This is a genomic window from Pseudomonas sp. PSB18 (assembly GCF_014596565.1).
GTDB lineage: Bacteria > Pseudomonadota > Gammaproteobacteria > Pseudomonadales > Pseudomonadaceae > Aquipseudomonas.
This window is the reverse complement of the sequence record NZ_NOIN01000001.1, coordinates 456,791-918,163: the sequence shown is the minus strand read 5'-3', so window position 1 is coordinate 918,163 and position 461,373 is coordinate 456,791. Positions and strand designations below refer to the sequence as shown.

413 protein-coding genes, 1 other RNA gene and 7 pseudogenes (2 of these 421 only partly in view) are annotated in these 461,373 nt (G+C 59.7%); 241 read left to right on the top strand and 180 right to left on the bottom strand.

Going from position 1 to position 461,373, the window contains the following annotated elements:
• Positions 1-422, bottom strand: partial view of a phenylalanine 4-monooxygenase gene (gene phhA, locus CGA22_RS04035; protein ID WP_041023354.1) — the 5' portion only. It extends 364 nt beyond the left edge of the window; only the first 422 of its 786 coding nucleotides appear in the window; the start codon lies at positions 420-422; its stop codon lies off the left edge, out of view.
• 289 nt (positions 423-711) lie between these two features.
• On the opposite strand from phhA, the gene CGA22_RS04030 reads away from it, so the two are divergent.
• The 64 genes and pseudogenes from CGA22_RS04030 to CGA22_RS03715 all read left to right on the top strand — a co-directional run bounded on the left by CGA22_RS04030 (position 712) and on the right by CGA22_RS03715 (position 74,954).
• The gene (locus tag CGA22_RS04030) at positions 712-2,274 is read left to right on the top strand and encodes a sigma-54-dependent phenylalanine hydroxylase transcriptional regulator PhhR (RefSeq protein WP_041023355.1); all 1,563 of its coding nucleotides are present in this window, start codon (positions 712-714) and stop codon (positions 2,272-2,274) included.
• A gap of 357 nt (positions 2,275-2,631) precedes the next feature.
• Positions 2,632-3,369: a flagellar basal body rod protein FlgF gene (locus CGA22_RS04025; protein ID WP_041023356.1), complete on the top strand. Its 738-nt coding sequence runs from the start codon at positions 2,632-2,634 to the stop codon at positions 3,367-3,369.
• A 49-nt stretch (positions 3,370-3,418) separates the two neighbouring features.
• Positions 3,419-4,204 carry a flagellar basal-body rod protein FlgG gene (gene flgG / locus CGA22_RS04020; protein WP_041023357.1) on the top strand — a complete coding sequence of 262 codons (786 nt, stop codon included), beginning with the start codon at positions 3,419-3,421 and terminating at the stop codon, positions 4,202-4,204.
• A gap of 52 nt (positions 4,205-4,256) precedes the next feature.
• The gene (gene flgH / locus CGA22_RS04015) at positions 4,257-4,952 is read left to right on the top strand and encodes a flagellar basal body L-ring protein FlgH (protein ID WP_041023358.1); all 696 of its coding nucleotides are present in this window, start codon (positions 4,257-4,259) and stop codon (positions 4,950-4,952) included.
• 45 nt (positions 4,953-4,997) lie between these two features.
• Positions 4,998-6,083: a flagellar basal body P-ring protein FlgI gene (locus CGA22_RS04010; protein ID WP_177329263.1), complete on the top strand. Its 1,086-nt coding sequence runs from the start codon at positions 4,998-5,000 to the stop codon at positions 6,081-6,083.
• Positions 6,084-6,093: 10 nt separating this feature from the next.
• Complete coding sequence (flgJ, locus tag CGA22_RS04005) at positions 6,094-7,401, top strand: flagellar assembly peptidoglycan hydrolase FlgJ (protein WP_041023359.1); 1,308 nt, start codon at positions 6,094-6,096, stop codon at positions 7,399-7,401.
• 10 nt (positions 7,402-7,411) lie between these two features.
• Positions 7,412-9,478: a flagellar hook-associated protein FlgK gene (gene flgK / locus CGA22_RS04000; protein ID WP_041023360.1), complete on the top strand. Its 2,067-nt coding sequence runs from the start codon at positions 7,412-7,414 to the stop codon at positions 9,476-9,478.
• A 13-nt stretch (positions 9,479-9,491) separates the two neighbouring features.
• Positions 9,492-11,057, top strand: a complete 1,566-nt coding sequence (locus CGA22_RS03995; RefSeq protein WP_041023361.1) for a flagellar hook-associated protein 3 — start codon at positions 9,492-9,494, stop codon at positions 11,055-11,057.
• Positions 11,058-11,238: 181 nt separating this feature from the next.
• Positions 11,239-14,817, top strand: coding sequence for a glycosyltransferase (locus tag CGA22_RS03990; RefSeq protein ID WP_041023362.1), 3,579 nt, complete (start codon positions 11,239-11,241; stop codon positions 14,815-14,817).
• 74 nt (positions 14,818-14,891) lie between these two features.
• On the top strand, positions 14,892-17,813 hold the full coding sequence (locus CGA22_RS03985) for a glycosyltransferase family 2 protein (RefSeq protein ID WP_041023363.1): 2,922 nt from the start codon (positions 14,892-14,894) through the stop codon (positions 17,811-17,813).
• Positions 17,814-18,110: 297 nt separating this feature from the next.
• Entirely contained in the window at positions 18,111-18,881 is a 771-nt protein-coding gene (gene rfbF, locus CGA22_RS03980) for a glucose-1-phosphate cytidylyltransferase (protein WP_041023364.1), read from the top strand.
• Positions 18,863-19,936: a CDP-glucose 4,6-dehydratase gene (rfbG, locus tag CGA22_RS03975; RefSeq protein ID WP_041023365.1), complete on the top strand. Its 1,074-nt coding sequence runs from the start codon at positions 18,863-18,865 to the stop codon at positions 19,934-19,936. Before rfbF ends, rfbG begins: the two co-directional genes overlap by 19 nt.
• The gene (gene rfbH / locus CGA22_RS03970) at positions 19,929-21,248 is read left to right on the top strand and encodes a lipopolysaccharide biosynthesis protein RfbH (RefSeq protein WP_041023366.1); all 1,320 of its coding nucleotides are present in this window, start codon (positions 19,929-19,931) and stop codon (positions 21,246-21,248) included. Before rfbG ends, rfbH begins: the two co-directional genes overlap by 8 nt.
• Positions 21,248-21,943, top strand: a complete 696-nt coding sequence (locus tag CGA22_RS03965) for a sugar phosphate nucleotidyltransferase (RefSeq protein WP_041023367.1) — start codon at positions 21,248-21,250, stop codon at positions 21,941-21,943. Before rfbH ends, CGA22_RS03965 begins: the two co-directional genes overlap by 1 nt.
• Positions 21,940-23,307, top strand: a complete 1,368-nt coding sequence (locus CGA22_RS03960; RefSeq protein WP_188258482.1) for a CBS domain-containing protein — start codon at positions 21,940-21,942, stop codon at positions 23,305-23,307. Before CGA22_RS03965 ends, CGA22_RS03960 begins: the two co-directional genes overlap by 4 nt.
• Positions 23,304-25,205: an N-acetylneuraminate synthase family protein gene (locus CGA22_RS03955; protein ID WP_041020330.1), complete on the top strand. Its 1,902-nt coding sequence runs from the start codon at positions 23,304-23,306 to the stop codon at positions 25,203-25,205. Before CGA22_RS03960 ends, CGA22_RS03955 begins: the two co-directional genes overlap by 4 nt.
• A gap of 44 nt (positions 25,206-25,249) precedes the next feature.
• Positions 25,250-27,037 (top strand): thiamine pyrophosphate-binding protein, encoded by a 1,788-nt coding sequence (locus tag CGA22_RS03950; protein WP_084213690.1) that lies wholly within the window; start codon positions 25,250-25,252, stop codon positions 27,035-27,037.
• Between the two features lies 1 nt (position 27,038).
• Positions 27,039-27,800 carry a TylF/MycF/NovP-related O-methyltransferase gene (locus tag CGA22_RS03945; RefSeq protein ID WP_041020331.1) on the top strand — a complete coding sequence of 254 codons (762 nt, stop codon included), beginning with the start codon at positions 27,039-27,041 and terminating at the stop codon, positions 27,798-27,800.
• Positions 27,793-28,857 (top strand): FkbM family methyltransferase, encoded by a 1,065-nt coding sequence (locus CGA22_RS03940; protein WP_041020332.1) that lies wholly within the window; start codon positions 27,793-27,795, stop codon positions 28,855-28,857. Before CGA22_RS03945 ends, CGA22_RS03940 begins: the two co-directional genes overlap by 8 nt.
• A complete protein-coding gene (locus CGA22_RS03935) occupies positions 28,854-29,486 on the top strand; it encodes a class I SAM-dependent methyltransferase (protein ID WP_041020333.1) in 633 nt (210 codons plus the stop codon). Before CGA22_RS03940 ends, CGA22_RS03935 begins: the two co-directional genes overlap by 4 nt.
• A gap of 38 nt (positions 29,487-29,524) precedes the next feature.
• The gene (locus CGA22_RS03930; protein WP_177329213.1) at positions 29,525-30,442 is read left to right on the top strand and encodes a nucleoside-diphosphate sugar epimerase/dehydratase; all 918 of its coding nucleotides are present in this window, start codon (positions 29,525-29,527) and stop codon (positions 30,440-30,442) included.
• Between the two features lie 114 nt (positions 30,443-30,556).
• Entirely contained in the window at positions 30,557-34,066 is a 3,510-nt protein-coding gene (locus CGA22_RS03925) for a glycosyltransferase (protein ID WP_177329214.1), read from the top strand.
• 83 nt (positions 34,067-34,149) lie between these two features.
• The gene (locus CGA22_RS03920) at positions 34,150-35,115 is read left to right on the top strand and encodes an NAD-dependent epimerase/dehydratase family protein (RefSeq protein ID WP_256223036.1); all 966 of its coding nucleotides are present in this window, start codon (positions 34,150-34,152) and stop codon (positions 35,113-35,115) included.
• Between the two features lie 240 nt (positions 35,116-35,355).
• Entirely contained in the window at positions 35,356-36,282 is a 927-nt protein-coding gene (locus CGA22_RS03915) for a ketoacyl-ACP synthase III (RefSeq protein WP_041020362.1), read from the top strand.
• Between the two features lie 332 nt (positions 36,283-36,614).
• Positions 36,615-37,463 carry a flagellin domain-containing protein gene (locus CGA22_RS03910; protein WP_041020335.1) on the top strand — a complete coding sequence of 283 codons (849 nt, stop codon included), beginning with the start codon at positions 36,615-36,617 and terminating at the stop codon, positions 37,461-37,463.
• 72 nt (positions 37,464-37,535) lie between these two features.
• Positions 37,536-37,901, top strand: a complete 366-nt coding sequence (locus tag CGA22_RS03905; RefSeq protein WP_041020336.1) for a flagellar protein FlaG — start codon at positions 37,536-37,538, stop codon at positions 37,899-37,901.
• Positions 37,902-37,983: 82 nt separating this feature from the next.
• Positions 37,984-39,414 carry a flagellar filament capping protein FliD gene (gene fliD, locus CGA22_RS03900; RefSeq protein ID WP_041020337.1) on the top strand — a complete coding sequence of 477 codons (1,431 nt, stop codon included), beginning with the start codon at positions 37,984-37,986 and terminating at the stop codon, positions 39,412-39,414.
• Between the two features lie 132 nt (positions 39,415-39,546).
• Positions 39,547-39,942 carry a flagellar export chaperone FliS gene (fliS, locus tag CGA22_RS03895; protein ID WP_041020338.1) on the top strand — a complete coding sequence of 132 codons (396 nt, stop codon included), beginning with the start codon at positions 39,547-39,549 and terminating at the stop codon, positions 39,940-39,942.
• A gap of 12 nt (positions 39,943-39,954) precedes the next feature.
• Positions 39,955-40,251, top strand: a complete 297-nt coding sequence (locus CGA22_RS03890) for a hypothetical protein (RefSeq protein ID WP_041020339.1) — start codon at positions 39,955-39,957, stop codon at positions 40,249-40,251.
• A 169-nt stretch (positions 40,252-40,420) separates the two neighbouring features.
• Positions 40,421-41,896: a sigma-54 dependent transcriptional regulator gene (locus CGA22_RS03885; protein WP_041020340.1), complete on the top strand. Its 1,476-nt coding sequence runs from the start codon at positions 40,421-40,423 to the stop codon at positions 41,894-41,896.
• A gap of 187 nt (positions 41,897-42,083) precedes the next feature.
• Positions 42,084-43,274: a sensor histidine kinase gene (locus CGA22_RS03880; protein ID WP_177329215.1), complete on the top strand. Its 1,191-nt coding sequence runs from the start codon at positions 42,084-42,086 to the stop codon at positions 43,272-43,274.
• Between the two features lie 5 nt (positions 43,275-43,279).
• On the top strand, positions 43,280-44,659 hold the full coding sequence (gene fleR / locus CGA22_RS03875; protein WP_041020342.1) for a sigma-54-dependent response regulator transcription factor FleR: 1,380 nt from the start codon (positions 43,280-43,282) through the stop codon (positions 44,657-44,659).
• Positions 44,660-44,874: 215 nt separating this feature from the next.
• Positions 44,875-45,201: a flagellar hook-basal body complex protein FliE gene (fliE, locus tag CGA22_RS03870; RefSeq protein ID WP_041020343.1), complete on the top strand. Its 327-nt coding sequence runs from the start codon at positions 44,875-44,877 to the stop codon at positions 45,199-45,201.
• Positions 45,202-45,216: 15 nt separating this feature from the next.
• Positions 45,217-47,001 carry a flagellar basal-body MS-ring/collar protein FliF gene (gene fliF, locus CGA22_RS03865; RefSeq protein ID WP_041020344.1) on the top strand — a complete coding sequence of 595 codons (1,785 nt, stop codon included), beginning with the start codon at positions 45,217-45,219 and terminating at the stop codon, positions 46,999-47,001.
• Positions 46,994-48,013 carry a flagellar motor switch protein FliG gene (fliG, locus tag CGA22_RS03860; protein ID WP_024778656.1) on the top strand — a complete coding sequence of 340 codons (1,020 nt, stop codon included), beginning with the start codon at positions 46,994-46,996 and terminating at the stop codon, positions 48,011-48,013. Before fliF ends, fliG begins: the two co-directional genes overlap by 8 nt.
• A 7-nt stretch (positions 48,014-48,020) precedes the next feature.
• On the top strand, positions 48,021-48,851 hold the full coding sequence (gene fliH / locus CGA22_RS03855; protein WP_041020345.1) for a flagellar assembly protein FliH: 831 nt from the start codon (positions 48,021-48,023) through the stop codon (positions 48,849-48,851).
• Positions 48,841-50,199: a flagellar protein export ATPase FliI gene (gene fliI / locus CGA22_RS03850; protein WP_041020346.1), complete on the top strand. Its 1,359-nt coding sequence runs from the start codon at positions 48,841-48,843 to the stop codon at positions 50,197-50,199. Before fliH ends, fliI begins: the two co-directional genes overlap by 11 nt.
• 6 nt (positions 50,200-50,205) lie before the next feature.
• Positions 50,206-50,655, top strand: coding sequence for a flagellar export protein FliJ (gene fliJ, locus CGA22_RS03845; RefSeq protein WP_041020347.1), 450 nt, complete (start codon positions 50,206-50,208; stop codon positions 50,653-50,655).
• Between the two features lie 103 nt (positions 50,656-50,758).
• Positions 50,759-51,058 (top strand): annotated as a pseudogene (locus CGA22_RS03840) (STAS domain-containing protein); the annotation flags it as partial.
• A gap of 96 nt (positions 51,059-51,154) precedes the next feature.
• Positions 51,155-52,861, top strand: a complete 1,707-nt coding sequence (locus tag CGA22_RS03835; protein WP_041020348.1) for a fused response regulator/phosphatase — start codon at positions 51,155-51,157, stop codon at positions 52,859-52,861.
• A 31-nt stretch (positions 52,862-52,892) separates the two neighbouring features.
• Positions 52,893-53,237: an Hpt domain-containing protein gene (locus CGA22_RS03830; protein WP_041020349.1), complete on the top strand. Its 345-nt coding sequence runs from the start codon at positions 52,893-52,895 to the stop codon at positions 53,235-53,237.
• Between the two features lie 101 nt (positions 53,238-53,338).
• Positions 53,339-54,706 carry a flagellar hook-length control protein FliK gene (locus CGA22_RS03825; RefSeq protein WP_041020350.1) on the top strand — a complete coding sequence of 456 codons (1,368 nt, stop codon included), beginning with the start codon at positions 53,339-53,341 and terminating at the stop codon, positions 54,704-54,706.
• A 202-nt stretch (positions 54,707-54,908) separates the two neighbouring features.
• The gene (fliL, locus tag CGA22_RS03820; RefSeq protein ID WP_041020351.1) at positions 54,909-55,412 is read left to right on the top strand and encodes a flagellar basal body-associated protein FliL; all 504 of its coding nucleotides are present in this window, start codon (positions 54,909-54,911) and stop codon (positions 55,410-55,412) included.
• Between the two features lie 9 nt (positions 55,413-55,421).
• Positions 55,422-56,390, top strand: coding sequence for a flagellar motor switch protein FliM (gene fliM / locus CGA22_RS03815; protein WP_003184019.1), 969 nt, complete (start codon positions 55,422-55,424; stop codon positions 56,388-56,390).
• A gap of 71 nt (positions 56,391-56,461) precedes the next feature.
• Positions 56,462-56,920 carry a flagellar motor switch protein FliN gene (gene fliN / locus CGA22_RS03810; RefSeq protein ID WP_041020352.1) on the top strand — a complete coding sequence of 153 codons (459 nt, stop codon included), beginning with the start codon at positions 56,462-56,464 and terminating at the stop codon, positions 56,918-56,920.
• Positions 56,921-56,947: 27 nt separating this feature from the next.
• Entirely contained in the window at positions 56,948-57,358 is a 411-nt protein-coding gene (gene fliO / locus CGA22_RS03805) for a flagellar biosynthetic protein FliO (RefSeq protein WP_041020363.1), read from the top strand.
• Positions 57,358-58,107 carry a flagellar type III secretion system pore protein FliP gene (gene fliP / locus CGA22_RS03800; protein WP_041020353.1) on the top strand — a complete coding sequence of 250 codons (750 nt, stop codon included), beginning with the start codon at positions 57,358-57,360 and terminating at the stop codon, positions 58,105-58,107. The genes fliO and fliP overlap by 1 nt, the downstream gene beginning before the upstream one ends.
• A gap of 21 nt (positions 58,108-58,128) precedes the next feature.
• Positions 58,129-58,398, top strand: a complete 270-nt coding sequence (fliQ, locus tag CGA22_RS03795; protein ID WP_041020354.1) for a flagellar biosynthesis protein FliQ — start codon at positions 58,129-58,131, stop codon at positions 58,396-58,398.
• A 4-nt stretch (positions 58,399-58,402) separates the two neighbouring features.
• The gene (gene fliR, locus CGA22_RS03790) at positions 58,403-59,185 is read left to right on the top strand and encodes a flagellar biosynthetic protein FliR (protein ID WP_041020355.1); all 783 of its coding nucleotides are present in this window, start codon (positions 58,403-58,405) and stop codon (positions 59,183-59,185) included.
• 3 nt (positions 59,186-59,188) lie between these two features.
• Entirely contained in the window at positions 59,189-60,328 is a 1,140-nt protein-coding gene (gene flhB, locus CGA22_RS03785) for a flagellar biosynthesis protein FlhB (protein WP_041020356.1), read from the top strand.
• A 244-nt stretch (positions 60,329-60,572) separates the two neighbouring features.
• Positions 60,573-62,702, top strand: coding sequence for a flagellar biosynthesis protein FlhA (gene flhA / locus CGA22_RS03780; protein WP_041020364.1), 2,130 nt, complete (start codon positions 60,573-60,575; stop codon positions 62,700-62,702).
• Between the two features lie 11 nt (positions 62,703-62,713).
• Positions 62,714-64,063, top strand: coding sequence for a flagellar biosynthesis protein FlhF (gene flhF, locus CGA22_RS03775; RefSeq protein ID WP_041020357.1), 1,350 nt, complete (start codon positions 62,714-62,716; stop codon positions 64,061-64,063).
• Positions 64,064-64,178: 115 nt separating this feature from the next.
• A complete protein-coding gene (fleN, locus tag CGA22_RS03770; protein WP_003184001.1) occupies positions 64,179-65,009 on the top strand; it encodes a flagellar synthesis regulator FleN in 831 nt (276 codons plus the stop codon).
• Positions 65,006-65,749 (top strand): RNA polymerase sigma factor FliA, encoded by a 744-nt coding sequence (fliA, locus tag CGA22_RS03765; RefSeq protein ID WP_024778673.1) that lies wholly within the window; start codon positions 65,006-65,008, stop codon positions 65,747-65,749. Before fleN ends, fliA begins: the two co-directional genes overlap by 4 nt.
• 166 nt (positions 65,750-65,915) lie before the next feature.
• A complete protein-coding gene (locus tag CGA22_RS03760) occupies positions 65,916-66,287 on the top strand; it encodes a chemotaxis response regulator CheY (RefSeq protein WP_003183998.1) in 372 nt (123 codons plus the stop codon).
• A gap of 18 nt (positions 66,288-66,305) precedes the next feature.
• Positions 66,306-67,094 carry a protein phosphatase CheZ gene (locus CGA22_RS03755; protein ID WP_041023450.1) on the top strand — a complete coding sequence of 263 codons (789 nt, stop codon included), beginning with the start codon at positions 66,306-66,308 and terminating at the stop codon, positions 67,092-67,094.
• A gap of 24 nt (positions 67,095-67,118) precedes the next feature.
• Positions 67,119-69,398, top strand: coding sequence for a chemotaxis protein CheA (locus CGA22_RS03750; protein WP_188258481.1), 2,280 nt, complete (start codon positions 67,119-67,121; stop codon positions 69,396-69,398).
• Positions 69,399-69,446: 48 nt separating this feature from the next.
• Complete coding sequence (locus CGA22_RS03745; RefSeq protein WP_041022217.1) at positions 69,447-70,571, top strand: chemotaxis response regulator protein-glutamate methylesterase; 1,125 nt, start codon at positions 69,447-69,449, stop codon at positions 70,569-70,571.
• Positions 70,571-71,311 carry a flagellar motor protein gene (locus CGA22_RS03740; protein WP_041022218.1) on the top strand — a complete coding sequence of 247 codons (741 nt, stop codon included), beginning with the start codon at positions 70,571-70,573 and terminating at the stop codon, positions 71,309-71,311. Before CGA22_RS03745 ends, CGA22_RS03740 begins: the two co-directional genes overlap by 1 nt.
• 15 nt (positions 71,312-71,326) lie before the next feature.
• On the top strand, positions 71,327-72,211 hold the full coding sequence (gene motD, locus CGA22_RS03735) for a flagellar motor protein MotD (protein ID WP_041022219.1): 885 nt from the start codon (positions 71,327-71,329) through the stop codon (positions 72,209-72,211).
• Positions 72,212-72,260: 49 nt separating this feature from the next.
• The gene (locus tag CGA22_RS03730; protein ID WP_041022220.1) at positions 72,261-73,052 is read left to right on the top strand and encodes a ParA family protein; all 792 of its coding nucleotides are present in this window, start codon (positions 72,261-72,263) and stop codon (positions 73,050-73,052) included.
• An 80-nt stretch (positions 73,053-73,132) separates the two neighbouring features.
• The gene (locus CGA22_RS03725) at positions 73,133-74,005 is read left to right on the top strand and encodes a CheW domain-containing protein (protein ID WP_041022221.1); all 873 of its coding nucleotides are present in this window, start codon (positions 73,133-73,135) and stop codon (positions 74,003-74,005) included.
• Positions 74,006-74,075: 70 nt separating this feature from the next.
• A complete protein-coding gene (locus CGA22_RS03720; protein WP_024778681.1) occupies positions 74,076-74,561 on the top strand; it encodes a chemotaxis protein CheW in 486 nt (161 codons plus the stop codon).
• Positions 74,562-74,954, top strand: a complete 393-nt coding sequence (locus CGA22_RS03715) for a DUF2802 domain-containing protein (RefSeq protein ID WP_041022222.1) — start codon at positions 74,562-74,564, stop codon at positions 74,952-74,954.
• A 160-nt stretch (positions 74,955-75,114) separates the two neighbouring features.
• On the opposite strand, the gene CGA22_RS03710 is transcribed toward CGA22_RS03715, so the two are convergent.
• Complete coding sequence (locus tag CGA22_RS03710; protein WP_041022223.1) at positions 75,115-75,444, bottom strand: EscU/YscU/HrcU family type III secretion system export apparatus switch protein; 330 nt, start codon at positions 75,442-75,444, stop codon at positions 75,115-75,117.
• Positions 75,441-77,012 carry a flagellar hook-length control protein FliK gene (locus CGA22_RS03705; RefSeq protein ID WP_041022224.1) on the bottom strand — a complete coding sequence of 524 codons (1,572 nt, stop codon included), beginning with the start codon at positions 77,010-77,012 and terminating at the stop codon, positions 75,441-75,443. The genes CGA22_RS03710 and CGA22_RS03705 overlap by 4 nt, the downstream gene beginning before the upstream one ends.
• Before the next feature lie 199 nt (positions 77,013-77,211).
• On the opposite strand from CGA22_RS03705, the gene ccmA reads away from it, so the two are divergent.
• The 12 genes from ccmA (at position 77,212) to CGA22_RS03645 (ending at position 87,947) form a co-directional block, all read left to right on the top strand.
• The gene (gene ccmA, locus CGA22_RS03700; RefSeq protein WP_041022225.1) at positions 77,212-77,847 is read left to right on the top strand and encodes a cytochrome c biogenesis heme-transporting ATPase CcmA; all 636 of its coding nucleotides are present in this window, start codon (positions 77,212-77,214) and stop codon (positions 77,845-77,847) included.
• Positions 77,844-78,512 carry a heme exporter protein CcmB gene (ccmB, locus tag CGA22_RS03695; protein ID WP_041022226.1) on the top strand — a complete coding sequence of 223 codons (669 nt, stop codon included), beginning with the start codon at positions 77,844-77,846 and terminating at the stop codon, positions 78,510-78,512. The genes ccmA and ccmB overlap by 4 nt, the downstream gene beginning before the upstream one ends.
• Before the next feature lie 94 nt (positions 78,513-78,606).
• Positions 78,607-79,362 carry a heme ABC transporter permease gene (locus CGA22_RS03690; RefSeq protein WP_041022227.1) on the top strand — a complete coding sequence of 252 codons (756 nt, stop codon included), beginning with the start codon at positions 78,607-78,609 and terminating at the stop codon, positions 79,360-79,362.
• On the top strand, positions 79,359-79,535 hold the full coding sequence (ccmD, locus tag CGA22_RS03685; protein WP_041022228.1) for a heme exporter protein CcmD: 177 nt from the start codon (positions 79,359-79,361) through the stop codon (positions 79,533-79,535). Before CGA22_RS03690 ends, ccmD begins: the two co-directional genes overlap by 4 nt.
• Complete coding sequence (gene ccmE, locus CGA22_RS03680) at positions 79,532-79,987, top strand: cytochrome c maturation protein CcmE (protein WP_024778689.1); 456 nt, start codon at positions 79,532-79,534, stop codon at positions 79,985-79,987. Before ccmD ends, ccmE begins: the two co-directional genes overlap by 4 nt.
• 3 nt (positions 79,988-79,990) lie before the next feature.
• A complete protein-coding gene (locus tag CGA22_RS03675) occupies positions 79,991-81,979 on the top strand; it encodes a heme lyase CcmF/NrfE family subunit (protein ID WP_041022229.1) in 1,989 nt (662 codons plus the stop codon).
• A complete protein-coding gene (locus tag CGA22_RS03670; protein ID WP_041022230.1) occupies positions 81,976-82,512 on the top strand; it encodes a DsbE family thiol:disulfide interchange protein in 537 nt (178 codons plus the stop codon). Before CGA22_RS03675 ends, CGA22_RS03670 begins: the two co-directional genes overlap by 4 nt.
• Positions 82,509-82,982, top strand: a complete 474-nt coding sequence (locus tag CGA22_RS03665; RefSeq protein WP_041022231.1) for a cytochrome c-type biogenesis protein — start codon at positions 82,509-82,511, stop codon at positions 82,980-82,982. Before CGA22_RS03670 ends, CGA22_RS03665 begins: the two co-directional genes overlap by 4 nt.
• The gene (ccmI, locus tag CGA22_RS03660) at positions 82,975-84,177 is read left to right on the top strand and encodes a c-type cytochrome biogenesis protein CcmI (protein WP_041022232.1); all 1,203 of its coding nucleotides are present in this window, start codon (positions 82,975-82,977) and stop codon (positions 84,175-84,177) included. Before CGA22_RS03665 ends, ccmI begins: the two co-directional genes overlap by 8 nt.
• Positions 84,178-84,191: 14 nt before the next feature.
• Complete coding sequence (locus tag CGA22_RS03655; RefSeq protein ID WP_041022233.1) at positions 84,192-84,599, top strand: hypothetical protein; 408 nt, start codon at positions 84,192-84,194, stop codon at positions 84,597-84,599.
• 111 nt (positions 84,600-84,710) lie between these two features.
• Positions 84,711-85,586, top strand: coding sequence for a polyamine aminopropyltransferase (speE, locus tag CGA22_RS03650; RefSeq protein WP_041022234.1), 876 nt, complete (start codon positions 84,711-84,713; stop codon positions 85,584-85,586).
• A 267-nt stretch (positions 85,587-85,853) separates the two neighbouring features.
• Positions 85,854-87,947 carry an LTA synthase family protein gene (locus CGA22_RS03645; protein ID WP_041022235.1) on the top strand — a complete coding sequence of 698 codons (2,094 nt, stop codon included), beginning with the start codon at positions 85,854-85,856 and terminating at the stop codon, positions 87,945-87,947.
• 61 nt (positions 87,948-88,008) lie between these two features.
• Here CGA22_RS03645 and CGA22_RS03640 read toward each other — a convergent pair whose 3' ends face one another.
• A complete protein-coding gene (locus CGA22_RS03640; protein WP_018606531.1) occupies positions 88,009-88,161 on the bottom strand; it encodes a DUF3309 family protein in 153 nt (50 codons plus the stop codon).
• 374 nt (positions 88,162-88,535) lie between these two features.
• Here CGA22_RS03640 and CGA22_RS03635 point away from each other — a divergent pair, with 374 nt between their 5' ends.
• Positions 88,536-89,351, top strand: coding sequence for an SDR family oxidoreductase (locus tag CGA22_RS03635; protein ID WP_041022237.1), 816 nt, complete (start codon positions 88,536-88,538; stop codon positions 89,349-89,351).
• Between the two features lie 218 nt (positions 89,352-89,569).
• Positions 89,570-89,770, top strand: a complete 201-nt coding sequence (gene csrA, locus CGA22_RS03630) for a carbon storage regulator CsrA (RefSeq protein ID WP_041022238.1) — start codon at positions 89,570-89,572, stop codon at positions 89,768-89,770.
• Here csrA and CGA22_RS03625 read toward each other — a convergent pair.
• The 5 genes from CGA22_RS03625 to mnmC form a co-directional block, all read right to left on the bottom strand.
• Positions 89,759-89,986 carry a YheU family protein gene (locus CGA22_RS03625; RefSeq protein ID WP_041022241.1) on the bottom strand — a complete coding sequence of 76 codons (228 nt, stop codon included), beginning with the start codon at positions 89,984-89,986 and terminating at the stop codon, positions 89,759-89,761. The two genes, csrA and CGA22_RS03625, sit on opposite strands and share 12 nt — an antisense overlap.
• 185 nt (positions 89,987-90,171) lie before the next feature.
• On the bottom strand, positions 90,172-91,362 hold the full coding sequence (locus tag CGA22_RS03620; protein WP_041022239.1) for an osmoprotectant NAGGN system M42 family peptidase: 1,191 nt from the start codon (positions 91,360-91,362) through the stop codon (positions 90,172-90,174).
• A 148-nt stretch (positions 91,363-91,510) separates the two neighbouring features.
• Entirely contained in the window at positions 91,511-93,256 is a 1,746-nt protein-coding gene (gene ngg / locus CGA22_RS03615) for an N-acetylglutaminylglutamine synthetase (protein WP_041022240.1), read from the bottom strand.
• A 3-nt stretch (positions 93,257-93,259) separates the two neighbouring features.
• A complete protein-coding gene (locus CGA22_RS03610) occupies positions 93,260-95,032 on the bottom strand; it encodes an N-acetylglutaminylglutamine amidotransferase (protein WP_188258480.1) in 1,773 nt (590 codons plus the stop codon).
• A 262-nt stretch (positions 95,033-95,294) separates the two neighbouring features.
• Positions 95,295-97,283 (bottom strand): bifunctional tRNA (5-methylaminomethyl-2-thiouridine)(34)-methyltransferase MnmD/FAD-dependent 5-carboxymethylaminomethyl-2-thiouridine(34) oxidoreductase MnmC, encoded by a 1,989-nt coding sequence (mnmC, locus tag CGA22_RS03605; protein ID WP_041024545.1) that lies wholly within the window; start codon positions 97,281-97,283, stop codon positions 95,295-95,297.
• Between the two features lie 119 nt (positions 97,284-97,402).
• Between mnmC and pap the strand changes: the two genes are divergently transcribed.
• Together pap and CGA22_RS03595 are read left to right on the top strand one after the other, a co-directional pair.
• Positions 97,403-98,896, top strand: coding sequence for a polyphosphate:AMP phosphotransferase (gene pap, locus CGA22_RS03600; protein WP_041024546.1), 1,494 nt, complete (start codon positions 97,403-97,405; stop codon positions 98,894-98,896).
• 105 nt (positions 98,897-99,001) lie between these two features.
• A complete protein-coding gene (locus tag CGA22_RS03595) occupies positions 99,002-100,186 on the top strand; it encodes a thiolase family protein (RefSeq protein WP_041024547.1) in 1,185 nt (394 codons plus the stop codon).
• Positions 100,187-100,260: 74 nt separating this feature from the next.
• Here CGA22_RS03595 and CGA22_RS03590 read toward each other — a convergent pair whose 3' ends face one another.
• On the bottom strand, positions 100,261-100,458 hold the full coding sequence (locus CGA22_RS03590) for a DUF6316 family protein (protein WP_041024548.1): 198 nt from the start codon (positions 100,456-100,458) through the stop codon (positions 100,261-100,263).
• Between the two features lie 202 nt (positions 100,459-100,660).
• On the opposite strand from CGA22_RS03590, the gene CGA22_RS03585 reads away from it, so the two are divergent.
• Positions 100,661-101,623, top strand: a complete 963-nt coding sequence (locus CGA22_RS03585; protein ID WP_188258479.1) for a DMT family transporter — start codon at positions 100,661-100,663, stop codon at positions 101,621-101,623.
• Between the two features lie 155 nt (positions 101,624-101,778).
• Here the strand turns inward: CGA22_RS03585 and CGA22_RS03580 are convergent, their stop codons facing one another.
• Positions 101,779-103,173: a class II fumarate hydratase gene (locus CGA22_RS03580; protein WP_041024550.1), complete on the bottom strand. Its 1,395-nt coding sequence runs from the start codon at positions 103,171-103,173 to the stop codon at positions 101,779-101,781.
• Positions 103,174-103,365: 192 nt separating this feature from the next.
• On the opposite strand from CGA22_RS03580, the gene CGA22_RS03575 reads away from it, so the two are divergent.
• From CGA22_RS03575 to CGA22_RS03545, 7 genes are all read left to right on the top strand, one after another.
• The gene (locus tag CGA22_RS03575; RefSeq protein WP_041024551.1) at positions 103,366-103,893 is read left to right on the top strand and encodes a DUF2059 domain-containing protein; all 528 of its coding nucleotides are present in this window, start codon (positions 103,366-103,368) and stop codon (positions 103,891-103,893) included.
• A 12-nt stretch (positions 103,894-103,905) separates the two neighbouring features.
• The gene (locus CGA22_RS03570) at positions 103,906-104,205 is read left to right on the top strand and encodes a BolA family protein (protein ID WP_041024552.1); all 300 of its coding nucleotides are present in this window, start codon (positions 103,906-103,908) and stop codon (positions 104,203-104,205) included.
• A 170-nt stretch (positions 104,206-104,375) separates the two neighbouring features.
• On the top strand, positions 104,376-105,317 hold the full coding sequence (locus CGA22_RS03565; protein WP_024778712.1) for a rhodanese-related sulfurtransferase: 942 nt from the start codon (positions 104,376-104,378) through the stop codon (positions 105,315-105,317).
• Between the two features lie 36 nt (positions 105,318-105,353).
• Positions 105,354-105,956, top strand: a complete 603-nt coding sequence (locus tag CGA22_RS03560) for a DsbA family protein (RefSeq protein WP_177329294.1) — start codon at positions 105,354-105,356, stop codon at positions 105,954-105,956.
• Positions 105,949-107,775, top strand: a complete 1,827-nt coding sequence (locus tag CGA22_RS03555) for an ABC transporter ATP-binding protein (RefSeq protein WP_041024554.1) — start codon at positions 105,949-105,951, stop codon at positions 107,773-107,775. The genes CGA22_RS03560 and CGA22_RS03555 overlap by 8 nt, the downstream gene beginning before the upstream one ends.
• 188 nt (positions 107,776-107,963) lie before the next feature.
• A complete protein-coding gene (locus tag CGA22_RS03550; protein WP_041024555.1) occupies positions 107,964-110,423 on the top strand; it encodes an EAL domain-containing protein in 2,460 nt (819 codons plus the stop codon).
• Positions 110,424-110,503: 80 nt separating this feature from the next.
• Positions 110,504-111,274 carry a TenA family transcriptional regulator gene (locus tag CGA22_RS03545; RefSeq protein ID WP_223194636.1) on the top strand — a complete coding sequence of 257 codons (771 nt, stop codon included), beginning with the start codon at positions 110,504-110,506 and terminating at the stop codon, positions 111,272-111,274.
• A 141-nt stretch (positions 111,275-111,415) separates the two neighbouring features.
• On the opposite strand, the gene CGA22_RS03540 is transcribed toward CGA22_RS03545, so the two are convergent.
• From CGA22_RS03540 to CGA22_RS03520, 5 genes are all read right to left on the bottom strand, one after another.
• Positions 111,416-112,342 (bottom strand): GGDEF domain-containing protein, encoded by a 927-nt coding sequence (locus tag CGA22_RS03540; protein WP_041024557.1) that lies wholly within the window; start codon positions 112,340-112,342, stop codon positions 111,416-111,418.
• Between the two features lie 360 nt (positions 112,343-112,702).
• Entirely contained in the window at positions 112,703-113,443 is a 741-nt protein-coding gene (locus tag CGA22_RS03535) for a YciK family oxidoreductase (protein WP_041024558.1), read from the bottom strand.
• Between the two features lie 226 nt (positions 113,444-113,669).
• Positions 113,670-114,341, bottom strand: a complete 672-nt coding sequence (gene mupP, locus CGA22_RS03530) for an N-acetylmuramic acid 6-phosphate phosphatase MupP (RefSeq protein ID WP_041024559.1) — start codon at positions 114,339-114,341, stop codon at positions 113,670-113,672.
• 4 nt (positions 114,342-114,345) lie between these two features.
• The gene (gene ubiG / locus CGA22_RS03525; RefSeq protein WP_024778720.1) at positions 114,346-115,044 is read right to left on the bottom strand and encodes a bifunctional 2-polyprenyl-6-hydroxyphenol methylase/3-demethylubiquinol 3-O-methyltransferase UbiG; all 699 of its coding nucleotides are present in this window, start codon (positions 115,042-115,044) and stop codon (positions 114,346-114,348) included.
• A 62-nt stretch (positions 115,045-115,106) separates the two neighbouring features.
• Positions 115,107-116,438, bottom strand: coding sequence for a TRZ/ATZ family hydrolase (locus tag CGA22_RS03520; protein ID WP_041024560.1), 1,332 nt, complete (start codon positions 116,436-116,438; stop codon positions 115,107-115,109).
• A 105-nt stretch (positions 116,439-116,543) separates the two neighbouring features.
• On the opposite strand from CGA22_RS03520, the gene mtnA reads away from it, so the two are divergent.
• The 22 genes from mtnA (at position 116,544) to CGA22_RS03410 (ending at position 143,923) form a co-directional block, all read left to right on the top strand.
• Entirely contained in the window at positions 116,544-117,620 is a 1,077-nt protein-coding gene (mtnA, locus tag CGA22_RS03515; protein WP_041024561.1) for an S-methyl-5-thioribose-1-phosphate isomerase, read from the top strand.
• 446 nt (positions 117,621-118,066) lie between these two features.
• Positions 118,067-120,733 (top strand): DNA gyrase subunit A, encoded by a 2,667-nt coding sequence (gene gyrA, locus CGA22_RS03510; RefSeq protein ID WP_041024562.1) that lies wholly within the window; start codon positions 118,067-118,069, stop codon positions 120,731-120,733.
• A 231-nt stretch (positions 120,734-120,964) separates the two neighbouring features.
• Entirely contained in the window at positions 120,965-122,050 is a 1,086-nt protein-coding gene (gene serC, locus CGA22_RS03505) for a 3-phosphoserine/phosphohydroxythreonine transaminase (protein ID WP_041024563.1), read from the top strand.
• The gene (gene pheA, locus CGA22_RS03500; protein ID WP_024778725.1) at positions 122,050-123,144 is read left to right on the top strand and encodes a prephenate dehydratase; all 1,095 of its coding nucleotides are present in this window, start codon (positions 122,050-122,052) and stop codon (positions 123,142-123,144) included. Before serC ends, pheA begins: the two co-directional genes overlap by 1 nt.
• Before the next feature lie 13 nt (positions 123,145-123,157).
• On the top strand, positions 123,158-124,270 hold the full coding sequence (hisC, locus tag CGA22_RS03495; protein WP_041024564.1) for a histidinol-phosphate transaminase: 1,113 nt from the start codon (positions 123,158-123,160) through the stop codon (positions 124,268-124,270).
• A gap of 28 nt (positions 124,271-124,298) precedes the next feature.
• Positions 124,299-126,506, top strand: a complete 2,208-nt coding sequence (locus tag CGA22_RS03490) for a bifunctional prephenate dehydrogenase/3-phosphoshikimate 1-carboxyvinyltransferase (RefSeq protein ID WP_041024565.1) — start codon at positions 124,299-124,301, stop codon at positions 126,504-126,506.
• A complete protein-coding gene (cmk, locus tag CGA22_RS03485; protein ID WP_041024566.1) occupies positions 126,503-127,192 on the top strand; it encodes a (d)CMP kinase in 690 nt (229 codons plus the stop codon). Before CGA22_RS03490 ends, cmk begins: the two co-directional genes overlap by 4 nt.
• A 120-nt stretch (positions 127,193-127,312) precedes the next feature.
• Entirely contained in the window at positions 127,313-129,007 is a 1,695-nt protein-coding gene (rpsA, locus tag CGA22_RS03480; RefSeq protein WP_041024567.1) for a 30S ribosomal protein S1, read from the top strand.
• Positions 129,008-129,226: 219 nt separating this feature from the next.
• Positions 129,227-129,505 carry a hypothetical protein gene (locus CGA22_RS03475; protein ID WP_041024568.1) on the top strand — a complete coding sequence of 93 codons (279 nt, stop codon included), beginning with the start codon at positions 129,227-129,229 and terminating at the stop codon, positions 129,503-129,505.
• 144 nt (positions 129,506-129,649) lie between these two features.
• On the top strand, positions 129,650-129,940 hold the full coding sequence (gene ihfB, locus CGA22_RS03470) for an integration host factor subunit beta (RefSeq protein WP_041024569.1): 291 nt from the start codon (positions 129,650-129,652) through the stop codon (positions 129,938-129,940).
• A gap of 16 nt (positions 129,941-129,956) precedes the next feature.
• Positions 129,957-130,193 carry a DUF1049 domain-containing protein gene (locus CGA22_RS03465; protein WP_370444544.1) on the top strand — a complete coding sequence of 79 codons (237 nt, stop codon included), beginning with the start codon at positions 129,957-129,959 and terminating at the stop codon, positions 130,191-130,193.
• Between the two features lie 1,091 nt (positions 130,194-131,284).
• Complete coding sequence (locus tag CGA22_RS03460) at positions 131,285-132,709, top strand: lipopolysaccharide biosynthesis protein (protein WP_188258478.1); 1,425 nt, start codon at positions 131,285-131,287, stop codon at positions 132,707-132,709.
• 158 nt (positions 132,710-132,867) lie between these two features.
• On the top strand, positions 132,868-134,079 hold the full coding sequence (locus CGA22_RS03455; RefSeq protein WP_188258477.1) for a glycosyltransferase: 1,212 nt from the start codon (positions 132,868-132,870) through the stop codon (positions 134,077-134,079).
• On the top strand, positions 134,072-135,106 hold the full coding sequence (locus tag CGA22_RS03450; RefSeq protein WP_041023808.1) for a polysaccharide biosynthesis protein: 1,035 nt from the start codon (positions 134,072-134,074) through the stop codon (positions 135,104-135,106). Before CGA22_RS03455 ends, CGA22_RS03450 begins: the two co-directional genes overlap by 8 nt.
• Before the next feature lie 3 nt (positions 135,107-135,109).
• Positions 135,110-136,231: a UDP-2-acetamido-2,6-beta-L-arabino-hexul-4-ose reductase gene (gene wbjC / locus CGA22_RS03445; protein ID WP_041023793.1), complete on the top strand. Its 1,122-nt coding sequence runs from the start codon at positions 135,110-135,112 to the stop codon at positions 136,229-136,231.
• A gap of 97 nt (positions 136,232-136,328) precedes the next feature.
• Positions 136,329-137,459 (top strand): non-hydrolyzing UDP-N-acetylglucosamine 2-epimerase, encoded by a 1,131-nt coding sequence (gene wecB / locus CGA22_RS03440; protein WP_041023794.1) that lies wholly within the window; start codon positions 136,329-136,331, stop codon positions 137,457-137,459.
• A 5-nt stretch (positions 137,460-137,464) separates the two neighbouring features.
• The gene (locus tag CGA22_RS03435; protein ID WP_041023795.1) at positions 137,465-138,685 is read left to right on the top strand and encodes a glycosyltransferase family 4 protein; all 1,221 of its coding nucleotides are present in this window, start codon (positions 137,465-137,467) and stop codon (positions 138,683-138,685) included.
• Positions 138,686-138,721: 36 nt separating this feature from the next.
• The gene (locus CGA22_RS03430) at positions 138,722-139,318 is read left to right on the top strand and encodes a sugar transferase (protein ID WP_041023796.1); all 597 of its coding nucleotides are present in this window, start codon (positions 138,722-138,724) and stop codon (positions 139,316-139,318) included.
• The gene (locus CGA22_RS03425) at positions 139,315-139,941 is read left to right on the top strand and encodes an acetyltransferase (RefSeq protein WP_084213797.1); all 627 of its coding nucleotides are present in this window, start codon (positions 139,315-139,317) and stop codon (positions 139,939-139,941) included. The genes CGA22_RS03430 and CGA22_RS03425 overlap by 4 nt, the downstream gene beginning before the upstream one ends.
• An 83-nt stretch (positions 139,942-140,024) precedes the next feature.
• Positions 140,025-141,203: a DegT/DnrJ/EryC1/StrS family aminotransferase gene (locus tag CGA22_RS03420; protein WP_041023797.1), complete on the top strand. Its 1,179-nt coding sequence runs from the start codon at positions 140,025-140,027 to the stop codon at positions 141,201-141,203.
• 279 nt (positions 141,204-141,482) lie between these two features.
• Positions 141,483-143,477 carry a polysaccharide biosynthesis protein gene (locus tag CGA22_RS03415; protein ID WP_041023809.1) on the top strand — a complete coding sequence of 665 codons (1,995 nt, stop codon included), beginning with the start codon at positions 141,483-141,485 and terminating at the stop codon, positions 143,475-143,477.
• A 113-nt stretch (positions 143,478-143,590) separates the two neighbouring features.
• On the top strand, positions 143,591-143,923 hold the full coding sequence (locus CGA22_RS03410) for a ComEA family DNA-binding protein (protein WP_041023798.1): 333 nt from the start codon (positions 143,591-143,593) through the stop codon (positions 143,921-143,923).
• A gap of 304 nt (positions 143,924-144,227) precedes the next feature.
• Here CGA22_RS03410 and rffA read toward each other — a convergent pair whose 3' ends face one another.
• The 7 genes from rffA to CGA22_RS03375 all read right to left on the bottom strand — a co-directional run bounded on the left by rffA (position 144,228) and on the right by CGA22_RS03375 (position 150,130).
• A complete protein-coding gene (rffA, locus tag CGA22_RS03405) occupies positions 144,228-145,367 on the bottom strand; it encodes a dTDP-4-amino-4,6-dideoxygalactose transaminase (RefSeq protein ID WP_084213798.1) in 1,140 nt (379 codons plus the stop codon).
• Between the two features lie 14 nt (positions 145,368-145,381).
• Positions 145,382-146,134, bottom strand: coding sequence for a class I SAM-dependent methyltransferase (locus tag CGA22_RS03400; RefSeq protein ID WP_041023799.1), 753 nt, complete (start codon positions 146,132-146,134; stop codon positions 145,382-145,384).
• Positions 146,135-146,149: 15 nt separating this feature from the next.
• Positions 146,150-147,112: a YbhN family protein gene (locus CGA22_RS03395; RefSeq protein ID WP_041023800.1), complete on the bottom strand. Its 963-nt coding sequence runs from the start codon at positions 147,110-147,112 to the stop codon at positions 146,150-146,152.
• A gap of 124 nt (positions 147,113-147,236) precedes the next feature.
• Positions 147,237-147,473 carry an acyl carrier protein gene (locus tag CGA22_RS03390; RefSeq protein WP_052435168.1) on the bottom strand — a complete coding sequence of 79 codons (237 nt, stop codon included), beginning with the start codon at positions 147,471-147,473 and terminating at the stop codon, positions 147,237-147,239.
• A 181-nt stretch (positions 147,474-147,654) separates the two neighbouring features.
• Positions 147,655-148,281: a hypothetical protein gene (locus tag CGA22_RS03385; RefSeq protein WP_041023801.1), complete on the bottom strand. Its 627-nt coding sequence runs from the start codon at positions 148,279-148,281 to the stop codon at positions 147,655-147,657.
• Positions 148,281-149,177, bottom strand: a complete 897-nt coding sequence (locus tag CGA22_RS03380) for a DapH/DapD/GlmU-related protein (protein WP_041023802.1) — start codon at positions 149,175-149,177, stop codon at positions 148,281-148,283. Before CGA22_RS03380 ends, CGA22_RS03385 begins: the two co-directional genes overlap by 1 nt.
• A gap of 2 nt (positions 149,178-149,179) precedes the next feature.
• On the bottom strand, positions 149,180-150,130 hold the full coding sequence (locus CGA22_RS03375; RefSeq protein WP_188258476.1) for a glycosyltransferase family 2 protein: 951 nt from the start codon (positions 150,128-150,130) through the stop codon (positions 149,180-149,182).
• A 450-nt stretch (positions 150,131-150,580) separates the two neighbouring features.
• Between CGA22_RS03375 and CGA22_RS03370 the strand changes: the two genes are divergently transcribed.
• Together CGA22_RS03370 and CGA22_RS03365 are read left to right on the top strand one after the other, a co-directional pair.
• Positions 150,581-152,224 (top strand): hypothetical protein, encoded by a 1,644-nt coding sequence (locus tag CGA22_RS03370; RefSeq protein WP_041023804.1) that lies wholly within the window; start codon positions 150,581-150,583, stop codon positions 152,222-152,224.
• Positions 152,225-152,381: 157 nt separating this feature from the next.
• Complete coding sequence (locus tag CGA22_RS03365; RefSeq protein ID WP_041023805.1) at positions 152,382-153,233, top strand: urea carboxylase-associated family protein; 852 nt, start codon at positions 152,382-152,384, stop codon at positions 153,231-153,233.
• 77 nt (positions 153,234-153,310) lie between these two features.
• Here the strand turns inward: CGA22_RS03365 and CGA22_RS03360 are convergent, their stop codons facing one another.
• Positions 153,311-153,478, bottom strand: coding sequence for a DUF2897 family protein (locus tag CGA22_RS03360; RefSeq protein ID WP_003183831.1), 168 nt, complete (start codon positions 153,476-153,478; stop codon positions 153,311-153,313).
• Between the two features lie 258 nt (positions 153,479-153,736).
• Here CGA22_RS03360 and kdpF point away from each other — a divergent pair, with 258 nt between their 5' ends.
• The 6 genes from kdpF (at position 153,737) to CGA22_RS03330 (ending at position 161,753) form a co-directional block, all read left to right on the top strand.
• Entirely contained in the window at positions 153,737-153,826 is a 90-nt protein-coding gene (kdpF, locus tag CGA22_RS03355; protein WP_003218754.1) for a K(+)-transporting ATPase subunit F, read from the top strand.
• A gap of 8 nt (positions 153,827-153,834) precedes the next feature.
• Complete coding sequence (gene kdpA, locus CGA22_RS03350) at positions 153,835-155,529, top strand: potassium-transporting ATPase subunit KdpA (RefSeq protein ID WP_041023806.1); 1,695 nt, start codon at positions 153,835-153,837, stop codon at positions 155,527-155,529.
• A gap of 7 nt (positions 155,530-155,536) precedes the next feature.
• Positions 155,537-157,594, top strand: coding sequence for a potassium-transporting ATPase subunit KdpB (gene kdpB / locus CGA22_RS03345; RefSeq protein WP_411157112.1), 2,058 nt, complete (start codon positions 155,537-155,539; stop codon positions 157,592-157,594).
• A gap of 55 nt (positions 157,595-157,649) precedes the next feature.
• On the top strand, positions 157,650-158,195 hold the full coding sequence (gene kdpC, locus CGA22_RS03340) for a potassium-transporting ATPase subunit KdpC (RefSeq protein WP_041020994.1): 546 nt from the start codon (positions 157,650-157,652) through the stop codon (positions 158,193-158,195).
• Between the two features lie 160 nt (positions 158,196-158,355).
• Positions 158,356-161,007, top strand: coding sequence for a sensor histidine kinase (locus tag CGA22_RS03335; protein ID WP_041020995.1), 2,652 nt, complete (start codon positions 158,356-158,358; stop codon positions 161,005-161,007).
• Positions 161,008-161,054: 47 nt separating this feature from the next.
• Positions 161,055-161,753, top strand: a complete 699-nt coding sequence (locus CGA22_RS03330; RefSeq protein WP_041020996.1) for a response regulator — start codon at positions 161,055-161,057, stop codon at positions 161,751-161,753.
• Positions 161,754-161,927: 174 nt separating this feature from the next.
• On the opposite strand, the gene CGA22_RS03325 is transcribed toward CGA22_RS03330, so the two are convergent.
• Positions 161,928-162,965 (bottom strand): patatin-like phospholipase family protein, encoded by a 1,038-nt coding sequence (locus CGA22_RS03325; RefSeq protein WP_041020997.1) that lies wholly within the window; start codon positions 162,963-162,965, stop codon positions 161,928-161,930.
• 207 nt (positions 162,966-163,172) lie between these two features.
• Between CGA22_RS03325 and CGA22_RS03320 the strand changes: the two genes are divergently transcribed.
• The 3 genes from CGA22_RS03320 (at position 163,173) to CGA22_RS03310 (ending at position 165,360) form a co-directional block, all read left to right on the top strand.
• The gene (locus tag CGA22_RS03320) at positions 163,173-163,463 is read left to right on the top strand and encodes a hypothetical protein (protein ID WP_041020999.1); all 291 of its coding nucleotides are present in this window, start codon (positions 163,173-163,175) and stop codon (positions 163,461-163,463) included.
• 104 nt (positions 163,464-163,567) lie between these two features.
• Positions 163,568-164,329 (top strand): CHAD domain-containing protein, encoded by a 762-nt coding sequence (locus tag CGA22_RS03315; RefSeq protein ID WP_041020998.1) that lies wholly within the window; start codon positions 163,568-163,570, stop codon positions 164,327-164,329.
• A 233-nt stretch (positions 164,330-164,562) separates the two neighbouring features.
• Positions 164,563-165,360, top strand: coding sequence for an acyl-CoA thioesterase (locus CGA22_RS03310; protein ID WP_041021656.1), 798 nt, complete (start codon positions 164,563-164,565; stop codon positions 165,358-165,360).
• Between the two features lie 13 nt (positions 165,361-165,373).
• On the opposite strand, the gene CGA22_RS03305 is transcribed toward CGA22_RS03310, so the two are convergent.
• From CGA22_RS03305 to CGA22_RS03295, 3 genes are all read right to left on the bottom strand, one after another.
• Entirely contained in the window at positions 165,374-165,580 is a 207-nt protein-coding gene (locus tag CGA22_RS03305; protein ID WP_041021665.1) for a hypothetical protein, read from the bottom strand.
• Between the two features lie 314 nt (positions 165,581-165,894).
• Positions 165,895-167,376 (bottom strand): methyl-accepting chemotaxis protein, encoded by a 1,482-nt coding sequence (locus CGA22_RS03300; RefSeq protein WP_041021657.1) that lies wholly within the window; start codon positions 167,374-167,376, stop codon positions 165,895-165,897.
• A 173-nt stretch (positions 167,377-167,549) separates the two neighbouring features.
• The gene (locus CGA22_RS03295; RefSeq protein WP_041021658.1) at positions 167,550-168,356 is read right to left on the bottom strand and encodes a TatD family hydrolase; all 807 of its coding nucleotides are present in this window, start codon (positions 168,354-168,356) and stop codon (positions 167,550-167,552) included.
• Positions 168,357-168,592: 236 nt separating this feature from the next.
• Here CGA22_RS03295 and CGA22_RS03290 point away from each other — a divergent pair, with 236 nt between their 5' ends.
• The 3 genes from CGA22_RS03290 (at position 168,593) to CGA22_RS03280 (ending at position 171,107) form a co-directional block, all read left to right on the top strand.
• Positions 168,593-170,014, top strand: coding sequence for a transglycosylase SLT domain-containing protein (locus CGA22_RS03290; protein ID WP_041021659.1), 1,422 nt, complete (start codon positions 168,593-168,595; stop codon positions 170,012-170,014).
• Between the two features lie 99 nt (positions 170,015-170,113).
• A complete protein-coding gene (locus tag CGA22_RS03285) occupies positions 170,114-170,548 on the top strand; it encodes a DoxX family protein (protein ID WP_041021660.1) in 435 nt (144 codons plus the stop codon).
• 250 nt (positions 170,549-170,798) lie between these two features.
• Positions 170,799-171,107 carry a hypothetical protein gene (locus CGA22_RS03280; protein WP_024776671.1) on the top strand — a complete coding sequence of 103 codons (309 nt, stop codon included), beginning with the start codon at positions 170,799-170,801 and terminating at the stop codon, positions 171,105-171,107.
• Here the strand turns inward: CGA22_RS03280 and CGA22_RS03275 are convergent.
• Positions 171,094-171,981 carry a hypothetical protein gene (locus tag CGA22_RS03275; protein ID WP_041021661.1) on the bottom strand — a complete coding sequence of 296 codons (888 nt, stop codon included), beginning with the start codon at positions 171,979-171,981 and terminating at the stop codon, positions 171,094-171,096. The genes CGA22_RS03280 and CGA22_RS03275 overlap by 14 nt on opposite strands.
• A gap of 136 nt (positions 171,982-172,117) precedes the next feature.
• Positions 172,118-172,447 (bottom strand): annotated as a pseudogene (gene greB / locus CGA22_RS03270) (transcription elongation factor GreB); the annotation flags it as partial.
• A gap of 131 nt (positions 172,448-172,578) precedes the next feature.
• Between greB (CGA22_RS03270) and gmtY the strand changes: the two are divergent.
• From gmtY to gmtX, 3 genes are read left to right on the top strand one after another with little or no spacing between them, the layout of a single operon-like run.
• Positions 172,579-173,964: a gamma-mobile-trio recombinase GmtY gene (gene gmtY / locus CGA22_RS03265; RefSeq protein WP_084213728.1), complete on the top strand. Its 1,386-nt coding sequence runs from the start codon at positions 172,579-172,581 to the stop codon at positions 173,962-173,964.
• 35 nt (positions 173,965-173,999) lie between these two features.
• Positions 174,000-177,653: a VPA1269 family protein gene (locus tag CGA22_RS03260; protein WP_156996877.1), complete on the top strand. Its 3,654-nt coding sequence runs from the start codon at positions 174,000-174,002 to the stop codon at positions 177,651-177,653.
• On the top strand, positions 177,640-178,236 hold the full coding sequence (gene gmtX / locus CGA22_RS03255; protein ID WP_041021662.1) for a gamma-mobile-trio protein GmtX: 597 nt from the start codon (positions 177,640-177,642) through the stop codon (positions 178,234-178,236). Before CGA22_RS03260 ends, gmtX begins: the two co-directional genes overlap by 14 nt.
• A gap of 71 nt (positions 178,237-178,307) precedes the next feature.
• On the opposite strand, the gene CGA22_RS03250 is transcribed toward gmtX, so the two are convergent.
• Entirely contained in the window at positions 178,308-178,742 is a 435-nt protein-coding gene (locus CGA22_RS03250) for a hypothetical protein (protein ID WP_041021663.1), read from the bottom strand.
• 84 nt (positions 178,743-178,826) lie between these two features.
• Between CGA22_RS03250 and CGA22_RS03245 the strand changes: the two genes are divergently transcribed.
• Both CGA22_RS03245 and CGA22_RS03240 read left to right on the top strand, forming a co-directional pair.
• Positions 178,827-179,180: a helix-turn-helix domain-containing protein gene (locus tag CGA22_RS03245; protein WP_052435097.1), complete on the top strand. Its 354-nt coding sequence runs from the start codon at positions 178,827-178,829 to the stop codon at positions 179,178-179,180.
• Positions 179,181-179,580: 400 nt separating this feature from the next.
• Positions 179,581-181,956, top strand: a complete 2,376-nt coding sequence (locus CGA22_RS03240; RefSeq protein WP_188258474.1) for a DNA/RNA helicase domain-containing protein — start codon at positions 179,581-179,583, stop codon at positions 181,954-181,956.
• A 578-nt stretch (positions 181,957-182,534) separates the two neighbouring features.
• On the opposite strand, the gene CGA22_RS03235 is transcribed toward CGA22_RS03240, so the two are convergent.
• On the bottom strand, positions 182,535-183,209 hold the full coding sequence (locus CGA22_RS03235; protein ID WP_218187513.1) for a hypothetical protein: 675 nt from the start codon (positions 183,207-183,209) through the stop codon (positions 182,535-182,537).
• Positions 183,210-183,660: 451 nt separating this feature from the next.
• On the opposite strand from CGA22_RS03235, the gene CGA22_RS03230 reads away from it, so the two are divergent.
• The 4 genes from CGA22_RS03230 to CGA22_RS03215 all read left to right on the top strand — a co-directional run bounded on the left by CGA22_RS03230 (position 183,661) and on the right by CGA22_RS03215 (position 189,334).
• The gene (locus CGA22_RS03230; RefSeq protein WP_041020049.1) at positions 183,661-185,553 is read left to right on the top strand and encodes an ATP-dependent nuclease; all 1,893 of its coding nucleotides are present in this window, start codon (positions 183,661-183,663) and stop codon (positions 185,551-185,553) included.
• Positions 185,550-187,265 (top strand): UvrD-helicase domain-containing protein, encoded by a 1,716-nt coding sequence (locus CGA22_RS03225; protein WP_041020050.1) that lies wholly within the window; start codon positions 185,550-185,552, stop codon positions 187,263-187,265. The genes CGA22_RS03230 and CGA22_RS03225 overlap by 4 nt, the downstream gene beginning before the upstream one ends.
• A gap of 379 nt (positions 187,266-187,644) precedes the next feature.
• Positions 187,645-187,902, top strand: a complete 258-nt coding sequence (locus tag CGA22_RS03220; protein ID WP_041020051.1) for a hypothetical protein — start codon at positions 187,645-187,647, stop codon at positions 187,900-187,902.
• Between the two features lie 22 nt (positions 187,903-187,924).
• Positions 187,925-189,334, top strand: a complete 1,410-nt coding sequence (locus CGA22_RS03215) for a DUF3298 domain-containing protein (protein ID WP_052435061.1) — start codon at positions 187,925-187,927, stop codon at positions 189,332-189,334.
• A gap of 337 nt (positions 189,335-189,671) precedes the next feature.
• On the opposite strand, the gene CGA22_RS03210 is transcribed toward CGA22_RS03215, so the two are convergent.
• Genes CGA22_RS03210 through CGA22_RS03200 form a run of 3 tightly spaced genes read right to left on the bottom strand, consistent with a single transcriptional unit; the run spans position 189,672 to position 196,765 of the window.
• Positions 189,672-190,637 carry an HNH endonuclease gene (locus CGA22_RS03210; RefSeq protein WP_041020052.1) on the bottom strand — a complete coding sequence of 322 codons (966 nt, stop codon included), beginning with the start codon at positions 190,635-190,637 and terminating at the stop codon, positions 189,672-189,674.
• A 1-nt stretch (position 190,638) separates the two neighbouring features.
• Positions 190,639-192,954 carry an AAA family ATPase gene (locus tag CGA22_RS03205; RefSeq protein WP_041020053.1) on the bottom strand — a complete coding sequence of 772 codons (2,316 nt, stop codon included), beginning with the start codon at positions 192,952-192,954 and terminating at the stop codon, positions 190,639-190,641.
• Entirely contained in the window at positions 192,941-196,765 is a 3,825-nt protein-coding gene (locus tag CGA22_RS03200; protein WP_041020054.1) for an NACHT domain-containing protein, read from the bottom strand. The genes CGA22_RS03205 and CGA22_RS03200 overlap by 14 nt, the downstream gene beginning before the upstream one ends.
• 309 nt (positions 196,766-197,074) lie before the next feature.
• Between CGA22_RS03200 and greB (CGA22_RS03195) the strand changes: the two genes are divergently transcribed.
• A complete protein-coding gene (greB, locus tag CGA22_RS03195; protein ID WP_041020055.1) occupies positions 197,075-197,548 on the top strand; it encodes a transcription elongation factor GreB in 474 nt (157 codons plus the stop codon).
• Positions 197,549-197,636: 88 nt separating this feature from the next.
• On the opposite strand, the pseudogene CGA22_RS03190 reads toward greB (CGA22_RS03195), so the two are convergent.
• The 3 genes and pseudogenes from CGA22_RS03190 to CGA22_RS03180 form a co-directional block, all read right to left on the bottom strand.
• Positions 197,637-197,807 (bottom strand): annotated as a pseudogene (locus tag CGA22_RS03190) (transcription elongation factor GreB); the annotation flags it as partial.
• Between the two features lie 34 nt (positions 197,808-197,841).
• A complete protein-coding gene (locus tag CGA22_RS03185) occupies positions 197,842-200,346 on the bottom strand; it encodes an ABC transporter permease (protein ID WP_041020057.1) in 2,505 nt (834 codons plus the stop codon).
• The gene (locus CGA22_RS03180; RefSeq protein WP_024776675.1) at positions 200,346-201,029 is read right to left on the bottom strand and encodes an ABC transporter ATP-binding protein; all 684 of its coding nucleotides are present in this window, start codon (positions 201,027-201,029) and stop codon (positions 200,346-200,348) included. Before CGA22_RS03180 ends, CGA22_RS03185 begins: the two co-directional genes overlap by 1 nt.
• 10 nt (positions 201,030-201,039) lie before the next feature.
• On the opposite strand from CGA22_RS03180, the gene CGA22_RS03175 reads away from it, so the two are divergent.
• The 3 genes from CGA22_RS03175 to CGA22_RS03165 all read left to right on the top strand — a co-directional run bounded on the left by CGA22_RS03175 (position 201,040) and on the right by CGA22_RS03165 (position 203,197).
• The gene (locus tag CGA22_RS03175; RefSeq protein WP_041020058.1) at positions 201,040-201,645 is read left to right on the top strand and encodes an arylesterase; all 606 of its coding nucleotides are present in this window, start codon (positions 201,040-201,042) and stop codon (positions 201,643-201,645) included.
• A gap of 56 nt (positions 201,646-201,701) precedes the next feature.
• Entirely contained in the window at positions 201,702-201,995 is a 294-nt protein-coding gene (locus CGA22_RS03170) for a hypothetical protein (RefSeq protein WP_041020059.1), read from the top strand.
• Positions 201,996-202,225: 230 nt separating this feature from the next.
• Positions 202,226-203,197 carry a L,D-transpeptidase family protein gene (locus tag CGA22_RS03165; protein WP_041020060.1) on the top strand — a complete coding sequence of 324 codons (972 nt, stop codon included), beginning with the start codon at positions 202,226-202,228 and terminating at the stop codon, positions 203,195-203,197.
• Positions 203,198-203,322: 125 nt separating this feature from the next.
• On the opposite strand, the gene oprI is transcribed toward CGA22_RS03165, so the two are convergent.
• Complete coding sequence (oprI, locus tag CGA22_RS03160) at positions 203,323-203,574, bottom strand: outer membrane lipoprotei OprI (protein ID WP_025113130.1); 252 nt, start codon at positions 203,572-203,574, stop codon at positions 203,323-203,325.
• A 634-nt stretch (positions 203,575-204,208) separates the two neighbouring features.
• Between oprI and CGA22_RS03155 the strand changes: the two genes are divergently transcribed.
• Positions 204,209-204,490 (top strand): GNAT family N-acetyltransferase, encoded by a 282-nt coding sequence (locus tag CGA22_RS03155; RefSeq protein ID WP_024776680.1) that lies wholly within the window; start codon positions 204,209-204,211, stop codon positions 204,488-204,490.
• Between the two features lie 75 nt (positions 204,491-204,565).
• On the opposite strand, the gene CGA22_RS03150 is transcribed toward CGA22_RS03155, so the two are convergent.
• Entirely contained in the window at positions 204,566-205,642 is a 1,077-nt protein-coding gene (locus tag CGA22_RS03150; protein WP_003183777.1) for a 3-deoxy-7-phosphoheptulonate synthase, read from the bottom strand.
• Positions 205,643-205,909: 267 nt separating this feature from the next.
• Between CGA22_RS03150 and CGA22_RS03145 the strand changes: the two genes are divergently transcribed.
• From CGA22_RS03145 to cysB, 4 genes are all read left to right on the top strand, one after another.
• Complete coding sequence (locus tag CGA22_RS03145; protein WP_041020061.1) at positions 205,910-206,863, top strand: putative 2-dehydropantoate 2-reductase; 954 nt, start codon at positions 205,910-205,912, stop codon at positions 206,861-206,863.
• Between the two features lie 19 nt (positions 206,864-206,882).
• On the top strand, positions 206,883-207,788 hold the full coding sequence (locus CGA22_RS03140; protein ID WP_041020062.1) for a 5'-nucleotidase: 906 nt from the start codon (positions 206,883-206,885) through the stop codon (positions 207,786-207,788).
• A gap of 87 nt (positions 207,789-207,875) precedes the next feature.
• Complete coding sequence (locus CGA22_RS03135) at positions 207,876-208,376, top strand: universal stress protein (RefSeq protein ID WP_041020063.1); 501 nt, start codon at positions 207,876-207,878, stop codon at positions 208,374-208,376.
• Positions 208,377-208,487: 111 nt separating this feature from the next.
• Positions 208,488-209,462: an HTH-type transcriptional regulator CysB gene (gene cysB / locus CGA22_RS03130; RefSeq protein ID WP_041020064.1), complete on the top strand. Its 975-nt coding sequence runs from the start codon at positions 208,488-208,490 to the stop codon at positions 209,460-209,462.
• Between the two features lie 6 nt (positions 209,463-209,468).
• On the opposite strand, the gene CGA22_RS03125 is transcribed toward cysB, so the two are convergent.
• Together CGA22_RS03125 and CGA22_RS03120 are read right to left on the bottom strand one after the other, a co-directional pair.
• Positions 209,469-209,951, bottom strand: a complete 483-nt coding sequence (locus tag CGA22_RS03125) for a GreA/GreB family elongation factor (RefSeq protein WP_041020065.1) — start codon at positions 209,949-209,951, stop codon at positions 209,469-209,471.
• Between the two features lie 2 nt (positions 209,952-209,953).
• The gene (locus tag CGA22_RS03120; protein WP_041020066.1) at positions 209,954-210,340 is read right to left on the bottom strand and encodes a cytochrome b/b6 domain-containing protein; all 387 of its coding nucleotides are present in this window, start codon (positions 210,338-210,340) and stop codon (positions 209,954-209,956) included.
• Between the two features lie 121 nt (positions 210,341-210,461).
• On the opposite strand from CGA22_RS03120, the gene earP reads away from it, so the two are divergent.
• Both earP and CGA22_RS03110 read left to right on the top strand, forming a co-directional pair.
• The gene (earP, locus tag CGA22_RS03115; protein ID WP_041020067.1) at positions 210,462-211,595 is read left to right on the top strand and encodes an elongation factor P maturation arginine rhamnosyltransferase EarP; all 1,134 of its coding nucleotides are present in this window, start codon (positions 210,462-210,464) and stop codon (positions 211,593-211,595) included.
• A gap of 48 nt (positions 211,596-211,643) precedes the next feature.
• Positions 211,644-212,213 (top strand): elongation factor P, encoded by a 570-nt coding sequence (locus CGA22_RS03110; RefSeq protein WP_007955690.1) that lies wholly within the window; start codon positions 211,644-211,646, stop codon positions 212,211-212,213.
• An 87-nt stretch (positions 212,214-212,300) separates the two neighbouring features.
• On the opposite strand, the gene CGA22_RS03105 is transcribed toward CGA22_RS03110, so the two are convergent.
• From CGA22_RS03105 to CGA22_RS03095, 3 genes are all read right to left on the bottom strand, one after another.
• Positions 212,301-213,314 carry an alpha/beta hydrolase gene (locus tag CGA22_RS03105; protein ID WP_041020068.1) on the bottom strand — a complete coding sequence of 338 codons (1,014 nt, stop codon included), beginning with the start codon at positions 213,312-213,314 and terminating at the stop codon, positions 212,301-212,303.
• 33 nt (positions 213,315-213,347) lie between these two features.
• Complete coding sequence (locus CGA22_RS03100) at positions 213,348-213,767, bottom strand: organic hydroperoxide resistance protein (RefSeq protein WP_041020069.1); 420 nt, start codon at positions 213,765-213,767, stop codon at positions 213,348-213,350.
• 402 nt (positions 213,768-214,169) lie between these two features.
• Entirely contained in the window at positions 214,170-214,631 is a 462-nt protein-coding gene (locus tag CGA22_RS03095) for a MarR family winged helix-turn-helix transcriptional regulator (RefSeq protein ID WP_041020070.1), read from the bottom strand.
• Between the two features lie 128 nt (positions 214,632-214,759).
• Here CGA22_RS03095 and CGA22_RS03090 point away from each other — a divergent pair, with 128 nt between their 5' ends.
• Complete coding sequence (locus CGA22_RS03090; RefSeq protein ID WP_223194633.1) at positions 214,760-215,527, top strand: sulfite exporter TauE/SafE family protein; 768 nt, start codon at positions 214,760-214,762, stop codon at positions 215,525-215,527.
• Here CGA22_RS03090 and CGA22_RS03085 read toward each other — a convergent pair.
• Positions 215,517-216,371, bottom strand: a complete 855-nt coding sequence (locus CGA22_RS03085; RefSeq protein ID WP_024776693.1) for a LysR substrate-binding domain-containing protein — start codon at positions 216,369-216,371, stop codon at positions 215,517-215,519. The two genes, CGA22_RS03090 and CGA22_RS03085, sit on opposite strands and share 11 nt — an antisense overlap.
• Positions 216,372-216,468: 97 nt before the next feature.
• Between CGA22_RS03085 and CGA22_RS03080 the strand changes: the two genes are divergently transcribed.
• Positions 216,469-216,687 carry a DUF1127 domain-containing protein gene (locus CGA22_RS03080; protein WP_041020071.1) on the top strand — a complete coding sequence of 73 codons (219 nt, stop codon included), beginning with the start codon at positions 216,469-216,471 and terminating at the stop codon, positions 216,685-216,687.
• Positions 216,688-216,751: 64 nt separating this feature from the next.
• Complete coding sequence (locus CGA22_RS03075; protein ID WP_041020072.1) at positions 216,752-217,981, top strand: winged helix-turn-helix domain-containing protein; 1,230 nt, start codon at positions 216,752-216,754, stop codon at positions 217,979-217,981.
• 112 nt (positions 217,982-218,093) lie between these two features.
• On the opposite strand, the gene CGA22_RS03070 is transcribed toward CGA22_RS03075, so the two are convergent.
• Complete coding sequence (locus CGA22_RS03070; protein ID WP_041020073.1) at positions 218,094-219,440, bottom strand: class II 3-deoxy-7-phosphoheptulonate synthase; 1,347 nt, start codon at positions 219,438-219,440, stop codon at positions 218,094-218,096.
• 127 nt (positions 219,441-219,567) lie between these two features.
• On the opposite strand from CGA22_RS03070, the gene CGA22_RS03065 reads away from it, so the two are divergent.
• On the top strand, positions 219,568-220,323 hold the full coding sequence (locus CGA22_RS03065) for a spermidine synthase (RefSeq protein WP_041020074.1): 756 nt from the start codon (positions 219,568-219,570) through the stop codon (positions 220,321-220,323).
• 362 nt (positions 220,324-220,685) lie between these two features.
• Positions 220,686-222,393: pseudogene (locus tag CGA22_RS03060) on the top strand (DEAD/DEAH box helicase).
• Positions 222,394-222,528: 135 nt separating this feature from the next.
• Here CGA22_RS03060 and CGA22_RS03055 read toward each other — a convergent pair.
• The gene (locus CGA22_RS03055) at positions 222,529-223,296 is read right to left on the bottom strand and encodes a DODA-type extradiol aromatic ring-opening family dioxygenase (protein WP_041020682.1); all 768 of its coding nucleotides are present in this window, start codon (positions 223,294-223,296) and stop codon (positions 222,529-222,531) included.
• Between the two features lie 103 nt (positions 223,297-223,399).
• Between CGA22_RS03055 and CGA22_RS03050 the strand changes: the two genes are divergently transcribed.
• Positions 223,400-224,053 carry a thiopurine S-methyltransferase gene (locus CGA22_RS03050; protein WP_041020683.1) on the top strand — a complete coding sequence of 218 codons (654 nt, stop codon included), beginning with the start codon at positions 223,400-223,402 and terminating at the stop codon, positions 224,051-224,053.
• A gap of 157 nt (positions 224,054-224,210) precedes the next feature.
• Here CGA22_RS03050 and htpX read toward each other — a convergent pair whose 3' ends face one another.
• A complete protein-coding gene (gene htpX, locus CGA22_RS03045; protein WP_041020684.1) occupies positions 224,211-225,098 on the bottom strand; it encodes a protease HtpX in 888 nt (295 codons plus the stop codon).
• A gap of 299 nt (positions 225,099-225,397) precedes the next feature.
• Entirely contained in the window at positions 225,398-226,609 is a 1,212-nt protein-coding gene (locus tag CGA22_RS03040; RefSeq protein ID WP_188258487.1) for a pyridoxal phosphate-dependent aminotransferase, read from the bottom strand.
• Between the two features lie 219 nt (positions 226,610-226,828).
• Between CGA22_RS03040 and msrB the strand changes: the two genes are divergently transcribed.
• The 3 genes from msrB to CGA22_RS03025 all read left to right on the top strand — a co-directional run bounded on the left by msrB (position 226,829) and on the right by CGA22_RS03025 (position 228,401).
• Complete coding sequence (gene msrB / locus CGA22_RS03035) at positions 226,829-227,224, top strand: peptide-methionine (R)-S-oxide reductase MsrB (protein WP_041020685.1); 396 nt, start codon at positions 226,829-226,831, stop codon at positions 227,222-227,224.
• Positions 227,225-227,457: 233 nt separating this feature from the next.
• A complete protein-coding gene (locus tag CGA22_RS03030; protein ID WP_041020686.1) occupies positions 227,458-227,943 on the top strand; it encodes a glutathione peroxidase in 486 nt (161 codons plus the stop codon).
• A complete protein-coding gene (locus tag CGA22_RS03025) occupies positions 227,940-228,401 on the top strand; it encodes a MarR family winged helix-turn-helix transcriptional regulator (protein WP_041020687.1) in 462 nt (153 codons plus the stop codon). Before CGA22_RS03030 ends, CGA22_RS03025 begins: the two co-directional genes overlap by 4 nt.
• Here CGA22_RS03025 and CGA22_RS03020 read toward each other — a convergent pair.
• A complete protein-coding gene (locus tag CGA22_RS03020; RefSeq protein WP_041020688.1) occupies positions 228,385-230,706 on the bottom strand; it encodes a response regulator in 2,322 nt (773 codons plus the stop codon). The two genes, CGA22_RS03025 and CGA22_RS03020, sit on opposite strands and share 17 nt — an antisense overlap.
• Positions 230,707-230,869: 163 nt before the next feature.
• Between CGA22_RS03020 and CGA22_RS03015 the strand changes: the two genes are divergently transcribed.
• Together CGA22_RS03015 and CGA22_RS03010 are read left to right on the top strand one after the other, a co-directional pair.
• Complete coding sequence (locus tag CGA22_RS03015; RefSeq protein ID WP_041020689.1) at positions 230,870-231,760, top strand: ATP-binding protein; 891 nt, start codon at positions 230,870-230,872, stop codon at positions 231,758-231,760.
• Positions 231,757-232,239 (top strand): GAF domain-containing protein, encoded by a 483-nt coding sequence (locus CGA22_RS03010; protein ID WP_041020690.1) that lies wholly within the window; start codon positions 231,757-231,759, stop codon positions 232,237-232,239. The genes CGA22_RS03015 and CGA22_RS03010 overlap by 4 nt, the downstream gene beginning before the upstream one ends.
• A 124-nt stretch (positions 232,240-232,363) precedes the next feature.
• On the opposite strand, the gene CGA22_RS03005 is transcribed toward CGA22_RS03010, so the two are convergent.
• The 7 genes from CGA22_RS03005 to CGA22_RS02975 form a co-directional block, all read right to left on the bottom strand.
• A complete protein-coding gene (locus CGA22_RS03005) occupies positions 232,364-235,315 on the bottom strand; it encodes an HD domain-containing phosphohydrolase (RefSeq protein ID WP_041020691.1) in 2,952 nt (983 codons plus the stop codon).
• Positions 235,316-235,458: 143 nt separating this feature from the next.
• Positions 235,459-239,067, bottom strand: coding sequence for a transporter substrate-binding domain-containing protein (locus tag CGA22_RS03000; RefSeq protein WP_411157111.1), 3,609 nt, complete (start codon positions 239,065-239,067; stop codon positions 235,459-235,461).
• Positions 239,068-239,090: 23 nt separating this feature from the next.
• A complete protein-coding gene (locus tag CGA22_RS02995; protein WP_041020693.1) occupies positions 239,091-239,717 on the bottom strand; it encodes a response regulator transcription factor in 627 nt (208 codons plus the stop codon).
• A gap of 389 nt (positions 239,718-240,106) precedes the next feature.
• Entirely contained in the window at positions 240,107-241,435 is a 1,329-nt protein-coding gene (locus CGA22_RS02990) for a deoxyguanosinetriphosphate triphosphohydrolase (RefSeq protein ID WP_041020694.1), read from the bottom strand.
• A 66-nt stretch (positions 241,436-241,501) separates the two neighbouring features.
• Complete coding sequence (locus CGA22_RS02985) at positions 241,502-241,837, bottom strand: hypothetical protein (protein ID WP_041020695.1); 336 nt, start codon at positions 241,835-241,837, stop codon at positions 241,502-241,504.
• Positions 241,834-242,223 (bottom strand): phage holin family protein, encoded by a 390-nt coding sequence (locus tag CGA22_RS02980; protein ID WP_041020696.1) that lies wholly within the window; start codon positions 242,221-242,223, stop codon positions 241,834-241,836. The genes CGA22_RS02985 and CGA22_RS02980 overlap by 4 nt, the downstream gene beginning before the upstream one ends.
• A gap of 1 nt (position 242,224) precedes the next feature.
• Positions 242,225-242,539: a YqjD family protein gene (locus CGA22_RS02975; RefSeq protein WP_041020697.1), complete on the bottom strand. Its 315-nt coding sequence runs from the start codon at positions 242,537-242,539 to the stop codon at positions 242,225-242,227.
• Between the two features lie 348 nt (positions 242,540-242,887).
• Here CGA22_RS02975 and CGA22_RS02970 point away from each other — a divergent pair, with 348 nt between their 5' ends.
• Positions 242,888-244,096 carry an ammonium transporter gene (locus CGA22_RS02970; protein WP_041020698.1) on the top strand — a complete coding sequence of 403 codons (1,209 nt, stop codon included), beginning with the start codon at positions 242,888-242,890 and terminating at the stop codon, positions 244,094-244,096.
• 4 nt (positions 244,097-244,100) lie between these two features.
• Here CGA22_RS02970 and CGA22_RS02965 read toward each other — a convergent pair whose 3' ends face one another.
• Positions 244,101-245,813 carry a cation:proton antiporter gene (locus CGA22_RS02965; RefSeq protein WP_041020699.1) on the bottom strand — a complete coding sequence of 571 codons (1,713 nt, stop codon included), beginning with the start codon at positions 245,811-245,813 and terminating at the stop codon, positions 244,101-244,103.
• A 178-nt stretch (positions 245,814-245,991) separates the two neighbouring features.
• On the opposite strand from CGA22_RS02965, the gene CGA22_RS02960 reads away from it, so the two are divergent.
• The 3 genes from CGA22_RS02960 to CGA22_RS02950 all read left to right on the top strand — a co-directional run bounded on the left by CGA22_RS02960 (position 245,992) and on the right by CGA22_RS02950 (position 247,610).
• On the top strand, positions 245,992-246,237 hold the full coding sequence (locus tag CGA22_RS02960) for a glutaredoxin family protein (protein ID WP_041020700.1): 246 nt from the start codon (positions 245,992-245,994) through the stop codon (positions 246,235-246,237).
• 93 nt (positions 246,238-246,330) lie between these two features.
• Complete coding sequence (locus tag CGA22_RS02955) at positions 246,331-246,648, top strand: transcriptional regulator (protein ID WP_041020701.1); 318 nt, start codon at positions 246,331-246,333, stop codon at positions 246,646-246,648.
• A 71-nt stretch (positions 246,649-246,719) separates the two neighbouring features.
• Entirely contained in the window at positions 246,720-247,610 is an 891-nt protein-coding gene (locus tag CGA22_RS02950) for a pseudouridine synthase (protein WP_041020702.1), read from the top strand.
• 82 nt (positions 247,611-247,692) lie between these two features.
• Here the strand turns inward: CGA22_RS02950 and CGA22_RS02945 are convergent, their stop codons facing one another.
• Together CGA22_RS02945 and mobA are read right to left on the bottom strand one after the other, a co-directional pair.
• Positions 247,693-247,914 carry a YgdI/YgdR family lipoprotein gene (locus tag CGA22_RS02945; protein ID WP_041020703.1) on the bottom strand — a complete coding sequence of 74 codons (222 nt, stop codon included), beginning with the start codon at positions 247,912-247,914 and terminating at the stop codon, positions 247,693-247,695.
• 116 nt (positions 247,915-248,030) lie between these two features.
• Positions 248,031-248,627: a molybdenum cofactor guanylyltransferase MobA gene (gene mobA / locus CGA22_RS02940; protein ID WP_041020704.1), complete on the bottom strand. Its 597-nt coding sequence runs from the start codon at positions 248,625-248,627 to the stop codon at positions 248,031-248,033.
• A gap of 78 nt (positions 248,628-248,705) precedes the next feature.
• On the opposite strand from mobA, the gene moaB reads away from it, so the two are divergent.
• Together moaB and glp are read left to right on the top strand one after the other, a co-directional pair.
• Positions 248,706-249,245, top strand: coding sequence for a molybdenum cofactor biosynthesis protein B (gene moaB, locus CGA22_RS02935; protein WP_041020705.1), 540 nt, complete (start codon positions 248,706-248,708; stop codon positions 249,243-249,245).
• 22 nt (positions 249,246-249,267) lie between these two features.
• A complete protein-coding gene (gene glp / locus CGA22_RS02930; protein WP_177329224.1) occupies positions 249,268-250,455 on the top strand; it encodes a gephyrin-like molybdotransferase Glp in 1,188 nt (395 codons plus the stop codon).
• A gap of 146 nt (positions 250,456-250,601) precedes the next feature.
• Here the strand turns inward: glp and CGA22_RS27065 are convergent, their stop codons facing one another.
• On the bottom strand, positions 250,602-250,910 hold the full coding sequence (locus tag CGA22_RS27065) for a hypothetical protein (protein WP_223194632.1): 309 nt from the start codon (positions 250,908-250,910) through the stop codon (positions 250,602-250,604).
• A 347-nt stretch (positions 250,911-251,257) separates the two neighbouring features.
• Here CGA22_RS27065 and yegS point away from each other — a divergent pair, with 347 nt between their 5' ends.
• Positions 251,258-252,175: a lipid kinase YegS gene (gene yegS, locus CGA22_RS02920; RefSeq protein WP_041020708.1), complete on the top strand. Its 918-nt coding sequence runs from the start codon at positions 251,258-251,260 to the stop codon at positions 252,173-252,175.
• Here the strand turns inward: yegS and CGA22_RS02915 are convergent.
• The 3 genes from CGA22_RS02915 to CGA22_RS02905 all read right to left on the bottom strand — a co-directional run bounded on the left by CGA22_RS02915 (position 252,159) and on the right by CGA22_RS02905 (position 254,415).
• Positions 252,159-252,821 carry a response regulator transcription factor gene (locus CGA22_RS02915; protein WP_041020709.1) on the bottom strand — a complete coding sequence of 221 codons (663 nt, stop codon included), beginning with the start codon at positions 252,819-252,821 and terminating at the stop codon, positions 252,159-252,161. The two genes, yegS and CGA22_RS02915, sit on opposite strands and share 17 nt — an antisense overlap.
• Positions 252,818-253,711, bottom strand: coding sequence for a sensor histidine kinase (locus tag CGA22_RS02910; protein WP_041020710.1), 894 nt, complete (start codon positions 253,709-253,711; stop codon positions 252,818-252,820). Before CGA22_RS02910 ends, CGA22_RS02915 begins: the two co-directional genes overlap by 4 nt.
• A gap of 233 nt (positions 253,712-253,944) precedes the next feature.
• Entirely contained in the window at positions 253,945-254,415 is a 471-nt protein-coding gene (locus CGA22_RS02905) for a hypothetical protein (RefSeq protein ID WP_041020711.1), read from the bottom strand.
• A gap of 483 nt (positions 254,416-254,898) precedes the next feature.
• On the opposite strand from CGA22_RS02905, the gene CGA22_RS02900 reads away from it, so the two are divergent.
• Both CGA22_RS02900 and CGA22_RS02895 read left to right on the top strand, forming a co-directional pair.
• Positions 254,899-255,822: a chemotaxis protein CheV gene (locus tag CGA22_RS02900; protein ID WP_041020712.1), complete on the top strand. Its 924-nt coding sequence runs from the start codon at positions 254,899-254,901 to the stop codon at positions 255,820-255,822.
• Positions 255,823-255,892: 70 nt separating this feature from the next.
• Positions 255,893-256,702: an MOSC domain-containing protein gene (locus tag CGA22_RS02895; protein ID WP_041020713.1), complete on the top strand. Its 810-nt coding sequence runs from the start codon at positions 255,893-255,895 to the stop codon at positions 256,700-256,702.
• 57 nt (positions 256,703-256,759) lie between these two features.
• On the opposite strand, the gene CGA22_RS02890 is transcribed toward CGA22_RS02895, so the two are convergent.
• Positions 256,760-257,044 carry a pyrimidine/purine nucleoside phosphorylase gene (locus tag CGA22_RS02890; protein ID WP_041020714.1) on the bottom strand — a complete coding sequence of 95 codons (285 nt, stop codon included), beginning with the start codon at positions 257,042-257,044 and terminating at the stop codon, positions 256,760-256,762.
• Positions 257,045-257,127: 83 nt separating this feature from the next.
• Complete coding sequence (locus CGA22_RS02885; RefSeq protein WP_041020715.1) at positions 257,128-257,670, bottom strand: exonuclease domain-containing protein; 543 nt, start codon at positions 257,668-257,670, stop codon at positions 257,128-257,130.
• 158 nt (positions 257,671-257,828) lie between these two features.
• Between CGA22_RS02885 and CGA22_RS02880 the strand changes: the two genes are divergently transcribed.
• Entirely contained in the window at positions 257,829-258,455 is a 627-nt protein-coding gene (locus tag CGA22_RS02880; protein ID WP_041020716.1) for a TetR/AcrR family transcriptional regulator, read from the top strand.
• Positions 258,456-258,569: 114 nt separating this feature from the next.
• Complete coding sequence (locus CGA22_RS02875) at positions 258,570-259,346, top strand: substrate-binding periplasmic protein (protein WP_041020729.1); 777 nt, start codon at positions 258,570-258,572, stop codon at positions 259,344-259,346.
• A gap of 46 nt (positions 259,347-259,392) precedes the next feature.
• Here the strand turns inward: CGA22_RS02875 and CGA22_RS02870 are convergent, their stop codons facing one another.
• Positions 259,393-259,677 (bottom strand): hypothetical protein, encoded by a 285-nt coding sequence (locus tag CGA22_RS02870; RefSeq protein WP_041020717.1) that lies wholly within the window; start codon positions 259,675-259,677, stop codon positions 259,393-259,395.
• A gap of 175 nt (positions 259,678-259,852) precedes the next feature.
• Here CGA22_RS02870 and CGA22_RS02865 point away from each other — a divergent pair, with 175 nt between their 5' ends.
• On the top strand, positions 259,853-260,659 hold the full coding sequence (locus CGA22_RS02865; RefSeq protein ID WP_041020718.1) for an alpha/beta fold hydrolase: 807 nt from the start codon (positions 259,853-259,855) through the stop codon (positions 260,657-260,659).
• A gap of 99 nt (positions 260,660-260,758) precedes the next feature.
• Here the strand turns inward: CGA22_RS02865 and dsbG are convergent, their stop codons facing one another.
• Genes dsbG through dsbD form a run of 3 tightly spaced genes read right to left on the bottom strand, consistent with a single transcriptional unit; the run spans position 260,759 to position 264,098 of the window.
• Complete coding sequence (gene dsbG / locus CGA22_RS02860; protein ID WP_041020719.1) at positions 260,759-261,526, bottom strand: thiol:disulfide interchange protein DsbG; 768 nt, start codon at positions 261,524-261,526, stop codon at positions 260,759-260,761.
• Positions 261,502-262,371: a TlpA disulfide reductase family protein gene (locus CGA22_RS02855; protein ID WP_041020720.1), complete on the bottom strand. Its 870-nt coding sequence runs from the start codon at positions 262,369-262,371 to the stop codon at positions 261,502-261,504. The genes dsbG and CGA22_RS02855 overlap by 25 nt, the downstream gene beginning before the upstream one ends.
• Positions 262,371-264,098, bottom strand: a complete 1,728-nt coding sequence (dsbD, locus tag CGA22_RS02850) for a protein-disulfide reductase DsbD (protein ID WP_041020721.1) — start codon at positions 264,096-264,098, stop codon at positions 262,371-262,373. The genes CGA22_RS02855 and dsbD overlap by 1 nt, the downstream gene beginning before the upstream one ends.
• Positions 264,099-264,271: 173 nt before the next feature.
• Between dsbD and CGA22_RS02845 the strand changes: the two genes are divergently transcribed.
• The 3 genes from CGA22_RS02845 (at position 264,272) to CGA22_RS02835 (ending at position 266,859) form a co-directional block, all read left to right on the top strand.
• On the top strand, positions 264,272-264,952 hold the full coding sequence (locus tag CGA22_RS02845; protein WP_041020722.1) for a response regulator: 681 nt from the start codon (positions 264,272-264,274) through the stop codon (positions 264,950-264,952).
• Positions 264,949-266,280 (top strand): sensor histidine kinase, encoded by a 1,332-nt coding sequence (locus CGA22_RS02840; RefSeq protein WP_041020723.1) that lies wholly within the window; start codon positions 264,949-264,951, stop codon positions 266,278-266,280. The genes CGA22_RS02845 and CGA22_RS02840 overlap by 4 nt, the downstream gene beginning before the upstream one ends.
• Positions 266,281-266,382: 102 nt before the next feature.
• Positions 266,383-266,859 (top strand): GNAT family N-acetyltransferase, encoded by a 477-nt coding sequence (locus CGA22_RS02835; protein WP_041020724.1) that lies wholly within the window; start codon positions 266,383-266,385, stop codon positions 266,857-266,859.
• A 103-nt stretch (positions 266,860-266,962) separates the two neighbouring features.
• Here the strand turns inward: CGA22_RS02835 and CGA22_RS02830 are convergent, their stop codons facing one another.
• On the bottom strand, positions 266,963-267,781 hold the full coding sequence (locus tag CGA22_RS02830; RefSeq protein WP_041020725.1) for a pyruvate, water dikinase regulatory protein: 819 nt from the start codon (positions 267,779-267,781) through the stop codon (positions 266,963-266,965).
• A 176-nt stretch (positions 267,782-267,957) separates the two neighbouring features.
• Here CGA22_RS02830 and ppsA point away from each other — a divergent pair, with 176 nt between their 5' ends.
• From ppsA to CGA22_RS02790, 8 genes are all read left to right on the top strand, one after another.
• Positions 267,958-270,333 carry a phosphoenolpyruvate synthase gene (gene ppsA / locus CGA22_RS02825; RefSeq protein ID WP_041020727.1) on the top strand — a complete coding sequence of 792 codons (2,376 nt, stop codon included), beginning with the start codon at positions 267,958-267,960 and terminating at the stop codon, positions 270,331-270,333.
• 214 nt (positions 270,334-270,547) lie between these two features.
• Positions 270,548-271,537 carry an alpha/beta fold hydrolase gene (locus CGA22_RS02820; RefSeq protein WP_041021632.1) on the top strand — a complete coding sequence of 330 codons (990 nt, stop codon included), beginning with the start codon at positions 270,548-270,550 and terminating at the stop codon, positions 271,535-271,537.
• A 114-nt stretch (positions 271,538-271,651) separates the two neighbouring features.
• Entirely contained in the window at positions 271,652-272,143 is a 492-nt protein-coding gene (rraA, locus tag CGA22_RS02815) for a ribonuclease E activity regulator RraA (protein ID WP_041021633.1), read from the top strand.
• Positions 272,144-272,168: 25 nt separating this feature from the next.
• The gene (locus CGA22_RS02810) at positions 272,169-273,164 is read left to right on the top strand and encodes a zinc transporter ZntB (RefSeq protein ID WP_188258472.1); all 996 of its coding nucleotides are present in this window, start codon (positions 272,169-272,171) and stop codon (positions 273,162-273,164) included.
• Between the two features lie 62 nt (positions 273,165-273,226).
• Entirely contained in the window at positions 273,227-273,472 is a 246-nt protein-coding gene (locus CGA22_RS02805) for a hypothetical protein (RefSeq protein WP_014337331.1), read from the top strand.
• A gap of 1 nt (position 273,473) precedes the next feature.
• Positions 273,474-274,298 carry a mechanosensitive ion channel family protein gene (locus CGA22_RS02800; protein WP_041021634.1) on the top strand — a complete coding sequence of 275 codons (825 nt, stop codon included), beginning with the start codon at positions 273,474-273,476 and terminating at the stop codon, positions 274,296-274,298.
• 91 nt (positions 274,299-274,389) lie between these two features.
• Positions 274,390-274,980, top strand: coding sequence for an RNA polymerase sigma factor SigX (sigX, locus tag CGA22_RS02795; RefSeq protein WP_025212681.1), 591 nt, complete (start codon positions 274,390-274,392; stop codon positions 274,978-274,980).
• Positions 274,981-275,088: 108 nt separating this feature from the next.
• A complete protein-coding gene (locus CGA22_RS02790; RefSeq protein ID WP_041021635.1) occupies positions 275,089-276,123 on the top strand; it encodes an OmpA family protein in 1,035 nt (344 codons plus the stop codon).
• 160 nt (positions 276,124-276,283) lie between these two features.
• On the opposite strand, the gene cobA is transcribed toward CGA22_RS02790, so the two are convergent.
• From cobA to CGA22_RS02750, 8 genes are all read right to left on the bottom strand, one after another.
• Entirely contained in the window at positions 276,284-277,039 is a 756-nt protein-coding gene (cobA, locus tag CGA22_RS02785; RefSeq protein WP_041021636.1) for a uroporphyrinogen-III C-methyltransferase, read from the bottom strand.
• 10 nt (positions 277,040-277,049) lie between these two features.
• A complete protein-coding gene (locus tag CGA22_RS02780) occupies positions 277,050-279,767 on the bottom strand; it encodes a nitrate reductase (protein ID WP_041021637.1) in 2,718 nt (905 codons plus the stop codon).
• On the bottom strand, positions 279,767-280,084 hold the full coding sequence (nirD, locus tag CGA22_RS02775) for a nitrite reductase small subunit NirD (RefSeq protein ID WP_024776753.1): 318 nt from the start codon (positions 280,082-280,084) through the stop codon (positions 279,767-279,769). Before nirD ends, CGA22_RS02780 begins: the two co-directional genes overlap by 1 nt.
• Positions 280,081-282,534 carry a nitrite reductase large subunit NirB gene (gene nirB / locus CGA22_RS02770; RefSeq protein WP_041021638.1) on the bottom strand — a complete coding sequence of 818 codons (2,454 nt, stop codon included), beginning with the start codon at positions 282,532-282,534 and terminating at the stop codon, positions 280,081-280,083. Before nirB ends, nirD begins: the two co-directional genes overlap by 4 nt.
• Before the next feature lie 443 nt (positions 282,535-282,977).
• A complete protein-coding gene (locus CGA22_RS02765) occupies positions 282,978-284,648 on the bottom strand; it encodes a bifunctional protein-serine/threonine kinase/phosphatase (protein WP_041021639.1) in 1,671 nt (556 codons plus the stop codon).
• 9 nt (positions 284,649-284,657) lie between these two features.
• On the bottom strand, positions 284,658-285,869 hold the full coding sequence (locus CGA22_RS02760) for a nitrate/nitrite transporter (RefSeq protein ID WP_041021640.1): 1,212 nt from the start codon (positions 285,867-285,869) through the stop codon (positions 284,658-284,660).
• A 335-nt stretch (positions 285,870-286,204) separates the two neighbouring features.
• Positions 286,205-286,780, bottom strand: a complete 576-nt coding sequence (locus tag CGA22_RS02755) for an ANTAR domain-containing response regulator (protein WP_041021641.1) — start codon at positions 286,778-286,780, stop codon at positions 286,205-286,207.
• Between the two features lie 13 nt (positions 286,781-286,793).
• Complete coding sequence (locus CGA22_RS02750) at positions 286,794-288,005, bottom strand: CmpA/NrtA family ABC transporter substrate-binding protein (RefSeq protein WP_041021642.1); 1,212 nt, start codon at positions 288,003-288,005, stop codon at positions 286,794-286,796.
• Between the two features lie 242 nt (positions 288,006-288,247).
• Here CGA22_RS02750 and CGA22_RS02745 point away from each other — a divergent pair, with 242 nt between their 5' ends.
• Positions 288,248-289,267, top strand: coding sequence for a quinone-dependent dihydroorotate dehydrogenase (locus tag CGA22_RS02745; RefSeq protein ID WP_041021655.1), 1,020 nt, complete (start codon positions 288,248-288,250; stop codon positions 289,265-289,267).
• Positions 289,268-289,567: 300 nt separating this feature from the next.
• On the opposite strand, the gene rmf is transcribed toward CGA22_RS02745, so the two are convergent.
• A complete protein-coding gene (gene rmf / locus CGA22_RS02740) occupies positions 289,568-289,783 on the bottom strand; it encodes a ribosome modulation factor (RefSeq protein ID WP_003223300.1) in 216 nt (71 codons plus the stop codon).
• 532 nt (positions 289,784-290,315) lie between these two features.
• Here rmf and rlmKL point away from each other — a divergent pair.
• Positions 290,316-292,586, top strand: a complete 2,271-nt coding sequence (gene rlmKL / locus CGA22_RS02735; protein ID WP_041021643.1) for a bifunctional 23S rRNA (guanine(2069)-N(7))-methyltransferase RlmK/23S rRNA (guanine(2445)-N(2))-methyltransferase RlmL — start codon at positions 290,316-290,318, stop codon at positions 292,584-292,586.
• Positions 292,587-292,728: 142 nt separating this feature from the next.
• Positions 292,729-295,113: a GGDEF domain-containing protein gene (locus CGA22_RS02730; protein ID WP_041021644.1), complete on the top strand. Its 2,385-nt coding sequence runs from the start codon at positions 292,729-292,731 to the stop codon at positions 295,111-295,113.
• Positions 295,114-295,343: 230 nt separating this feature from the next.
• Here the strand turns inward: CGA22_RS02730 and dacB are convergent, their stop codons facing one another.
• Entirely contained in the window at positions 295,344-296,810 is a 1,467-nt protein-coding gene (dacB, locus tag CGA22_RS02725) for a D-alanyl-D-alanine carboxypeptidase/D-alanyl-D-alanine-endopeptidase (RefSeq protein ID WP_041021645.1), read from the bottom strand.
• A 233-nt stretch (positions 296,811-297,043) separates the two neighbouring features.
• Here dacB and CGA22_RS02720 point away from each other — a divergent pair, with 233 nt between their 5' ends.
• A complete protein-coding gene (locus CGA22_RS02720) occupies positions 297,044-297,388 on the top strand; it encodes a YggL family protein (RefSeq protein WP_024776763.1) in 345 nt (114 codons plus the stop codon).
• Between the two features lie 78 nt (positions 297,389-297,466).
• Here the strand turns inward: CGA22_RS02720 and CGA22_RS02715 are convergent, their stop codons facing one another.
• A complete protein-coding gene (locus CGA22_RS02715; RefSeq protein WP_041021646.1) occupies positions 297,467-298,666 on the bottom strand; it encodes a benzoate/H(+) symporter BenE family transporter in 1,200 nt (399 codons plus the stop codon).
• Positions 298,667-298,935: 269 nt separating this feature from the next.
• On the opposite strand from CGA22_RS02715, the gene CGA22_RS02710 reads away from it, so the two are divergent.
• Complete coding sequence (locus CGA22_RS02710; protein WP_041021647.1) at positions 298,936-299,700, top strand: GntR family transcriptional regulator; 765 nt, start codon at positions 298,936-298,938, stop codon at positions 299,698-299,700.
• A gap of 114 nt (positions 299,701-299,814) precedes the next feature.
• On the opposite strand, the gene guaD is transcribed toward CGA22_RS02710, so the two are convergent.
• From guaD to xdhA, 4 genes are all read right to left on the bottom strand, one after another.
• Positions 299,815-301,119: a guanine deaminase gene (gene guaD, locus CGA22_RS02705; RefSeq protein WP_041021648.1), complete on the bottom strand. Its 1,305-nt coding sequence runs from the start codon at positions 301,117-301,119 to the stop codon at positions 299,815-299,817.
• An 8-nt stretch (positions 301,120-301,127) separates the two neighbouring features.
• On the bottom strand, positions 301,128-301,970 hold the full coding sequence (xdhC, locus tag CGA22_RS02700) for a xanthine dehydrogenase accessory protein XdhC (RefSeq protein ID WP_041021649.1): 843 nt from the start codon (positions 301,968-301,970) through the stop codon (positions 301,128-301,130).
• A 186-nt stretch (positions 301,971-302,156) separates the two neighbouring features.
• Positions 302,157-304,553, bottom strand: coding sequence for a xanthine dehydrogenase molybdopterin binding subunit (xdhB, locus tag CGA22_RS02695; RefSeq protein ID WP_188258471.1), 2,397 nt, complete (start codon positions 304,551-304,553; stop codon positions 302,157-302,159).
• Positions 304,546-306,000 carry a xanthine dehydrogenase small subunit gene (gene xdhA / locus CGA22_RS02690; protein ID WP_041021651.1) on the bottom strand — a complete coding sequence of 485 codons (1,455 nt, stop codon included), beginning with the start codon at positions 305,998-306,000 and terminating at the stop codon, positions 304,546-304,548. The genes xdhB and xdhA overlap by 8 nt, the downstream gene beginning before the upstream one ends.
• A 378-nt stretch (positions 306,001-306,378) precedes the next feature.
• Here xdhA and CGA22_RS02685 point away from each other — a divergent pair, with 378 nt between their 5' ends.
• From CGA22_RS02685 to CGA22_RS02655, 7 genes are all read left to right on the top strand, one after another.
• Positions 306,379-307,038, top strand: a complete 660-nt coding sequence (locus CGA22_RS02685; protein WP_041021652.1) for a GntR family transcriptional regulator — start codon at positions 306,379-306,381, stop codon at positions 307,036-307,038.
• A 2-nt stretch (positions 307,039-307,040) separates the two neighbouring features.
• Positions 307,041-310,529, top strand: a complete 3,489-nt coding sequence (gene smc, locus CGA22_RS02680; protein WP_041021653.1) for a chromosome segregation protein SMC — start codon at positions 307,041-307,043, stop codon at positions 310,527-310,529.
• Positions 310,530-310,786: 257 nt separating this feature from the next.
• Positions 310,787-311,629 (top strand): cell division protein ZipA, encoded by an 843-nt coding sequence (gene zipA, locus CGA22_RS02675; RefSeq protein ID WP_041021654.1) that lies wholly within the window; start codon positions 310,787-310,789, stop codon positions 311,627-311,629.
• Positions 311,630-311,857: 228 nt separating this feature from the next.
• The gene (ligA, locus tag CGA22_RS02670; RefSeq protein WP_041023831.1) at positions 311,858-314,215 is read left to right on the top strand and encodes an NAD-dependent DNA ligase LigA; all 2,358 of its coding nucleotides are present in this window, start codon (positions 311,858-311,860) and stop codon (positions 314,213-314,215) included.
• A gap of 222 nt (positions 314,216-314,437) precedes the next feature.
• Positions 314,438-315,598, top strand: coding sequence for a putative zinc-binding metallopeptidase (locus CGA22_RS02665; RefSeq protein WP_041023832.1), 1,161 nt, complete (start codon positions 314,438-314,440; stop codon positions 315,596-315,598).
• Between the two features lie 291 nt (positions 315,599-315,889).
• Positions 315,890-315,986: signal recognition particle sRNA small type (gene ffs, locus CGA22_RS02660), an RNA gene on the top strand.
• Positions 315,987-316,180: 194 nt separating this feature from the next.
• Positions 316,181-316,837, top strand: a complete 657-nt coding sequence (locus tag CGA22_RS02655; RefSeq protein ID WP_052435172.1) for a Pr6Pr family membrane protein — start codon at positions 316,181-316,183, stop codon at positions 316,835-316,837.
• Positions 316,838-317,024: 187 nt separating this feature from the next.
• Here CGA22_RS02655 and CGA22_RS02650 read toward each other — a convergent pair whose 3' ends face one another.
• Complete coding sequence (locus tag CGA22_RS02650; RefSeq protein ID WP_041023788.1) at positions 317,025-317,339, bottom strand: helix-turn-helix domain-containing protein; 315 nt, start codon at positions 317,337-317,339, stop codon at positions 317,025-317,027.
• 338 nt (positions 317,340-317,677) lie between these two features.
• Between CGA22_RS02650 and CGA22_RS02645 the strand changes: the two genes are divergently transcribed.
• On the top strand, positions 317,678-319,420 hold the full coding sequence (locus CGA22_RS02645) for a putative bifunctional diguanylate cyclase/phosphodiesterase (RefSeq protein WP_041023789.1): 1,743 nt from the start codon (positions 317,678-317,680) through the stop codon (positions 319,418-319,420).
• Here the strand turns inward: CGA22_RS02645 and CGA22_RS02640 are convergent.
• Positions 319,372-320,139, bottom strand: a complete 768-nt coding sequence (locus tag CGA22_RS02640; RefSeq protein ID WP_041023790.1) for a substrate-binding periplasmic protein — start codon at positions 320,137-320,139, stop codon at positions 319,372-319,374. The genes CGA22_RS02645 and CGA22_RS02640 overlap by 49 nt on opposite strands.
• Positions 320,140-320,283: 144 nt before the next feature.
• Between CGA22_RS02640 and dnaX the strand changes: the two genes are divergently transcribed.
• The 4 genes from dnaX (at position 320,284) to recR (ending at position 324,702) form a co-directional block, all read left to right on the top strand.
• On the top strand, positions 320,284-322,338 hold the full coding sequence (gene dnaX, locus CGA22_RS02635; protein WP_188258470.1) for a DNA polymerase III subunit gamma/tau: 2,055 nt from the start codon (positions 320,284-320,286) through the stop codon (positions 322,336-322,338).
• 64 nt (positions 322,339-322,402) lie between these two features.
• Complete coding sequence (locus CGA22_RS02630) at positions 322,403-322,741, top strand: YbaB/EbfC family nucleoid-associated protein (protein ID WP_003183512.1); 339 nt, start codon at positions 322,403-322,405, stop codon at positions 322,739-322,741.
• Between the two features lie 257 nt (positions 322,742-322,998).
• A complete protein-coding gene (locus tag CGA22_RS02625; protein WP_041020480.1) occupies positions 322,999-324,033 on the top strand; it encodes an NADP-dependent oxidoreductase in 1,035 nt (344 codons plus the stop codon).
• Positions 324,034-324,099: 66 nt separating this feature from the next.
• Positions 324,100-324,702, top strand: a complete 603-nt coding sequence (gene recR / locus CGA22_RS02620; protein ID WP_041020490.1) for a recombination mediator RecR — start codon at positions 324,100-324,102, stop codon at positions 324,700-324,702.
• 272 nt (positions 324,703-324,974) lie between these two features.
• Here recR and CGA22_RS02615 read toward each other — a convergent pair whose 3' ends face one another.
• The 22 genes from CGA22_RS02615 to ccoN (CGA22_RS02510) all read right to left on the bottom strand — a co-directional run bounded on the left by CGA22_RS02615 (position 324,975) and on the right by ccoN (CGA22_RS02510) (position 348,027).
• A complete protein-coding gene (locus tag CGA22_RS02615) occupies positions 324,975-325,523 on the bottom strand; it encodes an adenine phosphoribosyltransferase (protein WP_041020481.1) in 549 nt (182 codons plus the stop codon).
• A 76-nt stretch (positions 325,524-325,599) separates the two neighbouring features.
• Complete coding sequence (fnr, locus tag CGA22_RS02610) at positions 325,600-326,334, bottom strand: fumarate/nitrate reduction transcriptional regulator Fnr (protein ID WP_041020482.1); 735 nt, start codon at positions 326,332-326,334, stop codon at positions 325,600-325,602.
• A gap of 94 nt (positions 326,335-326,428) precedes the next feature.
• Positions 326,429-327,811 (bottom strand): oxygen-independent coproporphyrinogen III oxidase, encoded by a 1,383-nt coding sequence (gene hemN, locus CGA22_RS02605; protein ID WP_041020483.1) that lies wholly within the window; start codon positions 327,809-327,811, stop codon positions 326,429-326,431.
• 241 nt (positions 327,812-328,052) lie between these two features.
• On the bottom strand, positions 328,053-328,736 hold the full coding sequence (locus tag CGA22_RS02600; RefSeq protein WP_041020484.1) for a sulfite exporter TauE/SafE family protein: 684 nt from the start codon (positions 328,734-328,736) through the stop codon (positions 328,053-328,055).
• Positions 328,729-328,947 carry a cbb3-type cytochrome oxidase assembly protein CcoS gene (gene ccoS, locus CGA22_RS02595; protein ID WP_041020485.1) on the bottom strand — a complete coding sequence of 73 codons (219 nt, stop codon included), beginning with the start codon at positions 328,945-328,947 and terminating at the stop codon, positions 328,729-328,731. The genes CGA22_RS02600 and ccoS overlap by 8 nt, the downstream gene beginning before the upstream one ends.
• Before the next feature lie 24 nt (positions 328,948-328,971).
• A complete protein-coding gene (locus CGA22_RS02590) occupies positions 328,972-331,422 on the bottom strand; it encodes a heavy metal translocating P-type ATPase (RefSeq protein WP_041020486.1) in 2,451 nt (816 codons plus the stop codon).
• Between the two features lie 157 nt (positions 331,423-331,579).
• Positions 331,580-332,119 (bottom strand): FixH family protein, encoded by a 540-nt coding sequence (locus CGA22_RS02585; protein WP_041020487.1) that lies wholly within the window; start codon positions 332,117-332,119, stop codon positions 331,580-331,582.
• A gap of 11 nt (positions 332,120-332,130) precedes the next feature.
• On the bottom strand, positions 332,131-333,546 hold the full coding sequence (gene ccoG / locus CGA22_RS02580) for a cytochrome c oxidase accessory protein CcoG (RefSeq protein WP_041020488.1): 1,416 nt from the start codon (positions 333,544-333,546) through the stop codon (positions 332,131-332,133).
• 326 nt (positions 333,547-333,872) lie between these two features.
• Positions 333,873-334,235, bottom strand: a complete 363-nt coding sequence (locus CGA22_RS02575; RefSeq protein ID WP_041020489.1) for a DUF6124 family protein — start codon at positions 334,233-334,235, stop codon at positions 333,873-333,875.
• Between the two features lie 406 nt (positions 334,236-334,641).
• Positions 334,642-335,166, bottom strand: a complete 525-nt coding sequence (locus CGA22_RS02570) for a hypothetical protein (RefSeq protein ID WP_052435076.1) — start codon at positions 335,164-335,166, stop codon at positions 334,642-334,644.
• A gap of 222 nt (positions 335,167-335,388) precedes the next feature.
• Positions 335,389-335,799 carry a hypothetical protein gene (locus CGA22_RS02565; protein ID WP_223194630.1) on the bottom strand — a complete coding sequence of 137 codons (411 nt, stop codon included), beginning with the start codon at positions 335,797-335,799 and terminating at the stop codon, positions 335,389-335,391.
• Position 335,800: 1 nt separating this feature from the next.
• Complete coding sequence (locus tag CGA22_RS02560) at positions 335,801-340,159, bottom strand: RHS repeat-associated core domain-containing protein (RefSeq protein ID WP_188258469.1); 4,359 nt, start codon at positions 340,157-340,159, stop codon at positions 335,801-335,803.
• 150 nt (positions 340,160-340,309) lie between these two features.
• Complete coding sequence (locus tag CGA22_RS02555) at positions 340,310-340,720, bottom strand: type II toxin-antitoxin system VapC family toxin (RefSeq protein WP_041021797.1); 411 nt, start codon at positions 340,718-340,720, stop codon at positions 340,310-340,312.
• The gene (locus tag CGA22_RS02550; RefSeq protein WP_041021798.1) at positions 340,720-340,974 is read right to left on the bottom strand and encodes a type II toxin-antitoxin system Phd/YefM family antitoxin; all 255 of its coding nucleotides are present in this window, start codon (positions 340,972-340,974) and stop codon (positions 340,720-340,722) included. The genes CGA22_RS02555 and CGA22_RS02550 overlap by 1 nt, the downstream gene beginning before the upstream one ends.
• Positions 340,975-341,121: 147 nt before the next feature.
• Positions 341,122-342,105: a cytochrome-c oxidase, cbb3-type subunit III gene (gene ccoP, locus CGA22_RS02545; protein ID WP_041021799.1), complete on the bottom strand. Its 984-nt coding sequence runs from the start codon at positions 342,103-342,105 to the stop codon at positions 341,122-341,124.
• On the bottom strand, positions 342,102-342,287 hold the full coding sequence (locus CGA22_RS02540) for a CcoQ/FixQ family Cbb3-type cytochrome c oxidase assembly chaperone (RefSeq protein WP_003183474.1): 186 nt from the start codon (positions 342,285-342,287) through the stop codon (positions 342,102-342,104). The genes ccoP (CGA22_RS02545) and CGA22_RS02540 overlap by 4 nt, the downstream gene beginning before the upstream one ends.
• Before the next feature lie 6 nt (positions 342,288-342,293).
• Entirely contained in the window at positions 342,294-342,902 is a 609-nt protein-coding gene (gene ccoO, locus CGA22_RS02535; protein WP_003199605.1) for a cytochrome-c oxidase, cbb3-type subunit II, read from the bottom strand.
• Positions 342,902-344,344, bottom strand: a complete 1,443-nt coding sequence (gene ccoN, locus CGA22_RS02530; protein WP_041023251.1) for a cytochrome-c oxidase, cbb3-type subunit I — start codon at positions 344,342-344,344, stop codon at positions 342,902-342,904. Before ccoN (CGA22_RS02530) ends, ccoO (CGA22_RS02535) begins: the two co-directional genes overlap by 1 nt.
• 480 nt (positions 344,345-344,824) lie before the next feature.
• Positions 344,825-345,778 (bottom strand): cytochrome-c oxidase, cbb3-type subunit III, encoded by a 954-nt coding sequence (ccoP, locus tag CGA22_RS02525; protein ID WP_041023252.1) that lies wholly within the window; start codon positions 345,776-345,778, stop codon positions 344,825-344,827.
• The gene (locus CGA22_RS02520) at positions 345,775-345,978 is read right to left on the bottom strand and encodes a cbb3-type cytochrome oxidase subunit 3 (RefSeq protein WP_041023253.1); all 204 of its coding nucleotides are present in this window, start codon (positions 345,976-345,978) and stop codon (positions 345,775-345,777) included. Before CGA22_RS02520 ends, ccoP (CGA22_RS02525) begins: the two co-directional genes overlap by 4 nt.
• A gap of 5 nt (positions 345,979-345,983) precedes the next feature.
• Positions 345,984-346,592 (bottom strand): cytochrome-c oxidase, cbb3-type subunit II, encoded by a 609-nt coding sequence (gene ccoO, locus CGA22_RS02515; protein ID WP_024777895.1) that lies wholly within the window; start codon positions 346,590-346,592, stop codon positions 345,984-345,986.
• A 10-nt stretch (positions 346,593-346,602) separates the two neighbouring features.
• Positions 346,603-348,027 carry a cytochrome-c oxidase, cbb3-type subunit I gene (ccoN, locus tag CGA22_RS02510; RefSeq protein ID WP_041023254.1) on the bottom strand — a complete coding sequence of 475 codons (1,425 nt, stop codon included), beginning with the start codon at positions 348,025-348,027 and terminating at the stop codon, positions 346,603-346,605.
• A gap of 94 nt (positions 348,028-348,121) precedes the next feature.
• Between ccoN (CGA22_RS02510) and CGA22_RS02505 the strand changes: the two genes are divergently transcribed.
• The gene (locus CGA22_RS02505; RefSeq protein WP_041023255.1) at positions 348,122-348,814 is read left to right on the top strand and encodes an alpha/beta family hydrolase; all 693 of its coding nucleotides are present in this window, start codon (positions 348,122-348,124) and stop codon (positions 348,812-348,814) included.
• A gap of 110 nt (positions 348,815-348,924) precedes the next feature.
• Here CGA22_RS02505 and CGA22_RS02500 read toward each other — a convergent pair whose 3' ends face one another.
• The 3 genes from CGA22_RS02500 to acnA all read right to left on the bottom strand — a co-directional run bounded on the left by CGA22_RS02500 (position 348,925) and on the right by acnA (position 354,426).
• On the bottom strand, positions 348,925-350,490 hold the full coding sequence (locus tag CGA22_RS02500) for a methyl-accepting chemotaxis protein (protein WP_041023256.1): 1,566 nt from the start codon (positions 350,488-350,490) through the stop codon (positions 348,925-348,927).
• A 76-nt stretch (positions 350,491-350,566) separates the two neighbouring features.
• Positions 350,567-351,355 carry a CPBP family intramembrane glutamic endopeptidase gene (locus CGA22_RS02495; RefSeq protein WP_041023257.1) on the bottom strand — a complete coding sequence of 263 codons (789 nt, stop codon included), beginning with the start codon at positions 351,353-351,355 and terminating at the stop codon, positions 350,567-350,569.
• Between the two features lie 329 nt (positions 351,356-351,684).
• Positions 351,685-354,426 (bottom strand): aconitate hydratase AcnA, encoded by a 2,742-nt coding sequence (gene acnA, locus CGA22_RS02490; protein ID WP_041023258.1) that lies wholly within the window; start codon positions 354,424-354,426, stop codon positions 351,685-351,687.
• Between the two features lie 172 nt (positions 354,427-354,598).
• On the opposite strand from acnA, the gene rlmM reads away from it, so the two are divergent.
• On the top strand, positions 354,599-355,702 hold the full coding sequence (gene rlmM / locus CGA22_RS02485; protein ID WP_052435150.1) for a 23S rRNA (cytidine(2498)-2'-O)-methyltransferase RlmM: 1,104 nt from the start codon (positions 354,599-354,601) through the stop codon (positions 355,700-355,702).
• 143 nt (positions 355,703-355,845) lie between these two features.
• Positions 355,846-356,097, top strand: a complete 252-nt coding sequence (gene tusA / locus CGA22_RS02480) for a sulfurtransferase TusA (protein WP_041023259.1) — start codon at positions 355,846-355,848, stop codon at positions 356,095-356,097.
• Here tusA and CGA22_RS02475 read toward each other — a convergent pair.
• Positions 356,094-357,497 (bottom strand): MATE family efflux transporter, encoded by a 1,404-nt coding sequence (locus tag CGA22_RS02475; protein WP_041023260.1) that lies wholly within the window; start codon positions 357,495-357,497, stop codon positions 356,094-356,096. The genes tusA and CGA22_RS02475 overlap by 4 nt on opposite strands.
• A gap of 395 nt (positions 357,498-357,892) precedes the next feature.
• On the opposite strand from CGA22_RS02475, the gene pdxB reads away from it, so the two are divergent.
• Positions 357,893-359,035, top strand: coding sequence for a 4-phosphoerythronate dehydrogenase PdxB (pdxB, locus tag CGA22_RS02470; RefSeq protein ID WP_041023261.1), 1,143 nt, complete (start codon positions 357,893-357,895; stop codon positions 359,033-359,035).
• Between the two features lie 78 nt (positions 359,036-359,113).
• Here pdxB and CGA22_RS02465 read toward each other — a convergent pair whose 3' ends face one another.
• A complete protein-coding gene (locus tag CGA22_RS02465) occupies positions 359,114-359,293 on the bottom strand; it encodes a PA1571 family protein (protein WP_041023262.1) in 180 nt (59 codons plus the stop codon).
• A gap of 263 nt (positions 359,294-359,556) precedes the next feature.
• On the opposite strand from CGA22_RS02465, the gene CGA22_RS02460 reads away from it, so the two are divergent.
• Both CGA22_RS02460 and CGA22_RS02455 read left to right on the top strand, forming a co-directional pair.
• A complete protein-coding gene (locus CGA22_RS02460) occupies positions 359,557-361,326 on the top strand; it encodes an ABC transporter transmembrane domain-containing protein (RefSeq protein ID WP_041023263.1) in 1,770 nt (589 codons plus the stop codon).
• Between the two features lie 60 nt (positions 361,327-361,386).
• Entirely contained in the window at positions 361,387-362,415 is a 1,029-nt protein-coding gene (locus CGA22_RS02455; protein WP_041023269.1) for a Fic family protein, read from the top strand.
• Positions 362,416-362,501: 86 nt separating this feature from the next.
• Here the strand turns inward: CGA22_RS02455 and CGA22_RS02450 are convergent, their stop codons facing one another.
• The gene (locus CGA22_RS02450) at positions 362,502-364,430 is read right to left on the bottom strand and encodes a transglycosylase SLT domain-containing protein (RefSeq protein WP_041023264.1); all 1,929 of its coding nucleotides are present in this window, start codon (positions 364,428-364,430) and stop codon (positions 362,502-362,504) included.
• Positions 364,431-364,645: 215 nt separating this feature from the next.
• On the opposite strand from CGA22_RS02450, the gene CGA22_RS02445 reads away from it, so the two are divergent.
• Positions 364,646-366,562, top strand: a complete 1,917-nt coding sequence (locus CGA22_RS02445) for an ATP-binding cassette domain-containing protein (protein ID WP_041023265.1) — start codon at positions 364,646-364,648, stop codon at positions 366,560-366,562.
• Positions 366,563-366,683: 121 nt separating this feature from the next.
• Here CGA22_RS02445 and CGA22_RS02440 read toward each other — a convergent pair whose 3' ends face one another.
• The gene (locus CGA22_RS02440) at positions 366,684-367,124 is read right to left on the bottom strand and encodes a universal stress protein (RefSeq protein WP_041023266.1); all 441 of its coding nucleotides are present in this window, start codon (positions 367,122-367,124) and stop codon (positions 366,684-366,686) included.
• Positions 367,125-367,226: 102 nt separating this feature from the next.
• Between CGA22_RS02440 and CGA22_RS02435 the strand changes: the two genes are divergently transcribed.
• The 7 genes from CGA22_RS02435 to CGA22_RS02405 all read left to right on the top strand — a co-directional run bounded on the left by CGA22_RS02435 (position 367,227) and on the right by CGA22_RS02405 (position 375,691).
• Positions 367,227-367,664 carry a hypothetical protein gene (locus CGA22_RS02435; RefSeq protein WP_041023267.1) on the top strand — a complete coding sequence of 146 codons (438 nt, stop codon included), beginning with the start codon at positions 367,227-367,229 and terminating at the stop codon, positions 367,662-367,664.
• A gap of 487 nt (positions 367,665-368,151) precedes the next feature.
• On the top strand, positions 368,152-370,299 hold the full coding sequence (fadB, locus tag CGA22_RS02430) for a fatty acid oxidation complex subunit alpha FadB (RefSeq protein WP_041020097.1): 2,148 nt from the start codon (positions 368,152-368,154) through the stop codon (positions 370,297-370,299).
• 30 nt (positions 370,300-370,329) lie between these two features.
• A complete protein-coding gene (gene fadA / locus CGA22_RS02425; RefSeq protein ID WP_041020098.1) occupies positions 370,330-371,505 on the top strand; it encodes an acetyl-CoA C-acyltransferase FadA in 1,176 nt (391 codons plus the stop codon).
• Positions 371,506-371,611: 106 nt separating this feature from the next.
• Complete coding sequence (locus CGA22_RS02420) at positions 371,612-371,848, top strand: DUF1653 domain-containing protein (protein ID WP_041020099.1); 237 nt, start codon at positions 371,612-371,614, stop codon at positions 371,846-371,848.
• A 115-nt stretch (positions 371,849-371,963) separates the two neighbouring features.
• A complete protein-coding gene (topA, locus tag CGA22_RS02415; protein ID WP_041020100.1) occupies positions 371,964-374,576 on the top strand; it encodes a type I DNA topoisomerase in 2,613 nt (870 codons plus the stop codon).
• 244 nt (positions 374,577-374,820) lie between these two features.
• Positions 374,821-375,345, top strand: coding sequence for a DUF6586 family protein (locus CGA22_RS02410; protein ID WP_041022013.1), 525 nt, complete (start codon positions 374,821-374,823; stop codon positions 375,343-375,345).
• A gap of 106 nt (positions 375,346-375,451) precedes the next feature.
• On the top strand, positions 375,452-375,691 hold the full coding sequence (locus CGA22_RS02405; RefSeq protein WP_041022021.1) for a hypothetical protein: 240 nt from the start codon (positions 375,452-375,454) through the stop codon (positions 375,689-375,691).
• Between the two features lie 73 nt (positions 375,692-375,764).
• Here CGA22_RS02405 and sulA read toward each other — a convergent pair whose 3' ends face one another.
• Complete coding sequence (sulA, locus tag CGA22_RS02400; protein ID WP_041022014.1) at positions 375,765-376,238, bottom strand: SOS-induced cell division inhibitor SulA; 474 nt, start codon at positions 376,236-376,238, stop codon at positions 375,765-375,767.
• Between the two features lie 10 nt (positions 376,239-376,248).
• Positions 376,249-376,857 carry a transcriptional repressor LexA gene (lexA, locus tag CGA22_RS02395; protein ID WP_041022015.1) on the bottom strand — a complete coding sequence of 203 codons (609 nt, stop codon included), beginning with the start codon at positions 376,855-376,857 and terminating at the stop codon, positions 376,249-376,251.
• 239 nt (positions 376,858-377,096) lie between these two features.
• Between lexA and CGA22_RS02390 the strand changes: the two genes are divergently transcribed.
• From CGA22_RS02390 to CGA22_RS02380, 3 genes are all read left to right on the top strand, one after another.
• On the top strand, positions 377,097-377,804 hold the full coding sequence (locus CGA22_RS02390; protein ID WP_041022016.1) for a TetR/AcrR family transcriptional regulator: 708 nt from the start codon (positions 377,097-377,099) through the stop codon (positions 377,802-377,804).
• A gap of 177 nt (positions 377,805-377,981) precedes the next feature.
• Positions 377,982-378,980 carry a beta-N-acetylhexosaminidase gene (nagZ, locus tag CGA22_RS02385; protein WP_173668667.1) on the top strand — a complete coding sequence of 333 codons (999 nt, stop codon included), beginning with the start codon at positions 377,982-377,984 and terminating at the stop codon, positions 378,978-378,980.
• A 12-nt stretch (positions 378,981-378,992) separates the two neighbouring features.
• A complete protein-coding gene (locus tag CGA22_RS02380; protein WP_041022018.1) occupies positions 378,993-379,727 on the top strand; it encodes an S-methyl-5'-thioinosine phosphorylase in 735 nt (244 codons plus the stop codon).
• 154 nt (positions 379,728-379,881) lie between these two features.
• Here the strand turns inward: CGA22_RS02380 and CGA22_RS02375 are convergent, their stop codons facing one another.
• From CGA22_RS02375 to mfd, 3 genes are read right to left on the bottom strand one after another with little or no spacing between them, the layout of a single operon-like run.
• A complete protein-coding gene (locus CGA22_RS02375; protein WP_041022019.1) occupies positions 379,882-382,575 on the bottom strand; it encodes a DEAD/DEAH box helicase in 2,694 nt (897 codons plus the stop codon).
• Between the two features lie 11 nt (positions 382,576-382,586).
• Complete coding sequence (locus tag CGA22_RS02370) at positions 382,587-383,153, bottom strand: CsiV family protein (protein WP_041022020.1); 567 nt, start codon at positions 383,151-383,153, stop codon at positions 382,587-382,589.
• Positions 383,154-383,163: 10 nt separating this feature from the next.
• The gene (gene mfd, locus CGA22_RS02365) at positions 383,164-386,613 is read right to left on the bottom strand and encodes a transcription-repair coupling factor (protein WP_188258468.1); all 3,450 of its coding nucleotides are present in this window, start codon (positions 386,611-386,613) and stop codon (positions 383,164-383,166) included.
• A 169-nt stretch (positions 386,614-386,782) separates the two neighbouring features.
• On the opposite strand from mfd, the gene CGA22_RS02360 reads away from it, so the two are divergent.
• Complete coding sequence (locus tag CGA22_RS02360; protein ID WP_041020650.1) at positions 386,783-388,246, top strand: glyceraldehyde-3-phosphate dehydrogenase; 1,464 nt, start codon at positions 386,783-386,785, stop codon at positions 388,244-388,246.
• 171 nt (positions 388,247-388,417) lie between these two features.
• On the opposite strand, the gene CGA22_RS02355 is transcribed toward CGA22_RS02360, so the two are convergent.
• Positions 388,418-389,716 (bottom strand): MFS transporter, encoded by a 1,299-nt coding sequence (locus tag CGA22_RS02355; RefSeq protein WP_041020651.1) that lies wholly within the window; start codon positions 389,714-389,716, stop codon positions 388,418-388,420.
• 262 nt (positions 389,717-389,978) lie between these two features.
• Between CGA22_RS02355 and CGA22_RS02350 the strand changes: the two genes are divergently transcribed.
• Together CGA22_RS02350 and sthA are read left to right on the top strand one after the other, a co-directional pair.
• Positions 389,979-390,965, top strand: a complete 987-nt coding sequence (locus tag CGA22_RS02350; RefSeq protein ID WP_041020658.1) for an FAD:protein FMN transferase — start codon at positions 389,979-389,981, stop codon at positions 390,963-390,965.
• A 211-nt stretch (positions 390,966-391,176) separates the two neighbouring features.
• Positions 391,177-392,571, top strand: a complete 1,395-nt coding sequence (gene sthA, locus CGA22_RS02345; RefSeq protein WP_041020652.1) for a Si-specific NAD(P)(+) transhydrogenase — start codon at positions 391,177-391,179, stop codon at positions 392,569-392,571.
• Between the two features lie 42 nt (positions 392,572-392,613).
• Here sthA and CGA22_RS02340 read toward each other — a convergent pair whose 3' ends face one another.
• Together CGA22_RS02340 and CGA22_RS02335 are read right to left on the bottom strand one after the other, a co-directional pair.
• Positions 392,614-393,336, bottom strand: a complete 723-nt coding sequence (locus tag CGA22_RS02340; protein WP_041020653.1) for a glycerophosphodiester phosphodiesterase — start codon at positions 393,334-393,336, stop codon at positions 392,614-392,616.
• Positions 393,333-393,929, bottom strand: coding sequence for a PilZ domain-containing protein (locus CGA22_RS02335; protein WP_041020654.1), 597 nt, complete (start codon positions 393,927-393,929; stop codon positions 393,333-393,335). The genes CGA22_RS02340 and CGA22_RS02335 overlap by 4 nt, the downstream gene beginning before the upstream one ends.
• A 94-nt stretch (positions 393,930-394,023) precedes the next feature.
• Between CGA22_RS02335 and CGA22_RS02330 the strand changes: the two genes are divergently transcribed.
• From CGA22_RS02330 to CGA22_RS02320, 3 genes are all read left to right on the top strand, one after another.
• Positions 394,024-395,274 (top strand): lipoprotein-releasing ABC transporter permease subunit, encoded by a 1,251-nt coding sequence (locus tag CGA22_RS02330; protein ID WP_041020655.1) that lies wholly within the window; start codon positions 394,024-394,026, stop codon positions 395,272-395,274.
• A 7-nt stretch (positions 395,275-395,281) separates the two neighbouring features.
• On the top strand, positions 395,282-395,965 hold the full coding sequence (gene lolD, locus CGA22_RS02325; protein WP_177329223.1) for a lipoprotein-releasing ABC transporter ATP-binding protein LolD: 684 nt from the start codon (positions 395,282-395,284) through the stop codon (positions 395,963-395,965).
• A 63-nt stretch (positions 395,966-396,028) separates the two neighbouring features.
• Positions 396,029-397,273, top strand: a complete 1,245-nt coding sequence (locus CGA22_RS02320; protein WP_041020657.1) for a lipoprotein-releasing ABC transporter permease subunit — start codon at positions 396,029-396,031, stop codon at positions 397,271-397,273.
• 158 nt (positions 397,274-397,431) lie between these two features.
• Here the strand turns inward: CGA22_RS02320 and CGA22_RS02315 are convergent, their stop codons facing one another.
• A complete protein-coding gene (locus CGA22_RS02315; protein WP_041021908.1) occupies positions 397,432-398,784 on the bottom strand; it encodes a heavy metal sensor histidine kinase in 1,353 nt (450 codons plus the stop codon).
• On the bottom strand, positions 398,781-399,461 hold the full coding sequence (locus tag CGA22_RS02310; protein ID WP_041021909.1) for a heavy metal response regulator transcription factor: 681 nt from the start codon (positions 399,459-399,461) through the stop codon (positions 398,781-398,783). Before CGA22_RS02310 ends, CGA22_RS02315 begins: the two co-directional genes overlap by 4 nt.
• A 238-nt stretch (positions 399,462-399,699) precedes the next feature.
• Between CGA22_RS02310 and queF the strand changes: the two genes are divergently transcribed.
• On the top strand, positions 399,700-400,530 hold the full coding sequence (gene queF, locus CGA22_RS02305; protein ID WP_041021910.1) for an NADPH-dependent 7-cyano-7-deazaguanine reductase QueF: 831 nt from the start codon (positions 399,700-399,702) through the stop codon (positions 400,528-400,530).
• Between the two features lie 184 nt (positions 400,531-400,714).
• On the opposite strand, the gene CGA22_RS02300 is transcribed toward queF, so the two are convergent.
• Positions 400,715-400,978: a DUF4404 family protein gene (locus CGA22_RS02300; protein WP_041021911.1), complete on the bottom strand. Its 264-nt coding sequence runs from the start codon at positions 400,976-400,978 to the stop codon at positions 400,715-400,717.
• 111 nt (positions 400,979-401,089) lie between these two features.
• On the bottom strand, positions 401,090-401,710 hold the full coding sequence (locus CGA22_RS02295) for a hypothetical protein (RefSeq protein WP_041021912.1): 621 nt from the start codon (positions 401,708-401,710) through the stop codon (positions 401,090-401,092).
• 202 nt (positions 401,711-401,912) lie between these two features.
• On the opposite strand from CGA22_RS02295, the gene CGA22_RS02290 reads away from it, so the two are divergent.
• The 3 genes from CGA22_RS02290 (at position 401,913) to rssC (ending at position 404,609) form a co-directional block, all read left to right on the top strand.
• Positions 401,913-402,602 (top strand): VacJ family lipoprotein, encoded by a 690-nt coding sequence (locus CGA22_RS02290; protein WP_041021913.1) that lies wholly within the window; start codon positions 401,913-401,915, stop codon positions 402,600-402,602.
• A 343-nt stretch (positions 402,603-402,945) separates the two neighbouring features.
• Positions 402,946-404,127, top strand: a complete 1,182-nt coding sequence (gene rssB, locus CGA22_RS02285; protein WP_041021914.1) for a two-component system response regulator RssB — start codon at positions 402,946-402,948, stop codon at positions 404,125-404,127.
• Positions 404,127-404,609, top strand: a complete 483-nt coding sequence (rssC, locus tag CGA22_RS02280; protein ID WP_041021915.1) for an anti-sigma factor antagonist RssC — start codon at positions 404,127-404,129, stop codon at positions 404,607-404,609. Before rssB ends, rssC begins: the two co-directional genes overlap by 1 nt.
• Positions 404,610-404,832: 223 nt before the next feature.
• On the opposite strand, the gene tal is transcribed toward rssC, so the two are convergent.
• The 4 genes from tal to dusA all read right to left on the bottom strand — a co-directional run bounded on the left by tal (position 404,833) and on the right by dusA (position 410,843).
• On the bottom strand, positions 404,833-405,759 hold the full coding sequence (gene tal / locus CGA22_RS02275) for a transaldolase (protein ID WP_041021916.1): 927 nt from the start codon (positions 405,757-405,759) through the stop codon (positions 404,833-404,835).
• A gap of 182 nt (positions 405,760-405,941) precedes the next feature.
• A complete protein-coding gene (locus tag CGA22_RS02270; RefSeq protein WP_041021917.1) occupies positions 405,942-407,930 on the bottom strand; it encodes a UvrD-helicase domain-containing protein in 1,989 nt (662 codons plus the stop codon).
• Positions 407,927-409,663 carry a DEAD/DEAH box helicase gene (locus CGA22_RS02265; protein WP_041021918.1) on the bottom strand — a complete coding sequence of 579 codons (1,737 nt, stop codon included), beginning with the start codon at positions 409,661-409,663 and terminating at the stop codon, positions 407,927-407,929. The genes CGA22_RS02270 and CGA22_RS02265 overlap by 4 nt, the downstream gene beginning before the upstream one ends.
• 169 nt (positions 409,664-409,832) lie before the next feature.
• Positions 409,833-410,843 carry a tRNA dihydrouridine(20/20a) synthase DusA gene (gene dusA, locus CGA22_RS02260; protein ID WP_084213738.1) on the bottom strand — a complete coding sequence of 337 codons (1,011 nt, stop codon included), beginning with the start codon at positions 410,841-410,843 and terminating at the stop codon, positions 409,833-409,835.
• Between the two features lie 103 nt (positions 410,844-410,946).
• On the opposite strand from dusA, the gene CGA22_RS02255 reads away from it, so the two are divergent.
• A complete protein-coding gene (locus CGA22_RS02255) occupies positions 410,947-412,098 on the top strand; it encodes a site-specific integrase (protein ID WP_041021920.1) in 1,152 nt (383 codons plus the stop codon).
• Here CGA22_RS02255 and CGA22_RS02250 read toward each other — a convergent pair.
• From CGA22_RS02250 to CGA22_RS02205, 10 genes are all read right to left on the bottom strand, one after another.
• Positions 412,073-412,348, bottom strand: a complete 276-nt coding sequence (locus CGA22_RS02250; RefSeq protein WP_024778225.1) for a pyocin activator PrtN family protein — start codon at positions 412,346-412,348, stop codon at positions 412,073-412,075. The two genes, CGA22_RS02255 and CGA22_RS02250, sit on opposite strands and share 26 nt — an antisense overlap.
• Before the next feature lie 256 nt (positions 412,349-412,604).
• Positions 412,605-413,150, bottom strand: a complete 546-nt coding sequence (locus CGA22_RS02245; RefSeq protein WP_041021921.1) for a DUF2786 domain-containing protein — start codon at positions 413,148-413,150, stop codon at positions 412,605-412,607.
• Between the two features lie 278 nt (positions 413,151-413,428).
• Positions 413,429-413,692 carry a hypothetical protein gene (locus CGA22_RS02240; RefSeq protein WP_041021923.1) on the bottom strand — a complete coding sequence of 88 codons (264 nt, stop codon included), beginning with the start codon at positions 413,690-413,692 and terminating at the stop codon, positions 413,429-413,431.
• 260 nt (positions 413,693-413,952) lie between these two features.
• Entirely contained in the window at positions 413,953-414,291 is a 339-nt protein-coding gene (locus CGA22_RS02235) for a hypothetical protein (RefSeq protein ID WP_041021925.1), read from the bottom strand.
• 58 nt (positions 414,292-414,349) lie between these two features.
• Complete coding sequence (locus tag CGA22_RS02230; RefSeq protein ID WP_084213741.1) at positions 414,350-417,202, bottom strand: toprim domain-containing protein; 2,853 nt, start codon at positions 417,200-417,202, stop codon at positions 414,350-414,352.
• 6 nt (positions 417,203-417,208) lie between these two features.
• Positions 417,209-417,442: a hypothetical protein gene (locus CGA22_RS02225; RefSeq protein WP_041021926.1), complete on the bottom strand. Its 234-nt coding sequence runs from the start codon at positions 417,440-417,442 to the stop codon at positions 417,209-417,211.
• A 75-nt stretch (positions 417,443-417,517) separates the two neighbouring features.
• Complete coding sequence (locus CGA22_RS02220) at positions 417,518-417,889, bottom strand: hypothetical protein (RefSeq protein ID WP_041021927.1); 372 nt, start codon at positions 417,887-417,889, stop codon at positions 417,518-417,520.
• Entirely contained in the window at positions 417,886-418,176 is a 291-nt protein-coding gene (locus tag CGA22_RS02215) for an ogr/Delta-like zinc finger family protein (protein WP_024778233.1), read from the bottom strand. Before CGA22_RS02215 ends, CGA22_RS02220 begins: the two co-directional genes overlap by 4 nt.
• The gene (locus CGA22_RS02210) at positions 418,173-418,646 is read right to left on the bottom strand and encodes a YmfL family putative regulatory protein (RefSeq protein ID WP_041021928.1); all 474 of its coding nucleotides are present in this window, start codon (positions 418,644-418,646) and stop codon (positions 418,173-418,175) included. Before CGA22_RS02210 ends, CGA22_RS02215 begins: the two co-directional genes overlap by 4 nt.
• Positions 418,647-418,686: 40 nt before the next feature.
• A complete protein-coding gene (locus CGA22_RS02205) occupies positions 418,687-418,935 on the bottom strand; it encodes a phage-associated protein, BcepMu gp16 family (protein ID WP_041021958.1) in 249 nt (82 codons plus the stop codon).
• Positions 418,936-419,036: 101 nt separating this feature from the next.
• Here CGA22_RS02205 and CGA22_RS02200 point away from each other — a divergent pair, with 101 nt between their 5' ends.
• From CGA22_RS02200 to CGA22_RS02185, 4 genes are all read left to right on the top strand, one after another.
• Positions 419,037-419,444: a helix-turn-helix domain-containing protein gene (locus tag CGA22_RS02200; protein WP_041021929.1), complete on the top strand. Its 408-nt coding sequence runs from the start codon at positions 419,037-419,039 to the stop codon at positions 419,442-419,444.
• 273 nt (positions 419,445-419,717) lie between these two features.
• Positions 419,718-420,791, top strand: coding sequence for a hypothetical protein (locus CGA22_RS02195; RefSeq protein WP_041021930.1), 1,074 nt, complete (start codon positions 419,718-419,720; stop codon positions 420,789-420,791).
• Positions 420,788-421,186, top strand: a complete 399-nt coding sequence (locus CGA22_RS02190; RefSeq protein ID WP_041021931.1) for a hypothetical protein — start codon at positions 420,788-420,790, stop codon at positions 421,184-421,186. The genes CGA22_RS02195 and CGA22_RS02190 overlap by 4 nt, the downstream gene beginning before the upstream one ends.
• Entirely contained in the window at positions 421,183-421,818 is a 636-nt protein-coding gene (locus tag CGA22_RS02185) for a hypothetical protein (RefSeq protein ID WP_156996891.1), read from the top strand. Before CGA22_RS02190 ends, CGA22_RS02185 begins: the two co-directional genes overlap by 4 nt.
• A 15-nt stretch (positions 421,819-421,833) precedes the next feature.
• On the opposite strand, the gene CGA22_RS02180 is transcribed toward CGA22_RS02185, so the two are convergent.
• The 13 genes and pseudogenes from CGA22_RS02180 to CGA22_RS02120 form a co-directional block, all read right to left on the bottom strand.
• Complete coding sequence (locus CGA22_RS02180; protein ID WP_041021932.1) at positions 421,834-423,102, bottom strand: phage late control D family protein; 1,269 nt, start codon at positions 423,100-423,102, stop codon at positions 421,834-421,836.
• A complete protein-coding gene (locus tag CGA22_RS02175) occupies positions 423,099-423,539 on the bottom strand; it encodes a phage tail protein (protein ID WP_024778240.1) in 441 nt (146 codons plus the stop codon). The genes CGA22_RS02180 and CGA22_RS02175 overlap by 4 nt, the downstream gene beginning before the upstream one ends.
• Positions 423,540-423,545: 6 nt before the next feature.
• Positions 423,546-426,488: a phage tail tape measure protein gene (locus tag CGA22_RS02170; protein ID WP_041021933.1), complete on the bottom strand. Its 2,943-nt coding sequence runs from the start codon at positions 426,486-426,488 to the stop codon at positions 423,546-423,548.
• Positions 426,478-426,597 carry a GpE family phage tail protein gene (locus CGA22_RS02165; RefSeq protein ID WP_003183333.1) on the bottom strand — a complete coding sequence of 40 codons (120 nt, stop codon included), beginning with the start codon at positions 426,595-426,597 and terminating at the stop codon, positions 426,478-426,480. Before CGA22_RS02165 ends, CGA22_RS02170 begins: the two co-directional genes overlap by 11 nt.
• An 8-nt stretch (positions 426,598-426,605) precedes the next feature.
• Entirely contained in the window at positions 426,606-426,935 is a 330-nt protein-coding gene (locus CGA22_RS02160; protein ID WP_041021934.1) for a phage tail assembly protein, read from the bottom strand.
• Between the two features lie 48 nt (positions 426,936-426,983).
• Complete coding sequence (locus CGA22_RS02155) at positions 426,984-427,499, bottom strand: phage major tail tube protein (RefSeq protein WP_024778243.1); 516 nt, start codon at positions 427,497-427,499, stop codon at positions 426,984-426,986.
• A gap of 57 nt (positions 427,500-427,556) precedes the next feature.
• Entirely contained in the window at positions 427,557-428,726 is a 1,170-nt protein-coding gene (locus tag CGA22_RS02150; protein ID WP_041021935.1) for a phage tail sheath protein, read from the bottom strand.
• 119 nt (positions 428,727-428,845) lie between these two features.
• Positions 428,846-429,271 (bottom strand): phage tail assembly chaperone, encoded by a 426-nt coding sequence (locus CGA22_RS02145; RefSeq protein WP_041021936.1) that lies wholly within the window; start codon positions 429,269-429,271, stop codon positions 428,846-428,848.
• Between the two features lie 1,014 nt (positions 429,272-430,285).
• Positions 430,286-431,440: pseudogene (locus tag CGA22_RS27360) on the bottom strand (phage tail protein); the annotation flags it as partial.
• Positions 431,437-432,054: a phage tail protein I gene (locus CGA22_RS02135; RefSeq protein WP_041021961.1), complete on the bottom strand. Its 618-nt coding sequence runs from the start codon at positions 432,052-432,054 to the stop codon at positions 431,437-431,439. The pseudogene CGA22_RS27360 and the gene CGA22_RS02135, both read right to left, overlap by 4 nt.
• Positions 432,054-432,965: a baseplate J/gp47 family protein gene (locus tag CGA22_RS02130; RefSeq protein WP_041021937.1), complete on the bottom strand. Its 912-nt coding sequence runs from the start codon at positions 432,963-432,965 to the stop codon at positions 432,054-432,056. Before CGA22_RS02130 ends, CGA22_RS02135 begins: the two co-directional genes overlap by 1 nt.
• On the bottom strand, positions 432,962-433,306 hold the full coding sequence (locus CGA22_RS02125; RefSeq protein ID WP_041021938.1) for a GPW/gp25 family protein: 345 nt from the start codon (positions 433,304-433,306) through the stop codon (positions 432,962-432,964). Before CGA22_RS02125 ends, CGA22_RS02130 begins: the two co-directional genes overlap by 4 nt.
• Positions 433,303-433,875 (bottom strand): phage baseplate assembly protein V, encoded by a 573-nt coding sequence (locus CGA22_RS02120; protein ID WP_041021962.1) that lies wholly within the window; start codon positions 433,873-433,875, stop codon positions 433,303-433,305. The genes CGA22_RS02125 and CGA22_RS02120 overlap by 4 nt, the downstream gene beginning before the upstream one ends.
• A gap of 126 nt (positions 433,876-434,001) precedes the next feature.
• Here CGA22_RS02120 and CGA22_RS02115 point away from each other — a divergent pair, with 126 nt between their 5' ends.
• Positions 434,002-434,688 carry a hypothetical protein gene (locus CGA22_RS02115; protein ID WP_041021939.1) on the top strand — a complete coding sequence of 229 codons (687 nt, stop codon included), beginning with the start codon at positions 434,002-434,004 and terminating at the stop codon, positions 434,686-434,688.
• A 2-nt stretch (positions 434,689-434,690) separates the two neighbouring features.
• On the opposite strand, the gene CGA22_RS02110 is transcribed toward CGA22_RS02115, so the two are convergent.
• The 12 genes and pseudogenes from CGA22_RS02110 to CGA22_RS02060 all read right to left on the bottom strand — a co-directional run bounded on the left by CGA22_RS02110 (position 434,691) and on the right by CGA22_RS02060 (position 440,941).
• A complete protein-coding gene (locus CGA22_RS02110; RefSeq protein ID WP_041021940.1) occupies positions 434,691-435,152 on the bottom strand; it encodes a phage virion morphogenesis protein in 462 nt (153 codons plus the stop codon).
• Positions 435,149-435,625 carry a phage tail protein gene (locus tag CGA22_RS02105; protein WP_041021941.1) on the bottom strand — a complete coding sequence of 159 codons (477 nt, stop codon included), beginning with the start codon at positions 435,623-435,625 and terminating at the stop codon, positions 435,149-435,151. The genes CGA22_RS02110 and CGA22_RS02105 overlap by 4 nt, the downstream gene beginning before the upstream one ends.
• Positions 435,622-435,810 (bottom strand): annotated as a pseudogene (lysC, locus tag CGA22_RS27050) (Rz1-like lysis system protein LysC); the annotation flags it as partial. The gene CGA22_RS02105 and the pseudogene lysC, both read right to left, overlap by 4 nt.
• Complete coding sequence (gene lysB / locus CGA22_RS02100; RefSeq protein ID WP_024778254.1) at positions 435,722-436,165, bottom strand: Rz-like lysis system protein LysB; 444 nt, start codon at positions 436,163-436,165, stop codon at positions 435,722-435,724. The pseudogene lysC and the gene lysB, both read right to left, overlap by 89 nt.
• Positions 436,162-436,368: a hypothetical protein gene (locus CGA22_RS02095; RefSeq protein ID WP_041021942.1), complete on the bottom strand. Its 207-nt coding sequence runs from the start codon at positions 436,366-436,368 to the stop codon at positions 436,162-436,164. The genes lysB and CGA22_RS02095 overlap by 4 nt, the downstream gene beginning before the upstream one ends.
• On the bottom strand, positions 436,365-437,207 hold the full coding sequence (locus tag CGA22_RS02090; RefSeq protein WP_041021943.1) for an N-acetylmuramidase domain-containing protein: 843 nt from the start codon (positions 437,205-437,207) through the stop codon (positions 436,365-436,367). The genes CGA22_RS02095 and CGA22_RS02090 overlap by 4 nt, the downstream gene beginning before the upstream one ends.
• Positions 437,204-437,527, bottom strand: a complete 324-nt coding sequence (locus CGA22_RS02085; protein ID WP_177329241.1) for a phage holin, lambda family — start codon at positions 437,525-437,527, stop codon at positions 437,204-437,206. The genes CGA22_RS02090 and CGA22_RS02085 overlap by 4 nt, the downstream gene beginning before the upstream one ends.
• A gap of 45 nt (positions 437,528-437,572) precedes the next feature.
• Positions 437,573-437,785: a tail protein X gene (locus tag CGA22_RS02080; protein WP_024778258.1), complete on the bottom strand. Its 213-nt coding sequence runs from the start codon at positions 437,783-437,785 to the stop codon at positions 437,573-437,575.
• Entirely contained in the window at positions 437,785-438,246 is a 462-nt protein-coding gene (locus CGA22_RS02075) for a head completion/stabilization protein (protein ID WP_041021944.1), read from the bottom strand. Before CGA22_RS02075 ends, CGA22_RS02080 begins: the two co-directional genes overlap by 1 nt.
• 104 nt (positions 438,247-438,350) lie before the next feature.
• Positions 438,351-439,049 carry a terminase endonuclease subunit gene (locus CGA22_RS02070; RefSeq protein WP_041021945.1) on the bottom strand — a complete coding sequence of 233 codons (699 nt, stop codon included), beginning with the start codon at positions 439,047-439,049 and terminating at the stop codon, positions 438,351-438,353.
• Between the two features lie 10 nt (positions 439,050-439,059).
• Positions 439,060-440,067: a phage major capsid protein, P2 family gene (locus CGA22_RS02065; RefSeq protein WP_041021946.1), complete on the bottom strand. Its 1,008-nt coding sequence runs from the start codon at positions 440,065-440,067 to the stop codon at positions 439,060-439,062.
• Between the two features lie 43 nt (positions 440,068-440,110).
• Positions 440,111-440,941 carry a GPO family capsid scaffolding protein gene (locus CGA22_RS02060; protein ID WP_041021947.1) on the bottom strand — a complete coding sequence of 277 codons (831 nt, stop codon included), beginning with the start codon at positions 440,939-440,941 and terminating at the stop codon, positions 440,111-440,113.
• 167 nt (positions 440,942-441,108) lie between these two features.
• Between CGA22_RS02060 and CGA22_RS02055 the strand changes: the two genes are divergently transcribed.
• The 4 genes from CGA22_RS02055 (at position 441,109) to CGA22_RS02040 (ending at position 444,583) form a co-directional block, all read left to right on the top strand.
• Positions 441,109-442,866 carry a terminase ATPase subunit family protein gene (locus CGA22_RS02055; RefSeq protein ID WP_041021964.1) on the top strand — a complete coding sequence of 586 codons (1,758 nt, stop codon included), beginning with the start codon at positions 441,109-441,111 and terminating at the stop codon, positions 442,864-442,866.
• Positions 442,866-443,891, top strand: coding sequence for a phage portal protein (locus tag CGA22_RS02050; protein ID WP_041021948.1), 1,026 nt, complete (start codon positions 442,866-442,868; stop codon positions 443,889-443,891). Before CGA22_RS02055 ends, CGA22_RS02050 begins: the two co-directional genes overlap by 1 nt.
• Positions 443,892-444,066: 175 nt before the next feature.
• A complete protein-coding gene (locus CGA22_RS02045; RefSeq protein ID WP_041021949.1) occupies positions 444,067-444,330 on the top strand; it encodes a CopG family ribbon-helix-helix protein in 264 nt (87 codons plus the stop codon).
• Positions 444,293-444,583, top strand: a complete 291-nt coding sequence (locus tag CGA22_RS02040; protein ID WP_041021950.1) for a type II toxin-antitoxin system RelE/ParE family toxin — start codon at positions 444,293-444,295, stop codon at positions 444,581-444,583. Before CGA22_RS02045 ends, CGA22_RS02040 begins: the two co-directional genes overlap by 38 nt.
• A 79-nt stretch (positions 444,584-444,662) precedes the next feature.
• Here CGA22_RS02040 and CGA22_RS02035 read toward each other — a convergent pair whose 3' ends face one another.
• From CGA22_RS02035 to CGA22_RS02020, 4 genes are all read right to left on the bottom strand, one after another.
• Positions 444,663-444,905, bottom strand: a complete 243-nt coding sequence (locus CGA22_RS02035) for a hypothetical protein (RefSeq protein ID WP_041021951.1) — start codon at positions 444,903-444,905, stop codon at positions 444,663-444,665.
• 279 nt (positions 444,906-445,184) lie between these two features.
• On the bottom strand, positions 445,185-445,421 hold the full coding sequence (locus CGA22_RS02030) for a hypothetical protein (protein WP_041021952.1): 237 nt from the start codon (positions 445,419-445,421) through the stop codon (positions 445,185-445,187).
• 1,307 nt (positions 445,422-446,728) lie between these two features.
• Positions 446,729-447,142: a hypothetical protein gene (locus CGA22_RS02025; protein WP_041021954.1), complete on the bottom strand. Its 414-nt coding sequence runs from the start codon at positions 447,140-447,142 to the stop codon at positions 446,729-446,731.
• Positions 447,142-447,558 (bottom strand): hypothetical protein, encoded by a 417-nt coding sequence (locus CGA22_RS02020; RefSeq protein WP_041021955.1) that lies wholly within the window; start codon positions 447,556-447,558, stop codon positions 447,142-447,144. The genes CGA22_RS02025 and CGA22_RS02020 overlap by 1 nt, the downstream gene beginning before the upstream one ends.
• Positions 447,559-447,970: 412 nt before the next feature.
• Between CGA22_RS02020 and CGA22_RS27355 the strand changes: the two are divergent.
• Positions 447,971-448,825, top strand: a pseudogene (locus CGA22_RS27355) (MCP four helix bundle domain-containing protein); the annotation flags it as partial.
• A complete protein-coding gene (locus CGA22_RS27350) occupies positions 448,817-449,680 on the top strand; it encodes a methyl-accepting chemotaxis protein (protein ID WP_411157113.1) in 864 nt (287 codons plus the stop codon). The pseudogene CGA22_RS27355 and the gene CGA22_RS27350, both read left to right, overlap by 9 nt.
• Positions 449,681-449,712: 32 nt before the next feature.
• On the opposite strand, the gene CGA22_RS02010 is transcribed toward CGA22_RS27350, so the two are convergent.
• The 4 genes from CGA22_RS02010 to CGA22_RS01995 form a co-directional block, all read right to left on the bottom strand.
• Positions 449,713-450,435: a metallophosphoesterase gene (locus CGA22_RS02010; protein WP_041024289.1), complete on the bottom strand. Its 723-nt coding sequence runs from the start codon at positions 450,433-450,435 to the stop codon at positions 449,713-449,715.
• Between the two features lie 66 nt (positions 450,436-450,501).
• The gene (locus CGA22_RS02005) at positions 450,502-451,044 is read right to left on the bottom strand and encodes a hypothetical protein (RefSeq protein WP_041024290.1); all 543 of its coding nucleotides are present in this window, start codon (positions 451,042-451,044) and stop codon (positions 450,502-450,504) included.
• A 148-nt stretch (positions 451,045-451,192) separates the two neighbouring features.
• Positions 451,193-451,813: a putative adenosine monophosphate-protein transferase Fic gene (locus CGA22_RS02000; RefSeq protein WP_041024291.1), complete on the bottom strand. Its 621-nt coding sequence runs from the start codon at positions 451,811-451,813 to the stop codon at positions 451,193-451,195.
• Entirely contained in the window at positions 451,813-451,983 is a 171-nt protein-coding gene (locus CGA22_RS01995) for a YhfG family protein (protein ID WP_156996972.1), read from the bottom strand. The genes CGA22_RS02000 and CGA22_RS01995 overlap by 1 nt, the downstream gene beginning before the upstream one ends.
• Positions 451,984-452,100: 117 nt before the next feature.
• On the opposite strand from CGA22_RS01995, the gene CGA22_RS01990 reads away from it, so the two are divergent.
• Positions 452,101-453,321 (top strand): putative DNA modification/repair radical SAM protein, encoded by a 1,221-nt coding sequence (locus CGA22_RS01990; RefSeq protein WP_041024292.1) that lies wholly within the window; start codon positions 452,101-452,103, stop codon positions 453,319-453,321.
• On the top strand, positions 453,318-454,157 hold the full coding sequence (locus CGA22_RS01985; RefSeq protein WP_041024293.1) for a TIGR03915 family putative DNA repair protein: 840 nt from the start codon (positions 453,318-453,320) through the stop codon (positions 454,155-454,157). Before CGA22_RS01990 ends, CGA22_RS01985 begins: the two co-directional genes overlap by 4 nt.
• A 113-nt stretch (positions 454,158-454,270) precedes the next feature.
• Here the strand turns inward: CGA22_RS01985 and CGA22_RS01980 are convergent, their stop codons facing one another.
• Complete coding sequence (locus CGA22_RS01980; RefSeq protein ID WP_041024294.1) at positions 454,271-455,053, bottom strand: SDR family NAD(P)-dependent oxidoreductase; 783 nt, start codon at positions 455,051-455,053, stop codon at positions 454,271-454,273.
• Positions 455,054-455,137: 84 nt separating this feature from the next.
• On the opposite strand from CGA22_RS01980, the gene CGA22_RS01975 reads away from it, so the two are divergent.
• The 3 genes from CGA22_RS01975 to CGA22_RS01965 all read left to right on the top strand — a co-directional run bounded on the left by CGA22_RS01975 (position 455,138) and on the right by CGA22_RS01965 (position 457,310).
• Entirely contained in the window at positions 455,138-455,575 is a 438-nt protein-coding gene (locus CGA22_RS01975) for a winged helix-turn-helix transcriptional regulator (protein WP_041024295.1), read from the top strand.
• A gap of 154 nt (positions 455,576-455,729) precedes the next feature.
• Positions 455,730-456,416 (top strand): cysteine hydrolase family protein, encoded by a 687-nt coding sequence (locus CGA22_RS01970; protein WP_041024296.1) that lies wholly within the window; start codon positions 455,730-455,732, stop codon positions 456,414-456,416.
• 6 nt (positions 456,417-456,422) lie between these two features.
• Complete coding sequence (locus CGA22_RS01965) at positions 456,423-457,310, top strand: LysR family transcriptional regulator (RefSeq protein ID WP_041024297.1); 888 nt, start codon at positions 456,423-456,425, stop codon at positions 457,308-457,310.
• 31 nt (positions 457,311-457,341) lie between these two features.
• On the opposite strand, the gene CGA22_RS01960 is transcribed toward CGA22_RS01965, so the two are convergent.
• Both CGA22_RS01960 and CGA22_RS01955 read right to left on the bottom strand, forming a co-directional pair.
• A complete protein-coding gene (locus CGA22_RS01960; RefSeq protein WP_223194627.1) occupies positions 457,342-457,830 on the bottom strand; it encodes a hypothetical protein in 489 nt (162 codons plus the stop codon).
• A 138-nt stretch (positions 457,831-457,968) separates the two neighbouring features.
• On the bottom strand, positions 457,969-458,877 hold the full coding sequence (locus CGA22_RS01955; RefSeq protein WP_041024298.1) for a LysR substrate-binding domain-containing protein: 909 nt from the start codon (positions 458,875-458,877) through the stop codon (positions 457,969-457,971).
• 180 nt (positions 458,878-459,057) lie between these two features.
• On the opposite strand from CGA22_RS01955, the gene CGA22_RS01950 reads away from it, so the two are divergent.
• Positions 459,058-460,350 carry a dicarboxylate/amino acid:cation symporter gene (locus CGA22_RS01950; RefSeq protein ID WP_041024299.1) on the top strand — a complete coding sequence of 431 codons (1,293 nt, stop codon included), beginning with the start codon at positions 459,058-459,060 and terminating at the stop codon, positions 460,348-460,350.
• An 11-nt stretch (positions 460,351-460,361) separates the two neighbouring features.
• Positions 460,362-461,373, top strand: partial view of an amino acid racemase gene (locus tag CGA22_RS01945; protein WP_041024300.1) — the 5' portion only. Its footprint extends 476 nt past the window's final position; 1,012 of the gene's 1,488 nt are visible here — the first part of the coding sequence; its start codon is at positions 460,362-460,364; its stop codon lies beyond the right edge, outside the window.

The following is a 461,373-nucleotide window of genomic DNA, read 5'->3' as shown; positions in this document are numbered from 1 at the left end:
GTGTGAGTGAATTCGGCGAACCAGGGGTTGGTCAGCAGCGGGCAGTGGCCGAAGATCTCGTGAAAAATGTCCGGCTCTTGCAGATAGTCCAGTTCTTCCCGGGTGCGAATGAAGGTCGCTACCGGAAACTGTTTGCTGGCGAGCAATTCGAAGAAGGTCTGGAAGGGGATCAACGCCGGTACCCGGGCAACTTGCCAGCCCGTGGTCGCGCCCAGCACCTTGTTGATTTCGCCCAACTGCGGAATGCGGTCGTGGGGCAGGCCAAGCTTGTCGATGCCGTCCAGGTATTCCTGGCACGCACGGCCTTCGATGACTTTCAGCTGGCGGGTGATCAGCGTGTTCCACACCGCATGTTCTTCGGCGGGGTAGTGGATAAAACCTTGCGCATCGGGCTCGCGGGCCACGTATTGCGTCTGCTTCATGCTGCTCTCCTGCTGATTCCCTCGAGGGGAAGACTGTTTGTTGTTATGTCCAGCGATGTATTAGAGATAACCCGAAGTCCCCGTGGGTGCAGCAGGCCAGCGCAGGTGTGTTCAAGGCAATAGCGGCTATTTCGTAAATTTTTCGTTACGAAAGCCCTCTCGATGCAGCAGTGTCTGGTTTTTTCTGTGGGAATTTACTTGTTGCTGTCACATAATCTTTACAAGAAATTGCGCCACTCGGTAAAAAACCGGTGGCAGAGAGCAGCCACCGAACCCTTGGGTCTTTTATATGCGCATCAAAGTCCATTGCCAGAATCGCATCGGCATCCTGCGGGACATTCTCAACCTGCTAGTGGAATACGGCATCAACGTCGCCCGGGGTGAAGTCGGTGGTGAGCATGGCAATGCGATCTACCTGCACTGCCCGAACCTGATCAACATTCAGTTCCAGGCGTTGCGCCCGAAATTCGAAGGCATTGCCGGTGTGTTCGGCGTCAAGCGGGTAGGGCTGATGCCCAGCGAGCGGCGGCACATGGAGCTCAATGCGTTGCTTGGCGCCCTGGAGTTTCCGGTGTTGTCCATCGACATGGGCGGTTCCATCGTCGCGGCGAACCGGGCGGCGGCGCAGTTGCTCGGGGTGCGGGTGGACGAAGTGCCGGGGATTCCGCTGTCCCGCTACGCCGAGGATTTCGACCTGCCGGAACTGGTGCGTGCCAACCAGTCGCGCATCAATGGGTTGCGGGTCAAGGTCAAGGGCGACGTGTTCCTGGCGGACATCGCCCCGTTGCAATCGGAGCATGACGACAGCGAGGCCATGGCCGGTGCGGTGCTGACGTTGCACCGGGCCGACCGGGTCGGTGAGCGTATCTATAACGTGCGCAAACAGGAACTGCGTGGCTTCGACAGTATTTTCCAGAGTTCGAAAGTGATGGCTGCGGTGGTCCGCGAAGCCCGGCGCATGGCCCCGCTGGACGCGCCGCTGCTGATCGAAGGCGAAACCGGCACTGGCAAGGAGTTGCTGGCCCGGGCCTGCCACCTGGCGAGCCCGCGCGGGCAATCGCCGCTGATGGCGCTCAATTGCGCCGGGTTGCCGGAGTCCATGGCCGAGACGGAACTGTTCGGCTACGGCCCCGGTGCTTTCGAAGGCGCTCGGGCCGAAGGCAAGCTCGGCCTGTTGGAATTGACGGCTGGCGGCACCTTGTTTCTCGATGGGGTGGGGGAAATGAGCCCGCGCCTGCAAGTGAAGCTGCTGCGCTTTTTGCAGGACGGTTGCTTCCGTCGGGTGGGCAGCGATGAAGAGGTGTACCTGGATGTCCGGGTGATCTGCGCGACCCAGGTGGATTTGTCCGAACTCTGTGCCCGAGGGGAGTTTCGCCAGGACCTGTACCACCGCTTGAATGTGTTGTCCCTGCACATCCCGCCGTTGCGCGAGTGCCTCGACGGCCTGGAGCCGCTGGTGGAGCACTTTCTCGACCAGGCCAGTCGCCAGATCGGCTGCGCGCTACCGAAACTGGCCCCGGCGGCCATGGAACGCCTCAGTCATTACCATTGGCCAGGCAATGTCCGGCAACTGGAAAACGTGCTGTTCCAGGCCGTTTCGTTGTGTGACGGGGGGAAGGTGAAGGCCGAGCATATCCGCCTGCCGGACTACGGCGTGCGCCAGCCCTTGGGTGACTTCTCCCTGGATGGCGGGTTGGACGAGATTGTCGGTCGATTCGAGAAGGCGGTACTGGAGCGGCTCTACTCCGAACATCCCAGCAGCCGGCAACTGGGCAAGCGACTGGGGGTTTCCCATACCACCATTGCCAATAAGTTGCGCGAGTATGAGGTGGGTAAAGAACCTGGAATGTAATCCGTTACCTGTGGCGAGGGGATTTATCCCCGCTGGGCTGCGCAGCAGCCCTAAATCAGGCGACTCGGTTTACTAGTCTTATCGACTGGTCTGGTCTGGGGGCGCTTCGCACCCCAGCGGGGATAAATCCCCTCGCAACAAGGGTTAGTGGGTCTGTCCATCCGGTAATCCTTTGCCTTTCAGCGGCATGACACCGCCGGTTTTTCGTCTTCGGTACATTCCCTTCTCCCCCGCAACACCCTGCAAGTCCTTTGTTTGCCGGGCCGCGAGCCGCCAGAAAAAAGTTGGTCTGCAAATTGCTTATGGCTGAGCAGTACAGCAGTGGGCGGCAAACGTCCGGCACGCAGAGGAACGAGAGTGGACAAGTACCTTTATGTGGCAATGACCGGCGCCAGCCAGAACGCGCTGGCCCAGCGGGCCCATGCCAACAACCTGGCGAACATCTCTACCAATGGTTTTCAGAAAGACCTGGAGCAGGCGCGTTCGATGCCGGTGTTCGGCGACAGCTTTCCGGCGCGGGCGTTTGCCATGTCCGAACGGCCGGCCACCGACTTCACCCCGGGTGCGCTGGTTGAAACCGGTCGCGATCTCGACGTGGCGGTGAGCGGGCCGGGCTGGATGGCCGTGCAGAACCCTGACGGCGGTGAAAGCTACGTGCGCACCGGCAGCCTCAACGTCGACGCCCTGGGCGTGCTGCGGGCCGGCAACGGCATGCCGGTGATGGGCAACGGCGGTCCTATCGCCGTGCCGCCGGAGCAGAAAATCGAAATCGGCCAGGACGGCACCATCAGTATCCGCGCCATGGGCGAAGGCCCGCGCGTGATGGCTGAAGTGGACCGCATCAAGCTGGTCAACCCGGACCTCAAGAACATGACCAAGGGCCTGGACGGTTCCATCCGTACCAAGGACGGCCAGCCGGCACCGGTCGACGCCAACGTGCAACTGGTGTCGGGGTTCCAGGAAGCGAGCAACGTCAATGCTGTGGACGAGATGACTTCGGTGCTGGCCCTGGCCAAGCAATTCGAGCTTCACGTGAAGATGATGAACACCGCCAAAGAAGGCGACGAGGCCATGGCTCGGGTCTTGCAGATCTAACCATTAATTAAAGCGTCGCGCCGAAAATCAGGCGTACGAGGAGAATCGAATGCTTCCGGCTCTGTGGGTTGCCAAAACAGGTCTGTCCGCCCAGGACACCAACCTGACCACCATTTCCAACAACCTGGCGAACGTCTCGACCACGGGCTTCAAACGTGACCGTGCCGAATTCCAGGACCTGCTGTACCAGGTCAAGCGTCAGCCAGGTGCCCAGTCGACCCAGGACAGCGAACTGCCGTCGGGCCTGCAAGTCGGTACCGGTGTACGCATTGTCGGCACCCAGAAAAACTTCACCGCCGGCAGCCTGCAAACCACCGAGCAGCCGCTGGACATGGCCATCGATGGTCGCGGTTTCTTCCAGATCCTGCAGCCGGACGGCACCACGTCCTACACCCGCGACGGTACGTTCCACCTCGATTCCAATGGCCAGATCGTCAACGCCAGCGGTTTTGCCCTGGAGCCCGCCATTGTCGTGCCGAACAATGCCCAGACGTTCACCGTGGGTCGCGACGGCACCGTGTCCATCACCGTGGCAGGCAACCCGGCCGCGCAAGTGATCGGCAACCTGCAGACCGCCGACTTCATCAACCCGGCCGGCCTGCAAGCAGTGGGCAACAACCTGTTCCTGGAAACCGCTGCCAGTGGTGCGCCGCAAATCGGTACCCCGGGTTTGAATGGTTTCGGGACCACGCTGCAGAACACCCTGGAAACCTCCAACGTGAGCACCGTTGAGGAGATGGTCAACATGATCACCACCCAGCGCGCCTACGAGATGAACTCCAAGGTGATCTCCACCGCCGACCAGATGCTTTCGTTCGTCACGCAGAATCTGTAATCACTTCTATAGGGCGACCTCAAGGTCGCCTGTAACACCGAGAGGTAGGGTCATGAAACGCTTTGTATCTGTACTGGCACTGAGTGGGGTCACCGCGCTTGCGGGGTGTGTCGCGCCAACGCCCAGGCCCAATGACCCGTATTACGCTCCGGTGTTGCCGCGCACGCCGTTGCCGGCCGCCGCCAACAATGGCTCGATCTACCAGGCCGGTTTCGAGCAGAATCTATACAGCGACCGCAAGGCATTCCGGGTCGGTGACATCATCACCATTACCCTGAACGAGCGGACCCAGGCCAGCAAGAACGCCAACTCGCAACTGGACAAGACCAGCAAGACCAGCGTCGGCCTGACTTCCCTGTTCGGTTCCAGCCTGACCACCAACAACCCGATCGGCGGCAATGACCTGAGCCTTAACGCCGGTTATGGCTCCGACCGGGCCACCAAGGGCGACAGCAAGTCCGGCCAGAGCAACAGCCTGACCGGTTCGATCACTGTGACCGTCGCCGATGTCTTGCCCAACGGCATCATCGTCGTGCGCGGCGAGAAGTGGCTGACCCTCAACACCGGTGACGAACTGGTGCGCATCGCCGGGATGGTTCGCGCCGACGACATCGCCACCGACAACACTGTTTCCTCGACCCGTGTGGCCGATGCGCGCATTACCTACTCGGGTACCGGTGCCTTTGCCGATGCGAGTCAGCCGGGCTGGTTCGACCGTTTCTTCCTCAGCCCGAAGTTCCCTTTCTAGGTGGCCCAGTTGAATCTCAAGCGGTTGAATCTTAAACAGCTACTGATGGGTGCATTGGTGATGTCGGCAGCCTTCACCGCTCAAGCCGAGCGCCTGAAGGACATCGCCAGCATTTCCGGCGTGCGTTCCAACCAGTTGATCGGCTACGGCCTGGTCGTGGGCCTGAACGGCACCGGCGACCAGACCACCCAGACCCCGTTCACCCTGCAGACCTTCAACAACATGTTGTCGCAGTTCGGCATCAAGGTGCCGCCAGGCTCGGGCAACGTGCAGTTGAAAAACGTCGCGGCGGTGTCCATCAATGCCGATCTGCCGGCGTTCGCCAAACCGGGCCAGCAGGTGGATGTCACGGTTTCGTCCATCGGTAACTCCAAGAGCTTGCGTGGCGGCACCTTGCTGATGACGCCGCTCAAGGGTATCGACGGCAACGTCTACGCCATCGCCCAGGGCAACCTGGTGGTGGGCGGTTTCGATGCCGAAGGGCGCGACGGTTCGAAGATCACTGTCAACGTTCCGTCGGCCGGTCGTATCCCTGGCGGTGCGTCGGTCGAGCGTGCGGTACCGAGTGGTTTCAACCAGGGCAACAGCCTGACGCTGAACCTCAACCGCTCCGATTTCACCACTGCCAAGCGCATCGTCGACAAGATCAACGACATGCTCGGCCCAGGTGTGGCCCAGGCCATCGACGGCGGCTCGATCCGCGTCACCGCGCCCCTGGATCCGAGCCAGCGGGTCGACTACCTGTCGATCCTGGAGAACCTTGAGGTTGATCCGGGCCAGGCCGTGGCGAAAGTCATCATCAACTCGCGCACCGGCACCATCGTGATCGGCCAGAACGTCAAGGTTTCGCCAGCGGCCGTGACCCATGGCAGCCTGACCGTGACCATCACCGAAGACCCGATCGTCAGCCAGCCGGGCCCGTTGTCCAACGGTCAGACCGCCGTGGTTCCCCGTTCGCGGGTCAATGCCCAGCAGGAAGCCAAGCCGATGTTCAAGTTCGGCCCGGGCACTACCCTGGATGAAATCGTCCGGGCGGTGAACCAGGTCGGCGCGGCGCCGGGCGACCTGATGGCGATTCTCGAAGCCTTGAAGCAGGCCGGCGCGTTGCAAGCCGACCTGATCGTGATTTGAGGAACGGGCCATGGATATGCGCAAGGGCGCTTTGATCAGTGGGGATTCGGGTTCCTACTCGGACCTGAACCGTTTGAACCAGCTCAAGGTTGGCGACAAGAACAGCGATGGCAACCTGCGCAAAGTGGCCCAGGAATTCGAGTCGCTGTTCCTTGGCGAAATGCTCAAGTCCATGCGCTCTGCCACCGAGGCCTTGGGCAAGGACAACCCCATGAATACGCCTGAGGCCAAGCAGTATCAGGAAATGTACGACCAGCAGTTGGCCGTTTCCATGTCTCGCGAAGGTGGCGGTATCGGCTTGGCCGATGTTTTGCTGCGTCAGATGTCCAAGAACAAACCGCTGGCGCCGGGCGAGGCGGCCGCCGCGTCGGCTGCCAAGCAGCAAGAGGCGCTGGACAAGGTCAAGGCGGTGCCCACCCCGGTGGCTGCCGGAACATTGCCCACCAATGGACCTTTATCGCGCCAGAGCGGCCAGCGTCCGCTCTGGGCTTCGCGGGCCGTCAACGCGCCGCAAGGGGCGGGCGAAGGGGGGCATCGCAACGACATGGAGCTGCTCAACCAGCGTCGCCTGGCCTTGCCGCCGAAACTGGCCGACCGTCTTCTCGCCGGGCTGGTGCCTTCGGCATCGACCAATGCCAATACCGATGCACCGGCGCAGAATATCCGCTCGGATCGCGCCGTCACCGCCACCAGGTCCGCCTCCGGCGAAATGGCCAATGGCGACTGGCTGGCCGCGCTCAAGGCCTCCGAGTCGAGCGGGGATATGCAGGTCTATGGTCGCGCCGTGGCACAGCCACCGTTGGCGCCGGCCCGCAAAGCGTTCCGCGACGCCGATGAATTCGTCAACGCCATGTTGCCCATGGCCAAGGAAGCGGCGGCCCGCATCGGCGTCGATCCGCGTTACCTGGTGGCCCAGGCCGCCCTGGAAACCGGCTGGGGCAAATCGGTCATGCGTCAACCCGATGGCAGCAGCAGCCACAACCTGTTTGGCATCAAGGCCAGCCAGAACTGGAAGGGCGATTCGGCGCGGGCAATTACCAGTGAGTTCCGCAATGGCGAGATGGTCAAGGAGACGGCCGAGTTCCGTTCCTACGCCTCGTACCGCGACAGTTTCCATGACCTGGTCAATCTGCTGCAAAGCAACAGTCGCTATCAAGCTGTGCTGAAGTCGGCCGATAACCCGGAACAGTTTGTACGCGAGTTGCAAAAGGCCGGTTATGCCACCGACCCGCACTACGCCAGCAAGATTTCGCATATAGCCCGGCAGATGACCAGTTCCCAGAACTACGCATCCGCAGGCGCCACCACGACTTTATAAGGTCTGAACCATGAGTTTGCTCAATATAGGGATGTCGGGTCTGTCAGCCAGCCAGACCGCGTTGGTGACCACTGGTAACAACATTGCCAACGTCGATACCGCCGGATATTCGCGTCAGCAGACCGTGCAGACCACCAAGGCCTCCAATCAATACGGCAACGTGTTCATCGGCTCCGGCACGACCCTGGCCGACGTGCGTCGGGTCTACAACTCCTACCTTGAAGCACAACTGAAAACCACTACTTCGCTCAACAGCGATGCGGCGGCTTATCAGGGGCAGATCACGCCTCTGGATTCCTTGCTCTCGGACAGCGGTACGGGCCTCAACGGCGCGCTGACCAAATTTTTCGCGTCGGTGCAGAACGTCAATGCCAAGCCCGGTGACGATGCGTCCCGCCAGTTGCTGCTCAGCGATGCCCAGGCCTTGAGCAATCGGTTCAACTCGATTTCCAGTCAACTGACGGAGCAGAGCGCGAACATCAATGGCAATTTGTCGAACATGGTCAACCAGGTCAACGACCTGGCCACCACCATTGCCCAACTGAACAAGAAAATCGCCGAAGTCTCCAACGCCGGCGGCGCGCCCAATGATCTGCTGGATTCCCGTGGCGAAGCCATTCGCCAGCTGTCGACGTTCACCGGCACCCAGGTTGTGGAAAACGGCAGCAGCCTGGACATCTACCTGGGTTCCGGCCAGCCGCTGGTGATGGGCACAACGGTCAATACCCTGCAGGCCGTGCCGGACAAGAACGATCCGGGGCGCATGGGTATCCAGCTCAACAGCGGCTCCAGCTCCATGGACCTCACCTCGGTGCTCACCGGTGGCGAGATCGGTGGCCTGATGCGCTACCGCAGCACCGTCCTCGACCCGGCCATGAACGAGCTGGGCCGCGTCGCCCTGGTGGTCGCTGACCAGATGAACACCGTGCAGGCGTCGGGTATCGACATGAACGGTGCCTTTGGTTCCAACCTGTTCAATGACATCAACAGCGCCGCACAGGTCAGTCAGCGCAGCGTTGCCGCGCTGAACAACAGTGCAGGTTCCGGCAATTTCAATGTGGCCATCACCGACGCCGGCAAACTGACCACCAACGACTACAAGGTAACGTTCACCAGCGGTACCAACTACACCGTTCAGCGCTTGCCCGATGGCTCGTCGATGGGTGCGTTCAGCACCGCGACTACGCCGCCACCGGTGATCGACGGCTTCTCGATGACCTTCGCCAACGGCACCGCGGCAGCCGGCGACTCGTTCAAGATCACGCCGACCCGCAATGCGGCAGGCAATATCAAGACCGAGATGACCGACTCCAAGCGACTGGCGATTGCCGCGCCGCTGGGTGCAGCCATCGCGGCGGGCGGCAGCGGCACGCTGACCATTCCGGCCAGTGGGCAGCCGACCCTGACGACGAAGCTGGATATCTATGACGCGGCCACCACCAGCGTCATCCAGAACGGCATCAAGACCTCCATGCCGGTCAAGGTACTGTTTGGTGCGACCTCCGCCGATGGCACCAGCCAGGCTTACCAATTGCTCGATGCCCAGGGTAACGAGCTCAGCAATGGCACGATCACCCCCGGTCAAAGCAACACATTGAACCTGAGCGTTCCGCTGAAGGATGCCAGCGGCAACCCGATCATGGATTCGTCGGCGCCACCGGTGCAGCGCACCGTCAGCTTCGCCATGTCCATCGCCGGAGCACCGTCCAACGGGGCCGCCATCAACGTCAGCGTCAGCAAGGCGGGTAGCCTGGACAACCGTAACGGCACCATCCTGGCCGGTCTGCAGACCGCCAAGAGCGTAGATACTGGCTCCTCCAGTGGCGGGATTTCCTTGAGCGATGCCTACGGCAAGCTGGTGGAGGGTGTCGGCTCCAAGGCTGCCCAGGGCAAGCTCGACAGCGCTGCCACCGGCGCGATCCTGAACAACGCCAAAAACGCCCGTGACTCGCTGTCAGGCGTGGATCTGGACGAGGAAACCGGCAACCTGGTCAAGTTCCAGCAGTACTACACCGCCTCTTCGCAGATCATCAAGGCGGCGCAGCAAATCTTCAGCACATTGATCAACAGTCTTTAAGGAGCCGTAGCCCATGCGCATTTCTACCTCTCAGTTTTACGAAAGCACGGCTGCGAACTACCAGAAGAACTTCGCCAATGTGGTCAAGACCAGCGAAGAAGCCAGCAGCCTGGTGCGTATCAACACCGCCGCCGACGATCCCGTAGGTGCTTCGCGTCTGCTGCAACTGGGTAACCAGGCCTCCATGCTGTCCCAGTACGAAACCAACGTCAGCACGATCAAGGCAACCCTGGGTACGACTGAAGCGGTGATGACCAGCATCAATAACGTGCTGCAGCGTGCCAAGGAACTGGCTGTGAGCGCCGGTAACGCCGGTTATACCGATTCAGACCGTAAATCCGTCGCCTCGGAACTGGGTTCGATCGAAGACCAGTTGCTGAGCCTGATGAATACCAAGGATGAAAACGGCAAATACATCTTCGCCGGCTCCAAGGGTGATGTCGTGCCGTTCACCCGCAACGGCGATGGCAGCTACAGCTACAACGGCGACCAGATGACCCTGGACCTCCCAGTGGGCGACACCATGTCGATGGCCACCAACAGCACCGGTTGGGAAGTGTTCCAGCAAGCCATCAACACCAGCCGTACCCAGGTCACCATGACCGCTCCGGCGGTGGATGATGGCCGTGTGGTACTGACCAACGGCCAGGTATCATCCGCCGTTACCTACAACAGCCAGTTCCGCAGCGGTGAGCCGTATACCGTAGAGTTCGCCAGCGGCACCCAGTTGAAAATCACTGATTCAAGCGGTAACGACGTGACCGCCGAAGCCAGCCAGGGCGGCGTCATCACGCCCAATACCCAGGCCGGGCAGAACGTGAGCTTTCGCGGCGTCGACCTGACCCTGAACGTCAACCTGAAATCCGGTGACGTTGCCGGCGCCGTGTTGCCCGGGCACACGTTCACCCTGGCCGCCAAACCCGACACATTCGCCGTGGCGCGTAGCCCGGGCAACTCCACTGCGACGCAGATCACCGGCAGTCAAATCACCGATCCGGTTGCCTACCACGCCAGTTTCCCGACGGGTTCGGCGGTGTTGAAGTTCACCAGTGCCACGGACTTCGAACTGTACGCCGCGCCGCTGACCAGCAGTAGCCAGGTGATTTCCAGCGGAACCCTGGCAGGCAACGTCGCCACCGCTTCAGGGGTGAGTTTTACGCTCAATGGCGCGCCGGCCGCCAACGATCAATTCAGCATTGCGGTCAATACCCACGAAACCCAGAACATTCTGGATACCGTGAACCAGCTGAAGGCTGCTTTGAGTACACCGGTCGAGGGCGACGCGATTGCCGGTCAGAAAATGCTTGCGGCGCTGGCTTCCGGCATCGGCAACCTGGCCAGCGGTACGGATCAGTTGACCAGTGGGTTGAGTTCGGTCGGTGGTCGTGGACAAGCGCTCGATAACCAGTCCGACACCAATCAGAGTTTTGTCCTGGCCAACTCCCAGACCCAGTCGGCGATTCGCGATTCCGACCCGGCCGAGGTGATGACGCGCCTGACGTTGCAACAAACCATGCTGCAGGCATCGCAACTGGCGTTCAGCAAGATCACCCAACTGGGGTTGTTCAACAAGATCTGATGAGCAGGTAATACCGCTCGTTTGAAGTATTGGCTGTACCTGTGGCGAGGGATTCATCCCCGTGGGGCTGCGTAGCAGCTCCACGACACGAGGTGCAGGATTGAGGGCCGCTCTGCAGCCCAACGGGGATGAATCCCCTCGCCACAAGGGTCGGAACACCGGCCGGCCGAGAGTCTTTCGCGTGAAACCAACACCTCTTGTCAGTATCGTCATTCCCGCATTCAACCCTCGCTTTTTTCGCGAGTCACTCAAGAGCGCCCTGGACCAGGACTACGATAACCTCGAAATCATCGTATGCGATGATTGCCCCGGTGACGACATCCGCCAGATCGTAGACGCATTGCAGGAAACTTCCGGCGTTGCGGTGCGTTATCTGCGCAATCCCCAGCGGCTGGGTTTCCAGCAGAATCTGTTGCGGTGCCTGGAAGAGGCGAGCGGGGAGTACATCAAGTTTCTCTGCGATGACGATCAGTTGCTCGGTGCCTGCGTGCGTCAACAGGCGCAGGCCCTGGACGAGCATGCCGATGCCCGGTTGGTCATCAGCAAGCGCCACTTCATCGATGCGGACGGTTACGTCTTGCCGATTCGCCTGGAGAACGTCGGCATCGCCCTGTTCGAAGGGCTGTACAAGGGCGACGACCTGTTGGCCTACATCGAGTCCACGCCACGCAATATCTTCGGTGGTTTTTCCGGCGCGATGATGCGCCGGGTCGATATCGAGTCCCTGTTGCCAGCATTGGCCCAGGCCGGCCAGGGGTTTGTCGCATTGCTCGACCTGGCATTGTTCATCTGCCTGCTCCGGCGCGGCAACCTGGTGGAGCGGTGCAGTCTCGACAGCCTCGAACGGTTGTATCCGCAGCGGCTGTCCCACCGTCCTGACATGGTCAATGCCGCACCCGTCGAGTGGACGTGGCTGGCCCAGATGTTGGCTGAACGCAGTGGCGAATCCGCGCCAGCGTCGGGCTGGATCCGCTATCAGACCCTCGATCAGGTCAAGCCAGGCCAGCCTCACGACTGGGAAGAGTTGAACCTGAATTCGTTGATGGCCAGTCGACAAGCTGTCGTCGGTTATCAGGTTGGCACCGACACTGAGAGTTACGACGAGCTTTACGCCCAATGGCTGGAGTGCCGACGGTTCGACGCGGCGCGCCAACGGGTGGTCCTCCATCAAGTCGAACTCTGGCCCCGGCGCCCGGGTATCGTGCCTGTGGTGTTCGATTTCGAGGAAGACGCCGAGGCGGTGGCGCTGACCCTCGACAGCATCGCTGGGCAACTCTATGCCAGCGAGCCGGTGCTGCTGTTTTCCAACGGACGCGGCGCAATCGAAGGCAATGTGCTGCGCATGGCGCTGCCCACTGACTGGGTGCGTGGCCTCAATGACATGCTGCCGCGACTGGACGGCGCCGACTGGTTCTATCTGCTGCACGCCGGTGACCGACTGCGGGAATCGGCCTTGCTGGTGCTGGCCGAACGGATCAATGCCATGCCCGGTATCGCTTGTGTCTACAGCGACGAAGGCGCGCTGGAAGACGGCAAGTCTTCGGAGCCGATCTTCAAGCCGGATTTCAATCTCGACCTGATGCGAGCCTACCCCTATGTGGGCAGGACCTTGGCCTTCGCTCGTGAGCGGGTACAGGCGCTGGGTGGCTTCGATGCGGATCTGGGTGAATTGGCGCCCCATGACCTGATCTGGCGCCTGGTGGAAACCCAGGGGCCGCAGACCATCGAGCACCTGGCGGAAGTCCAGGTGGAGTCGACCCTGGCCTTCGCCCAATGGCTTTCGCAGCCGCAGGTGATCGAGCTGAGCCCCAGGCTGGTGGCGGCGCATCTGCAGCGTCTGGGCGTTGAACATCGGTTGCATCCGGGGCCGTTGCCGTTGATCCCGCGGATCGAATACCTGCACCCCGAACGCCCGCTGGTGTCGATCATCATCAGCGTCAAGGATCAACTGGCGGCGCTGGAAAATTGCATCAGTAATCTGCTGACCACCACGGCCTACGAACGTTACGAAGTCATTGTCGTCGACAACGGCAGCGAAGCCGCCGAGATGCGCAACTGGCTGACAGCCATGGCAGAGCTGGGCAGCGACAAGTTGCGGATTATCGCCCCGGACGAATTGGGCAACGAAGCGCAGCTGCGCAATTTTGCCGTCGGGCAAGCGCGCGGCGATTACCTGCTGTTGCTCAGTCCGTTCTGTGTGACCCATGACGCGGCCTGGCTGGATGAATTGCTGAACCATGCCCAGCGCCCGGAAGTCGGGATCGTCGGTCCGCGAACTCTGAATCTACAGGGGCAGGTTATTGACTCGGGCCTGGTGTTGGGGCTCGATGGCTTGGCCGGCCGGCCGTTTGCGAACGAACAGGTCACCGCCGGCGGTTATATGCAACGTTTGCAGGTTGTGCAGAATTGGAGCGCCGTGAGCGGCCATTGCCTGTTGGTGCGCAGGGCGGTATTCGATAGCGTCGGGGGGCTGTCGCCTGCCATTGAAACGCCAGGCATCAACTTCCTCGAGTTGTGCCTGGAGGTCGGCAAGCAAGGGTATCTGGTGGTGACCACGCCTTATGCCAACGTGGTCCTGACACCCTCTGCCGGGAGCGCGCGCGAAGCGTCCTGGAAGCAGCGCGTGGAACAGGAGCAGGAATCGTTCTATCAGCGCTGGTTGCCCTGGATCGCCAACGATCCGGCCTACAACCGTAACCTGAGCCTGGCCGGCAACAGTTTTGGCCTGGCGCCGGGCCAACGCACCGGCTGGAATCCTTTATACAGCCGTCCGCTGCCTTCGGTCCTTGGCCTGGCCCTCAACAGTTCCGCCATCGGCCATTACCGCGTGAGCCAGCCGCTGATCGAACTGCGGGCAACCGGGCGGATCGTCGGACGGGTGTCCTATGAGATGCCGTCGATCATTGAGATCGAGCGCCAGTCACCGGATGTGATCGTGCTCCAGGGGCGCTACAACAGTGGCAAGTTCAACGACATCGTCCAGGTGAAAACCTATTCCAACGCCATGCGCATCTACGAACTCGATGACTATGTGGCGAAGATTCCTGAAAAGAACGATCACACCCGCAACATGCCCGACGACATCGTTAACCTGTTGGAGCGCGGCATTGCCCTGTGTGATCGGGTGGTGGTCTCGACGTTTGCCCTGGCGGAGGCATTGTCCGGTCTTCATCACGATATCCGCGTAGTGCCGAACATGCTGGCGCCGCATCTGTGGCATCGGCTGACCAGTCAGCGCCGTACGTCGATCAAGCCCCGGGTGGGTTGGGGCGGCGGTACCAGCCACCGGGGAGATCTGGAAATCATTGCCGAGGTGGTACGCGAGCTGGCCGATGAAGTCGAATGGGTCTTCTTCGGCATGTGTCCGGATTCCCTCAGGCCCTATGTGCATGAATACCATGCTGGCGTGCCGCTCTCGGAGTATCCGGCCAAGCTGGCGAGCCTGAACCTGGACCTGGCCCTGGCCCCGCTGGAGCAGCATATTTTCAACGACTGCAAGAGCAACCTCAGGCTACTGGAGTACGGGGTTTGTGGGTACCCGGTCATCTGTACCGATACCGAAGCCTATCGGGGTCATCTACCCTGTACCAGGGTGAAGACCAACAGCACGCAGGAATGGCTGGATGCGATCCGCATGCACCTGTCCGACTCACAGGCCAGTTATCGGATGGGTGACCAGCTGCGCGAAGTGGTGCTGCGCGATTTCATGTTGCGCGGTGACAACCTGCGCTATTGGGCCGATGGCTGGTTGCCGGATTGATGATCCGACCAATGCCGCAACGTGCCATGAACATAATGCCGCCAATTGGGCGACTCGCTCGTTAAGGAATTCATATGCAACGCAGTATTGCCAATGATTCATCCGCTCCGTTGAACGAGCGCTTTACCCTGGTCCTGTTGTCCCATGAGCAACCGCAAGCGTTGCGCCGGGCGTTGCGTTACTACGCCGATTATCCCTGTGCCCAGCTCGTTCTCGATTCGTCCGCCGAGCCGGATGCCGACAGTGTGGCGGCATTGTCCGGCGTGCGTTATGTGCATCGAGCCGAGGCCGGTCACTTCGCCAACAAGCTGCGCCAAGGGCTCGAGCATGTGAAGACGCCTTACCTGGCGTTGATCGACGTGGACGCTTTCTTGCTGCCGGGAGCCCTCGACCAGTCGCTGGAATTCCTGGCCGGTCATGACGATTATTCGGCGTGCCAGGGTTATGCACTGACATTCGAAGCCCGTGCTTCCCATGTCGACTATTACCGCAGGGATCGCAAGGGCGTCGAGGACTTCGTCGATCCGTCCGCCCAGGAGCGGTTGGCCGCGTATGCCGGGCATTGCCTTTCATTGATCAATGCCGTCAGCCGGACCGAAGTAGTCCAGCGCTGGTATGCCGCGTTGCCGGCGGATTTAGATCCGGCCTGGCAGGAACTTGGCCATGGTTGTGCGCTGATGGCGGCGGCCAAGGTCCATGTTCTGCCGATCCCTTATGGGGTGCACGCCCTGGAAAGTCCTGCGACCCTGGAAGCCAGCCAATTGGCCGCGGTGCTGAGCTATCGTGATGCGGGCACCGTAGCGTTGCGTGAACGCTTGGTGGCGGCCCTGGATTCGACATTCGGGTTGGGTCAGGGGACGCTTTCACAAGCAGTGGAAAGCCTGGAGGAAATGGGTAACTATCTGAGCCAGCGTGCGGCTTTTGCCCTGGCCAAGCTGTTCGAGGCGGCCTGGCACTCCCAGTTGCAAGGGCCCATCTGCCGTTTCGAGCCGACGCAGTTCGTCGAGCTGCCGTTCTACAACCAGCCGTTTTTCGAATCCCTGTCCAAGCTTGAATTCCTGATGCACGCGATACCTGCCGGGCGTGTGCAGTTGAAGGAGCTGGAAGCGGTGCTGCTCAAGCAGAAAGAGCTGGCGCGGCCGCAGCGCAACACCAGTGCCGAGCCGCTCAATGAGCGGCTGCTCAAAGCGTTCATGCTCAATGCCTTCAATCGCGACGTGGTGTGCTCGTTGGCCACTCTGCTCGAGGAAGGGGGGGCCCAGGTCGAGGCGGAACGGTTGAGCGAGTGGGCACAGCGCCTGGAGAGCGTGATGCTGCAGGACCACTCCAGTCTTTTCGAAACCATGCGGTCCGGCCGTTTGTTGCGCTGGCTCGATGGGCGTGAGCCGAGCACTGGACAGGTCCAGCAGATCAGCCAGTACCTGGCGGGCCACAAGGGCGGGCCGACCTTCGGCATCCTGCTCCTGGACCTGGAGGCAGATTTCACCCGCTTGCAGGCTACCTTCGACAGCGTGATCAACGGTGCCTGTCGGGCGTTCAAGATCGTTGTATTCACCACCGGCGACCTGCCGGCCGAAACCACCGTCCATAACACCCTGCATTTCGTCAAAGTCACCGAAAGCAATTATGTCGACAAGATCAACCAGGTCGTGGGTCAGATTGATTGCGACTGGGTGGTCCTGGCCGAAGCGGGGGATGAACTGACGCCATCCGGTCTGATGCATGCAAGCCTGGAATTGCTCGACGCACCGCAATGCCGGGCCGTGGCGATGGATGAGTTCCAGCGTCAGCCCGACGAAACCCTGGTCGATGTGTTCCGCCCCGGCTTCAACCTCGATCTGTTGTTGAGCGTGCCGTCATTGATGGCGCGGCACTGGCTGGTTCGCCGCGAGGTGCTGGTGCAGGCCGGTGGTTACTCGCGCGAATTCAAGGATGCACTGGAGTTCGAGCTGCTCCTGCGCTTGATCGAGCAGGGCGGCATGGGGGGACTGGCGCATCTGGACGAAGCGCTGTTGGTTTGCCAGGCAGTACCGGAGGGCGACAATGCCGACGAGCGCAAGGCCTTGCTGCGCCACCTTGCTGCGCGAGGCTATAAGGCTGATGTCGGTTCGGTGGTGCCGGGTATCTACAAGATCGACTATCGCTTTATCGAGCGCCCGCTGGTATCGATCATTCTTCATGGCGAGGGCGAGCTGGTGACGTTGCAACGTTGCATTGTCAACGTCCTTCAACGTACCCGCTACCAACGTTTCGAGCTGCTGGTGGCCGAGCATCCGGTCCATGGCGCAGCGTTGAAAGACTGGCTCCGCAGCCAGGGGCACCAGGCCAGTCGCGTACGCTTCATCGAGGTGGAGCCTGGGCTTGCCACGGCGACGCTGATCAACCAGGCCAGCCAACAGGCTAAGGGCGAATACCTGCTCACCCTGGCAGTGGACAGCGAAGTCGTGAACGTCAACTGGATCGAGCTGTTACTCAACCATGCCCAGCGTCCGGAGGTCGGTGTGGTCGGTGCCAGGCTGATCGACCGGCAGGGGAAAATTACGCAGGCTGGCCTGATCCTGGGCCTCAACGGTGTGGTGGGTTCGGCTTTCGTCGGCGAACCTGCGGATGCCCGGGGCTATATGAACCGCCTGGTGGCGGAACAGAACTGCTCGGCAGTGTCCTTCACCTGCCTGATGATTTCCACACAGCTGTTCCAGGCACTCGACGGTGTAGACGATACAGTGTTCGCCGAGGGGCTGGGAGATGTGGATCTGTGCCTGCGAGCCGCACAAGCCGGTTACCTCACGGTGTGGACGCCTTACGTCCAGGTCGTCAACCCGGGCAGCTTGTCGTCCTCGCCCGAGGCTCGTCAGGCACTGCTCGGCAAGTGGCAGGAAGCCTTGGCGCATGACGCCAACTACAACGGCAACCTGGACTTGAGCGGTTCCGGCTACACCCTCGGTCCGGTGACCCAGGTGCCATGGCCTGTGCTCATCGGACAGGCCGGCGCGTAAGGTATCGGCTCTACGGCGACTGAATCACCGCCATTGCGAGCAGGCTCGCTCCCACAGGGTTCTACTGTGTCCCTGTGGGAGTGAGGCAGCTCGTGAAAGCAGTCAATCTTCTTCTTTCCTTCCTTCCCTCCCTGAATTCCCTTTCTAGCCTCAAGGCCCCGTAATATTGGGCTTCCAGCCAGTGGCACCATAATTGCTTTCTCAGTTATCAGCGCCTGTATTACCGGCAGGGACGCCGAATAATTGGCGTCTCTTGTGAGTAGTGGAGCGTCTTTGACGCTGATGAGAGAGAGACATATGAAGGCAGTAATTCTGGCTGGAGGACTGGGCACTCGCATCAGCGAGGAGTCGCATCTCAAGCCCAAGCCGATGATTGAGATTGGTGGCAAGCCAATCATCTGGCACATCATGAAAATCTACTCTCACTACGGCATCAACGACTTCGTGGTCTGCCTGGGCTACAAGGGTTACGTCATCAAGGAGTATTTCGCCAACTACTTCCTGCACATGTCGGACGTGACGTTCGACATGGCCAAGAACAGCATGCACATCCATCAGGGCAAGGCCGAGCCGTGGCGCGTCACCCTGGTAGACACAGGTGAGGTCACCGGTACTGGCGGCCGCCTGAAGCGCGTGCGCGAGTATCTGGGCGACGAGACGTTCTGCTTCACCTATGGCGACGGCGTTTCCGACGTCAACATCCGCGAGCTGATCGAATTCCACCAACAACACGGCAAACTGGCTACGGTCACCACCGTCCAGCCACCCGGCCGCTTTGGCGCGATGGAGCTCGAAGGCGCGTGCGTCAGGGGCTTCCAGGAAAAGCCCCAGGGCGATGGTGGCTGGATCAACGGCGGCTTTTTTGTGCTGGAGCCTGCTGCACTCGATGGCATTGAAGACGACACCACCACCTGGGAATACGAGCCGATGCGCAACCTCGCGCGACAGGGGCAGTTGATGAGTCATCTGCACCGTGGTTTCTGGCAGCCGATGGATACGTTGCGCGACCGCGTCTTCCTTGAGGAGCGCTGGAACAGCGGCCAGGCCGAATGGAAACTCTGGACTTGAACGCATTCTGGATGGGTAAAAAGGTTTTCCTGACCGGCCATACGGGCTTCAAGGGTGGTTGGCTGGCACTGTGGCTGCGTCAGTTGGGGGCTGAGGTCCGCGGCTATGCGTTGCCCGCTGAAACCACACCTGCCTTATGGTCCGTCGCAGGCGTGGATGCGGCGATCCCCGGTGATCTGGCCGACATCTGTGACGGCGCCGCGCTGTCGTTGGCACTTCGGGCATTCCAGCCGGACGTGGTCCTGCATCTCGCCGCGCAGCCCCTGGTACGCGAGGCTTATCGCAATCCCGTCCAGACCTATGCCACCAACGTCATGGGCACGGTCAATCTGCTCGAAGCCGTTCGTCATTGCCCCAGCGTACGGGCGGTGGTCGTGGTCACCACTGATAAATGCTACGAAAACCGCGAGTGGGTCCTGCCCTATCGCGAATACGACGCCTTGGGCGGCTTCGACCCGTATAGCAACAGCAAGGCGTGCGTCGAATTGCTTTGTGCCTCCTATCGCAATTCGTTCCTGCAGGACGCCGGCATCGCGCTGGCGACGGCTCGGGCCGGCAATGTCATCGGCGGTGGTGACTGGTCGCCGGAGCGGCTGGTGCCGGATATTTTCCGCGCCTGGCAGAACGATGAAGAAGTGGTGCTGCGGTATCCACAGGCAACTCGTCCCTGGCAACACGCCCTCGAGCCGCTGATGGGTTACCTGATGCTGGCCAGGGCGCTGGTGGAGGACGGTGAGCGTCACGTCGGCGCCTGGAACTTCGGTCCGCAGAGCGACAACGTCGCGACAGTCGAAACCATCGTCGGCCTGCTCGCCGGGCAATGGCCGACGCCGGTGCGCTGGACAGTCGATCCTCTGGCACAACCCCACGAGGCCGGCTTGCTGGCGCTCGATTCCAGCAAGGCGCGCGAAGAACTCGGCTGGATGCCGCGCTGGTCCCTGGCGACCAGCCTCGAGCGCACGTTGGCCTGGCACTTGGCCTGGCAGAGCGGCCAGGACATGCACACCTTTACCCGCAAGCAGATCGCGGATTACCAAGGCGATATCCATGAGTGAAAGTACTACGCAGTTGCGCCAACAAATTGTCGAGCTGGTGGGGCGTTACGCGCAGTCGGCGCTCGCTCCGCAGGTGTTCGTGGCTGGGCAGAGCAGTGTGCCGCCGGCCGGTAAGGTCATTGGCGCCGCGGAATTGCAATCGATGACCGAGGCGGTGCTGGATGGTTGGTTGACCACCGGCCGGTTCAACGAGGCCTTCGAAAAACGCCTGGCCCAATACCTGGGGCGTCGTTGCGTGCTGACCACCAATTCGGGGTCATCGGCCAATCTGCTGGCCTTTTCCGCCTTGACCTCCCCACGCCTGGGAGACCGCGCGATCAAGCCCGGCGATGAAGTGATTGGTGTTGCCGCCGGCTTCCCGACCACCGTCAACCCGATCCTGCAATTTGGCGCGGTACCGGTGTTCGTCGATGTCGAACTGGGTACGTACAACATCGACCCGGCCAAGATCGAAGCGGCCATCGGACCGAAGACCAAGGCCATCATGTTGGCCCATACCTTGGGCAACCCTTATGACCTGGGTGTGGTGCGGGCGCTGTGCGACAAATACAAACTGTGGCTGATCGAAGACTGCTGCGATGCCCTGGGTTCGACCTACAAGGGCCGGATGGTCGGTACCTTCGGCGACATCGGTACCTTGAGCTTCTACCCGGCGCACCACATCACCATGGGCGAGGGCGGCGCGGTGTTCACCGACAGCCCGCTGCTCAAGCGCATCATGGAATCGTTTCGCGATTGGGGCCGCGACTGCTATTGCGAGCCCGGTCAGGACAACACCTGCAAGCAGCGCTTCTGCAAGCAGATGGGCGAGCTGCCGGAAGGCTATGACCACAAGTACACCTATTCGCACCTTGGCTATAACCTGAAGATCACCGACATGCAGGCCGCCTGTGCCCTGGCACAGATGGACCGGGTGGAGGATTTCACGGCCGCGCGCAAGCGTAATTTCCGCTGGCTCAGCGAGCGGCTGGCCAATTGCAGCGATTTCCTTATCTTGCCCGAGGCCACCCCGGACAGCGACCCTTCGTGGTTTGGCTTTCCCGTGACCCTGCGCGACGGCTGCGGCATCAAGCGCGTCGAGCTGCTGCGCTATCTGGACAGCCAGAACGTCGGTACACGGTTGCTGTTTGCTGGCAACCTGGTGCGCCAGCCTTACATGCTGGGCCGTAACTTCCGCATCAGCGGTGAGTTGACGGTGACCGACAAAATCATGAACGACACCTTCTGGATCGGCGTCTGGCCGGGACTGGGCGAAGAGCACCTGGGCCATGCGGCACGCTGCCTGGAACATTTCTTCGGGCTGGATCGCTGATGCGCGCCTACGTCCTGTGTGGTGGTTTCGGCACTCGCCTGAGTGCCGTGCTCCAGGGCTCGCAGAAAGCCGTGGTGGATATCCACGGCCGGCCGTTCCTGGCGTTGGTGCTGGCGGAGCTGAAGCAGGCCGGCGTGAGCCAGGCCGTATTGTGCGCGCACTACCGGGCCGATCAATTGGCCGAACTGCTGCCGTCCCTGATGGCCGAAACCGGCCTGGATCTGCAGATTGTGGTCGAGGAACAGCCCATGGGCACTGGCGGGGCCATCCTGCACGCCTTGCAGCAAGTGCCACCTGAAGGACGCTTCCTGGTGCTCAATGCCGACACCTGGCTCGACCGTGGAGCTTATCGGTTGGCCATGACCGCCCCAGGCGATGTGCTGGTGGGTGTGGAGGTCGACGACCGCTCTCGCTACGGCAGCCTGCAATGTGCCGAAGACCTGCAACTGCTGGCGCTCAATGAAAAGGGCTTATCCGGACCGGGCATGGTCAATGCCGGCGTCTACGCATTCACGGCCGACGCCTTGCAACACTGCGTCGTCCAGCCCTGCTCGATGGAACAGGACATCCTGCCGATGCTGATTCGGCGCCGCTCGCTCAAGGTCTGCGCCTATAGCGGACCCTTCATCGATATCGGAACGCCCGACGCCTTGAATGCATTCAAGTCGGGGTTCGAGGAGGCCATCCAGCCATGAACCAACTGGCCAGGACACAAACCGTCTACATGAACCAGACCATTCTCGACGCCGTAGAGTGCATCGAGACAGGCGATCTGCAAATCGTCTTCGTGGTCAACGAACACTGGCATCTGGAAGGCGTGTTGACCAACGGTGACCTGCGTCGTTATCTGCTTCAGGGCGGTGAAACGAGCGTACCGGTTACCGAGTGCATGAACACCGCCTACCGTTCGGTCAAGGTCGGTGCTTCGCGCGAAGAAATGCTCAAGATCTTCGATCTGAGCTACAACGCGATTCCGGTGGTGGACGAGGCCGGTTGCCTGGTGGACGTCGTTACGCCCGCGCGGCTGGCCGCCAACCAGGAAGTGCCGGTACTGGCCAGGGCGAGGGCGCCAGTGCGCATGAGCTTCAGCGGCGGCGGTTCGGACCTGACCTATTACTTCGTGGAGAACCCGGCGGCGGTGCTCAGTTGCACCGTCGGGCTGTATTCCCATGCCACGTTGATCCCGCGGACCGACAGCGTGATCCGGATCTTCTCCGAGGACCTGGGAACCCGCGAATCCTATGATTCCCTGGATGAGCTGCTGGAGCATGCCGACAAAGGGCTGCTGGCAACCATCGTGTCGGTGATCCAACCCAACTATGGGCTGGACCTGTACATGCGTTCCGATTTCCCGGTGGGCTCGGGCCTGGGCGGTTCGTCGGCGGTTGCCACGGCGGTGATCGCTGCGTTCAACGAGTTGCGTCGCGATCGTTGGAGCACCTATGAAGTGGCGGAACTGGCCTTCCAGGCCGAACGCCTGTGCTTCGGTATCGCCGGTGGCTGGCAGGACCAATACGCATCGGCGTTCGGCGGCTTCAACCTGATCGAGTTTCGCGAGGGGCGCAACCTGGTTCATCCGATCCGTCTCGAGGACTCGATCTGCAACGAGTTGGAAGAGTGCCTGGTGCTTTGCGATACCCGTATTTCCCATGACTCCGGCAAGCTCCATGTGCAACAGCGCGCGGAAATGAGCAGCAAGAGTGAGCAAAGCCTGCTGCTGACCGAAAGCGTGTCGCTGTGCCGGCGCATGCATCACCACCTGATTCGTGGCGAGCTGCATGATTTCGGTCGCTGCCTGCATGAGGGCTGGATGCTCAAGAAACAGTTTTCCCAGGCGGTCAGCGACAGTGTGCTTGACCAGATCTACGAGTGCGCCGTGGAAGCGGGCGCCCTGGGCGGCAAGTTGTTGGGCGCCGGTGGCGGCGGTTTCTTCCTGTTCTTCGTACAACCCCAGCACCGCCAGGCCGTGACCGAGAAGGTCAGAGCGCTTGGCTGCCGAACCACTGATTTCCGTTTCGAATCCAGCGGTGTCACTTCCTGGCGGACCAAAATTCAATGAGCAAGCCGATCTTCAGCATCGATGGCGTGACCATCGGTGAGCAACACACATTTGTCATCGCGGAAGTGGGCAACAACCACAACGGCTCGGTGGAACTGGCCCGGCAACTGGTGGATGCGTCCATCGAGGCGGGTGCCGACTGCGTGAAGTTCCAGCTGCGCAATCGCGAGGCGCTGTACCGTACCAAGGCCGACGGCTCCCGGGCCGAAGACCTGGGCGTGGAATATATCCAGGACCTGCTGGATAAAGTCGAGCTGAGTGTGGATGAGCATCGACTGATCCGCGAGTACTGCGCGCAGAAGGGCATCAGCTACATCTGCACGCCCTGGGACGAGCCGAGTGTCGATGTGCTGGCCGGCTTTGACGTCCCGGCGCTGAAAATCGCCTCCGCCGACCTGTGCAACCCGTACCTGATCGCCAAGGCCGCTTCGCTGGGCAAACCGTTGGTCCTGTCCACCGGCATGTCGTTGGAACACGAGATTGTCCGGGCTATCGAACAACTCAAGGGCCTGGGTGTTCCTTTCGCTCTGCTGCACTGCAACAGCACCTACCCGGCTCCGGAAACCGATATCCAGCTCGGTTACCTGGCGCGTTTGCGCCAGTTGCATGACCTGGTGGGATATTCGGGCCATGAGCGTGGCACGGCCATCAGCATCGCCGCAGTGGCATTGGGCGCCAAGCTGATCGAGCGTCACATCACCCTGGATCGTAGTATGGAAGGACCTGACCATCTGGCGAGCCTTGAGCCCGAAGAGTTTCGGCAACTGGTGGAGGGTATTCGCCAAGTCGAGAAAGCCCTGCCGTGGACCGGGCCAGGGCGCCATGCCAGCCAAGGGGAATTGCTCAATCGCGAGAACCTGGGCAAGAGCGTAATTGCGGCGCGGGCTATCGAGCCTGGCGAAACGTTCTCCCAGGACATGCTGCGCGTTGCGAGCCCCGGCCAGGGCCTGCCGCCGTATCGGTTGGCTGACTTGTTGGGCAAGCAGGCCGGACGTGCCATTGCCCAGGGCGATTTCCTGTTCGACAGCGACCTGGTCGCACAGCAGGAGGTTCGTCGTGAATACGCCATGCCGATTCTCTGGGGCGTGCCGGTGCGCTACCACGACTTTCTGCAATACGACCAGTGGATCAAGCCCGACCTGTTCGAATTCCATCTGTCCTATCGCGACCTGAGCGTGGCGCCGCAGGCCTACCTGCGTACCGTCGAATGCTCGCGTCTGGTAGTCCACGCACCCGAACTGTTCGAGAACAGTGAGTTGCTGGATCTGGCGGCGGACGACCTGGACTACCGCCAGCGCTCCATCGTCAACCTGCAGCGGGTGGTGGATGCGACGTTGCAGATCGCCGAGTTCTTTTCCAAGGCCGATTCGTTGCTGATCGTGGCAAACGTCGGCGGCTTCTCGGCCGACGAACCTTTCCCCCTCAGCCACCGGGCCGAACTGTATCGGCGTTTCCGTGAGTCCTGCGCCCAGATCGACTTCGGTCGCACCGAGTTGATCCCGCAGAACATGGCTCCGTTCCCCTGGCATTTCGGCGGGCAGCGTCACCAGAACATTTTCATGATGCCCCAGGAACTGGCCGAACAGGCCAAGGCGATGAACATGCGCCTGTGCCTGGACCTCTCGCACCTGCAAATGGCCTGCTTCCATTTCGGCCTCGACTTCCAGGCTGCCCTGGCCTTGCTGCTGCCGCATTCGGCGCACCTGCACGTGGCCGATGCCAAAGGCAGCAACGGCGAAGGCGTGCTGATGGGCACCGGGGACGTGGACTGGCCGGCGACCTGGGCGCAGCTCAAGCAGTATCCGCAGGTGAGTTTTATTCCCGAAGTGTGGCAGGGCCACAAGGATCATGGTGCCGGGTTCTGGTCGGCGCTTGAGTTTCTGAACGAATTGAATTGAGCCGAGCGCTCGGCGAATTGGGGTTTTGAGAGATGAGTACCAAAATGCGTGTAGCTGACTACATCATGAACCGACTGGCGGAACTGGGCATCAAGCAGGTGTACTTCCTGCCAGGTGGCGGCGCCATGCATTTGAACGACGCCTTGGGACGTCATCCCGACCTCGAGCCGATCCTGTGTCTGCATGAACAAGCGGCCGGCATTGCTGCCGAAGCGGCCGGTAAGCTCACCGGCGGACCCAGTGCCTGCATGACCACCTGCGGGCCGGGGGCTACCAACGCCGTGACGGCGACCCTGGGCGCCTGGCTTGATTCCACTCCGGTGTTCTTTATTTCCGGACAGGTGAAGACGGCTGACCTCAAGGCCGGGACCGGCTTGCGGATGCTCGGCGTGCAAGAGGCCGACATCGTCTCTATCGTGTCGTCGATCACCAAGAAAGCGGTGACCCTGACCGATCCGCTGGCGGTCGCGGAGGTATTCGATGAGCTGGAGCATGCCGCCCTGACCGGGCGTCGTGGCCCGGTGTGGCTGGACGTACCGCTGGATGTCCAAGCGGTGCAGATCGATCCAACGCAGCTGCGCCGTGCCCAGTTGCCGCCGGTGGCCGCAGCCGTCGATGTCAGCGAGTCGGTGAACCGCACCTTGGAATTGCTCAAGGCTGCCAAGCGTCCGGGCATTATTGCCGGTAGCGGTATTCGCATGGCCGGTGCTGTCGAAGCTTTCAATGCACTGATGGAATCGGCGGGCGTCCCCGTCATGCCGACGTGGCTGTCCATGGACCTGATCGAAGACGAGCATCCGCTGTTTGGCGGTCGCCCGGGTTCGATCGCGCCGCGTTGGGCCAACTTCACCCTGCAGAATTGCGACCTGCTGATTGTGTTGGGCTCACGCCTGGACATGGCGCTCACGGCCTACAACCATGCGCATTTCGCGCCGTATGCCAAGAAAGTCGTGGTCGACATCGATCCGGCGGAAATCGCCAAGCTGCAGATGCCGGTCGAGGTCAAGGTCGTGGCCGACGTCAAGCCGTTCATCGAAGGCCTCGCTACGGCGGTCAAGGCCGCCGGGCTGCCGGATTACTCCGCCTGGCGGGCGCAGATCGCGGCCTGGCGCGAGCGTTATCCACTGCTGCAACCCGAGCACGCCGACGACAGCGAAGGCGTGAGCATGTATCACTTTACCGATCGCCTGTCGGACCTGTTGAGCGAAGGCGATGTGATTGCCCCCGGCAGCTCCGGGTTCGCGTCCGAATTGTTCCTGCTCAACCTGCGCCTGAAGAAGGATCAGCGCTGCTTCCACAACCGCGGCACCGGCTCGATGGGCTTCGGCGTGCCGTCGGCCATCGGTGCCTGCCTGGCATCCGGACGTAAGCAGACGATCTGTGTCGAAGGCGACGGCGGCGTACAACTGAACATCCAGGAGCTGGCCACCCTGGCCGCGCAGAACCTGCCGATCAAGTGCTTTGTGATCAACAACCAGGGCTACGCCTCGATCCGCACCTCGCAGAACATGCACTTCAAATTGCTGGTGGGGGCTGACGATACCAGCGGCCTGAAGCTGCCCGACTTGCAGCAGTTGTCCGCTGCCTACGGTGTCGGCTATGCCCGCATCGAGGCCCACGAGGGGCTGGACGCGGCGCTGACCGATGTACTCGAGCGCAGCGGCCCGGTGATCTGCGAAGTGTTGGTGCAAATCGAAGAAGCACGGGTGCCACGGGTCATGACCCGTATCAATGAACAAGGCAAACCGGAAACCGGCGCGTTGGAAGATCTCTATCCGTTCCTGCCGCGTGATGAGTTCCACGCGCAGATGGCGATCTCGGAGCGCAACTGACATGGCCTGGTTGAAGAGAAAGCTGACCGGTCTGAGCTATCGCTATTTGCGTGGTACGGTTTCCTGGGCACATGCCAAGTCGCCAGAAATCCGTCATGAGCGGCTGTTGCCGTATTCGAGCTATGCGCCGTGGTGCCAGGACCAGGCGTTCGAGCAGGCTTTGGGTTTGGTCGAGCGCAACACCTTGGTGGACAAGTACCGGTTGTTCGAACTCTGGTCCCTGGCCCGCCAACTCGATGACTTGGAAGGCGACTTCCTGGAAGTGGGGGTCTGGCGAGGCGGTTCGGGTTGTTTGTTGGCGTTGGCAAGCCAGCGGCCGGGTCGCAAGGTGTTTCTGGCCGATACGTTCACCGGTGTGGTAAAGGCCAGTCACCTGGATACCGGCTACAGCGGGGGTGAACACAGTGACACCGATATCCAGCGTGTCCAGGCACTGGCGGCACGCTGCGGTGTGACCGAGCGTGTGCAGATCCTCGAAGGCATGTTCCCGGAGCACAATGCCGAGCATGTCAGCCAGCGGCTGGCCTTCCTGCACATCGACGTGGATGTCTATGAGTCGGCTCGCAGTGTCTTGGAATGGGCAATGCCGCGCCTGGCTCCCGGTGCTGTGGTGGTGTTCGACGATTACGGCTTCTATGGCTGCGAAGGTGTGACCCGGCTGGTCAACGAGTTCATGCAGGGTAATCGCGACTTCCGCTTTATCCACAACCTCAACGGTCATGCCGTGCTGATCCGGGTGGCGTCGGGAGAGCACCATGTTTGAAGGCCAACGCTTCGAACATGTGCTGGTCTACGGTGCCCGACTGGCTGGACAGCGGGTCCAGGCTTATCTGGCAGAGCAGGGCATCGGCATCAGCGCGTTTCTGGATCGTGATGCGTCCCTGGAACAAGTCGATGGCATCCCTGTTGCCAATGCCCGGGATTGGGCTCTCGGGCACGACCCAGCCAGTGCCTGTGTGATTATCGGCCTGTTCAATAATTACGTGGATGTCGGCGAAGTGGTCAGCCAGCTGCAAGCGTTGGGCTACGGCCGGGTGGTCAGTCTTGTGGAGTTCGTGCGGCACTTCCCCGAAGGACAGCCGTTTCGTTACTGGTTGGTAGACCCGCGTTATTACGAAGCTCACGCTGAGCGGATCGCCAATCTGCGCGAGCATCTGGCTGACGAGACCAGCCGGCAATTGCTGGACCGAATCGTCGAATTCCGCACCTCGGGTGACTATTCGCGGTTACCTTCGCCTTCGCCCCGGCAGTATTTCCCCGAGGATCTTCCGAACTGGCCACAGCCGCTGCGTTTTGTCGATTGCGGGGCCTACACCGGCGACACCGTTCAGGAAATGCGCAGTGCGGGGCTGGTCTTCGAAGCTGTTGCCAGTTTCGAGCCGAACCTTGAGAACTACGCAGTGCTGGTGCCTAACCTGAGTGACCTGCACGCGGTGAATTTTCCTTGTGGCGTTTCTGACGGCAACCGGCGTATCGGCTTCGACGGCGCACTGGGAGCAGGTGGGCATCTGGTTGAGTCGGGTGGGGAAACGGTGACATGCGTGCGTCTGGACGATGCGTTGCCAGGCTTTGCTCCGAACCTGATCAAAATGGACATCGAAGGCGAAGAGCCCGCGGCGTTGGAAGGCGCCAGGAACATGCTGAACCAATACCGGCCGAACCTGGCCATCAGCATTTATCACCGGGCGGAGCATCTGTGGAGCATCTTCGAGCAATTGCAGAGCTATGGCTTGCCATACCGTTATTATCTGCGCTGCCATGCCCACAGCAGCTTTGACACCGTGTTGTACGCCGTAAACAGTCTTGAGGTTGCGCAATGAGCCAGGCAGAAAAATCGAGCTATTGGGATTCGTTCTACAGCAGTCGCAAAAGAGGTGCGCCGGCCTATCCGTCGCAATTCGCGGCGTTCGCCGTCAATGAATTGGCCGATGTCGACGGTGTGATCGAGTTCGGTTGCGGCAATGGCCGCGACAGCGAGTTTTTCGCCGCCTGTGGCTTCGATCTGCTTGGGCTCGATGCGTCGGTGGAGGCCATTGAGCTGTGTCGTTCGCGCAGCGCTCACGAACATACGCGTTATGTGCAGTGCCTGGCCGGCGCGGCCAGGGACGAGATCAAGGGATTTCTTGAGAACAAGCGCAAGGTGGCGGTGTATGCGCGGTTTTTTCTTCATGCGATCGATGAGAGCGAGGCCGGCGCATTCCTGGATCTGCTCAGTGTGCTACTGCCTGCGCAAAGCCAGGTGTTTTTCGAATACCGCACAACCGACGATGCCGAACAGGAAAAGATCTTTGGCACCGACCACTACCGGCGTTACGTGGATCATCGGGTCATGGTGGCGGACATCGAGCGCGCCGGCTTTCATGTGACGTACCAGATCGAAGGCCGCGGCCTGGCGAAGTTTCGTGACGAAGATGCCAAGGTCGGCCGCTGCGTCGCACTGAAAAAATAGCATCGTTGAGGCGCATGGGCGCACCCGGGGAAGGCATCATGGATCTGCAAGGTAAGAAACTCATACTGTTCGGTGCGGGCAAGAGTGGCGGGCTGTTCATCGAACAGAACCGCGATCTGGATATTCTGGCAATCGTCGATAATGATCCTCAGAAGCAGGGGCAGGCATTTTTCGGTTATCCGGTAATTGCGGCCGATCAGATTGCCGTCAGTGGTTGCGATGCGATCGTCATCACCAGTGTCTGGTCGCAAAGCATCCTGGCCCAACTCGAAACCCTGGGGCTGGGTGGCATACCCACAATCATCCCCGGCAAGCGCGAGATGAAGGGCATGCGCGATGTGCATCCGTTCTCCCATCCACCGACCAAGTCCATCGCCGAAGCATTGGTGGTGACCCTCGGCGCACTGACGGACGCCGCCGGCATCGATTTGTATCTGGATTTTGGCACGCTGTTGGGGGCGCTGCGCGAGGGTGATTTCATCGCCTGGGACGATGACATCGACTTTTCGGTCAACGATGTGCAGTTCGAGGCGCTGGTGGCACTGGTGCGTAGTAATAAGCAGCGTCTGCCGCAGCGTGACGGGGTAGTGTGGAACATCGAATTGATCGCCACCCACGGTTTTGATTTCGCCATTCGGATCACCTGTGACAATGCCGAAGGGGCCGACGAGATTATCCCATTCGAAACCGACATTGCCCGGCGCGTGCGCCGCGACGGTTCGGCGGTAGTGATCGGCGCCATGCCCGAATGGTTCTGCCCGCAAGTGCATTTCGACGGCTTCGATGCCATCCAACTGTTCGGTGCTGCGTTGAAGGCCCCCAACGATGCCTTCGGCTATCTGGACTTTGTCTATGGTGACTGGCGCGTGCCGAAAAAGGACATGTCGTTTGCCGATTACAACCATTCCGGTGAAGTGGTGTTCGAGCATTACGATAATTCGATCAGACAACTCTGATCGGAACCGCTTCGCGGCCCAGTGGTAATAACTCCCCTCGCCACAAAGGGGAAATCACCTATCCAGATAATGACTTGTGGTTTCCATGTGGCTTCAGAACGTCAGGAGCGTTTGATGCATCGTTCGTTATTTGCCGAAAGGCCGAGCCCCTATTACATCCTGGCGCCCGATTACCGGCGCAACTCGGCTGGCATTCGTGTGCTGCACATGCTCTGCGATGCGTTGATTCGCTCCGGCTATGAAGCCTACATTTCCGCGGCGGTCGGGAACCCCCGCTTGATGACGCCACGCCTGACCAATGATGTCACTGCCTTGCACAAAGCGCAGAAAATCGAGCCGATCATCATCTATCCTGAAGTCGTGGACGGCAATCCCATGGGCGGTAATGTAGTCGTGCGCTACTTGCTCAACCAGCCTGGTTTTCTTCGGGCCGTCAGCCCCTACGACGAAAACGACATCCTGTTTTCCTACACACGTGAGTTGCTGCAACCGGGTATGGCACAGGATCGTGTGTTGTATATGCCGGCTGTCAACATCAGCATCTTCTGCCCACCGACGGACCCGGCCCAGCGTATACCAGGCAAGATCTGCTACTACCAGGGCCGGCAGGGCACGGCACTCATCGACCCAGCATTGCTGGGCCCGGATTCGATAGAAATCACTCCGGGAAGCCCGGGCTCCTGGGAGGAGTTGGCGGCGGTTTTCCAGCAGTGCGAGTTTTTCTATTGTTCGGAACCCTCGGGGCTGGCGGCTGAAGCGGCGTTGTGCGGCTGCGTGGCAGTTGTGATTCCCAGCCAATACGCCCCCCGACCGCTGTCCAATCATGAAAACAACAGCTACGGCGTAGCCTGGGGCAACACACCGCAGGCCATCGAGACGGCACGTCAGACCCTGCCGCTGTTGCGACAGAGTCTGTTGCGACACCAGGAAAACTTTTGGGCTTCGCTCGATCATTTCATCGAGGTTACCCAGGATGCCGTGGTGGCCTACGCGCAGCGTCCCGACAAGAGCCAGGATGCTCATTGGCTGTCTTCCCGCCAGCCAAACGCGGTGCAGCGACTGTTGATCGATGAACATCTGAAACGTAGTCAGGTGCCTGTCCTCGGAGTGATCATCCTGGATCCGGACGGTGCGCTCCAGCGTCTGAACGATACCCTTGAAAGCCTGGCGCAATATGAAGGTCTGCCCGCATTATTGCAGCCGGTAGTATTGACCGCTGCCGATATTCCCTGTGATGACAAACGGGTTTTCCGGCTCGACTCGCTCGATACGGTCGCCACCTTGAACCGAGTGATCAACGAACAGGCCTTTGATGTGTTCATCATTGTCCGGGCCGGCGAAACCTTCACTGCCGGCGGCCTGCTCAGTGTGGTGCTGGAGCTGACCGCTGCGCCTGATTGCCGGGCGATCTGCGCCGACGAGGTCATGCGCTTCGAGGATGGCAACCTGAAGCTGGCGCTGCGTCCGGATATCAACCTTGACCTGCTGCTCAGTTTCCCGGCCTGCATGGCGAGGCATTGGCTGTTGCGTCGGGATGTCTGGCAGGCAATGGGAGGTTTTGCGACCGAGTTTCCTGCGGCCTTCGAGCTCGAATACATTCTGCGCATGATCGAGACAGCCGGGTTTGAAGGCTTGGGGCACATGAGCGAGCCGCTGATCGTCGGCGACGTACTGTTGCTTGAGGACAATCCTCAGGAGCGGGCAGTCATCGAACGCCATTTACGCGCTCGTGGGTTTACGGCGCCCCAGGTCAACTCCAGGTTACCGGGACGCTATGAGGTGGATTACGGCCATGCGGTCGCACCTGCGGTCAGCATTCTGATCCTGGCGGACGGGCAACTGACGTATGTGCAGCGTTGCGTGGATAGCCTGCTAGAGAACACCGACTACGGCAATTACGAGTTGCTGTTGCTGGATCGTGGCAATGAAGACGCGGCAATGTGCAGTTGGTTATCAGGCATCGAACAGTTGGGGGTCGGCCATCTGCGGGTGCTGCGATTCCCTGCTGGGCTTTCACCCGAAGTGATTCGAAACCAGGCCGTGGATGAAGCGCGTGGTGAGTTTCTGCTGTTCCTGGATGCTGGCATCGGCGTGCTTACCCGCGACTGGCTGGAGCAGTTGCTCAACCACGCCATGCGTCCTGAAGTGGGCGGCGTCGGTGCCAAGCTGATCGCTGGCGATGGCACCATTCGCCATGCCGGGCTGGTGCTGGGTTCAGGCGGGACGGTTGCCAGCCCTTTTGCCCGGACGCCCGGTGACGGGGATGGCTACATGCAACGTTTGCAAGTCGACCAGAATTACTCGGCGCTAAGCGGACAATGCCTGATGGTACGACAGGAATTGTTTGCCGCCGTGGGCGGTTTCGACGAGGAGCTGGCCCCTTGGGCGGATGTGGACCTGTGTCTGAAACTTCAGCAGGCCGGTTATCTGAACGTGTGGACGCCGCGGGTGAAGCTGTTGATCGGCGAATCCACGGCGGTCGAGGCGACCTCGGTACAACTGGACCGTCTCTATCAGCGCTGGCTGCCGACGCTGGCCCTGGATCGTGCCTACAACCCGAATTTTTCACTGGCGCCCGAGCGCGCGTTCCATGTCGTCGAGTCGTCGTTGTCCTGGCGTCCGTTATCGAGCTTTGCCTCGTTGCCTACGGTACTAGCTCATGCAGCAGGCGAGCCGGACAGCGCCCGGCAACGGATTGTCCAACCGTTCAATGCCTTGCGTGAAGCGGGGATGTTGGACGGAGCGCTGTCCAGCCAGGCGTTATCAGTGGTGGATATCGTGCGGTACAACCCGGACGTGGTCCTGTTTCAACAGTATGTACAGACCGAGCAACTGGAAACCCTGCGCCAGGTAAAGGCGTTTGCTCGTTGCTTCAAGGTCTTTGACCTGGATCTGTACCTGCCCAACCTGTCGCCCAAGAGCCCGCATTATCGACTGCTGCCGACGGACGTGCTTGGGGCTTTGCGTCAGGGCCTTTCCCACATGGATCGGTTGGTGGTTTCCACCGATTTCATGGCCCAGGTTTTTGACGGTTTCAGCGCGGACATCAGGATTGTGCCGACCAGGCTCGATCCCCGCGATTGGGAAGGCCTGCAAGGAGGGCGCCGTTGCGCGGATAAGCCACGAGTCGGTTGGGTCGGCAGTCTGCACAATATCGGTGAGCTGGAAATGCTTGCCAATGTCATCAAGGAACTGGCAGACGAAGTCGACTGGGTGGTACTGGGAAGCTGTCCGGCACATCTGCGTCCTTTCATCCGTGAGCACCACGATGCGGTCGCGGTGGACGCATACCCGGCCAAGCTGGCTTCGCTGAACCTCGATCTGGCCTTGGCGCCGCTTGAGGACACCTTGTTCAATCGTTGCAAGGGCAATGGGCGGTTGCTGGAGTTCGGGGCGTGTGGAGTGCCAGTCATCTGCTCTGACATCGAAGCCTATCGCGGTGACTTGCCCGCCAAACGCGTGGAGAACCGCTTCGATACGTGGGTCGATGCCATCCGCGCCCATATCCAGGACCTCGATGCCGCAGCGGCGCTTGGTGATGCGCTACAGACTCGTATACGGCAGGATTGGATGCTCAATGGCGTCGCACTGGCGACGTGGCGCGACAGCTGGCTGGGCCATTGACCATGCGTGTGAGCCTAGGGTCGCCTGTCGTCGCTGCCGATATCCAGCGAGTCGCACGTTACCTTGGCCCCCGGGAACTGCTGGTGGGCCAGCGCATTTTACTTACCGGCTGCACGGGGTTCTTCGGTAAATGGTTGCTCGCCACGCTTGCTCATCTGAATCAGGACGGCACGGGCATTGAAGTAACAGCGGTGTCCCGCTCGCCGCAGGCGTTTCTGTCCGAATATCCCGAGTATGTCGGTTCGGGTTGGATCAAATGGTTGCAGCATGACGTCCAGGCACCCCTGGATATCGCGCTGGGAGCACGGTTCGATCTGGTGATACATGCCGCCACCGATACCTTGGCCGGTGCCCATGCCGACCCTCTACGCATTTACGACACCATTCTGGGCGGCGCCCGTCATATCCTCGATCTGGCGGTACGAACGGGGACCCGGCGCATTCTTTTTACCGGGACCGGGGCGCAATACGGGCCTCTTGAGTTTGGTCATCCGGTGCCGGAAACCAGTCGGTCGTCCTGCCCCAGCCATCTGGTCGGCAGCGCCTATGCCGAGGCCAAACGCGCCCAGGAGACGCTGGCCGCCATCTATGCCCAGAAACACGGGCTGGAGATCGTCCTGGCCCGTTGTTTTGCTTTTTCCGGGCCGGGAATAGCGCTGGATGCGCATTTCGCCATCGGTAACTTCGTGAGGGATGCCCTATGGAAGGACGAACTGCTGCTTCACTCCAGTGGGCGAGCCGTGCGAAGTTACCTTCATGGTGCTGATCTGGCGGTCTGGTTGCTGACAATGCTGGTTCGAGGTGCCCCCTCTAATGCTTATAACGTCGGGTCTGACAAAGGACTGACAATCGCCGAGTTGGCCTGTAAGGTCGTCGACCGTATCTCACCGGGCAAACAGGTGAAGATTCTGGGGATCGACGAGGCGATGCAGACACGTTCCTATTACGTACCCGACATTGAAAAAGCCCGGGGACTGGATCTTGATGATTGGACCTCGCTGGATCAGTCCATCGACAGCATGGCTAGATGGATTCGGGAAAATCACTGAAATCCGCAGGTTTTTCTCCCGTCGAAATCCGGGCTCATGAGGTCAGATAAATCATTTCATGAGTAAAACGGCGTGACGCATAGGTCATAAAGTGCATCTTCAATGTATTGTGTTCCCCGGACTGAAGGCGCGTTCAGCTCATCGAGCGTCGTGTTCAGCTTCGCGGTTCAATCGTTATGACGCACCCCCGCCGCGTTTTGGGGTACATATTCAGTAGCTATTTATGATCGGGAAGCCATGATGATTGGCATAAAAAGCATAGCGAGTTACGTGCCGACCGCTGGTGTGGATAACTACGCTCAGGGTGCCAAGTTCGAGAAGGATGAAGAATTCATCCTTGGAAAGATCGGTTCGGCGTTCCTGCCGCGCAAAAGCGCCGACCAGGAAACCTCGGACCTGTGTGTTGAAGCGGTGAATGCGTTGTTCGCCAGCAATCCCGAGCTCAAGCGCGAGTCGATCGATGCGCTGATCGTCGTCACTCAGAACGGTGACGAGGAAGGATTGCCTCATACCGCCGCCATCGTGCAGGACAAGCTGGGCCTGCCGACCCATGTCGCGGCGTTCGACATCTCCCTGGGTTGCTCGGGCTATGTGTACGGCATTTATGCCTTGAAAGGTTTCATGGAGGCGGCAGGGCTGAAGAATGGCCTGCTGGTGACGGCCGACCCCTATTCGAAGATCGTCGACCCGGAAGATCGCAACACCACCATGTTGTTCGGTGATGCCGCCACTGCAACCTGGATGGGTGAGGAGGCAATCTGGCAACTGGGCAAGGCCAAGTTCGGCACCGACGGTTCCGGTGCGCCGCACCTGAAGGTCAGTGACGGTGTGTTTTTCATGAACGGACGCCAGGTGTTCAACTTTGCCTTGTTGAAAGTGCCGGCCCACTTGCACGAATTGCTGGGCGAATCGTCATTGCAGCCCGATGATATCGACGCGTTCTGCATCCACCAGGGCAGCGCGGCGATTGTCGATGCCGTGGCGCGACGTTTTGAAGACAAGCCCGAGAAATTCATCAAGGACATGGTGGAGACCGGAAATACCGTGTCCTCGAGCATTCCACTGCTGCTGGAAAAACACGCCCTGGATGCCAGCTGGAAACGTGTGGCAATCAGCGGTTTCGGTGTCGGCCTGTCATGGGGCTCAGCGATTCTCTATCGCGACTGAACCACCTGAGATGTGATGTGGGAGCGGACTTGCCCGCGAAGGCGTTGGTACATTCAGCACTGATACAAGCTGAGCCACCGCTTTCGTGAGCAAACCCGCTCCCACTTTTTTTGCCTGAAATTTGCCAATGCAGATTTCTGGCGCCATTTTTCGAGCCTTTTTCCTGCGTTAAGCCCTTGTTTTTCAAGGGGTGGCCACCTGCTAGTAAATTTTTTGAAAAAAGCCCTCAAGCAAGTTCCCAAGCCGACGATAACTATTACGAAGGTTCTCTAGGCCAACCCGGCGGTTGCCAAGGCCGGAAGCCGCAGTACCCAACCAACGAGGAATTCGTCATGGCTTTAACAGTAAACACCAACGTCACATCCTTGGGCGTACAGAAGAACCTGAACAAGGCTTCCGATGCTCTGTCCACCTCGATGACCCGTCTGTCTTCCGGCCTGAAAATCAACAGCGCCAAAGACGACGCCGCCGGCCTGCAGATCGCTACCCGTATCAACTCGCAGATCCGTGGTCAGACCATGGCGATCAAAAACGCCAACGACGGTATCTCCATCGCTCAGACCGCTGAAGGCGCGATGCAGGAACAAACCAACATCCTGCAACGTATGCGTGAACTGGCTGTTCAGTCCCGCAACGACAGCAACAGCTCGACTGACCGTGACGCTCTGAACAAAGAGTTCACCCAGATGAGCGCTGAGCTGACCCGTATCGCCAACAGCACCAACCTGAACGGCAAGAACCTGCTCGACGGTACTGCCAGCACCATGACCTTCCAGGTCGGTTCCAACACTGGTAGCTCGAACCAGATCACTCTGACCCTGAGCGCCAGCTTCGACGCTGACACCCTGGGTGTCGGTTCGGCAATCACCATCGCCGGTTCGACCAGCGCCGTTGCTGAAACCAACTTCTCGGCTGCTGTTGTTGCAATCGACGCTGCACTGGCGACCATCAACTCCTCGCGAGCTGACCTCGGTGCTGCACAAAACCGTTTCACCAGCACCATCGCCAACTTGAACAACATCAACGAAAACGCCAGTGCTGCACTGGGTCGCGTACAAGACACCGACTTCGCTGCTGAAACTGCCCAGCTGACCAAGCAGCAGACTCTGCAACAGGCTTCCACTTCGGTTCTGGCCCAGGCCAACCAACTGCCATCCGCTGTACTGAAGCTGCTTCAGTAATAGCCGGATGAGTTTTAGCGGGGGAGTGCGCTTGCGTACTCTCTCGCTTTTTCCGTTCAAGAGGTGATGGACATGGATATGAGCGTGAAGCTGAACTTGTCTTATCCAGCGGCGAAGCCGGCACCCACCGTGGTCGACAAGCCAGTGGAGAAGCCTCGAGCCGATGCTTTGGTTGTGGCGCCGGTCAAGGAAGCCCCTAAAGATGCAGCTGCCGAGCAGGAAAAACTCAAGAAAGCTGTCCAGGAGATCGAAAAGTTCGTTCAATCGGTCAAGCGTAACCTGGAGTTTTCCATTGATGAGCCTTCAGGCAAAGTAGTGGTCAAAGTGATTGCCAGCGATTCCGGTGAAGTGATTCGCCAGATCCCGAATGAAGAAGTTCTGAAACTGGCCAATAGTTTGAATGATGCAAATAGCTTGTTGTTCAGCGCAGAAGCCTGACAACTGGCACGAATTTTGTTGCTATGTTCTTTTGGGCGTTGTAGTGGTCAAAAGGCCGGCGACATACTGAAGGGAGTTTCACATGGCAAGTCCAATTCTACCTGGCTTGGGTCTCGGTTCCGGCCTGGATACAACAGCCATCGTCAAAGTCCTGGTGGACTCTGACAAGGCGGCCAAGCAAGGCCAGATTACTCGCGCGACGACGGCCAACACCAACAGCATTTCCGGGGTAGGCACCCTGAAGTCCCTGCTGGCATCCTTCAAGGCCGCCATGACGTCTCTGTCCAGCACAACCACGCCGCAATTTGCCGGTTTTGCTGCGACATCTTCCGCAACCAGTTATGTTACCGCCACGGCCAGCAATACGGCTGTCGCCGGCAACTACACCGTCAAAGTCGATAACATCGCTACGTCGTCCAAGGTCACCAGCGCGGCTTTCGCCGGTGGTACCACCAGTGCCATTCCCACAGGCACGTTGACCATTGCGCAGAACGGCGTTAACTACAATCTCAACGTTGCGAGCGGAGCGACCCTGCAATCGGTTCGCGACTCGATCAACGCCGATACATCGCTGAAGTCCGCCGGTATCAGCGCCAACATCGTCACCGACTCTTTTGGTTCGCGCCTGGTACTGGGGTCGAGCACGACCGGTGCAGGCTCCGATATCTCGGTCAGCGGCATTGCCGGGCTGGAGATCGACGGGACCAACGTCGTGGGCGCGGGCGGTGCCGCGTTGACGGCGACTTCGGCCGGTGCCATCGGTGCCATCGCGACCGATGCCAAGTTCTCCATTGATGGCATGGCGTTGACCAGCAAGAGCAACACGGTCGACAAGGCGATCTCGGGGCTGACGTTGAACCTGGTTGCCGGTGGAACGAATGCCATTTCAACCGTGACCGTTGCGCCCAACAACGATGGTCTGAAAGCTTCGATCCAGAAATTCGTGGACGCCTATAACGCAATCGCGACCAACATCACTGCGCTGACGAAGCCGTCGCTCGATGCGGATGGCAACCCTACCGTTGCGGCCAAAATGACCGGCGACGCGTTGCCTCGTTCGATTCTGGCGACGATTCGGGGGCCGTTGTCGGAAACCGGGGCGGGGGACAAGCTTACGGTACTGGCCCAGTTGGGTATCACCACCAACCAGTCGACCGGCGCCTTGGACTTCAACACCACCAAGTTCAACACGGCGATGAACGACAAAAAGCTCAGTGGTGAAGTCCAGACGATGTTTACCGGCACCAATGGTTTGCTGGAGCGCATGACCAATGCCATCGACCCTTATACGAAGACGGGTGGGATCCTTGATCAGCGGACCACGGCGCTGAACAAGACCCAGACCCGACTGACGAACGATCAGGCCGCGCTTGATCGCCGGGTAGAGACCCTGACCGCCGTATTGACCAAGAAATACAACGATATGGATGCCTTGGTGGGCAAGCTGAAAGCCACCGCCAGCAACATTACCTCCATGTTCGAGGCCATTTCGGCGCAGCAGAAGAACAGCTGATTCCGAGTGATACGAGAAAGCCCGGTTGCGTCCATGACGCTCCGGGCTTTTGGCTTTCTTGACCTAAAGTTTTTTGACGCGGCGTCGATAAACTGTTTATACGAACCGAAGATTTTTTTGATGAGGTAGAACATGAATCCGATGTTAGCCCTTCGCCAATACCAGAAAATTGGCGCCCAGGCGCAAACCTCCGAAGCAAGTCCCCATCGCCTGGTGCAAATGTTGATGGAGGGCGGCCTTGATCGTATCGCCCAGGCAAAAGGGGCGATGGAACGCAAGGACATCGCCAACAAGGGCATCCTGATCAGCAAGGCCATCGGCATCATTGGAGGCCTGCGCGAGGGGTTGGACATGGAGAATCAGGCCGAGTCGGTGACTGAGCTGGATAACCTCTATGCCTACATGATCAAGCGTCTGACCGACGCCAATATCCAGACCGACCCGAAGATCCTCGACGAAGTCGCCGGTCTGCTGCGCACGGTCAAAGAAGGCTGGGATGGCATCGCCGCACCTGGTCCGCAATTCTAAGGAGTGCTCCCCATGAGTCTTGTCTTGCAGCGAATAGAACAAACCCGTGATGCGTTGGTCGATGCCCTGGCCGAGCGTAACTGGGAGGCAATCGGTCAGTTGGACATGACGTGCCGTTCCTGCATGGAAGACGTTCTGAGCGAGTCAGAGCTGGACGAGGCGGCGTTGCGCAATAATCTTGAGGAATTGCTGGGGGTCTACAAGCAATTGCTCGAGGCGGCAACGGGGGAGCGTCAGGCGATAGTCGACGAGATGTCGCAAGTCCATCAAGCACAAAACGCTGCAAAGGTTTACCATCTGTTCGGTTAATGCTCAGTTAATCCGAACAAAGTGCGCCATAAATTTGACTGTGCACCGTTTTTTGACTTAACTAGTAGCTGTTTACAGATTTCAGGCGTCTACAGGCATGACAAGTCTGCAAGCGTCTAGCTTGCCCCCTAATTTCGGGCACTGAGTTGACTAGGGAAGTTGCTATTGCATGTGGCGTGAAACCAAAATTCTCCTGATCGATGACGACAGCGTCCGCCGCCGTGACCTGGCGGTGATTTTAAATTTTCTTGGCGAAGAAAATTTACCTTGCGGAAGCCATGACTGGCAGCAGGCCGTCGGCTCGCTGGCGTCCAGTCGTGAAGTCATTTGCGTCCTTATCGGGACCGTAAATGCCCCCGCAACTCTTTTGGGCTTGCTAAAGACACTCTCAACCTGGGATGAGTTCCTTCCGGTTTTGTTAATGGGCGAAAATTCTTCCCTTGACTTGCCTGAAGACCAGCGTCGTCGAGTGCTTTCCACGCTCGAAATGCCGCCCAGCTACAGCAAATTGCTCGATTCGCTGCATCGCGCCCAGGTTTACCGGGAGATGTACGATCAGGCCCGTGAGCGTGGTAGGCATCGCGAACCCAACCTTTTCCGCAGCCTTGTCGGCACCAGCCGGGCGATCCAGCACGTGCGCCAGATGATGCAGCAGGTCGCCGATACGGACGCCAGTGTGCTGATCCTGGGTGAGTCGGGCACCGGCAAGGAAGTGGTTGCGCGCAATCTGCATTACCACTCCAAGCGTCGCGAAGCGCCGTTCGTGCCGGTGAACTGCGGTGCGATACCGGCCGAGTTGCTGGAAAGCGAGCTGTTCGGGCACGAGAAGGGCGCCTTCACCGGTGCGATCACCAGCCGGGCCGGGCGTTTCGAACTGGCCAACGGCGGCACCCTGTTTCTCGACGAGATCGGTGACATGCCGTTGCCGATGCAGGTCAAGCTGCTGCGGGTCCTGCAGGAGCGCACCTTCGAGCGCGTGGGCAGCAACAAGACCCAGAGCGTCGACGTGCGGATCATCGCCGCGACCCACAAGAACCTCGAGAGCATGATCGAGGTCGGCAGTTTCCGCGAAGACCTCTATTACCGCCTCAATGTGTTCCCGATCGAAATGGCCCCGTTGCGTGAGCGCGTCGAGGATATTCCGCTGCTGATGAACGAGCTGATTTCGCGCATGGAGCATGAAAAGCGTGGTTCGATCCGCTTCAATTCGGCGGCGATCATGTCCCTGTGCCGTCATGGCTGGCCGGGCAACGTTCGTGAATTGGCCAACCTGGTGGAGCGCATGGCGATCATGCATCCCTATGGTGTGATCGGTGTGGCTGAGCTGCCGAAGAAATTCCGCTACGTCGACGACGAAGACGAGCAGATGGTCGACAGCTTGCGTAGCGACCTGGAAGAGCGCGTGGCGATCAACGGTCACACACCGGATTTCACCAGCAATGCCTTGCTGCCGCCGGAAGGGCTGGACCTCAAGGATTACCTGGGTGGCCTGGAGCAAGGGCTCATCCAGCAGGCGCTGGACGACGCCAACGGCATCGTGGCCCGTGCAGCGGAACGCCTGCGCATCCGTCGCACCACCCTGGTTGAGAAGATGCGCAAGTACGGCATGAGCCGTCGTGAAGGCGATGAACAGGCGGATGATTGACGCCTGCTTCATGATCGTCTGATTTTTTGTGGGGAGGGGATAATCCCCTCCCCACAAAGTCCCAGCTACAGCTTGATTCCTGTTTACCACCTTTCGGCACGGCTATTGCTAAAGCTCTCTCAACAGACCGTTTAAATGACGGTCAGCCAAGCGAGAGAGTTCGATGAGCCAAGCCGCCCACGTCCAGATGCCTCCTGTCCCTGAATCTGGGCTTATGCCGTCCGCCGAGCAGGCAAGCCGCGCTGGACTTGAGCAGGCGTTTTCGCTGTTCAACCAGATGTCCAGCCAGTTGACCGATTCCTACAGTCTGCTCGAAGCCCGGGTCACTGAGCTCAAGGGCGAATTGGCGGTTGTCAGCGCCCAGCGCATGCAGGAGTTGGCGGAAAAAGAGCGCCTGGCCAACCGGCTTCAGAACCTGCTCGACCTGTTGCCTGGCGGCGTCATCGTCATCGATGCCCATGGCTTCGTTCGCGAAGCCAACCCTGCGGCCTGCGAGCTGCTCGGGTTGCCGCTCGAAGGTGAGCTGTGGCGACACGTCATTGCGCGTTGTTTTGCTCCCCGCGAGGACGATGGGCATGAGGTGTCCCTCAAGGACGGCAGGCGCTTGTCCATTTCGACACGTTCGTTGGATGCCGAGCCCGGCCAGTTGGTGCTGCTCAACGACCTGACTGAAACCCGTCACCTGCAGGATCAGTTGGCTCGCCACGAACGCCTGTCGTCCCTGGGACGTATGGTGGCGTCCCTGGCTCACCAGATCCGCACGCCGCTCTCCGCTGCGCTGCTGTACGCCAGTCACCTGACCGAGCAGCAGCTACCAATGGACACTCAGCAACGCTTCGCCGGACGTCTGAAAGAGCGCTTGCATGAGCTTGAGCATCAAGTGCGGGACATGCTGGTGTTCGCCCGCGGCGAATTGCCCTTGACCGACCGCGTCACCCCGAAAGCCCTCTTGCAATCCCTGCAGGCCGCGGCATTGACCCATGTGCAGGGCCTGCCGATCCGCTGGCAGTGCGACAGCCATGCCGGGGAAATCCTCTGCAACCGCGACACTTTGGTGGGCGCGGTATTGAACCTCATCGAGAATGCCATCCAGGCCAGCGGCGAGGATGTGCGACTGAAGGTTCACCTGTATAGCCGCGACAACAGCTTGCGCCTGTGTGTCAGCGACAATGGCGGCGGCATCGAGCCCGCAGTGCTGGCGCGTCTCGGCGAGCCGTTCTTCACCACCAAGACCACCGGGACCGGTCTCGGCCTGACCGTGGTCAAGGCAGTGGCCCGTGCCCATCAGGGAGAGTTGCAACTACGTTCGCGGCTGGGGCGTGGCACCTGTGCGATGGTGTTCCTGCCGCTGTTTTCCGGCGCGCCGGAGGTGGAGTGAAGTCGATGGCGATCAAGGTGTTGCTGGTTGAGGATGACCGGGCCCTGCGCGAGGCGTTGGCCGACACGCTGGTGCTGGCCGGGCACGATTACACTGCAGTCGGTTCGGCGGAGGATGCGTTGCTCGCCGTAGGCCGGGAAACCTTCAGCCTGGTGGTCAGCGATGTGAACATGCCGGGCATGGACGGCCATCAATTGCTGGGGCTGTTGCGTGCTCGCCAGCCGCAGTTGCCGGTCTTGCTGATGACGGCCCACGGGGCGGTCGAGCGGGCGGTGGACGCCATGCGCCAAGGCGCTGCGGATTACCTGGTCAAGCCGTTCGAGCCCAAGGCACTGCTCGATCTGGTGGCGCGTCATGCGCTGGGCGTTCCAGCGGTCGAGGGGGAGGGCCCGGTGGCGCTCGAACCGGCTAGCGCACAATTGCTCGAATTGGCCGCGCGGGTGGCGCGCAGCGATTCCACCGTGTTGATTTCCGGTGAGTCGGGTACCGGCAAGGAGGTGCTGGCGCGCTACATCCACCAGCAATCCCGTCGCGCCAACGAACCGTTCATTGCCATCAACTGCGCGGCGATTCCCGACAACATGCTCGAGGCGACCCTGTTCGGTCACGAAAAGGGTTCGTTTACCGGTGCCATTGCGGCGCAAGCGGGCAAGTTCGAGCAGGCCGACGGCGGCACTATTCTGCTTGATGAAATTTCCGAAATGCCTCTGGGCCTGCAAGCCAAGCTGTTAAGGGTGTTGCAGGAGCGGGAAGTGGAGCGGGTGGGGGGGCGCAAGCCCATCAGCCTGGATATCCGCGTGGTGGCGACCACCAACCGGGATCTGGCCGGAGAGGTGGCGGCAGGACGTTTTCGCGAGGACCTTTACTACCGTCTGTCGGTATTCCCCCTCGCCTGGCGTCCATTACGCGAGCGCACTGCCGATATCCTGCCGCTGGCCGAGCGTCTGCTGGCCCGGCACGTCAATAAAATGAAGCATGCGACGGCAAGGCTTTCGCCCGAGGCCAAGGCCTGCCTGGTCGCCTACCCCTGGCCCGGCAACGTGCGGGAGCTGGACAACGCGATTCAGCGTGCGTTGATCCTGCAGCAGGGTGGCTTGATCCAGCCGGAGGACTTTTGCCTGGCAGGTCCCGTGGCGTGCGCGCCATTACCGGCGCTGGCGCCAGTCCCGCCGAGGGTGGAGGTGGAAAGCGAGTCGGCCGGAGCGCTGGAAGACGACCTGCGTCGGCGCGAATTCCAGATGATCATCGATACCCTGCGCGCCGAACGCGGCCGTCGCAAGGAAGCGGCCGAGCGCCTGGGCATCAGTCCGCGCACCCTGCGCTACAAACTGGCGCAGATGCGTGACGCGGGGATGGATGTCGAGGCGTATCTGTTCGCCAGTTGAGCTGTTTAAGCCGGAAATCCCTTGTGGGAGCGAGCCTGCTCGCGAAGGCGGCGGGTCAGCCAATGCAGATGTTGACTGGTCCACCGCTTTCGCGAGCAGGCTCGCTCCCACACGAGTTTATTGTTATCGCCATGGAGCTGGCACCCTTGTTGCTAACACCTGTGTACCCATCGAGTAAGCGTCAAAAAAACGCGGGCCGCCAGAGAGAGTAGACCATGAGCCAAGGTATTGAATTTAATCGGTTGATGCTGGATATGCGGGCCATGCAAATGGACGCCATGTCGCAGCCTAAATCGGTCGCGGTCCCCCAGGTGGGCGGCAGCAGTTTTTCCGACATGCTTGGTCAGGCCGTCAATAAAGTGAACGATACCCAGCAGGCGTCGAACCAACTGGCCAGTGCTTTTGAAATTGGCAAAAGTGGCGTCGACCTGACCGACGTAATGATTTCTTCGCAGAAAGCCACTGTCTCGTTCCAGGCGCTGACCCAGGTTCGCAATAAACTGGTCCAGGCCTACCAAGACATCATGCAGATGCCGGTCTAAGGAAACTATTGAGTCATGGCAGAAGCAGCCGTAGATAACGTTCCGGCCAAGGCCACCCCACCAGACGGCAAACCGCCGCTGTTCGGGCTGTCCTTCCTGGAAAACCTCTCCGAGATGACCATGTTGCGTCAGGTGGGCCTGTTGGTCGGCCTGGCTGCCAGCGTGGCGATTGGTTTCGCCGTGGTGCTGTGGTCCCAGCAGCCAGACTACCGTCCCCTGTACGGCAGCCTGGCGGGTATGGACGCCAAGCAAGTCATGGAAACCCTGGCTTCCGCCGACATTCCCTATACCGTCGAGCCGAACTCCGGTGCGTTGCTGGTCAAGGCCGACGACGTGTCGCGTGCGCGCCTGAAGCTGGCCGCCGCCGGCGTGACGCCGACCGATGGCAACATCGGTTTCGAAATCCTCGACAAGGATCAGGGCCTGGGTACCAGCCAGTTCATGGAAGCGACCCGTTATCGTCGCGGCCTGGAAGGTGAGCTGGCACGTACTATCTCCAGCCTGAACAACGTCAAGGGTGCCCGTGTGCATCTGGCGATTCCGAAAAGCTCGGTGTTCGTGCGCGACGAGCGCAAGCCAAGCGCGTCGGTCCTGGTTGAGTTGTACCCAGGCCGTTCCCTGGAACCAGGCCAGGTCCTCGCCATCGTCAATCTGGTGGCGACCAGCGTCCCCGAGTTGAGCAAGTCCCAGATCACCGTGGTCGACCAGAAAGGCACCTTGCTGTCTGACCAGGCGGAAAATTCCGAACTGACCATGGCCGGCAAGCAGTTCGATTACAGCCGTCGCATGGAAGGCATGCTGACCCAACGGGTGCACAACATTCTGCAACCGATCCTGGGTAATGATCGCTACAAGGCCGAAGTTTCGGCAGACGTGGATTTCAGCGCGGTCGAGTCGACGTCCGAGCAGTTCAACCCCGATCAGCCGGCGTTGCGCAGCGAGCAGTCGGTGAACGAGCAGCGCACCGCCAGCAACGGTCCGCAAGGCGTGCCCGGCGCCCTGAGCAATCAGCCGCCGTCGCCGGCCAGCGCGCCGCAAACCACTGGGGGCGCTGCGGGTGCCGCCGGCATGATACAGCCAGGCCAGCCGCTGGTGGACGCCAACGGCCAGCAGATCATGGACCCGGCCACCGGCCAACCGATGCTGGCGCCGTACCCGGCCGACAAGCGTCAACAATCGACCAAGAACTTCGAACTCGACCGCTCCATCAGCCACACCAAGCAGCAGCAGGGCCGCTTGACGCGCCTGTCGGTTGCAGTGGTGGTGGACGACCAGGTCAAGGTCAACCCGGCCAATGGCGAAACCAGCCGTGCGCCATGGAGCGCCGACGAATTGGCGCGCTTCACTCGCCTGGTCCAGGACGCCGTGGGTTTCGACGCCAGCCGTGGCGACAGCGTCAGCGTGATCAACGTGCCGTTCTCCTCGGAGCGTGGCGAAGTCATCGCCGATATTCCGTTTTATTCGCAACCCTGGTTCTGGGATGTGGTCAAGCAAGTACTGGGTGTGGTGTTCATCCTGGTACTGGTATTCGGCGTGCTGCGTCCGGTGCTCAACAACATCACCAATGGCGGCAAGAACAAGCAGTTGGCGGGCTTGGGCGATGTAGAGCTGGGAGGCATGGGCGGCCTGGATGGCGAATTGGCTAACGATCGCGTCAGCCTCGGCGGGCCGCAGAGCATTCTGCTGCCAAGCCCGAGCGAAGGCTATGACGCTCAGTTGAACGCCATCAAGAGTCTGGTGGCAGAAGACCCGGGTCGTGTGGCCCAGGTCGTGAAAGAGTGGATCAACGCAGATGAGTGATAATCGAGCCGCTGTTGCCAAATTGTCCCGGGTCGACAAAGCCGCGATTCTGCTGCTGTCCCTGGGCTCGACCGACGCTGCCCAGGTGTTGCGCCACATGGGGCCCAAGGAGGTCCAGCGTGTGGGCGTGGCCATGGCCCAGATGGGGAACGTGCACCGCGAGCAGGTCGAGCAGGTGATGAGCGAGTTCGTCGACATCGTTGGCGATCAGACCAGCCTGGGCGTAGGTTCCGATGATTACGTGCGCAAGATGCTCACCCAGGCCCTGGGCGAGGACAAGGCCAACGGCCTGATCGACCGGATCCTGTTGGGTGGCAACACCAGCGGCCTGGACAGCCTCAAGTGGATGGAGCCGCGGGCGGTAGCCGACGTGATCCGTTACGAGCACCCGCAGATCCAGGCGATCGTGGTGGCCTACCTCGATCCGGACCAGGCCGGTGAAGTGCTGGGCAACTTCGACCACAAGGTGCGCTTGGACATCATCTTGCGGGTGTCTTCGCTCAACACTGTGCAGCCGGCTGCCCTGAAAGAATTGAACCAGATTCTCGAGAAGCAGTTCTCGGGCAACTCCAATGCCTCGCGCACCACCCTGGGTGGCATCAAGCGTGCGGCGGACATCATGAACTTCCTCGACAGTTCGATCGAAGGTCAACTGATGGACTCGATCCGCGAGTTCGACGAAGACCTGTCCGGTCAGATCGAAGACCTCATGTTCGTGTTCAACAACCTGGCCGATGTCGACGACCGTGGCATCCAGGCGCTGTTGCGCGAGGTGTCCTCCGACGTGCTGGTCCTGGCGCTCAAGGGCTCCGACGAAGGCGTCAAGGAGAAGATCTTCAAGAACATGTCCAAACGGGCGGCCGAACTGTTGCGCGACGACCTCGAGGCCAAGGGCCCGGTGCGCGTCAGCGACGTGGAAACCGCGCAGAAGGAAATCCTCACCATCGCCCGCCGCATGGCCGAAGCCGGAGAGATCGTGCTCGGTGGCAAGGGCGGCGAAGAGATGATCTAAGGTCGTTATGTCTGCCAAGAGTGATGATTCACCCAGCGACCTGATCCGCGCCCGGGACGTCGGTGGTTTCGACGTCTGGTCGTTGCCCAGCTTCGATCCCCACGTGCCCGAGCCTGAGCCGGAGCCGGTGGAAGAACTGCCGGAGATGGAAGAGGTGCCGCTGGAGGAAGTCCAGCCACTGACCCTCGAGGAAGTCGAGGGCATTCGCCAGGAGGCCTACAACGAAGGCTTTGCCATCGGTGAAAAAGAAGGCTTCCACAGCACCTCGCTCAAGGTCCGTCAGGAAGCTGACGTGGCCCTGACGGCCAAGTTGCGGGCGTTGGAGTCACTGATGCTCAACCTGTTCGACCCCATCGCCGAGCAGGACACCCAGATTGAAAAGTCCCTGGTGGGGCTGGTGCAGCACATCGCCAGGCAGGTCATCCAGCGTGAGCTGGCCATCGATTCGAGCCAGATCGAACACGTCATGCGCGAGGCCCTCAAGCTTTTGCCGTTGGGCGTGGGCAACGTGCGGCTGTACATCAATCCCCAGGATTTCGAGCTGGTCAAAGCCTTGCGCGAGCGTCATGAGGAAACCTGGCGCATCGTCGAAGACGAAGCCTTGTTGCCGGGTGGTTGCCGCGTGGAAACCGAGCACAGCCGCATTGATGCGACCGTCGAAACCCGTATCAGCCAGATCATGGCCAAGCTGTTCGACCAATTGCACGAACAGGCCTTGCACCCGGCCGCTGCCGATCTGAGCCTGGAGTTGCCGGACGAACCTCCGGCCGTTTCGCCCGTCGACCCGGACGGTGCCGAGTTGATTGCTGCTGAACCGGACGGCCGCGATGCGTCTTGAGCGCACCAGTTTCGGCAAGCGCCTGGGTAGCTACGCCGAGGCCACCGAGCTGGCCGGCCAGCCGATTCTCGAAGGGCGCCTGTTGCGCATGGTCGGCCTGACCCTCGAAGCCGAGGGCCTGCGTGCCGCCATGGGCAGTCGCTGCCTGGTGATCAACGACGACAGTTACCACCCGGTGCAGGTCGAGGCCGAGGTCATGGGCTTCTCCGGCAGCAAGGTGTTCCTGATGCCGGTGGGCAGCGTAGCCGGCATCGCCCCAGGCGCACGGGTGGTCCCCCTGGCCGATACCGGTCGCTTGCCCATGGGCATGAGCATGCTCGGACGGGTGCTGGATGGGGCCGGGCGCGCCCTGGACGGCAAGGGCGGGATGAAGGCCGAAGACTGGGTGCCGATGGATGGCCCGACCATCAACCCCCTCAAGCGCGACCCCATCAGCGTACCGCTGGATGTGGGCATTCGCTGCATCAACGGTTTGTTGACGGTCGGGCGCGGCCAGCGCCTGGGCCTGTTCGCCGGTACCGGCGTGGGTAAGAGTGTGCTGTTGGGCATGATGACCCGCTTCACCGAAGCCGACATCATCGTGGTGGGGCTGATTGGCGAACGGGGTCGCGAGGTGAAGGAATTCATCGAGCACATCCTCGGCGAAGAGGGCCTCAAGCGTTCTGTCGTAGTGGCATCGCCGGCGGATGATGCGCCATTGATGCGCCTGCGGGCCGCCATGTACTGCACCCGCATCGCCGAATATTTCCGCGACAAGGGCAAGAATGTCCTGTTGTTGATGGACTCGCTGACCCGTTTTGCCCAGGCCCAGCGGGAGATCGCCCTGGCCATCGGTGAGCCGCCGGCGACCAAGGGCTATCCGCCTTCCGTGTTCGCCAAGCTGCCGAAGCTGGTGGAGCGCGCCGGCAACGCCGAGAAGGGCGGGGGTTCGATCACGGCGTTCTACACCGTGCTGTCCGAGGGCGACGACCAGCAAGACCCCATCGCCGACTCGGCGCGAGGCGTGCTCGACGGTCACATCGTGCTGTCCCGGCGTCTGGCCGAGGAGGGCCATTACCCGGCCATCGACATCGAAGCGTCCATCAGCCGGGTCATGCCGTCGGTTATCAGTGCCGAACACATGAAGCGAGCCCAGCAGTTCAAGCAATACTGGTCGCGCTACCAGCAAAGCCGTGACCTGATCAGCGTCGGCGCCTATGTGCCTGGCGGTGACCGTGAAACCGATACCGCGATCAATCTCTATCCGGCAATGGCCGTTTACCTGCGCCAGAGCCTGAACGACAACATCGGCATGGGCGCCAGCGAAGCGCACCTGCAAACCATCTTCGCTCCGGTCGCCGGCGGGTAATCGGCCGTGGCCACGAGTCGTGCGGCGCGCCTGGCGCCGGTGGTGGACATGGCCGAAAAGGCCGAGAAAACTGCTGTCCAGCGGCTGGCCTATTTCCAGGGGCAGGTAGCCGTCGCTGAAAGCAAGTTGGCGGACCTCGAGAATTTCCGCCTCGAATACCAGGAACAATGGATCGCTCGCGGCAGCCATGGTGTTTCCGGCCAGTGGCTGTTGGGTTACCAAGGCTTCCTGGCGCAATTGGGGACCGCCATCGACCAGCAGCGCCAAAGCCTGGTCTGGCACCAGAACAATCTGGAGAAGGCACGCCAGAGCTGGCAAGAAGCCTTTGCCCGGGTAGAGGGGCTGCGCAAACTGGTGCAGCGCTATATCGATGAGGCGAGGCAGTTAGAGGACAAGCGCGAGCAAAAACTGCTGGATGAATTATCCCAACGCTTGCCACGCCAGGATTCGTTTTGATCATGAAGTCGGGATTTTGTCGGTTGGATGGGCCAAAACCTTGCTCAGTCCTTTACCAGATGCTAAACCTTGTACACGTATGTCCATGACAGGGAAGCCAACTATGTCAGTCGTTACCGAAGTATCCGATGATGGGAAGAAGCTGACGATTTCGATCAAGGGTCGATTCGATTTCGGACGGCATCAGGAATTTCGCGAGTCCTACGAAAAGCTCAATCGCAAGCCTGAAACCTACGTCGTGGACCTGAAGGATACAACCTATCTCGACAGCTCTGCGCTGGGCATGCTGCTCTTGCTCCGTGATCATGCCGGTGGCGAAGATGCCGACGTGAATGTCACCAACTGCGGTGCGGATGTGCGCAAGATTCTCGCGATTTCCAATTTCGACAAGCTGTTCGATATCGACGGCCCGAAAGACGACCGGTCGGAGAAGGACAAGCCGCAGGCAGGACATGCCCATCAAGACAAGTTCCATCCGGGCAAAGCCTGATCGACAGCCATGTTGTCCGATCTGGAGTCGCTGACGGTCCTGATTGCCGAAGACAGTGCCGCTGACCGACTGCTGTTGTCGACCATTGTCCGCCGCCAGGGCCATCACGTGCTCACCGCAGCCGATGGTGCCGAGGCGGTCGAAATCTATACGGAGCAACGTCCGCACCTGGTGCTGATGGATGCAATGATGCCGGTCATGGATGGATTCGAGGCGGCGCAGAAGATCAAACAATTGGCCGGCGACCAGTTGGTGCCGATCATTTTCCTCACGTCATTGACTGAAAGCGAAGGCCTGGCCCGGTGCCTGGAGGCCGGCGGTGACGATTTCCTGGCCAAACCCTACAACCAAGTAATCCTGGCTGCCAAGATCAAGGCCATGGACCGTTTGCGCCGGTTGCAGGCCACGGTCGTGGAGCAGCGTGACCAGATCGCCCGCCATCACGATTACCTGCTCAACGAGCAGCGGGTCGCCAAGGCAGTGTTCGACAAGATCGCCCATTCCGGCTGCCTGAGCGCGCCGAATATCCGTTACCTGCAATCACCTTATGCCCTGTTCAACGGCGACCTGCTGCTGGCTGCGTTCAATCCGGCCGGCGACATGCACGTTCTGCTGGGGGACTTCACCGGGCACGGCTTGCCGGCGGCGGTCGGCGCGATGCCGCTGGCGGAAGTGTTCTACGGGATGACCGCCAAGGGCTATGGCCTGGCGCAGATCCTGAGGGAAATGAATGCCAAGCTCAAACGCATCCTGCCGGTGGACATGTTCTGTTGTGCGACGCTGCTCTGCCTGGGCTTCCAGCGCTGCACAGTGGAAATCTGGAACGGCGGCATGCCCGATGGGTACTTGCATGACAGTCTCACTGGCGTGCGCACGCCACTGCCAGCACGGCACCTGCCATTGGGGGTGCTCACCCCGCAACTATTCGATGATCGTACCGAAGTGCATCCCATGGCGGTGGGTGACCGGGTGTTCCTGCTGTCCGACGGCGTGATCGATACCAGCGATGACGATGACCAGTTGTTCGGTGTCGAGCGGTTGCAGCAGGTGTTTGCCGCCAACCGTGAACCCGATTGTCTTTTCGAAGATATCCAGCAGGCCCTGCGAGACTTTCGCGGCGAGGCCCGCGACGATTTCAGCATGGTCGAAGTGCGGATGGTCGCGCCGACGCAACTCAACCCGCCGCCGCCGGTCTATTCCGATAGCGGCCAGTCCAGTCCACTGGATTGGTCGGTGAGTTTCGAGTTTCGGGCCCAGACGCTCAAGCGCTTCAACCCGATGCCGTACTTGCTGCAATTGCTGCTGGAAGTGCATGGGCTCAGAGCTCAGAGTGGCGCGCTTTACAGCGTTCTCTCGGAGCTCTATTCCAATGCCCTGGAGCATGGGGTGCTGGGGCTCGACTCGAGCATCAAGCGCGATGCGTCGGGCTTTGCGCGCTATTACATGGAGCGCAGTACCCGCCTGGATGAACTGGACGCCGGTCACATCCGGGTACATTTGCATGTCACACCCCACGGCGACGGTGGTCGCCTGGTGATTGAGGTTGAAGACAGCGGTGAGGGCTTCGATGTAGCCCGTGTATTGGCCCGACCGCTGGACAGTGACCGGTTGTCGGGACGTGGTGTAAGCCTGGTGCGGCAGTTGAGCCACCAGGCCTGTTGGTCAGACGATGGTCGTAGTGTCCGCGTGGAGTTTTTCTGGGAGGCTCTGGCATAATCCGCGCCACTCTTGATCAGGGAGCGAACAAGTGAACGAGATTCATCTGGACCGCGACGTGCTCAGCACGTTGAAGGAAGTCATGGAGGAAGGGTATCTGGAACTGCTGGATACGTTTCTCAACGATTCCGAAGCACGCCTTCGCGTGCTGCATGAGGCCCGCGACGCTGAAAAGCTGAGCGCCACCGCCCACAGCTTCAAGGGCAGTAGCAGCAATATGGGCGCTATCCGCCTGGCCGAACTGTGCGGTGAGCTGGAGCAGCGTGCCAAACAGCCTTCTCTTGGCGGCATCGAGAAACTGGTCAGTGAAATCGACAGCGAATTTGCTCATGTCCGAAATCTCTGCCAGGAAGAGCGCGAAGGCTTTCACTGCTGAGTGTTGATCTGCCAGGCATTGCCACTGTCCAAACGTTGGCCCGTCCCTTGCATTGTCCTGTCTCGACTGTACCTATGATTCAGTGCAGCGGAGACCTTTTTATGCCCGTTACGCCTAATACACTGCTTCAGGCCACTGCCCAGGCCAAGCCGCAGGCCGCCGTCAATCCGCCGGCAGCGGCCCCGGACCTCGGCAATAGAGCCTCCAGCTTCGCCCAGGTCTTCGCCCAGCAAGCCCCCGTCAAATCCTCGTCGGCCCCTGAGCCAGCGATGAAGCCGGTGCGCGACAAGACGCCTGACAGCAGCGTCAAAAAGGACGCCAGCGATGAAGCGGCTGCCGCCCCGGAGCCGACCGTTGCCGATAGCGGCAAACCCTTGCCCGCCGACAAGCCGGTCAAGGCGGATGGCACGGCAGACAAGGACGCCGATGCCGACGAGGCCGAGACCCCGGTAGCGGACGCGGCCCCTGCCGATCCTGCCATCGACCCGATGTTGCCGCCGGACATGGTTGTACCTGTGGTTCAAGCCGACGTGGCGCCCACGCCTGTGGTCGACGTCTCGACTGTGCCGCAAGTAGCGGCTGCCGTGGCGACTCCGGTCGCTCCGCTGGCTCCGGCCGTTCAGGCCGCGTCGCCGGAGGATCCGAAATTCGATCCCGAGGCCGATCCGCTCGACGCCTTGCCGGTGTTGCGATTGGCGATGGAGCAGGGCGGCCACGTTTCCGCTACCAGCCAATCCAAGACCGCCGCCCCCGCTCCGCTCGACAGTGCGCCGACGTCGGCCCAGACATTTGCTGCCGGCATGGCAAGCATGCTCACCGTGCAAGCCGACCAGGACAGTACCGGCCCTGGCAGTCAGAGTGGGGAAAAGGCATTCAGCGGTCTGATCGGCGAGGGTCTCAAGGACTTGAATGCGGCTTCCAGTGACACCCGCGTGGATGATTTCGCCAACCGCCTGGCGGCCCTGACCCAGGCCGCTACGCCCAAGACCGCCAATGCGGTGCCGGTCAACCAACCCATCGCCATGAATCAGAGTGGCTGGACCGAAGAAGTGGTCAACCGGGTGATGTACCTGTCGAGCGCCAATCTCAAGGCTGCCGACATCCAATTGCAACCCGCCGAACTCGGTCGCCTGGACATCCGGGTGAACATGGTGCCGGATCAACAGACCCAGGTGACCTTCATGAGTGCCCACTCCGGCGTTCGCGAAGCCCTCGAAGGCCAGTTGCATCGTCTGCGGGACAGTTTCGCCCAGCAGGGCATGGGCCAGGTCGATGTCAACGTGTCCGATCAGTCCCGTGGCTCACAGAACCAGAACCAGCAGGCGCAGCAACAGGCCCAGACCGGACGGACGTCATCCTCCGGCGGGCGAGTGGATTCGGCAGATGAGCATCTGCCGGCCAGTGTCGCTGAGGTGGCGGCCGCCACCACCAGCGTCATCGGTACCAGCGCGGTCGATTACTACGCCTGACCTGGTGTGCTAATCCCTTGTGGGAGCGAGCCTGCTCGCGATAACGGTAAACCAGTCACCCATAAAGTGTCTGAGCCACCGTTATCGCGAGCAGGCTCGCTCCCGCAGTTGTTTTCGGGTGTCGCAAATTATTTCTGGCATAACACTTGCTCCTGCCTTGCCATGCAAGCGTAAACCCCCCGATTAGTGACGGATTATTGGCATGGCGAAGAGCGAAGCAGCAGCTGTAAAAGACCCCGCAACCAAAGGCAAACTCAAGATGATCATCCTGATCGTAGTGGGTGTGCTCCTGGCGATCGGTGTGTCCGTGGGGGCAACCTGGTATTTCATGCACAGCGCTCAAAGCAAGCCGGCGGCGGTGGTCGAGGCCGCGCCAGTAGGCAAGCAGCCGGCGATCTTCGAGCCCATGGCGCCTGCGTTCGTCGCCAACTACACCCAGAATGGTCGTCAACGCTACATGCAGGTCAGCATCACGTTGCTGGGACGCAACCAGGCGGACCTGGAAGCGTTGCGGGTGCACATGCCGCTGATCCGCAACAATCTGGTGATGCTGTTCTCCGGACAGAATTTCGACACCCTTGCCACGCCCGTCGGCCAGGAAATGCTCCGTCAGAAAGCCACGGCCAGCGTGCAGGAAGTGGCTCAGAAAGAGCTCGGCAAAGTGGTGATCGAACAGTTGCTCTTCACTAACTTCGTATTGCAGTAGGAACCCGCCATGGCCGTGCAGGACCTGTTGTCCCAGGACGAAATCGACGCGCTGTTGCATGGTGTCGATGACGGCCTGGTGCAGACCGAAAACGCTGCTGAACCGGGCAGCGTCAAAAGCTACGACCTGACCAGCCAGGATCGCATCGTTCGCGGACGCATGCCGACCCTGGAAATGATCAACGAACGTTTTGCCCGCTACACCCGCATCAGCATGTTCAACATGCTGCGTCGTTCGGCCGATGTGGCAGTCGGTGGCGTGCAGGTGATGAAGTTCGGGGAGTACGTGCACTCGCTGTATGTGCCCACCAGCCTCAACCTGGTGAAGATCAAGCCGTTGCGCGGCACCGCGCTGTTTATCCTCGATGCCAAGCTGGTATTCAAGTTGGTGGACAACTTCTTCGGCGGTGACGGTCGTCACGCCAAGATCGAGGGCCGTGAGTTCACCCCGACCGAGTTGCGGGTCGTGCGCATGGTGCTGGAGCAGGCTTTCGTCGATCTGAAGGAAGCCTGGCAGGCGATCATGGAAGTGAACTTCGAGTACATCAACTCGGAAGTGAACCCGGCCATGGCCAACATCGTCGGTCCGAGCGAAGCCATCGTGGTATCCACCTTCCACATCGAGCTCGATGGCGGTGGCGGGGACCTGCACGTGACCATGCCGTACTCGATGATCGAGCCGGTGCGCGAAATGCTCGACGCCGGTTTCCAATCCGATCTCGACGATCAGGACGAGCGCTGGATCAACGCGTTGCGCCAGGACGTGCTGGATGTCGACGTGCCGATCGGTGCGACGGTTGCCCGGCGTCAGTTGCGCCTGCGGGACATCCTGCACATGCAGCCGGGGGATATCATTCCGGTCGAAATGCCGGAGGACATGATCATGCGTGCCAATGGCGTACCGGCCTTCAAGGTCAAGATGGGCTCTCACAAAGGCAACCTGGCGTTGCAGGTGATCGAGCCGATCGAACGCCGTTGAGCAAGGTCGAACGCTTTAGTTTGTAGCTGAATTTACGTTTTCAACTGATTTTTGCCCGCCGAGGACAAATGATGGCTAATGATATGAACAACCAGGACGACCAGTCGCTGGCTGACGAATGGGCTGCCGCCCTGGAAGAAGCCGGTGAAACCGGACAGGACGACATCGACGCCTTGCTGGCCGCGGACACCGGTGCTCATGCGTCCAATCGCCTGCAAATGGAAGAGTTTGGCAGCGTGCCGAAAAGCAACGAGCAGGTGACGCTGGACGGGCCGAATCTGGATGTGATTCTCGACATCCCCGTGTCGATCTCCATGGAAGTGGGGAGCACCGACATCAACATCCGCAACCTGCTGCAACTCAACCAGGGTTCGGTGATCGAGCTCGATCGCCTGGCGGGTGAGCCGCTGGACGTGCTGGTCAACGGCACCCTGATCGCCCATGGCGAAGTGGTGGTGGTCAACGAGAAGTTCGGCATTCGCCTGACGGACGTGATCAGCCCGAGCGAACGCATCAAGAAGCTGCGCTGAGTGAAAGGTCTTTTCGCTACCACCCTGATGCTGCCATTGAGCGTCATGGCGGCCGAGCCCGCGAGCACCGTGGCCACCGCGTCGACGGCCGGTAGCGGCATGGCCGGACAACTGGCGCAACTGATGCTCGGCCTGCTGCTGGTGCTGGGATTGATCTTCTTCCTGGCCTGGCTGCTGCGACGCGTGCAGCAGGCGGGGCCGACCGGCAAGGGGCAGGTCATTGATATCGTTGGCTCCCGCGCACTCGGTCCGCGGGACCGGTTGGTGCTGGTGCAGGTCGGCAGCGAGCAAATCCTGCTGGGCCTGAGTCCAGGTTCCATCACCGCGCTGCATGTCCTCAAGGAGCCGGTGCAGGTGCCTGCCACCGACCAGGCCACCCCCGAATTTGCCCAGCGCCTCATGGAGCTGCTGGGTAAAGACCAGAAGGATAAGAAGTAATGCCGTTGCGCATTCTGTTGGCGTTGGCCCTGATGCTGGCCGCGCCGTTGGTGTTCGCCGCCGACCCGTTGTCGATCCCGGCGATCACCCTCGGTACCAATGCCCAAGGGGCCCAGGAATATTCGGTCAGCCTGCAGATCCTGCTGATCATGACCGCGCTGAGTTTCATCCCGGCGTTCGTCATGCTGATGACCAGCTTCACCCGGATCATCATCGTCTTTTCGATCCTGCGCCAGGCCCTGGGTTTGCAGCAGACGCCGTCGAACCAGATCCTCACCGGCATGGCGCTGTTCCTGACCATGTTTATCATGGCCCCGGTATTCGACCGGGTGAACCAGGATGCGCTGCAACCTTACCTGGCGGAAAAGATCACCGCCCAGGACGCGGTGGCCAAGGCTGAAGTGCCGATCAAGGACTTCATGCTGGCCCAGACCCGCAGCAGCGACCTGGAGTTGTTCATGCGCCTGTCCAAGCGCACCGACATCCCCAGTGCCGATCAGGCACCGCTGACCATCCTGGTGCCGGCATTCGTGACCTCCGAACTGAAAACCGCGTTCCAGATCGGTTTCATGATTTTCATCCCGTTCCTGATCATCGACCTGGTGGTCGCCAGCGTGCTCATGGCGATGGGTATGATGATGCTGTCGCCGCTGATCATTTCCCTGCCGTTCAAGATCATGCTGTTCGTCCTGGTAGATGGCTGGGCCTTGATCATTGGCACCCTGGCGGGCAGTTTCGGTGGTGTTTAGACCATTTGCAGGTAGGGCGATATGACTCCTGAAGTAGCGGTAGACCTGTTCCGCGAAGCGCTCTGGCTGACGACCGTGATGGTCGCCATCCTGGTGATTCCCAGCCTGCTGGTGGGCCTGTTGGTGGCAATGTTCCAGGCCGCGACCCAGATCAACGAACAAACCCTGAGCTTCCTGCCACGCCTGCTGGTCATGCTGGTGACGCTGATCGTCTCCGGGCCCTGGCTGGTGCAGACCTTCATGGAATACATCCAGCGCCTGTACGGCAGTATTCCGCAGTTGATTGGCTGACCCGATGTCGATGCTCGCGCTGACGGACACCCAGATCGGCTCTTGGGTAGCGGCTTTCGTCTTGCCGCTGTTTCGTGTCACTGCCGTGTTGATGAGCATGCCGGTATTTGGTACGACCCTGGTGCCGAGGCGCGTACGCCTGTATTTCGCCCTGGCTATCACGGTGGTCATCGCACCCGGGTTGCCACCGATGCCGCCGGTTCATGCCCTGGACCTCAGTGCATTGATGCTAGTGGCCGAACAGATCCTCATCGGGTCCTTGATGGGGTTTTCGCTGCAACTGTTTTTCCAGGCGTTCGTGGTGGCCGGGCAAATCATTTCGATTCAGATGGGCATGGCTTTTGCCTCCATGGTCGACCCCACGAACGGTGTGAACACGGCGGTGATCGGTCAATTTCTGACGATGCTGGTGACGTTGCTGTTCCTCGCCATGAACGGACATCTGGTGGTGTTCGAGGTATTGACCGAGAGTTTCACCACGATGCCGGTGGGCAGTGCGCTGTTGGTCAATCATTTCTGGGAGGTTGCCGGCAAGCTCGGCTGGGTCCTGGGGGCGGCGATGGTATTGGTGCTGCCTGCGATCACGGCTTTGCTGGTGGTCAACATCGCTTTTGGGGTGATGACCCGGGCGGCGCCGCAGTTGAACATTTTTTCCATCGGCTTTCCGCTGACCCTTGTGCTGGGTATGGTGATTTTCTGGGTCAGTCTGGGGGATATCCTCAATCAGTATCAGCCGCTGGCTACCCAGGCCTTGCAGCTGCTACGCGACATGGCACAGGCGCGCTGAACCATGGCCGAGAGCGAGAGTGGCCAGGACAAGACAGAAGACCCCACGGACAAGCGCAGGCGCGAGTCCCGGGAGAAGGGCGAGATCGCGCGCTCCAAGGAGCTCAATACCCTCGTGGTGATGCTGGCGGGTGCTGGCGGGCTGCTGATCTATGGCGGTGGATTGGCCCTGGACCTGCTGGAAATCATGCGCCTGAATTTCTCCCTGCCTCGTGAAGTGCTGCTCAGTCCGGGGGCCATGGCGCAATACTTGTTGCACTCGGGCAAGATCGCGATTGTGGCGGTGCAGCCGATCCTGATCTTTTTGCTCCTGGCGGCTTTCCTCGGCCCGATTTCCCTGGGGGGATGGTTGTTCGCGGCGGGTAGCCTGGCTCCCAAGTTCAGTCGGATGAATCCGTTGGCGGGCCTCAAGCGCATGTTTTCCCCTTCGGCCCTGATGGAGCTGCTCAAGGCTTTCGGGAAATTCCTGCTGGTCCTGTCCGTGGCTTTGGCGGTGTTGTATTCGGACATCGACGACGTGCTGCGCATCGCCCATGAACCGTTGGAGCAGGCCATCATGCACAGCGTGCAACTGGTGGGCTGGAGCACCTTGTGGATGGCTTGCGGACTGATTCTGATTGCAGCCATCGATGTGCCGATCCAGCTGTATCAGAGCAAGCAGAAGCTGATGATGACCAAGCAGGAGGTTCGCGACGAGTACAAGGAGGCGGAGGGCAAGCCGGAGGTCAAGCAGCGGATTCGCCAGTTGCAACATGAGGTGTCTCAGCGGCGGATGATGGCGGCGATCCCGACGGCCGACGTGGTCATCACCAACCCGACCCACTACGCCGTGGCGCTCAAGTACGACCCGGACAAAGGCAACGCTCCGGTGTTGCTGGCCAAGGGCAGCGATTTCCTGGCGCTGAAGATCCGTGAGATTGCCGTGGCCAATGAAGTGATGCTACTGGAGTCGCCGGCCCTGGCGCGATCGATCTATTACTCCACCGAGCTCGACCAGGAAATTCCTGGCGGGCTGTACCTGGCGGTGGCACAGGTACTGGCCTACGTTTATCAGATCCGCCAGCACCGCGCTGGCAAGGGCAAGCGCCCCGATCCGCTCAAGGACCTGCCGATCCCGCCGGATCTGCGCCGCGATCCTGAATAGGCTGCGCCAGGTACTGCTGATGACCAATCTGTGGGAGCGAGCCTGCTCGCGATAGCGGCCTTCCAGTCAATCCCTTCATCGCTGAACCAGCGCCATCGCGAGCAGGCTCGCTCCCACAGGTTCTTCTTTCTGGCTCCGAGGCTTGTATTTCAAGGTCTGGCAAAAGTTGGAAGGCTTCTTGCAATACCCCGTCTGCGCCTGTTTCGGGCGTCAAAAGTTTGCTTCACAGGAACGGGGAATTTTGGTGGATCGCTCTCAGTTACTCAGCACCGCGCGCAGCAACGTCGTAGACCTCAGCCGGGGCAATCTGGGCGTGCCGCTGTTGCTGCTGGTCATGCTCGCCATGATGATGCTGCCGGTGCCGCCGTTCCTGCTGGACGTGTTCTTCACGTTCAACATCGCCTTGTCGATCGTGGTGCTGCTGGTATGCGTGTATGCCCTGCGCCCGCTGGATTTCGCCGTGTTCCCGACCATTCTGCTGGTGGCTACGCTCCTGCGCCTGGCGCTGAACGTGGCGTCCACTCGCGTGGTCATGCTCCACGGCCAGGAAGGCCATGCCGCCGCCGGTAAGGTGATCCAGGCCTTCGGTGAGGTGGTGATCGGCGGTAACTACGTGGTCGGTATCGTGGTCTTCGCCATTCTGATGATCATCAACTTCGTGGTGGTCACCAAGGGTGCCGGGCGTATTTCCGAGGTGAGCGCGCGTTTCACCCTCGACGCCATGCCTGGTAAGCAAATGGCAATCGACGCCGACCTCAACGCCGGCCTGATCGATCAGAGCCAGGCCAAGCTCCGTCGTCTGGAGGTGGCCCAGGAGGCCGAGTTCTACGGCTCCATGGACGGTGCGAGCAAGTTCGTGCGGGGTGACGCCATCGCCGGCCTGCTGATCCTGTTCATCAACCTGATCGGTGGCATGGCCGTCGGTATCCTCCAGCATCAGATGAGTTTCGGTGACGCAGGCAAGGTTTACGCCTTGCTGACCATCGGTGACGGTTTGGTGGCGCAATTGCCATCACTGTTGTTATCCACAGCCGCGGCGATCATGGTGACCCGTGCTTCGGGCTCCGAAGACATGGGCAAGCAGATCGGCCGGCAGATGTTCGCCTCGCCCAAGGCTCTGGCCGTAGCCGCCGGTCTGATGGCCGTGATGGGCCTGGTTCCGGGTATGCCGCACATTTCCTTCCTGAGCATGGCCGCCTTGGCGGCAGGCGGCGCCTATCTGTTCTGGAAGAAGCAGAACGCGCAGAAAGTCCAGGCATTGCAAGAGGTCAAGCGTCAGCAGGAACTGCTGCCATCGCCGGCCCGTGCCCTGGAGACCAAGGAGCTGGGCTGGGACGACGTGACCCCTATCGACATGATCGGCCTGGAAGTCGGCTATCGCCTGATTCCGTTGGTGGATCGCAACCAGGGTGGCCAACTGTTGGCGCGGATCAAGGGCGTGCGCAAGAAGCTGTCCCAGGATCTGGGCTTCCTGATGCCCACCGTGCATATCCGCGACAACCTCGATCTGGCGCCCAGCGCCTATCGCCTGACGCTGATGGGGGTGATCCTGGCCGAAGCCGAGATCTACCCGGACCGCGAACTGGCGATCAACCCGGGTCAGGTCTATGGTTCGCTCAATGGCATTACCGCCAAGGATCCAGCTTTTGGCCTGGAAGCGGTGTGGATTGAAATCAGTCAGCGGGCCCAGGCCCAGTCCCTCGGTTACACCGTGGTGGACGCCAGTACGGTGGTTGCGACGCATTTGAACCAGATTTTGTACAAGCACTCCAGCGAGTTGATCGGCCACGAAGAAGTCCAGCAATTGCTGCAGGTGCTGGCCAAAGGCTCACCGAAACTGGCCGAGGAGCTGGTGCCGGGTGTGGTTTCGTTGTCGCAGTTGCTCAAGATTTTGCAGGCGCTGCTGGCCGAACAGGTGCCGGTACGCGACATCCGCAGTATTGCCGAAGCCATCGCCAACAACGCTTCCAAGAGTCAAGATACCGCCGCCATGGTGGCCGCGGTGCGGGTCGGCGTATCCCGTGCAATCGTCCAAAGCATTGTAGGCACTGAGTCGGAGCTGCCTGTGATCACGCTGGAGCCAAGGTTGGAACAGATATTGCTCAATAGTCTTCAGAAGGCAGGACAAGGCTCGGAAGAGGGTGTTCTGCTGGAGCCGAGCATGGCCGAGAAGCTGCAACGTTCGTTGATCGAGGCAGCCCAGCGGCAAGAGATGCAAGGCCAACCGGTGATCCTGCTGGTGGCGGGTCCGATTCGTGCGATGCTTTCGCGATTCGGTCGCCTCGCGGTCCCGGGGCTGCATGTGCTGGCGTACCAGGAAATACCGGACAACAAGCAAGTGACCATTGTTGCGACAGTAGGGCCCAACGGCTGAGGTAGTGGGTTATGCAAGTGAAGCGTTTTTTCGCCGCCGATATGCGTCAGGCCATGAAACTGGTTCGTGACGAGCTGGGCGCCGAAGCAGCCATCATCGGCAACCGCCGGATCGCCGGTGGTGTCGAGCTGACGGCGGCCCTGGACTACAAACTGTCTGCGCTGGCCCCGCGGGTTCCGAACATGGAACTTGAGGATGAGCTGCGCAAGACCCAATCGCGCATCGCCAGCGCCCAGGCCGAATTGAGCCTGCGCAGCAGCGAAGGCGAGGCCGTCGCGGGCACCAATCGTCAATTGTTTGCCGGCCAGCCGTTGACCGCAGGCCTGCCGCTGACCGCTGCCGAACCGCTGATCGAGCCGACCCCGGTAGAGCCGCGTCGTCCGGCACCGGCGCCTGCCGCGCCGGCTCCTGGTATCGACCCACGTGCGCTGGACTCGATGCGTTTCGAACTCAACAGCCTGCGCGAACTGATGGAAGTCCAGCTCGGCTCCCTGGCCTGGAACCAACTGCAAGGCAGTCGTCCGGCCCAGGCCAACCTCTGGCGCCGTCTGCAACGCATCGGCCTGTCCGGCCCGCTGGCACGCGACCTGTTGGCGCTGATCAACGATATCCACGAGCCTCGCCAGGCCTGGCGCATGTTGCTGGCACATCTGGCGCGGATGATCGCCACGCCTGAAGTCGAGCCGCTGGAAGAGGGCGGGGTGATTGCCATGGTCGGCCCGGCCGGCATGGGCAAGACCACCACCCTGGCCAAGCTCGCCGCCCGCTATGTACTCAAGTACGGTGCCCAGAGCATTGCCCTGGTCAGCATGGACAGCTTCCGTATCGGCGCCCAGGAGCAACTCAAGACCCTGGGCCGGATTCTCAACGTGTCGGTGACCCATGTGGATCCGGGGCAATCCCTGGCTCAGGCGCTGGAACCGTTGTTGCGCAAGCGCGTCGTGCTGATCGATACCGCAGGCCTGCAAGCCAGCGATCCGGCCCTGCGCATGCAGCTTGAAAGCCTGGCCGGGCGTGGCATCAGGTCAAAAAATTATCTCGTGTTGGCAACCACCAGCCAGAAACAGGTTCTAACCGCCGCCTACCACAGCTACAAACGCTGCGGATTGGCCGGTTGCATCCTGACCAAGCTGGACGAAACGGCAAGCCTGGGCGAGGTCTTGAGCCTGGCGATCGGTCACGATCTGCCGGTGGCGTACCTGACCGATGGGCCGCGGATCCCGGATGATTTGCATCTGCCGCGTCGCCACCAACTGGTCAGCCGTGCCGTGAGTGTGCAAATGCAGGACGAACCCAGCGAAGAAGCCATGGCTGATATGTTCGCTGATATCTACCACAGCCCGACCAAGCAGGTTGGCTGAGGTAATCATGAATATTTTTTGTACCTACATCGATGGTCTGCCAGGCAATGTTCCGTATGTGAACGCGCAGCCAGTAATGTGGCCTCCGTCTAAGTAAGACAGGTAAAGAACGAACATGGGCAGCATGCATCCCGTACAGGTGATCGCGGTGACCGGCGGCAAAGGTGGCGTCGGCAAGACTAACGTGTCAGTGAACTTGTCCCTGGCTCTGGCAGAGCTTGGCCGACGGGTCATGCTGCTGGACGCCGACCTGGGCCTGGCGAACGTGGACGTGCTGCTGGGGCTTACACCCAAACGCACGCTGGCGGACGTGATCGAAGGCCGCTGCGAACTGCGTGACGTGCTGTTGCAGGGGCCGGGCGGGATCCGCATCGTGCCGGCCGCTTCCGGCACCCAGAGCATGGTTCACCTGACCCCGGCCCAGCACGCCGGCCTCATCCAGGCATTCAGCGACATCGGTGACAACCTCGATGTGCTGGTGATCGACACGGCGGCGGGTATCGGTGATTCGGTCGTCAGTTTCGTGCGTGCCGCCCAGGAAGTGCTGCTGGTGGTCTGCGACGAGCCCACCTCCATCACCGACGCCTATGCCCTGATCAAACTCTTGAACCGCGACTACGGCATGAACCGCTTCCGCGTCCTGGCAAACATGGCCCAGAGCCCTCAGGAAGGGCGCAACCTGTTCGCCAAGTTGACCAAGGTCACCGATCGCTTCCTGGACGTTGCCCTGCAGTATGTCGGTGCCGTGCCGTACGACGAGAGCGTTCGCAAGGCCGTCCAGAAACAACGTGCCGTCTATGAAGCTTTTCCCCGTTCCAAATGCGCGCTGGCATTCAAGGCGATCGCCCAGAAGGTCGATACCTGGCCATTGCCGGCCAACCCACGTGGGCATCTGGAGTTTTTCGTCGAGCGTCTCGTGCAACAAACAGCAGGGCCCGTGTTATGACAGCCAGCGGTTACAACCACCTCTACAAAAAATCGGCACGGGACGCCCAATACGAGTTGATCGAGCGTTACGCGCCCCTGGTCAAGCGCATCGCCTATCACTTGCTGGCGCGGTTGCCGGCCAGCGTCCAGGTCGAAGACCTGATCCAGGCGGGCATGATCGGCCTGCTCGAAGTGGCGAACAAATACGACGCGAGCAAGGGCGCCAGTTTCGAGACGTACGCCGGTATCCGCATTCGCGGCGCGATGCTCGACGAAGTCCGCAAGGGCGACTGGGCACCCCGTTCGGTGCACCGTAATACCCGCATGGTCAGTGACGCCATTCGCGCTATTGAAGCGAAAACCGGACGAGACGCTAAAGATCACGAGGTTGCGGCCGAACTCCAGTTGAGTCTCGATGATTATTACGGGATTTTGAACGATACCTTGGGCAGCCGTCTGTTCAGTTTCGACGACCTGTTGCAGGACGGCGATCATGAAGGGCTGCACGAGGATGGAGCGAGTACTCACATGGAGCCTGCGCGTGATCTGGAGGACGAGCGTTTCCAGAGTGCGCTGGCCGATGCGATTGCCAATTTGCCGGAGCGTGAGCGACTGGTCTTGGCGCTGTACTACGACGAAGAGCTGAACCTCAAGGAAATCGGTGAAGTCCTGGGGGTCAGTGAATCGCGGGTCAGTCAGTTACACAGCCAGTGCGCTGCCCGTTTGCGGGGGCGTTTGGGGGAGTGGCGAGCGCGCTGACAATCGGTGCGGGGAGGTTGCGAACAGGGTTTGCGTGGCATGTGTTACGCAGTCTCGATCCGTTGTGCCCCAAGCCGTTGTCGAATGCTGTACCGGATTGATTGAAATGGCGCGTTCAGGTGCTGCACGCGTTTAAGACTGCTTGGAGGTCGAATTGGACAAGAACATGAAAATCCTCATTGTTGATGACTTTTCAACGATGCGGCGGATCATAAAAAACCTGTTGCGTGACCTTGGGTTCACCAACACGGTCGAGGCCGACGATGGCACCACTGCCATCCCGGTTCTCAACAGCGGAAGCATCGACTTTCTGGTGACTGACTGGAACATGCCTGGCATGACCGGTATCGACTTGCTGCGCCATGTGCGCGCCGATGAAAAACTCAAGCACCTTCCAGTGCTGATGGTCACCGCCGAAGCCAAGCGCGAGCAGATCATCGAAGCGGCCCAAGCCGGTGTGAACGGCTACGTGGTCAAACCCTTCACGGCCCAGGCGTTGAAAGAAAAGATCGAAAAGATCTTCGAACGCATCGGTTAACGGCGCCACGGGGGAGCTATGGAGAATAACGAAGCTTCAATGGGCGATTTCGAATCGACCCTTAAAAAACATGCCCGCGAACTGGTCGACAGCCTTGAAAAAGGTCGTTTCGGCGATGCTGTCCAGATGATCCACGAGCTCAATCAGACCCGGGATCGTGGTCTGTACCAGGAAGTCGGCAAGCTCACCCGTGAATTGCACAGCGCGATCGTCAATTTCCAGATCGATCCGAACATGCCCCAGGCCGAGGAGGTCTCGCAGATCACTGACGCGACCGAGCGGCTGTCCTACGTGGTCAAGCTGACCGAGGCCGCCGCCAACCGCACCATGGACCTGGTGGAAAGCGCCACGCCGCTGGTCAATGGCCTTGGCGATGAAGCCCAGGCCTTGAGCGCCGACTGGGGCCGTTTCATGCGTCGAGAAGTCGGTGCGGAAGAATTCCGCGACCTGGCTCGTCGGGTTGACGGTTTTCTGACACGCAGCAGCGCGGATAACCGCGCGGTCGCGAGCAACCTCAACGATATTCTGCTGGCCCAGGACTATCAGGACCTGACCGGCCAGGTGATCAAGCGCGTTACCCAATTGGTCACCGAAGTCGAAAGCAATTTGCTCAAATTGGTGTTGATGGCCAGCCAGGTCGACCGCTTTGCGGGCATCGAGCACGACCGTGAAGCGATGCTTGCTGAAAAAGATCCACAAAAACATCTCTCTCAGGGTGAAGGTCCGCAAATTCATGCCGATAAAAGAGAAGACGTTATGTCCGGTCAGGACGATGTGGACGATTTGCTGTCCAGCCTTGGATTTTAGCCCTGTTTTAGGAGCACCCCATTAATGAGCTTCGGCGCCGATGAAGAGATCCTTCAGGATTTCCTGGTTGAGGCCGGCGAGATTCTAGAGCAACTCTCCGAACAATTGGTCGAGCTGGAAAGCCGACCGGATGATGCGGATCTGCTCAATGCAATCTTTCGCGGTTTCCACACTGTAAAAGGAGGCGCCGGCTTCCTTCAGCTCAACGAGCTGGTGGAGTGCTGCCACATTGCCGAGAACGTGTTCGACATCCTGCGCAAGGGTGAGCGTCGCGTGGATTCGGAGTTGATGGACGTGGTGCTCGAAGCGCTGGACGCGGTCAACAGCATGTTCAGCGAGGTGCGTGACCGTTCGCCGATCACCGCCGCCACGCCTGAGTTGCTCGCCGCGCTGTCGCGCCTGGCCGAGCCGCAATCGGCTGACGAAGCCGCTCCGGTCGAGACCATGGTCGAAGAACCTGCTGTCGAGGAGCCAGTCGCCGAGGAATCGGGCGATATTACCGATAACGAATTCGAACAGTTGCTGGACTCCCTGAGTGCCGTCAAGGCCGAAGCCCAGGCCCAGGCCAAGGCTCCGGTAGCGACTGCGCCCGCCGATACCGGCGCGGCCAGCGATGAAATCACCGATGCGGAGTTCGAATCGCTGCTCGATCAGCTGCACGGCAAGGGCCAGTTCGCCGTCGATGCGGTTGTCCCGCCGGCGGCCCCAACCCCAGCCGCGCCGAAAACCGCAGGCGACAGTTCCGACATCACCGACGATGAATTCGAAGCCTTGCTCGATCAGTTGCATGGCAAGGGTACTTTTGCCGTTGATGCACTGGAGTCGGCCATTGCCTCCACGCCGGCCCCGAGCAAGCCAGCCGCCGCAGCGGCCGGTAGCGACCTGATCACCGACCAGGAATTCGAATCCCTGCTCGACGATCTGCACGGCAAAGGCAAGTTCAGCGAAGTCGGCACGGGCTCTGCTGCGCCAGCTGCCGCACCGGCCGCCAAGGCCGCGCCAAAACCAGCCGCCAAGGCACCTGAACCCAAGGCCGAGACGCCGGCCCCCGCGCCGAAGCCTGCCGCCGCCGCTGCGCCTGCGCCAGCCCGTGCACCGGCCGCGTCTGCACCGGCGGAAAAACCGACCAGTGAAGCCGAGACCACCGTTCGGGTCGACACCGCGCGCCTGGACGAGATCATGAACATGGTCGGCGAGCTGGTGTTGGTGCGTAACCGTCTGGTGCGCCTGGGCCTCAACAGCCAGGACGAAGCCATGTCCAAGGCCGTGTCGAACCTCGACGTGGTTACGGCCGATCTGCAGACCGCGGTCATGAAGACCCGGATGCAGCCGATCAAGAAAGTCTTCGGGCGCTTCCCGCGCCTGGTACGTGACCTGGCTCGCCAGCTCAAGAAAGAAATCAACCTGGAACTGGTGGGTGAAGAAACCGACCTCGACAAAAACCTTGTCGAGGCCCTGGCCGACCCGCTGGTCCACTTGGTGCGCAACGCGGTCGACCATGGCATCGAGTCGCCGGAAGAACGCGAAGCCGCGGGCAAGGTCCGCAGCGGCAAGGTGATCCTGGCCGCCGAGCAGGAGGGTGACCACATCCTGCTGTCGATCTCCGACGACGGCAAAGGCATGGACCCCGAAGTGCTGCGTGCCATCGCCGTCAAACGCGGCGTGATGGACAAGGACGCCGCCGACCGCCTGAGCGACACCGAGTGCTACAACCTGATCTTCGCCCCTGGCTTTTCGACCAAGACCGAGATTTCCGACGTGTCGGGTCGTGGCGTGGGGATGGACGTGGTGAAAACCAAGATTTCCCAGCTCAACGGTTCGATCAACATCCACTCGGTCAAAGGCTCGGGCTCGAAGATCCTCATCAAGGTCCCGCTGACCCTGGCGATCATGCCGACCCTGATGGTGATGCTGGGCAACCAGGCGTTCGCTTTCCCGCTGGTCAACGTCAACGAGATCTTCCACCTCGACCTGTCGCGCACCAACGTGGTGGACGGCCAGGAAGTGGTGATCGTGCGGGACAAGGCACTGCCGTTGTTCTACCTCAAGCGTTGGCTGGTCAGCTCCGCGGCGCATGTGGAGCAGGGCGAGGGCCACGTGGTGATCCTTTCGGTGGGCACCCAGCGGATCGGCTTCGTCGTCGACCAGCTCGTCGGCCAGGAAGAAGTGGTCATCAAGCCGTTGGGCAAGATGCTCCAGGGCACCCCGGGCATGTCCGGCGCCACCATCACCGGCGACGGCCGCATCGCGCTGATCCTCGATGTACCGAGCATGCTCAAGCGTTACGCCGCGCGGCGTATTTGATTCTGGAGGGGCGTGGCCTGGCGCCACGCCTCGTCTAACGGAGTGTTTATGGTAGTTAAAGTCCTGGTGGTGGACGATTCGGGGTTCTTCCGCCGCCGCGTCTCGGAAATTCTCTCGGCGGACACGACGATTCAGGTCGTCGGTACCGCAACTAATGGTAAAGAGGCAATCGATCAGGCCCTGGCACTCAAGCCGGACGTGATCACCATGGACTATGAGATGCCAATGATGGATGGCATCACGGCGGTGCGGCATATCATGCAGCGCTGCCCGACTCCGGTATTGATGTTCTCGTCCCTGACCCACGAAGGCGCTCGTGTCACCCTCGACGCGCTGGACGCCGGTGCGGTGGATTTCCTGCCGAAGAACTTCGAAGACATCTCGCGCAACCCCGACAAGGTTCGGCAGTTGCTGTGCGAGAAGGTCCACAGCATTTCCCGCAGCAACCGCCGCGTGAGTGCCTACACCCCGGCGGCCCCTGCGCCTGTGGCTGCACCGAGTCCTGCGCCATCGTCGGGCAGTTTCAATCCGCCCCCGGTACGCAGTGCCCCGACCCCTGCGCCCGCACGTTCGGCCCCGGCCAGCGCGTCGTCGCCGGCACCCAAGCGCAAGGCCTACAAGCTGGTTGCCATCGGCACGTCCACCGGTGGGCCGGTGGCGCTGCAGCGGGTGCTGACCCAGTTGCCAGCCAACTTCCCGGCTCCCATTGTGTTGATCCAGCACATGCCCGCGGCCTTTACCAAGGCGTTCGCCGAACGCCTGGACAAGTTGTGTCGCATCAGCGTCAAGGAGGCCGAGGACGGCGATATCCTGCGGCCGGGCCTGGCGCTGCTGGCCCCGGGTGGCAAGCAGATGATGGTCGACGGTCGCGGCGCGGTGAAAATCCTCCCGGGCGACGAGCGCCTGAACTACAAGCCCTGTGTAGACATTACCTTCGGTTCCGCAGCCAAATCCTACGGTGACAAAGTTCTGGCGGTGGTGCTGACCGGCATGGGGGCCGATGGTCGCGAAGGTGCCCGCCTGCTCAAGCAGGGTGGCAGTGCGATCTGGGCCCAGGACGAAGCCAGTTGCGTGATCTATGGCATGCCGATGGCGATTGTCAAAGCGGACCTGGCCGACGCGGTGTACGGGTTGGACGACATCGGTAAATACCTGGTCGAGGCGTGCCTGTAATGGATGTCCTCAGCCTGATCGGCATCATCATGGCGTTCGTCGCCATCATTGGTGGCAACTATCTGGAAGGCGGTCATCTCGGCGCCCTGGCCAATGGCCCGGCGGCGCTGATCGTGCTCGGTGGCACCATCGGCGCCGCGCTGCTGCAGTCGCCGATGAGTGCGTTCAAGCGCGCTATGCAGGTGCTGGTCTGGATTCTGTTTCCACCGCGGGTCGACCTGGCCGGCGGTATCGATCGCGTCGTGAACTGGAGCCTGACCGCCCGCAAGGAAGGCTTGCTCGGTCTGGAAGGTGTGGCCGATGCCGAACCTGACAACTATTCGCGAAAAGGTCTGCAGTTACTGGTGGACGGTGCCGAGCCGGAAGCCATCCGCAGCATCCTGGAAGTGGATTTCTATACCCAGGAAAGCCGCGATATCGAAGCGGCCAAGGTTTTCGAAAGCATGGGCGGCTATGCACCAACTATCGGCATCATTGGTGCGGTAATGGGTCTGATCCACGTCATGGGCAACCTGGCCGACCCCTCGCAGTTGGGTAGCGGCATTGCCGTGGCGTTCGTCGCCACCATCTATGGCGTGGCCAGTGCCAACCTGGTGTTGTTGCCGATCGCCGCCAAACTCAAATCCATTGCCTTGCGCCAGTCGCGTTATCGCGAAATGTTGCTGGAAGGAATCCTGTCGATCGCCGAAGGTGAGAATCCGCGCTCCATTGAATTGAAGCTCCAGGGCTTCATGGATTAATGGGAGTAATGGACCATGGCGCGTCGCCGGAATCATGAAGAGCACGTCAACCATGAGCGTTGGCTGGTGTCCTACGCCGACTTCATCACGTTGCTGTTCGCCTTTTTCGTGGTCATGTATTCGATTTCCTCGGTCAACGAGGGCAAATACAAGGTCATCTCCGAAGCGCTGATCGGCGTCTTCACCGACTCGGACCGCGCGCTCAAGCCGATTCCCATTGGCGACGAGCGGCCCAAGACGACCACGCCGGCCAAGCCGTTGGTCCGCGACGCCGAACAGGTCGATGCTGGCATTGCCGGTGGCAGTGATCCGTTGAAAAGCATCGCCGACGACATCAGCGCGGCATTCGGCGACCTGATCAGCTCCAACCAGATGACCGTGCGCGGCAACGAGCTGTGGGTGGAGATCGAACTCAACTCCAGCCTCTTGTTCGGCAGTGGCGACGCCATGCCCAGCGACATGGCGTTCCACATCATCGACAAGGTGGCGACGATCCTGAAACCGTTCGACAACCCGATCCATGTGGAAGGGTTCACGGATGACCAGCCGATCCGCACCGCGCAGTACCCGACCAACTGGGAGCTGTCTTCGGCGCGTTCGGCGAGCATCGTCCGCATGCTTGCCATGCAGGGTGTGAACCCCGGTCGCCTGGCGTCGGTGGGGTATGGCGAGTTTCAGCCGGTGGCCAATAACGCCACCGTCGAAGGGCGGGCGAAAAATCGGCGCGTGGTGCTGGTGGTGTCGCGCAACCTTGATGTACGCCGCAGCCTGACCGGTACCGGTACGGCCAACGCAACACCGGACGCTGCATTGAAGCGGGCTGGCACACAAACTGCACCGACCCCGGTCAAGACACCGGGAAGACAGAGCGCCGTCAATTCTCCGTCACCCGCTTTATAACCGAGCTATTTCTCGGCCGGACCTGTTTCGGCCGGGAGGAACGATCTGAATGAGAGTCTGGGCAGTTGCCAATCAAAAAGGTGGCGTGGGTAAAACCACTTCTTCCATCGCTTTAGCCGGATTACTGGCCGAGGCGGGCAAGCGTGTGGTCATTGTCGACCTGGACCCCCATGGCTCGATGACCAGCTATTTTGGCTACGATCCCGATAGCCTGGAGCACAGCAACTACGACCTGTTCCTGCACCGGGGCAGTGTGCCTGAAGGCTTGCCGGGGCAGTTGCTGCTGTCCACCAGCGACGAGCGGATTTCCCTGTTGCCGTCGAGCACCGCGCTGGCCACCCTGGAGCGGCAGTCGCCGGGACAGGGCGGGTTGGGCCTGGTGATCGCCAAGAGTCTGGCGCAACTGTGGCAGGATTTCGATTACGCGATCATCGACAGTCCACCCCTGCTGGGTTTGTTGATGGTCAATGCCTTGGCGGCCAGCCAGCAACTGGTGATCCCGGTGCAGACCGAGCACCTGGCGGTCAAGGGGCTGGAGCGGATGGTCAACACCCTGGCGATGGTCAACCGCTCACGCAAGCAGTCGCTGGCGTTCAATATCGTGCCGACCCTGTTCGACCGCCGTACCCAGGCGTCCATGGGGACCCTGCGGGTGTTGCGGGACATGTACCCGGATGACATCTGGCAAGGCTACATCCCGGTCGACACGCGCTTGCGCGATGCCAGCCGCGCTGGCGTAACCCCTTCCCAGTTCGATGGCAAAAGCCGTGGCGTGCTGGCTTACCGGGCTTTGCTCAAGCACCTGCTGGCCCAGCAGCTTGTTCCTCAGCAGGTGGCCTGATTGAACGCGTCTAAAAGCTCTGCAGGCTCAAGTCTGATGGCATTCATGCCGATAACGTTCATATGCGGTGCACTGTTTTCATGAACCGCCCGATCAAGACAACCTCGCGTCCGCAAATGGCCCTGCAGTCCTACCTGGACGGGCTGTTGCAGGAAGCGACCGAAGAATTGCCACCGGAACCGAGCGTGCCCGAGGCTTTGCCCGCGCCCGTCGAAGCCGAAGGTGTGCTGGATGAGTTTCAGGCAGCCGTGCTCGAGGAGCAGGCCCGTGATGCACGCAAACCCGTGGTTGCCGCAGCGGTGGAGGCGCCGGTCGCCAGGCCATCGGTGAAAGTCATGGAGGCGCCTGCGCCGGTGCTCGCTGCGGTTTCCACCGTTGCACCGTTGTTGCAGGGCCTGGTGACGCCGGTGGTGGAAGTCCATCTGCCACCGAGCAATACCCCGCCGCCGGTAGAGACGGACGACCGTCCGGCCTGGGCCGCCGAGCCGTTCGAGTGCCTGTTGTTCGATGTGGCCGGGTTGACCCTGGCGGTGCCGCTGGTATGCCTGGGATCGATTTACTCCCTGGCGGGGCACGAATTGACGCCGTTGTTTGGCCAGCCGGATTGGTTCCTTGGAATCCTGCCGAGCCAGGCCGGCAACCTGAAGGTACTGGATACGGCGCGCTGGGTGATGCCGGACCGTTATCGCGATGATTTTCGCCAGGGCCTGCAATACGTGATTTCGGTCCAGGGTTACGAGTGGGGATTGGCGGTGCACCAGGTCAGCCGTTCGCTGCGTCTGGACCCGAACGAGATCAAGTGGCGCAGCCATCGAGGGCAACGGCCATGGCTGGCGGGTACGGTGATCGAGCACATGTGCGCCTTGCTGGACGTTTCCGAGCTGGCCGAACTGATCGCCAGCGGCGGGGCAAAACACCTGGGCGGCACCAAGCCGGTCCAGAAACCGAAATAACACAGCCGGTGGCGCACAGCGTCACGGCGCAGAACACACCGCCACAGGCGGTTTTTCGAGGGGTCAGGGTATGAATGATAAGGCGTCGTCTCTCAAGGGTTCCGAAGATCCGATCCTGCAATGGGTCACCTTCAAACTCGATAACGAAACCTACGGCATCAACGTGATGCGCGTGCAGGAAGTGCTGCGCTACACCGAGATCGCTCCGGTTCCGGGTGCGCCAAGCTACGTGCTGGGGATCATCAACCTGCGGGGCAACGTGGTCACGGTGATCGACACCCGCCAGCGTTTTGGCCTGAATTCCACCGAGGTCAACGACAACACCCGTATCGTGATCATCGAGGCCGACAAGCAAGTGGTCGGTATCCTGGTCGACAGCGTGGCCGAAGTGGTTTACTTGCGTCAGTCGGAAATCGAAACCGCGCCTAACGTCGGTAACGAAGAGTCGGCCAAGTTCATCCAGGGCGTCTGCAACAAGAACAACGAGTTGCTGATTCTGGTCGAGCTGGAAAAAATGATGAGCGAAGAAGAGTGGTCGGAACTGGAGAGTATCTGATTGATTCTTGAGGTAGCAGTCGTTGTCCTGTTCCTTTTCTGGGCAGGCACGTTGGCGATGTTCCTGGCGTATATACGCGACCAGCGGCAGATTGCCGCTCAACAGGCTCAGGGCGATGCGCTGCGTGATCAGCGCATCAGGGACCTGGCCAAGCGTGTCGACGATTACCAGAACGGTACCGTGCGCATGGGTGAAGCCATCCATGAGCTGCGCGCCGTGGTCGGCCCGTTACCGGACAAACTGGCCCAACTGGAACAGCGCGACCCCTCGAGCTTGTCCTTTGCCCAGGCCGCAAGGCTGGTGGGCATGGGCGCCAGTGTCGACGAACTGACCCAGGCCTGTGGCTTGACCCAGGCCGAGGCGGAGTTGATGAGCAAGTTGCACAGGGGCTGAGGATCGCTTCCAGTCAAGGATCAAACGCCCTGGAACCTGTGGGAGCAAAGCTTGCTCGCGATAGCGGTAGGACAGTCAATGGCATTCTCGACTGGCGGTGCCCCTATCGCGAGCAAGCTTTGCTCCCACAGGCTTCTTCGCTGCAGCCATGTGGCGTGACTCAGTAATCCTCCCCGCGCTCCGTCACATCCTTCTCGACACTCGGGGCATGCGGGTCGAACCCCTTGGGAAACTTACCCTTGAGGTTCCACGCAAACGCAATGATCTCGGCGATGGTGAGATACAACTCCTGCGGAATACTCTCCCCCAGTTCCAGCCGGGCCAGGAGCTTCACCAGCTCGGCATTCTCATAGATCGGCACTTCACTGTCCCGGGCGATCCGCAGGATCTCCTCGGCCAGGGCTTCGTCGCCCTTGGCGGTGAGGGTCGGGGCGTGGTGGCCGTCATATTTGAGGGCGATGGCCTGGCGCGGTTCGGTGTGGGTTGTCATGCGGTTTCGTCCACCCAGCGTTGTTCGAGTCGGGTCTTGGGGCCTTGGGGCGGAGTGCCGACGTGGCAGTCCAGGTCTGCGACGTTCAGGCCGCAGGTCACCAGGCGCTCACGCAGTGCGGCCAGGTTGCGTTCGATGAGGTTCGCCGTGTAGGGCCGTTCCGCCCACAACTGGCTGGACAAGCTGCCACTGAGCAATTGCGCCTGGACCTGCAGAGGCCCCAACGGCTCCACGTCGAATGCCAACTCGACCCGCCAGAGCTGCTGCTTGGCCTCACGTTCCTCCCTGCGCTCGTCGGGTTGTTCCCGAGGTGGGGTTTCCTCGCGTTGGAATTTGACCTGCAATGGCACGATGTCCTGCAGGTTGCGCATCGGGATTTCCAGTTGCCAGGTGCTCATCAGCCGGCCATCGTCGGTCAGGCCGGTCTGCTCCAGGCTCGACAGCTGATGGCTTTGCAGGCGCGACACAGCGGCAGCGGCGAGGCGCAGCAGGTGTTCGAGGTCGCCTTCGTCGTCCTGGCCCTTGAGTAGGCGAGAGGGTAGGGGGAAGCCGGTGGGTTGTGGCTTCGCGCTGACCTGGCCGAGCGTGCCCAAGGCGTTGCGTACGAAGCTGGGCAGGGCCTGGGCCAGGGTGTTGGCGGCGATGACTGCGCCGAGATTGGTGGAGGCGGGCAGCGTCGTTGTCAGTTGGGCGATCAGCTTCAGCAGATCACCCTTGAGGTCCGCTGCCAGGCTCGGTGGTTGTCCGGCCAGCAGTTTGCTTTCCAGGAATACCCCGCTGGCGGCCAGGGCCTGGGCCAGGCCCTTGGGCGTGCTCAATTGCTGCACATCCGGCAGGCCGGCCAGCAGACGTGTCACCGCGGCGCGCAGTTCGACACCGGTCTCATCCGTCGCGGGCAGTTCCTGCAGGGCGCTGATCAGACTGTCCAGCGAACCCTGACGACTCACCTGGGTCACCAGTTGCTGGCTCACCGCCAATTGTTCCTGGCGGTTGCTCAGCGGAATGAACTTCAACGTCTGGGCATCCTGTACCTGGGCGCTCAACAGCGTGCCGATACGCAGCGGCTGAGGGCTGTCGATGTCCAGGGTGCTGCCGGCCTGGGCGGTATTGAGCAAACTCACCAGCGACCGATACACCGCTGGTTGTCCCGGCAGCTGGGGCAACGCCTGGCTGGTAATCACCTTGCCTTGTAACAGGGTACCGACCGGCAACTGCGTGGTGTCGATACGAGTCAGGGTCGCAATGCTGGAGGCAACGGCCTGTTGTACAGTAATCGCCAGGTTACTGGCGGACGGCTGGGTCACTGCCAGGCTGGTGCCCTGTGGCAACGGCTGGTTGCTGGTGGCCTGCACCGTAGTCTGACGACCGCTTTCCAGGGTGACCTTGAGCAATAGCTGGAAAGTCTGGTCTGCCTGCTTGAGCGACAACACCTCGGCACTGGCCGTCTGGCCGGCACCGATCAAGCCTTCGACCGGCGTCAGCAGTTTGAGCAACTCGCCACCGACCGCCGGCGTACGTGTCGTTGCCGTGGGCTGGGGCAGCGGCTGGATGTTCATGTCGCCTGTCATTTGCGGTCTTACCCTGGAAACTAATTGAGAACGCTCCCTGGGGGCATGGCATGTATAATGCCGCCCGTCTTTCAGGGAGTGGCGAAAACCTTGCAATTGTTTGACGCAGCTCTGTGGAACGGGCCGTCAATGCATCTATGCTGCATCTCTTTAACGGCCGCTGCACCGCCGACTTAAACCGTATAAGGCTCGCGATCCCTTGACCAGTCCTCTCTTGCAAACCGTCGGCCTCGCCTGTGAGCGAGACCTGCGGCTGCTTTTCGAACACCTCGAATTGAGACTCTCGCCAGGCGATATGGTGCAAGTCAGTGGCCCCAACGGCAGCGGCAAGACCAGCCTGTTGCGCCTGCTGGCGGGGTTGATGCAGCCGACCGCGGGCCAGGTGTTGCTCAATGGCCAGCCCTTGCAGGCGCAGCGCAGCGAACTGGCCCGCAACCTGCTCTGGATCGGCCACGCCGCCGGGATCAAGGATCTGCTGACTCCCGAAGAAAACCTCAGCTGGCTTTGTGCGCTGCATCGGCCCGCTGGTCGTGAGGCGATCTGGCAGGCGTTGGCCATGGTAGGGTTGCGCGGCTTCGAAGATGTGCCATGCCATACCTTGTCCGCTGGTCAGCAGCGCCGCGTGGCCCTGGCCCGGTTGTACCTGGACAGCCCGCCGCTGTGGATTCTCGACGAACCGTTCACCGCCCTGGACAAGCAGGGCGTGGCGCAGCTCGAGGAACACCTGGCCCGGCATTGCGAGAGCGGTGGCACGGTGCTGTTGACCACCCACCACACGCTGGCCCGGATGCCGTCGGGTTATCGCAACATTGATCTGGGGAACTGGGCCGTATGAGTGTGTTTGGCCTGTTGCTTGCCCGCGAAGCGCGCCTGTTGTTCCGCCGTCCGGCCGAACTGGCCAACCCACTGGTGTTCTTCGCGATCGTCATTGCGTTGTTCCCGTTGGCAGTCGGCCCGGAGACTCAATTGTTGCAAACCTTGTCGCCGGGGCTGGTCTGGGTGGCGGCGCTTTTGTCGGTCCTGCTCTCGCTGGACGGGCTTTTCCGCAGTGATTTCGAAGACGGTTCCCTGGAACAGTGGGTCCTTTCGTCGCACCCCTTGGCCCTTCTGGTTTTGGCCAAGGTACTGGCACACTGGGTTTTTTCCGGTCTGGCGCTGGTATTGCTCTCGCCACTGCTGGCGATGATGCTGGGGTTACCCGCCGCGTGCATGCCGGTGCTGCTGGTCTCGCTGCTGCTGGGTACACCGGTGCTGAGCCTGCTCGGTGCGGTGGGCGCGGCCTTGACGGTGGGCTTGAAACGCGGCGGCCTGTTGCTGGCATTGCTGATCCTGCCGCTGTATATCCCGGTGTTGATCCTCGGCAGTGGCGCCTTGCAAGCCTCCTTGCAAGGCATGCCGGCGACCGGTTATCTGCTCTGGCTTGGGAGCCTGACCGCCCTGGCGATAACCCTGACACCCTTTGCAATAGCCGCTGGCCTGAAGATCAGCGTCGGCGAATAATAATGAGGCCTGGTCAAAAAATGACCACTTCCTGTGAAGTTAAGGCAGACCCGGCGGCACGTGACAGCGCGCCGCAACCGTGATGGAAACAGCAATGAACTGGACCTGGTTTCATAAGCTCGGCTCACCCAAATGGTTCTACGGCATCAGCGGCAAATTGTTGCCCTGGCTGAGCATTGCCGCACTGCTGCTGATTGGCATCGGCGTGGTCTGGGGCCTGGCGTTCGCGCCGCCGGATTATCAACAGGGCAACAGCTTCCGGATCATCTACATCCATGTGCCGACAGCGATGCTCGCCCAGTCGATCTACGTCATGCTGGCGGTATGCGGTGTGGTCGGGCTGGTCTGGAAGATGAAGCTGGCCGACGTTGCCTTGCAATGCGCCGCGCCTATCGGTGCCTGGATGACCGCTGTGGCGCTGGTCACCGGAGCGATCTGGGGCAAACCGACCTGGGGGTCGTGGTGGGTCTGGGATGCCCGACTGACGTCGATGCTGATCCTGCTGTTCCTGTACTTCGGTCTTATTGCGTTGAGCAACGCCATCAGCAATCGTGAGAGTGCGGCCAAGGCCTGCGCGGTGCTGGCGATTGTCGGTGTGATCAACATCCCGATCATCAAGTATTCGGTGGAGTGGTGGAACACCCTGCATCAGGGCGCGACGTTCACCCTCACCGAGAAGCCGGCGATGCCGGTGGAGATGTGGCTGCCGCTGCTGCTGACGGTGCTGGGTTTCTACTGTTTCTTCGGCGCGGTGCTATTGCTGCGCATGCGCCTGGAAGTGCTCAAGCGCGAAGCCCGGGCCAGTTGGGTGAAGGCCGAAGTACAGAACAGCCTGGAGGCCGCTCGATGAGTTTCGCTTCATTCGGCGATTTCCTCGCCATGGGCCATCATGGCCTGTATGTCTGGTCCGCCTACGGCATCTGCCTGGCGGTACTGGCCCTCAACGTGGCGGTGCCGCTCCTGGCCCGCAAGCGGTATCTGCAACAAGAGGCGCGTCGTCTGCGCCGGGAGAACGGTCAGTGAATCCGCTGCGCAAAAAACGTCTTGTCATCATCCTGGCGATCCTGGTGGGTGTCGGTGCCGCGGTCGGCCTGGCCTTGAGCGCCCTGCAGCAGAACATCAATCTGTTCTACACCCCGACCCAGATCGCCAATGGCGAAGCGCCCAAGGACACCCGCATCCGGGCTGGCGGCATGGTGGAGAAGGGTTCGCTGGTACGTTCCGGGGATTCGCTGGACGTGAAGTTCAACGTCACCGACTTCAACAAGACCGTGACCATCACTTATCGCGGCATCCTCCCGGACCTGTTCCGTGAAGGGCAGGGCATCGTCGCCCTGGGCAAGCTCAATGCCGATGGCGTGGTGGTGGCCGACGAAGTGCTGGCCAAGCACGACGAAAAATACATGCCGCCGGAAGTGACCAAGGCCTTGAAAGACAGTGGTCAGTCGGCGCCTGCTCCCGTGAAGGAGGGCTGATCGATGAGCACTGGCATCTTTATTCCCGAGTTGGGTCACCTGGCGATGATCCTGGCCCTGTGCCTGGCCCTGGTGCAGGCCGTGGTGCCGCTGCTCGGTGCCTGGCGCGGCGACCGCCTGTGGATGAGCCTGGCCCAGCCGGCGGCGTGGGGCCAGTTCGCTTTCATGGTGTTCGCCTTCGGTTGCCTGACCTACGCCTTCATGACCGATGATTTTTCCGTGGCCTACGTCGCGAGCAACTCCAACAGCGCCTTGCCCTGGTACTACAAGTTCAGTGCGGTGTGGGGCGCCCATGAAGGGTCGCTGCTGCTCTGGGCCTTGATTCTCGCCGGCTGGACCTTCGCCGTCTCGGTGTTTTCCCGGCAATTGCCCCAGGTGATGCTGGCCCGGGTACTGGCGGTAATGGGCATGATCAGCACCGGTTTCCTGCTGTTCCTGATCGTCACGTCCAACCCGTTCGCGCGGATCCTGCCGCAGATGCCGATGGATGGCCGCGACCTCAATCCGCTGCTGCAGGACATCGGCCTGATCGTTCACCCGCCGATGCTCTACATGGGCTACGTCGGCTTTTCCGTGGCCTTCGCCTTCGCCATCGCCGCGCTGCTGGGCGGTCGCCTCGATGCCGCCTGGGCCCGTTGGTCGCGTCCATGGACCATCGTCGCCTGGGCCTTCCTCGGCATCGGTATCACCCTCGGCTCGTGGTGGGCCTACTACGAGCTGGGCTGGGGCGGCTGGTGGTTCTGGGACCCGGTGGAAAACGCCTCGTTCATGCCTTGGCTGGTGGGCACGGCGCTGATTCACTCGCTGGCGGTCACCGAAAAGCGCGGCGTGTTCAAGAGCTGGACCGTGCTGCTGGCGATCGCCGCGTTCTCCCTGAGCTTGTTGGGGACCTTCCTGGTGCGTTCCGGCGTCCTGACCTCGGTGCATGCCTTCGCCTCGGATCCCGAGCGCGGTGTGTTCATCCTGATGTTCCTGCTGTTCGTGGTCGGCGGCTCGCTGACGTTGTTCGCCCTGCGGGCACCCGTGGTCAGGAGCCAGGTTGGCTTCAATCTCTGGTCCCGTGAGACGCTGCTGCTGGGTAACAACCTGGTGCTGGTGGTGGCCGCGTCGATGATCCTGCTGGGGACGTTGTACCCGCTGGTGCTCGATGCGCTCTCCGGGGCCAAGCTGTCGGTCGGACCGCCGTACTTCAATGCGCTGTTCATTCCACTGATGGCGATCCTGATGGTGGTGATGGCGGTCGGTGTGCTGGTGCGCTGGAAGGACACGCCGGTCAAGTGGCTGCTGGGCATGCTGACCCCGGTGTTGCTGGGCACCGCCGCCCTGGCGGTGGTGGCCGGGATCGCTTATGGCGATTTCAACTGGGCCGTGCTGGCGACCTTCGTGCTGGCCGCCTGGGTATTGCTGGCCGGTGTACGGGACATCTTCGACAAGACCCGTCACAAAGGCCTGGTCAAGGGCCTGCCGACCCTGACCCGCAGCTACTGGGGCATGCAGGTCGCTCACCTGGGCATCGCTGTCTGTGCCCTGGGCGTGGTGCTATCGAGCCAGAACAGCGCCGAGCGCGACCTGCGTCTGGCGCCGGGAGAGTCCATGGACCTGGGCGGCTATCAGTTTGTTTTCGAGGGCGCCAAGCATTTCGAAGGCCCGAACTTCACGTCCGATAAAGGCACGGTGCGGGTCATTCGCGACGGCCAGGAAGTGGCGGTGCTGCATCCCGAGAAACGCCTCTACACCGTACAGAATTCGGTGATGACCGAAGCCGGGATCGACGCCGGCTTCACCCGCGACCTCTATGTGGCACTGGGTGAGTCCCTTGGCGATGGCGCCTGGGCAGTGCGGGTGCACGTCAAGCCGTTCGTGCGGTGGATCTGGTTCGGCGGCCTGCTGACAGGCCTGGGCGGGGCGCTGGCGGCGCTGGATCGGCGTTATCGGGTCAAAGTGAAAACCCGGGTGCGCGAAGCCCTGGGCGTGACGGGAGCCACTGCATGAAACGTTGGTTGATGGTATTGCCGCTGGCGCTGTTCCTGGTGGTGGCGGTCTTTCTGTACCGGGGGCTTTTCCTGGACCCGTCCGAGTTGCCCTCGGCGATGATCGGCAAACCGTTCCCGGAGTTCACCCTGCCTTCGGTGCAGGGCGACAAGACCCTGACCCGTGCCGATCTGCTGGGCAAGCCGGCACTGGTCAATGTATGGGGCACCTGGTGCATTTCCTGCCGGGTCGAGCACCCGGTGCTGAACAAGCTGGCCGAGAACGGCGTGGTGATCTACGGCGTCAATTACAAGGACGTCAATGTCGATGCCTTGAAATGGCTCGCCGAGTTCCACAATCCATATCAACTGGACATTCGGGATGAGGCGGGCTCCCTGGGCTTGAATCTCGGGGTCTACGGGGCTCCGGAAACTTTCTTTATCGACGCCAAGGGCATCATCCGTGACAAGTTCGTCGGTGTGATCGACGAACAGGTGTGGCGCGAAAAGCTGGCGACCAAATACCAGGCACTGGTGGACGAGGCCAAGCCATGAGGCGCTGGTTATCCGCCGTTGTCCTGGGGTTGAGTCTCGCCGGCGTGGCCCACGCCGCCATCGACACCTACGAATTCGCCAACGAAGGCGAGCGCGAGCGGTTTCGCGAGTTGACCAAGGAACTGCGCTGCCCCAAGTGCCAGAACCAGGACATCGCCGACTCCAACGCCCCGATTGCCGCCGACCTGCGCAAGGAAATCTTCCGCATGCTCGGCGAGGGCAAGGACAACCAGCAGATCATCGACTTCATGGTGGATCGCTACGGTGAGTTCGTGCGCTACAACCCGGCCCTGTCCTCCAAGACCGCGCTGCTGTGGTTCGGCCCCGCCGGGTTGTTGCTTGGCGGCTTCGTCGTCATCGCGCTGATCGTGCGCCGCCGCCGGGTGCAGCGCACCGCCGCCCCGGACACGCTTTCCGTCGAAGAGCGTCAGCGCCTCGACCAACTGTTGGATAACACCAAGCATGATTGATTTCTGGCTCGCCGCAGGTCTGCTTCTCCTGATTGCCCTGAGTTTCCTGTTGATCCCCGTGCTGCGGGGCCGTCGCGCCCAGCGGGAGGAGGACCGTACCGCGCTCAACGTGGCGCTGTATCAGGAGCGTGTCGCCGAGTTGCAGGCCGAGCAGGCGGAGGGCGTGCTTAACGCCGCGCAACTGGACACGGGGCGCGCCGAAGCCGCCCGTGAGCTGCTCGCCGACACCGAGGGCGCCGAAGCACCGCGCGAATCGCGCATGGGCAAGCCGTTGCCGCTGCTCGCCGCCGTGCTGGTGCCATTGCTGGGCCTGGGCTTGTACCTGCATTTTGGCGCGAGCGACAAGGTCGAACTGACCCGCGAATTCGCCCAGGCACCTCAGTCCATGGAAGAAATGACCCGGCGCCTGGAGAGGGCGGTGGCGGCACAACCGGACTCCGCCGAGGGCTTGTATTTCCTGGGACGTACCTACATGGCCCAGGATCGACCGGCGGATGCGGCAAGGATTTTCGAGCGCACCGTGGCGGTGGCGGGTCGGCAGCCCGAGCTGCTGGGACAGTGGGCCCAGGCGCAGTATTTTGCCGATGGCAAGAAGTGGTCGGACAAGGTCCAGGCGTTGACCGACGAGGCCCTGAAGCTCGATCCCAAGGAAGTCACCAGCCTGGGCCTGTTGGGCATTGCCGCGTTTGAAGGCGAGCGCTACCAGGACGCGATCGATTACTGGGGGCGCCTGCTGGCGCAACTACCGGAGGACGACAAGTCCCGCGAGGCGCTGCAAGGCGGTATTGCCCGCGCCACCGAGAAGCTGCAAGCCAGCGGCGGCAAGGTGGCTCAGACTCCGGCGGTGAAGGCCGGCGCGCTGCTCAAGGTGCGTGTCGACCTGGCGCCTGCGCTCAAGGCCAAGGTGCAGCCGGGCGACAGCGTATTCATCTTTGCTCGCGCCGTTTCCGGTCCGCCTGCGCCACTGGCGGCCAAGCGCCTGACGGTTGCCGATCTGCCCGTCAGCGTCGAATTGGGGGATGCGGACGCGATGATGCCGCAACTGAAACTGTCGAACTTCCCTGAAGTCCAACTGGTGGCGCGTATTTCCCGAGCCGGGCAACCGACTTCCGGTGAATGGATCGGCCGCAGCCAGCCCCTGGCGAGCAGTACCACGACGCCGCAACAACTGACCATCGACAGCCCGGACCAATGACAGGAATTTGCACCATGACCGCCATCGCCCGTATCACTCTGCTGACGCTCGTCCTGGGCCTGAGCGCTTGTGCGGTCCATCGCCCGCCGGAGCCCTCGACGCCGCTGCCACCTATTCCGCCTTCGGTGCCGACCACCAAACCGGTGCCGTCCACCGCGCCGGGCAAACCGGTCACCCCGAACAAACCGGCCAAGCCGCTGCCGCGTACTTCAGCCAGTTTCGCCCCGCCCCCCGGGGGCAACAGCCACTGGGACGCCAAGCTTGGGGTCTATGTGCTGGATAACCAACCCAACACCTTCTACCGCCAGCGCACCTACTACCGCTGGAACAATGGCTGGAGCCGCTCTGTCAGCCCGAACGGGCCTTGGGAAGACACCACCATCGAAGGCGTGCCGGGGGGATTGGGGCGCCAGTTTCACTAAAGGGTGATGAGGGTCCCACAGGTTCTTTGTCTGGCCAGGCGTTCAAGGTTCGACCTGTCATCCCCATCGTCGTAGAATGCGCGCCTTTGTGAGCTATCGGAGCACCTGACCATGACGACCACCCCGGCCGGCGACTACCTGGAAACCCTCTACGAAGGCTACGGCCAACGTTTCCGGATGGACAAGCTGCTGCACGAAGTGCGTACCGAGCACCAGCACCTGGTGATCTTCGAGAACCCGCGCATGGGGCGGGTGATGGCGCTCGATGGGGTGATCCAGACCACCGAAGCCGATGAGTTCATCTACCACGAAATGCTGACCCATGTGCCTATCCTTGCCCACGGCAAGGCCAAGCGCGTGTTGATCATCGGTGGCGGTGATGGCGGCATGTTGCGTGAGGTGACCAAGCACCTGGGTGTCGAGCACATCACCATGGTGGAAATCGACGGCACCGTGGTGGACATGTGTAAGGAATTCCTGCCCAACCACTCCAAGGGTGCCTACGACGACCCGCGACTGAATCTGGTGATCGATGACGGCATGCGCTTCGTCTCCACCACCCAAGAGAAGTTCGACGTCATCATTTCCGACTCCACCGACCCGATCGGCCCGGGTGAGGTGCTGTTCTCGGAAAACTTCTACCAGGCTTGCCATCGCTGCCTGAACGACGGTGGCATCCTGGTAACCCAGAACGGCACGCCATTCATGCAACTGGGCGAAGTGCAGACCACCGCCGGCCGCTTGCGAGGCCTGTTTGCCGACTGGCATTTCTACCAGGCTGCCGTGCCGACTTACATCGGTGGCGCCATGACCTTCGCCTGGGGCTCGACTGATAGCGCTTACCGCAAACTCTCCCGTGAAACCCTGCATGAGCGGTTCATCGGCAGTGGCATCGTCACCCGCTACTACAACCCTGAGATTCATCTCGGTGCGTTTGCCATGCCGCAGTACGTGTTGCAGGCGATCAACAAGCCGAGTAACGACTGATTGGGCTGAGGGCTTTTTGCGAGGGGGCGCCTGATATTTAGGGAGGCCCCGGCATTTTGTGTTTCCAGATATTCATTGAACGAAATTTTCACAAAATCTTGCGGACAATCTCCAGCGCTTTTATTGCCGCCGGTTATTTAATGGCAATGCCGTAGCCGTTCGTGCAACATCTGCGCTCTTGCGCAAACCCCGGGCCAGGCTTTGGTCAGCAGAGGGTGCGCCTTTGTACTTTTTGTCACTCCAACTCCGATAGGGTCCTCAAACGACATGGCAATCCCGGACGCCCTGAGTCAGCAGCGAAGCACGCATCGCCTGCTGCAACCGACCGTCAAATCGCACCTGGCCTACACATTGCTCTGCGCCTTGGTGATGATGGTGATGTTCAGCCTGCTGCGCGTGGCGCTGCTGGTCTATAACCGCCAAATGATCCTCGACACCCCGGCGTCGACCTTCGTCGAAGCCTTCGCCAATGGCCTGCGTTTTGACCTGCGCCTGGTGGTCTATCTCAGTGTCCCGCTGTTGCTGGCACTGTTCAGCGCCCGCGCCATGGCGGCCCGAGGTTTCTTTCGTTTCTGGCTGACCGTCACCTCCAGCATTGCGCTGTTCCTGGGCCTGATGGAGATGGACTTCTACCGTGAGTTCCACCAGCGCCTCAACGGCCTGGTCTTCCAGTATGTGAAGGAAGACCCGAAAACCGTGATGAGCATGCTCTGGTACGGATTCCCGGTGGTGCGCTACCTGCTGGCCTGGGCCGGCGGCACCATCATTCTGAGCCTGGCGTTCAAGGGCGCTGACCGTGCAACCCGTCCGCGCGGCCCGTTCAGCGGCGGCAGCATCGGCACGCGCCAGATCGCCCCGTGGTACGGCCGGGTGGCGGTGTTCATCGTCTGCCTGCTGGTGGCTGTGGTCGCGGCCCGTGGTACCTTGCGTCAAGGCCCGCCGCTGCGTTGGGGCGATGTCTATACCACCGATTCGAACTTCGCCAACCAGCTGGGCCTCAATGGCACGCTGTCGCTGGTGGCGGCGGCCAAGAGCCGCATGTCCGAAGACCGCGACAACATCTGGAAAGCCACCCTCGAGCAGCCACTGGCACAACAGACCGTGCGCGACATGCTGGTGTTGCCCGACGACAAGCTGGTGGATACCGCCACTGCTGCCGTGCGCCGCGACTACACGCCGCCAGCCGACAAGACCCTGCCGATCAAGAACGTCGTCGTGATCCTCATGGAAAGCATGGCCGGTCACTCGGTGGGCGCCCTGGGCGCACCGGGCAACATCACGCCTTATCTGGACAAACTGTCCAAGGAAGGCCTGCTGTTCGACCGTTTCTTCTCCAACGGCACTCACACCCACCAAGGCATGTTCGCCACCATGGCGTGCTTCCCGAACCTGCCCGGTTTCGAGTACTTGATGCAGACGCCGGAAGGCAGCCACAAGCTGTCGGGTTTGCCGCAACTGCTCAGTGCCCGTGACTACGACGACGTGTATGTCTACAACGGTGATTTTGCCTGGGACAACCAGTCGGGTTTCTTCAGCAACCAGGGCATGACCAACTTCATCGGGCGTAACGACTTCGTCAACCCGGTGTTTTCCGATCCGACCTGGGGCGTGTCCGACCAGGACATGTTCGACCGTGGCCTGATCGAGCTCAAGGCGCGGGAAAACGGCAAGCCGTTCTATGCCTTGCTGCAAACCCTGTCCAACCACACGCCGTATGCACTGCCGACACCATTGCCGGTGGAGCGGGTCACCGACCGCGGCAGCCTGAACGAACACCTGACCGCCATGCGCTACGCTGACTGGGCGCTGGGCCAGTTCTTCGAGAAGGCCCGCAAGGAGCCTTATTTCAAGGAGACGCTGTTCGTCGTGGTGGGCGACCATGGTTTCGGTAACGAACGTCAGATCACCGAGATGGACCTGGGCCGTTTCAACGTGCCAATGCTGATGATCGGTCCTGGCATCCAGGAAAAATTCGGCCAGCGTAACCACACTGTGGGTACCCAGGTCGACATCGTCCCCACCATCATGGGGCGGATCGGCGGACAGGTGCGCAACCAGTGCTGGGGTCGGGACCTGTTGAACCTGCCCGAAGGCGACACGGGGTTTGGTGTAATCAAGCCGTCAGGCAGTGATCAGACGACTGCGATCATCCAAGGCGACCGGATTCTGGTTCTGCCAAAAGAAAAAGAAATGGGACCGAAGATGTTCCGCTACGAGCTGGGGGCCAATCCGCATGCAGAAGTCATCATGGACGCACCGGATACTTCCCAGATGAAGCTGCAACTTGAATCGTTCCTGCAAACCGCCACCAAGAGCCTGCTGGATAACACCGCCGGCGTGGTGGATGGCAAGCCGGACTGATCAACGACGCAGCATAAAAAAAGAGGCCTTTAAGAAAAGGCCTCTTTTTTTTGCTATTGAGTTATATCTTGCCCAGTAACAGTAGTATCAACAGCACTACCAACACTACGCCGATGATGCCGGACGGTCCATAACCCCAACTTCTGGAGTGCGGGAAGACCGGCAGACCGCCGATCAGCAGGAGGATCAGGATAATGATGAGTATTGTGCCCATTGTTGATTTCCTTATTGGTCAGTTTTGGAGTGATACAACTTTCAACTGCCAGCACGCTGCATTAAATCCGGGCGGCTTAATAAGTCGGACCGTAACGTCCTGTAAAAAATTCAAAGTTTTTTAGTGTCTGTCGGGTAGCCGCAAAACCCTGTGGCGAGGGAGCTTGCTCCCGCTGGGCTGCGAAGTGGCCCCAGGATGTTGCGGCTGCTGCGCAACCGAGCGGGAGCAAGCTCCCTCGCCACAGAAACCGCTGCCACAGAACTGCGCAACCTATTAAGGTTTGCCCCCGCCATTCAGCAATCTGATGGAGCGTGGGTCCCGCAGTCTCCTTCGCTACACTCGGCCCATCTCTCCCGGAACAAAGGCTGTTTCCTATGCAAAATCGCATGATGATCACTGGCGCCGGCTCGGGCCTGGGCCGCGAAATCGCGCTGCGCTGGGCTCGCGACGGCTGGCGCCTGGCCTTGTCGGATGTCAGTGAGCCAGGCCTCCAGGAAACCCTCAGGCTGGTGCGCGATGCCGGCGGCGATGGCTTTGTCCAACGCTGCGATGTGCGTGATTACAGTCAACTGACGGCATTCGCCCAGGCCTGCGAAGAGAAACTTGGCGGCATCGACATCATCGTCAACAACGCCGGCGTGGCCTCGGGCGGGTTCTTCAGTGAGTTGTCCTTGGAGGATTGGGACTGGCAGATTGCGATCAACCTGATGGGCGTGGTCAAGGGCTGCAAGGCGTTCCTGCCGTTGCTGGAAAAGAGCCGCGGCAAGATCATCAACATCGCCTCCATGGCGGCGCTGATGCAGGGGCCGGCCATGAGTAACTACAACGTGGCCAAGGCTGGTGTGGTGGCGTTGTCGGAAAGCCTGCTGGTCGAACTGGCGCAGCAGGAAATCGGCGTGCACGTGGTCTGTCCGTCGTTCTTTCAGACCAACCTGCTGGACTCTTTCCGTGGTCCGACCCCGGCCATGAAAGCCCAGGTGGGCAAGTTGCTGGAAAGTTCGCCCATTACCGCCGCCGACATCGCTGACTATATCTTCCAGCAGGTCGCCCAAGGTGAGTTCATGATCCTGCCCCACGAACAGGGACGCATGGCCTGGGCGATGAAGCAGAAGAACCCGCAGTTGCTGTACGACGAAATGACCGTCATGGCCGACAAGATGCGCGCCAAGGCCCGACAGAATCCAACTTGACCGGGGGATGCGGTGTCCTCAGGATGGCGCCATCCGACCTTGCTGATGGACATCGTTTCTCGGGGCCTGAAAGCGTCGCGTCCGACCCGTTTTGCAGGACGTTTCCTTCAGTTCTTAGAGTCTTGTTTGTAGGGGGTTACTGAATTCTCGCCCGTGTCTTGTGAACAGGAAACAGGCCGGGCATGGTCAAGGTCCAGACCTTCTTAAGGACAAGAACCATGCTCGTACTAAGCCGTGCCGTGGGTGAACTGATTTCCATCGGTGATGATATTTCCGTTCGTGTGCTGTCGGTCAGTGGCACCACCGTGCGGTTCGGCGTGGAAGCGCCGCGGCACATCGATGTTCATCGCTTCGAGATATACGAAAAAATCCAGAGAAAGAAGAATCAGGTCGCCCGCAAGGCGTGTTCAGTCAAATAGGTGCTTGGGCACGTCGTGCTTGAGCATCAACTGACACTGCTCGCTCTCCGGGTCGAAGACGATCATCGCCTGGCCTCTGGTCAAGGCCTGCCTTACGCGTAGCACACGGGTTTCCAGGGGCGTGTCGTCACCGTTGTCGGTGCCGTCGCGGGTCACGAAGTCCTCGATCAGGCGGGTGAGCGTGTCGACTTCGAGTTGGTCGTAAGGGATCAGCATGGGGTACCTCGGCTGGACAATGTCGCAAATGCTACGGGCTATGGGCACTTGCGGCCAGCCTTGGATTGCGCTGGACGTTTCGGCCTCATCGCGAGCAGGCTCGCTCCCACAATGGATTTACGCCATGGACCCTGTGGGAGCGAGCCTGCTCGCGATGGCAGTCTCCGGAGAGTGAGAGTCCTCCGTCAATTATCCGAACGCTGTCCCACCAGGCTATCCACCGAAGGCACCCGGGTATCGCTTTCCATCTGTGCATCGTGTTCAAGCTGGTGGCTGAAGCGATCCAGCGAACCCTGGGCCGGTTGTGCATCGCTGGCGAATACCGGTGGGCTGAGGATGTAGGCTCCGAGCAGGCGGCTGAGGGCGGCCAGACTATCGATATGGGTGCGTTCGTAGCCATGGGTGGCATCGCAGCCGAAAGCGAGCAAGGCAGTGCGGATGTCATGGCCGGCAGTGACGGCCGAGTGGGCGTCGCTGAAGTAGTAGCGGAACAGGTCGCGGCGTGCAGGCAGCTCATTCTCCTTGGCCAGTTTCAGCAGATGTCGTGACAGGTGATAGTCGTAGGGCCCACCGGAGTCCTGCATCGCCACGCTCACGGCGTGTTCGCTGGAGTGCTGGCCGGGTGCGACCGGGGCGATGTCGATGCCGACGAACTCGCTGACATCCCAGGGCAGCGCGGCGGCCGCGCCACTGCCGGTTTCCTCGGTGATGGTGAACAGGGGGTGACAGTCGATCAGCAGTTCTTCGCCGCTGTCGACAATCGCCTTGAGCGCCGCCAACAACGCCGCAACCCCGGCCTTGTCGTCCAGGTGGCGAGCGCTGATGTGACCGCTCTCGGTGAATTCTGGCAAGGGATCGAAGGCAACGTAATCGCCGATGCCCACCCCGAGGGTTTCGCAATCGGCGCGGGTGGCGCAGTACGCATCCAGGCGCAATTCGATGTGATCCCAACTGATGGGCATTTCATCCACGGCGGTGTTGAAGGCGTGCCCGGACGCCATCAAGGGCAACACGCTGCCGCGGATCACGCCGGTGTCGGTGAACAGGCTGACCCGACTGCCTTCGGCAAATCGGCTGGACCAGCAGCCCACCGGCGCCAGGGTCAGGCGACCGTTGTCCTTGATGGCCCGCACCGTGGCGCCGATGGTGTCCAGGTGAGCCGATACAGCCCGGTCGGGACTGTTCTTGCGGCCTTTGAGGGTGGCGCGGATCGTGCCGCGGCGGGTCATTTCGAAAGGTATACCCAACTCTTCAAGGCGTTCGGCGACGTAGCGCACGATGGTGTCGGTGAAACCGGTCGGACTGGGGATGGCGAGCATTTCCAGCAGGACTTTTTGCAGGTACTCGAGATTCGGTTCGGGGATTTTGCTGATCATGGAAACTCCTGAACGGTTGAGTATCCGATCGTTCCCACGCTCGGCGTGGGAATGCAGCCGCTGACGCTCTGCGTCATCTGGACGCGGAACGTCCCTTGAGGCTTTCCCACGCCGAGCGTGGGAACGATCAGTACACGGCGGAGGGGTGTCAGACCACCCCCTGGCTATGGGGAAACAGCAGATCCACAAAGCGCTCGGCAGTGGGTTGTGGTTCGTGATTGGCCAGGCCGGCGCGTTCGTTGGCTTCGATGAACACGTATTCCGGTTGATCGGCGGCCGGGACCAGCAGGTCGAGGCCAACCATGGGAATGTCCAGGGCGCGTGCCGCACGTACCGCCGCATCGGCCAAGGTCGGATGCAGCGTAGCGGTGACGTCTTCCAGGACGCCGCCGGTATGAAGGTTCGCCGTGCGTCGTACGAACAGGTGCTCGCCGGCCGGCAGCACGCTGTCGTAGTCGTATCCTGCGGCACTCAGCGTGCGCTGGGTTTCGGCGTCCATCGGAATCTTGCTTTCCCCTCCGGTGGCCGCCTGCCGTCGACGGCTCTGGGCCTCGATCAGGGCTCTGATGGTGTGCTGACCGTCGCCGATGACTTCCGCGGGACGCCTGATCGCCGCCGCCACTACTTCAAAATTGATCACCAGGATGCGCAGGTCGAGCCCTTCGTGAAAACTTTCCAGCAGCACTCGGCTATCGAATTGCCGGGCTGCTTCGATGGCGCTCTGCACGTCTTCGATGGTGCGCAGGTCCACGGCCACGCCCTGGCCCTGTTCACCGTCCAGCGGCTTGACCACCACCCGTTCGTGTTCATCGAGAAACGCCAGGTTGTCGTCGGCATTGCCTGCCAACTGCTGCGCCGGCAGGTTCAGGCCGGCGTTCTTCAGCACTTTATGGGTCAGGCTCTTGTTCTGGCACAAGGTCATGCTGATGGCGCTGGTCAGGTCGCTCAGGGATTCGCGGCAACGCACCCGGCGGCTGCCATGGATCAGGGTGAACAAACCGCCTTCGGCGTCGTCCACTTGCACTTCGATGCCCCGGCGATGCGCTTCCTCGACAATGATCCGCGCATAAGGGTTGAACTGAGCCTCCGGCCCAGGCCCCAGGAACAGCGGCTGGTTGATGCCGTTCTTGCGCTTGATGGCGAAGGTCGAGAGGTTGCGGAAACCGAGCTTGGCGTAGAGGTTCTTGGCCAGGCGATTGTCATGCAGCACCGACAGGTCGAGATAGCTCAAGCCGCGGCTCATGAAATGCTCGATGAGATGACGTACCAGCACTTCTCCGACACCGGGCCGTGAACACTGCGGGTCCACCGCCAGGCACCAGAGGCTGCTGCCATTTTCCGGATCGTTGAAGGCTTTCTGGTGATTGAGACCCATGACGCTGCCGATGACTGCGCCGCTGTCATCGTCTTCGGCCAGCCAGTAGACCGGCCCACCCTGATGGCGCGGCGTCAAGCGCTGGGGATCGACCGGCAGCATGCCGCGGGCCTGGTAGAGCTGGTTGATGGCCTGCCAATCGGTGTCGTTCTGGGCCCGGCGAATCCGGAAACCGCGAAACACCCGCGTGGCTTGCCGATAGTCGCTGAACCATAGGCGCAGCGTGTCGGAAGGGTCGAGGAACAACTGCGCCGGCTCCAGCCCCAGCACTTGTTGGGGGGCCGCGACGTACAGGGCGATGTCGCGCTCGCCGGGTTGTTCGTTGAGCAACTCCTGGCCCAGGGTCGCCGGGTCCGGGAAGGTGTGGCCGATCAATAGTCGGCCCCAGCCGCAATGCACCGCAATGGGAGCGGCGCCCAATTCGCTGCCGTCCACCGCCAGGCGCGCCTGCAAGCGTTCATAGGAAGGCGCCTGGCCGCGCAGCAGACGTTGGTTGTGAAGCGTTGTATGGGGTTTCATCGATCAGATTCCTTGCTCGCTGAGCCACAGGTTCAGCGCCGCCAGTTGCCATAGGCGGGAGCCGCGAAGCGGGGTCAACTGACCGTTGGGGTCGGTGAGCAGGCGGTCGAGCATGGCCGGGTTGAACAGGCCGCGATCCTGGCTCGGGTCCAGCAGCAGCTCACGGACCCAGGCCAGGGTGTTGCCTTCCAGGTGCTTGAGGCCCGGCACCGGGAAATAGCCTTTCTTGCGATCAATCACCTCGCCGGGAATCACCCGCCGGGCGGCTTCCTTGAGGACTTGCTTGCCGCCGTCGGGCAACTTGAATTTCGCCGGGACCCGCGCCGAGAGTTCCACCAGCCGGTAATCCAGGAACGGCGTGCGTGCTTCCAGACCCCAGGCCATGGTCATGTTGTCGACACGCTTGACCGGGTCGTCCACCAGCATCACGGTGCTGTCCAGGCGCAGGGCTTTATCCACCGCCGCATCGGCGCCCGGTTGAGCGAAATGCGCTTTGACGAAGTCACCGGCGGCGTCGTTGGCCGTCAGCCATTTCGGTTGCACGGTGGCGGCGTATTCCTCGTAGCTGCGGTCGAAGAACGCGGCGCGATAGGCCGCGTAGGGATCGCTGGCGCCGTCCACCTGTGGATACCAGTGGTAACCGGCGAACAGTTCGTCGGCGCCCTGGCCGCTTTGCACCACTTTGCAATGCTTGGCCACTTCCCGCGACAGCAGGTAAAAAGCGATGCAATCATGGCTGACCATCGGTTCGCTCATGGCGCGGAAGGCCGCCGGCAGTTGTTCGATGATCTCTTTTTCATCGATGCGCAGTTGGTGATGGCGGGTGCCGTAGTGCTTGGCGATCAGGTCCGAATACTGGAACTCGTCACCCCGTTCGCCGCCGGCATCCTGGAAACCGATGGAGAACGTGGACAGGTCATCCACGCCGACTTCACGCAGCAAGCCCACCAGCATGCTCGAGTCCACGCCACCGGAAAGCAGCACCCCCACATCCACAGCGGCCCGCTGACGAATGGCAACGGCTTCTCGGGTACTGTCGAGCACGCGGTCGATCCAGTCTTCCAGGTTCAGGTCCTGCTCATCGGGCCGCGGGCCGTAGGGCAAGGTCCACCAGGTTTTCTGCTCGACACTGCCATCGGCTTCAACCCGCATCCATGTGGCCGGTGGCAGTTTTTCAATACCGGCCAGCAGGGTACGGGGCGCCGGAACCACGGCATGGAAGTTCAAGTAGTGATTGAGGGCGACCGGGTCGAGCATCGGGCTGATGTCGCCGCCCTTGAGCAGTGCCGGCAGCGCCGAGGCAAAGCGCAGGCGCTGGCCAGTGCGCGAGAGGTACAACGGTTTGACGCCGAGACGGTCGCGGGCGATGAACAGGCGCTTGGCGTCGCGTTCCCAGATGGCGAAGGCGAACATGCCGTTGAGCTTGGGCAGCAGCGCCTCGCCCCAGGCGTGATAGCCCTTGAGCAACACTTCGGTGTCGCCGCCGGAGCAAAAGGCGTAGCCCAACGCTTCCAGCTCGGCTCGCAGTTCCGGGTAGTTGTAGATCGCGCCGTTGAAGGCCAGGGACAGGCCCAGTTGATTGTCGATCATCGGCTGGGCCGAGGCGTCGGACAAGTCCATGATCTTCAGGCGTCGGTGGCCCAGGGCAATCGGGCCCTGGCTATGGAAACCCCATGCGTCGGGACCGCGAGGGGCCAGGTGATGGGTCATTCGCTCTACGGCCGCAAGGTCCGCAGGTTGTTGATCGAAACGTAACTCTCCAGCTAATCCGCACATAAGTCCTTACCGGTTTTTCCGTTGGGGAGGGGGGGCGCCGAAATGGCGGGTACCCTGGAACTGACCGGTGGGATTGACGTGAGTTTTAGATCGATGCGTTATAAGCCGACGGGTGGGGGCGGCTTGGTGGGATGTCGTAGGGCCTTTGTGGGAGCGAGCCTGCTCGCGATGGCGGCGGCATGGTCAACATTAAAGCCAGCTGATCCACCGCCATCGCGAGCAGGCTCGCTCCCACAGGTTTGGCGGTGGGCGTTCAGCTGCGTCAGGCCTTGCCGCGGATCAGCGCCCTTAAGGCAAACCTGTTCGGATGGCAGGCCTCGGCCACGCTCCGGGGCAAGGGCAGGGGTTCGTTGTCCAGCCAGGCGGCGATCAACTCGCCGGACAGCGGCGCGGTGATCAGGCCGCGGGAGCCGTGGCCGCTGTTGATGTACAGGCCATCGAGCCAGGGGCAGGGGCTGTCCGGGACCTGACGGGCATCTTTGCTCAGGGCGTGATACGTCTCGGAAAATGCCTGGTCGTCCGCCAACGGCCCGACAAACGGCAGGTAGTCCGGGCTGGTGCAACGGAACGCCGCACGGCCTTCCAGCCGGTCCGGATCCAGGGTGTTGGCGTTCAGGCGGCTTACCAAGTCCAGGGAGATTTCTTCGAGCATTTGCAGGTTGCCGGCGTGTTCGGCGGCGGTGGGTGTCAGGTCATCGTTCTTGAAGTCGAAACTGGCCCCCAGGGTGTGTTCGCCCATTCGCGGCGGGGCCACGTAGCCCTCGGCGCAGACCACCGTGCGCAGGCCCTGGCTGCGCACGGTCTGCGGCAGGCGGGTGATTTGCCCGCGTATGCGCTTGAGGGGCAGGCCGGCGGCCGCTTCGAAACGCTTGATCTCGGCGGCGCTGGCCAGGATCGCCACCGGTGCGCTGGCCAGGCAGCGTTCGCCATCCCAGGCTTGCCACTGGCCATCGACGCGGCGCAGATCCAGCACTTCATGGTGAGGCAACACCTTGATCGACGAACCCGAGGCCTGCCAGCGGCACAGCGCCGGCGGATGTACCCAACCCCCTTCGGGGTAGAACAGACCGCCGCAGGCCAGGCCGATACCGGACACCGCCTCGGCTTCGGGTTGCTCCAGGGTGTGCAGCAGATCGGCCGGGAACGCCGCGGCCAGTTGCGCCTGGCGCTCGGCTTCCTTGTGGTTGAAGGCCAACTGCAGGACGCCGCAGCTGTTCCAGTCCAGGCCCCGTTGCAGGTGTTCCAGCAAGCGCCGGGTGTAGCCGAAACCGCTGAGGATCATCTGCGACAACGCCGTGCCGTGGGCGGAAAGCTTGAGGTACAACACCCCCTGGGGGTTGCCCGACGCTTCCTCTGCCAACCCGGCATGCCGCTCCAGTAACGTCACTTGCCAGCCACGGGCCGCGAGGCTCGCCGCGCTGGCGCAACCGGCCAGGCCACCGCCGATCACCAGGGCCCGGCGCTCACCGGTGGGCGGCGTGGGGCGGGCGTACCAGGGTTTTGCCGGGAGAGGGGCGGGCTGCTCCTCTGACTCCGGCCAGCCGAGGAACACGCCCCGCAGAATTTCCCATTTATGCCCGATGCCCGGCGTGCGTTTCATCTTGAAGCCCGCCGCGTTCAACAATCGCCGCACCCAACCGGTGCTGGTGAAGGTGCTCAGGGTGGCGCCAGGCGCCGCCAGCCGGGCCAGTTCGGCGAACAGCTCGGCGGTCCACATGTCGGGGTTCTTGGCCGGTGCGAAACCATCCAGGAACCAGGCGTCGATGTGTCCGTCCAGTTGCGGTAACTGCTCCAGGGCGTCACCGATCATCAGCGTCAGCGTCACCCGTCCGCCCGCCAGTGTCAGGCGCTGGAAACCTTGATGGATCGCGACGTACTGCTCAAGCAATTGATCGGCTTGATGCTTGAGTGACGGCCACAGGGCGAGGGCGCGGTGCAGATCTTGCGGGCTCAAGGGGTATTTTTCGACGCTGACAAAATGCATTCGCGCCCCGGCGGGCGCGCATTGCTCGAACAATTGCCAGGCACACAGGAAATTCAACCCGGTGCCGAACCCGGTCTCACCGATCACCAGCCGTCCATGGTCCGACAACGCGGCGAAGCGCTCGGCCAGGTTGTTCTGTTCAAGGAACACATAGCGGGTTTCTTCCAGCCCCGACTGGTCGGAGAAATACACATCGTCGAACACCCGAGAACGGGGCAGACCCTGGTCATCCCAGTCGAGTTGGGCGTGGTGTTGTACGGGGGGCATGGCAGGCTCGGTGAAATCCGGGACGCTATTCTAGCCCGAGGCTGATTAACTGCGTAGGAGCTCCTACACACGGCCGTATCCAATCCGCTAGTCTTGCTCAATCCCAGAAGGAGCTGCCTATGTTCGAATCCGCCGAAATCGGTCACGCCATCGATAAAGACATCTTTGAGGCCGAAGTCCCGGCACTGCGTGAAGCGCTGCTCGAAGCCCAGTTCGAGTTGCATCAGCAGAGCCGCTTCCCGGTCATTGTGCTGATCAATGGGATCGAAGGCGCGGGCAAGGGCGAGACGGTGAAGTTGCTCAACGAGTGGATGGACCCGCGACTGATCGAAGTGCGCACGTTCGACCAGCAGACCGACGAAGAACTGGCCCGGCCACCCGCCTGGCGTTACTGGCGGATGCTGCCGGCCAAGGGGCGCATGGGGATTTTCTTCGGCAACTGGTACAGCCAGATGCTCCAGGGTCGCGTTCACGGCGAGTTCAAGGACCCTCGACTCGATCAGGCGATCAACGCCGCCGAGCGCCTGGAAAAAATGCTTTGCGATGAAGGCGCGTTGATCTTCAAGTTCTGGTTTCATCTGTCCAAGAAGCAGATGAAAGCCCGGCTCAAGGGGCTCAAGGATGATCCGTTGCACAGTTGGCGCATCAGTCCGCTCGACTGGCAGCAATCCCAGACCTACGACAAGTTCGTCAAGTACGGCGAGCGGGTGCTGCGCCGGACCAGTCGCGACTACGCGCCGTGGCATGTGATCGAGGGCGTGGACAGCTGTTATCGCAGCCTCACGGTCGGCAGGATCCTGCTCGAAGGCATGCGCCAGGCGCTGGACCGGCCGAAGATCAAGCCGGAAAAGGTCAGCGTGGCGCCGCTGCCGGCGCTGGATGATCAGATCACCCTGATCGACAGCCTGGACATGACCTTGCGGCTGGACAAGGACGACTACGAGGAGCAACTGATCATCGAGCAGGCCCGGTTTGCCGGCTTGCTGCGGGATAAACGCATGCGTCGGCACGCCCTGGTGGCTGTGTTCGAAGGCAACGATGCCGCAGGCAAAGGTGGCGCGATCCGGCGGGTGGCCGCGGCTCTCGACCCGCGCCAGTACAGCATCGTGCCGATTGCCGCGCCCACCGAAGAGGAACGTGCCCACCCTTACATGTGGCGGTTCTGGCGGCATATTCCGGCGCGGGGCAAGTTCACCGTGTTCGACCGTTCCTGGTATGGCCGGGTGTTGGTGGAACGGGTCGAAGGCTTTTGCAGTCGGGCCGATTGGCTGCGGGCCTATGGCGAAATCAATGATTTCGAAGAGCAGATTGCCGACGCCGGCGTGGTGGTGGTCAAGTTCTGGCTGGCCATCGACAAGGAGACCCAGCTCGAACGCTTCCAGGAACGCGAGGAAATCCCCTTCAAGCGCTTCAAGATCACCGAGGACGACTGGCGCAACCGTGACAAGTGGGACGCCTACCGGGCGGCGGTGTGCGACATGGTCGACCGCACCAGTACCGAAATATCCCCCTGGACCCTGGTCGAAGCCAATGACAAGCGCTGGGCCCGGGTCAAGGTGTTGCGCACCCTCAACGAGGCGCTGGAGGCCGCGTTCAAGCGCAGCGGGAAGTAACGGGCGATAAGGTCGCATATGCGAGGTGAATGATTGTCGCAGTCGGTTATGAGGTGGATTTATGCTCGATCCATTCTTGACCGCCTACAGCAATGAGGGAGCGCCATGCGAGAAGTAGTGATCGTCGACAGCGTACGGACCGGCCTGGCCAAGTCGTTTCGCGGCAAGTTCAACATGACCCGCCCGGACGACATGGCGGCCCATTGTGTCAATGCGCTGTTGATGCGCAATGACATCGACCCGGCCAGTGTCGAAGACTGCATCGTCGGTGCCGGTTCCAACGAGGGGGCCCAGGGCTACAACATCGGCCGTAACGTGGCGGTGCTTTCCCACCTGGGCATCGGCACCGCCGGCATGACCCTCAACCGCTTCTGTTCCTCGGGCCTGCAAGCCATCGCCATTGCCGCCAACCAGATCGCCTCGGGTTGCAGCGACATCATCGTCGCCGGGGGCGTGGAGTCCATCAGTCTGACGATGAAAAGTGTCAATACCGACAACCTGATCAACCCGCTGCTCAAGGAGCAGGTACCGGGGATCTATTTCCCCATGGGCCAGACCGCCGAGATCGTCGCCCGCCGTTACCAGGTTAGCCGCGAAGCACAGGACCGCTATGCCTTGCAAAGCCAGCAACGCACAGCCAGGGCCCAGGCGGCAGGGCTGTTCGATGACGAGATCGTACCGATGGCGGTCAAGTACAAGGTGGAGGATAAAAATACCGGTGCCGTGCAGATCCTTGATGGCGTGGTCGACCGCGACGATTGCAACCGCCCGGACACCACCTACGAAAGCCTGGCCGGCCTGAAACCGGTGTTTGCCGAAGACGGTTCGGTGACGGCGGGCAACTCATCGCAACTGTCCGACGGCGCCTCGATGACCCTGGTGATGAGCTTGGAAAAAGCCCTGGCGCTGGGGCTCAAGCCCAAGGCGTTTTTCCGCGGCTTTACCGTGGCCGGTTGCGCGCCGGACGAAATGGGCATTGGTCCGGTGTTCTCGGTGCCGAAACTGCTCAAGACCAAAGGCCTGCGGGTCGCCGACATCGATATGTGGGAACTCAACGAGGCGTTCGCGTCCCAGTGCCTGTACAGCCGTGATCGCCTGGAAATCGACAATGAAAAGTACAACGTCAACGGCGGCTCGATTGCCATCGGCCATCCATTCGGCATGACCGGCTCGCGCCAGGTCGGACATCTGGTGCGGGAGCTGCAACGGCGCAACCTGCGCTACGGCATCGTGACCATGTGCGTGGGTGGCGGGATGGGGGCGACGGGGTTGTTCGAGGCGGTGCGTTAAACGCGAAGCCGAGGAAAGACAATATCTGTGGCGAGGGGATAAACCCCCTCGCCACAGGTCTGGGTAATCCTTTGTCAGCTGGCGATCTCAAGCGCTTTCTGCATCCGCTCGATATACGCCGCGACCTCTTGTTCCGCTGCTTCGCGACTGGCAAACGGTCCTTCCTGGGTTCCTTCCCGGGTACTGAAATAGAATTCACCGTTTATCCGGCAGATCCGGTCACTGGGAAAGACCATCGCAGGGGCGAGGTCCTGGGCGCGTTTGCCAAGCATGGGGGCTCCAAGAAAGCGTCGAAATCGGTTGAGTGAAGTTTATGCGGTAGCGACAACTGGCGCTTGGCCAGCCGATAGGCGGCAATGTGCCATCTCTCGTTTTCCGCGAACGACCTTTGAACTGTTAGTGCGTAACTGTCCCTGTGTCGCCAAGCCATCTCCCACTAGAATAGTCGCTCTTTTCTTGAGCCTCGGGGATTGCATGCACATTTCGTCCGGTCGCTGGGTCTACGGCCTGTTCCTTGCCTTGCTGACCGCCCTGCTGTGGGGAATCCTGCCGATCAAGCTCAAGCAAGTGCTGCAGGTGATGGATCCGGTCACCGTAACCTGGTTTCGCTTGCTGGTGTCCGGCGGCTTGCTGTTCATCTATCTCTCGGCTACCCGACGCCTGCCCAGCCACAAGGTGCTGGGGCCGCGGGGGGGCTGGTTGGTGGCGATGGCGGTGCTGGGGCTGGTGGGCAACTATGTGTTGTATCTGATGGGCTTGAATCGCTTGAGTCCCGGCACCGCGCAATTGGTGGTGCAGATGGGGCCGATCCTGCTGCTGGTCGCCAGCCTGTTTGTGTTCAAGGAGCGTTTCAGCCTGGGGCAGGGGATTGGCCTGTTGGTGCTGCTGATCGGCTTCGCGCTGTTTTTCAACCAGCGCCTTGCCGAGTTGCTGACCTCCCTGAGCGAATACACCGCCGGGGTCTTGATGGTGTTGCTGGCGTCGGCGGTCTGGACGTTCTATGCCCTGGGCCAGAAGCAATTGTTGACGGTGTGGAATTCGTTGCAGGTGATGATGGTGATCTACCTGTTCTGTGCGTTGCTGCTCACGCCGTGGGTCCATCCGTTGGAAGCGCTGCAGTTGAGCCCTCTGCAAGGCTGGCTGTTGTTTGCCTGCTGCCTCAACACCCTGATTGCCTACGGCGCTTTTGCCGAGGCCCTGGCCCACTGGGAAGCCTCGCGGGTCAGCGCGACCCTGGCGATCACGCCGCTGGTGACCTTCGCGGCGGTGGCCGTGGCTGCCTGGTGGTGGCCCGACTATGTGCATGCCGAGCAGATCAATCTGTTGGGCTATGGCGGGGCGGTGCTGGTGGTGGTGGGATCAGCGCTGGTGGCGTTGGGGCCTTCGCTGATTGCCGGGCTGAGGGCCCGGCGTGAGCGGTTGGCTGTGGAGCGGTAGCGGCCTGCAGGTGACAGTGATGTGAGTCGACCGGCCTCATCGCGAGCAGGCTCGCTCCCACATTGGATCTTCAGCGTATGCAAATCCCGGGTTCGACCGGGATCCCTTGTGGGAACGAGCCTGCTCGCGAAGGCTCACTTCCTGTCAACCAGAGTTCAGCCCTGGCTACCGGCTTCCAGCATGTTTTCCGGCCGCACCCAGGCGTCGAACTCCTCGTCGGTCAGATAGCCCAATTGCAACGCAGCCTCGCGCAGGGTCAGCCCTTCGCTGTAGGCCTTCTTGGCGATCTCGGCGGATTTGTCGTAGCCGATATGCGGGTTCAACGCCGTCACCAGCATCAACCCGCGCTCCAGGTGGGCGGCCATCTGTTCGCCATCGGGTTCGAGCCCGGCGATGCAGTGTTGCTGGAAGTTGCTGCAGCCGTCGGCCAGCAGGCGGATCGATTGCAGCAGGTTGTGAATGATCACCGGCTTGAACACGTTCAGCTGCAAATGGCCCTGGCTGGCGGCAAAACCGATGGTCACGTCGTTGCCCATGACCTGGCAGGCCAGCATCGACAAGGCTTCGCACTGGGTCGGGTTGACCTTGCCGGGCATGATGGAACTGCCCGGCTCGTTGGCCGGTAATTTCACTTCGGCGAAGCCGGCCCGAGGTCCGGAGCCCAGCAGGCGCAGGTCATTGGCGATCTTCATCAGGGTCACGGCCAGGGTTTTCAGCGCGCCGGAAAGCGTGGTCAGGGGTTCGTGCCCTGCCAGCGCCGCAAACTTGTTCGGCGCGGTGACGAACGGCAAACCGGACAGCGCCGCCAGTTCGGCGGCAATCGCTTCGCCGAAACCGTGGGGCGAATTGAGCCCGGTGCCGACCGCCGTACCGCCCTGGGCCAATTCGCAGACCGCCGGCAGCGCGGCACGGATCGCCCGTTCGGCGTAGTCGAGTTGGGCAATGAAGGCTGACAGTTCCTGGCCGAACGTGATCGGCGTTGCATCCATCATGTGGGTGCGGCCGGTCTTGACCAGTTTCAGGTGGCGCGCCGCCAGTTCTGCCAACCCGCCTGACAGTTCGCTGATGGCCGGCAACAATTGTTTATGGACAGCCTGCACGGCGGCGATGTGCATGGCGGTAGGGAAGCAGTCGTTGGAGCTCTGGGAGCGGTTGACGTGATCGTTGGGGTGCACCGGGGTCTTGCCGCCGCGGGGATTGCCCGCCAGCTCGTTGGCGCGCCCGGCGATCACCTCGTTGACGTTCATGTTGCTCTGGGTGCCGCTGCCGGTCTGCCAGACCACCAGCGGGAACTGGTCGTCATGCTGGCCGTCCAGCACTTCGTCGGCGGCCTGTTCGATCAACCGGGCGATGTCGGCGGGCAAGTCGCCATTGCGGTCGTTGACCCGCGCGGCGGCTTTCTTGATCAGCGCCAGGGCATGCAGCACCGACAGCGGCATGCGTTCGTTACCGATGGCGAAGTTGATCATGGAACGCTGTGTCTGGGCGCCCCAATAGGCGTCCTCCGGGACTTCAACCTGGCCAAGGCTGTCGGTTTCGATACGGCTCATTGGGTCAAACTCCTGATAGGTCTGAATGCGCAGTTTAGGCCCTGTCGGGCGGTACCGGTTCCGTCAATCTAGGGGTGGTCGGTTCGGTCCGTCAATCGGGACCGGCAAGCACCGGGGTTGAGACCCGGCGTTTATTAGGCGCAGAATGGTCGCCCTTGGGGTTTTACCTCGCCAGTTAGATAAGGAAACTCGATGACCCGTCTTCGTGCCATCTGTACCGCAGTTGCTCTGGTGTGTGCCAGCGGCCCTGTTCTCGCCGATACCGCCAGCCACAACGCCAGCGCCGAAGCGTTCCTGACCTTGGCACACGCTGACAAACTGGGCACCCCGGTGTACATGCAGGTGCAGCAGATGTTTGCCCAGCGTTTCGAACAGACCAAGGCTCCCGAGTCGAAAAAAGCCACCCTGGAAACCTACCAGGCCAAGGCCAATGCCGCGCTTGACCAGGCCATCGGCTGGAACAAGCTCAAGCCGGACATGGTCAAGCTCTACACCACCAACTTCAGCGAGTCGGAGCTCAAGGACCTGGTGGCTTTCTACCAGTCGCCCCTTGGCAAGAAAGTCCTGGAAAAAATGCCGCAGTTGACCCAGCAGTCGGCCCAACTGACCCAGGCCAAGCTGGAAAGCGCGGTACCGGTAGTGAACAAGCTGCTGGCGGACATGACTACCGAGCTCGAGCCCAAGGCTGCTGCGCCTGCCCCAGCCAAGAAAAAGCCGTAAGCGGAGCCTGGTATGAGCATGCAACAACGCATCGAATCGACACTCGGCCTCCTGCAGCCCGAGCACCTGCAAGTGCTGGATGAAAGCCACATGCACAGCCGTGGGCTACAGACCCACTTCAAGGCGGTGGTGGTGAGCCGGCAGTTCGAAGGGCTCAATCGGGTCAAGCGCCACCAGAAGGTCTACGGCACGCTGGGTGAGCTGATGGGCGAATTCCATGCGTTGGCGCTGCACACCTACACCCCCGAAGAATGGGCACAGATCGATGCCGCCCCGGCTTCGCCGACCTGTGCCGGTGGCAGCAAGCACTGATTGACGAGGGAGTCGGGTGCTTTTGTGGCGAGGGGATTTGCGCAAGGCCTCGGTTTTGTAGTCCTGCAACCCATAAGTTTTTTGTTAGAATCCGCAACGCGCCTCTCAAGGGCGCGTTTTTTTTGCATCCGGTTCACCCCTTACGAGGGTAGCCACCTGGAGAAATACCCATGACACAACCCATTGTCGTGGCGGCACTGTATAAGTTCGTCACCCTGGAAGATTACGTCGAGCTGCGTGAGCCCTTGCTCAAGGCGATGCTCGATAACGGCATCAAAGGCACCCTGCTGATCGCCGAAGAAGGCATCAACGGCACGGTCTCCGGCACCCGTGAAGGCATCGACGGCTTGCTGGCCTGGCTCAAGAACGACCCGCGCATGATCGACATCGATCACAAGGAGTCGTACTGCGACGAGCAGCCGTTCTACCGCACCAAGGTCAAGCTCAAGAAAGAAATCGTCACCCTCGGCGTCGAGGGCGTGGATCCGAACAAGCAGGTCGGTACCTATGTCGAACCCCAGGACTGGAATGCGCTGATCAGCGATCCTGAGGTGCTGCTGATCGACACCCGTAACGATTACGAAGTGTCCATCGGGACATTCGAAGGCGCAATCGATCCCAAGACCACCAGCTTTCGCGAGTTTCCCGACTACATCAAGGCCAACTTCGACCCGGCCCGGCACAAGAAGGTCGCGATGTTCTGCACCGGTGGCATCCGCTGTGAAAAGGCCTCCAGCTACATGCTCAGCCAGGGCTTCGACGAGGTTTTCCATCTCAAGGGTGGCATCCTGAAATACCTCGAAGAGGTTCCCCAGGAAGAAACCAAATGGCGCGGCGACTGCTTCGTCTTCGATAACCGCGTGACCGTTCGCCACGATCTCAGCGAAGGCGACTACGATCAATGTCATGCGTGCCGCACACCGGTGAGCCTGGAAGATCGCGCGTCGGAGCACTACGTGCCGGGCATCAGTTGCCCGCATTGCTGGGACAAGCTGAGCGAGAAGACCCGTCGCAGTGCCATCGACCGGCAAAAGCAGATCGAATTGGCCAAGGCTCGCAACATGCCGCACCCGATCGGCTACAACTACAAGCAATCATCCTCCGAGGCCTGAACCATGCCGCCACGCCTGCTGTATGTCATGGACCCGATGTGTTCCTGGTGCTGGGGCTTCGCGCCGGTGGCCGAAGCATTGGTCGAGCAGGCGCGGGCTCAGGGCGTGGAGCTGCACCTGGTGGTGGGCGGTTTGCGCACGGGCAGCGGTTCGGCCCTGGAGCCCACCACCCGGCGTTATATCCTTGAGCACTGGCAGGCTGTCACCCAGGCCACCGGCCAGCCGTTCAAGCTGGAGGGCGCGTTACCGGACGGCTTCGTCTATGACACCGAGCCGGCCTGCCGGGCCCTTGTGACGGCCAGGAGCCTGGCGCCGGACCTGGCCTGGAAGCTGCTGAAACTGATCCAGCAGGCTTTTTATGTGCAGGGTCGCGACGTGACCCATGCCAGCGTCCTGGTGGAATTGGCCGAACAGGCCGGGCTGCCACGCATCGAGTTTGCGGCGGCGTTTGACAGCGCCGAACAACAGGCGGCCACTGCGGCGGATTTTACATGGGTGCAAGACCTCGGCATTGCCGGGTTCCCCACGCTGCTCGCCGAGCGCGATGGCCAATTGGCCCTGCTCACCAACGGTTATCAGCCCCTGAGCCAACTGTCCCCATTGCTTGGCCGTTGGCTGGAGCGTGCGGCCTGTGCCTGACCTGCCCGACGGCACCTCGGAGCCCCAGCGCGTTGATCGATTGAGCTGGGCTGAAATCCGCCGCCTGGCCCTCAAACACAAGAAAGCCCTGTGGATTGCCAACGGCGTGGCGGTGCTGGCGACGCTCTGCAGCGTGCCGATCCCCTTGCTGTTGCCATTGTTGGTGGACGAAGTACTGCTGGGGCGGGGCGACGCCGCCTTGAAAGTGATGAACCACGCCCTGCCGACGGGATGGCAGACTGCTGCCGGCTATATCGGGTTGATGCTGTTGGCGACCTTGACCCTTCGGTGCGGCGCGCTGCTGTTCAACGTGTTGCAGGCGCGCTTGTTTGCCAGGCTTGCCAAAGACATCGTCTATCGCATTCGTGTCCGTCTGATCGAGCGTCTCAAGCGTATTTCCCTGGGCGAATACGAAAGTCTGGGCAGCGGCACCGTGGCCGCGCACCTGGTCACCGACCTGGACACCCTCGATAAATTCGTCGGCGAAACCCTCAGCCGTTTCCTGGTGGCGATGCTGACGCTGGTGGGCACCGCCGGCATCCTGATGTGGATGCACTGGAAACTGGCGCTGCTGATCCTGTTGTTCAATCCGCTGGTGATCTATGCCACGGTGCAGTTGGGCAAGCGGGTCAAGCACCTCAAGAAGCTGGAGAACGACAGCACCTCGCGCTTCACCCAGGCCTTGACCGAAACCCTGGACGCGATCCAGGAAGTGCGTGCCGGTAACCGCCAGGGGTTTTTCCTCGGACGCCTGGGCCAGCGTGCCCGAGAGGTCCGCGACTATGCCGTCAATTCCCAGTGGAAAAGTGATGCGTCGGGCCGTGCCAGTGGTTTGCTGTTCCAGTTCGGCATCGACATTTTCCGTGCGGCGGCGATGCTCACCGTATTGTTTTCCGACTTGTCCATCGGCCAGATGCTGGCGGTGTTCAGCTACCTCTGGTTCATGATCGGTCCGGTGGAACAATTGTTGAACCTGCAATACGCCTATTACGCGGCCGGCGGTGCGTTGAGTCGGATCAACGAACTGCTGGCCCGGGCCGACGAACCTCAGTACACCGGCGGTGTCGACCCGTTCAAGGGACACGATACCGTGGGCATCGACATCCAGGGCTTGAGCTTCGGCTATGGCGAAGAGCTAGTGCTCGACCAGTTGAACCTGTCCATCTCACCTGGCGAAAAAGTCGCCATCGTGGGCGCCAGCGGTGGCGGCAAGAGCACCCTGGTGCAGCTGTTGTTGGGCCTGTATACGCCGCAGTCGGGCAGCATCCGGTTTGGCGGCGCCACGCAGCAGGAAATCGGCCTGGAAACCATCCGCGAAAATGTCGCAGTGGTATTGCAGCATCCTGCTTTGTTCAACGACACGGTGCGGGCCAATCTTTCCATGGGCCGCGATTGCAGTGATGAGGCCTGCTGGCGAGCATTGGCAATCGCCCAGCTCGATGCCACCGTGCGCGCGTTGCCCCAAGGGCTGGAAAGTGTGGTCGGGCGTTCCGGAGTGCGATTGTCCGGTGGGCAGCGTCAACGCCTGGCCATCGCCCGCATGGTACTGGCCGAGCCGCGGGTGGTGATTCTCGACGAAGCGACTTCCGCCCTGGACGCCGCTACCGAGTACAACCTCCATCAGGCCCTGGCGCGTTTTCTGAGCGGGCGCACCACGCTGATCATCGCCCACCGGTTGTCAGCCGTAAAACAGGCCGACCGGGTATTGGTGTTCGACGGCGGACAAATCGCTGAAGACGGCGACCATTTGCAATTGATTGCCGAGGGTGGCCTGTACGCTCGACTCTACGGTCATTTGCAACAGATACAGCAGCCTTGAGTTTCCTGTGAATTTCTGCGCTTAGTATCCAAAAAATCAGCCAAACACCCCGGTTTCTTCGAATTTCCACCCAAAGCCTGTCGATCTGTCGATCCAGCCGTTCCAAGGATCGAAAACTGGCCTAGGCTGTGGGATCAGGAGCGGATTTCTCCCGGGTGCTCATTGGCAATGCCTGTGCAAGGGACCTCATGAAGCAAAAGCGGACTCTCGGAACGCCTCGGTTGTTGGGCATCGTCTGGCCCTTCATTGCCGTTGTTCTATTTCAGGCATTGCTCGGAGGCGTGAGTCTCTACGTATTATCGGCAGTTCGCGGTTATGTCGCGGGAGAAAGCCTCTGGTCCAAGGGGCAGAAAGATGCCATTTATTATCTGAATCTTTACGCCGACAGCCGCGATGAGTCTATTTTCCGCAAATACCAGCAAGCCATTGCCGTGCCCGAGGGCGGTCACGACCTGCGGGTGGCGCTGGATCGACAGCCGCCTGACCTGGAAGCGGCACGGACGGGCATTCTTCAAGGGGGAAACCACCCGGACGACGTGTCCAGCCTGATCTGGCTCTATCTGAATTTCCGTCACTTCAGTTACCTGGAAGAGGCCATCGATCTCTGGACGGTGGGCGACGGCTATCTGATCGAGTTGGATACCGTTGCCCGGCAGATGCACGACAGCATTGCCGAAGGGACTGCTTCAGAAACCGATATCCGCGGCTGGAAGGCCCGGATCTTTGCCATCAACGACTCCGTCACCCCGGCAGCGAAGGCTTTCAGCGACGCGCTGGGCGAGGGATCGCGCTTTATCCTGCGCCTGTTGCTGGTGACCAACTTCGCCACTGCGCTGGGGTTGATCGTCCTGGCCTTGTTGCGTACTCACAAACTATTGGCCCAGCGACAGGTGTTCGCCAATGCTTTGCAATTGGAGAAGGAGCGGGCGCAGATTACTTTGCAATCCATCGGCGACGGAGTCATCACCACCGACGTCGAGGGCGCCATTGCCTATATGAATCCCGCTGCCGAGGCGATGACCCACTGGAAGGCCGAACATGCCACCGGACTGCCCCTGGCCGCGCTGTTCAATCTGCTCGACGACAATGCCCAGACTGAAGGCCTGACGCTGATCGAACATATTCTCAGCGGCCGGCTCGGTGGCGGCAGCGAACATTCCAAATTGATCCAGCGCCTGGATGGCAGCACGGTGTCGGTGACCCTGGTGGGGGCGCCGATCCGTCATGCGGGCAAGGTCAGCGGCGCTGTACTGGTCCTGCATGACATGACCCAGGAGCGCCAGTACATCGCCAACCTGTCGTGGCAGGCCACCCATGATGCGCTGACCGGCCTGGCGAACCGCCGGGAATTCGAATACCGACTCGAACAGGCCCTGCATAACCTGACGCGCCAGGTGGGCCGCCATGCCTTGATGTTCCTCGACCTGGACCAGTTCAAACTGGTCAACGATACCTGTGGCCACGCGGCGGGTGACGAATTGTTGCGGCACATCTGTGCATTGCTGCAGTCGGGCCTGCGAGAAAACGACACCCTGGCCCGGTTAGGCGGGGATGAGTTCGGTATCTTGCTGGAGAACTGTTCGCCGGAGGCCGCGGAGAAGATCGCCGAAGGTCTGCGCCAGACCGTGCAGAACCTGCACTTTGTCTGGAAAGGCCGGCCATTCGTGACCACTGTGAGCATCGGCCTGGTGCACATCGCCCAGAACCCGACCACCTTGGAGGCGTCCCTGCGCGCTGCCGACATGGCCTGTTACATGGCCAAGGAGAAGGGGCGCAACCGAGTCCAGGTCTACCATGCCGACGATTCGGAACTGTCCCTGCGTTTCGGTGAGATGGCTTGGGTCCAGCGCTTGCACATGGCCCTGGAGGAAAACCGCTTCTGCCTCTATGCCCAGGAAATTGCCGCGCTGGGTCCGGGTGAGCACGGTGGTGGGCACATTGAGATCCTGTTGCGCCTGCACGATGAGGCCGGGCGGATGATTCTACCGGACAGCTTCATTCCTGCGGCGGAGCGCTATGGCCTGATGACATCCCTGGACCGTTGGGTGGTGGAGAATGTCTTCAGGATCATCCGCCAGTGCTTGAACGAGTCGCGGCAGGGCCCCTTGGCTATGTGTGCGATCAATCTGTCGGGCACGACTATCGGAGACCAGGCGTTCCTCGACTTCCTGCGTAAACAGTTCGCGGCCTATTCGATTCCGCCGGAAATGATTTGTTTTGAAATTACAGAGACCAGCGCTATTTCGAATTTGGGCAGCGCCATTCGCTTTATCAATGAACTCAAGAGCTTGGGCTGTTACTTTTCGCTGGATGACTTTTGCGCCGGAATGTCTTCATTCGCTTACCTGAAACATTTACCTGTAGACTTCCTGAAGATCGACGGGAGTTTCGTAAAGGATATGCTGGACGACCCGATTAACCGGGCAATGGTCGAAGTGATCAACCACATCGGCCATGTCATGGGTAAGCGCACCATTGCCGAGTTTGTGGAAACTGCCCAGATCGAGCAGGCATTGCTGGAGATTGGAGTGGATTACGCTCAGGGGTATGTCATCGAGCGCCCGCAGTTGTTTACCTGTGACACGTTGCAATGCAGGCCGGCCCGGCCCCAGCCGTTGTTATTCAAGGCCCCCGGCACGTTCCGCTGAGCCTCTTGTTGATCCGGAAAAAAATCACAATCAAAAGGAGCCCGACAGTGATCGACACATTCAACCGAACAGGCCCGCTCATGGACGCCAAAAGCTATCCGCAATGGGCACAGCAGCTCATTGCCGATTGCGGCGAGAGCAAGCGCCGGGTTGTCGAACACGAACTGTATCAACGCATGCGCGATAACAAGCTCAGCGCCAAGACCATGCGCCACTACCTCATCGGTGGTTGGCCGGTCGTTGAACAGTTCGCCTTATACATGGCACAGAACCTCACCAAGACCCGCTTTGCCCGCCATCCCGGCGAGGATATGGCCCGTCGTTGGCTGATGCGCAACATTCGTGTCGAACTCAATCACGCCGACTACTGGGTGAACTGGAGCGCCGCCCATGGCGTGACGCTGGAGGACCTGCAGGCGCAGCAGGTACCGCCCGAACTCCACGCATTGAGCCATTGGTGCTGGCATACCAGCTCTTCGGACTCGCTGATCGTGGCAATCGCGGCGACCAACTATGCCATTGAAGGCGCGACCGGAGAGTGGTCGGCGGTGGTGTGTTCCAGCGGCATCTACGCGGCGGCCTTCGCCGAGGAAGACCGCAAGCGCGCCATGAAATGGCTGAAGATGCACGCCCAGTACGACGATGCCCATCCGTGGGAAGCGCTGGAAATCATTTGCACCCTGGCGGGCATGAATCCGAGCAAGGCCCTGCAGGCCGAGCTGCGCCAGGCCGTGTGCAAGAGCTACGACTACATGTACCTCTTTCTGGAGCGTTGCATGCAACTGGAACAGTCGGAAGCGGCCGGGAAACCGGCATCTCACCGCGAGCGCCTGGCGCTGGCCGGAAGCTGATGCCTAGCTGACCGATGTGGGAGCGAGTTTGCTCCACGAAGTGCTCGGACCGTCAACGGGGAGGTTGGCTGTTGGAGTGCTATCGCGAGCAGGCTCGCCCCCACAGAGGTTCGGTCAATATCCGATTGCGCTCGCCTTCATTCAGCCCGCCATCGCCAACCGGTTCCGCCCTTCGCGCTTGGCCACATACAATGCGCTGTCTACCCGGCGCAGCAGGCTTTCCATGGACTCACCCGGCAGCAGCGTCGCGCAGCCGAGGCTGACCGTCAGCTCGATCCTGACGCCGGCAGCGAAATAATCCTGCAATTGGGCGGCATAGCGCAGTCGCTCGCCAATCGTGGCAGCGGCTTCTCGGCTGGTATTGGAAAGCAGGATTAGGAACTCCTCGCCGCCGAACCTGAATACCATATCCACGTTACGCAATTGATCCTTGATCGACTCGGCAACGGCCTTGAGCACCTCATCGCCGGCACCATGGCCGTAGGTATCGTTGATGCGCTTGAAGTGATCGATGTCGAGCATCAGCAACGACAACGGTTGCATATGACGCCTGGCCATATCGATTTCCCGCTCCATGACCTGGTCCATGGCGATGCGGTTGCCAGTTCCTGTCAGTGGGTCGCGCAGGGCGCTCTGGGTTGCGGCGCGGTAGAGCAGGGCGTTTCGCAGCGGAAACAACAGGGTGGACATCACTGACTCGAGATCACTCTGCTCCGCATCGCTGAAGCGCTGATTGCGACGGAACACCAATTCGCCCAGCTGTTCCTCTTCATGGCTGAGGTTGTAGCTGAGCAGATGATGCCCGCGTTGGCCGAACTCGAGCCGCAGATCGCTGGGCTTGTGTTGATAGGCCAGCGCATCCAGTGGCACCAGTCGTTGAACTTCACGGAAAAACAGGCCCAGAATCCGCTGTGGTTCCAGGCTGGTCTGCAATTGCTGACTCAGTTGCTGACGCAATTGCGAAAGATTGACGGAGCGTGCCACGAGCGGGGACGGTTGACCGAGGCCCAGGCGTTGCAGTTTGGCGCTGTCGAAATCAATCGCGTTGGTCTGGATGGGCGTTTTCATTTGGCGTGAGCCCCTAAGCAGAATCTGTCCTGGCAGGCTGGGTGAGGTGCTTTGGGCTGCGTGTCGTACTGGCCCTTCAGTCCCGTAGGACATTGATTTGAGTTTAGTCTGCTTTCCTTGGCTGACGCAGGCCTCGTATCAACCTCCGTTACCCGCCGGACATGGCGTGTTTAGCAGGGTTAGAGCGAAAGTCGTGCCAGTCCGTTCACTTCAAAAAAAATCCATTGCAAATCAATGAAGTGGAAAAAATCGCGAATATCACCCCGAGATTGCGCGACATGGCTTTGGCGGTTCGGCTGGCTGGCTATCGAAGGATTCGAGCGTCGCGACGGTAAACCGCCGCAACGTGGAGGCGAGCGCTTACTGTGCGTTGAAGGCCTGGCCGTTGACGCCTTTGCTGTCCGGCCCCATCAAGTACAGATAGGCCGGCATGATCTCTTCCGGCGTTGGATTGTTGAGCGGGTTCTCCCCTGGATAGGCCTGGGCGCGCATGCTGGTGCGGGTGGCGCCGGGGTTGATGCTGTTGGCACGCACCGGCGCGACGGAATCGACTTCGTCGGCCAGGGTCTGCATCAGCCCCTCGGTGGCAAACTTGGACACGCCATAAGCGCCCCAGTATGCCCGGCCCTTGCGACCGACGCTGCTGGAGGTGAACACCACGGACGCATCCGTAGACAGCTTGAGCAGCGGCAGCAAGGTGCTGGTGAGCATGAACATGGCGTTGACGTTCACCTGCATCACTCGCATGAAATTCTCGCCGGACAGTTGTTCCAGCGGCGTGCGTGGGCCGATGATCGAGGCGTTGTGCAACAGGCCGTCCAGGTGACCGAACTCGGTTTCGATCATCGCTGCCAGTTCGTCGTATTGGTGGGGCAGGGCGGTCTCGAGGTTGAAGGGAATCACTGCCGGCTGTGGGTGGCCGGCCGCTTCGATTTCATCGTAGACCTGGGTCAGGTTGGCTTCGGTCTTGCCCAGCAGCAGCACGGTAGCGCCGTGGGCGGCGTAGGCCTTGGCGGCAGCCGCACCGATGCCACGACCGGCACCGGTCACCAGGATGACCCGGCCATTGAGCAGGTCGGGGCGGGCGGAATAATCAAACATAAAAAACCTCACGAAACATAACGATGCGTGGTGATGCACGGTATGGCGACGGGTTGAATTGTGGCGAGGGGATTTATCCCCGCTGGGTCGCGAAGCGACCCCCTGCGTATTACTTGATACACCGCAGTGACAGATATTTCTTGGAGGCGCTTCGCACCTCAGCGGGGATAAATCCCCTCGCCACAAAAAATCTACTTATATTGCCTTGCTACACGGAGTAGTCGGTTCAGCAACTGCACAACGCGTTATCCAACACTTCGCGCAGCGCCAGCGGGTGATCGATCACCACGTCCGCGCCCCAGTGCTTGGGGTTGTCGTCCGGGTGGATGTAGCCGTAGGTCACCGCGCAGGTTTTGGTGCCGGCGCTGCGCCCGGACTCTATGTCCCGCAGGTCGTCGCCCACGAACAGCACGCTGGCCGGGTCCAGGTCTAGCATCTTGCAGGCTAGGACCAGCGGCTCCGGATCCGGCTTGCTGTTTTTCACGTGATCCGGGCAGATCAGTACCTTCGAGCGCTCGGCCAGGCCCAGTTGCTGCATGATCGGCTCGGCGAAGCGCACCGGTTTGTTGGTCACCACGCCCCAGATCAGGTTGGCGGCTTCGATGTCGGCCAGCACCTCGGCCATGCCGTCGAACAGGTGGCTATGGACGGCGCAGCCCTTGAGGTAGCGGTCGAGGAATTCCTGGCGCAGTTCCTCGAAGCCCGGTGATTCCGGGTCCATGGAAAAGCTCACCGCGACCATCGCACGGGCGCCGCCGGAAATTTCGTCACGGATGTGCTGCGTGTTCATCGGTGGCAAGCCACGGTCGGCGCGCATGGCCTGGCAGATGGCGATGAAGTCCGGCGCGGTATCGAGCAGCGTGCCGTCCATGTCGAAGAGAACCGCTTTGAGACGCATCGACTTACTCCTCGCGCAATGTCTGGATCATGTAGTTGACGTCAACGTCGGCGGCCAGTTTGTAGTGCTTGGTCAGCGGGTTGTAGGTCAGGCCGATGATGTCCTTGACGGTCAGACCCGCCGCGCGGCTCCAGGCGCCCAGCTCGGAGGGGCGGATGAACTTCTTGAAGTCGTGGGTGCCCCGAGGCAGCAGCTTCATGATGTATTCAGCGCCGATGATGGCGAACAGGTATGCCTTCGGGTTGCGGTTGATGGTGGAGAAGAACACCTGGCCGCCGGGCTTGACCATGCGGAAGCAGGCGCGGATGACCGAGGACGGGTCCGGCACGTGTTCGAGCATTTCCAGGCAGGTGACCACGTCGAACTGAGCGGGCATTTCCTCGGCCAGGGCTTCGGCGGTGATCTGCCGATACTCCACGCTGACGCCGGACTCCAGTTGGTGCAGCTGCGCCACCGCCAGCGGTGCTTCGCCCATGTCGATGCCCATCACCGTTGCGCCGCGCTGGGCCATGGCTTCGCTGAGGATGCCGCCGCCACAGCCGACGTCGAGCACTTTCTTTCCGGCCAGGTTGACCCGCTCGTCGATCCAGTTGACCCGCAGCGGGTTGATATCGTGCAGCGGCTTGAATTCGCTTTCGCGGTCCCACCAGCGGTGAGCCAGGGCTTCGAACTTGGCGATTTCGGCGTGGTCGACGTTGCTCATGTGCAGATCCTCGAAAAACTTGAAAAAATCAGTTGCCCCGAGCCGTGGCTCAAGAGGCAGGGTTATTCGTCGTGACCGCTGATGCGGCGGCCCCAGGCCTGGGCCGTGGCGGTCAGTTGCGGTTCGTCCAGGCGGGTCAGCCGGCCGTCTTCAAGCAAGGGCTTGCCAGCCACCCACAGGTGTTTCACGCAATCGCGGCCGGTGGCGTAGATCAACTGCGACACCGGGTCGTAGATCGGTTGCTGGGCCAGTCCCGACAGATCGAAGGCCACCAGGTCGGCGGCCTTGCCGACTTCCAGCGAGCCAACGGTGGCCTCGATGCCCAGCGCCCGGGCGCCATTGAGCGTGGCCATGCGCAACGCCCGATGGGCATCCAGGGCCGTGGCCGAGCCGGCGACGGCCTTGGCCAACAGCGCTGCGGTGCGGGTTTCTCCCAGCAGGTCCAGGTCATTGTTGCTCGCCGCGCCGTCGGTGCCGACCGCCACATTGACGCCGGCCTGCCACAAGCGCTCCACCGGGCAGAAGCCACTGGCCAGCTTCAGGTTCGATTCCGGGCAATGGATCACGCTGCAATTGCTTTCTACCAACAAGGCCAGGTCTTCATCGCTGATCTGAGTCATGTGCACGGCCTGAAAACGTGGCCCCAACAGGCCGAGTCGTCCCAGGCGAGCCATCGGCCGCTCAGCGGTGTTATCCACAGCCTGCTGCACTTCGAAGGCGGTTTCGTGAACATGCATATGAATGGCCGCGTCCAGTTCTTCGGCAATCACACGGATTTTCTCCAGGTTCTCGTCGCCTACGGTGTAGGGCGCATGCGGGCCGAACGCAACTTTGATCCGTGGATGGTGCTTGAGATCGCCAAACAATTCGATGCCCTGACGAATGGCGTCGTCGGCGCTGGCGGCCCCGGGAATCGGGAAATCGAGGATCGGAATGGCGATTTGCGCACGGATGCCGCTGTTATGAACGCGTTCGCTGGCAACCTTGGGATAGAAATACATGTCAGAGAAGCAGGTGATGCCACCCTTGATCTGCTCGGCGATCGCCAGGTCGGTGCCGTCGCGCACGAAGTCTTCATCGACCCATTTGCCCTCGGCCGGCCAGATATGCTGTTCGAGCCAGGTCATCAGGGGCAGATCGTCGGCCAGGCCGCGGAACAGCGTCATCGCCGCATGCCCGTGGGCATTGATCAGGCCCGGGCTGAGCAGCGTGCCCGGTAGTTCGCGGACCTCGGCAGCCTCGCATTTCAGGGCTTCGGCCCGAGGGCCGATGAACACGATGCAACCGTCGCGGATGCCCAGGCCATGATCCTTGAGTACCACACCGGCGGGTTCGACAGGTACCAACCAGGTCGGCAGCAATAGTAAGTCGAGCGCAACGGCTGGCTTGGGCATCGTGGATCGGTTCCATGGGTTATAAAGGATGGCGAAGTATACCCGAGCGTCATCACGCTGGGATCGCTATAATCGGCGGCTTTGTTCAAGAGTGCGGAGTGTAGGATGCGCGATCAACTGTTGGCTGCGGAGAAGGTGAAGGCCATCGATTGGCGGGATGGCGCCCTGTATCTGCTGGATCAGCGTGTTTTGCCGTTCGAGGAAAACTGGATTGCCTACACCAGCGCGGCCGGTGTGGCTGAGGCCATTCGTGCGATGGTGGTGCGCGGCGCGCCGGCCATCGGCATCAGTGCGGCCTACGGCGTCGTGCTGGCCGCGCGGGCGAGGGTGGCCGAGGGCGGCGACTGGGAAGCGGCGCTGGAAGCGGATTTCACCTTGTTGGCCGAGTCGCGGCCGACGGCGGTGAACCTGTTCTGGGCCTTGGATCGGATGCGTGACCGGTTGGCACGCTTGAAGAAACATGCCGAGCCGCTGGCCGCCCTTGAGGCCGAGGCGATCGCCATTCACGAAAGTGATCGTGAAGCCAACCTGACCATGGCCCAGCTCGGCGTCGACCTGATCCGCAAGCATCAGGGCAATGCCCAGGCCATCCTGACCCATTGCAACACCGGCGCCCTGGCCACCGGTGGCTTCGGCACGGCCCTGGGGGTAATTCGTGGTGCATTCATCGAGGGGATGGTCGAGCGTGTCTACGCCGACGAAACCCGTCCATGGCTGCAGGGCTCGCGCCTCACGGCCTGGGAGCTGGCCAACGAGGGTATCCCGGTGACCCTCAACGCCGATTCCGCCGCCGCCCATATCATGAAGACCAAGGGCGTGACCTGGGTGATCGTCGGCGCCGACCGCATCACCGCCAACGGTGACGTGGCGAACAAGATCGGCACCTATCAACTGGCGGTCTGCGCCATGCACCATGGCGTGCGTTTCATGGTGGTGGCACCGAGTTCGACGATCGACATGAGCCTGGCCAGTGGCGAAGACATCCCGATCGAAGAGCGCGACGGGCGCGAACTGCTGGAAGTCGGCGGCAAGCGGGTCGGTGCGGAGGTGGATGCATTCAACCCGGTGTTCGACGTCACGCCGGCTGACCTGATCGACGCCATTGTCACCGAGAAGGGCATCGTCGAGCGTCCGGATACGGCGAAGATGGCGCAGTTGATGTGTCGTAAGCGGCTGCATTGAGACCATTTTTGTCAGGTGCATCGCCATCGCGAGCAGGCTCGCTCCCACATGTAATTGAAGTGTGCCAGGAATCCCGGGCATACAAAGCACTCCTGTGGGAGCGAGCCTGCTCGCGATGAGGCCCTTGAAACCTATAAATCTTCTTGCATTCGAGCGCAAATTCTTCCGTCGCAGCGCTTCTAAGCCCCTCTCGTCCCATTCCAGCCTGTCACCGGTCAACTAACTATGCTCCATGCGCATCTGGGGGATAGGTGCGTGGCGGCTCTTGTGATAACATCCGGCGGTTTCCAGGGCCGCTTCGCGAAGCGGTCTTTACTGCGCAGATCCATGGCATAACTCGTTGATTTGTCGTAAGTCGCTGCACGGCACTTGTCCTGTAGCGGCGAGCTTCGTTCGTCCCGTCTGGATGTGACGAGGTTTCACCAGAAAAAGGAATCAGGCTTCTCATGGGCGAACTGGCCAAAGAAATCCTCCCGGTCAATATCGAAGACGAGCTGAAACAGTCCTACCTCGACTACGCAATGAGCGTAATCGTCGGGCGGGCGCTGCCGGATGCGCGCGATGGCTTGAAGCCCGTGCACCGGCGCGTGTTGTTCGCGATGAGCGAGCTGGGCAACGACTTCAACAAGCCGTACAAGAAATCCGCCCGTGTCGTCGGTGACGTGATCGGTAAGTATCACCCTCACGGTGACACTGCCGTATACGACACCATCGTCCGGATGGCGCAGCCATTTTCCCTGCGCTACCTGCTGGTAGACGGCCAGGGCAACTTCGGCTCGGTGGACGGCGACAACGCCGCGGCCATGCGATACACCGAAGTGCGCATGACCAAGCTCGCCCACGAGCTGCTGGCCGACTTGCACAAGGAAACCGTGGACTGGGTGCCGAACTACGACGGCACCGAAATGATCCCGGCGGTCATGCCGACCCGTATTCCGAACCTGCTGGTCAACGGTTCCAGCGGTATCGCCGTGGGCATGGCGACCAACATCCCGCCGCACAACCTCGGTGAAGTCATCGACGGTTGCCTGGCCCTCATCGACAACCCCGAGCTGACCGTCGATGAGCTGATGCAATACATCCCCGGTCCGGACTTCCCGACCGCCGCGATCATCAACGGTCGTGCCGGTATCATCGAGGCCTATCGCACCGGTCGCGGCCGCATCTATATGCGCGCCCGCTCGACGGTCGAGGACATCGACAAGGTCGGTGGCCGCCAGCAGATCGTCATCACCGAACTCCCGTACCAGCTGAACAAGGCTCGTCTGATCGAGAAGATCGCCGAGCTGGTCAAGGAGAAGAAGCTCGAAGGCATCACCGAGCTGCGGGACGAGTCCGACAAGGACGGCATGCGCGTCGTGATCGAGCTGCGCCGTGGCGAAGTGCCTGAGGTGATCCTCAACAACCTCTACGCCCAGACCCAGCTGCAAAGCGTGTTCGGTATCAACATCGTTGCGTTGATCGATGGCCGTCCGCGGATCCTGAACCTCAAGGACCTGCTGGAAGCCTTCGTGCGTCACCGTCGCGAAGTGGTCACCCGTCGTACCGTGTTCGAACTGCGCAAGGCCCGTGAGCGTGGTCACATCCTGGAAGGCCAGGCTGTGGCCCTGTCGAACATCGACCCGGTCATTGCCCTGATAAAGGCCTCGCCGACGCCGTCGGAAGCCAAGGAAGCGCTGGTCAGCACGCCTTGGGAGTCCAGCGCGGTGATGACCATGGTCGAGCGTGCCGGTGCCGACTCCTGCCGTCCGGAAAACCTCGACCCGCAATATGGCCTGCGCGACGGCAAGTACTTCCTGTCCCCGGAACAGGCGCAAGCCATCCTGGAACTGCGCCTGCACCGCCTGACCGGCCTGGAGCATGAGAAGCTGCTGGCCGAGTACCAGGAGATCCTCAACCAGATCGGCGAGCTGATCCGCATCCTCAACAGCGCCACGCGCCTGATGGAAGTGATCCGCGAAGAACTGGAAGTGATTCGCGCCGAATACGGCGACGTGCGCCGCACCGAGATCCTCGATGCGCGCCTGGACCTGACCCTGGGTGACATGATCCCGGAAGAAGACCGCGTGGTGACCATTTCCCACGGCGGCTACGCCAAGACCCAGCCGCTGGCCGCCTACCAGGCCCAGCGTCGCGGTGGCAAAGGCAAATCGGCTACTGGCGTCAAGGATGAGGATTACATTGCTCACCTGCTGGTTGCCAACAGCCACACCACGCTGTTGCTGTTCTCCAGCAAGGGCAAGGTGTACTGGCTCAAGACCTACGAAATCCCCGAAGCGTCCCGTGCGGCCCGTGGTCGTCCGCTGGTCAACCTGCTGCCGCTGGATGATGGTGAATACATCACCACCATGTTGCCGGTCGAGGAATACACCGAAGGTCATTACATCTTCATGGCGACCGCCAACGGCACCGTCAAGAAGACCCCGCTGGAATCCTTCAGTCGCCAGCGCAGCGTGGGCCTGATTGCCCTGGAGCTGGACGAAGGCGACGTGCTGATCTCCGCCGCCATCACTGACGGCGAGCGTGAGGTCATGCTGTTCTCCGACGGTGGCAAGGTCACCCGCTTCAAGGAATCCGACGTACGCGCCATGGGCCGTACCGCCCGCGGCGTGCGCGGCATGCGCCTGCCGGAAGGCCAGAAGCTGATTTCCATGCTGATCCCCGAAGAAGGCAGCCAGATCCTCACCGCTTCGGCGCGTGGTTATGGCAAGCGCACCGCCATCAGCGAGTTCCCCGAGTACAAGCGTGGCGGCCAGGGCGTGATCGCCATGGTCAGCAACGAGCGTAACGGCCGTCTGGTCGGTGCAGTCCAGGTGCTCGATGGCGAAGAGATCATGCTGATCTCCGACCAGGGCACCCTGGTGCGTACCCGGGTCGACGAAGTGTCGAGCCTTGGCCGTAACACCCAGGGCGTGACACTGATCAAGCTGGCCAGCGATGAAACGCTGGTGGGGCTTGAGCGGGTCCAGGAGCCGTCGGAAGTCGAAGGCGAGGAGCTGGAAGGCGAGGATGACGTGGCGTTCGACGGTGCCCTGGGTGCCGATGTCGACGACATGACCGGCGACGATCAATCGCTCGACGCTGCCGCAGACGAAGAAGAACCGCAGGAGTAAGCGGACACGCAGGGGGCGGATGAAGATTCGCCCCCTTGTTGTTTGTCCCTTTTGAAAATTTGCGACATTACGCATGACGCGCAACTGTGGGAGCGAGCTTGCTCGCGATGACGGACTGACATTCGACATCGATGCTGACTGCTACATCGCTATCGCGAGCAGGCTCGCTCCCACAGTTGGGTCATGTGTTGAACAAGATTAAGTGACCACCAGATCAGAGCGAGATTGGATGTGAGCAAGAGAGCCTATAACTTCTGTGCCGGCCCGGCGGCGCTTCCTGAAGCGGTCCTGAAGCGTGCCCAGGGTGAACTTCTCGACTGGCATGGCAAGGGCCTGTCCGTCATGGAAATGAGCCATCGCAGCGATGAGTTCGTGTCCATTGCCACCAAGGCCGAACAGGACCTGCGCGATCTGCTGAACATCCCGTCCAACTACAAGGTGTTGTTCCTGCAGGGCGGCGCCAGCCAGCAATTTGCCCAGATCCCGTTGAACCTGCTGCCGGAAAACGGCAAGGCCGACTACATCGACACCGGTATCTGGTCGCAGAAAGCCATTGAAGAGGCCTCGCGTTACGGCCACGTCAACGTTGCCGCCACCGCCAAGCCCTACGACTATTTCGCCATTCCCGGTCAGAACGAGTGGAACCTGTCCAAGGACGCGGCCTACGTTCATTACGCACCGAACGAAACCATCGGTGGTCTGGAATTCAACTGGATCCCGGAAACCGGCGACGTGCCCTTGGTGGCCGACATGTCTTCGGACATCCTTTCGCGCCCTGTGGATATTTCCCGTTTCGGCATGATCTACGCCGGCGCCCAGAAGAACATCGGCCCGAGCGGTATCCTGGTCAGCATCATTCGTGAAGACCTGTTGGGGCGTGCCCGTTCTCTCTGCCCGACCATGCTCAACTACAAGGTCGCGGCCGACAACGGCTCGATGTACAACACGCCGCCGACCCTGGCCTGGTACCTGTCGGGCCTGGTGTTCGAATGGCTGAAAGAGCAGGGCGGTGTCGAAGCCATCGGCAAGCTCAATGAAGTGAAGCAGCGCACGCTCTACGACTTCATCGATGCCAGCGGCCTCTACAGCAACCCGATCAACAAGACCGACCGTTCCTGGATGAACGTGCCGTTCCGCCTGGCCGACGACCGTCTCGACAAACCGTTCCTGGCGGGCGCCGACGAGCGCGGGCTGCTGAACCTCAAGGGCCATCGCTCGGTCGGTGGCATGCGCGCCTCCATCTACAACGCCGTGGACATCAATGCGGTCAACGCACTGATCGCCTACATGGCAGAGTTCGAGAAGGAACACGGCTGATGTCAGAGCAAGAACTCAAGGCGCTGCGCCTGCGCATCGATGCCCTGGACGAAAAAGTCCTGGAGCTGATCAGCGAGCGCGCGCGCTGCGCCCAGGAAGTCGCTCGGGTGAAAATGGCCTCCCTTGCCGAGGGTGAAGTGCCGGTGTTCTATCGCCCCGAGCGTGAAGCTCAGGTGCTCAAGCGGGTCATGGAGCGCAACAAGGGCCCGCTGAGCAACGAAGAAATGGCGCGGCTGTTCCGCGAAGTCATGTCGTCGTGCCTGGCTCTCGAGCAACCGTTGAAAGTGGCGTACCTGGGCCCTGAGGGGACCTTCACCCAGGCCGCCGCCATGAAGCACTTCGGCCACGCTGTGATCAGCAAGCCGATGGCGGCCATCGACGAGGTCTTCCGCGAAGTCGCGGCCGGCGCGGTGAATTTTGGCGTGGTGCCGGTAGAAAACTCCACCGAAGGCGCGGTCAACCACACGCTGGACAGCTTCCTCGAGCATGACATGGTGATCTGCGGCGAAGTCGAGCTGCGCATCCACCATCACCTGCTGGTGGGCGAGAACACCAAGACCGACAGCATCAGCCGGATCTATTCCCACGCCCAGTCCCTGGCCCAGTGCCGCAAGTGGCTGGATGCCCATTATCCGAACGTCGAGCGCGTGGCGGTGTCGAGCAACGCCGAAGCGGCCAAACGGGTCAAGGGCGAGTGGAACTCGGCGGCGATCGCCGGGGACATGGCGGCCGGTCTGTATGGGCTGACCCGCCTGGCCGAGAAAATCGAGGATCGTCCGGACAACTCCACGCGATTCCTGATGATCGGCAACCAGGAAGTGCCACCGACCGGCGACGACAAGACCTCGATCATCGTTTCCATGAGCAACAAACCCGGTGCGCTCCATGAATTGCTGGTGCCGTTCCACGACAATGGTATCGATCTGACCCGGATCGAGACCCGTCCGTCGCGCAGCGGTAAATGGACCTACGTGTTCTTCATCGATTTCGTCGGCCACCACCGCGACCCGCTGGTAAAAGGTGTGCTGGAGAAAATCAGTCAGGAAGCAGTGGCACTCAAGGTGCTGGGTTCCTACCCCAAGGCAGTTCTTTAAGGGCGGATAGCAAATGAGTGGCAACTTCCTCGCCCTGGCACAGCCAGGCGTGCAACAACTTTCGCCTTACGTTCCAGGCAAGCCTGTGGATGAACTGGCTCGCGAGCTGGACCTGGATCCAGCCAGCATCGTCAAGCTGGCAAGTAACGAAAACCCGCTGGGTGCCGGTCCCAAGGCACTGGCGGCGATCCGTGACGCGCTGGCCGAACTGACCCGTTACCCCGATGGCAATGGGTTCGCCTTGAAAAGCCTGCTGGCCGAGCGCTGTGGTGTCGAGCTGAACCAGGTGACCCTGGGCAACGGTTCCAACGATATTCTCGAGCTGGTGGCGCGTGCCTACCTGGCACCTGGCCTCAATGCGGTATTCAGCGAACATGCGTTTGCGGTCTACCCGATCGCCACTCAGGCGGTCGGTGCCGACGCCCGCGTGGTTCCGGCCAAGGATTGGGGGCACGACCTGCCGGCCATGCTGGCGGCCATCGACGCCAACACCCGAGTGGTGTTCATTGCCAACCCGAACAACCCGACCGGCACCTGGTTCGACGCCCAGGCCCTGGACGACTTCCTGCAGGACGTCCCGGAGCACGTGCTGGTGGTGCTGGACGAGGCTTACATCGAGTACGCCGAAGGCAGCGACCTGCCCGATGGCCTGGACTTCCTCGCGGCGTACCCGAACCTGCTGGTTTCGCGCACGTTTTCCAAGGCCTATGGCCTGGCATCGCTGCGGGTCGGCTACGGCCTGTCCACCGCCGTGGTGGCCGATGTGCTGAACCGCGTGCGCCAGCCGTTCAACGTCAACAGCTTTGCCCTGGCCGCCGCCTGTGCAGCGCTGCAGGATGAGGAATACCTGGCTCAAAGCCGTCAGTTGAACGAGGCGGGCATGCTGCAGTTGGAAGCCGGTTTCCGTGAGCTGGGCCTGGGCTGGATTCCATCGAAAGGCAACTTCATCTGCGTCGACCTGGGGCGTGTTGCGGCGCCGGTGTTCCAGGGCCTGTTGCGTGAAGGCGTGATCGTGCGTCCGGTGGCCAATTACGGCATGCCGAACCACCTGCGCATCACCATTGGTCTGCAAGCGGAAAACAGCCGTTTCCTTGAGGCGTTGCGCAAGGTCCTGGCTCGTGGTTGATGTCACTTCACTGCAACCTGCTGCACCTATGATCGGTCGCCTGGTGGTGGTCGGTCTGGGGCTGATCGGTGGTTCGTTCGCCAAGGGCTTGCGCGAAAGCGGTCTGTGCGGCGAGGTGGTCGGCGTCGACCTGGATCCGCAGTCGCGCACGTTGGCGGTGGAATTGGGCGTGGTGGACCGCTGCGAAGATGACCTGGCGGCTGCGTGCCAGGGAGCGGACGTAATTCAGCTGGCGGTGCCGATCCTGGCCATGGAAAAACTCCTGGCGCGGCTGGCGGGCATGGACCTGGGCCAGGCGATCCTGACTGATGTCGGCAGTGCCAAGGGTAACGTCGTGCGCGCGGCCACCGAAGCCTTTGGCGGGATGCCGGCGCGCTTCGTGCCGGGTCATCCGATTGCCGGTTCCGAGCAGAGCGGCGTGGAAGCTTCCAACGCCGAGCTGTTTCGCCGTCACAAGGTCATATTGACGCCGCTGGACCAGACCGATCCGGCTGCGCTGGCGGTGGTCGACCGCTTGTGGCGCGAGTTGGGTGCCGATGTCGAGCACATGCAGGTCGGGCGTCATGACGAGGTCCTGGCCGCCACCAGCCATTTGCCGCACCTGTTGGCGTTCGGTCTGGTGGATTCATTGGCCAAACGCAATGAAAATCTTGAGATCTTCCGTTACGCTGCCGGCGGTTTCCGCGATTTCACGAGAATCGCCGGTAGCGACCCGGTCATGTGGCACGACATCTTCCTCGCCAATCGCGAAGCTGTCCTGCGCACACTCGATACATTTCGCAGCGACCTCGACGCCTTGCGCGACGCGGTCGATGCAGGGGACGGGCACCAATTGCTGGGCGTTTTCACACGCGCCAGGGTGGCCCGCGAGCATTTCAGTAAAATCCTGGCCCGTCGGGCCTATGTGGACGCTATGAACTCCAACGATCTGATTTTCCTGGCACAACCTGGTGGCTCCCTGAGCGGGCGTATTCGTGTACCGGGCGATAAATCGATTTCCCACCGCTCGATCATGCTCGGCTCCCTGGCCGAAGGCGTGACCGAGGTGGAAGGCTTCCTCGAGGGCGAAGATGCCCTGGCGACGCTGCAAGCGTTCCGCGACATGGGGGTGGTCATTGAAGGGCCGCACCACGGTCGCGTGACGATCCACGGTGTCGGCTTGCATGGCCTCAAGCCTGCGCCAGGCCCGATCTACCTGGGTAACTCCGGCACTTCGATGCGCCTGTTGTCCGGCCTGCTGGCCGCGCAGGACTTCGACAGCACCCTGACCGGCGACGCGTCGTTGTCCAAACGGCCGATGAACCGCGTGGCCAACCCCCTGCGGGAAATGGGCGCGGTCATCGAGACGGCCGCTGACGGTCGTCCGCCGATGGTCATCCGTGGTGGCAACAAACTCAAAGGCCTGACTTACACCATGCCAATGGCCAGCGCCCAGGTGAAATCCTGCCTGCTGCTGGCCGGTCTCTATGCCGAAGGCAAGACCACCGTCACCGAACCGGCGCCGACCCGTGACCACACCGAGCGCATGCTGCGTGGCTTCGGCTATCCAGTCACGGTGAACGGGGCTACGGCTTCGGTCGAGTCGGGCAGCAAGTTGACCGCGACCCACATCGAAGTGCCGGGCGATATTTCCTCGTCGGCGTTCTTCCTGGTGGCGGCGTCGATCGCCGAGGGCTCCGAGCTGGTGCTCGAGCACGTTGGCATCAACCCGACCCGTACGGGTGTGATCGATATCCTGCGCCTGATGGGCGCTGATATCACCTTGGAGAACCAACGTGAAGTGGGCGGCGAGCCGGTGGCGGACCTTCGCGTCAGAGCAGCTAAACTCAAGGGTATCGAGATTCCCGAGGCGCTGGTTCCGCTGGCGATCGATGAGTTCCCGGTGCTGTTCGTGGCTGCCGCTTGTGCAGAAGGGCGGACGGTGCTGACCGGCGCTGAAGAGCTGCGGGTCAAGGAGTCGGACCGTATCCAGGTGATGGCGGATGGCTTGTTGGCGCTGGGCGTCAAATGCGAGCCGACGCCGGACGGTATCATCATCGACGGCGGCCAGATCGGCGGCGGCGAAGTCCATGGTCACGGTGACCATCGCATCGCCATGGCCTTCAGTGTTGCGTCCCTGCGGGCGAGCGCGCCGATTCGCATCCATGACTGCGCCAACGTCGCGACGTCGTTCCCGAACTTCCTGGCGCTGTGCGCGCAGGTCGGCATTCGAGTGGCAAAAGAGGCACAGTCGTGAACATCAAGGCACCGGTCATCACCATCGATGGTCCGAGCGGTTCGGGCAAGGGCACCGTCGCCGGGATGCTGGCCAGGCAGTTGGGCTGGAACCTGCTCGATTCGGGGGCCTTGTACCGCCTGCTCGCATTTGCGGCCAGCAACCACGGCGTAGACTTGACCAACGAGGAGTTGCTCAAGGCCCTGGCGGCGCACCTGGATGTGCAATTCATTGCGGCGACCGACGGTCAGCTGCAGCGAATCATCCTGGAAGGCGATGAAGTCAGTGATGTCATCCGGACGGAAACCGTTGGCGCCGGGGCCTCCCAGGTCGCCGCACTGCCGGCGGTGCGCGAAGCGTTGCTGCAGCGCCAGCGCGCATTCCTGGAGCAGCCGGGGCTGGTGGCCGATGGTCGCGACATGGGCACGGTGGTCTTTCCAGACGCGCCATTGAAGATTTTCCTGACCGCCAGCGCGGAGGAGCGGGCTCGTCGCCGATATTTGCAGTTGAAGGGTAAAGGCGAGGATGTTAGTCTGTCGAGTCTGCTAGATGAGATCCGTGCACGTGACGAACGTGACACCCAGCGCGCAGTAGCCCCGCTCAAGCCGGCGGCTGATGCGATACAGCTGGATTCCACGGAGTTGTCCATCGATCAGGTGTTGCAACGCATCATGAGCGAGATCGCCATTCGCGATATCGCCGGGTGACCAGGAAGCTCCGCAGGGGACCAGTCATAGTCCTGCGGTGCTTCTTCTATATGAAACTAACCCACATCGTCTGGGGTGTGGAGGCGGGCGTATTCTTCGCCCTAATCAACAGGAATTAAAATGAGCGAAAGCTTTGCGGAACTCTTTGAAGAAAGCCTGAAAACCCTGAACCTTCAGGCAGGCTCCATCATCACCGGTGTTATCGTTGATATCGATTACCAAGCTCGCTGGGTAACCGTTCACGCTGGTCTGAAGTCTGAAGCACTCATCCCGCTTGAGCAGTTTTACAACGATGCTGGCGAGCTGAACATCAACGTCGGTGACGAAGTTCACGTTGCTCTGGACTCGGTTGAAGATGGCTTTGGTGAAACCAAGCTGTCCCGTGAAAAAGCCAAGCGCGCTGAATGCTGGATCGTTCTGGAAGCGGCTTTCGCAGCTGAGGAAGTGGTCAAGGGCGTTATCAACGGTAAGGTTAAAGGCGGCTTCACTGTCGACGTTAACGGCATCCGTGCGTTCCTGCCAGGTTCCCTGGTTGACGTCCGTCCAGTGCGCGACACCACGCACCTGGAAGGCAAAGAGCTGGAATTCAAGGTCATCAAGCTGGACCAGAAGCGCAACAACGTTGTCGTTTCCCGTCGCAGTGTCCTGGAAGCCGAAAACTCCGCCGAGCGCGAAGCTCTGCTGGAATCGCTGCAGGAAGGCCAGCAGGTCAAGGGTATCGTCAAGAACCTCACCGATTACGGCGCATTCGTCGATCTGGGTGGCGTCGATGGCCTGCTGCACATCACCGACATGGCCTGGAAGCGTATCAAGCATCCTTCGGAAATCGTCAACGTTGGCGACGAGATCGATGTCAAGGTTCTGAAATACGATCGCGAGCGCAATCGTGTTTCCCTGGGCCTCAAGCAACTGGGTGAAGATCCATGGGTCGCTATCAAAGCCCGTTACCCAGAAGGCACCCGCGTCACCGCCCGTGTTACCAACCTGACCGACTACGGCTGCTTCGCTGAGCTGGAAGAAGGCGTTGAAGGCCTGGTGCACGTTTCCGAAATGGACTGGACCAACAAGAACATCCACCCTTCGAAAGTCGTACAAGTCGGCGACGAAGTGGAAGTCATGGTTCTGGACATCGACGAAGAGCGTCGTCGTATCTCCCTGGGCATCAAGCAGTGCAAGTCCAACCCATGGGAAGACTTCTCTGGCCAGTTCAACAAGGGCGACAAGATCTCCGGCACCATCAAGTCGATCACCGATTTCGGTATCTTCATTGGTCTGGACGGCGGCATCGACGGTCTGGTTCACCTGTCCGACATCTCCTGGAACGAAGTGGGCGAAGAAGCCGTACGTCGTTTCAAGAAGGGCGACGAGCTGGACACCGTCATCCTGTCGGTTGACCCAGAGCGCGAGCGCATCTCCCTGGGTATCAAGCAGCTGGAAAGCGATCCGTTCTCCGAGTACGTTCAAGAGAACGACAAAGGCGCAATCGTTAAGGGCATCGTGAAAGAAGTTGACGCCAAAGGCGCCATCATCACCCTGGCCGACGATATCGAAGCGACTCTGAAAGCCTCCGAAATCAGCCGTGACCGCGTTGAAGACGCACGTAACGTTCTGAAAGAAGGCGAAGAAGTAGAAGCCAAGATCATCAGCGTTGATCGCAAGAGCCGCGTAATCCAGCTCTCGATCAAGTCGAAAGACGTTGAAGACGAGAAAGAAGCTATCCAGAGCCTGCGCGACAAGCCAGTTGCTTCGGATGCTCCAGTAGCCACCACCCTGGGTGACCTGCTGCGTGCTGCACAAGCAGAAAAACAGAACTAAGTTCTGAGTTTCTGTAGAAAAGGGCGACTTCGGTCGCCCTTTTTTGTGGCTGCGATTTCGTTCATCCCTACGTTCTGTCTGGGTATGTCTCGCCAGGGGGGCTGCTACGATGAAACCAATTCTCCGATACAGCGGTCTCTTTTGTTAAGCGGATCAATTATCTATATAGCGACCAAGGTTGTTTTGGCATTGGATGGGCCTCCCGCCTATAGGACTTGAATGAACAGATTCTTTCTTGTGTTGATAGCAGTGACGCTGGCAGGTTGCTCTACAAGCGCCAAGACCCACGCAGTACGCGGTGTCAGCGGTATCGAGATCGATTGCTCGGGGTTGGGCTCCGGCTGGGAGAAGTGTCATAAGCGGGCAGCCAAGGAGTGCAAGGGGGCGGGTTATAAAGTGATTACCCGATCCGACGATGCGAAGGATGAAGACCTGTATCCCTTCGGGTTCAATCCGGCGGGTTATCTGACGCGGACGATGCTGGTTATGTGTCGATAGCGGGGAGAGCTTCTACTGCGTGCCCCGAAAAGGAGCGGTGTGGTGTGTGGAAGATTTGTCAATACTTGGGCTGTTCAAATTCCTCGGAGCATGCTAAAACCTTTCGAAGCACTGATCTAGCTGCTTGAAAAAGAAGGGAAAAATATGACGAAGTCGGAGTTGATCGAACGAATTGTCACCCATCAAGGGCTGCTCTCATCCAAGGATGTGGAGTTGGCCATCAAGACTATGCTTGAACAAATGTCCCAATGCCTGGCGACCGGAGATCGTATCGAGATCCGTGGCTTCGGCAGCTTTTCCCTGCATTACCGCGCGCCACGGGTGGGGCGTAACCCTAAGACCGGCCAGTCCGTGAGTCTTGACGGCAAATTCGTACCTCATTTCAAGCCGGGCAAGGAACTCAGGGATCGGGTGAATGAGGATGAGGAGGTATGAATGTGCTGGATCAAGAATGATGCGTAACCTCTCGCGTGCAGTACTTACCGTGTTGATATTGTTGCTGGTTTTGTTAGTTCTAGTATTTGTGCTGGAGAACCAACAGCGCTTTACTTTAGCTTTTCTAGGCTGGTCTCTACAGAACGTGCCGGTATCGATTGCTGTAATACTTGCTTTGCTCATTGGTATGGGGGTGGGACCTTCTTTCGCGTTTTTGTGCGGACGTATCAAGGGAAAACGTCACCGTTCGTGAGTTCGATCTAAGCCGGCTAGCTTTAGTTCTACGTTGGCGGGCAATACCTTGGGCCTTGATGAGGTTTTCATGATTGTGCAATGTGGTTTTCAGTTGCGGAGGTCATGGGAATCCCTTTTCCGGAAGCTTGTTTGTAAAGAGCGAATGGAGTGAGTCTGGGGTGGGATGGCCAAATAGCAAGCATGGTCAGGTGGTTCTTCGCCAGCTACCAAGGTATTAAATTTGTTCGGCCGCATCCGTGTCTATCAGGTGGAAGTTTTTTGTTCATAGCCTAGGCTCAACATTTTCCAAAGCCAAATAGTCTGAATAGCTTTCGCGACCAGGAGTACGCTGCAGATTTTTCGTGTGGCAAGTACAAGGGTCAGCGTCGCCCTACAGTTTTCCACTCTATTTGTGCGGGTACTTTAGAAACTGAACTGTCGTCGATACCATAGGCCGCTTTCTAACGTATATAAGTCGGCTGTACCTCAGCGCGTCAACGGTGCTGGGCTGGACTGGTGCCGCAATCGCACGATCAACGCCTTCTTGAATGCATGCGGCGTACTGAATAGCTTCGTTCTGTCTCTTTATCGTTGACGACGGTCAATCAGTCCTGGCAGGTGGAGGGCGGGGTCTTGCTGTTACCTACTCAACCTTTTGGGGGCGTCTAGTGCAGTTCTATGAAAAAACTACGCTCGGTCTCCAAATTGCCTCCCATTCCTAGACTCTGTACGAAAGGTCTTGAGACGAAGGTCAGGCAAGGCGAAAACAGCCGAGGAACGGCCGGGGACGCGTCCAACTGTACTGGAGTACATGAGCATCCGAGGCTGTTTTCAACACAGCATGAACGAGTATCAAGGCCTTCGTACAGAGGCTAGGAGGAGGGGCGTCGGCTGGCGGTATGGTGATTGTTTGAGGCGTCTGCTTCGGTGATCGTCTGTTCCGTCGATTTATCTCATTTTTTGCTCATGAGCAGTAGCACGGTGCCATCTTGCCCATAAATTGTAAACATGCGATCCTTTCTGAAATATTTCTAAATGAAGCTGCCTCTGTGGCTTAACATTGTTTTATCTATTCTTGTATGAGAAAAACCTTGGGTGGATCAGAGAGTTATGAGTGTTTTTCTTCAAAAGCTATTGCTCTATGTTCCGGTAAAGATGGTGCCAGCTGTATCAGGTGTTTTTTTAGTTTTCTTCCTGTATAGATCATTTCCTGAAGGGCAGTACATAAGTTATTCGGTAAGTGTATTTTGTTCTTTGATTGCTGCTCAATTATGCGCTGGTTGGGTAGGGAATTCATTCATTTATTATTATTCTGGGGTGAAGGAACGAGGCTCATTTACTTCGAATTGCATATGCATGATTTTGTTTATTGCTCCGATCGCATCTTCCCTGGCAGCAATCGTATCTGTATTTTTTGTCGTTGGGGAAGGTTTTTTTGTCTATGTCTGGTTGTTGTGTTTTAGTCAGATTTTATTCTTTTTCCTTTCGTCGACGTGTCAAGCGGGCTTCTTGGTAAAGCAGCAACTTGTCGCCGTTCTTCTACAGACCCTTACCCAGATTGGATTGGTAATGCTTTTTTTTAGGTATGTAGATATTGATTTCAGGTACGCCCTGCTCGCATCGGTGGCCGGCTATACTGTTTCAGTTCTATATATGCTTTTCTGTGTATTGCGTTTTTATAAGGTTTCCAATCCGTTCTCAAGTGTTGAGCTATTTAAGCATGATTTCAAGCTTGTCTATCAATATGGTGCCGCGCTTTCGCCATGGATTCTAGGCATGTTGGTGATGGCGGGGGCTGATCGCTTTGCAATAGGACATTATGGAGTTGAATATGGGGACTCATATTTATCTTTAAAAGATCTTTTTGTTGGTGGTGCAGGGCTTCTAAGCATGCCTCTGTTGATGATGGTTCACCCATTTGTAATTAACAAGTTTCGGGAGGGCAAATTTGCTATAGAAATTATAGAGAGTTCTTCCAGCTTGCTGATTGTGGCATTTTCTCTTTTGTGGTGCGTTCTGTACTTTGTCGGTTTTGAGTTTTTTGAGCGAATGACGGGCAAAAAAATTGGAACTTCTATAATAATTATTTTCTATGCCTTTTTGGGAGTTTTCTTGAATAGTACGGCTGTTTATTTTCAAAAGCGGCTTGAGGTGCATAGACGGATGAAATTGCTTGCATATCTTTCACTGGGGGCCGCGATTATGTCCATTGGATTGGCTTGGGTTGGTGGAATGTTATGGGGGCTTTATGGCATATCCTTGGGTGTGCTCCTGGCTCAATTTATTTATTTTGGCTTCGTCGTTGCCAGTATGTATAAACGGCTCAATGTGTACAAAGCTTTTACATTTCCTATGATAGTGTCATCTTTGGCTTTTTCTGTGGGTTATGCTTTGCATTTAAGTTTGCAACTTGAATGGGGGGATAGTCTTTGGTGGAAAGTGTCCATCTATTGGATAGTAGGCTTTTCGATTGTTTCGCTTATTTCCTTCTGGAAGGGCGTTAGGTGGGGTGAGTTCATGAAGGCTACCCTATAATCGGTATACGTTATCACGTTGGTTCGGTAGGGTTTCGGTGGCTGGATATTCGCCTTGTTGCTGCATGTTATGCGTACGTATTTATTTGGTTGGTTCGTGTTGCATGGGTGCGCAGGCAGATGGCTTTGGTCGCTCTGGTTAGTTTCAAGAAGGTCGGGATGAGAAAAAATATTGTCTTGTTGGGGTTCTATGTTGGGGACGAGTATTTTGAGAAGTACTCAAAAGGTGATTCCTTTCCTCAAGTAGCTGCATATAAGCTTGAGGGTAGATTCCTCGACGCTATGCGCTTGGGTGGTGCTTTCGTAAATACCGTTGCGAGCATTGCGGTCTCTACATATCCACGAAATAAAAGGATATTTTTTCCTGGTATGCAGAAGGTCAGTAGCGAAGGCAGTTGCCGTATTGTCCCTCTTCTCAATCTGCCGATGCTAAAAATGTTCAGTCGCCTGCTCGGGACTCTCTATGGACTCTTTCGTCTGCGAAAATCCAAAACAGATATGGTTTGCGTTTACGCTGCTCATACGCCAAACCTGGTCGCTGCGTATGTATTCCGTAAATTCCTGGGCGTTAATTATTTTGTTTATATACCTGACCTTCCCATTTATATGGATATGGGAGTAGGCAGGCTCCTTGTTACGAGGGTCTTAAAAAAGATAGATAGTTGGTTGATCGATAATCTGATTTCTCGATCCGCGGGAGTTTTTGTTGCTAGTGAGTATATGGTTGCTGATAGTTCTAGGTGGTCGAAAAAACCGTTCATGGTTCTTGAAGGTATCGTCAACTCAGCAAGCGAAGCATCTCACAATGTACCCAAGGAAGAAGAGAGCGGCATCATTTTCTATGCCGGAGGCCTCAGTAAAGCCTATGGAATTGTAGAGTTGGTCGAAGGCTTTATTAAGGCGAATACTGGCTACGAGCTTTGGCTGTGTGGTCGCGGTGAACTGGAATCATATCTTTCAGAAGTGTCTAAGTGTCATTCGTCAATTAAATATTTAGGCTTCTTGAGTGCAAAAGAGGTTGAGAGTATACAGGCTAGGGCGGCGTGTTTGATTTTAACCAGGAATCCGCAAGAACGTTACACACGGTACTCATTCCCTTCCAAGCTGCTGGAGTACATGGCCAGCGGGATACCTGTTCTCACCACGCGACTTGACGGAATACCCAAAGAGTATTTTGAGTTCTTAAATGTTATTGAGGACTCCACGTCTGAAGGGATCTGCGCGGCGTTGACAGATTTTTGCGCGGCTAATCGACAGGTTTTGTTCAAAAAGGCGGAATATGGTAGAGTCTGGCTTCTGAGGAATAAGTCCAGCTCTGCCGTCGGACGAAAAATTATAAGTTTTATGGAGGAAAAAAATGACCATTTTTAACGGTAAGAAATTGTTGATCACCGGCGGGACTGGTTCTTTTGGTAATGCGGTACTTAAACGGTTTTTGAATACTGATATCGCTGAGATTCGTATCTTTAGTCGAGATGAAAAGAAGCAGGATGATATGCGTAAGATCTACGCAAATCCAAAGCTGAAATTTTATATTGGCGATGTGCGTGATTATCAAAGTGTCTTGAGCGCAACTCGTGGAGTAGACTATGTCTTTCATGCTGCCGCTTTAAAACAAGTGCCCTCGTGTGAATTTCATCCAATGGAAGCGGTGAAGACAAACGTCTTGGGTACTGAAAACGTTTTGGAGGCTGCGATTCAGAACGATGTCAAGCGCATAGTTTGCTTGAGCACCGACAAGGCTGTTTACCCGATCAATGCGATGGGTATTTCAAAGGCCATGATGGAAAAGGTGATGGTTGCCAAGTCGCGCAGTGCTGACGATGAGAAGACCGTGATCTGTGGTACGCGCTACGGCAATGTAATGGCGTCACGCGGCTCGGTGATACCTTTGTTCATTCAGCAGATTCGTGATGGGAAGCCTTTGACCCTAACTGATCCGAGCATGACCCGCTTCATGATGACGTTGGCCGATGCGGTGGACTTGGTGTTGTATGCTTTTCAGCATGGTAACAATGGCGATCTGTTCGTACAGAAAGCACCAGCAGCGACGGTAGAAACGCTTGCCAGGGCGTTAACGCAGATGCTTAAAGTTCCAGAGCATCCGATCCAGGTCATTGGTACTCGGCATGGTGAGAAGCTTTACGAAGCATTGCTGAGTCGGGAGGAGATGGCTTGTGCCGAAGACCGCGGTGATTATTTCCGAGTACCGCCTGATCTGCGTGATTTGAACTACTCAAAATTCGTAGAGGAAGGTGAAGAAAAAATATCTCACTCGGAAGATTACAACTCCCATAACACTACTCAGTTGGATGTGGAGGGTATGAAAGAGCTATTGCTTAAGCTTAATTTCATGCGCGCAATTCAACGCGGCGAACAAGCAACACCTGAGGAGTAGGAAATGAAGGTGCTAATTACCGGCTCCAACGGATTTATCGGTAAGAATCTCATAGCGCACCTAGGTGAGCGCAGCGACGTAGAAATCCTGCGATTTACTCGAGAGGATGACGTTGCTCAATTACCTAGCTTGCTCACGCAAGTGGATTTTGTATTCCATTTGGCGGGTGTTAATCGTCCGCAGAATCCCGAAGAGTTCAAGGCTGGTAACACCGACTTGACTCGCGCAATTTGTGATGCTGTAGCGCTGAGCGGTCGCTCGATTCCTGTCCTTTATACCTCTTCTAGTCAGGCCGAGCTGGACAATGCTTACGGTAATAGTAAACGCGGAGCTGAAGCGGCGTTGACCGAACTGGCCGATAATTACGGTATAAAGGTCTACGTATTCAGACTGCCAAATGTTTTTGGTAAGTGGGCACGTCCTAACTATAACTCTGCTGTTGCTACGTTTTGTCATAATACTGTTCAGGGCTTGCCAATACAGATTCACGATGCTCAGGCGAAAATTGATCTTGTCTATATAGATGATGTTGTCAGGCACTTCATTGCCGCGATGGATGGGCTGCTTTCATCTGGGCGCTTTGCTACCGTAGAGCCTACGTACACTATTAGTGTAGGGGCACTGGCAAAGCAGCTGGAGGCATTTCGTGATAGCCGAGATACGTTAATTACTGAGCCAGTGGGGAAAGGGTTGATAAGGGCTCTTTACTCTACCTACGTCAGTTATCTTCCCCCGGATCGCTTTACTTATGAAGTTCCCAAGTATGGAGATTCTCGGGGTGTATTTGTTGAGATGCTAAAAACGGCTGATAGCGGTCAGTTCTCATATTTTACAGCTCATCCTGGAATCACTCGCGGTGGGCATTACCATCATTCGAAAACTGAAAAATTTCTGGTGATTAAAGGTACGGCATGTTTTAGATTTCGCCATATTGTTTCCGGTGAATTTTACGAGTTATTCACATCGGGTGAAAAGCCGGAAATAGTGGAAACTGTTCCGGGGTGGACTCACGACATCACGAATGTGGGGGGGGAGGAGATGATAGTCATGCTTTGGGCCAATGAGATTTTTGATCGCGAGCTCCCGGATACCTACACTCGTCCAGTAGCTACGTCTATTCAATAAGGCTTTTAATTATAAGAGTTTCAGCTTGGATTCGTTGATTTGTTGTGGTCTCGATGGATTCATGGTTGTTTAATTATTATTCAGCGTGGTTTCTGAAATGAAAAAATTAAAGGTTGTAACTGTCGTAGGGACCCGTCCAGAGATCATTCGTTTGTCGCGTGTGATGGCCGCCTTGGATCAGTATTGTGATCATATTCTTGTTCACACTGGGCAGAATTATGATTACGAATTGAACGAGATTTTTTTCCAGGATCTAGGTATCCGAAAGCCTGATCACTTTTTGAACGCGGCGGGTGCAAGCGGGGCCGAAACAATAGGTAATGTAATCATTGGCGTCGACCGACTTCTGTCTGAAGTGTTGCCTGAAGCTCTGTTGGTACTGGGTGATACAAATAGTTGTATGGCCGTGATTCCGGCAAAGCGACGGAAAATTCCGACGTTTCATATGGAAGCCGGTAACCGTTGCTTTGACATGCGTGTACCTGAAGAAATCAACCGTCGAATTGTCGACCATACTGCCGATATTAATCTGACTTACAGTACGATTGCACGTGATTATCTCCTTCGGGAGGGGCTCTCGCCTGATATGGTTATAAAAACCGGTAGTCCTATGTTTGAGGTGTTAAATTATTATCGTGAGGGTATTGAAGAGTCAGATGTTCTTTCTCGCCTTGGCTTGGAAAAGGGCAAGTTTTTCGTAGTCAGTGCACATCGCGAGGAAAATATTGATTCGGATAAAAATTTCGGCAAGCTGGTCGAGACTCTTAATGGCGTCGCTGAGCATTATGGATATCCGGTTATCGTCTCCACGCATCCGCGTACAAAAAAACGAGTTGATGAGCTCGGCGTGAAGTTTCATTCAAATGTCCAGCTACTCAAGCCTCTCGGTTTCAAGGATTATAACAAGTTGCAGTTGGAGTCCAAGGCGGTTCTGTCCGACAGTGGCACCATCAACGAAGAGTCCTCTATTCTTAACTTCCCGGCGTTGAATATTCGGGAGGCGCATGAGCGTCCTGAGGGGATGGAGGAAGCTGCTGTAATGATGGTAGGCCTGGAGATCGAGCGTGTGATGCAGGGCTTACACGTACTGGAAGAACAAAGTCGCGGTGCGGAGCGCAGCATGCGGCTTGTTTCAGACTATAGTATGCCAAATGTAGCAGAGAAAGTAGTGCGTATCATACATAGCTACCGCGACTATGTGATGCGGACCGTCTGGAGAAGGTATTAATACGCATGGCTATTCGTGTGTTGCTGCTCACGCAGTGGTTTGATCCTGAGCCGACTTTCAAAGGACTGGTTTTTGCTCGTGAGTTGGTTGCGCAGGGCTTTGAAGTTGAAGTCGTCACGGGGTTTCCCAATTATCCAGGTGGTAAGTTGTATCCTGGCTATAAAATTAAAGCACTTCAACGAGAAGTGATTGACGGTATCCTTATAACGCGTGTGCCGCTCTATCCGAGCCATGGGCAGAGTGGTATTGGGCGGGTGCTGAACTATGTTAGTTTTGCAGCCAGCGCCCTGTTCTATGGGCTTCTTCGCGCAAAGAAGCCTGATGTCATTTACGCTTACCATCCTCCGTTGACGGTCGGAATTGCAGCGGCACTCATTCGTTTTTTTCGACGAGTACCGGTGGTATACGACATTCAGGATATGTGGCCAGACACGCTCAAAGCTACGGGGATGTTCTCCAGCGAAAAGCTCTTGAAAATTGTCTCAAGCGTGTGCAGCTGGGTTTATCGACATGTGGATCAGATCGTGGTGTTGTCGCCAGGGTTCAAACGTTTGTTAATTGAGCGGGGGGTGCCCAAGCAAAAAATCGATGTGATATACAACTGGTGTGCAGAGGACTTGGTTAGTTCTAGTTCGGTAAGCCTTCCTGATCAATTTCCAGAGACCACTAAGTTTCGAATATTATTTGCTGGAAATATGGGCAAGGCACAGTCGCTGGATACAGTTATTGAAGCTGCTCAGTTGCTGCGGGAAAAAAACAAACAAGTGGCGTTTGTTTTTCTCGGTGGCGGAGTAGAGGCCTCGAGGTTGGAGGCACTTGTCGAAAGGGAAAAGCTACAGGATATTTTTTTTCTGCCAGCCGTTCCTATGTCTGAAGTAGGTGCTTATTTAGCCGGCGCTGATGCATTGCTTGTGCATTTGAAGAAAGATCCGTTGTTCAGGATCACCATTCCTTCCAAAACCCAGGCATATATGGCGGCTGGGAAGCCAATATTGATGGCTGTGGAAGGTGATGCGGCTGACCTCATACGCGATGCTGGTTGTGGTGTTGTCAGTGAGTCAGACAATCCCCGGGCGCTTGCTGAGGCTATCATTGGGTTGATGGAAGTTTCCGAGGAGGGGCGTGCTCTGATGGCTGAAAATGGACAGACGTTTTATCGTAAGGAACTGTCCTTGCAGGTAGGTGTTGAACGTTTTGCGGCACACTTCAGGCGATTATCGAAATAGAATCTGAATAGTAAGCTGTTTTTCCATGGAGCTCCGATGTTAAAACGTGTCTTCGATATTGTGGCCTCCTTGGCCGGATTGATTGTCCTGTCTCCCGTGATAGCGATCGTCGCGTACTTGATTCACAAGCGATTAGGATCACCGATTCTGTTCCGTCAAGTGAGGCCCGGTCTTGGAGGTATACCTTTTGAGATGGTGAAATTTCGTACTATGCGAGATGCCATGGATGCTAAAGGTCACCCGCTACCTGACTCTGAACGTATGACGGACTTTGGCAGATTTCTTCGGTCGAGTAGTCTGGATGAGTTGCCTGAGCTCTGGAATGTGATCAAGGGAGATATGAGCCTGGTTGGGCCACGTCCGCTGCTGATGGAATATCTGCCTCTGTACGATGAGATGCAAGTCCGTAGGCACGATGTACGTCCAGGCGTGACCGGTTGGGCTCAAATAAACGGTCGCAATGCTTTGTCTTGGGACGAAAAATTTCAGCTTGATGTTTGGTATGTAGAAAATCAGTCATTGTGGCTTGATCTTAAAATTATCTTCCTCACGCTAAAAAAGGTACTGATCCGCGACGGAATCAGTGCCGAGGGCGAAGTTACAATGCCCAGGTTCACGGGTTCAAAGAAATGAAGAGGTTGGCGATTCTTGGGGCGAGTGGCCATGGGAAGGTTGTCGCCGACACAGCAGAGTGCTGCGGATGGCAAGCTATCGAGTTCTTTGACGATGCGTGGCCAAGCGTCAGTTCCATCGGGGTATGGCCGGTAGTTGGTAACACCGAAGATCTAGTTGCTCGCGTGGAGGAGTTCGACGGTGTACTGGTGGCTATTGGCAACAACCGAATTCGGCGGAATAAAATTGACGAGCTAAAAGCTTCTGGTGCGAGACTGCCAGTACTGGTGCATCCTTCGTCCACTGTAAGTCGATACGCTGACATCGGTCCTGGAAGCGTCGTATTCGCGTCTGCGGTAGTCAATGCCTACGCCTCTGTTGGTGGAGGAGCGATCCTGAACACCGGCTGTAGTGTCGATCACGACTGCGTTCTTGGTTTATGTGTGCATGTCAGTCCAGGCGCTCGACTGGCGGGGGCCGTAAGCGTCGGTGATGGAAGCTGGATTGGTATCGGAGCGAGTGTCAGGCAGGTGCTCAGCATCGGCGTTAACGTAACGGTGGGAGCAGGCTCCACGGTGGTGTGTGATATATCTGATAACATGACAGTGGTAGGGACACCCGCTCGTGAGATTGTCAGCCCCTGAGCTTTACCAATGAATCCGCAAGACGGACTGGCCGTTTGAGTTTTCGACGATTCTTTATTAATTCTGGATGACAGGTAAAAAACGTGTTGAATACTCCATTTTCTCCTTGGCCTTCGTTCACAGAGGAAGAGGCCAATGCCGTTCGTGATGTAGTGTTGTCCAATAAGGTCAACTACTGGACTGGACAAGAGTGTCGCGAGTTTGAGAAGGAGTTCGCCGCTTGGGCTGGCACAGCGCACGCTGTCGCCCTGACGAACGGCACCGTTGCGCTTGATCTCGCTTTGAAGGCTCTTGATATTGGCCCTGGAGACGAGGTCATCGTCACCCCTCGAACCTTTCTTGCTTCAGTTTCCAGCATCGTCAATGCCGGGGCGGTTCCCATTTTCGCCGAGGTGGATCGGGATACCCAGAACATAACGGCAGAGACTATCCAGTCGGTGTTGACGCCTCGGACCCGGGGAATAATCTGTGTTCATCTTGCTGGGTGGCCTTGTGATATGGATCCGATCATGGAACTCGCCTCCCTTCATGGTCTCAAGGTAATCGAAGACTGCGCTCAAGCACACGGTGCTAGGTATAAGGGGCGGGCTGTTGGTTCCATTGGTCATATAGGAGCTTGGTCATTCTGCCAGGACAAGATCATGACCACCGGCGGTGAAGGTGGGATGGTCACGACGAATGATCGAGACCTTTGGTTGAAAATGTGGTCATACAAGGACCATGGCAAGAGTTGGAATGCGATCTACGAACGTGAGCATCAACCAGGATTCCGCTGGTTACATGAAAGCTTTGGTACGAATTGGCGTATGCTGGAATTGCAGGCCGTCGTGGGGCGAATACAGCTTCGTCGCATGCAGGAATGGCACGACAGCCGGATCCGTAATGCTGAACGTATCTGGTCGCATGCCCGGGAGTTGAAAGGTTTACGGGTGCCCGATGTTCCTGAGGATCATGTCCATGCTGCATATAAATGCTATGTCTTTGTAGAGCCGCAGCAGTTGAAGTCCGATTGGAATCGTGACCGTATCATTGCCGAAATCAATGCTCTGGGAGTGCCATGCTTTTCAGGCTCTTGCTCTGAAGTCTATCTAGAGAAAGCTTTTGACGACACGGGGTGGCGGCCTGAGGTACGGCTGCCTGTGGCCAAGGAACTGGGCGAGACTAGCCTGATGTTCCTGGTGCATCCAACGCTTACTGATATGGAGATCCAAAAAACATGCGAAGTGATGCGGATAGTGCTGCAACAAGCTTGTAAGTGCTGAGGATCCAGCCGAAGCTTGATCTGAATCGCCGTATTCGCCTCGGAGGCCTACTGGTTCGAGATGCTGGCGATTTGCCGAGGTTGCTGAGATGGGATCTGTCCCATCGGATCATTCATTATCGATGGTGAGTAAATACATTGACTGGCGCAGAGTTTACGAAGCGTGTTGTGTTTTCGTTTTACTGTGCTAATCAGGATTCATGGCGTGACGGGTACGCTAGGAAAAGTATGCTCGTGACAGATAATCAATAGGGGCGTTTTCGAGGTGTTCGACAGGTTTATGGATAAGTTACGCACATTTTTGCTGGGCCTGCCACGTCGTCATAAACGGCTTATTCAAGTGTCCACTGACGTCGTTCTGGTATGGGTCGCATTGTGGCTTTCCTTTTTGGTTCGCCTTGGCCTTGATGATATGGTCAATCCGCTTGTCGCCCATACTTGGTTGTTCCTGAGTGCTCCGATAGTTGCCATCCCTCTGTTTATACGCTTTGGCATGTATCGTGCGGTAATGCGCTATTTTGGTAATGACGCGCTTGTCGCCATTATTAAAGCCGTGACCCTTTCATCATTGGTTCTGGGTTTGGTCCTATATTGGTATAGCAATCATCAGAATATCGTGCCGCGGTCCATAATTTTTAATTATTGGTGGCTGAGTTTAATAATGATTGGCGGATTGCGGCTGGCCATGCGTCAATATTTTCTGGGGGATTGGTTCGCCGCCGCGCAACATGTGCCGTTCGCTAACCGGGATGACGGACTGCCAAGAGTTGCAATCTTCGGTGCGGGAGCTGCAGGAAATCAGTTAGTTGCAGCATTACGAATGGGGCGTGTCATGCGTCCTGTCGCTTTCATTGATGATGATAGCAGTATTGCTGATCGAGTTATTTCCGGACTGCAAGTTTACAAGCCCAAACACATAGAACAGATGATTGAAGAGACAGGCGCGCAAGAAATATTGCTCGCGATACCCTCCGCCACACGGGGGCGTCGGCGGGAGATACTTGGTTTTTTGGAAGGGTTTCCCCTTCATGTCCGTAGTGTTCCTGGCTTCATGGACCTCGCCAGCGGTCGTGTTAAAGTTGATGATATTCAGGAAGTTGATATAGCAGACCTGCTGGGTCGAGATGCGGTGCCGGCGTTAAAGAGTTTATTGCAGCGCTGCATCACAGATCAGTCGGTATTAGTTACTGGTGCCGGCGGCTCGATCGGTTCCGAGCTATGCCGGCAGATATTACTATTGAACCCGAAGACGCTTATTCTTTTTGAGCATAGCGAATTTAATCTTTACAGTATTCTTTCGGAGTTAGAGCAGCGTGTCGAGCGTGAGTCGCTGAATGTTCGCCTATTTCCTATCCTCGGATCTGTGCGAAATCAGGAAAAACTGCTGGATGTGATGAAAACGTGGAAGGTGAATACGGTTTACCACGCAGCCGCCTATAAGCACGTCCCTATGGTCGAGCATAATATCGCGGAAGGGGTGTTGAATAACGTCATTGGAACGTTATATACGGCTCAAGCCGCGCTGCAGGCAGGGGTCGAGAATTTTGTCCTGATATCCACTGATAAGGCTGTGCGCCCTACGAATGTAATGGGCAGTACCAAACGGCTCGCCGAGTTGACTCTGCAAGCACTTAGTTGCGAAAAGGCGCCAGTGTTGTTTGGCGATAGAACTTGCGTCTCCAGAGTCAACAAAACCCGCTTCACTATGGTCAGGTTCGGCAACGTATTGGGGTCGTCCGGCTCGGTTATTCCTCTTTTTCATAAGCAGATCAAATCTGGCGGTCCCCTGACGGTCACTCACCCTAAAATCACTCGCTATTTCATGACGATTCCTGAGGCTTCTCAACTTGTCATCCAGGCTGGGTCAATGGGGCAGGGAGGAGATGTTTTTGTTCTCGATATGGGCGAGCCGGTGAAAATAGTGGAACTGGCGGAAAAGATGATTCATCTGTCGGGGCTAAGTGTGCGATCTGAAAAAAATCCTCATGGAGATATCGCTATCCAGTTCACGGGGCTTCGCCCAGGTGAGAAGCTATATGAGGAGTTGTTGATTGGGGATAACGTCGAGGCGACACAACACCCAATGATCATGAGGGCCACGGAAAGCTACCTTTCATGGGATGTGCTCAAGGTAAAGCTGGACGAATTGCTGACGGCTATCGATCAATACGATTACGCTCGAGTCCGGCAACTCCTGCGAGATACAGTCAGTGGCTATGCTCCTGAAGGTGAAATCGTGGACTGGATTTATCAACAGCGCCGCGTCGAACCCTGATTGTTACACAGATTGTAACGTACGAATTTTTGACAGTGCCCCATTCTCGCCTAGGTTTAGGAAGCAGCTTCGGAGAGCTGCTACTTTCTTAACGATGTCATGGAGCTTCATTAATGCGTACAAGCTATTTCTCCTCCTTGGTTTTTGCCCTTCTGACCAGCGCTTCAATAGCTGTTGTCGCCGCACCGGCCGCCAATTCGGAAGCTGTGTCGTCGCCGCTGGTCACACAAGCGGCAGCGTCTGTTCCCGGGAGAATCGATCTTAACAGTGCTGACGCCGCGACCCTGCAACGAGAGCTTGCGGGGGTTGGCAAGGCGAAGGCTGACGCGATTGTTGCTTATCGCGAAAGTAATGGACCGTTTTCATCGGTAGAAGAGTTGCTTGAGGTTAAAGGGATTGGCAAGTCTATTGTAGACAGGAATCGCGACAAGCTGGAGGTGAATTGAGATACAGTCGCCCTAGCGAAAAAAGCCGGTCTTGACGACCGGCTTTTTTGCATGTCGGCCCAACGTAGGCGCAATCTTGGTAAGCGCTCCATGAACCCCACTTTCACAGCTACGCCGTGACCTCGGCTGTTGTACTCCCCATTTCTTTCCAGGGCCAGGCTGTCATGACTCAGCGTTCAACAGGATGAGGTCATTGCGTTTCTCCTGACCTCAATCTATCGAATCGTTAGATGCGGACCCGCATGCCGATTTCTGTCTTCGTACCTTTGCGATTGCAGAGAAGCCACACGGCGCGTGGCGCTCTTCAAGAAATCGCGCGTTCTAGTGAGTCGACGATGCCCGCCAACTGCTCCTTGGTCAGCCCCATCCACAGCGGTAGGCGGATCAAGCGTTCCGATAGGTTGTCTGTATTTGTCATCACGCCATGGCTGCGTCCGTAACGCACCCCTGCCGGTGAGGAGTGCAACGGCACGTAGTGGAACACCGAGTAAATATTGTCGTGCTTGAGTTTATCAATCGTGCGTTGACGGTCGATGCCGGGAGCAAGCAAAACATAATACATGTGCGCATTGTGTGTGCAATTTGTCGGAATGATCGGGCGACGTAACGCGCCTAACGATTCGAGTCCTTCGAATGCTTGGTGATAGTAGTTCCAGCTATCCAGGCGGTTTTGTGTAATCGACTGTGCTTCTTCCAGCTGTGCCCAAAGAAAAGCAGCGGTCAACTCACCTGGTAGATACGAGGAACCAACCTCTTGCCAGGTGTACTTGTCAACCTCACCCCTGAAAAAGCGACTTCGGTCCGTACCTTTCTCTCGGATGATCTCCGCGCGTAACGACATGGACGGATCATTAACCAATAGCGCTCCTCCTTCACCGGAAATCACGTTCTTGGTTTCATGGAAGCTGTAAGCCCCTAAGTCCCCGATGCTGCCTAGGGCCCTTCCCTTATATGAGGACATGACTCCCTGCGCGGCATCTTCGACCACATGAAGACCATGCCGACGGGCGATCTCCATTATCGTGTCCATTTCACACGCGACTCCTGCGTAGTGAACCGCAACGATTGCCTTGGTGCGAGGTGTGATCGCGGCTTCAATCAACCTTTCGTCCAAATTTAAAGTGTCTTCTCTGATATCTACAAACACGGGTATCCCACCGCGCAACACAAATGCATTAGCGGTGGAAACGAATGTGTAAGACGGCATGATGACTTCGTCCCCAGGCTGAATATCCAGCAGTAGCGCGGACATTTCCAAGGCTGCAGTGCATGAGTGTGTCAATAATACTTTTTCGCTGTGGCTATATTGTTCCAGCCACTGATGGCAACGCCGGGTGAAGGGGCCGTCACCAGAGAGTTTATTGAGGAATTTTGCTTCGGCGATATAGTAAAGCTCTTTACCCGTCATGTAAGGGCGATTAAAGGGGATTTTAAAGTCGCTCACTGCATGTCTCCGGATTATTGTTTCCTAGCTAACAACAGGAGCGAGCCCCCGAAGGGGAACGTGATACCTGCCTTTAAAAAAACAAGCTCTACCTTCATGACGAGCTCCAAGATCCGATTAGTTCGCTCGGAAATATTGAACTCGCTGTTCACTTCTGCATCCTTTTGTCCAGTACGCTGCCTGGCCAACCACATCAGGGGAACAAGAAAACTAACAAAAGATGTAGCATATCGAATTTCAAAACCCGCGCCTTTCACTTTGGCGATCAGTTCGCGACGAGTATAGCGGCGTACATGACAGGCACGTTCATCAGCCGCAGACCAAAGCCATTTGTGCTGGGGAACAGTCAGCAATAAATGCCCATTTTTATGCAGTGCGCGTGAAAGATTCGTCAGGACCTGCTCGTCTTCTTCTATATGCTCGATGACATCAAAAGCGCCAATCACGTCGAATCCTTCTACATCGGTCATGGTGCGAGCGTCGAGCTTTTCAAAGTTTGCCTTGGGCAACCGTCGACGTGCATGCGCCAAGCCTTCTTCGTAAAACTCAGTTCCATGAAGGGTTGCCTCGGGGTACGCCTGGTGAATGCCTTCGAGCACAAAGCCAGTGCCGCAACCAATCTCCAGAAAATTGTGAATGTTGCCGATACGAGATTTCAATATCCACATAATTACGCGGTTACGGGCCCGAAACCACCAATGGCGTGCCTCAGCCAGGGCAAGTACTTCGAAGGCGGACTTGGGAAACGGGTTGCGATCTGAGTTCATTGACCAAGCTCTCTGTTAATTGGTGCGCTTCAGACGATTGTCCCGAATGGTATCCCACAAATAAATAACTCCTCCGCAAGCGGCGGGGATTAGTACCATCAGCGCGTAGTTTGCAAGGGAAGCGCTTACGGCTATGTTGGCCGGTACGTCTAGCAAACCATAAAAATATACAAAAAAACCTTCCCGCACGCCGAGCCCGCCAATGGTCAATGGAATCATGGTCAGGATAGCAATGACAGGATATAACGCGAAGTGTTGAACGAAGGGGATGTTGTAACCGTACGCTCGAAACACCAGATATACTACCGTTATCAAAGATACTTGGTAGCATAGGATATAGGGTAAAGAATTTCTAAGTGCTCGTTGATAAGGAAAGCTAACCATGCCGGCGTGAAATTTTTCTATATATCCTAATAGACGGGACAGTAGCGAGTTCTGAAAAACGAGATGGCTATAGAAGGCGTGTATTTTTCTACTGCTGAATAGAATTTGTGTGCTTATAGCGATGCAACTGATAACGAAAACGGTAATGATGAGAGAAGTATAGTTTTCTGAGCTCGGTAGGAAAGGCAGGGCGCAAAGGGTAAGAGCGCATAGCACCAATAGGCCTATCATCCTTTCAATGATGACGGTGCTGCCAGCCGTGCCCCGCTTATCCGGATGACGCCGTTCGATATGGAACATACGAAAAGCGTCTCCGCCCTGTGACGATGGGAAGACCAACCCTTGAAACTGAGAGATCAAGCTCATCTTCCATAAGCTGGGTAACGCTTCGTCAATTGAGTTAAGTCGTAAAAATACTTGCCAGCGACTGATGGAAAAAAACGAGCTTAGCGTCAGGGGGATGCCCGCAGCCAACGCAAGATAATGCCATGCTTTAACATCATCAACTAATGATGCTAGCTGGATATCCAGTGTTTTTGCCAAGAAGACACAAATTAAAATGGCAAAAATCAGCTTTAAGAGCGTTGCAGGCATGCGGGCTGCTCAATGGTTGAAGAAGCGATCACTTCGCTAAACGCAGAGGAAGTGCCTGTACAGTCGGTGAACATGCCAAGTAGTTGTTTGCACGATATTTCACCTTGAGCGTTGATCCTGCCGCTTATGATTGTTTTGAGTCTATATAGCTGATCAGGTCATTTAATGTTTTAAGGTTTTCAATGTCGCTGTCGGGTATCTGGATCTGGTAATGATCCTGGATCGCAAGCATGATGGCGAAAATGTCCATGGAGTCAATTCCCTGGTCGACCAATCTCAGGTTGTCACGTAATGACGAGGCGTCAGCTCCAACATTGGCATTGCTAATGAGTTCGATGATCGTTTCTTTTGTTGTTGGCACGGTGGTGTTTCCTTGTGCTGGTTTCTGGTGTCATCCGGTCAGGATTTAGGCCGGGATGATGACGCAACGGCTAAAGGCGAGTTCGCGGCGGGCACGAAGCTCAAGGCTGAGGATTTTGCCACAATCCAAGCAGTCCCGGGGCTGTCCTGCATGCAGCTCGCGACCTTATCCCCGGCAGCCTTCAATCGACCTTGAGGGCGCTGAAGTAAATGGTTCCGATCTGTTCCGCACCGAGTTCGATGCAAGTACGGCTCAATCGGGTGCCCAGGGTTTGTTCGATCGTCAGCTCCACCCCGCTCAAGTCATGACTCAACGGCCATTTGGGGCTTTCCCAGCGACAGAAAACCCACTGGCAACCGGTGGGTAGGCACAGTTCTTTGAGATGTAACGCCTTGTTCAGGTATATCAGCACTTCTATCGAGGAAAAGTCTGCTGGCATGTTCGTCAGGCTAATCGAATGCCTGGCATCGGAGTAACGGCAGTTGCTTTCGATCAGTGACTCGTCATAGGCGCGTCGATCTTCGGCAAGTCCTTCGGCCTGAGTCAATCTACCTTCATGTTCAACGCCATCGAGGTAAAAGGTGAAGTTGGCGATATCTTTGCCCGCTGGTGCCTGGGGAGTGGATCTTGGCCACCAACAACAATTGAGCAAATGACTGGTCATCGTACCTATTTTGAAGTCGAGCTTTTCGATTCGTGCGTGCGGCGTGTGATCCATGATGGATTGCATTGTGGCGTTGAGCATGTCGGAGCCATGTACATAAGTCCGTTTGCCCTTGAAACCCAATGAAAGTTCAATGGAATGCATCACTTCAATTTCCCCAGATGGGCCGTCATGTTCGCTCTATGATTGATCGCGAAGTTTCCGGACACAACGCTATGTGGTGCGATGTCGCTGATGACTACCGAGCCCATCTTTATTTGTACCGCATCCCCGATCACCAGACCCTGGGCGATGGAGCAGGACGCACCGACCCATACGCCTGCTCCCAAGCGAGAGCGCCCGGCGACTACGGTATTGCCAGATACCACGCAATTTTTGCCAATCACCGCGCCGTGACCAATATTGCTCATGATGCCAATCTGGCAATTATCGTGGATGGTGGTCGGTTGCTGGAATAAGGAACGTGCAATCACCGCGCCAGCGAGTACTTGACAGCCCGATCCGATGCGTACTCCACCCTGATGCTTGACCATCATCAGTGTGCCGTCGCCGTCGCGCAGGGTGATGAGGCCCTCAGCGCCCACTACGGCATTCGAACCGATGAAAACGTTGTCTCCGATCTCGACAGGACCTTCAATGACAACATTCGCTGAAACTTCGACGTTGTTGCCCAGTCTGGCCAATGGCGAGATAACGGCGCTGGGGTGTAGCTTGCAGTTGTCTCCGATGATGGGGGGAGGCGGAGTTGCGTATCCAGCATCTTGGTTGAAGCTGTTGTAGAGACGAAAAAAGGTGGTGCGAGGGTCGATGCAGAATACAATGGTTTTTTCTGTATCCCTTACTTCATCTTTAAGATTTTCAGGGCATAGAATACAGGCCACGTTAACGGCGGCCAGCGCTTTATGCAGGTAATGAATGTTCTGACAGTACACTAATGCGCCTGGTGCCTGTGCTTCAATTTCGTCGAGGTGCGTAAAGAAACCGCTATTTAAAGTATCTTCGGTTGGAAAGTAATCCGTGACTCGATAGGCGGAGGTCATTATTAATCTACATGCTCTTCGATAATGGGGAACTGGCTAAGGTGAGTTGCGTTTTCTACCAGCCTCCCGAGGTACTCACCCTGTACGCCCAAAGCCAAGAGTATGTTACCGGTGAGAAAGGACACAAGGATAGCAAGTGATGCCCAGCCGGGTACGACATGATCGGTCAATAAGGTGCGTAGCAGCACGAATATGGCGAAGAAAATGCTCGACGCACTGACCATGAATCCCCAAATCACCACATAGCGCAATGGCAGCAGCGAATAGTTGATGATGAGGAACGACAGCGTTTTGAACATCTTGCCTAAAGTGTAGGTGCTTGGACCGCCGTCCGCGCGCGGTGCATGACGGATGGTCACATTAGCCATCATGCTGAGGGGCACCGAATTGAACAGCATTGCGGCGATATGGGGATGTGATCCTTGATACCTGGCTAACTGTTTCGCCACTTGCTGGCTCATCGCCCTGTAGCTCGAAAGACCGAAATCGGTCGGTTTGCCCAACACCTTGCTGACTAGTTTCTGGTTAAGCCAGGAGGCCAGATTACGCCAGGCACTGTGTTGTTTTTCGGCCATCGGTATCTTGCCGATTACGACATGCTTGCCGGCCTGGAGCTGGTCGATGAAGAGCGACAGGTCTTCAGGAAAACACTGCAGGTCATCATCAATCGTCACGACATAGCGTTTGCACGCGTAGCTGATGCCACACAGGGTGGCGTGTTGCTGCCCTTTGTTCCTTGCGAAGCGAATGACTTTGACCCGCGGATCCTGTTCGTGGAGCGCGAGTGCCGCAAACCAAGTCTGATCCGGACTCGCATCGTCCACCAGAATAATCTCCCAGTCATCGCAAGTCTGCTCCAGGGCTGCTTGGGCACGTGCGTAAAACTCCGGGAGCGTACTCATGCTCTTATAAACGGGTACAACCAAGCTGACTGAAACGGTTCTATCGATCACCTTGAGCTTCATCCTGACCATTGGATTGAACGATGACACAGGCTGCCGATGCGTCCTGCATGGATGTTACGGGCTTGTAGATTCGCTGCTTTTCGCTTGGCTGTGCACGCCATGTTGCAGCCGATTGGATCGGCGTCAGGCTTACCTGCCACTGGCGTCGCTCGACTTCAGGCAGTCATTGATGGAGCCTCAGTGGATCTTCGGAAAAAAAGGAAGGATTTTAAGCCATGGAAGAGATGGTGTCACGTCACGGGGAGGCGATGCTTCTTCAGTTGGAGCAGGGGCCAGTTGGTGTCCGAAGCGTTACCTCGAGTGAATGTCACGGCAAATAGTGTGGCTCGACGGACACATGATAGGTTCGGTCTCGGGATTCGGCTATCATAGGCGCCGACGAGTAAACCTCTATTGACGAAGATGGAAAGACCATCTTGATTCGACCGGATGTCATGAATGAGAGAAGTGTTAATAAGAAAAATCCAGATTCTTTATCTGGTATTGTTTTTTGCAGTATTATTGAGTGGGATATTTCTCCCGATATATTCCGATGAGGTGGTGACAAAGTTCCGAATTGCGCGTTTTTTTCTTGAGGAAGGTAATTCGGTTACCTTGTTTCCACAATGTACGGCCACCACCGGGCGAGCGGTAGCTTGGATATTTTATCCGGTGGCGATGTTTCTGTCGGCTGTATATGCCCACCTCGGGCCGCTTGGCCTGCGGATAAGCGGTATTTTTTTAGCGTTGATATGGTTCGGTTTGCTGGCTTATTGGTGTTTGCGCCAGGCGCACGACTTGGGAGCAGCGGTCCAACGTTTTGCTGGATTAGTCGCAGTGGCATCACTGGGTGTCTTGCCTTTCTTGTGGGTTATGTCGCGTCCGGAGCACCTTCTGGTGCTGGCGATTCTGGTGCTCTGTTTGTCTGCACTGTTCTTAAAGAAAGGAAAGTCTCCACGTGCCCAAGTGGCGATGGCGATAGGGTTAGCCTTTTTGCTGTCTTTCTTCTTCTATGCTCATCCCAAAAGCTTGTTTTACATGCCGTTTGCGCTGGCGGCCGTCTGGTCGGCGACGGCTACCTACCATAAGGTGATTCGTTATGGCCTGCTGCTATTCGTCTTTGCCCTATGCGTTCAGGTTGTCCTGTATTTCGGTGCACTGGGGGGCTGTCAGGATGCTCCCTATGTAAAACAGATGTTAGCGGCTAACACCCTATTGCCGGGCATGTTGTTCAGCGCGCCCTTTGAGTTCCTCAGTGCTGCCTATAACAATTTAATAAGCTTTCCTGAGCGGATGTTGCCGCATTTGACCTTTAATGCAACTTACCAATCCGGTTGGCTGCCTCCGATTAGGGATGGTTTTGGAGCACTGCCATACCTTAATTTTGCCATTGAATATGTCCTGTATGCATTTATAGTCGTGACTCACGTTCTAAGTGTTCTGGTGTTTTTGTTGCAAGTATTCCGTCGACGAATCACTGTCCCGGTGGTGTTGGCGCTATTGTTGGTCGGGGCAAATGTGAGCAACGCATTTTTTTACAATATCCAGAATTTCTATGCTGGCGTTCAATTCGTGCCGGTCTCCATTATCATCGCGGCCTTATTGATGCATACCCGGCGCGTAGCGACGCTGAGCAACGTATCTGTACTGACAGCTTATTCACTTCTATTGCTCCTGGCGACGGCGTCGCTGGTAACATTGTCGGTGCTCGTTACGCCAGGACTCGTTGGCAATGCAGCTTTTACCCAGTCAAGCTTGCCTGGGCAGCCGTTGTCGATTCCGGTGTTTGGTATACAGCCTCATTTGGAATCAATTACAAAGTTGGGCGCATCATGCAATATACCTGCGCAGTCAGCAGAGAATGTTGTCGTTGATCACATGACGTATTTTGCCTATCTGCGCGATAAGCAACCGATCCACGTGCTTTATGTGTCCGAAATTGGCTATGGCGGCGACTTGAGTAACGGCAAGTTATTGCCGTTTCTAAAAGGACTAAACAGTCCAGGGTTGATCACCCGGTGCGAATGGGTACCGTATCCTTTCAGGGAGGCGCAGGAAAAAGATGACAAAGGTTATTGCTGTGTCAATTTCGGCAAGCTCTGACGGGCACTGGTCTTGATTACAATCATCCCGGGAATCGCTGACGGGAAAAGAGACCGACGAGATTTGTTCAGGGCCCGTCGCGCCCTGGAGCTTCAGGCCATCCTGGGCAGTGCAACTGCTGACTCCCACCCATCACACCTGATCAAGGACCTGCGCTATGTATAAAGACTACCCAGCCGCCTACCAAGTCAGCAAAGGCTCAGCCTTGCAGGTGGACAAGCCCTTCTACGACCGGATCCGCACCCAACAGGACAAGCGCACGCTGATCGAGCAATTCGAAGTGCCGATCCGCACCGGCCGTGCCTGGCATGTGCCGGCCGGGCACGTGTTCCGCGTCACCACTCCGGTAGGTCCGCAGGTGGGCGATTTCAACGTCTGGAACGCTCACGATCCGCGGGAGCGCTTGTGGGCGGCGCGCACTCGGCAACTGCAAGGCGCTCATGTCAGCACTCATGACCGGCTCTGGTCGAACCTGCCTTTCTTGAGACCCCTGGTGACCATCACCGATGACAGCCTGGCCGGCTACGGCATCGACGAGCATGGCGGGCGGCTACACGATTTGCTGGGGACCCGTTGTGACCCCTACGTGAACAGGATGCTGACCGGTGAGGATTTCCATCATCACTGCCATTCGAACCTGACCCGTGCGGTATTGCCTCACGGTCTTACGGAGTTCGACGTGCACGATGTGCTGAATATTTTCCAGTGCACCGGGCTCAACCATGACGACATGTACTTCATGAAGGCCTGTCCGGCGCAGAAGGGCGATTATCTGGAGTTTTTTGCCGAGATCGACCTGCTCTGTGCCTTATCCACTTGCCCTGGTGGTGACTTGTCGTTGGCGATGTGGGGGCCGGATGCACAGGATCCTCTCAGCGTCTGTCGTCCGCTGGGCGTGGAGATCTATCGGTTGGAGGATTCATTGCTGGATGGCTGGAGCCAGCCCGAGCGAGCGGCCTACAAGGGGCTGCATGGCTTGCAGATTGCCAAGGCGGATTGGGAGAAATAACACTTCCTTTGTGGCGAGGGGCGGCGCGACGTTTCGCTAATCCCCTCGCCACAAAAAAGCGGTGACAGCTCAAGCCATCAACGATCCTTGGCCTCCTTCGCATCCATCTCCGCATTCCTCTCGGCCACGCGCTTACGTTGCTCATCAGTCAGTTCGACCTTGTTCGCGGTGTCGCGCAGCATCATCAGGCCTCCGACGATCGAGCCGATTGCAACGATCAAAATCAGCCAGGCATACCAGGGCATAGGACTCTCCTTGAGGGCGGGCCAGTGGGCGTCGTTCACCCAATCCGCCACACCTACCACTTATGAGCGAAGGTTGCTCGCAGTGGTTCAATACTACCCCTGTTCTAGCGGATGCATCTCATAACGCGATCGTCAGGTCATCGCTCATTCTTTACGAATTCTTTATCCCTCGACCCCACCCTCGGTCTCGTTCCTTTACAGCCTCCCTGCCGACAATCACTCCACACGCGGCCCGACGCCGCACCACGGAGAAACCCCATGAGTGTCCTGGACGGGGTGTCATTGCTGCTGGCAGTGGCGCTGTTTATCTATCTGCTGGTTGCGCTGTTGCGCGCGGACCGGAACTAGGAGCGGTTATGCACGGTTATGACTATGGGCTGATCCTCGCCTTCTTCGCGCTGGTGCTGATTCCGGCCCCATTGCTCGGGCGGTTCTATTACAAGGTCATGGAGGGGCAGCGCACCTGGCTTTCGCCGGTCCTCGGGCCGCTGGAGCGAGGCTGTTATCGGCTGTCGGGAGTGGATCCGCAGGTGGAGCAGAGCTGGCAGCAATACACCCTGGCGTTGCTCGCCTTCAACCTGACGGGTTTCGTGTTGCTGTTCGCGATGCTGCTGTTGCAGGGGCACTTGCCGCTCAACACCGAGCAAGTGCCCGGCATGGAATGGACTCAGGCCTTCAATACGGCCGTGAGTTTCATGACCAACACCAACTGGCAGTCCTACAGCGGTGAAGCATCCCTGAGCTACCTGAGCCAGATGATAGGTCTCACTGTGCAGAATTTTGTCAGCGCTGCCACCGGCCTGGCTGTGCTGGTGGCGCTGTGTCGCGGGATCGGGCGTAAATCGGCCAGGACCCTTGGCAATTTCTGGGTCGACATGACCCGGGCCACCCTCTACGGGTTGTTGCCGCTGTGCCTGTTGCTGGCGCTGTTCCTGGTGTGGCAGGGCGTGCCGCAGACGTTCGCGCACTATGTGCACGGGGTGACGATGCAAGGGGCTGACCAGGTGATCCCGCTGGGCCCGGCTGCGAGCCAGATTGCGATCAAGCAACTGGGCACCAATGGCGGCGGTTTCTTCGGCGTCAACTCGGCGCATCCGTTCGAGAACCCGACGGCCTGGAGCAACCTGTTCGAGCTCGCTTCGATCATCCTGATTCCCGCCGCGCTGGTGTTCACGTTCGGCCACTACGTCAAGGATCTGCGTCAGAGTCGGGCGATCATTGCCTGCATGCTCGCGCTTTTCTTGATCGGCGGCGCGACTTCGTTGTGGGCCGAGTACCAACCCAATCCGGCATTGGCCAATGTGGCTGTGGAGCAGACCGCACCGCTGGAAGGCAAGGAGGCGCGTTTCGGCACCACCGCCACGGTGTTGTGGTCGGTGACCACCACGGCGGCGTCCAACGGCTCGGTCAACGCCATGCACGACAGCCTCAACCCCCTCAGCGGCATGGTCGCGCTGGTGAACATGATGGTCGGCGAAGTGATTTTCGGTGGCGTCGGGGCCGGGCTCTACGGGATGTTGCTGAACGTGCTGATCGCGGTGTTCCTGGCCGGCTTGATGATTGGCCGCACCCCGGAATACCTGGGCAAGAAACTGGGTGCCCGGGAAGTGCAACTGCTGGTGGTAACCCTGCTGGTCATGCCTGTGAGCGTACTGGTGCTGGGCGCCGTCGCCGCAAGCCTGCCCGGGCCTGCCGCTGCGGTGAGCAACCCAGGCGCCCATGGTTTCAGCCAGTTGCTGTATGCCTATACGTCGGCGGGGGCCAACAACGGTTCGGCGTTCGGCGGATTTGGTGCGAACACGCCGTTCCATAACCTGATGCTGGGCTTGGGCATGTTGATCGGCCGCTTTGGCTACATCCTGCCGGTGCTGGCGTTGGCCGGCAGTCTGGCACTGAAGAAAACCGCCCCGATCGGCCAGAACAGTTTCCCCACCCACGGCCCGTTGTTCGTGACCTTGCTGACCGTGACCATTTTGCTGGTGGGCGGCCTGACCTTCCTGCCGACCCTGGCCCTGGGCCCGATTGCCGAACACCTGAGCATGGGCTTCTGAGGATCCGATGATGAATATGCCCGCACCGCAAGCGGTTACCACCCAAGCACCGCAAGCAACGAAAACCTCCATCTCCGCCCTGTGGCGGCCGGCGTTGGTACAAGCTTTCGTCAAACTCGATCCGCGCCAGTTGCACCGTGCACCGGTGATGCTGGTGGTGGAGCTGACGGCAGTACTCACCACTGTGCTGTGCTTCATTCCCGACAGTGCCGTGCCGACGTTCGTTGCCGCGCAGATCGCGCTCTGGCTTTGGTTCACCGTGCTGTTCGCCAACTTCGCCGAAGCCCTGGCCGAAGGGCGCGGCAAGGCCCGGGCCGACAGCCTCAAGGCTGGCAGTGAAGGTCTGAGTGCACGTCGCCGGACCGCCAATGGTTTTGAAGTCGTCCCCGCCACCCGTTTGCGCAAAGGCGATGTGGTGCGCGTCGAAGCAGGGGAGATGATTCCGGGCGACGGCGAGGTGATCGAGGGTATTGCCGCGGTCAACGAGGCGGCGATCACCGGTGAGTCTGCGCCGGTCATTCGTGAATCCGGCGGTGATCGTTCGGCGGTCACCGGCAACACGCGTCTGGTTTCCGACTGGTTGTTGGTGCGTATTACCAGCAACCCCGGTGAGTCGACCCTGGACCGCATGATCGCCCTCGTCGAAGGCGCCAAGCGGCAGAAGACGCCGAACGAGGTGGCGCTGGACATCCTGTTGATCGGCCTGACCCTGATCTTCCTGTTGGTAGTGGTGACGCTGCAACCGTTCGCCCACTTCGCCAACGGCAGCCTGCCGCTGGTGTTCCTGGTGGCGCTGTTGGTCACGTTGATTCCCACCACCATCGGCGGGTTGCTGTCGGCCATCGGCATCGCCGGGATGGATCGGCTGGTGCGCCTGAACGTGATCGCCAAATCCGGTCGCGCGGTGGAAGCGGCGGGGGATGTGCACGTGCTGATGCTGGACAAGACCGGCACCATCACGTTCGGCAATCGTCGTTGTGCAGCGGTTCATGCCGCTCCTGGTGTGAGCATCAAGGCGCTGGCCGAAGGCGCGCTGTTGGCTTCGTTGGCGGACGACACGGCGGAAGGCAAGTCCATCGTGGAATACCTGCGAGATTTGCATCCACAACCCGAGCCTGTCTTGGAATCGCTGACGGCGGTACCGTTCAGCGCGGAAACCCGTTTGTCCGGTGTCGATCATCAGGAGCGGATATACCGAAAGGGAGCGGTGGATTCGCTGCTGGGTTTTATCGGCCTGTCGCGCAACCAGTTGCCAGCGATGCTTGCCCGAGAGGTCGACAAGATTGCCCAGAGCGGCGGCACGCCCTTATTGGTGTGTGTGGATGGCAAGCTGCTGGGCGCGATCCATCTCAAGGATGTGGTCAAACCGGGTATCCGCGAGCGTTTCGCCGAGTTGCGCAAGCTGGGCATCCGTACCGTGATGGTCACTGGTGACAACCCGCTGACCGCCGCCGCTATTGCCGCCGAAGCGGGCGTCGACGACGTGCTGGCCGAGGCCACGCCGGAGAAGAAGCTGGCGCGTATCCGCCATGAGCAGAATGATGGTCGGCTGGTCGCCATGTGCGGCGACGGCGCCAACGACGCCCCGGCCCTGGCCCAGGCCGATGTGGGCATGGCGATGAACGATGGCACGCAAGCGGCGCGGGAGGCGGCCAACATGGTCGACCTCGACAGCGACCCGACCAAGTTGCTGGACGTGGTGCAGATCGGCAAGGAACTGTTGGTGACCCGTGGGGCACTGACCACCTTTTCCATCGCCAACGACGTCGCCAAGTACTTCGCGATCCTGCCGGCGTTGTTCGCCTCGATTTATCCACAGCTCGGTGTGTTGAACGTGATGCACCTGAGCAGTCCGCAGAGCGCCATTCTCTCGGCCATTGTGTTCAACGCGCTGATCATCGTCGTACTGATCCCCTTGGCCCTGCGCGGCGTGCGGGTGCAGGCGGCGAGCGCGGCGGCATTGCTACGGCGCAATCTGTTGATCTATGGCTTGGGCGGGATCGTGGTGCCGTTCGTGGGCATCAAGGCGATCGATATGTTGCTGACGGCGTTGGGGCTGGTTTGACGTCGTTATCGCCTGCGCCCTCGCTACAGATGTGTTTTCAACTGAGGATTTTGGAATGTTCAGATTAGTTCGCCCGGCCTTGAGCCTGCTGCTCCTGATGACGTTGATCACCGGGGTCGCCTACCCGCTGCTGGTCACGGGCGTGGCGCAAGTCGCCTTTCCCTTCCAGGCCAACGGCAGCCTTGTCGAGGGCGCCGACGGCAAGGTCCGTGGCTCCCTGTTGATCGCCCAGGATTTCCAGGGGGATGCCTGGTTTCATCCACGTCCCTCGGCCGGTGCCTTCGCCACGGTTGCCAGTGGCGCGAGCAATCTCTCCCCGAGCAATCCGGCCCTGGCCACGCGGATCATCGATGATGCCCACAGGCTTCTGGTGCCGGGTCAGGGACCGGTGCCGCTGGCAATGTTGACCACTTCCGGCAGCGGACTGGATCCACACTTGCCACCGACAGCGATTGCCTATCAACTGGCGCGAGTCGCCGCGGCGCGTAACCTGTCGGTCCCGACCTTGCAGCATCTGCTCGACACTCACATCGAGCAGCCTCTGGTGGGGCCGCCGGTGGTGAATGTGCTGGCGTTGAACCTGGCGCTGGAAAAGCTGTAACCCCCTTTGAGGGAGCGAGCCTGCTCGCGATAGCGGTGTATCAGTCACACAGCTGCAAGCTGATACATCGTCATCGCGAGCCGGCTCGCTCCCACAAGGACTCCATGGAGCCTGTGAGAATGGGCGTGCCCTCAGTACCCGAAAGCAAGAGAACCACACCATGAGCGACTCCGGCCGCGCCGACGCCCTGTTAGCCAATCTGCCTCGCGCTGGCCGCGGTCGGCTCAAGGTCTTTCTTGGCGCGGCACCGGGTGTCGGAAAGACCTACGCCATGCTGCAAGCGGCCCACACCCAGTTGCGGCAGAACGTGAAAGTCATCGTCGGCGTAGTGGAGACACACGGTCGAGCCGAAACCGAAGCGCTGCTCGGCGGCTTGGTGCAACAGCCTTTGGTGCGCTCCCAATACCGTGGTGTGACGCTCGAAGAAATGGATCTCGACGGTCTGCTCGCCGCCCGGCCAAGCCTGGTGCTGGTGGACGAGCTGGCCCACAGCAATGCCCCCGGCAGCCGCCACGCCAAGCGCTGGCAAGACATTCAAGAGCTGCTTGCGGCCGGCATCGACGTCTACACCACCGTCAATGTGCAGCACCTGGAAAGTCTCAATGACCAGGTGCGCGGCATCACCGGGGTGCAGGTTCGCGAAACGCTGCCGGACTGGGTCCTGCAGGAGGCCGATGAACTGCTGCTGATCGACCTGCCGCCCCGTGAACTGCTGGAGCGCCTGCGCGACGGCAAGGTCTATGTGCCGGAGCAGGCCCGCGCGGCAATCGATGCTTTCTTCACCCAGACCAACCTGACGGCCCTGCGTGAGCTGGCGATGCAGACCGCCGCCGCGCAAGTGGACAACGATCTGGCGCTGGGCTATCGGCAACTGGGGCAGGCCGCCCCGGTGGTGCGGGGGCGGTTATTGGTGGGGGTGGACGGCGACGCTCAAGCCGAGCGCCTGGTGCGCCATGCCAGCCGCGTCGCCCAGCGTCGGCACCTGCCGTGGAGCCTGGTACATGTGGACAACGGTGGCGCCCGGGACGAGATCTCGCGCCAGCGCCTGCAAAACGCCCAGCAACTGGCGGAACGTCTTGGCGGTGAGGTGGTGTTGTTGCGGGCCGGTGAAGTGGCCAGGACCCTGGTCCAGCATGCCATCGAACGTCGGGCCACTCTGCTCCTGGTGGGGCAGTCCCGACCGCGTTTGCGCAGACGATGGTTCGGCGGCGGCCTGGCCTCACGCTTGTTGCGCGATGCTCGGGGGCTGGAGATCAACGTACTGGACAGCGATGAACAATTGCGTCCCGCCCGCGTTTATTCGAGCCGCGTCCAGACTGGCTTCGACTACGTGTTGGCGTTGCTGGCGACCGTGGCGGCCAGTGCATTGGCCTGGGGTATTTCGGGGCTGCTGGAATTGCCCAATATCTCCCTGGTGTTTCTGATGGCGGTCTTGCTGGTGGCGGTGCGCAGCAGCCTCGGCCCGGCCTTGGCTTGCGCGGCGCTGTCGTTCCTGGCCTACGACTTTCTGTTCATCCCGCCGAATTTTTCCCTCACCATCCAGCGCGACGAAGACGTGCTGACGCTGGTGTTCTTCCTGCTGATGGCAGCCCTGACCGGCAACCTCGCTGCCCGCCAGCGTCGGCAGTTGCAGGCGTTACGCGACACCCAGCAGGAAACCGGCGAATTGCTCGATCTGTCGCGCAAGCTCACGGCTGCCACCGACCGCCAGGCGGTGATCAGCGCCGCCGCGCAGCACTTCAATGGCTGGCACGACTTGCAGCTGTGCCTGCTCAACCGAGATGGCCAGGGTGGCTGGAAGGTCGAGACCGCCGAGTCGCTGACGTTCGTCGAGGCCGAACGCGCGGCGGCCGACTGGGCCTGGCAGCACGATCAGCCGGCCGGCGCAGGGACCGGGACACTGCCGTCCGGACGCTGGTGGTGGTGGCCGTTGTCGGTGGAAGGTGGACCGCTGGCGTTGCTGGGCGTGCGTTCAAAAAACGACAGTCCCTTGAGTGGTCAACGTCGGCGCTGGTTGGCGGCCCTCAGCCAGCCGCTGGCCCAGGCGCTGGCCCGGGCGCAATTGGCTCAGGATCTCGAGGCGGCGCGCTTGCACGGTGAGACCGAGCAACTGCGCAGCGCCTTGTTGGCCTCGGTGTCCCACGATCTGCGCACGCCGCTGACCGCCATGCGCGGCAGCATCGACAGCCTGTTGGCGCTGGGGGAGGCGATCCCGCTGGCGGATCGTCGCGAGTTGCTCGAAGGCACTCGCGATGAAGCCGAGCGTCTGGACCGCTACATCCAGAACCTGCTGGACATGACTCGTCTCGGCCACGGCGCCCTGAAACTGGCGCGGGACTGGGTGGCGCCGGCGGATATCATCGGCAGCGCATTGAATCGCCTGCGGGCGGTGCTGGCGCCGCTGATGGTCAGCGTCGAGGTGCCCGACCCATTGCCATTGCTGCATGTCCACGCGGCGCTGATCGAACAGGCTCTGGTGAATGTGCTGGAGAATGCCGCGCGTTTTTCGCCGGCTCATGGGCGCCTGCAACTGAGCGCAGGCACGACGGACAGTGAAGTGTTGTTTGCCGTGGCCGATGAAGGGCCGGGGATTCCTGAGCAAGAGCGGGAGAAAATCTTCGACATGTTCTATACCGCTGCCCGTGGCGATCGGGGCGGGCAGGGCACGGGACTGGGGCTGGCGATCTGTCAGGGCATGGTGGGCGCCCATGGCGGGCGGATCAGCGTGGGCGATGGCCTCGACGGGCGCGGCACCTGCATCACCCTGCACCTGCCATTGCAGGCACAACCGGGCATGGACGATGAAGCCTGAGCCGGGCTACGTTATTCTCTGCCATTGATTTGTAGCGAACGAAACCCATGAGCCAAACCGCGACCCTCCTGGTCATCGATGATGAACCGCAGATCCGCAAATTCCTGCGCATCAGCCTGACCTCCCAGGGCTACAAGGTGCTGGAGGCCGGTACGGGGGCCGAAGGCCTGGCTCAGGCAGCCTTGAACAAGCCTGATCTGCTGGTGCTCGACCTGGGCCTGCCGGACATGGATGGCCAGCAGGTGCTGTGCGAGTTTCGCCAATGGTCGACGGTGCCGGTGCTGGTGCTTTCGGTGCGGGCCAGCGAAGCACAGAAAGTCGAGGCGCTGGATAACGGTGCCAACGATTACGTGACCAAGCCGTTCGGCATCCAGGAGTTCCTGGCCCGCGTCCGTGCCCTCTTGCGCCAGGCGCCGGCAGGCGAGGCCCGGGAAGCGGCGCTGACGTTCGGTCCGCTGACGGTGGACCTGGCGTATCGCCGGGTGCTGCTGGACGGCGCCGAAGTGGCCCTGACCCGCAAGGAATACGCCGTGCTGGCGCAACTGGCGCGGCACCCCGGACGGGTCATCACCCAACAACAGTTGCTCAAGGACATCTGGGGCCCGACCCACACCGAGGACAGTCACTACCTGCGCATCGTGGTCGGCCACCTGCGTCAAAAGCTGGCCGACGACCCGACGCGTCCCCGGTTCATTGTGACCGAGGCGGGGGTGGGGTATCGGTTGTTGGGAGAGGGTGGGTTTTAACCCCTCGGTCTTCAGCCAAGCACTGTTGTGGCGAGGGGATTTATCCCCGCTGGGGTGCGAAGCAGCCCTAAAATCAGGCAACTCGGTTTGCCAGCTTTATCGAGTCGACGGGTTTGGGGGCGCTTCGCACCCCAACGGGGATAAATCCCCTCGCCACAGGATCAAGGTGTTGCTTCAGCTCTGTTCACTTTCATACCGATCCAGGGTGTCACTGGCAATCTCCCGCCCCAGGGCGATCAATTCCGGCGCCTTGTAGAACTCGAAGAACCGGCACACCCGTTTCGGCACGTTGATCAGTACATCCGGGGGATACCCGGCGATCTTGTATTGGGCCAGCGAGGTCTGCATCACCTCGAAACTCTGGTTGATCAAATCCAGCAACGAGGCCGGACCGACGTTATCGATGATGAACGAGCCGGTGGCGGATTTCGGTGCGCCTTCAGCCTCGGGTGCCGCGGCCGGCTGTTGGCCTTCGGGTTCGACGGATTCGAGCCAGGGGTTGATGTCGGCGGCCTCGGCTTTCAGCGCTTCCTGCTCCAGCAGTAACAACTGCTCGGCCTGCTTGCGCCGAAATGGCAGTTTCGACCCCAGGGAACTGATGAGATTGTCGAATCGGCTCCTGAACGCGGCCGGACGTGGGATCACCGGCAGTCTGTACTGTCGCTGGTTGGTGGCATTGAGATTGACTGCGATGATCAGGTCGCAGTGGCTGGACACCACAGGCACGATCGGCAGCGGATTGAGCAGGCCGCCATCCACCAGCATGCGGTTGCCTTGCATCACGGGTGTGAACAGGCTGGGAATGGCCGCGGAGGCGCGCATCGCCTGATGCAGGCAACCTTCCTGGAACCAGATTTCCTGTTGGTTGGTCAGGTCCGTGGCCACGGCGGTGTAGGGGATGCGCAGGTCTTCGATATTGAGTTCGCCGACGATCTTGCGGATCTGCCCGAAGACTTTTTCACCGCGGATCGCACCGAGGCGAAAACTGACATCCACCAGCCGCAGGACATCCAGGTAATCCAGGCTTTCGATCCAGTTGCGGTAATCCCTGAGCTTGCCGGCAGCGTAGATCCCGCCCACCACGGCGCCCATCGAGCAACCGGCGATGCAGGCAATATCGTAGCCACGTCGTTCGATTTCCTCGATCACCCCGATATGGGCGTAGCCCCGGGCGCCGCCCGAGCCCAATACCAATGCGACACGTTTTGTCATGACCCGGCCTCTTGTCGAACAGACTTCAACAATGCACTGATCGAGGCCCCGGCTCAATCGTTGTGGCACACGCGTCGTTTTTTGACACGCTGGAGTGACATTTTTGTATGCTCGCCCACACTTGAATTAAGGCGGTCGGGCCAAGGCACTTTTCGCCGTTGCGACCGTCTTACCAGCACGACTGTTTGACCTGACTGAGGTGTAATGATGAAAGCCCGGAACTGCCTGCCCCTAGTAGCATCCCTGATGGTTCTGGCCCTGGCCGGTTGCGCAGGCAAAACAGCTTATCGTGACAGCTGCGGTACCCAGCTCGACGCCGCCTGGCATGAACTGGACCTCGCCAAGGCCGAAGGCTTTGCCGGTACTGTCAGTTACTCCAAGGCCCTGTCGCTGCTGACCGGTGCCAAGACCCAACAGCAGTTCGAAGCGTTCGAAGGCTGCTCCAGGAAAGCCGAGAAGGCACGCTTCTACATCCGCGAGTCCCGTGCGGGACGATAAAAGCAGCGGCAAGTTGTAAGCGACAAGCTGCAAGAGAAGCACGCGACACGCCTCTACTTGCAGCTTGAAGCTTGAGGCTTGCAACTGCGTATGGAGTACCCCCCATGATTGATCGGCTGGTGGCCCGGATCCTCGGGCTGGAAATCCGCCTGCTGGCCTGCCAGGCCCGCTTGAATGCCCATACCGACAGCGAAGCGCTGCATGACCTGCGGACCACGGTTCGCCGTTTGCGCAGCCTGCTTCGCCCGTTGCGCGGCTTGCCGGGTGTCGAGCAACTGGAAACAGCCGCTTCGGCGGTCGGCAGCCTGACCACGCCGTTGCGTGACCGGGAGGTGCTGGCGGCCTACCTCGAGCAGCACGGCAGGACCGACGCGGCGCAACGGCGCCGGTTGCAGATGACCGAGGCCTATCCGGTTGTGGCCGCGAGCGGGGAGTTGACGCAACTGTTGATGATCCTCGATGCATTTCCGCGCTTCATTCGCGCTGCCCAGCGTCAGGGCCTGCTCAAGGGCTTGCGCAAACGCATTGAAAAGCGTCTGGACAAACAATGGAAAAAACTCGGTGAGGCGTTGCGTGACCCGGCTCATGACCGCCACCGGTTGCGGCTGCTGATCAAGCGCGTGCGCTATGCGATCGAAGCCTACCCGGAACTCGACCGCCTGCCGGAAGCGGCCATGCCACGACTCAAGTCCGCCCAAGGCGCCCTGGGCGACTGGCACGATTGCTGGCAATGGCTGGCCCGGGCCGAACAGGAACAGGACCTGCAACCCTGTGTGCCGGCCTGGCGCACCACCATGACCCAGGCTGAAGCCAAGGCTGACAAGGTGCTTGATAAGCTGATCGCGAGCTGCTTCGAGACATCCTGAAGCCCCACACTCCATCCCTGTGGGAGCGAGCCTGCTCGCGATAGCGTCGGGTCAGCTTGCACCCATGTGACTGACCCTCCGCCATCGCGAGCAGGCTCGCTCCCACAATGGTCTGTGCGTTGATTAAAGTGTGGCGGCCTATCTGTCAGTCTCTTTGGCCGGAATGAGCGCTGTGTCGTTTATCCCGGCTGGTTAAGATTCCTTCATCTTTCTCCCATGCTTTCGAGGTTGCCATGCGCTTTTCCGATTTGATCGATGCCGTGCGCCGTCAGCCAGACGCCGTGACCATCGCACCCGAATGGGGGCAGGGACGCGCCACTTTTGGTGGGCTGGTGGCGGCGCTGCAGTATGAGGCGATGCGTGCGCAGGTGCCGGCGGACCGTCCGGTGCGTTCGCTGGCGATCACCTTCGTCGGCCCGGTCGAACCGGATGTGCCCGTCAGTTTTGAAGTCGAGGTGCTGCGTGAAGGCAAGGCGGTCAGCCAGGTGCAGGGGCGCGCGGTGCAGAACGGCCAGGTGGTGACAGTAGTGCAAGGCAGCTTCGGTGCATCGCGCTCCTCCGTGGTGGCGGTGCAGGCCGACCCCGCGCCGGCGTTCAAAAGCGTCGAGCAATGCCAGGAGCTGCCATACATCAAGGGCGGTACGCCGGAGTTCATGCGTTACCTGGCGATGTGCTGGAGTGTCGGTGGCCTGCCGTTCACCGGCAATAAATCCCGCAGCATGGGTGGCTGGGTACGGTTGCGTGGGGATGTAAAGGAAGAGCCGCTCAACGAGGCCCACATCCTCGCGCTGGTGGATGCCTGGCCGCCCGCGCTGCTGCCTCATCTGACACAAATGGCGCCGGGTAGCACGCTGACCTGGACCATCGAATTCGTCCAGCCGGTGCTGGCGCTCACGACGTTGGACTGGTGCAAGTACCTGGCCGAGATCGAGTATGCCCAGGACGGTTACGGTCACGTCGCCGCGAAGTTCTGGAGCGCCGATGGCCGCCTGATCGCCATGAGCCGGCAGACGGTGACGATTTTCGGCTGAGGTACGGGGGCGCTCAGTAAGGGTGACGCAGCAGTCCCAGCGAGGCAAATACCGCGATGATGCCAAGGCTGATGTCCGCCAGGTCCCGGTTGAGCGTGCCCGAGACGATCAGCAGCGATGCGATGATAAGCAAGGGCACGGCGATCAGCTGCAACGCCAGATGAGTCGGGTTGAAGGCGTGCCATTGCCCGCCTGCAAGGGTAGGGTGACGTTTGTGCATGATGCTGCTCCTTATGCCTGACATCTGTTGATACAAGAATAGGCATGGCGGGGCAGGGCGGCGAATCGCGGTTGGCTATGGGAGCGATAGAGTCCGAGTCAGTTTTCGGATGAAGCAATCGCGGGCAAGCCTTGCTCCCACAGGTTCATGTGTGTCCTTTATGGGGTAAGGCTTGCCTCTCCACAGGTCCACATTTCCCTTGTGGGATAAGGCCTGCCTCCCCACAGTTCCACATTTCCTTTGTGGGATAAGGCTTGCTTCTCCACAGGTCCACATTTCCTCTGTGGGAGCAAGGCTTGCCCGCGACGGCGTCATCAAAGCTTGAGCTGCCCGATCGCCTTGCTCAATTCACCCGCCAGGGTCGCCAGTTCATGACTGGTCGTGGCCGAGTCCACGGTCTGGCGCACGGTGTTTTCGGTCACGTCGCGAATGCCCACCACTGCCCGGTTCATTTCCTCGGCCACCTGGCTTTGCTGCTCGGCCGCGACGGCGATCTGGGTATTGCTCTCACGCATCTGGGCCACCGCCCCGGTGATCTGCGCCAGTGCCTCGCCGGCCTCGCGGGCCTGTTGTACGCAATCGTCGGCCTTGTAGGAGCTTTCTTGCATGAAGTCCACCGCGTCCTGGGTGCCCGCCTGCAAGGCCGACACCATGGTGGTGATTTCATCCGTTGAGATTTGCACCCGTTTGGCGAGGTTGCGCACCTCGTCGGCTACCACGGCGAAACCCCGGCCCATTTCCCCGGCCCGCGCCGCTTCGATGGCGGCGTTCAGGGCCAGCAGGTTGGTTTGCTCCGCGATGCTGTGGATCACACTGACCACGCTGTTGATCTTCTGGCTGTCTTCGGCCAGGCGCTGGATCATTTCGGCGGTCTGCTGCACCCCGGAGGAGAGGCCGGTGATTGACTGCTCCACACGATTGACCACCTCGCGGCCATTGCCGGCCAGGGTGTCGGCGGCTTTCGACAGGTCGCGAGTGGCGCCGGCATGTTGGGCGATGTGGTACACCGTGGCGGACATCTCGTTGATCGCCGTCGCCGCCTGATCGGTTTCGCTCTGCTGCCCAAGCATGCCGTGGCGAACCTCGTTCATGCTCGAGGCCAATCGTGCTGCGCCACTGTCCAGTTGGCGGGCGGTGCTGGCCACGGTATCGACCACCCGTTGATAGCCGGCTTGCATGGCATTGAATGCAGCGGCCATCTGGCCCACTTCATCCTCGCAGGCCAGGGGCACGCGGGCGGACAGATCGCCGGTTTTCTCAACATGCAGCATCACGTCTTTCAGCGTGTTGAGCTGGCTCAACAGAAAACGGATCAACAATTGCGACGCGCCCAGCATGGCCAGCATCAACACCAACACTGCCACGGCGTATTGGCCGAAACGCTCGCCGAATACCTGGCTCAGGCTTGCGCCCTGGGCCAGGACGGCGAGTTGTTGGCCGTCGCCGCGCTGGATGACTTCAGCGCCCAGCAACGGCTGATTGCCGACGAGCGGCTTGGGATCAAGATCGACCCAGCCTTGCGCCTGCGCCAGTGAAGGCAACGATTGATCGTTGAACGTGGGCGCCTGGCCTTGTTGGAAAGCCAGCAGGTTATCGGCCTTGGGCAACGCTTGCCCGGTCGGCCAGGCACCGAGCAGGCTCGCCTGTGCCTGGGCATTCACCCGAGCCGCATGATTACGCGCCTGTTGTTCAAGCTGCACCGCGTAGAGCACCAGCAGCAAGGTGGTCACGAAGGCGACCGCATTGACCGCCCAGAATTTGTATTTCAGCGAGATATTGCTAAGCCAGGCACCCATGGAGGTCTTCTCTGATAGCGGAAACAGTTTTGGCAAGGTGCCATTATTCTGCCGCTATCCCGGGAAGCGGGGTGTTGATGTGGGTCAACAGACCTGATGTTAGGAACCATGGGCTGGCCCGGATTCCCTGTGGGAGCGAGCAGGCTCGCTCCCACGAGGGATTTTTCGAAGGCTCAGGAGATCGTGGGCAACCCGAAAAACGCCCGCGCGCACGCTGTGCTGTGGGCGGCCAGATCTTCTTGGGTTTCGTCCCGATGCAAGGCGATTTCCCGCAGAACTTCGGTCAGGTAGGCCGGCTCGTTGCGACCGTTCTTGGGTTTGGGTCGCAGGGTACGGGGCAGCAGGTAGGGCGCATCGCTTTCGAGCATCAGCCTGCCACGAGGGATCTCGCGTACCAGCGGATGCAAATGCGTGCCCCGGCGTTCATCGCAGATCCAGCCCGTGATGCCGATGTGCAGGTCCAGGTCGAGGTAGTTGAACAGCGCCTTTTTCTCCCCGGTAAAGCAATGCACCACCGCCGCCGGCAGCCGGTCACGGAAATCCCGCAGGATCTCCAGCAAGCGTTGATCGGCATCGCGCTCGTGAAGAAAGACCGGAAGTTGCAGTTCCGCCGCCAGGGCGAGGTGTTCTTCTAGGACTTTCTCCTGTTGTGGGCGAGGGGAGAAGTCCCGGTTGAAATCCAGTCCGCATTCTCCCACGGCACGGACGTGGCTGTGTTTCAACAGATCCTTGAGGTGCCGGGCGCTGTCGGCGGTCCAGTCGCTGGCGCTGTGGGGGTGGATGCCGGCGGTGCAGAACAGGCGCTCCCCGGTCTCATCCAGCTGTTGGCACAGTTCGAGAGCCTGCTCGCTACCCTCGATGCTGGTGCCGGTCAGGACCAGTTGGCAGACCCCTGCTTCATAGGCGCGCTCAAGCACCGCCTGGTGTTTGTCGGCGAAACTGGGGTTGGTCAGGTTGACGCCGATATCGATGAGTTGCATGGTGCTACCTCGGCCCAAAGGCCGGAAAGCATACCAGAGCTGTAGATTTATAAGAAAAGCCAAGAACTACAATGAGTTGAGGCTGTCTGTTGAGGCCACGAGACAGGTCGGGTTGGTATAAACGCCACTACTGTGCCAGTCTTTCGCACTTTTCAGCGCCCCAGGTGCTCTGTTCCTGTCGACCCAATCCTCATTTTTTCAAGAAGGCGGGTCGCGGTATTCCTTCCGGAGAGTGGATGACACGTCCCCAGGTGTTGCTACTGCTGTGTTGTTCGCTGCTGCTGCCGATGCCGGCCGAGGCGCGGCTGCCTGGGCCGGTGCAGGCGGTGGCGCCGGGTACGGTACGTGACTTGGCGCAGATCCGCAGCAGTCGCGTGCTGAAAGTATTGGTCAACCAAAGCCGCAACAGTTCCGGTGAAGTGCAGGGGCAACCCATCGGCGTCGAATACCATCGGTTGCGGGCGTTCGAACAGTACCTCAACGGCCATGCCCGGGATGGCCAGGAAATCACCCTCAAGATCATCCCCAAGGCCAAGGACCAGTTGCTCGGCGCCCTGCAGCGCGGAGAGGGCGACCTCGTGGCGCCGGGTGAGTTGCTCGAGCCCCTGGTCAGTCACGCGGTCAGTGCCAGCGATCCGATTCGCAGCGGCGTGCCGTTGATGCTGGTGGGCATCAAGGGGGAAAAACGCTACACGCGAGTGGAGCAACTGTCCGGCAAGACCCTGGCTTTGCCCAACGGCAGTGCGGCGGGGGAAGCGGTCGGCCAGATCAACCAGAAGCTGGCGTTGCTCAAGTTATCACCGGTGAAGATCGAATGGGTCGACCCCACCCTGGCGGTGGAAGATGTGCTGGAAATGGTCCAGGGCGGGATTTTTCATTTAACCATTGTCGAGCAACCCATCGCCGAGCGCTGGGGCAAGATTCTGCCCAAGCTGCGTTTCGATCGGCAGCTGTTCATCAGCGAGCCGGATAACGAGCACTGGTTCGTTCGCCGCGACGCCGCCATGCTGCGGGCCAGCATCAACGGTTTCCTGACGACCTACAAGGCACCGTCCAACGAGGACGCAGCTTTCCTGCGCATCTACCGCCGTTTGTACCAGGTTCATTATCCGCTGGCCCGGGCCGACCGCCAGCGGCTGGAGAAACTGCGCCCGGTGCTGCAAAAGCATGCCGAGGCCCAGGACATGGACTGGCTCAACCTGGCGGCCTTGGCCTTCAAGGAGTCTGCCCTGCAACCCAACGCCCGCAGCGGTAGCGGCCCCACCGGGCTGATGCAGATCACGCCGGCGGCGGCCCAGCGGGTCGGGGTCGGCAATATTCAGAACCTGGACGCCAATGTCCAGGCCGGCGCCAAATACCTGGCCATGATCCGCCGCAAGTTTTTCTCCAGCCCCAAGCTCAACGAGCGCGAACGCATGGCTTTTGTGCTGGCTGCCTACAACATGGGGCCCGAGCGTGTTCAGGGCATGCGTGCCGAGGCTAGGCGACGGGGGCTGAATCCCAACCAGTGGTTCTTCCAGGTCGAACGCATTGCCATGGAGCAGGTAGGAATGGGCGCCGTCAGCTACGTTAATAGTGTGAATAAATACTATCTGGCGTTTGATCGGGAGCGGGAGTCGTTGGAGCCGAAAGAGCAAAAGGTTGCACTGCGCAAATGATCGAATAAATTGATTGGTATGGCGGATTTATTGCGTTTTTAACATGAGCTTTATTGATTAATATAGCGACCAACCCATACATCCCAAGGAAACGAACCCATGAGCTCTTTCGTCAACAAAATCCTGTCTACCCGTGCCGGCTACGGCCTGACCGTCCTGCGCATCGCAGTCGGTGTCATTTTCGCGGCTCACGGCTCGCAAAAGCTCTTTGGGTTGTTCGGTGGCTACGGTCTGGCGGGAACCGCGCAGTGGATGGAAAGCATCGGTCTGACACCCGGCTACGTGATGGCCACATTGGCCGGTGGCACCGAGTTTTTCGCCGGACTGGCCTTGATCGTTGGCTTGCTGGTTCGTCCAGCGGCGCTGGGGTTGGCCTTCCTGTCCCTGGTGGCGATTTTTTCCGTGCACATTGGCAATGGCCTGTTCATGGCCAACAACGGTTATGAGTTTGCCCTGGCGTTGCTGGCCGCAAGCATTGCGGTGTTGATAGAGGGTGCAGGCAAGCTGTCGGTCGATCGCGCCATCGCCGGCTGATCGCCGAGTCGAACCACCGAAGGCCCGTCTGGTACGGGCCTTTTTTGTGGCTGCAGATTCTTGACACTGGCCCGTCGGCTTCTCTAGGATGCTGCTCATGCGCCGATTTAAACAGCTACTTGCGGGGCGCCAGGTGACTCATCCAGTCATCGTCAGAAGCTTGGAACAGGCTTCGAAATACCGCTAAAGCGCTGGTTCGGTGTTGCCTCTCACCTGCCATGCAGACTTTTTGAGGCAGAGACACGACACAATGAACGCACCCAGTCCCCTTGTACGTCTTGCGCCGATTACGGCGAGCCTTCTGCAACGCAATCCAAAAATCCTTTTGGGTGGTACCCATCAGCCAACGCTATTGCGTTATCTCGACGGCTGGCCGCGGCGCAGCCACGGGCCCGCTGCGTTCCTGATCCAGTTTGTCGAAGATGGCGAGTCCCTGGCACGTTTTGCCAACGACAGCTTCGATCTGGCGGTCATTCAATCACCCAGTGCGGCGGATGCGCCTGAAATGATCCGGCAGTTGACCCGGGTGGCGCGCCAAGGTCTGATCACCCGGCGTTGAGGCTGTCTGCCTTGGTCATCGCCCTGAGTCCGTTGGCGTGCATGCAGTTGAATACAATTCGGCTGCGGGTCGACCAGTCTGTATTGATGATATGGAAACGCTGGATATAGCTGCTGTTGTCCCTGGACTCGAACCACTCATCTATCTTTTCACTGAAGTCGTCGGGAAGGTGAAAGGGCAACACGTATTTGGCGCACTGTATCGAGCGCAATACGAAGTCGGGTTTCTTCCTGGCCGATTGCTCATCCATGAACGTCTTCAAGGCAGCGGTGGTGTTCAGGTTCTTACCGCTCCATTGGTGCTCCACGCCTTTCCAGTACTTCGCCCTGACGCGGTGATTGTAGGAAATCACAACGGTCCTCTCCGGACGATGGGTCCATATATCTTCCAGCGTTGAACGCCGCCAGTTCCGGGGGACCAGCCGTTGTCCGATTATCGAGTCGATCAGGCTGTGCAACTCATGATGGGCGGCTCGGTTGAAATGCTTGAACTTATGGAAGTTCAAGATGACGATTTCCTTTGCCCTCGCGGCCTTGTGGTCGAGGTCATCGTAAAAATCATTCAACGGCGCCAGAACGTCACCGCCCACCGTGCGTCCGGAGGAGGCGAGGTGAAACAGTTGGAAGCGCTTGTCACTGCCGACGGGAGCGTTGGCGGAGAACACCACGCGCAGGTCGAGCACGCGAAAACCCGCCAGGATCTGTTCGATGATCGGTACGTCCTGGGTCTTTTCCTGAGGTAGCGTAGGGGAGGGAGCTTTTTTGTCTGCGCCGGAGTCATGGGTGCCGGGCAGAATCAGTTCGTCGATACGCAGTTTGTATAACTGCGGAGTGTTGTACATCCAGCAATCCAATCCATGGTGGGTAGCCTTCATGATTATTCATCCTTGAATAATGTTCTGAGCGAAAGGCGCGAGACAGCGCGCGCCATTCATTCTGCGCAGCGCTGCCACCTTGTCAAAGGATCAAGTTTGCTGGGATGTTTCGAGGTGAGCGGGTTTGATCAGCGGGTTATGGATAAGCGATGTCCACGACATAGACCAGCTTCTCGCCTGTCGGTGTCTGTACCCTGACTTCGGCGTCCAAGGCCTTGCCAATCAGCGCACGCGCCAGTGGCGAATCGATGCTGATCAGGTTCTGTTTCAAATCCAGTTCGTCGGGGCCGACGATGCGATAGCGAGCCTCGTTACCGTCCTCATCCTCGACCGTGACCCAGGCGCCGAAATACACCTTGTTGGGATCGCTGGGTTTTTCACTGACGACTTTGAGTGCTTCGAGGCGCTTGGTAAGGAAGCGGACGCGACTGTCGATTTCCCGCAACATTTTCTTGCCATAGGTGTATTAGCACTCCTACCTTAATCATACTAATAATTTCAAAATGCCCTCTGAATCGGACTGGACTTCTCTTAAGTCGTGACTAGTCTCTCAGTTAGATCCGTATAATAAATACCAAATACTACGAGTGCCTAGCCATGGCTTATGTCACCAAGGTAATTGTTCGGTACCGAAACGACGATACGGGGCGCGAGGTCCAACTTCCGGGTTTACTGACGCAGGCTGGTATCCTGATATCTCATCTGAGGTATCTGGCAAGTAAGCGGATAAAGAGTGAGTCTTGGAAGGAAAGAAGCACGTTCGCGGTACGTTTACTAATTAAGTACATCAACGCAAACGAAAACTGTTTTGAAGAGACAAGAGACCTACTGTCAGCGTTCGCCCAAGCCATCGAATTCGGGACAATTGATCACGAAACCCTAGTTGATCCTAGCGGCTTGTACTGGAATCCTAGAAGGTCAGAAGACTCTCGAACGCTACTTTACCATTTGACCCATTACACAGATTGGCTAGCTGAGCGCCCTGAATACAATACTAAGCGTGCTAACCCATTTCGCAAGGCAAACTCCGAAGAAGAAAAAATGAATTGGTGTGCATATTACAATAAAGAAGCTCATGTTTTCTTATCGCACTTGAGTGATCCTAACGAAGCTTCACGCCGGAATAATAAAGTTCGTACCATTCAAGCAAGTAAGCCGCCTAAGTCGAGCGGACGCTTCACGAAGCGATTTCCAGAGGATGAGATTGATAATTTATTGATGAATGGTTGGGTGCGAAGATCTGAAATTCAAGATCCTACCGAACATGCCTATATTGATTACAAGGGGCGAGCCATTACTTTGCTGATGCATTATGGAGGGGTTCGAAAAAGCGAAGTGTTTCAGCTATACCTACAAGACATAATCGTCGATCGTAAGAGAGGTGAGGCCGTGGTGAGGATATATCACCCCGCACTTGGTGAATCTCCTGACAAGCGATATAAATCAAGGCGCGAATTTTTGGCGTGTAGATATCAATTAAAACCAAGGACGGACTATCCCAAGTCTAAGGCTTTGCATGCGGGTTGGAAGGCGCCGTTATTGACCGACGCCACGGGGAAGTATTTTCAGATCAACTTTGCACCTGTCGCAATAGCTAAAGAATTTCTCCTTACCTTCGAGTGCTACCTGCGGCATCAGAGGGTGGATGCGCCAGTAGATTCGGCGCACCCTTATGCGTTTACAAACAGCAAAGGTGAACCAGAAACGCTTAAGAATTTTTCACGTCAACATAAGAATGCCGTTGGTCGTATAGGGTTACAGCATGATAAACATTTAGGGACTAGTGAGCATGGTCATAGACATGCGTATGGTTTCAGATTACATGAATATGGGTTTTCGCAAATCGAAATCCAAAAAGCAATGCATCATAAGCACCCCGAATCTTGTTTAGTCTATATACAAAAGACAGATGAAGAAATTAGGGCGTGCTTTGAAAAGGTCGAGAGGGAGGCTAGTGTTAGACATGGCTTAAGTCAAAGGTGATGTGAGCTGAATCGAAAGTTTCGAGGAGGTGGGTAGTGCGCGGAAAAAGAATAATATTTCTGAGTTATACAGAAGCTTCAAGAATTGTGGTCGAAATGGAGGTGGAATGCTATAAAGACTACTTGGAGTTGCGGAAACATATCCAAGGCTTACCTTCTAATCCCAAGAAGTTTTACAAGCAAGAGTTTTTGGGGTGGAATCATTTTACAGGTGGACGAAAAAAATATTTAACTGTCTCAGAAGCTCGTGAAGCAGTTGTTCGTCTGGGTATTAAGTCTTGGTCGCAGTATTATTTACGTTATAAGGAAGACCCCAAGCTCCCAGGTAATCCGCAGAAATTTTACTTGGGAACGTTTAACGGGTTTTATGATTTCAGTGGCAGAGCTCAAAAAAAACTATATTCCACCATAGCAGCCGCATCTAGCGCAGTTGTTCGCCTTGGCATCAAATCGAGTCATGACTACAGAATGCGATTTCGTCAGGATCCTGCATTACCCGCTACTCCAAGGTTAATGTACGCAGACGAATGGATAGATTGGTCATTTTTTTTAAAAGTAGATACTCGACGAAAGTTTGGAAAGGTTGGCAGGTCAGGAAAGCTAAATAAGTTTGACAATGAAAGCAAAGCAGAGAAGGGCGAGGAGGAGGAAGGCTACAAGACTTGCGCGGAGTTTGTATCAGAAATACGAAAGCTAGGGATTACCTCTTTGGCTGAGTTCAATGCTCGCAAAAAAGAAAATCCTAAATTCAAGTGGAGCCCAAAGAGGCTCTATGGGGATGAATGGGTGGGCTGGGCTGCAATATTCGATAGGCCATATTCAAAGCAATGCGTGACTTGGCAAGAAGCTAAAAAGGTCGCGTTGCCATACCGAGCTACCAGCAAGTCAATGTATGAAGAACGATGTCTGGATGATCGGCTACCGATTTTTCCGAAAATGAAGTACAAGAATTTTCCCGGATGGGTAGAGTTTTTATTGCCCGAGAGATATGTTTGTTTAGAGGATGTTAGATGTGCTGTAAAAATTCTGGGCATTACAAACAGTGAAAAATACAGAGAGGTTAGGAAAGAGCGACCTTTATTGCCTTCTCACCCAGAAAGAATGTTTTCTGATGAGTGGGTTGATTGGTATGAGTTGTGTGATATACCTCGGCCCTACTCTTATGATGAGTTATGTGAGGTTGTAAGGTTGAGTGGGTGCGCCAGAATTAAGGATTACCAGAAGTTAAGACTTAATGACCCAAGGATCCCTGCAAGCCCTGAAGAGGTTTATCCCCAATGGAGAAATTGGCACGCCTTATTAGATAAGGAGGAGCCATATACATTAGCGTATATTCGAGGTTGTGGAGTCGGCTGGATACCAAGTCTTAAACTTTTTCTAAAAAAACAGCGAGCTGGCCAGATAAAAGAAATGTGTGTTTGTCGATTTATCCGGCATTTTATTGAAGCGTATCAGCTGGGTAGTTCACCTGCGGAGTTTTTAACTAGAAAAGTAACGGATATTAGACCGTTTAGAGAGTTGATAAAAAATCAAAGCAGCGGACAGGCTGGCCGAAACCTGTTGTCGGCCGTCAACGCATATTTAAACGAGATATTAACAAAAGAACTTACGATTGAAGATGATGAGACGGGCGAATTAGTAAGGGTGGATGGGGCGAACAATCCCTTTTCAACGCTTGAATATACGGTTAGCGATCAACAAGGGTGGAACGAGTCGACTAAACCTGCCCTCGCATTTCAGTATGTGGATGCAATGAAGAAATGGATTGTACCTGAGAATGCTAAAGATTTTTCAGATTTGACAGGAGTGCATCAATTTGATGCCGACTATTTTGAAGTAGAGGAAAGTTTGATTGATAGATATGACCCTGATTGTGTTTTTAGAATTCAAGGTAATAAGACTCTATTGTGGTTTCCTGTGCATTGGATGCATGCATACACACTGGTTTCGATTCCAGCGAGAGGGCGCCAGATAGCCTACAATGACTCTGGTGAAGCAGATGAATATATTGCTGATATAGAAGCTGATAAAATTGTGTTTGCTAAAAATATGAATTTATTGGCTCAGTCTAAAAGAAAGCTGGCTTTTGTTCAGTACTCTGATGATGGTTTTTGGGGGATGCATTTCACTTCAAATAAAACCAGCTACATGAGCGAAGGGTACGATGTGCCGTGGATCCCCGAAAAGCTTATTTACTGGATGATCAAACTGCGGAAGTGGCAGGAAAAATACAATCCGATCAAGCGCCCCATGCCTTGGTCGGAGTGCAAGCGAACAAATCTGAACGAGGAACAATTGAAGCGTAAGGGTAGTAATTGCTTTCTATTCAGAAGTTTTAACGAGGAAGAGCCAGGTGCTTATCAAGCTAAGCTAGCTGAGCGTTTGGCTGCCGCACTATATTTAACTCAACCAAAAAATTTAACGTTAGCAACCCTTGAGGAAGGAGGTAATAAAACCTCTCTATCTTCATATAAATCAAAGTATACACCACATAGCATGCGAGTCAGTTTGATCACTGCCTATGTTATGGAGTTTGGACTCCCGATCGAAATCATCATGAAGTTGGCAGGACACGCTTCGATTGTGATGAGCATCTATTATGTCAAGATTGGTGCGGCATTTTTGCGGCGTCGTATGGGTGAAGGGGAAAAATTGGCACTGAAGGGCCAGGCATACGCAGCCCAAGAGATGCTCGAACAGAATCGGCTCGATGAATTGACACATGAATTGGTCGCCAACAGCGAGCAGGCGTTGCAGGTGCTTCGGGCCGGTAACATCGGAAGTACGTTGGTTCGCGATTATGGGTTGTGCCCCTACGCAGCAGCACGCTGTGATGATGGAGGCCCCGTTATAAAGCCGAATCAAATGTGGCAGGCAGTGCCGGCTGGTTATTTAGGAATGCAAAATTGCGTTCGTTGCAGACATTTTATTACGGGCCCGATGTTTCTTGGTGGGCTGGTTTCATTGTGGAATGAGATATCCCTTCGAATAACCTTTTTATCAGAGCATTATTTTGATTTCGAGAAAGAGATTGGTTTTTGTCTCAACCAAATTAAGGAGCAGGATGAGCTGGAGTATGACCTGGAGCGGTCAGGTGGTATTTTTGATTCCAAAGATCGCAATCGCGCTGAGTTAGAAGTTAGAAAGCTTCAATCTGAGAAAGAAAGTGTTGCCAAAAAAATGGATATGTATCTTTGTGATTTGCAGATGTTAACTAAGCAGATCAACGAATGCAAAGCCCTTGCTTTGCAGTCTAGTAAGACAAATTCTAAAGTTCAACTCATTGTGCAAGATAATAATGAAATCGTAGTTGAATTTGCGCAAACATCGTTTTTTCAACAGTTGAATGAGGTATGCGTTAATGCAAGTATATTTCAATCGGCTTCCGCCGATTATGCGACACCTCGTCGCTCTCAGATGATTGATCGCATGGCGCTAATCAACAAGATTCGGCCGACTATGTGTACTCTCAGTGAAAAAGAGCAGCTGATAGTGGGCAATCAGATGATCAAATTTTTACTTCAACGATTGAAAACATGGGAGCGCGTCGACCAACTCGTTGACGGTAAGGTGCTTCTGGCAGAGTTAAGCGAAGACGAAAGGATTTCGAAGGAAGAAATGTCAGAAATTATGACTTGTCAAATACCACAATTGTTGGACTTAAAAGAGGTGTGGAATGACGCCCGATGAAATGCTTGCCGTTTTGAAGGAAAAAGCGCCTAGGCAACAGAGGACACTCGACGCTGTGTTTGTTGTGTGTCAAGAGCAGGTTGAAAGAGGTTTGGCGGATTTTTCCTTCGCAACTATTGCGCGCATGGGGGCTGGCCGGGGTGTTCCGAAAGTGCAGAGTATTCGGAATAAGACTGGCGAAAATTATAGATCGCTAATCAAGTGTTTCGAGGGAAGTACAGGGGCTTGCAGGCGTGTTCCGAAAGCTAAGGCGCCTGATGCTTGGGTTAATGAGATTGAAGATCCGAAATTGCGACTCTTGGTCAACATAACTCTATCTAAGCTGGCAGAGGCAGAGCGTCTCAATAGAGAGCTTATACCGCCGGGAACAGAGATCCGCGTTGATGATAGAGGTGGTAGTAATGTTGCGTTTAGGTTGACACCGGTAGAGCGTCGCGCACTAGAGCATTTGATCTCCGAGGAGTTTCTCACAACATGGTATCTGAAGTTGGGAGGCAAGGGGACGGTTGTCGATGAACAAGGAAAAATTGTATTCAAGCCGGGGACACTGGATGCCCTCACGAAAATTTTGAATTTTCTATAGCCTTGGCTCGACCATATCAGCTGTGAGCGTGTGGTGGCATAACTAAGCTCAGGCAGTAAGAATCTCGGATTCTAAGTTGCATTGGTCGAAGGTTTTGGGAAAACCTGCACGCAGTAGACGGTTGAGTCGTCCTGCTGTGCTTCAGGGAAGTAGTAATGACGGCCGTCCTCCAAGGTATATCGTAGCGACGTCCCGTCCTGGCTTCGAGCTACCTTCAGCAACATCTCCATGCGCCAGTCACCTGCACCGTTGAGCCAACCAGGTGATACGAGATGTACTGACTTCACTTGAACCCCTATTTCCGTTAGCTCCAAAAGGGAAGTCAGCGTTTGCAAGCTATCCACGAACACCACATCGTGGATTTCAAGGCCATCCTCGCACCTGGCTATCGTCGTATGAAACCAAGGCGTCATCAGGTGTTGTTGAACAAAATGCCAGCCTTGGTGGCCGGGCTCAAGAATCGTCAGTGGGCCGGTTACTTCTGCCTGTCGAGTGGTTATGAACATGGCTGGCTCCCAAAATGAACAGTATACGCTGTAGTCATATACTGTTCAAAAGCGCCTTATCGTTCCTTTTGCAGGGCAAGCAAATTGGAATTGAAAAGCGCATTCGGAACGGTTCTTCGGTGGCTACGTGTAAAACAAGGTCGAACTCAGGAGGACTTTTCCACCCTTAGCAGTCGAACATACATCAGTACATTGGAGCGAGGTCTGTACGCTCCAACCATCGAGAAGCTTGACGATATCGCTGCCGTGCTCGGTGCTCATCCGATAACTTTGATGGTTGGTAGCTACGCGTTGAAGGACAATCGCTCTGTTGCGAAAGTGCTCGAGGACATTATTGAAGAGATCGAGCGTCTCGAAATCGCCGAGGGCGTTTCGAAGCTGCGCAAGAACAACCCAAAGGCCAACCAAGTGCGCGGGATTTTGAAATCGCCTGAGTGATAACGTTGAAGCGCCGTACATCCCTCTATCAGACATCTGGGCCTTTACTCATGCCAAGCCTTCAACATCAGGAGGAAAAGCCCGCGTTCTGGAGAGTGACAACGGAGGTGGTGCTGTCAGCAGAGTAGTCTGGTTGGATAGCGTCTGAGTATCGACTGTTAGACCACTGAATCGCCATGGCTGGAGGGAAAGCTAGTGGCCGATGTTTGTTTTGTAGACACCTCCAAGCCTTAAAATGAGACACATCAGGAAAGGAGATGAGCAGTTTATGCCGATCTGGGGGTGAGTTACTCTCGCGTCGGTACGTGGGGCAGTTTGGCATCAACGTCAACACTCAGACCCCTTATAGTAGTGCCGTATGCTAACAGGCTCATCCTCCAGAGGCGCTTGAATTCCAACCATGGCAAAGTTCTTCCCAGCACTCGATCAAGCGGAGTTTCGCAGCGAAGGCGAATACACGCTCTTCCAAGCGCTGGCGGCGTTAGATGACGAATTCTCCGTAATCCATTCTCTACCTTGGCTGAGGGGGAGGACCAAGCGAGTTTACTCGCCAGAATTGCAGGAGTATCTGAGCGTCTCTCAGGCAAGGAATCATTTGTCAGGTGAGATCGATTTCGTGATCCTGCATGCTGCGTTGGGCATGCTTTGTGTCGAAACAAAGTCTGGACTGTACAGGCCTTTAGGGGTTCGATTTGTTCACGAGCGTCAGGGATATGAAGTAGACCCCCTGAGTCAGGTGAGGGATAACACCTTCGTACTACACGAGATGCTCAAGTCGTGGCAGATGAAGTGTCCCGTCGGTTATGCGGTCCACTTCCCGGACTTCGATCTCGATAGCACGCAAATCGCCAGTGCTTACGTTCCGCTCGACCTCCCGCTAAGCGACGGCATTTTGATACTGCACAAGCATAATCGGGATATTCCTTCGCGCATCAAGCAATTGATGTTGCACTGGAAATCAGCATTGAATTACGGGAGCAATGACAGCTTCAGGTTGGAAATCGAGCGTTTTCTTGAAACGGTTTGGCCGCGAGAAGTGCGAGATGGAGCACTGGGCCGCAAGATTGTAGCGGACGGTGAGTTGTGGCTGAGATTGGATGATAGACAAGCTAATCAGGTGGCCCTATGCGTGGGCTCACAGGGCAGGTTGATCGCCGGTTTCTCAGGAAGCGGCAAGACACTTATCGCGCGATCGCTTGCTGAGCAGTTTGCAGAGCTCAATCTAAAAGTGATCTTTCTGCTCAAGAATCGACAGATTACTCAGAAGGTATCCGCCCAATTGAGCCATCTCGGCCGGGCGATCGTCGTTCAAACGTTCCATTCCTATTGTGAGTCCCTCAATCCAATCAATAGGGAAGTCGCTGCCGGTGAGCCGAATTACGACGATCATCACAAAGCCCTTCATGGGGTGGTGGATCGACAATATGCCGTCATGATCGTCGATGAAGCACAAGCGCTGAATGAAGCGGATCACCTGGCCTTGCGCGAGCACTTCTCTAATGCTCGAAGATTCGTTTTTGCCGACGAGCTACAAGTCCTTCCAGGTATTGAGCGGGGCAGTACCTATAAATTTTTGGAGGAAACCTACGGCGAGTGTTTCTTCTATCTCTCTACAGTCTATCGAAATCCTGGTGGTATCACTCAGACCATGCTCGAAATGCGGCAGCCGCGGCATGAGGTGACTTGCCCTCGCCCCATCACGGGTGAGGACTTAGGTAGAAAGATCAGCAGAGACATTTCAAAAACACTTCGGCTTATGATGGCAAGCCTCGCGAAGGACGGTGTGAGCAAGCAGGACGTGATCGTGCTCGGCCAGTACTCCTTGTCGCTTGCGGGAATCGATCTTCCAAACTCCACGATCTCAGCTTATCGGGGTATGGAAGCGCCTGTCGTCATCGTTGTCGCGGGCTTTGAGATGGACGACACCACGTTGGCTTGTGCACTTGGGCGGGCGACGACGCGAGCATACATTATCGTGCCGATCGAGTTGCTTGTGGGTGTTCGAGGTGTGAAGTCAGACTTCTTGCGCAAGCTTTTGGAGAAGATGGATCGCGTACCAATTATTGAGCAGGACGCTCTCGAAGCGGAGCCTCGCTTCATCGTAAACCGGGTGCAGAGATACGCAGGATTGGAAGGGAGGCACCAAGTCTTCGGTGAAGGGTTTGCTTACGCCAGTAAGTGGCGGCGATGGGTATATGAGGGAGGTATCAGGTGGAGCAGTCGTGGAGTTCAGCTGTGGGGATGGATGATCTCATTGACCACCGGTACCCGTATCGTCGGCATCGACTCTGTTCGTAATGAGCTCACTGAGGGCTGGCTCCGGCCGTGCACCGAATGCGAGGCGATGACACCGCATGACAAGTTCAATAGATGTTTAACCTGCGTTTCTTCTCCTTTGGATGACGAAAGCATTTCCCGAATAGCTATGCAGGCAGCGTTGTTGGCTACCGCGCGGTCGTCGGCGCGAGGAAATTCGATGTTCAACGCTGCGGCGCTGATTCGGGACTTCCAATTTCCTGACGAGAATGAGTACCTGTATGCGGTTGATGAATTTCCCGATCTTTTCATCGCCACTTCAGTCATCGAGTATCGGATGCGCTGTAATGCGAGCACGGCTACCAAAGACGAGGTGGTGCAATGGCTCAGGGAGATCTTCGTACTGAGTGATTTGGGATGCTCCTACGAGGTCCTTGCAGGACGCGCGATTGGTAGCCTCTGCGCGAAGAAACTCATGTCGAAAATAGATACGGGGAAATACCGACTTAGTGATTCGTAAACCTCGCAAGCGGAGTCGTCCTGGGTCCAGTTGGATACACGACGTCAGGTGTGCGTGGTGCATCACCTTGGTGAGGGTCGTCCTCTGCCGTAAACCGAGTAAGGGGTGCTAGACTCGTTGTGAGGTCTAGCACCCCCTAACCTTGCACCACCACAGCCCTGACCAGTCAAGACTCGACCCTCAGCTGGTTCAGGGCTTTATTTTTGAGGGCGCCGGGGTGGGTGGATTGGCACTCGGCGCCCGCGACTCTTCTCCTCAGTAATTGCATTTTTGGCCTCCTCTAGGTCGTATCGGTCAGCTAAGCGTTGCACCACCACAGCCCTGGCCAGTCAAGACTCGACCCTCAGCTAGTCCAGGGCTTTATTTTTGAGGGCGCTGAGGTGGGTGGATTGGCACTCAGCGCCCGCGACTCTTCTCCTAAGTAACTGCATTTTCGGCCTCCTCTAGGTTGTATCGATCAGCTAAGCGTTGCACCACCAAAGCCCGGACCAGTCAAGACTCGACCCCTCAGCTGGTCCAAGGCTTTATTTTTGAGGGCGCCGATGTTGGTGAATTAGCACTTAGTGCCCCGTATTCTCCTACGCATCAGCATTCGTCCTCCTGATCCGCTTGGGTTTGGTGGGTGGAGCTGGGGCCGGCTCGTCCAATACGGAGGGGCTCGATGCCTGCTTAGCAACTTCAGCAGCCACAGCCGCCTTCTCTGCTTCTTTGAGCGCGGCCCAATAGGCATGGAGCGCTTCTATGTCGCCATAGGCACCGATCTCCGGAAGTCGCTCGATGAAGCGGCTATACAGGCCATCCTGAACCTTGCCGTGGTTGCGCATCCACTCGACCGCAGCGTTAGGATTAGTGAGCATCACGTAGTGAAATTCACCGGATGCGCCTGGCTTGGTCATGATGAAGTTCAGCTCCCGGAGCTTCTTCATCCGGCGACGCCAAGTGTCCACAGCCCGCTCCCCGAGAAACCCGGCTTCAGCCGCAAAGGTGCTTGGGTTCTCGATCGTTATGACCGGATGATCGGGCATGCGCGCCCATAGACAAAACAGCACGTGCCCGGCAGGCTGCCCCTTCGAATCGGCGTCAATAATCTGCATGGCAATGGGCAGTGTTCGAGGAATCGTGCTAAAGCCGTCGTGGGTTTTTCGCGTCCATTTCAACGCATCGGGAATGTTGGGAAAGTGAACCAGCATCAGTTGCTGAGCACGTTCCGCCATCGTTAAGCGGCGTTTTGCTGACTGTTTTGCGTTGGCCATTGTGCAGCCCCTATCCGTTTACTGTGGGGTCCAGTTTCCGGGCATCTGTTGACGATCGCAAACCGTCATCACACGCTCATATCGCGCATTTCTATGCACGTGAATGAACGATACAGACCACTCAAATTCCTGATATGAGGCTAGTTCAGATAATTGAATTGCGCGATATCACGCAGAAAATATTTATAACCTGCTGAATTTCATATTTATATTTTTGTTTTGCGGTGCTCCGATGTGCTTGATGTGCTCGGCGTACTCAGTGTGCTCGCTGTGCTGCAGGGTGTAGGGTGTGGGAAGAGGGGCATGGCGAGGTGGGCTAGCATCCATTTTTCTCACCTGAAGACATGATCGCCTTCATCAATAGCGAACCTTCGAAGCCGGAAAGAGAAAGCTCTATTGCGCACTTCAGCTCATATAGGCTTTCATCCGCACAACAAGGATGGAGACTTTCATGTACCTCGCTGAGCTGACTATTAAGAATTTCCGCAAGCTACGTGACGCCAAGCTGAAATTTCAGCCTGGGTTGAATGTGCTGGTAGGTCCAAACAATGTTGGCAAAAGCGCTGTAGTGGATGCGCTTCGAACCCTTCTCGCCGGTCATGACGAACCGTATCCCCGCCTTGATATCGCCGATCGGCATCGTCCGCTTGAAGGCGAGCCGGCTGGCGACATTTCCTTCCATTTTGTCTTTCGTGATTTAAGCCACGATGATGAAGCGGACTTTATCGCTGCGCTCAAGCCTGCTGCTGATAAGACCATGGAAGCCCATATCCATGTCCGCTATACCGACGCAGATCAGACAGGACGCTTCAGAGTGAAGCGTTGGTGTGGCGATCATCTGGACGTGACCCTCACCTCAGACATGATGGAAAACCTCAGGGGCGTTTATCTCCAACCCCTGCGGGATGCCGCTCAGGGACTTCGACCCAGCCGCAACAGCCAGCTGGCACACCTGCTTCATATGCTCACGGATGAACCTGGGCGTGACGCAATTAACCAAGCACTGAAGGAACTGGACGACAAGCTCCAACAGACCGAAGCGATCCAGAACACCCATTCCGCGATTTCGTCCCGACACGGCCTGATGATGGGCGATCAATTGGCACAGACACTCGCTGTTGGACTTAGCGCGACGGACTTTCAGCGGTTATCTGCTCGGCTTTCCCTCACGGCTCAAGCAATGGAGATTGAGCAGAATGGCCTGGGTTTCAACAACCTGATTTTCATGGCGGTAGTGCTAAGCGAGCTGGCCAAGAATCCGGACGCCGCGTATCGCAGCTTGATTGTTGAAGAGCCGGAAGCCCATTTGCATCCTCAGCTGCAGCGCGTGTTGTTGCGCTACCTTGCAGGCTTACCAACGAGCGAAGGCGAAAAGGCGGTTCAGCTGTTCGTCACCAGTCACTCTCCCAATTTTGCCAGCAATTCCAAGCTCGAATCCCTGGTGTGTTTGGTTGAGAACGATGCCGGCGTAGAGACCTTCTTCCCGCGTGACATCAAGTTCGGTAAGGGCAAACGCGAAAAGCTGGAGCGCTACCTGGACGTGACCCGAGCCGAACTTTTTTTTGCTCGCCGGGTAATATTCGTTGAAGGCGCCGCCGAGCTCATGCTCGTCGATGCTCTGGCAACGCTCATGGGGCTGGACCTGCGAGAGTTCGGGGTCAGCCTGATCAGTGTCGAAGGGCTCAATTTCGATTCTTTCCTACCCTTGTTCGGTGAAAACGGACTTCGGATCCCGGTTGCCGTCGTAACCGACGCCGATCCTTTCGATGAGGAAGAGGCCCACGAGCTTGCGGAAGTTGCGCTGGATGCAGGTAACATCGAAGACATTCTCGCCGAGGCTGCGTATCTCGAAGAAACGGATGTCCCTGTTGGCGACGATGACGCGGATGATCCGTTGGCTGAGCCTGCGAAGAAAAAGAAGAAGCTAAAACGGAAAGAAGTCTACCCGTCGCTGGGAGACGAAGTGAGGCTGTCGAGCAACACCGTCAAGATGAAGGAATCGGAAGACGCTTTCGTCAAAGTGTTCCACGGTCTGAAAACGCTGGAATACGACCTTGCATTGCTTGAGGCAAACCGCGACCCGATGCTCAAGGCTTTAGCAGACCCTCATCCGATCATTTCGGCAGCGCTACGCAAGATCGTCGATGCTCAGCCAGACAACACTGCGAAGGCGAAAGCGCTGTTTTGCGGTATGTTCGAGCGTAAAGCGAGTAGCGGTAACCTGCAGAAGGGCCGGTTTGCCCAAGCTTTGGCTGAACAGATTTCCAGCACGGCAACGTGTGAAGTACCTGACTATCTTCGTAAGGCGATTGAGCATGTCTGTCAGGGAGCGATCAAGCCATGAAGCTCTCCGATGAGCAGAAGGAAATAATCAATGCGCCTCTTGGACCTATCGCTGTCACGGCCTGCGCCGGTAGCGGCAAGACGGCCACAGCGATCAGGCGACTGATTGCCGTCCGGCAAAAAATGGAAAATAGTCGGGGTCGGGTTGTACTTTTGTCTTTCTCGAACGTAGCGGTCAATACTTTCAACAAAGGCTACGCTCAGCTCGCTTCAAATCTTCCAGACGACGCTAACCGCAAGCGTGTAGAGGTGGACACGCTCGACGGTTTCTTCACCCAGCATGTGCTGCGTCCCCACGCTCACCGGACAATGTCCTCAGACCAAGCCGCGTATCTTCTATCCGGTACAGAGCCGTTCCTGGCTAGCTTTAGGTACTGGCCTGAGGAAGGACGTCCGACCCCTATCAAGGACGTCAAAGTGGGCCTGGAGCATGGGAGCTTCTACTTCTTCACCGGTACCCACGATGATTTGGTGAAACTCGATACTGTCATTGCATCAGATACGATCAAACGCTTGGGTCGCATTGGAGCCTACACGCACGAGCTTGGCCGGTACTGGGTTTATCGAACGTTGGTGGGCCAACCTGCAGTCTTGCGCGCGCTTGCCGCCCGCTACCCGCAGATTTTGGTCGATGAGTCCCAGGATTTGGGCACCTTGCATCAGGCTATCTTGGAATTGCTCATCAAGGCAGGAGTCCATGTCTCGCTCATTGGTGACGTGAACCAAGGCATTTACGGCTTCGCAGGAGCTGACGGTTCGTTCCTGAGCAATTATTACAACCGTGCTGGGGTGAAGGATTTCAAGCTCACGCGCAATTACCGCTCACTCCCTCCAATCATCAACATCGCCAATTTGCTCTGTGGCCGCGAGGATGAAGCCGATCGGGAGCCTGAAAACGGAGGGGCATATTTCGTTGGGTACAAGGACTCCGAACTTCCTAAGCTTTTTGAATCGTTCAAAGCGCAGATTGATGACTTGGGCGTGCGACATGAAGATGCGGTGATACTCAGTCGGGGGGCTGACCGAGCGGCAGTGCTTTCTGGCAAAGCCGCTCCTCCCGGCCAAGGTACGGTTGCTCTGTTCACCGAAGCGGCATTGATCCGAGACCAGCAAGGCCGCTATCAAGAATGCTTCAAGCTTGTGTGCCGAGCGGTGGTGGGTTTGATGGATAAGCCGCCGCTTGGCCTCAGTACCCACCTTCAGGGTGCCCCGCAGGATGCATGGATGCTTGGGCTTAGGCGACTGCTGTGGAGCTTCATCCGCGATGCTGAGTCCGGGCTACCCTCATCTACACTCTTGGCTAAAACCGAGTGGCATCCCAAATTAGTGACCAATCTCAAAAAGCTTCTCTCGACCACCGAAGGGCAATTTGGGTTGGGGGCCGCAGACAGGCTGGGCAACAAGCTGGCTAAAACCGGATTGTTGGATCTGCCCCTAACTGGCGCAGTAGACGAGAAGGATCGAGAACCCGGGATCAGGGTGGAAACGATCCACCAGGTGAAGGGCGAGTCTATTGGTGCGGTTCTGTACGTAGCCAAAAAGCCGAACATCGACGCCTTGCTTGCCGGCACTCTTACCGAAGAAGGTCGTATCGGATATGTCGCTGTGACTAGAGCTCGGAACCTTTTCTGGCTGGCCGTGCCTCTTACTTGTCTGAAAGCACTGCGCCCTAATCTGATTGCCGCTGGTTTCGAGGAGGTTCCTTCCCATTAGAGGTTCCAAAAAACGAGGAATCCGTAATCAGGCCGATCCAGATATGAGATCGATGTTTCGGAGCGGATTCAATCGGAAGAAGGCTAGATGCTATCATGACGGTTTTGCTCACTCGGGACCGACTAATGGATTTTGCTTACAGAATCAGGATGACATTTGGCACCTCTCCTCACGAACCCAGCCGTTCACAAGTATTCTGTATATCGTCCGAAGCCGTAGCATATGCTAAATCCGGAAATGTTCTGGATGCGGCTAAATGGTCTGAGCTAGTAAAGAAACATTGTCCTTCCGCCGGTCAGTGGGTCTATAAGGGGCTTGATAACTCTGACATTAGAACCTTGCTTGCGTTGGCCACCCAAATCACAGAAGGACGCGCGGAATGATTACTGGGAATCTTAGAGAATTTCTCGAACGGGCAGCAAGAATCAGGAGCTGGGCCCCTAGTTCGATGGATCTCGCAAGGATAGAAAGCCAGCTACAGGCTCTAAAGGCTTCAAAAAGAGTCATCACGTCGACCGATATCGCATTGATCGTTGCTCGGCAATGCCCTGGTACGCAGTTTTTTGTTACTGCTGGCGTGGATAATAAAGATATCTCGATGCTGTTAACGATGGCTTTGCAGCAAACTAAACGATGACCGTCTCAAGCAGGCAGAACAATTGAGTACGAAAGAGCAAGATGTTGTTCTCGCAAAAAATAGGTTGGCGGAATTTAAGTCAAGTTACATTGATGCTATCACTCAGTATGTGCTTAAAACCCAAGGTGGGTGGGATTCGGCGGTGGCAACGTCAAGTCTCTTAGATATTCAGCGTAAAGGTGCTGAATACTATAATTTCTGCGAGGAGTTTGTTGGCAATAGCAGTTTGCTAGGCGCTCATGGTGACGGTTTGTGGGCGCAGGGTTTTGCTGAGGATTGCTATGCGATATTGCAAACCATGCCGCAACATTTCAGCCTTTTACAGGCTGGTTTTGAGAGACTGAACATTAACGGCAGCTACAGACCGTCCAGTACAGAGTACGCAAATATGCAGCGACTCTGCAAAAAGTACTTGAAGGCGCCACTTATTCGATCGCTGCGTCAAAGCCTAGTCGAAAATAGTTTGCCAACGTACGGCCTTGATAATAGAGAGGGATTTACATTGACTTCTGGCGTCCGAATAGTGATTTCCTTCGGCTTTGGCGTCGTGTTTTTAATCGCGATTATTGCGATTGCCATATTTTTACCGAACCCGACCGATTTCCAATACATAATTTTCCGGCTCGTTGCGTCGCTGTCTGCCGCTGGGGTGGTAGCTGTAATGTCTGGTTTCATAGAAATAAAATTTGGCGGTTGGCTACGAGCAGGTGGCGCACTTGCTGTGTTTGCGGCGGTTTTTTGGACGAACCCTGCAGAAAAAATAATGGGCGAAAAACCAAGTGAGTCTGTCCCTCAGCAACATGTACCTGCGCCCCCTTCCGTCCCTTCTCAGCCAAAACTTGAGTATCGTAAGGTCAGTAAACATATAAAGGACTACAGGCCTGATACAAATGTCGACGTTGCCACCATTGAACTAGAATATGTTGAGGTGTCTGGTTTGGGTGATGCCTATCTGGAGAAGAAAATAAATTCGCAGATTCAGCATCGGATTGGGGTGAATGAGAGCTTCGACGGCACTGAGGATCGAATTATGCACATAAAAAGTGCAAGGATTGATGGGGGTGTTTTGAGTGTCGTGGCAGAAGGCTACTTCTATGGTCATAACGCCGCCGGTGCACACAATGAAGTTATTAGCTTGAATATAAATGTAAGAAACGGTGAGCCTGTCGAATTTAAGGATCTGTTTCGGTCAGGTTATGTCGAAAAAATAAACACAATGGCTAGTACTGAACTGACGAAGACAATACCTGGAAACTGGTTTCAGACTGTGTCTGATAATCAGTGTTATTATTTTGATAACAGTTACCTATATTTGTGTTTTTCCGAGTATGAAGCTGCTGCTGGAGCAAACGGAATTGTGACCGTACGGCTGAGCCTCGATGATTTAAGAGGCTTGGTCAGCTTAAATGGCCCATTGGCTTACATCCTTTAGGGTGCTTATTTGTGGGAGGATAACTATAGGTAAATCTGATAGATGGAGAGAGCTCACATTCTCAATCGCCCGAGATACTGAATTAACCCAGAAAAAAGTGCCCTTGGCGGCTCGCGTCATGGCAGGAGTGGGGGGGAGTGCTTAATTAAAGGGGGGGCTACCGGTTTAATGGCGATTCTATCCGAAGGCCGATTCGACTTCGAGAAACAAGGCCCCGGCCTGAGCAGCTAGCGGAGCTTCTGGCCCATCATGAAAATTGCGTGGTGTGCGACCCACTGGACTATTCGCTTGAAAGTCGCTGATCTGCCAAAAAGGCGGCCAGGTTGTAAGGAAAAGCTTAGACGGGTGTAACAGGGCGAATTCGCGCTTTAAATTGCTCGAGCCAAGCGCTTGCCATAGATGAATAGGGGGCATCGTCTTTGGTAAAAGACTTTATCTCGGCCAAAGTCCGGTCACGCAGCAGACGCAGCCTCGATGCGACGTTCTCTGCTGATGTCCCTTGCAATGCTCTCTGGACAGCAGGCGCTTCAAGTTCAGTAATCGAGGATGCGAGATCGATAACGAGATCGCCGAGGAACTCAAGACGTCTTAGCAATCTGGTTCTATCCTGTACGAGCTTTAGCCGATTGAGGCCATAAATCTGTATCGAAACCGCGCCGCGTACCTGCTGATCCAGCTCTCCTGTCGGAACAACCAGCCCAGCCGGATGCGCTGGGTCAAAACTGTACATCAAGCTAGTTGCTGGGTCGTCACAGCACGGATTGATAAGCAGTGCTTGTTCGTCCTCGAGTTCTGCTTCCTCTCCCATTGCGCGTACACCCGTAACTGCAAGAGGGAAACTGTCCTTTTTGCCTGATTGGGTGACCGCCGGCTTTACGTTCGCAGCGAGTACGGCAAGGCTAGAAGATGGCTCGACCAAGACCTGCCCACGCTTGCGGTTACAGTCGATACAACTTGGTAGCAAATTGTCCCAATCCATCGCGATCCACCAGTAGCCGCCGTGTGCCGCGTCCTCGGCAACGGCACCTTTCGGGCGATAGTGTTCGATGTCGACAGGTGCTGAGGCGGCATAGACTGTCTCACAGTAGGCACATTTGTCGTAAAACAACTTCTCAAGGGCGGCCCGTATATCGGCACTTTTGTACGCTGTAAAAGTGAAACTCTTCTTTTTGCCACTATTTTGGTTAGCTGGCGGATTTGGTGCGTTGTGGTGTTCCTTCACCGTTGTCAACTCTGCCGGGCCTGCGCCGCCGAGCAAGAGTGATTTTGGAACGTCTACACTGCCGCGATCTACCCTACGCATCTCAGAGCGCTTCCAACGCAGCGAGAATCTCAGCTCTGGCATCATCACGCAGCCGCTGGAGTGTTTCGCTACTGGCGTCGCGACGACGCCGAAGATACTCCGCGACAGTGTCCTGCACGATGCGATGGACTTCACTAGACCCAACTGGAAGCGCACTGGCAATGTCTCGCTCAAAATCCGCGAGAATACGGCTATCTTCCAAGGACAGTTCATCGCCCCGCGCGCGCGCGGCAATGAGATCGGCGATCCCTGCAAGACTCCGGTCGGCTGCAGCATCGTCTGTGGAGAGCATCTGGAAAAAGTCGGAAGTTAGAAGCTGTTCGATCCGCAAATCAGCGACTGACGGTAGTCCCATCATGCGCTCTACGATAATTGGCATCTGACTTTCACGCGCGCTATCGATGGCCGCGATACGTTGGAGCACTACCACTTCACCTTCTCCCATGCCACGTAGGCATAGCGGGTCATGTGTCGTGACGATGAATGTCATCCCAGGAAGCGCGTTACGCAGGCTGGACATGACCTGCACTTTCCAGCGCGGATGTAGGTGGGCCTCGATTTCGTCAATCAGGATGACTCCTTTGGCATTCCGAAAACTCTCAAACCCTTCGTATACTTGGGGATCAAGCAGCCCGCGCAGGATGTCGCACACCATGGCCAGCATTGAACGATATCCCGACGAGACTGCATGCAGCGGGGTTCGGCTGTAACGTATTTCACCGTCTGGTTCTGTCAGGGAGGTGACCATGCGCAGTTGGCGCGAACCGCGCTCGCGCTGTATGACGTCGAACTCCCCCTCGATCGATAGCAGGTCACGCAAGGTGCGGATCACCATGTCGAACTGATCTTGTTTCAGGGCTTTGAGCCAAGGCTCGGGATTGGAAAGCGTGCTGCCGTCGAAGAGGTTGCGGATATGCTTATGGGGTGCAGGCCTGCGTGTACCGGTCAGGAAGCGTCGGAATGCACCATAGGCAAATACTGGCACGTGGTGGTTTCCTAGTTCACTGCGTACCGTCGGTGCGCCATGTTCAATCGTCAACGTCACCGACTGATCGTTCGTAAGCTTAACGCGCACTTCAGCGGGCAACGCCGTTTTTACGCGTTCGAGGCCGAGTTGCGAGGGGTCAAGAACCAACTGGGTCCAAGGCACATTAAGTGCGGTGCGAGCAGCGGAGGTAGTAAGCGCCAGCGATATAGCCTCAAGTATCGAACTTTTACCGGTCGCATTTTCACCAAGAATCACCAGTGATGGTGCGCGCCCACTAACTAGATCGCCCCGCCGTGCAGCAGGTTCGCCCAAGGTCAGTTGTAGCCCCTCGATCGCTTTGAAATTGCTGATTTCGACGGCTGCTATAGATGTGCGTGCCGTATACATCGGGCCGATTGACCAGCGACGGGCGCGCAATCCCTCATCCTCCTCTGCTATTGCGGAAAGAGCGGCCTCGAGGTGATAGATAGCGTCACCATCGTCAGCAAGCCGCAAAAAAAACGCACGGATCAGGTTGCTGGAGGTTTTCCATCTCACGACTTTCGAAACTGCAATCCACCTCGCAATGCGACGCAACAGTAAGAACCAAGTTCCACCGAACTCAATCATCGGAAAATCAAAGATCAACTTCCAATCGGGCGAGTCATTGAACTTTTTACCTTCCCGGAGCAGTACTAGGAGGCGGTCGATTAGCGATTGATAAGTCTGGTGGCGCTGGTGACGGCGCTTGGCACGATTGAGATCGAATACGAGCACTGTAGTCTCGCCCTTTCGCGAGCTTCCAATAATCTCACCGTTGAGCTTGGGAACGAGGTGTTTCTCGAAGTCACGGTCTCGCGCAGGGTCGAGGAGGAGAATGGTTTCTTTGGGAGGATAAGACGGCCAAAGACCATCGTCTCGTTCGACATAGGCATCGATCTGGCGAAGCGACGGCAGCGGCGCACGGGCACCGTCAGTTGGAAACTGCGTCTCACGCGGAATGCAGCTAGTGCAAATTGGCAATAGGTTCTGCCAAGCGTCAGCGAGCCATAGGTAGTAAAGGTGTGCGTTACTCGTTTCAGCGAGTGGCAGTGCGTTACCTGCAGGACGGAAACGGTGAACCGAAAGCAGTTCCTTTGCTTCGCAAAAGGCGCACCGGTTGAGGCTCATTCCGGCAACCGCGGTAATTAAACGTTGGTCTGTTGAACTGAGTCCAATAGCTGGCACGCTAGTCTGAGCTCGGCGTTGTCGATCGAGCGCCCAAAAGTCGCGCATCTGTTGTCGCGCTTGATGCGCTGCTCTCGACCGTAGAACTGCCGGCGACTTGTCCGGCCTTTCAAGCTTTTGCACTGTCGGCTCCGTTAGGTAACGCGGCAACGATCGGATACACGCTTAGGCGTTGGACTAGTCGTGCAACTTCGGATTCGCTCCATGCAGGTAGGTCGCCATCCTCCACGGCACGCTCGTATGCGCGGGTACGCATGTAGTCGCGATAGCGGGGTGCCGGATGTTCTATCGACAATTCGAGGATTGTTCGGTAGGTGAGTTCGCCAGGGATTTGAGTAAGAAGAGCGAATAAGCTCTCGCGTGCATCCTGTGCTTCGTCCCGCAAAGTTGGCGAATAGACGCCTTTGCCTGCTCGCTCGATGTCGTCAGCCACCCTGACCGTACGATGGGTCAGCAGATAGAGTTCTTTAAGGTAGCTAGGCGTTTTGAAGAGGCCGAAGATTGGACTCACGTCCCGGCGGCTACCTATCAATGCGACGCTGAAAGAGCTGACGAAGCCGGCGGGGTCGAGGAGGGTGCCGGAATCAAACAGTCCACTGACCGCCGGAACCCCGCGAGCTGGATCGGCATCAGTTCGCAGCGCATGCCAAGTTGCAAGTTGCTCCGGCGGCGTTCCCGTGTCTGCTATTTTGCGCATCGAGAGCGTGGCAATGTCCGCAGCAACCAAACCACCACCTATCATGATTGCGCGACAATAACGTAGGCAGTCGAGATTGGGTGCCTGATGCTTTGAAAGCCAACCACTGAGCAACGGCGCGAATTCGGTATGGAGCCATGGTGCGTAGTAGACGAGGTCGTGCAGCACATAGTAAAGCGACTGTTCGGAAGGCGTATGCTTGAGTTCCCACTCGATTTCCTTCCAGAGGAAATCCCGCGAAATCTTTGGCCATGCTCGGTAAAACTTTTCGAACCACCACGGGAAGCCATTCAGCTCCCATAGGACATAGCGAAGAGCTCGACGCGCATCGGTTTTTCTTAGCGATGCCCCCATTTTTCCATTGTCGCGGAACTCGATATCAAGCCCGGACATTGCGAAAATGAGTGCGTAGGGGATGCTACTGGTGTCGGCTCCTTCGGAGCGAACTCCTGCCTTATAAGCGCGCCAGAATGCAATCGCCGCGTCACGGTAGGCTTCGGCTACCGCAGCTCCAAACTCGGGAATAAGTGCCGCCCAATTGGCGCCTTGGGTACGGCTGTTACGTGACTTGTCTCCTTCGATAATTTGAAGTAGATGATATTGCTCCGAGCTTAGTTGGCCAGGCTTGAGGTTCAGAGGGTGGCGGATGATGTCAGGATTAGCGGTGAGCCTTGCAACGAATTTAGTGCGCGCGCTGGAGTTCTTTTCTTCTCGATGCTTCTGCTTGAGGTGCTGGTCGCGTTCGTCTTGCTGATATCGCTGCATTTCAGGCGAAGTCGTCGGATAGAGCTTGGAATTCAGGGACGCTTCCAAGTCCGGATTGCCTGCCACTGCGTTATGTAAATCCTCGAGCCACGCTGCTGGTTGGTCGTTTTCGGCGTAGATGCGAACAGCACGTGAAAGAGCTACAAGCTTATCGTCGTAAAATTCTCGGTCTCGAATCCAAGCGACGGTGCGCGCGAAACTGGTTTCATCCAACTTCCAGAAATGGCCCATCCAACTGACTGGCCAATCGTCTTTTAGCTCTTCGTCATGCACTCCGCGATACTCGGTCACCGTCCTCCAAAACAGTGCGTCGTTAAGTTCAGGCCATTCCGGAACAAGTCTGTTTACGATCGACTTGCGCTCCTGATAGTCATCGCCTCGCCAGAAGTGTAGGGCTGGCGTGGCAGCGAGGATCGCGAGTGAAACTCGTGAAAGCGCCGCCGGCGAGCGCGTATCTATCAATCGCTCGATGCAATGCAGCGCGGGGCTCATAAGCCACTGAAAGGTTTCCGAGACATGGCAATGTCCACGCTCAACATACGGCTCTCGAATGAGATAGCGCAGTAGCCCTTCGGCAAAAACGAATAGCAGTTCCGCGGTCTTGAGATCGCGGGAAAGAGGTAGTCGCTGGATAAACCCATTAAGTGAGAGGGTTAAGCCGGTGACCTCGAACTCTTTGCGCGGCTCGGAATTATCGATCGATGCAAGAAATAGTTCGATGGTTTCCGCGGTGGCAGGGGCATTGTCCACGAGCTCAGCCAACAACCGCCGCTGGATTTGCACAGTATTGGTGTTGAGCGCCCGCCAAAGCGCATAGAGTTGGTCCGGACTACCGAGGCATGCGACCGCGCGAATCGAGATGAGACGAGCATAGATGCCGCGAGTTGGATTGGCAGAGATTTCGGATAGGCTGGCAACGCAGTTGCGCATTTCGCCCTGCCAAACTAGGCGCCCGAGGACGAAAATGGCATCGTCGTTATCAAAATACTTGTCGATAAGCGTATGAACATATTCCTGCAGATCCGCGTGGGCGATTTTAGCGATCTCTGCATTATCCAAGCTACGTAGACCCGAAGAGGGGTCGATCACTTGGTCGATCAGCATGGACAAGATATTGCGTCGGACATCGACGGGGAGGCGGGCTGCGTCACCGCCTTCCACGGCAACTTCGGGGTGGTCAGTGAGTACGCGGTCGCGGATCGAATCATTGAAAAGTATCAGCCAGGGAAGAACTGGTCTTAAGCGTGGTGTAAGGATGTTCTCTCCATATTGGCTGCTGAATATCAGCATTTCGACATGATGCCGCCCGCCGCTCCGCTTTAGCTGCTGCTCGATCCACCTAGCGGCGAGCAGTTCGCGAATCTCACGATGTCGAAAGCGCACTTCGCCGAAGATCGGTTCACCGAAAACTCCGGTCATAAGCAACGATGCGATATCGGCAGAGGTCCAGCTAGGCAGCAGCAACTCAGCGTCAATCCCTTCGGCACCAGGCGAGCCGGGGAGTCTGATATTCGGACGTCCGGTCAGCACTGCCGCTATAGCGATTAGCTGCGCTCCTTCCTCTGCGCGCTGAAGAGTCAAAGTTGAATCTTCCTGAAGCGACAGCGTTAGTTGGCGACGAACGCCTTCCTGTAGGATGTCAAGCCGACTCGCCAGACTCCTGGTCTCGCGCCATGTCGCAAGTAGGTCGTGCAGGTCGAAAGGAAGTCGTGCGAGTGGGAAGAGTCTGCTACGCTCGAGTGCCGCAAGGAAATCTATGCTGTCTTCGACGCCGCTATGCTCGGCGAATAGGCGAACCTCAACTTCATCGAGCGGGGCTAGCTGATACAACTGAAGTGTTGGGGGGGAATCGTCCTTACTGTTTTCAACCGCTGGATAGGCCCCCTCTATGGCCTCTCCACTTTGGACATCGGTAGACAAATCATCGCTACCGAGTGTTTCCTGCCGCCGCGGCTCGAACGGCAACACTTCTTCGATCAAAGCACGATCAAGCACTGGTCGCCAGGCATAGGGGCGGCTTGAAATATAGATGTGCGCGCGCTGGCGGGCATTACGGATCCGTTTGGCAAAGGCACGGATCGCTGACTCGAACGCTCTCGGCTCGGTGAGCCGGATCTCGTCGACAGAATCGAGAAAAAACCAAGCTTCGTCATCCCCAGCTAGCCAATCTTCAAAAGCTAACTCAGAGCCCGCCTCGAAGGCAGTACCAAAATCGTCGTCGATATCTTCGATGCGAATAAAAAATCCAGGCCTTCCTTGGCTAATCAGTCGCTGGGCCGCAGATTTCAGCTCGTAGGTCTTACCCGCACCCGCTTCCGCCAATATTACAACGCGATATTCACCGAGTAGGTCATCCCAACTCTTATTCTCACCTCGAGTGAGGCTTGACCACACTTCGTCGAGTGCTAAATCGCTCTTCTGATAGGCTGCGGGGATGGGCGTAAACTTACGCTTGAGCGGTACTGATTGCATCAGTTACGCACACATTGGGGGAGGTTCCACTGCTTGGTTTGCAAGTGATCGTCCTTGAGAATTGAGCAAATGGGCTTATGGCATGGGATTATAGTCAGTGTGCCCGCCTGCCAAATGCTTCGCAACCTGCTGCAATGGGGATACCACATCCATCAAGGCGTTTAACCTGAAGGACTCATGCTGCAGCTATGCACGGGTATACGGGATCGTACGGACTACCCCCCATCGTGTTGCCCATATGGATGAGTCGCCGAGCGTTTTTAATCCGCTCTTGCCTTACCGGAGTTAATCGTTAGTGAGACACCTGACTTGAGTACAAACATCATCACAAAGGAAGGTCATGAGGCCCTGAAGCAAGAGCTCGATTACCTATGGCGAGAGAAGCGCCCCGACACAACTAGGAAGGTAACTTGGGCAGCGTCGCTGGGTGACCGCAGCGAGAATGCGGATTACCAGTACAACAAGAAGCTGCTGCGGGAGATTGACCGTCGAGTCCGATACCTTCGGAAGCGGCTTGAGGACGTGCGCGTAGTCGAATATTCGCCTGAACAGGAGGGAAAGATCTTTTTTGGGGCTTGGGTCGAGATTGAAAACGAGGCGGGCGAAATCAAAAAATTTCGGGTTGTGGGCTACGACGAAATTTACGGTCGAAACGATTACATCTCGATCGATTCGCCCATGGCGCGCGCTCTTTTGAAGAAAGAGGTGGGCGACGAGGCAGTTGTGCAAACCCCCGGCGGAGAAGTGTTGTGGTGGATCAACGAAATTTTTTACGCGAAATAGTATGGCTTTCTGAGTATGGCTACTATTTGTGAACGTCCGGATTTAAAGGCTTGTAGGGTTGATAGTATGGGAAATGCGGTGCTTGCTCCCATTCGGCATTTTCCGAGCGATCGCCTTGGGCCGCCGCCTCGCTGACAGCCTGGGTCACTTGGGGGCGGCGTACATGCCAAAGCTCGTGGAATTCGGCGCGCATCCGCGCCTCGCCCTCGGGGGTGATCAGCGCGGTGCCAGCGGTGCGAGGTGGGCGATAACGGCTCATGGCAACTTCTTGTGGTGGTAAGGACGGAAGTCTATCAACCCTCGCGCAACACTGTCAGCGGGCTGGCGTTGAGCGCCCGCCGGGTGCCGAACACCCCCGCAGCGCCGATCAGCAACGCGCCTGCCAGCGGTAACATCAGCAACCACGGATGCGGATGCCAGGGCAGGTCGAAGGCAAAGCGGTAGAGCACCAGGCTGACCAGTTCAGAACCCAGGGCCGCCAGCAATCCGCTGACCGCACCCAACAGGCCGAATTCGATGCGTCGGGCCTTGACCAGCAAGGGGCGCTCGGCCCCCAGGGCTCGCAGTAACGCGCCTTGGCGAATCCGCTCATCAAGGGTGGCCTGCAGGCCGGAGAACAGCACGGCCATGCCCGCCGCCAGGACAAACAGCAGCACGTACTCCACGGCCAGGGTCACCTGGGCCAGGATGCTGCGCAGTTGCTGCAGCAAGGCTTCGACCTGCAGGATCGTCACGGCCGGGAAGGCCCGGGCCAGGTCGACAATCTGCTGGTCGTGACCGGCGGCCAGATAGAAACTGGTGAGGTAGGTGGCCGGCAGGTCCTTCAGGGTGCCGGGTTGGAAGATCATGAAGAAGTTGGGCTGGAAGTTGTCCCAGTTGATCTCCCGCAGGCTGGTGACCTTCGCTTCGCGGTTGACGCCACCCACGCTGAACACCAGCCGGTCGCCCAGTTTGATCTGCAGGTTCTCGGCCACTTTGCCCTCCACCGAAACCCCCGGTATATCGTCCGGTGGCTGCTGTGGCCACCAGTTTCCGGCGGTGACGACGTTGCCTTCCGGCAGGTCCGCAGCCCAGGTCAGGCTCAGGTCGCGCTGCAGTGCCCGGTCCCCGGCCGAGTCCTTGGTGACGAACTCCCTGGCCGGTTCGCCGTTGATGCTGATGAGCCGCCCCGGTACCACGGGATAGAGCGGGGCCGATTGCGCCGACAACTGCAACAGCTTGTCGGTGAAGGCCTGCTTGTCATTGGGCAGGATGTTCAGGGCGAAGTAGTTGGGGGCATTTTTCGGTAGCTGGTTTTGCCAGGTATCCAGCAACTCGCCGCGCAACAGTGCGATCAACGCCATGGACAACAGGATCAGGCCGAATGCCAATGCCTGGCCGGCCGCGGCCAGGGGATGGCGCAGCAATTGGCCGAGCCCCAGCCGCCAGGGCAGGGAAGCGCGGGCGAGCATCCGGCGCAGGCTCTGGAGCAGCAGCAACAGCAGGCCGCCCAGCACCAGGGCCGCGACAACGCCGCCGCCGAGCAGGGCGAAGGTCAGCACCAGGTCCAGGCTCAGGCGCCACATGATCAGGCCCAGGGCACCCAGCGCGGCACCATAGACCACCCAGGTACTGGAAGGGATGGGCAGCATGTCCCTGCGCAAGACGCGCAACGGCGGCACTCGCCCCAACGCGGCCAGGGGCGGCAGGGCGAACCCTGCCAGCGCCACCAATCCGGTGCCGATCCCGGCGATTGCCGGCAGCAGACCCCCGGGCGGTACGGTGGCCGGTAGCAGGTCATGCAGCAAGGCGAACAGCCCTAATTGGGCAATCCAGCCGAGCAGGGCGCCGCTGAGGCTCGCCAGCAGGCCCAGTACCGTCAGTTGCAGGCTGAACAGCACCATGGTTTCCCGGCGTGACAGGCCCAGGCAGCGCAGCAGGGCGCTGGCATCGAAGCGTCGGGTGGCGAAACGGTTGGCGGAGAGCGCAACCGCGACGCCGGACAATAGCACCGCCACCAGGCTGGCCATGTTCAGGTAGCGCTCGGCCTTGCCCAGGGCGCCACCGATCTGCCGGTTGCCGTCGCGGGCATCCTGCAGGCGTTGGTTGGCCTCAAGGCCCGGCTTGATCAGGTCGCGATAGGTTTGCAGGGCGGGCGCCGGGCCTCGCCAGAGGTCGCGATAGCTGACGCGGCTGCCAGGCTGTACCACGCCGGTGGCTTCCAGGTCCTTGAGGTTGATCATGACCCGGGGCGTGAGGCTGTAGAAATTGCCGGCGCGATCCGGTTCGTAAGTCAGCACCCGGCTCAGGCGCAAGGTGGTGTTGCCGACATCGATGCTGTCGCCGATCTTCAGGTCCAGTGCTGTCAGCAGTCGGGCTTCGACCCACGCCTCGCCCGGATTCGGTCGTCCGCCGGTTTCTTCCGGGGCGAAGGGGGAAGGGGCACTTTTCAGTTCGCCGCGCAACGGGTAGAGGTCATCGGCAGCCTTGACGCTGGAAAGCTGGATGCCGTTGTCGGTGGCGACGACACTGGAGAACTCCACGACAAGGGCGTGCTCCAGGCCCAGCTCGGTGCCGCTGCGAATCTGCTCGGGGCGGGCGGGCGAGCTGCCTTCGAGCAACAGGTCCGCGCCGAGGAATTCGGTGGCGCGCAGCATCATCGCGCCGTTGAGCCGGGCACCGAAGTAGCCGATGGCGGTGCTGGCCGCCACCGCCACCAGCAAGGCGAAGAACAACACGCGCAACTCGCCGGCGCGGGCGTCGCGCAGCAATTGGCGGACAGCGAGACTGAACAGGCGCAACAGCGGCAAGCGTGCCATCAAGGCTCCAGGGGCGCGACCATCTGGCCGGCTTCAAGTCGGATCAGGCGCCGGCAACGATGGGCCAGGCGTTCGTCATGAGTGACCAGCACCAGGGTCGTGCCGCTTTCCTTGTTCAGTTCGAACAAAAGATCGCTGATGCGCTCACCGGTGTGGCTGTCGAGATTGCCGGTGGGTTCGTCGGCGAAGAGCACGTCGGGCTCGGCGGCGAAGGCACGGGCAATGGCCACGCGCTGCTGTTCGCCACCGGAGAGCTGGCGTGGCGAGTGAGTCAGGCGTTGGCCCAGGCCGACCCGCTGCAACAGTTCCGTGGCGCGTTCACGGGCATCCTTGCGACCGTCCAGCTCCAGCGGCAGCATGACGTTTTCCAGCGCATTGAGGCTATCGAGCAGTTGGAACGACTGGAAGACAAAGCCGACATGCTCGGCGCGGATCCGCGCCCGCTGGTCTTCATCCAGCGCACTGAGGGCCTGTCCGGCGAGAGTCACTTCACCGCTGCTGGGCAGGTCCAGGCCGGCCAGCAGCCCCAGGAGCGTGGATTTGCCGGAACCCGACGCGCCGACAATGGCCAGGCTGTCGCCCTTGTTCAGTTCCAGGCTGAGTTCGTGCAGGATGGTCAGTTCACCTTCCGCGCTGGGGACCACTTTGCTAAGGTCCTTCGCGGTGAGAATGCTTGAGCCCATGGAGAATCCGATGCGTGTGTGGTTTTTGAGTGCCGGCCTGGCCTTGATGTGCATGGTCCAGAACGCAGCGGCGGGTACAGTCCTGATCGTTGGCGATAGTATCAGCGCGGCTTTCGGCCTGGATACCCGGCAAGGCTGGGTGTCATTGCTCGAACAACGGCTCAAGGCCGAGGGTTTTGACGACAAAGTGGTCAATGCGTCCATCAGTGGCGACACCAGCGCGGGGGGCCAGGCGCGGCTGCCGGCGCTGCTTGCGGCCCATAAGCCGGACCTGGTGATCCTGGAGTTGGGCGGCAACGATGGCTTGCGCGGACAGCCGCCAACACAATTGCAACAAAACCTTGCAGCGATGATCGACAGCGCCCGCGCCAGCGGTGCGAAGGTGTTGTTGCTGGGCATGCAACTGCCTCCCAATTACGGCCGGCGCTACACCGATGCCTTCGCCAAGGTCTACAGCACCCTGGCAGAAGAGAAAAAAGTGCCGCTGGTGCCGTTTTTCCTCCAGGACATCGGTGGGGTTCCGGGGATGATGCAGGGCGACGGATTGCACCCGTCCGTCGCGGCCCAGGGCAAGTTGCTGGAAAATGTCTGGCCGACGCTGAAACCGCTGCTTTGACGCTTTTCTACAGGCGGTCTTTCGGCTAATGTGGCGCCCCCGATTTGGAGCCCCCGATGCCGCGTCCCGCCTGGTCCCTGTTTGCCTACCAACTGATCGAGCCTGACGAACAGCTGGACCTGTTCGCCTGCCAGGAAGTGCGGGTGCATCTGGTGACCCGGCAGCTGGAGCTCGGTGGTTCGGCGGACCGGACCCTCTGCGGCAGCCTGCTGCCGGCCCAGCCGCGCTGGTCTGGCGTTGATCGCCGGATATTCCAGGATCATCGCCTGTGCTCGCTGTGCCGGGCGATCCTGGAGTCCCAGAAGCGCGGTACTTCGCCGATCTGGCCGGAGCTGCGGTTCGAATTGTAAGTTTCAGATTCGAAGCATGCCTCCCGTGGGAGCGAGCCTGCTCGCGATGACATCGGCACATCCGGCATCGCTGCAAGCTGATCCACCGCTTTCGCGAGCAGGCTCGCTCCCACAGGTCGCGCTGGACGGCAATGTATCGGACGCGCCATCGCCGCTCTCCCCGTAATACCGGCCTGCGGTGTACAATCGCCGTTTTCATACCTCTATTCGATCTGCGAAGGATGTCCCGGATGTTGCTGCGCTTGCCTGCCGTCGCCCGCTGCCTGTCTCTTGCCGCCTTGTGTATGGCGGGACCCGTTGCTGCACTGCAGCTGCCCCTGCCACCGCCGGGTGAGGACATTGTCGGCCAGGTACAAGTGATCAAGGCGAAATACGAAGACACCTTCGCCGACCTGGGCACGACCTATGACCTGGGTTACACCGAGATGGTCGCGGCCAACCCGGGCGTCGACCCCTGGTTGCCGGGTGCCGGCACGGAGATTGTGTTGCCGACCCGTTTCATCCTGCCGCCAGGTCCGCGCGAAGGCATCGTGATCAACCTTGCCGAGTACCGCCTCTACTACTTCCCCAAGGGCCGGAACGTGGTCTACACCTTCCCGCTGGGGATCGGTCGTGAAGGTTGGGGCTCGCCAATCGCCCATACGAGCATCACTGCCAAGACGCCGAACCCGACCTGGACCCCACCGGCCTCGATCAAGGCCGAGCATGCCGCCGACGGCGACCCGCTGCCGAATGTGGTGCCGGCTGGCCCTGACAACCCGCTGGGGCCTTTCAAGTTCACCCTGGGCACCCCGGGCTATCTGATCCACGGCTCGAACAAGAAATTCGGTATCGGCATGCGCACCAGCCACGGTTGCTTCCGCATGTTCAACAACAATGTTCTGGAAATGGCCGGCATGGTGCCGGTGGGCACGTCGGTGCGGATCATCAACGACCCCTACAAGCTGGGCTTGAGCGGCGGCAAGGTTTACCTGGAAGCCCATACACCGCTGGACGACAAGGGCAACCCGTCGGTGGTGGACAAGCACACTGCGGTGATCAACGCGATGCTCAAGCGCGAAGACATCACCAGCAACCTGCGCATGGACTGGAACGTGGTGCGTGACGTGGTGGCTGCCGAAGATGGCCTGCCGGTCGAGATCGCCGTTCCGAATGCTTCGGCACCGATGGTTTCGAGCGCACCGATCGACTTGCAGCAGTAAGGTCCTGTTTCAACCCGCCGGCGTTTTGCGATGCTGGCGGGTTTTTTATTGTCCGTGGAAAACACCAGGCAATAAAAAAGCCGACCCAAAAAATGGGTCGGCTCGATAACAATCCCGAGGGACTATTACTTGCGGCTAGCTTTGTCCAGCATGCGCAGAGCACGCTCGTTAGCTTCGTCAGCAGTCTGTTGTGCTTTTTGAGCAGCAGCCAGAGCTTCATCAGCTTTACGGTAGGCTTCGTCTGCACGAGCTTGGGCGCGAGCTGCTGCGTCTTCGGTGGCAGTCAGACGTGCTTCGGTTTCTTTCGATGCGCTGCTGCAACCGGTAGCCAGAACTGCGGCCAGGGCCAGAGCAGAGAATTTCAGAACGTTGTTCATCGTGTTCCCCTTCAAGGACTTTCTATTTAGTGACTGTCTCCTCAGAGTGAGGAGTTAGCCGGCGTACATACTACCCATTACTTGTAGTAAGTAAACTGACGTAGCGCAAGAAGCAAAAAAATTGTAGGCGGTGATTCTTTTTCAAGCAACTTTTCTTGCGGTTGTTTAAAAAATATACAGCGCCAAGCCCTTGAATGGAGCGCGTTGGTGCACAAAAGTTCCGCTAGCGAGAGGAACTCCGGCAGGCACGCTAAAGTCGCTGTTTATTGATTCGCCTACACTTTTGTTCATTTTTTGCGCAGCGTCCCGGGCATCTTTATTGGCAGGGCTGGTGACTTTAACTACGCACGCTCGTCTCAAGACTCAACAACTGGCGATGTTCAGCTATTGCGCCTTCGCTGACTTCAGCGCAACGGTGGCGTTCAAGTCGCTAAATCCGACGAGGCTACCCTCCAATGACAGGTGTGTCTTGAGCATTTGCGTCATTGGTGCCTACTATTCACGACGTGCTCGGGTTTGAGTGATTGATTTTTTGCGCTCGGTGACCGGACAGGCACGGGGTGGCGTAGATGTTCCTTCGCCGGAAAAACATCGGTAAGGTAGGGGTCAGCATTCAGACCCGCGAGGAGTAGTGATGAGCGAGGCGTTGTCCATCCACCATGACCAGGCTGGTCATCAGTTCGAGACCACTGTGGACGGTCATCGTGCCTATCTGACCTATATGGACCTGGGCAAACAGACCCTGGATATCTATCGGACGTTCGTGCCCAACGCTTTGCGTGGCAGGGGGATTGCGGCAGCACTGACCGAAAAGGCGCTGCAGTACGCCGAGGATATGGGCTACACGGTGATCCCGTCCTGCTCCTATGTAGAGCGCTACATGGAGCGTCACCAGCGGCACGCGGCGAAGCTCTGACGCAACGGATTTCACAATAAAAAACGCCGGGTTGAAAGCCCGGCGTTTTTTATTGTGCGATGCAATGGCGGCCGATCAGCTGCGCTGACGCTTTGGCAGCACGTCCTTGAGTTTGGCGTGCATGCTGCGCAGGGTGTTCTCGGTCGCGCTCCAGTCGATGCAGGCATCGGTGATGGACACACCATACTGCAAGTCGGCGAGGTCTTTCGGGATCGCCTGGCAGCCCCAGTTCAGGTGGCTCTCGACCATCAGGCCGATAATTGACTGGTTGCCTTCCAGGATCTGGTTGGCCACGTTCTCCATCACCAGGGGTTGCAGCGCCGGGTCCTTGTTGGAGTTGGCGTGGCTGCAGTCGACCATGATGTTCGGCTTGATCTTCGCCTTGTTCAGCGCCTGTTCACACAGCGCAACGCTGACCGAGTCGTAGTTGGGCTTGCCGTTGCCACCGCGCAGCACCACGTGACCGTAGGCGTTGCCCTTGGTGGTGACGATGGACACGCCGCCTTCCTGGTTGATGCCGAGGAAGCGGTGAGGGCTGGAAACCGATTGCAGGGCGTTGATGGCGACGGTAAGGCCGCCGTCGGTGCCGTTCTTGAAGCCCACGGCCGAAGACAGGCCGGAGGCCATCTCACGGTGGGTCTGGGATTCGGTGGTGCGCGCGCCGATGGCGGACCAGCTGATCAGATCCTGCAGGTATTGCGGGGAGATCGGGTCCAGGGCTTCGGTCGCCGTGGGCAGGCCCATTTCGGCCAGGTCCAGCAGCAACTGGCGACCGATATGCAAGCCGTCCTGGATCTTGAACGAGTCGTCCAGGTACGGGTCGTTGATCAGGCCTTTCCAGCCGACGGTGGTCCGGGGTTTCTCGAAATACACCCGCATGACCAGATACAAGGTATCGGAGACTTCCGCTGCCAGCACTTTCAGGCGCTCGGCATATTCGTGGGCGGCCTTGATGTCATGGATCGAGCAGGGCCCGATGACCACGAACAGGCGATGGTCGGTGCCGTCGAGAATGTTGCGGATGACTTCCCGCCCCTTGGTCACGGTGCGCAGGGCTGCGTCGCTCAGGGGGATATCGCGCTTGAGCTGGTCAGGCGTGATGAGGGTCTCGTTGGAGGCGACGTTAAGGTCATTGATCGGTAAATCAGCCATCGTGTTACTCGTCAGGTCACGGGTGCCGGCCGCCAGCGATCCCCGCGCGGCGGTGCACAGCGGATTTAAGCGCGTCGGGGAGCCGAACCTTAGCGCGTTACGAGGTTGCTCGACAATGGGCAGGGGCTGGTTTCAAGGGGATTTATCCCAGCTTTTATGGGAGCGAGGCTTGCCCGCGATGAAGGCGCCTCGGTTCCAAGGTAAACCGCGTAGACTTCAATCGCGGGCAAGCCTTGCTCCCACAGCTTTACAAGAGGAGTCGCAAAGATGCAGGCAGGCGTAAAACCCCGGATCGGGATGATCGGCACCGGGGCAATCGGCGGGTTCTATGGGGTGATGCTGGCGCGCGCCGGCTTTGATGTGCACTTCTTATTGCGCAGCGAATTCTCGGCGGTGGTCGAGAACGGCCTGCGTATCGACAGCGCGGTCCACGGGCCCTTGAGCCTTGATCCGGTCCAGGCGTATCGCAGCGCAGCCGACATGCCGCCCTGTGACTGGTTGCTGGTTGGTGCCAAGACCACCAGCAATGCCGACCTGGCCCCGGCCATTATCCAGGCGGCGGCTGACGGTGCGAAGGTCCTGCTGCTGCAGAATGGCCTTGATGTAGAAGAGCAACTTCGCCCCTTGCTGCCCGAGTCGCTGCATTTGTTGGGCGGGCTGTGCCTGATCTGCGTACACCGCGTTGGTCCGGGTGTCGTCGCCCACCAGGCCCTCGGCCCGGTCAACGTCGGTTATCACAGCGGTCCATGCCGGGACCAGGCTGAACGCATGACGGTTGTCGAAGCAGCGGCGGGGCTGTTCCGGGCCGCCGGTGTGGATTCCCAGGCGATGCCCGACCTGCAACAGGCGCGCTGGCAGAAACTGGTGTGGAACGTGCCCTACAACGGTCTTTCGGTTCTGCTGGGGGCCAGTACCACGCCGCTGATGGCCGATCACCACAGCCGTGGGCTGATCCAGGCGTTGATGGCCGAAGTGGTGCGCGGCGCCCAGGCCTGCGGTCATCACATTGCACCGGATTACGCCGGATATTTGTTCGCGATGACCGAAAGGATGGCTGATTACTGGCCGAGCATGTATCACGATTATTCCCACAAGCGCGTGCTCGAACTGGACGCGATCTACGGCCGGCCATTGGCGTCGGCGAAAGCGGCGGGGTGCGAGCTGCCGAAAATAGAAGCCTTGTACCAGGCGTTGGCGTTCATGGATCGGCGCAACCGCTGATCGGGCGAAGGGGAGCGACATGGCAAGCAACATCGATGACAAACTGGTGCTGGCAATTTCCTCGCGGGCGTTGTTCGACCTGAGTGAAAGCCACAAGGTGTATCTATCGGAAGGTGTCGAAGCCTATCGGCAATATCAGATCGAGCATGAAGACGAAGTCCTCGAACCCGGCGATGCGTTCGCCCTTGTGCAGAAACTGCTGAGCCTCAACGAGCACCTGGGGCGTGCCCGGGTCGAGGTGATTCTGGTGTCGCGCAACAGCGCGGATACAGGCCTGCGGGTGTTCAACTCGATTCACCACTATGGCTTGGCGATCTCCCGCGCCGCGTTCGTCGGCGGGCGCAGTCCTTATCCTTACCTCAAGGCGTTCGGCTGTGATCTTTTCCTGTCCACCCACGCCGAAGACGTACGCAGTGCCCTGGACGCCGGCTTCGCTGCGGCAACCATCCTCTCTGGCGGTGCCAGCCGCGCTGCCAGTGAGGAGCTGCGTATTGCCTTCGATGGCGATGCGGTGCTGTTCTCCGATGAGTCGGAGCGCATCTATCAGACCGGTGGTCTTGAAGCGTTTCAGGCCAGCGAACGGCAGTCAGCCCGCGAGCCGTTGCGCGGTGGGCCGTTCAAGGGTTTCCTGGCGGCGCTCAATGCGTTGCAACGGGAGTTCCCTGAGGATGCCTGCCCGATCCGCACGGCGCTGGTCACCGCCCGTTCCGCGCCGGCCCACGAGCGGGTTATCCGGACCTTGCGCGAGTGGGACATCCGTCTGGACGAATCGCTGTTTCTCGGTGGCCTGACCAAGTCCGCGTTCCTCGAGGCCTTTGCCGCCGACGTGTTTTTCGACGACCAGACGGGCCATTGCGAACTGGCTCGCGAGGTGGTCGCCACGGGGCACGTGCCCCACGGCATCAGTAACGAGGTGAAGCCCTGACTGTCCCGTTTTCCAGGGCCCGTCGCACTCCTCAAGGCACTGCTAAGCTGAATCCATCTCCGCCATTCTGGCACGCGAGGAGGTCACATGATTCGCTCGATGCTGTACGCCACAGACTTGGGGCTCTACGCCCCTTATGTGATGCAGCATGCCTTGGCGTTGGCACGGACGTTTGAAGCCGAGTTGTATGTAGTGCATGCGGTGGAACCGATGGGGCTGTTCGCCGAATCGGTGTTACAAAGCTATCTCGACGAGCAGGCGCTGAACGAATTTCATCGGCAGGGTCTGAATACGGTGATGGCCAATATCGAACGGCGGGTGCTCGACAGTTTTCGAGAAGAGCTGGGGGAGGGGCAGCAGGATTTGAAGCTGATCAGGTCGGTCAGGGTGTTTCAGGGCGATCCTTCCCAGGTCATTCTCGAACAGGCGGCGAAACTCTCTGTGGATTTGCTGATCGTAGGCAGTCACTGCCAGGGCGCAAGCGCTGAAACGCCCCTGGGCAGGACCGCCGCCCGGGTTTTGCAGTTGGCCCGGGTGCCGGTCTATCTGGTACCGCTGGTGCAGCGTCGGCGCCAGGGAGAAGCTTGAGGCCAAATGATGGCTTTTTATAAAAAAGTTCTAGATTTATTGCCACGACCATTCATATAGTTATATACCGTCGCTGATGCCCGTGGCGTCCAACTGCTTTGAGGGATACATATGAAGCTTCAACAACTGCGCTACATCTGGGAAGTGGCGCACCACGACCTCAACGTTTCCGCCACCGCGCAAAGCCTCTACACGTCACAACCCGGCATCAGCAAGCAGATCCGCCTATTGGAAGACGAATTGGGCGTCGAAGTCTTCGCCCGCAGCGGCAAGCACCTGACCCGCGTGACGCCGGCCGGTGAGCGCATCATCACCACGGCCGGCGAGATCCTGCGCAAGGTCGAAAGCATCAAGCAGATCGCCCAGGAATTTTCCAACGAGAAGAAAGGCACCTTGTCGATCGCCACCACCCACACCCAGGCGCGCTATGCACTGCCTCCGGTGATCAGCAACTTCATCAAGCAATACCCGGACGTGGCGCTCCACATGCACCAGGGCTCGCCGATGCAGATTGCCGAAATGGCTGCTGACGGCACGGTGGATTTTGCCATCGCCACCGAAGCCCTCGAATTGTTCGGCGACCTGGTGATGATGCCCTGCTATCGCTGGAACCGCTGCGTGGCCGTGCCCCAGGGCCATCCGCTGACCAAGCTGCCGAAGTTGACTCTGGAAGCCTTGGCCGAATACCCCATCGTGACATACGTGTTCGGCTTCACGGGCCGTTCGAAACTCGACGAAGCCTTCAGCCATCGCGGGTTGACACCGAAAGTGGTGTTCACTGCCGCCGACGCCGACGTGATCAAGACCTACGTGCGCCTCGGCCTGGGCGTGGGCATCGTGGCGAAGATGGCTGTCGATGCCAAGCTCGACAGCGATCTGGTGGTGCTGGATGCCAGCGAGTTGTTCGAGTCCAGCGTGACCAAGATCGGTTTCCGTCGTGGCACTTTCCTGCGGGGTTTCATGTGCGATTTCATCGAGAAGTTCGCGCCGCACCTGACCCGGGAAGTCATGGCCAAGGCCATCCAGTGCCACAACAAGCAGGAACTCGAAGAGCTGTTCGAGGGCGTCGAGCTGCCGGTGCACTGATCTTCGCTATATCGCCTCGGTGACAGCGAACTGTTGCCGGGCGCCCGCTACGACGATTTCCACTTCATCCCCTTCGAACTTGCCCAGCAGGCTTCGGCCCAGCGGTGAGCGAGGGGTGATGACCGTGATCGGTTGCCCCACCAGCGCCACTTTCAATCCCGCGGCATCCGGCCCCAGGAACAGCCATTGCTGGCGACCCTCTTCATCCTCCAGTCCGACCAGGGTGCCCACCTGGATGCCGCGCTGCGCGTCATAGGGCCTGAGGGTCAGGTTCTGGCAGAGAGCGAGGGCCTGGCGGATTTCCTCCACGCGCCTGGCTTGTCCGGCGGCGAGGTAGGACGCTTCGAGGCCCAGGGTGTCGTATTTGTTCTCGGCGACGTTTTCTTCGTGGGTCGCGGTTTCGTAGGCGGTCTGCGCGGCACGTTCGGCGATGTCGAGATCGACCTTGAGCTTGTCGAGGATCAACTGGTGGACGGTCTGTTTGTTCATGATCAGTCGCAGAATTGCAAAACGTTGGCGCGGGTCTTCTCGCTCTGCGCGTTCCGATCCTGTTCCAGCCAGAACTGGCATTTGGGGTTGGACTGATTACGCGGGTTGCTGCGGGCCTGGTCGAGGGCTTGCCGTTGTTCATTGCGCTGAAGGTTCTGCTGGTATTGCTCGAACATGGGGTTCTGCGGTTCGGGAGGCGGTTGCACGGCGGGCGGTTGCGCCAGTTGGTGCACGGCGGTAGCCACCGGGGCGAGCTGTTCGCCCAGGACGAATTTCGACAACAGCCAGCCTGTCAGCACGATGGCGAGGAACCCCAGCCACAGGCCCAGGGCGATGCTGACGGTCAATTGCAAGGCGGTGAGGCGCGGGGCGGGAGGGTGATCAGGCATGGCTGCTTCCTGGCAGGGACACGGGTAGGCGACGATTGTCGCATGAAGATTAATCGCCGTCGGCTCTTCTGCATCATCGGTTTATTCGGGACAATCGAGGCTTTGCCACAGGGAGTCGGGAATGGCCGTGCGTTGGGATATTTTTTGCACCGTCGTCGATAACTTTGGCGATATCGGCGTCACTTGGCGCCTGGCCCGGCAATTGGTGGCCGAGCACCAATGCGCAGTCCGGCTCTGGGTCGATGACCTGCGAGCGTTCGAGCGGCTGTGTCCGGACATCGACGTCACGCTGGCCGAACAATGGCAACAAGGCGTGGATGTACGCCATTGGCCCAAGGACTGGCCGGGTGCCGAGGCCGCCGATGTAGTGATCGCTGCGTTTGCCTGCCAGTTGCCAGGTGCCTACATGGACGCGATGGCGGAGCGCCAGACCACGCCGCTGTGGATGAACCTGGATTACCTCAGTGCCGAGGACTGGGTGATCGGTTGCCACGGATTGCCGTCGGTCAAATACCGGCATGTCCAGAAATATTTCTTTTTCCCGGGCTTTCGCGAGGGGACCGGTGGCTTGCTGCGCGAGTCCGGATTGCTGGAGCGACGTCGGCAGTTTCAACAGGATGTCACGGCGCAACGGGCATTCCTGCGGGGGTTGGGCGTCGAGCGGGCGCCGGATGCGCGGTTGATTTCGCTGTTCGCCTACGAAAATGCCGGGCTGGCCAGTTGGTTCGATGCGATGGCCGGCGACGCCCAGCCATCCCACGTACTGGTTCCCGTGGGGCGGGTGCTGGGGGATGTCGAGCATTGGCTCGGGATTGCCGGCCTGGAGATTGGTGCGCTGCATCGACGTGGAGCTCTGACGGTGCAGGTGTTGCCGTTCGTCCGGCAGGATCAATACGATCAGTTGCTATGGTGCTGCGATTTCAATGCCGTGCGGGGCGAAGACTCTTTCGTGCGCGCCCAATGGGCGGGCCGACCTTTCCTCTGGCATATCTACCAGCAGGAAGAAGACGTTCATCTGGAAAAGCTCGACGCATTCCTCAGGCTGTATACCCAGGCTCTTCCAGAGCCTGCCGCAAAAGCGATGAGCGGTCTCTGGCGAGCATGGAATGCCGGTCAGGACATGTCCGGGCACTGGAAAACCACCTGCGAACAGCAACCGACGCTCGCTGAACATGCCCGTGCGTGGTGTCTGGAACAGGCTTCGCGACCTGATCTTGCCGCGGCGCTGGTTAAGTTTTATGGAAATTGGATATGATACGCGGCCTAGATTTTTGTAAATCCCATCCAAATTCGGATATTCGCAATGAAAACTGGTAAAGAACTCAAACCCGGTACCGTGATTCGTATCGACAACGATCCTTGGCTGGTTCAGAAAGCTGAATTCACCAAGTCGGGTCGTAACAGCGCGATCATGAAGACCAAGCTGAAAAACCTGCTGACTGGCTACAAGACCGAAACCGTCTACGGTGCGGACGACAAGCTGGACGACGTGATCCTCGACCGCAAGGAAGCGACCCTGTCCTTCATCAGCGGCGACTCCTACACGTTCATGGACACCACTGACTACACCATGTACGAGCTGAACGCCGAAGACATCGAAAGCGTTCTGCCGTTCGTGGAAGAAGGCATGACCGACGTCTGCGAAGCCGTGTTCTTCGAAGGCCGTCTGGTTTCCGTAGAGCTGCCGACCACTATCGTGCGTCAGGTTGACTACACCGAAGGTTCCGCTCGCGGCGACACTTCCGGCAAGGTGATGAAGCCTGCCAAACTGAAGAACGGTACCGAGTTGTCGGTTGCTGACTTCATCGAAATCGGCGACATGATCGAGATCGATACCCGCGAAGGCGGCTCCTACAAAGGCCGCGCTAAATAAGCGAAGTCTTGTGTATGAAAAAGCCCGACCATTGAGTCGGGCTTTTTCATTACTGCTGGAACGTTCCTGTTAATCCCTCGCCTCCATTCATTTCAAATGCTGTTTCAACTCTTCAGACACCTGCAACATCGCCGAACGCACCGCCGGCACCTGGCTGACCACATTGAGCAAGCCATAGTCGTGAATCATGCCGTTGTAGCGTACCGCCGTGACCGGAACGCCGGCCGCATCCAGTTTACGCGCATAGGCTTCACCTTCATCGCGCAGCACATCAGCCTCGGCGGTCTGTACCAGCGCGGGCGGCAGGCCCTTGAGTTGTGCGGTGCTGGCCCGCAGCGGCGAGGCATAGATCTCGTTACGTTGCCCTGCATCGGTGGTGTAGTTGTCCCAGAACCATTTCATCATGTTCTTGCTGAGGAAATGTCCCTCGGCGAATTGGTTGTAGGACGCCGTCTCGAAACTCGCATCGGTCACCGGCCATAGCAGCGCCTGGAAGCGGATCGCCGGCGTGCCCTTGTCCTTGGCCATCAAGGCCACGACGGCTGCCATGTTGCCGCCGACACTATTACCCGCCACGGCCAGGCGTTTGCCGTCGACATTGATCTGCTTGCCGTGCTCGGCCACCCATTTGGTCGCGGCATAGGCCTGGTTGATCGCCACCGGGTAATGCGCCTCGGGAGAGGGCGTGTAGTTGACGAATACCGCCGCGGCACCTGATCCCGCCACCAGATCCCGAACCAGGCGTTCATGGGTCGGGAAGTCTCCCAGGACCCAGCCACCGCCATGGAAGAACATGAACACGGGCAGTTCACCCTTGACCCCGGCCGGGCGAACGATGGTCAGGCTGATCGACTGGCCATCGACCTGGATGGTCTTCTCGCTGACATCCGCCTTGGGCAAGGTCAGTTTCACCCCCGCCTGGGCACCGACCAGTACCGCGCGGGCATCCTTCGGCGACAGTTGTTCCAGGGGCTTGCCGGTGCCGGCATTCAACGCATCGAGAAACGCCTGGGTGTTGTGCTCGACGATGCCATCGGCGAAGGCGCTGCTGACGCCAAGTGCGAGAAGGGTGCCGGTCAGGGTCTTGGTGAACGTGTTCATGGAAATCTCCTTGGGTGCGGTCCGGTCGGTGGGTTAAACGGTCACGTGCAGGCGAACATCAACGTTGCCGCGGGTGGCATTGGAGTACGGGCAAACCTGGTGAGCCGCGTCCACCAGGCTTTGCGCGTCGGTCTGGTCCAGGCCGGGCAAGCTGATGTGCAGGTCGATGTCGAGGCCGAAACCGCCGGGAATCTGACCGATGCCGACATGGGCGGTGATCGAGGCGTTGTCCGGAATCTTGCGTTTGCTTTGGCCGGCGACGAATTTCAGGGCGCCGATGAAGCAGGCCGAATAGCCGGCGGCGAACAGTTGTTCCGGGTTGGTCGCTGCACCGCCGGCGCCACCGAGTTCTTTAGGGGTGGCGAGTTTGACGTCGAGGATGTTGTCGCTGGAGATCGCACGGCCGTCACGGCCGCCGGTGGAGGTTGCGATTGCGGTGTAGAGAGTTTGCATGATGAGAGCCTCGTTTCTGGGTTGGTCGTATCGCGCTAAATGTTTGCGCGCTAAGTAGGTGTGGAGCGAATATAGTTCGCTAATATTTAGTGCGCAAGATAAATTTTTGATCGAGTTTCTGTTTTTCAGGCCCAATAGCCATGAAAGCCTTGAGTTAGAGCTGTTTGGTTGGATGAAATTTTTTTAGTGGAGGCTGGAATGACGCCGTCGCGAGCAGGCTCGCTCCCACATGAGATTGTGCGGACGCGACTCCCGAGAACACCTCAGCTTCCACTGTGGAATGGCGACGGGCAGAAGTCTGGGTTCAGTCGAAATCAGGGTGGGAGCGAGCCTGCTCGCGATAGCGCTGGGTCGGTTGAAGAGGGGCTGATGTCTTCGCAGGGCAGCCCCCTGGAGATGGGGTTACAGACTGTCCTGCAAGTGGCTGCGCAATGCCTGCAGATCCAGTTGCAGCTTCTTCAACTGCTCCATTGTCTGGCCGCTGGCGCCAAGGATGCATTGTGGAATATCGAGGGCCTTTTCCCGCAGGGCGCGACCCTGTTCGGTGAGTTCGACAATCACCACGCGTTCATCTTCACGGCTGCGGGTGCGGCTCAGCAGGCCTTCGGCCTCCAGGCGCTTGAGCAGCGGCGTCAGCGAGCCGGGGTCGGTGAGCAGGCGTGTGCTGATTTCACCGACGGTCAATCCGTCTTTTTCCCATAACACCATCATCGCCAGATACTGGGGATAGGTCAGGCCGAGAGCTTGTAGCAACGGCTTGTAGACCTTGGTCATCATCAGCGACGTGGAATGCAGGGCAAAGCAGACCTGGTTGTCGAGCAACAGGGCTTCGCAGGGTTCGGGGGTGTCGCGCTGGGGGCTCATGGCACAACCTTCAATCGATAATCCTGACGAATCTAGCGGGCGAACCTTTAAGGCGCCAGATAATTCTGACGTTCTGATCAGATGTTGCGTTCCCCCGCTGGCGCCGACTGCGTAGGATAGACGCCCTGATGAAGGGGGAATCGTCTGTGATCGAGGTTGCGTTGTATTTGGTATTGGGTGCCGCATTGGGCACCTTGGGGGGATTGTTCGGCATCGGTGGTGGACTGATCGCGATTCCGGTATTGGGTGTGTGGTTCGGTCTGGACCAGCAGATTGCTCAAGGTACCGCCCTGGTGATGGTGGTCCCCAATGTGATGCTCGCGTTGTGGCGTTATCACCAGCGCAACCGCATCGAGTTGCGTCATGTGCTGCCGTTGGCGTCCATGGGTTTCTGTTTTGCCTGGCTCGGCTCGATCTGGGCCGTAGGTGTCGACGCCGAAAGCATGCGCATCGGCTTCGTCGCGTTCCTGGTCGCCCTGGCGGCCTATAACCTGACCCGCATGTTCACCGCTACCGCGCCGGCTTCTGCGCAGATGCGTTATGGCTGGCCATGGCTGGGTGTGTTGGGGGCCGCGTCCGGGACCATGGGTGGTCTGTTCGGTGTCGGCGGCGCTGTGGTTGCGACGCCGATCCTGACCAGCCTGTTCGGCACCACCCAGGTGGTCGCCCAGGGATTGTCGCTGTCACTGGCCTTGCCCAGTACCGGCGTGACGTTGGCCACTTATGCATTCCACCATCAAGTGGACTGGTGGATCGGCTTGCCGCTGGCCGTTGGCGGTTTGCTGAGCATCAGCTGGGGCGTGAAAGTCGCCCACGCCATGCCGGAGCGGCTATTGCGCGGGTTGTTCTGCGGTTTTCTGGTGCTGTGTGCGGTGCTGCTCGCCTTTAAAGTTTGAAGCCTTCGACGATGTGCTCGGCCAGGCACTCGGTGATGGGCGACGGATTATGCAGGTTACGGATCAGCATGATGCTGGCCTCCGGCAGTTCCGGCAGGTTTTCGGCCTCACCGAGCACGCGCATGTCCGGCGTCAGCAGGCTTTCCAGTTGCGCGGTGATCGCCAATCCCGCGCCTACCACTGCCATGAGTGCCGACAGGCTGGAACTGTTGTAGGCCACGCGATATTCGCGGCCCATGGCATCCAGCGCATTGCAGGCCCATTGCCGGCAGAAACAATCGCTATTGAACATCGCCAGCGGCAGTGGTGTTTTCTCATGGGCACTGAAACAGGCCGCTTCGGCCCAGACAAAGCGTTCCTTGCGCAATAGCTGGCCGATTTCATCCCCTGGTTTACGGGTAACGATGGACAGGTCCAGGTCCTGGCGCAGCAACAACTGCTTGGACGACTCGCAGTGCACTTCAATTTCGATCAGCGGATAGAACTGGGCGAAGCGCTGCAGGATGCCGGGCAGGAAGCGCATCACGTAGTCATCCGGCGTGCCGATGCGCACGGTGCCGACCATATGCGGTTCGCGCAGGGTATTGAACACCTCGCTGTGCAGCTTGAGGATGCGCCGGGCATACCCCAGCAGCACCTGGCCTTCGGCGGTGAGCTTGACCTGGCGCCCATCACGCTCGAACAACCGCCGCTGCAATACATCTTCTTCGAGGCGCTTCATCTGCATGCTGACGGCGGACTGGGTGCGGTTGACCAATTCACCGGCGCGGGTGAAACCGCCCTGGTCGGCAATGGCGACGAAGGTCCGCAGCACTTCCGTATCGATGCTCGGGTAACTCGACAATTGATCAATCTCCGAGATGTATTGCATAAGAAACATTCGTTGGATTGATCTTAGCCTTGGGGCGAGACTTGAACCACCCCCAACGGAGGACATCACGATGAAAGGTCAGAAAGGATACGTATCGATAGATAGACATTCATTCCATTTTTCCCTCAGCGACCTGCTGCACAAGTTTAGCCGCTGGTACGAATTGCACCACGAGCGCGAACTGCTCGCCGGTCTGAGCGACGAGGCGCTCAAGGACATTGGCGTCAGCCGTGCAGATGTTGAACAGGAAGTGGTTCGGCCATTCTGGGATGACCCAATGCACAAATGAGCCATCCCTCCCTACACAAATCGATCACTGGTGAGGTAGGTTGCGAGCAGAGAAGGAGATCTCCATGCCCGCGACTGTATCCTTTACCCTCAAACAGGCCCGGCGTCTGGCGTTGGCCGCCCAGGGATTCAATGGGCGGCTGCCGCCGGCTTCGGTGCAACCCGCACGTCTCAACCGCCTGATCGAACGCCTCGGCGTGCTGCAGATCGATTCGGTCAATGCGCTGGTACGTTCGCATTATCTCCCGCTGTTTTCCCGCCTCGGTCACTACAACCCCGAATTGCTCGATCAAGCGGCCTGGAGCCAGGGGCGGCGTCGCACGCTGTTCGAATACTGGGGGCACGAAGCGTCGTTGTTGCCCCTGTCGATGTATCCGCTGATGCGCTGGCGCATGGCCCGTGCGGCCCGTGGCGAAGGCATCTATCAACAATTGGCGCGATTCGGTCGTGAGCGGCAGGATGTTATCCGCCGTGTTCTGACGGCGGTCAGGGAGCAAGGTGCCTTGGGTGCCGGCAGTCTATCCACACGGGCGGAAAAGGCCGGCCCCTGGTGGGACTGGAGTGCCGAGAAGCATGCGCTGGAATGGTTGTTCGCCGCGGGTGAAGTCACGGTGGCCGGGCGGCGCGGCTTCGAGCGGCTCTACGATTTGCCGGAGCGGGTACTTCCGGCCTCGGTCCTGGAACAACCGGTTCCGGACGAGGCCCAGGCCCAACGCGCCTTGCTGTTGCATGCCGCTGGGGCATTGGGCGTAGGGACCGAGAAAGATCTGCGCGACTATTTCCGCCTCGATCCGGCCGACAGCCGTGCGCGCCTGGCCGAGCTGGAGGAAACCGGCGAGTTGTGGCGCTGCCAGGTGCAAGGTTGGAAACAACCGGCCTGGTGCCTGCCGGATGGAAAAATTCCCCGCAACGTGACGACCAGCGCCTTGCTCTCGCCATTCGATTCGCTGGTCTGGGAGCGCAGTCGCACCGAACGGCTGTTCGACTTCCGTTATCGACTGGAAATCTACACCCCGGCCCACAAGCGGGTGTATGGCTATTACGTGTTGCCGTTCCTGCACAACGAACGCATTGCCGCTCGGGTGGACCTGCGGGCAGAGCGAGCCCATGGCCGGTTGGCGGTGCACGCCGTGCACGAGGAGCAGCCGGGGTTGGACGAGGAGGGAATACAGGTGTTGGCGATGAACCTGCGGCGCATGGCCGACTGGTTGGGATTGGAGCGGGTTCAGCTCAATTGCCGGCGGGCGAGTGGGGTTCGGTTGGCGGGGGTGTTGGCCGAGATCTCGGGTGATTGATCCGGCCCCATCGCGAGCAGGCTCGCTCCCACATTGATCGTGCTGTTCACAAATGTTGTTCACCGAAACACCTGTGGGAGCGAGCCTGCTCGCGATGGCGATCTGAAAGACGTTAGCGCCGAACCTGCTTCAACGTCTCGGCAATCAGGAACGCCAGTTCCAGCGACTGGTCGGCATTCATCCGCGGATCGCAGTGGGTGTGGTAACGGTCCGACAGCCCATCTTCAGTAATCGGCCGCGCGCCGCCGATGCATTCAGTGACGTTCTGCCCGGTCATCTCGATGTGAATGCCGCCAGCATAGGTGCCTTCGGCTTCATGGACCTGGAAGAACTGTTTCACTTCGCCAAGGATCTGCGCGAAATCCCGGGTCTTGTAGCCGCTGCTGGCCTTGATGGTGTTGCCATGCATGGGGTCGGAGCTCCACAGCACCTGCTTGCCTTCGCGTTGCACGGCGCGCAATAGCTGCGGTAGATGATCACCGACCTTGTTCGCGCCCATCCGCGCGATCAGGTTCAGCCGGCCCGGGTCGTTGTCCGGGTTGAGTACGTCGATCAGGCGGATCAGGTCGTCAGGGTTCATGCTCGGGCCGACCTTGACCCCGATCGGGTTGTTCACGCCGCGCAGGAATTCGACATGGGCGCCGTCCAACTGGCGGGTGCGGTCGCCGATCCACAGCATGTGGGCCGAGCAGTCGTAATAATCGTTGGTCAGGCTGTCCCGGCGCACGAAGGCTTCTTCGTAATTGAGCAGCAGCGCTTCGTGGGCGGTGAAGAAGCTGGTTTCACGCAGTTGCGGAGAACTGTCCATGCCGCAGGCGCGCATGAACGCCAGGGTTTCGTCGATGCGGTCGGCCAGGTGGCTGTATTTTTCCGCCAGGGCCGAGTTGGCGATGAAATCCAGGTTCCACTTGTGCACCTGGTGCAAGTCTGCAAACCCGCCCTGGGCGAAGGCCCGCAGCAGGTTCAAGGTGGCAGTGGACTGGTGGTAGGACTGCAGCAGGCGTTCCGGGTCCGGTACGCGGCTCTGCTCGTCGAAGCCGATGCCGTTGACGATATCGCCCCGATAGGCCGGCAGGGTCACGCCGTCGATGGTTTCATCGTTGGCCGAACGTGGCTTGGCGAACTGCCCGGCCATGCGCCCGACCTTGACCACCGGGCAACCGGCGGCAAAGGTCATGACGATCGCCATCTGCAACAGCACCTTGAAGGTGTCGCGGATCTTCGCCGCGGAGAACTCCGCGAAGCTTTCGGCGCAATCGCCGCCTTGCAGCAAAAAGGCCCGGCCCTGGGTGACTTCGGCGAACTGGCGGCGCAGTTCCCGGGCTTCCCCGGCAAACACCAGCGGCGGATAGCTGGCGAGGGTCTGCTCGACCTGCAGCAGATGCGCCGCGTCGGGGTAGTGGGGTTGTTGCTGGATCGGCAGGGCGCGCCAGCTGTCAGGGCTCCAGGGTTGGCTCATCATGATCTCTAGGTGATTGACGCTCGGACGGCCATGTTATCAGCAAATTAGTGCGTGACCTGTTCCCGTCGCTTGGTCGACAATCGCGCTTTTGCCGCAGCCCGCCCGGCAAGCATCAGGAGATGAAATGACAGAGGAGCGCGTCGAGCATCTGCTCGCCGAGGTGCACGACGAGTTCGGTATGATCCGCGTCTTCGAAGTGGCCGATTACCGGTTTCTCGAATTCGGCGATGCCATCGAGCAGAGCTGCGTGTTCACGGCCGATCCGAGCTGGCTCGAGTATGACTACACCCGCGCGATGCTGATCGGCGCGTTGTGCCACGAGCAGCCGGAAAGCGCGCTGTTCCTGGGGTTGGGCGCCGGTACGCTGACCCAGGCCTGCCTCAGGTTCCTGCCGCTGGAAGACGTCGAGGCCATCGAACTGCGCCCCGACGTGCCGCGCCTGGCCATCGAGTACCTGGGGCTGGATGACGATCCACGGCTGTACATCCGTGTCGGCGACGCCTTGGAGTTGTTGGAAACCGCTGAGCCTGCGGACCTGATCTTCGTCGACCTCTACACCGATGTCGGCCCCGGCGTCGGCCACCTGGCCTGGGGGTTCCTGGAAAACTGCCAGAAGCGGCTGAACCCCGGTGGCTGGCTGGTCATCAACCAATGGGCCACCGACGACGGCAAGCCGCTGGGCGCGGCGTTGTTGCGTGGCCTGTACCACCGGCACTACTGGGAACTGCCGGTGAAGGAGGGCAATGTGATCCTGATCGTGCCGGCGGACCTGGAGCAGGCGATGGACATGGAAGGACTGATCGCCCGCGCCGAAGCGTTGGCGCCACGGCTGGGCTATTCGTTGCTGCCGTTGATCAAGGCTATCCGACCGGCAACCTGATACAACCGAGAACCCTGTGGCGAGGGGATTTATCCCCGCTCGGCTGCCAAGCAAGCGTTGGCTTTAAAACCCTATGGGCCTGCTTCGCAGTCCAGCGGGGATAAATCCCCTCGCCACATGGGTGAAACGTTTTAGCGGCTCTAAAAAAATCTCCCTTTTCGGACGAATTCCGGTATAGTGCGCGCCGGCCTTTAGCCGGGCCGCGTCAAGGTAGCGCAATTTCGAAGTCAGCTTCGGTTGCATGTCCACACAACGGATGCTTCCACGACGTTCTTTTTCATTCATTCGTTTTCGCAAATCCCCGCCGACAAAGCTGCCAGGGCGACTCTTGAGTCTCAACACGGCATGTGCAGCTTTGGAGCATGGGTCTTTGCGGATGCACTTAGAGGCAGACCCATGACCCAGGAAATCGGCGGCTTCGCCGCTCTTGAACTTCATCCCAATATTGTCGCTGCAGTAGTCGCTACCGGCTATGAAGAGCCTTCGGCCATTCAGCAGCAGTCGATCCCGATCATTCTCGCCGGTCACGATATGATTGGCCAGGCGCAAACCGGTACGGGTAAGACCGCCGCGTTCGCCTTGCCTATCCTGCACCGCATTGATCCGTCCAAGCGCGAGCCGCAAGCTCTGATCCTGGCCCCAACCCGTGAGTTGGCGCTGCAAGTTGCAACTGCTTTCGAAACCTACGCCAAGCAAATGCCGGGCGTAACGGTTGTGGCTGTCTACGGCGGCGCGCCGATGGGCCCACAATTGAAAGCCATCCGTAATGGCGCACAGATCGTTGTCGCCACCCCGGGCCGTCTGTGCGACCACCTGCGTCGCGACGAAAAAGTCCTGGCCACCGTGAACCACCTGGTTCTCGACGAAGCCGACGAAATGCTCAAGCTGGGCTTCATGGACGACCTGGAAGTGATCTTCAAGGCCATGCCGGAAACCCGTCAGACCGTACTGTTCTCGGCCACCCTGCCGCAGTCGATCCGTGCGATCGCCGAGCGTCACCTGAAGGACCCGAAACACGTCAAGATCCAGAGCAAGACCCAGACCGTCACTGCGATCGAACAGGCTCACCTGTTGGTTCACGCTGACCAGAAGACCTCCGCAGTCCTCAGCTTGCTGGAAGTGGAAGACTTCGACGCCCTGATCATGTTCGTGCGCACCAAGCAAGCGACCCTGGACCTGGCCAGCGCCCTGGAAGCCAAAGGCTACAAAGCCGCTGCGCTGAACGGTGACATTGCCCAGAACCAGCGTGAGCGCGTGATCGACTCCCTCAAGGATGGCCGCCTGGACATCGTTGTGGCGACTGACGTTGCTGCCCGTGGCCTGGACGTTCCGCGCATCACCCACGTATTCAACGTGGACATGCCGTACGATCCGGAATCCTACGTTCACCGTATCGGTCGTACCGGTCGTGCCGGTCGCGAAGGTCGCGCACTGTTGCTGGTGACGCCGCGCGAGCGCCGCATGCTGCAGGTGATCGAGCGTGTCACCGGGCAGAAGGTGGCTGAAGTTCGCCTGCCGGATGCCCAGGCCGTTCTCGATGCTCGCATCAAGAAGCTGACCAACAGCCTGTCGCCGCTGGTGGCTGATGCCGAATCGACCCACGGTGATCTGCTCGATCGCCTGACTGCCGATATCGGTTGCAGCCCACGTGCCCTGGCCGCCGCCCTGCTGCGCAAGGCTACCAATGGTCAGGCGCTGAACCTGGCTGCAATCGAGAAGGAACGTCCTCTGGTGCCGAACAGCGCGCCACGTGGCGATCGTCCCGAGCGTAGCGGTGACCGCCCGGACCGTGGTGATCGTGAGCGTCGTGCACCGATCCCGCTGGCCGAAGGCCGTGCCCGTTGCCGTACCGCGTTGGGTGCTCGTGACGGCATCGCCGCCAAGAACCTGCTGGGCGCGATCCTCAACGAGGGTGGCCTGGCCCGTGAAGCCATCGGTCGCATCCAGGTGCGTGACAGCTTCAGCCTGGTGGAACTGCCGGAAGATGGTCTGGAGAAATTGCTGACCAAGCTCAAGGACACTCGCGTAGCCGGCAAGCAACTCAAGCTGCGTCGCTATCGCGAAGACTGATCGACCCTTGGGTTGATTGATCGAGCATGAAAAATCCCCGACTGGTTCGGGGATTTTTTATGCCTGTCGTTTGCTGGTCGCAAAGATTCAATGTGGGAGCGAGCCTGCTCGCGAAGGAGCGACCCGGTTCGCCTGTCAATCGAACCGGTAGATGTCCATCCCCAGCGTTCCCATCGTGAACCCCTCATGGGCTACGCTGAACCTTGCGCCAGCACCCCGGGCAAAATACAGCGGCAGCAGGTGCTCGTCGCTGGGGTGGCTGCGCACGGCATTGGGGGCCTGGCGGCGGTAATCATGCAGGGCGGCCTCGTCGTCGGCTGCCAGTTTATCCACGATCCAGTCGCGGAAGTCCTTCGCCCAAGGCTCGACGCTCTCGGGGCCGGCGTTCCAGTCCAGGTCGTGCAGGTTGTGGGTGATACTGCCTGAGCCAATCAACAGGACGCCCTGCTGGCGCAGGCTCGCAAGCGCCTGGCCGACCCGTGTCTGCAGCGCAGGCCCCTGGTCGCTGGGCAAGGAAACCTGCACCACCGGGATGTCGGCCTGGGGATACATCAAGGATAACGGTACCCAGACGCCATGGTCGGATGGCCGCTGGGCGTCGAGACGTGCCGGCAGGTGCGCGGCGTTGAGCAGGTCTGCCACCCGGGCTGCCAGTTCCGGATCGCCCGGCGCGGGGTATTGCACCTGGTACAGGGCCGGTGGGAAGCCACCGAAGTCGTGCCAGGTGCGCGGCCGTGGATTGGCGCTGACCAACAGCTCGCTGCTTTCCCAATGGGCGGACACAATGACGATGGCCGTAGGCCTGGGCAATTGCGCGGCCAGGCGAGCCAGCGCAGGGCCGCTGTCGCCGGGCTCGAGTGCAAGCATCGGTGAGCCGTGGGAGATAAACAGGCTGGGCAGCATGGACGAGCTCCTGAGCGTTAAGATGCGATCATCTTCTGTCAGGTCAATGATCTAAATCTAATATAAGTTTTAACCTGTTTTGATCGAATTTTTGGAGAGAATCATGGAGCCCGAGTTTTGGCATAAGCGTTGGTCAACGAATCAGATCGGTTTTCATTCGTTGGAGGTGAACCCCTACCTGCAACGTTTCTGGCCACAAATGGGCTTGGAGCAGGGCAGCCGGGTGCTGGTGCCGTTGTGTGGCAAAACCCTGGATCTGTTGTGGCTTGCCCATCAAGGGCACTCAGTATTGGGGGTGGAGCTGTCGGAAAAAGCCATCACCGACTTTTTCGATGAGCATCAGTTGACGCCGAGTGTGAGCGAGGAGGGGGCTTTCAAGGTGTTTCGTGCCGGGGACATCGAAATCCGCTGCGGTGATTTCTTTGCCTTGAGCCCGGAAGATATGGTCGGTTGCACGGCGCTTTACGATCGCGCGGCGTTGATAGCCTTGCCTGCGCCCATGCGTGAGCGGTACGCGGCGCATCTGCAAAGCCTCCTGCCAAGCTGCGCCGGATTGCTGATCACCCTTGAATACAACCAGGCTGAAATGTCCGGTCCACCATTTTCTGTAAGTGATGATGAAGTGCAGCGGTTGCTGGGGAACCACTGGCAGTTGGAGGTGTTGCAGGAGGAGGATGTGCTGGAGGAAAGCTGGAAGTTCATTCAGTCTGGCGTGACCAGGCTGGATGAGCGGGTTTATCGGGTTTCCAATCGCTGAGTAGTGGGTGATCGTTCCCATGCTCTGCGTGGGAATGCAGCCTGGGAAGCTCTGCGTTCCTAAAGGCCGAGCGCGGAGCGTCCGTTGAGGCGTTCCCACGCAGAGCGTGGGAACGATCATCGCATCGTTGCGGGTTTCCTCTTTGCGCTCGAACCGATCAGCCGCGGCGACGCAGGGCGTCGATACGCTCTTCCAGCGGCGGGTGGCTCATGAACAGGCGAGCCAGGCCCTGCTTGATGCCACCGTTGATGCCAAAGGCATTCAAGGTGTCGGGCATATGGACCGGCAAACCTTGCTCGGCACGCAGGCGTTGCAGGGCGCCGATCATGGCGCTGGTGCCGGCCAGTCGTGCGCCTGCGTCGTCGGCGCGGAATTCGCGCTTGCGCGAGAACCACATGACGATGGCGCTGGCGAGGATGCCCAGTACCAGTTCGGCGAAGATGGTCGCCACGTAGTAGGCGATGCCCTGGCCTTCTTCGTTCTTGAAGATCACCTTGTCGACGAAGTTGCCGATGATGCGGGCAAAGAACATCACGAAGGTGTTCACCACACCCTGGATCAAGGCGAGGGTCACCATGTCGCCGTTGGCGACGTGACCGATCTCGTGGGCCAGCACGGCCTTGACTTCATCCGGGGAAAACCGCTCGAGCAGGCCCTGGCTGACGGCAACCAGTGCGTCGTTCTTGTTCCAGCCCGTGGCGAAGGCGTTGGCCTCGTAGGCCGGGAAAATTCCGACTTCCGGCATCTTGATACCGGCCTCACGGGACAGCTGCTCGACGGTTTGCAGCAGCCATTGCTCGTGACGAGTGCGCGGCTGGCTGATGATCTGCGTGCTGGTGCTCATCTTCGCCATCCACTTGGAGATGAACAGCGAGAACAGGGAACCGGCGAAGCCGAACACCGCACAGAAGATCAGCAGCTGATTGAGGTTGAGGTCAACCCCATTGGCCGCCATGAACCCGTTGAAGCCGAAAAGGCTCAGGGTGATGCTGGCAATCAGCACGACCGCCAGGTTAGTGGCCAAGAACAGCAGGATGCGCATCATGGTGGTAGCAATCTCCTCATGCTAAAGATGTAGCGTTATGCGGGGTATATAAGGTGCTGCCGCAGGCTATTCAACTCAGCGACTATTTCAAACTGTGTCCTACAGCCGTCCTAAATGAATGAAAGACTTTTCTGAAAGTCACTGAGGAAAAGCCGGATGCCGCCCTTGCCCCGTGAACGTTGGGCCGCGCCGCCCGCCCGCGGTTGAGGGTTCAGTGTAGAAGGCCTGCCGGGGCCAGCGGAACGGATATGTTGCTGAATCAAACAGCGCGCGAGGCGAGACGCCTCGCGCGCTACGGCTTACTGGCGGTAGGACTTGAGGAAATTGCCGATCCGGCCGATCGCCTGCTCCAGATCGTCGACCCGTGGCAGGGTCACGACGCGGAAATGGTCTGGCCACGGCCAGTTGAACGCCGTGCCCTGGACGATCAGCAGTTTTTCCGACAGCAGCAGGTCGAGCACGAATTTTTCATCGTTGTGGATCGGGCAGACCTTCGGATCGATCCGCGGGAAGGCATACAGCGCGCCCATCGGCTTGACGCAGCTGACGCCGGGAATGTCGTTGAGCAGTTCCCAGGTGCGGTTGCGCTGTTCCAGCAACCGGCCTGCCGGCAGGACCAGGTCATTGATGCTCTGGTAGCCGCCCAGCGCCGTCTGGATCGCGTGCTGGCTCGGTACGTTGGCGCACAGACGCATGTTGGCCAGCATGTCGATGCCTTCGATGTAGCTCTGGGCATGGTGCTTGGGGCCGGAGATGGCAATCCAGCCGGAGCGGAAACCCGCCACCCGGTAGGATTTGGACAAGCCGTTGAAGGTCAGGCACAGCAGGTCCGGTGCCAGGGATGCGGTGCAGATGTGCACGGCATCGTCGTACAGGATCTTGTCGTAGATCTCGTCGGAAAACACCACGAGGTTGTGCTGGCGAGCAAGTTCGAGCATGCCGAGCAGCACTTCCCTGGAGTACACCGCACCGGTCGGGTTGTTCGGGTTGATGATGACCAGTGCCTTGGTGTTCGGCGTGATCTTGGCCTTGATATCCGCAAGGTCCGGGAACCAGTTGGCCTGTTCGTCGCACAGGTAATGCACCGGGTTGCCACCGGACAGGCTCACGGCGGCGGTCCAGAGCGGGTAGTCCGGCGCTGGCACCAGCACTTCGTCGCCGTTGTTGAGCAAGGCCTGCATGGACATCACGATCAGCTCGGAGACCCCGTTGCCCAGGTAGATGTCTTCGATACCGACGCCTTCGACCTGCTTCTGCTGGTAGTACTGCATCACGGCCTTGCGTGCGCTGAACAGGCCCTTGGAGTCGCTGTAGCCTTGGGCGGTCGGCAGGTTGCGGATGACATCCTGGAGGATTTCATCGGGCGCTTCGAAACCAAAGGGCGCCGGGTTGCCGATGTTCAGCTTGAGGATGCGATGGCCTTCCTCTTCCAGGCGTTTGGCGTGCTTGAGCACCGGGCCGCGAATGTCGTAGCAGACGTTGGCGAGCTTGTTCGATTTGCTGACCTGCATGGCGATGTGTTCCCGAAGATGAACGATCCAGGCGGCGTGTGAACGGCCGTACTGGTGATCCTGCGTCTGTGGCAAGCCTGACGCGGCATGGGCGTCACAATCCGTTTGAATACCCATGGCGCGACTGCCAGACTGGCGCTGACGAGGCGCAATCATACGTGCCGCCCGACCCGCGGAAAAGCGTCGGGATCGGGCTTTTTCAATTGCCGAGGTGGGACGATGGAAAAGTTGGAGAAAACCCTTGAGGAATGGCGCGCCATGCTCGACCCGGAGCAGTACAACGTCTGTCGGTTGAAGGGCACCGAACGGCCGTTCTCGGGTAAGTACAACGGCACCAAGACCGACGGTGTGTACCACTGCATCTGTTGCAATGAGCCGCTGTTCGATTCGCAGACCAAATTCGATTCCGGTTGCGGCTGGCCGAGTTTCTACGCGCCCATCGAGGGCAGCGCGGTGGTGGAGGTCCGGGATGTCAGCCACGGCATGATCCGCACCGAAGTGGTTTGCGCCAAGTGTGATGCCCACCTGGGTCATGTATTTCCCGACGGCCCGCCACCCACGGGCTTGCGTTATTGCATTAACTCGGTGTGCCTGGATCTCGTTCCCCGCACATAGATTTATGGCGAGGGGATAAATCCCCGCTGGGTTGCGCATCGACCCCAACGAGGGATGCATCAGCCTGGTGCTTCAGGGGGACGCCTATTGGGGCTGCTGCGCAGCCCAGCGGGGATGAATCCCCTCGCCGCAGGTTTGTGTCAGGACCTATGGAGGTATCTGGATAATTAAATTGCACACAATTGAATTGCTCGCTATTTTGTACGCCAGTCCCATTTCTTCGGAGCCTTGCCATGAGCGACAACCTGCTGAGCATTCCCTGCACCACCATCAAGGGGGAGCAAAAGACCCTGGCCGATTTCGCCGGCAAGGCCGTGCTGGTGGTCAACACCGCCAGTCAGTGCGGTTTCACCCCGCAGTACAAGGGGCTTGAGCAGTTGTGGCAAACCTACAAGGATCGCGGCCTGGTGGTGTTGGGCTTTCCCTGCAATCAATTCGGCAAGCAGGAACCGGGCAATGAAGGGGCGATTTCCGAGTTCTGCGAGCTGAACTTCGGCGTGAGTTTTCCGTTGTTCAAGAAAATCGAAGTCAACGGTGCCAACGCCCATCCGCTGTTTGTCCAGCTCAAGCAGCGGGCGCCCGGCGTGCTCGGGTCCAAGGGCATCAAGTGGAATTTCACCAAGTTCCTGGTCGGCAAGGACGGTCAGGTGGTCAAGCGTTTCGCCCCGACCACCAAACCCCAGGACCTGACCCATGAGATCGAAGCCCTGCTCAAATGAATGACGTGCCCGTCGATTCGCTGAAGCTCGACAGCCAGTTGTGCTTCAAGCTGTACGCCGCTTCGCGGGCTGTGATCCGGGGCTACAAGCCGATGCTCGACCAGCTCGGCCTGACCTACCCGCAATACCTGGCGATGCTGGTGTTGTGGGAATGGCAGGACACTGCGCCGGAACAACCCACGGTCAAAGCCCTGGGCGAACGGCTGCTGCTGGATTCCGGCACGTTGACGCCGCTGCTCAAGCGCCTGGAGCAACTGGACCTGGTCCAGCGCCAGCGTTCGGCCCGGGACGAGCGGGAGGTGCACCTGAGCCTGTCCCCGACGGGGCGGGCGTTGCGCGAGCAGGTCGGTCCCCTCAAGGCCCGTCTGCTGTGCGACAGCGGGATTGATCTCGACCGCCTGGGGGAATTGCGTAACGGTCTCGATCATCTGCTGGGACAGATCAAAGCGCTGACGTAGTCGGCACCCATTGATCCAGCATCGCCGCCAGTTCTTCGCGGCGGAATGGCTTGGACAGGTAATCAGTCATGCCGGCACCCCGGCAGCGTTCCCGTTCCTCGGGCATGGCGTTGGCCGTCAGCGCGACAATCGGCAGGTCCGGCCAGCGACCGCTGCGGCGAATCTGCCGACTGGCTTCGTAGCCGTCCATCACCGGCATGTTGCAGTCCATCAGCACCAGGTCGAAAGTGCTCCGTTCGAGTTGATCCAGGGCCTCGGCGCCATGGGCGGCGACAAGCACTTCGCAGCCGAGCTTGACCAGCATGCCCTTGGCGACCAATTGGTTGACCGGATTGTCCTCCACCAGCAGCACCCGTGCACGCTTGGATGGTGGCAGGGCTTCGATCTGCGTGTCATTGATGGTGGTCGTCTCGCTTTGCAGGGCACGACGCAGGATCTGATACAGCGCATGACGCGCCAATGGTCGGGCCTGTTGAAGCAGCGGGGCCAGGGCGGCGGCCTGTTCGCTGGGCATGAAGCTGCCGTAGGCGGTGACGAGCAGGATCGGTGCGTTGAAGGTTGGCCGCAAGTTGAACAGGCACTCAGGGCAGTCGGTGATCAGGACATCAGGCTTGAGGCCCAGCAAGCTGTCATCCACCGAGCGTCTCAAATACTCCAACCCCCAGCCCGGCAACAGCATCTCCAACAATTCGGCCAGTCCGCTGCTGTTGGCGGTAATGGCGACGATATTGCCGCGCAAGGGTTCGACCGGCGCCGCCGGTGTATGACAGGGCAGGGGCAGGTCAGCGCAGAACTGGCTGCCGAAGCCGGCTTCGGAGCTGATCGTCAAGCGGCCCTGCATGGCTTCGCAGAGGTTGTTGGTCAGCGCCAGGCCCAGCCCGGTGCCACCGAACTGGCGGGTAATGCCGGCACCGGCCTGGGTAAATGGCTGGAAGATTCTCGCCTGGGCATCCTGGGGAATGCCGATGCCTGTATCGCAGACCTCGATCCGCACTCCGCCTTCATAAGCGCTCAATCGCACATCGACCCGGCCGAAGCGGGTGAATTTGAGGGCATTGGACAACAGGTTGCTGACGATCTGGCGCACACGGGTCGGGTCGCCGAGCACTTGCGCCGGGAATTGCGGCTCAATCAGGCAGGCCAGCTCGACGCTGGGGGCGGCATTCTGCGAAAGCAGGTTGGCCGTGTCTTCGATCAGGGAGCCGAGGTCGAACGGGATGCGTTCGAGTTCCAATTGGCCGGCGTCGAATTTCGACAGGTCGAGAATGTCGTTGAGCAGCTCGACCAAGACCTTGCCGGAGTCATGGGCGATCGATAGCTGTTGCTGTTGTTCGGCGGTCAGGGGACCGTCCAGGGACAGGGCGATCATGCCCAGCAAGCCATTCAGTGGCGTGCGGATCTCGTGGCTCATGCTGGCCAGGAACGCGGAGCGTGCTTCGGCCATGTCCAGGGCGGTACGCCTGGCCACTTCCAGCTCTTCGTTGGACTGGCTGAGGCGGGCGTTGATGGCCTTGAGTTCGGCGGTCCGAGCCGAGACGATGTTTTCCAACTGCGCCAGGTATTCGGTCAGGCGGTTTTCGGCCATGCGCCGCTGCTGGATTTCGGTGGAGATATTTTCGAACTGCTGGTTGGCGACCGACACCAGTACGCCGATTTCGTCGTATTGGTGGCCGGAAGGGCATTCCAGGTTGCTTTGTTCATTACTGCCCGGGTCGCGGCTGCTCAGCTCGCGGATGACCCGTACCAGGGGCTTGGTCAGCATCACATAGAACAGGGCCAGTAGCAGGCCGGTCAGGATCAGGCTGCGGGCGAACCCGTTGAGCAGCGTGATCTCGGCCCGACGCAAGAAGCGACTGCCGAACGCATAAGTGTCGACGTCCAGTCGCAGTACGCCCAGGGATTCGCTGGGCAGATGGTCCAGGTAGAGCCGGTCTTCGAATTGGCGCTGGGCACCAAACAGAAAATCGCTGATGAAACGGTAACTGTTCTGCAACTCGGGCCGTTTGACGTCGGCCAGCACGGTATTGTTGTTGTCGACCAGCTTGGCGCCGATGATGGCTGGCGAACGCAACAAGCCCAGGGCCAGTTCCTGGGCCAGTTCGGCGTCGATGTTGTAGGCGATGCGCGAGGCCGGGTTGTGGCTGATTTCCAGCAACGACAGGATCTCGCGGTTGATCGACGCGTCTTCGCTGGCATAATCGATGCCTATCTGTATCAGGCTGAGCAACGTACCCAACACGAAGCCCACCAGGACGGTCAGTCGGGCCTGCTTGTATGACAGCCGTTGGGTGAATCTGATGTCCATGGAATGGTGAACCACTTACGTTTCCCTTCGCCGGTCAAGCATAGCTGATCATCTCTGGATACCGGCGCGGCCGGTGTGTGCTGGATGGGATGAAACGGTCCTTGAAAACGGCGTTTCGGCGCGCCAGCGCCATCATTACTGTGAATTTGTCCGAGGAGAAGACGTGGACGCCCGATTGAATGCTTTTCTTGAGCGCGCCGATGCCGTGCTGGCCCGCATCGAACCCTTGTTGCCCGCTCCCCGGCCCGCCATCGACTGGACCGTGACCCTGGCTGCCCGCTGGCAGCGCGACGGACGCAGCGGCTATCTGCTGCCGCTGCAGGTCAGCCTTGATATGCGCCTGTCGGACCTGATCGGGGTCGATCGCCAGGTCGAGCAACTGGGCCGCAACACCCGGCAGTTCCTCGATGGCATGCCGGCCAACCATGCCTTGCTCTGGGGCTCGCGGGGGACTGGCAAATCGTCCCTGGTGCGTGCCTTGCTGGCCGAGCACGCCGGAAATGGCCTGCGGTTGATCGAAATCGAGCGCGATCACCTGGCCGACCTGCCACGAGTGGTCGAGCAGATCGCCAGGTTGCCCCAACGCTTCGTGTTGTTCTGCGATGACCTGTCGTTCGAATCCGGTGAGGGCGATTACCGCGTGCTTAAAAGTGTGTTGGACGGTTCCCTTGAACAGGCGCCGGACAACGTATTGTTGTACGCCACGTCGAACCGCCGTCACCTGGTGCCGGAGAAGGAAAGCGACAACGAGAACTGGAAAAGGGTCGATGGCGAGCTTCACCCTAGCGAAGCCGTGGAGGACAAGATCGCGTTGTCCGACCGTTTCGGGTTGTGGCTGTCGTTCTATCCGTTTACCCAGGAGCATTTCCTCGACGTGGTGGAACACTGGATCGGCGAGCTGGCGGCGAAGGCCGGGCTGGCCTGGCAGCGTGACGAAGCGCTGGACGTGCTGGCGGTACGCTGGGCCACCGGGCGCGGCAACCGCAACGGCCGTTGCGCCTATCAGTTTGCCCGTTATTGGGTGGGCCTGAAACTCCTGGAGCACAAGGCATGATCGATCTGAAGAGTACGGGCATAGGCCTCGACGGCTACGGCTTGTTATCGGCACAGCTGGAGTCCCTGTTGGCGGACGAGCGCGATTTCATTGCCAACGCTGCGCAGTTTTCGGCCTTCCTGTTCAGTCAGCTGGACGACTTGAACTGGGCCGGTTTTTATCTCAATCGCAACGAGGAACTGGTGCTGGGCCCGTTCCAGGGCCAGATCGCCTGTGTGCGGATTCCTTTCGGGCGGGGTGTCTGCGGCGCAGCAGCGGCGACCGGCCAGACCCAGCGTGTCGAGGATGTCCATGCCTTTCCCGGACACATTGCCTGCGACAGCGCGTCGAACAGCGAGTTGGTGGTACCGCTGATCAAGGACGGGCGCCTGATTGGCGTACTTGACCTGGACAGTCCGAAACTGGCGCGCTTCAGCGAACACGACCAGGCCGGCATCGAGCAATTGGCGGAGATTTTCCTGCGTTTGACCGATTGCTGAATGGGCAGGAACTTCGGCGGGAGCAAGGCTTGCCCGCGATGGCGGCGGCATGGTCGGCATTGCCTTCAACCGAGCCACCGATTCGCGAGCAGGCTCGCTCCCACAGGTGCTGCGGTTGCTGTGATCAGCATGATCGCAGTCCCGCCTGGGCCAACAGGCTGTCCGTGTCGACATCATCGATCTGGTGCGGATCGAGAAACTGGTTGGCGTAGCTCAGGTAGATCTGTTCATCGATGAACAGCCCGAACAGCTCGGGATCGATGTGGGCCTCACGGCACATGGTGGCCATGATGCCCAGGGCTTCGCTCAGTTTCTTGGCTTTCTTGTAAGGGCGGTCGGCCGCTGTCAGTGCTTCGAAAATGTCCGCAATCGCCATCATGCGTGCCGGCAGGCTCATCTGCTCGCGCTTGAGCCGCTTGGGATAACCGGTACCGTCCATTTTCTCATGGTGACCCCCGGCGATTTCCGCCACGTTGTCCAGATGGCTTGGGAAGGGCAACTGGCTGAGCATCAGGATCGTCTGCACCATGTGGTGATTGATGACGTAACGCTCTTCACGGGTCAGCGTGCCCCGCCTGATGCTGAGGTTGTAGAGTTCGCCGCGGTTGTATTTCCATTGCGGGACGTCCAGTTGGAAGCCCCATGGGTTGTCCGGCGGGATCAGTTCGGCATCGTGGCGTTCGAACAGATGCTCGGGCTTGTCGGCCAGCAATGGTTCCGTGACCGGAAGCGTTGGCTTGGGCGTGCGCGCCTGGCGCCGGTTCTCCTCCCAGGAAACCCCCAGGCGATCATCGAGGGTCCGGGTCCACGGACGTTGGGCAATGCAGTGCAAGCGTTGCAGATCGGCGTCGGCCATGGCTTCGGAGCCCAGGTTGCAGCGGGCGACAAAGGCAAAGTCATCGTCGAGGTCGGCCAGTGTTGCATCCCGTGACTGCGCCAGGGAAGACGGCTCCCCCCCCATCGCCAGGGCCTGCCAGTAGTCGATCCAGGCGTCGCGTTTCAGCACTTCGAAGCGGGTACGGATTTCGTGGATACGGTCGTTCAGGGTTTCCAGTTTGGTGGCTTTGTCTACCACGTACTCGGGAGTGGTGACTTTTCCGCAATCATGCAGCCAGGCGGCGATGTGCAAGGCTTCCCACTCATCTTCCGTCGGTCGGTAGGCCTCGAACGCCGGCGCCTGGCTGTTGGCGGCGGCCTGGGCGAGCATCAGCGTCAGGGCCGGCACCCGCTGGCAATGGCCGCCGGTGTAAGGGCTCTTGGCATCGATGGCGCCGGCCAGCAGTTGAATGAACGAATCCAGCAATTGTTTTTGCCTGGCCTGCAAGCGCTGGCTTTCGATGCTCACGGTGGCGGCACCGGACACGGCCTGCAGGAACGCGATGCGGTCCGGTTGCAGTTTCTCCAGGTCGGCCTCGGTGCCGCTGTCGGTGATCAGCAGCACCAGGATGCCCACGGTTTCCTGGTGGCGGTTGCGCAGGTGGATGCCGATCAGATGGACCCGAGGAGAGTCCAATGCCCGCAGGACGCCTTGCAGGTCACCCGCCTGCTCGAAACCCAGGGAGGTGACCAGGTTATCCGAGGCTGCCAGTTGCTGGAGCCAGGGTGGGCTGTCGTTGCCGCTCAGCGCATGGCCCTGCAATTTGAAAGCGCCCAGGTCCTGCGGAGTCTGCTCGATCACCAACCCATAGGGTTTCACCTGATCGCTGTCGTTCTCGCGCAGGTAGATCAGGCCGGCCTGGGCCTGACCGATGTTCGCGGTCTCGAACAGCACCCGCTCCAGCAGCGGGGCGAAGCGGGTTTCGGCGCGCAGGCTGGCGGTGATTTCGAAGAAGCTTGCCAGGGTCTCTTTCATCCTGGCCATCGAGAGGCTGAGCTGATCGACCTCCAGCACCAGGGAACGACGGGACATCGGGTAATGGAAGTCGAAGCTGCGTATGGCATCGGCCTCTTGCACCAGAGCGTCCAGAGGCTTGACCAGAATCCTGGAGGTCAGCCAGCCCAGGGGCAGGCACAGCAGCAGGGTGGCGAGGGTAATCAGCGCGCCTTGCCAGCGCATGCGATAGGCGTCGACCAGCAGTTCGTCTTCCGGGACCAGTAACGCCAGTTCCAGGCCCTGGGGACCGCCTTCCTGCATATGGTTGCGGGAAACGATCCACCGACGTCCAGCCGCCTCCAGGCGGGAGGTATCACTGCGTGCGTCCAGCGCGGCGGCGATGGCCGGATTGAGGTCGCGGGCCTTGATCAGGCGTGCCGAGCGGGTGTCGGTGAGCAGCCGATTGCTGTCGGGGTAGCCCACTGCGTTGCCAAGTGGATCGAGCAGCACGATCTCGGTGCCGGGGGTGACCTTGTGCTTGGCAAGGGTCTGGGAAAGGGCCGCCAGGGTCAGGTCGGCACCGATGACCGCGTGGTCGCCGCTACGCCGGGCGAGGGTGGTGCCGATGTCGTGGGTGGAGAAGAACACGTAGGGTTCGGTGGTGATCTGGCCGGCAGTCTCCAGTGCACTGCGAAACCAGCTTCGGCGGCGCGGATCGAAGGTGTCGTCGGGGTTGTCCTGGCGGCTGATGAGCACCAGCGCCTGGTCGTAGAACAGTGACTGGGAGCGGATCGGGCCTTCAGGGTTTGCGCGTTCCACGGTCCAGACCTGATAAAACGCGTTGGCGGGGGCTTTCAAGGCGGTCTTCAGTGCGTCGGTGCGCAGCGGCCGGACCATCAGGAAATCGCCCGTGCTATCGCCCAGGTACAACGATGCCAGGTTCGGGTTGTCCCGCAGCGCCTGGCTGAAGGGCCCGAGCAGGGCCAGGCGCTGGTCCGGATTGGCTGCCTGTGTCGCCGGATGGTCGGCCAGCAGGCTCAACGCGTGGCGGATGGGTTCGTAGGTGTCGTACAAGTCCAGGCGCACGTCCTGTTCAATCCGGTTGAACAGCTTTTCACTGCTGGACAGGATGATCTGCGTCGTCTGCCGGTAGTTGAAGACCCCCAGCACCACACCGGTCAGCAGCAGAAGCAATGTAAACATCGCGCTGATGTGGACGTGCAGGGGGAACCGGCGTTGTTCCGGACGCGGTGTGCTGGGCATTGCAGTCACTCCAGGAGTCAGGCGTTCTCAATGGTTTTGCACCGCGTCGTGCATTGCAGCGGGCCCAGGCAAGGCGTGGAGGGGAACACCATTGAGAACGCCCCTGGTGCGCGCTGCTGAGCGAACAGCATAGTAAACCCCGGTTATTTTGCCTTGGCGATCTCTGTTTCCAGGACCCGCTCCAACTCGGTCATGGCGTGTTCGAGGGCCGTGGTGCATTCCTCAATCCGCAAGCGAGCCTGCGCTTCATGACAGGCCTGCTCCAGCGCCTCGCATCGCTGGATCAGCAAGGGCGACTGCGCGATTCGGGCAGCGCCTTTTATCTTGTGCGCCGCTTCGGTGAGTGCCTGCCGGTTCCCGCCACGGGCGATATCGAGCAGTTCCTGGCGATCCGATCTGTTGCTGCTGAGCAACTCTTCCAACAGGCGCTGGGTGTACAGAGGATTGCCGCCGGTCAGGGCGTGGAGGTTCTGTACGTTGAAAACGTTTGAGCGACTGATGGGTTTGATGGTCTTTATCCATTGGCTGAGGGCGCTCAGGCTGATCGGTTTGAACAGGCAGTCGTCCATGCCCGCGGCTTGGCAGCGCTGTTTTTCCTCAGGTTGTGCATTGGCGGTAAACCCGAGAATGGTGCAGGGTGGCAATCGTTGTTCGGATTCGTGTTTGCGAATCGCCCCGGCCAGTTCGTAACCGCTCATGACGGGCATGTTGCAATCGGCAATGACCAGATCGAAGTCCCCTTCAAGCCAGGTCTTGAGCCCCTCGGCACCCTCATGGGCGACATGGTAGTGATGGCCGAGATATTCCAGTTGTTGCGACATCAACAAGCGATTGGCCGAATGGTCATCCACCACCAGAACGTTCAGGGCCGCCGTAGCGGTTTCTATCACTGGCTCAGGCGTTGTGCCAGCCGTCATCGGGGGCAGGACGGTCAGCTTCAGGCAGACCCGGACCTGGGTGCCGATGCCCGGCTGGCTGTTCAAGTGCAGGCTACCGCCCATCATCCGGCACAGGTTGCGACTGATCACCAGCCCCAGCCCGGCACCCTTTCGGGCCATCCGGCCGGCGTTGTCGGCCTGGGCAAAGGGTTCGAACAGACGTTGCAGGTCGGCGGGGCTGATGCCGATGCCGCTGTCGCTGATCTCCAGTTGCAGTTGCAGGGTGTCGTCCTGGGCGGATCGAGTCAGTCTGACCTCGACCTTTACCCAGCCCTGTTCGGTGAATTTGAGCGCATTGCTGATCAGGTTCGACAGCACCTGCTTGAACCGCAGGGGATCGACCAGCACATCCGGATTGTCGTCCGCCGGTTCGAACTGCAATGACAGCGCGAGATTTTTCTGTCGCGCCACGCCTTCGAACACGCGCGTAACCGATTGCAGCATCGCCCTGAGATTGACCCGTTCGGGTGCCAGGCTCAGGTGACCCGACTCGATGCGTGCGATGTCCAGGATGTCGCCTATCAACTCCAGCATGCCGGAGGCCGATTCGTAGGCCACTGCGATTGTCGAGCGATCCACATGGCCCTTGTCGGCGTGCATCAACGCCAGTTCAAGCATACCGATCACCGCGTTCATGGGGGTGCGGATCTCATGGCTCATGGTTGCCAGGAAGGTGCTCTTGGCCCGGTTCGCGTCATCGGCGCGCTCCTTGGCGGCGCGCAGCTCATCGAAGAGCTGTCGTCGGTCACTGATATCGATCCAGCCACCGATGATGCCCTGTACCTGTGCAGCGGAGTTTCGATAGGGGAGGATCCAGTGATAGATCGTCAGCTTCCTGTCCCCGATGTGCAGCGGCCGGTCCACGATCAGTGCAGTGCCTTCGGCCATGACGCGTTGATAGTCCGCCTGGTATTCCTGCGCTTCGAAGGCGTTGCTCATCGATCTGGACATCAAGTCCTTGCCGATGACGTCTTCGCGTTTTACATCGAACACTTCCAGGTAGCTGTCGTTGCAGCTTTGCAGGACGCCGTTGCGATCCCTTACGTAGATGGGGTGAGGGGTGCCGTTGACCAGTGAGCGCATGAATTCGAGCTGGTCGTTCAACGCCAGCTCGGCCCTTTGCCGTTGGCGGATTTGTCTCTGCATGTAGGCGTTCCAGGCCAATGAGATCAGCAATAGCAGGCCGACGCCGGCAACGACCTGGAAGAACAGGCGGTTATAGGTGCGCCAGGTGTGCTCCGATGCCGAGACGTAGCCTCGCCAGCGATTGTTGATCACGCCCAGTTCCTCGGGGTCGATGCTGGTCAAGGCTTTGTCGAGAATGGTGTTCAACTCGCTGGCACCCTTGGCTGTAGCCAGGGAAAACAGGGCCTGTTGGGTGCCGACGGTGCTGCTGATTTGCAGCGTGTCCCGGAATGCGTGCGACGAGAGAAAATAATTGGCCATGACCAGGGCATTCACGCTGCCGTCGGCCTGGCCTTGGGCGAGCAGTTCAATGGCGTGCGAGGGGTCGTTGGTTTCGATGATCCTGATGTCCGGATACTGCTTGTGCAACCACTCGATGACCGGGTTGTCCTTGGCGATCGCCAGGGTCCTGGTCCCGAACTGATCAAGTGTGGCAGGCGTGTCGGACTGCTTTCGAGTCAGCAGGACGAACGAGCTGTCGACGTAGGGGCGGCTGAATTTCACCTGTTGCTGCCGTTCGCTGCTGGGTACCAGTGCTGCAATAAGGTCGGCCTGGCCGTTCAGGAGCGCGGTAATCGCCTCGCTGTCGTTACGCTTGTGCTGGATTTCCAGGCGCAGGCCTGTCCTCAGCCGGATCAGCTCCAGCAGATCGGCACTGATCCCACGGAAATCGCCGTCCGAATCAAAAAAAGTGAACGGGGCGAACGTTTCGTTCACGGCTACCCGAACCACCGGATGCCCGGTCAGCCAGCGTTGCTCGCGATCGGTCAGTTGTATCCTGTGCTCCGTGAGATAAAGGTCGGCACCTGCACTCCAGCGTTTGGAGATCGCGGCTTGCTCGGCGATCGGGATCTGGTTCAGCGTCGCGTTGATGATCTCCAGCAGTCGGGTGTCGTGACGTCGCAGCGCAAAACCGAACCCGTAGGACTCATGTTTGCCGAAGCTGGCCATGCGGATGTTGCTCAGGTAACCCTTGCTGATCATGTAATGAGTGGCAATGGTATCGCCGAGAAATACATCGGCCTGGCCGAAGGCAACGGCGTTTATGGCGTTCTGATAGGACGGGTAGGTGGTGATGCGTGCCTTCGGGTAGAGTTTTTCGATGTCCTGCAAGGGCAGGTAGTGATAGACCATGCTTAGCCGCAATCCCTCGAGATCCTCGTTCAGGGAGCGGTTTTCATTGGTTCGGGTGACGAGAACGGGCTGGTCCACGGCGTAAGGGGCCGACAGGACAAGGTCGGGGTCGCGGGCTTCGAAGCCGTTGGCGCTACCCAGCAGGTCGATTTGTCCACGCTTGAGTGCCGCAATGGCTGCCTCACGGGAGCCGAATCGCAGGACTTTCATCGGCAGGCCGGTTGCCTCGGCGATGAGCCCGGCGTAGTCGGCGGTCATGCCTTCATAGTCGCGTCCGCTGGTAGAGAGGTCGAAGGGTGGGTAATCCGGGGCGGAGGTTCCCAGGACCAGCTCCTTTCGCTCCAGCAGCCAGGCACGCTGGGCCTCATCCAGGCTGACCTCGGGATGAGCCGCAGTCGAGCGACCCAGAAGTGTGTAATGCTCGGGCGCACCCGGCGCCGCGGCGAGAAATCCTGCATATAACCCTGCCATCAATAGCAGGAGGCATCCTTTCATGCATCTGAACATCCTGTTTATTCTCACACCAATGCGTTTCGTTTTGCCATTTCAATCAGTTCTACCAGGGACTTGACCTTGAGTTTCTGCATCAACCGTTTCTTATAGGTGCTAACGGTTTTATTGCTTAGAAACATCCCCTTGGCTATTTCCTTGTTAGTGCGACCCTGGGCAAAAAGTTGCAGCACCATCAATTCCCGGTCATTGACGTTCTTGAACAGATCCAACTCTATGCTGCGCGGATCATCAGGGCGCATCGGATTCAGTGCCTGACTGGGAAAATAGTTGTAGCCGGATAATACGGCCTTGATTGCGCTGACAAGTTCGCTGAGGTCTTCCTGTTTACAAACGTAACCGGAGGCGCCGGATTGCATGCACCGGATGCCGAACAGCGTCGGTGACTGTGCCGTGAGCACCAGCGTTTTGAGCGGAGTAGTCATGGCGTTGAAGCGTGAAAGGATTTCCAGCCCGTCCAGCTTGGGAATGCTGATGTCCAGGATAACCAGATCCGGCATGCATTCGCGCACCATTTGCATCGCATCGACGCCATTGTCGGTTTCTCCTACGACTTTATAACCTTCGTGCTCCAGAAGCATGCGAACGGCGAGGCGAATGACCGGATGATCGTCGACAATGAAAACGGAGTTCATGAATAAAGTCCCTTGCGAGCTTAATAAAGCGCGCACCTTAGCCCAGTTACAGCCGTGGTCGTACGAGGAGACGGGTGTACATATTCAATTTCAGAAGTTTCCTACAAAAAAAGAAGCAGGGTACTACGAGGTAATTGGGTTTTTACCAGGTATTGGGCATGAGATAGGCGCGCTTTTTATTAACGGACTCCAGGTCGGGAGAGGTTTTAAAGCGTCGGTTTTTACAAGTAGGTCGAAAGTATATTGTCAATACTGTGTAACTTACGCTCAAACCCGTAGTGGTCATGAGCCTGCCCGCGAAAGCGGCGTGTCAGTCGCCATGAAGACAAACTGATCTGCCGCTATCGTCGGATCGCCGCCTGGAGCAGGCTCGTTCCCACGGGGGAATGTCACTGGCGGGTACGGCCCGTCATCTCCTGCGCCATTTCGCTGGCGTAGCTGTCGGTCATCCCGGCGATGAAATCGATCATCCTCAGGAACGCAGTATGCAACGGACCATTGGGGTCGGGTGCATTGTTGCCCAGCAGGTCGAGAATACGGCGATTCTTGAATGAGGGTAAGCGGCCTCCATGCTGTTCCAGAGCTGCACCGCAGAAGCCGTTGAGCAGGATTTCGAGTGTGGTATATGCACCGATTTCATTCAGGGTCTTGCGCTTGTCCTGGAATATTTTCTTGCGCGCCATGTCCTTGGCATTCAACACGCAACGCTTGGCCGGGCCATGCATATGCTCTACCAGATCTCCGGACAACGTGCCGGCCAGTAACGCTTCCTGTTGCTCGACGAACGCCCGGGCGGCGGCGTTGGTCAGGTGTTCGATGGCCTTGCCCCGCAGGATCGCCAGTTTGCGTCGCCGGGAATCCAGTGGCCCGAGCTGGCGGTAGGTGTCCGGAATATCATCGCCCACCAGATCCAGGAGCAGCGATTCCACCTGGGAGTAGTCCAACAGGTCCATTTCCACGCCATCTTCCAGGTCGATCAGCGCGTAGCAGATGTCATCGGCGGCTTCCATCAGGTACACCAGCGGATGCCGTGCCCAGCGCTGATCTTCAAGTTGGGGCAGGCCGAGCTTGTGGGCAATCTGTTCCAGCAACGGCAACTCGCTCTGGTAGCAGCCGAATTTGTGCTTCTTGTAGCCCAGGGAGTCGGCGTGGCGGGCGGTCCAGGGGTATTTCAGGTAGGTGCCGAGGGTGGCATAGGTCAGTCGGGTGCCTCCATCGAACTGATGGTATTCAAGTTGCGTGAGGACCCTGAACCCCTGGGCGTTGCCTTCGAAGTTGAGAAAATCGCTGCGCTCGGTCTCGCTCATGGCGTCCAGCCAGCCGCGGCCTGCCGCCTGCTGGAACCAGTAGCGGATAGCGTCCTCGCCGGAGTGACCGAAGGGTGGGTTGCCGATATCGTGTGCCAGGCAAGCTGATTGCACCACCATCCCCAGATCGCTCGGTTCGCACCAGTCAGGCAGGGCGTTACGAATGGTTTCCCCCACGCGCATGCCCAGGGAGCGCCCGACGCAACTGACTTCCAGCGAATGGGTCAGGCGCGTGTGGATGTGGTCGTTGCTGGAAACCGGGTGTACCTGCGTCTTGCGTCCGAGGCGGCGGAAGGCTCCGGAAAAGATAATGCGGTCATGGTCCTTGTGAAAAGGGCTACGGCCCAGCTCTTCCGGGCTGTGCACGGGTTTTCCGAGGCGTTCGCGAGTCAGCAGGGTATGCCAATCCAAGGCCGGTTGCTCCGTTGAGATAGAAATGCCCTAGCTTCCCGGTTCGGGAAGCGTCCCGCAAGCCCGTCAGGGCTTGCGTACGTTACGGGCCAGTTTGATCAGCGGCACCAGCGCCGTTGCCAGTCGGATCAGGCGAACCAGGCCACCGCTGCGTCCGCTGCGAGTCCGCTTGCCACCAATGAAGCCGAGCAAGGACACGGCTGCCATGCCCCAGAGAGGCGCATGCTTGATGCCGAATCCTTCGTGCCAGCTCTGGCCAAGGCCACGCATCCGCTGCAGCGGTTGCAACAGCTGGCGGGTTTCCTGACGGATTTCCTGGCGATGCATTTCCATGCGCAGGCGCACCAGTGCCTTGCGCATTTCCTGGCGGGTCCGGGCTTGAGGGATGTCGGGCAGGCTCATGGCAGCAGGCGCTCCCGGTCGTTGGTCAGTTCTTCGAGTGTGGCATGGAAGGGGGTCGATTCATCGTAGATCGCGGCCCTGAGTCGAAGGCCGCAGAACAGCGCCGCCAACAGATAGAACAGGCACAGGCCGATGATGCCCGCGAGGCGATAGGTATCCCACACCAGGATCAGCACCAGGGTCGAGAGGCCTACCAGAAGCAGCAAGGCAAATACCAACGCCAGGCCGGCGAACAGCAGAAGGCTGACAGTCCGGGCTTTCTGCTCCTGCAGTTCCATGCCGAACAGTTCGACGTGGCTGTGCAGCAGTCCGAGAAACGCCGCGCCCAGGCGGCGTGCTGAAGAAGTCGTGCCCGATTCGGACGAGCCGGAGTCGTTGATATCCATATCAGCGCCGTGTCGCCAGCAGGCCGATCAGAAAGCCCACCCCAGCAGCGATGCCGACGGACTGCCAAGGGTTGGCCTGTACGTATTCCTCGGTGGCGATGACGGCAGCCTGGCCGCGTTCGCGCATGGAGTCTTCGGTCAGCTTGAGGGTATCGCGGGCGCGCAGGAGCGTTTCGTGGATCTGGCTGCGCAGCTCATCGGCCTGGTCGCCTGCCAGCGTCGCAGTGTGGTCCAGCAGCCGTTCGGTGTCGCTGACCAGCGTCTGAAAGTCTTCCATCAGGATTTCTTGAGCAGTCTTTGCCTGGGTTCTGGCCATGGGTGAATCTCCGTAAATGACGTCTGAAGCGTTCGAGTGTGAGCCTTGCCGGAAGGTTCAGTGAAAGTGACTGGTACAACTTTTGCTCGGTTTTGGCCCAAGGTTCTGCCATGTACTGGTGCGTCATCCCGCACCACTGCGCCGAAGCTGGGCGCAGCCCGCAAAACCTTAACCCAAATAATCAAAACCCGCGAAGCACCCCGCAGCGGAACAACGCGTCGCCATTTTTAACGCACCAAAGCGGTTCGCTGGCCTCTGGTCGGCAAGTGAACTGTTTCAACTTGGTGCGTTGGCAGGTGAGGCGAACCGCTTCGGTGCTTCTTTCAACTTTTCAGGTCTGCCAACACCATGGAAAATATGCAAAGTGCCGTGGACAGTCTGGTCCACAGCTCCAACACCCTGTTCATCCTGCTCGGTGCGGTCATGGTCCTGGCCATGCATGCCGGATTTGCGTTCCTGGAAGTTGGAACCGTCCGGCAAAAGAACCAGGTCAATGCGCTGTCGAAAATCCTCAGCGATTTTGCCGTCTCGACCCTGGCCTATTTTTTCATAGGCTACTGGATTTCCTACGGCGTGACATTCCTGCAACCGGCTGCGGTGCTGAGCACCGATCATGGCTACAGCCTGGTGAAGTTCTTTTTCCTGCTGACCTTCGCCGCGGCCATTCCAGCGATCATCTCCGGTGGCATTGCCGAACGTGCACGCTTTGCGCCGCAGCTGTGTGCCACGGTGTTAATCGTGGCCTTCGTGTATCCCTTCTTCGAAGGTGTGGTCTGGAATGGTAATTTCGGCCTGCAAGCCTGGTTGCAAACCCGCTTCGGTGCCGGTTTCCACGATTTTGCCGGGTCCGTGGTGGTGCATGCCATGGGCGGCTGGCTGGCGCTGGCGGCCGTCCTGCTGCTCGGGCCTCGCAACGGCCGTTACAGGGAGGGACGTCTGGTGGCATTCGCGCCATCGAGCATTCCATTCCTGGCCTTGGGTTCGTGGATCCTGATTGTCGGCTGGTTCGGTTTCAACGTGATGAGCGCCCAGACCCTGCCAGGGGTGAGCGGATTGGTGGCGGTCAATTCGTTGATGGCCATGGTCGGCGGTACCGTGGCGGCATTGATCGTTGGACGCAACGACCCAGGCTTCTTGCACAACGGTCCGCTGGCCGGGCTGGTGGCGGTCTGTGCCGGTTCCGACCTGATGCATCCGGTCGGCGCGCTGGCGACCGGTGCCATTGCGGGCGCCTTGTTCGTCTGGTGTTTCACCGCGGCCCAGGGCAAATGGAAAATCGACGACGTGCTCGGTGTCTGGCCCTTGCATGGGTTGTGCGGCGTCTGGGGTGGCATTGCCTGCGGCATCTTCGGCCAGGACGCTCTGGGCGGCCTGGGCGGAGTCAGCCTGGTCAGTCAACTGATCGGCACTGCCCTGGGCATTGTCATCGCGTTGGTCGGTGGGTTCGCGGTCTACGGCGTGATCAAGGCGCTGCTGGGGCTGCGCTTGACCCAGGAAGAAGAGTATTACGGTGCCGACCTGTCGATTCACAAGATCGGCGCCGTCAGCCAGGACTGAGTCGTCACGTATCCTTGTCCTGATTGCCGGGATAAAAACCGTGCAGCAGCCGGTAGCGATCATGACGGACCTGATCCACATGCTGTCGGACCCGCTGCTCCGGCAGCCCGAGCATGATCAGGGCGTGGGAGGCCAGCATCAGGCTCGACTCCAGCAGCTCCGGGACCACTTCGCTGGCCCCGGCGGCCTGCAACTCGGCCAGTTGGCTGTCGTCGCGGGTACGCACCAGGATCGGCACCTGCGGGTTGACCCGCCGGGCTGCCCTGAGCACGGTCAAGGCGATGTCCGTCTTGTCGACCGCGATCACCAGCAATCGGGCGCGGCTCAGCCCCACGGCGGCCAGCAGGTCTCCTCGTCTCGAATCCCCGTAATGCACGCTGCTTTCCCCGACGGTGGCTTCCTGGATGATGACCGGGTCATCGTCCAGGGCGACGAAAGCCTGGCCTTCCCGGCGCAGAAACCGTCCGATGGACTGGCCGACGCGCCCGTATCCGCAAATGACCACATGCCCCGACAAGCCCGCGTTCAGCGCGTTGATCTGGTCCAGTTGCGCTGCTTCGTTGGGCTTGCGGTGCAGGCGGGCGGCAATGTTTGGCGCGGCCCGTAGCAAAAGTGGTGTGAGCAGCATCGAACAGAACGTCGCTGCCAGCAGCAGGCCACCGATGTCGGCGGGCATGAGGCGGTTCTGTTGCATCAGCGCCATCAGGGCGAAACAGAATTCGCCGCCCTGGGCCAGGGCCAGGCCGCTGCGCCAGGCGGTTTCACCGTCGCTGCCGTGCCATCTTACCAGGATGGCGACCACGCAGCCCTTGATGAGCATCAGTCCCAGGGTCAGCCCGAGGATCAGCAAACCGTCATCGACGAACAGCTGCAGGTCGATCAGCATGCCGATGCTGACGAAGAACAGCCCCAGCAGAATGTCGCGGAACGGGCGGATATCGGCTTCGATCTGATGGCGGTAATGACTTTCCCCCAGCAACATGCCCGCCAGGAAAGCCCCCAGGGCCGGTGAGAGGCCGAGCAGATGGGTCAGCCAGGCGGTCAGCAACACGATCACCAGGGCCAGCAGCACGAACAATTCAGCGGAGCGTGAGGCGGCGACTTCATGGAACAGCCGCGGCAGCAGCAGGCGGCTGGCCAGCAGCAAGCCGCCGAACAGGAGCAGCGTCTTGCCCAGCGTCACGGGCAATGCCCAGTACCACGCCTGCGAACTGCTGCCGGCGAACACCGGCACCAGGGTCAGCAACAGCACTGCGACCACGTCCTGGAACAGCAGTACGCCGATGGCGTTCTGGCCATGGCTGCTGAAGATTTCCCCGAGGCTGGTCAGCTCCTTGCTGACAATGGCCGTCGACGACAACGCCAGCCCGGCGCCGAGCAGCAATGCAGCCAGCACCGGCGCGCCGCAGAGCACCAGCAGCACACCCAGGAGCGCACCTGAACAGACTACTTGGAGGCTGCCGAGGCCGAACACGACACGGCGCAGCTCAAGCATCCTGGACAGGGAAAACTCCAACCCCAACGAAAACAACAGGAACACCACCCCGAGCTCGGCCAGGTCCGGCAGTTCTTCGCTTTCATTCACCCAGTCCAGGGCGGTAGGGCCTATGGCCAACCCGACGCACAGGTAGCCCAACACCGGTGGCAGGTGCAATCGCCTGAACAGGGCGATGACCACCAGTGACGAGGCGAGAATGATCAGCAGGTTGGCAAACAAGGGACACTCCGTTTCAAGGCTTGGTACACAGCGTAGAAGGGGAAAGCTGACCAGGGTTGTCGAAAAGGCATTTGTGTTCAGTGATTTGCATCAGCGTTTTGCTGATGCGGAGACCCGACTCGACGGTTTTCGAGGGCGCGCCTAGAATGACCGTCTATCTTTTATGGGTCTACCAGCCATGCTTCCTGAATGCCAACTGTTCGGTACCGTGGGTTGTCATCTCTGCGAGATCGCTGAGGGTGTGCTGATGCCTTTCGTTGACCATGGCTTGCTCGTAGAGCTGGTGGATATCGGTGATGGTCCGGAGAGCGAGGCGTTGATCGACACCTATGGACTGCGCATCCCGGTGCTGCGCCGGGTCGATACCGGTGTCGAACTTGACTGGCCTTTTGACGCCGATCAGGTAGTCGCCTTCCTGCGCTGACACCTTTCCGTTCATCGTGTCCCCCGACCCCCATTGGCGAAAAAGACATTCTTCGGTTACTGTATGTGTATACAGTTATCTGGAGTGCCTCCCTTGGTCAATGTCGAACAATTGAAGAACAGCGTGAACAGGATGTCCGTGGACGTTGTCCGCGAAGCCGTCCTGGAGTTGCGCCTGGACGGGCTGGTGACCGAAGGCAAGACCCCCTTCAACAAACTGCATTTCAACACCTGTTTTGCTGAGATCGAAGCGCTGTTCCAGCGTGCCGGGTATCACAAACAACTGGATGTGGTGGGTTATCAGGGGCTGTTGTATGCGTTGTACGACCCGGGGCGCTGGGAGGCGGTGGAGGTGCTGCGCTGGTTGAAGGAGTTCACCGAGGCCGCGGCAGTGGCCTCTGTTCCGGCGTGAGGTAATCATTGCTGGGCTGGCTTGTGCGACTGTCGGATAATGTCGCCCCGCAAAATGTTCAAGAGTGTCCGATGTCCGGTTCATCGTTTTCCGCTGCACACCATCAGGCCAGCACTTTATACCTGCCCCCCGGTTCCTGGCAGACCGTGCTGGAATGCCTGTGCGAGCATTTCAGTGCCATCAGCCGCGAGCAGTGGCTGGACCGGATTGCCCGGGGCCGGGTGCTGGACGCCGAGGGGCGGGCGATTCCTGTCGATTTGCCGTACCGTGAAGGCCTGCGCATTCATTACTTTCGCGAAGTGCCGGACGAGAGACCGATCCCGGTGGTGGAGTCGATCCTGTACGCGGACGAGCATCTGGTGGTGGCGGACAAACCGCATTTCCTGCCTGTCACTCCGGCGGGGGAATACGTCGAGCAAACCCTGCTGCGACGCTTGATCCGGCGGCTGGACAATCCTCATCTGGTGCCCTTGCACCGGATCGACCGGCATACGGCCGGGCTGGTGCTGTTTTCGGCCAACCCTCGGAGTCGGTCGGCTTACCAGTCATTGTTTCCAACGCGACAGATCGAGAAACGCTACCAGGCCATTGCCCGTGCGTTGCCTCATCTGACCTTTCCGCGGGTTCATAAAAGCCGGATGATCGACGGCGAACCGTTCTTCCGGATGCAGGAAGGGCCAGGCGAACCGAATACCGAAACGGCCATCGACGTCCTGGAAAAAAACGGCGAGCTATGGCGCTACGGCCTGTCTCCGGTCACGGGCAAGAAGCATCAGTTGCGGGTTCATATGAATGCCTTGGGGGCGGCCATCTGCAACGACCCGTTCTACCCTGACGTGCTCAGGGATGTGGAGGATGATTACGCCAATCCCCTTAAATTGCTGGCTCAGGGGCTGCGCTTCATTGATCCGGTCACGGGTGAGGAGCGCGTGTTCGAAAGCGGTATTACGCTCCAGTGGTAGCTTCGGCTTTCGAGCAGCCATCAAAAAGCCCGCAATGTTGTTGCATTGCGGGCTTTTCTGTATCGGGTTGTGGCGTCAGAGCTTACAGATCTTTAACGGTGCGAACCTGATCCTTGTTCACGCGGGTGTGCTTGCCGTCCAGTTGTTCGAACTCGTAGAAACCAGTGTCTTCATCGTACTTTGGGGTGTCGACGGCCTGGATTTCGCGACCGTCATTCAAGGTAATCACTGTAGGCGATGCGCACCCGGCAAGAGTGGCGAGGCCCAGTGCGAGCATGAAAGTGGCGAGGGTCCGTTGTGTCATGGTGTTTCTCCGAAAATGAATTCTTCAGGTTACTGACCTTCAGACGTATACATTGCACGCAAGTTCCTGGCTAGTGGCCTTCACATTAATTCGAGTACACGAATCAGCCGAACACACTAATGGCCTTTCTGTCGCGTCAGCAGCTCCGGTGTATTCAGATTCGCCAACCGGGGATCGTCGGCCGGGCATTGCAGTGCGACGGCGTGCAGTGTGCGCATGATACGCCCGGGACTGCGTTCGCCTTCGCTCCAGGCCTTTTCGAACGCCGCTGCCAGGGCCAGTGGGATAACGCACAGCAGCGGTTCCCAATGTTCGCCGTGGCGCACCATCAGCGGCACATGAGGATGCTGGCCGGCCATCTCGCGCATGCTGTCGAGCAGGTTGGCATCAATCTGCGGTACATCGCACGGCAGTACCAGCAGATACGGATGCCTTGCCGCCTTGAGGCCGGCCCGGATGCCTGCCAGGGGGCCGGGATAATCCCCTTCATCGTCATGCACCAGACGGTCGGCATACAGCGCATAACGTTCAGGGTTGCGGTTGCAGGAAATGATCAGGTCATCGCTCAATGCGCGGGTCTTGCGATGGAGATGGGCGATCAGCGGTTCGCCCTGCCACTCCACCAGGCCCTTGTCCTGCCCACCCATGCGTTGTCCGCGGCCACCGGCCAGCAGCAGGATGGAGCAAGGAGGCAGGGCAGTGTTCGAGGTCATGGTGTGTCTCCGCACAGGCGAAAAAATGAAACGCTGTGATATAACACCGGGCTGTTTCCCCTACAACTGGACGAGCCTATGAAAGCCAAGGCTGATGTACCTTTCGTGCCGCTCAATATCGCGGTGCTGACTGTCAGTGATACCCGTACCCTGGAAACCGACACGTCCGGGCAGGTCTTCGTCGACCGACTCTGCGCGGCGGGGCATAACCTGGCGGCGCGGGTCCTGCTCAAAGATGATCTGTACAAGATTCGGGCACAAGTGGCGACCTGGATCGCCGATGAGGTGGTCCAGGTGGTGCTGATCACCGGTGGCACCGGTTTTACCGGCCGTGACAGCACCCCGGAAGCAGTCGCGTGCCTGCTGGACAAGCAGGTCGACGGTTTCGGTGAATTGTTCCGGCAGATTTCCGTGGCGGACATCGGCACCTCCACCGTTCAGTCCCGAGCGCTGGCGGGCCTGGCCAATGGCACGCTGGTGTGCTGTTTGCCCGGGTCTACCAACGCGGTACGCACCGGCTGGGACGGGATTCTCGCCGAGCAACTGGATGCGCGGCACCGCCCCTGTAACTTCGTGACCCATCTGAAACAGGCGGCACCTTGTGAATCCCGTGGGTAAACCTGGCAAGACCGGCGCCTTGATGGCTGTCGAAGTTGCATTGGAGCAACTGCTGGCAATGGCGGCGGCCACGCCGGTGACCCAGCGCGAGCACCTGCCGCTGGCTGAGGCACAAGGGCGGGTGCTCGCTGAGGACCTGGTGTCGAGCCTGGATCTGCCGCCGTGGCCCAACAGCGCCATGGACGGCTATGCCTTGCGGCTGGCTGATTGGAAGGGTGAACCGCTGGTGGTCAGCCAGCGGATCTTCGCCGGGCAGGCTCCGCAACCACTGACCGCTGGGACCTGCGCGCGGATCTTCACGGGAGCACCTGTTCCCGCAGGGGCCGATTGCGTGGAAATGCAGGAAAATGTCCAGGTTGAAGGCGACCAGCGAGTACGGTTTAACGAGCCCTTGGCCATTGGACAGAACATCCGTCCTCAAGGCCAGGAAACCACTGTTGGCGAACAGGTGCTGGCTGCCGGCACTCGCCTGGGACCGATCGAGCTGGGGTTGGCCGCATCCCTGGGCTGTGCATCCCTGGACGTGATTCGCAAGGTCCGGGTTGCGGTCCTGTCCACTGGTGATGAACTGGTGGAGCCTGGCCAGCCATTGGGGCCCGGCCAGATCTATAACAGCAACCGTGTGCTGCTCTGCGGTTGGCTGCAGCGCCTGGGCTGTGAAGTGGTCGATGCAGGTATCCTGCCGGACGACTTGCCAACTACCCGGGCTCGCCTGGCCCAGCTATCGGATGTTGATCTGATTCTGTCCACCGGTGGTGTATCGGTCGGAGAAGCTGATTTCCTGGGCGTCGTGCTGCGCGAGGAGGGTGAACTGACACTCTGGAAACTCGCCATCAAACCCGGGAAGCCGCTAACGGTTGGGCACTTCCGTGGTGTGCCGGTCATAGGTTTGCCTGGAAACCCTGCCTCGACACTGGTGACCTTTGCGTTGCTGGCCAGGCCTTACCTGCTACGACGCCAAGGTGTTCAGTCTGTGGCGCCGCTCAGGTTCAAGGTGCCGGCTGGGTTCGTTTGGGCCAAGGCCGGCAGTCGGCGAGAATACCTGCGAGGCCGCATGGAAAACGGTCGGGCAATCATCTATCGGAATCAGAGCTCCGGGGTGCTGCGAAGTGCGGCTTGGGCCGAAGGGTTGGTCGAAGTGCTCGAGGGGCGGACGTTGGTCGAGGGCGACGAAGTGAGCTTCATCCCCTTGAGCGAGCTCCTGGATTAGTGGTCTGTCTCGCAAATACAGGTTTTTTCGACGGTAGCTTTCGTGGCGACCGACGTCATCAGGAAAAACAGTATTTGTGAGACGGAACACCACCTCCGCAGGCGGTGTACCGACCCAAGTCGATGTTCGGTGTTGCATCCATCACTTTATCGCGACAGCAGCATCACCAGTTGATCGAATCGGCTGTTCGCTATCCAGCCCAGGAGACCGACGATCACCGCCGCCGCACCGGCCGAATAGGCAAGTCTGTGTCGGATCACCTTCACATCGGTACGGATTTCATCCATGTCTCGGCGGATGTACTTGAGGTGGGTTTCCAGTTCAACGACGCGCGGTTCCAAATCAATTCCTCCAACGGGATTACTGCAACTTTTGCATTCGTTCTGAGCATCGGTCCGCTCGCCCCCGGTAGGTGCGAATTGACGAGGCGACAGCTTGTATTCATGGCTATGCATGGGACGCTTCATCCCTTTGGCCACAACTGTTCGAACCACTGATCCGTCCCTTGCGGGCCGTGACGTATCCATCCATGGGTTAGCACATCCTTGTGTAATGAGTGTTTTTATCGGTCCAGCACAACAGAATGCCAAGGTGTCTCAATACTGCTGGAGGGTCAATTGAGCTGATTCGCCAAGTCTTGTAAGAAAACTCTTTGAGTGCAGAGGCATCGTTCCGATGGGCCGGCTGGCCGTCGATCCGTGGACCAGATCTGGGCTTTTCTTATTAAAATTGACGCGGCGAGGGCTTTTTCAGCCGAATGCGTGGTCCCAATCCCTGGAACCTTCCAATGACGGAGATAGGGATGAGCAAAGGCAAGGCGCTATTGATTCTGCATGGCAAGCAAGCGCTCAACGAAGAGGTTCGCGCCGCAGTGATGCTCAGGCGCAAGCAGGGCTGGGACCTGGCGGTACGGTTGACCTGGGAGGCGGGCGATGCCCGACGATGTGTCGAAGAGGCGCTGGAGGCCGGTTATACACGACTGATCGCCGGTGGCGGTGACGGAACCTTGCGTGATATCGCTGAAGCGATGGCCCTCGACTCCAGCGATGCCAGCCTGGTGTTGCTGCCCCTGGGGACTGCCAATGATTTTGCCAGAGCGGTCGGGGTCCCGCTGGAGCCGGATCGAGCCCTGGATCTGCTGGACGTTGAACCGCACCCCATCGATCTGGGTGAGGTCGGCGGACGGATCTTCCTCAACATGGCCACAGGCGGCTTTGGCAGCCAGGTCACAGCGAATACCTCCGAAGAGCTTAAAAAGGTGTTGGGTGGGGCCGCTTACCTGTTCACCGGACTCACGCGCTTCAGTGAGTTGAGTGCGGCCTATGGCGAGTTGCAGGGGCCGGGATTCAGCTGGCGGGGCGATCTCCTGGCGTTGGGCATCGGTAATGGCCGGCAGGCGGGAGGAGGCCATGAGTTGTGTCCGCAGGCATTGGTCGATGACGGATTACTGGACATCAGTATCCTGCCGGCACCCCAGGAAGTGGTCAGCACGCTGAAAGACTTGCTGGCCGGTGGCCTGGGCATCGACAACATGTTCGTGCGCGCACGCTTGCCATGGGTGGAAATCAAGGTCGCTCAGGGCCTGGACATCAATCTGGACGGCGAACCCTTGCAGGTCGACAGCCTGCGGTTCACGGTGCGTCCGAAAGCGCTGCGTGTCCATTTGCCGCCCGATTCACCTTTGCTGGCTGCCTCGGCGACGCTCAGTCATCCAGGCTGATGATCTGCTCGCGCACGGCGAAAAGCACCAGTCCGGCCACGTCATGGATCTGCAGGCGCTTCATGATCTGGGCTCGGTGGGTTTCCACGGTCTTGATGCTCAGGCTCAGGCCGTTGGCAATTTCGCGGGTGGATTTGCCGCGCACGATCAGCCGCAGGATTTCCAGCTGGCGTGCCGTCAGATTGGGGGTCTGGGCAGGGGAGGGTTGATGCTTCTGCTGGGTACGGGTCAGCGCCTGGTTGATTACCGTATGGGCAATGGCGGGGCTCAGGTAATGCTCGTCGTTGCGTAATGCGTTCAGGGCGTGTTCCAGCTCGGTGGCCGTCGTGTCCTTGAGCAGGTACCCATGGGCACCGGACTCCAGCGCCTGCATGATCAGCGCCGGATCCGTGTGCATCGACAGGATCAGCACCTTGCTGCGTGGCCGTACCTGCTTGAGCTCGCGCAGGGCATCCAGGCCGCTGGTGTTTTTCATGGAAATGTCCAGCAGTACGATATCGGGGTCCAGTCGTTCGACCAAGGCCGGTAGTTGTGCACCGTCATTGGCTTCACCGATGACGGCATAGCCGGGCAGGTCCATGATCAGTGCACGCACGCCAGCGCGGATCAGTAAGTGGTCATCTACCAGAAGCAAATTACAAGTCAATGGAGAACCTTATTTTTACTGGCCCGTGCCAGGGCGCGAGGTGCCCAGGGGAAACGGGCTTCGATGTGCGTGCCGTTGCCGGCTTCACTGATGACTTTCAGCGTGCCGCCCAACTGCTCGACTCGCTCTGACATGCCGGCCATGCCGCGTTGTCCTTCGCGAGCGGGGTGGGGCGCCGGGACGAACCCATGACCGTCATCGTGGATCAGCAAGAGCAAGCCTTCGGGCAGGCGTTGCAGGCGCACCAGCAAATTATTCGCTTGGGCATGGCGCAAGACATTGGTGACTGCTTCCTGGGTGATTCGAAAGGCGGCGACCGCCATTTCCTCCGGGATGCCCGTCATGCGCTGCTGGCAGTCGAGGCTCCATTTTACCGGGGTATTGGCCAATGTCTTGAGCAGGTGCGCGCGCAGGCTGGCTTCAAGCCCGAGGCTGGTCAACTGCCTCGGGTTGAGAATTGCCGAAACGTCGCGGACTTTGTCGAGGGTTTCGTCCAGGGTGTCACAGAGGATCGAGCACTGCGCTTGCAATTCGTCCGGCACCCGGCGTTTGAGCCATTCGCTCTGCAGTTTCGCCGCCGTCAGCAGCTGGCCAATGTCGTCATGCAATTCGCGACTGAGCCGATGGCGTTCGTTTTCCTGGACTTCGAGCAGCCGGTCGGCCAACTCCTGGGGCTGGAACTTGATGGACTTTCGAGACAGCTGGTACTGGATCCAGACACAGGCCAGGGCCGCGATATTCAACATCAGCAAGCCCAATGGCAATGTACCGGCAAACAGATAGGTCAGCAGGCAGCCGAGGGCCGAACAGGTGCACAGAAACAGTGTGAACCGACGGGCATTTTCTCGGGAAGGAGGCCAGGTGACGAATGACTTGAGGCTGGCGTACATGACGGATGGAGCCAATGAATGTTCGCTGCGGGCGAGCCGGTCAGCACAGGGGACGCCCGGGTCGGTAAAGGGTTCAGGTCGAGATTGGCTTCAGATTGACGGCATTTCCTGCCGCTGTTTTGAAGCGTCTGACGCGAGACATAGTACCACTTCATCCATGGTTGGTCGCGCTCGGCATGGTGTCTTGAAAGCACCGTGGAGCAACGCGTCGAGCTGGGTCGGCATCGTCAGTGTCACGCTTGTTTCTGGGAATAGGAAAGCAGGCTTGGCGGATGTATCCCCGACAATGCCTCGCAGGGATTCTGCCCCACCTGGAGCGCAAATGCCTCGATCAACGAGGTCTGTTCGCTGTTGTCCAGGCTGAGCTGGCCGGTGGTGGGGTCGACGAGTTCAAGTTGCCATGCCATCAGCGTGAAGCAGTCCTTCAACGCCTCCAGCGCTTGATCATGCAATTCCATGTGGTTTTGCGCGTGGCTGAGCAAGCCATGGATATGCAGCGAAAACTCCGAAACGGCTTCCAGCGCCAAGGCATTTGCCTTGTTTGCCAACTTCAGCAGGGTACTGAGCATGCAATCGATCGCGTCTTTGTCGTTGTTGATCAGTTGCAGGTGGCTCAGGCATTCCTCGGACTTGGCCAAAAGCGTCTCGGCTTCGGTCAGGAATTCGGGAAAGCGCTGGATACAGTTCTTGCGATCGTTCGGCATGCTTATCTCCACAACATCATGTCAGGCGAAAGAAAACCGTATGTGGCGAACGACGGAACCTGACGGTCGGCAACCAACGAGCAAGTGTTGATGCGTCCCTGCCATGGGCTAATGACGAGCCTGCAAGCGATTGCACTGGCGGGATCGCCCAAAAGGCTGGAAGTCCGATGTCCTGCGGTCGCGCACAATGGCCTGACTCCGTTCAGCAATGAGAATGGCGTCACATTAATGGCTATTGGATATCGGGAATATCAGGTTAGACCTGATTGTGTCTAGGGGAATCCCTTAGGCACGGGAACCTTATGCGCAAAACGAGGTCGCGCGGCGGAGAAAACGAGAGGAATGAACAGGTGAGCGCAGTAAAACATGATGTTAAGGTGATATCAATCTTTCGCGTGGGTATTTTGAGCAGGGGTCAAGATCCGAGTTACGCGGCCGATAGCTGTTCTATTGGATTCATCCGAACAATCCCAGGAGTCATCGATGGCCAGCATTCTCGACACAGTAGATCAACGAACCCAGCTGGTGGGTGAGAATCGCCTGGAAATTCTTATGTTTCGCCTGGCGGGTCGACAATTGTTCGCCATTAACGTGTTCAAGGTCCAGGAAGTATTGCAACTGCCGAAGCTGACCCTGATGCCGCAGCGCCATCCATTTGTCTGTGGGGTGGTCAACCTGCGGGGGCAGACGTTGCCGGTGATCGACCTGTCCCAGGCGATTGGCATGCGTCCATTGGTACCGGGGCCTAACAGCACCATCATCGTCACTGAATACAATCGCTCGGTGCAGGCGTTCCTGGTGGGTGGGGTGGACCGCATCGTCAACATGAACTGGGAAGCGATCCTGCCACCTCCGACCAGCGCCGGCCGCGAGCACTACCTGACCGCCATCAGCAAGGTGGACGACCAGTTGGTGGAAATCATCGACGTGGAAAAAGTCCTGGCCGAAATCGTGCCATACAACGCCAAGGTTTCCCGAGACAAACTCGAAGATCCGGTGCTGGAGCGTGCCCGTGGACGTGAAGTGCTGCTGGTGGACGACTCCAACGTCGCGCTCTCGCAATTGCGCGACACCTTGGGGCAGTTGGGCGTAAAAATGCACATTGCCAGCGACGGCTTGAAGGCCCTGAACATGCTCAAGGCCTGGGCCGACAGTGGTGAGGTGATGACCGACAAGTTGCTGATGATTTTCACCGACGCGGAAATGCCGGAAATGGACGGCTATCGCCTGACCACCGAAATCCGCAACGACCCACGTTTGCGTGGGCTCTACGTGGTGTTGCACACCTCGCTGTCCGGCAGCTTCAACGATTCGATGGTCAAGAAGGTCGGCTGTGACAACTTCCTCTCCAAATTCCAGCCGGACAAACTGGTCGATGTGGTGCGCCAGCGACTGATGCTCGACTGAAACTGATCGTGGTTTGCTTCGATGGCCGGCTCGTATATGGTGGCTTTTTTTCATCATCCGGGAGCTGACCATGTTGCGTCTGAGCGCGCTATACCGTTATCCGTTGAAGTCCGGCAAGGGCCAATCGTTGCAAGAGATTGGCCTGGACAAGCTCGGCCTGGACGGTGACCGACGCTGGATGCTGGTGGATGAAGCCAGTGGGCGATTCCTGACCCAGCGGGCCGTGGCAAAGATGAGCCAGCTCTCGGCACTGTGGAACGAGACGGGTGGTTTGACCCTTAGTGCGCCGGGCTACGGCAGCATCGACGTGCCGCTGCCATCTGCCCGGGAGGAGCAACGTCGCGGGGTGGTTATCTGGCGCGACAGCCTGCGTGTACCGGATGCCGGTGACGAGGCGGGGGCCTGGGTCAGCGAGTTCATCGGCAACGCCACCCGTCTGGTGCATGTGCCGGTGGAGCTGGCACGCACCACGGCGGCCGGTTATGGCAAGGATGACGACAAGGTTGCCTTCGCCGACGGATTCCCGTTGCTGCTGATCGGCCAGGCCTCGTTGCAGGATCTGTCGAATCGGGTCGGTCGCCCGCTGGAGATGTTGCGCTTTCGTCCCAACCTGGTGGTCGAAGGCAGCCAGGCGTTTGCCGAGGATGGGTGGAAACGCATCCGTATCGGCGATGTGGAGTTCCGGGTGGTCAAACCCTGCTCGCGTTGCATCATGACCACGGTGGACCCGCAGACCGGCGAACGCGATCCGAGCCGCGAGCCTTTCGCCACCTTGCAGCAGTATCGTTCGACACCGGACGGTCCGATGTTTGGTCAGAACCTGGTCAATGACAGCAATGGCCGGCTTGAAGTCGGCATGCCGGTCGAAGTGCTCGAGTAAATCCTGCACAGCCCCTGTGGCGAGGGGATAGCTCCCCTCGCCACAGCTTTTCGCGTCTCAGCTGCGGTATTCACACAGGTAGGCCGTGTCGACCGCCACCTTGAGCTGGAACTTGCTGTCGGCCGGTACATTGAACTGGCTGCCGGCCGCGAAGGTTTCCCATTCGGTGCTGCCGGGCAGTTTCACGGTCAGGGCGCCGGACACAACGTGCATGATTTCCCGCTGGGCCGTGCCGAATTCGTATTCGCCCGGAGCCATGACGCCGATGGTCGCAGGGCCTTCAGCCGTACCGAAAGCGATCGACTTGACGGTGCCGTCGAAGTACTCGTTGACTTTGAACATGGGCGATTCCTCGAAGAAAGGGCTGAAAAAGGCCGGCCAGTATGCACAAGGCTTCAACACTCGTCATCTGTGGCGGGGACAGATCAATCCGCCAGCACCAGGGGCAATAACCTTGCCGTGTTGCGTGCATCTTCCAGGGCACGGTGCTGTTGACCGGAAAACTGCAGGCCGGCCAGTTGCAGTGCCCCGTTAAGCCCCAGCGGCCGCTCGAGTCGACGGGCCTTGGCAAAGCGTTGCTTGAGGTTCATGTGGGGCACGCGGGCGAGAACACTGTGCAACTGTTGCTGCTGCCATTCCTGGAGCAACTGCTTGCGGTCGTAGTCACCCCAACTGACCCAGCCCCCCAGGTTCGCGTGATGGGGCGCCAGCCAGCGTTCGAATGCAGGCCAGACTTCTGAGATGGGCGCCGCACTGTCGATATTGGCTTGGGTAATGTGTGTCAGCGCGCGGCAAAAGGGCGTGAGCAGGGGGCGTCTCAGGGGCCGCACGAAACGCTGGAAGTGATCCAGCTCGCGCCCGTCACGGTTCACCAGCGTGGCACCGATCTCGATAATTTCCATCTCGGCTACCGGCCAGCCACCTTCATCGGTGGTAGCCTCCAGATCAATCACCAGCCATTGAGGCATCGCGGGCTTCCCGGTATCGGCGTGCAGATGGCTTTGAGCGTAGTCAAACGCGGTACATTCGCCTAGTGATTCATGCACGCAACTTCTGCCCGAGCGCTTGCCTGGGGGGGCGGCTCAGCTTAAATTGCCGGCGCCACGACGATTGCGGGAGAAAATGGGTGGACGAGCGAAAAGCCCTGACGGTGATGCATGAGCTGGTTGGCCTCGGACAATTGACCGACCCGGACAGTGCTCGCGGCAAACTGCTCCAGACCGCCGCCCACCTGTTTCGCAACAAAGGTTTCGAACGCACCACGGTGCGCGACCTGGCGAGCGCTGTGGGCATTCAGTCCGGCAGTATTTTCCACCACTTCAAAAGCAAGGACGAGATCCTGCGGGCAGTGATGGAAGAAACCATCCGCTACAACACCGCCTTGATGCGCGCGGCACTGGCCGAGGCGTGCGGCGTGCGTGAACGGGTGCTCGCGCTGATCCGCTGCGAATTGCAGTCGATCATGGGCGGCACCGGCGAGGCGATGGCGGTATTGGTCTACGAGTGGCGCTCGCTGTCCCAGGAAGGGCAACGGCAAGTGCTGGCCTTGCGGGATATTTACGAAGACTTGTGGCTCGAGGTATTGGGCCAGGCCAAGGATGCCGGGTATATTCGCGGGGACGTGTTCATTACCCGGCGCTTCCTCACTGGAGCGTTGTCCTGGACCACTACCTGGTTTCGCGCCGAGGGCAGCCTGAGCCTCGATCAACTGGCCGAGCAAGCGTTGATTCTGGTGCTGGAAGAAAAACAATAATCGAGCGGCCTCTTGCGGTGGCCGTGGAGCTGGCTAAGTGGCTGAAACCGCCTAGCTTGAATGTTATGGATGGACTTTTTGGGGAGTGGTGCCTTGACGTTTTCGCCGAAGGGGATGACCTCGCGTGTTTTATTGGCTGCACTGGCTGTTTTTCTGATGGTGCCAGCTTCGGCGGCGCAGTTGGTCAGGATCGGGGCCGCGCACTTCCCACCTTATACCGTGCGCCCCGAAAACGGTGCCGACACCGGCCTGCTGCCGCAGTTGGTCGAAGCCCTGAATCACTCCCAGACCGATTATCAATTTGAGCTGGTACCAACGTCGATTCCACGCCGTTTCAATGATTTCAAACAGGGCCGGGTCGATATGGCGATCTTCGAGAACCCCGACTGGGGTTGGAAGGATGTGCCTCATACTGCAGTGGACATGGGACTGGAAGATGCGGAGGTCTTCGTCACCCAGCGTCAGCCGGATCGCCAGCAGAGCTACTTCAGCGACCTCAGGGGCAAGCGCCTGGCCCTGTTCAGTGGTTACCACTACGCCTTTGCGGAATTCAACGCCGACCCCAAATTCCTGGTTGGCCAATACAACGCCACGTTGACGTACTCCCACGACAGCAACCTGCTGATGGTCTTGCGGGGGCGTGCGGACATCGCCCTGGTGACGCGTTCGTACCTGAACGATTACATACTGCGCAATCCTGAGGTCGGGCCCCAGTTGCTGGTGTCCGAACGTATCGACCAGGTTTACCACCACTATGCCTTGATCCGGCCGCAGGCGCCGATTACCAGTGAAACGTTTGGACGATTGCTGCAGAAGCTTCGGGATAACGGCCAGCTACTGGCGATTTTCAAGCCTTACCAGATTGAACTGGTGCCATCGCACGCTCATTGATCGCAGTCCCTGGGTTTCCTTTCCTTGCTCTCGTCTCGCGATGGCCTCAGGCCGGCGAATCGGGGCGATAAGCCGAGCAGCATTTTTCAGGTTGATTGAAAAAGACGTCTCCGGGCCTGAAAGCGCCGATTTTCTGGAAGGTGTCATTGACCGCGTCCATCAAACCGAACTGTTCCTGTGTCTGCGTGTGGCTGCACGCGGCCAGCAGCGCTTCAAAAAAGAGCAGCTTTGCTTTGGCCCTTTGCCCGGACGCCCGGTCTGTGTTGATGGCTTTTGGCTTCAGGAGGTCGATCTGCTCTTGAGCGAAAGCTTCAAGCTCGACTTTGGTCATGGCTGGTTCTCCACCGATTGTTGTGAAATCTCACGCTATCGCCGGCAGCCGGGTCGGTCTACTGTCAGATCTTACAGGTGCCCGTTGCAACTCTGATGGCCCAGGCGATTGACGGCTTGGCGTACCGCACGTCAGTCTGGCCAGGTTTTTTCATACGCAAACAAGGAGGTCATCGATGCCCTTTGCAACCCTTGACGGACAAGCGCTCCATTATCTGGACCAGGGCCATGGCCCGGTAGTGGTTCTGGGCAGCAGCTATTTGTGGGACCACGGCATGTGGGCGCCGCAGATCGAAGCGTTGTCGCGACATTACCGGGTGATCGCTCCGGACCTGTGGGGCCATGGTCAATCCGGACGTTTGCCCGAGGGCATGAATTCCCTGGATGACCTGGCCCGCCAGGTCCTGGGGTTGATGGATCACCTGGACATCGATCGCTTCAGTCTGGTGGGGCTTTCGGTGGGCGGGATGTGGGGCGCGCGGCTGGCGTTGGCGGCCCCGAAACGGCTCCAGTCGCTGGTGTTGATGGACACCTATGTGGGCGTCGAACCAGAGCCGACGCGGCTGTATTACTTCTCGTTGTTCGACAAGATCGAGGCCAGCGGCAGTATTCCCGAACCGTTGCTGGATATTGTCGTGCCGATCTTCTTCCGGCCTGGCATCGATCCGCAGTCGCCGCTGTACCGGCAGTTTCGCGCGACACTGGCCGCGCTGCCGGCCGATCGCCTGCGCGACAGCATCGTGCCGTTGGGCCGGATCATTTTCGGTCGGGACGATATCCTGCCGCGCCTGGGTGAGCTGGATGCCAGCAGCACGTTGGTGATGTGCGGTGATCAGGACAAACCACGGCCACCTTCCGAGTCGCTGGAAATGGCCGGGTTGATTGGTTGCCCCCATGTGTTGATCCCGGAGGCGGGGCACATTTCCAACCTGGAGAATCCGGGGTTCGTTACCGAGGCATTGCTTGAGTTTCTGCGTAGCTGACCCTGCGCAATCGCGAGCAGGCTCGCTCCCACAAAGGTCCGGTTTCAGCAGGTCGATGTGGGAGCGAGCCTGCTCGCGAAGAGGCCGGCCCGATCCCCATTACTTCGGCCCGAGGATTTTCACCAGCTTGTCCGGCGATGGGGCGCCTTGTTGCTGTTGCAGCTCGCCTTTGTCATCCAGGTAGAAAATCGCCGGGGTGGCGGACAGCTCCAGTTCGTCCATCAACTGCTGGTTGGCGTCGAGCTTGGCCTGAACGGCGGGTGGTATGTCCTTGAGGGGCTTGAGTGTGCTGCCCTTGCCGGATTTTTCATGGTCTTCCAGGGCTTTTTGCGGGTCCTTGGCCGCCAGCAGCGCGGCGGATTTCCCGGGACTGTCTTCGCGGATGATGCCCACCATGATGTGGCGCAACTGCACCTTGCCGGCCTTGACCCATGGCCGGGCCTGTTCCCAGAACATGTTGCAATACGGGCAGTTGGGGTCGCTGAACAGGTACACGGTGCGCGGTGCGTCCTTGCTGCCGTCGGCGATCCAGTTGCTCGCCTCCATTTTTGCCCATATTTCCTTCGCCATCGGTGCATAGACCAGCTTTTGCAGCGGCTCGGCGCTCAGGTCCTTGCCGTCGGCGTCGTACAGGTTGCCGAGCAGTACGTGCTGGCCGTCCGGGGTCAGGTACAGCGCCATGCCGCGGTTCTGGTATTGCGCCGCGTAGCCGCGTAGCCCGTCCGGTGCCTCGAAGGTGCCGACGATCTTCGCGCCCTTGGCTTCGATTTTCTTGATGGCTGCCGGCAGTTCTTCGGCTTGTAGCAGCGGCGCTTGTAACAGCGCCGTGGCGACGGCCAGAGTCAGCAGGTGGCGGAGGCGGGGCATGGCGGTTTCCTTGTGGCGGGGTGGGGCGCCGTGGTTGAACCCGGCGTTTCGAAGTTTTCCAGGGCACGGGCCAGGCTCGCCTCCGACAACTCCCCCAGGTGGCTGCCTAGCAGGCGGCCGTCGGCGCTGTAGAACAGCGTCGTCGGCAGCGCCATGGAGCCCACGGCCTGGCCGAGGCGACCGCTGCCGTCGAACAGGATGTTGTCCAGGCTCAGGCCCTGAGTGGCGAGGTAGGTGCTGACGCTCTGCATGCTTTCAGCCTGATTGACGAACAGGAAGGTCAGGTCTGGACGCTGCTGTTGGGCTTCCTCCAGCACCGGCATTTCACGTCGGCATGGCGGGCACCAGGTGGCCCAGAGATTGATCACCAGGGGCCCGCCCTGATAATCGGTGAGTTTCACGGTCTGTCCGCTGGCGTCGCGCAGGTCGATGTCCGGCAATCGGGTGCCCTGTTCATAGATCGTCAGCGCCATCGTCGCCACCAGCCAGAACAACAGGCCGCTGCCGACGCCAAAACCCAATGGCCGACGCAGGGCCGATCGACGTCGGGCCCACAGCAATGTCCCGATGACCAGCGCCACGATGCCTGGCCAGGCCAGGAAGCCGCCGTCGCGCAAGTCGACGATCTGCCACGGATTGCCTTGATAATGGCTCCAATAGGCGACGACAAAACTGATCCGCGCGGCCAGAAGCCCCAGCAGGAACAGCATGAACAGCACCGACTCGGGGTTCTCGCCACCGCGCTTGGCCGCCCGCCAGCCCACGAAGGTCGCCAGCGCCAGGGCACTGATCAGCAGCAAGTGGTTAAGGGCGATGGCGAAGGTACCCAGGGTGAATGTCAGCATCAGTTCGCGTCCCGGGTGCTGTTCCAGCGCTCCAGGAAGCCCTGGGCATCGACTTCCCCGGTGATGCGCTGGCTGCGACGCTCTCCACCGTCGGCGCCGATCCACAGCAGGCTCGGCGGTCCGGGTACCTGATAGCGGCTCAGCAGTTCGCGGCTGGCGGCATTGTCAGCGGTCACGTCGAGGCGCAGCAGGCGGACGCCTTTCAAGGCGTCCAGCACCTCGGCGCGGCCGAACACCTGTTTCTCCATGATTTTGCAGGACACGCACCAGTCGGCGTAATAATCCACGAGCACCCATTGGCCCTGGGCCTTGGCCGCGTCCAGTTCCTGTTGCAGGACGGCAGGCTCGCTGATCGTGACGAAGGCGTCGTGAGCGCTGACGGTCGCGTTGCCCTGGGCGCCGGTGTAGACCTTCAGGGGTTGGAAGAAATCATCGCTGCCACCGGCGGCGCCCACCAGCAGCGCGCTGCCCCACAGGCCGAACAGCAGTGACGCGCTGCCGCAGGTATAAGCCATACGGCCGAACCCTTCGGTCTGGCGCCAGGCGCTGTAGGCGGCGATCAACAACAGCGCCCCGCACAATCCGATCCACAGCGAGCCGTCGATGACTGGACGAATCATCAACAGCGCCGTGCCCAGGAACAGGAAGCCGAACACACCCTTGACCAGGTCCATCCAGGCACCGGGCTTGGGCAGGAAGCGGTTGCCCACGGTCACCAGCAGCAACAGCGGCAGGCCGATGCCGACGCCCATGGCAAACAGGATCAAGCCGCCGTGCAGCGCGTTACCGCTCTGGGCGATATACAGCAGCGCGCCGGCCAGCGGGGCGGTCATGCACGGCCCTACCAGCAGACCGGACAGTGCACCGAGAATCCCTGCGCCCACCAGGCTGCCGCCGCGGCGCTGACGCCCGGCGTTCTCCAGGCGGTCGCGCAAGGCGGCCGGCAGTTGCAACTCGAAGAAACCGAACATGGGCAGCGCCAGCACCACGAACACCGCAGCGAAGGTACCCAGCAGCCACGGCTGTTGCAGCAAGGCCTGAAGGTTGGCGCCCAGCAGGGCGGCAAGCACACCCATGGCGGCGTACACCAGGGCCATGCTGATCACGTAGCTGCCCGCCAGGGCCAGGCCGCGTCGAGGCCCGGCACCGCTGCCGACGACCAGGCCGGCGAGGATCGGCAACATCGGCAGGGAACACGGCGTGAACGCCAGCAACAGACCCAGGCCGAAGAACACCAGCAGGCTCCAGCCCAATGCCCGTTGTTGCAGGCCGCTGGCCAGGGCCTGGTCCGGCGCTTCGCCTTTGGCCACCGCAGGGGAACCGCCGCCCAGGTCGACCACCTGGGTCTGGGGTGGGTAGCACAACCCCGCATCGGCACAGCCCTGGAAGCCCACGTTGATCTTGCCGGTGGCGCCCGCCGGAATCTTCAGCTCCAGTGCCTGGCGATAGACCTGTTGATCGCCGAAAAACTCATCGCTGTGGGCTTCTCCCGCCGGGAGCTCTGGTTTCTGCGCGTCGGCCAGACCATCGAATTTGAGTCGCTTCTGATACAGGTAGTACCCATCGGCGATCTGCCAGAAGAGCTGGGTCTCGCCGGAATCCAGGCGTTCGGAGGTAAACACGAAGGCCTTTTCCACCGGCAGGAAGTCGGGTTTGGTTTCGAAGGGATTGGCGGCCTGGGCCAGGCCCGAAATCAGCAGCAGGCACAACAAAAACAATCGACGCATGGATAAAGCCTTAGAACGAAGCAAGTGGAAAGCACGATGGCGGTTGGCGATTAACCGTCGATTAAACGGCGAGGGCCGGTGGCCGCAATGATCGCCCATGTTTGCCGTACTCGTCGCATAATGTCGGCTTAATCGGCCGGCGGCCTAATGTACCTTTTTCCACGAGGCTTACCATGCGCGTACTGGTGTGCGAAGACGATGAACTGATCGCCAGCGGGATCGTCGCCGGTCTCACGGCCCAGGGCCTGACCGTCGAGCACGTGGGTTCGGCCTCGGCGGCGCGGGCGATGATCGGCGTGGCCGAGTTCGATGTCATGGTGCTGGACCTGGGGCTGCCCGATGAGGACGGCCTTAAGCTGCTCAAGCAATTGCGCCAGCAAGGGCTGGAGATTCCGGTGCTGATCCTCACCGCGCGGGATTCGGTGACCGATCGGGTCGACGGTCTGCAAGCCGGCGCTGACGACTATCTGCTTAAGCCTTTCGACCTGCGCGAGCTGGCGGCGCGCCTGCACACCTTGCTGCGCCGCGTAGCGGGTCGTAGCGTCAACCTGATCGAACATGGTCGCCTGACTTACGATCCCAGCAGCCGTGAAACCCTCCTGGATGGCCAGCCGGTGGATTTATCCAGGCGTGAACAGTCACTGTTGCAGGCGCTGTTGCACAGCCGTGGCCGGGTGTTGTCCACCGAGCAGCTCAAGGACAGCGTGTACGGCTTCAACGACGAACTGGAAAGCAACGCCCTCAACGTCCATATCCATCACCTGCGGCGCAAGCTCGGCAACGGGATTGTCGAGACGGTACGCGGGCTGGGTTATCGCCTGGGACAGGCCGATGGCGGAGAACCTTCCAAGTGATGAGCCTGCGATTGCGCCTGAGCCTGACCCTGGGCGCGGCCTTCATTCTGATCTGGGCCCTGGCGGCGGCGTGGATGCTCAGCGATCTGCGCAACCAGATGATGTTTTCCCTCGACCAGCGCCTGGTGGCGTCGGCGCGGATGGTCGCCGGCCTGCTGGAGCAGTTGCCGCCGCTGCCGAGCAAGGGCGAGGGCACGCATTTCAGCGCCGAGCAGTTGAGCATTCCCGGTGGCATGGCCTGTCAGGTCAGCTCCTTGCGGGGCGAAATCCTGGCCCGCAGCCACGGCACTCCGGAACAGGTCCTGGAAGCCGAGAAAATGGGTTTTCACGACCAGATGATCGACGGCGCGCCCTGGCGCAGTTTCACCCTGGCCCGAGGCGATGTGCGCATTACCACCGCCGACCGTCAGATCGAGCGGGAAGCTCTCAATATGTCGATTCTGTTGGCGGCCTCGGTGCCGGTGGGCGTGGCGTTGCTCGGGTGCCTGTGCCTGCTGTGGCTGGGCATCGGCCAGGGTCTGGCGCCGCTCAATCGTATGCGCGATGCGCTGATGCGCCGCAATGCCGACTCCCTGGAACCCTTGCAGATCCATCCGTTGCCCAGCGAGTTGCGCCCCCTGCTGGAGACGCAGAATCAGCTGTTCCAGCGTATCGGCAAGACCATCGAGCGCGAGCGCAGGCTGACCGGCGATGCAGCCCATGAATTGCGCAGCCCCTTGACGGCCATCAAGACTCACCTGCAAGTGGCGCGCATGACCGAAGGCGTTGCGCGCGACCAGTCCCTGGCCCGGGCCGAGGAGGGCGCTGACCGGCTGCATCGCACGCTTGAGCAGTTGCTGCTGCTGGCTCGGGTAGAGGGCAGCCTGTCCTTCGACGATGGGGTGCAGTGCAACGCCGAACAGGTCGCGCGGCTGGCGATTCAGGATGCGACCAATGGCGATTCCGGGCGAATCAGGCTGCAGGTCTCTCCTGGGGTTTCCGATGCGCCGGTGCAGATGCCGGCGGTGCTTTCCATCGCCGCGTTGCGCAACCTGCTGGATAACGCCTTGCGTCATACTCCGGAGGATACCGTGGTGGAGCTGAGCCTGGAGATGGTTGGCCAGCGGGTGCGTTTCCAGGTTCGCGACCATGGCCCCGGCATTGCCGCCGACGATATCCAGCATCTGACCCAGCGCTTCTGGCGCAACGGCCAGAGCACCGGCTGCGGCTTGGGCTTGGCGATCGTCCAGGCCATTGTCCAGCGTTGTGGTTGCAGCCTGCATTTCGATAGCCGTCCTGACGGGCTGCGGGTGGAGTTGACGATGCCGGTACAGGCGCAGGTTCGGTAGCGGACCGCTCGAAGCTTCCTGCAACCATTGCTATTGGCGCATCCGGCTTATCCGGGTCTATGTTTTTTTCAGCTCGACTCAAGGACTGAGGAAAATAGCGTCATGGACACTTTCATCGAAATCAGCACCGCTGCGCCCGGCGATGCCGGCATCATCAGCCGGATCGCCGAGCGGTCCATCCGTGTCGGTTGTGCCGCGGAACACCGTAACGACCCGCGCATCGTGGCCGCCTGGACCCGCAACAATACCCCTGCGCGCATTCGCCCCTGGTTGGCCGACCCGCGGTGGCGCCTGACCCTGGCGCGTCTGCATGGGCGGCCGGTGGGCGTCGCGATGGCCTCGGTCAGCGGTCGGATCGCGTTCTGCTACGTGCAGCCGGAGTGGTTTCGGCGCGGGGCCGGGCGGGCGCTGGTGCAGGACATCGAGGCGCGGTTGTATGGCCGCGGACTCGCCTTGGTGCGTCTCAACAGCACAAGCACCAGTCACGGGTTCTATCGCCGCCTGGGGTTTGAGCAAAGTGCCAAGGCGTTTGCCATCGGCGGCGTCACGGCCATTGCGATGCACAAGTCACTGGGTTAACGGTTGAAGCATTGGTTCAGGGTGCGGGATGCCCAAGGCAGGCTGGTCAGCCCATACCTGTGGGAGCAAGCTTTGCTCCCACGGGCCCGTAGGGTGTCCGCGGCTACTTGAACCGCCGCTCCACCCCTTTCTCCACCAGGATCTTCGCTGAAATCTCCTCCACGGAAAAATGCGTGGAGTTGATGTGGGGGATGTTCTCCCGCCGGAACAGGTTTTCCACCTCGCGCACTTCGAATTCACACTGTGCGTAACTCGAATAGCGACTGTTGGGTTTGCGCTCGTTGCGGATCGCGGTGAGACGATCCGGGTCGATGGTCAGGCCGAACAGCTTGTGCTGGTGGGCGCGCAGGGCGCTGGGCAGTTGCAGGCGCTCCATGTCTTCTTCGGTCAGCGGATAGTTGGCCGCGCGGATGCCGAACTGCATCGCCATGTACAGGCACGTCGGTGTCTTACCACAACGCGACACCCCCACTAGGATCAGGTCGGCCTTATCGTAATAATGCGTGCGGGCGCCGTCATCGTTATCCAGCGCGAAGTTGACCGCCTCGATCCGCTCCATGTAGTTGGAGTTGTGGCCGATGGAATGGGATTTGCCGACCGAGTAGGAAGAGTGCTCGCTCAGCTCCTGCTCCAGGGGCGCCAGGAAGGTAGAAAAAATGTCGATCATGAAACCATTGGACGTTGCGAGAATCTCACGGATGTCCTGATTGACGATGGTATCGAAGATGATCGGGCGAAAACCGTCGTTTTCGGCGGCTTTATTGATTTGCTGTACCATGGCCCGCGCCTTGTCGACGCTGTCGATGTACGGACGTGTCAGCTTGGTGAAGGTAATGTTTTCGAATTGCGCCAAAAGGCTTTGGCCCAGGGTTTCGGCGGTGATGCCGGTCCCATCGGAGATAAAGAAAGCAGATCGTTTCATTTGCGCCTTGGGCCTTAAGCTAGTGACGATTCTTGGATATGATAGGCGCGATTTGCTGGCCGCCAGTGGCCAGCATTCTCACTTATTTTCCAGGTCCAGGCCATATCGCCGGCCAACGCTCCCCAGGAGTCGCCGGTGCCTTGAGCTTTTCCAACACAGTTAGTGGAGAGATCACCTTGGTAGAGTACGTAGTTTCCCTCGATAAGCTCGGCGTCCATGATGTGGAGCATGTGGGGGGCAAGAACGCATCCCTGGGCGAGATGATCAGTAACCTCGCCGGTGCCGGTGTCTCGGTGCCGGGTGGCTTCGCCACGACGGCTCAGGCTTATCGTGATTTCCTGGAACTGAGCGGCCTGAACCAGCAGATCCACGATGCGCTCGATGCCCTGGACGTCGATGACGTCAACGCCCTGGCCAAGACCGGCGCCCAGATCCGCCAGTGGATCATGGAAGCCGAATTTCCCGAGCAACTGAACAGCGAAATCCGCACCGCTTTTGCCAAGCTGTCCGAAGGCAACCCCGACATCGCTGTCGCCGTGCGTTCCTCGGCCACCGCCGAAGACCTGCCGGACGCTTCCTTTGCCGGCCAGCAGGAAACCTTCCTGAACATCCGTGGCGTGGAAAACGTCATCCGCGCCGCCAAGGAAGTCTTCGCATCCCTTTTCAACGACCGGGCCATTTCCTACCGGGTGCACCAGGGCTTCGACCACAAGCTGGTCGCCCTGTCCGCCGGTGTGCAGCGCATGGTCCGTTCCGAAACCGGCACCGCCGGCGTGATGTTCACCCTCGACACCGAGTCGGGCTTCCGTGACGTGGTGTTCATCACCGGTGCCTACGGCCTGGGTGAAACCGTCGTTCAAGGCGCGGTCAACCCGGACGAGTTCTATGTCCATAAAGGCACGCTGCAAGCCGGTCGCCCGGCCATCCTGCGCCGCAACCTGGGCAGCAAGGCCATCAAGATGATCTATGGCGACGAAGCCAAGGCCGGTCGTTCGGTGAAAACCGTCGATGTGGACAAGGCCGAGCGCGCCCGTTTCTGCCTTACCGACGCCGAAGTCAGCGAGCTGGCCAAGCAGGCGATGATCATCGAGCAGCATTACAAGTGCCCGATGGACATCGAATGGGCCAAGGACGGCGACGACGGCAAGCTGTACATCGTGCAGGCCCGTCCGGAAACCGTGAAGAGCCGTACCCAGGCCAACGTCATGGAGCGCTACCTGCTCAAGGAAACCGGCACCGTGCTGGTGGAAGGCCGTGCCATCGGCCAGCGCATCGGCGCCGGCAAGGTGCGGATCATCAAGGACGTCTCGGAGATGGACAAGGTCCAGCCCGGCGACGTGCTGGTCTCCGACATGACCGACCCGGATTGGGAACCGGTAATGAAGCGCGCCAGCGCCATCGTCACCAACCGTGGCGGGCGTACCTGCCACGCGGCGATCATCGCCCGTGAACTGGGGATCCCGGCGGTGGTGGGTTGCGGCAACGCCACCCAACTGCTCAAGGACGGCCAGGGCGTGACCGTTTCCTGTGCCGAAGGCGATACCGGCTACATCTTCGAAGGCGAGCTGGGCTTCGACATCAAGAAGAACTCCGTGGACGCCATGCCGGAGCTGCCGTTCAAGATCATGATGAACGTCGGCAACCCGGACCGTGCCTTCGACTTCGCGCAGTTGCCGAACGCCGGCGTGGGCCTGGCTCGCCTGGAGTTCATCATCAACCGCATGATCGGCGTGCACCCCAAGGCTTTGCTGAACTACAGCGGCTTGCCGCCAGAGATCAAGGACAGCGTCGACAAGCGCATCGCCGGCTACGATGATCCGGTCGGCTTCTATGTCGAGAAACTGGTGGAAGGCATCAGCACCCTGGCGGCGGCGTTCTATCCGAAAAAGGTCATCGTGCGCCTGTCGGACTTCAAGTCCAACGAATATGCCAACCTGATCGGCGGCAAGCTCTACGAGCCGGAAGAAGAAAACCCGATGCTGGGCTTCCGCGGTGCTTCGCGCTACATCAGCGAAACGTTCCGTGATTGCTTCGAGCTCGAATGCCGTGCCCTCAAGCGCGTGCGCAATGACATGGGCCTGACCAACGTCGAGATCATGGTGCCGTTCGTACGTACCCTGGGCGAAGCGAGCCAGGTGGTCGACCTGCTGGCGGAAAACGGTCTGGCCCGTGGCGAGAACGGCCTGCGGGTGATCATGATGTGCGAACTGCCATCCAACGCGATCCTGGCAGAAGAGTTCCTCGAGTTCTTCGACGGCTTCTCCATCGGCTCCAACGACCTGACCCAGTTGACCCTGGGCCTGGACCGTGACTCCGGAATCATTGCGCACCTGTTCGACGAGCGGAATCCGGCGGTCAAGAAGCTGCTGGCCAATGCCATCGCCGCCTGCAACAAGGCCGGCAAGTACATCGGCATCTGCGGCCAGGGTCCTTCGGACCATCCGGACCTGGCCAAATGGCTGATGGAGCAGGGCATCGAAAGCGTGTCGTTGAACCCGGACTCCGTGCTGGAAACCTGGTTCTTCCTGGCCGAGGGCCAGGGCGCGGCCTGAGTGGAGAGGGGCCTCTAACGGCAATGCCGATGAGTTGAGCTGCAAATCTGTGGGAGCGAGCCTGCTCGCGATAGCGGTGTGTCAGTGCCATCAATGTGGCTGATCCATCGCATTCGCGAGCAGGCTCGCTCCCACAGGAGTTTGTTGCTAAGCCCCTTTGATTGAAGTAGGGCGGGCTCCTGATGGAAGCCGCCCTTTTTTGTGCAAGAGCATTATGCAAAGCAGCAGTAACCTTTTTCCTGTCGCCCTGATCAGCGCCGAGCGGCGTGGCGATCTGAGCGAAGACGTCTACCGGTTGAAACCCGGCAACAGCCCGGACTACAGCGTCGAACTGGCTGTCACCCGCCTGGGCATGGCCGACGCCGGCCAGATCCGTGGCGTCCCGGTGATCCTGTTGCACGGTAGCTTCTCCAACCGGCGCTTCTGGTATTCGCCCAAGGGGCTGGGTCTGGGGGCGTATCTGACGCGGCTGGGATTCGATGTGTGGATTCCCGAAATGCGCGGTCACGGCTTATCCCAGCGCAACCAGGACTACCGCAACAATCGCGTCGCCGACTATGCCCGTTACGACTTGCCGGCCATCGGTGCCTTTGTTCGCGAGCAGAGCGGGCAGGTGCCGCACTGGATCGGCCATTCCCTGGGCGGCATCACCCTGGCGGCAGCCTTGGGCGGCCAATATCTGGGCGAACCGGCCGTGGCATCGGCGGCGTTTTTCGGCACCCAGGTCAGCCGCACCTATTGGCCGCTGAAAATTCCACCCGTGGAGTGGGGCGGACGGTTCATCCTCAAGCGTTTTGCGCAGTTGTCCGGCTCCCGACTCAAGCGCGGCCCGGAGGACGAACCCATCGGTCTGGCCCTGGAGAGCATGCGTTGGTACGGCTTGTTCGGGCGTTTCGGCGATGCCGAGAAGGACTGGTGGGCGGGCCTGGCCGAGGTGCAAGTGCCGGTGCTGGCAGTGAGCGCCGCCGGCGATCACCAGGACCCGACCTGGGCTTGCCGCAAGCTCTTCGAACAGATGGGTGCCGAGCACAAGCAGTTTGTCTGCCTGGGCCGGGAGCACGGCTTTGGTGACGATTTCGGTCATGTCGAGATGCTGGTCAGCAAGGCTGCGCACGCCGAGGTCTGGCCTCTGGTGGCGCGTTGGCTGGAGGAGCAGAGCATGCCGTTGCCGGCAACCCTGCCGGATCTCGCCGAGGCGGTTTGAGGCGAGGGCATTTCGCTCCAGTCGGCTTGCGGCTAAGATATGACGCGTTAAACGGTTTCGGTCACAAACGGTTGCTCATCCAGTCTGACGTTCCAGCCTTTCAGGAGTTGTTCGATGAACCATTACCTCACGCCCGACCTGTGCGATGCCTATCCGGACCTTGTGCAGGTGTTGGAACCGATGTTCAGCAATTTCGGCGGCCGCGATTCGTTTGGCGGTGAAATCGTGACCATCAAGTGCTTCGAGGACAACTCACTGGTCAAGGAGCAGGTCGAACTCAAGGGCAACGGCAAGGTACTGGTCGTTGATGGCGGCGGCTCCCTGCGCCGGGCGCTGTTGGGCGACATGCTGGCCGAGAAAGCCGCGAAAAACGGCTGGGAAGGGTTGGTGATCTACGGCTGCATCCGCGACGTGGATGTCATCGCCCAGACCGACCTCGGTGTCCAGGCTCTCGCCAGCCATCCCATGAAAACCGACAAGCGCGGTATCGGTGATCTCAATGTGGCCGTGACCTTTGCCGGCGTGACGTTTCGTCCGGGTGAATATGTCTATGCGGACAATAACGGCGTGATCGTCTCGCCAAGCCCGCTGAAAATGCCTGAATGAAGCGTCAAAGCCGTAAGGGATGAGGATGTTCGAGGAAGAAAACGCGCAGTGGGGGCTGGTGCATGCCCTGGTGCTGGATGGTAAGGGTGGCGCGCGTTCGATTGCCCGGACCGAGCTTGACGATCTGCAGTTGCAGGCGCACGAAAGCCTGTGGCTGCATTGGGATCGCAGCCATCCGCAGACCCATACCTGGTTGCGCAAATCCAGTGGACTGAGCGAGTTCAACTGCGATCTGCTGCTCGAGGAAAACACCCGGCCGCGCCTGTTGCCCTTGCCCGAAGCGGAGCTGCTGCTATTCCTCAGGGGCATCAACCTCAATCCGGGCGCCGAGCCGGAAGACATGGTTTCGGTGCGGATCTTCGCATCGGCCCAGCGCGTGATTTCCCTGCGTCTTCGTCCTTTGCGCGCCACGGATGAGCTGCTGGCGCACCTGGCCGAAGGCAAGGGACCGAAAACCGCGTCGGAACTCATCCTTTATATGGCGCAGTACCTGACCAACAAAGTCCAGGACCTGGTCTCCCAGCTCTCGGAAATCGTCGATGGCGAAGAAGAAATGCTCGATGCCGACGAACGGTATACCCCCGAGCACGATGCCATTTTGCACATTCGTCGCCGGGCCGCAGGACTCAAGCGGTTCCTGGCGCCGCAGCGGGACATTTTCGGACAGATGTCGCGCATCAAACTGCCCTGGTTCGTCGAGGACGACGGCGATTACTGGAATGAATTGAACAACAGCCTGACCCGTTATCTTGAAGAGTTGGAATTGACTCGGGAGCGCGTGGGGCTTGTGCTGGAGGCTGAGGATCGGCGCCTTTCCGTGCGCATGAACCGGACGATGTATCGCTTCGGCATCGTCACCGGGATCTTCCTGCCGATGAGTTTTCTTACGGGCCTGCTGGGCATCAACGTCGGCGGTATTCCATTCTCCCAAAGCCCTTACGGCTTCCTGATCGCCTGCCTGCTGATGGCCGGCGTGGCCCTGGGACAGTGGTGGCTGTTTCGTCGTCTGCGCTGGGTGTGACAGGTTTCATGTGACCCGACGAAATTTGATCGCGTCTTTCACTGACATCACGAGAGGTGCGTATGCACGATCCGTTTGAACAGTCTTTGCGTGACATGCTCAAGGCCTCGCCGTCCAGTCGGGATGACGACGCATGCCTGGGACGTGTGCTGAAAACCGCCAACCGCCAGGTCGGCGCCGGCGATCTGTTCAGCCTGCTGGGCCGTTGGCTGCCCGCGCTGATGATTGCCTTGAACAACGGGTCGGCCCACGTCTCGCCGGTTTCCCGTCGTAAACCTGTTACCCGCACCGCTGATAAGGCTGATTGATATGGAACTGAATCTCTGGACCCAGAGCCTCGTCGCGGCAATGACTGCGTTGTGGACCAAGGTGGCCAACTTCATCCCGAACCTCTTCGGTGCCCTGGTGGTGGTGCTGTTGGGGTTCGTCGTGGCCAAGTTGCTGGACACGCTGCTTTCCAAGCTGCTCGCCAAACTGGGTCTGGATCGCCTGATGGGTGGCACGGGCTTGACCAAGTTGCTGTCCCGTGGCGGCATCCAGGTACCGATCTCCACTCTGGTGGGCAAGATTGTCTATTGGTTCGTGCTGCTTATTTTTCTCGTCTCTGCGGCTGAATCCCTGGGTCTTCAGCGGGTTTCAGCCACCCTCGACATGCTTGCGCTGTACCTGCCCAAGGTGTTCGGGGCGGCCCTGGTGTTGCTGGTCGGCGTGCTGCTGGCTCAACTGGCCAACGGGCTGGTGCGCGGCGCAGCCGAAGGCGTAGGGCTGGATTACGCCTCGGGCCTGGGGCGAATCGCCCAGGGCCTTGTGATCATCATCAGTATTTCTGTCGCGATCAGCCAGTTGGAGGTCAAAACTGACCTGCTCAACCACGTGATCGTGATCGTATTGATTACCGTTGGTCTGGCGATTGCGCTGGCAATGGGATTGGGAAGCCGGGAAATCGCCGGCCAGATTCTCGCGGGAATCTATGTGCGTGAGCTGTATGAAGTCGGGCAACAAGTGCGGGTTGGTGAGGTCGAAGGCCAGATCGAGGAGATCGGCACGGTGAAGACCACATTGCTGACCGAGGAGGGCGAACTGGTGTCGCTCTCCAATCGGATCCTGCTGGAGCAGCATGTGAGTAGCCGCTAACCCGGCAAACTCTGCTAATGTATGCCGCCGCAAAATGCCTGCTACCGCAGGCTGCGGCGCACATTGACCTAGACCGTCGGCCCGACTTGTTTTGAACAAACCCCAATCGCTGTCCACGCGCTACGACCCCCGTGATCTCTCTGATGAGGAGTTGGTCGCGCGCGCGCATACGGAGCTGTTCCACGTAACACGTGCCTACGAAGAGTTGATGCGCCGTTACCAACGTACATTATTTAACGTGTGTGCACGTTATCTGGGGAACGATCGTGACGCTGACGATGTCTGTCAGGAGGTGATGTTGAAGGTGCTGTATGGCCTGAAGAACTTCGAGGGGAAATCGAAGTTCAAGACATGGCTATATAGCATCACCTACAACGAATGCATCACACAGTATCGCAAGGAACGGCGAAAGCGTCGCTTGATGGACGCTTTGAGCCTTGACCCTCTCGAGGAAGCGTCTGAAGAAAAGGCGCCCAAGCCCGAGGAAAAGGGTGGACTCGATCGCTGGCTGGTTTATGTGAACCCGATTGACCGTGAGATTCTGGTGCTACGATTTGTCGCAGAACTGGAATTCCAAGAGATCGCAGACATAATGCACATGGGTTTGAGCGCGACAAAAATGCGTTACAAGCGCGCTCTCGATAAGCTGCGTGAGAAATTTGCAGGCATTGCCGAAACTTAATCTCGGCGCAAATATCTCTTACGTGTAGGCAAGTTCTGATAGACTTGCCGCCGAGTTGTCCCCCGGTTTGCGGGACTGCTTCACAATCACCAGATGGGGATTTAACGGATGAAACTGAAAAACACCTTGGGCTTTGCCATTGGTTCTCTTATTGCCGCTACTTCGTTCGGCGCGCTGGCACAAGGCCAAGGCGCAGTTGAAATCGAAGGCTTCGCCAAGAAAGAGCAATTCGACAGCGCTCGTAACTTCAAGAACAACGGCAACCTGTTCGGCGGTTCGGTTGGTTACTTCCTGACCGACGACGTTGAACTGCGTCTGGGCTACGACGAAGTTCACAACGTACGTTCCGACGACGGTCGTAACATCAAGGGCGCCAACACTGCCCTGGACGCTCTGTACCACTTCAACAACCCAGGTGACATGCTGCGTCCGTACGTCTCGGCCGGTTTCTCCGACCAGAGCATCGGTCAGAACGGCTCCAGCGGTCGTAACCGTTCGACCTTCGCCAACGTTGGCGGCGGCGCGAAGCTGTACTTCACCGAGAACTTCTACGCCCGTGCCGGCGTTGAAGCTCAGTACAACATCGACCAGGGCGACACCGAGTGGGCTCCAAGCGTCGGTATCGGTGTGAACTTCGGTGGCGGCTCCAAGCCTGCTGCTGCTCCAGTTCCAGCTCCGGCTGAAGTCTGCTCCGACAGCGACAACGATGGCGTGTGCGACAACGTCGACAAGTGCCCTGACACCCCAGCCAACGTAACCGTTGACGCTGATGGCTGCCCAGCTGCTGCTGAAACCGTACGTGTTGAGCTGGACGTGAAATTCGACTTCGACAAGTCGGTCGTCAAGCCAAACAGCTACGGCGACATCAAGAACCTGGCTGACTTCATGAAGCAGTACCCAGCCACCACCACCACTGTTGAAGGTCACACTGACTCCGTCGGTCCTGACGCTTACAACCAGAAACTGTCCGAGCGTCGTGCAAACGCCGTTAAGCAAGTTCTGACCAACCAGTACGGTGTTGAATCGTCCCGCGTTCAGTCTGTTGGCTACGGCGAAACCCGCCCAGTTGCTGACAACGCCACTGAAGCTGGTCGTGCTGTTAACCGTCGCGTAGAAGCGCAGGTTGAAGCCCAAGCTAAGTAATTAGCCCACAGCTTTGAAAAAGCCCGGCTTATGCCGGGCTTTTTCTTGCCTGCGATTTACCCAATGCGAAGTACAGAACCTGTGGGAGCGAGCAGGCTCGCTCCCACAGGAGAAACGCGATAGCAGTATTGAATGCCCACCTTCGCGAGCAAGGGCGTGGTTACAGGGCTGAGGCCTGGCGCCATTCGGATTGGGATGTTGCCAGCTCCGCAGCACCGGCCACCGCACCAATCACCAGGATTGCCGGGCTCTTGAGTTGAAACGCAACTGCATCGGTCTCCATCGAAGCCAGGTCGCTGCGGCAGTCTCGCTGATGAGGCAGGGAGGCATTCTCGATCATGGCCACGGGGGTGTCCGCTGCCAGGCCACCGGCCAGCAGTTGTTCGCGGATCTCGCTCAGTTTCGCCACTCCCATGTACACCACCAAGGTTGTCCCGCTCTGCGCCAGGGCTTGCCAGTTCAGGCTGCTGCCGTCCTGGGTGTGGGCAGTGACCAGCGTCACGCCCCGGGCGATGCCGCGCAAGGTCAGTGGGATGTCGCATTGGGTCGCGCCTGCCAGCCCGGCCGTGATGCCATTGACCAGCTCCACTTCGACGCCATGCTCGCGCAGCCATTGCGCCTCTTCACCGCCGCGGCCGAAGATGCACGGGTCGCCGCCCTTGAGGCGGACCACGCATTTGCCTTGGCGCGCATAGCGCAGCATCAACCGATGGATGAAGGCCTGTGGGGTGGAGCGGCAGCCGCCGCGCTTGCCCACGGCGATGATGCGTGCACCGCAGCAATGCTCCAGCACCGCTTCGTTGACCAGATCATCGATCAGCACCACGTCGGCTTCGCGCAGGGCGCGCACGGCCTTGAGGGTCAGCAATTCAGGGTCGCCAGGACCCGCACCCACCAGCCAGACTTTTGCGTTCATAGTGTTTTCCTCACGAGAGAGCGGCCATCGGTTGCGCAGTGGCAACCAGCAGGCGCTTGATTTCCGGTACGCAGGAGCCACATTGCGTGCCACAGCCCAGTTCCTGTTTCAGCCCTTGCAAGTCCAGCCCTCGTTCAATGCCGGCGCAGATCGCACGCTGACTGACGTTCAAGCAGTTGCACAGGGTCTTGCTGCCTCCTGTCGTCGCGCCAACATTGCCCGGAGGTGCACTCAACGGCGCCAGCAGCCAGCGGCGCAGTTGCTCATCGGCACGACCTTCCTGCCACAGGTTCTGCAGCCAATGACGGGCGAGGGTTTCGCCGGCCAGGCGGATGGCGGTGATGCGACCGTTTTCGATCCGCACCCGTTTACCGATGGCACGGCGGGGATCGTCGTAGGCCAGTACCGGTCCGTCGATCAGCCCCAGTTGTTCGTCGATTGCTTGCAGCAGTGCGGGATCAGGCGCTTCGGCGCTGGCGGCGCGAATCAGCAACGCAGGACGTTCACGGCCGGTCAAGCTCAGGCTGACGTAGGCAAACACCTCACACAGCGGACGCAATGTCTCCAGATGCTGTTGGACATCGCCTTCGATCAGGGCGAAAAGTTGCCAAGGCAGGTTCACCGGTTCCAGGCGCACGCCGCTGTGTTTGAGTTCCGGTTGTTTCGACAAGGGATCGAAAGCCGGTTGAGTCAGGGTATTGACCCCACCCTTGAGGAACCGATCGCCCCAGTGCATCGGCAGGAACGCCTGGCCAGGCCGCACGCTTTCGTCGCTGTCCACGGCCACGATCACCGCGCCACGACGACTCTTGAGGCTGACCAGATCGCCCGGTTGCAGGCGCTGGCGCTGCAGCTCGGCGGGGTGCAGGCTGAGTACGGCTTCGTTCACATGACCGAACAACTGCGCGGCGGTGCCAGTGCGGCTCATGCCGTGCCACTGGTCCCGCAGGCGGCCGGTGTTGAGGGTCAACGGGTAACGTGCGTCACGCAATTCTCTGGCGGCGCGATACGGTTCGGCGACAAACCGCGCGCGGCCGTTGTCGGTAGGAAAAATCCCATCCACGTACAGGCGAGCCGTTCCGACCGTGGCGCCCTCAGGGAAGGGCCACTGCTGGGGGCCAAGCTGATCGATCAGCCCATGGCTGATACCGGACAGGTCGAGGTCGCGGCCTCGGGTCAATTGTTTGTATTCGTCGAACAGCTGGGCGGGTGCGTCAAAGGCGAACAGGCTCGGTTGACCCGGCCGCAGACGTTTCTCTAGGCGTTGGGCGAAATCCACGGTAATGGCCCAGTCTGGTCGTGCTTCGCCCGGTGCGCCGATGGCCCGGCGCACGTGGGAAATGCGTCGTTCGGAGTTGGTCACCGAACCTTCCTTTTCGCCCCAACTGGCTGCGGGCAGCAGCAGGTCGGCAAACCCGGCGGTTTCGGTGGTGCGGAAGGCCTCTTGCAGCACCACGAACGGGCAGGCTTGCAGGGCTTCCCGCACTGCCGTCTGGTCCGGCATCGATTGAGCCGGGTTGGTGCAGGCGATCCACAAGGCCTTGATCTTGCCGTTGCGCACCTGCTCGAACAACTCGATGGCGCTCAAGCCGGGGTTTGCGGGCAGTTGCTCGACGCCCCAGTACTCAGCGACCTCGGCACGATGCTCCGGGTTGGCGGCTTCGCGGTGGCCCGGCAACAGGTTCGACAGGCTGCCGGTTTCCCGACCGCCCATGGCGTTGGGCTGGCCGGTCAGCGAGAAAGGGCCTGCCCCCGGGCGGCCGATCTGCCCGGTGGCCAGGTGCAGGTTGATCAATGCACTGTTCTTGGCGCTGCCGGCGGTGGACTGGTTCAGGCCCATGCACCACAGCGACAGGAAGCTGGGTGCCGTGCCGACGGTTTCGGCACACTGATGCAGTTGCTCGACGCTGATGCCGCACAACTGGGCAACCATGGCCGGGGTGTAATCGCGCACCAGGTTCTTCAGGTCCGCCAGGCCTTCGGTATGGGCCTTGATGAAATCGCGATCGATCCAGTCTTCCCACAACAGCAAATGCAAAATCCCATGGAACAAGGCGACATCGGTTCCCGGCAGGATGGCCAGGTGCAGGTCCGCCAGGTCGCAGGTATCGGTGCGCCGCGGGTCGATGACAATGATCTTCATCTGCGGCCGGCGGGATTTGGCTTCTTCGAGGCGGCGAAACAGGATCGGGTGGGCGTAGGCCATGTTACTGCCGACGATCATGACGCAGTCGCTCAGTTCCAGGTCTTCATAGTTGCAGGGCGGCGCGTCGGCGCCGAGGCTGCGCTTGTAGCCCACCACCGCCGAGGACATGCACAGCCGGGAATTGCTGTCGATGTTGTTGGTGCCGACCAGGGCCCGGGCCAGTTTGTTGAAGGCGTAGTAATCCTCGGTCAGCAACTGGCCGGAGATGTAGAACGCGACACTGTCGGGGCCGTGTTCGGCGATGGCCTCGGCGAACACGCCGGCGGCGTGCTCCAGGGCGCTGTCCCAGTCGGTGCGGGCACGAGACAAGCCTTTGCCCAGGCGCAGCTCGGGGTACAGGGCGCGCGCGGCGAGGTCGCCGGTCAGGTGCAGGGTCGAGCCCTTGCTGCACAATTTGCCGAAGTTGGCCGGGTGGGCGGGATCGCCACTGACGCCGAGGATGCGCTCGTCGTCATGTTCGATCAGTACGCCGCAACCGACCCCGCAATAACAGCAGGTCGAGGCAGTGGTCTGGCGGTTCATTAGCTTGCGTCCCTTAGCGCCAACAGCACCCGGCCATTTTCGACCCGGGCCGAATGATGGTGGGCACAGCCCACGTCCGGCGCCTGGGCCTGGCCGGTTTCCAGATCGATCTGCCAGTTGTGCAGCGGGCAGGCCACGCGCTTGCCATAGATCAAGCCCTGGGACAACGGACCGCCCTTGTGCGGGCAGCGGTCATCGAGTGCGAAAACCTCATCGTCGCTTGTACGAAAAATCGCAATGTCGCCCTTCGGGCCGTTGATGATGCGCGAGCCCAGGGCATTGATGTCTTCCAGCGCGCAGATATCCAGCCAGTTCATGCCGGCACCTCCAGGTTCTTCACGGGGATGACTTCAAACTCTTTCTTCAGCTGGGGTTGTTCCAGACGCTGTTTCCACGGGTCCTGTTCCAGCGACAGGGAAAACTTCAGGCGCTCGTGAAGGGCCTTGCGCCGCACCGGATCTTCAAGCACGGCTTTCTTGATGTGCTCCATGCCGACCCGCTGCATGTAGTGCACGGTACGCTCGAGGTAGAAGGCTTCTTCGCGGTACAGCTGCAAGAACGCGCCGTTGTATTCACGTACTTCCTCGGCGGTCTTGAGCTTGACGAAGAACTCGGCGACCTCGGTCTTGATCCCGCCGTTGCCGCCGATGTACATCTCCCAGCCGGAATCGACACCGATGATGCCCACGTCCTTGATGCCGGCTTCCGAGCAGTTGCGAGGGCAACCGGAGACGGCCAGCTTCACCTTGTGCGGCGACCACATGTTGAACAGGTCGTGTTCCAGTTCGATGCCCAGTTGCGTGGAGTTCTGCGTGCCAAAGCGACAGAACTCGCTGCCCACACAGGTTTTCACGGTGCGGATGGATTTGCCGTAGGCGTGGCCGGATGGCATGTCGAGGTCTGCCCAGACGCCGGGCAGATCCTGCTTCTTGATGCCCAGCAAGTCGATGCGCTGGCCACCGGTGACCTTGACCATCGGCACACTGTATTTGTCGGCCACGTCGGCAATGCGCCGCAGCTCCGACGGCGTGGTCACGCCGCCCCACATCCGTGGGACGACCGAGTAGGTGCCATCCTTCTGGATGTTGGCGTGGGCACGTTCGTTGATCAGCCGGGATTGCGGATCGTCGTGGGCTTCGCCGGGCCAGGTGGAAATCAGGTAGTAGTTCAGCGCCGGGCGGCAGGTGGCGCAGCCGTTCGGGGTGCGCCAGTTCAAGTAGTTCATGGTGCCGACGATGGTCAGCAGGTGCTCGTCGCGGATCGCCTGGCGGATCTGGCCGTGATTGAGGTCGCTGCAGCCGCAGATGGCTTTTTCGCTTTTCGGTTTGACGTCGGCCGCACCGCCGACGGTATTGATGAGGATCTGCTCCACCAGACCGGCGCAGGAGCCGCAGGAACTGGCGGCTTTGGTGTGTTTTTTCACGTCATCGACGCTGAACAGGCCATGTTCCTGGATTGCCTTGACGATGGTGCCCTTGCACACGCCGTTGCAGCCGCAGACCTCGGCGGAGTCGGCCATGCTCATGGCTTTGTCCTGGCCCTGGTGGCCTACGTCGCCCAACGCGTTCTCACCGAACATCAAGTGATCGCGGATCTCGCCGATGGCGGCATTCTCACGGATCTGACGGAAATACCAGCCACCATCGGCCGTATCGCCGTACAGGCAGGCGCCGACCAGCACGTCATCCTTGATCACCAGTTTCTTGTAGACGCCGCCGATGGGGTCGGAAAGGGTGATGGTCTCGGTGCCTTCGCCGCCCATGAAGTCGCCGGCGGAGAACAGGTCGATGCCGGTGACCTTGAGCTTGGTCGAGGTCACTGAGCCTTTATAGGTAGCAAAACCCAACTGCGCGAGGTGGTTGGCGCAGACCTTGGCCTGTTCGAACAGCGGGGCCACCAGGCCGTAGGCGGTGCCGCGATGGTTGGCGCATTCACCGATGGCGTAGATGCGCGGGTCATAGGTCTGCATCGTGTCGTTGACCAGGATTCCGCGACTGCACGGGATACCGGCTTTTTCCGCCAATTCGACGTTGGGGCGGATGCCAGCGGCCATCACCACCAGGTCGGCGGGGATGATGTCGCCATTCTTGAACTGCACCGACCCGACCCGGCCATTGCCGGCGTCGTGGAGTGCCTGGGTCTGCTCGTTGAGACGGAATTTCAGGCCACGGTCTTCCAGGGCGGTTTGCAGCAGTTGGCCGCTGGTCTTGTCCAACTGCCGCTCCAGCAGCCATTCACCCAGGTGCACCACGGTCACGTCCATGCCCCGCAGTTTCAGACCATTGGCGGCCTCCAGGCCCAGCAGGCCGCCGCCGATCACCACGGCGTGCTTGTGGGTCTTGGCGGTTTCGATCATCGCCTGGGTATCGGCGATGTCGCGATAGCCGATCACGCCGTCGAGCGTGTGGCCGGGGATGGGCAGGATGAACGGTGTGGAGCCGGTGGCGATCAGCAGGCGATCGTATTCGGCCTCGGTGCCGTCTTCGGCGATGACCCGACGCTTGACCCGGTCGATCTCCACGACCTTGCGGTTGAGCAGCAGGTTGATGTGGTTGTCCTGGTACCAACTCAGGTCGTTGAGGACGATTTCTTCGAAGGTTTGCTCGCCGGCGAGTACGGGGGAAAGCAGGATGCGATTGTAGTTGGTGTGGGGCTCGGCGCCGAACACCGTGATGTCGTACAGCTCGTTGCTCAGCTTGAGCAGTTCTTCAAGGGTTCGAACCCCGGCCATGCCATTGCCGATCATCACCAGTTTGAGTTTTTTCATCAGGGTTCTCCGCAAGCCCAGACCCGGTTTCGTCACGTTTCATCACGGCGATCGGACTGGCTCGGCAATTTTCACGAAAACAAAAAAAGGCGTCCCGCTAGTGTGCTAGCGAGGACGCCTTTGTCCTGGTCCCGTTCTCTCGGGAAGCACCGCCTTCATCGTTGGAGGCGTTGCTTTATGTCTGTTGAAAGGGGTTATGCAGTGGTTGTGCCAAGTGGCTCCAAGGCACGGATTTATTGCGGGAAGCGTGGGGCGGGGGGGGTGGAAGGGGATTTATTGCACCGAATCAAAGCGTGTCGCCCGGTAATGGAGCGTGGCAGACGATAGCTTTGTAGTGGCAGGCAGGCCGCCATCGCGAGCAAGCTTTGCTCCCACAGCAGATCCCCAGTGGCAGCAGATCCTCTGTGGGAGCAAAGCTTGCTCGCGATGGGCGCGACCGGATCTCAGCTATGAAACACCAGGAACAGCAACACAATATTCACCACCAAGGACACCAGCGCCAACGTCCGCCAGACCTTCAGCGGTTCCCTTTCCAGCAGTGGCCGGGGCCTGACACTCAAGCTGCGGCGTTCGCCTTGTTCCAGCAACAACAGCCATTCCTCGGCGGTTTCAAAGCGTTCGCCCGGATCCGCCGCAACCGCGCGCTCCAGGCTTTGTCCGAGCCATTCGGGCAGGTCCGGTCGATAGCGACTGGCGCTGACCGGTACGCCAAAGCGCGGTCGCTGGAAGGCCTCGACTTCGCCATAGGGATAATGCCCGGTCAGCAGGAAATACAAGGTCACACCGACGGCATACAAGTCCTGCTGCGCCGTCGGTGCTTCACCACTGAAGGCTTCTGGTGCGATGTAGCTGGGCGTGCCCGGCAATACGTTGGCCTGGTCTTCGGACAGTCCAGGGCAATACGCCAGCCCGAAGTCCAATAGCCGCAGCTCCCCATCGCCCCCCAGATGCAGGTTTTCCGGCTTGATGTCGCGGTGGTAGATCTGCCGTCGATGCAACAGGCCCACCGCGCGCACCAGTCGTTGTGCCAAGTCCAGCCATTGAGCCAGGGGCAAGGCGCCGGCCTGGTCGAACAGCTCGGCCAGGGTCATGCCTGGGTATTCGCGCATCACGTAATACAGGTGTTGACGCTGGGGAACGCCATAGACTTCCGGAAACTGCCTTCCCGCGACTCGCTTGAGAAACCACTCCTCCGACAGCAGTGCCTGTCCGGCCCGGCTATCGTCCCGTAGCTGCACCGGCAAGGTTTTCAGCAGCCACGGCTGGCCCTGGCCGTCGTGTACCCGATAGAGCAGCGATTGCTGGCTCTGGCCGAGCAGTCCTTCGACCTGCCAGCCCTCGAACATCTGGCCCGGTTTCAGCGTCGGGGGAAGGGGCCATTGCTGCAGTTGGATCAGCGCATCGCCGATGCTCGCTTCGCCCAATGCATCGACCCGTATCAGCAAGGCGCTGGCGTTGTCCTGGCTACCGGCCAGGTGCGCGGCGTTCACCAGTGTCTGGGCGGCGAGGTTCAGGTCCGGCTGGTCCCGAAGGATGCCGGCAATGGCCGTATCCCCCAAGACCGCCCAGACGCCATCGCTGAGCAATACGAAGGTTTCTTCGGTGCGCAGTTCACCGTCGAGAAAGTCCAGGATCAAATGCTGATCCAGCCCCAGGGCACGCTTGAGCACATGTTGCATGCCCTGTTGCTCCCAGACGTGATCCTCGCTGACCCGTTGCAAATGATCGGCATGCCAGCGGTAGACCCGGCAATCGCCCACGTGGGCGAGGGTGAAGCGCCGCCCCCGCAACACCAGGGCACTGACGGTGGTGAGCAATGGCTGTCCGCCACCGTTGGCCTGCAACCAGCGATTCTGTGCCAGCAACAGCCGGTCAAGCGCCTGGGCCACGCCCCAGGTTTGCGGCGTGGAGTAATAGTCCAGGGCCAGTGCCTGCAAGGTCGAACGGGCGGCCAATCCGCCATCGGCGCATTGGCTCACGCCGTCGGCAATGGCGAACAGGTAACCCTTGCTCGCGGCCAGGGCCGGCGCCGGGGTGACCAGGCGCAGGGCATCCTGGTTTTCCTCCCGCGGGCCGATGGCAGTGGCTTCGGCGAAACTCAGTTGCAGACTCATGGTTGCTGTTTATACCCGAGCCGCAGTGACGGCAGCCGAGCCCCAAGTGGTTCTCCAGCGACGCTTGACGCCGTGCAGGCCGAACCAGGCCAGCACGCCCAGGCTGGCGAACAACCACAACGCCAATTGGTAGCTGCCGGTGCTTTGCTTGATTGCGCCCATGCTCGCCGCCAGGGCAAAGCCACCGATGCCGCCGGCCATGCCGATCAGTCCGGTCATCACGCCGATTTCGCGACGGAAACGTTGTGGCACCAGTTGGAACACGGCGCCGTTGCCTGCGCCGAGACCGAGCATGGTGCAGACGAACAGCGCCAGTGCCGCGTAGGAACTCGGCAGGTTGAAACCCACCGCCGCGATGCAGATGGCCGCCACGGTGTACATGCCCAGCAAGGTGCGGATACCGCCGAAACGATCCGCCAGGGCGCCGCCCAACGGGCGCATCAGGCTGCCGCCGAAGACGCAGGCCGCTGTGTAGTAGCCGGCGGTCACGGGGCTCAGGCCATACTGGTCGTTGAAGTAGCCGGGCAGGGCGCTGGCCAGGCCGATGAAGCCGCCGAAGGTCACGCTGTAGAAGAACATGAACCACCAGCTGTCACGATCACCCAGGGCTTTGAGGTAGTCGGCCATGGATTTGGCTTTCGGCCGTTCGGGAGCGTTCTTGGCCAGCCAGGCGAAGGCGATCAGGGTCAGGACCAGCGGGACCAGCGCGAAGCCGAACACGTTGCTCCAGCCGAAGGCGGCCGCCATCAGCGGTGCGAAGATCGCGGCCAGCACGGTGCCCGAGTTGCCGGCACCGGCAATGCCCATGGCCTTGCCCTGGTGTTGTGGTGGATACCACTGGGAGGCCAATGGCAGGGCGACGGCAAACGACGCACCGGCCATGCCCAGGAACAGGCCCAGCAGCAGTGCTTGCTCGTAGCTGTGGATGCCCAGTTTCCAGGCGCAGAACAGCGCGCAGATCACGATCACCTGGCCCACCATGCCGGCGGTTTTTGGTGAGGTCCGGTCGGCCAGCAGGCCCATGAACAGGCGCAGCACAGCCCCGGCCAGGATCGGTGTCGCGACCATCAGGCCACGTTGCTGGGTGGTCAGATGCAGGTCAGTGGAAATTTGCACCGCCAGGGGGCCGAGCAGGTACCAGACCATGAAGCTCAGGTCGAAATAGAGGAAGGCCGCGAACAGGGTCGGGGTATGGCCGGATTTCCAGAAGCTTGAATTCATCGCGCACCTCAGCTGTAAAAGTCTCGAGAAATGAGTCAGTGCTTAGAGCAGTGCGCCGCCTGTGGTCGCACCACCGGCCCCGAAGAGCCAAAACAAAAAAACGCCGCAACCCGGATTGCCAGCGAGGCAAGGAGGGTGTGCGACGTCTTTGTCGTAGGTGGGGCAACCGCCGTTGGTTACCTGTGGGGTTGCTTAAGCGAGATCTGTGCCAACAGCGGGTATCGAGGAAAGGCCATCGCGAGCAGGCTCGCTCCCACAGGTGGATTGGGCGGTACCCGGAACCCTTGTGGGAGCGAGCCTGCTCGCGATAGCGCCGGGCCAGGCGCCGTGAGGACTCAGCCCAGCAACTCATTCATCGCGATGATCTGCTCCGCCACCTGGATCAGCTTCTGCTGGCGGCTCATGGCCTGGCGGCGCATCAGGGTGTAGGCCTGCTCTTCGTTGCAATCCTTCATCTTCATCAGCATGCCCTTGGCCAGTTCGATGCGCTTGCGTTCGGCCAGTTGCTGGTCCCGGGCCAGCAGTTGGGCGCGCAGGGCCTGGTCGCTTTCAAAGCGGGCCATGGCCACGTCGAGGATCGGTTGCAGGCGTGCGGCATGGATGCCTTCGACGATGTAGGCACTCACCCCCGACTTGATCGCCTGGCGCATCACGCCCGGGTCGTGCTCATCGGTGAACATGACGATCGGTCGTGGCTGGTCGCGACTGACCAGTACCACTTGTTCCATGACATCCCGTCCGGGTGACTCGGTATCGATCAGGATCACATCCGGACGCACTGTTTCGACGCGTTCCGGCAGGTCGATGGTCAGCCCGGATTCGTCAATGACGTCGAACCCGGCCTCCACCAGGGCGGCCTTGAGGCGGCCGACTTTTTTCGCGGTGTCGTTGATCAGCAGGATACGCAGCATGGTCGGGCTCCTGTCAGCGGCTGGCGAAAAGGGGAGCCGCATCGCTCAAGGCGTGCAGTTTGAAGCTGCGGGCATACCCGGCCGGATCCGAACCGTCCCAGGTGGTGCCGTCGATCAGCTGGCTGCTGCGCATGTCCTGGAAGGCGGACGAAATGCCCAGCGCCGTGCACGCCTGGCGATACAGCTCGAGTTGCTGGACCTCCTGCGCCACGGCCTGGTAGTCCGGGTCTTCGCGCAGCAGGCCCCAGCGACGGAACTGGGTCATGAACCACATGCCGTCGGACAAGTAGGGCACGTTCACCTCGCCGTCGCCGTGAAAGCGCATGGCGTGGGGATCCTGCCAGCTATTGCCCAGGCCATCGGCGTAGGTCCCCAGCAGACGGGGTTCGATGCAGTCCAGCGGGGCGTCAAGGTATTCGGGGGCGCTCAACAGTTGTGCGGTGCTGCGACGGTTCTCCGTGCTCTGTTCGATGAAACGGCTGGCTTCCAGGATCGCCATCACCAGCGCTCGCGCCGTATTGGGGTATTGCTCGACGAATGCGCGGGTACAGCCCAAAACTTTTTCCGGATGATCGGGCCAGATGGTCTGGGTCGTCGCCAGGGTGAAGCCGAGGTTCTGTTTCACCGCGCTGGCGCACCAGGGCTCGCCGACGCAGAGCCCGTCGATGCGCCCGGCCTGCAAGTGCGCAATCATTTGCGGCGGCGGAACCACCACGCTGTCGACATCGGACAAGGGATGGATGCCCTGGGCGGCGAGCCAGTAGTAAAGCCACATCGCGTGAGTGCCGGTGGGGAATGTCTGGGCGAAGGTCAGTTTCGGGCGAGTTTGGTGCACATGGCGCTCCAGTGCCTCAGGACTGGTCACGCCCATCGCCTGCAGGCCGTGGGAGAGGTTGATGCTCTGGCCGTTCTGGTTCAGCCCCATCAGCACCGCCATGTCGGTCGGCGCGACGCCGCCGATGCCCAGGTGCACGGCGTAGATCAGGCCATACAGGCTATGGGCCGCGTCGATTTCACCGCTGACCAGCTTGTCCCGCAGGCTGGCCCAGGAGGTCTGGCGCTTGAGGTTCAAGGTCAGGCCGTAGGGTTGGGCGAAGCCCTGGGTGGCGGCCACCACGACCGGGGCGCAGTCACTCAAGGCCATGAAGCCGAGATCGAGCACGCTTTTTTCCGGAGCGTCGCTGCCATTGACCCAGGCCAGGGGGTTGGCTGGAACTTCATTCATCGGGCATCACCTTCCACGTAAAAAAGCGCCGTACCCGGACGAGTGCCAGAGCATGGCCGGGTGACGACGCCGTTGTCCTCTAAAACAGTGTGGCACTCATCCCGTCGGTGGCATGAGCGTCGATGAGCGAAGCGGGTGCAAGGCATATGCCATCGGCGCTGTTTTGCGCAGGCGCCTCGCTTGAACCGCCGTTGCGCGGCTATAATCGCCGCCTCATTTCGTCGCCCGAGTCAAAGCCGCCCATGTACACCCTGGCCCGTGAACTGCTGTTCAAACTTTCCCCGGAAACCTCCCATGATCTGTCCCTGGACCTGATCGGCGCGGGTGGACGTTTGGGCCTCAATGGTCTGCTGTGCAAGGCGCCGGCCACGTTGCCGGTGAATGTGATGGGCCTGCAATTCCCCAACCCGGTCGGATTGGCAGCGGGCCTGGACAAGAACGGCGCGGCCATTGACGGCTTCGCGCAGTTGGGTTTCGGCTTCGTGGAAATCGGCACCGTCACGCCACGGCCGCAGCCGGGCAACCCCAAGCCACGGCTGTTTCGCCTGCCGCAAGCCGCGGCGATCATCAACCGCATGGGTTTCAACAACCTCGGCGTCGACCACCTGCTGGCCCGCGTCGCTGCTGCCAAGTACAAGGGCGTGCTGGGCATCAACATCGGCAAGAACTTCGACACACCGGTGGAGCGTGCCGTCGACGATTACCTGATCTGCCTGGACAAGGTCTATGCCCATGCCAGCTATGTGACCGTCAACGTCAGCTCCCCGAACACCCCGGGGCTGCGCAGCCTGCAGTTCGGTGACTCCCTCAAGCAACTGCTGGCCGACCTGGCCCGGCGTCGTGCCGAGCTGGCGGTGACCCATGGCCGACATGTGCCGCTGGCGATCAAGATCGCGCCGGACATGACCGACGAAGAAACCGCCCAAGTGGCCCAGGCCCTGGTCGAGACCGGTATGGACGCGGTGATCGCCACCAACACCACGCTGGGCCGCGAAGGGGTCGAAGGGCTGGAGCACGGTGACGAAGCGGGCGGGTTGTCCGGCGCGCCGGTGCGTGACAAGAGCACCCACACCGTGAAGGTGCTGGCCGGGGAGTTGGCGGGACGCTTGCCGATCATCGCGGCCGGTGGGATCACCGAAGGACGGCATGCCGCCGAGAAGATCACCGCAGGTGCGAGCCTGGTGCAGATTTACTCGGGCTTCATCTACAAGGGGCCGGCGTTGATCCGCGAGTCGGTGGATGCGATTGCGGCATTGGGCTGATACAGCCACTGCCTGAAGGTTGTGCAAACCTCTGTGGCGAGGGGATTCATCCCCGCTGGGCTGCGAAGCAGCCCCTTCGATGTATGAATCGATGAAGATATTTCGGTCTTGCGATTTTGGGGATGCTGCGCATCCCAGCGGGGATAAATCCCCTCGCCACAACAGTGTTCGCAATTTGATAGGCATTAAAAAGGGCTCCTCAAAGGAGCCCCTGGGCCGTAGCCCGCCGTCCGGATGGGACGCGCGTGGTTAAATCGGGTGTGGATCGAATTGTCGAGTTCCTGAGTATTGAGCCCTGTGTCAGCCGACGGCGTGAAGTTCGTTGAGTCTGTGGATACCCGCAGTGCCGGTCATACCGTCCCAGTTGTCGCCGCGTCCTTCTCGCCAGCCATTGATCCAGGCTTGACGTACCGACGGTAGAGTAAAGGGGCAAAGCTCACGGGATTTACCACCAACACCATATTGGTAACCGCGTAAAAATGCTCTTTCCAACGGATCACGCTTAAGTCTTCTCATAGGGTATTGCCCTCACTTGTTGACTGTTACTTCGCGTCGGCCTCTGTTGAGGCCGGGGCAGAATCATTCTGCCGTTGGTGGCTCGTTGCCGGCGTGACGAGCCAAGGTGCTGGCGCCGTTGTGGCGTCAACCTGTGTTGAGTTCTAACCAAAGCGTCACATGGATGGAATGACCGTTTTGTCATAAGCACGTAACAATAAAGACGTTAGGGCGATAAGTAACAGAGTGTTCAGCGTCCGCTTTTGAGCAAGACCCCTGTATGATCGGCCCTGCGCTGAATGGCGCGGTCTTTTCTCGGATGAGAATGTCCCCCCGTTGCACTCGGGTACTATTCGACGAAAGGGGTGACTTTTTCACCATTTGTTACACCGAATTTTTTATCTGCCCCTGCATCTAAGCTCTTTTAACCTGAGCGGCGAGGGTGGACGGCACACCTTCGTGCCACCGGGTGCTCTTGAGAAAAGCACCTGATTGAACCTGACCCGGCAATGCGTTGCCCCGGTCCACTTAGCCAAAGGCTCTGGAACTCCCCATGTCCGATCGTTTCGAACTCTTCCTCACCTGCCCCAAGGGCCTCGAAGGCCTGCTCCTCGAGGAAGCCATCGGGCTTGGCCTTGAAGAGGCGCGCGAGCACACCTCGGCCGTTCGCGGCGTGGCCGACATGGAAACGGCGTATCGCCTGTGCCTGTGGTCACGCCTGGCCAACCGGGTATTGCTGGTCCTCAAGCGTTTTTCGATGAAAGACGCCGAAGACCTGTACCACGGCGTGCTCGACGTCGACTGGCAGGACCACATGCTGGCCGATGGCACCCTGGCGGTCGAGTTCAGCGGCCACGGCTCGGGCATCGACAATACCCATTTCGGCGCTTTGAAGGTCAAGGATGCCATCGTCGACAAGCTGCGTACTCCCTCGGGTGAGCGGCCATCCATCGACAAGCTCAACCCGGACCTGCGTATTCACCTGCGACTGGACCGCGGTGAAGCGATCCTCTCCCTGGACCTGTCCGGTCACAGCCTGCACCAGCGTGGTTATCGCCTGCAGCAAGGCGCCGCGCCGCTGAAGGAAAACCTCGCCGCCGCTATCCTGATCCGTGCCGGCTGGCCGCGCATTGCCGCTGAAGGCGGCGCCCTGGCCGACCCGATGTGCGGTGTCGGCACCTTCCTGGTGGAAGCGGGCATGATTGCCGCCGACATGGCACCGAACCTGCGTCGTCAGCAGTGGGGTTTCACCGCGTGGCTGGGCCATGTGCCGGCGCTGTGGAAGAAACTTCACGAAGAAGCCACTGCCCGCGCCGCTGCCGGGTTGGCCAAGCCGCCGTTGTGGATTCGCGGCTATGAAGCCGATCCACGGCTGATCCAGCCAGGTCGCAACAACGTCGAGCGTGCCGGCCTGAGCGAGTGGATCAAGATCTATCAAGGCGAGGTCGCCACGTTCGAGCCGCGTCCTGACCAGAATCAGAAAGGCCTGGTGATCTGTAATCCGCCGTACGGTGAACGCCTGGGCGATGAGGCCAGCCTGCTTTACCTCTACCAGAACCTCGGCGAACGCCTGCGTCAGGCGTGCCTGAACTGGGAGGCGGCGGTATTCACCGGCGCCCCGGACCTGGGCAAGCGCATGGGTATTCGCAGCCACAAGCAGTATTCGTTCTGGAACGGTGCCTTGCCGTGCAAGTTGCTGTTGATCAAGGTGCTGCCGGATCAGTTTGTCACCGGTGAGCGTCGCACGCCGGAACAACGCCAGGCCGAGCGTGAGCAGGCGCAGTACGAACAGGCGCCTGAGGTACCGCAAGAGCGCCAGTACAACAAGAATGGCAACCCGATCAAACCGACCCCCGCTCCTGCGCCTGTGGTCGAGCAGGCGCGGTTGAGCGAAGGCGGGCAGATGTTCGCCAATCGTCTGCAAAAGAACCTCAAGCAGTTGGGCAAATGGGTCAAGCGCGAAGGTGTGGACTGCTATCGGGTCTATGACGCCGACATGCCGGAATACTCCATGGCGATCGACCTCTATCACGACTGGGTGCACGTTCAGGAATATGCCGCGCCAAAATCCATCGACCCGGAAAAGGCTTCGGCCCGGCTGTTCGATGCCCTGGCAGCCATTCCCCAGGCGCTGAATGTCGACAAGAGCCGCGTGGTGATCAAGCGTCGCGAGCGCCAGAGCGGCACCAAGCAGTACGAACGCCAGAGCGCCCAGGGCAAGTTCACCGAGGTCAACGAAGGTGGCGTGAAGCTGCTGGTCAACCTGACCGACTACCTGGATACGGGGCTGTTCCTCGATCACCGGCCCATGCGCCTGCGGATCCAGAAGGAGGCGGCCGGCAAGCGCTTCCTCAACCTGTTCTGCTACACCGCGACCGCCAGCGTCCACGCCGCCAAGGGGGGAGCCCGGAGCACCACCAGCGTCGACCTGTCGAAAACCTACCTGGACTGGGCGCGACGTAACCTGTCGCTCAATGGTTTTTCCGACAAGAACCGCTTGGAGCAGGGCGATGTGATGGCCTGGCTTGAAGCCAGCCGTGAAGAATACGACCTGATCTTCATCGACCCGCCGACCTTCTCCAACTCCAAGCGCATGGAGGGCGTGTTCGATGTGCAGCGCGATCACGTCCAGTTGCTGGACCTGGCCATGGCTCGCCTGGCGCCGGGGGGCGTGTTGTATTTCTCCAACAATTTCCGCAAGTTCCAGCTCGAGGACAACCTCGGCGAGCGTTACGCAGTGGAGGAAATCACCGCTGCAACCATCGATCCGGACTTTGCCCGCAACAGCAAGATCCACCGTGCCTGGAAAATCATGGCTCGTTGAAATCTGCTGATTGGATCCACGAAGCCTTGTAAATCAAGGCTTCCAGCCGATTTTAGGACTGGTCAAAGTGATGGCTAATAGCTATAACTGAGGCTGTGGCCAGGGCTGTACCGACGCCTGCCCCTTTTTTCGAGTTGTGTCTATGGCATTGCATCCGGTGCGCCCCAGGATCCTGGGCTTTATCAGCGAAGATGTATCGGCCTGGCTGGTGGCTTCACTGGTCTTCCTGGCCGGCACCTGCCTGACCGGTTTGCTGAGCTGGGCGATGATGAGCCTGTTCAACCAGCAACTTCGCCAGCGCTTCGAACTGCAAGCCGAAGAGCGCTTCAGCCGCATCGAGGAAAGATTTCAGGAGCAGGAGCAGCGTCTCGACAGCCTGAGGCGTTTCTTTGCCAATTCGGCGACGGTTTCCGAAAAGGAATTCCATGGCTACGCCGAACCGTTGTTGCGGCGTACCCAAGCCTTGGCTTGGGCGCCACGGGTGTTTCGTGACGAGCGGCAGGCGTTCGAACAACGGGAGCGGAATAAGCGGGTCAACCCTTTCGTCATCCGTGACGCGGACGATTCAGGCGGCTTGCGGCAGGCTCCGGAACGGGACGAGTACGCGCCGATCCTCTATGTGCAGTGCCAGGCTTCCCAAGAGTCAACCCTGGGTTTCGATCTGCTTTCCCATCCCTTGCGCCGCGAGGTGCTCGAGCGGGCCCGTCGCCAGAACAGCGTGGCAGTATCGCAGCCGCTGGACCTGGTGGGCGTCGACCCGGCCTTTGTCCGTGGCGTATTGCTGGTGGCACCGGTTACCCGGGCCCCGTCTACGGAGCCTTTCGGTTACGTGGTCGCGGCCATCAGCATGCGCCAGCTGGTGGGCGATGGCCTGCCGGCGGCCAGTCATGACAATCTTTCGATGCGCGTCCTGGACCTGTCCGACGCCGACCAGGAGGAGGTGCTGTTCGACTCTCCCGTACCCCCGGAAGACAGTGAGCTGGCGGCGATCCGCGTGTTGCGCCTGGCGGATCACGACTACCGGGTAGAGTTGCGTCCCAGCGGCATGTTCCTGTCGACCAACCATTCCACGATGTCGAGCCTGGTGGTATTGGGCGGCCTGCTCAGTTTCCTGCTCAGTGCCTTTCTCTACGTCTTGGTCAGCCAGCGGCAACGGGCCCTGACCCTGGTGGAGCAACGTACCCAGGAGCTGCGCGCCAGGGAGCAGGAGCTGCGGGGCACCCACGGCCAGTTGCGTGGTGTGCTGGATGCCGCGACCCAGGTTGCGATCATCGCCACGGACCTGCGTGGCGTCATCACCACGTTCAACGCCGGCGCCGAGCAGATGCTGGGCTACCAGAGCTGCGAAGTCCTGCAGAGCATGACCCTGGAGAGCCTCCATGTGCCCCGGGAGCTCCAGGCCCGGGCCGCAGAGCTTGGCGCCCGATTCGGCAAGCCGATTCCTACCTGTCACGCGATGTTGCTCGAAGGGGGCGAGGCGGGCGGCCAGCAGGCCCGGGAGTGGACCCTGGTACGGCGCGACGGCAGTCATTTGACCGTGAACATGCTGGCCACGCCCGTGCTCGATGATCAGGGGCTCTGGGTCGGGCACCTGGCAATCTGCATCGACATCACCGAACGCAAGCGCGTCCACGAGGCCCTGGCGGCCCGGGATCTGCTGTTGAAGAAACTCAGTGCCCATGTGCCGGGTGGCATCTACCAGTTCAAAATGGATTTCAACGGCCGTTTCAGCGTGATCTACGCCAGTGATGGCATTCGTGATATCTACGAACTGGAGCCCAATGTGCTGGTCCAGAACTCGGAAGCCATTTTCTCCCGTATCCATTCACTGGACAACGCGCGGGTCCGTGCGTCGATCCGTGCCTCGGCCGACACCCTGAGCCCATGGCGCGAAGAGTACCGGGTGCAACTGCCGCAGCGCGGCCTGCGCTGGGTGCGTGGCGAGGCGACGCCCGAGCAACTGCCCGGCGGCGGTGTGTTATGGCATGGCTATATCTCTGATATTTCCGATCTCAAGCGAGTGGAGGAAGAGTTGCGAGCACTGTCCGTGACCGATGCCTTGACCGGTATTCGCAATCGGCGTTACTTCCAGGAGCGCCTGAACTCGGAAATGATCCGGGTCGAGCGCGGCTCCGGGGACCTGTCGGTCATCATGCTCGACATCGATCACTTCAAGCGTATCAATGACCAGCATGGCCATGCGGTGGGTGACCGGGTGTTGCAGGCTGTTTGCCAGCGCGTCAGCCAGCGTCTGCGGCGTACCGACGTCTTCTGTCGGCTGGGCGGAGAAGAGTTCGTGGTGCTGTGTCCTGATACCGATGGCGAAAGTGCCCGCGCCTTGGCCACTGGGCTGTGGGAGGGCCTGCGCGCGGCGGCGATCGAGGATGTGGGCGTTGTCACCGCCAGCTTCGGCATCGCCAGTTGGCGCGCCGGGGAGGGCGCGGATGCCCTGCTGTTGCGGGCCGACTCGGGTGTCTACGCGGCCAAGCAGGCCGGGCGGGATCGGGTCGAGATGCAGGTGGGGTAAACGACCGGTGAACGAGTGGGAGCGAGCTTGCTCGCGATAGCGGGCGTGTCAGTTGACGGCTGTTTGGACTGATCCGCCGTCATCGCGAGCAGGCTCGCTCCTACCCTGACCCCGGCGGACACAGACCCATGCACCCCATCAGGCCCCTGTGGGAGCGAGCCTGCTCGCGATAGCGTCAGCTCAGCCCCACGCATGCCAGTTGAATGGCGGCTATCGCGAGCAAGCTTGGATCAGAGCACCGAAGCCGTCTGCGGCAATTTCGGCTGGCGGTACAGGTCCAGCAGCACCTGGTCCAGCACCGACGAAGCGCCCCATGGCTTCGGATCGTTGAGGATCGCCACCACCGCCCAGGTGTTGCCGTTGATGTCACGGCTGAACCCGGCAATGGCGCGCACGGTGTTCAGGGTGCCGGTCTTGATGTGGGCTTCGCCGGCCATGGCCGTGGTCTTGAGGCGTTTACGCATGGTGCCGTCGGTGCCGGCAATCGGCATCGAACTGATGTACTCGGCTGCGTAGGGGCTGCGCCAGGCGGCTTGCAGCATCGCCGCCATTTCCCGGGCGCTGACCCGTTCGGCGCGGGACAGACCGGAGCCGTTCTCCATCACCAGGTGCGGCGCGGTGATGCCTTTCTTGGCCAGCCATTGGCGCACGACCCGTTGCGCGGCCTTGGCGTCGTCACCGTCGGCTTCGTTGCGGAACTGCGCGCCGAGGCTCAGGAACAATTGCTGGGCCATGGTGTTGTTACTGTATTTGTTGATGTCGCGGATGATCTCCGCCAGGTCCGGCGAGAACGCCCGGGCCAGCACTTTGGCGTTGCTCGGGGTAGCGGCCAGACGGTCCTTGCCCTGGATGCTGCCGCCCAGTTCCTTCCAGATCGCCCGCACCGCGCCGGCGGTGTAGGTGGCGTGGTCCAGCAGCGACAGGTAGGTCTGGGAGCTGCAACCATCGCCCAGTTGCCCGCCGACGGTCACGGTCACGCTGCCGTCCGCCTGTGGTACCGGGTTGTAGCGCACGCCGCCGGCGCATTGCTTGGAATTGACCGCCTTGACCTGGTTGTCGATACGGATGCTGGCAATCGGCGGCTCTACCGACACCAACACCCGTCCGCCATCATTGCGGGCAACGAAGCGCAGCGCCTTGAGGTTGACCAGCAGGGAGTCGGGCTTGACCAGGAAAGGCTTGTTTTCGTCGTTGCCGTCGTCGTTGAACTCGGGCAATTGCGGCTGGATGAAGAAACCGCGGTCCAGCACCAGATCGCCGGTGACCTGCTGGACGCCGTTGGCCCGCAGATCGCGCATCAGCAGCCAGAGCTTTTCCATGTTCAGCTTGGGGTCGCCGCCGCCCTTGAGGTACAGGTTGCCGTTGAGGATCCCGCCGCTGAGGGTGCCGTCGGTGTAGAACTCGGTCTTCCACTGGTGATTGGGGCCGAGCATTTCCAGGGCGGCGTAGGTGGTCACCAGCTTCATGGTGGACGCCGGGTTCACCGAGACGTCGGCGTTGTAGATGGTCGGGGTGCCGGGGCCATTGAGTGGCACCATCACCAGGGACAGTGCGTCGTCTTGCAACTTGCTGGTCTTGAGGGCCTTCTGCACATTGGGCGACAGGGCGGTGTTGATCGTAGCGGCGCTGGTGGAGGCAGGGAGGGCCAGGGGAAGAAGAAGGCTGGCCAGGAGCAGTGGACGCAAAGATTTGATCATGTGTAATAAAACCCTACGGGCGAGGGGGAAAAAACGAGGACATGAAAAATGAACGTCCTCAACGGTCAGGAAAGTGTCGGCATTATGCCCCAAGGCGCACCGGCGTGTGCCGTGCCTGAGCCTTTCGTGAGGCAATTTTTTACCGACGGTAGGCAGATACGCCCGATCAACCGGGCAATCGCTGCGCCAAACTGGTAAAGTGCCGGCCGTTATTACTTATGAGGATTGTTCCAATGGCGACTAACCGTTCCCGGCGTCTGCGCAAAAAGCTGTGTGTGGATGAATTTCAGGAGCTGGGTTTCGAACTGAACCTGGATCTCAAAGAAGATCTGGACGATGAGGCGATTGACGCTTTCCTCGACGCTTTCCTGAAAGAAGCCATGGAAGCCAATGGCCTGGGCTATGTCGGCGGCGACGACTACGGTCTGGTATGCCTGCAGAAGCGTGGCTCGGTTTCCGAAGAACAACGTGCTGCCGTTGAAGCCTGGCTCAAGGGCCGTAGCGAACTGACCAACATGACCGTCAGCCCGCTGATCGACGTGTGGCACCCGGACATGCCGATCAACGCCAAGGCGTGATGTCCTGAACCGGCAGCCCGAATTGGGCGCCGGTTTTTTTATGCCTGGCGGTTGGGTTTTTGGTTGATCTTCAGGCTGCTATCGCGAGCAGGCTTTACGCCAGTTGAGAATCAGCAAGGTCAACACCCCCGCCACAATCCCCCAGAACGCCGAACCGATGGAAAACAGCGTCAGCCCCGACGCCGTGACCATGAAGGTGATCAGCGCCGCTTCCCGTTCCCTGGCTTCGCTCATGGCGATGCTCAAGCCATTGATGATCGACCCGAACAGTGCCAGTGCAGCGATGGATAACACCAGTTCCTTGGGCAGCGCCGCGAACAACGCCGCCAGTGTTGCGCCGAACACCCCGGCAATCCCGTAGAAGATCCCGCACCAGACCGCTGCCGTGTAGCGCTTGTTGCGATCTTCGTGGGCGTGGGGCCCGGTGCAGATGGCGGCGCTGATGGCCGCCAGGTTGATGCCGTGGGAGCCGAACGGCGCCAGCAGCAGCGAGGCGATGCCGGTGCTGGTGATCAGGGGGGAGGCCGGTACGTTGTAACCGTCGGCCCGGAGTACGGCGATACCGGGCATATTCTGGGAAGTCATCGCCACCACGAACAGCGGAATGCCGATGCTGATGGTGGCCGCCAGTGAAAAGTGTGGAGTGGTCCAGACCGGTGTCGCGACTTCAAGGGCAAAGCCGCTGAAGTCCAGCAGGCCCATCAGGCCTGACAGCGCAGTGCCGATCAGCAGCGCCGCCAGCACCGCGTAGCGAGGCGACAGGCGCTTGACGATCAGGTAAGTGAAGAACATGCCCAGCACCAGGCCGGTACGATGCTGGGCGGCGACGAAAATCTCGCTGCCGATCTTGAACAGGATGCCCGCTAGCAGCGCCGCCGCCAGCGCCGCCGGAATGCGCTTGACCAGGCGCTCGAAGCTGCCGGTCAGCCCGCAGATCGTCACCAGCACCGCGCAGGTGATATAGGCGCCTATGGCCTCGCCATAGCTCACGCCGCCCAGGCTGGTGATCAGCAGTGCCGCGCCGGGCGTCGACCAGGCGATGGTGATCGGCGTGCGGTAGCGCAACGACAGGCCGATGGAACACACTGCCATGCCAATGGAGATCGCCCAGATCCACGACGAAATCTGCCCGCTGGTCAGCCCCGCCGCCTGGCCTGCCTGGAACATCAGCACCAGGGAGCTGGTGTAGCCGGTCATCATGGCGATGAACCCGGCGACGATGGCCGAGGGCGAGGTGTCGGCCAATGGGCGAAGTGGCGCAGTCGTGACTTCGGTCATGGTGGGTGGGGATCCTTGGATAGATTATGTACCTGTGGGAGCAAGCCTTGCTCCCACAGTGCCATAGGTGTCACAGATTGAGGGTTTAAGCCTAAACTCAACCCAGTGGTCAATTGCAATACAGCCAAGCCCACAAACAGCCGTACAGTCGTGTTGCCATCAGAGGTTGTGTACAATCGCCGTGTTTTTTACGCGATACTTGCCAGCGACCCGCTGCGCCGTATTACAGTCACGGTCAATTCGCCGCAGTTCTCCCGACCCGAGTGCCCATGAACGAACAGTTGCAACCCCTCAAGAAACAACCGCGAGCAGGCAAAGCCGGCCGCAGCGGAACCCAGGACGATATCGTCTATGCGCATATCTTCGAGGCCATCCTCGAACAACGCCTGGCGCCCGGTACAAAGTTGAGCGAAGAGGCACTGGGGGAGATTTTCGGGGTCAGCCGCACCATCATCCGCCGTGCATTGTCGCGCCTGGCCCATGAAGGCGTGGTGTTGTTGCGACCTAATCGGGGCGCGGTCGTTGCCAGCCCGAGTGTCGAAGAGGCGCGCCAGGTGTTCATGGCCCGGCGCCTGGTGGAACGGGCGATCACCGAGCTGGCGGTGCAGCACGCTACCGCCGAGCAGCTCGCCGAATTGCGGCAGATGGTCAGCGACGAACGTGACAGTTTTTCCCGTGGCGACCGTGGCGCCGGCATCCGCCTGTCGGGTGAATTCCATCTCAAACTGGCCGAAGCGGCGAAGAATGCCCCGTTGATCAGCTTCCAGCGCAGCCTGGTGTCCCAGACTTCGCTGATTATCGCCCAGTACGAAAGTGGCAACCGGTCCCACTGCTCCTACGACGAACACACTCAATTGATCGATGCCATCGAAGCCCGCGATGCCACCCTGGCGGTGGACTTGATGATGCATCACATGGATCACATCGACAGCAAGCTCAACCTCGACGAAGAGGGTGCGTCGGACGATCTGCACGCAGTGTTTTCGCACTTGCTGCAGAGCAAGAAGCCTGGGCGTTCGACGGCCAAGCTCTGACCTCATCTCGTTCCCACGCTCTGCGTGGGAACGCAGCCTGGGACGCTCTGCGTCCCAAAGGCCGAACGCGGAGCGTCCGTTGAGGCATTCCCACGCAGAGCGTGGGAACGATCCCTACCGCTGATGCACCAACCTGCCAGCCGCATAGGTCTGCGCCACCGTCCGGTCATCCCCCAGCGTCATCAACACGAACAATCTCTCGGCAATGTCCCGCGCCTGCTTCAGGCGATAGCTCAACAGCGGCGTAGCGTTGTAGTCCAGCACCAGGAAATCCGCATCGGTGCCCGGCTGCAAGGTGCCGATTCGATCTTCCAGGCGCAAGGCCCGGGCGCCGCCGAGGGTGGCCAGGTACAGCGATTTGAACGGGCTCAGCCGCGCGCCCTGCAACTGCATCACCTTGTAGGCTTCGTTCAGGGTCTGTAGCAGCGAAAAACTGGTGCCGCCGCCGACGTCCGTGCCCAGCCCCACGTTGACCTTGTGCTTCTCGGCCATCGGCAGGTTGAACAGACCGCTGCCCAGGAACAGGTTCGAGGTCGGGCAGAACGCGATGGCCGAACCGGTTTCGGCCAGGCGTGCACATTCGTCGTCGCACAGGTGCACACCGTGGGCGAACACCGAACGCTCGCCGAGCAACCGGTAGTGATCGTAGACGTCCAGATAGCCCTTGCGCTCGGGAAACAGCTCTTTGACCCATTGCACTTCCTGCAGGTTTTCACTGATGTGGGTCTGCATGTACAGGTCCGGGTATTCCTCCAGCAACTGACCGGCCAGCGCCAATTGCTCCGGCGTGCTGGTGGGGGCGAAGCGCGGGGTCACGGCGTAGTGCAGGCGGCCCTTGCCGTGCCAGCGTTCGATCAGCGCCTTGCTCTCGGTGTAGCTGGATTCGGCAGTGTCGGTCAGGTAGTCCGGGGCGTTGCGATCCATCATCACTTTACCGGCGATCATCCGCAGGTCGAGCTTCTCGGCCGCTTCAAAAAAGGCATTCACCGATTGTGGGTGCACGCTGCCGAACACCAGGGCCGTGGTGGTGCCGTTGCGCAGCAGCTCCTTGATAAAAATATCGGCCACGGCTTCGGCGTGGGCGGGGTCGGCGAACTGGCGTTCACAAGGGAAGGTGTAGGTATTGAGCCAGTCCAGCAGTTGTTCGCCGTAGGCGCCGACCATGCCGGTCTGCGGCAGATGGATGTGGGTGTCGATGAAGCCGGGGGTGATCAACGCGTCAGGGTAATGGGCGATTTCAATGTCCGCCGCCAGGCTCGGCAGCAGGTCATGGGCGTGGCCGAGGGCGCTGATCTGGCCGTTTTCCACCACCAGCAGGCCGTCCTCGAAATATTCATAAGAGGCTTCGAGGCCGACTTCGGCCGGGTCGGCGAGGCTGTGGAGCAGGGCGGCGCGGTAGGCTTTGCGTGTCGTGGGCATGGGGAATCTCAGGATTTGGCTTGGCTGCGACGCGAGGCCGGCAGCAATTTGGCAATGGGTTCGGCGCGGGCGGTGTGCTGGCCGAAATCCGCGTTATAGGTGGCGATGATTTCGCCGGCGATGGAGATGGCGATTTCCACAGGCAGCTTGCCTTTGACTTCGCCAATGCCCATCGGGCAACGCATGCGTTGCAAGGCGCCGCTGTCGAAACCGCGATCGCGCAGGCGGTGTTCGAACTTGACCCGCTTGGTCTTCGAGCCGATCAGGCCGAAGTAGGCGAAGTCGTTGCGCTTGAGGATCGCCGCGCTCAGCTCCAGATCGAGCTGATGGTTGTGGGTCATGACGATGCAGTAGCTGCCGGCGGGCAATTCATCGACCTCGTCCAGCGGCTCTTCGCTGACGATTTTCTGTACGCCATGGGGCAGTTGTTCGGGGAACTCGGCTTCCCGCGAGTCGATCCAGCGCACCCGACAAGGCAGGCTCGCCAGCAAGGGCACCAGGGCCCGGCCGACATGACCGGCGCCGAACACGGCAATCTGCGCCTGCACCTGGCCCATGGGTTCGAACAGCAGCACGGTGACGCCGCCGCAGCACTGGCCCAGGCTGGCGCCGAGGCTGAAGCGCTCCAGATGCGTGCCCTGCTGGCCACTGGCGAGCATTTGCCGGGCAATTTCCATGGCCTTGTATTCCAGGTGCCCGCCACCGATGGTGTCGAAGGTCTGGCTGGCGCTGATGACCATTTTTGAACCGGCGTTGCGCGGGGTCGAGCCGAGTTCTTCGATGATCGTCACCAGCACGCAGGGTTCACCGCGGGTTTGCAGGTCGGCGAGGGCGCTGATCCAGTTGTACATGTTCACCTCGACTGATCGTTCCCACGCTCTGCGTGGGAATGCATCTCTGGACGCTCCGCGTCCGCTTTTCAACATTGCTTTGTTGTCTGTTGCGGCCTCATCGCGAGCAGGCTCGCTCCAACAGGGATTTGTGAACACTGACCCTCTATGGGAGCGAGCCTGCTCGCGATTGGCCGCGACGCGGTCCTAAAGCGAAGCCAACTCGGTTTCAGGCTCCACCACCTTTGCCTTCAACCCGCGCATCTGCTCACAGCCCCACAACACCCGTTCCGGTGTCGCCGGCGCGTCGATCTTCGGCTGGTGCCGGTAATCCCCCAGGCTCGCCACGGCATCCTTGATCGCACACCACGCGGCGATGCCGAGCATGAACGGCGGCTCGCCCACGGCCTTGGAGTGAAACACCGTGTCTTCGGGGTTCTTGCGGTTCTCCACCAGCCTAACCCGCAGGTCCAGCGGCATGTCGGCCACGGCCGGGATCTTGTAGCTGGCCGGGCCGTTGGTCATCAGCTTGCCCTTGTCGTTCCACACCAGTTCTTCCATGGTCAGCCAGCCCATGCCCTGGATGAAGCCGCCCTCGACCTGGCCGGTGTCGATGGCCGGGTTCAACGAGGCGCCGACGTCGTGGAGGATGTCGGTGCGCAGCATCTTGTATTCACCGGTGAGGGTATCGACGATCACCTCGGCGCACGCTGCACCATAGGCGTAGTAATAAAACGGCCGGCCACGAGCCTGGCTGCGGTCGTAGTAGATTTTCGGGGTCTTGTAGAACCCGGTACTCGACAGCGAGACCTGGGCGAAATACGCCTGTTGCACCAGTGCCTCGAAGGTCAGGATGTGATCGCGGACCCGCACATGGCCGTTGTGGAATTCCACGTCTTCTTCACTGACCTTGTACTGTCGCGCGGCGAACTCCACCAGGCGCCGCTTGATGGTTTCGGCGGCATTCTGCGCGGCTTTGCCGTTCAGGTCGGCGCCACTGGAGGCCGCGGTGGGGGAGGTGTTCGGCACCTTGTCGGTGTTCGTCGCGGTGATCTGTACCCGGTCCATTTCCACCTGGAACACCTCGGCCACCACCTGCGCGACCTTGGTGTTCAGGCCTTGGCCCATTTCGGTGCCGCCATGGTTCAGGTGGATGCTGCCGTCGGTGTAGACGTGGATCAAGGCACCCGCCTGGTTGAGGAAACTGGCGGTGAACGAGATGCCGAACTTGACCGGTGTCAGCGCCAGGCCCTTTTTCAGGATCGGGCTGCCTGCGTTGTAGCGACGGATCGCTTCGCGCCGCTCGGCGTACTGGCTGCTTTCTTCCAGCTCTGCGGTCATCTCCTCGAGCATGTTGTGCTCGACAGTCTGGTAGTAGTGGGTGACGTTGCGCTCGGTCTTGCCGTAATAGTTGGCCTTGCGCACCGCCAGCGGATCGAGCCCCAGGTGCCGGGCGATGGCGTCCATGACTTCTTCGATGGCAACCATCCCCTGAGGGCCGCCGAAGCCACGGTAAGCGGTGTTCGACGCAGTGTTGGTCTTGCAGCGGTGGCCGTTGATGGTCGCATCGCCCAGGTAATAGGCGTTGTCGGCATGGAACATCGCCCGGTCGACAATCGACGCCGACAGGTCCGGCGAGCAGCCGCAGTTGCCGGCCAGTTCCAGGGCAATGCCGTGCAGGCGCCCGTTGCTGTCGAAGCCCACGTCGTATTCGATGTAGAAGGGGTGGCGCTTGCCGGTCATCAGCATGTCTTCGACCCGGCGCAGGCGCATCTTGGTCGGTTGGCCGGTGAGGTGCGCGATCACCGCGCACAGGCAGGCCGGGCTGGCGGCCTGGGTTTCCTTGCCGCCAAAGCCGCCGCCCATACGGCGCATGTCCACCACGACCTTGTTCATCGACACGCCCAGCACTTCGGCCACCAGTTTCTGCACTTCGGTGGGGTTCTGGGTGGAGCAATAGACGAGCATGCCGCCGTCTTCGGTGGGCATCACCGATGAAATCTGGGTTTCCAGGTAGAAGTGTTCCTGGCCGCCGATGTGCAGCGAACCCTGGATGCGATGTTCGGCACTCGCCAGTGCGGTGGCGGAATCGCCCCGTTGGTGGGTGTGGCTGTCGAGCACGAAATGCCGTTTACGCAGGGCTTCGACCACGTCCAGCACCGGTTCCAGGTCTTCATACTCGATGATCGCGGCCATCGCCGCCTTGCGGGCGGTTTCCAGGTCTCTGGCTGCAACGGCCAGCACCGGTTGGCCGACGAACTGCACATCGTCGATGGCCAGCAGCGGGTCGCCAGGCAGCAACGGGCCGATGTCCTTGAGGCCGGGAATGTCGGCGTGGGTAATGGCGATGCGCACGCCTTCGAAGGCGTAGCACGGCGAGGTATCGACGCGCAGGATCCGGGCGTGGGCGCGGTCCGACAGTCGCGCGTAGACGTGCAACTGGTTAGGAAACTCGAGACGGTCATCGATGTATTGCGCTTCACCGGTCACATGCTTGGCGGCGCTGTCGTGCTTGACGCTGCGACCGACGCCGGTGCTCAGGTCGCGGGCAAACAGCTCGGCCAGTTCGGCTTGGGTCTTCTCTACGGCGTGATGGTTAGACATAAGCGGTCACCCGAGTCTCGATGTGCGGCGTTTGCAGTTCGATGAAGTATTTGCGCAGCAGGTTGCGGGCGCTGAGCAGGCGGTATTCCTTGCTGGCGCGAAAGTCCGACAGCGGCGTGAAGTCTTCGGCCAGGGCGGCGCAGGCTCGCTCGAGGGTGCTGTCGTTCCACTGCGCACCGATCAACGCGGCTTCACAATGCTTGGCACGCTTGGGGATGGCGGCCATGCCGCCGAAGGCCACGCGGGCATCGCGGACCATGCCGTTGTCGATGCGCAGGTTGAACGCCGCGCACACCGCAGAGATGTCATCGTCCAGGCGCTTGGATACCTTGTAGGCGCGGAACGTCTGCTCGGCGCTGGCCCGGGGCACGATGATCTTCTCGATGAATTCGCTTTCCTGGCGGGCAGTGACCCGGTATTCGATGAAGTAATCCTCCAGCGCCAGGGTGCGACGGACCTGACCCTTGCACAGCACAATTTGTGCGCCAAGGGCGATCAGCAGCGGCGGCGAGTCACCGATGGGCGAGGCGTTGCCGATGTTGCCGCCCAAGGTGCCCTGGTTGCGGATCTGCAGCGAGGCGAAGCGTTGCAGCAGTTCACCGAAGTCCGGGTACTCGGCTTTCAGGGACTCGTAGCAATCGGACAGCGCTGTGGCAGCACCGATTTCCAGGCGGTCGTCGAAACGCTCGATGCGCTTGAGTTCGGCGACGTTGCCTACGTAGATCATTACCGGCAGGGTGCGGTGGAACTGGGTGACCTCCAGAGCCAGGTCAGTGCCGCCGGCCAGCAGGCGCGCCTGGGGATAGGCGTCGTAGAGATCGGCCAGGTCGGCCACCGTCAGCGGCACCAGGCAGCGTTTATCGCCACAGTTGAGCTCGCCGGTTTCCTTCGGCGCGATCGCTTCGAGACGGGCAATGGTCTCGGCCTCGCGGGCGTCGAACTGGTCGGGTTGCTTGCCGCAGCAGGCCTGGTCGGCAGCAGCCAGGATCGGCCGGTAGCCGGTGCAGCGACACAGATTGCCGGCCAGGGCTTCGTGGGCCTTGTGGGCGTCGGGTTGATCGCTGTTCTTTTGCAGGGCGAACAGCGACATGACGAAGCCTGGTGTGCAAAAGCCGCATTGCGAGCCGTGGCAATCGACCATCGCCTGCTGGACGCTGTGCAACTGGCCCTGGTGCTTGAGGTCTTCGACGCTGATCAGTTGCTTGCCGTGCAGGGACGAGACGAAGGTCAGGCAGGCGTTGAGGCTGCGATAGCGAATGCGCGAGCGGCCGCTTTCGTCCGTGTCCAATTCGCCTACCACCACGGTGCAGGCACCGCAGTCGCCGCTGGCACACCCTTCTTTGGTGCCGGATTTACCGACATGCTCGCGCAAATAGTTGAGCACGGTCAGGTTCGGGTCCAGGGTGTGCTCGCTACGGAGTTCCTGGTTGAGTAAAAACTGGATCACGGAAGGCCTCGCAGATTCATTATTGTTGTATCGACGTAGGCCGAATTTAGCAGGTCTGACTTTTCGGTCAACGTTTTTCTGACTTAAAGGTCAGGAAATTCGTTCTGTCGATCAACTGTCGTGTTCATTCAGTATGTACGCTTTGTGGGAGCGAGCCTGCTCGCGATGGCGGTGTGTCAGCCGATGAATGCGTGACGGATCCAACGCTATCGCGAGCAGGCTCGCTCCCACAGGTTCGTTTCAGGGCGAGCCGCTTTGTTTTTTTGCTTATTTTTTTGCTTGAATCGTGCCAAAAACCCGGTACAGGCCCTGCGCCATGACGTATCGAGTGCGCTACACTGCGCCGCTTGTGCAGATCGAAGAGTTTGAAGGACAACCATGACGTTCAAGGCCCCGGACAGCCTCGCCGAGCAAATCGCCCATCATCTCGCCGAACGCATCATTCGCGGCGAAATGAAGCCGGGAGAGCGTATCCAGGAGCAGAAGGTCACGCTGGCGCTCAATGTCAGCCGCGGCTCGGTCCGCGAGGCCCTGCTGATCCTGGAGCGACGCCATCTGATTGCGATCCTGCCGCGCCGTGGTGCTCACGTCACCGAACTTACCGAACATAATGTGCGCAGCCTCTGTACGCTGATGAGCGAGCTGTACATCCTGCTGGGCAACGCCGTAGCCCACGGTTGGCGGGACTCGGTCGACATGGCGCCGTTCCTGCAGATCCAGCAGCGCCTCAAGGATGCCTTCGGGCGCCAGGACATCCGCTCGTTCGTCGACGAGAGCTTCAGTGTGATGCGTGCGGCCTATCCGTTTGCCAACAACCCGTACTTGCAGGAAACCGTCGAGAACCTGCAACCGGCCATGAGCCGCGCCTATTTCCTGGCCCTGGAGCAGCGCAAGGCCGAGATGAGCGAGTTCCTCGACCTGTTTCAGCGCCTGCTCGTCGCGGTGCTGGCCCGTGATCTGCCGCAGATCCGCGTTGTGCTGACGGCTTACTGTCAGCGCAGTTGCGATCTGGTGGTTGCCGCCCTGACGAAGGCCTGAACGTGCGCCTCAAGTGCATCAAGCTGGCGGGGTTCAAGTCCTTCGTCGACCCGACCACGGTGAACTTCCCCAGCAACATGGCGGCGGTGGTGGGGCCCAACGGTTGCGGCAAGTCGAACATCATCGACGCCGTGCGCTGGGTGATGGGCGAGAGTTCGGCCAAGAACCTGCGCGGCGAATCGATGACCGACGTCATCTTCAACGGCTCCACCAGCCGTAAACCGGTCAGCCAGGCGAGCATCGAGCTGGTGTTCGATAACTCCGACGGCACCTTGATCGGCGAGTACGCGGCCTATGCGGAAATCTCCATCCGTCGCAAGGTGACCCGCGACAGCCAGAACAGCTACTTCCTCAACGGCGCCAAGTGCCGGCGTCGCGACATCACCGACATCTTCCTGGGCACCGGTCTGGGCCCGCGCAGCTACTCGATCATCGAACAGGGCATGATCTCCAAGCTGATCGAGGCCAAGCCCGAAGACCTGCGCAACTTCATCGAAGAGGCCGCCGGTATCTCCAAGTACAAGGAGCGCCGGCGCGAGACGGAGAACCGGATCCGTCGTACCCACGAAAACCTGGCGCGCCTGACCGACCTGCGCGAAGAGCTCGACCGTCAGCTCGAACGCCTGCACCGCCAGTCCGAGGCCGCGCGCAAATACCAGGAATACAAGGGCGAGGAGCGCCAGCTCAAGGCCCAGCTCTCGGCCCTGCGCTGGCAGGCGCTGAACGAGCAGGTCGGCCAGCGCGAAGCGATCATCGGCAACCAGGAGGTCAGCTTCGAAGCGCTGGTGGCCGAACAGCGCAATGCCGATGCCGCCATCGAGCGGCTGCGTGACGGGCACCACGAACTGTCCGAACGCTTCAACCTGGTGCAAGGGCGCTTCTATTCGGTCGGCGGCGATATCGCCAGGGTCGAGCAGAGCATCCAGCACGGCCAGCAACGGCTGCGCCAGTTACAGGACGACTTGAAAGAAGCCGAGCGTGCGCGCCTGGAGACCGAGTCTCACCTGGGGCATGACCGCACTTTGCTGCTGACCCTTGGCGAAGAACTGGACCGGCTCACGCCAGAGCAGGAAATTACCAACGCCGCTGCCGAAGAGGCCGCCGCAGCCCTGGAAGAAGCCGAGCTGACCATGCACGGCTGGCAGGAGCAGTGGGACCGGTTCAACCTGACTTCCGCCGAACCACGGCGTCAGGCCGAGGTCCAGCAGTCGCGCATCCAGCAGTTGGAAACCAGCATGGAGCGCCTGGCCGAGCGCCAGCGTCGCCTGGCCGAAGAGCGCGCCTTGCTCGCCGCAGACCCGGAAGACGCGGCAATCCTGGACCTGAGCGAACAACTGGCCGCCAGCGAAGCCACCCTCGAAGACTTGCAGGCCAGCGAAGACGCCCAGGTCGAGCGGCTCGAACAACTGCGCCAGGCCTTGCAACTGGCCCTTCAGAATCAACAGCAGGCCCAGGGCGAGCTGCAACGGCTCAACGGTCGTCTGGCCTCGTTGGAGGCCTTGCAGCAAGCCGCGCTGGACCCGGGCACCGGCACCGCCGAATGGCTGCGCGACCAGCATCTGGCCGAGCGCCCGCGACTGGCCGAAGGACTGAAGGTCGACGCCGGTTGGGAACTGGCGGTGGAAACCGTGCTGGGCGCCGATCTGCAAGCGGTGCTGGTGGACGATTTCGCCGGTTTCGACCTCTCGGGTTTCACCCAGGGCGACCTGCGCCTGCTCAGCCCGGCCGGTGACGGTGTGCGGATGCCGGGCAGCCTGCTGGACAAAGTCGAGGCCAAGGTCGATCTGTCGCCTTGGCTCGGGCAGGTCAGGCCGGTGGAAAACCTCGAACAGGCCCTGGCACTGCGCGGGCAACTGGTGGCGGGCGAGAGCCTGATCAGTCGCGACGGCTATTGGGTCGGCCGGCATTTCCTGCGGGTGCGCCGGGCCAGCGAAGCCGAGAGCGGGATGCTCGCCCGGGGTCAGGAAATCCAGCGGTTGGGCGCCGAGCGCGACGAGCGTGAAGCCAGCGTTGAAGCCCTGGAAACCGAATTGCAGAATCTGCGGGCGCAGCAGCGTCAACAGGAAAACGGCCGTGAACACCTGCGTCGGCTGTTGCAGGACGAAGCGCGCCAGCAGGGCGAGCTCAAGGCGCAGCTATCGGCCGGCAAGGCCAAGGCCGAACAATTGGCCTTGCGTCGCACCCGTCTGGAAGAAGAGATCGCCGAGCTGGGCGAGCAACGGGCGCTGGAACACGAACAGGTCGGCGAGGCGCGCCTGCAACTGCAGGAGGCGCTCGACGCCATGGCGCTGGACACCGAGCAACGTGAGCTGTTGCTGGCCCAGCGCGATAGCTTGCGCGAACGCCTCGACCGGGTGCGCCAGGAAGCGCGTCAGCACAAGGACCATGCCCATCAGTTGGCGGTGCGCCTGGGCTCGCTCAAGGCGCAATACGACTCCACGCGCCAGGCCCTCGAGCGTTTGGAAATGCAGTCCGAACGCCTCACCGAAAAACGCGAACAGTTGAGCCTGAACCTGGAAGAGGGGGAGGCCCCCCTGGAAGAGCTGCGTCTCAAGCTGGAGGAACTGCTCGACAAGCGGATGAGTGTCGACGAAGAACTCAAGACGGCACAGATCGCCCTGGAGGACGCCGACCGCGAACTGCGCGATGCCGAGAAGCGCCGTAGCCAGGCCGAGCAGCAGTCCCAGCTGATTCGTGGCCAGATGGAACAGCAACGCCTGGAATGGCAGGCCCTGACCGTGCGCCGCAAAGCCTTGCAGGATCAACTGCTGGAGGACGGCTACGACCTTAACGGCGTGCTCGCCACCCTGGTGGCCGGGGCCAATGAGAAAGACGCCGAGGAAGAACTGGAACGCATTGCGGCGCGGATCCAGCGCCTGGGCGCGATCAACCTGGCGGCCATCGACGAATACGAGCAGCAGTCCGAGCGTAAGCGTTATCTGGACGCCCAGGACGCTGACCTGGTGGAAGCGCTGGAAACCCTGGAAAACGTCATTCGCAAGATCGACAAGGAAACCCGCAACCGCTTCAAGGATACCTTTGATCAGATCAATGGCGGTTTGCAGGCGCTTTTCCCAAAAGTTTTCGGTGGCGGCAGCGCTTACTTGGAACTGACGGGCGAAGATCTACTCGATACAGGGGTGACGATCATGGCGCGTCCTCCCGGAAAGAAGAACAGCACCATTCATTTGCTCTCCGGTGGTGAAAAGGCGCTGACCGCGTTGGCCCTCGTATTTGCCATCTTCAAGTTGAATCCGGCGCCGTTCTGCATGCTCGACGAAGTCGATGCGCCGCTGGACGACGCGAACGTGGGCCGTTATGCGCGCCTGGTAAAAGAAATGTCTGAAACGGTGCAGTTCATCTACATCACCCATAACAAGATCGCCATGGAAATGGCTGATCAGTTGATGGGCGTGACGATGCACGAGCCGGGCTGTTCGCGGCTGGTGGCGGTGGATGTCGAGGAGGCCATGGCGATGGTGGATGCCTGAAGCGGGATCTCTCGAGCAACTTCTTGACGAGTTGTCGGGACTTTTATCCCCGCCGAAGGCCGTTCAAATCACAGATTGGCACAAGCCTATGCGACAGACGGTGTAAAGTTATCTTTGGTCGTGCTAGTTTAATGTCAAATTTTCGTGTGCGTGGGCAAAACGCCATTCAGAACATAGAGTTGGCGCCACGTTTTAAAGCGGTTTGCAAATAGCTAAGCCCCTTATTTTTCAGCATTTTTATAGAGGCACGGGATTACATGGAAATCGGTCTGCGCGAGTGGCTGATCGTCATCGGCATCATTGTCATTGCCGGTATTCTTTTCGATGGCTGGCGCCGCATGCGCGGTGGCAAGGGGAAACTCAAATTCCGCCTTGATCGCAGCCTGTCGAACCTGCCGGACGACGATGACAATGCCGAGCTGCTGGGCCCGCCCCGGGTGCTGGACACCCACAAGGAGCCGCAGCTGGACGAGCATGACCTGCCGTCGGTAAGCGCGCCGGTGCGCGAGCCCCGTGAGTCGGGTTCCAAGCGCGGCAAGCGCAACAACGAACCGTCCCAGGGTGACCTGAACCTCAACCTGGACCTGGATGGCGGCCCGAGCTTCAGCAGCCGCGACGACTTCCCGGACGAGAGCAAGGCGTCGAGCAGCGACAAGGAGCAGGCCCAGGCCGAAGAAGTCCTGGTGATCAGCGTGATCTGCCGCGATCCGGCCGGCTTCAAGGGCCCGGCGTTGCTGCAGAACATCCTGGAAAGCGGCCTGCGTTTCGGCGAGATGGACATTTTCCATCGTCACGAAAGCATGGCTGGCAACGGTGAGGTGCTGTTCTCCATGGCCAACGCCGTCAAGCCAGGGGTGTTCGACCTGGACGACATCGATCATTTCAGCACGCCTGCGGTGAGTTTCTTCCTTGGTCTGCCAGGCCCGCGTCATCCCAAGCAGGCCTTTGACGTGATGGTGGCGGCGGCTCGCAAGTTGTCCCAGGAACTCAATGGCGAATTGAAGGATGACCAGCGCAGCGTGCTGACGGCCCAGACCATCGAGCACTACCGCCAGCGTATTGTTGAATTCGAACGCCGGGCATTGACCCAGAAGCGCTGATCAGAGCGCCTCTGGTAGCCGCTTGTGGCAAACCGCTTTTGTGGCGAGGGGATTTATCCCCGCTGGGCTGCCAAGCAGCCCTCAAAATGTTGTGTTGCCACAGAGTTTGCGAGTGCTGCGCACTCGAGCGGGGATAAATCCCCTCGCCACAGGTTCTCTGCCGAGCGTTACTTGACTGATTGAAATGAGCAGCCTCGGCTGCTCTTTTTGCTTTATGAGAGAACACCCATGAATGCCGTCGAAACCCGCATCCTAGAGCTGCGCACCGAACTGGATCAGCACAACTATCGCTATCACGTCCTCGATGAGCCAACCATTCCGGACGCCGAGTACGACCGCCTGTTCCACGAGCTCAAGGCCCTGGAAGCGCAGCACCCGGAGCTGGTGACCAGCGACTCACCGACCCAGCGGGTCGGCAGCGTAGCGTTGTCGGCGTTCAGCCAGGTCCGTCACGAGATCCCGATGCTCAGCCTGGGCAACGTCTTCGACGAATCCACCTTGCGCGAATTCGACCGTCGGGTGACCGAAGGCCTCGATTTGCCAACGGGCGATCTGCTGGGCGGCGGTGCGGCGGTGGAATACAGCTGCGAGCCGAAACTCGATGGCCTGGCGGTCAGCCTGTTGTACCAGGACGGCCTGTTGGTACGCGGTGCCACGCGCGGCGACGGCACCACCGGCGAAGACATCAGCGTCAACGTGCGCACCGTGCGCAACATCCCTCTCAAGCTGCAAGGCAGCGGCTGGCCACCCGTGCTGGAAGTGCGCGGTGAGGTGTATATGTCCAAGGCCGGTTTCGAACGCCTCAATGCCACGCAGCTGGAGGCAGGCGGCAAGACCTTCGCCAACCCGCGCAACGCGGCGGCCGGCAGCCTGCGGCAACTGGATTCAAAGATCACCGCCAACCGTCCGCTGGAGTTCTGCTGCTACGGCATCGGCCAGGTGACGGCGGATATCGCCGATACCCACATCGGCAATCTCAAGCAGCTCAAGGCCTGGGGCATGCCCATCAGTCGCGAACTGAAGCTGGCCCACGGCGTCGACGAATGCCTGGATTACTACCGGGACATCGGTGAGCGACGCAACGCGCTGCCCTATGAAATCGACGGTGTGGTGTTCAAGGTCAACAGCATTGCTTCCCAACGTGAGCTCGGCTTCCGCGCTCGCGAGCCGCGCTGGGCCATCGCCCATAAATTCCCGGCCAGCGAGGAACTCACCGAGTTGCTCGACGTCGAGTTCCAGGTCGGCCGCACCGGAGCGGTGACGCCGGTTGCGCGGCTCAAGCCGGTCAAGGTGGCCGGCGTGACCGTGGCCAACGCCACCCTGCACAACATGGATGAAGTGGCGCGCCTGGGACTGATGATCGGCGACACGGTGATTATCCGCCGCGCCGGGGACGTGATTCCGCAAGTGGTACAAGTCGTCACCGAGCGCCGCCCGGAAAATGCCCGCCCGGTGGAAGTGCCCCAACAGTGTCCGGTGTGTGGCTCCCACGTGGAGCGCACGCAACTCATCAAACGCAGCAAGGGCCGCGAGACCATCAGCGAAGGCGCGGTGTATCGCTGTGTCGGGCGCCTGGCCTGCGGGGCGCAGCTCAAGCAGGCGATCATTCATTTCGTCTCGCGCCGGGCCATGGACATCGAAGGGCTCGGGGAAAAGAGCATCGAGCAATTGGTGGACGAGGGTCTGGTGGGATCGCCTGCCGATCTGTATGCCCTGACTTTCGAGCAGGTGGTCGACCTGGAAGGCTTCGCCGAATTGTCGAGCCGCAAGTTGCTGGCGGCCATCGTCGACAGCAAGAAACCCAGCCTGGCGCGCTTCATCTACGCCCTCGGCATCCCGGACGTCGGCGAGGAAACCGCCAAGGTCCTGGCGCGCTCCCTGGGCTCGCTGGAGCGCGTGCAAGCGGCGCTGCCCCAAGTGCTCACGTACCTGCCGGACGTGGGCCTGGAAGTGGCGCACGAGATCCACAGCTTCTTCGAAGACCCGCACAACCGCCAGGTGATCGCGGATCTGCTGCGTCATGGCCTCGATATCCAGGACCAGGGTGAACTGGGCGCCGAATTCGCCGCCAGCACCACCCTGGGCGGTTTTCTCGACAAGTTGCACATCCCGTCGGTCGGACCGGGCGGCGCGCAGAAACTGGCGGACAAGTTCGGCTCTCTCGAGGCAGTGATGAGCGCGGACTGGCTGGACATGCGCCAGGCGCTGCCGGAAAAGCAGGCCAATGCCGTACGGGAATTCTTTGCCAGCACCGACAACCGCCAGCAGGCCGAGGCCGCGGAACAGCAGTTGCGTGACTTCGGCATGCACTGGCAAAGCGAGAAGAAAGTGGTCGAAGGCTTGCCCGAGGCGGGCCACACCTGGGTATTGACCGGTTCGCTGGAGCTGATGAGCCGCGACGTCGCCAAGGACAAGCTGGAGAGTCTGGGGGCCAAGGTCGCCGGTTCCGTGTCGGCGAAAACCCATTGCGTCGTGGCCGGCCCGGGCGCGGGCTCGAAGCTGACCAAGGCCAATGAACTGGGGCTCAAGGTGCTGGACGAAGAGGCGTTCGTGGCATTCCTTGGCAAGCATGGCATCACGGTCTAGCCCTAGTCGGGCGCGGTCCCTGTGGCGAGGGGATTCATCCCCGTTGGGCTGCGCAGCAGCCCCAAAGCCCTGCGACTCGGTGTATCAGGCTGATTGAGTCGCCTGTGTTGGGGCTGCCTCGCAGCCCAACGGGGATGAATCCCCTCGCCACAGAGGGAGCACTTGGCTGAACGTCTCTGTCAGAAGACGATCTAGTGTTGCAGGCTCCAGGGAGAGATCGCCATGTACCGCTTCTTCGAACAACTGAGCTCACGCATCGCCGCGCCGTTCCTGGGCGACCGTTCGCGCAACAGCAAGATCTGGCCGTGTCGCTGCGGCCAGTCGCTGTTTTTCCGCAACAGCCAGTGCCTGGCCTGCCTGGCGGCGCTGGGCTACCAGCCGGAGCAGAGTCGTCTCTCGTCCCTGCAACCCGGTGACCAGCCCGACACTTGGACCCTGGATGCCGACCCACAGGCTGGCCTGTTCCGCCGCTGCGCCAACCTCGATACCGCGGCAGCGTGCAACTGGCTGCTGCCAGCCGGGGGGCGCGACACCTTGTGCATCGCCTGCAGGCTGAACCGCACCATCCCCGACCTGTCGATCCCGGAGAACCCTGAACGCTGGCGCAAGGTCGAGACGGCCAAGCGCAGGCTGGTGGCGCAACTGATCACCCTCGGTCTGCCGGTCGCGCCGAAAAGCGTCGACGAATCCACGGGCCTGGCCTTCGACTTCATCGGCGCCGACCCTGACGGCACGCCACCGACCACCGGCCATGCCAGCGGCTTGATCACGCTCGACATCAAGGAAGCGGACGACGCCCACCGTGAGGCCGTGCGCCAGCAGATGCACGAACCGTATCGCACCTTGCTCGGGCACTTTCGTCACGAAGTGGGGCATTACTACTGGGATCTTCTAATTGCCAACAGCCACTGGCTCGAAGCATTCCGCGGATTGTTCGGCGATGAGCGGACCAGTTATGCCGACGCGCTGGAACGGCACTATCAGCAAGGGGCGCCGCTGGATTGGCAAACCCGTTACGTCAGTGCCTACGCCACCATGCACCCCTGGGAGGACTGGGCCGAAACCTGGGCCCACTACCTGCACATGATGGACGCCGTGGACACGGCGCTGGGCTTTGGCATGAGCGCGCAGGACATGGACTTCGACTATCAACCGTTCCCACCCGAAACCCTGTTCGATCCCGAGCACACCGGAGGTACGGCGTTCCTGTCGTTCGTCAACGCCTGGATCGAACTGGCCGGCATGCTCAACGAACTGTCCCGCAGCATGGGTCAGCCGGATTTTTATCCGTTCGTCGTGCCAGCGGCTGTCATCACCAAACTGCATTTCATCCATCTGGTGATCCAGGAGGAGGGCGGCCGGGCGGATGAGGTGCTGCTGTAACGATGGGTTTGCCGGGATGGCTGCGCACTCAGCCAATCCTCGATCTACTGTGGGAGCGAGCCTGCTCGCGATGGCGGCAGCTCATTCAGCCCTGATGCAAGCCGACCCACCGCTTTCGCGAGCAGGCTCGCTCCCACAGGGTTCCTCGGGATGGCAGCAAACGCATATCCACCCTCATGGCAAGTGCTTGAACGTCTTCGCTTTTTTAATCCGGCGCGAACGGTTGTAACTTCCCGTCAGATAGGTACAATGGCGCGGCTCGCCGTCAGGCGGGCGTCGTTATGGTGACCCCATCGGTCCCCCCGCAACGATTACCCGTGAACCTGGTCAGATCCGGAAGGAAGCAGCCACAGCGGGAACATTGTGTGCCGGGGTGTGGCTGGTGGGGTTGCCTCCATAACGCTCCCAGGCCTTCATCCGCAAGGTTTGCCAGATTTCCCCTTATCTCTCTTGTTCTGGCCGAATTCGGTCGATGCCTTCTGCTGTCCGGGCGATTACCGTTGATCGGCACTGTCATTTCTGACAGTAGAATTTCACGTTGTGCCTTTCTAGGGTTCGTTTAACCGGCCAGAGGGCAACGTGATGAACAACGACATGGTGTTGACGCAAAGCAGAGGGACAATTGCCGTGAAGGTCGCGGCGGCGCTGGGATGGTTTGCATTGCTTCTCCAGCTTTACTTGATCCTGGCCTCGCGTTGGCAGGCCGAGAAGAGCCTGTTGGGTGGCGTGGAGATTTTTTTCAGCTACTTCACGGTACTGACCAATATCCTGGTGGCGATCGTGCTGACTTGTGCGGCGACGACAGGTGACTCGGCGCTACGACGTTTCTTCCTCCGGCCCTCGACCCAGACGGGGGTGGCAGCTGCCATCGTGCTGGTCGGGCTGGCGTACAACCTGCTGCTACGCCAGACCTGGAACCCTCAAGGCTGGCAATGGGTGGCTGATGAACTACTGCACGATGTGATGCCGGTGCTGTACATGATCTATTGGTGGTTCTGTGTGCCGAAGGGAACCTTGCATTGGAGCGACATATGGATGTGGCTGATCTATCCACTGGCCTATTTCATTTACGCCCTGATACGCGGTGAGGCTATCGGCTCCTATCCCTATCCGTTCATCGAAGTGGACAGGTTGGGCTACTCACAGGTGCTGGTCAACGCGGTGCTAGTGCTGGTGGCGTTCGTGGTGATTTCACTGGTGCTGGTTGCGGTGGATCGGGCGAAGGGGGGTGGGCGCTGATTGACAGGTCATTTTTCTGGATGCCCATAAACTCAGTCTTCGCCACCGACTCCCTGTGGGAGCGAGCCTGCTCGCGATGGCGGTGGGTCGGCTTGCATTGATGTGCCTGATATTCCGCTATCGCGAGCAAGCTCGGCTCCCACAGGTTGTGTGGCAAGTCCTGATAGCTGGGACGAATACGCCTGACTCAGGGCTTGGACAGCGCCTGGTCCACCGCCGCGATCAGCTTGCCCAGGTCCTTCGGAGTGGCCTTGTGTATGACACCGAACAGATACGCGCGCTGCTCGTCTTCATCATTCATGTCGGCGAAAAAGGCTTTCAGCTGCACGTCCAGTACGTTGGCGAGCAGGAACAGGGCTTCGATGCTGGGCATGTAGGTGCCGGTTTCGAAGCGGCTGATGGTTTTGGGGTCAAAACCGGTTTTTTCGCCAAGTTCAGCCTGAGTCAGCCCCGCTACTTTGCGGTAGCGTCTGATGGCTGCACCCAAACTTGAAATTTGCATCGCTCAATTCCCATTTAGAATCAAGAACTTAACGATAGATTTTCGCATTAGGCAACCGCGTGATCCATCACCTTGCTTTGCAAAATGTGATGCGTTTCGTAGAATCAGCGTTTGGGACGGGCATTTGGTGACCTGCTTCAGATGCCGGAGTGTGCAAAAAGAAATGGGTCGCGCGCCCATTATCGTGGCACGGGGCAGGTGTTCTGGACGTTCAGGTGGCACCGACAAAGCCGTGCCCCAGCTTATCTCAAGGTGTTTGAGCCTAGTTGATTTTCGCCTGTCCGAAGGCGGTGCAACCGCGCGCGACAAATGAGCCTGACTCATGGATGACTGCTTCGATGGATAAGAAGTACCGCAGAGCCGTTGACGCCGCCGCGATGTTTTCCGAGACCGATGCGAGCGGGCGTATCACTTACGTCAACGACCAGTTCTGTAACCTCTTCGGCTACCGGCGCGAGGAACTGCTGGGGGCGAACCATCGCCTGCTCAATTCCGGTCATCACCCTGGCGAGTTCTTCAGTGCCATGTGGCACACCATCTCGTTGGGGCAGGTCTGGAAGGGGGATATCTGTAATCGCGCCAAGGACGGTACGTTGCATTGGGTCGATACCACCCTGGTACCGGTGATGGATGACGCGACGGGGCGGATCGAGCGCTACCTGGCGATTCGTTTCGATGTCAGTGACAAGCGCCGGCAGTTGCATTCCCTGCAGTGGCGAGTCGGGCACGATGTGCTGACCGGGCTGCCCAATCGCACCTATTTGTCTGACCTGCTGGACCAGGCCCTGGCGTTTTCCCAGTCGGAAAACTTTCCCCTGGCGGTCTGCATGCTCGACCTCGATGGCTTCAAGGCGGTCAATGACGGTCACGGCCATGCCAGTGGCGATCAACTGCTGGTCGAGGTCGCGAGGCGACTGCGCAGCATCGTGCGAAGTGAAGATGTGGTTGCTCGGCTGGCTGGGGACGAGTTCGTGCTGGTGTTGCGTCATGTGCCTGGGATGGATGAGTTGCATGGGGCTTTGAACCGGGTGCTGGTTGCTGTTTCCACGCCCTATGCCATTGACGGTAAAAGCATCAAGGTCTTCGCAAGTATCGGCGTCACACTGTTCCCCTGGGACAACGAAAACGCCGAGACGTTGCTGCGCCATGCTGACCAGGCGATGTACATGGCCAAGCAGAGCGGCCGCAATCGCTTCCATCTATTTGATGTATCCCGGGACAAGGAGGTGCGGGCCACTTACCAGACCGTCGAGCGGGTTCGGCAGGCATTGGCCGCCCATGAGCTGCGGCTGCATTTCCAGCCCAAGGTCAATATGCGAAGCGGCACTGTGGTGGGGCTTGAGGCGTTGCTGCGCTGGAAGCACCCGCAACGGGGCCTGGTGCCGCCCCGTGAATTCCTGCCGCTGGCGGAGGAGACCGACCTGATCGTCGAGATCGGCGAGTGGGTCATGGAACAGGTCATGACTCAGTTGCACCTGTGGCAGCAAGCGGGGCAAGGGTGGCCGGTGAGTATCAATATCTCCGCAAGGCATTTCCAGCGTGAGGACTTCGTCGAGCGGCTGCAACAGATGTTGGAGCGGCACCCTGACGTGGCGCCGCGGATGCTCGACCTGCAAATCGTCGAATCCGTCGCGGTGGAAAATCTCCAGCATGTCAGCGCCTGCCTCCAGGCTTGCCAGGCCCTGGGGGTGGGGTTCTCCCTGGGTGGGTTCGGGACGGGCTACTGCTCCCTCAATGATCTCAAGCATTTGCGCACCCAGACCATCAAGATCGACAAGACCTTTATCCGTGACATTCTTGTGAACCGGGATGACCTGGCCTTGACCAAGGCCGTGATCGGCCTGGCACAGGCGTTCGATCGGCAGGTCGTCGCCGAAGGGCTGGACAGCCTTGAGCATGGCCAACTGTTACTGCGCCTGGGCTGTGAAGTCGCCCAGGGCTATTTCATCGCCCGCCCCATGCCACCTGAGCAGATACCGGGCTGGGTGACGAGGTTTGTTCCGCCGCCGCAATGGCAGCAACGTCCGGGCATTCAGGGGGCGCTGGTTTCAGCTTCGGATTCCGCACTGCGGCCGGTATAAAGCTGGATGATCGCGTCGATCTCTCCGGAAGCTTTCATGTTCTGCAAGGTGCGCAGGATACGTTGTGCCGGGATTTTCGGATCATTGCGCAGGTAGCAGCCCAACTGCTGTTCCTGCAAAACGGCCACCTCATGCAGTTGGTAGTCAGCGGTGTGCCGTTGGTTGAACCAGTCCAGCGCCCATTGGTTGCTCACGCCGTAGCGATAGCGCCCGGCAAGCAATTTTGTCAGCACTTGTTCCTGGCTCCGTGCGTCGTCGCGCCTTACATGACCGCTGTCGAACAGCGGCTGCAAGGTTGGATAGGTATAGCCGAGCACGGTACCGATCGGCTGCTGCCCCAGCGTCGCCGGCACCACTTGTCTGGGGGCACTGGCTGTGCCGACGAGCAGGTCACGCTGGAAGAACAGCGGGACACTCCATAGGAAATCTCCCCCTTTGTCCTTTACCCAGTCGGGGCTGACATAACAGCGCACGTCGACTTCGTCGTGTTGCATGGCGCCGTCGAGCCGGGCCCGGGACAAGACGTGGAACTCGGCTGGCATGCCCACCTGAGTCGCCAGGCTGGTCATGATGTCAGGGAGTATGCCCTGGGTCGGGCGACCCCGTTCGATCTGCACCATGGGCATGGCCCAGCCGTCGGTCACGGCAAAACGCAAGGGTAGTTCGGCGGCGGAACATTCTGTCCCTAGTAACAGCAAAGCCCCCATGGCCAAGCGCATAAGCTCTCCTGACGGTCTAAAAACGTGTCGACAACCGAGTCCCTGATCCCAAGCTTAGCCAGATTAGAACGGCGCACCGGATGCAATTTCGCCCCTGCTCCGCTAGCATTAGCCGCTTCTGTTCCTTCGTTGCGATGGTTTTCGATGAGTTATCAGGTTCTTGCACGTAAATGGCGTCCGCGCTCGTTCCGCGAAATGGTCGGCCAGACCCATGTGCTCAAGGCTCTGATCAATGCCTTGGACAGTCAGCGGCTGCACCACGCCTACCTGTTCACCGGCACCCGCGGCGTGGGCAAGACTACCATTGCACGGATCATCGCCAAGTGCCTGAATTGTGAAACCGGTATCACTTCGACGCCTTGTGGCAAGTGTTCGGTCTGCCGGGAAATCGACGAAGGACGTTTCGTCGACCTGATCGAGATCGACGCCGCCAGCCGAACCAAGGTCGAGGACACCCGCGAGCTGCTCGACAACGTGCAGTACGCCCCGAGCCGTGGGCGCTTCAAGGTCTACCTGATCGACGAAGTGCACATGCTTTCCAGCCATTCCTTCAATGCGCTGCTCAAGACGCTTGAAGAGCCGCCGCCCTACGTCAAGTTCATCCTGGCGACCACCGATCCGCAGAAGCTTCCTGCAACGATTTTGTCGCGCTGCCTGCAGTTCTCCCTGAAGAACATGACACCGGAACGGGTCGTCGAGCACCTGACCCACGTACTGGGTGTCGAGAATGTGCCGTTCGAAGACGATGCGCTGTGGCTGTTGGGGCGCGCCGCCGATGGTTCGATGCGTGACGCCATGAGTCTGACCGACCAGGCCATTGCCTTCGGTGAAGGCAAGGTCATGGCTGCCGATGTGCGGGCCATGCTCGGTACGCTCGATCACGGCCAGGTCTATGACGTGTTGCATGCCCTGATCGACGGCGACGCGAAGGCGTTGCTCGAAGCGGTGCGCCACCTGGCCGAACAGGGGCCGGACTGGAACGGCGTGCTGTCGGAAATCCTCAATGTATTGCACCGTGTCGCCATCGCCCAGGCCTTGCCTGACGGCGTCGACAATGGCCATGGCGACCGTGATCGCGTGCTGGCCCTGGCCCAGGCCTTGCCCGCCGAAGACGTGCAGTTCTATTACCAGATGGGCCTGATCGGCCGACGCGACCTGCCCCTGGCGCCGGATCCGCGCGGCGGCTTTGAAATGGTGTTGCTGCGAATGCTGGCGTTCCGGCCTGCCGACACGGCGGATGCGCCGAGGCAGGCGCTAAAGCCAGTGGGGATCAGCCAGGCCACAGCTGATTCCGCCAAGCCAGTGGCTGCCGCGCCCGTTGTTGCGCCGGCAGTAGCTTCTGCTCCGGCGGCGGTGGCGCCCGTCAAGGAACCGGTTCCGGCACCTGTCGTCGAGCCTGAGCCTGAGCCGATTCCCGAGCCTGTCGCCGAAACCGTCATCGATCTGCCCTGGAATGATCCGGTCGAACCGGAGATCGTCCAGCAGCCTGTCGTGGAGCCCGTACTGGAAACCGTCGCCGAGCAGCCCGAGCTGCCGCCGATGCCCCTGCCTACGCCCGATAGCGTGGTGCCCGAAGCGCCCGAGTGGGTCGCCGCTCCGATGCCCGAGCCGACAGCCGCCGATGTGGATATGGCCACGCCGGGCATGGACCTGGACGACGAGCCTCCGTTGGATGAGGATTACATCGAGCCGGACATGGACTCGGCCTACAGTTACCTGGACGACCTGGCCAGCGAGCACGCCGCCGAGCCGGCACCCGAGCCTGAGCCGGAACCCGCAGCGATGCCGGCCACCGGACTGGCCCTGCAATGGCTGGAGCTGTTCCCGAAATTGCCGATCACCGGCATGACCGGTAGCATCGCCGCTAACTGCACGCTGATCGCGGTAGAGGGTGATCACTGGCTGCTGCACCTGGACCCGGCCCACAGCGCCCTGTTCAACGCGACCCAGCAGCGGCGTCTCAACGATGCACTGAACCAGTATCACCAGCGCACCCTGACGCTGAGCATCGAACTGATCAAGCCTGAGCAGGAAACCCCGGCCCAGGCCGCGTCCCGACGCCGTGCCGACCGCCAGCGCGAGGCCGAGGAGTCGATCCACAGCGATCCGTTCATCCAGCAGATGATGCAACAGTTCGGCGCGGTGGTCCGTCACGATACTATCGAACCTGTCGAGGCCCCGGTCACCCAGGGCTCATAATTGAAGGCGCCGGGCCGAAAGGGCCGGGCGCGGTGTTTATCCAAGTACTTTCGAGGTGATTCCCATGATGAAAGGTGGCATGGCCGGCCTGATGAAGCAGGCGCAGCAGATGCAGGAAAAAATGGCCAAGATGCAGGAAGAACTGGCCAACGCCGAAGTCACCGGTAAGTCCGGCGGCGACATGGTGACCGTGGTCATGACCGGTCGCCACGATATCAAGCGCGTCAGCATTGACCCGAGCGTGGTCGAAGGCCTGAGCGAAGACGACAAGGAAATGCTCGAAGCCCTGTTCGCTGCGGCCGTCAACGACGCCGTGCGCAAGATCGAAGCCAACAGCCAGGACAAGATGTCTGGCATGACCGCCGGCATGCAACTGCCGCCGGGCATGAAACTGCCGTTCTGATTCGCCATCCCGGTCGGGATGGGCTACACCCAATGCCAGGCATCGCGCCTGGCATTTTTGTTTCTGGTACATGGCTGTGATGGCAGAACCTTGTGGGAGCAAAGCTTGCTCGCGATACAGGCGCCGGGACTTCCTGCAAGACCGCGTTAACTTCATCGCGGGCAAGCCTTGCTCCTACAGCGATAAACATCGAACGCCACCCCCCAGGCAATGGTCTGCTCCCTATACGTCCCATCAACGCTCAAGGAGACGCTTCCATGTCACAAGTATCGACCTCCAACCAACGCATCGTCCTCGCTTCCCGTCCCAAGGGCGCTCCCACCGCGGAGAATTTCCGTGTTGAACAGGTAACCCTGCCAGAGCTGGCGGACGGGCAGATTCTGCTCAAGACATTGTTCCTGTCCCTGGATCCCTACATGCGCGGACGCATGAGCGACGCGCCTTCCTACGCTGCGCCGGTGGAAATCGATGAGGTAATGACCGGTGGGGCTGTCAGCCGCGTGGTGCGTTCGAGGCACCCCAAATTCCACGAGGGCGATCTGGTAGTAGGCGTCACGGGATGGCAGAGCCATAGCATCAGCGATGGCCGCAACGTCATCCCTATCCCATCCGGGTTGCCCAGCCCGTCGATGGCCTTGGGGGTGTTGGGCATGCCGGGCATGACCGCCTACATGGGGCTGATGGACATCGGCCAACCCAAGGCTGGAGAAACCCTGGTGGTGGCGGCCGCTTCGGGCGCCGTGGGTTCCGTGGTCGGCCAGGTGGCGAAAATCAAGGGCCTGCGGGTCGTCGGGGTGGCTGGCGGCCGCGAGAAATGCCAATACGTGGTCGATGAGTTGGGATTCGACGCCTGCATCGACCACAAGAGCGAGCACTTTGCCGAAGAGCTGGCCCGGGCGTGCGACAAAGGCATCGACATTTATTACGAAAACGTTGGCGGCAAAGTCTTCGACGCGGTGGTACCACTGCTCAACGCCAAGGCCCGCATTCCGCTCTGTGGTCTGATTGCGTCCTACAACGATCAACAGGCCCCGAGCGGGTCGGATCGCTTGCCGCAATTGCAACGTACCTTGCTGACCAAGCGGGTACGCATGCAGGGGTTTATCGTGTTTGACGACTACGGCGACCGCCAGCCGGAATTCATCAGCGCCATGGCACCGTGGGTGCGAGATGGCCGGGTCAAGTTCCGCGAAGACGTGGTCGATGGTCTGGAGAATGCGCCACAGGCATTTATCGGGCTGCTCGAAGGACGCAACTTCGGCAAGCTGGTGGTGCGGGTGGCGCAGGATTGAGAATTTGACGCTGGTCAGAGGCGCGGGTATAAACCGCGTCTCGTTGTTATGTCGGACATTTCCTCGATGAGCTTCAGCCCTTTGATTCGCCAACTGATCGATGCCCTGCGAACCTTGCCGGGTGTGGGTCAGAAAACTGCCCAGCGCATGGCGTTGCAATTGCTTGAGCGTGATCGCAGCGGCGGTTCGCGCCTGGCCCAGGCCCTGAGCCAGGCCATGGAAGGCGTTGGGCATTGCCGTTTATGCCGGACCCTGACCGAAGACGACCTGTGCCCGCAATGTGCCGATTCCCGTCGCGACGACACGCTGCTGTGCGTCGTGGAAGGGCCCATGGACGTGTATGCGGTGGAGCAGACTGGTTTCCGTGGCCGGTATTTCGTGCTCAAGGGACATCTCTCGCCCCTCGACGGCCTGGGGCCTGAGGCGATCGGTATTCCAGAGTTGATGGCGCGGATCGAAGAGGCGGGGACTTTCACCGAGGTCATCCTCGCCACCAACCCGACGGTAGAAGGCGAAGCCACCGCCCATTACATCGCCCAGTTGCTGAGCAACAAAGGCCTGGTTGCCTCTCGCATCGCCCATGGCGTGCCGTTGGGAGGGGAGCTTGAATTGGTCGATGGCGGAACGCTGGCGCACTCGTTTGCCGGGCGCAAGCCGATCACGCTGTAACCACGATACAAATACCTGTGGGAGACCTGTGGGAGCGAGCCTGCTCGCGATAGCGGAGTATCAGTCAGTCAAGAGGCGACTGACACTCTGCAATCGCGAGCAGGCTCGCTCCCACATTGGTCGGGGGGTAGCTTTAATATTCTGCGGCCGAACACAAACCCTGTGGGAGCGAGCCTGCTCGCGATGGCGGTAAGTCAGTTAGCGATAAATGTGACTGATGTACCGCTTTCGCGAGCAAGCCCGCTCCCACAGATCCGATGATGGCCGGGCAGTTAACGTTCGCTCAGGGAGAACTGCGTCAGGCAGAACGTTGGGATCCCCATGTCTTCCAGCCGCTGGGAGCCCAGCAATTCCGGCAGGTCGATGATCGCCGCGGCCTCGTGGACCTTGGCGCCCATGCGGCGGATCAGGTTGGCGGCAGCGATCAACGTACCGCCGGTGGCAATCAGGTCATCGAACATCACCACCGAATCGCCTTCGCACAGGCTGTCGGCATGCACTTCCAGGAAGGCTTCGCCGTATTCGGTCTGGTAACCCTCGGCCAGCACATCGGCGGGCAGCTTGCCCTGCTTGCGGAACAGCACCAGTGGCTTGTTCAACTGATAGGCAAGGATCGAACCGATCAGGAAGCCCCGGGCATCCATCGCGCCAATGTGGGTGAACTCGGCCTCGACGTAGCGGTGGGCGAAGCTGTCCATCACCAGCCGCAGGGCCGTGGGAGACTGGAACAGCGGGGTAATGTCGCGGAAGATCACGCCGGGTTTGGGGAAGTCGATTACGGGGCGGATCAGGGATTTGATGTCGAAGGAGTCGAAGACCATCGTCGAAGTGTCCTGGCAAGGCTGCAAACGCGGCAGTATAGCGCGGCCAAGGGAATCCCTCAGCCGCGCTCGTTCATCAGCCTTCGATCGAGCCGCCGGCCAGGGCGCAGAGCTGGATCGGGTCGAGGATGTGGATTTCCTTGCCTTCGGCGGCGATCAACTCATTCTGCTGGAAACGGGTGAATACCCGGGATACGGTCTCCACGGCCAGGCCCAGGTAATTGCCTATTTCATTGCGCGACATGCTCAGTCGGAACTGGTTGGCTGAGAATCCACGGGCACGGAAACGGGCGGAGAGGTTGACCAGGAAGGTTGCGATACGCTCGTCGGCGGTTTTTTTCGAGAGCAGCAGCATCATCTGCTGATCGTCACGGATCTCCCGGCTCATCACTCGCATCAATTGACGGCGCAACTGTGGGAGTTGCAGCGCGAGTTCATCGAGACGGTCGAAGGGAATCTCGCACACCGAGGTGGTTTCCAGCGCCTGGGCCGAGACTGGATGGCTTTCAGTGTCCATGCCGGACAGTCCCACCAGCTCGCTGGGCAAGTGAAAACCGGTGAGCTGTTCTTCGCCGCTGTCGCTCAGGTTGAAAGTTTTCAACGCGCCGGAGCGCACGGCATAGACGGAATCGAAGGTGTCACCCTGGCGAAACAGGAATTCACCTTTTTTCAACGGTCGGCCTCGTTTGACGATTTCGTCCAGCGCGTTCATGTCCTCCAGATTCAGCGAAAGTGGCAGGCAGAGAGGGGCCAGGCTGCAATCCTTGCAATGGGCCTGGCTGTGGGCGCGCAGTTTGACTGGCTCGGACATTTCTTTAATCCTTGTGAGAAAACACACATAAGACGTAAGGGTAACCCAGCGCTGGGGCCCGGGCCAGTGTGGTTCCCTCGTCAAATTGTCGCGCTTAGATGACGCGGGAGAAGCGCTGTCGGTTTTGCTGCTCCAGATAGCCATCGAACACCATGCACACCGAGCGTACCAGCAGGCGCCCGGCAGGCAGTACTTTGATGTGGGTAGTGTTCAGCTCGATCAGCCCGTCTTCGGCCATGGCCTGCAACTGCGGCCACAACGCCGCGAAATAACCGTAGAAATCGATATTGAAGGTTTGCTCGATCTCGGCGAAGGCCAGGTCGAAATGGCAGATCAATTGCTGGATCACCGCCCGTCGGAGACGGTCGTCGGCGTTGCACACCAGCCCACGACGGGTCGCCAGTTGTCCCTCGGCGAGACTGTTCTGGTACTGGTTCAGATCGCTGCTGTTCTGGCAGTACAGGTCGCCGATCTGACTGATGGCTGACACGCCGAGGCCGATCAGGTCGCAATGGCCGTGGGTGGTATAGCCTTGGAAGTTGCGTTGCAGAGTGGCTTCTTCCTGAGCGATGGCCAGGTCGTCGTCGGGCAGGGCGAAGTGATCCATGCCGATGTAGCGGTAACCGGCGGCGGTCAGTTGTTCGATGGTGCCTTGCAGCATCGCCAGTTTCTGTTCCGGGTTCGGCAGGTCCTGGCTGTTGATGCGCCGCTGGGGCATAAAGCGTTCCGGCAGGTGAGCGTAGTTGAACACCGAAAGTCGATCCGGTTGCAGATCGATGACTTCTGCGACGGTGCGGGCGAAGTTGTCCGGGGTCTGTTTGGGCAGGCCGTAGATCAGGTCGAGGTTGATCGAGCGGAACTGCAAGGTCCGTGCGGCTTCGATTACCGCCCGGGTTTCCTCCAGGCTTTGCAGGCGGTTGACGGCGCGCTGCACGGCCGGATCGAGGTCTTGCACGCCGATGCTGACCCGGTTGAAGCCCAGTTCCCGCAACAGGCCCATGGTCGACCAGTCGGCTTCCCGGGGATCGATTTCGATGCCGTAGTCACCGGAGTCGTCATCCAGCAGGTTGAAATGCTTGCGTAGCTTGGCCATCAACTGGCGCAGCTCGTCGTGGCTGAGGAACGTCGGGGTGCCGCCCCCCAGGTGCAACTGTTCCACGCGCTGGGCCGGGTCCAGGTGGCAGCCGATCAGCTGGATTTCCTGTTCCAGGCGTTGCAGGTAGGCGTGGGCACGACCACGGTCCTTGGTGATGACTTTATTGCAGGCGCAGTAGTAGCAAATATTCGCGCAGAATGGCACGTGCACGTAGAGCGACAGCGGCCGCATAGCCTTGCGGCTGTCGCGCAGGGCGTGAAACAGGTCGAAGGTCCCCACCTGGCCGGCGAACTGCGCCGCAGTCGGGTACGAGGTGTAGCGAGGTCCCGCTACGTCGTAGCGGCGGATCAGGTCAGAATCCCAACGAATGGCGTCGAGCATGCGGGCGTTCCCCGGATAGGCTGGCATGGGCGCGAGTCTAGGGGGGCGGACGTTGGGGCGTGTTGACTTGCATCAACGGGGGAGTGCTGTTCAAGACGCTGTTGGTGCAAGGTGTGGAGTACAACTTGTGGGAGCCGAGCTTGCTCGCGATAGCGGTGGGTCAATCAATTTGATATCGATGGTGCCGCCCTCATCGCGAGCAAGCTCGGCTCCCACAGGTGGCAGTGGCAGGGAATCCCTGTCAGTGTCCCATGAGCCAGTGCTGGTGCGGCCCCGGTAAGGTCCAGAGGCCAAAAACAATCACCAGCAGGCCGCCGGCCATGCGCACGCTGCGTTTGCGCAACTGGGCGGTGACGCGTTCGGCGGCCAGGCCGGTGGCGAGCAGTACCGGCCAGGTGCCGAGGCCGAAAGCCAGCATCAGCAACGCGCTGTCCAGTGCGTTGCCCTGGCTGGCGGACCACAGCAGGGTGCTGTAGACCAGGCCGCAGGGCAACCAGCCCCACAGCGCGCCAAGCAGCAAGGCCCGGGGCAGGCTCGACACGGGCAGCAAGCGGTTGGCGACCGGTTGGATATGCCGCCACAAGCCTCGGCCGACGCCTTCAATGCGGGTGAGGCCGCTCCACCAGCCCGCCAGATACAGGCCCATGGCGATCAGCAGCAATCCGGCCAGTACCCGCATGATCATTGCCGCCGGACTGTTGGCGACGGCCCAGCCGGCCAGGCCGATCAACAGGCCGGCGGTGGCATAGCTCAGGATTCGCCCCAGGTTGTACGCCAGCAACAGCCGGAAGCGCCGGCTGCGTTGTTCCTTGGGGATTGCCAGGGTGAGGGCGCCCATCAGGCCGCCGCACATGCCCAGGCAGTGGCCGCCGCCCAGCAGGCCGAGGATCACCGCTGAAACCAGTAATGGCACCAGATCAAGCATGGGGCGGGGCCTTGTCGTCCGGTCGCTGGGTTTGGCCGTCGGCTTCATCCACGGCGGCCTTGTGATTGGGATCCTGATCATCGAACAGGATGCTATGGGCCGGACCATCGAGGTCATCGTACTGGCCACTGTCCACGGCCCAGAAGAAAATGTACACGGCGATGGCCACGATCAGCAGCGCGGCCGGGATCATCACGTAGAGAGCTGGCATCTCGGAACTCCAGGCCCGCGCGGCTCAGGCCGGCAACGGGCGGGTATCGGGCGTGGGGTCGTAAACCTGCAGCTTGGGCTGGAGAGTCAGCCTCAGCGCATTCAACACCACGGTCAACGAACTGATGGACATGCCGACCGCGGCCCACACCGGCGTAATCCAGCCGAGGGCGGCGAACGGCAACATGAGGCCATTGTACAGCGCCGCCCACACCAGGTTCTCAATGATCACCCGACGGGTGCGCCGGGCCAGGTTGAAAGCGTGGATCAGGGCATCGAGACGGTTGGACAGCAACACCGCGTCGGCACTGGTCTTGGCCAGGTCGGTGGCCGAGCCCATGGCAACGCTGATGTCCGCTGCCGCCAGCACCGGCACATCGTTGACTCCGTCGCCGAGCATCAGCACTTTGCGGCCTTGCCGATGCAACTGCTGCAGCACCGCCAGTTTGTCATCCGGACGCAGACCGCCCCGGGCCTCGTCGATGCCCAGTTCGGCGGCGACGCTGGATACCATCGGCGAACTGTCGCCCGACAGCAGGAGTGTGCGCCAGCCGCGCGCCTTGCAGGCCGCCAGCAAGGCCGGGGCGTCGGCGCGCAGACGGTCGTCGAGGACGAACCAGGCCAAGGGGCCGCCGGTATCGCCCAGCAGCAGCCATTGGCCGGGCTCGTCCGGCATCGACGGTGCTGTCGCGCGACTCAGCTCGCAGACAAAACCGGGTTGGCCGATGCGCAGGCGCTGCTCGCCCACTTGACCCTCCAGCCCCAGCCCGGGTGTGCTCTGTACCTGTTCGGCGGCCAGCGGCGCGCGGCCAAAAGCCCGTGCGATGGGGTGTTCGGAGCGGTTTTCCAGGGCGGCGGCCAGCGCCAGGCACTGGTCGCCGTCGAGGTCCGCCAATGGGCGAATGGCGCGCAAGGCCAGGCGACCTTCGGTGAGGGTACCGGTCTTGTCGAAAATCACCGTATCGATCTGGTTCAGGCCCTCCAGGACATGACCCCGGGTCAGTAGCAGACCGAGCTTGTGCAGGGTGCCGGTGGCGGCAGTGAGGGCGGTTGGGGTCGCGAGGGACAGCGCGCAAGGACAGGTGGCGACCAGCATCGACAGGACAATCCAGAACGCGCGGGACGCATCCAGCTGCCACCACAACAGGCCGATGGCGGCAGCGGCGATCAGGGAGAACAGCAGGAACCATTGGGCTGCCCGGTCAGCGACTTCCGCCAGTCGCGGCTTTTCGGCCTGGGCTCGCTCCAGCAGCCGCACGATGGCGGACAATCGGGTGTCTTGCCCCAATGCCTGCACCTCGACGGTCAAGGCGCCTTCGACGTTCAACGTGCCCGCGGTAACCGCATCGCCCGCCTGGCGGGGTTGCGGCAGGTATTCACCGGTCAGCAGGGACTCGTCGATGCTGGACTGACCGTCGAGGATCCTGCCATCAGCCGGCAGGACCGACCCCGGATGCACCAGGACCCGGTCGCCGGTCCGCAACTCGCTGAGCAGGATGCGTTCGCTCTGGCCGTCGCTTGCCAGGCGCAGGCACGAGGCCGGCAACAGATTGACCAGTTGTGCGGTGGCCGCAGCGGTGCGCTCCCTGGCCCGTCGCTCCAGGTAGCGGCCGGCCAGCAGAAACAGTGCGAACATGCCCACGGCATCGAAATAGAGCTCGCCCACACCGGTGACAGAGGTCCAGATCCCGGCGATATAGGCGCTGCCGATCGCCAGGGACACGGAAACGTCCATGGTCAGGTGACGGGTGCGCAGGTCGCGCATCGCGCCTTTGAAGAAGGGCGCGCAGCTGTAGAACACGATGGGGGTGGTGAGAAACAGCGCAACCCAGCGCAGGATGGTGTGCATCTCCGGGCTCAGGTCGATATTGAATTCCGGCCATGTCGCCATGGTCGCCATCATGGCCTGGAACCACAGCAGCCCGGCCACGCCCAGTTGGCGCAGGGCCAGGCGGTTTTGCGCGGCCAGTTGCTCGCTGGCCTGGTCGGCCTGGTACGGGTGGGCGACGTAGCCGATCTGGCGCAATTCGGCGAGCAGGGTGCTCAACGGCAGTTCAGCGTCGGCCCAACGCACCTGCAAGCGATGATTGGACAGGTTCAATCGCGCTTCGGCCACGCCCGGCAGGCCGCGCAATTGTTTTTCGATCAACCAGCCACAGGCGGCGCAACTGATGCCTTCCATCAACAGAGTGGTTTCGGCCAACTCGCCTTCGTGGCGCACGAACGATTGCTGCACGTCGGGGCGGTCGTACAACGCCAGTTCATCGGTCAACTGGACAGGCAAGGTTTCGGGGTTGGCCGATGCTTCACTGCGATGCTGGTAATAACTCTCCAGGCCGCCAGCGACAATCGCTTCGGCCACCGCCTGGCAACCCGGGCAGCACAGCTCGCGGGTTTCACCCAGGACAACGGCGGTGAAGCGACTGCCGGGAGGGACGGGCAGGGCGCAGTGGTAGCAGGGCAGGGGCGTAGTCATTGCGTTTTCACAGAACGTTGTCCAATGATCGTTCCCATGCTCTGCGTGGGAACGCATCCTGTGACGCTCCGCGTCACGCTTGCGAGGGGGACGCGGAGCGCCCCGGGCTGTGTTCCCACGCGGAGCGTGGGAACAATCAGAACGACAGAAAGACGGGCTACTTCTTCAGGTCTTCAGCACCTTGCAGCGGCTCATCGCCCAGCAGGATGGCCTGGTCGTGGTTGATCTGCTCTTCTTCGAACAGTCTCCACGTCTTGTCGTTCTCCACCCCCAGCAATTCGACAAAGCGCCGGCCTTCGATCTTGTCCGTCAACTGGCCGATGTACCGCCCCGGCTCGCTGTCGTTGCGGGTCAGGACGATCTTGCGGTCCTTCTCCGGCTGGGTCGGCGAAATCAGGCTCAACTCCAGGGTCTGGGGCCGGCTGTTGCCGCTCAGGCGCAGGTTCACCTCGCCAGTGACGTCATCCATCTGCACGTTGGCATGCAACTGCAGTGTCTGGGCCAGCAGTTCGCGCTCCAGCGAGCGGTTGATGCCCTTGCCGGCTTCGTAGTAGTTGTCGTTGACCAGGTTGTCCGGGTTCTTCACCGCAATGGTCACCATCGTCAGGCTCAAGGTCACCGAGCAGGTCAGGATCCCGATAATGATCCACGGCCAGAGGTGCTTGTACCAAGGGCTGGTGGCGGTTGCTGCAGGCATGTTCAGTTCTCTCAACGAATTTGTGGGCCGATGAACCGGCTCTTGGCTTCGACATGAACGCTGTCGTCATCGGCATCCTTGAGGATGAAGGTCACCTCGTTGGTGCTCGACGGCAGTTGGTCCGGCGCACTGGACAACTCCACTGGCTGGCTGAAGATATCGCCGGCCGCGACCTTGATTTCCCGTCGGCCTTGCAGCTTCAGGTCAGGCAGGCCGGTGGCCTCCAGCACATAGGTGTGATCGCGCTGGTCCTTGTTCATGATCTTCAGGCTGTAGACGTTCTCGATCCGGCCTTCGGCGTTTTCGCGGAACAGCACGCGGTCCTTGCTGACGTCGAAACCCACCAGCGAACGCATGAAGAACGCCGTCACCAGCAGACTGATCATCGCCAGCAGCACCAGGGCATAGCCGATCAGGCGCGGGCGCAGTTTATGGGTTTTCTGCCCGGAGAGGTTGTGTTCAGTGGTGTAGCTGATCAGGCCGCGCGGATAATCCATCTTATCCATGATGTTGTCGCAGGCATCGATGCAGGCGGCGCAGCCGATGCACTCGATCTGCAGGCCGTCGCGGATATCGATACCGGTGGGGCAGACCTGGACGCACATGGTGCAATCGATGCAATCCCCCAGGCCCAAGGCCTTGTAGTCGACGCCTTTCTTGCGAGGGCCACGGCCTTCGCCGCGACGTGGGTCGTAGGACACGATCAGCGTGTCCTTGTCGAACATCACGCTCTGGAAGCGGGCATAGGGGCACATGTAGATGCACACCTGCTCACGCAGCCAGCCGGCGTTGCCATAGGTGGCGAGGGTGAAGAAACCCACCCAGAAATACGACCAGCCATCGGCGTCACCGGTAAAGAACTCGAACACCAGGTCGCGAATCGGCGTGAAGTAGCCGACGAAGGTCATGCCGGTGACGAAACCGATCAGCAGCCAGAGGCTGTGCTTGGCGAATTTGCGCAGGAACTTGTTGGCCCCCATGGGCGCCTTGTCCAGCTTGATGCGCTGGTTGCGGTCGCCTTCGGTGACTTTTTCGCACCACATGAAGATCCAGGTCCACACGCTTTGTGGGCAGGTGTAGCCACACCACACCCGTCCGGCGTAGACCGTAATGAAAAACAGGCCGAAGGCGGCAATGATCAGCAGCCCGGACAACAGGATGAAATCCTGGGGCCAGAAGGTCGCGCCAAAAATAAAGAATTTACGTTCCGGCAGGTTCCACCAGACGGCCTGATGACCGCCCCAGTTCAACCAGACGGTACCGAAATACAGCAGGAACAAAAAGGCTCCACCCACCATTCGCAGATTGCGGAACAGACCGGTGAAGGCGCGGGTGTAGATTTTTTCCCGAGAGGCATACAGGTCGACGCTCTTGTTGGCGTCCTTGGCAGGCGGGGTAACGTCATGTACCGGAATCTGATTGCTCATCAAATGCATCCCACGGCAGTGGAAAAGTGCCGAGGCCAGTGCGTGCCGACCACGGTCAGAAAGGGTGCTGCAATGGCGCAATGATACGCCTGTCGCTCTAGCTCAAGGGTGCGACCTTTGGTCGCGTTGGGCGCAAGGGGCGAATGGTGTAACGGATGTAACAAGTCATGACCCAGATCAATTGACTTGTCGAGTATAGTCGTCCAGCCGTAGCGGACGATTTGTAATATTGGTTATTAGGTGTCATAGCGGTGGGTGTGCAGGCATGCGCAAAAAAGGGCATATCGATACGCTCGGTATGCCCTTTGTTTTCTGATACTTGGCAGCTATCGCGGATCGACGTTATCCAATACCCGATTCGCCAATAAGTAACTCAGCTCGATCAATTGCTGAATGCCCAGGGCAATGTGACGTCGTGAACCGTCCAATTCGAAGGCGAGATCGCTGACCATTGCGTCAGCTGAAGCCAGGGTTTCGCTGAGGTTGGCGAGCAGGCATTCGTTATCGATATCTTTCACGATGGTGAATAGCTGGCCTGGTTTCGGAGCGTCTTGAGATTGTTCCTGTTTGGGTAGCAGGTAGTAATCAAGCGCCCGGTTGGTGGCTTCGTCGTATTTCTTGGAACCAGTATCAGCTTTGCAGGAGGAGGTGGAATCCGCCTTCGGCGGATTGGGTGTGGCTTTGAACATGATGAACTCCTTTCGTAGGGGAACCATCACCGTCTGCCGCCAAGCAGATGGGGTGACGGATTACACAAGGTTGGCGGACCGGAACGAAAGGAACCCGGCATCCCCGAAGGGATCCTTGCGCAACCCGCCATAACATACGAAAGCCAATGCCAAAAGCATCGCAGTCATATTTGAAGGATTGTTACGCCTTTCGAGTACCGGGCCGCCAAGCCCGGTCGCTGAATCTGCAGCGACGGGATTACGATAGGACGGCATGACTAAGGCGCACAAGCGGGCGGATTCTGGCGTAGTTGTAGGTAAAGGCGCAAGGTTGCGTAGCCTGGACGAGCGCGATAGCCAGTGTGTAGGCACGGTCTGAAAGTTATGTGCAATTCGTGGCGAGGGAGCTTGCTCCCGCTCGGGGCCTCTAACCGCCGTGCAGTCTGCCCGCTACGTAAATGCCAGTAATGATGCCGCTAATATTATCGTTGCCACCAAGCCATGAAGAAAAATCAGAGATATAGATTTCATCTAGTATCAAATCTGGCGGTATGTCTTCAATACAGTCAGCGATTTCATCATAAGGGGAAGGTAATACGTAAGAAAAACCGAAGTCCTCATCGAGGATAAGTGAACCGTTGAATATTCTTTGGCGTGTCGTGAGCTTTTTTATTTGGCCAAACGACATGCCCGTGGAAAGTGCATCTCTGTACAGCCCCTTGTAGTGGGTATTGCAACCAATGGAGAAAATTGTTCCGTCGGGAAGTGTCGCGATAGTGATGGTGTTATCCACTACGTAGGCTGTTCTCGTTTCGTTATCGGGCAGGTCGTAGAGTTTTACTTCGACTTTGTGCTTTTCATACAGCTGATTGGCATAGGTAGAGATGTTTTCCCCAAGCAAGATATTGGCTGCGGAATGTTTTGATTTTATCTCTGCTCTAAAATCAATCATTTTATGATCCATTCATCAGTGTGGTGTTAATTCGTGGCGAGGGAGCTTGCTCCCGTTCCGAGGGCGCAGCCGTCGTAAAGTAGTTAGCGCGGTCTGCCTTCAGGACTGCGTCGACGCGGTTGGGGCGTAACTGCACAGACCACTAGTGGCTTTAAAAGCCGTTCATAGGACAAAGGCTCGAACAGGTTTATCTTTATCTGAAATCGGGTATTCAGAAGCTCTTCAAGCGGGAGGCAGAGGGCGTTGAGTATATCCATCTGCGTACAGAAAAATTGAGTCTTCTGAAATGTATATTACTTTCCTGTCTGGATGAGGCCGGACAGAAGTGATCAATAATTCACGCAGGTCGCCGGAGGCCTTGGCTTCATCAAGAAAACTTGTGAGGTCGTCTCGTGTCGCTTTACATAGCGCTCCCTTGAATATTATTTTTTTGCCTTTGGTGGCAATGAGTTTGTGCGCCACATAGTAGTAGTCTGAGGTCAGATGAGCCTCCAGATCTTCAAGCGAGTCAAGTACTTGAATGAAGTCGCCTGACAAGGTGGGCTGTAGCATCAGCGAAAAAATCGCCTCGCTGTTTTCATTTGGACCTAAGTCAAGCTTTTTGAGTCCTTCCAGACGATAATCGCTTTTCATGTCAGTTCGGAATGTCATAGAAAATATGACCATCCGCTCCATTGTTGTACCACTTAATATGAGGTGTGTCCCCAAAGCCACCCTCGGGAGCCATATGTTGTTCGTAGCCTTTAGGGTATTTTGCCGCACCATCGGCCCGAGCGCTTTGGGTATGAGCTTTGTAGCGGTTCATGTTGCCTTGTGATTCTTTCAGGAACGCTTTGGCATCTGAGCTGGATTTTACCTTTACTTGAAATTTTTCTCCTTTGGTCATAGCCGTCCTGCTATCTATGACGGCCTGTTTCCATTCTTTTGAGCCTTTGGCCAAAGGTCGCATCTGTGATGCTTTTTGGTTCAATTTTCCCTTGTACGCGCTGCACGCCAAGCCTTTGGGGTCGATCCAGCTGAAAGTATTAGGGGCGTACTGATAAAGATTGAAACCACCTTCCAACCCAATCGGATCCGGCGTCGTAAACCTTCCGACATCCGGATCATAAAACCTGAACGTATTGAAATGCAGCCCCGTCTCCCGGTCCAGGTACTGCCCCTGGAACCGCAGGTTCTGCTCTTCGATGTAATACGGCTCGCGCACCTCTTCCAGCGTGTTGCCCCAGACACGATAGGTCGCCTGCCAGACGCTGTGCCCGTCGGCTTCGGTGAGCTGTTCCGGCAGGCCGTTGAGGTCGTTGTGGTAGTAGCGGATCTTTTGCAGCGGGCCGCTGCCATCGACCCGGGCGAGGGGTTCGTAGCTGTTGTCGTCGTAGAGGTACAGGCTGCTCTGCTGGTGGCGATGTTCCTGCAACAGGCGCAGGCCGTCCCAGGTAAAACGGGTTTCGCCGAGCGGATAGTCGTGGGTGTCGTGCTCGGTTTTTGCGATGCGTCGGCCCAGGGGGTCGTAGGTCATGCGCACAATGCTGCCGTTTTCGTTGCGCACTTCGATCAGGCGACTTTCGGCATCGTAGGCAAAGCGTTGCAGGCCGCGTTTTGCGCTGCGTTTTTCGATCATCCGGCCAAAGGCGTCGTAGCGGTACCGCTTGTCCTCATACGTCAGCAATTTGTTATGCACCACCCGGCCGGCACCGGCTTGTGGGCCGTCCAGCAGGTTGGCAGCGGCGTCGTAGGCAAAGGTTTCGCGTTGGCCGTGAAGGCTGTCCTGGCTGGCGATAATGCGGCCGGTGGTGTCGTAGTGCAGCAATTGGCGGTGCTGTGCGGCCGGTTGCTGGTCGAGTTTGCCGATCAGGTTGCCGGCGGGGTCGTACTCGAAGTGTTTTTGCACCGTTGCCGGCAGGAGCGACGGTTGGCTGGTGTGGCGGCGTTGGCGCGAGCGAAGGCGGCCGCTGCGGTCATACTCGCTGCGGGTGCTGATCTGCCCTTGGGTGCGCAGCACTTCACGGTGCAGGCGGTCGCGTTCGAAGTCGCTGATGACCTGGCCGTCGAGGTTGATCTGGTGCAGGTGGCCGCTGCCGTAGTACAGCCGGTTGAGCCAGCGGCCATCGGGCAGTTGGGTCTGGATCAGGTTGCCGAGTTCGTCGTAGCGGTGTTGCAAGCTGTCGGCGGCGCTGTTTTCGGTCAGCAACTGGCCGAGGGCGTCGTAGGCGAAGCTCAGGCTTTGGGCGTTGCCCTGGTGGTCGGTGAAGGTGACGGCGGTGAGCTGGTCCAGCGGGTCGTAAGCGTACTCAGTGCGGCCATCGTCGGTGATTTTGGCGATCAGCCGACCCACGGCGTCGCGCTCCAGTCGATGGACGATGGGCGGCGGAGGCGCTTCGGAGACGACTGCCAGGACGGTGCCGTGAGGGGCCGGAACGGCCGTCACCGCCGCGAGGTTGTTCAGTCGGTCGTAGGCGTAGCGCTTGGCGCTGCCATCCAGATCCTGCTGTTCGGCCAATCGGTCGCCAGCATCCCAGGCAAACCGATAGCGTTCACCATTCTCATTGACCAGCGCCTGCAGTCGCCCATAGCCGTCGTAAGCAAACTGCACCTGCCGGCCCTGGGCGTCGGTGCGCTGGCGGACCTGGCCGCGGCGGTTGTGTTGGTAAAGAGTTGTGTGCCCGGCCGGGTCCGTATAGCCGGTCAACTGGCCGGCGACGTCGCGCTGGTAAAGCTCGCGGCGGCCGTCCGGCAATTGGCTGCCGAGCAAGCGACCTTGGGCGTCGTAGCTGAACTGGGTGCGCTCGCCGAGGGCGTCGGTGATGGTGTGCAGGTAGCCGCGGTGGTCGTAGCTGAACCGCGTCGGGTAACCCGAGCAATCGACATGCTCCACCAGTTGTCCGAACGGGTTCCAGCGCAGCGTCTTGCGCTTGCCGGTGGCGTCGATGATCTCCACGACCTGGCCGTGGGCGTCGTAGCGGTAGCGGGTGACGTGGCCCAACGGATCGGTTTCGGCGATGCAGTTGCCGCGCTGATCGTAGCGGTACGTCCAGCTGTGGCCGGCGGCATTGGTGTCGGTCAGCGGCAAGGACCAGTGTTCCAACCAGAGGGTGGTGTTGCTGCGGCCCAGCGGGTCGGTTTCGCTGATCAGGTCGCCGGCTTCGTCGTAGCTGTAGGTGTAGTGCCCGCCCTGTGGGTCTGTGGCGCCGAGCATCTGGCGCTCGTCGTTCCACTCGAACGACCAGGTCTGGCCGAGCGTGTCGGTGAATTGGGTGATCTGGTGCTGGCTGTTCCAATGGCGGATGCTGACCCGTTGCAAGCCATCGCTGATACGGGTGATGCCAGCCGTGAGGTCATAGTCGAACTGGTAGGCATCGCCCTCGTCGGTCCAGTGACGGACCACGCGCCATTCCTGATCCTCGATCAAAGCCCAGTCGTAGAAGCAATGCAAGCCAGTGGGCAACTGGTGTTCCACCATGCGCCGGCCCGCGTCGTAGGCGAAGCGTCGTTGCACCTGGCCGGTGGCGTCGCGCACTTCGGTCAGGTTGCCCGCCGCGTCATAGCCGTAGCTGACCAGCACTTCCCGTTGCTGGTCGGGGTACAGGCGTTCGATCTGGCTGACACGTTCACGTTCGTAAACCAGTTCGACCTGTACCAGGTCGAAAGCGTCGCGCAGGCGTACCAGGCGTCCGGTTTCGTCGTAATCGAGGTGAATGCGGTTGTCGTTGCGGTCGCCCAATTGATTCAGGCGCAGCAAAGCCGAGTTCCCCGGCGCCGGTTCGAACAGACGGTACAGGCCGTCCGCGCTTTCGATCAGCAATTGCCCGTTGGCATGACGCCGCACGGCGAGGCCTTCGCCGGGGCTGAACACCGCACTGCCTAAGGGGATCGAGCCCATGTCGATGGGGCGGCCCTGTTCGTCGGTGTAGACCAGGGTCTCGCCGCCCTCGGGATGGGGCAGGATCTCGACGCGTATTTCGTAAGCGATGCTCCAACCGACGCCGAACAGCCCTTCGCCGCGCTCGTCGCGGCTGTTGTAGAAGCGCTGCCAGTCGATGGGCAGGATTCCCGGCAGCACGAAATCCAGCTCTTCATCGCCGCCCAGCACCTTGGCCCCGGTGGCCGCATGCACCGGGTTCGACGAGCCCATGGCCGCGTTGGCCGCCGCACCCATGGCACTGCTGACCGCCATCGACGCCGCTGCGCCGGCCAGCATGCACGGCAGCTTGCTGAAGAACTTGCCCTTGCTGCCCTTGAGCATCAGCAACGCGGTGACCGCCAGCCCCACGCCCGGCGTCTTGCCGCTGCGAATCTCCCGTACCACCACGGTGCCGCCGCCGATGGTCACGTCCGGGGAAATCAAACCGGACGAGACCACCTTGGCTTCGCAGGTACTGCGGTCACCGCTGCGCACGGCGGGCTGGCCGTTGATGGTGACCTTGTCCGAGCCTTCGGCCAGGAACTGCGGCGGCATCGGCGGGTGCTTCAGGCAGGTGATCATGTCCAGCGGCTTGGGCACCGCACCGGGCGCGGGCGTGGCTACCGTAGGCCGCCACATCTGCGAGAAGAAACTCTCGGCCATGTCCAGGTAGCTGGGCTCGGGCGCTTCGAGTTCGGTGCCGGCCGGCGCGACGTGGGACTCAATGGCCCCGGCGGCGCGGGCGGCGGGAATGTTGTTGGTCAGGGTGTCGGTGGAGCCGGTGAGGATGTTCGCCTGCACCGTGGGCGGAAAGAGGGCGTTGCCGATGCCCTCGCAGATATTGCTCAGGCCCTTGTCGGCGCCGGTCTTGCTCATGGCGAGGCCGACGACCGCGCCGACCACGGCGCCGAGCAGGAAGCAACCGAGGCCGCCGGTCGCGACCGTGATGCCGGTGGCCGCGACCACGGCGGCGGTGGCGACGGCGGTGATTGCGATGTTGGCCGCCACCTCCAGCACGCCGCCGAGGATGTCGGCCATCATCGAGGTGTGATCCAGCGCATCGCCCAGGCGAGCGGCCCAGAGCGCGTCAGACATGCGCGTTACCCAGGCAGTGGCAACCGCTGGCGGTTATTGGTTCTAGGACTGTGAGGCCTTCCATTGCGCCTTGTCTCCTTGGCAATCTGGCTTGCGTATCCGTGCGAGCGGGCATTGGACCAGCTTAAGATGAATCAGGCAATCGGTCGGTCAGGCGACCCACGGATTGAGCAGCGTAACCCCGCTGCCTTCGAAGTCCGCTACGTTGCGAGTGACCACGGTCAGTCCATGGATCAGCGCCGTGGCGGCGATCAGCGCGTCGCATTCATTGCTGCGGTCGGGCACGTGCAGGCGTGCGCAGCGCAGTGCCACGGCGCGGTCCACCGCCAGGATCCTGCCGGCAAAGGCGGGCAAGACATGGTTGTCCAGCCAGGCGCGCAGCCGACCGCCTTGGCTCGGGTCCTTGCGTTCGAAGCGCAACACGCCGGTTTCCAGTTCCAGGATGGTAATCGCCGAGATATACAGACTGGGCGCGGCCACGCTGCGGGCCCAGGCCTGCACGTTTCTGTCGGCCTGGGGTTTACGCAATTCCGAAATGACATTGGTGTCGAGTAAATACATCAGGACAGGTCTACCGCTCGAGGAGTGATGACGGCGCGCTCGGTGGTGAAATCGATATCCGGCGCATCGGGCATGACCAGCAGCTCCGCAATGCTGGCGCCGATGCCGGTCAGTTTCTGGTACTCCTCAATGCTTAGCAGCACATGAGCCGGCTTGCCACGGTCGGTGATGATGACGGGCCCTTCGCGGGTCGCTTTTTTGGCACCACTTGTGTCGTGGTTGAATTCGCGGCTGGACATGGTCGTGATGGACATGGGCATGCCCTCATTGAAATTGATGTAGGCACGTTACTACCTTGACTGATTGGCGGCAAGAGAAACGGCTGCGCCCTATCGGACCGGCCATGAAAAAGGCCCCGTCAATGTGCATTGACGGGGCCTTTCGTGTATCAGGCGTAAGCCTTACTGGGCGTCAGCGGCCGGAGCCTTTTCGCCGTGGGACAGGCTGTAGACATAGGCGGCCAGCAGGTGGACCTTGTCGTTGCCTTGCAGGTCGGCCTGGGCAGGCATCTGGCCCTGGCGACCGTAGCGGATGGTCTGCTGCAGTTGAGCGAAGCTCGAACCGTAGATGAACGCGGCCGGGTGCGTCAGGTTGGGTGCGCCCATGGCTGGAGTACCCTGGCCTGCCGGACCGTGGCAGGCCACGCAGTTGGCAGCGAAGATTTTCTGGCCGTTGGCCGGATCGGCCTTGGCGCCTTCCGGCAGTTTGCGACCGTGCAGGCTGGTCACCAGGTACGACGCTACGTCGGCGACACCTTGCTCGCCAACCACGGCAGCCCAGCCCGGCATCACGGCATGACGACCGCCCATGATGGTGGTCTTGATGGTTTCCGGCTCACCGCCCCAGCGCCAGTCGGCGTCGGTCAGGTTAGGGAAACCGTAGGCACCCTTGGCGTCGGAACCGTGGCAGACCGAGCAGTTGGAGGCGAACAGGCGGCCACCCATCTTCAAGGCTTGCGGGTCCTTGGCAACTTCTTCGATCGGCATGGAGGCGAACTTGGCGAAGATCGGACCGAACTTGGCATCCGAGCGCGCCATTTCCTTTTCCCACTCGTGCACGCCGGTCCAGCCGGTCTGGCCGTTGGCGAAGGCGGTCTGCTTTTCGGTGTCCAGGTAGTTATAACCTGGCAGCAGGCCTTTCCAGTTGCCCAGGCCCGGGTAGAGCGCCAGATAACCGAGGGCGAACACGATGGTGCCCACGAACAGCATGAACCACCATTTCGGCAGCGGGTTGTCGTATTCCTCGATCCCGTCGAAGGAATGGCCAACCGTCTCTTCGGTGGCCTCGCTGCGCTGGCCCTTGCGGGTCGACAGCAGCAGCCAGGTCAGGGAGAAGATCGTTCCCAGGCTGAGGACTGTGACGTACAGACTCCAGAACGTTGTCATTCTTTGTTACTCCTAGAAGCTTGCTCGACGTGCTTGATGGCTTCGGGATCATCCGCGAACGGCAGCAAGGTCGCGTCGTCAAACTCCGACTTGCGCTTGGGGCTGAACACCCACAGGGCCAGACCGATAAAAGCCACCATCACGACGACGGTGCCCAGGCCGCGAATCATCCCGATATCCATTAAGAATCACCGTTTGCTTTTGATGATGGTGCCCAGGCCTTGCAGATAGGCCACCAGCGCGTCCATTTCGGTCTTGCCCTTCACAGCGTCCTTGGCTCCGGCGATGTCTTCGTCGGTGTAAGGCACGCCCAGGGTGCGCAGGACTTCCATTTTTTTCGCGGTGTCCTTGCCGTCGAGCTTGTTTTCCACGAGGAACGGGTAGGCCGGCATTTTCGACTCGGGCACCACGTTGCGCGGGTTGTACAAGTGCGCACGGTGCCAGTCATCGGAGTAACGACCGCCAACGCGGGCCAGGTCCGGACCGGTACGCTTGGAGCCCCACAGGAACGGGTGGTCCCAGACGCTTTCACCGGCGACCGAGTAGTGGCCGTAGCGTTCGGTCTCGGCGCGGAACGGACGGATCATCTGCGAGTGGCAGCCGACACAGCCGTTGGCGATGTAGATGTCGCGGCCTTCCAGTTCAAGGGCGGTACGCGGCTTCATGCCTTCGACCGGCTTGTTGGTCACGTCCTGGAAGAACAGCGGAACGATCTGGGTCAGGCCGCCGATGCTCACGGCGATGACCATGAAGAAGGCCAGCAGGCCGATATTCTTCTCTACTGCTTCGTGCTTCATCAGTGAGCTCCAACTACGGCGATCTTGGCGGCGGCTTCAGCTTCAGCCGGGTCAGAAGCACGAACGGTGCGGTACACGTTGTAGGCCATGAACAGCATGCCGCTGGCGAAGAACGCGCCGCCCAGGGCACGGACGATGTAGCCAGGATGGCTGGCTTGCAGCGCTTCGACGAACGAGTAGGTCAGGGTGCCGTCGTCGTTGATCGCGCGCCACATCAGGCCCTGGGTGATGCCGTTGACCCACATCGAGGCGATATAGAGCACGGTACCGATGGTCGCGAGCCAGAAGTGCGCGTTGATCAGGGGGGTGCTGTGCATCTGCGCACGACCGAACAGTTTCGGGATCATGTGGTAGACGGCGCCGATGGAAATCATCGCCACCCAGCCGAGCGCGCCGGCGTGCACGTGGCCGATGGTCCAGTCGGTGTAGTGGGAGAGGGAGTTGACGGTCTTGATGGCCATCATCGGACCTTCGAAGGTCGACATGCCGTAGAACGCCAGGGACACCACCAGGAAGCGCAGGATCGGGTCGGTGCGCAGCTTATGCCAGGCGCCCGACAGGGTCATCATGCCGTTGATCATGCCGCCCCAGCTTGGCGCCAGCAGGATGATCGACATGGCCATGCCCAGCGATTGCGCCCAGTCCGGCAGCGCGGTGTAGTGCAGGTGGTGCGGACCGGCCCAGATGTACAGGGTGATCAGCGCCCAGAAGTGGACGATGGACAGGCGATAGGAGTAGATCGGACGCTCGGCCTGTTTCGGCACGAAGTAGTACATCATCCCCAGGAAGCCGGTGGTCAGGAAGAAGCCCACGGCGTTGTGGCCGTACCACCACTGGATCATCGCGTCGGTCGCGCCCGAGTAGGCCGAGTACGATTTGAACAGGCTGACCGGCAGCGACATGTGGTTGACGATGTGCAGCATGGCCGTCACGACGATGAAGGCACCGTAGAACCAGTTACCGACGTAGATGTGCTTGGTCTTGCGCTTGACGATGGTGCCGAAGAACACCAGGCCGTAGGTCACCCAGACGATGGCCAGCAGAATAGCCAGGGGCCATTCCAGTTCCGCGTATTCCTTGGTGGTGGTCAAACCCATGGGCAAGGTCACGATCGCGCCGACGATGACCGCTTGCCAACCCCAGAAGGTGAAGGCCGCGAGGCTGTCGGAGATCAGTCGCGTCTGGCAGGTTCGCTGCACGACGTAGTAGGAAGTGGCAAACAATGCACAACCACCGAAGGCGAAGATCACCAGGTTGGTGTGCAGCGGGCGCAGGCGTCCAAAGGTCGTCCATGGCAGATCGAAGTTCAACTCCGGCCAGACCAGTTGCGAGGCGATGAAGACACCGAGCCCCATGCCAAGGATCCCCCAGACCACCGTCATGATGGCGAACTGGCGGACTACCTTATAGTTATAAGCAGTCGGACTGATTGCTGTGCTCATTCTAAGGTTCCACGGTTTGGGTGTTTTATTAGGATAAAAATCGGCCGCAAGTATGGAGAAAGCGGGGGGTCATTGCAACGCGCCATGACCTGGGTCAATGCTTTCAAAAGCTGATTCTGCGGCCTTTCCATACGCCGCGTAAGGACAAAATGGGCCCTCGACAAAGTGTCGCGCCGAAGGAAAGAGGCGAGGGGGTCAGGTCGGTTGTAACGGGGTGTGTTCAAAGCCGGCGTTCGGGTGACACCGGACCATTGTCGTCACAGCCGGTATCTGCCTGTCTTTACGGCGTTTTTGTCGAACGATTGTCGAACACATCGGGTCGGGTCGACCTGAAACCGGCAGTCGCCAGTACACGCAGAGGCAAGCTTAGACCCGATTCCGAGGAACCGAAAGAAAGACCTTGGGAGGGTGCGACAATGCGTCGCGCGCAGGCATGGAGTCGCCGCATCCGATGGATGCGGCTGTTCATGGGGGCAGGATTTATTCGCTTTTGCGTTCGGCTTGCAGGCGCTCGGCACCGGCAGGGTGGGACAGGCTGTAGATGTAAGCCGCGAGCAGTTGCACCTTGTCATTGCCGAGCAGTTCGTTTTGCGCCGGCATCTGGCCCTGGCGGCCATGGCGAATGGTCTGTTGCAACTGCGCCAGGCTGGTGCCGTAGATGAAGCCCGCCGGTTGCGTCAGGTTCGGCGCGCCCATGGCTTCGGTGCCTTGGCCGTTGGCGCCGTGGCAGGCGACGCAGGTGGTGCTGAACGCCTGTTTGCCGGCTTCCAGGTCGGCGCCGCTGTCCGCTGGCAGCGGCAGGCCGGCCAAATCATGGCGTACATACGCTGCGACGTTCTTGACCCCGGTGTCCCCCAGCACTTCACCCCACGCCGGCATCCCTGCCATGCGTCCCCCCATGATGGTGGTCTTGATGGTGTCGGCCGCGCCGCCCCAGCGCCAGTTGTTGTCGGTCAGGTTCGGGAAACCGAAGGCACCCTTGGCGTCCGAGCCGTGGCAAACCGAGCAGTTGGAGGCGAACAGGCGGCCACCCATTTTCAAGGCCTGCGGGTCCTTGGCGACTTCTTCCACGGGCATCGCGGCGAACTTGGCGAAGATCGGCCCGAACCTGGCATCGGCCTTGGCCATTTCCTTTTCCCATTCATGGACGCCGGTCCAGCCACTGTCGTAGCCGGGCAGGATGCCTTTCCAGTTGCCCAGGCCCGGGTACAGGACCAGGTAACCAACGGAAAACACCAGGGTGCCGGCGAACAGCAGGAACCACCATTGCGGCAGCGGGTTGTCGTACTCCTCGATACCGTCGAAGCTGTGGCCCATGGTCTGGTCGACACTGCCTTTGGTCTCGCCCTTGCGGGTACCGATCAACAGCCAGGTCAGGCCGATCAGGCTGCCGAGGGTCAGTACGCAGATCCACGTACTCCAGAAGGTGGTCATGGCCGGGTACTCCTTGTTGCAGGGGCTTGGGGATGGGGGATGTCGGCGGGCGGTTCATCGGCGAACGGCAGCAGGCGCGCCTCGGCGAACTCCGGGCCGCGCTTGCTGCTGAATGCCCACAGGAGCAGGCCGATGAAGGCCACGAACACCACGACCGTGCCCAGGCCGCGAATCATTCCAGTACTCATTTCAAGAAACATCGGGCTCACCTCTTGCTCTTGATGGCAGTGCCAAGCACTTGCAGGTAGGCCACCAGTGCGTCCATTTCGGTCTTGCCCTTGAGTGAGGCTACGCTGCCGGCGATGTCGTCATCGGTGTAGGGCACGCCGAGGGTGCGCATGGCGCGCAGCTTGGTTTCGGTGTGGCTGCTGTCCACCGCCTGGGTCACCAGCCACGGGTAGGCAGGCATCTTCGACTCGGGCACGACGTTGCGCGGGTTGTACAAGTGCGCGCGGTGCCAGTCATCGGAGTAGCGCGCGCCGACCCGGGCCAGGTCCGGCCCGGTGCGCTTGGAGCCCCACAGGAACGGGTGGTCCCAGACGCTTTCGCCGGCCACCGAATAGTGGCCGTAGCGCTCGGTCTCGGCGCGGAACGGGCGGATCATCTGGGAATGGCAGCCGACGCAACCCTCGCGGATGTAGATGTCGCGGCCTTCCAGTTGCAGGGCGGTGTAGGGCTTCATGCCATCCACCGGTTTGTTGGTCACGTCCTGGAAGAACAGCGGCACGATCTGGGTCAGGCCGCCGATGCTCACGGCCAGCACCATCAGCAGCATCAGCAGGCCGACGTTTTTTTCGATTGTTTCGTGTTTCATGGCGGACTCCTCAAGCCATCTGCGCGGCAGCGGCGGCTTCGGCAGGCTGGTAGGCCCGCACGGTGCGCCAGGTGTTGTAGGCCATCAGCAGCATGCCGCTGAGGAAGACCGCCCCGCCCACCAGCCGCACGATGAAGCCGGGGTGGCTGGCCACCAGGGTTTCGACGAAGGAGTAGGTGAGCGTGCCGTCCTCGTTCACCGCGCGCCACATCAGGCCCTGGGCGATGCCGTTGACCCACATCGAGGCGATGTACAGCACGGTGCCGATGGTCGCGAGCCAGAAATGCGCGTTGATCAGGCCGATACTGTGCATCTGTGGCCGGCCGAAGACTTTCGGGATCATGTGATACAGCGCGCCGATGGAAATCATCGCCACCCAGCCGAGCGCGCCGGCGTGGACGTGGCCGATGGTCCAGTCGGTGTAGTGGGAGAGGGCGTTGACAGTTTTGATCGCCATCATCGGACCTTCGAAGGTCGACATGCCGTAGAACGCCAGGGACACCACCAGGAAGCGCAGGATCGGGTCGCTGCGCAACTTATGCCAGGCGCCCGAGAGGGTCATCATGCCGTTGATCATGCCGCCCCAGCTGGGGGCCAGCAGGATCAGCGACATCACCATGCCCAGGGACTGCGCCCAATCCGGCAGCGCGGTGTAGTGCAGGTGGTGCGGACCGGCCCAGATGTACAGGGTGATCAGCGCCCAGAAGTGGACGATGGACAAGCGATAGGAATACACGGGACGCTCGGCCTGTTTCGGCACGAAGTAGTACATCATCCCCAAAAAGCCTGCGGTGAGGAAAAAGCCTACGGCGTTGTGCCCGTACCACCATTGCACCATCGCGTCAGTGGCCCCGGCATACACCGAGTAGGATTTGGTGAAGCTCACCGGCAGTTCCAGGTTATTGACGATGTGCAGGATCGCCACGGTCAGGATGAACCCACCGAAGAACCAGTTGCCCACGTAGATGTGCTTGGTGGTGCGCTTGGCCACGGTGCCGAAGAACACGATGGCGTAGGCGACCCAGACGATGGTGATCAGGATGTCGATCGGCCATTCCAGCTCGGCGTACTCCTTGGAGCTGGTGTAGCCCAGCGGCAGGCTGATGGCCGCCAGCAGGATCACCAATTGCCAGCCCCAGAAGCAGAACGCAGCGATCTTGGGTGCAAACAACCGGGTCTGGCAGGTGCGCTGTACCGAATAGAACGAACTGGCGAACAGGGCGCAGCCACCGAAGGCGAAGATCACCGCGTTGGTGTGCAGCGGGCGCAGGCGACCGAAGCTGGTCCAGGGCAAATCGAAGTTGAGCTGCGGCCAGACCAATTGGGCGGCGAGAAAAACCCCGAGCCCCATGCCGACGATGCCCCACACCACCGTCATAATGGCGAATTGGCGGACCACCTTGTAGTTGTAGGCGGTACTGATAGAAGTGTTCATGGTTCCCCATCCACGGTTCAGCCGAAGAGCGCCCTGCGCAAGGCAGCGCGACCTCTTCGCCTGGAGTTATAGGCAGACTGAAAGCGAGGCAAGCATGGACAAACAGCACAAGGCCAGTATTGACGGGGATCAATGGGCGCGGTGCGTGGCACAACACGGCTGGCTGTGGACGGCGGCGCAATCGGGCGCCGCTGCCGGGGCGCCCACCCTGGTCCTTGCCCACGGTGCCGGTGCGCCGATGGACAGCGGCTTCATGAACGAAATGGCCGCACGCCTTGCTGCCCATGGAGTCAACGTGTTGCGCTTCGAATTTCCCTACATGGCCCAACGACGCCTTGACGGCGGCAAACGACCACCCAATCCCGCCCCCAGGCTGCTGGAATGCTGGCGTGAGGTGTACGCCACGGTGCGGCCTTATGTCGCTGGACGGCTGGCCATCGGTGGCAAGTCCATGGGCGGGCGGATGGCCAGCCTGTTGGCCGACGAACTGCAAGCGGACGCCCTGGTGTGCCTGGGCTATCCCTTTTATGCGGCAGGTAAGCCGGAGAAACCCCGGGTCGAGCATTTGGCCGGGTTGAAGACCCCGGCGTTGATCGTCCAGGGTGAACGCGATGCGCTGGGCAGTCGTGAGGCGGTGAAGGGCTACACCTTATCGCCGAGTATTGAGGTGCTGTGGTTGGTGGCGGGGGATCATGATTTGAAGCCTCTGAAGGCTTCGGGATTCAGTCATGAGCAGCACTTGGAGGCTGCGGCGCTGGGGGTGGCGGGGTTTCTGCTTCGGGTGTGAGGTGGTTGGGCGGGCCTCATCGCGAGCAGGCTCGCTCCCACAGGGAATTGCATTCCAAGTGTGGGAGCGAGCCTGCTCGCGATGGCGGTCTGACAGAACAAAACCAACAGTCAGCGGTTGAACCGCTCCACCAACGAATACTGGGTATTGGCCGTGCGGGTCAGTTCTTCGCTCAGTAGCGCCGAGCTGTGGGCCTGTCCCGAGGTCTGGTCGGCCAGTTCCGAGATGTTGCTGATGTTGCGGCTGATCTCCTCGGCCACCGAGCTCTGTTCCTCTGTGGCGGCAGCGATCTGGGTGGTCATGTCGGTGATGTTGGCCACCGCTTCGCTGATGCCCACCAGCGCTGCGTCCGCTTCCATCACCCGCGCCACGCCTTCTTCGGCCTGGCGATGGCCGGCGTCCATGGTCTGCACGGCATTGGTGGCGGTTTGCTGGAGCTTGGCGATCAAGGCGTGGATCTGCCCGGTGGATTCGCTGGTGCGTTGCGCCAGTTGCCGGACTTCATCGGCCACCACGGCAAAGCCGCGGCCCATTTCGCCGGCACGGGCCGCCTCGATGGCGGCATTGAGGGCCAGCAGGTTGGTCTGGTCGGCGATGCCTTTGATCACGTCCACCACGCCGCCGATCTCGTCGCTGTCCTTGGCCAGTTGGGTCACGGTCTGGCCGGTTTCGCCCACCACCACGGACAAGCGTTCGATGGCCTCGCGGGTTTCCCCGGCGATGTCGCGTCCGCGACCGGTCAGGCGGTTGGCTTCCTGGGTGGCGTCGGCGGTGCGTTGCACGTGGCTGGCGACTTCCTGGGTGGTGGCGGCCATCTGGTTGACCGCGGTGGCCACCTGTTCGGTTTCCACGCGCTGGCGTTCCAGGCCGCTGGAACTGTTGTGGGCCAGGGTGTTGGACTGTCGCGCCTGCTCATTGAGGTGCTCGGCGGTGTCCTGCAGGCGGGTCAGGCAGGTTTTCAGGCGAGCTTCCTGGCTGAGGATCGACATTTCCAGGCGTGCCTGGACGCCACGGCTGTCGGTGTACATCCGGGCGATCAGCGGATCGGACGTGGTTTGTTCGGCCAGGCGCAGCAGGCGCTTGATCCCGCGTTGCTGCCATTGCAGGCCCATCAGCCCGAGGGGCACCGACAGCAGGGCGGCCAGGGCAAATCCCCAGGAGGAATTGAGGAAGGCGCCCACGACGAAGCTCAACTGGCTGACCAGGATGAACGGCAGCCAGTCCTGGAGCATAGGCACCCATTTGTCGCTGCCGGGAACCGCCGACTTGCCCTGGTTGATGCGCAGGTAGAGGGCTTCGGCGCGGGCGATCTGCTCTGCGCTGGGCTTGACCCGGACCGACTCGTAGCCGACCACCTGGTTGCCTTCGAACACCGGAGTGACGTAGGCGTTGACCCAATAGTGATCGCCGCTTTTGCAGCGATTCTTGACGATGCCCATCCATGGCAAGCCTTGTTTCAGGGTGTTCCACATATGGGCGAACACGGCCGACGGGACGTCGGGGTGGCGCACCAGGTTGTGGGGCGAACCAATCAGTTCTTCCTTGGAAAACCCGCTGATTTCAACGAACGCGTCGTTGCAGTAGGTGATCACGCCCTTGGCATTGGTGGTGGAGATCAATCGTTGCTGGGCCGGAAAGGTCCTTTCGCGTTGTGTGATGGGTTGGTTGTTACGCATGGTCGTGATAATCCGCAAGGCTTTACAGGTTGTCGGCAACGTCAGGTTTTTATTGAAGTTATTTTCCCCGTCGGTATCACGCCAGCATCGGGTAGGTAAACAGGGCGAAATGAAGCAGATTGAGGCCGAAGTGGGTGGCAATTGCCGCGCCCAGGCCGCCAAAGCGATAGGCGAGACCGTAGCCGACCCCCGCGAGGCCCGACAGCAGCACCCAGTGCCAACCCGCGCCGGCATGTACCAGGCCGAACAGCAGCGAGGCCAGGAGCAATGCCAGGTTGTCGCCATGGGCCAGATGACTGAAGCGCCGGCTCAGGCTGCCTTGAATGTAGCCACGAAACAGCGCTTCTTCTACCACCGTCACCAGTAACAGGTTGTTGGCGACCCAGATCCATGCATGGTCCGGCCACTTCGGTGCCCAGTGGATCATGCCCAGCACGATTGCCCCACCCAAGGCCAATATCGCGCTCAGTGTCAGACCCAGGGCCGTGGCCAGGATCGACAGGCCAAGCGTGCGCCGGCCGACGATCCATGGGCACGCCAGCAACAGCCAGAAACCGATCAGCGGCTTGTCTTGATTCAAGTACATGGCAAACGGTGCGGCGTCATCGGTCAGGCGATGGGGCGGGATCGCTCGTCCGTTGAAAAAACCCGGCATCCAGTGCAGGGCCAGTGCCAGGGCCAGGACGAGGAAAACAGCGTGACCGAGAAAGCGGCCGATCGGTATTTGCCGCTGGCGAACCGCATAGCCGGCCAGTAGCAACAGTGCGATTGAAATGGCGGCGGTCCAGGCCAGTTTTCCGTAGGCCACGGCAAGGCAGTAGCCCACAGACAGGAGGGCCAGGTAGGGCCAGGGTAAAGCAGGCATATAACGTCCTTTTAGGCTGTGGAGCTTTGGGCGAAAGTGGCCGCCGCGTCTACGACGTTGCCATGTCGCGCAAAGAGCACATATTTGTATCCATGCAGATTCATGCGTAGGCGTGGAAAATCGGCCGGCTGACCCAGATCCTTGGGCGTCGGCGGGGGAGAGTATAAGCGCAGCGATACAAAAAGCGGCGATTGATCTGGTGATTGATACTTTTCAGCCAAGGGCAGGACTGTGGGAGCGGGTTTGCTCGCGAAAGCGCTGGTCCAGTCATTGCAGCAACAACAGAACGACTGCCTTCGCGAGCAAGCCCGCTCCCACAGGAATTGCGTTTAACCTGAAATCAATTGCCGCAGGACGTAGTGCAGGATCCCGCCTGCCTTGAAGTATTCCACTTCATTCAGGGTATCGATCCGACACAACACTTCGATCCGCTCCTGGCTACCGTCCTCGCGGGTGATCACCAGCGGCAGGTTCATCCGCGGCGTCAGCTCGACGTCGTTCAGGCCAAGGATGTCCAGGGTTTCCTTGCCGGTCAGGTTCAGGCTCTTGCGATTCTGATCGAGCTTGAACTGCAAAGGCAGTACGCCCATGCCCACGAGGTTGGAACGGTGGATGCGCTCGAAGCTTTCGGCGATCACCGCCTTGACCCCCAGCAGGTTCGTACCCTTGGCCGCCCAGTCCCGACTGGAGCCGGTGCCGTATTCCTGCCCCGCGATCACCACCAGCGGCGTGCCCTTGGCCTGATACAGCATGGCGGCGTCGTAGATCGGCATTCTTTCGCCGCTGGGAATGTAGATCGTATTGCCGCCTTCCTCGCCGCCGAGCATTTCGTTGCGGATCCGGATATTGGCGAACGTGCCACGCATCATCACTTGGTGATTACCGCGCCTTGAGCCGTAGGAGTTGAAGTCCCGGGGTTCCACGCCTTGTTCACGCAGGTACCGCCCGGCCGGACTGTCGGCCTTGATATTGCCGGCCGGGGAGATGTGGTCGGTGGTGACCGAATCGCCGAGCAGGGCCAGTACCCGAGCGCCTTCGATGTTGCGAATGGCCGGTGGTGGCCCGTCGATGCCGTCGAAGAAGGGCGGGTGCTGGATATAGGTCGAGTCCGCCTGCCAGACGTAAGTCGCCGCTTGCGGCACCTCGATGGCCTGCCATTGCTCGTCGCCGGCAAACACGGCGGCGTACTCCTTGTGGAACATGCCGGTGTCCACCTGAGCCACGGCGTCGGCGACTTCCTTGCTGCTGGGCCAGATGTCCCGCAGGTATACCGGGTTGCCGTCGCGGTCATTACCCAGCGGTTCGCTGCTGATATCGATACGCACCGTGCCGGCCAGGGCGTAGGCCACCACCAGCGGCGGCGAGGCCAGCCAGTTGGTCTTGACCAGCGGATGCACGCGGCCTTCGAAGTTACGGTTGCCCGACAGTACCGAAGCCACGGTCAGGTCGGCTTTCTGGATGGCTTTTTCGATCGGGTCCGGCAAGGGCCCGGAGTTGCCGATACAGGTGGTGCAGCCGTAGCCCACCAGGGCAAAGCCCAGTTGATCCAGGTACTCGGTCAGGCCGGCGGCCTGATAGTAATCGGTGACCACTTTGGAACCCGGAGCCAGGGAACTCTTGACCCAGGGCTTGCGGGTCAGGCCTTTTTCCACGGCTTTTTTCGCCAGCAGCCCGGCGGCCATCATCACGCTGGGGTTGGAGGTGTTGGTGCAGGAAGTAATGGCCGCGATCACCACTGCACCGTTTTTCAGGCGATGGGTGTGGCCTTCGAACTCGTACTCGGCCTCACCCACCTGATCGGCATTGCCCACCGCGACGCCACCGCCGCCTTCGCTTTCCAGGCGACCTTCTTCCTTGCTGGTGGGTTTGACCTGCAGCCCCAGGAAATCGCTGAACGCCTGGCCGACATTGGGCAGTGAAACCCGGTCCTGTGGGCGTTTCGGCCCGGCCAGGCTGGCTTCGACGCTGCCCATATCCAACTCCAGGGTGTCGGTGAACACCGGTTCCTTGCCAGGCAAGCGCCACAAGCCCTGAGCTTTGCAATAGGCCTCTACCAGTTTCACCGTTTCCGCCGGGCGTCCGGACAAGCGCAGGTAATCCAGGGTGACGTCGTCCACCGGGAAGAAACCGCACGTGGCGCCATACTCCGGGGCCATGTTGGCGATGGTGGCGCGGTCGGCCAGGGGCAGGTCGGCGAGGCCATCGCCATAGAACTCGACGAATTTGCCCACCACGCCTTTCTTGCGCAGCATCTGTGTGACGGTGAGGACCAGGTCGGTGGCGGTGATGCCTTCGCGCAGCTTGCCGGTGAGCTTGAAGCCGATGACCTCGGGAATCAGCATCGACACTGGCTGGCCCAGCATGGCCGCTTCGGCCTCGATCCCACCGACACCCCAGCCCAGTACACCGAGGCCATTGATCATGGTGGTGTGGGAATCGGTGCCCACCAACGTATCCGGGAAGGCATAGGTGCGGCCGTCTTCCTCCTTGGTCCAGACGGTGCGCCCCAGGTATTCGAGGTTGACCTGATGGCAGATCCCGGTGCCCGGTGGCACCACGCTGAAGTTGGCGAAGGCGCTCTGGCCCCAGCGCAGGAAGGCGTAGCGTTCGCCGTTGCGCTGCATCTCGATGTCGACGTTCTGCTCGAACGCCTGGCGGCTGGCGAACTTGTCCACCATCACCGAGTGGTCGATCACCAGGTCCACCGGCGACAGCGGGTTGATCCGCTGGGGATCGCCGCCGGCCTTCTCCACGGCGGCGCGCATGGCGGCCAGGTCGACCACGGCCGGGACACCGGTGAAGTCTTGCATCAACACCCGTGCCGGGCGGTATTGAATCTCGCGGTCGGAACGGCGTTCTTTCAACCACCCGGCCAGCGCCTTGAGGTCGGCGCCGGTGACGGTCTTTTCATCTTCCCAGCGCAGCAGGTTTTCCAGCAGCACTTTCAGCGACATGGGCAGCTTGTCCAGGTCACCCAGGCTGCGGGCGGCGTCCGGCAGGCTGAAATAGTGGTAGGCCTTGGCGTCGACCTGCAGTGTTTTAAGGGTTTTCAGGCTATCGAGGGATGGCATTGAAATCACTCCTTTGAGTCCGCACGGTTACGGACTGACGGGACGGACAGAGCCTTTAACCTAGCCCTGTTTCGAGCGTATGACTAATCACTGGACTCTATGGGCAGGTTCGGGGTTCCGAAGTCCGCTATCATGCGCCGATTTTCGTGACAGGCTTTGCTACGGAGTTTCAATGAACACGCTTTTCATGCACTGCCGGCCGGGCTTCGAGGGCGAGGTCTGTTCCGAGATCGCCGAACACGCCGCCAGGCTCAACGTGGCCGGTTATGCCAAGGCCAAGCCGGCCAGTGCCTGCGCTGAATTCGTCTGCACCGAAGAGGACGGCGCCGAGCGGCTGATGCGCGGCCAGCGTTTCGCCGGCCTGATTTTTCCGCGCCAATGGGCCCGTGGCACCTTCATTGATCTGCCGGAAACCGACCGTATCAGTGTCATCCTGTCCCACATGGCGCAGTTTCCGGCTTGCGGCAGCCTGTGGCTGGAGGTGGTCGACACCAACGATGGCAAGGAACTGTCGAACTTCTGCAAGAAATTCGAAGGCCCGCTGCGCAAGGCGCTGTCCGGTGCCGGCAAACTGGTGGACGATCCGCACAAGCCGCGCCTGCTGCTGACGTTCAAAAGTGGCCGTGAAGTGTTCCTGGGGCTGGCGGAGGCGGACAACTCGGCGATGTGGCCAATGGGCATACCGCGCCTGAAGTTCCCTCGGGAAGCACCGAGCCGCTCGACCCTCAAGCTCGAAGAAGCCTGGCACCACTTCATTCCGCGGGACCAGTGGGACGAGCGCCTGCACAGTGACATGACCGGTGTGGATCTGGGGGCCGCGCCGGGCGGTTGGACCTGGCAACTGGTCAATCGCGGGATGCTGGTGACCGCCATCGACAACGGCCCGATGGCCGAAAGCCTGATGGACACGGGCCTGGTGCAACACCTGATGGCGGATGGCTTTACCTTCAAACCCAAGCAGCCGGTTGACTGGATGGTCTGCGACATCGTCGAGAAGCCGGCACGCAATGCGGCGATGCTGGAAGAGTGGATCGGCGAGGGCCATTGTCGCGAGGCAGTGGTCAACCTCAAGCTGCCGATGAAGCAGCGCTATGCCGAAGTGAAACGCCTGCTCGAACGCATTGCCGAGGGCTTCAAGGCCCGGGGGATCAAGGTGCAGATCGGGTGCAAGCAGCTGTACCACGACCGCGAAGAGGTGACGTGCCATTTGCGGCGGCTGGACAGCAAGAAGCCTGTGGGAACCAAGCCTGGTGGGAGCAAAGCTTGCTCGCGATGAGTCAACGCGGTCTTTCAGAATCGCGGCGCCCGCATCGCGGGCAAGCCTTGCTCCCACAACCTTGCGCCCACAGAACCGAAATATGCGGGCTTTGTTCCAACCCGACATTGCGCGACAATGCCGGCCAGTTTCAGGAGTAGAACATGAGTGAAATGAACGATACGCCGGTCGACGGCACGCTGGACGCCACCGGCCTCAACTGCCCTGAGCCGGTGATGATGCTGCATCAGCACATTCGCGACCTGGTGCCGGGCGGACTATTGAAGGTGATTGCCACCGACCCCTCGACCCGCCGCGACATCCCCAAGTTCTGCGTGTTTCTCGACCACGAACTGGTGGCCCAGGACGAGGTGGACGGTACGTACCGCTACTGGATCCGCAAGAAGCTCGCTTAACCCATCGAGCGGCTGATGCGGATCTGTTTGCGCGCGCTGCGGGCCAGGCGGATCGACAGCATCAGCGCCGCGCAGCTCAGGCCCACGATCAGGCCTTGCCACAACCCGCTCGGGCCGCTGGCCGCGCCGAACCAATCGGTCAGCCCCAAGGCGTAACCCACCGGCAAGCCGATGCCCCAGTAGGCGAACAGGGTCAGGATCATGGTTACCCGCGTGTCCTGGTAGCCGCGCAACGCGCCCGCCGCGGTGACCTGGATCGCGTCGGAAAACTGGAACAGCGCCGCGTAAACGATCAACATCGACGCGACGTCGATCACCACCGGGTCGGCGGTGTAGATCGCGGCGATGGGGCCGCGTAGCGCCAACATCAGGCTCGCCGACAGGCAGGCATACACCAGGGCCGCGCCCATGCCCACGCCGGCGGCGAAACGCGCCTCGCGAGGCTGGCCCCGTCCCAGTGTCTGGCCGACCCTTACCGTCACGGCCATGGCCAGGGAGTAGGGAATCATGAACACCAGCGAACTGAAGTTCAGCGCGATCTGATGCCCGGCCACCACCGTGGCGCCGAGGCTGCCGATCAGCAGCGCAATCACCGCAAAAATACTCGACTCGGCAAACACCGCGATGCCAATCGGCAGGCCGATCCCCAGCAGGCGCTGGATGACGGCCCAGCGCGGCCAATCGAAACGGCTGAATAAATGGCTCGACCTATAGGCCGGCGCCCAGCGTGTCCAGCCGGCCATGCCCAGGGCCATCACCCACATGACGATAGCCGTCGCCCAGCCGCAACCGACGCCGCCCATGGCCGGCACGCCCAGGTGTCCGTAGATGAAGATGTAGTTGAGCGGAATGTTCAGCGCCAATCCGCACAACCCCAATACCATCGCCGGTCGCGTGCGGCCCAGGCCGTCGCTGAAGCAGCGCAGTACATGGTACAGCGCCACGGCCGGCAGGCCGGTGCCGATCCCTCGCAGGTACTCCATGCAAGGGCCGATCAGCTCCGGGTCCACCTTCATGGTGTGCAGGATCGGCTCGGCACTGAACAGCGCCAGCGTTGCCATCAACCCGACCACTAGCGCCAGCCACAGGGCCTGGCGCACCAGCGGGCCGATTTCGTCGAAGGTTCCAGCACCGAAGCGCTGGGCGACTTTCGGCGTAGTCGCCAGCAACGTGCCGGTCATCAACAGAAACACCGGCACCCAGATCGAGTTGCCCAGTGCTACCGCCGCCAGGTCCCGTGGGCCGACACGACCGGCCATCACCGCATCGACGAAGCCCATGGCGGTGGTCGCCAGTTGCGCCACCATGATTGGCAGCGCCAGGGCCAGCAGCGTCCTGACCTCCAGACGAATCCGGGCCGGGCGGGAGAGAAGGGTAGGGGTGTCGATCACGGGATTCACAGGCGAAGCGTCCGAAAAATTAAGCGCAAGGCGGCGGATTCTACGCGTTGACGCAATGGTCAGGAAAAAAGCTGTGTTGGGGATTTGTAAACGGTCCCCGGGGGCGAAACCTGTGGGAGCGAAGCTTATCCTGATGCCGGTCGGTTAAGGATCGAACGGCGCAAAACCCGTGGGAGCAAAGCTTGCTCGCGATAGCCGCAGGCCGGCCAACATTATTGCTGGCTGACTTACCGCTATCGCGAGCAAGCTTTGCTCCCATGGCTTAACTGACCGACATTGGGACAAGCCCTGCTCCCACAGAAAGCCGCGACTGCCAGCTCACCATCATTCACTTCCACTAATGCGCAGACACACCGGAACGCCTACACTGCCCACCCCGCCAAAGGAGCTTTGCCATGCTGATCGTCGCCGACGAAAACATTCCCCTGCTCGATGCCTTTTTCAAGGGCTTCGGTGAGATCCGCCGGGTACCGGGGCGCAGCATTGACCGGGATATCGTCGCGCAGGCCGATGTGTTGCTGGTGCGCTCCGTCAGCCGGGTCAATCGTGAGTTGCTGGAAGGCAGCAACGTGCGTTTTGTCGGCACTTGCACCATAGGCACCGATCACCTGGACCTAGATTACTTCGCCGAGGTCGGTATCCGCTGGGCCAGTGCGCCGGGCTGCAATGCCCGTGGCGTGGTGGACTATGTGCTGGGCAGCCTGATGACCCTGGCTGAAATCGAAGGCGCGGATCTGCGGCAGCGTACCTTCGGCGTGGTCGGCGCGGGCCAGGTGGGCGGACGCTTGATCGATGTGCTCAAAGGCCTGGGCTGGGACGTGAAGGTATGCGATCCACCCCGCCAGGCGAACGAGGGCGGCGACTATGTGAGCCTGGAACAGATCATCGAGCAGTGCGATGTGATCAGCCTGCATACCCCCCTGACGCGCGACGGCGAGCAACCGACCTGGCATCTGTTCGACGAGCAACGCCTCAATCGCCTCAAGCCCGGCACCTGGCTGATCAATGCGGCCCGCGGGCCGGTGATCGATAACACTGCGTTGCGCAATGTGTTGTTGGCGCGCGAAGACCTGCAAGCGGTGCTGGATGTCTGGGAGCAGGAGCCCACGGTGGACGTGGACCTGGCCGACCTGTGCGTGATCGCCACGCCACACATTGCCGGCTACAGCCTCGATGGTCGCCAGCGCGGCACGGCGCAGATCTATGAAGCCTTGTGCGCGTTCCTGGAGACACCGGTTGCAGTCAGTCTCGGCGATCTGCTGCCCCGTCCCTGGCTGGGCGGTATCACCCTGGACGCGGCCACCGACCCGGCCTGGGCGCTGGCCGCGCTGTGCCGTGGCGTATACGACCCGCGTCGTGACGATGCGGACTTTCGCCGTAGCCTGGTGGGAACGGTCAGCGAGCAACGCAGTGCCTTCGATGCCCTGCGCAAACATTACCCGCCGCGCCGGGAGATCGACAGTTTGAAGGTGCGCATTGAAGGGCAATCACCGGCGTTGCAGCGGATCGTGAATGCGCTGGGTGCCACCCCCCTTTAACCCTCGCCACAGGGTTTGCACAGTCCATGGGCACAAAAAACCCGACACAGGGTCGGGTTCAATCGAAGACGGGCTGTATCACTTTTGTTCGGCAGGCTTGACCAGTCGTTGTTCAAGTTCACTGCAGGCTTTCTGGATCATCTCTTCGGTGATCGGTACTTCGCGCCCTTGGGCGTCGATGAACGAGCAGCCCAGGGACTGGTCCGGTTGCGTGCGGATCACTTGAATCTTGTCGTCGCTGCTGTGTTGCAAGGACATGGCCTGTCTCCTCATCAGGTTTTAATGTCTACTGTACTGTCGTCAGGTGACTGAGAAATGACACTCCTTGTCGGTCATGACGACAGCTCTACTCAAACAGAAATACTTGTACGTTTCCAGTCAGACTTTAGACCGATACCCTCTAGTGGGTGGTCATCGCGTTTATATTTAACCTGACTCATTCTGATTCAATAAGGTTCCGCTACGCTGCGCTTCGGTGCCGTTGACCGACCCTTCCCCTGTTGCATTATCGGACGCTATTGATGCTTTCTTCCCAACATCGCCGTGCCATAGGCCTGGCCAGTGGTTTTATCGCCCCTTACCGCAAGCAGGTCGTCGGCGCGTTGTTGGCGCTCATCGTCACGGCGGGTATCACCTTGTCCATGGGGCAGGGCATCCGGTTGCTGGTGGACCAGGGTTTCATGACCCGTTCTCCTCAGTTGCTGAACCAGTCCATCGGCTTGTTCATGGTGCTGGTGATAGGCCTGGCAATCGGGACCTTCTCCCGGTTCTACCTGGTGTCGTGGATTGGCGAGCGCGTGGTGGCCGACATCCGGCGACAGGTTTTCAACCATCTGGTGTACTTGCACCCGGGGTTTTATGAAAACAACCGCAGCTCGGAGATCCAGTCGCGCCTGACCGCCGATACCACGTTGCTGCAATCGGTGATCGGTTCGTCCTTGTCGCTGTTTCTGCGCAATGCCCTGATGGTCATCGGTGGCATCGTGCTGTTGTTCATCACCAACCCCAAGCTCACCAGCATCGTGGTGATTGCGCTGCCGCTGGTGTTGGCGCCGATCCTGGTATTCGGTCGTCGGGTGCGCAGCCTGTCCCGACAGAGCCAGGACCGTATCGCCGATGTCGGCAGCTACGTTTCGGAAACCCTGGGCCAGATCAAGACCGTGCAAGCCTACAATCATCAGGTCCAGGATGAGCGACGTTTTGCCGTCACGGTGGAGCAGGCTTTCGAAACCGCCCGCAAACGCATCGCCCAGCGCGCCTGGCTGATCACCCTGGTGATCGTGCTGGTGCTGGGAGCGGTGGGCGTAATGCTCTGGGTGGGCGGCATGGACGTGATCGCCGGGCGGATTTCCGGCGGTGAGCTGGCGGCATTCGTGTTCTACAGTCTGATTGTCGGCAGCGCCTTCGGTACGCTGAGCGAGGTGATCGGCGAACTGCAACGGGCCGCCGGCGCGGCCGAACGTATCGCCGAGTTGCTGCGTTCGCAGAACATCATCCAGCCACCGTCTTCGGACCTGGTGACGTTGCCGAAGCGGGTCCGGGGCGACCTGCGTCTTGAAAGTGTGCGGTTCTCCTATCCATCCCGACCGGAAAGCTATGCGGTCGACGGCCTGGACCTGACGGTCAATGCTGGCGAAACCCTCGCCCTCGTCGGACCGTCAGGCGCGGGCAAATCGACGGTGTATGACTTGTTGCTGCGTTTCTACGATCCGGCACAAGGCCGGATTCTCATTGATGAGGTGCCGCTGACCCGACTCGATCCGCTGGACCTGCGCCGTCATTTCGCCCTGGTTTCGCAAAACCCGGCGCTGTTCTTCGGCACCGTGGAAGAAAACATCCGCTACGGCAATCCCGACGCCACTGCCGAGCAGGTGCGCGAGGCGGCCCGGATTGCCCATGCCCACGACTTCATCGAAAAAATGCCCGATGGTTACCAGACCCACCTGGGCGACGGTGGCCTGGGGTTGTCCGGCGGCCAGCGCCAACGCCTGGCCATCGCCCGGGCGCTGTTGGTGGACGCGCCGATCCTGCTGTTGGACGAAGCCACCAGCGCCCTCGATGCGCAAAGCGAACACCTGATCCAGCAAGCCCTGCCCAACCTGATGAAAAACCGCACCACCCTGGTCATCGCCCATCGCCTGGCCACGGTGAAGAACGCTGACCGGATCGCGGTGATGGATCAGGGCCGGGTGGTGGCGGTAGGCACGCATCAGGAGCTGGTTGCCAGCAATGAGCTGTATGCGCGGTTGGCGGCGTTGCAGTTCAACCAGCAAGGCGAGGTGGCTCAATGAGTGCTGTTGGCGCCCATGTGGGGCATCATGTCGTACTGTTTATCTGGCTTGGATAAGGGTATGAGTCGTCACGCGCCACCGTTGACATTGACGACCCGGATGCTGGGGTTGATTGCTGACATCAGCGAGCAGATCGGTCAGCTTTCGGCTGTCAATGATCATCAACAGACTCCGCAATTGCGCCGTGGAAACCGGATCCGCACGATTCACGCCTCGTTGGCGATTGAAAACAATACCTTGAGTGTCGAGCAGGTCACTGCGGTTCTGGCCGGACAGCGGGTGTTGGGGTTGCCCCGTGAGATCCAGGAAGTGCGCAATGCCTTTGCCGCTTACGAGGCCATGCCTGATTGGGGGCCTGACAGTCGGACCGACCTGCTTCGAGCACATGAGCTACTGATGCAGGGCTTGATTGACGATGCAGGGCAGTTTCGCCGTGCTGGAGTAGGCATCTATCGGGGCGACCAATTGGTGCATATGGCTCCGCCCCCCAGCCGTGTGGGGCATCTGATCGATGATCTGCTGGCGTGGGTCGGGTCATGCGATTGGCATCCGCTGGTGATCAGCTGCGTTTTTCACTATGAATTCGAGTTCATTCACCCGTTCGCTGACGGCAACGGGAGAATGGGGCGTCTCTGGCAAACCCTGATTCTCAGCCGGTGGAGGCCGATTATGGCTTATTTGCCGGTTGAGGCAGTCATTCGCGCTCAACAGGACGCTTACTACGCTGCATTATCGGCCGCCGACCGGCTTGCCGAGGCAACGCCTTTCGTGGAGTTCATGCTGCAGTCGCTGAACATCGCACTTGGGGAGGCGATTCGTAATGAGCCGACCACCGACCTAGTAACCGACCTGGTAACCGACCCAGTAGCCAGGCTGCTTCAAATACTGGGCAGCGGGCCTCCACTGAAAATCAGTGAGCTGATGGGGAAGTTGGGATTGGTACACAAGGCTACCTTTCGGGGTAACTACCTCAAGCCGGCATTGACGGCGGGCTTGATCGAAATGACCGATCCAGAGTCGCCCAGCAGTCCGACGCAACGGTATCGCCTTACTCTGCCAGGCAAGCAGGCCTTGGCACAGCTTGGCTGAGACTTGCTGGCACATACCCCTCCAATGTGGGAGCGAGCAGGCTCGATCCCACAGGATGGCATTATCCGAATAGGGGACGCTTCAGCTCACTGATCGTCAAAATACCGCTCATGCCAGTCCACCAGCGGTTGTGGTGAGTTGAGTTTCTGGCCGTAGATCACCGAGTACGACAAGACGTTCTGCACGTATTGGCGGGTTTCGTCGAAGGGGATGCTTTCGACCCAGACGTCGAAGCTCAGGTGGTCGGCGCCGCGCAGCCACTGCCGTACACGGCCGGGGCCGGCGTTGTAGGCGGCCGAGGCCAGGACGCGGTTGCCGTTGAACTGGCTGTGGACCTGACTCAGGTACGCTGCGCCGAGCTCGATGTTCTTGTCCGGATCCAGCACCTGCTGGGGCGAAGCCAGCGGGATGCTGAATTTGCGTGCGGTTTCCTTGGCGGTGCCGGGCATCAGTTGCATCAGGCCGGCGGCACCCACGCCGGAGCGCGCATCATCCATGAAGGCGCTTTCCTGGCGGGTGATGGCGAACACCCAGCTCGAGTGCAGGCCACGGACCTTGGCTTCGCGCACCAGGGTATCGCGGTGCGCCATCGGGAAGCGGATGTCCAGGTCGTCCCAGTACTTGGCCTGGCTGATGGTGCGGATGGCCGGGAAATACCATTTCAGGTCGTAGGCCAGCTTCGCCTGGGCGACCATCTCGTCCCGGCTGAAATGCCGGCTGACGTGATACCACTCACGGCGCCCATCGACGATCTGCCCGCGGGCATGGAATTCCAGGGCTCGGCGGACACCCGGCGTATTGCGCACTTTGTTGATCAGGGCCTGGCTCAGCACCAGGGGCTTGTTGGCGAGCGAGTAGGGCGATTGGGAGCGGTCGGCAGCCAGGAAGCCATAAAAATCCCGCTCGCGAGCCAGGTGCTTGTAAAGCGTCAAGGCTTCGGGGTTTTGCGGTTGAGCCAGTTCCAGGCTGCGGGCCTGCCAGTAGCGCCAGCGGTTGGTGCTGGCCAGCGACTCGGGCAGACGACGGGTCAACTGATAGGCGTCGTCCCAGCGACCCAGGCGCAGCAGCAGGCGCAGGCGCCATTCCGAAACGGTGTCGTCCCGCAGCTCCGGGTCATACTGCGTCATCATATCGAGGGCGCGACTGTCGAAGCGCTTGGCCAGGGTCAGGCCGATCTCCCGGGCGATGGCAACTTTTTCGTCGCGAGAAAAATGCATGGTGCTGGCGTAGCCGTCCAGCAGTGCCATGGCTTTATCCGGATCCTGGCGGGCGAGGCGACGCAGGCCGAGGCTGACGATATCGGACATCGGCTCATCGGCCGGGATGAAGCGCGAGGGCTGGTTGAGCAGTTCGGGTTTCTGCGCCACGTCCACCAGCAATTTGCCACGAGGGGCGAGGGTGACCAGGCCGCTGACCAGGCTATTGGCCAGTGGATAATTTCGGGCCTGGGCCGCCAGTTTGGCGCGCTCCCAGCGTTTCTGCTCGGTCAGCTGGCCTTGGGAGGCCCAGAGGCCGAACAGCGCATCGCAGGCCTGTGGTTGGGATTTACCGGTGAGCCAGAGCTTTTCGGTGTTGGCGTAGCCCTCGGCCTTGAGGCCGTGGCTGAGCTGGTACTGGGCATTGAGGCAGTCCAGCTCGGTGAAGTTGAGCTTGGGGTCGTAGTATTTGACGAAGGTCGCCCAGTCGCCGCGTTCGGCCAGCCAGCGCAACCAGCGCAGTTTCATCCAGTTGGCCTGGGGCAGGTCACCGTGTTCGGCGAGGAATTTCTCGATTTCGGCATTGCTCGCGCTTTTGAGGCGAGCGGTCAGTTCGTCGTAGGCCAGGTACGGTTCCAGCGGATAATCGCGCAGGGCCTGGCTATAACGGAAATAGGGGCCGGAATCACCCTTGGCCAAGGCTCGCTTGGCTTCATCGTAATACTGGCGCTGGGTGGAAATATCCACCGCTTGAGCGGTTTGAACGGCAGTGGCACACACGAAAAAACAAGACAGAACAGTAATAAGGCGACTGCGCATGAGACATCCGGGCAGAAAAAAAACATGAAAAGCCCAAGGGGTAACCCAGGGTAACTGCCTGTAGCTTAGCCTTTTGCCAGCAGCCGGCGAAAGCTTTGCGGGGCCGTCGGTGCAAGTTCGCAACATTTGTTATGCAGAGTGATTCAACGACGAAAATGGCGGACCCCTGAAGTCTCATCTCAGGTAGAATGCGCGCCCGGTTTTTGGAGAAGCTCATGACCCTGCTCAAATTCAGCGATGTGTCCCTTGCTTTCGGCGCGATGCCGTTGTTGGACAAGGTGTCCTGGCAGATCGCCCGTGGTGAGCGGGTGTGCATCATCGGCCGCAACGGCACCGGCAAGTCCAGCATGATGAAGCTGGTCAAGGGCGATCAGAAGCCTGACGACGGCTCGGTCTGGCGTGCCCCCGGCCTGAAGATCGGTGAGTTGCCCCAGGAACTGCCGCTGGCCGACGAGCGGACGGTGTTCGATGTGGTTGCCGAGGGCCTGGACGGTGTCGGCGCGCTGCTGGCCGAATATCACCACCTGAGCCAGAACATCGTCACCGATGCCGACCTGGAAAAACTGATGCATGTGCAGCACGACCTCGAAGCCCGCGATGGCTGGCGTCTGCAGCAATTGGTCGACAGCACCCTGAGCCGCCTGCAACTGCCGGCCGACAAGACCCTCGCCGAGCTGTCCGGTGGCTGGCGTCGCCGTGTCCTGCTGGCCCAGGCCCTGGTGTCCGAGCCGGACCTGCTGCTGCTCGACGAACCGACCAACCACCTGGACATCGGCGCCATCGCCTGGCTTGAAGAAGCCTTGAAGGATTTCCAGGGGGCGGTACTGTTCATCACCCACGACCGTTCTTTCCTGCAGAACCTGGCGACCCGCATTCTTGAACTGGACCGGGGCGGCCTGATCGACTGGAACGGTGACTACGCCAGTTTCCTGGTGCACAAGGAAGCGGTCCTGGCGGCGGAAGAAACCGCCAACGCGCTGTTCGACAAGCGGCTGGCCCAGGAAGAAGTCTGGATCCGCCAGGGCATCAAGGCCCGTCGTACCCGTAACGAAGGTCGTGTGCGCGCCCTCAAGGCCCTGCGTGTCGAGCGCAGCGAGCGTCGCGAGCGCACCGGGAAGGCCAATATCCAGCTGGAAACGGCTGAAAAATCCGGCAAGCAGGTGATGGTCCTGGAAAACGTCAGCTTCGCCCATCCCGGCGGGCCGTTCCTGGTCAAGGATTTCTCCATGGTCCTGCAACGCGGCGACCGCATCGGCCTGCTGGGCGCCAATGGTACCGGCAAGACCACCTTGCTCAAGCTGATGCTCGGCGGCCTGGTGCCGTCCAGCGGCAAGGTGGAAGAGGGGACCAAGATCGACGTCGCCTACTTCGACCAGTTGCGTCATCAACTGGACCTGGAAAAGACCGTGATCGACAACGTGGCCGAAGGCCGCGACTTCATCGATATCGACGGCCAGAGCCGCCATGTATTGAGCTACCTCGGCGACTTCCTGTTCAGCCCCCAGCGTGCCCGTACCCCGGTCAAGGCGTTGTCCGGTGGTGAGCGCGCCCGTCTGCTGCTGGCGAAACTGTTCAGCAAGCCGGCCAACCTGCTGGTGCTCGACGAACCGACCAACGACCTGGACGTGGAAACCCTCGAATTGCTGGAAGAGGTGCTGCTGACCTTCAACGGCACCGTGCTGATGGTCAGCCACGACCGGGCATTCCTCGACAACGTGGTCACCAGCACCCTGGTGTTCGAAGGTGAAGGTCGGGTTCGCGAATACGTCGGCGGGTATCAGGACTGGCTGCGCCAGGGCGGCTCGCCGCGCCTTCTGGGTGTGACCGAGAGCAAGTCCGGCAAGGCCGACTTGAATTCGGCGGTGGTCAAGGCCGAGCCTGCTCCGGTAGCCGCCGCAGCCCCGGCGCCAGCCAAGAAGAAGCTCAGCTACAAGCTACAACGCGAGCTGGAAGCATTGCCGGGCGATATCGATACCAAGGAAGCACAGATCGCCGCGGTGCAGGCCGAGATGGCCGATGCCGGTTTCTACCAGCGGCCGGCGGCGGAAACCGCCAAGGTGATCGCGCATCTGGAGCAGTTGCAGGCTGAACTGGATGCGCTGGTGGAGCGTTGGGCCGAGCTGGATGCCTGATTTGAAAGGCGGCCCTTTGTAGAAGCGGGCCTGCTCGCGATAGCGGTGTGTCAGCTAACAGGGATGTCGACTGTGCTGACGTCATCGCGAGCAGGCTCGCTCCCACAAGGCTTCATAGCCGTTATGCGCGCTTGACCAGGTGCACCGCCAGTACATCGCAGGGCGCGCCATGCAGCACGTCATTGGCGGTGGAGCCCAGCAGCAGCGCCAGCCCGTGGCGACCATGACTGCCGACGACGATCAGGTCGCAACCCTGTTCCCTGGCGAGATGATGGATCTCCTGGCGCGGTTGGCCGTAGGTCAGGTGGCTGTTTTCCCGTTTCAGGTCCGGATATTTCACGATCAGGCGGTCAAGGCGTTCCTTGGCCTGATCGAACTGCTGTTGCTGCAGTTGGGAAAGGTCCATGGGGACATCGCCGCCAAAGGCCATGGCCATCGGCTCGACGATATGCACCAGTGACAGCTTGGTCTCTCGGCCATCGCACAGGGCGCGAGCGCGTTTGATGACGGGATCGCATTCTTCAGTAAGGTCGACGGCGACCAGGATGTGTTCGTAATACATGAAAAGCACTCCAGAGAATGGCGATACGGTTAAGTATGGCTGGTTTCAAGCGCATTGACGGCGACATGGGTCAATGGCTCATCAGAATTCGGGAGTACTGATATGACGGTCTGGATAGTGGTGTCAATCCTGTTGGTGGTATTGAGCCCCCTGGCATGGTTGCGGCCGTCCCGTGTACAGAGCGGTCGCATAGCCCTGCGCATGGAGGCCCGTCGCCTCGGCCTGGCCATGCAATTGGCCCCCCAGGAGTGGCCGCACTGGCTCGATTCCCAGCCTCCGAACCCCTGCGCGCAGTACCATCGGCCCCGGCGCGGTAAGGAACCAGCCTGTTGGAGCTACTGGCAAAGCGCACCGGGCGTCTGGGTCAACCAGTGGCGGGAGGTTTGCCTGGATGAGTCGTTGCTCGAGCATTTCAGGAAATTGCCGGCCAACGTCTACAAGATCGAAGCCGACCGGCAAATGGTCACCCTGTACTGGGGTGAGAAGGGCGAAGTCACTGTTTTGCAGGATATTGCCGCGGTGCTCAAGGCCCTGGCCTGAGCATAAAAAAGCCCGACAGTCGCGTCGGGCGGGTTGGCCAGGCAGGCCGTAAACCTATTCAAATCCGGACGTTCGTTCGTAACGTCCCAGCGCCAGGCGCTTCCATAACGTATCCGCCAGCATAGCCGGTTGTCGTCATTGCGCCTGGAATTAGGGCGACTTTTCTAATTATTGATCCTATGAATGTCCGCACATGCAGCGTCGTGTTGCGGATCTGCAGGGTCATGGAAATGACCGTCAAGTCGCGTCCGGGCACTTGTTTAGGGCGATTGACAATTGTCGGAAATTCCGTGAAGGTGACGTACCCAAATCAAACGGGCGTATGAATTGAGCGTTTGTATTTTCCGAACGTTCCTACAGAACCCCGACTATCGCGTTGACGGGTGTGCCTGGCGGATTGGCGTAGCATCGACGGTAACGTCAATGCCGAACCAGTGGTCAGCGTTCAACGTGTACTGTTCAGCTTCCATATCGTGGAGATCAGTTGATGATTTACGAAGGTAAAGCCATCACGGTTAAGGCTCTTGAAAGTGGCATCGTCGAACTGAAGTTCGATCTCAAGGGTGAGTCCGTCAACAAGTTCAACCGTCTAACCCTGAATGAATTGCGTCAGGCCGTGGACACTATCAAGGCAGACGCTTCGATCAAGGGTGTGATCGTCAGCAGCGGCAAGGACGTCTTCATTGTCGGTGCCGATATCACCGAATTCGTCGACAACTTCAAGCTGCCCGATGCCGAACTGATCGCTGGCAACCTCGAAGCCAACCGTATTTTCAGCGACTTCGAAGATCTCAACGTACCGACCGTTGCGGCCATCAATGGCATCGCCCTGGGTGGCGGCCTGGAAATGTGCCTGGCAGCGGACTATCGCGTCATGTCTTCCACCGCCAAGATCGGCCTGCCGGAAGTCAAACTGGGCATCTACCCTGGCTTCGGCGGTACCGTGCGCCTGCCGCGCCTGATCGGTGCCGACAACGCCATCGAATGGATTGCCGCCGGCAAGGAAAACCGTGCCGAAGACGCGCTGAAAGTCGGCGCCGTGGATGCCGTGGTCGAACCTGGCAAGCTCCAGGAAGCTGCCCTTGAGTTGATCAAGCGCGCCATCAGCGGCGAGTTCGACTACAAGGCCAAGCGCCAGCCGAAGCTGGAAAAGCTCAAGCTCAACGCCATCGAACAGATGATGGCCTTCGAAACCGCCAAGGGTTTCGTGGCCGGTCAGGCTGGTCCGAACTACCCTGCGCCGGTCGAGGCGATCAAAACCATCCAGAAAGCCGCGAACTTCGGTCGCGACAAGGCCCTGGAAGCCGAAGCCGCCGGTTTCGTCAAACTGGCCAAGACCTCGGCGGCACAAAGCCTGATCGGTCTGTTCCTCAATGACCAGGAACTGAAGAAAAAGGCCAAGGCCTACGATGAAATCGCCCGTGACGTGAAGCAGGCCGCCGTGTTGGGCGCCGGCATCATGGGCGGTGGTATCGCCTATCAGTCGGCGTCCAAAGGCACGCCGATCCTGATGAAGGACATCAATGAACACGGGATCGAGCAAGGCCTGGCCGAAGCTGCCAAGCTGCTGGTGGGTCGCGTCGATAAAGGTCGCATGACCGCGGCGAAGATGGCCGAAGTGCTCAACGGCATTCGCCCGACCCTGTCCTACGGTGATTTCGGCCATGTCGACCTGGTGGTCGAAGCGGTTGTCGAAAACCCGAAGGTCAAGCAAGCGGTATTGGCTGAAGTCGAAGACAAGGTCAAGGAGGATACGATCCTCGCGTCGAACACCTCGACCATTTCCATTTCGCTGCTGGCCAAGGCCCTCAAGCGTCCGGAAAACTTCGTCGGCATGCACTTCTTCAACCCGGTGCACATGATGCCGCTGGTGGAAGTGATCCGTGGCGAGAAGTCCAGCGAGCTGGCCATTGCCACCACCGTTGCCTATGCGAAGAAGATGGGCAAGAACCCGATCGTCGTCAACGACTGCCCGGGCTTCCTGGTCAACCGCGTGCTGTTCCCGTATTTCGGCGGCTTCGCCAAGCTGGTCAGCGCTGGTGTGGACTTCGTGCGCATCGACAAGATCATGGAAAAATTCGGCTGGCCGATGGGCCCGGCGTACCTGATGGACGTGGTCGGTATCGACACCGGCCACCATGGTCGCGACGTCATGGCTGAAGGTTTCCCGGACCGCATGAAGGACGACCGTCGTTCGGCTGTCGACGTGCTCTACGAAGCCAAGCGCCTGGGCCAGAAGAACGGCAAGGGCTTCTACGCCTACGAGACCGACAAGCGCGGCAAGCAGAAGAAAGTGGCCGATCCGTCGGTACTGGAAGTGCTCAAGCCGATCGTCTACGAGCAGCGCGAAGTTACCGACGAGGACATCATCAACTGGATGATGATCCCGCTGTGCCTCGAAACCGTGCGTTGCCTGGAAGACGGCATTGTCGAAACCGCCGCCGAAGCCGACATGGGTCTGGTCTACGGTATCGGTTTCCCTCCATTCCGTGGCGGTGCGCTGCGCTACATCGATTCGATCGGTGTGGCTGAGTTCGTTGCCCTGGCTGACCAGTACGCTGATCTGGGCGCGCTGTACCACCCCACCGCGAAGCTGCGTGAGATGGCCAAGAACGGCCAGAGCTTCTTCGGTTAAGCGCCCAACGACTAGAGCGAGAGAACATTTATGAGCTTGAATCCTAGAGACGTCGTGATTGTCGACTTCGGTCGTACGCCGATGGGCCGCTCCAAGGGCGGCATGCACCGCAACACCCGTGCCGAGGACATGTCGGCGCACCTGATCAGCAAACTGCTGGAACGCAACGTCAAGGTCGACCCGAACGAAGTCGAGGACGTGATCTGGGGCTGCGTGAACCAGACCCTGGAGCAGGGCTGGAACATCGCCCGCATGGCCTCGCTGATGACCCAGATCCCTCACACCGCCGCCGGTCAGACCGTCAGCCGCCTGTGCGGTTCGTCCATGAGCGCGCTGCACACTGCTGCCCAGGCGATCATGACCGGTAACGGTGACGTGTTCGTCGTCGGCGGTGTCGAGCACATGGGCCATGTGAGCATGATGCACGGCGTCGATCCGAACCCGCACATGTCGCTGTACGCGGCAAAAGCCTCGGGCATGATGGGCCTGACCGCGGAAATGCTTGGCAAAATGCACGGCATCACCCGCGAACAGCAGGACGCCTTCGGCGTGCGTTCCCACCAACTCGCCCACAAGGCGACCGTGGAAGGCAAGTTCAAGGATGAGATCATCCCGATGCAGGGTTACGACGAGAACGGTTTCCTGAAACTGTTCGACTACGACGAAACCATTCGTCCGGAAACCACCCTCGAAAGCCTGGCAACCCTCAAGCCTGCCTTCAACCCCAAGGGCGGCACCGTGACAGCCGGTACTTCGTCGCAGATCACCGATGGCGCCTCGTGCATGATCGTGATGTCGGCCCAGCGCGCCCAGGACCTGGGCATCCAGCCGATGGCGGTGATCCGTTCGATGGCCGTGGCGGGTGTGGACCCGGCGATCATGGGCTATGGTCCAGTACCGGCGACGCAGAAAGCCTTGAAGCGTGCGGGCCTGAGCATTGCCGATATCGACTTCTTCGAGCTCAACGAAGCGTTCGCCGCACAGGCCCTGCCCGTGCTGAAAGATCTGAAAGTGCTCGACAAGATGAACGAGAAGGTTAACCTGCACGGCGGCGCGATCGCCCTGGGTCACCCGTTCGGTTGCTCCGGTGCACGTATCTCCGGCACGTTGCTGAACGTCATGAAACAGAACGGCGGCACTTTTGGCGTGTCCACCATGTGCATTGGCCTCGGCCAGGGCATCGCCACTGTCTTCGAACGCGTCTAAGCGTTGCGTTGATGGAAGCCGGGGCCAAGTGCCCCGGTTTTTGTTTTTGCGGGTTTAGTAAAAAAATTTGTTTTTATTTTGAAAAGATTTCAGCGAGGACCGAAGCATGCCGATACAACCTGGGCTCTACCAGCATTACAAAGGTCCGCAGTACCGCGTATTCAGCATTGCGCGGCATTCCGAGACCGAGGAAGAAGTGGTCTTCTATCAAGCCCTGTATGGTGATTACGGCTTTTGGGTGCGTCCCTTGAGCATGTTCCAGGAGTCCGTCGAGGTTGACGGCGAACAAGTGCCGCGCTTTGCTTTGGTGCAGGCCGAAGAGAGCATTTTTCCCAAGCCTTGAGGCCAACTTGCGGGCAACCCTGCGCTTGACCTCACCTTGCAGCCACTATATATAGCGGTGCCGCGTCAGGCGCCAACCGCCTTTCACTTTTTAGAATTCAGGAATTTTCCGATCCATGGGCAAATCGCTGGTCATTGTGGAATCCCCGGCTAAGGCCAAGACCATCAACAAGTATCTGGGCAACCAATACGTGGTGAAGTCGAGTATCGGCCATATCCGAGACCTGCCCACCAGCGGTTCGGCTAGCGCCAGCAAGGAGCCAGCCGCCAAGCGCGGCAAGGCGGCTGCTGGTGAAGCGCCGGCGCTGTCGCCAAAGGAAAAGGCGCGCAAGCAGCTGGTCTCGCGCATGGGGGTCGATCCGGAACACGGCTGGAAAGCCAAGTACGAGATCCTCCCGGGCAAGGAAAAGGTCATCGAGGAGCTGCGTCGGCTCGCCAAGGATGCCGACACCATCTATCTCGCGACGGACTTGGACCGCGAAGGGGAAGCCATTGCCTGGCACCTGCGCGAAGCCATCGGTGGCGATGACAGCCGCTACAAGCGTGTGGTGTTCAACGAAATCACCAAGAAGGCCATCCAGGAAGCGTTCTCCGAACCGGGTGAGCTGGACATCGATCGGGTCAATGCCCAACAGGCGCGTCGCTTCCTCGACCGCGTGGTGGGCTACATGGTCTCGCCCTTGCTGTGGGCCAAGATCGCCCGTGGCTTGTCCGCGGGACGGGTGCAGTCGGTGGCGGTGAAGCTGGTGGTGGAGCGCGAGCGGGAGATCCGTGCGTTCATCCCTGAAGAGTACTGGGAAGTCCACGCGGACCTGGGCACGGCCAAAGGCGCCAACGTGCGCTTCGAAGTGGCCCGGGAAAAAGGCGAAGCCTTCAAGCCGCTGAACGAAGCCCAGGCCATGGCCGCCCTGGAGAAGCTCAAGGCTTCCACCTACAGCATCGTCAAGCGTGAAGACAAGCCGACCAGCAGCAAGCCATCGGCACCGTTCATCACGTCCACACTGCAGCAGGCCGCGAGCAACCGCCTGGGCTTCGGTGTGAAGAAAACCATGATGATGGCCCAGCGTCTGTATGAAGCCGGCTACATCACCTATATGCGTACCGACTCGACCAACCTTTCGGCCGATGCCGTGGCGATGGCGCGTACTTATATAGAAAGCGAGTTCGGCAAGAAGTACCTGCCGGACACGCCGAACGTCTACAGCAGCAAGGAAGGCGCACAAGAGGCTCACGAAGCGATTCGTCCGTCTGATGCCAACACCGAGCCAAGCAAGCTGTCGGGCATGGAGCGCGATGCCGAGCGTCTCTACGAGCTGATCTGGCGCCAGTTCCTGGCTTGCCAGATGCTGCCGGCACAGTACCTGTCCACCACCGTCAGCGTCGGTGCCGGAGACTTCGAGCTGCGCGCCAAGGGCCGCATCCTGAAGTTCGACGGTTATACCCGCGTCATGCCGCAGATTACCAAGCCTGGGGACGACGACGTCTTGCCGGACATGGCCCAGGGCGACGTGATGAAGCTGATCAAGCTAGATCCGACCCAGCATTTCACCAAGCCGCCGGCCCGTTACTCGGAAGCCAGCCTGGTCAAGGAAATGGAAAAACGCGGTATCGGTCGTCCTTCGACCTACGCAGCGATCATTTCGACCATCCAGGACCGCGGCTACGTGGCGCTGCACAACCGTCGCTTCTATTCGGAAAAGATGGGCGACATCGTTACCGAGCGGTTGTCTGAAAGCTTCTCGAACCTGATGGACTACGGCTTCACCGCGGGCATGGAAGAGCATCTCGACGATGTAGCCCAAGGTGAGCGGGACTGGAAGAACGTCCTCGACGAGTTCTACGGCGACTTCAAGAAGAAACTCGAAGTGGCTGAAAGCCCCGACAGCGGTATGCGGGCCAACCAGCCGGTGATGACCGACATTCCGTGCCTGACTTGCGGTCGGCCGATGCAGATCCGCACGGCGTCCACCGGCGTCTTCCTGGGTTGCTCGGGCTACAGCCTGCCGCCCAAGGAGCGCTGCAAGGCGACGGTCAACCTGGTGCCGGGCGATGAAATCGCTGCGGACGACGAGGGTGAGTCCGAATCCCTTGTGCTGCGTGGCAAGCATCGCTGCCCGATCTGTAGCACGGCGATGGATGCCTATCTGCTGGACGAAAAGCGCAAGCTGCACATCTGCGGTAACAACCCGGATTGCGCGGGCTACGAGATCGAAGAGGGCACCTATCGCATCAAGGGCTACGAAGGACCAAGCCTGGAATGCGACAAGTGTGGTAGCGAAATGCAGCTCAAGACCGGCCGCTTCGGCAAGTTCTTCGGCTGCACCAACCCGACCTGCAAGAACACTCGCAAGCTGCTCAGGAGCGGTGACGCCGCGCCGCCGAAGATGGACCCGGTGAAGATGCCTGAGCTCAAGTGCGAGAAGGTCAACGACACCTACATCCTGCGCGATGGTGCGTCCGGCCTGTTCCTGGCGGCCAGCCAGTTCCCGAAAAACCGCGAGACCCGCGCACCCTTGGTGATGGAGCTCTTGCCGCACAAGGACGAGATCGATCCGAAGTACCATTTCCTCTGCGAAGCACCGCAGAAGGATCCGGACGGACGCCCGGCGGTGATTCGCTACAGCCGCAAGACCAAGGAGCAGTACGTGCAGACCGAAGTCGACGGTAAGCCTACGGGTTGGAAGGCGTACTACGACGGCGGTAAATGGACGGTGGAAGACAAGCGCTGATTGGTGGAGGCAGGGGCTTTCCCGGTGCCGATCAGTCAAGCAAATAACTGTGGGAGCGAGCCTGCTCGCGATAGCGGTGAATCAGGCAACATTGATGCTGATTGTTGCACCGCTATCGCGAGCAGGCTCGCTCCCACAGGGTATCGCTTGATCCTTTGACTGTATTTGGCTTGCAGTGGTCTTGGTTGATCCACGACACTGTCGCCCTTGCGTGAAGCTTTCATGTCGTTGGGAGAATGCCGTTATGGCCCACGAGCTCTATACCCGCACCAACCAGAAAATCTACTTCGCCGGCCTGTCGCTCGAAGCGCTCGCCAGGACCGAGGATGGACGCGCGATGAACTCCCCGGCGCTGCTCCAGGCCGGACGCGAGTCGGCTCTGTTTCACCTGTACGGGGCGTTACTGGGCTTGTGCCATGAGATTGCCGGGTTCTATCGACTGCCCCTGGCGAACGCCCCACGGGCCGAGATGTTGTTGACCTGGGAGGTGTTGCAGGACATTGCCATTCCGGAATTGGCCGAAATGATCGAGCTGGCTCAAAACCCGGAAACCTGGCTGGCCAAGCTGCTGGCAGCTCATGCGGCGCTGTTCCAGCCGCCACGGGCTCCTCGCAAGCCCAAGGGCGACGTGACCCAGCCGCTGATCGTAGCGGTCAATCTGGATGAAGAAGAGCCGGAGCAAGAACTCAGCCGGGAAGAGCTGGAGAGCTGGCGGCAGAACCTCAAGAGCCTGGCGTTGCGTTTCCGTGAAGGGTTGAACGAGTGCTGAGTTTTCTTTCAGCCTAAGACCCTCATTGATAACGCTTGGTCAAGATCCCGAGCGAAGCCTGGCCGATGACTATATAATCCTCGCCTTTCGTGGAGAACAGACTTTTATGCCAACGTCCTTTCTAGAAATTGTCGAACTTCCTGATGGCCGTATCGAGCTGCGCAGGGCTGAGGACGAGGGTTCCCTGGTGACTCTGAGCTTCTCCGAAGATGCCAAGGCATTCCTGCAAGGCCAACACGTCGAAGTCGCTAAGGCGATGCTGAGCGTGGGTGTCCAGATGGCAGGGCGCCTGGTTGAAGGCGAATTCAACAACAAGGAAGACGAGGGGCCGCGGGTTCTACACTGATCCCGTCTGTCGGTTTCTTGGAAGTAGTGTTGCCGCCCGGCTTCTCTGTCCTGGAGAAGCCCCTGTGTTTGTCTTAGCCCAGTCGAATGTTCAGACTCTGTGCGTCCCCGGTGCGAGCGGCGCTGATCAACTGTTGTCGAGCCGTTGAACTCAACGGGTTGAGCCAGCTGACCACCGTATGGCTGCGACCCAGGCGCAAGGCTTCGCAAGTCAACTGTTGAGCGCTTTGGGTGCCCCGTGGTTGCAGCAGCAGGATTCGTTCGCGATTAAGACCTGCGTCCCGCAACCAGGCCTGTGTGACACTGGCCGGAGGTGCGATCAGCGTCAACCAGCGGGCTTCCTGGTCCTGGCTCAGTTCCCGCAGGATCGGTGCCAGCAGATTCAGGCAGTTCCCGGCTGCACCACGCAGTGACAGTTCACTGAAGGCCTCGGGCTCGACGCCCCAAGGCGCCTCGATCACATCTTTCAGAACTGGAGCCAGCGGCTGGGCCATGAAGGCCTCGAACAACGGGAGTTGCGTGTGCTGTGGTGTGTGAGGGAACTGCATAAAGCCTCCTTTAGCGGCGAATGACGCCGACACTCAAGCCTTCGATGACCAGATCCTGTTCTTGCAGATCCACCTCGATGGGTGCGAACTCAGGGTTCTCGGCAATCAGCCAGACCTTGCTGCCATCGCGCTTGAAGCGCTTGACGGTGACTTCGTCGCCGATGCGCGCCACCACGATCTGGCCGTTGCGGGCTTCGCGAGTGGTGTGTACCGCCAGCAGGTCGCCGTCGAAGATGCCGATGTCCTTCATGCTCATGCCGTGTACCCGAAGGAGATAATCGGCCCGCGGATGAAAGAAGGCAGGGTTGATGTTGCAGGACTCCTCGACATGCTGCTGGGCGAGGATCGGAGCACCCGCCGCCACACGACCAATGATCGGCAGGGTGGATTCGTCGGCCTTGGCTTCGAAGCCGGGAATGCGAATGCCGCGGGATGCGCCCGGGGTCATTTCAATCGCGCCCTTGCGGGCCAGTGCCTTGAGGTGTTCTTCAGCCGCGTTTGGCGACTTGAAACCCAGTTCCTGAGCGATTTCCGCGCGGGTCGGCGGATAGCCGTTGTCCTCGAGGCAGCGCTTGATGAAGGCCAGAATCTCTGCTTGGCGTGGCGTCAGCTTTAGCATATTGATCGCTCTGTCTTTTTATACAGTGACTGGGATTATATACAGTGAGCGGCGCTTGGCAATCCTCCTTTTTTCGCGGGCCGCTGGACGGTCGGTCGGGCGGTTGCAGCCACTTGGGCAACAGCCCGCAAAGGTGTGGTTAAATAGCTGACCGGGCGTTCGCAAAACGTCCCGCCAGGCTTGACAACCCCAAGGTCGAAACGTATGTTTCAAACAAGTGTTTGTCAGGCGGAGTAACCATGGCCCAGTCGGAAACCGTTGAACGCATTCTCGATGCTGCGGAACAGCTGTTCGCGGAGAAAGGTTTCGCTGAAACCTCGTTGCGCCTGATCACCAGCAAGGCCGGGGTCAACCTGGCGGCAGTGAACTATCACTTCGGTTCGAAAAAGGCTCTGATCCAAGCGGTGTTCTCGCGATTCCTCGGGCCTTTCTGCCTCAGCCTCGACCGTGAGCTGGAGCGTCGCCAGGCCAAGCCCGACGTCAAGCCTACCCTGGAAGAACTGCTGGAAATGCTGGTGGAGCAAGCGCTCGCCGTGCAGCCGCGCAGCGGTAACGATCTGTCCATTTTCATGCGCCTGTTGGGCCTGGCATTCAGCCAGAGCCAGGGTCACCTGCGGCGCTATCTGGAAGACATGTACGGCAAGGTGTTCCGCCGTTATATGCTCCTGGTCAACGAGGCTGCGCCCCGGATTCCGCCGATCGAACTGTTCTGGCGCGTGCACTTCATGCTCGGCGCCGCGGCGTTCAGCATGTCCGGCATCAAGGCCCTGAGGGCGATCGCCGAAACCGACTTTGGGGTGAATACTTCCATCGAGCAGGTGATGCGCCTGATGGTGCCTTTCCTGGCAGCCGGCATGCGTGCCGAAAGCGGTGTCACCGATGACGCCATGGCAGCCGCTCAGCTGCGTCCGCGTAACAAATCCACGCCGGCCCTCGCCAAGGCCTGAACGGGTGGGCGCGGCTGCCCACATCCGCTAAGCTAGCCGCCCATGCCGACTCTCGTTTCGAATCCGTTTCAAATGTCATTGCACGACCGCACTGCCGGGCCTGGCGCCTGGCAGTGCGGTCGTGGCTGCATTGGCATGCGGGTTCATCGTTACTAAGGAAATGCTATGACTGCTGGCCTGCAAGGCTCGTTGATGGTGGACGTCGCCGGTACCTGGCTGACGGCCGAAGATCGCCACCTGTTGCGTCAGCCGGAAGTGGGTGGCCTGATCATTTTCGCTCGCAATATCGAGCATCCACGTCAGGTGCGGGAACTGAGCGCGTCGATCCGCGCCGTTCGCCCTGACCTGTTGCTGGCGGTCGATCAGGAAGGCGGACGCGTTCAGCGTCTACGCCAGGGGTTTGTGCGGTTGCCGGCAATGCGGGCGATTGCCGACAACCCGAATGCCGAATACCTGGCCGAGCAGTGCGGTTGGATCATGGCGACCGAAGTGCTGGCGGTGGGTCTCGATCTGAGCTTTGCCCCGGTGCTGGACCTCGATTATCAGCGCAGCGCGGTGGTTGGCAGCCGTGCCTTTGAAGGCGATCCGGAGCGCGTCGCGTTGTTGGCGGGGGCATTCATTCGCGGCATGCGAGCGGCCGGCATGGCTGCGACGGGCAAGCATTTTCCTGGTCATGGCTGGGCCGAAGCCGACTCCCACGTGGCGATTCCCAACGATGAGCGCAGCCTCGAGCAGATCCGAGCCAATGACCTGGTGCCCTTTGCCCGATTGAGCAAGCAACTGGCCGCGGTGATGCCAGCCCACGTGATCTATCCCCAGGTCGATGCCAACCCGGCAGGTTTTTCCCGGCGCTGGCTGCAGGACATCCTGCGTGGCGAACTGCAATTCGATGGCGTGATTTTCAGTGATGACCTGTCGATGGCTGGCGCCCATGTGGTCGGCGATGCGGCCAGTCGTATCGAGGCCGCGTTGTCGGCCGGTTGCGACATGGGCCTGGTGTGCAACGACCGCGCCGCCGCGGAGCTGGCCTTGAGCGCCGCCCAGCGCCTGAAGGTCAAGCCATCGGCGCGGATCGCACGCATGCGCGGCCAGGCCTTCGCCACCACCGAATACCGCCAGGATCCACGCTGGCTGACGGCGATCGGCGCGCTGAAAGCCGCCCAATTGATTGATTAAGGACGTTTTGTCATGACCGTTTACGCAATTATCGGTGGCACAGGCCTGACCCAGCTCGAAGGCCTGACCATTCGCCGGTCCCTGGCGGTGGATACGCCTTATGGCGCTCCGTCGGCCGAAGTCCAGATTGGCGACTACGCCGGGCGCGAAGTGTTGTTCCTGGCTCGCCATGGCCATCCCCATCGGTTGCCGCCCCATCAGGTGAACTATCGCGCCAATCTCTGGGCCCTGAAGCAGGCCGGCGCTGAGGCGATCCTGGCGGTCAATGCCGTGGGCGGGATCCATGCGGCGATGGGCACCGGACACTTCTGCGTGCCTCATCAGTTGATCGACTACACCAGCGGTCGCGAACACACCTATTTCGCCGATGATCTGGAAGCCGTTACCCACATCGATTTCAGCTACCCCTACAGTGAGTCGCTGCGCCAGCAACTGATCGCCGCCCTGACCGCGGAAGGCTGCAGCTACAGCAGCCATGGCGTATACGCCTGCACCCAGGGGCCGCGCCTGGAAACCGTGGCCGAAATCGCCCGCCTGGAACGTGACGGTTGCGACATCGTCGGCATGACCGGCATGCCGGAGGCAGCGCTGGCTCGCGAATTGGAGCTGGACTATGCGTGCCTGGCCCTGGTGGTAAACCCGGCGGCGGGCAAGTCCACGGCGGTGATCACCATGGCGGAGATCGAGCAGGCGTTGCATGACGGGATGGGGAAAGTGAAAGCGACCCTGGCGCGTGTATTGATGTAACGCTATCGCGAGCAGGCTCGCTCCCACACTGGAATGCTGGTGTACTCGCTATGACGGTACGACGCGGAACCTGTGGGAGCGAGCCTGCTCGCGATGGCGCCGGCCCCTTCAACATCACAGGTAACTGAGGCACCGCTTTCGCCTCCAAAGGACCTCAGCGCTTCTCCAGTTTATCCGGCAACGGCGCGAACAGCGCCTCGATGTCGTCGCTCTGCAACTTCCAGTCGCCGGCCACGCGGCCGTCGAGGACGCCGGCGGCGAGGTCGGATTTTTCCTTTTGCAATAGCTGGATTTTTTCTTCCACGGTGCCCCGGGCAATCAGCTTGTAGACGAACACTGGCTTCTCCTGGCCGATGCGATAAGCCCGGTCGGTCGCCTGGTTTTCCGTTGCGGGGTTCCACCACGGGTCGTAGTGGATCACCGTGTCGGCTTCAGTCAGGTTCAGGCCTACGCCACCCGCCTTGAGGCTGATCAGGAAAATCTGGCGCTTGCCGCTCTGGAACTCTTTGACGGGCGTGCGTCGGTCCCGGGTCTGGCCGGTCAGGATGGCGTAGTCCACACCGCGTTTTTTCAGCTCGTCTTCGATGAGCGCCAACATGGACGTGAACTGGGAAAACAGCAGCACCCGCCGACCTTCTTCGAACAGTTCGCCCAGCATTTCCATCAGGCTGTCGAGCTTGCCCGAGGTGCTGCCGCGAGCGGGTGGGGCGGCGTCGCTGATCAGTCGCAGGTCACAACACACCTGACGCAGCTTGAGCAGCGCTTCGAGAATGATGATCTGGCTGCGGGCGACGCCCTTGCGGGTGATTTCGTCGCGCACCTTCTTGTCCATGGCCAGGCGCATGGTTTCGTAGACGTCCCGCTGGGCATCGCTGAGTTCGACCCAGTGGACGATCTCGGTCTTGGGTGGCAATTCCGTCGCGACCTGCTCTTTGGTTCTGCGCAGCAGGAAAGGTTTTACCCGGCCATTGAGGTGTTGCAGCCTGATGTCGCTGCCGCGCTTTTCGATGGGCACGCGGTAATCGCGATTGAAACTCTTCACGTCCCCGAGCCAACCGGGCAGTAGAAAGTGAAACAGTGACCACAGCTCGCCCAGGTGATTTTCCAGGGGTGTGCCGGACAGGCACAGCCGCTGCCGGGCATCGAGCTCACGGGCGGCCTGGGCGGCCTTGCTGGTGGGGTTCTTGATGTATTGGGCTTCATCGAGGATCAGCACATGCAGTGGCTGCGTTTTCAGGCGTTCGACATCCTTGGGCAGCAAGGCATAGGTGGTGAGCACCAGGTCGTAATCGGCCAGCCGTTCGAAGTGCTTCTTGCGCCCGGCGCCATACAGGGCCAGCACCTTCAGTTGCGGCGTGAAGTGGGCGGCCTCGTCGAGCCAGTTGGGAATCAGGCTGGTGGGCATCACCACCATGCAGGGACGGTCGAGGCGGCCGGCGTTTTTTTCGCTGAGAATGTGCGCCAGGGTCTGCAGGGTTTTGCCCAGGCCCATGTCGTCCGCGAGGATGCCACCGACTTCCAGTTGCCGCAGCGACTGCATCCAGCTCAAGCCTTCGAGTTGATAAGGCCGCAGCGTCGCGTTCAGGCCCTCCGGCACGGTGGCGGTGTAGTCCTTGATGTCCCGCAAGCGTTGGGCCAGGCCACGAATATGTTCGCCACCCTCCCAGCGCAGTGGCATGTCTTGCAGGGGATTGAGGCGCAGGGCATCCGCGCTGTTCAGGCGCAGCTTGGTGGTGCCGGGTTCGTTCAGGTAAAACTCGCCCAGGGTTGCCAGCACCGGTTTCAGCCGACCGTAGGGCAGGGCCACTTGTTGCGGGCCGAATTCCGAATTCGGGCGGTTCGGCAAGTTGACCAGGATCAGTTCGTCATCGCGACGCCTCGCCAGGCGTTCCGGGTTGAACAGTTCGATGTGCGAGCGCATCAGGTTCAGCAGGATCGGCAACAGGCTCAATCGCTCGCCGTTGACGATGATCCCCAGTTCCAGGTCAAACCAGTCCCGCTCCGGTGTTTCCTCGACGGTGGCGTACCAGTCGTCCACGGCGGTCAGGTCGAAGCCGAAATCTTCATCGATCTGCAGCTCCCAGCCCTGGCTGCGCAGTTTCGGCAGATCATTGAGGGTGAAGGTCAGCCAGGCGCTGTCGTTGACCATCTCGTACAGTTCGCCGGCACTTTCCGGCAGGGCCTTGCTTTGTCGGGTCGCGATCTTGAAGCCGAGGATTCGTAACTGCTCGCGGTAGGATTGCTCCACATCGGTGTGGCGTTTTATCCGTAGCGTTTGTGTTTCCTGGCGAATCAATACATCAGTGTTGCGTTGGCCGCTGACGTACTCGTCCAGGTAGCTGAAGGACAGGGCGGCGCGGTGTTGGATGTAACGCTGCATCTTGCCGTTACGTGGCTCGAATGCGCTGAACTCGATGCTTGCCAGCCACAGGCGCGGCATCGGTTGAACATTGTCCACCAGCACCTGCGGCGGAGCCTTGGGGCTGCGGTTGTCCAGCACTGCCTGGAGTTTCTCCAGCAAATGGGCGTCTTTCTCGGCAGCCGGATAGGCCAGGGTTTCCTGGACTTGCAACAACACCGCTGCGCAGTGCTTGCAGTTGATGCGCACCGGACAGGAGCACGCGGCTTCGAGCAGAATCAGCGTGCCCTTGGCTGATTCCTTAAGGCGAATGGTCTGACGATAAACACTGCCGCCAGAGCCTTCGCAACTGGCGGTGATGGTGCTTTCTCCGGTCTCGACGATCCTGACGCGGTTTTCCAGTGCGTAGCGGCGCCCACGCTCCAGGCTCTGTTCCTTGAATCGATTGACCCAGGAAGGTGCCAGGGGTTTGCTCAGGGGCGAGGGCATAGGCGCGCCGATCAGTCCGGAATGACGTCAGGTGCCTGCCGTGGAGCGGGCGCGGTCAACGAGGTGATCTTGATCAGCAGGGCCAGTTGGCCGTTGTCCAGATAGTTGAGTTGGCCGTTCTTGGTGTGGCTGTTCTGCTTCAGGCGTTCACTCGCGGTGACCAGGCCATTGGCATCGATCCGGTTGATCCAGAAGTCGGCATCCACGTCGGTGAAGCGTCCCAGTTTCAGCCCCAGGGTGCCTTCGATGGGGAACTGGCCGAACTGTTCGGTGCCGTCGCTGATGGCGATTTTGCTGCCCTGTTCGCCGATGTTCTGCTGCCAGGCCTTGTGCATCAATACGGTGTATTGGCCGCTGGCGTTGAGTTTCTCCACGATGCCCCTCAGCGCCGGGGTGCGCTGGCTGTCGGCGGGCAGGCGTTGCGCACCGGCGTCCCAGTCTTCCGGAGCGGCACGACTGATAATCACCGGTTCGGCATTCTGGCGCAGCAGAATCATTTCGACCTGATACAGGTCGTCGGCAAACGCCAGGGGAGCGACCAGGGTCAGCAGCAAGGTCAGTGAGCGAAACAGGCGCATGGGGCGTCCTTCAAGCAGTGGTCGGGGTGAGGCGCTCGAACAGCGCTTCTACGGTATTGAAACGTTCTTCCGGGCGCTCCATGGGCACCATGAACTTGAACATCGTGGCGCCTTCGAACTTGTAGCGCTTGGGCTGGCTCTGGATCAGCTTGATCAGTACCAGCGGATCGACCGGGGTCTGGGCCTCGAACTCGATCCGACCGCCATTGGGGCCGCCATCGACTTTCTTGATGCCCAGTTGTTCGGCCTGGAGCTTGAGCAGCGTCGTGCGCACCAGGTTCTTGGTCGGTTCCGGCAGCAGGCCGAAGCGGTCGATCATCTCCACTTGCAGGTCCTTGAGTTCTTCCTCGTTGGTGGCCGAGGCAATGCGCTTGTAGAGAATCAGTCGCGCATGGACATCCGGCAGGTAATCCTCCGGGATCAGCGCCGGCACCCGCAGGTTGATTTCCGGCCCGCCGCCCAAGGGCTGGTCGAGGTTCGGCTGTTCGCCCTTGCGGATCGACTTGACCGCCCGCTCCAGCATTTCCATGTACAGGGTGAAGCCGACGGCCTGGATCTGGCCGCTCTGGCCGTCTCCCAGCAGTTCACCGGCACCGCGGATTTCCAGGTCGTTGGTGGCGAGCACGAAACCGGCCCCCAGGTCCTGGGTATTGGCGATGGCCTCCAGGCGTTTTTCCGCGTCGGGAGTGATCTGCTGGCGCGGCGGTGTCAGCAGGTAGGCGTAGGCCTGGTGGTGACTGCGTCCGACCCGGCCGCGCAACTGGTGCAACTGGGCCAGGCCGAACTTGTCGGCCCGCTCGATGATGATGGTATTGGCGCTCGGCACGTCGATGCCGGTCTCGATGATGGTCGAGGCGATCAGCACGTTGAAGCGCTTGTGGTAGAAGTCGCTCATCACCTGTTCGAGTTCACGTTCGCGCATCTGCCCGTGGCCGATGCCGATCCGTGCTTCCGGCACCAGCTCGGCCAGGTCGGCGGCGCACTTCTCGATGGTCTTCACGTCGTTGTGCAGGTAATAGACCTGACCACCGCGCAGCAGCTCGCGCAACAGCGCTTCCTTGACCGTGCTCTTGTTCTGCTCCATGACGAAGGTGCGCACCGACAGGCGACGGGCCGGCGGCGTGGCGATGATCGACAGGTCGCGCATGCCCGACACCGCCATGTTCAGCGTGCGCGGAATCGGCGTGGCGGTCAGGGTCAGGATGTCGACCTCGCTGCGCAGGGCCTTGAGCTGTTCTTTCTGACGGACACCGAAGCGGTGTTCTTCGTCGATGATCACCAGCCCGAGGTTCTTGATCTTCACGTCGTCCTGCAGCAGCTTGTGCGTGCCGATGACGATGTCGATCTTGCCCTCGGCCAGGTCGGCCACGGCGGCGTTCACTTCCTTGGCGGACTTGAAGCGGCTCATCACTTCCACGGTGACCGGCCAATCGGCGAAGCGGTCGCGGAAGCTGTTGTAGTGTTGTTGGGCGAGCAGGGTGGTCGGCACCAGGATGGCGACCTGCTTGCCGCTGTGCACGGCAATGAACGCGGCGCGCATCGCCACTTCTGTCTTGCCGAAGCCGACATCGCCGCACACCAGCCGGTCCATCGGCTTGGGCGCGAGCATGTCGGCGCGCACGGCTTCGATGGTGGTCTGCTGGTCGACGGTTTCCTCGAACGGGAAACCGGCACTGAAGGTTTCGTAGTCGGCTTTCGGGTCGGCGAAGGCATAACCCTCGCGCGCGGCGCGGCGGGCGTAGATGTCCAGCAGTTCGGCGGCCACGTCGCGCACTTGTTCGGCGGCCTTGCGCTTGGCCTTCTGCCAGGTTTCCGAGCCCAGGCGATGCAGCGGGGCCAGGGCGTCGTCGCTGCCGGTGTAGCGTGCGATCAGGTGCAGGTTCGCCACCGGCACGTAGAGCTTGGCACCTTCGGCGTATTCCAGGGTGAGGAACTCGGCCGCCTGGTTGTCGATTTCCAGTGTCGCCAGGCCCAGGTAGCGGCCCACACCGTGGTCGATGTGCACCACCGGCGCGCCTTCGCGCAGCTCGGTGAGATTCTTGATGACCGCGTCGTTGGCGGCATCGGCGCGTTTCTCGCGACGACGGCGTTGCATGACGCGCTGGCCGAACAACGGGCTTTCGGCCACCAGCGCCACCGCCGGATCGTCGAGCACCAGGCCTTCGTCCAGCGGTGCGATGGTGATCGCCAGGCGATCCTTGCTCGCGACGAAGTCCGGCCAGCTATCGATCGTTTTCGGCCGCAACTTCAGGCGCTCGAGCAGCTCCAGCAGCACTTCGCGCCGCCCGGCGGATTCGGCGGTAAACAGCACGCGGCCAGGAAACTCGTCGAGAAAACCGGCCAAAGCCGCCAACGGCTGCGTGGCCTTGGCTTCGATCGCCAGGTCCGGCAGGGCCTTGGCGGGGAAGCGTTCACGGCCGACGCCGGGCTCCACGTCCTGTTGGCTTGCCACCACCCGCGGCCAGTTCTTGAGACGGGCAAAGCAGTCTTCCACCGGCAGGAACAACTCTGCGGGCGGCAATAAAGGACGGGACGGGTCGACGCGACGCTCTTCGTAGCGATTGCGCACGTCGTTCCAGAAGTTTTCCGCGGCCTGTTCGATGCCGGGCAACGAGAACACCTGGGTGTCCTGGGGCAGGTAATCGAACAGGGTGGAAGTTTCTTCGAAGAACAGTGGCAGGTAATACTCGATGCCGGCGGGGGTGATCCCGCTGCTGAGGTCCTGGAAGATCGGGCAGCGACGGAAATCCACGTCGAAGCGCTCGCGAAACCGCGCCTTGAAGCGGGTCACGGCGTCTTTCTGCAGCGGGAATTCCTTGGCGGGCAGCAGGCGAACCGACTGGACCTTGTCGATGGAGCGCTGGTTTTCCGGGTCGAAGGTACGCAGGGTCTCGATTTCGTCATCGAACAGGTCGATGCGATAAGGCAGCTTGCTGCCCATCGGGAACAGGTCGATCAAGGCGCCACGCACCGCGAACTCGCCGTGTTCGTACACCGTGTCGACGCAACGGTAGCCGCTGGCTTCCAGTCGGGTGCGCATCTGCTCCACATCCAGCTTCTGGCCAATATCCAACACCAGGCTGCTGCCGAGCAGGAACCGGGTCGGGGCCAGGCGATGTAGGGCCGTGGTGATGGGCACTACCAAAACGCCATGACTGAGCTCCGGCAACCGATAAAGGCTGGCGATTCGCTGGGAAATGATGTCCTGGTGCGGCGAGAACAGATCGTAGGGCAGGGTTTCCCAGTCCGGAAAATGCAGAACCGGCAGATCCGGGGCGAAGAAACCCAGCTCCTGCTCCAGCCGCTCGGCGCTCTGGCTGTCGGCGGTCAGCAGCAGGGTAAAGCGCTTTGCAGCGCTGGCGGCCTCGGCAATGGCCAGGCTCAGGGCGGCACCGGGCAGATTGCCCCAGTGTTGTTTACCTGCCGTGGCAGGGAGAAGCGGAAGACGCAGAACGGGCACGGAAGGTTGAGCTCCAAGCGTTGCGACAAAGTCGACAATTGTAGCGGGGTAAAGGGGCGGCTGTCAGTCGCAGACTACCCGGGCAGAGGGGAAAACCACGGCGCGACAGGCGCGCATTGCTCCGGCGTGGACTCGGCGGCATAATGTAGCCCCTTTTTTCAGCCCCTACATGTGGAAGGTTCCCGTGACTCAGAAGCCCGACCAGTGTCTTGGTGAATGGATTGATCGTGAAGCACTCGCCGAAGCGATGATCCCTCTCATCGGTCAGCTCTACCGCAATAACAACGTGGTGAGCTCGATCTATGGCCGCAGCCTGATCAACCAGTCTGTCATCGCGATTCTCAAGGCTCACCGCTTTGCTCGCCACCGTTCTTCCGACGACAGCGAACTCTCCGTCCACGAAACATTCCCTCTGCTCAAAGCCATGAGCGAGCTCAAGCTCGGTGCGGCTTCGGTGGACCTGGGCAAGTTGGCGTTCAAATTCCGCAACGAAGGCAATGGCCGTAGCGCCGAGCAGTTCGTGCGTGAAGAGATGGCTGATGTGGTTGGCCAGCAGAACGTTTCGGCTCGCAAAGGCACTGACGTGGTCCTGTACGGCTTCGGTCGTATCGGTCGTCTGCTGGCGCGCATCCTGATCGAGAAAACCGGTGGTGGCGACGGCCTGCGCCTGCGGGCCATCGTGGTGCGCAAGGGCGCCGAGAACGACCTGACCAAGCGTGCCAGCCTGCTGCGCCGTGACTCGGTCCATGGTTCGTTCAACGGCACCATCACCATCGACGAAGAAAACAACACCATCACCGCCAACGGCAACCTTATCCAGGTGATCTACGCGAAGAACCCGACCGAGGTGGACTACACCCAGTACGGGATCAAGGATGCGTTGCTGGTGGACAACACCGGTGTATGGCGTGACGCCGACGGCCTGGGCCAGCACCTGGCCTGCCCGGGTGTCGATCGCGTTGTCCTGACCGCGCCTGGCAAGGGCAAGCTGAAGAACATCGTTCACGGCATCAACCATGGCGACATCACCGCGGACGACAAGATCGTCTCCGCCGCCTCTTGCACCACCAACGCCATCGTGCCGGTGCTCAAGGCAGTGAACGACAAGTTCGGCATCGTCAACGGTCACGTCGAAACAGTTCACTCGTACACCAACGACCAGAACCTGATCGACAACTTCCACAAAGGCGACCGTCGTGGCCGCAGTGCCGCGCTGAACATGGTCATCACCGAGACCGGCGCCGCCACCGCTGCCGCCAAGGCCCTGCCTGAGCTGGCCGGCAAACTGACCGGTAACGCGATCCGCGTTCCGACGCCAAACGTGTCGATGGCCATTCTCAACCTGAACCTTGAGAAAGCCGCCACCCGTGAAGAGATGAACGAGTACCTGCGCTACATGGCGCTGCACTCCGATCTGCATAAGCAGATCGACTTCGTCAATTCCCAGGAAGTGGTGTCCACCGACTTCGTGGGTTCGCGCCACGCCGGTGTCGTGGATGCTGAAGCAACCATCAGCCAAGACAACCGCGTTGTTCTGTACGTCTGGTACGACAACGAGTTCGGTTACAGCTGCCAGGTGGTCCGCGTGATGGAAGACATGGCCGGTGTGAACCCGCCAGCGTTCCCACGCTAAGCGTTAGCCGTCCATAAAAAAACGCCCCGACTTGTCGGGGCGTTTTTTTGTCTGTTGTTTTTAGGGTGCCTGAACTGGCCTCTTCGTCGGATCGCCGCCCGGAGCAAGCTCGCTCCCACATGTTGGTCGCATACATTCTGTGGGAGCGAGCCTGCTCGCGATAGCGATTGGTCAGGCGCCGCTAACGGCTGAAGCCTGCGCAGTCCGCAGTTGATGACGATTGCCCTTGAACAGCACCAGGGTAGCAATCAGCCCCAGCACCGCCGCACCACTGAGCCATATCCCCGGCGCCGCCTTGTTGCCCAGTACATGGATCAGATAAGTACAGGCCGCCGGTGTGAATCCGCCGAAGGTCGCGGTCGCCAGGCTATAGGCCAGGGAGAACCCGGTGGTGCGCACTTCCACCGGCATGATTTCCGTCAAGGCCACCACCATGGCGCCGTTGTAGGATCCATACAGGAACGACAACCACAGCTCGACGATCAGCAGATGGCTGAAGCTGGGGTTCGCCACCAGCCAGGACAGCGCCGGATAGGCCGTCAGGATGGCCAGGATGGTCGCGGCGAGCAGCAGGGGTTTGCGTCCGACCCTGTCGGAAAATGCCCCCATCACTGGTAACCAGAAGAAATTCGACAGGCCTATGCACACGGTGACCAGCAACGCGTCCAAGTCCGACAGGTTCAACTCGGATTTGCCGAAGGTCGGCGTATAGGCGGTGATCAGGTAGAACGACACCGTGGTCATCACCACCAGCGCCATGCCGGCCAAGACGATGCCAAAATTCTGACCGATGGAACGGATGATTTCCGACAGGGTAGGGCGGTGTTTTCTCGCCTGGAATTCAGGTGTTTCCTCCAAGGAGCGACGGATCACGAAGATCGCCGGTACGATCATGCAACCCACCAGGAACGGCACGCGCCAGCCCCAATCACCCATTTCCTGCGGGCTCAACCAATGATTGAGGCCAACCCCCAGGAGCCCGGCGAACACCACGGCAGCCTGTTGGCTGGCGGATTGCCAACTGACAAAGAAGCCCTTGCGCCCGGGTGTGGAGATTTCCGCCAGGTACACCGACACTCCACCGAGCTCGACCCCCGCGGAGAAACCTTGCAGCAACCGCCCCAGCAGCACCAGCAACGGTGCTACCACGCCCAGGGTGGCGTAGCCCGGTACGCAGGCGATCAGTAAGGTGCCGGCAGCCATCATCGCCAGGGTGATGATCAGGCCTTTGCGGCGACCATGGCGGTCGATGTAGGCGCCGAGAAAGATCGCCCCCAGCGGGCGCATCAGGAACCCGGCGCCGAAGGTGGCCAGGGACAGCATCAGCGAGGCGAAAGCACTGTCGGTGGGGAAGAACGTCTTGGCGATGGCCGTGGCGTAGAAGCCATAGACCATGAAGTCGAACATCTCCAGGAAGTTGCCGCTGACAACGCGAAAAATCGCCTTGCCGTTGCTCGTATTGGAAGACATGTGTAGGTACTCACTCTGGTAAATCTTGTTGGAAACGCAGTACCTGTGGGGCGAGCCTGTGGGAGCAGAGCTTGCTCGCGATGAACGATGACGCGGTCTTGCCAGTGGACCGTGTCGTTTGCGTCGCGAGCAAGCTTTGCTCCCACAGGCCAGGCCCCGCAGGTGGTTGCATCTGGACTGGCGGACACTGAAGCCCATAATGGCCGTCGCGGTTTTGAGGGGAGATGAAGATTTGTTAACTGGACGATGGGCAATGCTTGTGATGCTGGCCGGCGTACTGTCCGGCTGCGGCAACGGCGATACCCTGGAGCGTTTCGACGGCCCGACCATGGGCAGTCATTATTCCATCCAGTACGTCAGGCATGCGGCCACGCCTGGCCCGACAGCGGTGCAGGCCGAGGTGGAAAATATCCTTGCCGACGTGGATCGGCAGTTTTCCACTTATCGCAGCGACTCGGACATCGAGCGTTTCAATGCGCTGCCGGCCAACAGTTGCCAGGTCATGCCCGCCCCGGTGTTGGAGTTGATTGGCGTGGGGGAGCAGTTGTCCTCGCAAAGTGGTGGCGCTTTTGACCTGACGGTGGAACCGCTGCTGAACCTGTGGGGCTTCGGCCCCCAGTCCCGGGAGGAAAAAGTTCCAGGCGCCGAGGCCCTGGCCCAGGTGCGCCAGCGCGTCGGCCATGCTCACTTGCGTATCGAGGGCGACCGGCTGTGCAAGGATGCCCCGGTGGAAGTCGATTTCAACAGCATTGCCGCCGGTTATGCCGTCGACCGGATCGCCGCGAGGCTCCAGGCTCTGGGCATCGACAGTTACCTGGCCGAAGCCACCGGTGAGCTCAAGGCGCTCGGGCGCAAACCTGACGGTTCGGCGTGGCGCGTCGCCCTGGAGGCGCCTCGGGATGACCAGCAAGTGGCCGAGCGTGTCATCGAGGTCAATGGCTACGGCGTTTCAACTTCCGGCGACTACCGCCGATACTTCGAGCAGGACGGCACGCGCTATTCCCACACCATCGATGCGCGCACCGGTGCACCGGTCCTGCACAACCTGGCGTCAGTCACGGTGATTCATCCTTCGGCGTTGATGGCCGATGGACTGTCGACGCTGTTGCTGATTCTCGGGCCTGAGCAGGGTTGGGACTATGCCGAGAAACATGACATTGGGGTATTTTTCGTGCTGCGGGACAAAGATCGTTTTGTCATCCGTACCAATGATGCGTTTGAACGGGTCAGTGGCGGGAAAACCCAATGATGACAGCTTGGCGAAAGGCTACCTGTGGCGAAATAGCGCAGGCAAAACTAGCCTACGACGCGACCAAGGGGTAATGTGCGCGGCGTTGACGCTTCGATAGACTGCGGCCGGGCGCGTGAACCGGCCCAAAATTGTTCCTTCATGCCGCAACCCGGCGTGATTTAGCCGTCGGTGCCATATCGGGTGCCGCGGCCTGTTCTGAGGAGTACGCATGGCTGTCTACAACTACGACGTGGTGGTACTGGGTTCCGGCCCGGCGGGAGAAGGCGCGGCAATGAACGCCGCCAAGGCAGGACGCAAGGTGGCGATGGTCGACAGTCGTCGCCAGGTCGGCGGCAACTGCACCCACTTGGGTACCATCCCGTCCAAGGCCTTGCGTCACTCGGTCCGGCAGATCATGCAGTTCAACACCAACCCGATGTTCCGGGCCATCGGCGAGCCGCGCTGGTTCTCCTTCCCCGACGTGCTCAAGAGCGCCGAGAAGGTGATCTCCAAGCAGGTGGCCTCGCGTACCGGCTACTATGCCCGCAACCGTGTCGACGTATTCTTCGGCACCGGCAGCTTTGCCGACGAGCAGACCGTGGAAGTGGTGTGCGGCAATGGCGTGGTGGAAAAGCTGGTGGCCAAGCACATCATCATCGCCACCGGCTCGCGCCCTTATCGTCCTGCCGACATCGATTTCAACCACGCGCGTATCTACGATAGCGACACCATCCTCAGCCTGGGGCACACCCCGCGCAAGCTCATCGTCTACGGCGCCGGCGTGATCGGTTGCGAATACGCGTCGATCTTCAGCGGCCTGGGCGTGCTGGTGGAACTGGTGGACAACCGTGGCCAGTTGCTGAGCTTCCTGGACTCGGAAATCTCCCAGGCCCTGAGCTATCACTTCAGCAACAACAACATCACGGTGCGCCACAACGAAGATTACGATCGCGTCGAAGGCGTGGATAACGGCGTGATCCTGCACCTCAAGTCCGGCAAGAAGATCAAGGCCGACGCCCTGCTCTGGTGCAACGGTCGCACCGGCAATACCGATGCCCTAGGCCTGGAAAACATCGGCGTGAAGGTCAACAGCCGCGGCCAGATCGAAGTCGACGAGAACTACCGCACCTGTGTGCCGAACATCTACGGCGCCGGTGACGTGATCGGCTGGCCGAGCCTGGCCAGTGCCGCCCACGACCAGGGTCGTTCGGCCGCCGGCAGCATCGTCGACAACGGCAGCTGGCGCTTCGTCAATGACGTGCCGACCGGTATCTACACCATTCCGGAAATCAGCTCGATCGGCAAGAACGAACAGGAACTGACCCAGGCCAAGGTGCCCTATGAAGTGGGCAAGGCATTCTTCAAGAGCATGGCGCGGGCCCAGATCGCCGGTGAGCCGCAAGGCATGTTGAAGATCCTGTTCCACCGCGAGACGCTGGAAGTGCTCGGCGTGCACTGCTTCGGCTACCAGGCTTCGGAGATCGTCCACATCGGCCAGGCGATCATGAACCAGCCGGGCGAGCTGAACACGCTGAAGTACTTCGTCAATACCACGTTCAACTACCCGACCATGGCCGAAGCCTATCGGGTAGCGGCCTATGACGGGCTCAACCGGCTTTTTTGAGCGGCTCCGGCCGGTGGCCTGAGCCGGCCGGGGAGACCGATTTCAGCAACTCTCGAGGGTGGCAGTGGCCAAACCGGGAAAGTCTGTAATCAGGCTGTCAGCGCCAAAGTCGGCGAGCCTGCGCATCAGCGCGGGCTCGTTGACGGTCCACACCGACACATGCAGCCCCTGGCGCTGCGCCTTGATCAGGCGCTCGGGCGTGCACAAGGTCCAATTCAACGCGAGAATCTCACAACCGTAACTCTGGGCGACCTTCAGTGGGTCGAGCCAGGCGTACTCGGCTACCAATCCGCGGGAGATATCCGGAGTCAATTCCAGCGCGGCCTTGAGTACTTCCCGGGAACTGGAGGTGATGGTGACTTTGTCCAGCAGGCCGAAGCGCTGGGCCATCTCGCGGATTCCCAGCACCGTGGCTGCCGCCCGAGTGCGTGAGGCGCTCTTGACCTCCAGTTGCCAATGCTCGAAATCACACTTCTCGAACAGCTCTTCCAGGCGTGGGATCGGGCACGGTGTGATCCAGCCCGGGCCACCCTTGCGCGCATCGTAGGTCACCAGTTCGGCGGCGGAGTGCTCCACCACCTTGCCCCGGCGATCGGTCGTGCGCTTGAGGGTCGGGTCGTGGATCACCATCAACTCGCCGTCCATGGACAGGTGCAGGTCCAGTTCGCAACGGCGAACACCGTGCTTGAGACATTCCTGAAAACCGGTCAGGGTATTTTCCGGTGCTTCGCCCTTGGCGCCGCGGTGGCCATAAATGAGGGTCACGGTTCTTCCTTATTGATACCTGATTCGTTCTGTTCCCGCGCCAGGCGGCGTTCTTGCGCCTGTTTCTGCAGGATGTAGCGGGCCAGCAGCTGGCGCTGGGCGTCGGTCGGGCGTTCGAACTCGGTGCCTACGTCGTAGCCGTCGCCCTTGCGGTCGCAATGGGTCACCCGCGCCCGCAGCAACAGCCCCAGGGCCTGGGGCATGAGCACCAGCTTGATCGACAGGTGCGCGCCGATGGCAATGGGGGTGGGGTACTGGAAGTCGATGCCGCCTTCGGAAATGATCACCGGTTGCGGCTCGCCGATTTCGCCGAGCACGGTCAGGGCAACGATCTGACTGAGCAGGTCGATACGTTTGTTCATCACCTTGAGATAGGCCGCGATGCTGCGTTCGCGCTCGCTGATCTGGCGCAGCAGGTGCTGTGATTCGAACTCGCTCAGGTGCAGTTCGCTGAGCAGGTTGAACAATGGAGAGGGATCCTGCAACACTTCCTGGCCAGCAGCTTCAGGAATGGAGAGGGGCCGAATTTCCAGTGCGATCATGTCCTCGATACGGTAGTATTCGCGGCGATCTTCTTCATCTAATGTCGACATGGCGAACCCATGGTAGCGGCGGTGGTCTGAGTGTAAAGCTGGTTTGAGACCCCCGCCACAAGGACGTTCCTTTTCCCTCCGAACAAGCCCCGACATGTTCAGACCTCTCTTCGTATTCATCGGCACGCGTTATACCCGTGCAAAACGTCGCAATCATTTCGTATCGTTCATTTCCCTGACATCCATCATCGGGCTGGCCCTTGGCGTGGTCGTGATGATCGTCGTGTTGTCGGTGATGAACGGCTTCGACCATGAAATGCGCACCCGCGTGCTGGGCATGGTGCCCCACGCCACCGTCGAATCCGGCGAAGCCATCAGCGACTGGCCGAGCCTGGCCGCCAAGGTCAAGCAGAACCCGCAGGTGCTGGCCGTTGCGCCGTTTACCCAGATGCAGGGGCTGCTGACCAACGACGGCAAGGTGTCCAAGGTCCTGCTCAATGGCATCGACCCCGGGCTCGAGCGGCAGGTGTCGATCATCGACAACTTCATGCAGCAGGGCCGGCTCGACGACCTGGCGCCGGGCAGTTTCGGCATCGTGATCGGCGACAAGGCCGCGACCAAGCTGGGCGTGGCCATTGGCGACAAGCTGACCTTCGTCGCGCCGGAAGTCACCGTGACCCCGGGCGGCGTGTTCCCGCGCATGAAACGCTTTACCGTGGTCGGCATTTTCCATGTCGGCGCCGGGGAGCTGGACGGCTACCTGGGCGTCACCAATCTCCAGGACCTGGCGCGCCTGCATCGCTGGAAACCGGATCAGGTCCAGGGGCTGCGGCTGAAGTTCGACGATTTGTTCCAGGCGCCGCGTGCCGCGTGGACCATCGCCCAGCAGCTCGGCGAAGACCGTTACTACGCCCGGGACTGGACCCGCACCCACGGCAACCTGTACCAGGCGATCCGCATGGAAAAAGCCATGATCGGCCTGCTGTTGCTGCTGATCGTCGCCGTCGCCGCGTTCAACATCATTTCCACGCTGGTGATGGTGGTGAATGACAAGAAGGGTGATATCGCCATTCTGCGGACCCTGGGCGCCACGCCGGGGCAAATCATGCGCATCTTCATGGTCCAGGGCACTGTCATTGGTGTGATCGGTACGCTGGTCGGTGCTCTGGTCGGGATGTTCGCCGCGCTGAACGTCAGCGCCGCGATTGCAGCCCTGGAAGGCCTGATCGGGCACAAGTTTCTCAACGCCGACGTGTATTTCATCGACTACCTGCCATCGCAACTGCAGGCCGACGATGTGTTGATGGTCTGCGGCGCTGCGTTGATCCTGAGTTTCCTCGCCACCCTGTATCCAGCCTGGCGTGCCGCGCGCACCCAGCCTGCGGAGGCGTTACGTTATGAGTGAGTCGGGCATGAGTGAAAAAGCGATCTTGAGCTGCCGCAACCTGGGCAAATCCTACGAGGAAGGCCCGGAGTCGGTGGTGGTGTTGTCGGGCCTGCAACTGGAGCTGCATCCCGGTGAGCGCGTAGCGATTGTCGGTACCTCCGGGTCGGGCAAAAGTACCTTGCTCAACCTGCTGGGCGGTCTCGATACGCCGAGCGCCGGCAGTGTCTGGCTGGCGGGGGAAGAACTCTCGGCACTGAACGAGAAGGGCCGTGGCCTGTTGCGCAACCGCTCCCTGGGCTTCGTCTACCAGTTCCACCATTTGCTGCCCGAGTTCACCGCCCTGGAAAACGTCTGCATGCCGCTGTTGATCGGCCGCACCGCGATTCCAGAGGCCCGCCAGCGTGCTACCGCGTTGCTGGAGCGGGTAGGGCTGGGCCATCGCCTGGAGCACAAGCCGGCGGAATTGTCCGGTGGCGAGCGCCAGCGGGTGGCGATCGCCCGGGCCCTGGTCAACAAGCCTGGCCTGGTGATGCTCGACGAGCCGACCGGCAACCTCGACTCCCATACCGCCCAAGGCATCCAGGACCTGATGCTGGAGCTCAGCACCTCGATGCGCACCGCGTTCCTGGTGGTGACCCACGACATGAACCTGGCCCGGCAGATGGACCGCGTCCTGCATTTGCAGGAAGGTTGCCTGACGCCCATCTGACCGCCCGCAACCCGGCGCTGCTGATACGCGCCGGGTCTTTAATTTTTTTACGGTGCTCCGCGAATGTTCAGACCGTTATCGATCTTCATCGGCACGCGCTATACCCGCGCAAAGCGCCGCAATCGCTTTGTTTCGTTCATCTCCATGACCTCGATGATCGGCCTCGCCCTGGGTGTGCTGGCGATGATCGTGGTGCTGTCGGTGATGAACGGCTTCCAGCGCGAAATGAGCTCGCGCATCCTCGGCATGGTGCCCCATGCCACCATCGTCGGGGTCAATCCGATCGATGATTGGCAGCCAGTGGCCGCCGCCGCGCTGAAAAATCCCGAGGTGACCGCCGCCGTGCCGTTCACCGAGATGGAAGGCATGCTGAGCTATAAGGGCTCGATGCAGCCGATCCAGATCAGCGGCGTCGATCCGGCCCAGGAAGGCAAGGTGTCCATTGTCGCCCAGCACATCGTCCAGGGGCGGCTCGATGCCTTGAAGTCGGGTGAGTTCGGTGTGGTGATCGGTGAAATCACCGCACGGCGTTTTCGTCTGAACGTCGGCGACAAGCTGACCCTGATCGTGCCGGAAGTCAGCACCGCGCCGGGGGGTATCACGCCGCGGATGCAGCGGCTGAACGTGGTGGGTGTGTTCAAGGTCGGCGCCGAGCTGGATGGCTCCATGGCCCTGATCCATCTGGCCGACGCCGCACAGATGCAGCACTGGCAGCCGAATCAGGTGCAGAGCGTGCGGTTGGCGGTGAAGGATCTGTACGCCGCGCCGAAGGTGTCCGGTGATATCGCCTCTGGCCTGGGCGCGGACTACAAGGCCGATGACTGGACCCACACCCAGGGCAGCCTGTTCAGCGCCATGAAAATGGAAAAGACTATGATCGGTCTGCTGTTGCTGATGATCGTCGCGGTGGCGGCGTTCAACATCATCGCCACGCTGATCATGGTGGTGAACGACAAGGGCGCGGACATCGCGATCCTCCGTACCATCGGCGCCACGCCGCGGCAGATCATGGCGATCTTCATGGTCCAGGGCACGGTGATCGGTATCGTCGGCACGGTGATCGGCGGTGTGTTGGGAGTGATTGCGGCACTGAACGTCAGTGAGCTGGTGGGCTGGCTGGAGCGGGTCACCGGTCAGCACATCTTCAGTTCCGACGTGTACTTCGTCAGCAACCTGCCGTCGGAGCTTCAGCGCGGCGACGTGGTGCTGATCTGTGCCGCAGGCTTCATCCTGAGCTTCCTGGCCACCGTCTACCCGGCGTGGCGTGCGGCGAAGATCGAGCCGGCGCAGGCGTTGCGGTATTCGTAAGGTCAGCGCGGCCCCCTGTGGCGAGGGGATTTATCCCCGCTGGGCTGCGAAGCAGCCCCAAAAGCTCCCATTCAATCTGGCAGATCGGGTCGGCAGGTTTAGGGCCGCTTCGCGCCCCAGCGGGGATAAATCCCCTCGCCACAGGGTTGGCGTTCGGCTCAACCTTCTTTCGGCAACTCAATCACGAACCGCGTCCAGCCCTCGGTTGATTGACACCGGATCTCTCCGCCATGGGCGCGGATGATCGAGCGGGTGATCGCCAGGCCCAGGCCTGCATGTTCGCTGCTGCTTTCCCGGCGGGCCGGGTCGGCACGGTAGAAACGGTCGAACAGGCGCGGCAGCAAGTCCGCCGGGATGCCTTCGCCGCTGTTCTCCACGCTCACGTTCAATGCCTGGGCAGTCTCGACAATTCGCACTCTTACTTCACCGCCCAGGGGGGTAAAACGCAGGGCGTTGTCCAGCAGATTGGACAGGGCCCGGCGCAACATGCCGCGATCCCCCTGGATGCGGCCGCTGCCCTCGCGGCTCAAGCGAACCCCGGCGTCTTCGGCCAGCGGCGCGAAAAACTCCAGCAGCACATCCACTTCCTGCGCCAGCTCCAGCGGTTCGCGGTGTGGCGCCAGCAGGCCATGGTCGGCCTTGGCCAGGTAGAGCATGTCGTTGACCAGTTGGGCCATCCATTGCAGCTCTTCGAGATTACTGTGCAATGTCTCGCGGTATTCCTCCAGGGTGCGCTCGCGGGTGAGGGTGACCTGGGTGTGGGTCAGCAGGTTCGACAGCGGCGTGCGCAATTCATGAGCGATGTCAGCGGAGAACGCCGAAAGTCGTTGAAAGGCGTCATCGAGGCGTCCGAGCATGGCGTTGATGCTGTGGGCCAATTCCGCCAGTTCGGCCGGCATGCGGTCTTCAGGCAGTCGAGCGTTGAGTGAGCGCGCCGAAACCCCGCCAGCGATGGCGCCCATGCGGCGTAGCGGCTGCAAACCGCGTTGGGCGACCCAGGCGCCGAGAAGGGCGGTTGCCAGGGCCGACAGGCCGACGGTCAGCCAGATTAGGCGCTGCATGCGTTGCAGGAAATGCTGGTGGTGGGTGATGTCCAGCAGCAGCGTCAGTTGTGGTGAGTCCGGGCGGTCGGGGTACAGCGCTGCGTTCAGGACGCGGTAATCGGTGTCAGCATCGGTGAGGGTGAATAGGCCAGGGGTTTCGGGCAGTTGGGCCGGAATCCGGATCGAGTTGTCGTACCAACGGACGCCGTCGCTGCCTTTAATGCGCAGGGCCAGGTCGGCCTGTCGGCTCAGTTCATCTTCCAGGCGGCGCTGGGTCTGCTCGGCATCGAGATCCTGAAGGGCGCGACGCAGGCCGATCAGTTTGCCTTCCAGTAATTGCTGGTCCAACTCGATGAAATGCGCCTCGCTGGCGCGGCTGAACAGTACCCCGGCAAACAAGGATACCACGGCGGTGCAGGCGGCGAACAGCAATGCCAGTCGGCTACTCAACGACCACCGGCCCCTCACAGGCTGCGCTCTTCAAGCACGTATCCCATGCCCCGCACGGTGTGGATGAGTTTGCTGGGGAACTCATCATCGATCTTGAGCCGTAGCCGCCGGATCGCGACTTCGATGACGTTGGTGTCACTGTCGAAATTCATGTCCCAGACCTGGGAGGCGATCAAGGATTTGGGCAATACCTCGCCCTGGCGGCGCAGGAGCATTTCCAGCAAGGCGAACTCCTTGGCGGTGAGGTCGATGCGTCGGCCGCTGCGTTCGACACGGCGGCGGATCAGGTCCAGGCGCAGGTCCGCCAGTTGCAGGCTGGTTTCCTGGGGTGTCGAACCGCCCCGGCGCAACAGGCTGCGGACCCGTGCCAGCAACTCGGAAAAGGCGAAGGGTTTGACCAGGTAGTCATCGGCACCCAGTTCCAGGCCGTGTACCCGATCCTGTACCGCGTCCCGCGCCGTCAGGAACAGCACGGGAGTATCCAGCCCGGCCCCGCGGACCGCTTGCAGAATCTGCCAGCCGTCGCGGCCGGGCAACATCACGTCGAGGATCAGCAGGGCGTAGTCACCGCTCAGGGCCAGTTGCTGGCCGCTGATGCCGTCGGTTACCAGGTCGGCGTTGAACCCGGCTTCACCCAGGCCCTGGCGCAGGTAATGGCCGGTTTTCGTTTGGTCTTCGACGATCAGCAGTTTCATGGGCAACTCAGGGCATGTTTCAACGTGAGGTTATACCGCGGTAGGCGCGGCTGCGGCGCAAGCTGACAAAGTTGTAATCGAGCTGTCAGCCGGCAGCCACACAGGGGGTAGGTTTTGCGCAAGCTGAATCTTATCCGGTTGGCTGGGATGAAAGGTGAACTGACCGTCAGACAGTAAGCACTCAAAGGCTTGGGCAAAGGCTGATAGAATCCGCTGATTATTCAGTCAGGTTTCCGTCATGCATCCCGCAGCCGAACATTCGCCGCTGGGCAAATCCAGCGAATACATCGCCACGTACACGCCGTCACTGCTGTTCCCGATTCCGCGCACCGCAAAATGGGCGGAGCTGGGCCTGACGGCCGACACTCTGCCGTACAAGGGCGTGGATTTCTGGAACTGTTTCGAGCTGTCGTGGCTGTTGCCGTCCGGCAAGCCGGTGGTGGCGATCGGCGAGTTCGCGATCCCGGCGGACTCCCCGAACATCATCGAGTCCAAGTCGTTCAAGCTGTACCTCAACTCGCTGAACCAGACCGCGTTCGCCGATACCGCGAGCCTGGAAGCGACCCTGCGCCAGGACCTCTCGGCGGCGGCGGGAAAACCGGTGCAGGTGCGGGTTCGCAGCCTCAAGGACGTGGAACGGGAAGGCGTCGTGGCGCTGCCCGGCGTTTGCATCGACGACTTGGATATCAGCGTCGACTCCTACGCACACCCCCGTCCGGAACTGCTGCAATGCGATGAGTCGCGCATCGTCGAAGAAAGCCTGCACAGCCACTTGCTCAAATCGAACTGCCCGGTGACCAGTCAGCCGGATTGGGGCAGCGTTGTCGTGGAGTACCGCGGCGCTGCGCTGGACCCGGCCAGCCTGCTGGCGTACATCGTCAGCTTCCGCCAGCACTCGGATTTCCATGAGCAATGCGTGGAGCGGATCTTTCTCGATCTGCAGCGCTTGCTCAAGCCGAAGAAGTTGACGGTGTATGCTCGGTATGTCCGGCGTGGCGGGCTGGACATCAACCCGTATCGCAGCACTGAAAGCGTGCAACTGCCGAACCTGCGGCTGGTTCGGCAGTAACCACCTGGCAGAGGGGATCCCCTGTGGGAGCGAGCCTGCTCGCGATAGCGATGGATCAGGCAACATTGAGGTCGGATGTGCTGCCGTCTTCGCGAGCAGGCTCGCTCCCACAAAGATGGCATTTCAGGTTGCAGTATAAAAAAGCCCCGCCATCGATGGAGCGGGGCTTTCTTTGTCCGGTGTTTCAGATCCCCATGTTGCCCAGCGTCAGCATGATGTTACGCAACGTCCCTGCAACGGCTGGGTGGCTGACTTCGAAGCGTTCCACGGCCAGGTTCACGCCATCCACCAGGTTGGTGTCCTGAAGGGTGTTCTCCAGCTGGATTTCGGCTTCGATCTGAGCCATCAGTTGTTGCAGGTTTTCGCGCTCAGGTTCGGACAAGGGCGGGTTCTGGTCCAATTGCTCGCGCAGGGCATTGAGTTGTTCTTGCAGTTCGAGGCGCGCCATTGGCATTAACTCCCATAATTGATAAGCACAGCCATGGACCGCGCCAGTGCGTCAAAAGTCCATGGCATGCCCTAAGAGTAATCCACCCCCGCGTTCCGTGCATGATCCCGGTCAGGGCTTCTCGCCCTTGAGCCGACGCAGGCTGATATCCGCCAGGCAGGTATCCAGTTCGCCCAGATGATCGATGACCGAGTGCACCCCCAGGCTGAAGAGCTCTACCGTGGCCTTGGCGCGCCTGATTTCCCGCTGCTGTTGGCTCAGGGCTTGCCATTCGCTGGGTGTCAGGCCACACAGCGAACCGCATGAGGCCAATCCGATGGTCCACAAACCGGCGTTGAGCCCTGACTGCAGCAAACGGGGTTCGCCGCTGACCAATACGCATCCGTCCAATTGCTGGACGTTCAGCGCCATCAGCGCCTGCCAGCAGGCATGAGGGGCCGGCCACGGATTATTTGTTGCAGGAAGTTGCGGCGATTTGATCCATGCCGGTAAAGACGCCGCCAGACCATGACTGACGGCTGGCGGCAGTTCGTCAAGCCAGGCGCAAGGAATTTCCTGAAGTTGCAGGTGCCGCAGGCTTTCGAGGGCACCGGGTGTCGGTTGCGCATGCTCGGCCGGTGTTGTCCCTGGATGACGAGTGCGCGCACCGAAATCCACCAGGCACCCGCTAAGACCAAACAGTACGGCGGTGAGGCTGGGGACGGGGAGGGGCAGGGCTTCGGCGCGGGGCATCGGGGTCATCCTTGAAATATGCCGAGCCTAACGTGCCTGAATGACAGTCCCGTGACAGCGAAATGAAAGGGGCGGGTAGTGGAAATGTCCTACGAGCAGCTTCTTTTCCATGCTGCCTATCGGCGCTTTCCACCTTATACTACCCACCATCTTACCGCCTGGGCTCGGCGCCCTTGCCTGAATGAACCAAGGAGTTTTCCCTATGCGCTGGAGCCATCGCCTAGCTCAGCTGTTTCTTTCCGCCAGTGTGCTGCTGGTGCCGTTCGCCGCTCAGGCCGCTACGGAAGAAGATCCATGGGAAAGCATCAACCGTCCGATCTTCACCTTCAACGACACCGTTGATACCTACGCGCTCAAGCCTCTGGCCCAGGGTTATCAATACGTGACGCCGCAATTCCTTGAAGACGGCATCCATAACATGTTCCGTAACATCGGCGACGTGGGCAACCTGGCTAACGATCTGCTGCAGGCCAAACCGGCCGCCGCCGGGGTCGATACGGCCCGGTTGATCTTCAACACCACGTTCGGCTTGCTGGGCTTCTTCGATGTCGGCACCAAGATGGGCCTGCAGCGTAGCGATGAAGATTTCGGCCAGACCCTCGGCTACTGGGGCGTGGGCAGCGGCCCTTACGTGATGCTGCCGTTGCTGGGGCCAAGCACGCTGCGCGATGCGCCGGCCAAGTTCGTCGACAACTACACCACGCCCTATCCCTACATCGACGATGTGTCGGTGCGTAACTCCATCTTCGGCCTGAACGTCGTCGATACCCGCGCCAGCCTGTTGTCGGCCGAAAAACTGGTGAGCGGCGACAAGTACGTGTTCATCCGTAATGCCTACCTGCAGAACCGCGAGTTCAAGGTCAAGGATGGCCAGGTCGAAGACGATTTCTGATTCGACCCGCAGGCAACCGGAAGGCGGCCCTGATGGCCGCCTTCCGTGTTTTTGCGCTACGTCTGGCCGGTTTAACCTTCCATTGAGTTACGCTCCGCTCGGTTCTTATAACTCTCTGTACTTTGACAAATAAAGACGGCAAGCGGCCATTCGCATGAGCTTGAAACGCCCCGCGGATGGGAGTACCGTCTGCGCCTTAGAAGGGCACCTCTGATGTAGTCGTGTGTAGGGCAAAGGCCTGCAGCCGGTACGACAGAGAGGCTAGAAAGCGAATCCAGTAGTGCGTGCGAGGCCCGATGGCCCAGCCGGCTACGCCAACCTAATTCTGGCGCCGTTTGCCCACATGCCAAAAACCAGTGCCACGCTGCTGATAATCGATGATGACGAAGTGGTGCGAGCCAGTCTCGCAGCCTACTTGGAAGACAGTGGTTTCAGCGTCCTGCAGGCTAGCAACGGCCAACAGGGTCTTCAGGTATTCGAGCAAGACAAGCCCGACCTGGTCATCTGCGACCTGCGCATGCCGCAGATGGGCGGTCTTGAGCTCATTCGCCAGGTCACCGAGATTTCGTCGCAGACACCGGTCATCGTGGTGTCGGGCGCGGGCGTGATGAATGACGCGGTCGAGGCATTGCGCCTGGGCGCGGCGGATTACCTGATCAAGCCCCTCGAAGACCTGGCGGTGCTCGAGCACTCGGTGCGTCGGGCCCTGGACCGTTCGCGGCTGTTGGTAGAAAACCAGCGCTATCGGGAAAAGCTGGAAACCGCCAACCGTGAGCTGGAAGCCAGCCTCAACCTGTTGCAGGAAGACCAGAATGCCGGGCGCCAGGTGCAGATGAACATGCTGCCGGTCAGCCCCTGGGCCGTCGACGATTTCCGTTTTGCCCACCAGATCATCCCGTCGTTGTACCTGTCGGGGGATTTCGTGGACTATTTCCGAGTCGATGAGCGACGAGTGGCGTTCTACCTGGCGGATGTCTCCGGCCATGGTGCCTCGTCGGCTTTCGTCACGGTGCTGTTGAAGTTCATGACCACGCGGCTGCTGTTCGAGTCCAAGCGCAACGGCACGCTGCCAGAGTTCAAGCCGTCTGAGGTCCTGGGGCATATCAACCGGGGCCTGATCAGTTGTAAGCTGGGTAAGCACGTCACCATGGTCGGTGGAGTCATCGACGAGGAGACGGGCTTGTTGACCTATAGCATTGGCGGTCACCTGCCGTTGCCTGTGTTGTATACGCCAGACAGTGTTCGGTATCTGGAAGGGCGTGGATTGCCGGTGGGCCTGTTCAACGAGGCGACCTACGAAGACCACGTGCTGGAGTTGCCGCCGGTATTCAGCTTGACGCTGATGTCTGATGGCATTCTGGACCTTTTGACAGAGCCTACACTCAAAGAGAAAGAAGCGGCCTTGCCTGAACGGGTGAGTGCAGCGGGCGGCAGCCTGGAAGGCTTGCGCCAAGTGTTTGGATTAGCCACGCTAGGGGAGATGCCGGATGATATCGCCCTGTTAGTGTTGAGCAGGAACCTTTGATGAGTACTGGTAGAATCCAGTTCGCCGAGCAGGACGGCACATTTGTCCTGAAGTTTGTCGGTGAAGTGCGCCTGACCCTGTGTTCGGCGCTGGATGCGACTATTGAGCGGATCTTCACCGCGCTGAACTTCAGCGCCATCGTGATCGACCTGACCGAAACCCGCAGCATCGACAGCACCACCCTTGGCCTGCTGGCCAAACTGTCGATCCTGTCGCGGCAGAAGGTCGGCTTGCTGCCCACCGTCGTCACCACCCATAACGACATCACCCGTCTGTTGCAATCGATGGGTTTCGACCAGGTATTCAATATCGTGGGCGACCCGGTGCCGTGCCCTGAGTGCCTGGATGACCTGCCTGACCAGGACCAGTCCGAGGAAGAGGTGCGGATCAAGGTGCTCGAAGCCCACAAGATCCTCATGGGGCTGAACGAATCCAATCGTGAAGCATTCCATGACCTGGTGAACGCGCTGGAGCGGCCCTGATCCAGGGATGACCTGGCGGGCCCCATCGCGAGCAGGCTCGCTCCCACAGGGATTGGGTTGTTCTCAGTTGATGAGGGTTACGCGAAACTTGTGGGAGCGAGCCTGCTCGCGATGACGTCCGTTCTGTCGTCCAATCCCTCAGTGCGAAGCCAAGCCATTCCAACATGAAAAGGGGGGCGAACCCATCAAGGTTCGCCCCCCTTTTACATGCCGGTGAATCAACTCAGAGCTTGGCTTGCAGCAACGCCTCGAGCTTCTCCTGGTCCCGGGCGAACTGACGAATACCTTCCGCCAGCTTCTCGGTTGCCATGGCGTCCTCGTTGGACAACCAGCGGAACTGCGCTTCATTGAGGCTCAAACGCGCTTCACCGGTTTGCCCCGGTGCCAACTTGCGTTCCAGGGTGCCTTCGTCGGCGGCCAGTTTTTCCAGCAGTTCCGGGCTGACCGTCAAGCGGTCGCAACCGGCCAGTTGCTCGATCTGGTTGAGGTTACGGAAGCTGGCGCCCATGACCACGGTCTTGTAGTCATTGGCCTTGTAGTAGTTGTAGATGCGCGTCACCGACTGGACGCCTGGATCATCGGCACCGGTGTAGTCGTTGCCATTGGCCTTCTTGTACCAGTCGTAGATACGTCCCACGAACGGCGAAATCAGGAACACCCCGGCGTCGGCACAGGCCGCGGCCTGGGCGAAGGAGAACAGCAGGGTCAGGTTGCATTGGATGCCTTCACGCTCCAGTTGCTCAGCGGCGCGAATGCCTTCCCAGGTCGAAGCGATCTTGATCAGCACCCGATCACGGCCAATGCCGGCCTTGTCATACAGTTCAACCAGGCGGTGGGCACGCTTCAACATGGCGTCGGTGTCGAACGACAGGCGCGCATCCACCTCGGTGGAAATGCGCCCTGGAATCACCTTCAGGATCTCTCCCCCGACCGCCACACCGAAGCGGTCGCTGGCCAGGCCCACATCACCCTTGCAGTCCGCCACGCAGGCGTTCAACAGCTCGGCATAGCCGTGCATCGCCGAGGCTTTCAGCAGCAGGGAAGGGTTGGTGGTGGCATCTACCGGTTTGACGCGGGCAATGGCTTCGAAGTCGCCAGTGTCGGCCACGACGGTGGTGAATTGCTTGAGTTGTTCCAGCTTGGAAGTCATGAGCGTGCTCTGTCCTATGGGTCTGTTGACATTACCCGAGGGCCGGCGGCCACTCAAGGGCGTGTGCGGGGATCGATGGCCCCGGTGGCAACAACCTGAAAACGGCTGTTTGAAAGGGCGGGGCAGGTACCGGTAGATACGATGCCAAAACCGCGTGCAGGTTCAACACGATCGTCTGATGGTCATGCATGTTGTGTGTTCAAGAACAGGCCCGCAATACTTGTTGGCAGTAGCGTCGTCGAGATCAGAATCAATCGCTGGCCCGCCCTTGTCATTGCCATATAGAGTTTGCGCGAATTCTGTTCCCGCTCTTGGGCAGAAAGCACGCCCTCTTGAGCCGTTTCTCTCATGAGCTTTTCCAGGCCCAGCAGCAACACGATACTGGCTTCAAGCCCTGTAGCGGTGTCCACTGTGGAAACACGCAGATTATCTGCGTCCACATGAACGGACTCCATGCTGTTCAGATCCCAGACTTTGCGCGAACCGAATCGATCGCTCAACGCCTTGAGCAGCAGCTTCTTATTGGTGTCCCGGCCATATAGCACAAGCATGTTCGATAGATTGATCTGCTGGGTTTGCAAGTAGCCGGCTATCTCGTTACAGGCCTGTATAACCGCATCCTGGGGCGTGTCCGATCGGATCAATAGCGGGGCGATGCCTTCGTCCATGCCATTGAAATCAGGCTGCAGATAATCGTCCGGGTCGGTTTGGGTAAATTCGGCCAAAACAAGACCGGCTGCCCGCAGTATGGCCTGAGTGGTTCGGTAGGAGTGATGAAGCTTCTTTGTTTTACCCGCCACATCCAGGCCGACACGCTTCCAACTGAGTCGGCTTTTCAAAAAGCCCTGGTTGGGGTCGGCACATAAAAACAGGCTGCCTTCGGAGTCGGCCAAGGTGCTTTTGACTAGTTGAAACCAGGTCGGCGCGAAGAATTGGGCTTCGTCTACCAGGATGTGTTGATACTTATCGAGCTTGTCGAGCTTCGTCAGACACAGATCCCGGGACAATGAACTCCATAAACGAGAGCCTTGCTTGCGCAGTGCATCAGTGACCTGCCCGTAGAGCGCCCATACCTGGCCCCGTTCTTCCTTGCGCAAGGCAAACCCTTGGCCGGCGCGTTCGGCGTCCAGATAGCCTTGCTCGTCGCTAATCAATGACTCATTGATGAAGTCGAACTCGTCCAGGAGTTGTTCATTCCCGGGCTTCAAGTCCGGAAAGGATTTCCGATAATGGCCAATTTGGCTGGTGACTTCTTTAGGGAATACCATCTCTGGTTGCAACTCAAAATGGTTCACCCATTGCTGTCGTATCCATGCCAGCGCGGTCACGATTGTCAGGTTGCGCGGCAAACCCTCCGGGCTGGCCTTTTTCAAGCGGTGCTTGAGGTCTTTAACCACCGGCACATTGTGGATTAGCATCAATATCTTTTGATCTGGAAATTTTTTCGCCAAGATCAACGCCCGGTTAGCGGCAATCAATGTCTTTCCGCTTCCGGCAACGCCATTGACCAGCCGCACCGAGAAATCATTCAAGGTTTGCGTTTGTTCCTCAGGCAACTCCAAGTCCAACTTACTGGCCCACTCTTGTTGTGTGTCCAGGAAATAACGTGTGGTCTTTGCTGAGTTATCTCGTGAAAAATGCCGGCGGGTCGTGCAGATTGCCGGTATTTCGGCTTCTGGAAAATAGTGCCCCATGAGCGTGTCGCTGGCTTCGCGGCTCAGCGAGCTGAATAACTTGGGCAATTGTTCGTGGCCAAGCTCGATAAAAGTGCTCTTGGACATGAGCCGCGGGCCGTCAGGCGTTGAGTAGTGCTGCCACAGGCGTTTGGTCTGTTCGGGCGTGCAGTTCCACATGATGATCAGTTTGCCGAGTCGCTGCCCGGCCGGCATCTTGTCGGGCTCAGTCGCTTCGAGGTGCGAAACCAGCTCTGTAAAAGTCTGTTGTTCGGTAGCGGTGAACAGTTGATCGGGGTCTAGTGTGTCAAAAGAGGTTTCACACAACACCGTAGCCAGCCATTGATGTTGTGCATGTTGGAGGAAGAAGTCAGGGGCCCAGGCTTCCCGAGCGAGGCACTGGCGTACAACATGGTTATCATCCAGTTTGCGCAACGTACGTTTAACGTGAACATAGGCGCCAGTGCTGCGCTGCCATTCAGGGATAAAGAGTGTCATAGGGGCAGTACCACTTTGCGGCATCGACTGATCAGACTCAAATACTCATCGGCCCATAGCTGCGTAACGTTGTTACTGCACTCAATCCCCTGGGCCAGCTCAGGCCCGATAATGATCAATTTGGTCATCGCCCGGGTGATGGAAACGTTCAGTCGCTCAGGCTGGAAGAAAAACTCTGCGACAGCACCGAGGAATGCCTCATCGCCGCTGGCCAATGACACGATGATAAGTTCGCGTTCCTGCCCCTGCATGCGTTCAACGGTATCTGCGACGATGGTTTGGGCGAGTTCGCGTCCAAAATGTCGAGTCAATAACGTTCGAATCGCCCGGCCCTGAGCCCGGTAAGGTGTGACAATACCGATATCTGCCGGGGCGACACCCATGGCATGGGCGACTTTGCAGAGTTCAAGTACATGCTGAGCATCCCGAAAGTTTCGGGTTTTTGCCGTTCTGTCAGTCGTGGGAATAAATATGGCGCTTGCCTCTGGATCAAAGACGCGATCCATCGGGGACTCGACCTCAACGTAGTTGAAGCGTCGGTCTTTATTGGGGCCCGCCGCACGTAACTTGCCTTCGTAGTAATTATGGCTCGGCCATTCGGTCAACCATTGATTCATCCGGTAGGTTTCTTCAAGCATGACCGTGTGGTCGGCTGTTTGTGAGGTAAGACGGCCAAAGATCGACATCGATTCGCCAGAAAGGACCGACTGGGACAACAGCACCGGCGGCAGTTGTTTCTGGTCTCCAATGAAGATAAAGCGTCTACCTTTGCGCATGGCCATCAGCGCGAGGGGGAGGGTAATCTGACTGGCTTCGTCAAAGATCACCGTGTCGAATTTGAAATGTTCAAGCTGGCTGCAGGTGGCGAACGGAGTCGCGCCAATGACATAGCCGCTGCCGTCCGCAGGCAGGTTCTCCCAATCGGCGGGTGTTTTTGCCCAGTCAACGGTTTTGCTTACATCCTCAGGACGGCCACCAATCTTCACCGTTGGTATGTTGCGCTCGGCAATCTTTGCAAGGGCATTGTTGATAGCCATGTGCGTGTGAGAGGTGACAAATACCCGTTCCTGACGCTCGACCAGTAGCTGGGCAATAAGCGCGAGTGCGCGGGTCTTGCCGGTCCCGGGTGGGCCTTGGATGCAAGCAATTTGCTCAGCGGCAAAGGCCATGGCGACAGCCCGGGCTTGATGTTCGTTACACTTGTTTTGGATGGCGAAACGTTCAGCGTAATCCAGGTCCGCGTCGTTGAACGTGATGGCTGGCGCATCGCCGAGCAGCGGGATAATCAGGTTGTCGGTATTGATTGAATCTGCAATATCTTCCAGGGTCTTTTCATAGCGGGGCGTCAGATCCAGCGCGTCCATATCCGCATAGCAAGGTCCGCCCTGGTAGTTGTCCCATACCGTATTAGCCAGTTTCTCGCTCAGCAGCCATCGCCCTTCTTCTTCGCGTTCAAAGGTCATCCTGGCGCACAACAGCCCGGTAGACGGATCGCCAAGGTGCAAACGCAGCATATCCCCTTCACGAAAGCGTGATTCGCTCTTATCAAGGTGCGCCCAAAGACAAGTAGTTTTGTCGGCTCTTTCTAGGTGCGTGAAGCCCTGAGTCAAACCCTTTTCAAGCTTCTCATGCAAGGGGCGCTGCCAGGTTTGCAAAAGTTGCTGAAGGTTCGCATCGCGCTCGGCATAGATAAATTTAAAAAGCTTTTTAATAAGCGGATGCTGCCCTTGCATGGCGATATTCGTCCCTGAACGGTGATGGCACAACAGTGTTACATACTGTTGAAGCGAGGCGCGAGCGATATGGATCCAATATCCTCACGCGAGCCCGATCGCACGATTGAATGCAACTGCAGCTCAGCGAATTTTCACCTAGGGACGATGCTTGCCTCAGATGCGCGTATTAACGCCCCTCCAGCAACTGCCCCGCCTGGTCCAACAGCGCCAACGGATCCTTGGTCTTGTGAATGTCCACCGACAACAACTGCCGAAACCGTCGCGCTCCTGGAAAACCAGTGCCCAGGCCCAACACATGACGGGTGATATGGTGCATCGCCCCACCAGCGGCCAGGTGATTGGCAATATAGGGGCGCAGTTGTGCCAGCGCCTCGGCCCGGGTGATGACCGGCGCGGTACTGCCGAACAGCTGTTGATCGACCTCGGCCAGCAGATAGGGGTTATGGTACGCCTCGCGCCCCAGCATCACGCCGTCGAAGGTCTGCAGATGCTCATGGCACGCCTCAAGTGTCTTGATCCCGCCGTTGAGCACGATTTCCAGCTCCGGAAAATCCGCCTTCAACCGCGCCACCACGTCATAGCGCAGGGGCGGGATATCACGATTCTCCTTTGGCGACAGCCCCTCCAGGATCGCGATCCGCGCATGCACGGTAAAACTTGTGCAACCGGCCTCGCGCACCGTGCCAACGAACTCACACAGTTGCTCATAGCTGTCTCGCCCGTTGATCCCGATCCGATGCTTGACCGTCACCGGGATCGACACCGCATCACGCATCGCCTTCACACAATCGGCCACCAACCCCGGATGCCCCATCAGGCAGGCGCCGATCATGTTGTTCTGCACCCGATCGCTTGGGCAACCGACATTGAGGTTGACCTCGTCGTAGCCATGCTCCTGGGCCATCTTCGCGCAGGCGGCCAGATCCCCCGGGACACTGCCGCCCAACTGGAGCGCCAGGGGGTGTTCGGTTTCGTGATGGCGCAGGAAGCGCTCATGGTCGCCGTTGAGCAGGGCGCCGGTGGTGACCATCTCGGTGTAGAGGAGCGCGTTTTTGGAGAGGATGCGCAGGAAGTAGCGGCAGTGGGCGTCTGTCCAATCCATCATGGGTGCAACACTGAAGCGCCGAGACAGCGTAGGCCGCGTATTTACTGGGCTAAAGCTCTGTTTTACTAGCATTTTACTCAACGTGTTCTTGGCGTGATTTCGGGCGTTTTCAGGCGTTTTTTAGATCTCGGTGGTACGATGTACCACTTTGAAACTGACGCGTACCACTTTCGATATGGCAACAATCAGGGCACGAAAACTGGCGGATGGGTCTGTTACCTACACGGCTCAGATCCGCATCAAGCGCAACGGAATGCAAGTCTATCAAGAGAGCCAGACCTTCGCCCGAAAACAGGCGGCGCAGGCCTGGGCGCGCAAGCGTGAGTCTGAATTGGACGAGCCAGGTGCGATTGAACGGGCGAACCGCAAAAGCGCCACGCTCAAAGAAATGATTGACCAGTACCTGATCGAGGTTGAGAAAGCCCGGCCGCTGGGAAAAACCAAGCGTGCAACCCTCACAGCAATTGGCGAAACGTACATGGGCAAGCTGGCCGATACCCAGATCAATACTCAATGCCTGGTCGATTACGCACTGTGGCGGATGAGTCCGGAAGGTGGGGGCGTCCAGGCGCAGACCGCCGGCAACGACTTGGCCCACCTCGGCGCGGTGCTTTCCATCGGCAAGGACGCGTGGGGTTACCAACTTGATCCTCTGGCGATGGGGGGCGCACGGCGCGTACTGCGCAAGCTCGGCTACAACTTGAAAAGCCGAGAGCGTGACCGGCGTCCTACCCTCGACGAGCTGGGGAAACTCATGGAGCATTATCAGGAAATGCAGGCCCGGCGCCGAAGCATCATCAACATGATGAAAGTGGTGGGCTTCGCCCTGTTCTCGACGCGCCGTCTCGACGAAATCACGCGGATACGCTGGGACGACCTCGACGAACCCGGCCAGCGAGTGTTGGTACGCGACATGAAGAACCCAGGCCAGAAGATCGGCAACGACGTCTGGTGCTACCTGCCCGACGAGGCCTGGAAGATCCTCCAGACCATGCCCCGTGCCGGCGAAGATATTTTCCCCTACAGTCCTGAATCAATCTCAACATCCTGGGCGAAGGCCTGCAAAATCCTTGCGATCAAGGATCTGCACTTTCATGACCTCCGTCACGAAGGGGTAAGCCGTCTGTTCGAAATGGACTGGGACATCCCCCGGGTGGCGAGCGTTTCGGGGCACCGAGACTGGAATTCGCTGAGGCGCTACACCCATCTGCGTGGCAAGGGTGATCGCTATGTGAAGTGGGAATGGTACGAAGAAATATTGAGGGCGCCCGTCCAACTGGGCGCCGCATCAATGAAGTGGCTCAAAAGGCGTGTTTTAACCCGTTGAGCTGGCTGTTCTCTTTTACCGCGGCTGCGCGCTGTAGGTCGAGATACGCAGCCAGGTCGGTGATATGGATCCCCTTGGCCGACTTCTGGCTGCGTTCGAGGCGGGTGATGGGGATCTTGATCTGACCGCTCATCACCTTGCGTTGAAACATGTCAGGCGTCAGGTGCGTGAAGTAGTCCCTGCAAACCTGCTCCAGCGAGATAATCGCCTGGCCGTCGTACTGGGCCATCAGGATAAAGGCTGTGTTCATGATGTCCCTCACATCCGAAACGATTGATGAATGAATGTTGGCCGGCCGGCACGTCCTGCAGGTTCTGCCTCATCCGCCTGAATCTCGCAAAGGAACCTGTGCCTGTTCCGATTCGTTGCGCTCAGTGCCTGGGTAAGTCCTCGCAACGCGCCAACGCATTGCTCGTAGGCATCCGGCCCATGCCAGCTTTCAGCCGGCAGAACCTGGCAGTCAGTACGAGTTGCGTCGCTGCATAGGTACAAAAGCAGGAGGACTGTCATACATTCCCCTTCCGCTCAAGGCGGGGGCGGACAGATGTAGGTTTTATTGCTGAGGCCATGGCGACGACCCGCATTTCGCTCTCGCTCAGCTCTATGTCCCTACAGTCTGATGGGGTTGCAGGAAATAACCGGTTTGCCTGCACAAATGCGGAGAAGGCCTCGCTGAAGTGCGCGGCCAGTGCGTTTCGCAAGGCGTCGTAGTGAAGTTCGAATTCAATGGCTTCTGCCGGTGTAACTTCCACTCCGATCTTCTTTGGCCGGCTCTTGCTGGAATACAGACCGGGAGTGCATGAGTCGCAGACCTTGGACATGATTTGCGCCGCGAGCTTACGCTCGTACACGTTCAAAATCGGAAACCAACGGATTTCGCGACACTCGTCGTTCAAGTCGTCGATGGTCAAGCCGTGACGCGCCAACAGCTTTTCCAGCATCCGTTGCGCATTATCCTTTTCGCCGCCTTCGCCACGCTCTGCGAGGGCCATCATTTTGCGTAGCTTGGCCTGGACCCTAGCGTCGCCTCCACGGGGCATCTGTGCTTGCATGGTGCTTCTCCTCGTAAGCGGTGGGGGAGTTGCCGCTCCCCGCGTTCCGCCTAAATCTGATTATCAGCGTGCGTATCGACGCGTTTTGTTTTGTTTGACCGCTTCCCGCTCGGCCATAAAAGCGGCCCACTCCTGCGATTTGCGCATCTGGCGAATACGGCTACAGGCCTGGTGCTTGCGTGTGGAGCGAGCTTTGCCACAGATATCGCAGCGACTGGGCAGATCGAGCCGTTGACTTGCCATGGCTGGCCGTGTCCTCGCTGGGCTGACAGACATAATTACTGCCCTACCATGAGCATGCGCGTCAGGGCGTTGGGCTGGCCGTCCGGTGTTAACTTGTTAAGCGGCTGGGTGGTGGTACGTCCATTGGCGCTACGCAACGTGGCTACTTCGCCGTTGATCTCTTCGATCACCGCTTTGCGGGCACTGAAGCGATAGCTGCGACCGCCGCCGCTGATTGCCACGTAGCTGACCGTGTCGCCGATCTGCAACCGGGTTGTGGTAGCCTCTGCGGCGCTACCTTGGGTTTGATTCACTTGCATGGTGCTTCTCCTATGGTGGTGGGTGTCGAGGAGTTGCCGCTCCTCGACACCGTCTTTTCAGGCCGTTCTGGCCTGGTCTCTCTTGATGATCGCTATGACTTCGTCCCGGTCCTTCGCATACGCGAAAGGCAGTTCGCCGCCTGGGCGTGTGATCGGGTAGCGCGCTTCTGGCAACCGGCACTCAGCCACGGTGTAACCGCTGTCGGTGATCCAGCAGTTCTGCTGAATCTGTCCGTCTCTGTTGCGTTTCGGCGCCCACTTCATACCCAAGCCCTACGCAGGCCCTGCCAAATCGCGTCGCCATCGGGAAAGTAGGTATGAACTTCCTGCTCGGGGTTGTTATCCAGTCGAAGGACAGCAATGCAGTCGTCGAACAGGCCCGCGTCGAGACGGCGCAGCTCGGTCAGGTCAAATGGATGTGCCGGGCCGTTGTACAGACCGAGCAGAAAGCGGCCGACTACCCCGCTTTGACCGGAGTTGCGCTGAGCGACTGGCAACAAGCGAACCAGCGCTTCGACGCCTGCTTTGCGTATGGCCGGACGTTCGGCCTGGTATTGAAACAACTCGTCAAAGGCATCTTTGAGCGTTTCGTTGTGCATGGTGCTTCTCCTTGAGTGGCAGGCGTTGCCGCGCCTGGTGTGTGTAGCTGTCGAATGGTCAGGCCTGGAAATGCCAACACTTCACGATGGGCTGCTTGGTAATTACCGCGTTGCTGTGCTTGGCCTGGTAAGCCCGCACCGCGCTGTCCGTCGCCTTGTTGATGTCGATCAGCTTCCGCGAGCGGGAGTCCTTCAGCCGCTCGCGCAGCTCGCTGACATCGGCGATTTTCTGGCGATGCTCAGCGGCGCACTTCACGAAGTCGTTGAGGTTGATGGCGATGATGTTTTCTTTCTTGCTGTGGTTGACCACAGGCCCATCGGCGTCGAGACCTTCAAGGTATTCGTACACCTCCCAGAATTCGGCCACGACCGGATGATCGGAACTGATGGAGGCCTGGCGCTCTATCGCCATGCGAATGATCTGGGTGCGGGTGTTGCTGATCTGCGCATCGGTGAGCGAAACCACCATTCGCAGGCAGTCGAGTAGCGCGAGCAATTGGGCGTGGTTCTTGTTGATACGCTCGACACGGATGTAACCGCGTAGCTTGTTGCCACAATGGGCACAGTCGCTTTGTTCATCTTTGAAAGGCGTGTCGCAAGAGAAGCAGTGCGAGTGCAGACAGCGAAGTTTCGCTTCGTAGCCAGGCAAGCGCTGGGCGAACAGGTCCATGACCTCGGCTTCTTTACGCACGGCTTGCAACACGAAGTTGCTCAGCTTCGCGCCCTCCAAGGCGTTGAGTAAGTCGGCAGCAGCGCGGCTCTCCGGTGTCACGTTCGGTCGCACAAAGTGCAGCTTGACGATGCGAGTCATAATCGCCTCGGAGGCCACCACCGGCGCGTTTTGGCTGATGGCGATGGTTCCCCGGAAGGGAGGTTCGTATGTCTCGTTACCGGCGGTTTTGACCCCTTTGGTCGCCAGGGTGCCGCCGCCGTAGTAGTCCTTCAGTTCATCCCACTCGAAAGTTTTGGCGTGCGCCTTGTCCTCGCCGCTCCGGTCGGACTCCAGCAACACGATGGGCATGCCAGATACCTGGCCCATTAAGCGGCTGCGCCCGGCCTTGGTTGATTTGGAAGGGTCGAAGCCCTCATACCCCTCACGGCCAAGCAGCTTCCACAGTAAGGTGAGCAGTGTGGTTTTACCGGCACCGGCCTCACCAGTGGCCTCAAGGAAAGGAAACGATTGATACCGATGACGGATTTGCTCAGCGAACAACGACCCAAACCAAAACGTCAGGGCCACGATCCCTTGCGTACCGAAGCACTGCCAGAGCAGGTCCAGCCAGCGCGGATCATAGTTTTTTGCGTCCTTGGTTAACTGGATCTTCACCCCTTTCTGCAAGCTTTTGAGTTTCAGCTTGCCCATTTCGAAGAACTCTTCTTCGTTGATGCTGATCAGTTGCCCCTCACGAACGGCCACGTCGTTGAACACGTAACAGCTGTACTCCCGGCTGTAGCCGACGTAGTCGATGGTCTGAACCGTTTTGATACCGAACAGCTGGTCTTTCATGATTTTGTCCAGCTGCTGCCCACTGCCGGTGAACACAGCCCCGGCGCCCATGCCAAGGAGTCGTTTCTTGAACTCACTGGCTGCCGCGACCTGGCCGCCCGTGAAGGTGTTTTTTACTGAGCCGCCGTCATGCGGAAAATCCACGCGAAAGAAGTACCAAGACTCGTCGGTTATCTCGTTTCGCTGGAAATAGAGGGCCTTGGGATAGCAATTTGCGATCTCGACGACACAACCGGACATGCGTAGCGCCTTTTCGCGAATGGCTTTTTCAGAGAGCAGTTGGTCGTCCTGTTTGTCACTGTCATCGAGCGCCTGTTTGGCGCTGTTGAATTTGGATATATCGAGCTTCCACCAGTACAAGCGAGAGTCGAAACAGAAATGGAACTCTTCCCGCTCGCGCCACTGGTACATGAGCAGGGCTTTGTCGCTGGCGCTTTCGGCAATCAGCAGCGCGCCGTGGTGCCTGGCTTCTTTGAGGTTTTTTTCGATCCGCTGCGCCCGTACCTCGTCATCTTCCAAAAATGCCCAGCGCTGATGCAGGTCATTCCAATCGACCTTGCGATTGTCGGGTTGCGGGATCTGCGCGGCCTCGCAAATAAAGCCCAACTCTCGGGCTTGCTTGACCCATGATCGGGTGTATTTCTGCGCGCCAGGCTCGTTGTCCAAGGCCCACACTAGTTTAGGCGGCTTGCCTTCACAGTCCGCTATCAAGGTCTTCAGCGATTCCTCAGGGAAGGCGTTCGAGGACAAAGCGGCGACCGCCGAAATGCCGTTATGGATAAGCGCTATGGCGTCGAAAATACCCTCGACAATCCACAGTTCTTCCACCTGAAGAACGTCAACACAAGGTGGGCACCACCAGTAGCCCTTGTAGCTTTGCATGGGTTGGAAGCGGGCTTTCTTCTTGCCGAAGCGTGAGGGCTGGTCGATCAGACGTTCCCAGTACCCACCATGCTCAAGGGGGAATCGCACCGTGGCAGAGCCGATATTAAGTTCACGGTCAAAATAACTTTCTTGGGTATACCAGCCCTCAATCAGTTCGAGGCGAAACCCGCGAGCAAAGGTCAGGTACGCCTTAGCGGTAGCGGCTGGCTGGTCATTAGTAGCTGGCGCACGTTTACTCCAGTCGTCAAAAAGATCGGGATACAGCTCTTTTACTGGGGACTGGTACCGGCATTTTTCCTCGCGGCCGCAGCGGATAAACCATGGTTCATCGTGACGAGAAAATAGGCGCTTCTGATTGCACTTTGGGCAAGTGCCCTTGCGCATGTAATGCGTGCCGGCCATATGTTGCAGGCCGTAGTCTGACTCAAGGCGCTGGAGCACGTCGGCGCGCAGCTTGTGCTCCATGGGCTCGCGTACAAAGGCCTTCGCGCCATGGGTGGGGTCGAGTCGCTTATTCATCGGGGCTTACTTCACTTCGCCGAGACTGTGTTTAAGGGCGCCAATCAGGCGTTTTTGCGCGGCCATCACCGGGAAGGCCGCGAGCAACGAGCCATGCCGTAAACCCTCGGGGATCATGCGAAAGCGGTCGTCGTACCAATGCTCGTTAAACTGCTGGGCGTATTGATTCCGTAGCGCCTGGAGCAGCGCTTCGGCCTCTTCGCGGGGCAGTTTTGCGGTAACGGCGACGTCGATTTCCATGGTCCACCTCGGATTTCGGGCAAAGCTCACCCAAACCCACGGGAAGCGGGGTAGGGCGGGGTGTTTAAAAGGGGATTACTGAGGTTGTTGCTTCAGCGCGGCATCGCGCTGGGCCAGCAGGGTCTGCGGTAGCAGCCTCGCCGGGACCGGGTAACGTAGGTCCGCCCGGGTGTCGATCAAATGGACGACGGTGCTGCCAGGACTGGAGCCCCAGTCCACACCGATCCACTTGCGTTGGTTGATGACCTGCAATTCAGTCCAGGCGTTGTGCACCAGTTGCTGCGCCATGAACACCGGGACTTCCATTGCGGTGGTCATGTGCCGAACGCAGTTTTCGTACAGCAGGTCTGAGCCCACCAGATGCTGCGCTTCGTGCCGTTGCAGGTAGGCGAATGCGGCACGTTGCATGCTGCTGCGGTAGTCGTGGTCAAGCTGTTCATGGTTCATTGCGCACACTCCATTTCCATTTGGTCGAGCAGGTCGGGTTGATCGTTGGCGGACCTCATTGCCGCACGGCGCAGGGCGATGTCGGCGATAGGGAGCTTCACGGAGGGGTTAGCCATACCGCTTGGGCTCATTTCATGAGTCATTTCGAACTCCGCCCGCACCGACCAGCCGCAGGCTTCGTTGGTGCATTGCAGGTAGGCCACCCGCAGGAAAATGTGCGTGCCTTCGCTGGTGCGGATACGCATGCGGCCGAGGCAGTGAGGGCAGACAAGCTTGTAAGTGCTCAATGCTTGCGCTCCTTGCTGTGCAGCTGGATGGTGGCCAGCACTTCGGAGTGGCGCGCAGCCATGTAGCGATTGTGAGCGCTGAGAATGGCCGCAGCCTCGCCTGGCTCAACTACACCGTCCTCCAGCGCCTTCACGATGATCTGATCGACGTAACCACGTTTCGCTGCGGCATGTACTGACCGGCTGTACAGGTCGAAGTTGTCCAGCGTCTCGGGTTTAGCGACCGGCACGAACATGCCACCGTACATGGCTGCGATGTATTCAGGCAGGTGAGTTGTGCCGGCGTCCTGCTCAAGCAAATGAATCTGTTCATCGCTCAGGGGGCGGCTGCCGGCGTTCTCATAAACATGGTTGTCGAACTTCTTGAGTTCATAACCGAGCCGGGCAGCGGCGCACTCGCGCCCGCCGGGGTAAGCGCAAATGACTGCGCTCATGACTTGGCGCTTGGTCGCTAGTATTGGGCGTTTCATCTTCTGGTTTCTCCCTGGTGCCGTCGCCCCTACAGTCATTTCATACAGCCTTGCATTCTGTTTGCTCGTTTGAGTCCGCCAGGATTCCGGGCAGAACTTCTTTGCCGATCACCTTGGAGAGGTCACGCAGAATGCGGAACGACAGACGGCCCCTGGGCAGCGTGTCGTGACCGGCCCAACGCTGGACTACCTGAGTCACCGTGCGCGGTTCATAGCCGTGACTGATTGCGAACTGGCGGAAATTGCTGCCGTTCTCGATCAGTCGCGCCTGGATCTGGCGCTTTTCCATGGCTTGGCTCATGGTTGATGTGTTCCTAGTTGGTTAAGATGTACCTGTTTGTTCGCAGTATACGCACCAAAATGAGTGCGTCAACCGGATCATATGAAAAAATGAGTATATCTGAGCGTCTTCGCAGCGTTCTTGATGCCAAAGACCTGTCCATAAAACAGGCTGCCGAAATGGTTGGCATCCCCTATAGAACGCTCCAGAACTATCTTCTGGACGAGAGAGAGCCCAACGCAAAGGCGATGTCGGCCTTGCGTACTCATTTGGGTATAAGTGTGGACTGGTTGTTGACCGGTGAAGGTCCCATGTTCCATGGCTCGGTGGGCGAGGTTGCCCAGGCTCAACCTGCAAACAGGCAGGAGGAGGCCATCCTTGAACTGTTTCGCTCGCTTGGGGAGGCGGGCAAGCGGGAGATACAAAGCGCTGCTGAAGAGAAGAAACGCTTAATGGATGTCGAGCAGCGCCTCAAGGATTTGACTGAGGCCCTTGCCGATTCTAAAAGGCCAGCATAATCTGTACCCATTAAGAACGGATCAGTCAGACAGGGACGCCGATGATCCACTCGCCCTGGCTTGGTTACAGAGGGGCGAGCATGCCGACCGGCGCTACCTCGAAACCAGCATAAGGATGTGATCCATGCCCCAGTTATCCAAGCCTTCATCAAATCGAACCGGTGCAGAACGCTATCTGAACAGATCAGTGGCGGTGAAATCTGGCTAAAAGAGAATATAAGAAATAACAATATTTAACTTTGGGAATTAATAACCATTTTTGATGAGGGGATTATGCCAGCACTTGAAGATTTTTTGGCTGGGCTGGAAGGGCGACTTAATATTCATACTGTGCAGCAGATTCTGCGGGTGAATAACTTGCTGTCCGCAAGGAGTTGGGCTGAGCTTCATATGATTATTAAAGGAGCGGTGGCAAAAAAACCTTTAATATTAGATAGGCTTAAAGAAGCTTTGCAAATGCAGCAAATATGTGACTTGAAAGCTGTTTCGTATTATCGCGTTGGTCCTGAGCACGCGGACAATATTTTTCTAAAATTGCTCGATTACAAGATATTGCCAAATCCGATGGGAGCCGCTTTTCCGTTAGCGGTTGCAGAGGATGCGTTGACTAAGGATGATGGCGAGCTAAAGGTAATTAAGAGCTTTAGCGATGATTCAGGTGCGGGTTTGATATTGTCTCGGAAGCGTCGTTTTACTCTGAGTAATGACATCTTGCGCGATAATTTTTCCCAGGAAATGCGCGATCAGTTTCCTCAGGCTGAAAAGCTTATCGAAGTAAAAGCCTACGATAGGCAAACCTTTGATGTAATATATTTTAATCGCCAACGATCATATATAGAGCTGCGTGCTGATATGACGCGCGATACTGGAATGCCCCAAACATCAGGCCAGCTTAAGAAATCCATTGATGACTTGAAATTCTTTTCGAGAAGACTTTTAGCTACATTTTCTAAAGATTTTGTTTTGGGTACGCCGTTTAATTTATTGCCGCTTGCGAAAGGCGTGTACGCAGATATGTCAGGAGCTATCAAGCGCATTGGCTTTGCCACCGAGACTGAATCTGTAAAACGTGAGACAATGAAAGCAGGTGTAGATCTACGGAGCGAGTTGTTCCACAAAACTGGGGCCAAAGCTATCGACCATAAAATGTCAATTTTTGAGGTGGCAATGCAATGGCATCGAATGGATATAGATAAAGTCGATAGTAAGCCTGAGCTGCATATTCCAGGAAGTTATAGGGATTACGTGCAGATCGGAGCGAGAACAGACTATGCTTTTGTCAAAGGAATGCGTACCTATGATGACTCTAACTTCGTACTTAACAAAATAATTTCGTACATACCATGATATCTAAAACTCTACTATTTCAAAAAATTGAGTCTGAGGTAGCACACCTCCGGATCGATTATTGCTGCAAAGAAATAGTAGAGTTCATCCTTTCCTCTCAGGAAAAGATGCCGGTTTTTAGTTATTCTGATTTTATGAGTGTGGTAGATGGTGAGTGTTCAATTGAACAGATTCAACTTTGTCTGAATTTTTTGAAGTCGACACAAGTTAAACTGCTGGAGCAGCAATATCGGTATGTGGATGATGACGTTATTTATAATGTGACGGCGGAGGATCTGCAAGCTGCTTTTATGAATGGGGCGTTAAGTCTAGAGGATAGAGGATATCCTGATCGGGATTATCAGTCTAAGGTCTATGTTGTTTTTGTGGCGGATAAGGCGGTGATTGTAGAATGAATCCGTCTATAGCTGATATCATGAATCTTTCGGACGATAATCCAGTAAAAATTGCATTGCTTAACGCTGGTATAGGTAATGCCTACGACGATTATTGCTCTCGAGTTGAGTCTGCCATCCTTGAGGGAATATTCCATTTCGAAAATAATAAACCGCATTTCAAAGATTTTGGAGAAGACGCATTAACCGTCGTACTCGTGTTTGGTTTGTCCATGAAAGGTTTTACTGCGGATCACGATAATTACAGAAATGGACATTGTGATTTGGTAGTTAAAGAAGGCCTATATGAGTGGCATGGGGAGGCTAAGCTCGATACAGGTCCAGGATATGTAATGGAAGGATTTCGACAATTGTGCGACCGATATTCTCCCGGCGGACCAACAAGTAATCGAGGCGGACTAATAATCTATACAAAGAAGCGCGATAAACTAAAGATTTTAAAGGTGTGGGCAGCACGTATTGTAAAGGATTATGAGGTTGTAGTTACTCTCTTGGATCTTTGCAGTAACACGCTGACTGCAAAGACAGTGCACAAACACGCGGCAAGTGGCTTGGATTATAAAGTTAGACATCTTCCAATTAGTTTTTATCACAAGCCCACAGACAAGAGCGCCAAGAATAGGAAGACCTAACAGATACCTTTCAGTCTATCTGCCTTGTATTTGTAGTTTTCTCCACTCCCTGTCTACCGCCCGCTTCGCTGTGCGTTCAGTGGAATAGAGCCACCTGAGCCGCCTTGGCTTACTCTGTTCCCCCGCCGTTACAATTTTTTCCTTACCTGTTTTTTTGTCGCGGTAGTACGCGACGATCCCTGTGTAATTCCCTTTATTTTCCTCTGCCAACCCTTCAACCGTATCCTCGGGCAGTTTGCTCTCTAGCTCCAGGCTGACGGTGTATCCATTGTCCGGGCTGAGAGTGTGCTGCACATTGCCGCCGTACCAGATGATCTCGTCAATCTCCGGCTTCACGCCCTGGAGCGTGTAGGTCAGTTCTGGAATGAGGTCAGGCCGTCCCCGGGCGAGGGTGTAGCTGAGCGTCGCGCTACCACGTTGCAATCGGTTGAATTCAGCCCGGGCGGCACGCAGAGCAGACTGTCGATCGCTGAAGGTATGGCGCAGGTCTTTCAGGTTTTCCCCACCGCCAGCAATGGCCTCCTGTTTCTTCGCACTGTTCACGTCGTAGAAATAGGCGCGCACGCCGTCGTAGCTGTCGCGGTCCGCTTGCAGGTAGCGGTGTTGGTCGCCGTCGGCGCGGGTGAGGGTGATATGCGGCAGTTCGGCTCCGGTGGCCGTCTTACCGCCCCCCGCTGGCAGGCATAGCAGGCAACCGGCCTTGACCGTGACCACGGCATCGAACTCTTCCCCCACGCGGCTGATCAGGTTGGCGTCTGATTCGTTGGCCTGGTCCAACTGCAGGATGGGCAACCCGTCCAGGGTGCCGGCAATGGTGGCGGTGAGGCCGTTGCCCAGTGCGATGTCGCCCAGGACGTCGCCGAGGGTGGTATTGCTCCAGCTGCGCTCACGCTTGGTCTTCAAACCTTTGCGAAGGTCTGCCGAGCGGGCGCGAATGCTCAATACATCCGGCGCGCCGCTATGCTCGGTTTCATCGACCGTGTAGGTGCCTTTGTCTACTAGGCCTGTATCGCTCCAGCCCAGCCACAACCGAATGACCGCGCCCTTGGGCGGGATCGCCAGCAGGCCGTCGTGGTCGCTGAGGGTGATGCTGAGTTGGTCTGCCTCGATCCCGCGATTGTCGGTCAGCTCCAGACTCATTAGCCGTGGACTGATCAACTGGGCGATATCGTTGCCATCGACCGTGACGCGAAACGCCGGCATCGGGTAAGCGGCGTCGCGGCGGTAGCGCTCGACCAGGTCTTCGATGTACCCGGTGACTTTGGACAGGGCCGCATCGATCACAGCAACGCCCTCAGGATGTTGACGCCCGCGCTGGTGCCAGCGCCGAGCAGGTCAATACGGTCGTCGTCGATCCGTTTGAGGCTGATTGAGAACTCGATGCGCCGTGGAGTGCCGTCGCGGAAGAAGACGGTTTTGGTTTCGCTAAGGCTCTCGATAATCCACAGGCCGTAGATCCGGCCGCTGCCCTCTACCATCGGCCACGCCTTGCCGGTGTTTGCCATCAGGCGCAGGGCGTCGAGGCTCAAGGCGCTGCCGGCCAGCTCCGGCAGGATGACGCCGGGGAGGGTGATGGCATCGTCGCCGCGCCCGACAAACTGTCGAGCGGGAGCGGCGCCAACGCGACTGTTGCTGGCATGGCGCCAATCGGTTTGGCGTTGCAGCTCCTGATAGGCGGCGGTGGACAGGCTGAACACGAACATGCCCAAGGCAAGCATCATGGGGGTTTACTCCAAATCGGACAGTTTGCTGCGCTGGCGGGCTGCTTTTTCACTGGCGATTCGTGCCAGCTCGGACCGCACGGCGCGGCTGATCGCCTGGGCGTCCATGCCAGGCGTCGTGTGGATGTTGATTTCGTAGGTGTCGTGGCTGTCATGGACCGGCGCCGGGGTAGGGCTGATTGGCGCACGATCATCGATCGACAGCGAAGAGGTGGCGGCCCCATTCGGGAATTGCGGCAACGGCATTGCCCCCAAAGGCGTGGCAGTTGCGCCGAGGGCCAGGGTGCCGGCTGCCGTGAGCTGTTTACTCAGACTGGTCATGGCGCTCAGCGGCCCGTTTTGACTGCCCTCAAGCCCCTGGGCCAAGCCTGCCATGGTGAAGCCGCCCAGCTCCGCGAACACACGCGAAGGGCTGTGGATGTCGAGCTTTTCCTTGAACCAACCGATGACCGCATCGCCAGCGCCGGTGATGGCCTCCTTGGCTACGGTCAGGCTGTTGGTGATGCCATTTGCCAGACCTTGAATCATCTGCGTACCCAGTTCAGCGAACTGTGCGGGTAGACCCAACAAAAGGCTGAGCATGTTGCCGATGACAGCGCCAAAACGCTCGCCCATTGACTGAGCCGCGCCGCCGACGTCTTCGACGGGGGTGAGTAGCTGGCCGAACCAGTTGATCAGACTGCTGACACCATCCGAGATCAAACTGAACAACGGACGGGCGATACTGCCCAGAAGCTCCATGGCTGCGCCGACACCTGGCAGAGTCATCACGACTTGGCCCAGGTTCAGCAGCGATTGACCGAGCCCCGCGAAACTATCGAGCACTGGTTGCAATGCCCCAACCAGGCCCTGCCAGAAGCCGAGGAAAAAGCCCTTGATGGGGTTCCAATACTTGTAGACCAACACTCCCGCCGCAACCAGGGCTGCGATAGCCGCCAGCAGCCAGCCGATGGGCGTCGCCATGATGGCGGTACCGACGGCACTGATCGCGCCGCCGAGCATCGGCAGCACGCTGGCGGCAGCCAGGCGGGCGCTGCTGACGAAAGCGGGTAACGCACTGAGCAAACCACCCGCTGAGCGAGTGGCTACCAGGGACCGCCAGACTTTCCCAAGCCTACCAATGTTGGCTCCGGCGCCTGCTGCTGCGGTGCGCGTGCCTATCAACTGGGCCTTCACGATGCCCAGGCGAATGCCAAACATGCCCATGCCGTACCGGACCATGGCGAAAGGGCCGAGCAGACTCGCCATCGTCAAGGCCAGGCCACCAAACACGAAGGCCAGGCCTGCAACAGCCGCTACAACCTTCACCAGCCCGCCCGCCAGTCTCGGGTTTTCACGAGCCCAGGCACCAACGCTGTTAGCGACCTCTCCGAGGGTGGTGATGATCTGTTTCAGCTCGGGCGCAACGGCGGCGCCGAACTCAGCCAGGGCGTTGGTGAAGCTGCCTTCTGCGGCCTCCATGACGTTGGTGAGCGTGGCGAGCTGTTCGTTGACTCGCTTGCGCAGGTCGGCCTGGTTTTGAAGCTTCTGTTGCACTTCCCGATAACCCGCGATTCCCTTGTTCATCATGGTGTTCAAGGTGGTCATGGTTTCGGAGTCGTCGCCGAACAGCAGTTTGATCGTGGACGTGCGGTCTTCGTCGTTCAGTGATTTAAGTTTTTCGACCTGGGCGAACAGGTTCTCCAGGCCGGCGAAGTTGCCTTTGTCGTCGGTGAACTTGAAGCGGATTTTTTTGCCTTCCAGCTCCATGATTTTGTTGACGTCCTTGATCCCGTCCTTATCCAGGCCAGCCTGGAAGATCTTGCGGTAGGCGTTACCGGCCGCACCGCCTTCCATGCCAGCCTGGTCCATCATGATCAACAGCGGGGCCAGCTCGGCAGCAGCGTCGATGCCCGACTTCTTGATGGTGTCCATGACCGGCGCGATCTTGCTGAAACCTTGAAGCATGTTGGTTGGGTCAACGCCGGAGTAGAACCCGCGCTGAATGATGTCCATCAACGCCATCATGTCTTTTTCGGATGTTCGGGTGGCGTCCTGCATCTTCGCGGCGAATTCAGCCGCGGCGGTTACGGGCATCTGCAACTGAACGCCCAGGTACGCGGCCGCTTCACCGGTGCCGCCGAGAATGCTCTGCGCGCTCAGGCCCTGGCGCCGCAGCATGGTCATCATTTCCTGGAAGTCGGCCGTGGTACCGGGCAGGCGGTCGCCCAGCTTGGTCGCCAGGTCGGTGATTTTTTGGAAGTCTTCAGACACCTTGCCGGTGCCGTCCATCATCGAAACCTTGAGTTGCGTGGCCGAGTCCTCGTTTGGCGCAAAGGCACCGATGGCCTTAGCCACCGGCCGACTCGCTGCATACCCCACACCCAGGCCGGCGGCGCCGTTCATAGCCATGTTGCCGGCGAGGTTCTGTGTTTTCTCCAGCTTGGCGCGCTCGATGGCAAGGCGCTTTTGCTGAGCATTCAACGCGACCAGGCGTTTGCCCTGTTCGCTGATGCTGGCGTTGGTGGCGCTGATTTGCTCGCGCAGCTGGCGTTCGTGGCTGCTCAGGTTCTTGGTGCTGATACCGGCGCCTTGCAGTTTGCTGCGCAGGACCTGGAGCTGTTCACCCTGTTGTTGATGTTGTTCCTTGAGCTTCTGCGCTTCGCGAACGGCTGCACGGAAGTCCCTGGTCATGGCCTTGGTTGGCGCGCCGGTAGCGGCGAACTGTTGGGACAGGGCCCGCACTTTGTCGCGGGCGGCGACGAGGGCTTGCTCGGTTTGCTCGGCGGCAGCGCGCTGGGTGCGCCAGGCGCTGACGTCCTTCTGTTGAGCGTTGAGTTCCTTGAGGCGGTCGCGGGCTTCCTTGAGGGCGCGGGCGGCCCCGATGCTGCCGTTGTTGATGGCCTTCAGGGGGCCGCTCGCCTTGTCGATGGCATTGAGCAGCACCTGAAGTTTTAAGTCATTCGCCATCGGTGGAACTCCGCACCCGGGCGCGCTCGCGCCACTCCATCAGCTCTTGAAGGCCCAGCTGGTCCATGTCAGCTGGTGCCCAGTGAAAAACCACGGCCAGATCGGCCATGGCGTCTTCTACGCAACGAGGGACGCGTCCGTCTTCACCGACTTCTGCAACAAAAAACCGGAAATCTTACTACCACAGGCGAGCAGGTCGGCCGGGTCCATGCAGGCGGCTTCGGGTGCCGTGATGCCTGGGCTACTGATACGCGGCAGGATCTTGATGAGGGTGGCTACGTCCATGTTCAGCAGCTCGACCAACTGCACGCCGCGCAGCTCGCCGGATTGTGGTTTGCGCAGGGTGATGGCGTCGATCAAGGTCTTGCCACGGATGATCGGGGTGTCCAGGGTGACTGTGTTGTCGTCAACCGGGGGCAGCGCTTCGAGGGTATCTTCAGGTTTCATGTTTGGCTCCAGCTTGCGGGATGAACCGCCCCGATCGGGGCGGGAGGGTCAGATGCCGAGGGCTTGGCGCTGCTTGTCCAGCATGTCCACGCCGTTCACGTTCTCAATGAAGTTGAGCAGGTCGATTTCGATGATTTCTTCGTTATCGACGATCAGTTTGTAATAGGTGCAGGTAGTGGTGATGCTGTGCTCGGTGTCTTCGCCTGGCTGTGCATCGCCCATTTCTATGGTTTCATGCCGGCCGCGCATGACAACCTCCACGGCGCTGACTTCTTCGGTGTCGTCCTGCTGGAAAGCACCCGTAAAGCGCAACGCGATACCCGAGGCATTCACGGCGCCGAACTGTTTGAGGGCAATCAGATCCAGGCCGCCGGTCTTCCATTCGAACTGGATACCGTCGTCCGAGAAGCCAAGGTCGGCCTTGACCGGGCCGTTCATGCCGCCGCCGCGATAGGCTTCCATCTTGCGGCCGAGCGGCGGCAGGGTGACGGACTTGACCACGCCGAGGTAGCTATTGGCGTCGTTGAACAGGTTGAGGTTCTTGAGTTTGCGGGGCATGGCCATGGTGGGGTTCTCCGTTGCTCTGGCACGGGGTCAGCTCCCCTAGCGGGGAGGCCCGGGTTAGCTGTTGATCTTGCTGGCGAAGTCGATCAGGTAGCGGTCGGTGATGCGTTGCCGCAACGTGAGGTCTTCCAGCGGCGGTACCGGCGTGTAGTCGTAGTCCAGGAACAGCTTGCCGGCCTTGAGCGTGTCCTTGTCGTTGGCGTCGTCTGGGTACCAGCACTTACCGCCAATCAGGTAGCCCGCCGCGATCAACTCGCGGAACTTGGCGTTGATTCCTTCGATGATGTCGCGCACCAGGGAGGCGTGCATGGGCTTGTCCACGGCCCACATGTGCGCTTCGGCCATGGTGTCGGCAAGGATCTGCGCGGTGCGGGTGTAGTTCTCAAAGGCAAACAACGGGTCTTCGCTGGTGGTGCGGCTGCCCCAGAAGCGAAAGCCGCCTTCGTTGATGAGCGTGGTGACTTCGTTGCTGTTGAGGTAGTTGGCGTCGGTGGCCGGGTTTTGCAGATCCCAGAACACGTCGGCGCTGATGCCGGTGACGCCGTTGACCGCGACGTTAGACAGGGTTTTGTGCCAGCCCACTTCCTGATCGATCTTGGCGCGCAGGCCCAATGCTCGGGCCACAGCCGAGGCGGTGACGGTCGCGTTGGTAACGGTGCTCCAGTTCTGGAACTCAGGCCAGATGACCATGACTTCGCGGGCACCGAAGTTGTCCCGGTAAGCGACCACCTCTTCCTTGGTTTTGCAGCCCCAGGCGCTGACGTAGGCAAAGCCGCGCAACTGCTGAGCGATGGTGACCAGGGCGGTGGCTACTGGCAGGCTGTCGAGGCCAGGTACACCCAGAATGCGCGGCACCATGCCAACGCGAGCCTTCGCCGCGAGCAAGGCTTTCATTCCGGTGTATTTGCCCTCGGCTGTAGTGGTGCCGATCAAGGCGCTGGTGGTTTCTGCCTCGGTTTCGCCTTCCTTCACCCGCACAACGATGGTGTAGGGTTTGGTCTGATCGGCGATTGCCTGAAGACTCTTCGCCAGTGTGCCGGTGGTGCCGGCTTTGCCGACGGCGGTTTGAACATTGGTCAGCAGTACCGGTGTATCGAGCGGGAAAACGGTGGCATCAGCGTCGTCGGCCGTGCAGACCATGCCGATAACAGCGGTGGGGATGGTGCGAATGGGGCGGGTGCCGTCGTTGAGTTCGATGACCCGCACGCCGTGAAGATAATCGGCCATGGGTTTGCCTGCGCAGTGATTGGGATGACAGTGCACAGGCTGCCGCGCGCGCGCCGGCTGGGCGAGCGCGGCAGTTTGTAGTGAGGGAGGTTACAGGGATAAGGCTGGCATACAGGTCGTTAATGAGTGTGCTCGGCGAGCCAGAGTGGGGCCACTGGCCGATGCTCTGCCATGGGAAACTGGCCCGCTTGCGGCCAATCACGCAGTTGGCGTCGGTATACCTGGAGCGCGACGTACTGGTCCGCAGTGAGCGTGGTGCTCATACCGCTTTCGGATTCGTCACGGTGGCGCGCAACCACGCCGTCTGTAGCTGACAGCTGTGCCGCCCGCCAACCACGTTCTATCTCGGACAGTTGCTCGGTGGGCACCGGCGGGCGCTCCATCAGCGAAGGGGGCTCAGTATCAAAATTGATGGTCTTGTTAGCCATCTGACCGTTCAGCAGCTCTTGGTGCAATTCGACCGATATCTCAATCGCATCAGCTGGCAGCTCGCCACCCAGGCTGATGTCGTAAAAGAGTCGTGTTGCCTTGCTGGAATAAATCATAAAGCCCCCTTAAAAGCCAAATGCGTGGACCCGGACGGCCGACTGGCTCGCGGTATAGTTAGATTGCAAAAGTACCTGCCCGAGTCCGTTGGGCATACCCGCCACGAAGGGTTGACCGTTGCTGTCATAAATGGCGCTATCCGTCAGGCTGACAGTGCAGCCAAAGAACTGGTTAGGGAAAGCGGTCGGCAAGTTGAAGACGACTGCCTTGAAGGCTGACGCGAAACTTGCCGTCATCCATTGCTCCAGCAGGCCTGATGGGTGTCTCTGGTAACCGTTTGGTGCCAACAGCGCACCGAACTGACGCGTTTTGCCAGCGACACCCGTGCCGGTCATCATCCAGATATTGGAACCTACGTAGATGCAGTCAACGTAGGTGTCAGGCGGGATCGAGCGATTAGCAGGGGTCGCTAATACGTCGTTGCTCTCTTGGATTTTGTCAGCTCCCTGCACCGCGACCGCCATGGCAGAGATGCCCCAGTTATGCAGCCGAATGACCGAACCGGAAGGCAGCCCAGTTGCATCAGGCAGGCTATAGGAGTTCGTACCTGCGCCGGTGAAATGCACAATGGCGCCGATGTGCAAAGGACTCCCAGGTACCGCACCCGACAGGGAATAAAGTCCAGAGTATTGGACTCCCCTGGACTGGACAGCTTCGGCCGTCATGATCTGATCGCTGACATCGAACCGCGGCGCTTTTGTGGCCCTGGGCGTCCCCCTCAGGATCGGATTGATGAAATCTGATTGCTGAAGGTAAATATTCGCCCCGTCGCTGAACAGGAGCGACGATTGCCCCTGAGTTACGACGACGCCCGTCCCTGCTGCCGTCTTGACCGTCAGCGTAAAGTTCCCGGTCGTGGCGTTCCATATCTGATAACGCCCCAGCGCCGTGGGCACGATTAACACCTTGTTGCCGGTCAACGCACCGGTCAACACAATTAGCCCTGCCCCCAACTGGGCGGCGGTCACCACGATATTTCCTGAGCCTGCGACGCTGATCACGCTGCTGCCGCTCAAGGCCTGCTGCACGAAGGCGGTTGTCGCTATCGAGTTGTCGATATCCCCAGCCGGCGGGGTAGGTGCTCGCGCATCACCGGTAAAAACTGGATTGTTCAGCGGCGCTTTAGTGGCTAACGCATTGGTGACTGTCGTAGCAAAATTGGGGTCATCGCCCAGCGCGGCAGCAAGCTCGTTGAGCGTATCCAACGCCCCAGGCGAGGAATCCACCAGGGCCGCAAGAGCTGCCTGGGTGAAGGCCGTGGTCGCCAGCTGATTGGTGTTGGTCCCGACGGGCGCTGTCGGAGCCGTTGGTATATTTGTAAATGCCGGGGAGCTGATCGGGGCCAAGCCTTGATTTACGTTTTGAAAGTTCAGCGGCGTGGTTCCTACCACAATGGTGCCGTCAGTCAACAGTTGCCAGCGTGTATCCGCTTGTGTGACCCCCTGTTCGACGGAGACCTTAAAGGCGGAGGTGACCTCGGCATTACTATCGGCGTCGGGTGCGCGCTTCCAAGCCTGTGGGTCAGCTACCCAAACACCGTTATCCTTGGCAGCCGATTGGTTCTTCACCAGTACCCTGTCCCCTGCAACCAACGTCACCCCATCGATAGTCTGAAGACCTGCCAAAGCAATATTTGCGATTGTTGCTACCCGTACCGACTGCTTGCTGTCTAGCTTGTAAAGTTCTTCCAGGATTTTGGAATCCACATACTGACGGGTAGCCAGCACAACCGAAGGATCGATCTTCAATTCAACGTTGGCGGTATTGGCAACAATCAGATTCATCCGCACAACCTGTGTACGGCCTGAGCCCTGCGTCAGTAGAGGCTTGAAGCTCGGCGCGCAATTGGCGACAGCCACCAGATCGCCTGCGGCGTCGTACAACCCAACCTCACGAATCCACCAGCCCCCCACGTTCTCGGGAATGACCTGCTCAGCGATGATGATGTTGGGGTTGGATGGATCGACTTTCAATTGATTCAACGGGGCTCGTCGCCGCTCGTTGATCAACTGCGTTTGCTGTTCGTTAGGGATCGGGTCTGTGTCGTTGGCATCGCCGACCCCCATTTGCGCAAAAGTCCAGGGAATGCCCAAGGCATCGGCGTTTGCCTGCTTGGCCTTGCCTATGGCGGTGAGGATGGCGAAGAACTGGCTATTTTGGTCTGTCATGGGTAGATGTCCATGGTGTCGATCTGATGTTCACGGCCACCCTGATGGATGTAGCCGGTGACCTCGATGTCACGCTGCGTGGGTGGGTAGATATCGATTTCGTCGCCTTCGGTGATACAGGCGCCGAAGTGAACAAGGCCGGTGGTTTCCAGGCTGATGGCGAGCCCGGTGAGGTGGCGTGTCAGGGGCTTGGCATCGTCGATCAGCCAGGTGAGTTCCTGATACATCTCTTCGGTGATACCGGTATCCAACACGCCCACCTTGAGCCTGAAGGTGGCGCGAGGGCCGACCGGCACGGTCTGCCACCATTCGATGATTTCAATCAGGTAGCCGAGCGGTTCAACAACGCGGCGCAGTGAGCCGATGGTGCCTTTGCGCGAGTGGATGTAATACGCGCTGCGGATGGCTGCCCGCTTGGCCGCTTCGGTCCATTTGCTGTCCCAGCGATCCACGGAGAAGGCCCAGGCTAGGTAGGGCAAAAGGGGCAGCGGGCAAAGGTCGGGGTTGTACAGCGTGCGCAACGGAATCGGCACACGCTGGATCTGAGCCAGCGCTTGAGCCGCTTGGCGCTCTAGCGGCGTCGAGTTACTGGGGAGCAGAGGCGCGTCGGCCATCATTCGACCCCCAACGCCAAGTCGATGGCCGTGCAGTACGGGGCCTGGTACTTCGTGGCAACGATGTCCACCCAGTTCTCCAGCACGACCTTGCGCACACCCTCGACATGCAACGAGGCGTGGATAATCGATTCCGAGACTTCCAGACCCAGGCGTCGCCGTTGGTGCACGAAGGCTAGCAACTGCGCATTGGCCGCCGCGAGAATCAGCTCGCTCTCAGGGCCGGACGTCGAAAGAAACAGCTTGGCCTTGACCTGGTAGTTGATGACTTGGGCACTTTGCACGGTGAGCCGATCCGCGACAGGACGGCGGTCGTCGTCGCTGAGGTAAGCATTGACCTTTGCCAACAGCGCGGGCGAGGCGGTGCCGTCGCCTAGGATTGATTGCACGGTCACCACCGCCTCGGCCGGGGCGGGACTCTCGGCAGTGGCATCGGCCACCTGGCCGTCAGCAGACCGCGCATGGAAGATGTAGCTATTGCGCGGGCCGGCTGTGCTCAGTCCTTCCCACGCCATTTGAGCCCGCTCCCGTAGGCTGTCGTCGCTTTCCATCAGCAACGGTACCGGCGGCACGGCCGTGGGCTTGGCGGCCTGGATGACCAGGCGCTTGACGTTGAAGTTGCCGGCCAGATTCTCCAGGTCACTGCCCTTTGCCAGGGCCAGCATGTTGGCGACGGACGCCTCATTGACGCGCTGACGCCAGACTGTCTCGCGGTAGGCGTTCTCCTGAAGCAGTTTGGTCAGCGGCTCAGATTCCAGCTCAAGCCGTGCAGCGATTTCAGCTTGCTCCTCGATGGGCCACAGGCTGATTGCATATGCCTTGCGCTCGGCGAGGATCAGCTCGTAATCGATCTGCTCAACGACCTCGGGCGCGGGGAGCTGGCCCAGGTCAATCGCGACGAATGAGTTCATGCGCTACCCCCCAAGTTCAGAGGCACGCTCAGGCTCAGCGGCTCGTTGCTATCGACAATGCTGCCCTCAATGTCCAAGGAGGATTGGCCTTGCAGCGTGGCGTCCTGGAACTGCACTCGGCTCAAGCTGATACGCGGCTCCCAACGCATCAGCGCCATGACGGTGGCCGCGTACACCTGCAAGCGGGTGATGTCGTTGAACGGATGGTCCACCAGCTCGGGCAACAGGCTGCCGTATTCGCGCCGCATCACCCGGGTTCCAATGCGCGTGCTGAGGATGTCGCTCATGGACTGGGCGATGCTTTCCACAGTGGTGATGGCGGCGCCGGTGTGTCGGTTCATTCCGATTTCCCCGTCTTACCGCTGCCAGGCATGACGTCGCCGTGCAGGTGTTTCACCAGGCTGATGCCGGCGGCCACCACATCCTCTGACACGGTGACTTTGCCGGTGACCTTCTGGTTGCCGGTCTGGGTGTAATCGCCCTGGTGCGTGATGTTGCCGACGATGTTGATGCCGCCGGTGCTGATGAGGTTGGTGGTGCCGCCATCGATGAGCGTGGCGTTGAGGTGGTGAGCGATGCTGTCGTACTCGATCACCGTGCCGTCGCGGTAGGTGACGCGGTGTAGACCCTCGCGGTCGCCGTTGGCGGGGATTTGGTCGCTGAAGAGGCCTGTCAGGGCGACGCCGTTGCCGAGCTGGCCCGAGGGGCTAAACAGTAGAACTTGTTCATTGACGGTCGGGGGGTTCCACTCCCGGTCAGCGCCGGCCCGCAGAGCGACCCACGGTAGCCAGGCGGTGGTCAGGGTTCCGGTTTTGACCTGCACGCGCGGGGGCTGCATCTGGACGGCAGCGATGGTGCCGAAGCGGATGAGGTTTTCGATCAGGCGGGCGAGGGTGGCTAAGTCGTTCATGGCACCGATGGTGGCGCCACGCGTGCGTGAGTGCATTACCGCCACTTTGTAGATCCCACCTTTACAGGTCTGGATCGCTTTATACTGCTCGTGTAACAGCCAGCCCTCTCAAAGGAAAATGAAATCGTGGGGAAGAAAATTTCTACCGTGGCGAAAGACACAGCGAACAAACTGCCAATCACAGACTATGTGGAAGCATTATTAGACGTCCTGACTGATAATGAAGTGGCAAAAGAAGTTCCTGTGGTTTCTACAGCTTTGGCAATGTTTAGGGGGTATAAGCACTACAGGGAGGAAAAATTCCGAGAAAAGGTCCGAGAGTTTGTGTCAGCTGCGGGAAAGTTTACACAAGAAGAACTGGAAGCGTTTTCTGTGGTGCTAGAGGCTGAAGGTAAAAGTGAACAGTTCATTAACGAGCTTCTTGAAATCATAGAGCGTGCAGACTCCGAGCAAAAGGCCAAAATTTTTGGCGGTGTATTTCGTCGGCTTGTTAAATCGGAAATCAGCTATTTGCAATTTCAGGATCAGATTGTATTTACGAAAAACATGGTGTTGACAGATATAGTCAATTTTGTCCATGGGTATCATAATGGTGCCGTTTTGGATGGTGGTCTCGGTGATGTCCTTTTCATGCAGAAAATGGCAAGGCGGGATATTGAAGTTGTATCCAAAATTTCAAATATGCTTGAGCAGGAAACAGAGCATCGGATAAGAACCACTTATACTCTTACAGGTGTTGGTACTTGCTACCTAACAACCCTGCATCAGGTCTTTGAGGACCGAATAGACCCTAATCATCTTTATAAAAAATAATTTCATGATTCTAAGAAGTGGGTGAGCAACCCGTCCTTGAGCATATCAAGTTCGGAATCGGTGAATCCCAAGATTTCTCGTTGCGCGTATTTCACATCGGGTGCCCCGCGTTCAGCTCGATCTTTTAGGCCGTACTGGTGCACCCGGGCAATGCGGGCAATTCGTCCCGTGAACCCAACGCTTATGGCATTTCCATCACCTTGGACCTTCAAAAAGCTCGCCGCGCGCAGCTTCCGAAACATCTGCACCTTTCGCTTCACTCGTCCTTGTTTCCCCCGCAGGTTGCGCTGCTTTCGCGGCGCGTACTTGCCTCCGTCTGGGTTGCGCTGGGTGATGATCCGCTGCTGCTGACTGCGCCGCAGGGCTTGCCCGATGCTGCGGGCCAGTTTGGTGCGTGCAGCCGGTTCCAGCTGTCCTAACAGGCCGGCCGCCCAATCCTCCAGCGTTTCCAATCGATTGGTCATTTTGAAACGACCCACTCACTACCGGTGCCTTGCGCCCCAGGTACCCACGCCGGGTCGAGGAACGCGGCTACGCGCTTAGGTTCGCCTGGGTGGTGGACGGTGGTATTGCCGTCGGCGTCTTTCCCCACAACCACACGCTCGGTCAGCGACAGTGTCAGGCTCAGGTCCACCTTGCTGTTGTCCAAGATGTCGGCCTCGAACTGGATACCCTCGGCGGACTTGTTCAGGTTCTCCAGCAGTTCGGACTGGTTCACGCTCAGCCACCCCAGCAACGGCAACATAACGTTGTCGGGGTGACCCGCGTAGTCGGTGAGGATGACCTGTAAATCAAAGCTGTATTCGAACGAGAGCGAGGCAGCCGCGGTGCAGCGGATTTTGCCGTTGTCGATGAAGATCAACAGCCGGTCGGGGTTGTGCTTCAGTTCGGCCACGGTGGCGAGCAAGTGAGCCTTGAGGCTGTCGGGCTTGTTCATGGTAGGGCCTGTTGGTGCTTATAAACCATATCCACCTGACCTGCGCATTCAGCCCACGCGGCTTCGACGCGATCCTGGTCGGTGAGTTGCTCGCCGTTATTGAGCGGGCCCGTTGCCGGCAGCGTGCAGGGCACCACGGCCGGACAGCCACTGACGATAAGCGTCGGCGCCGGTGAGGGCGGGGCGCTCGCGCAGCCGGCGAGCAAGCTCAGGCAAAGGCTGGCCAGCCCAGTCGCGAAGGTCTTCGTTTTCACGTTTCAGTGCCTCGATGGTTTGCTCGCGCTTTGCCAGGCCTTGGCGCAGTTGATTTTGTTGAGTCCGCAGGGCGCCCTGGGCAATGCGCTCGTCGTTCAGAGTGGTTTGCAGCGCACTCAGGTTTGAACGCAACCTGTCAGCTTCATCGCGAGCGGTTTTAGTATCCTTCGCAGCTAGTTCGGTATTTTTCTCGGCCACGGTGATGCGTTGCTCTTGGCCCCAGATGAGTAGCGCCAGGGCGCCAAGCAGGGCGATACCGTAGAACGCCTGGCGCAGGTTACTCATGCGCGGTACCAACCCAGTTTGTTCATGGCGCCGACGTCCATCAGTTCCAGAGGTCCTCGCACGATCAGCACTTGGCAACCCGACTTCATGCGGTTCAAGGCTTCGAGCAGCAGCCTCATATCCTCTTGGTCAGTATTTTCCGGCACCACCAACAAGTTGCCGTCCTGAATATCCAGTTTGCGCACCGCTTCCAGATCGATCATGCCGCCACCGCCTGGCCGCAGCCGCAGTCCGCGTGCCGCTCGTAGGCGCGCTGGAGCTTGATGTCGTACAGGTTTCGCTGGTAGTTCGGGCCGTTGTAGAGCTTCGCGAATTCGGGCCATTTGCGGGCCTTCAACGCCTTATGCAGAACCGGGTCGGTCTGGATGAAACGCACGAACGCGGTGAACTGCTGAGACTCGCCTGCGCTCATCTCCTCGACGAATGCCTGCACGCTGGAGTAGCCCAGCCGCTGCCAGTGAAACCCCATGATCTGGAAGGCGCCCCAGGAGGCGGATTCCAGCGCGGCGGTGTCGTCGATCAGACGTGCATGGCTCAGGCGCTGGTGCTCAGCAGTGCCACCGGCATAGCCGCCGGATTTCGGATTGACGATGGCCGGATTGGCGACGGCCAGTTGGTCGGCGTGGCGTTTGAGTTCGTCGGGGTTGTCGCCCTCGTGGCGTGGGGTGACGAGCTGGCGGTACATGATGTGCCGCTCGAACAGAATCACCGGCTTGCCATTCGTCAGGAAGCCTTTGCCCTTGGATTCAACCTCGTTGACGGCATAGATGCTCGCCAGTGGTATGTCGAGGATCTGCGCGGCCTGCACCAGATCTTCATTTTTCAGCAGGAACTGGCAGTCACCGCCAGCCAGGCTGGCCTGGGTCTTTTCGCCGGCAACGCCATCGGCGACCAAACCGACTTTCAACTGATACGTCCGCACTGCCGCTTCGGTGGAATCGCCATAGTCGCCGTCCACCACCAGCCCGGCGCCTTGGTCGTTCAGGTTCTTTTGCAGGATGCGCACCGCTTGCGAGCGGTCGCCGTGGCGAAGTGTCGTCATAGCTGTTCTACCTTGCGGGTGAAGAACCTTTTGGCGGCGGCACGAGTTCCCTCGACGCCGAGCAAACCGATCACACCACCGAAGAAAGGCGCGGTGGAGGCGGGGATACCGAGCAGTGCCAAGCCATGACTGGCGGCCAGTGCAAGGGCGCCGCAAAGGGGGGCCTCTACTGCCATTCGGCGCAGGGTTCCGCCGCCGTACATGATCCGTAGGGCGGCGATGGTCAGGGCCAGGATGCCCGCGTACAGGGCCGGCCAGTTCTGTTCGAGCCAGGCGGCGAGCCAGGCCCAGGTGTCGGGACGTTCAGGCATGCGCTTCATTCCGTAATCCAGAGTGGGTGGGTGTGTAGGCTCGTTGCTGGCTCTTCAGTCCCATAGGTTCACCATCTGCCGCTGTGGAGCAGCGGCCTGGGCTTCAGGCATTTGCACAGACAGGCCTTGGGGCAGGATCGGACCGTAGTCGGCCAGGCCGGGGTTGGCTTCGAGTACCGCCTCGGTCACACCGGCGGTGCGGCCGTAGTGACGCCAGCACAGGGCGTCAACGGTGTCGTTCTGGAAGGCGCGGACGGTGACGGGCATCAAATCAACTCCACGGTGGTGCGGTTGATTCCAAGGAAGTCACGCACGGCCCAGCGCAAGTCGCGGCGGTAGTCGTCGATATTTGGCGTGAGGTCTTCGGCGTTCTGGTTGCCGCTGTTGGTGGTGTCGTAGGAGCGGTAGCGCTCACACACCTCGGCGCCGGTCGCGGCTTCGATGGCGCGGCGGTAGAGGTGCACCAGTACCGGCACGTTGTTGATCTTGTCACCGGGAACGTCTGCCAGTTCGGCATGGTCTGCCGCTTGCTGGATGACGCGCCATTCGCTCAATTCGCGGTTGACGCTGATGGCGGCGGCGACAGCGGCGGTTTCCAGGCGATGCGCGGTGACGCTGGCGTCAATCCGTAGCGTGGCGCGCAACTGATCCAGATCGATTGAGGGCCAGAAGGCGTCGGTGTTGATATGGCCGCTGGCGACGGGGCCACTGGCTACGAATCCGCTCATGGAACAGCACTCAAAAATAGGTCGCCGGTGGTCGGGGCTTCACGTTCAGGAGGAGCGGCCTGGCCGATCCGCCCCGAGCCGGCGGGGTGCGTGGGGACGCTCGGTTAGCCGGCAGGGCCGGCAAGTTTGTTGAGCAGGCGTTCGGCCCGCTCCAGATCTTTCTTGCCACCGCAGGCGTCATGCAGGGCGATGGCTTTTTTCAGCAAATCCACACCGGCCTGGAGCTTGCCGGGTTGGCCCGGGGCCTCTTCGGTGATGCCTTCCAGCGTGGCGCGGCCCATGGCGAGAAACAGCTTGGCGCGGGCCTGGTCGGGCATGTCTTCGGCGTCGGTGAGTTCGGCGGTGCGATGCAGGATTGCCAAGTCGAACGGCTCGCCGACCTTCTGGGCTTTGAACGCTGCTGTCGCGACTTCCTCGGCGACCAGGCAACCCAAGGTGCGGGCGAAGCGGTCGGGCATAACCATCTTGTGTTCCAGCACGTAGGTCGCGATGTCGAGGCCACCGGTGAAGTCGCCGGCATCGAAGCGCCAGATCATGACGGTGGTCAACACCTCGTCCTGTGCACCCTGGCCGCCTTCCAGCACACCTTGCACGTAGGAGTCATAGCTCGGCAGCAACTGACGCTTGAGTTCAGCTTTGCCCTGGTTGGACTGGACCTGTTTCAGGCGCAAGCGGTCTTGCAGCAACTGGTTGAGCTGGTGCTCGTAGGCCGTGGCGCCGGCCATGGTTTGGGTGGGTTCGGTCGCTGCCGACTCGATGGCGGCAGTGACACGTTCAAAGTGACGGCGGCAGGGGTTGGTCATGATGGCCGCCTCAGTTCAGGGTGATGTTTTCGGCCATGGCCGCGCAGCCCAGGTCTTCGATGACGTAGCTTTCGTTCACCGATTCGAAGTTTTCGATGCGGTCGCGCTTGGCGTTGTCCACGACGGTGCGGCGCCGAGTGCCTTCCTGCCAGTACAGCGACAGGTTATCCAGACGGGTGACGAGCAGGCCGTTGGCCGGGAAATGCGGAACACGGACGGCCGGCAAGTTACCGAGGCGCTTTTGACTGGTGACGATGTCGGCGGCCAGCATTTCGGTGGGCGCTTGGACCTTGTTGATGATCGGGAAGTACTTGTCGGCCAGCAACTGGCGACCGCAGATGACCACCAGTTCGGTGTCCTCTTGATACCAAGGTTCGATGAACTCGTTGACCATGCTGACGACCAGGGCGTCGATGTTTTCGAAGTCCTTGCCGGCACCGATTTCGATTTTGCTGCTGCCGGCCACCACTTCATCCAGAACTCGGGCAGGGTTTTCCAGGCGCATCTTTTGAAGCCAGCCGATGTTGACGTCCTGCAACAGCGGGTTGGTGGCCGGGTTGGATGTCGCGGCGCGGCTGATGCCGTTCCAGCCGATCATGATCCGGTTGAGGGCCTGGGCCTTGATGATGGCGTCACGGATGCGTGCCTGGAAGTCCTTGAACTTGGCCCACTGGTCCAGCTTCTGGTAGCGCAGGCTGGTATCGAAGTTGGTTTGGGTGCAGGTGTACCCACGGGCGTCCAGGCCGCTTGGGTCACGGGGCTCGCGATCTTTGAGGGTGGTGTCGGTGGTGCTGGCAATGGTGCCGTCGATACCGATGCCGACCTTTTCACCCGACTGTTCCGATACGCCGTAGACGTTGATGGCGCTGAGGAACGCGCTGGATTCTTGAATGCGGGTTTCCAAGGTCTGGGCGACGCTTGGGTCTGCGGTGAATTTGGTGGTGACGTCAGTCACCCCATGCAGCTGCGCCAGTTGTTGCAGGTAGGCGTTGAACAATACTCGGGTGTCGTTACGCATGTTGATTGTCCTTCATTATTCGGGGCTGTGGTTAGGCTGACTGTCAGCAGTCGGTCACGACCAGGTCATTGCCGCCGGTTACTGGCGGACGCGTTTTCTGGCTGTGGTCCTGGGTGGTGGAGAGCTTGTCTTTCAGCTCTGTGAGTTCCGTGCTGACCTGGTCGAGCCGGGTTTTCAGCCCCGCCGAAAATTGCTTTTCTGCGGTCAGTTGGTCGGGCAGATCCTTGACGTGTTCGGCGATGGCTTCGACGGCTTCGCCGATCTGGGCGAACTCGGTGTCGTCCTTGGCCTGCTTGCCAGTCAGCAGCGCTTGCACCTTGCTGAACAGCTGGGCGCCGATGCTGGGCTTCTCTTCGATCTCTTCGAACTTCAGCTCGGTTTCCACCGCCTCGGTAAACATCGATGTTGCCGAGTAGTGGCGATCCTTGAAGGGGCTGGCGTCAGGTTTCTGGGCAGAGAACGCCAGAACGTCGGTGCCCAGGCTGGCGGGCGAGTCGGTGACCGCCAGGCCGACGATGTAGGCCTCGCCGGTGTCGGCAAAGCTGTCGTCGATTTCGATGGAGGTGTAGATCTTCTGTTTCGCCTTGTTCATGGCGATCAGCTCTTGGGTCGGCTCAACCTGGGCGAACAGGGCCAGTTTCTTCTGGCCGTTGATGTCCACCTCTTCGGTTTTCACAGCCAGCACGTCGCCGTAGGCCTTGAACGGACTGTCGGGCAACAGGCTGCGAAAATGCTCCAGCCAGATACGGGCGCCGTAGGTGGACGGGTTGAAGTTCTTGGCGGCCTGTTCCAGCCAGCTGCGTTTGATGGTGCGCTTGTCCGAAGTAGCGCCCTCGACGGCGACGCGGAACCAGTTGCTGCGAAACTTCTTCATGCCGGGAATCCTCAGTGCGTGGGGCGCCTGCTGGGTTGAGCAGTGCGTTGCAATGAGGGGCATGGTCGTCACGGGCGCGAGCGGCGGCAACGAGACGGGACTGTAGGCGAGGAGGGTACAAGGGGCGGCGCTATTGAGTCGCCGTCATGGGCGGCAGCATCTCGGCCATGACGACGACCACTCTGCTGCCTATCGATCCCCGACGCCAATCCAAGTTCCTGTATTGGATGGGTTGGCGTATCTGCGAGATTGCCGAGGCTACGGGCGAAAAAGAAAAAACGCTACACAGCTGGAAGGCCCGCGACGAGTGGGACCGCGCCGACAATGTCGAACGCATCGGCGGCGCCCTGGAAGCGCGCTTGGTGCAGTTGATCCTCAAGGACAACAAGACCGGCGGTGACTTCAAGGAAATTGACCTGCTGCACCGACAGCTTGAACGTCAGGCCCGCATTCAACGCTTCCAGGGCGGCGGTACCGAAACCGATCTCAACCCGAACCTCGCCAAGCGCAACGAAGGGCCGAAGAAAAAATCCCCGAAAAACGACATCAGCGAAGACCAGATCGAGCTGCTGCGCGAGGCCTTCATCGACGGCTGTTTCGATTACCAGAAAGACTGGTATCGGGCCGGCAACCAACGCACCCGCGTCATCCTCAAGAGCCGGCAGATCGGTGCCACGTACTACTTCGCCCGCGAGGCGTTCATCGACGCCCTGGACACTGGTCGCAACCAGATTTTCCTGTCTGCATCAAAGAACCAGGCCTACCTGTTCCGGGGTTACATCCAGGCCTTTGCCCGGGAAGTTATCGGCGTCGAGCTGACTGGTGACCCAATTGTGCTGCCCAACGGCGCCGAGCTGTTTTTCCTCGGCACCAATGCCCGCACCGCCCAGGGCTATCACGGCAATTTCTACTTCGACGAGTTCTTCTGGACGTTCAAGTTCGAGGAGTTGAACAAGGTCGCCTCGGGCATGGCGATGCACAAGAAATGGCGGAAAACCTATTTCTCGACCCCGTCGAGCATGGCCCACGAGGCGTACACCTTCTGGACGGGCGAGCGCTTCAACAAGGGCAAGCCCGCCGCGCAGCACACCAAGGTTGATGTGACCCACGGCGCGCTCCAGCAGGGACGGTTCTGTGAGGACCGGCTGTGGCGCCAGATCGTCACCATCCTCGACGCGGAGCGGGGCGGCTGCGATCTGTTCGACATCGAAGAGCTGCGCCGGGAGTACAGCCCCGAGGCGTTCGCCAATCTGCTGATGTGCGAGTTCGTCGATGACGGCGCGAGCATCTTCCCGCTGTCGGTGTTGCAGTCCTGCATGGTCGATAGCTGGGTGGAGTGGGCCGAGGACTACAAACCGTTTGCCATGCGTCCGTTCGGCGACCGCCAGGTGTGGGTCGGCTATGACCCGGCCGAGACGGGCGATTGTTCCGGCCTGGTGGTGGTCGCGCCACCCCTGGTGCCCGGCGGCAAGTTTCGCGTGCTCGAGCGCCACCAGTTCCGTGGTATGGACTTCGCCGCGCAGGCCTCCGCCATCAAGGGCGTGTGCGACCGCTACTGGGTGACCTACATCGGCATTGACGTCACCGGCCTGGGCAGCGGCGTGGCCCAGCTGGTGCGCCAGTTCTTCCCGGCGGTGACCACCTTCAGCTACTCCCCCGAGGTGAAAACCCGCCTGGTGCTGAAGGCCTACGACGTAATTCACAAGGGCCGGCTGGAGTTCGACGCCGGCTGGACCGACATGGCCCAGTCGCTCATGGCTATCCGCAAGACCATCACCGCAGGCGGTCGCCAGTTCACCTACACCGCCGGCCGCAACGACAACACCGGCCACGCCGACCTGGCCTGGGCGCTCTTCCACGCGTTGCACAACGAACCGCTCGAAGGGCAGACCGCTGCCAATACTGGGCGAATGGAGATTTACTGATGACCGAACAACTTGCCAGCCAGGAGCTTTTGCCGTCCGCCATCGATGCCGCCAGTGCGGGTACCCAGGTGTTTAGCTTCGGAGAGCCGACGCCGGTGTTGGGTGGTAGGGAGGTGTTCGATTACCTGGAGTGCTGGTTCAACGGGCGGTGGTATGAGCCGCCGTTGTCGCTCAACGGCCTGGCCCGGTCGGTGGGGGCGAGTGTGCACTTGCATTCGGGGTTGATGTTCAAGCGCAACCTGTTGAGCAAGACGTTTATTCCGCATCCGATGTTGTCTCGGGCGGCTTTTGAACAGTTCGCGTTGGACTTTCTGTGCCTGGGCAACGCGTATCTGGAGAAACGCCGCTCGGTGCTGGGCGGTACGCGGCAACTGGTGCCGTCGTTGGCGAAGTACATGCGGGTTGGGCCGGAGGGGCAGTTCTACCAAGTGCAAGGGTGGAAAAACGAGCACGCGTTTGAGCCGGGCAGCATTTTTCATCTGCGCGAGGCGGATTTGCATCAGGAGATTTATGGGCTGCCGGAATGGATCAGTGCGTTGCAGTCGGCGTTGTTAAACGAGTCGGCGACGCTGTTCCGGCGCAAGTATTACGAGAACGGTAGTCACGCCGGGTTCATTCTGTACATGACGGATGCGGCGCAGACTGAGGCCGATATCGACGCTCTGCGTAAAGCGCTGAAGGAGTCCAAGGGGCCAGGGAATTTTCGGAATCTGTTTGTCTATTCGCCCACGGGAAAGAAGGACGGTATTCAACTGATTCCAGTCAGCGAGGTCGCGGCAAAGGACGAATTCAATTCGATCAAGAATCAAACCCGCGATGATGTGCTGGCGAGCCTGCGCATTCCGCCGCAGTTGATGGGCATTGTGCCGCAAAACGCGGGTGGGTTCGGGTCGATCAGGGAGGCGGCGCAGATTTACGCGGCCAACGAACTGGAGCCCATTCAGACGCGGATGACGCAGTTAAATCACTGGCTTGGGGAGGAGGTTTTGCGCTTCAAGTCCTACGAAACCGGAGGGGAGGCTTAATGCCAGCGGGTGCCACACGGCCCTGGGGCGCTCATGTGTAGACTTCGGACGGAGTTTGGTGAACCACTTCGGCTGGCTATTCGGCTTTGTTGACATAATTATTATTTGAGTGGACACTGTCTACTATTCATTGCAACTGAATACAATGTATACAAGCCATTCTGGAGCGTTTATTATGGCCTCGCCAGTCCTGTCCTTTCGTGTGGAATCCGAGTTGATCAATCAGCTTGATCAACTCGCCGAAGCAACCGATCGGGATCGTCAATACCATCTCAAGCGCGCGCTAGCACGTTATGTTGAGTCCGAGTCTTGGCATTTTCGAGCAGTAGCTGAAGGCATTGCGGATGCAGAGGCGGGCAACCTAGTCGACTTGGATGCCGTGAAGGCTAAGTGGGTGGCCCGTGCCGAAAATCGCATTAACCAGCAAGGCAGGAAGTGATCTTGACGGAATCTACGAGCATTATGCGCCGTTGTTAGGTGCTGAAGCCTCAGAAGGCGTCGTGTTTCATATTATTGAAGCACTGACTATGCTGGAGACCTTCCCTCATATGGGCAAGGCCTCGGATATTCCTGATTGCCGCGAGCTGATCATCTCGAAATATCCCTACCGAGCGGTTTACACGCTTAAGGCCGACACGATCAGAATTTATCGAATCCTGCATCAGCATGCCGAGCGTCCCGAAGACTGGTGAGCCTAGAAACAAATAGTCCCGCCGTTTGGCGGGATTATTTTGTGTTCGATTTAACGAAAGGATCGTACTCGTAACGCGACTAATCCTTTCCGGGCGGTGGCAATCCCAGTTTTTCGTGGTGCAATTCGTTTAGGCCCGCAGCCAATTGCCCATAGGCGGCCCAGTCGATGGCCTCAATCTTAGCCATCGCCGCTAGGTAACCATGGGCATACTTGGTTTTTTCGATGACTTCAGTTTTGGTTGATGCCGCTGCCACGGCCGCTATTTGTTGCTGACAATGCATGAGCGCGCTTTGGCGCTCCTGGCTGCTGAACATCGGCATGGCAGGCGTTCCTTTCTTAAGTGTTTGTCTTCGTATCAGGCAGGTTTAAAGGGGAATTCCTCATGTCGCGTCGTGCCAAGGGTGACCGCTGCAACGGCCAGCGATGTCCACCCCTTTCCCGCTGAAAATCACCGGACCAGCGCCGGGTCGGAGCCGGGATTCTGGAGCCGGTGTGATCCACCACGCACCCAGCCGCCACCTCGACGGTGTGATATTCGGTAAAAGCTTCGAACAACAGCAGATCCCGACCGCCGCATTGCGGGCAATGGTTGTTGTGGGTTATTCCTCCAGCGCGATCAGTTGCATCACGGTGGTCGGCTTGGGCTCGGTCCGCGTCACAATGAGGCCCTCGACAGTGCCCGCTGCTTTACCGTTGTAATAAAACCGTCCCTCGTGAATCTCCCCGACCTGCCAGGCCTCGGGCCCCTCGTAGTACAGCCCCTTGCGCACGACACCCAGGCGGGTGCCCTCGTAGTGAAGCGCGTAGGTCTGTTTCGGATCAAACTGTTCAGCCATTGCGACGACTCCTTGTTGCGACAGCGCCTGACCGGGATGGCCTGGCGGGGGCTTTCGGCTATCAATCGTATGCGGACTTAGCCGCGCACGTCCATCTGCACTGCTTACTGAACGCCGCTGCCTTTCGGCGCCTGGCTCAGCAAATCCAAGTGGTACTCCGTGAATTGGTTCACGCTGTCCTGGCCCGCATATACGGCTAGCGCCCGCAGCCTTGATCCAGCAGCGCCTGCACCCGGACTTGCTTGATGTCTTCAACCGCCATCGGTGCCGCTCCTTGTTGAATGTGGCGAGGACACGGCCAATTCGACCTGTAATCGCCGCAATATGGTGCGTTTTTTGGGGCAGTGACGTGCCTCACAACTGGCGCGCGCCGTCGTCCCCCCACCTCGCCTGCGGGCTAAATGGGTTGTTTTTTCTGCACACCTGCGGACCTCTCTCGGCGGCTCAGGCTGGGCGCTTGCTTGGCGTTTGGGGGAGGGCAGAAACCTGCGGAACCCTGCGAGGGTGGATGCTTCGCGCAACGCCTATAAGCACGCACTGACGGCTGAATTTCTGTAGGTGCCTCGGGAAAAAGGTTAGTTTTTTTTTGAGGGGATGTGGCCGGGTTGGAAGGCCCGTATTTGTTGGGCTTGAGACCTAACTTTATTGGGTTAGGTTGGGTTAGGTAGAAGGTTAGTATTTCGTAATATGCTGTTTTTAAAGGAATTAATATATTGAATATTTAACACTAATAAAGGTTAGGAAATAACCAGACCTAACCAAAAAGCTAACCTTGCCGATCCTCCGTATAGCCATGACAGACAAGGCTTTAAGGGCACTCAGCCAAAAGCTAACCTTCCTAACCTCTTTCCCGTGGGTCAACATGAAAACGCGAAATATGCCTAGGGCGTGCCGCATTTGGAGGTGCGTGCTGCATTGCGCAGTGCTCACGACCTTCACATTCACGCGCCCGCACTCTCACTCACACAGCTTCACGTAATTGGCGTTTTGGGGAAGGGGGCTGGATCGACAGGCGCTGGCAATGGGAACATTGGCGCAACCGTGTGGATCAGCGCAATCGCTGTCGCCAACTCGCCCAAGTCTGGATCTTTACGCTGCAGAGTCCTCAGCGCGTACATCTGGCGTTCGGTGATGGGTAACGACACGTCTCTTTTCTTTAGCAAGTACGCTCAGACCCAGCGCAGCGGTAATGGTAGACCGGCCTGCCGGGGTCTGGTTTCTACCGGGCGCAAAAAAGCCCGCCGGAGCGGGCCTTGATGTGGGGGGTTATTGAACATAGGCGCGTTATGGGTATTGGTACAAACCGCCTAATGGGGTTTTGTTTGGGGTTTCTTTTCGTCATCGCTACGGTGCTTCGTTACCCATGCGCTCCAAGCTCCGCCTATAAGTCCAGCAACTGCACCGGCTACAGCTATAGCAGGGAGAGAGGGCGCCGCGATGGCGGCAACCATGCCCACTGCAGCAGAGCCCCCTACACTGAGCGCCAGAGAACTGGCGACTTTGGCAGCACGCTCTTGCTGGAGTTTCTTGGCTTCGCGCAACTTCCGAGCATTGCGATGACGCACAAATCCACGCATTTCACGCTTCATGACCCTTTGGACTAGAGCTTCCTTTTCTGCTTTGGTCAGGGTCGAACTTTTTGCTTCGAGAGCATCATCCAGCAAGACCTCCAACTGATCCTTAAGATCCTCGACGGCCTCTGTATTCTTCGTCTGGCTCATTACGCGCCTCCCGCTATGCAGCAGATGACTTGTTGGGTCTTGTATCCAGCGTACAGCACAAGGCATGTAAGTACTGTAGCAAACAATTTCATAGGCCAACCAGGTGCCCAGTTTGTATCCGCAGCCTTTGAAAAAATCGCTGTGATGAGCATCAGGAAGCACGCAAGCGCGATCAGCCAGCAGAACCACGGGATTGGCCCCATGGACTCCAGTCCCCAGCCCTTAACTCCCGCCTGGATCGCTAAAACCGCTGCACCGTAGAGCCATCCGAGAGAGTCAATCGCCTCATCCCACTTAAAGCTGAACGAAGAGGTTTGAGCAATCTTAAAGCAGCCTAGTAAGGCCCAATACAGAAGTGCTGTTCCGACCAACGGCAACATACCTTCCCAAACCAGCCATTTGAGCGATGAATCCATTAATAGTTCTCTCCATGCGGCAGGTGCGCATGGTGGAAGCCGCGCTTGGCGAAGTCAATCAATGCTCTCGCGCTCGGCAGAGTGGGTGGTACGAAAGTGGTACGGGTTTGTTTGTCGTGCGCTACAGGGCGCGTATTACATGGCCTGTAGAATTAGCAGTTCCAATCCATCATGGGTGCAACGCTGAAGCGCCGGGACAAGGTCTGCGGGGGAGCTGGGTATAGAGACATCGGATATCTGGACAGAAAGGCGGAGGGCCGCAGTTTATCAGGAAAGCGCTCAGCGAGGTCTGAAGCCACAGGATCGCGCAGTTCCAACTCCCTCACGTCCACGAGCACAAACTCTACCGCCGGATGAAGAAGGGCACCCATCGCCGATGTCCTGCCAAAGACCGCCCTAGCCCACTTGTCGGATGGCTTGCAGCACCAGGCATCTCGGTCGATATCTCGGAATAACGGCAGCGCTACGCCGACCCTTTCCAAGAGAGACAAAAAACATGAATGTCAGGACTATGAACCTCGCCCCGAGGTCTGCCACTTTCTTCTCGCTCATTGTCCTGGTGGTTTTTGCCCTGGGCATTGTCGCCCTGTTGCAGATGGGCAAGCTGCGAGACTCGGAGCAGGATGTCGAAACCAACTGGATGGCGAGTACCCGTGAAGCCGGCAAGATGCAGACAGGTATCTTGCGCCTGCGCCTTGAAAGCATCCGCATCACCGTGACCACCGACGAACAGCTGCGCCAAAGCCGCATCGCTTCGTTGAGCGGCTACCGCAGCACGCTGCAGGAGGCCCTCAACCGTTACGAGCGCTTGATTACCGGGCCGACAGAGCGTGAGCTCTACCAGGCGGTGTCCGTCGATGTGCAGCAGTATCTCAAGCTGTTGGACGAGCTGGAGCCGTTGCTGCGAAGTGGTGACAACGCTGCTGCCATTACCCTGATCAATACCCGCATCAGCCCGATGACTAATACCCTGCAGGACAAGATGAGTAAGCTCTTGGACTTTAACGACGAGGGCGCCAAGCGTGCAGGGCTGGATGCCGCGTCGACCTATAGCCATGGAGTAACGTTGGTGATTGGCCTGCTGGTGATGACTGTGGTACTCACTGTGGTGCTGGCTGCGGTCTTGACCCGAAGCATCACCTCGCCCATCAATGATGCGCTGGCCGTAGCCGAGCGCATCGCCGGCAGCGATCTGTCCCGGGAGATCTTGATCAGTGGCCGCGATGAAGCCAGCCGCCTGCTGGCGGCCCTGGCGAGGATGCAGAGCAACCTGCGGGAAACCATTGCCCGCATCGCCGACTCGTCCACCCAACTGGCATCGGCTTCTGAGGAAATGACCGCGGTGACCGAAGATGCCAGCCGCGGATTGGTGCGGCAGAACGATGAGGTCAATCAGGCTGCCACCGCCGTGACCGAAATGAGCGTCGCGGTGGATGAGGTCGCACGCAATGCCGAAGCCGCCGCCCAATCTTCCCGCGAATCCATGGAGTTCACCCGCTCGGGGATCGAGAATGTGGCGCAGACCCTCAAAGCCATCGAAAGCCTGGCCGGCAACGTGGCCAGCACTGGAGACCAGGTCAAGGCCTTGTCCGGCAGGGCCCAGGACATCAGCAAGGTGGTCGAGGTGATTCGCGCGATTGCCGAGCAGACCAACCTGCTGGCGCTGAACGCGGCCATTGAAGCCGCCCGCGCCGGCGAGCAAGGTCGCGGCTTTGCCGTCGTGGCCGATGAAGTCCGGGCCCTGGCACATCGCACCCAGCAGTCAACCCAGGAAATCGAACAGATGATCAGCGCGATTCAGTCCGACTCGACCCAGGCGGTGGGCGCAATGAACATCAGTGCCCAGATGGCCAGCAGTTCAATCTCGGTGGCACAGAACGCCGATCTGTCGCTCAAGCAGATCGCCGAGACGATTACCCGTATCAATGAACGCAACCTGCTGATCGCCACCGCCTCCGAAGAGCAGGCGCAGGTGGCTCGCGAGGCCGATCAGAACCTGACCAGCATCCGCGAGCTGTCGATCCAGAGCTCGGCGGGTGCCACTCAGACCGCCGGCGCCTGCAGTGAGATGGCGAACCTGGCGATTGAGTTGAATCGCCTGGTGGCGAGCTTCAAGGTCTGACCGATGCGGGCGAAACGTCATTTCCATGCCAACTATGGGCGCATTGTTAAGCAGGTCGTGGTATCCGTATTGATTTCCACAAGGCTCAATGCCCCATCGTGAAAGCAACAGCCGGTATCGATGTATACGACATTACCCAAGTGGATGATGCTCGGTACGGTTGTGTGCCCCACATAAAGTCGGCTTATTCCCCGAATGGGGTCATTATTCCGCTGTTCGATTCTCCCTCGGGCATACAAGGCTGTTTGCAGGGCGCGGTGGCGGCTGTCTTCGCCAAAATGTCCGGACAAGGCGTCTTTGGCGGTCTGCCAGTCGCCATCGTCGTGTATTAACGGCGCTTCGGCGTGCACGATGCCAATTTTTCTACCGTCTATCAGGTCAACTTCAATGATCAGCGGAAGTTCCTGGAGAACCTTGGACAGTTGGTGCTGGGTCGTGGCTGCCAGCTCATAGAGCCAGGCTCCGCCGTTCCGGGTGTGCCTGGCAATGTCACCCTGTCCGGACACACAGTCGATGAGCATCTGTTCATGATTGCCCCGGACTGCGTGAAACCAGGGCTCCGTGAGCCAGTTCATCACGTCCAGGGAGTCCGGGCCGCGATCGATCAGGTCGCCAACCGAGAACACACGATCCCGTTCAACATTGAAATTGGCGTTAACCAAAAGCGACTTCAGAAGTTTGAAGTGTCCATGGACATCACCTACGACAAAGTCCCGGCCTTTTCCATTGGGGGAGAACGTTCTGATCGTGTTCATCGTCGGCATTTCATGTGGAGAGGGGAGAAGAGGAAGCAGCTTGCTCGCTCTTCTGGCCCGATAACATTATTTTTTCAATTGATAGTCCTGGCCCCACACCCGTACAGAACTGATGGGCTCGTTCTGCCCATCGAAGATGAACTTCTGCCGCACGGCGGCCTTGGGTGGAACAGTGACTTCATCCGGGTTTTCCATTGCCTTGAGGCTGTTGGCATAACCTGCCTGGTCGATAGCCAGCAAGACACCCGTCTGCCTGAGGTTGATCAGGCGCAGTTGCGTGTCGGTACTGTTCTTGAAACCGAGAGTGACTGTAAGGTTGTCATCACTGGGCTCCAGTTTCAGCACCTCGACGCCAATGCGCTCTTTCATTTGTTCGCCGGAGGAAATGATCGCTGCGCCATCGGTGCCCTGGGCCGATTCGCGGCCATCGAGTACACCCTCGCTCACACCGCCCAACAGGTTCTTCCCAGCCGTGATGAACGATGAAACGGCGGCTTTGGTCGAGTCCTTGATGAGGCTGCCATCGGCCGGTTCAGCTTCGGCGAAGCTCAGCGTGCTGGCCAGGAGGCTGGAGACGAAGAAGAGGGCGCGTGACGGCGAGAGAGTCATACTGGAGTCCTTGAGGATGATCTGCAGCGTCGAGGCATGCAATGGTTGCCGAGTTTATCGCTGACCTACCCGCAAGATGAAATAAATCCATCAATGCGGCTTCGAATGAGACATGGATTTGAGCGAGTCGATCGTTAGTGCGATCAATTCATGGGGCGATATCACTTGCAATGGCTTGAATCGCCTGGCCAATACACTTCTCGAACACCTGCTCCATAGGGCCAAGTGTGCAGTTGTAAGCCGCAATGTTTGCAAAGATCCACTCGTCCTTCTCGATGCCCCACCAACTGATTTCAAACCCGGCATTCATGATGAGATGCTCGAAGAGAATGCGCTGGGCACGTCCATTGCCTTCGCGAAAGGGGTGGACGACGTTGATATCGGAATAGGAATCGGCCACGGCAACGATCAGGTCCCCCCGGGACAGCCCTTCGAACCAATGGGCGGCGGCCATGTTGCTGAAGATTTTCCCGGCTTCTTTTTCCATGAACTGCGGCTGGCAGAAGCGTGTGTCTTGTTTGGCCATCCCGACGGTGCGCAGTTCTCCGGCCCATTCGTACAAATCCGAGAACAGCAGCCGGTGGATGTTCTGGAGGTAGGCCAGGTCATAAGGGGGAGGGTTGAATTCGACGTGGTCCGCCGCGATGGCCGTGAGTTGTTGTTCGGCTTCGCTCAGGGTGGGTTCGTCACGGATATCGAGTCTGTTGCGAAGGACAGTGGAGCCCGGGTAGCAATAGGCGTCTTCACCGACCCCATATTTGTCGGGCATCAGGTTCTGGTCTTGGTGAAGGTCTTCAGGACTTCTTCACGGGTCGGCATTTTGCATTCGCCATCGGAGAAGGTCACTTTGAAGCCTTCCAGGCGCAAGCTGGCCGCGTAGTTGGACCGACGTGTCCTGGCCGCGTAGGCCTTCTTGGTTTCAAGGCTGATAATGCCCATGGGGCTGAACCTCAAATCGCGTGGATGAGCGGATTATAACCCATCGATGACCAATGGCGCTTGCATCGCCACGCTTCTCCAAATACTGTATGCATAACCAGTATTGAGAGCCCGCCCATGCAACTGATCGCCAAGCTTGGCATTCTCGCCGACGCTGCCAAATATGACGCTTCCTGCGCCAGCAGTGGTGCACCCAAGCGCAGCTCTCGCGGTCGTGACGGGTTGGGAGCCACGGACGGCATGGGCATCTGTCATAGTTATACACCTGATGGGCGCTGCGTCTCGCTGCTCAAGGTGCTGCTGACCAATTTCTGCCTCTACGACTGCCAGTATTGCGTCAACCGCCGCTCCAGCAACGTGCCGAGGGCGCGCTTCACACCGGAGGAGGTGGTGCGCCTGACCCTGGATTTCTATCGTCGCAACTGCATCAGCGGGTTGTTCCTGAGTTCCGGCATCATTCGGTCGGCCGACTACACCATGGAGCAACTGGTGCGCGTGGCGCGTCTGTTGCGGGAGGTACATCAGTTCCGGGGCTATATCCACCTCAAGACCATTCCCGATGCCGATCCGCTGCTGATCGAGGAGGCCGGGCGACTGGCCGATCGCCTCAGCGTGAACATCGAGTTACCCAGCGAGGCCAGTCTCAAGCGCCTGGCGCCGGAGAAGCAACTGGTCACGATCCGCCAGGCCATGGGCACCATCCATCAGGGCCAGCAAGCGGTGGCCGGAGAAGCACGGGCGCCTCGCTTCGCCCCGGCCGGGCAGAGCACCCAGGTGATCGTCGGGGCCGATGCCACGGACGATCATGCGATCTTGCAGACTGCCGAATCGCTCTACCAGGGGTACGGCCTGCGGCGGGTCTATTATTCAGCTTTCAGCCCCATTCCCGACAGCCCCGCCAGCGTGCCATTGGCGGCGCCGCCGTTATTGCGCGAGCACAGGCTGTACCAGGCTGATTTCCTCATGCGCGGCTACGGCTACAAGGCGGGCGAAATCCTGGGGGGCGCCGGCAACCTGGATCTGGATATCGACCCCAAACTGGCCTGGGCGCTGGCGAACCGTGAAGTGTTCCCCCTCGACGTCAACCGTGCCGAACCCGCCTTGCTGGCGCGTATTCCGGGGATTGGCCTGCGCAGCGTGCAACGCCTGGTGGCGCTGCGCCGGGAACGACGGGTTCGCTACGACGATCTGGTGCAGTTGCGCTGCGTGCTGGAAAAGGCGCGACCGTTCATCGTCACCAGCGACTATCGGCCCGCCGAGGCTCAGATGCGCAGCGGCCTGCTGCGTGCGCGCTTGCGTGAGCCCCAAGGGCCCATGCAAATGGGGTTGTGGGGATGATTGCGCTGGATTGCCAGGATGATTTCCTGATATGGCGCGACCAGGCCCGCAAACTGCTCGGCCACGGCATCGACCCCGCTGAGGTGACCTGGACCCAAGGCCCCATGGCCGATTTGCTGGCCATGCCGACGCCGCTGCCGTCAGGTTCGGGTCCGTTCTCCACGCGGGTGCCGGCGGCTTTGTTGACCCAGCTTGAGCAGGCCGGTCGTTACCAGGGCGAACAACGCTGGAGCCTGTTGTACGAAGTGCTCTGGCGTGTCGCCCATGGCGACCGCACGGCGATGCTCGCCGGTGATCGCCTGGGCAGCGAATTGCAGCGACGGATCAAACAAGTCAGCCGCGAGGCCCATCACCTCCATGCGTTTGTGCGCTTCATACCCTTGCCGCAGGCGCTTGCCGAGCAGTTGCAACTGGACCTCGTGGCCTTTCACGAGCCGGCCCATGACATCCTCGAAAGCGCGAGCGGCCATTTTGCCGAGCGGCTGGGCCGCCAACGCTGGCTGATAGCGACGCCTCGCGATGGCATCCGCTTCGATGGTGAGTCCCTGGATTATCAGCGCCATTGTCCTGAGCAGTGGCAGCAATGGGCGCGCCACGCTGAAGATCCGGACGCAGAGTTATGGCGCACTTACTACCGGCACACCTTCAACCCGGCGAGGGTCAATCCGCAGGCGCTGAGGCAGCACATGCCCGGGCGCTTCTGGCAGCACTTGCCGGAGGGGGAGTTGATTCCCCGGCTGGTTGGGCAGGCTCGGCAGGGTAAGCAACGGGATGGACAGGCGCTGGAGGTGGGAGAGAAGGTCGGGAAGCGGATCGTTTTGGGGGGCAATGGCTGAGGCCCCTGGGCCGGGGCTGACTTGCTGGATGTGATTGGGCGCCGACTGCATGCGCAGGTTCTAGCGTCATAACGAAGTGGGACGACCATGAAGGGCCGCCCGCTCAAAGTCGCTCAGTTCATCACCCGCGACAACGCTGCCTGATGTAACCAGCGAGGTGTCGCCCACATGAAGATCACGTTGAGCTTGTTCATGATGCCCGGTACGACGCTGATGCGCCCGGCGCCCAGTGCGCGGATGCCTGCCCGTACCACGGGGGCCGGCTGCATCATGATGGCTTTCAGTCCTGGAGTGATTTTCTGCTGCGCCGCGGTAGCGAAGCCGGTGTCCGTCATGCCGGGGCACAAGGTGGTGACGGTGACCCCATCGGCTTTGAACTCACGGTGCAAAGCTTCTCCTAGGCGTAGGACGTATGCCTTGGCAGCCGAGTACACGGCAAAATTCACCACGCCTTGGTAAGCCAGGACGCTGGCGATCTGTAGGATTCTTCCGCGCCGGCGCTTCCGCATGTCTTGGCCGAAAAGGTGGGTCATGGCCGTCAGGCTTGCAATGTCGAGCTGAATCATCGCCAACGCGTCGTTCAATTGCGCGTCCAGCAAAGGACCTTGCAGCCCGTGCCCGGCGTTGTTGATCAGGGTATCGATCTGGATGCCACGTTGATTCAAATCCGCATGGAGATTGATGACCGCAGCAGTGTCAGAGAGGTCGACCTGTTCGACGAGCACTTCAATGCCGTACTGGTTGCGCAACGATTTAGCCAGGGTCTGCAGACGATCCAGCCGGCGGGCAACCAGTACCAAAGGATGACCGATTGCCGCATATTGCTTGGCAAATTCCTCACCAAAACCGCTGGAGGCGCCGGTGATCAGCACCCATGAATCGCTGTTTCTGCTCATCTGATCTACCTCTGTGGCTCATACTGGTCCGCGTGTGAGACTTAGGTTACTATCAATACGAAAGTGAGTCGATATCGAAACGATATGAAGGATGAATTGTTGTGTGAAAGCTCATGCCCGATCGAGCGCAGCCTCAGGTCCGTTGGCGATCAATGGAGCATCCTGATCCTCAGGGATGCGCACCGTGGCATCTGCCGTTTCGATGAGTTCAGGAAAAGCCTTGGCATCGCTCCGACCATCCTCACTAAACGCTTGGCGGCGCTGACCGAAGCGGGGCTGCTGGAGAAACATCGCTACTGCGAACGGCCGCCCCGTGATGAATACGTCCTGACAGAAGCCGGGGTCGATTTCCTCCCTGTGCTGTTCATGATCGGAGCCTGGGGGCGTAAACATCGAGCGGGAGGGGAGATGGTGCGTTTCTTCGATGCCCAGGCGGGGACCGAGATCAAGGCGGTGGCCATCGACGAGGTGACAGGCAGCCCAATCGGGTCCAGGGAAATACGCATTGTCATGCCGGATTGAGTCGAGCCCCGAGTACTCAGTCGACGGAGGCGGCGCCCACCGACAAATATCTTATTGGTGCAAATCCCGAACAGATCCTGTGCCGTTTACGCTGTGTCCAAGTTCAGGGGCTCCCCCTAGCATTCCTTCCTCGATAACCAGGAAGGAATTCCCCATGCAACGATTCACCCGCCGTTTCCTCGCCGCCTGTGCATTTTCCGGCATCGTCGCCAGCACCGGCGCATTTGCTGAATACCATCCCACTATCCGTGCCATGTCCGGCGCAACGCCGATCAACCAGTTGCCTGCCGGTAAAACCGCGTTACTGGTGATCGATTTTCAGAACGAATACTTCACCGGTAAGATGCCGATTCCTGATGGCGCTGCCGCGCTGGCCAATACCCGTAAGCTGATTGCCTTTGCCGATGACTACAAGATGCCGGTTTTCCATGTCCAGCACGTCGCTCCCGCAGGTTCTGCAGTGTTCGCGAAGGACGGTGAAACCGTGAAGTTCCACCCGGACATGCAGCCCAGGGCTCAGGATGTGGTGCTGCAGAAAACCACCGTCAGCGTGTTCGGCAGTACCGACCTGGACAAGCGTCTGAAGCGCGCCGGTATCGAGAACCTGATCATTTCCGGTCTCATGACCCACGCGTGCGTGGCGGGTGCCGCCCGGGATGCGGCGCCCCTGGGCTATAACGTACTGGTCGCCTCCGATGCATCGGCGACTCGTGCGATTACCCGGGTCAACGGCGATGCCATCGACAAGGACGCCTTGCACAAGGCCGCGCTGGCCGAAGTCGAGGATACCTTCGGTACTGTCATGACCACCGAGCAGATCATCAAGTTGGCGGTACGCTGAGTCGATATGAATCAGATGCTCGCCATGGGCGTGTTCCGTTGCATTGTGGAGTCCCAAGGGTTTTCAGCCGCAGCGGAGCGGCTGGACACCACTCATTCCTCGGTATCGCGGCACTTGCAGCAATTGGAAAGTGCCTTGGGCGTGCGTTTGCTCAATCGTAATACCCGGCACATGAGCCTGACCGCGGCCGGCGAAAGGTACTACGCGGCTTGCGTGGATATCCTGGACCGCGTCGAGGCCGCCTCCCGCGCCGCTACCCTGGAGCAGGAGTGTCCCTCCGGCCTGCTGCGAATCAGCGTGCCGCTGGTAACCGGTACGTTGGAACTGGCCCATTGGTTGCCGGCCTTCCAGCAGCGCTATCCAGACATCCAGGTCGACTTGTCGTGCTCCGATCCCCTTGTCGACCTGGTGGCCGATGGGGTCGATGTGGCATTGCGCATCTGCGGGTCGTTGGCCGATAGCAGCCTTGTCGCCCGTTTGCTCGGCGCGTCAGCGCAAGTGTTGGTGGCAGCGCCGAGCTATGTAGCCAAGTACGGTCTTCCTCGCAATGCCATTGAACTCAATCAGCACCGGCTGCTGACGTATGCGTCGGCTGCCCAATGGTCATTGGTCAGCGAAGGAGGGGAGACAATGACGCTGGATTGCAACAGCGCCTTTCATACGGACACCATCACCGCCTTGCACGCGTGCGCCTTGTCAGGCGGGGGGATCGCGGCGTTTACCCTGGCGACGGTACGAGACGATCTGCTGAAGGGAAGGTTGGTGCGGATTCTGCCGGAGTACACCCTGGGCACGCGACACTACTATGCGCTGTATCCCCACGCCCGGAACTTGCCCCTCAAGGTCCGAGTGTTTGTTGATCACATGGCCCAGTACTACGAAGGAAAGCTCTGAGCGGGGGATGGGAATCCCCCGAGAAGCGGATTCAGCTTTTCATGGCCAGCTTGGCGGCTTGTTGTACCTGGGCGGCAGACAGGCTTCCATTCTTGCTCAATTTTTCCAGGGAGGCGCTCGCTGTCATCAGGCTGGCGGTGAGTGTCGAGAGCGTGGCCTGCAACGCACCGATTTTCGTCTGCTTGGTTTCCGGGGACATACTCTGGTCGGCCATAAGTGCCTGCATTTCTGACTGCTTTTCTTGGATTTTCTGTTTCAACTCCCGAATCATTTTCAGGATCTTCTGCACCTGATCGGGCAACCCGCTTTCTTCAATGTCCTTGTTGGCATTGGCCGCGCGGTCATTCGCCGATTTTTGAAGTCCGACGCCGGACAGCGATACTTTCACCCCCTCAACCTGCGTACCGGCAGACGATTTGTTCGCAGGCGCCTGTGCCACTTCATCCGTGGACTTCCTGGGTTCTACGCTGATCGTGGAGAGTGGGAGAGCACTGGAGCGCTGGGCATCGAGGTTAATCATGTTCAATCCTTGGAGGATGGGTATTTGAAACCTATCGGCTTGTTCTTGAATGTGTTTAGGTTTCTACCGGGACAAAATTGTTAAAGGTTGTAATCCGCGAAGGAGATCTGTAGTGGCGCGGGAGCGAAAGCCAACCGATCAGCGCAACGAAGCCCCCTCCAACGTCTTCCACAATTTGCGCATCGTCGGATTCCGATTGGCGATCGCACAGTACGAGCGAATCTCCAGCTGCGTGCTCCATTCCTGTCCTCCAGCCCTGACCAACAACCCTCGCTCCAATTCATCGGCCACCGCGCTCTGCGGCAACCAGGCCACGCCATAGCCTTCGACCGCCATGCGCATCAGCAGCATCGCCATGTCGGCCTCGTAGCAACGCTCCAGTGCCGTTGGTGCGGGGCCGTTCTTGATGACGATGTCGGCGACGCGGCCCAGGAAGGTGGTGGCGGTGTAGGCCAGGTAGGGCACCGGTTTGCCGGCGCGGCCTGGCAGGCGGAACAGCGGGGCGCCTTTGGCATTGGGGGCGCACAAGGGGATGAACGCGTCATGGCCGAGGGTCAGGCTGCCGAAGTGTTCGGCGTCCAGCAGGATGGGGGCGAGTGGATGGTGATACACCATCATCAAATCGCAGTTGCCTTCTTCGAGGGCGATGACGGCGTCATGGATATTGGCGGCGACGACCCGGGCGTTGAACTGTTCGTTGTGCTGCTGGAACTGGGAGAGCCATTTCGGCAGGAAGGTCATCGAGAGGCTGTGGGCCGCGGTGATCTGGATGGAGCGGCCCGGCATACGCTCCACGTCGCGCAACGTCGAACGCAACCGCAGCAGGCCGGCCAGTGCGTCCCGGCTTTCCTCGCAAAAGGTGATGCCCGCCGCTGTCAGCTGGACGGGGTAGGTACCACGGTCTACCAGCTTGACCCCCACCCACTCTTCGAGTGAACGGATACGGCGTGACAAGGCCGACTGGGTCACGCAACGGACTTCGGCGGCGCGGGAGAAGTTCTTCCACTCGGCGATCGCCAGCAGGTCATCCAGCCATTTGAGTTGCATGTCCGATCTCCCGTAAAGATGCGCCAGTTTACGTTGCAACTACCCGGCCCAGCGCGTCCTTCGCATAACTATTCCGAAAGCGCATGAAGGTAGCTGGATTACTCATCATCTCGTCCGAGCCGCTCCTTAGAATCGAGCTTGCCAAGTAAAAAACTCCAAGAACTACTTGAGGACAACACCGTGAAGAAGAATAAGCTCCCACGTCGAATAGCAATGGGCATTGCCTTGGGCGTGCTGGTGGGTTGGGCTTGTCACCATTTCGCAGGGAGCGAGCAAAGCGCCAAGGAGATCGCTGGTTACTTTTCGATGGTCACCGACATTTTCCTGCGCATGATCAAGATGATCATCGCCCCCCTGGTGTTCGCGACCCTGGTCGGCGGTATCGCCAGTATGGGCAACTCCCGTTCCGTCGGGCGCATCGGTGCCCGGGCGATGGCGTGGTTCGTGACGGCGTCAATCGTTTCGCTGCTGATCGGGATGGGGCTGGTGAATCTGTTTCAGCCGGGGGCCGGGCTGAACCTGGACGTCGCGCAACATGCGACCGCCGCGGTGCCGGTCAATACGGGTGATTTCAGTCTCAAGGCCTTCATCGGCCACGTGTTCCCCCGCAGCATTGCCGAAGCCATGGCGAACAACGAGATCCTGCAGATCGTGGTGTTTTCGTTGTTCTTTGGCTTCGCATTGGCGGGCGTCAAGCGGGCGGGCTTCACTCGGGTCACAGACGCTATCGAAGAGTTGGCGAAGGTGATGTTCAAGATCACTGACTACGTCATGGCCTTCGCGCCGATTGGCGTGTTCGCCGCCATTGCCTCGGCCATCACCACCCAGGGGCTCGGCCTGCTGGTCGACTATGGCAAGCTGATCGGCGAGTTCTACCTGGGCATCCTGATCCTCTGGGCGCTGTTGTTCGGTGCCGGCTACCTGTTCCTCGGACGTTCCGTGTTCCGGCTCGGCAAACTCATCCGCGAGCCGATTCTCCTGGCCTTTTCCACTGCCAGCAGTGAGTCCGCCTACCCGAAAACCATCGAGGCGCTGGAGAAGTTCGGCGCGCCCAAGCGGGTGTCCAGCTTCGTGTTGCCCCTGGGGTATTCGTTCAACCTGGACGGCTCGATGATGTACCAGGCCTTCGCCATCCTGTTCATCGCCCAGGCCTACAACATTGACCTGAGTTTCACTCAGCAGATGTTGATTCTTCTGACGCTCATGATCACCAGCAAAGGCATGGCCGGCGTGGCACGGGCCTCGGTCGTCGTGGTCGCGGCCACATTGCCGATGTTCAATCTTCCCGAGGCGGGGTTGTTGCTGATCATCGGCATCGACCAGTTCCTGGACATGGCACGCACGGCCACCAACGTGGTGGGTAACAGCATCGCAACAGCAGTGGTCGCTCAATCCGAAGCTCACGAGGAGACGGTCGAGGACTGTGACGCTGCCCCTGTCCGGTCTCGATCCGAACCGGTTCCGGTTGTGTAGGGAGCCGCGCCATGAAGGTGAAAGCGAAACAGCAGGCGCCTGCGGTTCGGAAGCTGGGCATCATCGGCGGGCTTGGCTCATTGGCCGGTGGCGATCTGTTCTACAAGCTGCTCAAGTCCAGGGCGGTGCTCGAGGATCAGGGTCGCTACCATTTCCTGGTCGAGCAGCACCCGTTCAAGGACGTGCTGCTGCCCCTGGACACGAATGCGAGCATGACGTCGCGCAAGTTCTATGTGTTCCAGGTGTGCAAGTCGTTCGAGGAAAATGGTTTCGACGCGGTGATGCTTCCATGCTTCGCCAGCCATACCTTCCGCGCTGAAATCCAGGATGAGCTGGGCATTGTGGTGCTGGACATGATGGCGGCCCTGGCCTGGTACGTCAGGGGCACTGTCCAGCCCCGGGCGACGCTGGGTGTCATTGCCTCCGACTTCGTGCGCCACTGTGGGTTGTTCGAGCGGTATTTCTCGCAGGACTTCCGGATCGTCTACCCCGACGCCGAGGCTCAATCGAACTTGATGGAGGCCATGTACGGCCTCGACGGCATCAAGGACGGTCACCTGGAGGGCGCGCCGCTGGAGGCCTTGCATCAGGCATGTCTGTCGCTGCGGGCCCAGGGGGCGACGGCGATCTTGCCCGGCATGACCGAGCTTTCACTGGTCTGCGCCGATCTGCAGCGACGGGGCATGGCCGTGCTGGACATCAACTCGATCTACGCTGACTTCGCGACGCAGCAGCGAACACCGCCAAGTCGACCGACCTTCAAACTGGGCATCGTGGGCGGTGTCGGGCCCGCCGCCACGGTGGATTTCATGGCCAAGGTGGTGGCCCATACCCCGGCGGACAGGGACCAGGACCACATCAGGATGGTGGTCGAGCAGAACCCGCAGATACCGGATCGGACGGCCAGCCTGCTGCGGGGAGGAACCGATCCGACCCTGGCGATGTATGCCACCTGCAAACGCCTCGAAAGCGCGGGCGTCAACGCCATCGCGATTCCCTGCAACACCGCCCATGCCTTTGTCG

Bases quoted from the DNA above. Each gene is read 5' to 3' on its own strand.
- CGA22_RS02410 (WP_041022013.1), top strand. From the start codon at position 374,821: ATGGCCCACGAGCTCTATACCCGCACCAACCAGAAAATCTACTTCGCC.
- CGA22_RS03710 (WP_041022223.1), bottom strand. From the start codon at position 75,444: ATGACAACCCACACCGAACCGCGCCAGGCCATCGCCCTCAAATATGAC.
- topA (WP_041020100.1), top strand. From the start codon at position 371,964: ATGGGCAAATCGCTGGTCATTGTGGAATCCCCGGCTAAGGCCAAGACC.
- yegS (WP_041020708.1), top strand. From the start codon at position 251,258: ATGAGCAAAGGCAAGGCGCTATTGATTCTGCATGGCAAGCAAGCGCTC.
- CGA22_RS02175 (WP_024778240.1), bottom strand. From the start codon at position 423,539: ATGATGCTTGCCTTGGGCATGTTCGTGTTCAGCCTGTCCACCGCCGCC.
- ccoP (WP_041021799.1), bottom strand. From the start codon at position 342,105: ATGACAACGTTCTGGAGTCTGTACGTCACAGTCCTCAGCCTGGGAACG.
- CGA22_RS27065 (WP_223194632.1), bottom strand. From the start codon at position 250,910: ATGCATAGCCATGAATACAAGCTGTCGCCTCGTCAATTCGCACCTACC.
- CGA22_RS03335 (WP_041020995.1), top strand. From the start codon at position 158,356: ATGAGCGACTCCGGCCGCGCCGACGCCCTGTTAGCCAATCTGCCTCGC.
- CGA22_RS02125 (WP_041021938.1), bottom strand. From the start codon at position 433,306: ATGAACCGACACACCGGCGCCGCCATCACCACTGTGGAAAGCATCGCC.
- pheA (WP_024778725.1), top strand. From the start codon at position 122,050: ATGTCAGAGCAAGAACTCAAGGCGCTGCGCCTGCGCATCGATGCCCTG.
- wecB (WP_041023794.1), top strand. From the start codon at position 136,329: ATGAAAAAATTAAAGGTTGTAACTGTCGTAGGGACCCGTCCAGAGATC.
- CGA22_RS03155 (WP_024776680.1), top strand. From the start codon at position 204,209: ATGAGCGAGGCGTTGTCCATCCACCATGACCAGGCTGGTCATCAGTTC.
- CGA22_RS02685 (WP_041021652.1), top strand. From the start codon at position 306,379: ATGACGTTCAAGGCCCCGGACAGCCTCGCCGAGCAAATCGCCCATCAT.
- CGA22_RS02185 (WP_156996891.1), top strand. From the start codon at position 421,183: ATGAATCCGTCTATAGCTGATATCATGAATCTTTCGGACGATAATCCA.
- CGA22_RS03675 (WP_041022229.1), top strand. From the start codon at position 79,991: ATGAGCACTGGCATCTTTATTCCCGAGTTGGGTCACCTGGCGATGATC.
- rpsA (WP_041024567.1), top strand. From the start codon at position 127,313: ATGAGCGAAAGCTTTGCGGAACTCTTTGAAGAAAGCCTGAAAACCCTG.
- CGA22_RS02105 (WP_041021941.1), bottom strand. From the start codon at position 435,625: ATGAACAAGCCCGACAGCCTCAAGGCTCACTTGCTCGCCACCGTGGCC.
- CGA22_RS02445 (WP_041023265.1), top strand. From the start codon at position 364,646: ATGACCCTGCTCAAATTCAGCGATGTGTCCCTTGCTTTCGGCGCGATG.
- nirB (WP_041021638.1), bottom strand. From the start codon at position 282,534: ATGAAAAAACTCAAACTGGTGATGATCGGCAATGGCATGGCCGGGGTT.
- CGA22_RS02190 (WP_041021931.1), top strand. From the start codon at position 420,788: ATGATATCTAAAACTCTACTATTTCAAAAAATTGAGTCTGAGGTAGCA.
- tusA (WP_041023259.1), top strand. From the start codon at position 355,846: ATGAGTGAAATGAACGATACGCCGGTCGACGGCACGCTGGACGCCACC.
- CGA22_RS03725 (WP_041022221.1), top strand. From the start codon at position 73,133: ATGAACCGCCCGATCAAGACAACCTCGCGTCCGCAAATGGCCCTGCAG.
- mtnA (WP_041024561.1), top strand. From the start codon at position 116,544: ATGCGCGATCAACTGTTGGCTGCGGAGAAGGTGAAGGCCATCGATTGG.
- CGA22_RS03570 (WP_041024552.1), top strand. From the start codon at position 103,906: ATGAGCATGCAACAACGCATCGAATCGACACTCGGCCTCCTGCAGCCC.
- CGA22_RS02550 (WP_041021798.1), bottom strand. From the start codon at position 340,974: ATGTCCATCACGACCATGTCCAGCCGCGAATTCAACCACGACACAAGT.
- CGA22_RS02985 (WP_041020695.1), bottom strand. From the start codon at position 241,837: ATGAGCCTGCCCGACATCCCTCAAGCCCGGACCCGCCAGGAAATGCGC.
- CGA22_RS03065 (WP_041020074.1), top strand. From the start codon at position 219,568: ATGACAGAGGAGCGCGTCGAGCATCTGCTCGCCGAGGTGCACGACGAG.
- CGA22_RS02950 (WP_041020702.1), top strand. From the start codon at position 246,720: ATGTCCGGTTCATCGTTTTCCGCTGCACACCATCAGGCCAGCACTTTA.
- CGA22_RS02065 (WP_041021946.1), bottom strand. From the start codon at position 440,067: ATGCGTAACGACACCCGAGTATTGTTCAACGCCTACCTGCAACAACTG.
- CGA22_RS03330 (WP_041020996.1), top strand. From the start codon at position 161,055: ATGAGCCAAACCGCGACCCTCCTGGTCATCGATGATGAACCGCAGATC.
- CGA22_RS03400 (WP_041023799.1), bottom strand. From the start codon at position 146,134: ATGAACTCAGATCGCAACCCGTTTCCCAAGTCCGCCTTCGAAGTACTT.
- fleR (WP_041020342.1), top strand. From the start codon at position 43,280: ATGGCGATCAAGGTGTTGCTGGTTGAGGATGACCGGGCCCTGCGCGAG.
- tal (WP_041021916.1), bottom strand. From the start codon at position 405,759: ATGACTTCCAAGCTGGAACAACTCAAGCAATTCACCACCGTCGTGGCC.
- CGA22_RS03040 (WP_188258487.1), bottom strand. From the start codon at position 226,609: ATGCAGGTCAGCAAATCGAACAAGCTCGCCAACGTCTGCTACGACATT.
- CGA22_RS02060 (WP_041021947.1), bottom strand. From the start codon at position 440,941: ATGAAGAAGTTTCGCAGCAACTGGTTCCGCGTCGCCGTCGAGGGCGCT.
- CGA22_RS03120 (WP_041020066.1), bottom strand. From the start codon at position 210,340: ATGCCTGATCACCCTCCCGCCCCGCGCCTCACCGCCTTGCAATTGACC.
- ccoO (WP_024777895.1), bottom strand. From the start codon at position 346,592: ATGAAACACGAAACAATCGAAAAAAACGTCGGCCTGCTGATGCTGCTG.
- CGA22_RS02715 (WP_041021646.1), bottom strand. From the start codon at position 298,666: ATGACCGAAGTCACGACTGCGCCACTTCGCCCATTGGCCGACACCTCG.
- CGA22_RS02210 (WP_041021928.1), bottom strand. From the start codon at position 418,646: ATGAAACGCCCAATACTAGCGACCAAGCGCCAAGTCATGAGCGCAGTC.
- CGA22_RS02165 (WP_003183333.1), bottom strand. From the start codon at position 426,597: ATGGCCGATCTGGCCGTGGTTTTTCACTGGGCACCAGCTGACATGGAC.
- CGA22_RS03740 (WP_041022218.1), top strand. From the start codon at position 70,571: ATGGATGTCCTCAGCCTGATCGGCATCATCATGGCGTTCGTCGCCATC.
- sthA (WP_041020652.1), top strand. From the start codon at position 391,177: ATGGCTGTCTACAACTACGACGTGGTGGTACTGGGTTCCGGCCCGGCG.
- CGA22_RS03430 (WP_041023796.1), top strand. From the start codon at position 138,722: ATGTTAAAACGTGTCTTCGATATTGTGGCCTCCTTGGCCGGATTGATT.
- kdpC (WP_041020994.1), top strand. From the start codon at position 157,650: ATGTTCAGATTAGTTCGCCCGGCCTTGAGCCTGCTGCTCCTGATGACG.
- ccoN (WP_041023254.1), bottom strand. From the start codon at position 348,027: ATGAACACTTCTATCAGTACCGCCTACAACTACAAGGTGGTCCGCCAA.
- CGA22_RS02025 (WP_041021954.1), bottom strand. From the start codon at position 447,142: ATGAGCCAGACGAAGAATACAGAGGCCGTCGAGGATCTTAAGGATCAG.
- CGA22_RS02225 (WP_041021926.1), bottom strand. From the start codon at position 417,442: ATGGAAATCGACGTCGCCGTTACCGCAAAACTGCCCCGCGAAGAGGCC.
- CGA22_RS03080 (WP_041020071.1), top strand. From the start codon at position 216,469: ATGAAAGGTCAGAAAGGATACGTATCGATAGATAGACATTCATTCCAT.
- CGA22_RS03640 (WP_018606531.1), bottom strand. From the start codon at position 88,161: ATGGGCACAATACTCATCATTATCCTGATCCTCCTGCTGATCGGCGGT.
- CGA22_RS03560 (WP_177329294.1), top strand. From the start codon at position 105,354: ATGTGTTCCTGGTGCTGGGGCTTCGCGCCGGTGGCCGAAGCATTGGTC.
- CGA22_RS02720 (WP_024776763.1), top strand. From the start codon at position 297,044: ATGGCGACTAACCGTTCCCGGCGTCTGCGCAAAAAGCTGTGTGTGGAT.
- rfbH (WP_041023366.1), top strand. From the start codon at position 19,929: ATGAGTGAAAGTACTACGCAGTTGCGCCAACAAATTGTCGAGCTGGTG.
- CGA22_RS02975 (WP_041020697.1), bottom strand. From the start codon at position 242,539: ATGGCCAGAACCCAGGCAAAGACTGCTCAAGAAATCCTGATGGAAGAC.
- fleN (WP_003184001.1), top strand. From the start codon at position 64,179: ATGGGCAGCATGCATCCCGTACAGGTGATCGCGGTGACCGGCGGCAAA.
- CGA22_RS03745 (WP_041022217.1), top strand. From the start codon at position 69,447: ATGGTAGTTAAAGTCCTGGTGGTGGACGATTCGGGGTTCTTCCGCCGC.
- CGA22_RS02035 (WP_041021951.1), bottom strand. From the start codon at position 444,905: ATGCCGATGTTCAGCAGCCAGGAGCGCCAAAGCGCGCTCATGCATTGT.
- CGA22_RS02075 (WP_041021944.1), bottom strand. From the start codon at position 438,246: ATGAGCGGATTCGTAGCCAGTGGCCCCGTCGCCAGCGGCCATATCAAC.
- CGA22_RS03135 (WP_041020063.1), top strand. From the start codon at position 207,876: ATGATTCGCTCGATGCTGTACGCCACAGACTTGGGGCTCTACGCCCCT.
- CGA22_RS03435 (WP_041023795.1), top strand. From the start codon at position 137,465: ATGGCTATTCGTGTGTTGCTGCTCACGCAGTGGTTTGATCCTGAGCCG.
- CGA22_RS02665 (WP_041023832.1), top strand. From the start codon at position 314,438: ATGTACCGCTTCTTCGAACAACTGAGCTCACGCATCGCCGCGCCGTTC.
- CGA22_RS02500 (WP_041023256.1), bottom strand. From the start codon at position 350,490: ATGCGTAACAACCAACCCATCACACAACGCGAAAGGACCTTTCCGGCC.
- CGA22_RS03305 (WP_041021665.1), bottom strand. From the start codon at position 165,580: ATGCACAAACGTCACCCTACCCTTGCAGGCGGGCAATGGCACGCCTTC.
- fliM (WP_003184019.1), top strand. From the start codon at position 55,422: ATGGCCGTGCAGGACCTGTTGTCCCAGGACGAAATCGACGCGCTGTTG.
- CGA22_RS02405 (WP_041022021.1), top strand. From the start codon at position 375,452: ATGCCAACGTCCTTTCTAGAAATTGTCGAACTTCCTGATGGCCGTATC.
- CGA22_RS02560 (WP_188258469.1), bottom strand. From the start codon at position 340,159: ATGTCTGACGCGCTCTGGGCCGCTCGCCTGGGCGATGCGCTGGATCAC.
- CGA22_RS03955 (WP_041020330.1), top strand. From the start codon at position 23,304: ATGAGCAAGCCGATCTTCAGCATCGATGGCGTGACCATCGGTGAGCAA.
- ccmB (WP_041022226.1), top strand. From the start codon at position 77,844: ATGAGTGTGTTTGGCCTGTTGCTTGCCCGCGAAGCGCGCCTGTTGTTC.
- CGA22_RS03150 (WP_003183777.1), bottom strand. From the start codon at position 205,642: ATGGCTGATTTACCGATCAATGACCTTAACGTCGCCTCCAACGAGACC.
- nirD (WP_024776753.1), bottom strand. From the start codon at position 280,084: ATGAACTGGCTGGATATCTGCGCGCTGGAAGACATCAATGCCCTGGGC.
- CGA22_RS02160 (WP_041021934.1), bottom strand. From the start codon at position 426,935: ATGAAACCTGAAGATACCCTCGAAGCGCTGCCCCCGGTTGACGACAAC.
- CGA22_RS02050 (WP_041021948.1), top strand. From the start codon at position 442,866: ATGACCGAACAACTTGCCAGCCAGGAGCTTTTGCCGTCCGCCATCGAT.
- CGA22_RS03140 (WP_041020062.1), top strand. From the start codon at position 206,883: ATGGCAAGCAACATCGATGACAAACTGGTGCTGGCAATTTCCTCGCGG.
- CGA22_RS03550 (WP_041024555.1), top strand. From the start codon at position 107,964: ATGAAGCAAAAGCGGACTCTCGGAACGCCTCGGTTGTTGGGCATCGTC.
- rlmKL (WP_041021643.1), top strand. From the start codon at position 290,316: ATGTCCGATCGTTTCGAACTCTTCCTCACCTGCCCCAAGGGCCTCGAA.
- CGA22_RS02330 (WP_041020655.1), top strand. From the start codon at position 394,024: ATGTTCAGACCTCTCTTCGTATTCATCGGCACGCGTTATACCCGTGCA.
- CGA22_RS02070 (WP_041021945.1), bottom strand. From the start codon at position 439,049: ATGACCAACCCCTGCCGCCGTCACTTTGAACGTGTCACTGCCGCCATC.
- CGA22_RS03415 (WP_041023809.1), top strand. From the start codon at position 141,483: ATGGATAAGTTACGCACATTTTTGCTGGGCCTGCCACGTCGTCATAAA.
- xdhB (WP_188258471.1), bottom strand. From the start codon at position 304,553: ATGTCTAACCATCACGCCGTAGAGAAGACCCAAGCCGAACTGGCCGAG.
- rmf (WP_003223300.1), bottom strand. From the start codon at position 289,783: ATGAGAAGACTTAAGCGTGATCCGTTGGAAAGAGCATTTTTACGCGGT.
- CGA22_RS03200 (WP_041020054.1), bottom strand. From the start codon at position 196,765: ATGCAATCAGTACCGCTCAAGCGTAAGTTTACGCCCATCCCCGCAGCC.
- CGA22_RS02150 (WP_041021935.1), bottom strand. From the start codon at position 428,726: ATGGCCGATTATCTTCACGGCGTGCGGGTCATCGAACTCAACGACGGC.
- CGA22_RS03020 (WP_041020688.1), bottom strand. From the start codon at position 230,706: ATGGACATCAGATTCACCCAACGGCTGTCATACAAGCAGGCCCGACTG.
- ligA (WP_041023831.1), top strand. From the start codon at position 311,858: ATGAATGCCGTCGAAACCCGCATCCTAGAGCTGCGCACCGAACTGGAT.
- rfbG (WP_041023365.1), top strand. From the start codon at position 18,863: ATGGAAACTCTGGACTTGAACGCATTCTGGATGGGTAAAAAGGTTTTC.
- dnaX (WP_188258470.1), top strand. From the start codon at position 320,284: ATGAGTTATCAGGTTCTTGCACGTAAATGGCGTCCGCGCTCGTTCCGC.
- fliO (WP_041020363.1), top strand. From the start codon at position 56,948: ATGCTGCCATTGAGCGTCATGGCGGCCGAGCCCGCGAGCACCGTGGCC.
- CGA22_RS03010 (WP_041020690.1), top strand. From the start codon at position 231,757: ATGATCGATCTGAAGAGTACGGGCATAGGCCTCGACGGCTACGGCTTG.
- CGA22_RS03950 (WP_084213690.1), top strand. From the start codon at position 25,250: ATGCGTGTAGCTGACTACATCATGAACCGACTGGCGGAACTGGGCATC.
- xdhC (WP_041021649.1), bottom strand. From the start codon at position 301,970: ATGTACAACTGGATCAGCGCCCTCGCCGACCTGCAAACCCGCGGTGAA.
- mnmC (WP_041024545.1), bottom strand. From the start codon at position 97,283: ATGCCCCCCGTACAACACCACGCCCAACTCGACTGGGATGACCAGGGT.
- CGA22_RS02420 (WP_041020099.1), top strand. From the start codon at position 371,612: ATGCCGATACAACCTGGGCTCTACCAGCATTACAAAGGTCCGCAGTAC.
- CGA22_RS02090 (WP_041021943.1), bottom strand. From the start codon at position 437,207: ATGACGACACTTCGCCACGGCGACCGCTCGCAAGCGGTGCGCATCCTG.
- CGA22_RS02755 (WP_041021641.1), bottom strand. From the start codon at position 286,780: ATGCTGCGTATCCTGCTGATCAACGACACCGCGAAAAAAGTCGGCCGC.
- CGA22_RS03370 (WP_041023804.1), top strand. From the start codon at position 150,581: ATGAGAGAAGTGTTAATAAGAAAAATCCAGATTCTTTATCTGGTATTG.
- CGA22_RS02505 (WP_041023255.1), top strand. From the start codon at position 348,122: ATGGACAAACAGCACAAGGCCAGTATTGACGGGGATCAATGGGCGCGG.
- flgG (WP_041023357.1), top strand. From the start codon at position 3,419: ATGCTTCCGGCTCTGTGGGTTGCCAAAACAGGTCTGTCCGCCCAGGAC.
- motD (WP_041022219.1), top strand. From the start codon at position 71,327: ATGGCGCGTCGCCGGAATCATGAAGAGCACGTCAACCATGAGCGTTGG.
- ccmD (WP_041022228.1), top strand. From the start codon at position 79,359: ATGAGTTTCGCTTCATTCGGCGATTTCCTCGCCATGGGCCATCATGGC.
- fliE (WP_041020343.1), top strand. From the start codon at position 44,875: ATGAGCCAAGGTATTGAATTTAATCGGTTGATGCTGGATATGCGGGCC.
- CGA22_RS02270 (WP_041021917.1), bottom strand. From the start codon at position 407,930: ATGACACTCTTTATCCCTGAATGGCAGCGCAGCACTGGCGCCTATGTT.
- CGA22_RS02005 (WP_041024290.1), bottom strand. From the start codon at position 451,044: ATGACTCTCTCGCCGTCACGCGCCCTCTTCTTCGTCTCCAGCCTCCTG.
- CGA22_RS02830 (WP_041020725.1), bottom strand. From the start codon at position 267,781: ATGAAACGATCTGCTTTCTTTATCTCCGATGGGACCGGCATCACCGCC.
- csrA (WP_041022238.1), top strand. From the start codon at position 89,570: ATGCTCGTACTAAGCCGTGCCGTGGGTGAACTGATTTCCATCGGTGAT.
- CGA22_RS02760 (WP_041021640.1), bottom strand. From the start codon at position 285,869: ATGAATTCAAGCTTCTGGAAATCCGGCCATACCCCGACCCTGTTCGCG.
- CGA22_RS03235 (WP_218187513.1), bottom strand. From the start codon at position 183,209: ATGGCCAACGCAAAACAGTCAGCAAAACGCCGCTTAACGATGGCGGAA.
- CGA22_RS02265 (WP_041021918.1), bottom strand. From the start codon at position 409,663: ATGCAAGGGCAGCATCCGCTTATTAAAAAGCTTTTTAAATTTATCTAT.
- CGA22_RS02615 (WP_041020481.1), bottom strand. From the start codon at position 325,523: ATGGTCTTCGACTCCTTCGACATCAAATCCCTGATCCGCCCCGTAATC.
- CGA22_RS02130 (WP_041021937.1), bottom strand. From the start codon at position 432,965: ATGAACTCATTCGTCGCGATTGACCTGGGCCAGCTCCCCGCGCCCGAG.
- CGA22_RS02145 (WP_041021936.1), bottom strand. From the start codon at position 429,271: ATGATTTATTCCAGCAAGGCAACACGACTCTTTTACGACATCAGCCTG.
- CGA22_RS02710 (WP_041021647.1), top strand. From the start codon at position 298,936: ATGAACGAACAGTTGCAACCCCTCAAGAAACAACCGCGAGCAGGCAAA.
- fliI (WP_041020346.1), top strand. From the start codon at position 48,841: ATGCGTCTTGAGCGCACCAGTTTCGGCAAGCGCCTGGGTAGCTACGCC.
- fliP (WP_041020353.1), top strand. From the start codon at position 57,358: ATGCCGTTGCGCATTCTGTTGGCGTTGGCCCTGATGCTGGCCGCGCCG.
- CGA22_RS03475 (WP_041024568.1), top strand. From the start codon at position 129,227: ATGAACAGATTCTTTCTTGTGTTGATAGCAGTGACGCTGGCAGGTTGC.
- CGA22_RS03925 (WP_177329214.1), top strand. From the start codon at position 30,557: ATGCATCGTTCGTTATTTGCCGAAAGGCCGAGCCCCTATTACATCCTG.
- CGA22_RS02460 (WP_041023263.1), top strand. From the start codon at position 359,557: ATGCTTTCTTCCCAACATCGCCGTGCCATAGGCCTGGCCAGTGGTTTT.
- queF (WP_041021910.1), top strand. From the start codon at position 399,700: ATGCATCCCGCAGCCGAACATTCGCCGCTGGGCAAATCCAGCGAATAC.
- CGA22_RS03165 (WP_041020060.1), top strand. From the start codon at position 202,226: ATGTTGCTGCGCTTGCCTGCCGTCGCCCGCTGCCTGTCTCTTGCCGCC.
- CGA22_RS03000 (WP_411157111.1), bottom strand. From the start codon at position 239,067: ATGAAAGGATGCCTCCTGCTATTGATGGCAGGGTTATATGCAGGATTT.
- kdpB (WP_411157112.1), top strand. From the start codon at position 155,537: ATGATGAATATGCCCGCACCGCAAGCGGTTACCACCCAAGCACCGCAA.
- CGA22_RS03300 (WP_041021657.1), bottom strand. From the start codon at position 167,376: ATGGGTGCCTGGCTTAGCAATATCTCGCTGAAATACAAATTCTGGGCG.
- CGA22_RS02000 (WP_041024291.1), bottom strand. From the start codon at position 451,813: ATGCCCGACAAATATGGGGTCGGTGAAGACGCCTATTGCTACCCGGGC.
- CGA22_RS03965 (WP_041023367.1), top strand. From the start codon at position 21,248: ATGCGCGCCTACGTCCTGTGTGGTGGTTTCGGCACTCGCCTGAGTGCC.
- CGA22_RS03320 (WP_041020999.1), top strand. From the start codon at position 163,173: ATGAAAGCCCGGAACTGCCTGCCCCTAGTAGCATCCCTGATGGTTCTG.
- CGA22_RS02945 (WP_041020703.1), bottom strand. From the start codon at position 247,914: ATGACACAACGGACCCTCGCCACTTTCATGCTCGCACTGGGCCTCGCC.
- CGA22_RS03885 (WP_041020340.1), top strand. From the start codon at position 40,421: ATGTGGCGTGAAACCAAAATTCTCCTGATCGATGACGACAGCGTCCGC.
- CGA22_RS02895 (WP_041020713.1), top strand. From the start codon at position 255,893: ATGTTGCGTCTGAGCGCGCTATACCGTTATCCGTTGAAGTCCGGCAAG.
- fliA (WP_024778673.1), top strand. From the start codon at position 65,006: ATGACAGCCAGCGGTTACAACCACCTCTACAAAAAATCGGCACGGGAC.
- ccoG (WP_041020488.1), bottom strand. From the start codon at position 333,546: ATGAGCAATCAGATTCCGGTACATGACGTTACCCCGCCTGCCAAGGAC.
- flgH (WP_041023358.1), top strand. From the start codon at position 4,257: ATGAAACGCTTTGTATCTGTACTGGCACTGAGTGGGGTCACCGCGCTT.
- CGA22_RS02030 (WP_041021952.1), bottom strand. From the start codon at position 445,421: ATGGCTGAACAGTTTGATCCGAAACAGACCTACGCGCTTCACTACGAG.
- CGA22_RS02575 (WP_041020489.1), bottom strand. From the start codon at position 334,235: ATGTTCAAAGCCACACCCAATCCGCCGAAGGCGGATTCCACCTCCTCC.
- CGA22_RS01980 (WP_041024294.1), bottom strand. From the start codon at position 455,053: ATGAGCAGAAACAGCGATTCATGGGTGCTGATCACCGGCGCCTCCAGC.
- CGA22_RS02110 (WP_041021940.1), bottom strand. From the start codon at position 435,152: ATGACCAATCGATTGGAAACGCTGGAGGATTGGGCGGCCGGCCTGTTA.
- dusA (WP_084213738.1), bottom strand. From the start codon at position 410,843: ATGCTAGTAAAACAGAGCTTTAGCCCAGTAAATACGCGGCCTACGCTG.
- CGA22_RS02885 (WP_041020715.1), bottom strand. From the start codon at position 257,670: ATGCCTCAATGGCTGGTGATTGATCTGGAGGCTACCACCGATGAAGGT.
- CGA22_RS03100 (WP_041020069.1), bottom strand. From the start codon at position 213,767: ATGCAAACTCTCTACACCGCAATCGCAACCTCCACCGGCGGCCGTGAC.
- CGA22_RS03310 (WP_041021656.1), top strand. From the start codon at position 164,563: ATGCGCTTTTCCGATTTGATCGATGCCGTGCGCCGTCAGCCAGACGCC.
- CGA22_RS02120 (WP_041021962.1), bottom strand. From the start codon at position 433,875: ATGAACGACTTAGCCACCCTCGCCCGCCTGATCGAAAACCTCATCCGC.
- CGA22_RS03720 (WP_024778681.1), top strand. From the start codon at position 74,076: ATGAATGATAAGGCGTCGTCTCTCAAGGGTTCCGAAGATCCGATCCTG.
- CGA22_RS03645 (WP_041022235.1), top strand. From the start codon at position 85,854: ATGGCAATCCCGGACGCCCTGAGTCAGCAGCGAAGCACGCATCGCCTG.
- CGA22_RS02855 (WP_041020720.1), bottom strand. From the start codon at position 262,371: ATGCTGACATTCACCCTGGGTACCTTCGCCATCGCCCTTAACCACTTG.
- CGA22_RS02375 (WP_041022019.1), bottom strand. From the start codon at position 382,575: ATGCCCTCGCCCCTGAGCAAACCCCTGGCACCTTCCTGGGTCAATCGA.
- CGA22_RS03185 (WP_041020057.1), bottom strand. From the start codon at position 200,346: ATGGCACGCTTGCCGCTGTTGCGCCTGTTCAGTCTCGCTGTCCGCCAA.
- rssC (WP_041021915.1), top strand. From the start codon at position 404,127: ATGAGTACTGGTAGAATCCAGTTCGCCGAGCAGGACGGCACATTTGTC.
- CGA22_RS03635 (WP_041022237.1), top strand. From the start codon at position 88,536: ATGCAAAATCGCATGATGATCACTGGCGCCGGCTCGGGCCTGGGCCGC.
- earP (WP_041020067.1), top strand. From the start codon at position 210,462: ATGGCCGTGCGTTGGGATATTTTTTGCACCGTCGTCGATAACTTTGGC.
- CGA22_RS04030 (WP_041023355.1), top strand. From the start codon at position 712: ATGCGCATCAAAGTCCATTGCCAGAATCGCATCGGCATCCTGCGGGAC.
- ngg (WP_041022240.1), bottom strand. From the start codon at position 93,256: ATGAAACCCCATACAACGCTTCACAACCAACGTCTGCTGCGCGGCCAG.
- dacB (WP_041021645.1), bottom strand. From the start codon at position 296,810: ATGATCAAATCTTTGCGTCCACTGCTCCTGGCCAGCCTTCTTCTTCCC.
- CGA22_RS03180 (WP_024776675.1), bottom strand. From the start codon at position 201,029: ATGGGCTCAAGCATTCTCACCGCGAAGGACCTTAGCAAAGTGGTCCCC.
- CGA22_RS01970 (WP_041024296.1), top strand. From the start codon at position 455,730: ATGCAACGATTCACCCGCCGTTTCCTCGCCGCCTGTGCATTTTCCGGC.
- CGA22_RS03730 (WP_041022220.1), top strand. From the start codon at position 72,261: ATGAGAGTCTGGGCAGTTGCCAATCAAAAAGGTGGCGTGGGTAAAACC.
- CGA22_RS04010 (WP_177329263.1), top strand. From the start codon at position 4,998: ATGGGTGCATTGGTGATGTCGGCAGCCTTCACCGCTCAAGCCGAGCGC.
- CGA22_RS03985 (WP_041023363.1), top strand. From the start codon at position 14,892: ATGCAACGCAGTATTGCCAATGATTCATCCGCTCCGTTGAACGAGCGC.
- CGA22_RS01955 (WP_041024298.1), bottom strand. From the start codon at position 458,877: ATGCAACTCAAATGGCTGGATGACCTGCTGGCGATCGCCGAGTGGAAG.
- fliS (WP_041020338.1), top strand. From the start codon at position 39,547: ATGAATCCGATGTTAGCCCTTCGCCAATACCAGAAAATTGGCGCCCAG.
- CGA22_RS02845 (WP_041020722.1), top strand. From the start codon at position 264,272: ATGCGCGTACTGGTGTGCGAAGACGATGAACTGATCGCCAGCGGGATC.
- CGA22_RS03225 (WP_041020050.1), top strand. From the start codon at position 185,550: ATGAAGCTCTCCGATGAGCAGAAGGAAATAATCAATGCGCCTCTTGGA.
- acnA (WP_041023258.1), bottom strand. From the start codon at position 354,426: ATGCCATCCCTCGATAGCCTGAAAACCCTTAAAACACTGCAGGTCGAC.
- CGA22_RS02455 (WP_041023269.1), top strand. From the start codon at position 361,387: ATGAGTCGTCACGCGCCACCGTTGACATTGACGACCCGGATGCTGGGG.
- CGA22_RS03395 (WP_041023800.1), bottom strand. From the start codon at position 147,112: ATGCCTGCAACGCTCTTAAAGCTGATTTTTGCCATTTTAATTTGTGTC.
- CGA22_RS03385 (WP_041023801.1), bottom strand. From the start codon at position 148,281: ATGCATTCCATTGAACTTTCATTGGGTTTCAAGGGCAAACGGACTTAT.
- CGA22_RS03315 (WP_041020998.1), top strand. From the start codon at position 163,568: ATGATTGATCGGCTGGTGGCCCGGATCCTCGGGCTGGAAATCCGCCTG.
- CGA22_RS02205 (WP_041021958.1), bottom strand. From the start codon at position 418,935: ATGGAAAAGCGCCAGATCCAGGCGCGACTGATCGAGAACGGCAGCAAT.
- CGA22_RS02655 (WP_052435172.1), top strand. From the start codon at position 316,181: ATGAACAACGACATGGTGTTGACGCAAAGCAGAGGGACAATTGCCGTG.
- CGA22_RS02380 (WP_041022018.1), top strand. From the start codon at position 378,993: ATGACCGTTTACGCAATTATCGGTGGCACAGGCCTGACCCAGCTCGAA.
- mobA (WP_041020704.1), bottom strand. From the start codon at position 248,627: ATGACCTCGAACACTGCCCTGCCTCCTTGCTCCATCCTGCTGCTGGCC.
- CGA22_RS02970 (WP_041020698.1), top strand. From the start codon at position 242,888: ATGGAAAATATGCAAAGTGCCGTGGACAGTCTGGTCCACAGCTCCAAC.
- CGA22_RS03275 (WP_041021661.1), bottom strand. From the start codon at position 171,981: ATGAAGGCTACCCACCATGGATTGGATTGCTGGATGTACAACACTCCG.
- CGA22_RS02220 (WP_041021927.1), bottom strand. From the start codon at position 417,889: ATGAACCATGAACAGCTTGACCACGACTACCGCAGCAGCATGCAACGT.
- pdxB (WP_041023261.1), top strand. From the start codon at position 357,893: ATGCTGATCGTCGCCGACGAAAACATTCCCCTGCTCGATGCCTTTTTC.
- CGA22_RS03625 (WP_041022241.1), bottom strand. From the start codon at position 89,986: ATGCTGATCCCTTACGACCAACTCGAAGTCGACACGCTCACCCGCCTG.
- dsbG (WP_041020719.1), bottom strand. From the start codon at position 261,526: ATGCCCCGCCTCCGCCACCTGCTGACTCTGGCCGTCGCCACGGCGCTG.
- CGA22_RS02240 (WP_041021923.1), bottom strand. From the start codon at position 413,692: ATGCAAGTGAATCAAACCCAAGGTAGCGCCGCAGAGGCTACCACAACC.
- CGA22_RS02055 (WP_041021964.1), top strand. From the start codon at position 441,109: ATGACGACGACCACTCTGCTGCCTATCGATCCCCGACGCCAATCCAAG.
- CGA22_RS03935 (WP_041020333.1), top strand. From the start codon at position 28,854: ATGAGCCAGGCAGAAAAATCGAGCTATTGGGATTCGTTCTACAGCAGT.
- CGA22_RS01990 (WP_041024292.1), top strand. From the start codon at position 452,101: ATGCAACTGATCGCCAAGCTTGGCATTCTCGCCGACGCTGCCAAATAT.
- CGA22_RS03025 (WP_041020687.1), top strand. From the start codon at position 227,940: ATGAATGACGTGCCCGTCGATTCGCTGAAGCTCGACAGCCAGTTGTGC.
- CGA22_RS03880 (WP_177329215.1), top strand. From the start codon at position 42,084: ATGCCTCCTGTCCCTGAATCTGGGCTTATGCCGTCCGCCGAGCAGGCA.
- CGA22_RS03915 (WP_041020362.1), top strand. From the start codon at position 35,356: ATGATTGGCATAAAAAGCATAGCGAGTTACGTGCCGACCGCTGGTGTG.
- CGA22_RS02465 (WP_041023262.1), bottom strand. From the start codon at position 359,293: ATGTCCTTGCAACACAGCAGCGACGACAAGATTCAAGTGATCCGCACG.
- CGA22_RS01965 (WP_041024297.1), top strand. From the start codon at position 456,423: ATGAATCAGATGCTCGCCATGGGCGTGTTCCGTTGCATTGTGGAGTCC.
- CGA22_RS03030 (WP_041020686.1), top strand. From the start codon at position 227,458: ATGAGCGACAACCTGCTGAGCATTCCCTGCACCACCATCAAGGGGGAG.
- CGA22_RS03050 (WP_041020683.1), top strand. From the start codon at position 223,400: ATGGAGCCCGAGTTTTGGCATAAGCGTTGGTCAACGAATCAGATCGGT.
- CGA22_RS02555 (WP_041021797.1), bottom strand. From the start codon at position 340,720: ATGTATTTACTCGACACCAATGTCATTTCGGAATTGCGTAAACCCCAG.
- ccoP (WP_041023252.1), bottom strand. From the start codon at position 345,778: ATGACCACCTTCTGGAGTACGTGGATCTGCGTACTGACCCTCGGCAGC.
- guaD (WP_041021648.1), bottom strand. From the start codon at position 301,119: ATGCCCACGACACGCAAAGCCTACCGCGCCGCCCTGCTCCACAGCCTC.
- CGA22_RS02625 (WP_041020480.1), top strand. From the start codon at position 322,999: ATGTCACAAGTATCGACCTCCAACCAACGCATCGTCCTCGCTTCCCGT.
- CGA22_RS03580 (WP_041024550.1), bottom strand. From the start codon at position 103,173: ATGAGCCGTATCGAAACCGACAGCCTTGGCCAGGTTGAAGTCCCGGAG.
- CGA22_RS03410 (WP_041023798.1), top strand. From the start codon at position 143,591: ATGCGTACAAGCTATTTCTCCTCCTTGGTTTTTGCCCTTCTGACCAGC.
- CGA22_RS03760 (WP_003183998.1), top strand. From the start codon at position 65,916: ATGAAAATCCTCATTGTTGATGACTTTTCAACGATGCGGCGGATCATA.
- sulA (WP_041022014.1), bottom strand. From the start codon at position 376,238: ATGCAGTTCCCTCACACACCACAGCACACGCAACTCCCGTTGTTCGAG.
- CGA22_RS03380 (WP_041023802.1), bottom strand. From the start codon at position 149,177: ATGACCTCCGCCTATCGAGTCACGGATTACTTTCCAACCGAAGATACT.
- CGA22_RS03890 (WP_041020339.1), top strand. From the start codon at position 39,955: ATGAGTCTTGTCTTGCAGCGAATAGAACAAACCCGTGATGCGTTGGTC.
- fadB (WP_041020097.1), top strand. From the start codon at position 368,152: ATGATTTACGAAGGTAAAGCCATCACGGTTAAGGCTCTTGAAAGTGGC.
- CGA22_RS03105 (WP_041020068.1), bottom strand. From the start codon at position 213,314: ATGAACACGTTCACCAAGACCCTGACCGGCACCCTTCTCGCACTTGGC.
- lolD (WP_177329223.1), top strand. From the start codon at position 395,282: ATGAGTGAAAAAGCGATCTTGAGCTGCCGCAACCTGGGCAAATCCTAC.
- CGA22_RS03940 (WP_041020332.1), top strand. From the start codon at position 27,793: ATGTTTGAAGGCCAACGCTTCGAACATGTGCTGGTCTACGGTGCCCGA.
- gmtY (WP_084213728.1), top strand. From the start codon at position 172,579: ATGGCTTATGTCACCAAGGTAATTGTTCGGTACCGAAACGACGATACG.
- CGA22_RS02585 (WP_041020487.1), bottom strand. From the start codon at position 332,119: ATGCCTGCAGCAACCGCCACCAGCCCTTGGTACAAGCACCTCTGGCCG.
- CGA22_RS03295 (WP_041021658.1), bottom strand. From the start codon at position 168,356: ATGCAACTCATCGATATCGGCGTCAACCTGACCAACCCCAGTTTCGCC.
- CGA22_RS03910 (WP_041020335.1), top strand. From the start codon at position 36,615: ATGGCTTTAACAGTAAACACCAACGTCACATCCTTGGGCGTACAGAAG.
- flgK (WP_041023360.1), top strand. From the start codon at position 7,412: ATGAGTTTGCTCAATATAGGGATGTCGGGTCTGTCAGCCAGCCAGACC.
- CGA22_RS03455 (WP_188258477.1), top strand. From the start codon at position 132,868: ATGAGAAAAAATATTGTCTTGTTGGGGTTCTATGTTGGGGACGAGTAT.
- CGA22_RS02800 (WP_041021634.1), top strand. From the start codon at position 273,474: ATGGAACTGAATCTCTGGACCCAGAGCCTCGTCGCGGCAATGACTGCG.
- rssB (WP_041021914.1), top strand. From the start codon at position 402,946: ATGCCAAAAACCAGTGCCACGCTGCTGATAATCGATGATGACGAAGTG.
- CGA22_RS02320 (WP_041020657.1), top strand. From the start codon at position 396,029: ATGTTCAGACCGTTATCGATCTTCATCGGCACGCGCTATACCCGCGCA.
- CGA22_RS02780 (WP_041021637.1), bottom strand. From the start codon at position 279,767: ATGAACCGCCAGACCACTGCCTCGACCTGCTGTTATTGCGGGGTCGGT.
- oprI (WP_025113130.1), bottom strand. From the start codon at position 203,574: ATGAACAACGTTCTGAAATTCTCTGCTCTGGCCCTGGCCGCAGTTCTG.
- CGA22_RS02650 (WP_041023788.1), bottom strand. From the start codon at position 317,339: ATGCAAATTTCAAGTTTGGGTGCAGCCATCAGACGCTACCGCAAAGTA.
- CGA22_RS02495 (WP_041023257.1), bottom strand. From the start codon at position 351,355: ATGCCTGCTTTACCCTGGCCCTACCTGGCCCTCCTGTCTGTGGGCTAC.
- CGA22_RS03655 (WP_041022233.1), top strand. From the start codon at position 84,192: ATGACCGCCATCGCCCGTATCACTCTGCTGACGCTCGTCCTGGGCCTG.
- CGA22_RS02300 (WP_041021911.1), bottom strand. From the start codon at position 400,978: ATGGCGCGCCTCGAACTGCAAGAACAACTCAATGCCCTGCGCGAGCAA.
- CGA22_RS03290 (WP_041021659.1), top strand. From the start codon at position 168,593: ATGACACGTCCCCAGGTGTTGCTACTGCTGTGTTGTTCGCTGCTGCTG.
- CGA22_RS01975 (WP_041024295.1), top strand. From the start codon at position 455,138: ATGAAGGATGAATTGTTGTGTGAAAGCTCATGCCCGATCGAGCGCAGC.
- moaB (WP_041020705.1), top strand. From the start codon at position 248,706: ATGAAAGCCAAGGCTGATGTACCTTTCGTGCCGCTCAATATCGCGGTG.
- CGA22_RS02910 (WP_041020710.1), bottom strand. From the start codon at position 253,711: ATGTACGCCAGCCTCAAGTCATTCGTCACCTGGCCTCCTTCCCGAGAA.
- CGA22_RS03145 (WP_041020061.1), top strand. From the start codon at position 205,910: ATGCAGGCAGGCGTAAAACCCCGGATCGGGATGATCGGCACCGGGGCA.
- kdpA (WP_041023806.1), top strand. From the start codon at position 153,835: ATGCACGGTTATGACTATGGGCTGATCCTCGCCTTCTTCGCGCTGGTG.
- CGA22_RS02820 (WP_041021632.1), top strand. From the start codon at position 270,548: ATGCAAAGCAGCAGTAACCTTTTTCCTGTCGCCCTGATCAGCGCCGAG.
- CGA22_RS03665 (WP_041022231.1), top strand. From the start codon at position 82,509: ATGAGGCGCTGGTTATCCGCCGTTGTCCTGGGGTTGAGTCTCGCCGGC.
- CGA22_RS02230 (WP_084213741.1), bottom strand. From the start codon at position 417,202: ATGAATAAGCGACTCGACCCCACCCATGGCGCGAAGGCCTTTGTACGC.
- CGA22_RS03280 (WP_024776671.1), top strand. From the start codon at position 170,799: ATGAACGCACCCAGTCCCCTTGTACGTCTTGCGCCGATTACGGCGAGC.
- CGA22_RS02905 (WP_041020711.1), bottom strand. From the start codon at position 254,415: ATGCCGAACGATCGCAAGAACTGTATCCAGCGCTTTCCCGAATTCCTG.
- CGA22_RS02135 (WP_041021961.1), bottom strand. From the start codon at position 432,054: ATGGCCGACGCGCCTCTGCTCCCCAGTAACTCGACGCCGCTAGAGCGC.
- CGA22_RS02730 (WP_041021644.1), top strand. From the start codon at position 292,729: ATGGCATTGCATCCGGTGCGCCCCAGGATCCTGGGCTTTATCAGCGAA.
- fliD (WP_041020337.1), top strand. From the start codon at position 37,984: ATGGCAAGTCCAATTCTACCTGGCTTGGGTCTCGGTTCCGGCCTGGAT.
- CGA22_RS03465 (WP_370444544.1), top strand. From the start codon at position 129,957: ATGATGCGTAACCTCTCGCGTGCAGTACTTACCGTGTTGATATTGTTG.
- CGA22_RS02890 (WP_041020714.1), bottom strand. From the start codon at position 257,044: ATGTTCAAAGTCAACGAGTACTTCGACGGCACCGTCAAGTCGATCGCT.
- CGA22_RS03170 (WP_041020059.1), top strand. From the start codon at position 201,702: ATGCCGCGTCCCGCCTGGTCCCTGTTTGCCTACCAACTGATCGAGCCT.
- CGA22_RS02295 (WP_041021912.1), bottom strand. From the start codon at position 401,710: ATGCCCCGCGCCGAAGCCCTGCCCCTCCCCGTCCCCAGCCTCACCGCC.
- CGA22_RS03960 (WP_188258482.1), top strand. From the start codon at position 21,940: ATGAACCAACTGGCCAGGACACAAACCGTCTACATGAACCAGACCATT.
- kdpF (WP_003218754.1), top strand. From the start codon at position 153,737: ATGAGTGTCCTGGACGGGGTGTCATTGCTGCTGGCAGTGGCGCTGTTT.
- msrB (WP_041020685.1), top strand. From the start codon at position 226,829: ATGGAAAAGTTGGAGAAAACCCTTGAGGAATGGCGCGCCATGCTCGAC.
- flhB (WP_041020356.1), top strand. From the start codon at position 59,189: ATGGCCGAGAGCGAGAGTGGCCAGGACAAGACAGAAGACCCCACGGAC.
- CGA22_RS02435 (WP_041023267.1), top strand. From the start codon at position 367,227: ATGACGGTCTGGATAGTGGTGTCAATCCTGTTGGTGGTATTGAGCCCC.
- CGA22_RS01960 (WP_223194627.1), bottom strand. From the start codon at position 457,830: ATGATTAACCTCGATGCCCAGCGCTCCAGTGCTCTCCCACTCTCCACG.
- CGA22_RS02645 (WP_041023789.1), top strand. From the start codon at position 317,678: ATGGATAAGAAGTACCGCAGAGCCGTTGACGCCGCCGCGATGTTTTCC.
- CGA22_RS03285 (WP_041021660.1), top strand. From the start codon at position 170,114: ATGAGCTCTTTCGTCAACAAAATCCTGTCTACCCGTGCCGGCTACGGC.
- cysB (WP_041020064.1), top strand. From the start codon at position 208,488: ATGAAGCTTCAACAACTGCGCTACATCTGGGAAGTGGCGCACCACGAC.
- CGA22_RS02835 (WP_041020724.1), top strand. From the start codon at position 266,383: ATGGACACTTTCATCGAAATCAGCACCGCTGCGCCCGGCGATGCCGGC.
- CGA22_RS02995 (WP_041020693.1), bottom strand. From the start codon at position 239,717: ATGAACTCCGTTTTCATTGTCGACGATCATCCGGTCATTCGCCTCGCC.
- fliR (WP_041020355.1), top strand. From the start codon at position 58,403: ATGTCGATGCTCGCGCTGACGGACACCCAGATCGGCTCTTGGGTAGCG.
- rlmM (WP_052435150.1), top strand. From the start codon at position 354,599: ATGAACACGCTTTTCATGCACTGCCGGCCGGGCTTCGAGGGCGAGGTC.
- CGA22_RS02805 (WP_014337331.1), top strand. From the start codon at position 273,227: ATGCACGATCCGTTTGAACAGTCTTTGCGTGACATGCTCAAGGCCTCG.
- ccoS (WP_041020485.1), bottom strand. From the start codon at position 328,947: ATGCCAGCTCTCTACGTGATGATCCCGGCCGCGCTGCTGATCGTGGCC.
- rraA (WP_041021633.1), top strand. From the start codon at position 271,652: ATGAACCATTACCTCACGCCCGACCTGTGCGATGCCTATCCGGACCTT.
- CGA22_RS02960 (WP_041020700.1), top strand. From the start codon at position 245,992: ATGCTTCCTGAATGCCAACTGTTCGGTACCGTGGGTTGTCATCTCTGC.
- CGA22_RS03905 (WP_041020336.1), top strand. From the start codon at position 37,536: ATGGATATGAGCGTGAAGCTGAACTTGTCTTATCCAGCGGCGAAGCCG.
- CGA22_RS02370 (WP_041022020.1), bottom strand. From the start codon at position 383,153: ATGCGCCTGTTTCGCTCACTGACCTTGCTGCTGACCCTGGTCGCTCCC.
- CGA22_RS03175 (WP_041020058.1), top strand. From the start codon at position 201,040: ATGCGTGTGTGGTTTTTGAGTGCCGGCCTGGCCTTGATGTGCATGGTC.
- ccoO (WP_003199605.1), bottom strand. From the start codon at position 342,902: ATGAAGCACGAAGCAGTAGAGAAGAATATCGGCCTGCTGGCCTTCTTC.
- CGA22_RS02255 (WP_041021920.1), top strand. From the start codon at position 410,947: ATGGCAACAATCAGGGCACGAAAACTGGCGGATGGGTCTGTTACCTAC.
- CGA22_RS03590 (WP_041024548.1), bottom strand. From the start codon at position 100,458: ATGCTTGGCAAACGCGCCCAGGACCTCGCCCCTGCGATGGTCTTTCCC.
- CGA22_RS03005 (WP_041020691.1), bottom strand. From the start codon at position 235,315: ATGCCCAGCACACCGCGTCCGGAACAACGCCGGTTCCCCCTGCACGTC.
- wbjC (WP_041023793.1), top strand. From the start codon at position 135,110: ATGAAGGTGCTAATTACCGGCTCCAACGGATTTATCGGTAAGAATCTC.
- CGA22_RS03110 (WP_007955690.1), top strand. From the start codon at position 211,644: ATGAAAACTGGTAAAGAACTCAAACCCGGTACCGTGATTCGTATCGAC.
- CGA22_RS03055 (WP_041020682.1), bottom strand. From the start codon at position 223,296: ATGCTGCCCAGCCTGTTTATCTCCCACGGCTCACCGATGCTTGCACTC.
- CGA22_RS02590 (WP_041020486.1), bottom strand. From the start codon at position 331,422: ATGACTACGCCCCTGCCCTGCTACCACTGCGCCCTGCCCGTCCCTCCC.
- CGA22_RS02640 (WP_041023790.1), bottom strand. From the start codon at position 320,139: ATGCGCTTGGCCATGGGGGCTTTGCTGTTACTAGGGACAGAATGTTCC.
- CGA22_RS03240 (WP_188258474.1), top strand. From the start codon at position 179,581: ATGGCAAAGTTCTTCCCAGCACTCGATCAAGCGGAGTTTCGCAGCGAA.
- CGA22_RS03585 (WP_188258479.1), top strand. From the start codon at position 100,661: ATGCACATTTCGTCCGGTCGCTGGGTCTACGGCCTGTTCCTTGCCTTG.
- CGA22_RS03835 (WP_041020348.1), top strand. From the start codon at position 51,155: ATGTTGTCCGATCTGGAGTCGCTGACGGTCCTGATTGCCGAAGACAGT.
- CGA22_RS03540 (WP_041024557.1), bottom strand. From the start codon at position 112,342: ATGAAAACGCCCATCCAGACCAACGCGATTGATTTCGACAGCGCCAAA.
- CGA22_RS02010 (WP_041024289.1), bottom strand. From the start codon at position 450,435: ATGAACACGATCAGAACGTTCTCCCCCAATGGAAAAGGCCGGGACTTT.
- CGA22_RS03690 (WP_041022227.1), top strand. From the start codon at position 78,607: ATGAACTGGACCTGGTTTCATAAGCTCGGCTCACCCAAATGGTTCTAC.
- CGA22_RS01985 (WP_041024293.1), top strand. From the start codon at position 453,318: ATGATTGCGCTGGATTGCCAGGATGATTTCCTGATATGGCGCGACCAG.
- CGA22_RS03220 (WP_041020051.1), top strand. From the start codon at position 187,645: ATGATTACTGGGAATCTTAGAGAATTTCTCGAACGGGCAGCAAGAATC.
- CGA22_RS02250 (WP_024778225.1), bottom strand. From the start codon at position 412,348: ATGAACACAGCCTTTATCCTGATGGCCCAGTACGACGGCCAGGCGATT.
- CGA22_RS03705 (WP_041022224.1), bottom strand. From the start codon at position 77,012: ATGACAGGCGACATGAACATCCAGCCGCTGCCCCAGCCCACGGCAACG.
- CGA22_RS03325 (WP_041020997.1), bottom strand. From the start codon at position 162,965: ATGACAAAACGTGTCGCATTGGTATTGGGCTCGGGCGGCGCCCGGGGC.
- dsbD (WP_041020721.1), bottom strand. From the start codon at position 264,098: ATGCGTCGATTGTTTTTGTTGTGCCTGCTGCTGATTTCGGGCCTGGCC.
- CGA22_RS01995 (WP_156996972.1), bottom strand. From the start codon at position 451,983: ATGGGCATTATCAGCCTTGAAACCAAGAAGGCCTACGCGGCCAGGACA.
- CGA22_RS03750 (WP_188258481.1), top strand. From the start codon at position 67,119: ATGAGCTTCGGCGCCGATGAAGAGATCCTTCAGGATTTCCTGGTTGAG.
- CGA22_RS03360 (WP_003183831.1), bottom strand. From the start codon at position 153,478: ATGCCCTGGTATGCCTGGCTGATTTTGATCGTTGCAATCGGCTCGATC.
- CGA22_RS03095 (WP_041020070.1), bottom strand. From the start codon at position 214,631: ATGAGCCCCCAGCGCGACACCCCCGAACCCTGCGAAGCCCTGTTGCTC.
- ihfB (WP_041024569.1), top strand. From the start codon at position 129,650: ATGACGAAGTCGGAGTTGATCGAACGAATTGTCACCCATCAAGGGCTG.
- flgJ (WP_041023359.1), top strand. From the start codon at position 6,094: ATGGATATGCGCAAGGGCGCTTTGATCAGTGGGGATTCGGGTTCCTAC.
- CGA22_RS03490 (WP_041024565.1), top strand. From the start codon at position 124,299: ATGATCGGTCGCCTGGTGGTGGTCGGTCTGGGGCTGATCGGTGGTTCG.
- CGA22_RS02600 (WP_041020484.1), bottom strand. From the start codon at position 328,736: ATGCTTGATCTGGTGCCATTACTGGTTTCAGCGGTGATCCTCGGCCTG.
- CGA22_RS03545 (WP_223194636.1), top strand. From the start codon at position 110,504: ATGGACGCCAAAAGCTATCCGCAATGGGCACAGCAGCTCATTGCCGAT.
- CGA22_RS02290 (WP_041021913.1), top strand. From the start codon at position 401,913: ATGCGCTGGAGCCATCGCCTAGCTCAGCTGTTTCTTTCCGCCAGTGTG.
- speE (WP_041022234.1), top strand. From the start codon at position 84,711: ATGACGACCACCCCGGCCGGCGACTACCTGGAAACCCTCTACGAAGGC.
- CGA22_RS03825 (WP_041020350.1), top strand. From the start codon at position 53,339: ATGCCCGTTACGCCTAATACACTGCTTCAGGCCACTGCCCAGGCCAAG.
- pap (WP_041024546.1), top strand. From the start codon at position 97,403: ATGTTCGAATCCGCCGAAATCGGTCACGCCATCGATAAAGACATCTTT.
- CGA22_RS02020 (WP_041021955.1), bottom strand. From the start codon at position 447,558: ATGGATTCATCGCTCAAATGGCTGGTTTGGGAAGGTATGTTGCCGTTG.
- rfbF (WP_041023364.1), top strand. From the start codon at position 18,111: ATGAAGGCAGTAATTCTGGCTGGAGGACTGGGCACTCGCATCAGCGAG.
- CGA22_RS02235 (WP_041021925.1), bottom strand. From the start codon at position 414,291: ATGCACAACGAAACGCTCAAAGATGCCTTTGACGAGTTGTTTCAATAC.
- CGA22_RS02390 (WP_041022016.1), top strand. From the start codon at position 377,097: ATGGCCCAGTCGGAAACCGTTGAACGCATTCTCGATGCTGCGGAACAG.
- CGA22_RS02520 (WP_041023253.1), bottom strand. From the start codon at position 345,978: ATGTTTCTTGAAATGAGTACTGGAATGATTCGCGGCCTGGGCACGGTC.
- CGA22_RS03565 (WP_024778712.1), top strand. From the start codon at position 104,376: ATGACACAACCCATTGTCGTGGCGGCACTGTATAAGTTCGTCACCCTG.
- CGA22_RS02630 (WP_003183512.1), top strand. From the start codon at position 322,403: ATGATGAAAGGTGGCATGGCCGGCCTGATGAAGCAGGCGCAGCAGATG.
- CGA22_RS02085 (WP_177329241.1), bottom strand. From the start codon at position 437,527: ATGAAGCGCATGCCTGAACGTCCCGACACCTGGGCCTGGCTCGCCGCC.
- gyrA (WP_041024562.1), top strand. From the start codon at position 118,067: ATGGGCGAACTGGCCAAAGAAATCCTCCCGGTCAATATCGAAGACGAG.
- CGA22_RS02810 (WP_188258472.1), top strand. From the start codon at position 272,169: ATGTTCGAGGAAGAAAACGCGCAGTGGGGGCTGGTGCATGCCCTGGTG.
- CGA22_RS02565 (WP_223194630.1), bottom strand. From the start codon at position 335,799: ATGAAAAGCGATTATCGTCTGGAAGGACTCAAAAAGCTTGACTTAGGT.
- CGA22_RS03425 (WP_084213797.1), top strand. From the start codon at position 139,315: ATGAAGAGGTTGGCGATTCTTGGGGCGAGTGGCCATGGGAAGGTTGTC.
- CGA22_RS02155 (WP_024778243.1), bottom strand. From the start codon at position 427,499: ATGGCCATGCCCCGCAAACTCAAGAACCTCAACCTGTTCAACGACGCC.
- CGA22_RS03090 (WP_223194633.1), top strand. From the start codon at position 214,760: ATGAAGGGGGAATCGTCTGTGATCGAGGTTGCGTTGTATTTGGTATTG.
- CGA22_RS03365 (WP_041023805.1), top strand. From the start codon at position 152,382: ATGTATAAAGACTACCCAGCCGCCTACCAAGTCAGCAAAGGCTCAGCC.
- lysB (WP_024778254.1), bottom strand. From the start codon at position 436,165: ATGAGTAACCTGCGCCAGGCGTTCTACGGTATCGCCCTGCTTGGCGCC.
- CGA22_RS02360 (WP_041020650.1), top strand. From the start codon at position 386,783: ATGTGGAAGGTTCCCGTGACTCAGAAGCCCGACCAGTGTCTTGGTGAA.
- CGA22_RS03945 (WP_041020331.1), top strand. From the start codon at position 27,039: ATGGCCTGGTTGAAGAGAAAGCTGACCGGTCTGAGCTATCGCTATTTG.
- fliF (WP_041020344.1), top strand. From the start codon at position 45,217: ATGGCAGAAGCAGCCGTAGATAACGTTCCGGCCAAGGCCACCCCACCA.
- hisC (WP_041024564.1), top strand. From the start codon at position 123,158: ATGAGTGGCAACTTCCTCGCCCTGGCACAGCCAGGCGTGCAACAACTT.
- CGA22_RS02450 (WP_041023264.1), bottom strand. From the start codon at position 364,430: ATGCGCAGTCGCCTTATTACTGTTCTGTCTTGTTTTTTCGTGTGTGCC.
- CGA22_RS02765 (WP_041021639.1), bottom strand. From the start codon at position 284,648: ATGAGTCTGCAACTGAGTTTCGCCGAAGCCACTGCCATCGGCCCGCGG.
- CGA22_RS02570 (WP_052435076.1), bottom strand. From the start codon at position 335,166: ATGATTGATTTTAGAGCAGAGATAAAATCAAAACATTCCGCAGCCAAT.
- recR (WP_041020490.1), top strand. From the start codon at position 324,100: ATGAGCTTCAGCCCTTTGATTCGCCAACTGATCGATGCCCTGCGAACC.
- CGA22_RS03755 (WP_041023450.1), top strand. From the start codon at position 66,306: ATGGAGAATAACGAAGCTTCAATGGGCGATTTCGAATCGACCCTTAAA.
- mupP (WP_041024559.1), bottom strand. From the start codon at position 114,341: ATGCGTCTCAAAGCGGTTCTCTTCGACATGGACGGCACGCTGCTCGAT.
- CGA22_RS03610 (WP_188258480.1), bottom strand. From the start codon at position 95,032: ATGTGCGGATTAGCTGGAGAGTTACGTTTCGATCAACAACCTGCGGAC.
- CGA22_RS02170 (WP_041021933.1), bottom strand. From the start codon at position 426,488: ATGGCGAATGACTTAAAACTTCAGGTGCTGCTCAATGCCATCGACAAG.
- CGA22_RS02355 (WP_041020651.1), bottom strand. From the start codon at position 389,716: ATGTCTTCCAATACGAGCAACGGCAAGGCGATTTTTCGCGTTGTCAGC.
- fnr (WP_041020482.1), bottom strand. From the start codon at position 326,334: ATGTCCGAGCCAGTCAAACTGCGCGCCCACAGCCAGGCCCATTGCAAG.
- fliN (WP_041020352.1), top strand. From the start codon at position 56,462: ATGGCTAATGATATGAACAACCAGGACGACCAGTCGCTGGCTGACGAA.
- CGA22_RS27350 (WP_411157113.1), top strand. From the start codon at position 448,817: ATGCAGAGCAACCTGCGGGAAACCATTGCCCGCATCGCCGACTCGTCC.
- CGA22_RS03670 (WP_041022230.1), top strand. From the start codon at position 81,976: ATGAAACGTTGGTTGATGGTATTGCCGCTGGCGCTGTTCCTGGTGGTG.
- CGA22_RS02745 (WP_041021655.1), top strand. From the start codon at position 288,248: ATGTACACCCTGGCCCGTGAACTGCTGTTCAAACTTTCCCCGGAAACC.
- lexA (WP_041022015.1), bottom strand. From the start codon at position 376,857: ATGCTAAAGCTGACGCCACGCCAAGCAGAGATTCTGGCCTTCATCAAG.
- fliG (WP_024778656.1), top strand. From the start codon at position 46,994: ATGAGTGATAATCGAGCCGCTGTTGCCAAATTGTCCCGGGTCGACAAA.
- htpX (WP_041020684.1), bottom strand. From the start codon at position 225,098: ATGATGCGCATCCTGCTGTTCTTGGCCACTAACCTGGCGGTCGTGCTG.
- flhF (WP_041020357.1), top strand. From the start codon at position 62,714: ATGCAAGTGAAGCGTTTTTTCGCCGCCGATATGCGTCAGGCCATGAAA.
- CGA22_RS02350 (WP_041020658.1), top strand. From the start codon at position 389,979: ATGCTGGCCGGCGTACTGTCCGGCTGCGGCAACGGCGATACCCTGGAG.
- CGA22_RS02870 (WP_041020717.1), bottom strand. From the start codon at position 259,677: ATGACCAAAGTCGAGCTTGAAGCTTTCGCTCAAGAGCAGATCGACCTC.
- CGA22_RS03230 (WP_041020049.1), top strand. From the start codon at position 183,661: ATGTACCTCGCTGAGCTGACTATTAAGAATTTCCGCAAGCTACGTGAC.
- CGA22_RS03535 (WP_041024558.1), bottom strand. From the start codon at position 113,443: ATGTTTGATTATTCCGCCCGCCCCGACCTGCTCAATGGCCGGGTCATC.
- ccmI (WP_041022232.1), top strand. From the start codon at position 82,975: ATGATTGATTTCTGGCTCGCCGCAGGTCTGCTTCTCCTGATTGCCCTG.
- fadA (WP_041020098.1), top strand. From the start codon at position 370,330: ATGAGCTTGAATCCTAGAGACGTCGTGATTGTCGACTTCGGTCGTACG.
- CGA22_RS02245 (WP_041021921.1), bottom strand. From the start codon at position 413,150: ATGCAAGCACAGATGCCCCGTGGAGGCGACGCTAGGGTCCAGGCCAAG.
- CGA22_RS02875 (WP_041020729.1), top strand. From the start codon at position 258,570: ATGACCTCGCGTGTTTTATTGGCTGCACTGGCTGTTTTTCTGATGGTG.
- CGA22_RS03575 (WP_041024551.1), top strand. From the start codon at position 103,366: ATGACCCGTCTTCGTGCCATCTGTACCGCAGTTGCTCTGGTGTGTGCC.
- glp (WP_177329224.1), top strand. From the start codon at position 249,268: ATGGCTGTCGAAGTTGCATTGGAGCAACTGCTGGCAATGGCGGCGGCC.
- CGA22_RS02045 (WP_041021949.1), top strand. From the start codon at position 444,067: ATGGCCTCGCCAGTCCTGTCCTTTCGTGTGGAATCCGAGTTGATCAAT.
- CGA22_RS02790 (WP_041021635.1), top strand. From the start codon at position 275,089: ATGAAACTGAAAAACACCTTGGGCTTTGCCATTGGTTCTCTTATTGCC.
- CGA22_RS02900 (WP_041020712.1), top strand. From the start codon at position 254,899: ATGGCCAGCATTCTCGACACAGTAGATCAACGAACCCAGCTGGTGGGT.
- CGA22_RS03075 (WP_041020072.1), top strand. From the start codon at position 216,752: ATGCCCGCGACTGTATCCTTTACCCTCAAACAGGCCCGGCGTCTGGCG.
- CGA22_RS03930 (WP_177329213.1), top strand. From the start codon at position 29,525: ATGGATCTGCAAGGTAAGAAACTCATACTGTTCGGTGCGGGCAAGAGT.
- CGA22_RS02750 (WP_041021642.1), bottom strand. From the start codon at position 288,005: ATGAATGAAGTTCCAGCCAACCCCCTGGCCTGGGTCAATGGCAGCGAC.
- CGA22_RS03595 (WP_041024547.1), top strand. From the start codon at position 99,002: ATGCGAGAAGTAGTGATCGTCGACAGCGTACGGACCGGCCTGGCCAAG.
- CGA22_RS02335 (WP_041020654.1), bottom strand. From the start codon at position 393,929: ATGTCGACATTAGATGAAGAAGATCGCCGCGAATACTACCGTATCGAG.
- CGA22_RS02865 (WP_041020718.1), top strand. From the start codon at position 259,853: ATGCCCTTTGCAACCCTTGACGGACAAGCGCTCCATTATCTGGACCAG.
- fliQ (WP_041020354.1), top strand. From the start codon at position 58,129: ATGACTCCTGAAGTAGCGGTAGACCTGTTCCGCGAAGCGCTCTGGCTG.
- zipA (WP_041021654.1), top strand. From the start codon at position 310,787: ATGGAAATCGGTCTGCGCGAGTGGCTGATCGTCATCGGCATCATTGTC.
- gmtX (WP_041021662.1), top strand. From the start codon at position 177,640: ATGACGCCCGATGAAATGCTTGCCGTTTTGAAGGAAAAAGCGCCTAGG.
- CGA22_RS02095 (WP_041021942.1), bottom strand. From the start codon at position 436,368: ATGATCGATCTGGAAGCGGTGCGCAAACTGGATATTCAGGACGGCAAC.
- ccoN (WP_041023251.1), bottom strand. From the start codon at position 344,344: ATGAGCACAGCAATCAGTCCGACTGCTTATAACTATAAGGTAGTCCGC.
- CGA22_RS03995 (WP_041023361.1), top strand. From the start codon at position 9,492: ATGCGCATTTCTACCTCTCAGTTTTACGAAAGCACGGCTGCGAACTAC.
- CGA22_RS02540 (WP_003183474.1), bottom strand. From the start codon at position 342,287: ATGGATATCGGGATGATTCGCGGCCTGGGCACCGTCGTCGTGATGGTG.
- ubiG (WP_024778720.1), bottom strand. From the start codon at position 115,044: ATGAGCAACGTCGACCACGCCGAAATCGCCAAGTTCGAAGCCCTGGCT.
- CGA22_RS03125 (WP_041020065.1), bottom strand. From the start codon at position 209,951: ATGAACAAACAGACCGTCCACCAGTTGATCCTCGACAAGCTCAAGGTC.
- CGA22_RS03210 (WP_041020052.1), bottom strand. From the start codon at position 190,637: ATGCGTAGGGTAGATCGCGGCAGTGTAGACGTTCCAAAATCACTCTTG.
- CGA22_RS02980 (WP_041020696.1), bottom strand. From the start codon at position 242,223: ATGGATATCAACGACTCCGGCTCGTCCGAATCGGGCACGACTTCTTCA.
- CGA22_RS03520 (WP_041024560.1), bottom strand. From the start codon at position 116,438: ATGCCCAAGCCAGCCGTTGCGCTCGACTTACTATTGCTGCCGACCTGG.
- CGA22_RS02195 (WP_041021930.1), top strand. From the start codon at position 419,718: ATGCCAGCACTTGAAGATTTTTTGGCTGGGCTGGAAGGGCGACTTAAT.
- CGA22_RS03460 (WP_188258478.1), top strand. From the start codon at position 131,285: ATGAGTGTTTTTCTTCAAAAGCTATTGCTCTATGTTCCGGTAAAGATG.
- CGA22_RS03250 (WP_041021663.1), bottom strand. From the start codon at position 178,742: ATGTTCATAACCACTCGACAGGCAGAAGTAACCGGCCCACTGACGATT.
- fliL (WP_041020351.1), top strand. From the start codon at position 54,909: ATGGCGAAGAGCGAAGCAGCAGCTGTAAAAGACCCCGCAACCAAAGGC.
- CGA22_RS03070 (WP_041020073.1), bottom strand. From the start codon at position 219,440: ATGAGCCAACCCTGGAGCCCTGACAGCTGGCGCGCCCTGCCGATCCAG.
- CGA22_RS02440 (WP_041023266.1), bottom strand. From the start codon at position 367,124: ATGTATTACGAACACATCCTGGTCGCCGTCGACCTTACTGAAGAATGC.
- CGA22_RS02310 (WP_041021909.1), bottom strand. From the start codon at position 399,461: ATGAAACTGCTGATCGTCGAAGACCAAACGAAAACCGGCCATTACCTG.
- hemN (WP_041020483.1), bottom strand. From the start codon at position 327,811: ATGCTCGACGCCATTCGTTGGGATTCTGACCTGATCCGCCGCTACGAC.
- CGA22_RS03620 (WP_041022239.1), bottom strand. From the start codon at position 91,362: ATGATCAGCAAAATCCCCGAACCGAATCTCGAGTACCTGCAAAAAGTC.
- fliH (WP_041020345.1), top strand. From the start codon at position 48,021: ATGTCTGCCAAGAGTGATGATTCACCCAGCGACCTGATCCGCGCCCGG.
- cobA (WP_041021636.1), bottom strand. From the start codon at position 277,039: ATGAACGCAAAAGTCTGGCTGGTGGGTGCGGGTCCTGGCGACCCTGAA.
- CGA22_RS02200 (WP_041021929.1), top strand. From the start codon at position 419,037: ATGAGTATATCTGAGCGTCTTCGCAGCGTTCTTGATGCCAAAGACCTG.
- CGA22_RS02080 (WP_024778258.1), bottom strand. From the start codon at position 437,785: ATGCCCGTCACCGTCCGCGCCTTCCAGAACGACACCGTTGACGCCCTG.